Origin of the sequence: Kluyvera intermedia, assembly GCF_034424175.1 — a bacterium.
In the GTDB taxonomy this organism is placed as follows: Bacteria; Pseudomonadota; Gammaproteobacteria; order Enterobacterales; family Enterobacteriaceae; genus Kluyvera; species Kluyvera intermedia.
In genome coordinates, this window is the sequence record NZ_CP139986.1 from 807,403 (window position 1) to 1,268,775 (window position 461,373).

Below are 461,373 nucleotides of genomic sequence, written 5' to 3' on the forward strand. Positions count from 1 at the left end.
CGTGACTTTGGCTTGGTTTAGCCATAGTGGTGTAGCCAGCGGATGCAGGCAGAATGCTCCATCATGCAGACTGATGGTGAACGCTTTCGCTGGAATATCCTGATGCCTGTCCTGAATCGGCCAGTGGCACTCACTGGTGTGGCCCACATCCCCGCCCTGTGTGAACAGACACCGTGCCGAGCGCCCGCTTTCCAGTTCACTGCCGTTAACGACATGCAGTGAAAGCGTCTGTTGCCGCGCTTTTCCTTCCGCCATATCATGCTCCATAATAGTTATATTTTACTCCCTGACTCGGATGGTGACTGAGGGATGTTCTCCCGGATCGCCGAGAAATGACGTCCAGCCTAGCAGTGCGCTCTTGTTATCACCCAGCCGCATGGTGCTCACCTGTTCCGGCGCCAGCCCCAGGTACAAATCCCAGGCAAGCTGATCGCGCAGGACGAAGGAGACAAACATCGCCAACGACAGAAAGTTTTCTCCTGACGGCAGGAACGAGAGAAATTGTTTACGACTCAGGTTGTTAATGCTTAACTGAAATTTACCGCTGAGATCGGGAACACTCGTCCCGAGGACAAAATTGCCTAGCACCGATCGACAGGCCAGTTTTTCGCCATTTTTAATCGTGTAACATCCGAGACTGTTCTGCTGATCTGGCTCAATTTCCACCATCCGCCGCTGCCAGTTTTGCAGCGTCACATCAGATAAATTTAAATCGAAACAGTGAGCGACCAGCGAGCAGACGATCTCCGGTGAGCGCCCCGGATTCGCCAGTATTCCGGCGTAGGCCAGCATTTTGCTGTGATTAATTGCCAGGCGGTCGCGAAGCTGGCGGTGGCCCAGCCCAACCAGGGAATACATCCGCTGTGAGAACGAATCCACGCCGCCGTTACGGAAACTGACGTGGTAGCGGTACTTACGCCAGATATGCCAGACAAACTGTGTCAGGCGATGGCTGAACATATCCAGAAAATCGCTAACCGGACTTTGCTCGTGCACGGATTTCCAGGCCAGATGATCAAGGTAATAACCTGGCAGGGGAGACTGGCTACCCTGTAGCCCCATAAAGGTGGTGGTCACCCGGAATTGCCCGGAGGTATCCTGCTCCAGCGCGCTGATATCACTTACCGGAAACCCCAGGCTGGCATCAGCCTGGAAACGAATGGTCTCTTGCGCCGGAGGGGTATCCAGCGATAACTCCGGTGTTTCGCCGCCCTCTGATGCCAACTGGTGCAGTAGTTCGGAGAGAGCGAAAAAATTACAGGCACGGGCGTTCTGAAGAAAACTCTCCCGTAACGTGTTTTGTTCATCCTGTACCGGAGCATCGTCCGGACTCAGATGAGGGGGTGTTGCCCGGTTCTTTCCGCCCATTTCCATGACTCCTGGCTTTCCGTGTTAACAACGGTGAGCATGTGGAATGAATTGACGCTGGCATATAGCGACAGGAAGTGCGACAAAACTGCGCCTAGCAGGTACATCTCTCCTTCACAAACAAACGGCCCCGGATGGATATACAGGGTGGACGCCAGACCGCGTACCGGTATCCCGGTAAATAGGCGATCAACAGGTTTGGTTTCCAGCTGTTCAATGGCGTCCAGTTTCTGCTGTGACAGGCGAGCCATCTGCGGATGATGAATGGCGTGGCGATCAAAATTGGCGATGACCTGTTTGAGCGCATCAGCATCCAGCAGTGACAGATAATTTAGGTTCATGGCGGACAGCAGGGACCAGTGCAGGCTGCCGTCTATAACTGGCCAGAGTGGCGGCGTGGGGCGCGTGATATTGCGAAATGATGCCACTGCTGCGTTTTTACCAGTTGTACCTGTGATGTCACCAGGCAGGAGCTGTACCGGCAATTCACGGTTGGTACAGGTCAGCGATACTGAGACCACTTCATTATTAAGCAGTGAAGAATCCGGGTGGCTGCCATCGGCATGGATAAAAGCCAGGGTATGATCAAAGCCCCGGTAAAACAGCGAGGTCTTTGTCCGGTGCTGCCAGTAAACTACTTCTCGTTTACGGCTGTATTCCATCTGGTGGCTAAAGCTTTCAAAGGCAGGCCACTGACGTACAGAAGGTGTGGTAACGTGTTGTCCAAACTCTTTTTTTCTGAATATATCCTGCGTCTGGCTCACCACACTGTTAACCGAAAAAATGTCGTAATGATCTGGATAGTGGCGGCTGGGTATCAGGGGATAATCTGCCCGCTGGTGATCCAGTGTAATCGCTTCGGCATGATGGAAAAAAAGATTAATGGCGGGCGCACAGTATAAGCGCAGGGAGCCGCGGTGTAGCTGGAGATCCACTGGTAAGGGACGCGAAAAACGCAGCCGTAGAGTGAAACGGTTCTCCTTCAACCCGGCTGGTAGTGCTGGAATGCCACAGACATCGAAAAAGAGAAAACTGTCGGCGTAGCAGAAAAACTCCTGGAGAATGCGGTAGCCGCTGTGGACATTACCGGGCCAGGGGAGCATGGCATCCTCTGACTCAAATCCCACAGCTTTCAGCATAAAGTCAGGCATGGGGATCGACTGTTCGCCCGTAATCAACTCTGCGCCTTGTAAATATTCGCAAAACCACAGATAAAGCTGATAGCGGGTATAGTTATCGTCGTTGCCCAGCCAGAAACGCAGCTTGTTCAGATCCAGGGTGGTGAAATCTGTACCCGGTGCGACGGCAAATGTAATATCAATGATGCCATGGCGGGGCGTACTGCGATCCTCAACCTGATCCAGTTGAACGGGCAGCAGCCAGATATCCCGGCAGAGAGTGAAAGTACAGGGCGGGGCTACATCGTGCTCGTTGCCGGAATAAGTAGACAAGACCTGGTTTCCCTGACTCCCCTTTGCACTGATTGTGAATTGTTCGTTACGAGGGATGCATACTGGCACAGATGTTTTGTCCATATCCGGACTGTATTCAATCAGCGTCATCGATGGAACCGGGCGTAAATAATTGGGCCACAGCATTTTGATCAGGCCGTGTGTCAGCTCAGGAAACTCATCCTCAATTTTCTGGCGCAGATTGCCGGTCAGAAATGCCACGCCTTCTAGCAGACGCTCGATGTCCGGGTCGGCCCCTTTTTCAGCCAGAAACCGGGCCAGATGCGGTTTTTCGGTCGCCAATTGTTTGCTTAACTGCCGAAGGTAATTCAGTTCCTGCCTGTAATAGCGCTCTTCAAATTCCATTTTGCTACTCCACCCGATAATGCTGACTGCCGTCCGGCGCCATATCAAACTCAAGCACATCGTCAATGCCGTTAAATGTCACCCAAGCTGTGATATGGAACGTGATTTCATGAGGGCTTGCCGCCAGAGGAAGTTCCGCCCGAACTTCAGCGTGTGAGATTCTGGGTTCATAACACTCAATGCACTGTACGATGGCCCGGCTCATGGCGATGCGATAATTATCAGACCCTTCAGGCTCTTCGATGCCCAGTTCCGGGGTGCCCCGACAACTGCCGGAGCGGGTGTTCAGGATATTTCGCAGGCTGTGGCGAATGGACTGCCTGAATGCCTCTATATTACTGACCCCCCGCCAGTTTCTGGCAGGAGGTTTTTCCAGACGCTCAAACAGCGATCCGGCAGGCCTTTCGCGCTCAGGTATCACTTGTCTAATCGCCCGACTAAGGACAGCTCAAATGACGCACCCATATATTTAAAGTGGGGTCTTGCGGAAATCGCCACCTGATACCAGCCAGGTTCGCCGTCCACGTCCAGAACCTCAACTTTAGCACCACGCAGGGGCTTACGGCTGCGGACGTCAGCAGGCGGATTCTCTTGGTCAGCGACATACTGGCGGACCCAAATATTAAGTTCCCGCTCAAGGTCACTTCTCTCTTTCCACGATCCAAGCTGCTCGCGTTGCAAAACTTTAATGTAGTGTGCGAGGCGGTTGATAATGAACAGGTAAGGTAGTTGTGTACCCAGTTTGTAGTTTGTTTCGGCATCTTTGCCCGGAAAATGCTTGGGTTTCTGAACCGAATTCGCGGAGAAAAAGGCGGCGTTATCGCTTCCCTTGCGCATGGTCAGGGTGATGAACCCCTCTTCGGCCAGTTCAAATTCACGGCGGTCGGTGATCAGCACCTCTGTTGGGATCTTGGCCTGAATCTGCCCATTGATTCATACAGATGTACCGGTAGATCTTTTACCGCGCCGCCACTCTGTGGCCCAATAATATTAGGCGCCCATCTGTACTTCGCGAACGAGTCAGCTACATTACTGGCCAGCATCCATGCGGTGTTGCCCCACAGATAATGTTCGTGGCTGTGGCTGACATCTTCAGCGTAGTTGAAACTCCTGATGGGGTTTTCGGTGGCGGAATACGGTTGGCGGAGCAGAAAACGCGGTGCGGTCAGCCCCAGGTAGCGAGAGTCTTCAGAATCGCGCAGGGCGCGCCATTTTGTGTAGGCCGGGCTTTCAAAGATGGCATAAAGATCTTTGATATTTGGCAATTCAGTCCAGGAGTTTAGTCCCATAAATTCCGGCGATACGGAAGACAGGAATGGCGCATGAGCCATAGCGCCGACGGCACTGACATAGTTCAGCAGCTTCATGTCCGGCGTGGTATTTTTGAACTCATATGCACCTAGTACTGCTGCAATAGGTTCGCCGCCGAATTGGCCAAATCCGCTGGAATAAACATGCTTATAGAAGCCAGACTGAGTGATTTCTGGTGCGAATTCGAAATCGTCCAGCAGCTCTTCCTTGGTGACATGCAGGATATTAACCTTAATGTTTTCACGAAAATCAACGCGATCCACCAAGGCTTTCATTGAACGCCAGAATGATTCTAATTGCTGAAACTGAGGGGCGTGAATAATTGCATCCATCTGACGGCTGATACGGGCATCAATGTCCGCAATCATGCTATCCACGGCCAGTTTGTTTACGGGTTCTGCTGGCGAGCTGGATTGCAGGAGGCTCGCAACAAAAGCCGTTACGCCCTGGCGAGCAATATCATAACCGTCAGCGCCGGGCTGGATACGGGTTTGCGCCATGATTTCATCAAGCAGCGACGGAGCATGGCTTCCCTGTTCAGTGCGGGCGGAAACAAGTTCTTCTTCCTGTAAAGACATACTGAAAATCCTTGTGTTGATCTGTATTTCTGGTGCCAGGTTTCACTGTCAGTAGAACATCTTCCGCCAGTGTGGCTTCATCTGCTGGTACCTGTTGGTATGGATGATTTCATCCATCAGACATCCGATCTTCTGGTAAAGAGCCGCGATCAATACAACTCGTGTTGTTGTCGCCGATCTTGCTGATACATAACCGGAATCACAGCCAGCGTGATTGCGTCATCGGTTCTGCTGGTGTCTTCCCGCAAGCTCATACCTAGATTCCTGAAAAACAGTGGTTACTGGTTTTCTGCCTGGCTGATTTCTCGCAGTAACTGTTCGCGGGACTCTTCATTTTCCAGCAATGCCTGAAGCTGGGCACGAAATGCAGGCAAATTACCCAGCGGGCCTTTTAATGCTGTCAGCGCTTCACGTAGCTCCAGCAATTTGTTCATCTCCGGCACCTGTTTTGCCACACTGTCCGGTGAAAAATCGTTGAGAGATTTGATTTCCAGCGAGACGTTCATCTCATCGTCATCTTTTGCGTCGTCCTTCAAAGCAGCCGGAACTGCAAAATTCAGACTAATAGCCGCTTCTGCCATTACTGAATTGAATGAGTGCTTGTCGATTGAAACCATCTGGCGTTCATCAAGTGGTGCTGTTTCCTGTGAATTACCGGTATCACCCACTATTAGCATATTGAGGGGTAATTCCACCTCAGAGGGCTCACCGTCAGTTTTAGGAACGTAAGAAATATTAATGCGTTCTTTAGGTGCTACGCTACCGTTGTAATTTTTGCTCATAGAAATCATCCATCAGATTACGTTGTGTGTTCTGCATCTCCGTACAGGCCATGGAACAATGGAATGCCGTGCGATTAAAAAATCTGGTAATCATTTTACGCGTAGATTTTTTTTTGAGAAGCTCTTTTTTCAAATTAAATACAGGAGTATTCTTCTTTCGTGTTATTTTTAAAGAAATTACTCAATACAGTAAGGAATAACTTAACGGAGATTTTGTTGAGTGGTCTAGTTGTGTAATTCATTGATTAATGTGTATTTTTTTGTTGGCCGCCCAAGATCTGATTTTGTTTTTATTTAAGCGATGAAGTTATTGCTTTGTGGTGATTGGCTTGATGAATGATATCCTTCGGTAAAATTAAGAAGATGAATTGATATTATATATACTCATGGGTGAATATTGTCGTGGTTTTATATAAATGAATTCTGATATGTGTTGTAAATATATTGGTGCGTTATTCAGTTATTGCGTGAATATTGTTGTATCTACTCGTTGTACAGTTTTATTGCCATGTTAAGGGAGCTTAAACTATAGGATTTATCATGTAGTCCGCATGTTTTATCTGTCGGAAATATTTCGGCAGAGGTATGTAAGAAGTCGTTAATCACTAACAAGGAGTTTATAAATGCCTACACCGTGTTACATCTCAATTACGGGGCAAACCCAGGGAAATATTACCGCTGGTGCATTCACCGCAGATTCAGTCGGCAATATCTATGTGCAGGGCCACGAGGATGAAATGCTGGTACAAGAATTCCAGCACAACGTGACTGTACCAACCGATCCGCAATCCGGGCAACCCAGTGGCCAGCGTTCGCACAAGCCGTTCATTTTTACCGTGGCGTTGAACAAAGCCGTGCCGCTACTGTACAACGCACTGGCTTCCGGTGAAATGCTGCCAAAAACCGAGCTGCACTGGTGGCGTACCTCTGTTGAAGGCAAACAGGAGCATTATTTCACCACCCGCCTGACGGATTCGACAATTGTGGATATGAAGCTTCATATGCCGCACTGCCAGGATCCTGAAAAGCGCGAGTTCACGCAGTTGCTCGAAGTTTCACTGGCTTACCGCAAAGTTGAGTGGGAGCACGTCAAGTCAGGTACTTCTGGTGCTGACGACTGGCGTGCGCCGCTGGAAGGGTAAGTATCATCAGCATCCTGCTTTTGCGGGATGCTGTTTTTCTTGGGAGTGGGCAACAAAAACAGTGTCAGTAAGGGGTTACGTTTTCACGGGAGATGGTGGATGCCGGAAACTGCGGTAGTACCGAGCCTGAAAGCAAGTGTAACACCGTACTGTCATTCGCCGCTGTTAGACAAAGGCGATTTCATTTCCCTGTTAATTCAGGAGGTTATTAATGTCTACAGGATTACGTTTCACACTGGAGGTGGACGGCTTGCCGTCGGACGCGCTGGTCGTTATCTCCTTTCATCTGAGTCAGTCCTTTTCCTCACTGTTCGTTCTTGATATCTCGCTGGTCAGCCAGCAGTTTCCTGCGCTTGATTTCCCTCAGGTACTGGAGAAAACCGCGCACCTCAAAATCTGGCAGGGCACGGAGATACAGCGTCGGATAAACGGCATTGTGACCTGGTTTGAACAGGGGGAAAACGACGGGCACCAGATGCTGTACAGCATGCGAGTTCGCCCGCCGCTGTGGCGCGCCGCACTGCGCCAGAACTCCCGTATTTTCCAGAATGAGGATATTAAAAGCATCCTCGGGACGATATTGCAGGAAAACGGGGTCACGGACTGGAGTCCGCTGTTCAGCGAGGCGCATCCGGCGCGGGAATTCTGCGTGCAGTACGGGGAAACGGATTATGACTTTCTGGCGCGGATGGCCGCGGAGGAAGGGCTGTTCTTCTACGAAGAGCACTCATCTGACAGCGATGACCAGAGCCTGGTGCTGTGCGACACGGTGCGCTTTCTGCCGAAGGCGTTTGAAATTCCGTGGAACCCGAATACCCGCACAGAGGTGAGCACGCCGTGCATCAGCCAGTTCCGTCATAGCGCGCAGATACGGCCCTCTTCCGTCATCGGCAAGGACTACACCTTTAAACGCCCGGGCTGGGCAGGCCGCTTTAAGCACGAGGGCGAACATCAGGATTACCAGCGCACGCAGTATGAAGTGTTCGACTATCCTGGTCGTTTCAAGGATGCACACGGGCAGAACTTCACCCGCTGGCAGATGGAGGGATGGCGCAATAATGCCGAGGAGGCCCAGGGGAAAAGCCGTTCCCCTGAAATATGGCCGGGACGGCGTATCGCGCTGACGGAACACCCGCAGGCGAGCCTGAACCGGGAATGGCAGGTGGTGAGCAGCGCTTTGCAGGGTAGCCAGCCGCAGGCGGTGGCAGGGCGTTCCGGCGCAGGAACCACCCTTGAGAATGATTTTACGGTGATCCCGGCAGACAGAACGTGGCGGCCGGTGCCACAGCAGAAACCATCGGTGGACGGCCCGCAGTCGGCGGTGGTCACCGGCCCGGAAGGCGAAGAGATCTTCTGCGACGAGCACGGGCGCGTGCGGGTGAAATTCAACTGGGACCGCTATAACCCACCAGACCAGGACAGCTCGTGCTGGATCCGTGTGGCGCAGGCGTGGGCGGGGCCGGGGTTCGGCAATCTGGCAATACCGCGAGTGGGGCAGGAGGTGATAGTGGACTTCCTGAACGGTGACCCGGACCAGCCGATCATCATGGGGCGGACGTATCATGCCGAAAATACCCCACCGGGCGGGCTGCCGGGGACGAAGACGCAGATGACGATACGGTCGAAGACGTACAAGGGCAGCGGCTATAACGAATTGCGTTTTGAGGATGCAACCAATAATGAAGAGATTTATCTGCATGCTCAGAAAAATATGCAGATGAAAATACTCAACAGTAAGGACGTGCGGGTAAATTATGATCGCACGGTGAGCATTGGTCATGATGAATCCCTCGCTGTGGCCAATGATCGAAAAGTGACGGTGGAGGGAAAACAGGATCACAAAACAACTAAAGATCATGTGAGTCTGGTGGAAGGTAATTATGGTTTAGAAGTGAAAGGCGATTTGGCCCAAAAAGTGGCAGGTACGCTGGGTATCAGTGTTCAGGGAGATATTGTTCTCCAGAGTGACAGCAAAATCAGCCTGCGCGTAGGCGGTTCTTTTATTGTGGTGCATGCAGGCGGCATCGATGTCAGGGGGCCGAAGATAAACCTCAATGGAGGTGGCAGCCCGGGAGAAGTCATTCTGCCTATGCGTCCGGCCATTTTGAAGGCAGCAGCAGGAGAAGGGACAATGTTTGTGGCTCATTGTCCGATGGATAAGGAATAACAATGCTTCCCGTTCGTTACGCTATTATTGATGGCGCGGTCATGAAAGATCTTATGGATTTTCTTTCCGAACACAACCCGCCACATGCCTGTCTGTATTCAGAACCCCTTCAGCCTGAATTAGTCGGACTTGCACCTTATTTGCTCGAAGTAACACCAGAAGTCGAGAAGTGGCTACAATGGAATACTTACCCATGGGGTATATATCTGACGTCGAAAGCGACGATGCGTGTATTGCGACAACATCTTAGAAAGTATTTGCAAGTTCTTCTTCCGAATGAAACCAAGCCAGTGATATTTCGTTTTTATGATCCTCGCAATATTTGGGATTTCCTGAGTGTATTGTCTGATTGGGAAAAACATCTTTTCCTCGGCGATATCAGTCGAATAGAAACAAATTATCGACTACAACAAGATATGTCTTTTACAAGACTTCATGAACAGTATCCTGCAACACAAACCATAAAATCTAAGCTAATGTCTATTAGTAAAGAACAATATTCGTTATTAGAAATTATCTTTGAACGCAGATATGTTAGAGAGTTGACTGAAACAATGAGAGCGGTATCCACATCTATTAATAATATTTCTATTACTTGGTCAGGTGAGCTGTTTAATTACCTTCGTAATTTAGGAATCATAGACCGAAGAAGTATAGATGAGTTAGCAAAATTATTTACCATAAATAATATTTTTAACTTGGATGATATCCCTCATGAGTATGCAATTATTTTGGAGGGGATGACGCACCCGGGGCATTACCGTGCAGAACAGTTGCTATTAAATGTTAACGGTGTAATACCGGCATGGGAAAGGAGTGTTCTATAATGCCAATAAGCCTTACAGCGGGTTCGCCAAAATGTAACTGCAATAATCCTGATACTTGCACGCATGCCCTGAAAATTATAACGAAAGTCCCGGAAGAAACGTATGAATATAAACAAGGTGAATCTTTACCTGTTATCTATCTCCACGATAAAGATGCAGAAGGTGTTGATGTCACAACAACACTTACAGGAAAAACGTGTGTCAGTAGCAGTCCTGATTGCCCATCAGGCGTAATATATAACGAATACTACCTGAGTCAGCTTAATAAAGGACAGAATAATAATAAATTGAAATATTTGAGTTATGAAGAAAAACTCAAGCTAACAATGGAAGGCGGCAGTGACGTTAACATAAAAACTCCTGGTTCTGGTTATATTTATGAAACGTTAGAATATCTTGATATAGTCACGTTTCTGACTGATGTCGTATTTGAAGGTATCGAAAAAATAGATAAAACTGAATATGTCTTGCAAGTTGGGGAATGCCTTGGGCAACCTATCCAGGAAATGATTTTTCCTCTTAAAACGACGGCGAACGATAGAGCTAAATATCCTATATTTACCACTGTAGATACTCATATAGTTGTTTATCCAAAGTTCGTTTGGGAGGTCGATGTTAACATTGCTGCTTCTGAAAATGATGGCACTAAAGAACTGACTGACGATGAACGATACGATATTGTTCAGGGGAGAGCTCAAAATGACCAGATGAGTGTCGGGAAATATGCCATCACACGGGGTGTTACCATTGACGGAAGCGCTTCAATTGCGGTAGGTAGTGCTAGCAAAGATTATAAAAAGACAATAGAGAAAGAGTTTACGCGTTATAAGAATAAATTATCATTATTGAGAAATGCAGAAAAGACAATTGATACAGTCACTAATCTTTTTAGAGCGGATGACAAGAAAATACAATTGCTTACTGTTGATATAAAATATCCATCTCTTGATATTAAGGGCAGTGGTGAACTATTGCTCAGGAAAGATAATAAACCATATGTTAAATGCGGTGTGGATGTTAATCTGGCTCCATTGATTCAGTTTACTATCACTCTTGACTTGATTCAGGCATTTGCTGCGTATTTTCATCAGGAGAAAAATATTGCCAGAATCAGAGAAAAAGCACAGTCACAGGAAGATAATGTTAAAAGTGGAGAAAATGGTGTTTATGCCAAAGCTGTTTTGAATATTATCGTCACCGGGGAAGTTAATCTATCCTATCGCTATGCCTCTGATGAAGATAACGAATTTCACTCTGAACTGGGTGACAAAAATGAAGGCATGCTCGGTTTGTCTTTAGAATCGAAAGTTGAAGCGGGACTTAAGGTTGTGGTAGTCGAAGCATTTTTTAGTGCTGAAGCGAAAATATCAGCTGAATGTTGCTTTGTATTAGATGAAAAACAAAAGAAAGACTTAGAGCTTACCTTTTACCATAATGGGGTTGTAATGTATGCGAAATATAAAATTAAAGTAGATATTGGTAATAATGATCAGGATAAAAACTGCCTGCCGAGTAAAAGTGAATCATCTGATGATAGTTGGGACGAAGGTGAAGGTGAATGGACTTTATGTAAGCCATTAAATAAGGATGTTTCATCCTATAAAATTATTTTTTGAGGTCTTTCATGAAAAATTTATTGATAGCTAGTGCTTTATTTATTTCACTAAACTCTTACGGTAGGGATGATATGAACAGTGTAAGGTATTCCGCTTATTTTAAAACATTAAGCAGTAGTTGCATTTTATCAGTCAATGGGTTGGATTATCTTAGCACTTTACGTGGCTCAAGAACCATTAGCACAGGGATGGATATAACAGATTCTCTGGAGAATGGCTCTAATAACACCATGAGTTTGATTTTTTTTCCCTCTGAATCAAAAATAAAAACTGATATTTATACATGCGAAGTTAAGATCGTAAGATCGGAACCATCAAAGCCTGATGCAGTAATAACAAATTTTAAAGTCACGTTTAATGGTGAAAATGGTCGGCCATTTAATGATCCTGAAGGCTACAAAATTAATGATCTCAGCGATACTACACATAACCCTATTATCAAAGGAATATCTAACAGGGTAATATTTGCTGGTGACACTAAGCCTGAAGACTGGTTAACTGCTACAAGAAACATAACGATTTCAGGTATTCCTATTTGGCAATGGACTAAAGCATCACCTCAGATTAATGATTTGACGTTAAGGAGCAGGCTAATCGATGCTTATAAAGACTTAATAAATGATCTTAGAGTCGGTGATCTTACTACAATAAAGGAAAAGTATGCAATAGCTCTGGGTGAATATGCGCTAGCTATTCTAACTGATGACACTGATTTTTTCTTTAACTCTATAGGAATAGTTAATGCTGTTAAGAAAGGAAAGATAAATCCAAATCCAATCTGGGATGAATATACCTTATTGACATATCAGAATAGCAGGGTTTTTTGTCTTGGTGTTAATAGTGTCAATAGGAATTCTCCACTAGAATTTTTTAATACAGATGGGAAACGTATATTTTCGTGGAACCCATTCTTTGCTGTTATCGATAACAAGGTAGTGCTGGTTCGTTGAGTATCAAACCGGCAATAGCTTTTTATTTCTTGTTCTGATATGTAAGAAGCAGGGGTAATAATTTCTATAGATTATCCCTGATAAATAGAAAATTAATAGGTACATTGCCCCAGGAGGAAATATGCCCTCAGCCGCAAAACTCAACGATAAAGGTACCCAGCATGATGGGTACCATGAAACAGTAATCACGGTAGGCTCTTCAACAGTCTTTATTGATGGTATGCCCGCTGCCCGTTTGGGTGATCCCCTCACGCCCCATGATAAGCCCGATCATCCGGTACATTCTCGAAAAATTGCCAGTGGTTCTCCAACGGTATTCATCGATGGGTTACCCGCAGCCAGAACAGGCGATGCTGTAGATTGTGGTGGTGTGCTCATTGGTAGCGGAACGGTAAATATTGGATAGAAATTTGTATGTAATTTCTGATAATTATATTTTTTTATAATTCTATTTTTCGTCATTTTACTCTAATGATTCCGGGAACTTCTGCGGCAGCGTAGTTGATGTATGAGCCAGCAACGGTGGGCGCGGAGAGAGAATGGGTGTCGGTGATGCTGTCGCGGTACGAATACACGGAGCCGGGGAACTGCTGGCGGTAAACTACTGTGGTGGTATTCAGGTACGCGGCTTCCTGTCTGATCCGAACCATTCGGGACGGCAGATGGGCCATCGGTATGCAGGTAGGCCGCAGACGCGCTGCCGCTATGATGAGATGGGGCGTGTCACGGAGCAGTTAAATCCGATGACATAATCTACCGCTACGATTATGAGAAGAGCCGCCTCAAATTGAATTATGGTACTTAAGGAAGTGAGAACCGTAATGACCTCCGGTAATCCTTTCCGGGATTACCGGCGCGGTAGTGCTTTGCAAACATCATAAGCGATGCTGCTTGCCTTCTCCTGACCGGACAAAGCCCGGATGTTGCCTTGCTGTGATGAATCTACCAGGCAGGCATACAGGTTGGACATAGTGTTTATTAGCAATTTGAAGACCAGCAGACCTTTGCTCTGTGATCGGAAGGGGAGGGAGTTGCTAGAGGGAAATGCTCAGACTGGATGGCAGAAGCCGGGCTGTGACAAGAAGCTAAAGCGACCAGAAATCTACAGTAATTCTGAAAAGCAAAAAACCAGCCCGTAGGCTGGTTTGTTTAAATAAGTGGTGCCCGGACTCGGAATCGAACCAAGGACACGGGGATTTTCAATCCCCTGCTCTACCGACTGAGCTATCCGGGCAACGGGGCGCATTAAACCGTAATCGCCGCGCCTCGTCAATGAAATTTATGAAATTTGCGGCGAGTTGCACAATCTATCACCACTTCCCACTTTATGCATATAGCTTCAGGCAAAAAATGCCGTCCAGGCCGCGGAAATCGGCATCGCCAGCAGCAACGCGGGTAGCATATTGACCACTGCAAACATCTTGATTCCGCAGATACGCAGACCGGTTGCCAGCAGCAGCAGACCGCCCACGGCGGTAAAGTCAGCCATCATGGCGGACGTGGTGAACGGGAGAATCAAAAACGCGCAGAATGCCAGCGACAGTTGGATAACCAACATCGGTATGCTGATGGCGCAGACCGCAAAACCCAGCGAGCAGGCAAAAATCATGGCGGTAAAGAAATCGAGAAATGACTTGGCAATAAGAATGGTCGGGTCACCGGTCATCCCTTCATGCATTGAACCAAAAATCCCTGTGCCGCTGGCGCAGAACAGAACGATGATGGCGACAAAACTCTGAATAAAGTTCGCATGCGAGTTATTTTTACCGGGCTTGAGCATGCGTTTTTGCATGCGGGCAACTGCACTGTTGATGCCTTTTTCCAGGAAGCAAATCTCACCAATCAGCGCGCCGATAAGCGTTGCTAACACCATCACCGGCATGTTGGCGCATTTGATCACCAGCAGCAGGCCAATGCCCAGCGATGCGAGACCAAAAATAGAGGTCATCGACACGCGAAGACGTTCCGGCAAACGCTGGCTTAGCAGCGCACCAATCAAACCGCCAACTAGCACGGCACCGGCATTAATAAAAGGCCCGATGACCATATTCACTCCTGTTAATTATCTCTGGATCCTGCATTATTATGGATCGTTTAATCGGTTCAGTGCTTGTGTTTCCGTGGTGTGAGTGCATAAATATTTCGTCTTGCACCCTCAGAATAAAGGTGCAATGATTGCGCGAAATTTCTCCTTTCCTGATGGGGCAGCCTGCAATGACATTCTTGCCATTACAACGCCACTTCGCCTGCTGGCGAAGGCCTGCCCGTTCACCATTCACCATGCGGTGAAGACAACGCACGCTCACTGCAGGACAACAGTAAGATTAGACAATGTCTGCTTTTACTGATGTCTGGCACTCGGAGCTGTAATCCAGCTGCACCCAGACGCTTCGTGGGGCAAAGCCAAAGGCTTTGCCCAGGGCTTATTACTTTCCCTGCCGGGTTGTTACGCTTATGAAATCAATGAATATTGCTGCCAGTCGCGAACTGGTCTCTCGTCTGTCCACCCATCGCGGCGTGGTCGCGCTGGACAGTACCGACTTTACCGATGTTGCAGCAGTCGTCATGACGGTGGCGGACAGCCACAGTGGCATTCTGGCCTTACTCAAACGCACCGGTTTTAACCTGCCGGTGTTCGTGCTGACGGTGGACAGCATGGCTGCACCTGAAGGCGTTAACGCGGTTATTACGGGCAAAGAACAGGAGTGGCTGGAGCTGGAAGCTGCGGCCTGTCGCTATGAAGACAATCTTCTGCCGCCGTTCTTTGATACCCTGACGCAGTACGTCGAGATGGGCAATAGCACCTTTGCCTGCCCAGGGCATCAGCACGGCGCGTTCTTCAAAAAGCACCCGGCAGGTCGCCAGTTCTATGAGTTTTTTGGTGAGAACGTCTTTCGCGCCGATATGTGCAACGCCGACGTTAAGCTGGGCGATTTACTGATCCACGAAGGATCGGCTAAGCACGCACAGAAGTTCGCGGCGAAGGTGTTCAACGCCGACAAAACTTACTTTGTGCTAAACGGTACGTCGGCGGCCAACAAGGTGGTGACCAACGCGCTGCTGACCCGTGGCGATCTGGTGCTGTTCGACCGGAATAATCACAAATCCAACCACCACGGTGCGCTGATTCAGGCGGGCGCCACGCCGGTCTATCTGGAAGCGGCGCGTAACCCGTTCGGATTTATCGGCGGGATTGATGAACACTGCTTTGATGACGGTTACCTGCGCGAGCTTATCCGCGAAGTGGCTCCGCAGAAGGCCGATGCCGCGCGTCCGTTCCGTCTGGCGATTATCCAGTTGGGCACCTACGACGGCACTATCTACAATGCCCGCCAGGTGGTAGATAAAATCGGCCATCTGTGCGACTACATCCTGTTTGACTCCGCATGGGTCGGCTACGAACAGTTTATCGATATGATGGCTGACACCTCGCCGTTGCTGCTGGATCTTAACGAAAACGATCCGGGCATTTTTGTTACCCAGTCGGTGCATAAACAGCAGGCCGGGTTCTCGCAAACCTCGCAGATCCACAAAAAAGACAACCACATTCGCGGCCAGGCGCGCTTTTGCCCGCACAAGCGGCTGAACAATGCCTTCATGCTGCATGCTTCAACCAGCCCGTTCTACCCGCTGTTCGCGGCGCTGGATATCAACGCCAAAATCCACGAAGGGGAGAGCGGACGCCGCCTGTGGGCGGAATGCGTGACGTTAGGCATTGAAGCGCGTAAAGCCATTGTGGCGAACTGCAAAATGATCCAGCCGTTTATCCCGCCGATCGTTGATGGGCGTCCGTGGCAGGATCATCCGACCCATACTATCGCCAGCGAACGCCGCTTCTTCAGTTTTGCGCCGGGTGCGCACTGGCACGGCTTTGATGGCTACGCGCAGGATCAATACTTTGTCGATCCGTGCAAACTGTTGCTGACTACGCCGGGGATCAACGCTGAAACCGGGCGCTATACCGAGTTTGGGATCCCGGCGACCATTCTGGCTCATTACCTCCGTGAGAACGGCATTGTGCCGGAGAAGTGCGATCTGAACTCGATCCTGTTCCTGTTAACCCCGGCGGAAACGTCGGAGAAGCTGGCGCAGCTGGTGGCGATGCTCGGGCAGTTTGAGCAGCATATTGAAGACGATACGCCGCTGGCCGACGTACTGCCGACTATCTACAACAAATACCCGGTGCGTTATCGCGATTACACCCTGCGCGAACTGTGTCAGGAGATGCACGACCTGTACGTCAGTTTTGATGTGAAGGATCTGCAAAAGGCAATGTTCCGTAAAGAAAGCCTGCCCGCAGTATTGATGAACCCACAGGATGCCAATAGCGAATTTATTCGTGGCAATGTCGAACTGGTGCGTATCAGCGAAGCACAAGGACGTATTGCCGCCGAAGGGGCGCTGCCGTACCCGCCGGGCGTGCTGTGCGTGGTGCCAGGCGAAGTGTGGGGCGGTGCGGTGCAGCGCTACTTCCTGGCGTTGGAAGAGTGCGTCAACCTGCTGCCCGGTTTTTCACCGGAGCTTCAGGGGGTGTACAGCGAGAAGGATGCCGACGGCATTATGCGGCTGTATGGCTACGTGCTGAAATAGTTTGCGCTTTCCCCTCATCCGCGAGGATGGGGGGATTACGCGGCACTGCGGCGATACATGCGTCGCGGATGACCAATCTTGCCGTACAGCATCTCCACGCTTAAAAAACCGGCCTCCACGCAGTGCTCCAGATAGCGCCGAGTGGTCGTTTTACTCAGGCCCGTTTCACTCACCACTTCATCGACCGAAAAACAGTGTGCGACCTTGTCGTTAAACAGTTTCTGCACCCGTGCCAGCGTATTCTCTTCAATCCCTTTGCTACCGTTGTCCTGACGATAATTCTTCGCCTGTAGCTGATAGAGCGAATCGACGTTCTGCTGGTCGACGATTTTCCACACTCGTTGCTGTTCGGCGAACTGCACGAAGCGCTCCAGCGACTGACTCAGCCGCTTCCATGAAACCGGTTTGAGGATGTAATCAAATGCACCGTTACGAATCGCCTGGCTACAGGTGTCCATGTCGCTGGCGGCGGTGATAAAAATAGCCGAGCAGTTGGCACGCATGAGCATTGGATCGTTAATCAGCGTAATGCCTTTGCCGTCCGGCAGATAGTTATCCAGCAGCATCAACTGCGGTCGTTTACTCTCCAGCTGTAGCTGCGCATCGGCCAATGAAGAGGCAATACCCACGAGCCGCAGACGCGGATGTTTACTGATAAGTTCCGCATGTAACTCAGCCAGTTCGTTCTCGTCTTCTACAATCAGTACATCGATAAGTTCATGTTGCATAGTCGGTATCTTCCAGTTCCTGTGAGGTACACCGGGCGTCTCCCGTGGCGGGAATGAACAGCGAAAAAATAGTGCCACGCGGGGTGTTATCGGCAATTTCTATCAGGCCGCCAGCCTGTGTGACGTAGCTTTCGATAAGATAAAGCCCGATACCATGATCGCCGCGCGTTTTGGTGGTGATCCCTCGCTCAAAAATCCGTTCGCGGATCTCCGGTTTAATGCCGATCCCCTGATCGGCCACTTCGATTATTAACTCTCTGTCGTTAAGCAGGATCAGCACCTCCACCGGTTCGTGCGGTAGCGGGGCGCGTTGGGTTGCTTCGATGGCGTTATCCAACAGGTTGCCGATAATAGAAATCACCTCAGATTCCGCCAGCGGTAAAAACGGCTGGCTCATTAGGCAGGCCGGGTCAAAACGCAGCGCCACGCCTTTTTCCCGGGCGCGGGCGGCTTTACCCAGCAGCAGTCCGCAAAGCGTAGGCGAGCTAAAGCGTGAAGAGATAAAGTCCAGCAGTTCCTGTGCGTGTTCGGACTGAGCCTGAATATAGCGAATGGCTTCGTCATAGCGGCCCATATGCAAAAGCCCGGAAAGGGTGGTCATACGATTTAACTGTTCATGACGCATGATGCGCAGGTTATCGACATAGCGCTTAACCTGGCTTAACTGGGCGCTGAGTGAATCAATTTCATTGCGATCGCGGAAAGTGATCACCCAGCCCTGAAGCGAATCTTCCAGCATGATCCGCACGCGGCTGGCGATCACCGTAAGATCGTTAAAGTGACAGATCTCATCATGCGTATCTTGTTTGAGCATGGTTTCACGCGTGAAAAAGGGCATCGGGGCGATCACTTCATCAATGAGTTGCCCACGCAGTTCACGCGCGGGCAGGCTCAGTCCGAGCAGTTTTCTCGCCGCCTGATTAATCACTTCTATGCGCAGATTGCTATCGATGGCAATCACCCCTTCGTAAATCGACTCCATCATCGCTTTTTGCTGACGGACCAACAGACCAATCTCACGCGGTTCGAGCGAGAAAATCTGCTTTTTAATACTGCGGGTGAAAAACCAGGAGAAGATAAACAGCGCCAGTAGCAACAGCACTGCCGCAATCAGAATGTTGACCACTTTGTTGACGGTAATGCTGTCGAGGTAGCTGGTGAGATACCCCACCGACACAACGCCGATAACCTGGCCATTTTCATTAAAGATGGGGGCTTTGCTGCGCAACGAAATGCCCAGTCCGCCCTGGCGGATGGTGGTGGTGCTTTTACCCTGCAGCACCTCCGCGTTATCGCCGCCAACCAGCGTTTTGCCAACCCGGTCGTCAAATACAGAATGATATAAATGCAGACCATTATTATCGCCAATAACGATAAAGCTGGCGTCGCTCCGGGCGACTAATTTCTGCATGAAATCATGGATCGCCGGAATGTTTTTATCGGCTACCTGTTTGCGTAAGCTGGGAATGATGGCTATTTCTTCCGCCTGTATTTTGGCCCGCACACTCATCTCTTGATATAGCTGTCTACCGACGTCGATATAATAATAGCTACCGAGCAGTGCAAACAGCACTGAGAAAAAGGCAACCAGTGAAATAAAAAGTTTTATCTGGAATGATACTTTCATTACTCTCACGCGCGGTATCGACGGAAGCCGCCAATATATCATCTTTTTGTGTGAGGCTAGCGGCTTTGCCGGAAACTTGTGATCCCTTGCACAGCACGGTATGAAAAGAGAATTTTCTGAAAACGAGGCCGAATCAAGGTTAAATTAATAAATGTTATTTATTTGTTCGGTTTAGAAAAGAAACCATAAAAACCACGCTTATAAATAAGCAGTTAATCACATTAAATAAAAGAAACCATTAAAACCATAGGCGCCATTAAAACTTCGGTTTTAATATGCTTTCACTCACATAAAGTAAGCCTTTAGGCCCTTAAGCTAAAAGTACAAAATAACCAAAGGGCTTCATTATGAGCACGACTGATGATTCATTCTCTGTTACCCACGACCCAATAGAAATTCAACGCCCGGCACTTAAAGAGCGCTGGTGGCATATTATGGATACCTGGAAAGTCGGCATTATTCCTCTGCCGCTGTTTGTACTTGCCGGGGTGCTTATCGCTATTGATTGCCTGGGCGGCAAACTGCCGAGCGATATCGTAGTGATGGTTGCAACGCTGGCATTTTTTGGCTTTGCCTGCGGTGAGTTTGGCAAGCGTCTGCCGATTGTCGGCAAACTGGGCGCGGCGGCAATTTGCGCCACCTTTATCCCTTCCGCGATGGTCTACTACGGCCTGCTGCCGGATGTGGTCGTGGAGTCGACCACCAAATTCTACAAATCCACCAACATTCTCTATCTCTACATCTGCTGCATTATCGTCGGCAGCATTATGAGCATGAACCGTACCGTGCTGATCCAGGGCTTCCTGCGCATCTTCTTCCCGATGCTGTGCGGTGAGATTGTCGGCATGTTCGTGGGAATGGGCGTCGGTATGGCGCTGGGTCTTGAACCGTTCCAAATCTTCTTCTTTATCATTCTGCCGATCATGGCGGGCGGCGTCGGTGAAGGGGCGATCCCACTGTCGATAGGCTACGCGACAATCTTGCATATGGATCAGGGCGTTGCGTTAGGTCGCGTCCTGCCAATGGTGATGCTGGGAGGCTTAACCGCCATCATTATCTCCGGCTGCTTAAACCAACTCGGCAAGCGCTTCCCACACCTGACCGGTGAAGGCCAATTAATGCCAAACCGCGCCAACGCAGAGACGCAATCAGCACAGCCTGCATTCTCTGGCAAAACCGACGTCACCACGATTGCTTCCGGCGCGCTGCTGGCGGTACTGCTCTACATGCTGGGGATGTTGGGTCACAAACTGATTGGCCTGCCAGCACCGGTTGGCATGCTGTTTATGGCCGTGCTGGTGAAACTGTGTAACGGGGCTTCTCCGCGCCTGCTGGAAGGTTCGCAGGTGGTGTACAAGTTCTTCCAGACCTCTGTGACCTACCCGATTCTGTTCGCCGTTGGTGTGGCTATCACGCCGTGGCAGGAACTGGTTAACGCCTTCACCGTCAGCAACCTGCTGGTTATCGTCAGCACCGTTTCTGCACTGGTTGCAACCGGCTTCTTCGTTGGCAAAAAAATCGGCATGCACCCGATTGATGTCGCCATCGTCTCCTGCTGCCAGAGCGGCCAGGGCGGTACCGGCGACGTGGCGATTCTGACCGCGGGTAACCGCATGAGTCTGATGCCGTTCGCGCAGATTGCTACCCGTATCGGTGGGGCGATTAACGTCGCTATCTCACTGCTGGTACTGGGCAACTTCCTCGTCTAATCAGGACTGAATAATGAAACTCGCAAGCTTTATCTATCAGGGCGTTCGCAGCTACGGCATCGTGAATGCGCAAGGGATGATTGATTTAGGTCGCCGTCTTGGCGACCGCTACAGCGACCTTAAAGCGCTGTTGCAGGGAGACGGGTTGGCGGAGGCCACCCGCTACATCAACGACGCGGCCGATGTACCGATGGATGCGGTCACCTTCCTGCCGGTGATTGAACACCCGGAGAAAATCCTCTGTGTTGGGATGAACTACGCCGGAAAACGCAAAGAGTTTGACCAGCATAACCCGGCACCGACGCTGTTTGTCCGCTTCCCGGACTCGCAAACGGCACACAACGCACCGGTACTGAAACCGCGCCACTCCCGCGAATTCGACTATGAAGGCGAACTGGCGGTGATTATCGGTCAAGGCGGCGAGAACATCAGCCGTGAAGATGCCTTGCGCCACGTAGCAGGTTACAGCTGCTACATGGACGGTTCGGCCCGTGACTGGCAGCACACGTGGTTTACCGCTGGCAAAAACTGGCGTCAGACCGGCGCGTTTGGCCCGTGGATGGCGACCGCGGACGAGATCCCCGACCCACATCAACTGGCAATCCGCACGTGGCTCAATGGCCGTATGGTGCAGGACGACAACACCAGCAGCATGATTCACAAAGTGGCGGAGTTGATTGAATACATCAGCACCTTCACTCGCTTGAGTCCGGGTGACGTGATCATCACCGGCTCCCCGGGCGGCGTGGGGAAAAAACGCAACCCGCCGCTGTTTATGCAAGAGGGCGACCGAATTGAGGTGGAAATCGAGCATATCGGCCATCTCAGCAACATCATCATGGAAGCGCCAGCGAACACGCTGACGGCAGCGCACTAAGTAAGGCGGCACGATGCATACGCAACCCCCTATCGACTTTCGGGTCACGCAAGTGGCGAATAATTCGGATCGTTTAACGCCTATCCGAACGCTGCTGGTCGACAGCGGCCTCGGGCTGGATAGCGATATTACGCTGTTCGTTGAAGCCTGGTCTGGCACGACGCTGATGGGGTGCGCGGGGCTGGCGGCAAACGTCATTAAGTGTGTCGCGGTGAATGAGCGTGCGCGTGGGGCGAATCTCAGCGCGCGTCTGCTGGCTGAGGTGGAAAACGTCGCGCTGGCGCAGGGCTATTTTCATCTCTTCCTGTGCACGCGTCCGTGTAACAAGGAGCGTTTCGCCCGCAGCGGTTTCTGGCCGATTGCGCAAAGCGGCAATAACGCGGTGCTGATGGAGAACACGCCGCAAGGCATTGAGCGTTACTGCCGCATGTTAAGTCAGAAGCGTCAGCCGGGGGAGACGGTGGGGGCGATTGTGATGAATGCGAATCCGTTCACGCTGGGTCATCGTCACCTGGTCGAACAGGCAGCAAAGCAGTGCGACTGGCTGCACCTGTTTGTGGTGCGCGAAGACGCATCGTTTTTCCCATTTCGCGCGCGCCTCGAAATGGTTCGTGCGGGCGTGGCGCATCTGCGCAACGTCACCGTGCATGAAGGCTCACAGTACATCATTTCCCGCGCCACTTTCCCGGCCTACTTTCTCAAAGAGTCCGGCAAAGTGCAGCAGGCATGGAGCGAAATCGACGTGCTGATTTTTGCTCAGTACATCGCGCCCGCCCTTGGGGTCACGCACCGTTTTATTGGTTCAGAGCCGTTTTGCGCCGTCACCCACCAATACAACCAGACGCTGCATTCGTTGCTTGCCGGGCAGGTTGAGGTGGTTGAAATTCCGCGCGTCAAGATGGCGGGCAATGCCATTTCGGCCTCGGAAGTACGCCGCTTACTTAAAACACAGCAGTTTTCTCGTATTCGGGACATTGTCCCGGAATCGACTTTCGCGCATCTCGAAGCACATTACAGCGCGGAAGTGGCATAACAATCAGGATATTATCATGAAAATCGTAAGGGAGGCGCTGGCCGGAACGCAAGAGTCCAGCGACCTGATGGTGAAAATCGCCCCCGCCGACGGCGAGCTGGAGATTGTCATCCACAGTGAAGTGATTAAGCAGTTTGGCGAGCAAATCCGCCAGGTGGTGGTGGAAACGCTGCGCGCGATGGACGTGCGTCAGGGACTGATTATCGTTGAAGACAAAGGCGCGCTGGATTGTGTTATTCGTGCGCGTCTGCAAAGTGCGGTACTGCGTGCGACGGACACGCAACAAATTGCCTGGGGGGCACTGCAATGAGCACCTTACGCCGTAGCATGCTGTTCCTGCCAGGCGCCAGCGCCGCCATGCTCTCGACCGCGTTTATCTACCGACCAGACTCGATCATGTTCGACCTTGAAGATGCGGTGGCGCTGCGTGAGAAAGATACCGCGCGCCTGCTGGTCTTCCATGCCTTGCAGCACCCGATGTACCAGGACATTGAAACCGTTGTCCGTATCAACCCGCTGAGCACGCCGTTTGGTCTGCTGGATCTGGAAGCCGCGGTTCGTGGCGGTGTGGATGTGATTCGCCTGCCGAAAACCGACACTCCGGAAGATATCTTTGAACTGGAAGGCCATCTTGAGCGCATTGAACGCGAGTGTGGCCGCGAGGTGGGCTCAACCCGCGTGATGGCGGCGATTGAGTCAGCCATTGGCGTCATTAACGCCGTGGCGATTGCCCGCAGCTCGCCGCGTCTTATCGGTATTGCGCTGGCCGCATTTGATTACGTGATGGATATGCAGACCGAACGCGGTGACGGCACCGAGCTGTTTTACGCTCGCTGCGCCGTGCTGCACGCGGCTCGCGCTGCTGGTATCGATGCCTTCGACGTGGTGTGGTCAGACGTGAATGACGAAGCTGGCTTCCTGCGCGAAGTCGAGCTGATTCGCAAAATGGGCTTTAACGGTAAATCGCTGATTAACCCACGCCAGATTGACCTCTTACACAATGCCTACGCGCCAACTCAGCAGGAAGTTGACCATGCACAGCGCGTGATTGAAGCGGCAGAAGAGGGCGCACGTAATGGGCTGGGCGTGGTATCGCTCAACGGAAAAATGGTGGATGCGCCGATTATCGACCACGCGCAAAGGGTGCTCGAACGTGCGGCGGCTTCCGGCGTGCGTCGTTAAGGATAAAACAATGAATCAGACAGAACTTCTTCATGAGAATTTTCCCCATCTTCGGGCGTTAAAACCGTTCACCGGTGCTCACAGCGCAACGCCGTGGCTGGCCGATATGGACGCAAAACATCACCGCAAACTGTGCGAGTCGGTGGAACAGGCCGTTCAACGCAGCGGCCTGAAAGATGGCATGACTATTTCGTTCCACCACGCTTTTCGCGAAGGCGATCGGGTGATTAATAGCGTAGTGGCGACATTAGCGCAGATGGGCTTTAAAAATCTGACGCTGGCTTCCAGCTCGCTAATGACCTGTAACGACGCGCTGATAGAGCATATCGAAAGCGGTGTTATCACCCGCATCTATACCTCCGGGATGCGCGGCAAGCTGGCGGATGCCATCTCCCACGGGCTGATGGATGAACCGGTGCAAATCCACTCACACGGTGGCCGCGTGAAACTGTTGCAAGACGGTGAGCTGAATATCGACGTGGCGTTTCTTGGCGTGCCATGCAGCGATGAGTTTGGCAACGCTAACGGCACCCACGGCAAGTCCTGCTGCGGCTCGCTGGGTTACGCGATGGTTGATGCCCACTTTGCGCGCAAGGTGGTGTTACTGACCGAAGTACTGGTGCCGTTCCCCAATATGCCCGCCAGCCTGGTGCAGGATCAGGTGGACTACATTGTGCAGGTTGAGAGCGTTGGCGACCCGGCGAAAATTAGCGTCGGCGCGGCGCGAGTCACCAGTAACCCGCGTGAGCTGATGATTGCCCGCTATGCAGCGGACGTTATCGAACACTCGGGCTACTTCACCGCCGGTTTTTCCATGCAGACCGGTTCTGGTGCGGCGGCAACCGCCTGTACGCGCTTTATGGAAGAAAAGATGGAGCGCAGCGGCGTCACGGCTCGCTTTGCGCTGGGCGGTATTACCGGCGGGCTGGTGGATCTGCATGAAAAAGGACTGATTGAAAAGCTGCTGGATACCCAGTGCTTTGATGGTCAGGCCGCGGCTTCACTGGCGCGTAACCCGAATCATGTTGAGATCTCGACGAATGTCTACGCCAATCCGGGAAGCAAAGCGGCCAGTTGCGACCAGCTTGATGTGGTGATCCTGAGTGCGCTGGAGATTGATGTCGATTTTAACGTTAACGTGATCACCGGTTCCGACGGCGTGATGCGCGGAGCTTCCGGCGGTCACTGCGACGTGGCAGCCGCTGCCAATCTGACCATCGTGGTCGCGCCATTGCTGCGCAGCCGTATCCCAACGGTGGTGAAACGCGTAACCACGCGCCTGACGCCGGGGGAGAGCATCGACGTGCTGGTCACCGACCATGGTATCGCGGTTAACCCAGCGCGCCCGGAAATCCGCGAGCGGTTGCTGGCGGCGGGGCTGAAAATCGTCGATATCGACATGCTCTATGCCCGTGCGGTTTCGCTGACCGGCCTGCCTAAACCGATTGAGTTCACCGATAAAATTGTCGGTGTGATCCGCTACCGTGACGGCAGCGTTATCGACACCGTTCGTCAGGTGAAGGAGTAACGTTATGACGACAATGACACCCGTACGCACGGGTGTCAGCCTGGAGGCGCTGCTGGCGGCGAAAGAGAGCCGTGCAGCGCGCCAGGCTGACTGGTTGACGCACTATCAACAACCGATTATCTCGCTCACGCTGGTGACGCCGGGTGCGGTCAAAAATAGTCAGCGCTACCGCAATACGATGGGGGTGGCGCTGCAAATGTGCGATCAGCTGCTGTGGCAAAACGGCTGGACGGTGCTTGACCGTCAGGTGCTGTGGTTGCCAACCGGGCCGGAAGCAATGTGGTGTGTGGCGCACCAAGCGCCGGAGATGAAAGCACACTGTGCGGCGCTTGAGCAGACTCACCCGCTAGGAAGGCTGTGGGATCTGGACGTCATCTGCCCGCAGGCCGGTCACATCGGACGGTTATCATTAGGACGGCATCTGCGCCGCTGTTTGATTTGCGATGAGCCTGCACATGCCTGTTCCCGCTCGCGTAAACATCCGGTGGATGAGGTTGTGGCCTGCGTGGAGAAGATGATTGATGATTGGTTCCATCGCGACTAAACCGCGCGTCATTGACGTGCCTGCCCTCGCTGAAGAGGCGCTGTGGCAAGAGCTGGAGTTGACGCCAAAACCGGGGCTTGTTGACCTGCGGAATAATGGCGCACACCGGGATATGGACCATGCGCTGTTCGTGCGTAGCATTGCAGCGATTACCCCGTGGTTTTCGCGCTTTGCCGAGCTAGGGGGCACTTATGCGCACCTGCCTGCAAGCGAACAGCTCCGGCTGATTCGGCCAATGGGTATCGCTTGTGAACAGGCGATGTATGCGGCAACGGGCGGGGTGAATACCCATAAAGGCGGCATCTTCGCGCTGGGGTTATTGTGTTTTGCTGCCGGGCGTCTGGGAGAGGTCAATCAGGCGAGTTTGTGCCATGAAGTGAGCGCAATTTGCCAGGGGCTGGTGGCGCGTGAACTGGAGGAACGCACGACGCAAGCGACCGCTGGGGAGCGGCAGTTTCATCAGTTTGGTCTGACCGGCGCTCGCGGAGAGGCACAGAGCGGGTTTGCGACGGTGCGCCGCGTGTTACCCGGTTGGCATTGCGCGCATCCTCATATGCTACTGCTGCGCCTGATGGCGACGAATCAGGACAGTAATCTGGTATCGCGTGGTGGGATAAGCGGGCTGCGTTATGTACAGGAATATGCGCAACGGCTGCTGGCGCAGGGGTGGGATGAGCGTGCGTTAGCGGTGATGGATGATGCGCTGATTGCGCGGAATTTAAGTCCTGGGGGCAGTGCGGATTTGCTGTCGGTGGGATGGGTGTTGTCTGGAGTAACCCCCTCACCCTAACCCTCTCCCCGTGGGGGAGAGGGGACCGTTAGGTGTGGTTTGTAACTGCGGTGCGCAGGATGCATTTCCCCTCCCTCCAAAGATGAGAGGGGGCCGTCAGGTGCGGTTGTTTGGGTTGGTTTTCTCCCTCTCCCCTTTGGGGAGAGGGCCGGGGTGAGGGGCTGGCACCTTAGTGCGCTACCGGCACCGCACCCGGCGCAACGCGCTCATGTTTGTATTTAAACAACCCAACAAACGCCACCGCCAGTACCAACGAGTAGGCCGCGAAGATCAGCCAGACGCTCTGCCAGTCGGTAATGCCGTTCACGGTGTACATCTCAACTACTTTACCGCTCGCCATACCGCCAAGGATGCAACCAAAACCGTTGGTCATCATCAGGAACATCCCCTGTGCGCTAGCACGAATTTCAGGGCGAACCTCTTTCTCAACGAACACTGAACCGGAGATGTTGAAGAAGTCGAAGGCGCAGCCATAAACAATCATCGACAGTACCAGCAGCACGGTACCAAAGGCTGATGGGTCACCGTAGGCGAACAGACCAAAGCGCAACATCCACGCGAAGATACTGATCAACATAACGTTCTTAATACCGTAGCGGCTTAAGAAGAACGGAATGGTGAGGATAAACAGCGTCTCGGAAATCTGTGAAATCGACATCATCACGGAAGCATGCTGCACGATAAAGCTGGTGGCAAACAGCGGGTCTTTATCGAAGCTGTGCAGGAAGGTGTTGCCGAACATATTGGTGATTTGCAGTTCTGCGCCCAGCATCATGGAGAAGATGAAGAAAATCGCCATACGCTTATTTTTAAACAGCGCAAACGCATCCAGACCCAGCATGCTGCTCCAGCTCTGTTTCTGCTGCTGGTTAGAGACCGGAATATGCGGCAGCGTCAGGGTAAACAGCGCCAGCACCACAGATAGCGCAGCACCGATATAGAGTTGCATATGGCTGAGTTCGAAGCCGGAGAAGCTGACTGCCCACATCGCCAGAATGAAGCCGATAGTGCCCCAGATACGAATTGGCGGGAAGTCGGTCACAATGTCCATACCGGCTGTTTTCAGGCGGTAGTAGGAGATGGTGTTAATCAGGCCAAGCGTTGGCATATAGGCCAGCGAGTTCAGCAGGATAATCATAAACATGGCACTTGGCGTGGTCACCTCGGCGGCCATAAACAACGTACCGGCGCCAACCAGGTGACAAATTGCGTAGACCCATTTGGCGCTGATCCACTTATCCGCCACGATGCCCAACAGCGTCGGCATAAAGACGGCAGCAATCCCCAGCGAGCTATAAACCGCGCCGATAGAGGCACCGTCAAACTTAAGCGTCACAAACATGTATGAGCCCAGCGTGGTCAGCCAGCTCCCCCAAAGACAGAACTGCAGAAACGACAGTATCTTAAGCTGCAGCTTCAAATTCATGTTATTTTCCTCACAAAATTAGCCGTGTGATGTATGACTAGTCACATTCAAGGATGATATTTGCGCTGATTCTATCAATGGCATTAATGAAACATTGTTAAGCGCCGCATAAAATTGCAATTATTTTTACTTTGCACAACGAATTAGTGACAAAAGTAACATTTTTGTGAGGATTGGTGAGGCGATGACCACCTTATTCTGAATACTCAGGAACAAGGTGGTCTGGTCTTGTGAGAATTGTTACTTGCGGCGATAGCCCTTCTGGGCTGAATTTACCTTATAAAGATAACGGCGCGATTCCGCAGACGGATGGCGGGTGGTCAAGGTCTGGTAAACGTCACCCGGTGACATATTGTTGATGAGATTAGCCGCCTGCACCTTATCGCTTGAGAAGACGCGGAGCACGCTACCCGCGCCGCCGTTATAGGCCGTAATCACCGCATAACGCCGCGATGTTGGGTTGCTGATCCCACCAAGATAGACATTGTTGAGTATCGCCAAATAAGCGGTGCCGGTATCAATATTGCTGGCTGGATCAAACAGGAAGCTGCGGCTCGGCGTGCCGGACTTACCCTGCGAACGGAAGACGTCTTTACCGGCGGTATGCTGTACCACCTGCATCAGCCCCATCGCATCAGAACGACTGACCGCATACGGGTTGAAGGAGGATTCCGTCTGCATAATCGCCAGGATCAGCGACTCATCAATACCGTACTTGCGTGACGCCTGACGCACCATACCGAGGTATTTATGCGCACGCTTATCGAGGTGGTTCGGCACCAGATTAATGGTGATGCTGTAGATAATATGCAGGCCGCTGCTGCGTTTTTTCATCCGCGTTTGCAGCAGATAGTCAGCGAAACGCTCTGCGCGCCACTGCCAGCGAATGGCTTCGCCGTTGTTATCAACGACCTGACCATACAGGAACGGTTCTTTAGAGATCTGGATATCGTCGGCGTCGGAGTACAGGTCAACCGAACCTGGATCGTCACCCATTAATAAGGTGGTGATGATTGCCTGACGCAGTCGTACGGCAGGGTCGGTGCCAGCGATAGTTTCAACGGTAATGGTACCGTCGTCGAAGTTGATGTGGCTACGCGTTTGGTAGCCATCGGTGTACTTCACGTAGTCCTTAGGACCCGCTATCAGTACCTCGTTAAAACCCCAAATGTTTTCAATGTTGTGGGCGAATTGTCCCATCAAAATATCAAAACCGTTGGTGTCTTTTACCCACGCCTCGTTATAGGTATCGCCTTTTTTATTCGAGGAGCAAGAGACAAGCAGGGGCGCGATTAACGCCAGAGCATAAAGTTTTTTCATCATTTCGGGAGCGCGTGTTGTTGTGTTGTCCTAAAGGGCGGTGATTCCCTTACTGCTTTTCAGGCGGCGTGTAGCCTTCAATGTGCACATCTTTACCTTCAAACAGGAAATTGATCATTTCCTCTTCCAGTAATTTGCGATGCTCCAGATTCATCATATTGAGTTTCTTTTCATTGATGAGCATGGTCTGCTTGTGCTGCCACTGTTTCCAGGCTTCTTTGGAAATCTCGTTATAAATGCGTTTGCCCAGTTCGCCCGGGTACAGCTGAAAATCCTGCCCTTCAGCGTCTTGTTGCAGGAAGGTACAAAAAATCGTTCTGCTCATAATAAATCCTCTTATGTCGCCGAATGCTAAACAGGTGAATCGGCGCGTAACTGCTGCAACAGGCGCTCAACCGGTGCGGCCAACCCCACGGAGGGTGGCTGGGCTAAGTTATACCAGAGAGCGTTGCCTTCATCCATGCATGACGTGAATGAGGACACAGTAAGCCACATTGGCACAATGTCCAGATGGAAATGGCTGAAAGTGTGGCGGAACGCGGTGTGCTGAGTCAGTGAGTCAGCGGGGATCTGCCGCTCGGCAAGCCAGTCGCGTAGCGCGTCTTCATCGGCAAACTGCGGGAAACAGTATAGACCGCCCCACAGACCGCTCGGTGGACGCTGCTGTAAAAATACCTCGCGTTCGTGCTGCATCATCAGAAAATAGCCGGTGCGTTCCGGTATCGTCTGCTTGGGTTTTTTACCCGGATACTGCGCCCAGCTATTGTTAGCAGACGACATGCAGCCGTTATCGAGCGGGCACAGCGAACACTTAGGCTTTGAGCGCGTACAGACCATCGCACCCAAATCCATCATTGCCTGATTAAAGCGCGATACGCCGAGAGCGGGAGTGACTTTTTCGCTGATATCCCACAACTGCTTTTCGACCTCTTTTTTGCCCGGCCAGCCGTCCACGGCGTAGCAGCGTGCCAGCACGCGCTTAACGTTACCGTCGAGAATCGGGAAATGTTTGCCGAGCGACAATGATAAGATTGCCCCGGCGGTTGAGCGCCCGACGCCCGGTAGCGCAACCACTTCATCAAAGGTTTCCGGGAAGCGCCCCTGATGCAGCGTGGCTACCTGCTGCGCCGCTTTATGCAGATTGCGCGCGCGAGCGTAGTAACCCAGCCCCGTCCACAGATGCAGTACGTCGTCCAGCGGGGCGTTCGCGAGATCGGTAACGGTTGGAAAGCGTGACATAAACCGTTCAAAATAGGGGATAACTGTGGCAACCTGCGTTTGTTGCAACATCACCTCAGACAGCCATACTTTGTAGGGCGTCTTTTCAATTTGCCAGGGCAGGGTTTTACGCCCGTATTTGTCGTACCACTCCAGCACCTGGGCTGAAAATTGCGAGGCTTGCATGGTCAAAACAGAGATTCCGATGTCGCGCTAATAAGGGGCCAAATTGCAGCACAGCGGCACTATGCTGTAAACAGGAACTTTCCGGTGCTTGCATCCGGCAACTAACTTTGGATAATGCCCGTTTCCCGAACACTCTCACAAGCAGACTTAATTTTTATGAAGAACGACGTCATTTCACCGGATTTTGATGAGAACGGTCGCCCACAGCGCCGTATTCGTAGTTTTGTTCGTCGCCAGGGGCGACTGACGAAAGGGCAGGAGCACGCGCTGGAAAACTACTGGCCGGTGATGGGCGTTGAGTTCAGCGAAGAACCTGTCGACTTCGCCGCACTGTTTGGTCGTGAAGCGCCAATTACGCTGGAAATCGGTTTTGGTATGGGCGCTTCGCTGGTGGCGATGGCCAAAGCGCGCCCGGATCACAACTTCCTCGGCATTGAAGTGCACTCTCCGGGCGTGGGCGCATGCCTGGCATCGGCCCATGAAGAGGGTGTCGATAACCTGCGCGTGATGTGCCACGATGCGGTGGAAGTGCTGATCAAGATGATTCCAGATAATTCCCTGAACATGGTTCAGCTCTTTTTCCCTGACCCGTGGCACAAAGCGCGTCATAATAAGCGCCGTATCGTTCAGGTTCCGTTTGCCGATCTGGTGAAAAGCAAACTGAAGCTGGGCGGCGTGTTCCATATGGCCACCGACTGGGAAGCCTATGCTGAACACATGCTGGAAGTGATGTCTTCTATGGACGGATATCTGAATCTGTCTGAAAGCAAAGATTATGTACCGCGCCCAACATCGCGCCCGGTAACCAAATTTGAACAGCGTGGTCATCGTCTTGGCCACGGCGTATGGGACTTAATGTTCGAGAGGGTGAAATAAAATGGCAAAGAATCGTAGCCGTCGTTTGCGTAAAAAAATGCACATCGATGAATTCCAGGAAGTGGGTTTCTCTGTAGCATGGCGTTTCCCGGAAGGGACGAGTGCTGAGCAGATCGACCAGTACGTCGATCAGTTTATCGATGAAGTTATCGAGCCAAACAAGCTGGCCTTTGATGGCAGCGGCTATCTGGCCTGGGAAGGTCTGATTTGCACTCAGGAAATTGGTAAGTGCACTGAAGATCATCAGGCTCAGGTTCGTAAATGGCTGGAAGACCGCAAATTCGAAGAAGTGCGCACCAGCGAACTTTTCGACGTTTGGTGGGACTAATATCCTATACGGGGCCAGCATTTGCTGGCCCGATTTGTCTAAAGGGAAAGTAATGATGCGCAAAACGCTGCTGGCGGCAGTTCTCACCTTCACGGCGATGTCCGCCCACGCTGACTATCAATGCAGCGTCACCCCCCGCGATGATGTCGTTATCAGCCCGCAAACCGTGCAGGTGAAAGGCGAGAACGGCAATCTGGTGATTACCCCAAGCGGTGATGTCACCTTCAACGGTAAAGCCTACACGCTCAGCGCAGCCCAGCGCGAGCAGGCGAAAGATTATCAGACCGAGCTGCGCAGCGCGCTGCCGTGGATTGACGAAGGTGCGCTCACACGCGTTGAGAAAGGCCGCGTGGCGCTGGATAAAATCATCGCCAAAGAAGTGGGTGAAAGCAGCAATATGCGTGGTCGCCTGACCAAGCTTGACGCCCAGCTCAAAGAGCAGATGAACCGGATTATTGAGCATCGTACCGATGGTTTAACCTTCCACTATAAAGCTATCGATCAGGTACGTGCCGACGGTCAGCAACTGGTGAATCAGGCCATGGGCGGGATCCTCCAGGACAGCATTAATGAGATGGGCGCTAAAGCCGTTCTCAAAGGTGGCGGTAACCCGCTGCAGGGTGTTCTGGGCAGCTTAGGCGGCCTGCAAACCTCGATCCAAAATGAGTGGAAAAACCAGGAAGCCGATTTCAAGGCCTTTGGTAAAGATGTGTGCAGCCGCGTGGTGTCTCTGGAAGACAACCGTAAAGCGCTGGTGAAAACGCTCAAGTAAGCTCTTATCGGCTACCTGCTCCCGCAGGTAGCCAGAATCAGATTTCGTTTATCCGTCTCCCCTTGCAGATTCCGTATAAGGTTACATCAGCCCCAGTAGCTGTGGAATAAACAGCGAAATTTGCGGGATATAGGTAATCATCATCAGCGCGACCAGCAGTGCGGCGTAGAACGGTAGCAGCGGTTTAATCAGCTGCTGGATCTTCACCCCGGAAATCGAGCAGCCAACAAACAGCGCGCTGCCTACCGGCGGCGTCAGTAATCCAATACACAGGTTAGCGACCATCATGATCCCGAAGTGTACCGGGTTCATTCCCAGCTCTTCCGCGATAGGTAAGAAGATCGGCGTGAAGATCAGCACTGCCGGGGTCATATCCATAAAGATACCGACGATCAACAGTACGATGTTGATAAGCAGCAGGATCACCATCGGGTTTTCAGAGATCCCCATCAGTGTGTCACTTATCATGTAAGGGATGTCCGCATTGGTCATCGCCCACGACATTCCGACAGAAAAACCGATCAACAGCAGGACGATTGACGTGGTGACTACTGAGTCCAGAATCAGTTTGGGTAAGTCACGCCATTTCACTTCACGGTAAATCATCACCGACAAAATAAAGGTGTACACCACTGCGATAGCGGAAGCCTCGGTCGCGGTGAAAATGCCGCCCAGAATGCCGCCCATCACGATAATCACCAGCAGCAAGCTCGGCAGTGCATCCAGGAACGCTTTTGCCGCCTGAGCGCAGGTTGGGCGCTCTGATACCGGATAACCGCGACGTTTGGCGATAACAGCGCACACCACCATAATCGCTAGCCCCATCAGGATGCCCGGTAAATAGCCCGCCATAAACAGCGATGCCACCGACACGCCACCGGCGGTAAGAGAAAAGACAATCAGCACGTTTGACGGTGGGATTAACAGTCCGGTGATACATGAGGATACGTTGACTGCCGTCGAGAATGCAGGGTCGTAACCTTTTCTGGTTTGGATGGGATGCAAAGTTCCACCCACTGCCGCCGCTGCGGCAACGGCTGAACCCGAAATTGAACCAAACATCATATTGGCAAGAACGTTAACATGGCCAAGCGAGCCCGGCACGCGGCCAACCATGACCTGCGCCAGGTTTATCAAGCGTATCGCAATTCCGCCGCTGTTCATTAGCGTACCGGCAAAGATAAAGAAGGGGATTGCCAGCAAAGCGAAGTTGTCGAGCCCGTTTGCCAGGCGCTGAGAAACGGTGATAACGGCGATATCCCATGGGAACATGAGCAGCATCGAGGCGACGGTAGCGATACCGATAGAAAATGAGATCGGTACGCCAATAAACACCAGTACGAAGAAAGAACCAAAAAGCGTTAGTGCAATATACCCATCCATCAGCAGGCTTCCTCTGTCTGTTTCAGGCTAAGTAAGCCATTGGTAATAAACCACAATGCGTAAAACATCATGACGATGCCGGTCAGCGGCAGGATCAAATAGACGTAGCCCATCGGGATCTGCATAGCGGCTGAAACCTGGGAAGTCGCCAGCGTTTTAGCTATAAGCTTCACGCCGCCGGTGACAATCACCGCGCCGGAGAAGACAAAGATGAGCAGGTTAATGACCACGCCAAGCAGCTTTTGTTTACGCGGGTTAACGGACATCGCCAGTAGATCAATAGACAGATGACGCTGCGCACCGACGGTGTAGGCTGCGCCGAGCAGGCCAACCCAGATCATCAGAAAGCGAGCCAGTTCATCGGTGAGCGTGCTGGGTTGGTTTAGGACATAGCGGCTGAAGACCTGCCAGACGACGCAGACAACCAGCGCGATCATCACCGCGACCGAGAATGCAGCGATCACGTGGTCCACCGCTTGTTTAACGCGGGTAAATAGTCTCATGGGGTATCCTGGTAAAAGCGGGCCAGGGACTGGCCCGAAATATTTTTACTGCGCGGCAGCTTCAAATTTGGCCAGCAGTGCGGCCTGTTTTGGGTCTTTGCTGAAATCATCAAATAGCGGTTGGACGGCGGCGCGGAACGGCGCTTTGTCGACTTTAATAATTTCGCCGCCCATTGCTTTAGCCTGGGCGCGAGTGTCGGCGTCAATTTTAGCCCACAGTGTTTGCTGATAGGCTTCAGATGCTGTCGCGGCTTTTGCAAGGATCTGCTGCTGTTCAGGCGTCAGCTTGTCCCAGCTTTTGGTGGAAATCACCAGGAAGTCTGGAATGGACGCATGCTCATCTTCGGAGAACACTTTGGCAATTTCGATATGACGGGTTTGCACCCAGGACGGCACGTTATTTTCAGCACCGTCGACCACGCCCTGCTGCATTGCGGTATAAACTTCACCGAATGAGATTGGGGTGGGTGAGCCGCCCATTAATTCAATCATTTTAATCGTGGTTGGGCTTGCCTGAACGCGAATTTTCAAACCTTTTAAATCTTCTGGTTTGGTTATCGGTTTTTTGGCATAGAAGCTACGCGTTCCGGCAACATAAGCGGAAAGGGCAAAGAAACCTTTCTCTTTAGTGGAATCCATAATTTCTTTACCGACCTCGCCAAAGACGACTTTATTAAAGTGAGTCTGATCTTTAAATAAGAACGGTAAATTATAAATAGCATAAACATTATCGAAGGATTCAAGATCGCTGGCAGAACCTTTGGTCATATCCAGCGCGCCGTTTTGCAATAATTCCATGGTTTCACGCGCGCTGCCCATTTGGCTGCTGGGATAAATACGGATGGTCATCTTGCCGTCGGAGAGTTGTTTAACTTCTTTGGCCATTTGCTCGAAAGCCTGGTGCACAACGTGGCTGCGTTCAAGGTTGTGCGCCAGCTTCAGCGTCACTTTTTCTGCGGCACTGGCACCGGCAGAAATCAGGGTCAACAAAGACGCGCAGACCAGCGTTTTCGTAAAAGAGAGAGGTTTCATTAATAGGCTCCATGCACATTTATTATAGCGGTATATATCTATCAGGATAATATGTCTTTCTGTATGACATATTATCCTGGTTGTCTGACAACTTTACGCTACCACTCTCACATTTTTTCATTATCTACGCATTTAATGCGATTTTTGTGCGCTGGGTTATATTAATGTCTTATGCGAATAGGGCTATTAATATTTAATTGAAATGTTTTTATCGAAACTATTCGGGAATTATATTTTGAATGATTCGGTTAAAGCGAGTGATGTAATTCGCCATTATTCATTGCTCGATAATGGCGAATTATCAGGACGGTTTATTCGCTGAGAAATAATTCCAGAAGGGAATTTAAAAACAGTTTACCGTGTTCAGTAATCTGCCAGTACTGCTCACACTCGGTCAGGTAGTTCTGTGCTAGCGCTTCATCAAGCTGCGCCCGAATCACACTTTCATCAAGTCCGGTATAGGCGCTGAATTCGGCACGCGGTGCCGGTTCAAGCAGACGGAAGCGGTTCATAAAGAACTCAAACGGTTTATCGCTGTTTTCAACATCGTGCTGGCGTTCCAGATAACGCCCTTCCATATAGCCACGCGGATGACGGGTTTTTGCCGTGCGCAAAATGCGTCCGTCCGGGAAAGTGACTTTGCCATGTGCGCCACAGCCGATACCGAGGTAGTCACCAAAACGCCAGTAGTTGAGATTGTGCTGGCACTGGTAGCCCGGTTTGGCATAGGCCGAGGTTTCATATTGCTGATAGCCTGCAGCGGTCAGCAATTGATGGCCCTGCTCGAAGATATCCCACAGGTCATCGTCGTCCGGTAATACCGGCGGCCGCGAGCCGAATAGGGTATTGGGTTCGATGGTCAGCTGATACCAGGAGAGATGCGGTGGGGCCAGTTCAATGGCCTGACGCAAATCGTCCAGCGCCTCTTCCAGCGACTGATCCGGCAGGCCGTGCATCAAATCGAGGTTAAAGCTGCGCAGTCCCAGACCGGTCGCCAGATGCGCCGCGCGCTTGGCTTCTTCCGGGCCGTGGATACGTCCCAGACGCTTAAGTTTGGTCTCGCTAAAGCTCTGAACGCCAATTGAGATGCGATTAACGCCCGCGCGTTGATATTCAACGAAGCGGTCAGCTTCCACCGTACCTGGATTGGCTTCCATGGTAATTTCGGCATCTACGGCCAGCGTCAAACGTGCACGCACACCGTCAAGCAGTGTCTGCATTGCCGGGCCTGACAGCAGGCTTGGCGTACCACCGCCGATAAAAATGGTTTTGACTTCACGCCCCTGCGCATAGGCCACGTCGGCATCTAAATCGCTCAGCAGATGCTGTACGTAGTCGTCGTGCGGCACTTCACCTTTCAGTGCATGCGAGTTGAAGTCGCAGTACGGGCATTTCTGCACGCACCACGGAATATGAATATAGAGACTCAGTGGAGGCAGATTAACCATTACGCAGGGCTTCCAGTAACTGCTTCAACGCCTGCCCACGATGCGAGATGGCAATCTTCTCTTCACGCGTCAGCTCGGCGGCAGTCTTACCTTCAGAAGGTACAAAGAAGATAGGATCGTAGCCAAAGCCACCGGCACCGGCAGGTTGGCGAGCGATCACGCCCGGCCAGCGACCGTGGCATACCAACGGTGTCGGATCTTCTGCATGGCGCATATACACCAGCACACAGTGGAACTGTGCCTGACGCTTATCGTCGGGAACGTCTTTCAGGGTTTCCAGCAGCTTTTCGAGGTTCTGCTGGTCGGTGGCATCCACGCCAGAGTAACGCGCGGAATAGATCCCCGGTGCGCCACCGAGCGCATCTACGGCTAAACCTGAGTCATCAGCGATGGCCGGTAGACCGGTAATCTGTGCTGCATGACGCGCTTTCAGAATCGCGTTTTCGATGAAAGTCAGCCCGGTCTCCTCAGCTGACTCAACGCCAAGCTCCGTTTGGGCGACGATATCAAGACCAAAATCGGCGAGCAGCGAGGCGAGCTCGCGCACTTTACCGGCATTACCGGTAGCGAGGACAACTTTTTGCATGGGGAATCCTAATTTAGCAGGGCGTCGACACCCGAAGGGATCTGTTGCGGATGAATAATTTTAACCTGTTTATGTCGCCCCAGTTCACCTTTCTCGATGACAACCTGACTTTTGGCGACCTTAAACTGTTTGGCGAGGTACTTCACCAGATAGGCATTGGCTTGCCCATCCACGGGTGGGGCGGTGATGGCGACTTTTAACTCGTCGCCATGTTCACCCACTATCGCGTCACGGCTGGCTTTGGGCTGGATATACAGCCGCAAAACCAGCCCGTCATCACAAGGTGTGACGGCACTCATAGTGCCATCCACAGCCCCGGCAGCAGGACGTTACCGGTCGCCTGGAGTAATTCAGCGATACCGATATTAATTACGTACAGCAGCAGTACCAGCACCATTGGCGAGAAATCAATTCCCCCCATTGACGGCAGCAGACGACGGATAGGACGCAGCAGCGGCTCGGCCAATTGCATCAGCACGAATTCAACCGGGCTACGACCCTGGCTGACCCAGCTCATGATAGCCATCAGCAGCAGCACCCAGAAAATGAGCAGGCCAACCGTTTTCAGCAAAATCAGGACAGCTGAAATCCAGATTATTGGCTGGAAGGTGATAACCATAAACAGCACGATGGCTTTTAGCACACACAGCACAAAAGCCAGCAACAGCGAGGAGCTGTCCAGTGGCCCCATTGGCGGGATGAGACGACGCAGCGGTCCCACAACCGGCTGAGTAATTTTCACCACGAACTGGGAGAATGGGTTGTAAAAATCACAGCGCGCCCACTGCATCCAGACGCGCAGCAGTAGCACCATTGTGTACAGTTCAATGACTGTAGAGAGCAGGAAGGTCAACGTCTTCATGGCGTTCCTTGAGGTTCCTTATTTTTTTGAGTAATCACGCGCACCGAAAATCGCGGTGCCGATGCGTACCATTGTACTACCAGCCGCGATGGCGGCTTCCATATCATCAGACATACCCAGAGATAATGTGTCTACGGTTGGGTAATCCGTTTTGAGTTGGGCAAATGCTACCGCCATTTGGCTGGCGACGGCAAATTGCCGGTCATATTCGTGTTCCGGTGCGGGGATGGCCATCAGCCCGCGCAGGCAGAGATTCGGCAGTGCGGCAATTTCAGACGCCAGCGCACCAAGAGCTTCAAGCGCAATACCTGATTTACTCTGTTCATCGCTGATGTTGATTTGAATAAGCACATTGAGCGGCGGCATCTGTGCTGGGCGCTGCTCGCTTAAGCGAACCGCAATTTTCAACCTGTCGACGGTATGACACCAGTCAAAATGCTCGGCGACGAGGCGACTTTTGTTGGACTGCAACGGGCCAATAAAGTGCCATTGCAATGCCTTCTCGCCTTTCTCGCGGAAGTGGCAGATTTTCTCAACCCCTTCCTGGACATAGTTTTCACCGAATGCGGTCTGGCCTGCGGCAATCGCTTCTTCGACGGCGCTCGCAGGTTTAGTTTTACTGACTGCAAGCAAGGTGACTTCTTCACGAGCACGGCCGCAACGTGTTGTTTCCGCTGAGATTTTATCCCTGACCTGTGCCAGGTTATGCGCAATATCGTTCATATGTTCTGGTGGGTCTATGGATATACAAGAAATCGTGACGCTTAGTGTAAAGCATAATGTCTCCGATCTACACCTGTGTAGCGGCGGTATGGCTCGTTGGCGCAGGGCTGGAAGACTCGAAAAGGCGCCATTTTGTGCGCCGGAGCCGCAAGTGTTGTTGTCGGACTGGCTCAGTGATGCACAAAGCCAGGAGTGGCAGCAGCGCAGACAGCTCGATTTTGCGCTTACGCTGGATGACTGTCCGCGAATGCGCGCCAGCGCCTATGCTTGTAACGGCGGCATTTCGTTAGTACTTCGTCTATTACCAACCCGTTGCCCAACGCTTGAGCAACTGCATACGCCTGTGGCGCTAGCGGAACTGCTGCATGAGGAAAGTGGGTTGATTCTGGTTACCGGGGCGACGGGCAGCGGTAAATCAACCACGCTGGTCGCGATGGTTGACTATCTAAACCATCATCTCGCGGGTCATATTCTGACGCTGGAAGATCCGGTTGAGTTCTTGCATGCCAGTGGTCACTGTCTGATTTCACAACGTGAGGTCGGCCAACACGCGCCGTCGTTTGCTGAGGCGCTGCGGGTGGCTTTGCGTCAGGACCCGGACGTTATCTTGCTGGGCGAGTTGCGGGACAGTGAAACCATTCGATTGGCCTTAACCGCTGCGGAAACCGGGCATCTGGTACTGGCAACGTTACATACCCGTGGGGCGGCCCAGGCCATTGAACGTCTGGTTGATGTTTTCCCTGCCTCTGAGAAAGAACCGGTTCGTAGCCAGCTTGCCAGCAGCTTGTGCGCTGTGTTAGCACAAAAATTACAGGCAGATGGCGGCGGCGGACGCGTGGCCTTGTTCGAGCTGTTGGTGAATACGCCCGCCGTCGGCAATCTTATTCGTGAGGGGAAAACCCATCAACTTGCTGGTGTGATGCAGACCAGTCTCCAGTCAGGCATGCAGACCTTTAGCCAAAGCTATCAGCAGAGGCTTAAGGCTGGGATGCTGCAAAAGGCGGAAGATAAATCGTTTCCTCTCAGTCCAGTCGTCTGATTCATCATTCAGATTGTTATCCTGAAACAACTCTGGCGCTATCACATTGCTTTTATGGGTAATGTGATGAGCGCATGGTTTTTAAATTAATATCTGTTTAATAACTCAATTAATGTCCATATTTGTGAATTGTCTTTTTATCACTGTTGCATTAATGTTCTTTTTTGTGATTACAGCGTGATTTTTTATCGGGCGGAAATAAAACTTCCTACGACATTTATTCTAATAGTTTTATAGTGAGTAAGCCGCAAGGATGAGAATAATGTAATTGGCGCATTACATTATGTTGCGTAGACTTACAAAAAAAGGGTGATATTGTTTTGACACTTCTAAGGTCTTCGTTCTATGCTATTTGTGTAATTAGGACTAATCTTATGAAATAAAATTTCACATTTAGAGAGGCCCTTATTATTAATGGTATTAGGTTTGCCTTTGCTTTGAGTTATTTAAACACCATGATGGTGGACATAAACTATGGAGAGTTTCGAAATGTTTGAAGTGACAGAGAGTGTATCTAATTCCCGCAAGATTATCCTAATCACCCATCCGTCAGTACAAGCAAATGCGTTTGCAAACTATCTCACTGAATTACTTTCAGTTTCTGTAGATGTTCATAACATCAACAAACCGCTGACGCACCGCCACAACAAGGGCGTGGTGGTATTGTTTGATATCGCCGTATCCAACAAAAAAACTGAACGGTATCTGGCGAGATATTATCCGCACCCAGTTTGATTGTCCGCGCCTGCTGATTATTAATAGCGCGCAGAAGTATGAATTATACGAAATGGCTCAGTGGCCAGCATTGTACGGCGTTTTCCGTCATGACGACGAGGAATCGCGCTTAATTGAGGGCGTCAAAGCGGTCTTAAACGGCGAGCAGACGGCTGAATTGAGCGTGATGCACCCGGCAATGTACGCAGTAGAACAGACTCCTGAAACACATGACAGCGTACCGCTGACCGAACGTGAATGCGAAATTCTTAATGAATTACGCCACGGCGCAACCAATATGGATATTGCACGCGCGCTGTTCATCAGTGAAAACACCGTACGTACTCACCTGTATAATGTATTCCGCAAATTAAGTGTGAAAAACAGAACCCAGGCAGTCAGTTGGGCGAATGAAAATCTGCGTCACTAATTCTCAATAACCGCATATTCTGGTGAGTTCCCGGGACGTTATCCCGGGAGCCGTCAGTCTAGAAGCCTTGCTCAAAAAAACTTTCCAGAATCACTACCGCAGACGCGGAGTCAACGCTGCCTTTATTCAAGGCACGAAATCCACCTTGCTCAAATAAACCGGCGCGAGCCTCAACGGTGCTTAAACGTTCATCATGCAGCGTAATGGCGACACCAAAACGGCCGTGAATTTTATTGGCAAAGTTTCGTGCGCGCGCGGTGAGCGGTTGCTCGCTGCCGTCCATATTTAGCGGCAGGCCTACCACCACTGTCTCCGGCTGCCATTCTTTTAGCAGACGGGCAATGATGTTCCAGTCCGGTGTACCGTCCTGGGCTTTTATCGCGGTCAATGGACGGGCGGTGCCGGTAATTCGTTGGCCAATAGCAACGCCAATGCTGCGGGTACCAAAATCAAAAGCCAGCAGTGTTCCACTCATTATGCGTGCCCCGCAGCGCCTGACATGGTCAGGATGTTGATACCAATCAGTTTCGCTGCGTCTTTCCAGCGGTCGCTAATCGGTGTTTTAAACAGGATATTTAAATCTGCTGGCGCGGTAAGCCAGGCGTTATCGAGGATCTCTTGCTCCAGCTGACCTTTTTCCCACGAGGCGTAGCCCAGCGCGACCAAGACATCAGCGGGCTGGCGTTCTGTGCCCAGCGTCTCCAGAACATCACGGGAAGTTGTCACAATCGTATTATCGGAGATACGGATGCTTGAAGAAAACGATGCTGGTGGCGTATGCACGATGAAACCACGATCTTCAGCCAGCGGTCCGCCCAGCATGACCGGTTTATCCAGACGAATGGCAGGATCGCGCGGATCGGGCGTGATCTTTAGTTTTTCGAGAATGCCTTCAATCTGTAGGTTATCGAGCGGTTTATTAATGATAATCCCCATCGCACCGTCGTCGTTATATTCGCAGATATAGACCACGGAACGGCGGAAGATAGGATCCTGAAGGGATGGCATAGCAATGAGAAAATGATGCTGTAAATTCATTATCAGAGATTCTTGTCCTGTTTCAAAAAGCAGCAGCGCCCAGTATGAGGGGAAAGTATACTGCTGTCACCAGGCTTGCCTGCGTACATCCAGGACTAAAAGCCGGGTTGGCGGCGGGTTCCCTCCCGCCGTTTAAAGACAACATATTATTTTTGCAGACGTTTTTCAATCGCATCCATCAGCATGCCGGTAATCGAAATCGGATATTCCGCTTCGATTTCACGCACGCAGGTTGGACTGGTGACGTTAATTTCTGTCAGGCGGTCACCGATAATATCGAGGCCGACAAAGATAAGGCCTTTGGCTTTCAGCGTCGGGCCGACTTTACGCGCGATAGCCCAGTCGCTTTCACTTAATGGACGCGGTTCACCACGACCCCCAGCGGCCAGATTGCCACGGGTTTCGCCGCCCTGTGGAATACGCGCCAGGCAGTAAGGCACCGGCTCACCGTCAATCACCAGCACGCGCTTATCGCCGTCTTTGATGGCAGGCAAGTAGTTCTGCGCCATGCAGTAGCGGCTACCCAGCTCGGTCAGCGTTTCGGCAATCACGCCAATATTTGGATCGCCTTCCTTCACACGGAAGATGGATGCGCCGCCCATGCCATCAAGCGGTTTCATGATGATGTCGCCGTGTTGTTCCCAGAAGGCTTTCAACTGAGCTTTATTACGCGTCACCAGAGTTTCCGGCGTCAGGTCGGAGAACCAGGCGGTAAACAGCTTCTCGTTACAGTCACGCAGGCTCTGCGGTTTGTTAACGATAAGCGTGCCTTTCTCTTCGGCGCGCTCAAGGATATAGGTGGCGTAGATGAATTCAGTATCGAACGGTGGATCTTTACGCATCAGAACGACGTCGAGATCGGCCAGTTTAATATCTTGCTCGCTGCCAAACTCGTACCATTTATCGTAGTTCTGCTCAACGTTCAGCAGACGCGTACGCGCGTGCGATTCACCGTTTAGCAGATACAGATCGTTCATCTCCATATAATGGAGTTCATAACCGCGACGTTGTGCTTCCAGCAGCATAGCGAAGCTGGTGTCTTTCTTGATGTTGATGCTTGCGATGGGATCCATCACGATGCCGAGCTTGATCATTATTGTTCTCCTTTAACCCAGGTCGCCAAAGCGCACTTGCAGTGCGGTGATGGCGGTGAGTGCGGTAGTCTCTGTGCGCAAAACGCGAGGCCCCAACAGAATATCAGTAAACAGGTAACGTGCGGTCATGGCAATTTCATCCGCTGACAGGCCGCCTTCCGGGCCAATCAGTAAACGCACGCGCTCAACCGGCTTTGGCAGCGTGTTGATGCTGGCGCTGGCGCGCGGGTGCAGGTTGAGCTTAAGCGCATCATCTTGCTCGGCACACCAGTCTTCAACATCCATCGCCGGGCGAATTTCGGGCACCACGTTACGGCCACACTGCTCGCAGGCGGCAATGGCGATTTTCTGCCACTGCTGAAGCTTCTTATTCAGACGCTCGGCATCCAGTTTAACCCCGCAGCGCTCAGAAAAAAGTGGCGTAATGAGGCTTACACCCAGTTCTATCGATTTCTGGATAGTGAATTCCATTTTATCGCCCCGCGACATCACCTGGCCGAGGTGTATATGGACCGGGGATTCGCGATTATCCGGCTCGCCACGCTGGATCTCGACCATTACGTTCTTCTTATTCGCGTCGGTGATGACCGCGTCAAAAACCTGATTGCTGCCATCGAACAGCTGAATTTCCTGGCCCTTGCCCATGCGTAGTACGCGGCCAACGTGGTTAGCGGCATCATCGCACAGCGGGATCTGCGTACCGACGGTTATCGGTTCCGGGTGGTAAATGCGGGGGATACGCATAGTCTGACTTCCATCTGTGGCTATGCCCTCGCAATAGAAGAGGGCAGGAGAAATGAATGATTGCCGCTAGTGTAGGTTAGCTCTTTTGTGCCTGGCAAGCCTGCAGCACATATGGATTATGATTGCCCTGAACTTTGGCGATGCGCTGGTCGCGCTGGCACTCCCACTCACTGACCGGATACATTTTATCCCACGCGTTGAATAGCTGGGTTTGTTGGCGGGATAAGTTCAGGTTGTAACGGTCGCGCATATAGAAGTAGATACGGGCGATAGCCCCGCGGGAGCGCGCCGGTGGCTCGGCCACTTTACCTTTAAAATCCACCTTCATGCCGCATTGACCATATTGGCCCTCGCCGCCATTCCACTGACTGTACATAAAGTTCGCTCGATCGCCGTTAACCTCACCGACGGCGGGTTGCAGGTTATGCATATCGCTTTCTATTTTGCGATATTCCGGGTCTTTGGCGCAGTTCTTTCTGCCACCGTCCTGCCAGCATTGACGCTGATGACCAAACTGCCAGGCAGGAACCACATGTTCCCACTCAACGCGACTCGCACGGTTCTCATTTTTACGCACTTTATAGCCGCACGATTCGAGATCGATGACGCCTTTCTTGCCCTGCCAGTTGATTTTACAGCCGCAGTAGAAGTCACCGGGGACGTCATTGTTGATCTTTACCCCGGCGGTTTTGGCCTGAGAAAAACTGTGGATACCTTCGGCCAACGCCTGACCCGAGAGTGCCGTCGCCAGAAACGCGGCGGCAAAAGACAATTTACGGTACATCACGAACTCCATCTCAAAACGAGCCCGCAACGTAACGAATGTGGTTGTCAGATGCAATCAGTTAGAACGGAAAACTTCCTGAAATTTCCAATAGTTACATTTCTGCAACTAATGGCTCACCGCAGTGGACGCAGCGGTAGGTGGCTTCGCCGCGCAGTACGCGATTATGGCGGCGTACGGTGAGCTGGTGCAGCTGGCAGCTGCAACGGTAGGGATAGGTTTGACGACGAATGGAGTCCAGTTCGAATTGATGCGTACGACGTGCCGGAACGCCAAGCACGTTCTCCATCATCCATTTCCACTCTTTACCGTGCGGCGCGACACGACCAAAGTGTTTCCACACCAGTAGGTGCGCCAACTCGTGCGGCACTACCTCATCAATAAAGGCCTGCTGGTTTTCCTGTAACAGTACCGGATTCAGGCGAATTTCATACTGTTGCAGCCAGGCTGTACCAGCCGAAGTGCCGCGCTGTTGGTAAACCAGCTTAGGTTCAGGATAGTTCCGGCCCAGTGCCAGGTTAGCCTGGGCGAGTTTTTCTCGCAGGCTGCGCATGACGTTTTGCTGGATGGCGATAGGAATTCGAGGGGTTTTCATAACGGCTGAGGATAGAATGTGAGGCGGGGCGGTGCAAGAGGAAGCTTCCCCCCGTTGGGAGGAAGCGTCAGTCAGGTTAGTCGCGGGCGCCAATTTCGCGCAGTGGACGGCCCTGCATCAGGTTACGTTCAATGTGTTCCAGAGAGACGTTTTTGGTTTCTGGAATCAGCCACAGAGTCAGGAAGATGAACAGCACGTTCAGGCCGCCGTACACCCAGAAGGTGTTGGCGCTGCCCAGTGAGTTCAGCATGGTCAGGAAGGTTGCCCCGACGATCATGTTGGCAATCCAGTTGGTGGCCGTTGAGCAGGTGATACCAAAATCACGGCCTTTCAGAGGCTGGATTTCAGAGCACAGTACCCAAATCAGCGGACCGGCACTCATGGCGAAGCCAACGATAAACATCAGCAGCATAAGAACCGCAGTGTACTGCGCCGCAGCAGAGTGGATGCCGACATGCATCATGGTACCCAGCACGCCCATGCCCACAGCCATCACGATAAAGCCCAGAATCAGCGTAGGCTTACGACCCCAACGGTCAACCAGACCGATGGCGATAAAGGTGGCAAGCACGTTGGTCAGACCCACGACAACGGTGCCCCACATCTGCTCGGTAGTATTGGTGTAACCCGCCAGTTCAAAAATCTTCGGCGCGTAGTACATGATGACGTTCATGCCGGTGAACTGTTGCATCACCTGCAGCAGTACGCCGAGGAAAACCGCACGGCGGAAGTTGCTATTTTCTTTAAACAGCGCCCAGCCGCTTTGTTTCACCTTCAAACTTTCACGGATTTCATCCAGCTCACGTTTTGCTTCGGCGCTGGTATCACGCAGACGCAACAGAACACGTTCAGCATCGTTAAAGCGACGTTTTGCCGCAAACCAACGTGGGCTATCTGGTAGGAAGATAACACCAACCAGCAGCAGAATTGCAGGGATGATGATAACACCCAGCATCCAGCGCCATGCGCCGGTGTAGCTGAAGGCGGTATCGGAGAGGTAGGCACCGAGAATACCGATGGTGATCATCAACTGATACATGGAAATCATGCTGCCACGGATTTTCTCCGGCGCGATTTCAGACAGGTATAGCGGTGCGGTGTAGGACGCGACGCCAACGGCCAAACCTAACAGTACGCGGGAGAGCAGCAGAACTTCAACGTTCGGTGCGGCGGCAGAGAACAGAGAACCGGCGACGAACAGAATCGCCCCGATCATCAGGCTTTTTCTGCGTCCCAGTCGGAAGGAGAGCCAACCGCTGCCGACGGCACCAACGGCGGCACCAAACATCATCGAACTCACAACCCACTCTTGTGTATGAGCACTGAGCTGGAAATCGGTCGTAATGAAGGGTAGAGCACCGGCAATAACGCCGATATCAAGGCCGAACAGCAGTCCGGCCAGAGCGGCTAAGAAACAGACAAAGAAGGTCATTGTCTTGTTAGAGCGACCCTGTTTTTTATTGTTAGGCATTATGCCCTCCAGTTGAGTCATTGATTTTGTAGATGGTTAGGGTAGGAGACTACGACGTAAAAAAATGTGATAACAATCACGACTGTGTAATCGGTTACACTGGTCTTTTGGTTGATTTTTTGTTAATGGTAAATAAAATCAGTATGTTATGTGTGTTTTGGATAAAGTAAAAAGATCAATAATGAGATTTTACTGAAACACGAAGCATTAATATGAAAAGCTGTTTCATGGTTATTACCTGAGGCTTGCATGGCGGGGGTGAATTAATGTAATCGCTTTCACAGAATTGTATGGAAGTGTAACTTGTTACATAAAAGATATGAATGCTATGGCGCTGATATTTCCCCCGGCGTCGCTGCTCCCAGAGTGACAAGCATAAAAAAAGCCAGCACGAAGCTGGCTTTCATCAAAACGGATGAACCTTATTTCAGGCCAGCCGCTTCGCGCAGCTGTGCTGCTTTGTCGGTTTTTTCCCATGGGAAATGTTCGCGACCGAAGTGACCGTAAGCTGCTGTCTCTTTGTAGATTGGGTGCAGCAGGTCGAGCATCTGAATCAGGCCGTATGGACGCAGGTCGAAGAACTCACGTACCAGCAGGGTCAGCTGTTCAGTTGGCACTTTCTCGGTACCGAAGGTTTCCACCATGATAGAGGTAGGTTCTGCCACGCCAATAGCGTAGGAAACCTGAATCTCACAGCGGTCAGCCAGACCGGCAGCCACGATGTTTTTCGCGACATAACGTGCAGCGTATGCGGCAGAGCGGTCAACTTTTGATGGATCTTTACCTGAGAATGCACCGCCGCCGTGACGCGCCATGCCGCCGTAGGTATCCACGATGATTTTACGACCGGTCAGGCCGCAGTCGCCCATTGGGCCACCGATAACGAAACGACCGGTTGGGTTGATGAAGAATTTGGTCGACGTGTTCAGCCATTCAGTTGGCAGAACGGGCTTGATGATCTCTTCCATCACCGCTTCTTGCAGTGATTTCTGGTCGATGCTTTCTGCGTGCTGAGTGGACAGGACTACCGCATCAATACCCACGATTTTGCCATCATCATACTGGAAGGTTACCTGGCTTTTTGCATCCGGACGCAGCCACGGCAGGGTGCCGTTTTTACGCACTTCAGCCTGACGCTGCACCAGACGGTGGGCGTAGGTGATTGGCGCAGGCATCAGCACGTCGGTTTCGTTGGTTGCATAACCAAACATCAGACCCTGGTCGCCCGCGCCCTGTTCCAGCGGATCGGTGCGGTCAACGCCCTGATTGATGTCCGGAGACTGTTTACCAATTGCGCTCAGTACTGCACAGGAGTTGGCATCAAAGCCCATATCCGAATGCACATAGCCAATCTCGCGAACGGTCTGACGGGTGATCTCTTCGATATCAACCCATGCGCTGGTGGTGATTTCACCGCCGACCAGCACCATACCGGTTTTGACGTAGGTTTCGCACGCTACGCGAGCTTTCGGATCCTGTTCGAGGATCGCATCCAGCACGGCGTCAGAAATTTGGTCCGCAATTTTGTCAGGATGCCCTTCGGATACAGACTCGGACGTAAAAAGGTGTTTTGCCATATTTAATATCACCCAATAGGAATTTGGTTAGCTCAAACTGTCGTGCCGTTTCGTCACGATGGAGGATTCTACCATGGACTAACAGACTGTTGTCACTGGAAGTCTGAGTGTTAATCGGTATAGATGGATTAACATCTGGACGGCTATTTTAGGTCACTTGTTTATCGCATTGCCAGTTTTTTTTGAGGTAGCTCGCATTCTGCCAGGTTATGACATGGCAATTTTTCCTGACACCGTTGGCAATGTGCGTATTTATCTTTTGCATTTTTATCGGCTTATCGGTATAAAACGCCGCGCGCGGCTCATACCAAAGCTCATGTCATTTTCGACGTGTTGCCACTTCCAGCCGGGCTAAACTTTTACGTTGGCTTGTGGATCGTCTTTCGGGGCGGTCGTGGAGGTGATTCAAGATAATGAACCGTCGTATTGCGCTGATTCTGCCGTGCCATTCTGGTACGGACACATCCCCCATTTCTGCTTTTTATACCAGCCGATGTTCTACCCATTTCGGCGCTTCTCAAGACTCCAGAGCCGGTCGGTAACGGACGAATGAACAAGGGCGCTCTTGTTACGACAAGGGTTTTCTCGTGGTTTCGCTGAACTGTTACTTCAGGTTCAGGTGCGTGTTTTACAATGATATGAATAAGAAACCGGTCGCACAGTCGGTGCGCCAGCATGTTGTGCTGGCTAATCAGGCTGCTTATGGGTTGTTATCGCAACGTTACGCTGCGATAGTAGTTAACTGTTTTACACTTGTTATAAATAATTGAGGTTCGCTATGTCTGACGACATTTCATTGGATTCGCTTTCGTCAGCAGGCGAACGCGGTGTACTACGTTCCATGCAGGAGGTTGCGATGAGCTCCCAGGAAGCCAGCAAAATGCTACGCACATACAACATTGCCTGGTGGGGCAATAACTACTACGACGTCAACGAACTTGGCCATATCAGCGTCTGTCCAGACCCCGATGTACCTGAAGCCAAAGTTGACTTAGCCGAGCTGGTTAAGGCCCGTGAAGCGCAGGGGCAACGTCTGCCAGCGCTGTTCTGCTTCCCGCAGATCCTGCAGCATCGTCTGCGCTCGATTAACGCGGCGTTTAAACGTGCGCGCGAATCCTATGGCTACAAAGGCGACTATTTCCTTGTTTACCCGATTAAGGTTAACCAGCATCGCCGCGTGATTGAATCACTGATCCATTCCGGCGAACCGCTGGGCCTGGAAGCGGGTTCAAAAGCGGAACTGATGGCGGTACTGGCGCACGCGGGCATGACCCGTAGCGTGATCGTCTGTAACGGCTATAAAGACCGTGAATATATTCGTATGGCGCTGGTGGGCGAGAAGATGGGCCACAAGGTCTATCTGGTCATCGAGAAGATGTCTGAAATCGCCATCGTGCTGGAAGAAGCTGAACGTCTGAACGTGGTTCCACGCCTCGGTGTGCGTGCGCGTCTGGCTTCACAGGGTTCCGGTAAATGGCAGTCCTCCGGCGGTGAAAAATCCAAGTTCGGCCTGGCGGCAAACCAGGTGCTGCAACTGGTGGAAATTCTGCGTGAACGTGGCCGTCTGGACAGCATTCAACTGCTGCACTTCCACCTCGGTTCACAGATGGCGAACATTCGCGATATCGCCACCGGCGTGCGTGAATCAGCCCGTTTCTACGTTGAACTGCACAAGCTTGGTGTCAACATTCAGTGCTTCGACGTCGGCGGTGGCTTGGGCGTGGACTATGAAGGTACTCGCTCGCAGTCCGATTGCTCCGTGAACTATGGTTTGAACGAATATGCTAACAACATTATCTGGGCGATTGGCGATGCCTGTGAAGAACACGATCTGCCGCACCCGACGGTAATCACTGAGTCTGGTCGTGCGGTTACGGCGCACCATACGGTGCTGGTGTCTAACATCATTGGCGTTGAGCGTAGCGAACATACCGAGGCCACACCTCCGGCTGAAGATGCGCCGCGTGCGCTGCAAAGTATGTGGGAAACCTGGCAGGAGATGCACGAGCCGGGCACCCGACGCTCGCTGCGCGAATGGTTGCACGACAGTCAGATGGATCTGCATGACATTCACGTTGGATATTCTTCTGGCACCTTTAGCCTGCATGAGCGCGCGTGGGCAGAGCAGCTGTATCTGAATATGTGTCACGAAGTGCAAAAGCAGCTCGACCCGAGCAATCGCGCGCACCGTCCGATTATTGATGAGTTGCAGGAGCGCATGGCGGATAAGATTTACGTCAACTTCTCCTTGTTCCAATCAATGCCGGATGCGTGGGGTATCGATCAGTTGTTCCCGGTGATGCCGCTGGAAGGCCTGAATAAGGTACCAGAGCGTCGTGCGGTGCTGCTGGATATTACCTGTGACTCTGACGGTGCTATCGACCATTACGTCGACGGTGACGGGATTGCCACGACCATGCCGATGCCGGAATACGACCCGGAGAACCCGCCGATGCTGGGCTTCTTTATGGTTGGCGCGTATCAAGAAATCCTGGGTAACATGCACAACCTGTTCGGCGATACCGAAGCGGTTGACGTGTTCGTCTTCCCTGACGGCAGTGTGGAAGTTGAGCTGTCTGATGAGGGCGATACCGTAGCGGATATGCTGCAATACGTTCAGCTGGATCCGAATACCCTGCTGACGCAGTTCCGTGATCAGGTTAAGAACACCGATCTGGATGAGGCGCTGCAACAGCAATTCCTGGAAGAGTTTGAGGCTGGGTTGTACGGCTATACTTATCTGGAAGACGAGTAAGTTACGGGCCCCTCACCCTAACCCTCTCCCCAAAGGGGCGAGGGAACCGAGCGGTGCGGTCTGGTTTTCTCGCACTCCAAAGGTCGGATGGTTTTCTCTCTATCCCTCTGGGAGAGGGGCGGGGTGAGGGCGCAAGCCGCACGATGGTCGACAGGCTTGAATCCGTACAAATTAACGGCGATAATCCGCCGCAAATATGCAGTTATCTAATCAATCCCTTCCTCGTCGGGCCTAACGACGCGGAGGGGATTTTTTTTACCATGATTTTATAAGAGGTCAGCACATGAGCACCTTGGGTCATCAATACGACAACTCCCTGGTTTCCAACGCGTTTGGTTTTCTTCGTCTGCCGATGAACTTCATGCCGTATGACAGCGATGCGGATTGGGTGATTACCGGCGTACCGTTTGATATGGCGACCTCTGGTCGTGCCGGTGGCCGTCACGGCCCGGCGGCGATTCGTCAGGTTTCCACTAACCTGGCCTGGGAGCACAACCGCTTCCCGTGGAACTTCGACATGCGCGAACGCCTGAACGTGGTGGACTGCGGCGATCTGGTTTACGCCTTCGGCGATGCCCGTGAAATGAGTGAAAAACTGCAGGCGCACGCGGAAAAACTGCTGGCAGCCGGTAAGCGTATGCTCTCTTTCGGTGGCGACCACTTCGTGACCCTGCCGCTGCTGCGCGCGCATGCAAAACACTTCGGTAAAATGGCGCTGGTTCACTTTGATGCCCATACCGATACCTACGCCAACGGCTGTGAATTCGACCACGGCACCATGTTCTTCACCGCGCCAAATGAAGGTCTGATCGACCCGAATCACTCCGTACAGATTGGTATCCGCACCGAGTTCGATAAAGACAACGGCTTCACCGTGCTGGATGCTGGTCAGGTTAACGATCGCAGCGTGGACGATATCATCGCTCAGGTTAAGCAGATCGTCGGCGATATGCCGGTTTACCTGACTTTCGATATCGATTGTCTGGACCCGGCATTTGCTCCAGGTACCGGTACGCCAGTGATTGGCGGTCTGACGTCTGACCGTGCGATTAAACTGGTACGTGGCCTGAAAGATCTGAACATCGTCGGTATGGACGTGGTAGAAGTGGCTCCAGCTTACGATCAGTCAGAGATCACCGCGCTGGCAGCGGCGACGTTGGCGCTGGAAATGCTCTATATCCAGGCGGCGAAGAAGGGCGAATAAGCCTTTGCAGGGTTTTCCCGGCGTCGGCGTAAACGCCTCGGCCTGCCGACCAATCGGTAGCCCGGCCAAGCGCAGCGCCGCCGGGAAAACCCGCTCAATCATTAAAACGCGTTAAACGGATACTCGACGTAAACGCGTACTTCATTCCCGCTGACGTTGTAGTCGCTGGCGTTGCTCGACACGCGCAGCACCGAGTAGCGAACTTTAAACTTCAGATCTTTCGCCACGCCGTCCTGAACCTGGTACTGCACCTGGTTAAACCACTCGTGCTCTTTACCGTTACTGGTTTCCGCTGTCTTAATATTGTCACCGCGAACGTAAGCGGTGGTCCAGCTTAGGCCCGGCAAGCCCAGACCGCCGAAGTCCAGCGCATAGGATGCCTGCCATGAACGTTCATCTTCGCCATTAAAATCAGACCAGTAGGAGTTGGCCAGCCAAATGGTATTGCCGCCATCGCCGACGCCACCCTGATTTTGGTAGCTGCCGTAATGATAGCCCGTGCTGCCGCTACTTTGCTGGTAAGCAATCTTGAAGGTATGAATATCCCAGATATAGCTGGTTGCCAGGCTCCAGATGCTGTTACTGCGTCCGGTGTCGAGTGAGTCAGCGTATTCGCTATCAAGGCGAGAGTTGTAGCCGTTGAAATCGAAGACCAGCTTCTGCTCTGCCGCCAGTGGCTGCGCGTAGTTGAGGCCGAGGTACTGCTTATTCAGCACGTCTTCCACGTGAGAGGCATACAGCGCGCCGCTCAATTGGTCGTTGAACTGGTAGCTTGCGCCGCCGAAGGTGATGCTTTTCAGGCCGCTGTTGTGGCTGTCGTCGCTTTTACGCTGCTGGTCGGTAAGATAGCCGGCGTTGACATCCAGTCCGGTAATCTCTTTAGAGTTCAGCATGGCGCCGGTGTAGCTTTCGTACAGCAGACGTGACTCATCGGCGGTGATAATAGGCAGCGCCGGACGCTGGCTACCGTAGCTTAATACGGTGTTGGAGAAGCGCATTTTGGCCGTTGCGCCAAACTTTGCGAGATCGGATTTTGCACGACCGTCATTATCCTGGGCAAAGAAATCAATGCCGCCCGCACCGCTATTTCCACGGCCCCCATCAAGACGTACGGCATACTGTGCGATACCGTCGACACCAAAGCCAATCGGGCCTTGCGTAAAACCTGACTCGAAGGTGGCAATAAGACCCTGGCCCCACTCACTTTTATCGTGCAGACCGTCCCGGTAATCACGTTTGATATAAGCGTTACGTAAAAAGAGATCCAGATGACTGTCATCAACAAATCCCTGACTGTCAGATTGCTGGCTAGCAAAAGCGGGCGCAGAGGCAATAATACTTAAGGTGATTAAGGCTAATTTATTTTTCACGAAGGGAACTTCTCTATTTATAAAACGGTCGAATTGTGTTGTTACCAATTCGATATTCACCTGAATAAATGTCAAAAGCAATCATTCTATGAGCGGATGTTTCGTTGAGACGTAAGCTGAATGAGGTGTGGCGGTCGTCGGGGCTGCGCGGCTATAGACTATTTGAATGTTCGGCAAGCCAGCGCCAGGAAAGATAAAAAATAGCTATTTATATTAATACCCAGGATAAATGATGGGGTGTTGCGATGACGGTATATATATTTCTCTGAGTCCACTCAGGAATATATTTAACGGTTTGTGCGCTTAAATTATCAATTGATGCCGTTTAGCTTTTTTAATCTTTTTTTCTAATTATGGCAAGGGGGGCAATATTGCCCCCCTTTAATGGATTACTTAATTCCGTCGGCGCTAAGACGTTCGCGAATATGCTGGGCGCGTTCAAGCGATCCCGGGTGATCGTCAAACATTGAGCTTTGACGGCCATCTTCGAGTTTCGCCAGCTTCTCAAAACTGGTCGCCAGCCCGGTCGGGTTGATGCCTCGTTGGCGCAGCAGATCGTAGGAATAGTCGTCTGCTTCTGCTTCCTGGCGCTGCGAGAACTGGGAGTTCACCAGCTTCTCACCCAAATCGCCCAACTGAGATTGCGACAGGTTACCCACGATGCCGCCCGCTGACGCCGCCGCCGCGCGCAGGGCGTTGGTGCCAATGGCGACCTGCATCCCTTTTTTCACATGGCCCAGCGCAACGTGGCCCATTTCGTGGCCGACAACCGCTTCGACTTCATTGTCATTCATCATGTCCATCAGGCCGCTGTAAACGCGGATGCAGCCGTTGGCCATGGCAAAGGCGTTCACGTCCTTGGCGACGTAGACTTTGTAGTTCACCGGCTGACCATTGATGTTGTCGCCGAGCGCGCCGGCAATCTTATTCAACCGCTTGACGTAGTCGCTGCCTGCCGGGGCAATGGTAGCTTTACTGTCCATATCCTTACAGGCCTGATCGCTAAGGGCTTGCACCTGCTGATCGCTTAAGGAGAATGCCTGTAGAGCACCGGTGCCTGAGTTCATCAGGCCGTTTGAGTCCATATTCTGACAGCCGCTCAGCATTAAAGTCGCGCCGAAAGCCAATACCATCGCCCTTTTTTTCATGAGATTGCTTCCAAAGTCGTTTATCTGAGAGTGCCCTGGAACCGTGTCGCCAGAGTTTGACTAAGTATAAAGAATATCGCGGGTTGCGGGCGAGCAGATTACATCTTGTTAACCTCTGTTCCAGAGATTTCTGAATACGCAAAAGGATGCTCCATGTACATGCTTTGTCGCATAGGTTACATTGTTGGCACTTTTTTCTGGCATAGCCCGTAACGTATGCGCCTTGTGACGTTAGGGTTGCCTTCAACAGTCCGAACTGGAGTCAAAATGTCCTCACGTAAAGAGCTTGCTAATGCTATTCGTGCGCTGAGCATGGACGCAGTACAGAAAGCCAAATCCGGTCACCCGGGTGCCCCTATGGGTATGGCTGACATTGCCGAAGTCCTGTGGCGTGATTTTATGAACCATAACCCACAAAATCCGTCCTGGGCTGACCGTGACCGCTTTGTTCTGTCTAACGGCCACGGCTCCATGCTGATCTATAGCCTGCTGCACCTCACCGGCTACGACCTGCCAATGTCTGAACTGATGAACTTCCGTCAGCTGCATTCTAAAACCCCAGGTCACCCGGAAGTGGGTTATACCGCAGGTGTTGAAACCACCACGGGTCCACTGGGTCAGGGTATTGCCAACGCTGTGGGCATGGCGATTGCAGAAAAAACGCTGGCGGCGCAGTTTAACCGTCCAGGTCACGACATTGTTGACCACTTCACCTACGCATTTATGGGTGATGGTTGCATGATGGAAGGCATTTCTCACGAAGTGTGCTCCCTGGCCGGTACCCTTAAACTGGGTAAACTGGTTGCGTTCTACGACGACAACGGCATCTCCATCGACGGCCACGTTGAAGGCTGGTTCACTGATGACACTGCGAAACGTTTTGAAGCCTACAACTGGCACGTTATCCGCGGTATCGACGGTCACGATGCAGACGCTATCAAACGTGCGGTAGAAGAAGCGCGTGCGGTTACCGACAAACCATCCCTGCTGATGTGCAAAACCGTGATTGGTTTCGGTTCTCCAAACAAGCAAGGTACGCATGACTCCCACGGCGCACCGCTGGGTGAAGCCGAAGTAGCGCTGACCCGTGAAGCGCTGGGCTGGAAATACGGTCCATTCGAAATCCCGGCTGACATTTACGCGCAGTGGGATGCTAAAGCTGCAGGCCAGGCGAAAGAAGCGAGCTGGAACGAGAAGTTTGCCGCTTACGCGAAAGCCTTCCCACAGGAAGCTGCTGAATTCACCCGTCGTATGAAAGGTGACATGCCAGCCGATTTCGACGCAAAAGCGAACGAAATCATTGCGAAACTGCAGGCAAACCCTGCGAAAATCGCGAGCCGTAAAGCCTCCCAGAATGCGATTGAAGCTTTCGGTCCTCTGCTGCCTGAATTCCTCGGCGGTTCAGCTGACCTTGCGCCATCTAACCTGACTATCTGGTCTGGTTCTAAAGCCATCAACGAAGACATCGCGGGTAACTATATCCATTACGGCGTGCGTGAATTCGGTATGACCGCTATCGCTAACGGTATCTCGCTGCACGGTGGTTTCCTGCCGTACACCTCAACCTTCCTGATGTTCGTTGAATATGCCCGTAACGCGGTGCGTATGGCAGCATTGATGAAGAAACGCCAGGTGATGGTCTACACCCACGACTCCATCGGTCTGGGCGAAGATGGCCCAACTCACCAGCCGGTAGAGCAGGTTGCTTCTCTGCGCGTGACGCCGAACATGAGCACATGGCGTCCATGTGACCAGGTTGAATCCGCTATCGCGTGGAAATATGGCGTTGAGCGTCAGGATGGCCCGACCGCACTGATCCTCTCCCGTCAGAACCTGGCACAGCAAGACCGTACCGCAGAGCAGCTGGCAAACGTGGCGCGCGGTGGTTACGTGCTGAAAGATTGCGCAGGTCAGCCTGAGCTTATCTTCATCGCAACTGGTTCTGAAGTTGAGCTGGCGGTTGCCGCTTACGAAAAACTGACTGCTGAAGGCGTGAAAGCGCGCGTGGTTTCCATGCCGTCTACCGACGCATTCGACAAGCAGGATGCTGCTTACCGTGAGTCCGTACTGCCTAAAGCGGTTTCCGCTCGTGTGGCAGTGGAAGCGGGTATCGCTGACTACTGGTTCAAATACGTGGGCCTGAACGGCGCTATCGTTGGTATGACTACCTTTGGTGAGTCTGCACCGGCTGAGCTGCTGTTTGAAGAGTTCGGCTTCACCGTTGAGAACGTGGTCGCGAAAGCGAAAGCGCTGCTGTAGTTTTTATTACAGTGGAAAACGGGTCGCTTAGGCGGCCCGTTTTTTTTGCCTACGCCAGGGGGTTGAGTTGCCCCTTTTCGAGGCGCACCACGCGGGAAAAGTGGCGTTGGGTAAAGTCATTATCATGGCTGATGGCAACCACGCTGGTGTGACGCTTGCGACAAACTCCAAGCCAGTTTTCAAAGACGCCTAGCCAGTGAGCATCAAAATCCCGGCTCGGTTCATCGAGCATCACCATCGCGGGGGCCATGGCCTCAAGACTTGCAACTGCGACCATGCGGCGCTGTGCGGTATGCAGATCCAACGGGTGTGCATCGGCAACGTCCGTTAATTGGCATAATTGCAGCGCTGCTGCGGTTCGTTGCGCAATTTCTGCGGCGGGTAGCTTTTGCAGCCGCAGGCCAAAGGCCACTTCCTCTGCCACCTTGCTATGAAAAATCTGATTCTCAGCTTCCTGAAACAGTACGCCGATCATCGTTGCGCGTTGGCGGTTTTTCAGTTGCGCAATGGGCTTGTTGTCTAGCGTTATCGTACCGGAGGAGGGCGATAAAAGCCCCGCCATCACTCTCAGCAGCGTGGATTTCCCCGCGCCGTTATCACCGGTGAGCGCAAGCCACTCTCCCGGATTGAGTTGCAGTGAAATCTTGTGCAGGCACGTATCAGACGCGCCCGGCCAGCGAAAGCTCACCTCATTTAAAATCAACATAACGACGTTAAACCTCCCTTATCCAACTGCCATGCTTGCTGGCAATATGCGCGAAAAGGCGAGTGATGGCGCTCGAACAAAATGACCAACGATCGCTGTGCTTGCGACCAGCGTTGCAAGCGGCTCAGGAGAAGGTCAGTGGCCTGCTCGGTGAGACGACTGAATGCTTCATCCAGTATTAAGATTTTGGGGTGCATGGCGAGCGCACTGGCAATCACCACGCGTTGAGTTTCGCCACCTGAAAGCGTGCCCGGATGGCGATGACGCAGCGGCTGGCACTCCGTTAGCGTAAGCGCGTTATCAATCCGTTGCAGAATCTCCTCCTCAGGCAGACAGAGGTTTTCCGGGCCAAATGCCACTTCTTCTTCCACGCTGAATGTGCAGCCAGAAAGTTGCAGGTAAGGCGATTGCTGCACCAGCTGAATAGTTTGCGACTGTTCAACCAGCGATAGCTGGCCAATCGGAACACCCAATAGGTTACCGGTTCCAGCCACTTCACCGGGAAGGAAATCGGGATACCATCCCGCCATCAACTGCGCCAGCGTGCTCTTGCCGCTACCGTTATCACCAAAGATGGCCACCATCCCATGGGTTGCGCAGTGAAAGTCGATACTGGCAGAGGGTCGATTCGCGTGCGTCGGAAGGTAGCGAAACTGCTCTAACGTAACCATATCCACACTCCTGTTTCGACCAGTATCGCCAGCACCATCGTGTAGCGGGCGGCGCGCTGTAAGGTGCTGTCTTGTGGCGCCCAAAGGGTGGTGCGTCTGCGATGCAGGCGAAAGGCTCGCATATCCAGCGCCGCGCCACGAACCACCAGATCGTTTAGCGCGTTATGCGTAAGCGGCACGATGAGGGCTGGCATGGCCCGCAGGCGTTGATACCAACGCTCATCCAGCGGCACACCGCGTGCACGCTGGGCTTCATGGATAATCGCCAGTTGACGTCTGAGTTGTTCGACAACCAAAAGCGGGCCTGCAAACAGGTAGGCAATACCCGGTGGTAGACGAGAGGCAAACAGGGCGCGAATAAAGCGCGCTACCGGGACGTACTGCATCCACAGTTGCGACGTGGACACAATTGCCAGTATTCGCAGCCACAGGGTAATGGCATCCCTCCAGCGCGCAGGCACGCGCGGCTGGCCGCTAATCCACTCGGTCAACCAGCCGCCGTGCACCAGCCACAGGCCAACCCCCAAAGGCACCATCAACCAGACGACATATTTCGCCCGATGGCGCGAGGCCTTCATGCACAGCAACACCAGGAATACCGCCGCGCTGTAAACGTAAAGCGGCGCTCCGGTTGGTAGCAGTAGCGTAGAGCACGCGGCGAGTGCCCACAGGGTGAGCGACGTGAACGGGTGCATTTAGCGCACAGCGGACATGGTTGGGAAATGACGCGTGGTGCGCAGCGGTAGCTGGCGCAACAGCATCCAGACAATCAGTGCCGTCAAAATTTTATCCACCAGATTGGCGCCGATCACGGTGATAGCCACCGACTCAACCAGACCTTCGCCGACGGAATGCATCCAGGCGACGAATAAATCGGCCCCACTGCCGGTGACGCCGCCAAACAATGTGGTACGGATAGGAACCGCAATGAGGGTCACTGCAAGGGTAATCACTACGCCGCTTGCCACCACTTTAGGCAGGGTGCGAAACCATCCGGCCCGCGCTAACCATCCGGCGACCAGACCAATCACCATCGCCACCGGGGCGAAAGCGGCGGCGATAGGATCGGTTAATAACCCCCACAGCAGATTGGTCAATAACCCCGTTAACATGCCGACGACTGGGCCCAACAAAACTGCGCTGATAAGGGTACCGATGGAGTCGAGAAAAATGGGTAATTTCAACATGCTGATCAGTTGTCCTGCGACCATGTTAATGGCGATGGCAATAACAATCAGCACCAAAGACTGGCTGGAAAATTGGCGACGTGCCATATAAAACCTCTTATTGATGACGTGTTAGCGGGAGGAAATAACCAGTTCGTCGTAGCCGGACACGACGCAGGGCTGGCGGCTGAATGCCAGTTCCGATAATTCGCCGAGCACCAATTCAAGCGTGGTGCGCACGGTGCATCCAGGCATCATGTGGCCGCCCCGCATTGTGCCCTGCGCGTCGGAAACGCTCAGATGAAGATGCTCGCCGGTGAGTTCGAGCGTGCCATTTAAGGAGATGACCTCCCAGGTGCCGGTAATAAACGTAGTGTCGTCTTGTCCGGCAAAGCGCAGGGCTACATCGGTCAGGCTTCCGGTACAACCCGCTATCCAGGCGGCCTTGAGCTGGTGTTGCTGTACGAAAGCATGGAGCTGGGAAAACACTTCCTGGCCTGGGAGTAAACGCAATGCATAAAAGCGGGCATCTGACGAATGAGGATGGATGATGGTCATGGTTGAAGGACTCCGAGACTCGGACGTAGCGCAGATGATATACACGCGGGTTAACAGGCTCTCTGATATAAATCAGGATTTTTGCTCTGGCAACGAAGTATTATTGCTACGCTTATTCACGATTCTGGAATATGGAATAAATACAGCGGTAAAGGGCGTGAAAGTGTGACGCATGTCAGATAACCGCGTTCTATGGCTGGACAAACATTCCTTTTATTCCTTGTTTCGCTTATTCTAGCTGAAGCGTTTCAGTTGGCAATTTGTTCAACATTTAACCAATCAGTCACTGTTTGTGGCAGGTAAGGTTTCCCTGAACGTGTGGCTGCATTACTCTGTGAGCCACTTTGCATCGGGAAAGCCTTGCAGGAGATCTATGACCGTACGCGTAGCGATTAATGGCTTCGGTCGCATTGGACGTAACGTGGTTCGTGCTTTGTATGAATCCGGACGTCGTGCGGAAATCACCGTGGTGGCAATCAACGAACTGGCAGATGCTGCCGGCATCGCGCATTTGTTGAAATATGACACCAGCCATGGGCGCTTTGCCTGGGATGTTCGCCAGGAGCGAGAACAGCTCTACGTCGGCGATGATACCATCCGTCTTCTGCACGAGCGCTCAATAGACGCGCTACCCTGGCGTGAACTGTCGGTTGATGTCGTGCTCGACTGCACCGGTGTATACGGTAGCCGTGAGGACGGTGAAGCGCATATCGCCGCAGGCGCGAAGAAGGTGCTCTTTTCACATCCTGGCAGCAACGACCTCGATGCCACCGTTGTGTTTGGTGTTAACGAACATGAACTGCGCGCCGAACACCGTATTGTGTCCAACGCCTCCTGTACCACGAATTGCATAATCCCCGTCATCAAATTGTTAGATGATGCCTACGGCATTGAATCGGGCACGGTCACGACTATCCATTCCGCGATGCATGACCAGCAGGTGATTGACGCCTATCACCCGGATTTACGCCGCACACGCGCGGCAAGCCAATCTATCATTCCTGTCGACACCAAACTTGCGGCGGGCATCGCCCGTATTTTCCCGCAGTTTAGCGACCGTTTTGAGGCGATTGCAGTGCGTGTGCCGACCATCAACGTGACGGCTATTGACCTGAGCGTGACGGTGAAGAAACCTGTAAAAGCCCATGAAGTCAACCAGTTGCTGCAAAAAGCAGCACAGGATGCATTTCATGGTATAGTTGACTATACGGAATTACCGTTGGTCTCGACTGATTTTAATCACGATCCGCATAGTGCCATTGTTGATGGCACGCAGACGCGGGTGAGTGGAGCGCATCTGATCAAAACATTGGTCTGGTGCGATAACGAATGGGGCTTTGCTAACCGAATGATCGACACGACGTTAGCAATGGCTGCTATTGGTTTCAGGCTCGACGCTTAAGCGTCGACAAAACTTTAAGTATCAACGAGAGGATTCACCATGTCTGTAATTAAGATGACCGATCTGGATCTGGCTGGTAAACGCGTTTTCATCCGTGCGGATTTGAACGTGCCGGTTAAAGAAGGGAAAGTAACCAGCGACGCGCGTATCCGTGCATCTCTGCCAACCATTGAAATGGCTCTGAAGCAGGGCGCAAAAGTCATGGTCACTTCTCACCTGGGTCGTCCGACCGAAGGCGAGTACAACGAAGAATTCTCTCTGCTGCCGGTTGTTAATTACCTGAAAGACAAACTGTCTAGCCCGGTACGTCTGGTTAAAGATTACCTGGACGGCGTTGAAGTGGCTGCCGGTGAGCTGGTCGTTCTGGAAAACGTTCGCTTTAACAAAGGCGAGAAGAAAGACGACGAAACCCTGTCTAAAAAATACGCTGCACTGTGCGACGTATTCGTGATGGACGCATTCGGTACTGCACACCGTGCACAGGCTTCTACTCACGGTATCGGCAAGTTTGCTGACGTTGCGTGCGCAGGCCCACTGCTGGCTGCTGAACTGGACGCACTGGGTAAAGCGCTGAAAGAACCAGCACGTCCAATGGTTGCTATCGTTGGTGGTTCTAAAGTTTCTACCAAACTGACCGTTCTGGATTCTCTGTCAAAAATCGCTGACCAGCTGATCGTTGGCGGTGGTATCGCGAACACCTTCGTTGCCGCTCAAGGCCACAACGTGGGTAAATCTCTGTACGAAGCTGACCTGGTTGAAGAAGCAAAACGTCTGCTGACCACTTGCGATATCCCAGTCCCAACTGACGTTCGCGTGGCAACTGAGTTCTCTGAAACTGCACCAGCGACCCTGAAATCTGTTAACGACATCAAAGATGATGAGCAGATTCTGGACCTGGGCGATGCTTCTGCACAGCAGCTGGCTGATATCCTGAAGAATGCTAAAACCATTCTGTGGAACGGCCCGGTTGGCGTATTTGAATTCCCTAACTTCCGTAAAGGGACTGAAATCGTGGCTAACGCTATCGCTGACAGCGACGCGTTCTCCATCGCAGGCGGCGGCGATACTCTGGCCGCTATCGACCTGTTCGGTATTTCTGACAAAATCTCCTACATCTCTACTGGCGGCGGCGCATTCCTCGAATTCGTGGAAGGTAAAGTTCTGCCAGCAGTAGCAATGCTCGAAGAGCGCGCTAAGAAGTAAGCCATTTTAGGGCAGGGAAACCTGCCCAATTATTACTGCGCTTTAGGGCGCGCCCCTTTCCAAGGCCGAAGATACAGGACTCGTAACATGTCTAAAATTTTTGATTTCGTAAAACCAGGCGTAATTACTGGTGATGACGTACAGAAAGTTTTCCAGGTAGCAAAAGAAAACAACTTTGCTCTGCCAGCCGTTAACTGCGTCGGTACCGACTCCATCAACGCCGTACTGGAAACCGCAGCAAAAGTTAAAGCACCGGTTATCGTACAGTTCTCCAACGGCGGCGCTGCGTTCATCGCAGGCAAAGGCGTGAAAACTGACGTTCCTCAGGGCGCAGCAATTCTGGGCGCTATCTCTGGTGCGCACCACGTTCACCAGATGGCTGAGCATTACGGTGTTCCTGTTATCCTGCACACCGACCACTGCGCGAAGAAACTGCTGCCGTGGATCGATGGTCTGCTGGACGCCGGTGAAAAACACTTTGCAGCAACCGGTAAGCCACTGTTCTCTTCTCACATGATCGACCTGTCCGAAGAGTCCCTGCACGAAAACATCGAAATCTGCTCCAAATACCTGGCGCGCATGTCCAAAATGGATATGACTCTGGAAATCGAACTGGGTTGCACCGGCGGTGAAGAAGACGGCGTGGACAACAGCCACATGGACGCTTCTGCACTGTACACCCAGCCAGAAGACGTTGACTACGCGTACACTGAGCTGAGCAAAATCAGCCCACGTTTCACTATCGCGGCTTCCTTCGGTAACGTACACGGTGTGTACAAACCGGGTAACGTGGTTCTGACCCCAACTATCCTGCGCGATTCCCAGGACTATGTTTCTAAGAAACATAACCTGCCGCACAACAGCCTGAACTTCGTCTTCCACGGCGGTTCCGGTTCTTCTGCTCAGGAAATCAAAGACTCCGTAAGCTACGGCGTTATCAAAATGAACATCGATACCGATACCCAGTGGGCAACTTGGGAAGGTATCCTGAACTACTACAAAGATAACGAAGCTTACCTGCAGGGTCAGCTGGGCAACCCGAAAGGCGAAGACCAGCCGAACAAGAAATACTACGATCCACGCGTATGGCTGCGTGCTGCTCAGACTTCAATGATTGCCCGTCTGGAACAGGCTTTCAATGAACTGAACGCGAAAGACGTTCTGTAAGACAAACCTGAAATTTGTCTTAAAGCCCGCTAACTAGCGGGCTTTTTTATTGTCTTTTCAATATGATCGACTGGGAAAAAATGTGATCAGTTTGGCAAAACACTGATTTTTTGTTTACCCTTTACACCTGCCTGACTTTTACAGGCCGTTTTTTGTTTCCCATAAGGAATATTGAATGGAAGAGTTAAACGTTGTCGATAGCATAAATGGCGCGGGTACGTGGCTGGTGCGCAATCAGGAATTACTGCTGAGCTATGCGGTTAATATCGTTGCGGCAATCGCTATTATTATTGTCGGGATGATTGTAGCGCGTATCGTTTCGAATACCGTCAACCGCCTGATGCTGGCACGTAAAATTGATGCTACCGTCGCGGACTTCCTGTCGGCACTGGTGCGCTATGCGGTGATTGCTTTCACGCTGATTGCTGCACTTGGCCGCGTCGGCGTACAGACCGCTTCGGTTATTGCAGTACTTGGTGCCGCCGGTTTGGCCGTGGGTTTGGCGCTGCAAGGTTCACTCTCCAACCTGGCAGCAGGCGTGCTGCTGGTGATGTTCCGTCCGTTCCGTGCCGGTGAGTATGTTGACCTGGGCGGCGTGGCGGGGACCGTGCTTAACGTGCAGATCTTCTCTACCACCATGCGTACCGTTGATGGCAAAATTGTTGTTATCCCGAACGGTAAAATTATCGCTGGGAATATTATCAACTTCTCCCGTGAACCGGCTCGTCGTAACGAATGGATTATTGGCGTTTCTTACGATGCCGATATTGATCAGGTTAAGCAGATCCTGACGCGTATCCTGGAGTCAGACAAACGTGTGCTGAAAGATCGCGATATTACCGTACGCTTAAATGAACTGGCGGCGTCGTCGGTGAATTTTGTCGTGCGTGCCTGGAGCCTCAGCGGTGACCTGCAAAACGTCTATTGGGACGTGCTGGAGCAAATTAAGCGTGAATTCGACGCTAACGGCATTAGTTTTCCTTACCCGCAGTTAGACGTGAATATGAAAGCGGAAAAAGCACCGCAAGAGTAATACCCTGCGTGGTTCAGATAAAAGGCTCGCCATTGATGATGGCGAGCTTTTTTTATTTGTACATTTCCTGGTTAAGCACGGTAGTCACTTGCTTCAAAATCCGTCCCGCGTCGTTGACCCCTGTTTTTTCTTGCTCAGCAACCCATTTATCCTGTTCCTGCTGATAGCGGCTGGCCTGCTGCCAGGTCTGTAATTCAGCGGGTGAAAGCCAGCTGATACTGGCACCGTTTTGACGCATCGAGTCCGCCATATTGCGCAGGCTGCTATCGAGCAGCGGGCCAATCTGCCGTTGCGTCGATGTTGCCGCCCGTCTAATAGCGGCTTTATCCTCAGCGGAAAGCGCATCCCAACGCGCTTTATTGATGGTCAGCAGATAGACGTGACCCATCCATAGCTGAGGTGAAAGCTGAATATATTTGGCTGCTTTCTGCGCCTGAATATCGTCACCGCTATCGAGATTCACTAGCAACCCATTCAACGTACCGGATTTTAGTGCATCGGTAATTTGTGTATTCCAGGGCATTTTCACCACTTTACCCCCAGCATTCTCCAGATAAGCCTGGTGCCAGAAGCTGGCGGTACGCCAGGTCTTACCCTGTAAGTTATTTAATGAGGTCATTGGGGAGGTCGAGAAGAATGCGGCAGGGTAGCCGAGGAAAAATTGTAAATTGACCAGATTGTTTTTCGCTAGCTCTGCATTGAATTCTGGCATGTCATCAAAGACGTGCTGGAAAAATGCCGCCTGCTTTTCGCCGCTATTTGGGCCAATAGGGAAGCTTTTGAACATTTGGAATAATGGTAGCTGTTTGGGCGTGTATTCTGGCACAACGATACCGATATCTGCTTTTTCACCGTCCTGTACGGTGCGTAGTGCGTTATAGCTCGTGGAGAGCTCGCCATTCCAGTGAGCTTCAACGCGCACATGACCTTGCGATTCTTTTTCAATGGCAGCGAAGAAGATATCGTTTATCGCCTTTGTGCGCATATTGCCGTAGGGTTCATGGTCAGTGTAACGCAGCACGGTTTCTGCACTTGCGCGGGTGATAAAGGATAGAGCTGCAATGGTTAATGTGTGAAGCATCACGGTACGTAGTTTCATGCCACTTCCTTATTGTGTCGGCATCTTATGATGAGCAGCATTATGTCTTAAGATATTGCCCCTAGTATCATCTGCCTGATGCGATCACACTAACCGCCTCTTTTCATTAGTTTTACTAATTAATGATTAAAATTATCAATTTCCTCTAATGATAATGCCGCGTTATAGTCAGCGCCATTCCTGAATAAATTGAAGAAAAAAGTCATGTTATCTTATTATTTTCAAGGTCTTGTGCTTGGTGCTGCGATGATCTTGCCGCTTGGCCCACAAAATGCTTTTGTGATGAACCAGGGTATTCGCCGCCAGTATCATCTGATGGTTGCGTTGCTCTGTGCGATAAGCGATCTGCTGCTGATCTGTGCTGGTATTTTTGGCGGTAGTGCGCTGCTGATGGCATCGCCTTGGTTGCTGGCGCTGGTGACCTGGGGCGGCGTTGCATTCTTGCTGTGGTATGGATTTGGTGCACTGAAAACGGCTATCGGCAGCAATATTGAACTGGCGAATGCTGAGGTAATGAAGCAGGGGCGCTGGAAGCTTATTGCCACCATGCTGGCGGTGACCTGGCTTAATCCGCACGTGTATCTCGACACCTTTGTGGTGCTGGGCAGCTTGGGTGGGCAGTTAGACGTGATACCGAAGCGTTGGTTTGCACTGGGCACTATCAGCGCATCGTTCCTGTGGTTCTTCGCGCTTGCCCTGCTGGCAGCCTGGCTCGCCCCGCGCCTGCGCACGGCCAAAGCACAACGAATCATCAACGTAGTGGTGGGTGTTGTCATGTGGTTTATCGCATTTCAGCTGGCAAAAGAGGGTGTTGAACACATTCTGGTACTCTTTAACTAGGCGTCATCTGATGGACTTTCGTCTGGCAACGGCTAAGCTTGCAGGCAAGACCCCCGTTGTCGGGTGATAACCATGGAGATACAACAGTGAAGTTTAAAGTGATGGCTCTGGCCGCAGTAATTGGGTTTAGCACAATGGCGGTTCAGGCAAATGAATTGCCGGATGGCCCACATATTGTCACATCAGGCACAGCGAGCGTAGATGCGGTACCGGATATCGCGACGCTTGCTATCGAAGTGAATATTGCTGCCAAAGACGCCGCGAGCGCCAAAAAACAGGCCGACCAGCGTGTTGCGCAATATCTCTCTTTCCTTGAGCAAAATGGCGTAAACAAAAAAGATATCAGTTCCGCTAATCTGCGTACCCAGCCGGATTATGACTATCAGGACGGGAAGAGCGTGTTGAAGGGATATCGTGCGGTACGTACGGTTGAGGTCACTCTGCGTCAACTGGATAAACTGAATTCGCTGCTGGATGGCGCATTAAAGGCGGGGCTGAATGAAATCCGTTCCGTGTCGCTGGGGGTTGCGCAACCTGATGCCTATAAAGATCAGGCGCGCAAAGCAGCGATTGAAAATGCCATTCACCAGGCTCAGTCACTGGCGGCAGGCTTCCACAGTAAACTGGGGCCGGTCTATAGCGTGCGCTACCATGTGTCTAACTATCAGCCAAGCCCGATGGTTCGCATGATGAAAGCTGATGCAGCTCCGGCTTCCGCACAGGAAACTTACGAGCAGGCAACCATTCAGTTTGACGATCAGGTTGATGTGGTGTTCCAGCTTCAGCCAGAACAGGCCGCTGCTCCAGCACCTGCTGCCAAATAATTACCCGCCAACCCCTCGCCACGTGAACTGCACCCCAAAAGTTGGACACCCAACTGAGTAAGGTGCAGTTCACGTGGCGAGGGGTTTTTCTTTGTCTTAATCCTGACGCAGAACCTTGTGCCCGTAGGCCAGCAGCGCATCGGTGACTTTACGCATCATGCGGCTTTCTGGCGCAAAACGATGCCAGTACAGCATGCGGCGCTGGAACAGACTTGGCGTAAGATCGATAAGTTCGCCACTGGCGAGTTCTTTTTCGATTTGCAGATGTGGGATCATGCAGCAGGTCGTGCCCTGACGCGCCAACTGCACAAATGCTTCTGACGAGTTAACAATATGACACGGCACGCTGCCTGGCGGTAAATCGAAGTTTTGCTGCAAGAATGCCTGATGCATATCATCGAGATGATCAAACGCGACGGCAGGGGCTTTGAGCAGCGCGGAGCGCGTTACACCGTTAGGGAAATAGCGTTCAGCGAAGGCTTTAGAGCCGACAAAAAGGTAATCGAGAGCACCGAGTTGATCGACCAGACAGCTAGGCAGAGCCTGTGGCTGGATACTCACCGCACCCACCACTTCACCGCGGCGCAGTCGCTCCTGTGTACGGGTTTCATCTTCAACCTGCAGATTTAAGCGAATAGGTAAGTTACTCAGTACGTCAGATAACGCAGGCAGCAGCCAGGTTGCCAGACTGTCGGCGTTGACCGCCAGCGACAGCAGCAGGGGGGTTGAACCGGTTTGCTCATCACCTAACCACTCTTCTTCCAATAGCTCGACCTGACGCAGCAACGCCAGCAACTTTTGCCCTTGCTCAGTTGGGCGTGGTGGTACGGTACGCACCAGCAACGGTTGCCCGAACATATTCTCCAGTTGCTTGATTCGCTGGGAAACGGCGGACTGAGTAATGCACAGTTTCTGCGCGGCACGTTCAAACCCACGTTCCCTGATAACGGCATCCAGCGCCTGTAGTGTTCTGTAGTCCGGACGTTTCATTGCTCTGAGGTACTCCCCTTTAGGTGTTATCTGCACTATGACATAAATTTACTGTAGATACAGACGAAATTGGTTTGCACTTTACTGTGATATGAGTCACGTGCTGGCGTACATGTCTATCATGCCTGGCTTGAGGGGCGGCTGTGGCTCGAATTGTGCTGGGGTTATGTTCTATAATGCGCGGCAGATGATGACACCATAGGCGAAACGATCATGACGCAGGATGAACTGAAAAAAGCAGTAGGTTGGGCGGCACTTCAATACGTACAACCGGGAACGATTGTTGGTGTAGGTACGGGGTCTACCGCAGCGCACTTTATTGATGCGTTAGGTACGATGAAAGGACAAATCGAAGGGGCGGTTTCAAGCTCTGACGCCTCTACCGAAAAGCTGAAAAGTCTCGGTATCACCGTTTTCGATCTGAATGAAGTTGATCGTTTAGGTATCTACGTCGATGGTGCAGATGAGATTAACGGCCACATGCAGATGATCAAAGGCGGTGGTGCGGCGCTGACGCGCGAAAAAATTATCGCTTCCGTGGCGGACAAATTTATCTGCATCGCCGATGCTTCCAAGCAGGTGGACATCCTCGGTAATTTCCCGCTGCCGGTTGAAGTGATCCCAATGGCGCGTAGCGCCGTGGCGCGTGAACTGGTGAAACTGGGCGGTCGCCCGGAGTATCGTCAGGGAGTGCTGACTGACAATGGCAACGTTATCCTGGACGTTCATGGCCTGGAAATTCTTGACGCCATCGCGCTGGAAAATGCCATTAACGGTATTCCTGGCGTGGTGACGGTAGGTCTGTTTGCCAATCGCGGTGCTGATGTTGCCCTGATCGGTACCGCCGATGGTGTGAAAACCATTGTGAAATGATCTGACACAGGGGGGAATGACCATTTCCCCCTATTTTTTTTATTCAGGGCAAATTTGGTGACTTGTGTCACATTTGTTACCCCCCGTCTAATTAACATCCCACACATAGTCTGCTGATTAGCATTTTATGCTGGCATTTGCCTGTTCATGACGCTTCTTCATGACCCCGACGCAAACGTTCATATTGCCGCATTATTTATTTTTGATATGTTGCTTAGATGAACTTTCGTTCAGCACAACACGAATAATACTAAGACAGGACGGGGAAATGGCTAAGGTATCACTAGAAAAAGACAAAATTAAGTTTCTGCTGGTTGAAGGCGTGCACCAGAAGGCGCTGGATAGCCTTCGCGCAGCAGGTTATACCAACATTGAATTTCACAAAGGTGCGCTGGATAGCGAGCAACTGAAGGAGTCGATTCGTGATGCTCATTTCATCGGCCTGCGATCTCGCACGCAGTTGACGGAAGAAATCCTGTCCGTGGCTGACAAGCTGGTAGCGGTTGGGTGCTTTTGTATCGGCACCAACCAGGTTGACCTGAAAGCGGCGGCTAAACGCGGCGTTCCGGTCTTTAACGCCCCGTTCTCTAACACGCGTTCCGTGGCTGAACTGGTGATTGGTGAGCTGCTACTACTGCTGCGCGGTATTCCTGAGGCTAATGCCAAAGCGCACCGTGGTGTGTGGAATAAACTGGCTGCAGGCTCTTTTGAAGCGCGTGGCAAAAAATTGGGTATCATTGGCTACGGTCATATCGGCACTCAGCTGGGTATCCTGGCAGAATCACTGGGCATGCACGTTTTCTTCTACGATATCGAAAACAAACTGCCGCTGGGGAATGCCACTCAGGTGCAGCATCTCTCCGATTTGCTGAATATGAGCGACGTGGTTAGCCTGCATGTGCCGGAAAACGCCTCCACTAAAAACATGATGGGTGCGGAAGAACTGGCACTGATGAAGCCGGGCGCGCTGCTGATTAACGCCTCGCGCGGCACGGTTGTTGATATCCCCGCGTTGTGCGCGGTGCTGGCAAGTAAGCACCTGGCAGGGGCTGCGGTAGACGTCTTCCCAACTGAACCCGCAACCAACAGCGAACCGTTTACCTCACCGCTGTGTGAATTCGATAACGTCATCCTGACGCCGCACATTGGCGGTTCTACTCAGGAAGCGCAGGAGAATATCGGTCTGGAAGTGGCCGGTAAGCTGGCGAAGTACTCTGACAATGGCTCAACGCTGTCTGCGGTGAACTTCCCTGAAGTGTCGTTGCCATTGCACGGCGGTCGTCGTCTGTTGCACATCCACGAAAACCGTCCAGGCGTAATGACCGCACTGAACCAGATTTTTGCCGAGCAGGGCGTCAACATTGCCGCACAGTATCTGCAAACCACGCCTGATATGGGATATGTGGTTATTGATATTGAAGCGGAAGAAGACGTGGCTGAGAAAGCACTGCTGAGTATGAAAGCCATCCCAGGCACCGTTCGCGCGCGTCTGCTGTACTAATTTGTTCTCTCACGGGCAGGCCGTTGGTCTGCCCGTACTCCTTTCTCCTCGCTGAATCCTCCTCTCCTATGCAACACATACATCATGTTTACGAGCCTCACCGCAAACGGTGATTAAAGGCTTGGGCACGCATTGTGTCGCGATAAAAGACACTTACGATAGGGGTTCAGCATGAGGCTGAAACGGAAAAGCCCCTACCGAAGCAGGGGCTCAAAAAGGAAAGGGACAATGATGAGACTCGTCATCATACTGCTGATTCTGTTGATTATCGCTTCGCCAGCATATTAACAGTAAGCACGCAGGAGGGAGGTTCGCCTCCCTCACCCTTTACCGAGGAATTTAGGTCAAAAAAACGGCGCTGTCAATCGGTAGAATTTGTCGACCACTGCCAGATTTTTGAGGGGGTCACGACGGCGGGAAGAGGGATATCCCACTCTTCCACCGGCAGCATTGTAACCTGCTGACAGTCATGGGCGTAGCCGACAGGTTGAATACCAAGTTGCTGCCAGTTTTGTAGCGTGCGGTCATAGAAACCACCGCCCATACCAAGCCGTTGCCCTTGTTCGTCAAAGGCAACCAGTGGGGTAATCAACACATCCAACTGGTTGAGCGGTAGCACGTCACGCACGTCGAGTTTCGGCTCGCTGATTTTAAGTCGATTGATAACCAGATGGCTGCGCGGATGGTAGTGTAAAAACAGCAGCTTACCGGGGCTGAAGGGATGCAATACCGGCAAATAAACACACTTGCCCGCCTGCCAAAGTTGTTCAATTAAGGGCTGGGTATCGAGTTCACCATCGAAGGATAAAAACAATGCGACGGTTTTCGCTGTTAGCATGGGAGGCCAGGCTATCATGCGGTCCGCGGCTTGTTGGCCGAAAAGGTGTTGTTGCTCAGACGTGAGCGCACGACGTCGTTGCCGGATTATCTGGCGAATGTCTTGCCGGGAAAAAGTGTGTTCAGGAAACTGTGTCATAAGACCGGTAGGTAGAAGGGGAATCTCCGAGATGCCGCCGCAGGCTGTAACCCTTGAACCCTTGGTTCAAGGTGAATGCGTCGTCACAGTTTTAAGGCTTCTCGGACGAACCGAGCATGCTCACCAACCGTGGAGCGCCACATTCTGTTGGTATGAAATATCGGCTCAGGGGACTGGCCCGCTTGCGAACATCTCAGAGAAATTTTGTCTTCACAGTCACTCTACCATAGTAGACTGCAAAGTGTTATTCAAACTTTGGCACTGACTTTTCGGATGTGCGACCCTGATCAAGTAACGCTTGTTCAATGGTCTGCTGCAACATCCGAATACGCTGTTCCATGCTTGATGCATAGTCACGCGTCTTCGCCTTTTCCTGAGTTAACTCATAGCTGATGTTCAACGCGGCGATGAAGACCAGCTGCTCAGTATTTGTGACTTTAGTGCGTTCTTTTAGATCTTGCAACCGCTGATTCAGATCGTCCGCAGCCTGATTCAAGGCATCCCTTTGTTCAGGCGGGCAATTCACTCGCAGTGAACGGCCAAAAATATGGATATCGACGGGTTCTGCAGACATGCCACCTTCCTGCTGATTGACTGCGCGACCTTCACTCTCAGGGCGTGAAGGGGCGACACTATAGCTACCCTGGTACGAACATACAAGCCCTTTTCTGGTATCCCCAGGGTCCAAAGTGGTAGCATATCATGAAATCCCTCCAACGATGACGAATGCGCATGTCTATAAAGAACGAAATGCCGGGTTATACCCTGGTAAACCAGCAATTGAACCAACAAGGTGTGGGTCTCACGCCTGCTGAAATGCACGGTCTGCTGAGCGGACTGCTGTGCGGCGGCAACAAAGACAGTTCCTGGCAGCCGCTGGTTCACGACCTGACTAACGAAGGTCTGGCCTTTGGTCAAGAACTGGCTCAGTCGCTACGTGCCATGCATGCGGCGACCAGTGATGCGCTCGAAGATGACGGCTTCCTTTTTCAGCTTTATCTGCCTGAAGGCGATGAAGTGAGCGTATTTGAGCGCGCTGACGCACTCTCCGGCTGGGTAAACCACTTCCTGTTGGGTCTGGGCATGGTGCAGCCGAAGCTGGATAAAGTGAAAGATGAAACCGGCGAAGCCATTGACGATCTTCGTAATATTGCGCAACTTGGCTATGACGAAGATGAAGATCAGGAAGAGCTGGAGATGTCGCTGGAAGAGATTATTGAATACGTTCGCGTTGCAGCGCTGCTGTGCCACGATACCTTCACGCATCCGCAGCCGACAGCACCTGAAGTTCAAAAACCAACATTACACTAAGCCTGGATGCTCTGTTGATTGCGTATTCACGCTAACGGAGCGCTAAGGGATTGAAAGGAGATGTCATGACACAGCAAGCGTTTCTCCGCCGTCGCCAGGAACTGCTGGCACAGATGAAGCCAGGTAGCGCGGCGCTTATTTTTGCCGCGCCAGAAGTTACGCGCAGCGCGGATTCCGAGTATCCCTATCGCCAGAACAGCGATTTCTGGTACTTCACGGGCTTTAATGAGCCGGAAGCCTTGCTGGTGTTGATTAAAAGCAATGACACCCACAACCATAGCGTTCTCTTTAACCGTGTTCGCGATCTGACCGCTGAAATCTGGTTCGGCCGTCGTCTGGGCCAGGATGCTGCGCCAGAAAAACTGGGCGTTGATCGTGCGTTGGCATTTAGCGAAATCAATCAACAGCTGTACCAACTGCTGAACGGCCTGGACGTCATTTATCATGCGCAGGGTGAATACGCGTGGGCCGATGAAATTGTTTTCACCGCGCTGGATAAATTGCGTAAAGGTTCGCGTCAGAACCTGACCGCGCCAGATTCGATAATCGATTGGCGTCCGATGGTGCATGAAATGCGCCTGTTCAAAGACAGCGGAGAGATTGAAATTCTGCGCCGAGCGGGTGAAATTAGCGCGCTGGCTCATACCCGCGCGATGGAAAAATGCCGCCCAGGTATGTTCGAATATCAGCTGGAAGGAGAGATTCTGCATGAATTTACCCGCCACGGCGCCCGCTATCCGTCCTACAACACCATTGTGGGCGGCGGCGAAAACGGCTGCATTCTGCACTACACCGAAAACGAATCTGAACTGCGTGATGGCGATCTGGTACTGATCGACGCGGGCTGTGAATATCAAGGTTACGCCGGTGATATCACCCGTACCTTCCCGGTTAACGGCAAATTTACCCCAGCTCAGCGCGCTATCTATGACATCGTGCTCGCGTCGTTGCACAAATCACTGGAGCTGTATCGTCCCGGCACCTCGATTCAGGATGTGACCACGGAAGTCGTGCGTATCATGATTACCGGTCTGCACGGCTTGGGGATTCTCAAGGGGGATATTGATCAGTTGATTGCTGACAATGCCCACCGTCCATTCTTTATGCATGGCCTAAGCCACTGGCTGGGGCTGGATGTCCATGACGTTGGCACCTACGGTGTGGAACGCTCTCGCGTACTCGAACCTGGCATGGTACTGACCGTTGAACCTGGCTTGTATATCGCGCCGGATGCGGATGTTCCGGCAGAATATCGCGGCATCGGCATTCGTATTGAAGACGATATCCTGATTACCGAAGACGGCAATGAAAACCTCACTGCCAGCGTTGTCAAAAATGCCGACGATATTGAAGCCTTGATGGCAGCGGCACGTCAGCTATGAGCCTGATTATTGTCGGCGGTGGGATGACCGGCGCGACGCTTGCGCTAGCAGTGTCGCAGCTGACGGCGGGGCGTCTGCCGGTGCATGTGATTGAGGCGGCGGATATTGATGCCGCCCAGCACCCGGGCTTTGATGCGCGGGCGATTGCGCTGGCTGCGGGCACCTGTCAGCAACTGGCAAAAATTGACCTTTGGCAAGCCATTGCTGACTGCGCAACCGCCATCACCACTGTTCATGTAAGCGATCGCGGACACGCCGGCTTTGTCACCCTGGATGCAGCCGACTACCGTCTGGCCGCATTAGGCAATGTGGTGGAGTTGCATGATGTCGGTCAACGGCTGTTCGGTCTGCTGCGTAAGGCGCGCGGCGTCACGCTGCATTGTCCATCTCGGGTCACGCAGGTGGAGCGGCAAACCGACGGGGTGAGCGTCACGCTGGATGATGGTACGACGCTGCACGGTAAACTGCTGGTGGCTGCTGACGGTTCGCGCTCAACGCTGGGTGAGCAGTGTGGTATTCACTGGCAGCAAGAGCCGTATAATCAGGTGGCGGTGATTGCTAACGTCATCACCGCGATGCCTCATCAGGGACGTGCGTTTGAGCGCTTCACCGAATACGGGCCACTGGCGATGTTGCCGATGTCGCATAATCGCTGCTCGTTGGTGTGGTGCCATCCGCTGGAGCGTCATGACGAAGTATTAAGCTGGTCAGATGCCCGTTTTTGCCACGAACTCCAGCAGGCGTTTGGCTGGCGATTAGGTCGTATCACCCAGGCCGGTGCCCGCAATGCCTATCCGTTGTCGTTGACGACCGCTACGCGTACCGTGTCACACCGGCTGGCGCTGGTGGGCAACGCAGCGCAGACGCTGCATCCGATCGCCGGGCAAGGATTCAACTTAGGTCTGCGCGACGTCATGACGCTCGCAGAAATGCTGGCGCAGGCGCATGCCGACAATCACGATATCGGCGACTACCCGCTGTTATGCCACTATCAACGCCAGCGGGCAGAGGATAAATCCGCCACGATTGGCGTTACGGATGGCCTGGTGCATCTATTTGCTAACCGCTGGGCGCCGCTGGTTGCCGGACGTAATGCGGGGCTGATGGCAATGGAATTATTTACCCCTGCACGCGATGTGCTGGCCCAGCGGACGCTGGGCTGGGTCGCTCGTTAAGAGCTTTAAGGAGTTAATGTGCAAAGTGTTGATGTTGCCATCGTAGGCGGTGGAATGGTCGGGCTGGCGGTAGCCTGCGGTTTACAGGGCAGCGGTTTACGGGTTGCGGTACTGGAACAATCGCAGCCGCAGCAACTTGCCGCCGATGCGTCGCCTGCGCTGCGAGTATCCGCCATTAATGCGGGTAGCGAAAAGCTGCTGTCAAAGCTGGATGTCTGGTCGGCAATTATCGCTCAGCGTGCCAGCTGTTACCACGGCATGGAAGTGTGGGATAAAGACAGCTTTGGTCGCATCGCGTTTGACGATCGCAGTATGGGTTACAGCCATCTTGGTCATATCGTCGAGAATGCGGTTATTCATCAGGCGCTATGGCAAAAGGCCGAGCGTTGCGCCGACGTTACATTAATGGCACCGGCAGAATTACAGCAGGTCGTGTGGGGAGAGAACGAAGCCTTTCTGACCCTGAAGGATGGCAACATGCTAACGGCTCGGCTGGTGGTCGGCGCCGACGGTGCGAACTCCTGGCTGCGTAACAAAGCCGATATTCCGTTGACCTTCTGGGATTACCGCCATCATGCGCTGGTTGCAACCGTGCGCACAGATGAGCCGCATGAAGCCGTTGCGCGCCAGTGTTTCCACGGCGAAGGTATTTTGGCCTTCCTGCCGCTGTCCGATCCTCATTTATGCTCTATTGTCTGGTCGCTGTCTCCACAGGAAGCCGAGCGGATGCAACAGGCCGATGAGGTCGAGTTTAATCAAGCGCTGAATATTGCCTTTGATAACCGCCTGGGGCTTTGCAAGGTGGAGAGTGAGCGGCAGATCTACCCGCTCACCGGGCGCTATGCTCGCCAGTTTGCTGCGCATCGTCTGGCGCTAGTGGGCGACGCGGCGCACACCATCCACCCGCTTGCCGGGCAGGGCGTGAATCTGGGCTTTATGGATGCTGCGGAACTGATCAATGAGTTAAAGCGCCTGCATGCGCAGGGCAAAGACATTGGTCAACATTTCTATCTTCGTCGTTATGAGCGTAGCCGCAAGCACAGCGCGGCGGTCATGCTGGCCGGAATGCAGGGCTTCCGCGAGCTGTTCGCGGGTGAAAACCCGGCGAAGAAGCTGTTCCGTGATATTGGCCTGAAACTGGCCGATACGTTACCTGGCGTGAAACCTCAGTTGATCCGTCAGGCGATGGGCCTGAATGACCTGCCTGAGTGGCTTCGTTAAGTCGCTCACACTTTTACTCCCGGTGATTCCACCGGGAGTCGCCCCCTCATTTGAAAAAATCTAATTTCACGCCTTTTTTCGCATTAGATTTCTTAATCCATCCATTTATTTGTTACGGAAAACGCGCCTTATTTTCCGCATGAAATATTATCTTGTGCTAAATATCTCGCCAATGTTGTTAATAATATGTGGCGTATTTCGCTTTTTTGCAGTTGATAGTTCTGTATGATTTTTCGCAGCTTTGGGTCATAAGCTAATGTGATGCCCCTTTTTTCTTGATGGTTAACGACGGTGTTCAGTGGTAACTTCAGGGAAAAGATAACGTTTGCGTCGGTGCCTCACTGAGGTGTCGGCGTTGGGTTTTGTGGTGCGATTTACAAAACGAGGACATGATGGCTCAACAAACGCCTTTGTATGATCAGCACGTGTTGTGTGGCGCGCGCATGGTAGATTTCCACGGCTGGATGATGCCGCTGCATTATGGTTCGCAGATTGATGAGCACCACGCGGTGCGTACCGACGCCGGGATGTTCGATGTGTCGCATATGACCATCGTTGACCTCCACGGTCCGCGGACCAGAGAATTCCTGCTCTACCTGCTGGCGAACGACGTTGCTAAGCTGACCAAACCGGGTAAAGCGCTTTATAGCGGCATGCTAAATGCCTCGGGTGGCGTGATTGACGACCTGATAGTCTATTACCTCACCGAAGATTATTTCCGCCTCGTTGTTAACTCTGCCACCCGCGAAAAAGACCTCTCCTGGATTACCCAACACGCCGAACCTTATGCCATCGACATCACCGTCCGTGATGATCTGTCGCTTATCGCAGTACAGGGACCGAACGCGCAGGCGAAAGCCAACAGTCTGTTTACCGATGAGCAGCGTCAGGCCGTTGACGGCATGAAACCCTTCTTTGGCGTGCAGGCGGGTGACTTCTTTGTCGCAACCACCGGTTACACCGGTGAGGCGGGCTATGAAATTGCGCTGCCGAAAGAGCAGGCCGCTGATTTCTGGCAGAAGCTGGTACAGGCTGGAGTGAAGCCTTGTGGCCTGGGCGCACGCGATACGCTGCGTCTGGAAGCGGGCATGAATCTGTACGGTCAGGAAATGGACGAAGGTGTCTCTCCGCTGGCCGCCAATATGGGCTGGACTGTCGCCTGGGAACCGGCTGACCGTGATTTTATTGGTCGTGACGTGCTGGAGCAGGAGCGCGAGAAAGGGACTGAGCAACTGGTTGGCCTGGTGATGACTGAAAAAGGCGTCCTGCGCGGCGAACTGCCGGTACGCTTTACCGATGCCAATGGCAACGCCTGTGAAGGGGTGATCACCAGCGGTACCTTCTCCCCAACCTTAGGCCACAGCATTGCGCTGGCCCGCGTCCCGGCAGGGATTGGCGAAACGGCGATTGTGCAAATCCGTAACCGCGAAATGCCGGTGAAAGTGACCAAACCTATTTTTGTACGTAACGGCAAAGCCGTCGCGTAACCGATTCTTATTCTGGAGATTTTTTGATGAGCAACGTACCAGCAGAACTGAAATACAGCAAAGAACACGAATGGCTGCGTAAAGAAGCTGACGGCAGCTACACCGTAGGTATCACCGAGCACGCGCAGGAATTACTCGGTGACATGGTCTTTGTTGACCTGCCTGAAGTGGGCGCAACTGTCAGCGCGGGTGATGACTGTGCGGTAGCGGAATCTGTCAAAGCGGCCTCCGATATTTACGCGCCAATCAGCGGTGAAATTGTCGCCGTCAACGAAGAACTGGGTGACTCACCGGAGTTGGTGAACAGCGAACCGTATGAAGGTGGCTGGATCTTCAAAATCAAAGCCAGCGACGAATCTCAGGTTGCGGCACTGCTCGATGCAACTGCCTATGAAGCCTTACTCGAAAACGAGTAACGGTTTTCTCCCTCTCTCTTTGGGAGAGGGCCGGGGTGAGGGGATCTTTTCGCCTTCACCTCAAACCTCTCCCAAAGGAAGAGGAAATCTTAAAATCACCGCACGTTTCAGGAACCATCGCTCATGACACAGACTTTAAGCCAGCTTGAAAACCGTGGCGCGTTTATTGAACGTCACATCGGGCCGGATGCCCAACAGCAGCAAGAGATGCTCAAAACCGTCGGCGCGGATTCATTAAACGCACTGATTGGGCAGATCGTGCCGAAAGATATCCAGCTCGCTACGCCGCCGCAGGTAGGCGACGCCACCACAGAATTCGCCGCGCTGGCGGAGCTGAAGGCGATTGCCGGTCGCAACAAGCGCTTTAAGTCATATATTGGCATGGGCTACACCCCGGTGCAGCTGCCGCCGGTTATCCAGCGTAATATGCTGGAAAACCCAGGTTGGTACACGGCGTACACCCCGTACCAGCCGGAAGTCTCACAAGGGCGCCTGGAATCGCTGCTCAACTTCCAGCAGGTGACGTTGGATTTGACCGGTCTGGACATGGCGTCAGCCTCCTTACTGGACGAAGCGACCGCTGCCGCTGAAGCGATGGCGATGGCTAAACGCGTTAGCAAACTGAAAAATGCCAACCGCTTCTTTGTTGCCGCTGATGTACATCCGCAAACGCTGGACGTGGTCCGCACCCGCGCAGAAACCTTCGGTTTTGACGTTATTGTGGATGACGCTGACAAAGCGCTGGAGCATCAGGATGTCTTCGGCGTGCTGTTACAGCAGGTAGGAACGACAGGTGAAGTTCACGACTACAGCAAGCTGATTGCTGAGCTGAAATCTCGCAAAGTGGTGGTGAGCGTCGCCGCTGATTTTATGGCGCTGGTGCTGTTAACCGCACCGGGCAAACAGGGCGCGGACATTGTCTTCGGCTCTGCTCAACGCTTCGGCGTACCGATGGGCTACGGTGGCCCACATGCGGCGTTCTTTGCTGCCATTGATGAATTCAAACGCGCGATACCGGGCCGTATTATCGGCGTATCGAAAGATGCGGCGGGCAATACCGCGCTGCGCATGGCGATGCAGACTCGCGAGCAGCATATCCGCCGTGAGAAAGCTAACTCCAACATCTGTACCTCGCAGGTACTGCTGGCTAATATTGCCAGCCTGTATGCGGTGTATCACGGTCCGGTTGGCTTACAACGTATCGCCAATCGCATCCACCGCCTGACCGATATTCTAGCAGCCGGTCTGCAACAGAAAGGTCAGAAGCTGCGTTTTGCACACTACTTTGACACCCTGTGTGTCGAAGTGGCAGACAAAGCCGCCGTGCTGGCGCGCGCGCAAGCCGCTGAGATCAACCTGCGTAGCGACATCCTCAACGCCGTGGGGATCACCCTGAACGAAACCACCACTCGCGAAGATGTGGTGGGCCTATTTAACGTGATTCTGGGTGAAAACCACGGTCTGGATGTCGACACGCTGGACAAAGACGTGGCGCTCGATAGCCGCTCGATCCCACAGGCCATGCTGCGTGATGATGCCATCCTCAGCCACCCGGTCTTTAATCGCTATCACAGCGAAACCGAGATGATGCGTTATATGCACTCTCTGGAGCGTAAAGATCTGGCGCTGAATCAGGCGATGATCCCACTGGGATCGTGCACCATGAAGCTCAATGCTGCCGCTGAAATGATCCCGATTACCTGGCCTGAATTTGCGGAACTGCACCCGTTCTGCCCGGTCGACCAGGCGGAAGGTTACCATCAGATGATCGGTCAACTGTCCGACTGGCTGGTGAAATTAACCGGTTACGACGCGCTGTGTATGCAGCCGAACTCCGGTGCACAGGGCGAATATGCGGGCCTGCTGGCGATTCGTCACTACCATGAAAGCCGCAACGATGGCCATCGTGATATTTGCCTTATCCCAAGCTCAGCACATGGCACCAACCCAGCTTCCGCGCAAATGGCGGGGATGCAGGTGGTGGTGGTGGCTTGTGATAAAAACGGTAATATCGATCTGGCCGATCTTCGCGCGAAAGCGGAGCAGCACGCGGCGAACCTGTCTTGCATTATGGTGACCTATCCGTCTACCCACGGCGTGTATGAAGAGACGATCCGTGAAGTGTGCGAAATCGTGCACCAGTTCGGCGGCCAGGTTTACCTTGATGGCGCGAACATGAACGCGCAGGTGGGCATTACTTCGCCGGGCTTTATTGGCGCGGACGTGTCGCACCTTAACCTGCACAAAACCTTCTGCATCCCGCACGGCGGCGGCGGCCCAGGTATGGGGCCTATCGGCGTGAAAGCGCATTTGGCACCGTTTGTTCCGGGCCACAGCGTGGTTCACATTGAAGGAATGCTGACCCGTCAGGGCGCGGTCTCCGCAGCACCGTTCGGCAGTGCCTCTATTCTGCCAATCAGCTGGATGTATATCCGCATGATGGGCGCAGAAGGCTTAAAACAGGCAAGCCAGCTGGCGATTCTGAATGCCAACTACATTGCCACTCGCCTGAAAGACGCTTATCCGGTGCTGTATACCGGTCGTGACGGTCACGTGGCGCATGAATGTATTCTCGATATTCGTCCGCTGAAAGAAGAGACCGGCATCAGCGAGCTGGATATTGCTAAGCGCCTGATTGACTACGGCTTCCACGCACCGACCATGTCCTTCCCAGTGGCGGGTACGCTGATGGTTGAGCCGACTGAATCGGAAGGCAAAGCTGAACTGGACCGCTTTATTGAGGCGATGCTGGCGATCCGTGCTGAAATCGACCGTGTGAAAGCGGGTGAGTGGACGCTTGAGGATAACCCGCTGGTCAACTCACCGCATACTCAGAATGAGCTGGTGGCTGAATGGAACCACGGTTACACCCGTGAAGTCGCTGTCTTCCCGGCTGGCATGACGAACAAATACTGGCCGACGGTGAAACGTCTCGACGATGTTTACGGTGACCGTAATCTGTTCTGTTCTTGCGTACCGATGAGCGAATACCAGTAATCAATTGATTACACTATCCTTTAAAGGCGCTTCGGCGCCTTTATTTTTTGGGAGAAGCGGATGGCACTGGCATTAGTTACCGGCGCAAGCCGGGGGATTGGTCGAGCGACGGCGATACTGCTGGCGCGGGAAGGGTATACGGTGGCGGTGAACTATCACCAGAATGTCCAGGCAGCGGATGAGGTGGTTAACCTTATCAAGGCGTCGGGTGGTAAGGCATTTACTGTGCAGGCCGATGTGGGTGATGAAGCGCAGGTTGAAGCGATGTTTGCCCGGTTAGATCAGCAACAGGAACCGCTGACTGCGCTGGTGAATAACGCCGGCATCCTGTTTACGCAAAGCCGCGTGGAAGCACTCAGCGCCGAGCGCATCAATCGGGTGCTAAAAACCAACGTCACCGGCTATTTTCTTTGCTGCCGCGAGGCGGTAAAGCGTATGACGCTGCCACTCGGTGGGGCGATTGTGAATGTGTCTTCGGCAGCCGCGCGGCTTGGCGCACCGTTTGAGTATGTCGATTATGCGGCTTCAAAAGGGGCGGTGGATACGCTGACCACTGGGCTGGCGCTTGAGGTGGCGGCGCAGGGGATTCGCGTGAACGCTGTGCGTCCGGGGGCTTATTTATACCGAGATGCATGCCTCTGGTGGCGAGCCAGGACGGGTGGATCGCGTGAAGTCGATGCTGCCGATGCAGCGTGGCGGTCAGCCGGAAGAAGTGGCGCAGGCAATTGTCTGGCTGTTGAGCGAGAAGGCGTCTTATGTGACGGGGAGTTTTCTTGAGCTTGCGGGTGGGAAGTAGTGCGAGATTGCCCCCTCACCCTAACCCTCTCCCCATAGGGGAGAGGGGACCGATCGAGCATGTGGCACTACCGCTTTTCTCCCTCGCCCCTTTGGGGATAGGGGGCCGATCGAGCATGAGGCACAACCGCTTTTCTCCCTCGCCCCTTTAGGGAGAGGGTACCGATCGAGCATGTGGCGCGGCCGATTTTCCCCCTCGCCCCTTTGGGGAGAGGGCCGGGGTGAGGGGAGGCGAACTTACAGACTCTCGCCGTTGCTAGCAATCACCTCTTTGTACCAGTTAAAACTCTTCTTACGTGAACGCGACATATCACCCGTACCATCGTCATGCTTGTTCACATAGATAAAGCCATAGCGCTTGCTGTACTGCCCGGTAGTGAACGACACACAGTCGATGCAGCCCCACGGCGTGTAACCCATCAGGTCAACACCATCATAAGTGACCGCCTTCATCATCTCTTCCACGTGCGCACGCAAATAGTCGATACGGTAGTCATCATTGATGCTGCCATCGTCTTCTACTTTATCGTAGGCACCAAAACCGTTTTCGACGATAAACAGCGGCTTTTGATAGCGCTCGTACAGTTCGCACAGAGAGTAACGCAGGCCAACCGGGTCAATCTGCCACCCCCAGTCGGAAGCCTTCACATGCGGGTTCGGTACGCTGCCTTCGAAGCCGGAAATTGCATCGCCGCTGCCGCCTTCGGCCTTCACGGCGTTGGTCATGTAGTAGCTAAGCCCCAGATAAGCGCAGGTGCCTTCACGCAGGATCTCTTCATCGCCCGCTTCCATTTTGATATTGAAGCCACGACGTTCCCACTCATTCAGCACATAGCGCGGGTAGTAGCCACGCATTTGCACGTCGGTAAAGACATAACGCTCACGCATCGACTCTTGGGCAAACATCACGTCTTCCGGCTTACAGGAATACGGATAGAGTGCAACCATCGCCAGCATGCAGCCGACCTGCATCTCTGGATTGATACGACGCGCGGCCTTCACCGCCAGGGCGCTGGCGACGAATTGGTGGTGCAGCACCTGATACATGGTCTCTTCTGGGTTCTCATGCTCGGTGTAAACTACGCCGGAGCAGCAGTAACCAAACAGCGGTGCGCGCCAGTTACGCTGGTTATTGATTTCGTTGAAGGTCATCCAGTATTTGACCTTGTGCTTATAACGCTCGAAAACGACTTCAGCGAAGCGCACAAAGAAATCGACCACTTTGCGGTTGGTCCAGGCACCGTACTGTTGCACCAGATGCAGCGGCATTTCGAAATGGGAGAGGGTGATAACCGGCTCGATGTTGTATTTCAGCAGTTCATCGAACATGTCGTCGTAGAACTTCAGCCCTTCTTCATTTGGCTGGGTTTCATCGCCGTTCGGGAAGATGCGGGTCCAGGCAATCGAGGTGCGGAAGCATTTGAAGCCCATCTCGGCAAACAGCTTGATGTCTTCTTTGTAGTGGCCGTGGAAGTCGATGGCCTCATGGTTCGGATAGTATTTACCCGGCACCACTTCTTGTGTAATTTCGCGGGGAACGCCGTGAGCGCCACCGGTTAGCACATCACAGATGCTGGGGCCTTTGCCGCCTTTATTCCAGCCGCCTTCAACCTGGTGCGCGGCAACTGCGCCACCCCATAAAAAATCTTTCGGTAAGGTCAGTTTTTTCATCTTTGCTATGCTCATTTATTGGGCTTAATAAATCTGAGTCTAACAAAGAGATAATAAATGTCACGATATAACAAATTCCGCCAAAGGGAATATGTTACATCCATAAAACACCCTGTTTTTTTATGCTAATTTCTTCGCCAGCTTACGCCCGAGTGATTCCAGAATATAGATAACCGGGATCTGCGTCGTAATATCATAGACACCGCCGATACGCGTTTGCGGAGCATGCCAGGAGAGGTTGAAGTCGGCGAGCTTCGCCAGGCGTGAGTGTTCGTGGCTGGTGATGGACATGACCTTACAGCGGTGCAGGCTGAACTGCCCGGCAAAGCGTAGGATCTCTTCCGTTTCACCAGAAACAGAAAGCACGATTGCCAGCGCGTTTTTAGCCATGTCATTAGTGACCGGGAAATAAGGATCATCAATATGGTTGCTGAATTTTCCAATATTAGAAAAGAAACGCGCCCCATATTTTGCCAGCGATCCTGAGGTTCCAGCACCAACAAAGATAATACGTTCTGAGGACAGTATTATATCGACCGCTTCATCGAGCAAAGTATCAAATTCATCATTATTGACGCTTTTGAAAAAACTAATAATTTCACCAGCACCGAAATTCGCCTGCTGCGGTTCATCCTGTTCCAGGTATAATTTGAAACGTACACGAAATTCCGAGTAGCCTTCGCAGTTGAGCTTGCGGCAAAACCGCATCACCGTGGTGGTGGACACGCCTGCGGCATCAGCCAGTTCGCGGATGGTCATGTACATCACTGTGTCACGATTTTTGATGACATAGTGATAAACCATCATCTCAAGATTATTGAGGCTGGCAATAGTGGCGTGGGAGAATAAGCTCACGGTGGCGATACTCGTAAAATTAAATGACCTATAGGGAATGATACCATGCAGCCAAACGACATTACTTTTTTTCAGCGTTTTCAGGACGACATTCTGGCTGGCCGCAAAACGATTACCCTGCGTGATGCGGCGGAGTCTCATTTTAAGGTGGGCGATATTCTGCGAGTTGGGCGTTACGAAGATAACGGCTACTTTTGTACCATCGCCGTGCAGGCGACCTCTACCGTGACGATGGATACACTGACACAACGGCATGCCGAGCAGGAGAATATGACGCTTCCCGAGCTAAAACAGGTGATCGCGGATATCTATCCTGGCGAGAATACCTTTTATGTCATTGAATTTAAGTGTGTTGAGTGAAATGGTGTACACGTGTTAGTTGAATGAATTTTTTATCTTATTGATTAGTCTGATTTTGCAAATAATCACGACTTTATTTTAGCTTACATGTGTTCACTGGAATTATTCTCAGTTACGCTAGGGTGATTGTACGATTTGTCGTTCGCCCGGAGCGCGTAATGGATAAGAAACCACTCATTAAGCATGGATATTCTCTGGCAGAGGAAATTGCCAACAGCATTAGTCACGGTGTCGGTTTTGTGTTGGGTATCGTTGGGCTAGTGTTACTGCTGGTACAGGCGCTCGACGCCAATGCCAGCGCAACGGCTATCACCAGCTACAGCCTGTACGGTGGCAGCATGATTCTGCTGTTTTTGGCCTCGACGCTGTACCACGCCATTCCTTCCCAGCGTGCAAAAGTATGGCTGAAAAAATTCGACCACTGTGCGATTTACCTGCTGATTGCCGGAACCTACACGCCATTTTTGCTGGTGGGGCTGGACTCGCCGCTGGCGCGTGGGCTGATGATTGTTATCTGGGGTCTGGCGTTGCTGGGGATCTTGTTTAAGCTGACGATTGCGCATCGTTTTAAAATTTTGTCGCTGGTGACCTATTTGACCATGGGCTGGCTGTCGCTGATTGTGGTGTATCAGCTGGCGGTCAAGCTGTCGCCAGGCGGTGTGACGCTGCTGGCGCTGGGTGGAATTGTTTATTCGCTGGGCGTGATTTTTTATGTCTGCAAGCGAATACCTTACAACCATGCTATCTGGCACGGCTTCGTGTTAGGCGGCAGCGCTTGTCATTTTCTGGCGATTTATTTGTATGTGGGGCAGGTAACGTAGTTTCTGTGCCCCCGGCGGCGCTGCGCTTGGCCGGGCTACCAACTTAATCGTTATGTGACCTCGTGGTTAATCGCGGGGTCGACGTAAACGCCTCGCCCGGGCTTGTATGATGACTCCATCAGAAAGAACCGGCCAGTTCTCTCTGATGGCAGGTCGGATGCCGTGCCCGGGCTTAGGCTTTACCGATAAATGTAGCCCGGCCAAGCGCAGCGCCGCCGGGGAAGCGGCGTACGGTGCTACTCTTCGTCTAACGAATACGGCAGCGGCTTAATGCTCAATGTATTGGCATCGTCGCGCACACGGAACACGCTATCGGCTTCCATATCGTTATTCATGACTACCTGCACCAATAACTGACCATCATCCAGTTGAACTGCTGCCAACACGGTACCGGTACGACGCCAGTTGTCACCCATCTTCAGTTCAAGGTCTTCCCCGGCTTCCGGTACACGCACGGAGTTGCCTGCTAGCGTCCACAGCGCACGTTTGTTGGCACCACGGAATTTAGCGCGGGCAACCATCTCCTGACCGGTGTAGCAGCCTTTCTTAAAGCTGATACCGCCCAGTGCCTGAAGGTTCGTGGCCTGTGGAATAAACTGCGCGCTGTTGGCTTCGTCAATCACCGGCAGACCGGCTTCAATATCTAATGCCAACCACTGTTGGCTATTGTTGAGCTGTGCTTCGCCACGGAGAGCTTCGGTTACGCGCTCAGCGGTGGCGGCATCGGTAACCAGCAGAAAACGTTCGTCCGGATGAGCAAACCACAGCAGTGAGGTTTCACCTTCCTGTACGTTGGGTTTATCCGTGTTTGGTAGCTCAGCAAAAAGATTTGCCAGCGCGGCGCGCGCCTGGAAACCAGCCACACCCAGCAGCACCAGGTCGTCGTTGGCGGCAATGGTCACCTTCGAGAACACGGCATATTTTTTCAATTGCGTTAGCTGCGCTTCGCGCACGCTACGACGCTCAATAAAGGCAAAACCGTCCTGACGGCGGAACAGACGCAGGTTACTCCACATTTTGCCCTTGGCATCGCAATGAGCAACCAGCAGATGCTGGTGTTCGTCCATCTGCGCGACGTCAGCAGTAACCTGGCCCTGCAGGTACTTTTCACCGTCAGCGCCGCTGAGGGTTGCCAGCGCCCAATCATCAAGCGTCATTAACGTCAGCGGTAAACGTGCACAGGCACAAGGCTTACGTGGAGGAAAAGGAGTAAAAGGCATATGGGTGTCCTGAATTGAGTAACGAACGCGCTTATTGACTCATGGTAAAAGAGATACCCGCCATTGCAAGCGGTTTCGACGGTCGTTTTGTGCCGTAGTCGCGTTCTGCGAGAAGCCACGAAAGATAATGAATCCCTTTCATTTATCATGGTTTTTTTTGGAATATGACGCGCGTAACGTGAGATTCCAGTAAAGTAACTGCAAAAAACACGTTAAACTAATGACAACGTAATGCTGGAAGGAAATTATGGACATCAATAATAAAGCCCGTATCCACTGGGCATGCCGCCGAGGTATGCGTGAGCTCGACATCTCCATCATGCCGTTTTTTGAGCATGAGTACGACACGCTGAGTGATGAAGACAAAACGGTCTTTATCCGTCTGCTGGAATGTGATGACCCGGACCTGTTTAACTGGCTGATGAACCACGGTAAACCGGCTAATGCCGACTTCCAGCGTATGGTACAACTTATTCAAACACGGAATCGGGAACGTGGTCCTGTGGCAATCTGATTTACGCGTCTCCTGGCGCTCACAGTGGCTCTCTTTATTACTCCACGGTCTGGTGGCGGCTTTTGTGCTGCTGATGCCGTGGCCGTTGAGCTACACCCCGCTTTGGCTGCTGTTGCTGTCACTGGTGGTATTTGACTGCGTGCGCAGCCAACGGCGTATTCATTCGCACCAGGGGGAAATTAAACTGCTAATGGATTCCCGGCTGCGCTGGCGTAACCAGGAGTGGGATATTCTGGGCACGCCGTGGATGCTGAGCTCAGGCATGATGTTACGGATTCGCCGCTGTGACGGTGGCCGACGCCAGCATCTGTGGTTAGCGGCAGACAGTATGAATGCTCAGGAATGGCGCGACCTGCGGCGGATATTATTGCAGCAACCCGCGCCAGGTCAGCATTAAGAGAACTGCTCGGCCATTTCGCCGAGAATTTGTTCGCACCAGTTCTGGATGCGCTCGTCGCTCAGATCGTATTGATTTGTTTCATCCAGCGCGAGACCGACAAACAGCTGCCCATCAGCAATAACCGGTTTCGGGCTGGTGAACTCATACCCTTCGGTTGGCCAATAGCCGACAAATTTCACCCCTTTCGTCGCGAGCTTATCGTGCAGCATGCCCAGCGCGTCGAGGAACCATTCGCCATAACCGAGCTGGTCACCCATCCCGTATAGCGCAACGATCTTGCCATCCAGATTCAGCGTATCTAATTGTTCCCAGACCGCTTCCCAATCTTCCTGTATTTCACCAAAATCCCAGGTCGGGATCCCCAGGATGAACACGTCGTATTGCTCCATTAACGCTGGGGAATCATCTTTTAAATTGTGCAATGTGACCAGTTCCGGCCCAATGATGTCGCGGATTTTCTCTGCTGCCATCTCGGTATAGCAGGTGCTGGAACCATAAAAAAGGCCGATATTCATGACGTACAGCTCTCGATTCTTACGATGACGATGCCAGTAGTGTACCAGAAAGGCATCTGAATCAGGCATAATGGCGCTGATTAAACACGCACAGGAGCCGATGTGGACAAGGATCTTGCACGAATCGAGCAGTTTCTCGATGCGCTGTGGCTGGAGCGAAATCTGGCGGAAAACACCCTGAGTGCATATCGCCGTGATCTCACGATGGTGGTTGAATGGCTGGCGCATCGCGGCCTGACGCTCGAGAATGCCCAGAGCGATGATTTGCAAAACTTACTCGCCGAACGCCAGCAGGGCGGCTACAAAGCCACCAGTACTGCACGGCTGCTCAGCGCCATGCGTCGTTTCTTTCAGCACCTGTACCGTGAAAAAATTCGCACAGACGATCCTAGCGCGCTGCTGGCATCGCCTAAACTACCTCAACGGTTGCCGAAAGACCTCAGTGAAGCGCAGGTCGATCGTTTGCTAAAGGCGCCGGTTGTCGACCAACCGCTCGAGCTGCGTGATAAAGCGATGCTTGAAGTGTTGTATGCTACCGGTTTGCGTGTTTCGGAACTCGTAGGTCTGACGATGAGCGATATCAGCCTGCGTCAGGGCGTGGTGCGGGTTATCGGTAAAGGGAATAAAGAGCGGCTGGTACCTCTGGGGGAAGAGGCCGTATATTGGGTTGAAAACTGGCTGGAGCACGGTCGCCCGTGGATGTTGAACGGCGTCGCCATCGATGTTTTGTTCCCAAGTCAGCGCGCCCAGCAAATGACCCGTCAGACCTTCTGGCATCGCATTAAGCACTATGCCCAACTGGCTGGGATTGATAGCGAAAAGCTGTCGCCGCACGTTTTACGTCACGCCTTTGCGACGCATCTGCTAAACCACGGCGCCGATCTGCGCGTGGTGCAAATGCTGTTAGGGCATAGCGATTTATCGACCACCCAAATTTATACGCATGTCGCCACCGAGCGGCTGCGACAACTTCATCAACAGCACCACCCGCGTGCATGATGCTGATTTAAAGGATAATTTATGAAACAAAGTTTAATGATGTTCACCCTGCTGGCCGCGGCTTTTTCTGGCCTTGCGCATGCTGACGATGCTGCAATTAAACAGTCGCTGGCAAAATTGGGCGTGCAGAGCACCGATATTCAATCTGCACCCGTTGCGGGCATGAAAACCGTGCTGACCAACAGCGGGGTGCTGTACGTGACTGAAGATGGCAAGCACATCATTCAGGGGCCAATGTATGACGTCAGCGGCGCACAGCCGGTGAACGTGACCAATGGTTTGCTGATGACGCATCTCAAGGCTCTGGACAAAGAGATGATCGTCTACAAAGCAGCGCAGGAAAAACACGTCATCACCGTCTTTACCGATATCACCTGCGGTTACTGTCATAAGCTGCATGAAGAAATGAAAGACTACAACGCGCTGGGGATTACCGTGCGTTATCTGGCTTTCCCACGCCAGGGCATTCAAAGCCAGGCCGAGCAGGACATGAAATCTATCTGGTGCGCCAAAGATCGCAACAAAGCGTTTGATGACGCGATGGCAGGTAAAGGCGTACAGGCTGCAAGCTGTAATATTGATATTGCCAACCACTACGCGCTGGGCGTGCAGTTTGGTATCAACGGTACGCCGGCCATCGTGCTCAATGACGGTTATGTGGTTCCGGGTTATCAGGGGCCAAAAGAGATGAAAGCCTTCCTCGACGAACATCAAAAACAGACCAGCGGTAAATAATTCGCGTGAAACATCAGACTCAACTTCGCCGCCGTGAGGTGGATGATTCAATTGCGCTCCCGGAAGAGCTTTCGCCGTTGCTGCGCCGTCTGTATGCCAGCCGTGGCGTGAAATCGGCGGGCGATCTGGAGCGTGGCCTGAAAGGGATGCTGCACTGGCGTAGCCTGACGGGTGTCGAAAAAGCCGTTGAAATGCTGCACGACGCATTCGAGAAAAATCTGCGCATCATGGTGGTCGGGGATTTTGATGCCGACGGTGCGACCAGTACCGCGTTAAGCGTCCTGTCGCTGCGTGCGATGGGCTGCCAAAGCGTGGAATATCTGGTGCCTAACCGTTTTGAAGACGGCTATGGCTTAAGCCCGGAAGTGGTCGATCAGGCGCATGCTCGCGGCGCACAGATGATCATGACCGTGGACAACGGAATCTCATCCCATGAAGGGGTCGATCACGCGCATGCGTTGGGGATCCGCGTGTTGGTCACCGATCATCACTTGCCGGGCGAAAAGTTGCCCAATGCCGATGCGATGGTGAACCCCAACCTCGTCGACTGCCCGTTCCCGTCGAAATCGTTGGCGGGTGTTGGGGTGGCGTTTTATCTGATGCTGGTGCTGTGTAGCCACCTTAAAGAAAAAGGCTGGTTTGAACGCCGCGGCATTGCCGTGCCGAAGATCGTCGAGTTTCTCGATCTGGTGGCGTTGGGGACGGTGGCCGATGTCGTGCCGCTGGATGCCAACAACCGCATTCTGACCTGGCAGGGGTTAAGCCGCATTCGTGCAGGTGTTTGCCGTCCGGGCATTAAGGCGCTGCTGGAAATCGCGAACCGTGACGCAGCAAAGCTGGTGGCAAGCGATCTCGGCTTTGCGCTGGGCCCGCGCCTGAACGCTGCCGGTCGTCTGGATGATATGTCGGTCGGTGTAGCGCTGTTACTATCTGATAACCTCGGTGAAGCCCGTATGCTCGCCAACGAGCTGGATGCTCTAAACCAGACCCGCAAAGAGATTGAGCAGGGGATGCAGGCGGAAGCGTTGACCCTGTGCGAGCAGCTAGAACGCGGTCGCGCTGAGTTGCCCGGCGGCCTGGCAATGTATCACCCTGAGTGGCATCAGGGCGTGGTGGGGATTCTGGCCTCGCGCATTAAAGAGCGTTTCCATCGCCCCGTGATTGCCTTTGCACCGGCGGGTAACGGCCAGTTGAAAGGTTCGGGCCGTTCGATTCAGGGGCTGCACATGCGTGATGCGCTGGAGCGTCTGGACACGCTGCACCCTGGCCTGATGCTAAAGTTTGGTGGTCATGCGATGGCGGCGGGGCTCTCTTTGGAAGAAGAACGTTTCGAAGAGTTCCAGCGCCACTTTGGTGAGTTGGTGACGGAATGGTTAGATCCGGCGCTGCTGCAAGGGGAAATCCTCTCAGACGGCGAGCTGAGTCAGCAGGAGATGACGCTTGAGATGGCGCAGATGCTGCGTGAAGCCGGGCCGTGGGGGCAGATGTTCCCGGAACCTCTGTTTGACGGGCGTTTTCGTTTGCTGCAACAGCGGCTGGTGGGCGAACGTCACCTGAAAGTGATGGTGGAACCGGTGGGCGGCGGGCCGCTGCTGGACGGAATTGCATTTAACGTCGATACCGCCATCTGGCCAGATAATGGCGTACGTGAAGTGACGCTGGCTTACCGGCTGGACATCAACGAATATCGTGGCAACCGTACCTTACAGCTTATCATCGATCATCTCTGGCCGATTTAGCATCGCTTTAACTGTAATTAAGAGCGGGAATCCGCTAAGATTCCGCTCTTATAACCGCATTTTTCTCGTCCATTAAAAGAAAATAGACCATGTTTGAAATAAACCCGGTAAATAATCGCATTCAGGACCTTACGGATCGCTCTGACGTTCTTAGGGGGTACCTTTGACTATGATGCTAAGAAAGAGCGTCTGGAAGAAGTAAACGCCGAGCTGGAACAGCCGGATGTCTGGAACGAACCCGAACGCGCTCAGGCGCTGGGCAAAGAGCGTTCCTCCCTTGAAGCCATCGTCGAGACGCTCGACCAGATGACGCAAGGTCTTGAGGATGTATCTGGCCTGCTGGAACTGGCTGTAGAAGCCGACGACGAAGAAACCTTCAACGAAGCCGTGGCTGAGTTGGATACGCTGGAAGATAAACTGGCGCAGCTGGAATTCCGTCGTATGTTCTCTGGTGAATATGACAGCGCGGATTGTTACATCGATATCCAGGCCGGTTCTGGCGGTACTGAAGCGCAGGACTGGGCAAGCATGCTGGAACGTATGTATCTGCGTTGGGCGGAAGCGCGCGGCTTTAAAACCGAAATTATCGAAGAGTCCGAAGGTGACGTGGCCGGGATTAAATCCGTGACCATCAAAATCTCCGGCGATTATGCGTACGGCTGGCTGCGTACTGAAACCGGCGTTCACCGCCTGGTTCGTAAGAGCCCGTTTGACTCCGGCGGCCGTCGTCATACCTCATTTAGCTCCGCATTCGTGTACCCGGAAGTTGATGATGATATTGATATCGATATCAACCCGGCAGATCTGCGCATCGACGTATACCGTGCCTCCGGCGCGGGCGGTCAGCACGTTAACCGTACAGAATCAGCGGTACGTATTACTCACATCCCAACCGGGCTTGTGACGCAGTGCCAGAACGACCGTTCACAGCACAAGAACAAAGACCAGGCCATGAAGCAGATGAAAGCCAAGCTTTATGAACTGGAAATGCAGAAGAAGAATGCAGAAAAACAGGCGATGGAAGACACCAAGTCTGATATCGGCTGGGGCAGCCAGATTCGTTCATATGTTCTGGACGATTCCCGCATTAAAGACCTGCGCACCGGGGTTGAAACCCGTAACACGCAGGCGGTACTGGACGGAAGTCTGGATCAATTTATCGAAGCAAGTCTGAAAGCAGGGTTATGAGGAACCAACATGTCTGAACAAAACGCACAAGGCGCTGACGAGGTAGTCGATCTTAATAACGAAATGAAGGCACGCCGCGAGAAGCTGGCTGCACTGCGTGAGCAGGGTATCCCGTTCCCGAATGATTTCCGTCGCGACCGTACCTCAGACCAACTGCACGCTGAATTCGATAGCAAAGAAGGCGAAGAGCTGGAAGCGCTGAATATCGAAGTTTCCGTTGCGGGTCGTATGATGACTCGTCGTATTATGGGTAAAGCATCTTTCGTTACTTTACAGGACGTTGGCGGCCGTATTCAGCTGTACGTTGCCCGTGACGATCTGCCGGAAGGCACCTATAACGAGCAGTTCAAGAAATGGGACCTCGGCGATATCCTGGGCGCGAAAGGTAAACTGTTCAAAACCAAAACCGGTGAACTGTCTATCCATTGCACCGAGCTGCGTCTGCTGACCAAAGCTCTGCGTCCGCTGCCGGACAAATTCCACGGTCTGCAGGATCAGGAAGCGCGTTATCGTCAGCGTTACCTGGATCTCATCTCTAACGATGATTCCCGCAACACCTTTAAAGTGCGCTCTCAGATCATGGCGGGTATCCGTCAGTTCATGGTTGGCCGCAACTTTATGGAAGTTGAAACGCCAATGATGCAGGTGATCCCAGGCGGCGCGGCAGCACGTCCATTTATCACCCATCACAACGCACTGGATCTGGACATGTACCTGCGTATCGCGCCGGAACTGTACCTGAAACGTCTGGTCGTGGGTGGCTTCGAGCGCGTATTCGAAATCAACCGTAACTTCCGTAACGAAGGTATCTCCGTTCGCCATAACCCTGAGTTCACCATGATGGAACTCTACATGGCGTACGCAGACTACAAAGATCTGATTGAACTGACCGAATCTCTGTTCCGCACGCTGGCACAGGACATTCTGGGTAACACAGCAGTGCCTTACGGCGACCAGACTTTCGACTTCGGTAAGCCGTTCGAAAAACTGACCATGCGCGAAGCTATCAAGAAATACCGTCCGGAAACGGATTTGGCGGATCTGGATAACTTTGACACCGCGAAGGCGATTGCTGAGAGCATCGGTATCCGCGTTGAGAAGAGCTGGGGTCTGGGCCGTATCGTGACTGAGATCTTCGAGGAAGTGGCAGAAGCGCACCTGATTCAGCCGACCTTCATCACCGAATACCCGGCTGAGGTTTCTCCGCTGGCGCGTCGTAATGATGATAACCCGGAAATCACTGACCGCTTTGAATTCTTCATCGGTGGCCGCGAAATCGGTAACGGCTTCAGCGAGCTCAACGATGCAGAAGATCAGGCGCAGCGCTTCCAGGATCAGGTTAACGCCAAAGAAGCCGGTGATGACGAAGCGATGTTCTACGACGAAGACTACGTGACCGCACTGGAACACGGTCTGCCACCGACCGCTGGTCTGGGTATTGGTATCGACCGTATGGTGATGCTGTTCACCAACAGCCACACCATCCGTGACGTGATCCTGTTCCCGGCAATGCGCCCGGTGAAATAATCGCGACCGCGAAAAGTAAAAACCCGGCTTGCCGGGTTTTTTTATGCCTGATGGTGGCTTCGCCTTGTCAGACCTACACGATGTAGCCCGGACGAGCGCAGCGACGCCGGGAATACTCAGCTGCGAGCAAACGCAATAAACGCCCGGCGCGCTTCATCGTCGGCGGCTTCCATCACCATCCACGGGCTAAACGCCCACGGCGTCAGCTCCAGTGCACGCAGCATGTCTTCGAGCTCGCACCACTGATACTCAATCACTTCATCCGTGTTTGGCTGCACGGCACTGGTCACACGTGCCGCATATACCGGACAAACTTCATTCTCGACGATGCCATTTGGTGCAACGGCGCGGTAGCGGAAATCGGCGGCGACAGGTGTTATATCGGCAATCTCCACACCAAGCTCAAAACGACAGCGGCGAACAATCGCCTGCTCGAAGGTTTCTCCCTGTTGTGGATGACCGCATACCGAGTTGGTCCAGACACCGGGCCAGGCCACTTTACTGAGCGAGCGGCGGGTAACCAGAAGCTGACCGCGTTCGTTGAATAACCAGCAGGAGAAGGCGAGGTGCAGTGGGGTGGAGAGGGTATGAGCGGCGTACTTCTCCAGGATGCCTGAAGGTTTATCGTGCTCATCGAGCAAAATGACATGTTCGCCAGTCATGACGACTCCTGAAAATGAAAGCGGTTCCGATAAAACCTATCGGGTTATAGACTCAGGCAACCAGCGTAGCCCATAAACGAGACAAAGGCATTACCAAAACAAGCCCAGTCGCCAGGCTGAACATCATGGTGGTGAGCCATTTCTCGTGAGTGAGCCGCTTGGGTTGTTTGGCATCCGCCACGAGCCTGCTATCATAGCTAACCCGAACGTTCATGACCCGAGGATTCGTTTTGCGAGCAGGACGCCAAATCACTTCCCCATTACGTCTGTTAATGTGCCTGATAATCGGGCTCGTGCTATCTGGCTGCGCTGGAAACTCTTCCAATTCAGAAGGCAGCTACACCGTGAAGCGTGGCGATACGCTATCGCGAATTTCGCGAATGACAGGCACCAGCGTTCGGGATTTGGCGCGCATGAACGGCATCTCACCGCCCTATACCATTGAGGTTGGGCAGAAGCTGAAGGTGAGCGGCTCATCGAAATCCTCAGGCAGTAAAAAATCAACCGCCACTAAAACAGCGAAAGTGACGCCATCTTCAGCCGTACCGAAATCCTCCTGGCCACCGGTAGGTCAGCGCTGCTGGCGATGGCCGGCAAGCGGTAAGGTCATCATGGCCTACTCCACATCTGAAGGCGGTAACAAAGGGATTGATATCGCGGGCAGCCGAGGACAACCGGTGTATGCCTCTGCCGCCGGGAAAGTCGTATACGTCGGTAACCAGTTGCGTGGTTACGGCAATCTGGTGATGATTAAGCATAATGAGGATTACATCACCGCATACGCGCATAACGATAAGCTGATGGTCAACAACGGGCAAAGCGTGAAGATTGGCCAGCAGATTGCCACCATGGGCAGCTCTGACGCTGATTCAGTGAGATTGCATTTCCAAATTCGTTATCGCGCCACGGCGATTGATCCGCTGCGCTATTTACCGCCGCAGGGCAGTAAACCTAAATGCTAAGCGGTTAATTTATCTTCACTTAGCATGATGAAGGCTTGCCAGATGAGGAGTAAAGTTTATAATGCTCCTCGCACACCTTTGCGGGCGTAGTTCAATGGTAGAACGAGAGCTTCCCAAGCTCTATACGAGGGTTCGATTCCCTTCGCCCGCTCCAGAATCTCCCCTTGTGGAGCAAGCATTCTAAAATGCTGCTCTGCCAGCATGTTACGCAGTAGTGCTTACTAACATGCTGAGGCGTTCTACCATAGTTCACTACTTTGACACTTGTCACGAATGGTTACTCGGTGAGATGAGAGTGTAGCCAATCGTCGGCGGTGGTTTCAAGTTCTTACCGCGATAGCCCAACAATGAACGCAAAGCCTACACCAGGCAGCGACGGATCGCACTTCTCATAACCTTACAGTGAAGCGCATTTTTTGCCGATGCTCCCACATGCCACACGTCGAGATGACGTTGCAGGGAATAAACAGGTTTTATGGTGGTGATGCTCCGGTAGCTACAGATCCGGCTCTGCCAGCGGTTCGGCCTCGCTCCTTCGGGTACATGGTCATCCTGATAAACTTCACTGTCTGACATAACCCTGATGAAGTCGCCTAACGGCTCCGCACGTTGTCTTACCACCAACGGGCATTATGGTTTCTATTCTCTAAAATCTGTGAGTTGCGCATTTTCTGCACCCTGGTTAACCTAAGATTAATCTGAATAAATCAAGGGTGAGTATGGCTATCGGGAAGAGACAGAATCAAGAGGAATCACCCAAAGACGAGTTAGATCGCTTGCTGGATGAGCTTGAACTCACACAGGCGCAACGGGAGTTTATCGAATCTATGCGGCAAGAGGACGGGGATAAAACCAACGGGGAGTAATACCCTAAAGAAAAAGGGGCATTGCGCCCCCGGCAAGAAATTGGTTAGGCTTCTTGAGCACATTCGCTTTGATACTGTCGCCAGTACATTTGCGCAAAGTCCATAAACTTCGAGAAATCAGCCTTACTTAGTTCTTTGTTGGCTCGGATAATGTTGCATACAGCAATGTGCTCTTTCGCTGCTTCGTCCTTGTCGGCAATGTCTTTAAAACGTAGCGCTATTGCACTTTTCACCTCAAGGATCGCATCTAACCGTTTCTCAGATAGCCGTGGGTGTTTTTCCTGCAACTCTTCTTGATAGAGTTCAATGTCTTGCTTGATTGAATAAGAATTGTATGTCGCCATTTTATCTCCTCGTTCGTTATGGTTATTTCAAAGCCCGTAGCCACATCATAAGCAAATGAAGCTGGCTTCCTGTCATGGCAGGGATTCGGACGGTTTTACCGTTGCTTACGTTGCACAGCGCGAGCGCTAACGCCATAATGTGCTGATTCGGCATCTCTAACTCTCCGTTGGGATTGTTGAATACGGCGGGGGCTGGCTTCTTGGTGGTTGGCGGCCCCTGCCACTTGCTGATCAACTGCTCTTCTAAGGTTTGTTGGTAACAGGTGACGCTGTATCGTCGTCCCTGCAAACTTTACTACCTGCGTATAAACGCACACCGTAGCACCACACCAGATAAAGCTGGTGATTAGCTCTTCTTCCTTTTTCACTCTTCCGAATCCTCTGTATTGAAGGTTTTCGTATAGGGACATTTCCCCTTAGTTACGTAGGTGAACAGGTAATTGCTGTTCTGATACGTGCATAGCGTTTTTCCGTTCTCCGTCTGTTCCTCCTCTGGGTTGGTCATCGTAATTTGTCCTGCATGAGACGCCAGCGGCAGCAGTACCAGCACGTAAAGTAAGCGCTTCATGTTGATCACCATTCTAAAGAAAACTCGTCTGTTAAATCGTCCTGCACATCCTGACCATACCCGATGTAATACATCGTTGACCGTGGATCTGTCTGTCCCAGGAAATGGGCGATCTGTTCAATCGGCACCCCATTCTCGAATAAAATTCGGCCCCGACTTTTTCGGGGTGTATGGCATCCCACATTAGAGAATCCCGCTCTACGGCCCATCTTGCCGAACTCGGCAAACACCGTGTTACGTGTAACGGGGTTTCCTCTACTGCGTAATGTGGCAGCACTGAAAATGTAATCTGTAGCTACAGGCATCTTAGCTTGTTCTGCCTTGCGTTGTGCCACCACTGACAACATGGACGCTGTAACTTTTGGCCTTACCACGTTCCCCGTTTTCTCCTGCTTCACCTTGAGGTGAGATTGCCCCTCTACGTCTTCATACTTGAGCTTGAGCACGTCAGAGATACGCAAGCCCGATTCATACATAAACACCCACAAGCAATAGAACAGGTTGGTGGTGTTGTTGCGCTGTAGCTCTGCTGCCACCGCCTTAACATGGTCTGCACTCTTTAGCGCCTGGCTAATACCTTTCATCTTTACCCCTCCTCATGTTCGTTTCGTTGAAATCATCATTGATCAGAAATTGATCATTTTCAATAAGTTGTACGATACGTAAATTTAAGAAGAGCACAAAATGATCAAAATGTGTGCGCGGTTGCCTGAGCTGCTGAACGGCTTACAAAGGCCACCCCGATCTGAAATCGCCAGAATCGGAAAATATCAGTAAGTAATTGAAAAATAAATGAAAATACACTCACCCTCATGATTCATGAAACGGTGGTTCTGTCAAGAGATTTATTTTCGATGGCGGGGTGTTACCCCTGTTTGCACGGTGAAGTGATGGAAAAGTGTGCTGATTCATTTAAATCAATGAGTTACAGAATACACTTTACCAAAGTGTATCGAAGTAGGGCGTTATTGCTTTGTAGATGATAGTGGTTCTCATCCACAACGATGTGATCTGAGTTGTTGAGAATTATTATCAAAAAAGGCGATTTTGGCATGGAAAATCGTGTTGTTACATTATAACAAAAAAGTCGTTAAGCAGGATGTGCTTACATCAAAGTGATGATCGTTGTGACAATCAGTGACAAGCCGCACGGCGCAAGGCTTTACGCAAAGAGAGTGATAGTTACTATGGCAACTTTAACCCCGTAACAATGGCATTCTTTACCTGCCAATTACCAGCGGTTTAGATGCCTGTTAGATGAGAATTACATTGGAGTTGTTGTATGGGATAGTTTGGAGAGAACAGGGCAAAGGGCTAACCCTAATTGGTGTCAATTTGTCACCGACTGACAGAATGGCATCCATGAATAAGTGACAAAATGGCACTGATTCAAAGGTAACAGGTGACAAAATGGCACTGATTAGGCTGTGATTGGTGACAAGTTGGCACTCTATACAAAGAGATTTTCAAAGCGACTTGTAAAAGAGAGCTTTGAAAAGATCTTATGAAAGATTCGCTTTGCTGGCGTGTATCGCCTGGCAAGGTTCACTGGTTCGCCTTTGGTGGCTACCCGTTCAGCCGCTCACGACGCAGCGTAGCGTATCTATCTGTAATTGTGCCAGGGCTTCGCCCTCGTGAAACGAGGCACAGAAGCAGTGCGCCGTGTGCGCAATCTCTTTCGGCATAACTTCTGCCTGTCTTCCATGCTCCGCATTTCATCCATGCAAAGTTAGCCCACGGCTAAGGCTTCACTGGTCACTGATAGCTCCAGTTCATCCAGCCTCAATCCAATACCATCACCTACTATCATGATAACTACCGTTATCCCTCTGTAGTTGTGCTATTGGTTTCGGTAAGTGCCAGAGGGCGCACAGGAAGCCCTCAGAGCGCTTTAAAGAGGGTAGGGAATACCGATGTAGTGTATGTATGTGCAAACCTCGCATAGCTCGATACATCCCGTTTTATGGTGATTGGTAGAGCTTGATCGTTTTTGGTGAGTATGCTATGATCTTAAATGGATAAAAATAATTATTGACTTTTATCTTATTTCGTGTTAAATTAGTATCAGGAGCTAAGAAAAAGATTCTTACCTTCTATCTTTGAGGTATTCAGCCTCCCAAAAATTCCAAATCGCAATGCACTTTGAGCCGTCAGGCTGCAAGGTGTTTTTATTTTATCTCACGTAAGGAGAACCAGTATTAAATACTTTGACATAGATACTACGGTATCACAGCTTGTTAACGGTGAAGTCACCCGCTTCCAAATTAAAGCTATACGCAACACCAATCGTAAGCACGGCTATAAAGAGCGGGAAGAGTTCTTTAACGAAGTGCTACGACGCTTCGATCTAATTAGAGCAGCACAGAAAGAAACTGACAAATAAACCAGAAGGAGAAAACTGAATGAGCGAAACCCAAAAGAAGAAACCAGCCGGAACATTCGTAAAACTGCCTGATGAAGTGTTTACCACTTTATTTAAAGAGGCACGGGCGCGAGGCGTAACAGTGCAGGAGATGTTAATTGACGCTGCAACCATACTTTCATTATCAATCAAGAGCGGAGAACGTTCTACTAAATAAGGATACACCCTAACATGACCGACATTATAAACGGAGACATTTACAAGTATTTTGGTACAGAAGAAGCATTATCCGAAGCAAGTCACATAACCAACGTTAATACAGGTGAGCGTGTCGAGCTATCTAACAATACCAAAGCATTATACGCTCGTATGCGCAAGCGTTTTCATTTTTTTACCACTTCGAACATTGGCGGAAATAAAGGGATCTACCATGACAACGTAGAAGAATTAGCCGCAAGTGTTGGAATCTCGAAACGTACAGCATTGCGTTGCCTAGAAGACTTGAAACAAGTGGGTTTGGTGATTGCTAATCTTTCAGGACGTTCCAATCAATGGATAGTGACGGACTTAACACCTGATGCCTTTAGGCTTGAACGTAGGACGGGAACAACAGCCGATCCAGTGTGGATTGATTGCCTAAAAAACCCTGTGTTTGGTAACGTCAAAGAAGATGTAGCGCAAGGAGTGCAGGAAGAAAAACAGCAGCCAGTGCCAGAAGAGGCCAAAGCAGATCCGAAGCCGGAGAAGCCAAAGCAAATACCTACGAAGAAACTCGCCTCCATTCCAGCTAAAGAAATTAAGATAGAAGCCGTCAACCCTGTTTCTATCGGGTTGTATCGGGATGAATGGGAAAACCCAGAAAAGAATTTACCTGTTTCACAACATCCGAAAATCAGATGGCTACTTATTAACGGATACCTGGACACAGAGAAGAATCCAAAACTTAAAACAATCTATGAGGAAATAAAACATCTATGTTAAAAATAGCATCACCAAAGAAATACAGTGAAAGAGATTTGAATGTTATTCACCTTGCCAGTCTTATTAACCCAGAAGTTGAAAGAGGCGTTGCATTCGAGCAAGCGCAAGAGCTTGTAGACGTATACGCAGAACGCGGAGAATTACAGTATGCTAATGCTCTTGTGGCTTTATTTAATGCAGCAATGACACCAAAGCAGAACCCAGTTAAAGATTATGCCTTAAATAAAAACTTAGGAGCTTCACAACGGATCGTTATGCTGTACTTTTCATCTTGCTTTAATTTGGATAACGTCACTAAGAAAGAGATAGAAGAAGCAACAGGACTTTCAAAAAGTACAATTGATCGTGTGTTTCCTGAACTCATAGAGAAGAATTACATTTTAGCGGAGCGTTTGGGTGCTGGCCCTGGTATTGGATACAAAGTAACAATTTTGAAATAAAGAGGACTATGAACAAATTATACCTATTGAATGAATGCACAAACCATCAAATCGAATGTAACACCGTTTGCCAGCGTCTTTATTTTCACCTTGCATCTCTCAAACGTGAAAGCGGAGCAATAAAAGCCACCGTGAAATACATTGCTGATGGTGTCGGTATAAGTGAAAGCGGGGCGCGGTATTGGATGTTATTAATGCACGATGCAGCCGTTATTACTATGGAGCGTCACGGCAAGTATTACGACATTACCGTTAATGATGCGGTGAGTTTTATCACTACACCCCACTGATAAGCAACACTAACAAACAATCGGGAAACTTTTATGATCATCGCTATCTATTGGCTATTTGCATTTTACGCAGTATGGAGCATAACGAGGAAATACGGAAGTTTCCCTTTACGAGGAATTAATGGGAAGAAAAGAACGCAGTAACATTGTTAGAATCGAAAAAGCAGTGAGAGCAACAAAACGTAAATACAGCCATAAGCTAAAAGATTATTCAAGAGAATCTATTCCTGGCGAGATGGTAACGACAATTATAGAACACCCTCCAACGGTTCCAGCCGGATCAGAGTTTGAATTATTGCAGGATGTTCTATCGTCAACGGACAACGTTTATTACAAACCGCGACGTAGAAAAGAATACTTTATTGACAGTAGCCAACTTAAATCCTGGCAAATTATCGGGTTTGAGCATTACGCCGATTATGTCGGGTATTCACAAACTAACGGCCTGAGTGGTCACACTGCCGATTTGGATTTTTTATTTAATGACGATAGGGAAAATTATAATGACTAACGACACAATTCAATCTCTACTCCTTAGTTTCGAAGATAATTATCATCTCCCGCTACTACAGGAAGTGAATAAAACATACATCACAGCAACGCCTGAGAGCCTCCTGAACGCTGTCAGACATACAGAGCAAGCCATTACAGCCCTTGAGCACCTGCAAACCTCTGTAGCGCGTTTGGTGGAGCGTGACGGCAGCACAATAACCGCTGATCAGGCGTGGCGAGCAGCAAATGCCCTTGAAGAGCTTGCTTGCTCCCTGCAAGTCATTACGCTTGAGCTGGGAGAGCTTGCCGTTAGCATTGCAGAGAAATACGCCGCAAGTGAAATTGAATAGTTATTCACAATAAGTGCTTGACAATTCGTAACGAAAGTGTTATAGTAGTATTAGGGTAAGTATTCGAATCACTTCCCCCTCCTGAATGCCGTTTCCCATAGCGGCACTCTCTTTTGAATGCTTTTTTTGAAAGTGTTGGTTCTTTCTTCTTCTTTTTTGTTTAGTTCCGAAGGAATGCGCGGGATGTAATGTCTCGTTGTGTTGGCATTACATGCAATCACCCGCGCATCTCCGACCTTTTCAAAAAGAGCATTCGCTCTTTATCCCTCATTCATTCCGTTAGGATGAATGTAGTCAGACTTAACTACCCTTGAATTGTGAGAGGTTCAGGAATTACGTTAAGCTGGCAATCTTCTATTAATAACACTCCCGAAAGTGTCAGCTAATAGATAATGAAATCAAGATCTGTTATTGCCAGCGTGAAGGGCTTCACGTTTAACAGATGCAAAGTACCCCCGATCTTTTTAAATCTCCTAAGATAATAAAACGGGGGTCTTTTTATTAGATTGTATTCTTAACTTCATTTCTCCTGAAAAATGACGTTAATAATGCTTTCTTTAGCAAGGGGCATTCTCTCCAGGGGCTTGATCGCCCCTTTTTAACAATCTGTGTGTAACGCTTTCGTTATTAATGCTTTCGTAATTAATGCACAGACCAACGCGAAGGAACAACAATGTTCTTATTAAATAATCGCGACCGAATCCTAAAATACAAAGATGAAGTGATTTTGTGTAACCCTGAAATGATAGCTAAAGTGGCTGAAATGGCAGGATGCACTGTAGAAGAAATAGAAAAGGCTGTAGAGCGTTATTTCCCTTCTGAAAACACCACTCCAAATAAGTTAAGTATTCAGGAACGGATCGCCAATAAAGTAAAAAAGGAATCAACCAAACAATGATTATCACCCTATCAGACGTTTTTCCGGTTCGTAAAAGCTACACAGACATTGTGAGTGCTGCGACCGATAATTTTGCAGCAGTAGACAGTAAAGTGTTTGCTTCTCTTCCTGCTGATGTGCAGTGCGGCGATGTTATAGACGCTTCCGGCGATCTCTATACATCTGGGAATGTGGCTTTCGTAGTCGTCAGTGAATTTGTCACTGCTGGCAGTAATAAGCCTGTAAACGTCCTACGCGCTCCCAACGTTGGATCATACGTTGCCCTCAAGAGTGACAACCTCAACGCAGCTAACCACGCAGCAGCGATCAGCGCATTACAGGCGCAAGGCTTCGCCACTCGTGAATTTTTCACCTCTTAAGCAAGGAAGATAATAATGATTATTGGAAATGAACGTGTGGATCTGAGTCCACTATTCCAGCTAACCAGTACCCGCAATTTTTTACTGTCGTCACTAAACATTTTTGATGGCGACGGAGTTACATCTCATAAAGTGAGTGTTTCCCGTTTACTGGAAGATAACACCAGCCTTTATAATCAGCCTACTGCAAGGTTCTCCAACGAACATAACGTAACATCCCGTCAAAGCGGTAAAGAATGGCTGATCGAGCTTCCGTATTTCCTCCGTGAGGATCTTATTGTCCCGGCAGACATTCAGGGCAAGCGTAAGCCTGGAAGCGACATTCAAGAAACCGTGACTGACATTTACAGCGATTACATGAATAAACACGCTATAGCGTTTATGCGCACTCGTGAAAGTTACCTCGCACGATCACTCTTCTCTGGTCAGGTGTATACGCCTAAGACAGACGATCTGTTAATCGACTTTGGCGACCTGTTCGGCGTAGCCCCGATGAATGCCACTCTTGATCTGTCAGCTACCGATAGCAGCACTCTACGTGCCATTGACGACATGGTGAGCCAGATTACCGAAGCGGCACAAAGCCAGGCGTCGGCAGTGGAGCGAATTATTGTTTTTGCTACAGGCTCATTCTATAGCGATCTGCGTTTCAGCCCTGCAATGGAAGCGGCTTTCCGCTATGTCAGCCCATTGGACGAAGGGAACGTAGTGTTCCAGCGTCGTGACCTCCTGCCAGGTGTGAGCACCTTCTCGATCCCTGGTTCAAATGTAGATGTGATCAAAGTAACTGACCCATTGCTGATCGCACAAATGGGCGATGCTGATGCTATCGCTATCCCGCAATTCGCTAAGGGAAGCGGTATTTACACCAACATTTACGGCGCAGCCAGCAGCACCTTTGAACTCCTTAATGCAGCACCTGCGGAAGTTTATAGCTGGAGCTTCGAAAGCGAGCGCGGAAACGCGATTAACGTGATCTCGGAAAACTCAGCACTGCCAGTTAACCACGGCCTGAACTTCTCCGTTCACATTAAAGCCTCCGAATAGCGAGCGATAGACGGTAGTTCTTCCCGTCTTGGAAATAACAGAAGAGCTTTTTAATCAGGGGCGTAGGGAACTGGAACACGCAAAGCAAATGCGCCAGCCCTTGCCCCTTTTTTATTTCCAGAATAAGAGGAAAGATAAAATTGGAAATTATCCTAAAGAGTCGAGGCTTGCATTTACAACTTAATGATACAAGCGCAGAGCAAATACTCAATTTAGCAGCCGTATCGAGAGCACTTGATGTGAGTCATTCACATTTAAGACAACTTATTTTCAGAGGAATGAGTGTATCAGATGCACTTAATTATCTGGTGAACGAAAAGAAAGGCGGTGAATAATCATGCTTGAGATTAACACTTCTAAAATTAATAACACGGTGACATTTAGTGTTGACCGTAATTCTATGAAGACAGCCCTTGATGCTTTTGACCAGATTCAGAAAAAAGCAAAAGGTATTAAAGACCCCACAATAAACATGAAGAGATTCAGCCAGGGGCTAAAGTCTGCTGAAAGAGAATTAGATAAGCTGAATAAGAAAGCCTCTAAGCCACGTAATAGCGATGAACGAGAAAAGGCAAGGGCAGCTAAGGCGCAAGCCCGTGTAGAGGCTCAGGCAGCGAAAGAGGCCGCAAGAAACGCACAGCGCCGTGAAAGGGCTTCGCTAAAATTGCTCGATACAGCTTCGAGTTTCAAAAGTATGCAACACCTAACCAACGTCGAACTAACCCAGGCTGCATTACAGGCCAGCAAGATTACCCGTAGTTATGCTGATGGAACGATCAGTCTACAACGTCAGAATAGTGAGATTAAGCGCTTACAGCAGGGTTAGCGCAGGCTCAATGCTTCACGTAGGGAAGCAGCTAAACGAGGCGCTACGGCTCCTGTAGGTGGCTCTGGAGCGATTACAGGCGGATTGATGGGCTTAGGCACTGGTGCGCTTGCTGGCGCTGGTATCGGTGCGGCGGCTTATGGTGCTTATTCATGGGGTAAAGAGGCTGTTACAGCCCAGGAAGAGCGCAGCGAAATTGTACAGCGTGCCAGATTAGGGAACGTTGATTACAACGCGCTACAAGCACAAAGCCAGTATGCGACGGCTAACGGGATTGATTCGGGAATGGGTATTCAAGGTCAGCGCAAACTCCTTGATAATTATAAAGATATTCAGGATCGCATTGGTCAAACTCTCAATGAGGCTAAATTCGATAAGAAGTCGGGACAGTGGAAAGGTGGAGATCAGGGGATTCTGTCAGCGGTGAACACTGCCGGATTTAAGATGGACGATTTACGACAGTATCAAACAAACCCGATGGGCTTCGTTAGCGCACTGACGAATACTCTTGAGAAGCAGGGCAAATCACCAGAGCAAATCCTCGCATCGTTGGAACAGTTAGGTGATGACCTTGGCCTATACCATAAAGCCTTTATGAATGGCGGTAAGGCGCTCACTGATCAGGTGGACGTGCTCAAGCGTAACGGGCAATGGTTGAACCAGGAACAGCAAGATCAGCTTGTGGCCTACCGCAAATTCAATCAGGAACTTAGCATTCTCTCCGATAGCCAGAAGCTGGCATTCTTCGAAGGTTTCATGGAGTCTCTCGACCCTGCGACGGTTAAAGAGTGGAAGGAAGCGATGCAGGAGGCGTTGCCTTTCTTTCAGGGGATCGGACGGGCAGCGGGGGATGTGGTGGACGGTCTGATGAAAATGACCAACTGGATCAGTGGTAAGCTGAATCTCCTGAACGGTGACAACACTACTAAAGAGGCGGTGAGCCAGCATTACGGCACAACGTCAGCACCTGCACAGGCTGGAAGTAATCCTGTGGCTAACACCTATGGAGCCAGCCAGCCTAAAGCAGACGGTCATGAGCCTAATGTATTCGACACAATGCGTGAATGGTGGAACGGTACGAGCGGGGCGCAGGATGTTAGCAGCTACGCACAGAGCGCCAACGGTGATTATTCTCCTGTTTCGATGTTGAAACAATCCGCAGCGGCTACAGTAACACCGCCAGTTAATAATACAGTGGTGCAACCTGTGGTATTGCAAAATAACCTACCGGAAGGAATGATCTCTCTCACTATTTCCCCTGATCCGACATTTGGAAACATGCTAAATGCGAGCGTAGATCAGCGTATTAATCAGAACAATCAGCGTATGGTGCTGGCTGTTTCATCTGGACAGGGGGCTAATTGCCCCTCTTCATAAGGAATAAAATAAAATGGCAACACCAGGAAGTTTAACAATCGGGGGCGATTCTTCCCGAATCAATTCAACCTCAAATAGTAATAACAGCAGCGCTACCCGTAATAAAGGTGAAAACGGATTCACTATCCTTGCATCTGTTTATAATCCAGCTTCTGAAAGCTACATTCAAAACTATCAGGCAATTATTTTTGATGCCGTGACAGATACGGGAATACGCAGACAGGCAGAAATTACAAGCTATCCCGTCGAGAGTGGCGCAGAAGTGAGCGATCACGTTCAGATTAAGAATAATACATTCAAGCTATCGGGGATTATTACCGAAACTCCGGTAAGGCTTGAGAAAGATTTATTATACAGTGCTGGCGTTAATGGCACTCGTATTTCTCAGGCTATCCAGTATCTTGATAAAATCTTTGATAGCCGTCAGCCTATTACATTAGTGACAGAGCACAAAGTTTATGAGAATGTCATTCTCTCTGGTATCAGTTACGATTATAAATCTGAATTTGCTATGCAATTCGATCTTGAATTTGAACAGATAAGACTTGTTAGCACTGCTACAGTTAATGTAATTGCGACTAAAACGCAAAGTAATAGAAGCGTTGGTGGTACGGTGAAACAGAAAGTAGTAAACAATGCACCAAAGAAAACTGAATCTGATACTGTTACTACGGAATTTAAGAAATAAATAAGGGCATTTTGCCCCTTTTACAAGGAAGATTATTCAAGCTATACCAACGAATCTACGTTCTCAAATGGGATGGATTTAAAAAGATAACCCTGTAACCCCCAAATGCCTACTTCACGCAAGATTTCCATACTTTTTCTATCCTCAATGCCTTCAATAACAATTTTGTCGCAGTATTTTTTAATTAATACAATTAATTCGTAGAAGGTTGGTTTTTTCACCTGCTCATTAAAGAAAATGCGATCTATTTTTACTACTTCAAAGTAACCTTCTATCAAACTAACTACATGCGAATTACCTGCCCCAAGGTCATCGAGCCACAGCCCATTCACACCCTGGCTCAGCGACTTTAACAAGGGGCTTTTTAATCCTTTATCTAAACCTGGGAAATTCTCAGAAAGCTCAAGTTTGATGAATGGCATCGATTCGAAAGTTTGTCTAAGTATGTAGTCATGACGTATCAGAAAAGCCATTTGCTGATCAATGTTCAGTGTACAAAATAGATTCTTTCGTTCGAACCACTTTTGCATACTGGTAATGTTTCCGCATTGTTCGTATAGGAAAAGCCGTTTCCTATCTAAATCCCAAGATGAAATTACGGACTCAGGATGAAGGGGGCGTCCATCTGGGGAAATGAAGCGAGTGAGAAGCTCAACGCCCAACAACTTTTCGTCAATGCTTACTATAGGTTCAGCAATGAATGTAGTATCCATAACAAACACCTTAAATTTCTACATAGGTTCATTCATAATGTGGTTTTTGTAACAAAAAATCAACAATGGTTTCTGTTATGTAAGTGTGTAACTTGCTGAATTTTGTTAGTTTTTTTTGGTTTTGGTGTTAAGGGTTTAATGCTTTTTTGTTACTATTTTAATCTTGCTTTGCTCGTAAAGCAATCATTAGCGTGTATTATTCACAAATAATAGCTTATTAATCTAATCAATTTGTTTATAAATAAGGGGCTTACGCCCCTTATTTCGTTTCTGGGAAGATGATCTCTGGATAATCCACCATTTCCACATAGTCGGACAATTCTTTCATGGAACACCCCGCGCTGTATGTCTTGAATGCTTCTGTGGCTGCGGCTTGGGAAGAGTGCCCCGTGATGTAGCCTATACGCTGTTCGGGTACTCCGGCACGGTCAAGACACGTGATAAAATGCCCCCTCAAACTGTGAAAGCATTGGCGATCTGTAGCCATAGGCACTACGCGACGCCGTAAGCGGGTGAATGCCTGGGAATAGAACGGCCCCTTTTTCCCGTCTTTGCGTTCAATCCTGTTAGCCTGTGGTAACAGGTAATCTCCAGTGTTCAAACTCAGATAATAATCCACCATACCGATCAGAAAAGCGTGGATCGGTATGTGCCTAACCCCTGCTTTTGTTTTCGATTTGCTAATGAAGAAAGTCTGTATCCCTTCCACTATAACAACATCTGATTTTTTCAAGCTGGCGATTTCGTCCAGCCTTGCACCAGAGAACAAACCGATCAGAATGACGGCTCGTAGTTCTTCATCGGCTTCGTTGAGTAAGGTAGATAGCTGATGCCATTCAAACGGCTGATAGCTTTCAATGGTGCGACGCGCTTCAAGGTTGTGACCATGAAACGGATTTAGGGGCGCTATAGCGTCATAGCGACGTTTGGCGAACTCGTAGAGACTACCTAATGATGTAAGCCAGTTTTGCACCGTCTGGGGTGCTACATCGCGTTTCTTCTGTTCTTCTATGAAGTCTGTAACTAATCGGCGTCCAATCTGATCCAGACTGATATCAACTTTCCCGATACTCTGGAGAAACACCTCAACGGCTCGCGCTGATTTGCTCAGGGTAGAGAATGATCTCCGTTCCTGGTAGGCAGTTGCGTATTCATCTCGTAAGAAGCATAGGTGAGGAATAACACTGGCTCGCTCCTCGATCAGCGGTTTATTTTTGTTCTTCCTGATCTGAGAGTGCAGAGAAGTGATCGCAAGCTGGATGCGCCTGTCCTCTGTATCTGGCTTGAACTGTTCTTTCAGGTTGTTCCACTCTACCAGCATGTGATTACGGAAGTGACGCGCCTTGTAAATGTCTCTTGTACCAGTGCTTTTCCGGTACAGACGTTTCCCGCCGAACATGTGACGCATGTAAGACGGGATGTAAATCTGAAACTGCCATACACCGTCCGGTGAAAGATAAAGATACTCCTGACCCTTGATTGTCATGAGATTGATCCTCTAAAATCTCGCAATCAAGTATCAATAATAGTTACTATGTTGATTCGATGATCGTCGCGTTGCGGAAATTATGAAACAGAGTTTCGATTCCCTTCGCCCGCTCCAAAAACTCCCTAACGTATTCATTCCACTATCTTTTTCTAAACCATACGTGACGGCGCTCGTGATCCTCCTACAAAGGGGTCATACAGCCGATGGCGCAGCGTGATAATCTCTATCGACGTCCAAGCGGTATCTATGTTCTGCGGATCACCGTTCCGGTTCGTTATCGCGCCCTGATAGGGCAGCGTGAAATTCATGCATCTACCCGCACAACCCACCTTGCAAATGCCAGAGCTATTGCCGCGCGTTTGCTGGAGAAGTGGTATGCGTCTCTGGAAGAGTTCAGGCAAGTGGATAAAGAGAAGATCAGGGGCAATGCCCCATTGTTGACTGGAGCAGGCAAAATCAGCCTGGCGTTGTTTTGCGGTTCATTTGGGGTAGGGGCTGAGACTGTCGTCCAGCATCTTCTGGCAGCCAATGTGCCGCTGTATGCCCTTGTGTCTAACCAGCGTGGCTTTCTGATTGATGATTTCAGCACGCTTGAGCGTGATCCTGATACGCATGGGTTCGTTTTGAATAACATTGCGTATGGCGGTGCTGAGGCTGCGGTAAACGGCTATATGCAGATTTACCAGCCGCAGTTTGCCCTTGTTGAATTGCTGAACGGGCGAGAGGTTGAGGTTACGGTATTCAGGGCTAACAACGGCAATCCTCTTTCCCTCTGGTTGTTGGATTTACCCGGGGTGACGCTGAATGCAAGTTCTTTGTTCATCAACAACGTGCAAGCTGAAAAACTGCGTAGCGCTTGGGATAAGGCGCTTGCGAAATCGGAGCCAACATTAAGTGCTCTGCCATGCGCTCCGGTAGGTGTAACACCAGCGATTCCTGTGGCCGCTACCATCAACCCGTATTGCAACCCGACATATGCGAGCATGACGGTTTCAGCATTGCTGAAAGCGTTTTTGGTCTATAAAAATACAGGCGATATTAAGCTAGCCAGCGAGGGGAAAATTCGTTCCAGAATTGAACACTTTGTGGAGATAATGGGCGATTTAACTCTAGGCGAACTGAATCGTGACGTTGTGAAAGATTACGTCACCAAAATGCAGAATATGCCCGGTAATCTGTATTTGATGCGGCGAAAATACAAGATTTCAGATACGCAAAAGCTTATTGAAATAGCACTAGCTGATGGCCAGCCAGTTATGAGTCGAGATGCCATTGGCAGGCATATTGAGTCACTGGGTTCTATGCTCAAATGGGCTAAGAGCGAACGTTACCTTTTTGATAACCCTGCTGAGAATGTGCTGGCTCAGCGCCGCGTGATGGTGCGTGAGCAGGATCGCCGCGACCTCTTCACCGACGAGGAACTAGAGCAAATTTTCTCGGGTGACTGGTTTAAGAAAGGCGCGGGAAAGCCCAATCAATACGGACGTTATACGAGCTTCCGCCCGTTTCACTACTGGTTGCCTCTGTTGGCATTATATGTGGGCGGGCGCATCAATGAGCTTTGCCAGCTTTATCTGACGGATATTCGCGAAGATAAAAACGGGGTTGCCTATATTGATTTTAACCTTGATGCACCGGATAAGGTGATGGATGAAGAAGCTCAGGCTGGTGGCGATAAATCATTAAAGACGGTGAATGCGATCCGTCAGGTTCCAATTCACCCGCGACTTATCGAACTAGGGCTGCTGGAGTATGTAGATGCATTGAAAGCTGCCGGGTATGATCGTCTTTTCCCTGAGTTGAAGCACAACAAAATCAAAGGATATCGTGCCGCCGCATCAAAATGGTTTAACGAAAACTACTTTGGCAAAGTCCTCGGTTTTACCCGTGACGGTAAGAAAACGTTCCATTCGCTGCGGCATACTTTCATCAACACCGTAGACAAGTTTGAGATCAACGAACGCACGATTGCGCAGCTTGTTGGACATGTTCGGGGCAGCACCACCGCGATGACAACCTATCGTAAGGATGCTGATGTGGGAGAGCAATTGGGCGTGATTTCGCAGCTTCGCTACAGTTTGCCTGATATTGCGCAGTTCGACTCGCAAGCGGGTATCAAGGCGGTCATCGACGCACGGCGCAGGCATAAATCATAGGATGTGCCAAACGCGCCAGGAAGCTCTGTGGCGCGTTTTTATCAAAGATAGTGTCTATCAGAGCAAAAGTTGCATTAGCCCTCGCTTGTGCTCTCTGTATCTGTAACCTAACAAATCAGCTAAAATAATTGTATTAGATAACTTTATATAGAGGATGAATTAATGGACAGCTACATGGAGCCAGATCCGGAGAAAACTTATATAAGCCCCAGCTTGCCATCTTTTGGTAACAAAGATTTGAAAATACGAATTGCCTCAAAAGCGATAGTTAGTAATGAAGGATATGAGTTCGCAAAAATTAAGGATGAAATTATACTCAGGCACAAGCTAGATGCATCAACTTATATAACAGCGAAGTTTTTTGAAAGTAGCAAGGAAATATTTGTTCTATCTATTCAAAAGTTTCCCACGCAAACTGGACAGCCTTATGGTTCTGGTTTTTCTTTTATAGGTGATGAAATTGGTAAGTTTATTGAATTTCTAGCTAACATTAATTCAATGGGCTTTAACGGCAATGGTCCCATGAAAATTACGGATGAGGAGCTTAGGGAAATCGTTTTAACTAATAACCAAGCTTCACAACTTTTAAATGGGAATGAGGTGGCTATCTCTGAGGCGCTTAAAACACATGTGACTAAAAAAGATATTATATCAATAGCATACCGTAAAAAACAACTTGATACATTTAATCGACTTCTTAATGATGAAGCATTTTTTGAATATGCTAAGAAAGAAAAAAACTGTTCGAATGCGGCTTTGTGGCAAAAGTTTTTTGAAAAAAATCCTTGGATCTTTGGATATGGATTAAGTTATATCTACTTATCAAGTTTGAACGATAAGAAAATAGAGCAAGTTGTTCAGGGAGCGCAGATTGGTCAACATGGAAAACGAGTTGATGGATTGCTGAAAACAAGAGGTGCAATTTCTAATCTATGCTTCGTTGAAATAAAAACAAATACAACTGGCTTACTAGCTAATACTCCATATCGCTCAGGTTGTTGGGCCCCATCTAGTGAATTAACTGGTGCGGTGGCACAAATTCAAGGGACAGTTTCTTATGCTATGGATTCAATAAAAAGGAATTTAAATTTAACAGATTCTTATGGGGATCCAACGGGAGAGGAACTATTTAATTTTAATCCAAAATCATTTTTGGTTGTAGGTAATCTCTCTCAGTTTTCATCTGATAATGGTATCAATCATGATAAATTGCGGTCGTTTGAAAATTTTAGAAGCAATTTGATACGTCCAGAAGTTATCACTTTTGATGAGCTGTATGAAAGAGCTCGGTTTATTGTTGCATTTAGCGAAAATACATGATCTCTTTTTTTATATGAAAACTATAGATACCCCATAATGATCAAGGGGCTACAAATATTGTGGCGCCATGAACCGTATCCCTAATTATTTATTTTCGGAGCCCGTCCACGCTTTCTGGTGGTAGGTTCATTACTGTTCTAATGCTGGTTCCAATGCTGCGAATAATGTCTTCGCGTGGGCCGCTGCGCCAGTCATCGCTTGCATAAAAAGCATTGAGAATCGCAGCCATTTTTTCAGCGCTGTCAAAGGCGCGAATCAGGTAGTAGCAATCCGGATCATGAAGCGAGTTACCAAACGACACGACATCGATCCCGTGTCCTTGGTGTAGGGGAACACTGATTTCCTGCATGATGGCATGAAAAGCGGCACCGCTGCCTTTGCGTAAGGTGTATTGCAGTTTTTCGACGATTCTCAAGCGTTATCTCCGTGTCGCCCTTGGGCGGCTCCTAGTTGACAGTAATAAAGTAAACCGGACTGGGCCATGAAGCTACTACTAATCAGTCAGTCATCCGTAAGCAGGAGCAGCAAGCCCCCTCAGACGCGCTGGGAAGCTCTCTGGCGAGTTTTTTAAAGAAGGTAGTGGAAATCATGGTGCAAAATTCGCGGCGCTCTCATAGAGTTCCTGGCGTAGCCAAGTGAAACAGGTTGCATTCGAATGGAATCAAAATGCCGCGTGATAACCTGTCATAACTATATTATGCGGCCACACATAATCCCGGCTATAAAAGCTCAAAAACTTCTCCGGCAAGTTTTTGAGCTGATGGCTATTACCAGTCTTTTGCAGCAGAGCTACTTTCAGTCACGATCTCTCGTTTGTATTGTTCAACAATATCATTCAAAGCTTTTTTAGCTTTTGCTTGTCCACCAACAGTCATATTTGGCGAATCTATAGCAGGGAACGCAATCCCGCTGGCTACATGAGCCGGACGATAAATGTGGATATCATCAAAGGTAATGCGGGCTTTATCATCCTTTGTGTCGATTTTCATAGTGAATTTATATCGAACATCTTCATTAGCCAAGCAATCATTAAAACCGTCACATGGGTATTTAACATTCCCTTTACCAACAATCGAACCTTCTTCTTTATCGGCATATTGAATCACGCTGTTAGAATCAGTGAAGGCCTTTGCAACCCAAATTTTGGAACTGCTGTAAAGTGCATCCTTTTTAACCCCGGGAACGTTAACAACACTGACTATACTACCCAGCGGTTGTTTAGCTGCTTCCATATCTGGTGAGGTAACACAACCAGTCAACACTGTAATACTGGATACAATCAAACTTGCTAAAATAGCTTTCATCATTACTTTGTTCATTCGATTTGTCCTTAGCGCATTTTTATTAAGTGCAGTATGTAAATATGGCGCGGAATGAAGTTGGTTTCTCAAAGCCGCAGGAAAGGTCTCGCTTTTCTATTGTCAGCCATAGTGGATATAGGCCATAACAGCGACAGCAACGAGTGCGCCAAAACGTAATAAGCCTTTACGATGCTTGGTTACCCATTTCCGCTCGTAACGCAGCGGCGTGTAGAATGGAGTTACCCATTTAAGGAACTCTGCGTTGAGGTTGTCCAAAGACACTTCGGGTTCTTTAAGATTGCTGGCGACGATGTATTGGCGTCGTAGTAAATCGACCCGGCAGTTACCGATGCGTTCTCTTTCAGTTGTAAGCTCAGACTCATCAACGAAATTAAACGACTCTATGACAACTTGGTGTGCGGCCTGTAAATCTTTATGGGTGACAAAAGCATCACAGGTGATCAGGCTCCCTTGAGAGGTGAATGTCTGGAGGTCGATGCCGTGAGTTGCTTGTAAATTATCAATTAGTTGTTGTCTGATGCCTCTATCAAATGGCCGGATGTAACCCCATTTGGGATCGATATCTCGACCACACTCCACATAGCTGAAAAACTCGCCTTCTATGGAATTGCCATGCCAATCAAAGCGCACATAACCATCCGGTTGGGCTTGGTAATAACTGGATACGGGCATAAGCTTCCTTGAGAAAGACGATCAGAAAATTCCTAAGTAGCTAATTGAACTATGTGGGAGAGAATTTTTCAACAATGTTTATCTGCAAGTATAAGGATGATTTTGCAACCCCCGAAGTTTTTGAACGCAATGCCTAAGAGGGGGGCTTCCAAACCTAGGACCTCCACTTTTTCGCGCCCAGCTTATTTGGCTGCATTTGCACCGCGAACACGTTGAAGGTTAACAATGTTTGGTTCGTGTTTGATTGAAAGGAACAGCAACCAACAAACAGTGATAACTACGGTATGTAAGCTAATAGTTGAGTTGCTATATATATAGTTATTAAGAGAACTGCATCCAGACCAGCAGGAATGCGGCTTCTTTCTTGCTGATTGTCACTTTTTTTTGGAATAGGGGAACGGGCCGCGGCTCAAACGTTGAGACGGCGTAAAGCACCTTTGACGGAGTTTTGCAGATCGTTAACAACCGCCAGATGAGAGCTTTCTTTACGCAGGCGCTTATCACCGTTGACCATCATCCAGCTACGTTTATCCCTACGGCCGATATTATCGAAAGAATGCAATCCGCGTTCGGCTGTAGCATCGTTCACCTTACGAACCGCATTGATAGCGGTAACCCGGAACATATCACCGTTAGCCATCATTTCAGGTTCAATTGGTTTGCGAAATTTGAACAGGTGAGTGAGGGTTTCAAATCGAAAGCGCTGCATGTCGCTAAGACGGTGAAGAGAGTAGTGAGTGAGCGCAGCACCTTTTAACGTGACTTCAACACGAGCGCGTTGCTCTTCTACAGGTAGTTTCTGACCGTTGTCAGTGCGTTTGTGGTAGACCTGCCACGAGATGTTGTCCCACTTGTTACCTGTCCTGAAGTTTCGATATGGAGTGATACGTGTTCCGGGGAAAAGGTAGACGTTTTTCCACGAAGTGGGATTGAATTGCCTTGGTCGGGTTCCGTTACTAAATAGGCTTGTCTGAAGCCGATAGGTCATTGCTCTTGTCGCTGATACTGACCGTTGCTTATGCCTGAAATCGCAGAAAACTTCGACTCCCACGATTTGCGGCTCATGCACAAAGGGGAAACGGTTTTGCAGTGATTTGAGTGCCGTTTCCAGCTTCCCGCAATGTTTTACCAGTAGATCGCGGAAGCGAATCCGAAACACATCGTTAGTGTTGCTTATCATGGGCTTTACCCACGGTTTAATGTTGTTACCGGGACGGAGTTCGCATGATGTCAACTTTGAGATACGTAGGCCGCAGGGTTCAACCCAGAGTTTTAATCCAGTGAGTTTATGTAGTTCGTCTTGGATGAAGCGATGCTGGGTCCGTTTGGATAAACTGACTTTTATGTCCAGCCAGTCGATCCCGGCTGAAACCTTAAAGGATTTGCGGTCTGCTTCGGTAGCTTTGCATTTTCGACTTTTCATAGTGCGACCTTATTGAACGAAACCTCAAAAACGCCCATAGGGTCATTAGCTGATGGGGGAATTTGAGTGTGTTTTGAGCAAGGTAGCACAACGATTTTCTTATAAAAACCTTATTTTTCATGGGACTGCGTTCAGTTTTTGAAAGCACTCATCGTCATTGGTTTAAAGGTATGAGAACACTGTCATTTTTCATATATAAAGGATGCCTTGGCTCACCTGTGGCGTTTAAGACGAAGCACATTGCGCTCGCTGGTAATAGCTGACGGATGGCCATTGAGCGTTTAAGGTGTCTGCCTTCGTTTCCCCATGCAGCAACGATAAGGCCTGCTCCGTCGATAAGTCGCATTAAGTGGCTGTCGTTGTCGGCTCCAATAGGGTCGGCTGCTTTCATCATCTCAAAGCGGTCGGTATGAACGAAAGCAAAAAGGTTGGCCATATAGACACCACCGTAGCCCCAGCTCTTGGCAAACGATATGCAACGGCTCAATGTTTGATCATCGTTCTCAACATCGGCGTATGAAGGGTTTAGCCCAATGAAAAGGGTATATGGTTTTGATGCGTCCCAGATCCGTGATAACGAGTAGCGATACTTTCTACACGGTGAAAATATAGCGTCTTTGATCATTTCCTGTGTCCTTATGAAGTGATGGATTCAGCCTAACAGGTTTACACGTAGTTTAAGCGCCAAAAAACGACCGTTTTCCGACACCTTCCAATCGCGTGCTTTCATACTGTTGGAAAATTAGCCTTGGCTTTTCTGGCAGGCCATCCTAATGTTGGCCTCGTTTTCTGGCAGGGGCCGGATGAGGAGATGACTATGGCGATTTTTGGCTACGGGCGTGTTTCGACATCGCAACAGGATACTGAGAACCAACGGCTGGAACTTGGGCAGGCTGGGTGGCAAATTGATTACTGGTTCGCTGATGTTGTTAGCGGGAAGGTTCCGGCAATGCAACGTAAAGCGTTTTCTGAAATGCTCAATAAAATCCGTGATGGTGAAACGTTGGTGGTAGCGAAACTCGATCGTCTGGGGCGTGATGCGATTGACGTCCTGCAAACGACAAAGGCGCTGGCTGAGCGTAATATCAAAGTCATTGTCCACCAGCTTGGCACAACTGATCTCACCTCTGCTGCCGGTAAGCTTCTGTTGTCGATGCTGGCAGCAGTTGCGGAGATGGAGCGTGACTTGCTAATTGAACGCACTCAGGCGGGGCTGTCACGAGCAAAAGCCGAAGGCAAGAAGCTGGGAAGACCGTCGAAAATAGCGCCTGAAGCCCGTGACGCGATTGTAGAGAAAAAGTATAGCGGAACCAGTGTCAGTGCGTTAGCACGAGAATATGGCGTTTCTAGAGCGACTATAGCGTCTATCATGTCTTTAAACGAGAGCAGAGTGTCACAGAATGAGAAGGATGAGATTGATGTCATTTATAAGGTGTTGTAGATTTTCTGAGTAGCTCATGATCGTCATAATGAGATAAGAGCGTAGTAATCATTATAGGGGGTGTAAATGTCGCTTGTTCTTCCTGTGAGATTAGATAGCGAAATATTAATTTCGAACGGAAATGATTCTTTTTCGATAACTCAATTAACAGATTTTTATATAACTGGTAATTATAGGTTTTTTGATTTGTCTGGGATGCCAACAAAGGTGAATGGTTATGACTCTTCAAATGAAAATGAAGGTAGAGGACTGAGGGTAACCAATCTATGTGGGATTCTAAATGGAGAATTTCTTAAGCTATGTCCAAAATGTGGTCAGGCCAAGAACTTTTATCATTATGGAGCTTCATATAGAACGACTAATGAGAAAAGAGACCAAAGTGAATGTGAGGTTTGTAGAGGTAATTATTAAAAAATTAAATGTTGCTAGGTGGTTTTTATGACAAGAGTAACTTCTGAATCCCACATTGGCGAGCTAGGTTCAGCGTTTTTACAATATCTATGTAGCAAACAAGAAGTAATTTACCGTCCAGTTAGGATTTTTGATGTTGGTATAGATGCGTTTATTGAGCCTCAAGTGGGCAATATTGCTACAGGAGCAATGATAGGAGTTCAAATAAAAACAGGGAAAAGTTTTAAAACGAGTTCAGGTCGTTATTCTTTCAAAAGTGATAAAGCTCATTTTGAATATTGGTCTAGATGCACTTTACCTATAATAGGTGTCGTCTATGATCCTGAGGATGAAAAAGGTGTTTGGGTTAATTTGAGCGATATAGCTAAGGACAGGCTTACCAATAAAGGGCCATGGGTAATTAATCTTTCGGTTCAAGAACACTTATTAGACTCTGACAGCTTGCAAACCCTTATTGATAGCGCTGAATTAACAAGGATTAAGAAAGATTTTATTAAATTTTCTTACTTAACCATGCCTCAATCGAATCAAAAGAAAGAGAAAAATTCATTTCAAAATTTAAGCACCATCTCATCTCATACTGCATGGGATGAACTATTAGATACTTTTCTTTCCCTTCTTTATGATGACAGAATTGTTGCTGATGCTGGTTATAGATTAAGTTTATATTTCCCGAAGGAAAAAAGTGATTTTCGCTACCAATATATAATAAAAAAATTGTCTTTGCTTAATGATGTCCAGTTAATCAAAATGATATTTTCAGTGAAGGTTGCATTGGATGATTGTTATGAGCATGTGGCGGAGCATATATGTAATATAATGAGATACATTCCAGATATATGTTTAAGGTTGGAAAGTATTATCTTCAACAATAATTTGAGTAATGATGTGAATGCTGTTGCTATTCAATTGATTGAATCTTTATCAGAATATGAACGTCAAGATTTATGGGACATGATTAGTAATAAAAGGTTGTTGTAACATGATTTCTATATTTTTGGGGGCCGGTTTTTCTAAATGGGCTTTCGATTTGCCACTGGTAAGTCAGCTTTTTGATTTTAATATCTCTTACCTTACTGCCTCAGAAGAGAAAAAGCTCTATCTAATTAAGGAGGATTGGTCTGTCTGGATACAAAAAAATCCGGAAGCAACATACGAAAATTTTGTTTATTGGTGTATTAATAAATCTTCTCACCGTAGGAGCAGAGTTGTTTGGTATGTTAATAGAAGGTTAACTGAACCATTCATTACTAGGATTCGTGGTGGATATTCTGCTGCTATGTTCGATGAAAAAATTGTGAAACAAAATGAAAGGATAGTTTTTTTACGTAATTTATTTAATGAGCTAGAGCTGGCTGGTTTAAAAAATATCATTACTTGTAATTATGATAATATTGTCGAGTATATCCTAGGTTGCTCTGGATTTAATTATGGTATAAAAAATGAAATTTTAGTGGGAAGAGGAAGAAATCCACAATTTCCTTGGCAAAATGCAGATGTGAGAGTTACTGGTGAGATCCTGCTGGCTAAATTACATGGCTCTTTATCGTGGGACAAATATAATAAATACACCAGCGGCAAACCTGGCAGGACAGGGAAAGCTTTAATTGTTCCCCCTGCTCCTGAAAAAGAACCTCCGCTTGAATTACTAGATGTTTGGACATTTGCTAGGAATGCCTTAGCCAATAGCAAAGTCTTAATTGTTTTTGGTTTTTCTTTTAATGCGTATGATAATGCTTTGCTGAATCTATTGAGGGAAAGTGGCTCAAATTTGAAAAAGGTAATTTTGATAGATCCCTATCCGAAAGTTGATGAGGCCAAATGTCTTTGGCCTTCGGCATCAATAGAGACTATCAACCCCTTAAATGATATTGTTTTTCCGGAAAAGTGGTTCGAAATATTATGAGCAGGTTGCTTAATTTATTCAAATGAAGCTGCGATTACTTCCCCGGTATTGGCGTTGAAAACACAAAAATACTGAAGCGGTGTTTGCATCCCAAGACTGTTAATAGCCTTAGCCTGTTGTCCAAATGCTTGAATCGTTTTCTTTTTCTCGTCGTGCCATAAGTAAGTTCCGAAAACCGGTTGAGCTTCACTTTCCTGCCACACATGGCGAAACGTCGCTTTATTGTCCATTACCTGCTTGCACTGTCTGACGGGGTTGTGGTGCGCTTTTGCATAGCATTCCGGTGTATTATCTGAGCAAGAAGCACCTTGCTTTTCTGTTGTGTGTTCTGCACTCACAGCAGAAAACGCACACACTCCCAGCACCAAAGCGAGAGTTCCCAAAATGCCCCATGATATTGCTCGTATGCTGCTGATCTGCCGTTTTATTGAAACGTGAGCAACTATGCTGTAACTGGCCCAGCTAAGCACGGCTCCCGCTGCCATCGGTAATATAAAGCCTGATTCCGTCATGATTCCCTCATTTGCCAAACAACATCACAGCTTGTAGTGAGTGCTGGAGACACTTAACCAGTGATGACCATCATACGGTTTTGATTTTATTTGTCACTATTGGTATTCATTTTGAATCTATTTGGTGTAGTGATACAGGCTTCTTGCGAGGGAGATTGTGCTCACAAATAGAGCTTTTAGATTCAAAATGTCTCATATGGAGCGTGGCCTTACAGTGGTCAAAACTGCACATTCAGTGCATGAAAAAGACCTTGAGAATACAGTTTGGCGAGCGGGTAAAAGAACTGCGCATTGCCACCGGAATGAGCCAGGAAGCCTTTGCTGATCGGTGTGGGTTTGCTCGTAGTTATATGAGTCGTATTGAACGTGGTGGCTCCAACGCGTCTCTTGATGCGATTGAGGTGCTGGCTAACGCTCTGAGTGTTGAGCCATGGCAGTTATTAGCGTCTGACTCATCTAAAGATGACGACCCGGAACTGTTGGTTCCATACGCGGCCGATGGCTCGTGCTTTAATCCTGGACTTGCGAGTAGTCGCGATGGTTCGTTTGGCGTAGGTGATAAAGCGGCTCAGAAGCGTTTTGGCACGTTTTCCGAAGCACTTGAGTATCTACGTAGCATGGAGACCGCAAAGTGGCGTAGGCCCAATGCCAGTGGCAACTGGGGCATTGTTTCGGCAGTGCGGTGGGGCAAACTGAGAAAGTGAAGTAAGTGTAAGTTTATGAATTCTGGATGCTGTATTAATGAACAGTCTTCTTTGGCAAAAGGTGAGACACCTATGAATCAGTCTTACTCTTCTATAAGAGTCGACAAAACATCAAAATCCAGGTGCGTTACGTAGGCGTTACAGTGGCATTTCACTTCGGTAGTGGAGAGTGTTTTGAACAATAATCATTTAATATCATATGATTGGCTAAATGCGCTGAATAATCTTGAGTTACTGTCACTTCATTCCGAAATTTTAACGCAGTTGCGTTTTAGAGGTGTCATTCGCACCAAGAATAATCCTGTTGGTGACTATGCTGAATGGCTGGTTTCTAAAGCACTGGGTATGACTCTTCTCAGTAATTCGTCGGCGGGCGCTGATGCCATTGATGCTGATGGCCTGAAAGTGCAGATCAAAGCTAGGAGAGTTACGCCGGATAATCCTTCCCGGCAGCTTAGTGCCTTGCGTAACTATGAGGCAGCCGATTTTGATTATTTAATCGCGGTTATTTTCGATGAGACTTACAACATTCTTGATGCTTACAAAATCCCACATGAAGTAATACGAGATTATGCACGGCATAGTGACCACGTTAACGCACATATCGTTAACCTCAAGGGCGCGATTCTTACTGATCCCCGAGTTAGTTCCATCAAAGAAGACTTGATTGTCAGGAGTTCGGCTTCAGTCAATGAAGCGGCTATGCAAACCCTTCCACCCGAACCTATGGAAGAGGTTTTGAATCAACCAGAGAAGATAACGAGTAGTGTTACCCTGGTCAGCCTCCTTAAGGCTATTGGGATGGAGTGCTTCGTAAACTACTACCATCATTTTGCCGATTCAAATTTACCAAGCGCTTATATCATTGAGCAAATGCACTCACGTGAGGGTTATACAGAGAAAAGTTGCCGGAGCCGTCTCAGTAAAGCGCGAAAAGTGATCAGGGATGGTTTAAGTATTGAGGCTTTGGCGTTGATCGCTGACTCTGAGCGAATACAAGATTCTGTCAGAAATGACGCGCTAAAACTTATCAGCGTTCTGGAGTGAAGCGGTTTGCAAAACGTTGTAGTTCCTCCTACAAAAACCTCCTACAATGCATCACGTTTTTGTTAATAAATCCATGGGATTACGAGAACTTTGGAGCGGGGGTGATTTCCCTTCGCCCGCTCCAATACTTTCCCCTGTTTTAAAACTTACTAAATTCCAACCCATTCGGCATTACGTATTCCATTTTTTGACTCGCTTATCCCCGCCTGATGACTCACTTTGTTGAAGTGGTGAGCAAATCCTTGCATCTCAGTGCATACTTAATTCGAAACCTACCTGTATTTCCATCCCATACCAGCACGCCGATCACTAAAACTAAGGGAACACAAAATGGCTTTAACACTGCATCATCTCAACGACTCTCGTTCAATGCGTATCCTCTGGTTACTGGAAGAGGCGGGTATCGATTATCAACTTGTTAAGTATCAGCGTGACGCTAAAACACATCTCGCGCCACCGTCGCTGAAAACGATTCATCCGCTAGGCAAGTCGCCAGTGATTGAGTTAGATGGAAAAGTTATTGCAGAATCTGGTGCCATTGTGGAGGTGTTAATTTCACGATATGCCCCACATTTAGCGCCTGCCACTGACTCTTTGGAATATATCGATTACCTACAGTGGATCCATTTCGCCGAAAGTTCTGCCATGCTGCCAGTCTTGTTGAAAGTGTTTGGTGGGATTGAAAAAAGTACCGGAACCCAACTGAATTTCCTCGAAAATTACGCGAATAGTGAATTTGATAAAGTGTTCGGTTTTCTGGACCAAATGCTGGCGTCACGTGAATTTATTCAAGGTGATACGTTGAGTGGTGCCGATTTTATGCTGGGCTTCGTTGTCAGTACCGCGATTGACCAACTGAACGCCGGGGACCGTTTCCCCAATATCCGTCGTTACGCACTGCGGTTAAAAAGCACGCCAGCCTGGCAACGCGCGAAGGCTATTGAGTCAGGCGAAAATTCCTGAAGGGTACAGGGGCGCCGGTAAAATAAGATATAGGCGTTCAGCTTCGGTTTTGTTCTGGTGAGAAAAGGGGGGGGCCTCAGATTTGCCATTAAGTTGCAGTGCTCCCCCTTAATTTAGAAAAATTCATCAAGCATTAAATGAAACTGCAACTTATTCATATCGGGATAAGTCATGCCATATTTTTGCAAGAATCGTTTCTGTAATGAAGGTGAAAACTCACCGAGACAGTTCCAGAGGATAGCAAGATCCTGGTATCGATCTGCGATGCCAACTCGCCCAACATCAATGCAACCCGCCAATTCACCTTTATCAAAAATAAGATTATCAAGTGAGAAGTCACCATGAGTGACCACGGGATCTGAAGAGAGAGGCAAAAGGGTGTGCATTTCTTTCCAGACCTGTTCCGCAGACAAGCCTTTACGCTCATCATCAAAATCATCGGCGTCAACCAAGCCGTCATTCATTCGCTTTTGCGCCAATGCGAGGCGAAATATGTGATTGCTGTTAAAAGGGCAGCTAGAGACAGCAATCGCATGTAAGCGGCGCAGGAAGGTTGCCAGGGCATCAACAATTTCTATTTGGGCATCAGGTGACTCTTCTAGCATCTGGAAAGCTGTTTTCCCAGATATTGCGGTTGTGAGTAGCTGCGCGTCATTGGGGGTACGGGTAAAATACATGATGTTCGGTACCGGTATAAAAGCCTGCAACCAGTTAAGTCTGATCATTTCATCTGTAATGTCATCGGCCTCGGTATCTGTACCATGCTTTAGATACAATTCCGGTGCATCGGTCTTATCATACAATCGATAGATTGCCGCGCCAGATTGACCGACTTTGTCGCGCGCCCACTTATATCCATGCAACTCGGTATCCAGATTTGAGTTGAATCGAAGGCCTGCGCACGATGTTTCTCTTTGATTATGATTCATAACAATCCTTTGTATGATAATTAAGAAAGGTGGATTATTTTAATATTCATAATGATACGATTTAATCGTTCGTACTGTAAGCACTTACACTGTCTTTTTTATTCAGAATAACATTCCTGGTATATAATTTTAAACGCTATTACTACCCTGCGAATTAAATTAAAATTATTAATATAAAACAATAGGTAAGCTCCGCGCCTTGCTCGGGATGAAATTATTTGTTAAATTAACCGCCACAGCGTCGAATACAGTACGTTTTACACGGACGTTATTTATACCGCATTAAGATAATGGAGCTAAAATGAAGTATGTATTTGCGCTTATGTTGAGCGTAGGTTTATCCGGTTGTACCGCAACGGATTGGTTGGATGCGGCAAATGGAATAATGCAAGCACAAGATAAACAAGAAAAAGACGCAAGAAATAACCGTATTAAAGCAGCTAATAAGGCTGCAGGTTACTAATTAAAAAGGAATTTATATTCCTCTTCTGATAATAACATAGAGAAGAGGAATGATTTTCTAATCAGATTTACTGACTAAATACTCCTTTGGCTCTCGCCTGTTGGCAGGAGATATAGCCATATTGTTTGCGATTTCCATTCTTATCAAACGCTACGTAAAAAGGCATTGTCTCTGCCTCTTTTTTTAGCGTGTAGTTAACGCAAACACCGTTGATTTCTGGAATATTAACTTCGCTGTCAGGTTTACCACCGGCAGCGATAACCGATTTTTTTGTTGCGTCAGATGCGTAAGTTGCTTGTACGAGTGGGTCATTATCAAATTTCATAAAACTGACACTACAGGCGCTTAATAAAGGGATAATGAGAAAAAGAGCGTGGCGCATTGAATATCCTTGCGAGGGAAATAGTTACTTCAGAAATTAAAATTAACGAGTGTGTATTTTTGTCCGTTCAATTCAAGTTGTCAAATATTTTAAAAATGCGCGGGGAAGTACAATGGTCGAAATTAAAGAGGCTATGTTTGACCACCTTGTCTGAGGCAAGAAATATATTTTTCGCCTGAACGTCGCACGATTTCATCGGCATTTTGTGTAATATCTTTTCCTTCAAACGCGCCGTAGAGCTTCTTAAATTTCACCGTACTCAGGCGTTGGGTAATATCGCTGACGGTCGTGGCTGGCAGTGGCAGCATGTTCGGGTAGCTCCACATAAAAGAGACGGCATGCGCGCCAGGAGTCACCTGAATAATATCGCCAGAAAGTACCACGCCTTCATCTCGCGCCCAGTGCAGTACGCAGCCGCCGGCAAAGTGCCCGCCGAGGTGTATCACTTTGATGTCACGAGTGAGCTCAAGCGCGTCGCCTTCCCAGAAGTGAATCCAGCGGCTGTCGCGCATTACCCACTCGCTGTCACTGGCATGAAGGTAAATAGGAGCGTTAAATTCTTCGGCCCAATCTTGCATGGTGGTGTAGTAATGAGGATGCGATATTGCAATGGCTTTAAGCCCACCGAGGGAACTGATGAGCGTTTTCGTGGCATCATCGAGCGTGGCAATACAGTCCCAGAGAATATTTCCCTCTGGAGTCAGTAGAAGAAACGCGCGCTGATTAATCGCAAAATCAGGGATGGTGCGAATACTCAGGAGAACGCTGTCGTGCTGTTCCCACTTATTGCTGTGCGTAGCGCAAAGGGCATCAAAATTGCTCCATTGTTGCCCAGCCGCGGGGACATACTGGCGTTCGTCTTCGCAGATATCACATTGCTCAGGGGGCGGGCCGGTTACCGCATAGGATGTCCCACAGGTTTTGCATAACGTGATCATTGAATCCTCCTGGTTCTTAGCGGGTAGGGGATTGACCAGATCGGCCCACAAAAGAATAAATGCCCCAGTCAGGGCATTTATTCTTCTTGTCGTTTAACTTAACCGATTGTTCCATTTGATGAGCATCGCGATTAACGGCTAAACGCTAATGAACAAACAACGCAATCAGAATAATAATCGGGATCGGAACCCCAAGAAAGAATAGTAATAATGAGCGCATTCTTCTTCTCCAGTCTGGTTATAAATTAACGGTTATAAATCACGCTGGCGGCCACCGAAGGTCGCACACAGACTGGCAACGAAAGCACCAATCAACAATGAAATAAATGTCCAGAGCGTGACATAACTCGTCGTTTTACGTGCAGTGTCAGCGGCCTCTTTGGCGGTCTTTTTGGCCTCTTCCAGTTTGGACTGAACTTTTGCGTAAATACCTTGTACTCGCTGCTCGGCTTCAGCCTGATTGAGCCCGGTATTTTGTGAAACTAATTGAGCGATATAGCGAAGATCATCGGGAGGAAGCGAGCCCGAACCGATGCTATTAACGAAAATTCCCGTCACCTCGCCAAGTTGAGCAGGAGAGACTGCTTGTGCAGGTGGAACGGTAATAGTTGATTGGGCATCCACGGCGTTGGTTTTTCGGAACAGGGCATTGATAAAGTAACCCATAGACTCATTGGATACTTCAGATGATCCCTTCGCCGCACCGGCAACGGAGAGGGCAGATGCTCCAGCCGCAACAGAGCCTACGGCGCCCACGGCTTTTGCGCCACCGCTGACGATCGATCCTAAAGTGGTGGTCAGAAGAACGGCTGAGATCAGCGCCGCCACAGCCCATGTGAGAAAGCCGTGTGCGGTATCGCGGAAGTAGACCTCATCAACGTGAGTATCCACCCATTTGGTCCGCAGACGCCCGGCTAAATATCCACCCATACCGGAGGCGATAATTTGGGTAAACGTTAGCCACGCTATTGTTGCGATGCCTATCGTACCCGCGCTTAGCCCATGATCTTCCCACGGGGAGATGGAGGATAGCCCTAGCCCGGTGCCCAGCATGAGTAATATCATTGCTAAAGATGCTGCCGCTACGGCGCCGGCAAATATGGCACCCCATGAGACCGCACTGCCGCTCGTTGGCGCAGGAACTGAGAGGTATGTGTCTGGATTTTCGGTTCTGAGATGGGGTTGTTCTGAAGGATCGTAAGTATGAGTCATTTAAAATGTCCTAATAAATTAATCCGGAGTTCTGCCGTAAATATGGTATTTCACGTGCAGAGGTTAGGCGTGAATTTAAATAATTAGATTGTTCCCATCGTAACGTTATTAACCCTGTGGATTTTATGGTTCTATAATTTGAATATATATGTCTAAATATTAACTGCATTAGCACTGAGGATTGTAGAAAATATTTCCATCTAACAACTTAAGGGTAGTAGATTATTCACAAGTCACAATCTATTCAGAGTGCAATTTACCCGGGTCACTTTAACTTGCTGTAAAATAAAGAGTTTAATGAATTACAATAATTCCTAAAATTTATCCTTTGTTTCTCTCGCCAGTTGAATTGGCATTAAGCCAATCATGCAATACCGGCAAAACATTTAAGCCGTAATGATGGAAACGCGATGGCTCGTCAATGCATCTAGCAGCGGTTTACCCAGTTCCCTTCACAACCAAGGCACTCACCAGACTCAATCCCCAATGGCAAACGAGGATGCTGCGTTAATCTTCTCCTTCGAAACCATGACAATCGTTTTGGATGCTCTTTGGCTCAGTAAGCGCTTTACGCCTGCCTCTTCAAAACTTCCTGTAGTCAATCCGGCGCATGGTGCACACCCGTGACGTCCATGAAATAGAGGTCGGCGTTAATGCGCCCGACGGCTTCGGTCAAGGTTATTCCCCTGGTAACCAGTAAATGTTTAAACAATTTTCCTCCCGGCAAATCACCTCAATGTTTGGATAGTCCGCCAGGCCTATCGCGATAGTTGGGCTAAGCGTCACCACGGTAAATGCTTGCATTTGCTTGATGAGATCCCGGCACCGCACCATCGCCAATAAAAATTCATCTACGAGATATTTGAATTGTGCAGAATGCTGGATGGTGGTGTAACGCTGTGTCTGACCTAATCAGGCGACGTCAGAAAATGAATGTTGAAAGTTGCAAATTTGCTATTGATGAATGATGAAAATATGTTTCAAATGCGAATTTATTCGTAGGTTAATTCTTTAGAATGATATTGTTTCAGGTGTTTACTATTGTGTATGGATAAGTAATCCCCGTCATTAATTTAATGTATTCATTTGATTTTTATCACGTAATTAATTTTATTAAAGTTATGTAAGCTTACTGTAAATTAGTCTTTGTTGTGATCTGAATCTTTATTTTCCATCCGTCAAGAGCCAATTCATTGAACCCGATCACGCCCTTTCACTTCCTATGACTTTGAAATAAATCTTTACGATCTCGATCACTAAAACAATCCTCTTAAAAAAATAAAATTCAGTTTCATAAAAATGAAACATGGTTCCAATTGAGGGTTATTGAATGTTCAAGAAATCTCTGGTCATGATGGCTTTATGCGGCGCGTCTTTTGCTGCATCCGCAGTAACTGTCGATTTACGTCACGAGTTTATTGATGGTGGCAAGACAGATAAAACTAACGCCGACCGTGTCTCGGTTTCCCACCGCTTTGCGAACGGCTTTGGTTTCTCAGTCGAAGCGAAATGGAAATCTGGCGGCGATAATACGGATAAACCGTATGCCGATTTTATTGGTAATGGTCACGAAGAATCGATTAGCTATCAGTACAAATTCAATAAGAATTTCTCGGTGCAGCCGGGCTTTAATATTGAAAGTAACGACAGCCGTTCTATCTATAAGCCAAATTTGCGCGTGCAATATAGCTTCGACAGCGGCTTCTATGTCGCAGCACGTTATCGCTATGACTACACCCGTTATCCGTCAAATGCTAACAAAGACGATGATAAAGTTAACCGTGGCGACGCCTGGGCGGGTTACGTGTTTGGTGACTGGCGTACTGAGCTGAACTACGTTTATGCCCGTAGTTCAGAAGGCACGAAGCGTAACAATAACAAGCCATACTCCCAGGAATATAACGTGAAAGTGGCGTACAAAATCGACAAAAACTGGGCGCCGTACGGCGAAGTGGGTAACGTAGGCGTTAACGATCGTGATGACCGCCAGACCCGTTTCCGTGTAGGTGTTGCATATTCCTTCTAATCTATAGACCCTTTGATGAAACCCCTCGGTGACGCTGGCCGGGGGTTCTCATCGTTGTGCCAGATAAGTCTCCCTTCGCTTGTATTCCGTATCTGACAATCATTATTTAATATTCCCGCCCCGTTGTGTCGCTCTTACCCGACGACAATTATCAATACCTTATTGAAGGGGTTCGTGTATGGATAGTGCTGTGCTGATAATATTACTTCTCATCCTCTGCTTTGCGATATTGGGTGGTGGATGGTTTCTCATCATGCGTACCGAAATGAAAATAGAAAAAAAGATGCTCAATGAGTTTGAGTTAAAGCGCAAAGAGGAAAAACATCAGAAAATACTTCAAAAATATGAAGAGTTACTGGCAATGGAAATTGAGTGGCACACGCAGCGGATAGCCAGCATTCATTTCTTCCTGGCAAAGATAAAGAAAAAGCAGGATGCGCAATACCGGGGTACGCAGGCCAGCATCAACGGCGATAACACCCATCTCCACTCAAAGATCAAAGCCTTGATCTTCATCTACTTCCCGCATCTACAGGACGATTACGCCAAACTGTGTAAAATTGCCGACTGCACAGTGTATTTTGACTATGTTTATGGCCGCTCCTCTGATGGCCCACGGGTGTTAGCGCAGTTGACGGATAAATTGCAGAAGTTGTCCGCTCAGTCAACCGAGTTTCAGAATCGTATTCGTAGCGAAGTCGTCGTTAAATGATTAACGATTTTCACTGTCGGCAGGTCTATGATTAGTCTCGAACGTATATAAAAAATAGAGGCAATGTCATGGATAAGGAACTACAGGACGCAGGTTATCGCGTCTACACCGGAGAGAAGATTGATGTCTACTTCAATACGGCAATGTGCCAGCACTCCGGAAACTGCGTTCGTGGCAGCGGAAAGCTGTTCAACCTGAAGCGCAAACCATGGATTATTCCGGATGAAGTTGACGTCGCCACGGTGGTTCGCGTTATTGATACCTGCCCGAGTGGGGCACTTAAATACCGTCATCATGACTAAGTGAGGGCATGTGGAAATTCTGGAAGGTCATAACAAATTTTACGTCAATGACGCTGATGGTAACCAGGTGGCAGAGATTGTCTATGTCCCTACCGGTGAACATCTCAGCATTATTGAACACACCGATGTTGATGAGAGTCTAAAAGGGCAGGGTGTCGGCAAAAAACTGGTTGCAAAAGTGGTGGCGAAGATGCGTGAGGAACAGCGCAAAATCATCCCGCTATGCCCGTTTGCTAAACACGAGTTTGATAACACTCGCGAGTACGACGATATCCGAGCCTGAATCCTTGCGCCAGCTCAGCTGGCGCAATTCCCCTTTAGCGAATTTGTTCAAGCAGCAGCAGTGCAGCAATCGCGACCATCAAACCACCAGAGACTCGGCTGACAACCCTTGCCGCCTGTGGACGGCTCGCCAGTAGTGCGCGTGAACCGTAGCCAACCAGTAAGTAGATTAATGTACAGGTGATTAAGTGCATCAGTCCCAGCGCTGACATCTGCATGGGCATCGACCATTGACCGTGCGGGTCTGTGAACTGTGGTAATAAAGCCAGGAACAATAAAAATACCTTTGGATTCAGCCCGCTAATACATAAACCTTTCAACGCCCACTGATTCCAGCCACCGCTTTGTGGGCGAGTGCTGGAGACGGTCGCCGGATGGCGTAGCAGTGAGATACCAAGCCACAATAAATACAGCGCACCCAGTAGCGTAATGGCTGACAACGCCAGTGGATGCCCAGCGATCAGCACGCCCACCCCTGCGACCACCACAATAGTTGCCAATAGATGCCCTGATATTAGCCCCGCTACCGCAGGTAAGATTGCACGGCCATGGATCCCTGCGCTGATGGTGTAGGCCCAATCCGCCCCTGGCGTCATAATCAACAAAAAAGAAACCAGCCAGAACCCGGCCACCAGACTCATTTCCATTACCCGTATACTCCGTTATTTTTCATTGTGTTATCACAGAACCCGTTAACGAAAGAATATCGGGATTTCAGCGCAATGAGTTTTCAATGTTATGCTGAAAAATTCCGATTAGAGAGAGAATCTTCCAAATGGATAGCATTGATCGAAAAATTCTTGCTGAACTACAAGCGGATGGCCGTTTATCGATTACTGAGTTGGCTGAGCGAGTAAATTTAAGCCTTTCACCATGCCACCGACGTTTACGGGCACTGGAGCAAGAAGGGGTCATTACGGGCTATCGCGCTAACCTCGACCCGGGAAAGATGGGCTTTAACTTCGTCGCGCTGGTGTTTGCCACCTTAAAAGAGGGGGATAAAAAAGCGGTGAGCGCCTTTGAAGAGGCGGTAGAAGAGATCCCGCAGATCGTGCTTGCTCAGCGCCTATTTGGCGATCCGGATTATTTAATGCAGGTGGTCACCCGCGATCTTTCCTCCTTCCAGAAACTCTACGATCAGAAGCTTTCTGCTATGCCTGGCGTACAGCATCTACGCTCGACGCTGGTGATGAAAACGGTGGTACAGGACAGACCGTTCCCGCTAGAAACATTCAAATCGTAAAGTATTTTGCTCAAATAATTCGCATGCTAATATATTTGCGCAGGGGATGGCATTCCCCCTTGAACCGCCGTGTGGCTGATGATGCCTGTTTCTATTCCTGGACCGGGAATGAACAGGCACACCTCTATCGCGTCCAGGATGATTAATTCATCTAAGGATGCGTCAATGCACTTTGAACACTTCGCTCGTAAAAATTCGCTTTTCTTCCTGTTGCAATGGTTGCTGCTGGCACTGGTCATTGCCGTTCTGGGTGGCTCGGCCTCAGCGCTATTTCTCTTCTCGCTCGATTGGGCGACCGCTTCCCGTATTCAACATCATTGGCTTATCTGGCTGTTGCCGTTTGCCGGTTTTGTCGTGGGTTGGGTTTACTTACGTTTTGGTCGGTCAGTGGAAGCGGGGAATAACCTGATCCTTGAACAGGTTCACAGCCCTGCGAAGGTTATTGGGCTGCGGATGGCGCCGCTGGTGTTTATCGGCACGGTGATTTCTCATCTGTTTGGCGCATCGGTTGGACGCGAAGGCACTGCGGTACAAATGGGAGCCTCAATCGCGGATCAATTTACCTCGGTACTGAAACTCAACGATGACGCGCGGCGGATGGTATTGATGGCAGGCGTTAGCGCGGGATTTTCTTCGGTATTTGGTACGCCGCTGGCGGGGGCGATTTTCGGCCTTGAAGTGATGACGATAGGCCGGATGCACTACACGGCCATTTTTCCCTGCCTGCTAGCCGCAATTGTCGCCGATCAGGTGGGGTTGATGTGGGGCGTGCATCACACCCACTATGCGATGTCGCTTATCCCGCAGATGTCTCTCTGGACACTGGCGGCGGTCATTATTGCAGGCTGCTGTTTTGGCCTGGCGGCCCGCGTTTTTGCCGATGTGACACACCTGATTGGCGGCATGATGAAAACACATATCGCCTATGCACCACTGCGTCCATTTATTGGTGGGGTGATTATCGCGGTCGCAGTCTACCTGCTGCATGCTGACCGCTACATTGGTCTGGGTATTCCGGTGATTGTCGATGCTTTCCAGCAGCCGCTAGCGCCGTGGGATTTTCTCGGTAAGCTGGCATTTACCGTAATGTCGCTGGGTAGCGGCTTTAAGGGCGGCGAAGTGACGCCGCTGTTTTACATTGGCGCAACGCTCGGCAATGCGCTGGCGCCGCTTTTGCATCTGCCGTTTGCCTTTCTCGCCGGGATCGGTTTTGTCGCGGTGTTTGCTGGAGCCGCCAATACACCCATTGCCTCAACGTTGATGGCGATTGAACTGTTTGGGGCGGATATCGGCATTTATGCGGCGATGGGCTGCGTGGTCGCCTATCTGGTCTCCGGGTACACCAGCATTTACCGCTCTCAGCGTGTGGCCTGCCTGAAGCATCGCGTTGTACCGAAGGGGATAACGCTGGCGGAATTACCGGGCTGGCAACGTGAACAGGCGCAAACCAGAATGCCTCACGACGAGGCAAAAACCGATAGCTAATAACTGATTGTTGTAAGCACTCAGATTTCTTATTGCGAAAATGTAAATAACGTACTCAATATTTGTTATTTCAGAATGAGCACTCATTCTGGCTATCTTGATTCAAGCCCAAACCCCGGCCATGAATCAGGAGCAAACCAGAATGAGCAGACAAATCAAGTTAGGTGCCTTTCTTCCCGGCGGCGGCCAGCATATTGCGGCCTGGCGCCATCCCGATCAGCCCGCTGATGGCGCAACCAGTTTCGAATTCCATAAGCAGTTAGCGCAGACCGCTGAACGTGGCTTATTTGATGCTTACTTCCTCGCCGATGGTCTGGCGATCCCGGCCTCTGGCGTCACCGACGGCGGCACGGCGAAAGTGGCAGGCTTTGAACCCGTCACCCTGTTCTCTGCGCTGGCGCCGCTGACGCAAAATATTGGCTTTATCGCCACCGCTTCCACCACTTATGAAGAACCCTACAACCTGGCGCGCAAATTCGCCTCGCTGGACTTAATCTCCGGTGGTCGTGCGGGCTGGAATGTGGTGACGACCGCCACTGAAGCGGCAGCCCACAACTTCAACCTCGACACTCAGCACCCACACGAGTACCGCTATCAGCGTGCGAAAGAGCATGTGGAAGTGGTGAAAAAACTGTGGGATAGCTTTGAAGACGACGCATTCCTGCGTGACAAAGCTTCTGGGCAATTCTTTGACCGGGATAAGGTGCACGACACCAACCACGTCGGCAAATTCTTTAAAGTCCGTGGCCCGTTGAACGTGCCTCGTTCGCCGCAAGGCCAGCCGGTAATCGTCCAGGCGGGACAATCCGAAAGCGGACGCGCGCTGGCGGCGGCCACCGCCGAGGTCATTTTCACCTCGCATCAGCATCTGGAAACCGCGCAGGATTTCTATCGTGATATTAAAAATCGCGCTCGCGCCGTTGGCCGCAATCCCGATCATGTGTTGATCATGCCGGGTGTGGCGCCGTTTATCGGTCGTACTGAGGAAGAGGCGAAAGAGAAGTATCACAAACTGACCTCGCTGATTGTTGAAGCTGACGGTATTGCCCTGCTAAACGGCCTCGCCGGGGGCGGGATCGACCTGGGTAAATTCGATCCAGACGGCCCGCTGCCACCGCTGCCGGTCACCGAGGGGATGAAGTCGCGCCCGGAACTGATCCGCCAGATCGCCGATGAAAATAACTTTACTATCCGTGAGCTTTATCAATGGGTTGCAACCGCGCGTGGGCACTTCACCGTGGTGGGCAGCGCCGAGCAGGTTGCGGATACTTTGCAGGAATGGTTTGAGAATGAAGCCGCAGATGGTTTCAACGTGCTGCCGCCGTGGCTGCCGGGTGGACTGGATGATTTTATCGAGCTGGTGGTGCCGATTCTGCAAAAACGTGGACTGTTCCGCACCCAGTATGAAGGCAAAACGCTGCGCGAAAATCTGGGGTTGCCGTTTGCCAGCAACCGCTACAGCGCCGTGCGCAACGCCAAAGTGGCTTGAGGAGGCTCTATGTTCTATTCCACGACCCGAATTCGCCTGAAGGCCCGTCGCCCGGCAACGCCTGCTTACAAGGTGTGGTATCAACGCAGCGTGTCATTGATTGCTCGCTACGGCCTGCTGGTGCTGTTTTTCGCCGGTTGGCAAATTGCCAGCAGTGCAGGATGGATGAATGCGGCGGTGATCCCGCCGCTGGATAAAATCTTCACTGCGCTGTGGAATGGGATAACCCAGGGCGCACTGTTGGGGGATATCACCATCAGCCTGCAGCGAGCCGGACTGGCCTTCTTCGCCGCGATCGTGGTGGGGATCCCGCTGGGACTGTTTATGGGACAAATTCGCCCGCTAGAGCAGGCGCTGGATCCGATTCTTCAGCTCTTCCGCCAGACTTCAGCGTTGGCGCTTTACCCGATCTTTATTCTGTTGTTGGGGCTGGGGGAAACCTCGAAAGTGTTCGTGATTTTCTGGGCGGCACTGTTCCCGATTCTGCTGTCGACCATCAGTGGAGTAAAAGAGGTTGATTCTAAACTCTTGGAGATGGCGAAAACCTTTGGTGCCGGACGCCTGACGCTGTTCTACCGCGTGATTGTACCTGCGTCTGTACCGTCTATTTTTGTCGGCCTGCGCCTGTCGGCGACCACGGCTTTATTGCTGCTGATTGCCGCAGAAATGATCGGCGCCAATCAGGGAATCGGCTTCCGGGTTATCAATGCGCAATATAACTTCCAGATCCCGATGATGTTCGCCGCCATATTCCTGCTGGCTTTTGCCGGGTTATTAGCGAACGCCATTCTGGTGTTTTTACAGCGCCGTCTGTGTCGCTGGAATACGCGTGATCATTAATTCTTTTGTACATTATTTTGCGTTTTTTAATATCGCCAAACAGGACTTTTATAATGAAAAAACAGATTAAATTTGTGTGGGCTGCGGCACTTATCCTCTTTGGCACCAGCGCATCCGTGCGAGCTCAGGATGAGGTCACGATGCGCTATATGGCGAGTTACGGCGGTATCTCCGCCCATGAATTAGCGGACGCGCTGGGTTATTTCAAAGGTACTGGCGTATCGATTAAGAATGCCGGTTATGCCAGCGGCGGCCCGGAATCGTTATTTGCACTGGCTTCAAACAGTATTGATATCGGTTCGGCGGCCACGCCTGCGGTGATTAACTCCATCGCCAACGGTAACGACTTTGTGGCGGCGTATCCGACTAATGGCATCAACGAGACCACCAAATCAATCTTCTACGTGAAGGAAGATAGCCCGATTAAATCTGTCAAAGATTTAGTCGGTAAAACGGTAGCCGTCAACACGCTGGGGGCGCATCTGGATTACACCCTACGAGAAGCGCTGCATCAGGTAAACCTGCCGGAAAATGCCGCCAAACCTGTTGCGGTACCGGGCCCACAGCTTGAGCAGACGCTGCGTTCAGGTCAGGTCGATGTGGCTGCGTTTGGCTACTGGCAGACAACCTTTGAAGGCGCAGCACGCAGCCACGGCGGCTTGCGACCTATCTTCAACGACGCCGACGTGCTTGGCCCGATTGCCGGTGGCTTTACGGTGCTGCGCGCTGATTTCGTGAAAAAGCACCCGGATGCCGCACGTATCTTCGTCGTAGAGTCTGCACGAGCACTGGATTATGCCCGTGATAACCCGGAAAAAGTCCGTGAAATCATGGCGAAAATCCTCAAGGAGCGCGGTGAAAATCCAGAAGTGGCGCAGTACTTTACCGGTTATGGCGTGCGCAAAGGTGGCCTCGCAGAACCGCATGATGTGCAGTTCTGGCTGGATATTCTCGAGCGCGATGGCGTGATACAAAAAGGTCAGTTGAAAGCGTCAACCATTTTGCTGAAAACGGAAGGTGCATAATGACAACAACCGCTCAGGCTCAGCGCGGCGATATTTCCATTCGTCGCTTACGTAAGACCTTTTCCCTTGAAGGGAAACCGTTTGATGTCTTCCGTGACCTCAATTTACAGATTGATAGCGGTCAGAGCAGCGCCATCGTCGGCCCCAGCGGCTGCGGGAAAACCACACTGCTGCGTATTCTGGCGGGACTGGAGACACCGGACGGTGGTGATGTGGTGATTGATGGTCAGGAGATTCACGGTATGAGCCGCGAACGGGCGGTTATTTTCCAAGAGCCGCGCCTGTTGCCTTGGCTAACGGTATTGGAAAACGTCAGCTTTAGTCTCGATGTACAGGGCGTTCCCCGCAAGAAGGCGCGCGAGCGTGCCAAAGAAGCTATTGAGCTGGTGGGCTTGAGTCATTGTGAGCAGGCGCTGCCAAAGCAGCTCTCGGGTGGTATGGCCCAACGTGTCGGGATCGCGCGTGCGCTGACCATCCAGCCTGAGATTCTGCTGCTGGATGAGCCCTTGGGGGCGCTGGATGCGATGACCAAAATCACCATGCAGGAGGAGCTGGCGCGAATTCATGAGGTTGAAAAAATCACGATGGTGCTGGTGACCCACGATCTGGAGGAGGCGATTTACCTGGCTGACCGGGTCGTTATCTTGCCAAAAATGAAGGGAGACCCGATCCGGACTATCGAGGTGGCGCTGCCTCGTCCGCGTGTGCGCAGTAGTCTTGATTTTGTTGCGCTGCGTCAGCAATTAATGGCGGAATTCGGCCTGCATTAATTAATCTTATAGGAATGAGTTGGTTAGCCTTTATTTCCATGTTAATTATATGGCTGATTTTTTTAATTAAAAAAAAGCAATATGGGTATAAATGTTAATAACTCCAGGTGGAAAATGAGTGGTATTTTAAAATAATGTAAAAGTGCGCTACCATTAGCGCACACATTACATAAAGCTATGCGAATATCATCATTATGCCTGCAATTAATAAAAAACTATTCTCTCTGGCGACAATCGCGCTGCTGGTTAACTCAGCCGCTTACGCAAATACCGATACGACGCAAAAAACGGATGTCCTGCTTATCGGCGGCGGGATCATGAGCGCATCGTTGGGCACCTGGCTGCAGGAGCTGCAACCGGACTGGAAACAGGTCATGGTCGAGAAGCTCGACAAAGTGGCACTCGAATCCTCCAACGGCTGGAATAACGCCGGTACCGGCCACTCTGCCAATATGGAATTGAACTACACCCCGGAGCGCCCTGACGGCACTATCGATGTGACCAAAGCGCTGGAAATTAACGAGCAGTTTATGATTTCCCGCCAGTTCTGGTCTTCACAGGTGAAGCGCGGCATCTTGAATAATCCGCACTCCTTTATTAACTCCACGCCGCATATGAGCTTTGTGTGGGGCGATAAAAATGTCGATTATCTCGGCAAGCGTTATGACGCGTTGCAGAAAACCACCCTGTTCCAGGGCATGAAATTCTCCACCGATCATCAGCAGATTGCTCAGTGGGCGCCGCTGGTGATGGACGGTCGTGATCCACAGCAGAAAGTTGCCGCGACCTGGACGCCTGCGGGCACTGACGTGAACTACGGCGAAATCACTCGCCAACTGGTTAGCAGCCTGCAAAAGAACGACCACTTCTCGCTGCAAACCTCCTCAGAAGTCACTGAATTCAAACGTAACGGGGATAACTCCTGGCACGTTACCATTGAAGACGTGAACAACGGTAAACAGCATGCGATTGACGCGAAATACGTATTTATCGGTGCGGGCGGCGGGGCTCTGAAACTGCTGCAAAAAACCGGTATTCCAGAAGCGGACAATTATGCGGGCTTCCCGGTCGGTGGTTCCTTCCTGATGACCGAAAACCCAGACGTGACGCGTCTGCACCAGCAAAAAGTTTACGGACAGGCTTCCGTGGGCGCGCCGCCAATGTCAGTGCCGCACATCGATGCGCGCTTTATCGACGGCAAACGCGTGGTGCTGTTTGGGCCATTCGCCACCTTCTCCACCAAGTTCCTCAAACAGGGTTCATTCTTGGACCTGTTAAGCACCACCACGACCAGCAATGTGATGCCAATGACCCACGTCGGTCTGGATAACTTCGATTTGGTGAAATACCTGATAAGCCAGGTAATGCTGAGTGATGATGACCGCTTTGCCGCCCTGAAAGAGTACTATCCTGGCGCGCGTAAAGAAGACTGGAAACTGATCCAGGCGGGTCAACGCGTGCAGATTATTAAGAAAGACGCGGACAAAGGCGGCGTGCTGAAGTTGGGTACCGAAGTGGTTGTTGACCAGCAGCGTACTATTTCCGCACTGCTTGGCGCATCACCAGGTGCATCTACTGCGGCTCCAATCACCCTGAACGTGATTAAGAAACTGTTCCCTGAGCAGTTCAACTCACCAGAGTGGCAGAACAAAATTCGCGGTATCGTACCGAGCTTTGGTCAGAACCTGAATGGTAATACCGCGCTGACGCAGCAAGTCTGGGATGACACTGCCGCGACGCTGCAACTGACGAAGCCGCCGGTGATTCAGATGCCGCAAACGCAAGTGAAAGTGATGGAAGCGAAACCGGCGCAGGAACAACCGGCGAGCGCCTCCCCACAGCACGATATGGCGCTGTAAACTTGTAGGCCGGATAAGGCGAAGCCGCCATCCGGCAACCCGTACCGAATTGCCTGATGGCGCTACGCTTATCAGGCCTACCTGGTTCTGGTGTTCGAATAAAAAAGGCCTGTCAGGTTACCCTGGCAGGCCTTTTGTTTATCTATTGGGGATTACCCGAGGAACATCACCGACACGCACATTAGCATCGTAGCCCGGCCAAGCGTAGCGCCGCCGGGAATGTCATGATTTTCACAATAAAAAAGGCCTGTCAGGTTACTCTGACAGGCCTTTTGTTCATCTATTGGGGATTACCCGAGAAACATCACCGACACGCACATCAGACCCACAATCAGCGTAATCAGGCTACCGATAGAGCGGTAAGGCTTGAGCGCTGGGATAAGGTAGGTTGAAAGCGTCGGCATGATAAACAGGATCATGGCAATCAACGGGCCGCTGATGGCGTAAATCATCGAGATAGCATTTGGATTAATGCAGCACACGATAAACGTCAGCGTTGACACCAGCATGATAGACAGGCCGCGGTTAAATGAGCGGCTCTTACGCACGCCAACCTGATTAAGCGACGACTTCACCATTTCGCTTGCGCCTTCAATCACGCCAAAATAGGTGCCGAGGAACGATTTTGACATCGCCACCACTGCCACAATAATGCCGGAAATTGACAGCCAGCTTGGGGAGTTTGGCACCATCGACAGCGCAGAAAGGATGGTCACCCCTTCATTTTTCGCCGCATTAATATAAGACGGCGGAATCGACATCAAACAGCTGAACACAAAGAACAACACGCTCAGGCAGATGATGAGATACGCCACCTTCATGATTTTTTTGCATTTACCCATGGCTTGCTCGCCATACTTCTCCCGCCGGTCGATGGCGAAGGTGGAGATAATAGGCGTATGGCTAAAAGCGAAAACCATCACGGGAATTGATAACCATACCTGATGCATCGTATGGGTATTCACTTCCATCTGAGTGGTCAACAGCGACGGCTGCCAGCTTCCGATAAGATAAATCGACAGGAACAGGAAGTAGGCGATAAGCGGAAAGACCAGCATTCCCATCACTTTGATCGTGGTCTGGCGACCGGTCAAAAAGATCAGGTTCAACAGCAATACCACCCCGAGACTGAGTAGCGCACGCAGCGGCAAATCGACTGGCCGATAGTGGGAAATCTGCTCTGCCAAGGAGTTAGTAATGGCTACCGCATAGATGAGAACCACCACAAAGAATGCGACAAAGTAGAGTGCGGTAATCAGATTGCCAATCTTCTTGCCGTAATAGTGGCTGACAGCACCGGTAATCCCGACGCTTGCGGGAGTGTTAGCAGATAAAATGAACTGGCATAACGCGCGGTGTGGCCAGTACGTCAGGGGCCAGGCGACGAGGGCGGTAATAAACAGCACCACGGCGCCTGCGGCACCCAACTGGATGGGCAGGAACAGGGTTCCTGCTCCGACGGCAGTGCCATATAAGGCAAAGCTCCAGAGCGTCTCTTCTTTAGACCAAATTTTAGACATTGTCTGAATATATCAACCATAAAACCGAAAAAATGGCGGATAATTTACCATAATTAGCTTTTCGTGTGGCTGAGCATTTTCAGACCGACACCTATCGGTCTGAAATATCGCGTGATTTTATGCACAGTGACGGGCTAAACGACGCTTAATCACCCGCTCACGCAGGGTGTCGTAGACCCAGTTATAGAGCATGGTGTAGGGCAGAAAGAACAAGAAGAAGCCTATTTCCAGAGTGAACGCCTGTAGCAGCGTGACGCCCAGGACGAATGACACAATGCCCACGCCGATGACGATGAACCCACATTCAAAACCCAATGCGTGCAAGGCGCGAACTTTGGCGGTGCGTTTCACGCGAGTAACCGGCCACAGTCGGTCGAAGCCCGCGTTATAGATGATGTTCCAGATCATGGCGGTGGTGGCGAGGATGATCGTTAAGCCGCCCATTTCCACGACGGAACGCTGCATCAGCCAGGCGGCGGTTGGCGCGAGGATCGCCGTGGCGATCCCCTCAAAGCAAACGGCATGGAAGATACGCTCCGGGAGTTTTCTGCGATGTAATGAATCGTGCTGCATTTGATGACCTTTCAATTTTTGAACGTTGTTGTGGGTATTTTATGGGTAATTATGATAAGTAAAAGATAGAACCCATCGATAAAGTAGATACTTCATGCGTTATTCTCCTGAAGCCCTGACGGCATTTGTCGAAACCGTGGCCTGCGGATCGTTCTCTGCGGCGGCCCGACGTTTGCGTAAAAGCCAGTCCACCATCAGTACGGCTATCGCTCATCTGGAGGCGGATATCGGCGTCACGCTGTTTGATCGTCGCGCTCGTCAGCCGGTACTGACCGCCGAGGGGCAGCGCGTCTTGAGTTATGTCCAGGCGATTCTGGCGGCCAGCGAGCGGCTGGACGAACTGGCGGTGTCGTTAAGCGGTGAAACGGAAGCGCGGCTGGCGTTTGTTCTTTCCGATACGCTGCATCCCGATGTGCTGGAAGATCTGCTGGCGCAGTTCGACAGTCGGTTTCCGCATACTGAGTTTGAATGCCTGGTGGGGGAGGATGATGACGTTATTGATTTGCTGCAAAAAGGACGTGCTCAGGTTGGCTTAATTGAAGCGCGAGATGACTATCCTACCGATATCGGGCATACCCGGCTGCCTATGCAGACCCGAATGGCTATCTACGTTTCGCCCACTCACCCGCTTGTTGAACAACGCGGTGTGGAGTGGGAGCTTTTACAAACTTGGCGTGAACTGCGCCTGAACACCTATCTCGAAAAACAGAATACGCCAGCGCGAGGGCCCGTGTGGTCTGCACCCAACTATCTGATGTTGTTGAGTATGGCGGCGCAGGGACTCGGCTGGTGTGCATTACCTTGCGCGCTGGTGGAGGAATTCTCCCGTTCCGCAGAGCTTACGATGCTGGATATTGCCGGTTGGCCGATGTCGGTTTCTATCGATTTACTTTGGCACAAAGAAGCGCCATTGGGCGCCGCGGGAAGCTGGCTACGACAGTACCTACAGCAGGTTCCGGCATAATGTGCGGGATACGAATTTCCTTTGTGATAAAACTCACTTTTTTTAAACAACTACGAAAAAATTTGATAACAATCATCTACTATGTGCGGATTAATTTGCGCTGAGGTTGAGATGAAAGATGTCGTTATCGTAGGTGCTGTCCGGACGCCCATCGGTTGTTTTCAGGGGGCGCTGGCGCGTCATTCTGCCGTGGAACTGGGCAGCCTTGTGATCAATGCCCTGGTCACTCGCAGCGGAATTTCCGCCGCCGTTATTGATGAAGTGATAATTGGGCAGGTATTGACGGCGGGCACCGGACAAAATCCCGCGCGGCAGTCGGCGATTAAAGGCGGGCTGCCTAATACCGTTTCGGCAATCACCATTAACGACGTTTGCGGTTCTGGTCTTAAGGCGCTACATCTCGCAACCCAGGCGATTCAATGCGGTGAGGCGGACGTGGTGATTGCGGGCGGACAGGAGAATATGAGTCGCGCCCCGCACGTGTTGACCGACAGCCGAACTGGCGCACAGCTTGGCAACAGTCAGTTGATTGATAGCCTCGTTCATGACGGCCTGTGGGATGCCTTCAATGATTACCATATGGGCGTCACGGCAGAAAATCTGGCGCGCGAATACGGAATCAGCCGCGAGCAACAAGATGCGTGGGCGCTGAGCTCGCAGCAAAAAGCGCGTAAGGCGATTGATTCGGGGCGTTTTTGCGAGGAAATCGTACCGGTCAATAATTCGCTGCCGGGCGGCGGCTCTCAGGTTGTGGATACCGATGAACAGCCGCAAACAGACCCCAGTGCTGAAGGGCTGGCGCAGCTTATTCCCTCCTTTGAAAGTGCCGGTTCAGTGACTGCTGGTAACGCCTCTTCTATTAATGACGGTGCCGCTGCGGTACTGATGATGAGCGAAAGCAAAGCGCTGGAGCTGGGGCTGCCGATCCTTGCCAGGATTCGTGCGTTTGCCAGCGTCGGTGTCGATCCGGCATTAATGGGAATTGCACCGGTTTATGCCACGCGTCGTTGCCTTGAGCGGGCGGGCTGGCAGCTCAGTGATGTCGATCTGATTGAGGCCAATGAGGCCTTTGCCGCGCAGGCTATTTCGGTTGGCAGAATGCTCGAATGGAATGAGCAGAAAGTGAATGTTAACGGCGGGGCGATTGCGCTGGGGCATCCTATTGGCGCATCCGGTTGTCGTATCCTTGTTTCACTGGTGCACGAGATGGTTAAACGTGATGCTCGCAAGGGGCTAGCGACGTTATGCATTGGTGGCGGTCAGGGTGTGGCGCTCGCGGTGGAACGAGATATTTAGTTATTTCCTTTCAAATTACATTGGCTAAGGAAGACCTCATTTGAGGTCTTTTTTTGTTTCTGCATCCTGATTATCGAGTTTAAAAAAACGATTTCGTCTAGCCCATTCCTTAATGCATTTATGTTTATTTGTGTCTATTACACATACGACTCATTAGCTTATGCTAACCATTGGTATTAATTGCTGACAAATTATCACCATTAATAAAAATAACGGTGGTTATTTGTTTTTGGTTAACTTGTTGTAAGTTAAGTAAATTATTGAAAATATAATTCAGGTTAAATCAGTTTGTGTGATCTGCGTTCTATTTTTTTGAGTTTATGTCTGTTTTTTGTTGAGCTTAATCACGTCCTTCGTGTGACACTTTTTATGAAACAAACAATTACGATCTTGATCACTAAAATGCATATTCTTAAAAAATAAAATCCAATTTCATAATAAAGAAACATGATTTCAATTGAGGGATAGCAAATGTTTAAGAAAGTACTGGCCCTGGCAGTATTATCCAGCATGTCTTTTGCCGCATCAGCGGTAACCGTCGACCTGCGTCATGAATATATTGACAGTGGTTCTAACGCAGACCGTGTTGCTGTTTCACACCGTTTTGATAATGGTCTGGGCTTTGGCGTGGAAGCGAAGTGGAAGACCGGCGGTGATACCGATAAACAAGATCGACCATTTAACGAAATTGTCGGTAATGGTCATGAAGAATCCATTAACTGGCGCTGGAAAGCGACGGACAACATTGCGCTGACGCCGGGCTTTAATATTGAAAGTAAAGATAGTTTCTCTATCTATAAACCGTATCTGCATGCGCAATACAGCTTTGATAATGGTTTCTATGTTGCTGCTCGCTACCGCTACGAATATACCCGTGTGCCAGCGACATCAAGCAATGGCGGCGGCGTCGACGATAAAGTCAATAAAGTGGATACCTGGGTTGGTTGGGCGATGGGCGACTGGCGTGCTGAGCTGAACTATGTTTATGCGCGCAGTACCGTGGCTGACGATCAGCATAAGAGCCTGTACCGCAATAACAATAAAGCCTATAGCAATGAATATAATGCCAAGCTGGCCTACAAATGGGACAAAAACTGGTCTCCATATTTCGAAGTGGGTAACGTGGGCGTGAAATCTACCGACGAACGCCAGACCCGTCTGCGTGTGGGTGTGGCTTACTCCTTCTAATAAATACAGACTCTCATCGGTTTTCCCCCGGAGCATTTGGCCGGGGGTTTTCGTTTTTTGAGATTGTGCGTGGATTCCCCTCACCCTAACCCTCTCCCCAAAGGGGCGAGGGGACAGTCCGTGTGGGTGTTGAGAGTGCTGCTCAATATTTAAAGCCGCACGCAACGGTCCCCTCACCCTAACCCTCTCCTCAAAGGGGCGAGGGGACAAAAAACGTTGCTCAATGCTATAAAGTCGCACGTAACGGTTCCCTCTCCCTTTTTAAGGGAGAGGGCTAGGGTGAGGGTTCCTGCACTGCCCCAAAAAAAGGCAAAAAAAGGCCCTCCAAAAGGAGGGCAAGGCCAGTTACAGAAACACAAACTCAGAAGGTATTACGCTTTCATTAAAACGCGCTCAGCAGGCAGTTTGGCGATATACAGCGCCGGTTTGCCATCTTTGTCAGAGCTAAACAGCACCGCGCTGTCGTCCGGGGTAAAGGACGGATGCGGGTGAGTGACCTGACGGCTGTTTTGTACCGTTGCCCAAGAGGTATCGTGGCGGGCAACGCGGAAGTAAGCCTGTTTCGCGACGTCGAACGCGTACAGGTAAGGATCGTTATCGATGGTGTAACCGCTGGTGTCTTTCACATCGACCGGCGTACCGGAACCGTCACCGACCAGCAGGGTACCGTCGAAGTTGCTCATCAGATGGGAACAAGCAGGCATCTGCATCAGCGCTTCGTTGACGTTAGTGTCTGGGTTGAAGCGGTAAATCGTACGACCCTGTTTTCCTTTCAGGTAGGAAACGTAGACCAGAGCCGAACCGTTTGGTACCCAGAATTCGTGAGTACAGCTTTCGCCTTCGGCATGCTCTTTCACTTTACGCACGTTGCTGCCGTCTTCATTAACCATCCACATACGCGCATCGACCAGGTCGTGCGGGCCTTCGTGGCAGAAGGCAACCGTGCTGTCGTCGAACGGACGATAAATCGGGTGGCCGAGCCAGTTTTTTTCTTCGTGAATCACCGCGCTTTCGCCGGTTTTCAGGTCAACACGCAGCAGACGGCAGTGCGGACCTTTATGGAAGAAGTCGTGGAACAGCTGCCAGTCGTTCAGCGGCGTCCAGTCGCTTTTGGCAATTTCAATACCGACCAGCTTGGTGCAATCGCTGTTAGAGACCCAGGTGCCGTAGCCAACCCAGTCGTCAGGCACACGGTAAACTTCACGTTCAGCCAACGTTTTCAGGTTAACTTCCAGTAACGTGCGGTCGTTCTTAACATAATAGAGAGACTTGTCATCTGGAGACAGGAAACCGCCAAAGGTGTTGTCGCCAGCGCCTTCAGTCAGTTGGATTGCTTCGGCATTTGCCACATCCAGTAAATAGTAGTTCCAATGGCCATCGAACTCGCCCGCGAATAAAAGGTGGCTACCATCGTTAAAGAAACACTTCTGATAGAAGTAGTTACGATGACACGTTACCTCTGGTGGGGTTAAGCGGGTGACTTCCGCGCCGGTGTCCGGGTCGCGGCTGACCTCGTAGTTCAATTTTACCCGCATGCCTTTAGCCATGATGATCTCCTTTACTCCAGCGGTCGCGTGGCCTGTCATCCTCGCTGGCCGATGTGGATGTTATTTTAAAAGTCTGGTGTCAATTTATCAAAACAACGTTTCATTGTTTGTGATGTCAGACGCACTTTATACGAAAAATGCGCATTTCTGCGATTTTTTTGCAGTGCTCTGTCGCGCACTGTCAAGCCAACCTTCGTTTTTGCGACATCATTTACCTATTTAAGGTTATTTTTCAAAGAAACATGTAACCAAATGAATAATAGTGCTTTTTGGCTTTAGCTTATCGTGCGTAATAACGTATTCGTGATCCATTTTGCATTTTTGATATTAATTCACAGAAAAAATGAAACGATGTTTTATTTGGAATTGAAAACACGTTTCATCAGCGATAAGATAAGGGCATTAAGAAAGTGGAATGGAGTTTCGTTCTGCTATAAGAGTATGTAGCCACATTTTCCTGGAGGTTAAGGTGGAAGTAAGACAGAGCATTCACAGCGCACATGCAAAGACGCTGGATACACAGGGCCTTCGTGACGAGTTTTTAGTTGAGCAGGTTTTCGTCGCTGACGAGTACACCATGGTTTACAGCCATATCGACCGCATTATCGTTGGCGGCATTATGCCGGTTGCTAAAACGGTCTCAGTCGGTGGCGAAGTGGGTAAACAGCTTGGCGTTAGCTTCTTCCTGGAGCGTCGTGAACTGGGTGTTATCAATATTGGCGGCGCGGGTACGATTACCGTTGACGGCAAGTTTTATGAAATTGGCCATCGCGATGCGCTTTACGTGGGTAAAGGGGCTAAAGAGGTGGTGTTCGCAAGTGTTGATGCGGCGAAACCGGCGAAGTTTTACTACAACTGCGCCCCGGCTCATACCACGTACCCAACCAAAAAAGTGACGCCAGCCGACGTCGCGCCGGTCACGCTGGGGGATAACCTCACTAGCAACCGCCGTACCATTAACAAATATTTTGTTCCTGATGTGCTGGAAACCTGCCAGCTCAGCATGGGTCTGACCGAGCTAGCACCGGGCAACTTGTGGAATACCATGCCGTGCCATACCCATGAGCGTCGCATGGAAGTCTACTTCTACTTCAACATGGATGAAGACAGCTGCGTGTTCCACATGATGGGGCAACCGCAGGAAACCCGTCACGTGGTGATGCACAACGAACAGGCGGTGATTTCACCGAGCTGGTCAATCCATTCAGGTGTGGGTACCAAAGCGTATACCTTCATCTGGGGGATGGTGGGCGAGAACCAGGTCTTCGACGACATGGATCACGTAGCAGTGAAGGATCTGCGCTAGGCGCGGACAGCATTAGATAACAATGCCTGTCCGGTACAGGCGCTAACAACAAGGAATATAAAATGATTTTGGATTCATTCTCTCTGCAAGGTAAAGTTGCCGTCGTCACGGGTTGTGATACCGGTCTGGGTCAGGGTATGGCGCTGGGTCTGGCAGAAGCTGGATGTGACATCGTCGGTATCAACATCGTTGAACCGACTGAAACCATTGAACGTGTCACCGCACTGGGCCGTCGTTTCCTGAGCCTGACCGCTGATCTGCGTCAGATTGATGGTATCCCGGCACTGCTGGAGCGCGCGGTGGCAGAATACGGTCATATCGATATTCTGGTGAACAACGCGGGTCTGATTCGTCGTGAAGATGCTATCAACTTCAGCGAAAAAGACTGGGATGACGTCATGAACCTGAACATCAAGAGCGTGTTCTTCATGGCTCAGGCTGCGGCTAAGCACTTCATCGCGCAGGGTAAAGGCGGCAAAATCATCAATATCGCGTCCATGCTCTCCTTCCAGGGCGGCATCCGTGTGCCATCTTACACCGCATCAAAAAGCGGCGTGATGGGCGTTACCCGTCTGATGGCGAACGAATGGGCGCAGCACGGCATCAACGTTAATGCCATTGCCCCAGGCTACATGGCTACCAACAATACCCAGCAGCTGCGTGCTGACGAAGAGCGTAGCGCTGCTATCCTTGAGCGTATCCCAGCGGGTCGTTGGGGTCTGCCAAGCGATCTGATGGGGCCGATTGTGTTCCTGGCTTCTCCGGCGTCTGACTACATCAACGGTTACACCGTGGCTGTCGATGGCGGTTGGTTAGCGCGCTAAGTTTTAGCTGATGATGAAAAAAAGACCTGCTTCGGCAGGTTTTTTTGTGCCTGCGGTTTCCCCGGCGGCGCTGCGCTTGGCCGGGCTACGTCCGTGTACATTTGTAGCCCGGCCAAGCGCAGCGCCGCCGGGATTGTGTGCAAATCATCCATATCTAAATATCCAGATAATCCATGTGGATCTGCCCATTGATAAATAGTAACGCATGTGTAACAGGATATTTTGACGGCGCGGAACGATTAAGATCTCTATCTGAAAGTAAAATGTCCATCACAAAACCATACAGTGCAGCAATAAAATCCATATCTTTAACGCGTCCAGCCTGACACCTTTGCCCTGCAATCACTTACTTTCATGCCATGTGTTACTTTGCCAGGCAGGAATAAAAATGACTTCAATCAGTAACGATCCTTCGCTAATGCCGCGTACCCAGCGTGATACAAAGCGTATGAACCAGTTTGTCTCGATTGCCGCTGCGGTGGCAGGATTACTTTTTGGCCTTGATATTGGCGTGATTGCGGGGGCGCTGCCCTTTATCACCGATCACTTCGTTTTATCCAGCCGTATGCAAGAGTGGGTTGTCAGCAGCATGATGCTGGGGGCGGCCATTGGCGCGTTATTTAACGGTTGGCTCTCCTTCCGCCTGGGGCGCAAATACAGCCTGATGGTAGGGGCGATTCTGTTTGTCGCAGGTTCCATTGGCTCGGCGTTTGCCGCCAATGTCGAAATGCTGTTAATTGCCAGGGTGATTCTTGGTGTGGCCGTGGGTATTGCCTCTTACACAGCACCACTGTATCTGTCAGAAATGGCGAGCGAAAACGTGCGCGGTAAGATGATCAGCATGTACCAACTGATGGTAACGCTGGGGATCGTCATGGCGTTTCTGTCTGATACGGCCTTTAGCTACAGCGGCAACTGGCGGGCGATGCTCGGTGTGCTGGCACTACCGGCGGTCTTGTTGATTATTCTGGTTATATTCCTGCCAAATAGCCCGCGCTGGCTGGCAGAGAAAGGTCGTCATGTTGAGGCTGAGGAAGTGTTGCGTATGCTGCGTGACACCTCCGAGAAAGCGCGCGATGAGCTCAATGAAATTCGTGAAAGCCTGAAACTCAAACAGGGGGGCTGGGCGCTGTTCAAAATTAATCGCAACGTTCGCCGTGCGGTGTTCCTCGGGATGTTACTGCAAGCTATGCAGCAGTTTACCGGCATGAATATCATCATGTATTACGCGCCGCGCATCTTTAAAATGGCGGGCTTTACCACCACCGAACAGCAGATGATCGCCACGCTGCTGGTGGGGCTCACATTTATGTTTGCCACCTTTATCGCGGTGTTTACCGTTGATAAAGCCGGACGGAAACCCGCGCTGAAAATCGGTTTTACCATCATGGCGCTGGGGACTCTGGTGCTGGGCTACTGCCTGATGCAGCTTGATAACGGTACTGTATCCAGCGGGTTGTCCTGGCTTTCCGTGGGCATGACAATGATGTGTATTGCAGGTTATGCGATGAGTGCCGCACCGGTGGTGTGGATCCTGTGCTCGGAAATCCAGCCGCTGAAATGTCGTGACTTTGGTATCACCTGTTCGACCACCACTAACTGGGTGTCGAATATGATTATTGGTGCGACCTTCCTGACGCTGCTGGATTCGATTGGCGCGGCGGGGACTTTCTGGCTGTATACCGTGCTGAACGTGGCCTTTATTGGCGTCACCTTCTGGCTGATTCCAGAAACAAAAGGGGTGACGCTTGAACATATTGAACGCAAGCTGATGAAAGGCGAGAAACTTCGCGATATCGGGGTGTAAACAGATCCCGGCGGCGCTACGCTTGGCCGGGCTACACCAATCAGTAGCCCGGCCAAGCGCAGCGCCGCCGGGAAGCACCCAACTACACCTTCGCCAAATACAGTGCCGGCATTCCTTCAACATCTGAGGTATACAGCACCCACTCACCATCCGGTGAGAACGACGGGTGAGGGTGGGTCACCTGACGATCGCCATCCAGCACCTTCCAGCTACTGTTATGCTGACAAATCGCTTTCTTATCGCCGGTTTGCAAATCAAATACCCAGATAAACGGATCGTTCAGGCTGATGTCGCCGGTATTATGCGGCGCACCGTCGCCGACCACTAAAGACCCATCGTGATTGCTCATCAGGTGAGAGCAGGGTGGGATCTCCATCAACTGGCGGTTTTCCAGGGTGACCGGATCGGCACTGTAGAGATAGCGATGCGGGTTGTTTTCCTGATGCGCAACGTAATAAAGCGCAGAACCATCCGGCACCCAGAATTCATGAGTAAAGCTTTCGCCCGGCTGTTGCTGACGCACGCAGCGGAGGTTGCTGCCATCCTGATTAATCAACCACATCCGCGCATCAATCGCGTCACGCGGTCCCTCGTGGCAAAACGCGACGGTAGTGTCATCGTAAGGCCGGTAGATAGGATGCCCAAGCCAGCGTTTCTCCTGCAAAATTGTACGCTGCTCGCCGGTTTTCAGGTCGATATTAATCAGACGGCATTCCGGCTCGGTAAAGTAGAACGCGCGGAATTTCGACCAGTCGGTCAACGGCTGCCAGTCGCGTTTTTTAATCTCAATACCGACCAGTTTTGTACAGTCGGAGTTGGCAACCCACGTCCCGTAGGCGACCCACTCGTCGTCCACTTCATACACCACGTACTCTTCAAGCGTAGTGAGGTCAACGCGTTTGAGCTGACGCGTATCTTTGACGTACCACAAAGATTGGTCATCATCCGACAAGAAGCCGCCGAAAGTATTATCCCCTGGGCCATCGGTCAACTGGGTGGCCTGCTGCGCGGCGATATCCAGTAAATAGTAGTTCCAGTGCCCCTCAAACGCGCCGCCAAAAATCAGTTTGCCGCCATCGCGGGTAAAGCATTTTTGGTAGAAGTAGTTCCGGTGGCAAATAATGTGCGGTGGCGTCATCCGGATCACTTCGTGACCGGTTTCGCTGTCTGTCTGTTGTCGGAAATTCAGCGGGATGATTTTGCCTTTCATGTGCTTTCTCCTTAGATAAAAAAATACCCCGCAACCGGAAGTTGCAGGGTATTAATACATTTAAATCAATTAGCGCATGGCGCGTTTCAGGATACGTTCAGCCTGACGCTGGAAGTCGGATGCCGCTTCCTCTACCGTTTTCTGACCATAGTCGATGTACTGCAAAGAGGTACCGAACTGGGCAACAATCTGCGGATCATCAAAGTACGGAGACACGCTCAGTTTCGCTGGCAGAGACTGCGCCAGGCGCAGACCGGCAACAGACGGATCGCTCTCTTTCAAGGTGCCATCTTCGGTCAGGTATTTCACCGCCACTTTGCTCAGCGGAACGCCACGCTCCAGACCCAGCGTATCCACGCCTTCTTTGCTGTTCAGCAAGAAGTTGATCACTTTCGCTGCGGCTTCTGGGTTCTTGGTAGACTTGCCGATAGACAGCATCTGCGCAGGTTTGAAGAACAGGCCCGCATCGGTAGCACCTGGCAGCATTGGGTAGTTACCCAGCTCCAGCTTAGCCGGTGGCTTCAGGTTATCGGAGTACTTGTTAATGGTGGAGTTCCACATATAAGTACCGCCCCATTCGCCCTGGATCCACGGCTTCATTTCGTACATGTTGCTCTTACCAAATGACGCATAGTATTTGGTGTCTGGCATCACGTGGCTATCGACCAGTTTTTTGTACATCTGGAAGAACTCAACCCACTGCTCTTTGCTGTAGGACAGTTTCTTGGTCTGCTCGTTGATTGCCGGAATATTGTATTTCTGCGTCATATAGGAGTTCAGCAGCGCCAGCGTATCCTGGTGCTCCAGAACCACTGGATAATACTGTTTACCCAGCTTGCTTTCGAAGGTCTTACCCGCCGCCATCAACTCATCCCAGGTTTTCGGGTATTCAACGCCCGCTTGCTTCCAGGTTTCATTGTTGAGGTAGAACACGCGTGCGGTCACGGAGATTGGGATCCCGTTCAGTTTGCCGTTCACCGTGGTGGACTGCAGTTCTTTCGCATCGAACTGGCTTAAGTCGATAACGTCCTTCATTTTGTTCAGATCGTAGAAACCGTCGCCATTTTTAGAAAAAATCGGCAGCCAGTTCCAGTTGGTCTGCATCACGTCCGGCTCGGTACCGCCAGCAATCTGGGTAGTCAGACGGGATAAGTGGCCGTCCCAACCGGTGTACTCAGCTTTGACATTAATATCCGGGTTTTGCTTATGGAACTCTTCCAGCGCCTTCAAAGTCACTTGGTGGCGACCGTTACCGCCCCACCAGGACATACGAAGATCGACATCCTTTGCCATAGAAGGGAGGGCCGTGAGGCCCAGGGTGGCGGAGATTGCTGCGCTTAAAAGCACTTTTTTCATTTTAAGACTCCAGATTAGATAGAGAGGTTCTGTTCAGTTTTAGCATCAAAAATATGGCATTTATCCATGTCAAACTTGAAGTACACCTTACGATGAAGACCTTTATCAATCATTGGCTTAGCTTCATCTGAAGGAATGCGTGCCGTCAGCTCATAGTTAGCAACTTTCAGGTAAACGAAGAATTCGTGGCCCATGTTTTCCACACGAACCATCTCGCCGCTACAACCGCCGTGTTCAAACGGGTTGTCGGAGACGGAAACGAATTCCGGGCGGATGCCGTAGAACACTTCTTCGTTTTCATGGCCGGTCAGTTTCTGGTGCAGGCTGTCGCACAGCGGCATAAACTCATCGCCGATGCTCAGGTTCAGACGACCTTCTTTGTCCACCAGTTTGCAGGAGCGGATGTTCATTTCTGGCGCACCGATAAAGCCCGCAACGAACATGTTTTTCGGCTTGTGATACAGATTATCTGGCGTATCAACCTGCATGATGTGGCCCAGTTTCATTACGCAGATACGGTCGCCCATGGTCATCGCTTCGGTCTGATCGTGGGTCACGTATACGGTCGTCGCTGGTTTACCGGATTTCTTCAACTGCTTGTGCAGGTCGGAAATACGGATACGCATTGAGGCACGCAGTTTGGCGTCGAGGTTAGACAGCGGTTCATCGAACAAGAACACGTCTGGCTTTTTTACAATCGCACGGCCTACCGCCACACGCTGTGCTTGACCACCGGAGAGCTGGCGCGGTAAGCGGTCGAGCAATTCATCCAGTTCGAGAATTTTTGCCGCTTCATTCACCTGCGCCTCAATCTGCGCTTTCGGCATCTTGCTCAGCTTCAGGCCGAACGCCAGGTTTTCACGCACGGTCATGTGCGGATACAGCGCATAGTTCTGGAACACCATCGCAATCCCACGCTCTTTTGGCGCGAGGTTGTTGACGATTTTCTCGCCGATGCGAACTTCACCGCCGCTGATGGTTTCCAGACCAGCCAGCATACGCAGGGTGGTGGATTTGGCGCAGCCTGATGGCCCGACAATCACCATGAACTCCCCTTCTGCGATTTTCAGGTCGATACCATGTACCGCTTTGAAGCCGTTGGAGTACACTTTTTCCAGTTTGTTGAAAATAACTTCAGCCATGATATATCCCTCTTAACCTTTAATTCCGCTGCTGGTCACGCCCTGAACGAAGTAGCGCTGCGCCAGGAAGAACACAATGATGGATGGCAGAATGGAGATACTCGCCATTGCCAGAATTTCATTCCACGGCGCACCTTCGGTGACGTCGATGGACATTTTAAGAGCCAGTGCAATCGGGTACTTGTCTACGCTATAGACGTAGATCAACGGGCCGATAAAGTCGTTCATAGACCACATGAACTGGAACAGGGCGACGGAGATAATCGCCGGCTTCAGGATCGGTACCACCACGTACCACAGCACCTGGAAGGAGTTACAGCCGTCAATCTGCGCCGCTTCTTCCATGTCACGCGGTACGCCGCGCAGGAACTGAATCAGCATGAAGACGAAGAACCCTTGCGTAGCAAATGCCAGCGGCAGGTACAGTGGCATATAGCTGTTCAGCATGCCCATTTCACGGAACATCAGGTACTGAGGAATCAGCAGCACGGTGCTTGGCAGCAGCATCGTGGTGATGAGCGTCGCGAACCAGAATTTCTTCCATGGGATCTCGAAGCGGGCAAAGCCATACGCCACGATAGTGGAAGAGATAATGGTCAGGATCACTTTCGGAATCACATACTTGAAGGTGTTCAGCATGTAATGGCCGAAGTTGTATTCCGTACCGGTTTTCCAGCCGTTAATAAAGCCGTCCCAGGTGGCATGCGTTGGCCACAAGCCCAGGGTGGTGAAGATCTCGTGGTTCGGTTTGAACGACGCCGAGAACATCCACGCCAGCGGGTAGAGCATCAACAGGCCGACGAACAGCAGAATGACGTAACGGATCCAGGCGTTGATCTTTTCGCGTCTAAGGGTTCGGGCAACCTCACGTTCAGCAATGCTTCTTGCTTCTGAGATTTGTTGGATATCAGCCATTTTTGCCTCCCTTATCGGCGGAGTAGAACACCCAGTATTTTGAAGACTTAAAGGCGATGCCAGCGAAGACAGCAACCACCAGGAACAGAACCCATGCCAGCGCTGCGCCATAACCCATATCGAAGTACTTGAACGCGGTATCGTAGATGTACAGTGAGAACAAGTAGGTCGAGTAGGTTGGGCCGCCGCCGGTGATAACGTACGGGCCGGTAAACTCCTGGAATGCCTGAGTGGTCTGCATGATGAAGTTGAAGAAAATAACCGGCGTAATCAGTGGCACGGTGACTTTCATAAACATCTGCCATTTAGACGCGCCATCAATCATTGCCGCTTCGTATTGCGATTGCGGGACGTTTTGCAGAGCGGCCAGGAAGATAACCATCGCCGAACCAAACTGCCATACGCGCAGCAAAGTCACGGACATCAGCGCCAGAGACGGCTCGCCCAGCCAGTTAACCGGGTCAAAACCGAGTACGCCGATAAAGCTATTTAACAGGCCATCAATAGCAAACAGTGCACGCCACAGAACGGCGATCGCCACAGAGCTACCGAGAATCGACGGGATATAGTAAGCAGTACGGAAGAAGCCAATACCGCGTAATTTAAAGTTAAGAACAAACGCAATCCCTAAAGCAAAAGCGAGTTTTAATGGGATGGTTAAAAATACGTAGGCAAACGTCACGCCCATGGATTTCCAGAAGAGGGAATCTTCCGTCAGCATGTAGCGATAGTTCTCGATGCCGTTAAACACCGGCGGACTCATCAAGTCATACTCAGTAAAACTGAGGAAGAAAGATGAAACGAATGGGAAGGCCGTAAAGATTATTAACCCTATGATATAGGGAGAAATCCAGGCCAATCCCAGCATTCTGTTTTCATTCATACATACCTACCTGGCGAACAAGTGTGTCAAACGGATTGGGTGTTTGTTACATCCCTCGCGCCTTCTGGCGCCTGAGATGTTAAAGTGTCAGCTTGGCGTTAGTCATTAAGCATTCCCTGTAAGTAAATGTAATCTAAGATATTTGTTTGGTATTCATTCGTCCGGCGCTTCTGGTTTCAAAAACATATTCCTGCCATGGTTATTTTATAAAACGCCGTTTTAAATTTATTTTATTGCTATTTGTTTCGGCGTCATTCGATTAATGATGAAAGTGTGATCGAAGTCGAAACGACGTTTTAAAAAGGTGAGTGGTGTGGCATTTTGCGATGGGAGGAAGGTGAAGACGCTCAGGATGCGTTTTTTTATGTATGAATGCTATTCAGGGGGAAGAACGGGCGTTTTGTCGCAAAACCCCAAATAATTAGAGTGATAAAATAGAGATTATTCTTATAGAATCGAATTTTAATTATTCGAAAAAAAGCGTCTGGATATCTCTGAAATGGCTGAATCACCGATTATGTCAATGGAACCAGTACTACCGCATCCGGCTCCTCTAAGAAATTTACCAATGGTTGCCAGCAATGACGAAATTGATCTTCGTCTCCTTTTGCTACAACTTTGGCAAGATAAGAAGACCGTCATGGCCTTTGTTGTCGTTGCTGCGATTCTGAGTCTGGTGCTGGCCTTCATGCTGCCGCAAAAGTGGACCAGCAAGGCCGTTCTGGCCGTGCCTGAGAGTATCCAGGTGGATAATCTGGAGCATGCCATCATTCAGGTGCGTGCGCTGGGCGTTGATATCAAGGGAAATCGTGGCGATATCTTTAACCTTTTCATTAAGAAACTAAGCTCCCAGTCACAGTTCGAGGATTGGCTGCGCTCATCCGGGATGGTGGATGATTCGACCGATCCCGTTACGCTGCATCGTGAAATTGTCCGTATGGCGGAAAGCCTGACGGTGGTGAATAACGCCGATCCTAAGAAAGCGAATGAGCAACTGCCTTATGTGAGCTGGACGCTTTCCTTCACCGGAAGCGAGCAGGAGCAGGCGCAAAAGATCCTCAACGGCTACCTCGACTTTATTAGCCTGCAAGTCCGCAAAGAAGTGCTGGAAACTTTGCGTAGCAGCATCGATAAGACGATTCGCAATGGTAAAGAGAGTCTGGAATTAGACCGTACTTATCTGGAAAATGCGCGTAACATCCTTATTCAGCGATTAAAATATTCCTTGAGCATTGCCAATGCCGCGGGAATTCAAAAGCCGCTGTACAGCCAAGGCATGGCGGTAAAAGACGATCCTGATTTCTCTATTTCTTTAGGGGCAGCAGGCATTGCTGAAAAACTGAAAATTGAATCGTCATTAAAAGATGTCAGCGATTTGAACAGTGATTTGCAAAACCGTGAATACACGCTGAAAAAACTCCAGGCCTTGTCGATTCCTGACGTGGACTTTATGCCGGTCGCCTACCAGCTTTCGCCAACGCTGCCACTGAAAAAGGACGGCCCAGGTAAAGCGCTGATTCTGGTGCTAGGCTGCATGCTCGGTGGTTTTTTAGGATGCGGGTACGTGCTGGCTAAACGGATGCTTAAAGCCTAAGTTCAGTAGCATTGCTGAGTGATAGTCAGAAATAGAGTCTTAGCTCGGTGTGCCCCCTCTCCCTTTTTAAGGTAGAGGGTTGGGGTGAGGGTTACAGCGCGATAATCGATGACAATCCCCTCACCCTAGCCCTCTCCCCATAGGGGCGAGGGAACCGAATGGTGATGGTTTTTGGTTACGTGTCACGCTTTGCTGGGGAGGCTTCAATCACCCCCCAACGTCGCCGTTACTGATTTAAAAAATCCTGGCGCATCGGGGTAAAGGTGTCCAGCAGCGTTCCCGCTTTCAGGCAAACGCAGCCGTGCATAATATTCGGCTGCTTATACAGCGTGTCTCCCGCGCCCACCACGTGCTTCTCATCACCAATGGTGAATTCAAACTCCCCGGACAGTACGTAGGTCAACTGCTCGTGCGGGTGGTTGTGCATCGGGCCAATTGCCCCTTTTTCGAAGTTCACTTCAACTGCCATCATTTTGCCATCATGGGCGAGAATACGACGAGTCACGCCATTGCCCAGATCTTCGAGGGTGGTTTCTTTATGAAAAATAAACATCCTGCCGTCCTGTATTAAGTTGAAACAATGTTTCATTAAATTTATATCAGAAACCCTCAAAAAGAAAACGATAGCGGCAGATGTGGAAAGTTGATCACATCTTTGGTTCACTGGAGAGATAACAACGTACAGGGGAAAAATGATGAAAACGATGGGTCTGTTGGGTGGGATGAGCTGGGAATCGACTATTCCGTACTATCGCCTAATAAATGAGGGCGTAAAGCAGCGCCTTGGCGGGCTGCATTCGGCGCAGATTTTGCTCCATAGCGTCGATTTTCACGAGATTGAAGCCTGCCAGTCGCGCGGGGACTGGCAGCAGGCGGGAGAGATTCTGGCGCGTGCGGCGGTCGGGTTACAGCAGGCGGGTGCTGAAGGCATCGTGCTGTGTACTAACACCATGCACAAGGTCGCCGAGGCGATTGAAACGGCGTGTGACGTGCCGTTCCTGCACATTGCCGATGCGACGGGACGCGCCATCAGTCAGCAGAATATGAGCAACGTGGGGCTGCTGGGTACGCGCTATACCATGGAGCAGGATTTCTATCGTGGACGCCTACAGGATGAATTTGGTATTAGCACCTTGATTCCCGAACAAGACGTACGCCTGAAAATTAACCAGATAATTTTTGAAGAGCTATGCCTTGGCGAGTTCAGCGATGCGTCGCGTGATTATTATCTGAGTGTGATAGGTGAACTGGCGAGCCAGGGAGCGCAAGGGGTGATTTTTGGTTGTACCGAGATTGGTCTGCTGGTGCCAGCAGAATTAAGCCCACTACCGGTGTTTGATACGGCGGCGATTCATGCCGCGGATGCGGTGGAGTTTATGCTGTCTTGATGCTGGGGTGCCGGATGGCGCTTGTGCTTATCCGGCCTACGTTCTGGGGTAGGCCGGAAAGCGCGTTGTTAGATGCTGTTCAGGCTGGGGCTAAATTCCACGGTCAGTACGCCTTTATAGTATCCGGCGGCTTTGTCGGTGACGCGGAATTTATCCACAATCAGCCGCAGCGGTGCAGGGGAGCAAAGTACAGGATAGGTAATCGACGGTAGTCGTACCGGACGGATTTGATCCTGACCGTTTTCTCCGGCTTGTAGAGTGAAGGCATCGTTGTTTTTAACCGTTCTCCAGCCTTTGCTGTGAGGGTCGAACATTTCCACGCGGTAATCGACGCGTTCGGCTTCATCTGTTCCGCCCGTAGCGGTGTTATAGATGGAGAAATAACCGTCTTTGCGAGCCGCTGCTGTTTTACCTTCATCTTTAAATGACAGATCCATACTGTCACTGTTGGAGTTGAAGCCGTCGTACAGGCACATATCCAGATTGGTGACATCTTCAACATAGCTGTTGCTGGTGACCGACCCGGTCGGGTGCAGGTCGAGCTGTACCAGTGGGTTAGCGCTGTTAAATTCCGGGAAGTAAATATCCTGTTTGCCAGTGGCTTTGCCTTTGAGGGTGATGTCAGCAGTATATTTATGCCCACTCCAGTTACCACCGGTAATCAACTGTAGGTGGCCTTCCCACACGCCGCCAACAGGTAGGTTGTTCATTTCGCTTTGTGGGATATAAACGGTTAACAGTCTGGAGTTAGACGTGAAGCTACTAGTACTGTTATAGCAGCTAGCATACTGATTGTCATTTAAGGGGAAATTGCCCCCGCATATAAATGAACTATCTGGATCTTGATCATCATAATAGTACATATTTAGATATCCCTGTAATTTCAGCGGGAATCGCATACCGCTACGCCGTTCTGTAAGCATTATTGTGATCGTAGAGCTATGGCTCTGGTGGGTACACGATTGCTGAAGATCGGCATAATTGCAGTTAAATGGGAAACTTCTTTGGCTGTAACCGTAAGCGCCAATGTAACCGTAGTCCCATATATAATCATCGGCAGGAGCACCGGAAGGAAGCTCATACTCTTGCAGTACAGGTATGTTGTTGGTCATCACCGGATAGACCCCGTTCGCAGCAGCATAGCCGCTGAACAGTAGCCCGCCGATGAGCGCGAGTTGGATTAATTTCATTGCACACTCTCCCTTTGTGCGGTTTCTAGCGCTTGTCTGCGCTGTGATTGCTTAAGCTGTGCCTGTACCTGAATGGGCGAAGGCAACTGATCGTAGGTCACCACTGAGCATTGAATATCTCCGGCAAAGCGAATGCTGGCGCGTTTCTTCAGTACTTTCAGCGGGCATTTCAGGAATGACTGACCAGCCAATACGTACAGCTCGCGTGAAGAGCTCTGCATTTCCAGCGTGAACCCACCGTCATCTGCCATCAGCAACATCGCACTGTTTACCCCAATGACTGGATATTTTTTCAGCGCTTCCGGCAGCAGCAGTCGGCCAATATAGTTGTAGTTAAAGGTGGCGGACACTTCGCGGTAGCGCAGTTTGCCCGGTAGCAGCATCAGGCTTTGTTTGCCTGAACCGGTAATCAGGTTGGTGGTACCGGTCTGGTTTTTACGTGCGCTGTCGTTGACGTCGACGTAACCCATTTCATAACCGGTGTAAGGGAACAGGACCGATTCATCGCCGGTCAGGCTGGCCTTACTGCCATTTGTGGTGGCATCCACGGACAAATCATCGGCATCGGCGTCGTCCATTTTTTTCACCGCGATTAGCACAGCTGCCGATGGGTCACCGTTACCCGCGCGGCCAACCTGCACCCCGTGGCGGCTGACGGCAAGCGTGGAGCTGTAGCTGCCGGTAAAGGCGGTACTGTGATCGCGGTCCTGCGTGTCGTAGCTGTCGGTGAGATAGGCGCTGAGGTTGCCATACAGACCATCAATACGACCGTTGACGCCGCTGTCGAGGGTATCAGTATTAATACCGCCAAGGCTCACACCTACTTCTTTATGGTTGACGTTATCGTCATACCAGGTCCGTGCCAGATTCCAGGATGTCTGGTCGCTACTGTTTTTACTAGTGCGATAATCGGCACCGATGGTGGTGCTACGGCTGCGCGCGTTATTATCCTGGCGCGGCATCTCGCTGAAGGTAAACATAAAGTAGGCACCGTTATCGTTGCCGGTGCTGTCGTTGTTGTTACGCGTAAATACGCCGAGGTTGGTGTTCAGGATCCAGCTAGTCAGGCTGAAAGAGCGTGAGGCGCTAAACTGGATAGTATCTGAGGTGGAATTAGCGCTTGCCTGGCTGAAATAGTTATCACTAAAGTCTTCGTCGTTGTCCCAGCGCGTGCGATAGTCCGCATGGTTGCGGGTGCGGTTCCAGTTTAAGGAAAGGCTCCAGCTTAAGATGTTTTGTGATAGACCTGCGCTGATGCTTTCAAAACAGTTGAGATCGTAATCTTCAGAATCAGTATCGCCGGAACACTGACCGCCGCTAGTATCTTTTCGGTACAAGTTCAGTGAGGGCAAGTTCTCCACCCGCCAGTTGAGCTGCTGCATGTTACCGCGGCCACCCTGGTCGTTATAGAAAAAGCCGGTTTGCAGATCCATATCACCCAAAGCACCCAGTGCCGGGGTGATATGACCGTTAACTTCCGCAGAAAAGTTATTGTCTACCGAGGCCACGCCGAGCATCAGCTCGCTTTGTGCCGTTACCGGAAGTCGCACGCCAGCCTGGGCAGAGGTGGAACCGTCATCGCTATAGCTTGTTGATGAACTGGAGTCATCCGCCAGTTTACCCGCCTGGATAAACCACTGGGCATGGCCGTCCGTTATGCTCCCCGTTTTGGTAAAAGGAACCACTTCAGTACGGGCAAACTGATTGCTTTCATAAATTTTCAGCTGAAGGGTGTAGCTCCCAGAGGGGAACGAGCTGGTGTCGAGTGACTGATTGCCGCCGTTTAAGTAAAACGAACCGAGCAGTTGGTTATCGCGATAGGCATCAACGCGTGAGCTGCGCGAAAGCAATACGTTGACCGGTGTGCCCTGGCCCGCCTGTTCGCGGTTGAGATAGCTCAAGGTCGATCCTGCGCGAACCCCGTCAAAGGCGTCGAGTGGCAGGAAGGTGAAATTAAAGTTACCGCCATCAAGATTAAACAGGCTGCGGCTGTCCATTCGCCCGCCCTGAACGTAAAAGCGGCTCATGAGATCGTAGCGATAGTACAGTTCACTGACGTCAACGTCAGTCTCGGTTTCACCATCGCTCTCGTTGCCATTCAGGCTCCAGTAACCGCCAATGTAGCTGTTATCGGTGATGCCTAAAGCGCCCGTACCTTGCAGATACGCCGATTTAAAATCGTCCTGGATGGCGACGTTAATATCCTGCTGATGGATGAACGCGTTAACGATATCATCATCTTGGCTCGCTTTCAGATAGAGGGAGGTTTGGGTGCTGTCGGGGTACCACTCTTTATTTAAGAAGAGATTGACGGCGTTCTGCTCGTCATTGTAAATCAGTGCGACGTCGTTAGTGGTGAGATAACCGCAACCAGCGCTGCTGTTTACCGTCGAACAGGCAAGTTCACCGTGACGTTCAAGAGGCTGGCTGAGTTTTGCTACAACGGTTTTGATACGATCCTGATCGTTACCCAGGGCCATTGCGGTGAGAATCTTTTGGGGCTGTTCGAACCTAACGGTATCAAGGTTAACGGTGGCGTAAAACTTACCCAGATTGCGTCCTGCAAGATAGACGTCAATATATTCCTGCTGGCCCTGCACGATGGCTTCAAATCCTGGTGGAATTGAGTCTGTACGTGCATGAGCGACATTGAGTATGGAAAAGATTAATAGCCCAAGAATTGATTTTTTCATTACTCAATCATCTTCCTTGATATAGTAAAAAATGAACCGAAGACTTTTCTTCGGTTCATTGGGTTTATTGCAGTAAAAATTAGATAGTGCCGGCGTTCTGGTACAGATAGATGCTGACAACACCCTGATAGGTACCGGTAGTCAGAGGTTCCTGCGTGGTCTGTGCGATCTGCAGGGCTTTAGCTACAGAACCTGTTTTCAGTGCGGTATCAGCATTCGGGAACAGTTCTTTTGCTGCCAGAGTTACCGCGGTAGTAGACAGTGCTTCGCCGCCCCAGGAAACGGTCATCGGAACGGCGTCACCACCCAGGCTGTTAACCAGAACGGCATCGCTGGTCAGCTGCATCATGACATCTTTAGTCACGTCATTTGCCCAGATTTTGGTCTGCAGCTGGTAAGGAACCAGGCCGGTGCCTGGGATATACTGCATATCAACGTTTTTTGGCAGCGCAGAGTTATCAACCTGAGTCATATCCAGCGCGGCATCAACGGTTGCAGTAACGGTAATATCTTTCTGTACTGCCATTGCAGAACCCATTACAGAAACCATTGCCAAAGCGAGTAAGGATTTAGAGATAACTGATTTCATTTACTTATATTCCATGTAATAAACTACTGATTAATGAATTGGGAAGTCCTGTGAGTGCTTTGACTTGTCAATCCAGTTCCAATACTGAACAACGACCCGGTCGTAATTCAATATGTTTTTAGGTACATAGCTAGCGCGTGGGTAAATATTATTACCAACATCCTGCCATGCACAGTCTTTGTCTGATTGTGATTTTTTACACAATCCAATTTTTAATATTTTAAAACGTTGATTGCCGGTGTTTATTATTTTGCCATCGGCAAGCAGGTTGATTTTTAACTGCGGGTTTTCTGGTGGGACGCTGACGAGTACACCCCAGATAAGATTAATGGTTAATTGCGACTTGGTATTTTGAGTCCCTTCAAGCGGGTCATCAAGCTGCGGTACTGCCTCGAACTTCACACGGTAAGTTGTCTCTTCCTTTACCGGCTCCATTGCGACCAGTCGTACCATTTTAGTGGCGCCAGCGGGGAGGGCGAATTTGGGAGGCATAACGACAATCGCGGTAGGATCGCCATTTTTAATTTCAGTTTCTTTTTCTTGGGTTGTGCCGATACCGGTAATATTAAGAATTGATGTCTTAATATATTGCACATCGCTGGAGCGAGAAATAACACGCACGCTGCTTTCGCCTTGATCGTTCATATCAACTGACATGGGATAGACGGACATATTTGCGTGGCAGAGCGGAGCCAAACATGCTAGTGAAATAGCACACAGGTTTAACTTTAGTGTCATGTTATAATTCCCTGTTAGTCATTCTGTTATTCAGCATCCTGTTGAATAAGTAATGCGCTAGTTATGGTTTAATATTTAAAGTAAGAAAGTGTTATGGAATGAGGTCAAATTATACTTTTTACGATTCGCAATAAAGTGTGTTTTTCTAAAAAGTATATTAAGGAAAGATTAAATCATATTTTGCGTGAATGGATTTCAATGTTATATAATATCTTATTTATTAGTTTTATTATGTTATAAATAAAAAACACTTCTTTAGCTATTTGTGCTGCATGGTTTTTTTGGGATTTTATGAATTTAGCCAGCATTTATAAGATTCAATGATATTAGGTGTTTGATGTATTAAATGACTGCTAAAAGCATCAACCAGCGCTGATGAAGGGCGATGTAAAGGATGTACCAGACTGACGGTAAACGGCACCGAAACGCTAAATCGGCGGATAACGATCCCACTGCTGGCATAGTCCATTGCCGTCAGCGGATTCACAACAGAGATCCCCACGCCTGCGCGTACCATCGCGCAAATAGAGGCGGCGCTATGGGTTTCAATCACCATCCGACGTTTGACCTGATGCTCGTTAAATAGGGTATCCAGCAGCTGGCGGTAGCTGTCGGTGCGTGACAGGCTAATATAGTTTTCGCCCTGAAAATCTTGCGGTGTTAAGACCGTTTTTTCAGCCAGCGGATGCCCTTGCGGCAATACGCAAACTTCATCAAGCGAAAGTAACTCCGTGCGCTCGGTCCCGGCGGGGGTATGGACTGTTTCCGTTATCCCTAAATCATGACGCTGTGCCGACAGCCACTCCTCCAGCAGCGGAGACTCCTGCGGCACAATCTGAATATTGACCTGAGGATAGCGTGCCAGAAACGGTTGCAGCAGCGAGGGCAAAAAGGATTGCGAAAAGACCGGCAGACAGACAATTGATAACTCCCCCTGGCGGAACTCGCGCAGGCTTTCGGCGGCACTGACGATGCGGTCTAGGCCGTACCAGGAACGCTGCACTTCTTCAAATAACCGCAGCCCTTGCACCGTTGGGTGTAGGCGACCACGGCTGCGCTCGAAAAGCTTTAATCCTAGCACCTGCTCAAATCGCGCCAGCTCGCGGCTGACGGTCGGCTGCGAGGTATTCAGCATCCGCGCGGCTTCCGTCAGATTACCCGCCGTCATAATGGCGTGAAAAATTTCGATATGGCGCAGGTTAACGGCAGGCATGGGTAATCCTCGAATAAACAGTCCATATCATTTTTGCATAGACTCGCGATAAAACGATATTTTTTATTCTGTTCAGGCTGTGGCGTAATCATAAAAAACAGATACCGGAGTTCGCTATGCCACGCCCACTCAACAATACCGACACAGACCTGACCGCCGATAACCTGCTGCGCCTGCCTGCTGAATTTGGCTGCCCGGTGTGGGTTTACGATGCACAAATCATTCGCGCGCAGATTGCCAAACTGAGCCAGTTTGATGTGATTCGTTTTGCCCAAAAGGCGTGCTCGAATATTCATATTCTGCGCCTGATGCGTGAGCAGGGTGTGAAGGTGGATTCTGTCTCATTAGGTGAGATTGAACGTGCGCTGGCAGCAGGGTATGTCGCGGGGAAAGATGAGATTGTCTTTACCGCCGATATGATTGATGAAGCGACGCTGGCGCGGGTGCATGAGCTGCAAATCCCGGTTAACGCCGGGTCGGTGGATATGCTTGAGCAACTGGGCCAGGTATCGCCGGGTCACCGCGTGTGGCTGCGTGTTAACCCTGGTTTTGGTCATGGGCACAGCCAGAAAACCAATACCGGCGGTGAAAATAGCAAGCACGGGATCTGGTATAGCGACCTTCCGGCGGCGCTGGAGGTGATCCAGCGCTACCAGCTAAAACTGGTCGGTATTCATATGCATATTGGCTCCGGCGTGGACTACGGTCATCTGGAGCAGGTGTGCGGCGCGATGGTGCGTCAGGTGGTGGAGTTTGGTCAGGATCTTGAAGCGATCTCGGCAGGCGGTGGTTTGTCGATCCCCTATTGTGAAGGGGAAGAGGCGATCAACACCGATCACTACTTTGGCCTGTGGAATACCGCGCGCGAGCAAATCGCTAAACACCTGGGACACCCGGTGAAACTTGAGATCGAACCCGGACGTTTCCTGGTGGCCGAAGCAGGCGTGCTGGTGGCACAGGTGCGCAGCGTTAAAGAGATGGGTAGCCGTCACTTTGTATTGATCGACGCGGGCTTTAACGATCTTATGCGTCCGGCGATGTACGGCAGCTATCACCACATTTCGGCGCTGGCGGGCGATGGTCGTCCGCTGTCGCAGGCCGCGCAGATTGAAACGGTGGTGGCTGGGCCGTTGTGCGAATCCGGTGACGTTTTCACTCAACAAGAGGGCGGAAAAGTCGAAACGCGTCTGCTGCCAGCGGTTGTTCCGGGCGATTACCTGGTGCTGCACGATACCGGGGCCTACGGTGCGTCGATGTCGTCGAATTACAATAGCCGTCCGCTGCTGCCGGAAGTGCTGTTTGATCATGGTGTGGCGCGGTTGATTCGTCGTCGACAGACGATTGAAGAGCTGTTGGCGCTGGAGCTTATTTGATCGATGGGATTCCCGGCGGCGCTGCGCTTGGCCGGGCTACATTCGTGCACATTTGTAGGCCTGATAAGCGTAGCGCCATCAGGCATCACCGCGCACATTGCCGGATGGCGCTGCGCGTATCCGGCCTACACCCACTGGTAGCCCGGCCAAGCGCAGCGCCGCCGGGACAGGCACTATTCGTAAAACGGTCCGGTAGTCACCGAATCACGCAATACCAGCGTGCCGGTAAACGGCGGGATCGTCTCGATCTCTTCCCCGCTAGCCAGCTTAATCGCCTGGTCTATCGCGGTCACAATCATGTTATCGATCGGCAGATACACGGTGGAAAGCCCCGGCTCCAGCCATTTCGCGCTAGGGGCGTCATCGAAACCAAACAGCGAAATATCCTGCGGAATACGCAGCCCCGCCTGATGCAGCGCTTTTGATGCGCCCAGCGCCATATCATCGTTACAGGCGAACAGCGCGCTGAACTTCACTTTCTCATTAAGCAGCGCGTTACACATGTCGTAACCGCAGTTCATGGTTGAATCACCGTGCTTCACCTTTGCTGCATCCCACGCAATGCCGTTTTGCTCCAGCGCCCGGCGATAACCCTGCAAACGGGCCTTACCGGTTGGCGTGTGGATAGGAACGGTGATGCAGGCAATATCGCGATGCCCTTGGGAAATCAAATATTCTACCGCCTGAAATGCCGCATCCTGCTGCTCGAAGAATACGCAGCGTTCACGAGCCTGGCTGACGTCGCGGTTAATCACCACCAGCGGCATCGGCGTCGTATTCACTAGTTCCATAATGGCTTTCTCGCTCATATGGCGGGTGTAGAGCACAATGGCGTCGCATTGCCTGTCGGCGAGCATCTGCACGGCTTGTTCTTCGCGTTCAGGCGTGTCATGGCCGTCGGTGACAATAAGCTGCTTACCCCAGGCTTCCGTCTGGCGGGAGGCCTGCTGAAGCAGGCGACCAAAATAGAATCCATCGAAGGTGGAAACCACAAGGCCGATGCTGTTACTGGTGCGGTTTGCCAGCGAACGCGCCAGAAAGTTGGGCCGATAGCCTAACTCTTCCATCGCTTTGAACACCTGTTGACGGGTGCTTTCTTTGACCTGACCGGTACCATTGAGCACGCGGGACACTGTCGCTTTCGAGACACCTGCGTGTATTGAGACATCCAGCATCGTTGCCATGATTATTTCCTGAGACTTCGTAATGGTCAGCAGTTTACCACACTCATTCAGGGGCATAAGCGCTCAGAACGTGGCAAATAACCACCGGGATCACGCTTTTTAGCGTCACGGAGTAGAATATCCCAATATAAGAATGTCAGAGGGCGAATTCATCATGCTTATTCAACCACTTTACGCCGCTCCCCAACATGCCGCGCAGGTTAGCCGCTGGCTGTGGGAAGCATTTGGTGACGGGCTTTCACCCGCGTTTTTCGAAAGCGTGGTCCGCCATAGTCAGGTGCCGGGTGCATTGCCTATCACCTTTATCGCGACCGAAGGTGATGCTTTGCTGGCAACGGTGGGATTGTGGCGCTGCGATTTGATAAGTCGTCAGGATCTCTGGCCGTGGTTGGCGGCGCTGTATGTTGATGAGCCCGCGCGGGGACGTGGGCTGGCGGGGCAACTTCAGCAACACGTTATCGACTACGCCAAAGCGCAAGGTTATGACGAACTTTACCTGTACTCAGCGTGCCGGGATTTTTATGAGCGTTTTGGCTGGCAGTACATCGGTGATGGCCTGGATTACCCGGACACCACCGTGCATCTGTATCGTTACGATTTTGGCGCGTCGGCGGGAGCAATCACCGAATGACGGCGCACAAGCGTCGGGCTAAACAGGTGAGTAATATCCGGTAACGGGCGCTTCTCCGCCAGCGCCAGTGCCAGCTCCGCTGCCTGAGTCGCCATGGTGACAATCGGGTAGCGAATGGTGGTCAGACGCGGGCGCACGTAGCGTGATACCAGCACGTCATCGAAGCCAATCAGCGAAATGGCCTGTGGCACATCAATACCGTTATCGTTAAGCACCCCCATAGCCCCGGCGGCCATGGAATCGTTGTAACAGGCGACCGCAGTAAACGGCTTGCCGCGGCCCAATAGCTCTGTCATCGCCAGTTCGCCGCCGCTTTCGTCCGGTTCGGCAAACGTCACCAGCCTGTCATTGCACGGCAAACCGTGCTCTTTCAGCGCATCGTAATAGCCTTGCAAACGGTCTTCGGCATCTGAAATGGTGTGGTTGGAGCAGATGTAGCCAATGCGGGTGTGGCCTTGTTGAATCAGATGGCGGGTCGCCAGCCAGGCACCATAGCGGTCATCCAGCGCGACGCAGCGTTTTTCAAAACCGGGCAGAATTCGGTTAATCAGCACCATTCCGGGGATCTGCTTCATGAGATTGGCAAGCTCGGCATCAGGGATCAGTTTGGCATGAACCACCAGTGCCGCGCAGCGGTGGCGAATAAGCTGTTCAATGGCCTGACGTTCTTTGAGTTCATTATGGTAACCGTTACCGATAAGCAAAAAATTACCGGTGTGATAGGCCACTTGCTCCACGGCTTTGACCATGGCGCCGAAAAAAGGATCGGAAACATCACCGACGACCAGCCCGACGGTTTCCGTCGATTGCTGTGCCAGCGCGCGAGCATTGGCATTCGGATGATAGTTGAGGGTTTCCATGGCAGTGGAAACGGCCTGACGTGAGGCATCGCTGGCTTTTGGGGAGTTGTTGATGACGCGGGATACAGTGGCGACTGAAACGCCTGCAAGCCGGGCCACATCTTTTATTGTCGCCATAATATGCCTTAATAATCTTTCGATGGGTAAACGTTTACACCTTAACAGTTTTACGGAAATCCCTGTTGTATTCAAGGAAGAGTCTGTGGGGAGATGCACAATATTGCTGTCTGCGTAGCGTGTTGTGGAAGAGTGACACCGTCATTTGCAACGGAACGGGAATATTCAAACGTTTACTTACACTTTGCGGGATGCTGTTGCGAATGTCTGCTGGAGGAAGCGTTATGCGAATTGCTAATCTGGTTATCCCAGAGGTATTGATTGGTGAATGTTTTAATGTGTGCTTTGCACACGCCATCACTTACACCGACCTGCGCAGATGCGCAGGTTTTTTTTGTCTTAACCCGGATGCCTGCTGCTTTTCCACTGTTTTCTCGTGTACCCTGCAATGACAAAACGATGGCCAATGGAGTTGGTATGCTTCTGGGATTCTTCCGACTGATTTTTAAGCTGTTATTCCGGGTCAGGCTGACGGGCAACACCGAGGCATTGAACGCGCCTAAAGTGCTCATTACGCCCAACCACGTCTCTTTTATTGACGGTGTTCTGCTGGCACTCTTCCTGCCCGTTCGTCCGGTCTTTGCTGTCTACAGCTCGATTACCGACAAATGGTTTATGCGCTGGCTAAAGCCGATTATTGACTTCGTGCCGCTCGACCCTACGAAGCCAATGTCAATCAAACATCTGGTGCGTCTGATTGAACAGGGACGACCGGTGGTCATTTTCCCGGAAGGGCGCATTTCAGTCTCCGGGTCGCTGATGAAAATCTACGACGGCGCGGCCTTTGTTGCGGCGAAGTCGGGCGCCACGATTATTCCACTGCGTATTGAAGGCGCTGAGTTAACCTTCTTCAGCCGCCTGAAAGGGCGGGTAAAACGCCGTCTGTTCCCGCGCATTGGGCTACACCTGCTACCGCCAACCTCGCTGCCAATGCCGGAAGCGCCGCGCGCCCGCGACCGCCGCAAAATTGCCGGTGAAATGCTGCACCAGATCATGATGGAAGCACGTATGGCCGTGCGTCCACGCGAAACGCTGTATGAGTCACTGCTGAGGGCAATGCATCGCTATGGCGAGAAAAAACCGTGCGTTGAGGATATTAACTTCCAGCCGGACAGCTACCGCAAGCTGCTGACCAAAACGCTGTTTGTGGCACGAATTCTGGATAAATACAGCCAGAAGGGTGAAAAGATCGGCTTGATGCTGCCCAATGCCAGTATCAGCGCCGCGGTGATTTTCGGCGCTATCGCCCGTGGTCGTATCCCGGCGATGATGAACTACACGGCCGGGGTAAAGGGGCTCACCAGTGCGATTACCGCTGCGCAAATTGGCACTATCTTTACCTCCAGAACCTTCCTTGATAAAGGTAAGCTCTGGCACCTGACGGAACAACTGACTCAGGTGCGCTGGGTCTTCCTCGAAGACTTAAAAGGGGATGTCACTCCCGTCGATAAACTGTGGATATTCTCCCGCGTGTTGATGCCGCATCTGGCGCAGGTGCCCCAGAAGCCGGAAGAACCGGCAATAATCCTGTTTACCTCCGGCTCAGAAGGCCACCCGAAAGGCGTCGTGCATAGCCATAAAAGCATTCTGGCTAACGTCGAGCAGATTAAAACTATCGCCGACTTTACCGCCAGCGACCGCTTTATGTCGGCACTGCCGCTATTCCACTCATTTGGGCTGACGGTTGGCCTGTTCACGCCGCTGTTGACCGGTGCGGAAGTCTTCCTCTATCCCAGCCCGCTGCACTATCGAGTGGTACCGGAACTGGTTTATGACCGCAACTGCACCGTGCTGTTTGGCACCTCAACGTTCTTAGGTCACTACGCGCGCTTTGCGAATCCCTATGATTTCTATCGTCTACGCTATGTTGTAGCGGGTGCGGAGAAGTTGCAGCAGAGCACGAAAGAGCTTTGGCAGGATAAGTTTGGCCTGCGTATTCTGGAAGGTTACGGCGTGACCGAATGTGCGCCGGTAGTCTCCATCAACGTCCCGATGGCGGCGAAACCCGGCACCGTTGGACGTATTTTGCCGGGTATGGATGCCCGGTTGCTGGAAATTCCGGGGATTGAGCAGGGCGGTCGTCTTCAGGTGAAGGGGCCAAACGTCATGTCAGGCTATCTGCGTGTGGAGAATCCGGGCGTGCTTGAAGCGCCGACGGCTGAAAATCAGCATGGCGAGCTGGAGACGGGCTGGTATGACACGGGTGATATTGTTGCCTTTGACGAACAGGGTTTCGTGAAAATTCAGGGCCGTGCTAAACGCTTTGCCAAAATTGCCGGTGAGATGATCTCACTTGAGATGGTCGAGTTGATGGCCCTTGGCGTCTCGCCGGAGAAAATGCACGGCACGGCGGTAAAAACAGATGCCAGCAAAGGCGAGGCGCTGGTGCTGTTTACCACCGATAATGAACTGACCCGCGATAAGCTGTTGCAGTATGCGCGGACGAACGGCGTACCGGAGCTGGCGGTTCCTCGTGATATCCGCTACTTAAAACAGATGCCGCTTTTGGGCAGCGGCAAACCGGATTTCGTCACCCTTAAAAGCATGGTTGCAGAAGCGGAAAATCCGAATGAGTGAGTCAGTACACACCAACCCATCCATCTGGTCAAAAGGCATGATGGCGGTGATTGCGGCCCAGTTCTTCTCGGCCTTTGGGGATAACGCACTCCTGTTCGCCACGCTGGCGCTGATGAAGCAACAGTTTTACCCGGACTGGAGTCAGCCGGTTCTGCAAATGGTGTTTGTGGGCGCTTACATTCTTTTTGCACCGTTTGTGGGGCAGGTTGCGGACAGCTTCGGCAAAGGCCGGGTGATGATGTTTGCCAATGCCCTGAAACTGGCGGGCGCGGCAACCATTTGTGCGGGGATTAACCCGTTTATTGGCTACACGCTGGTGGGAATTGGCGCTGCGGCATACTCTCCGGCGAAGTACGGTATTCTCGGGGAAATCACCACCGGTGATAAGTTGGTGAAAGCCAACGGATTAATGGAAGCGTCAACCATTGCGGCGATTCTGGTCGGCTCGGTGGCCGGTGGCGTGGTTGCCGATCTGAACGTCTTCGCAGCGCTAGGACTTTGTGCGGTCATGTACTGTGGTGCGGTGGTCGCGAACACCTTCATCCCGAAATTACCGGCAGCGCGCCCGGGGCAATCCTGGCGCTTTCGTCCTATGACTCAGAGCTTCTTTAACGCCTGTCGTGTGCTGTGGAGTAACGGGGAAACCCGCTTTTCGCTGCTGGGTACCAGCCTCTTTTGGGGCGCGGGCGTAACGCTACGTTTCCTGCTGGTACTGTGGGTGCCGGTTGCGCTTGGGGTGACCGATAATGCGACACCAACCTATCTTAATGCGATGGTCGCGGTAGGGATTGTTGTGGGAGCCGGGGCTGCGGCGAAGCTGGTGACGCTGGAGACGGTATCACGCTGTATGCCGGCCGGCGCGTTGATTGGTGTCGTGGTGGCGATTTTTGCGCTACAGCATCTGGCACTGCCTGCCTATGTGCTGCTGTTTATCATCGGTATCTGCGGCGGATTTTTTATCGTTCCGCTGAATGCGTTGTTGCAAGATCGTGGAAAGCAAACCGTTGGCTCAGGGAATGCGATTGCCGTGCAGAACCTTGGTGAAAACAGCATGATGCTAATTATGCTGGGGATTTACTCGCTGGCGGTGGCGGTGGGCATTCCGGTTGTCGGTGTCGGCGTGGGCTTCGGCGTGCTGTTTGCTCTGGCGATTGTGGTGTTGTGGCTGTGGGGAAAACGGCGCTGACTTTTGTGAAACGCCCGGCGGCGCTGCGCTTGGCCGGGCTACAATCTTGCTCAATCATGAACACCTGCAACACGTAGGCCTAAAAGCTGCGCGCCATCAGGCATATCAGCGCATATTGCCGGATGACGGCAACGCCCACTGGTAGCCCGGCCAAGCGCAGCGCCGCCGGGATCACCCTATTACGGTGCCGGGTAGGTATAAACCCGATGCACCGCTTCAATCTCCGCTAACACCTCTTCACTCAACTCCAGATGCAGACTCTCCACGTTGGTTTTGAGCTGCTCCATGGTTGTCGCGCCTAACAGAGTGCTGGCAACAAACGGTTGGCGACGCACAAACGCCAGCGCCATCTGCGCCGGGTCAAGATTGTGGCGCTTCGCGATATCGACATAAGCGGCCACGGCTTTTTCCGTCTGCTCGCCGCTATAGCGTGTAAAGCGGCTGAAAAGCGTATTACGCGCCCCCGCCGGTTTAGCCCCGTTTAAGTATTTACCGGTCAGGGTGCCGAACCCCAGGCACGAGTATGCCAGCAGCTCAATACCCTCGAACTGGCTCACTTCTGCCAGCGCCACTTCAAAGCTGCGGTTGACCAGACTGTACGGATTTTGAATGGTAACGATGCGCGGCAGATCGTGCTTATCAGCCAAATGCAGATAGCGCATTACGCCAAATGCCGTTTCATTGGAAACGCCGATATAGCGAATCTTCCCGGCTCGTTGATATTCAGCGAGCGCTTCCAGCGTTTCCAGCAGAGAAACGACCGGTGCCGAGTCTGCCCAGGTGTACCCAAGCTTGCCAAAACAGTTGGTTGGCCGCTGTGGCCAGTGAACCTGATACAGATCGAGATAGTCCGTTTGCAGGCGTTGCAGGCTGTTATGCAGCGCATCACGGATATTCTTACGGTCAAGCGCCTGATTGGGACGAATACCGCTGTCGTTATTGCGTGACGGGCCGCTAACCTTTGAGGCAATCACCAGCTTTTCGCGATTACCGCGTTTAGCCAGCCAGTTACCGACGTAGGTTTCCGTCAGTCCCTGTGTTTCCGGGCGAGGAGGGACCGGGTACATCTCCGCGACATCAATCAGGTTGATGCCCTGGCTTACGGCATAATCAAGCTGCTCGTGGGCGTCGGCTTCGCTATTTTGTTCACCAAACGTCATTGTGCCCAGCCCAAGGGTGCTTATCTCAAGCGAGCTGTGGGGGATACGGTGGTACTGCATAAGCCGGCTTCCTTTTATTAACAGCGTCAGGAAAGAGTCCTGACAAAGGAATATAAAAATGGCAGAGGGGAAGAAAAAGGGGAAGTAAAAAAATGAAAAAAGGCCAGCGAGCGGCTGACCTCTGTCACTAACGTCTAATAATCTGCGACACGTCGTCGCGATTGATCTGCATCTGATTGCCTTGCTGGTCTTCGTAGCTGATAAGACCGGTATCGTCATCAACTTCCGGTTTACCATCGGTCAGAATCATCCGGCCATCTTTCGTCGCCATGACGTAATCGCTGCTACAGCCGGAAACAGCAAAAACTAAACCCACTGCGGAAATCAACACTGCCCATTTTGTCATCGTTATCCCCTTCATCACCGCACTCTCTCTCTATAGTCTAGTAATAACTGACTCTGAGAAAAGCATAAAGCAGGAAAATCTTAAAAAAATCTGACATAGCCCTCAAAAAAGGGCTACGGGCAACAGATCACTGCGATGTTTTCTTATTTCTCAGCAGATTGAGACTCTCAACCGCAATCGAGAAGAACATCGCGAAGTAGATGTAACCTTTCGGAACATGGACGTCGAAGCTCTCAAGAATCAAGGTAAAGCCGATAAGGATCAGGAACGACAGTGCCAGCATTTTCACCGACGGGTGCCTGTCGACAAACTCACCGATAGTCCGCGCAGCAAACATCATCACGCCCACCGCAATAACAACCGCCGCCATCATAATAAACAGATGGTCGGAGAGGCCCACGGCGGTGATGACCGAATCGAGGCTGAAGATGATATCAAGCAGCATAATCTGCACGATGGCACCAAAGAATGAATGCACGTTGGTCTTAATGCTTTCTTCATCGCCTTCAAACGACTCGTGAATTTCCTTACTGGATTTCCAGATAAGGAATAATCCGCCAAGCAGTAAAATCAAATCGCGAATCGAAATGGCCTGATCGAAGACGGTAAACAGGGGGTAAGTTAACCGCACAACCCAAGCGATAGAGGCCAGGAGCGCCAGTCGCATGATCATGGCGCCCATTAACCCGATGCGGCGAGCGTGAGCGCGCTGAGCGGTCGGGAGCTTTGCAACAACCAGAGAGAGGAAAATAATATTATCGATCCCAAGGACTATCTCTAACAGCGTCAGAGTACCAAGCGCAAGCCAGGCATTGGGGTCAGTGATCCATGCAAATAACATCAGATAAGTCCTGCCAAAAAAACGAAGTGTTAATTGATATACGTTGAATTTGCCGCGCCGGGATGCGGACAAGCCAATCCCCTGAAACGACTCCCTGTTGAGACGGGGAAGGCAAAGGAATGTCTGCTTCTTACGGCGGATAGCGGGGGGATTATAATCCCGCAGCGCAGCATGACAAAAAATTAATGCGCTGACGGCATAAAGTGGCGCGCCAGCAGGGCAGAGGTGAAGTTCTTTTTCAGATAGAAACCGCGCGGCAGCGTCATAATACGCTCGCCCCGTGCGCCGATAGCCTCGGTGAGCGCTTTACTATTCGCGGCCTTAGGGCGTAACTGTAACACCTCGCCATGACGGGCGGTGATCCGCTCAACCTGACCCAGCACAATCAGATCCATCAACTCCTCCCAGTCCATCTGTAGCTGATGCTCCTCTTCGGCGCTTGGCGTCCACAGCAGCGGTGAGCCGACGCGCCTTTCGGCAAGGGGGATTGCCCGTTCACCTTCCACCGGGATCCAGAGCACTCGCTTGAGCTTATGGCGCACGTGGCTGTTCTCCCAAGTGACGCCGGAATTGCCGGTCAGCGGTGCCACGCAAACGAAGGTAGTTTCAAGCGGCTTACCCTGTGAATCGATAGGGATGGTTTTTAGCTCAACCCCCAGCGTGGCGAAATCCTGTTCCGGTTTGCTCCCGGCGCTGGCACCAAGCCAGATCTCCAGCAGGATGCCAATCCATCCTTTATCACGCTTTAAATCTTGAGGTGCCTTAATACCCGCCATAGCCGCAAGCTCTCCCAGTGAATAACCCGCTAGCCGTTGCGCCTGGGCGAGAAGTTCCGCCTGAGTTTTCGGTGAGGTTGGGAGTGGAGCAAGGGTGGACATAGTAATACGCCTTTTGATTAAAAAATGAACGACAAATTGACCGGGTGTGGATAGAGTTTAACTTTTTCTGAGTAAATATATCAAATCGATGATAAATATAACTTTTTTTGAAATAAATCTCGGCAAAAAAAGTGGGAAAAAAAGGTTTCACAAAACTGGTCACTGACAATGAACAGGATCTTACACCATGTTATCCACAGAAAAATGGGATAACTGGGGAAAAGCCCCACTACTGTTTCAATTTACAGCCTTGACGTGCGACGAAAATCGAATTTTTGCACAAAACATGCCTAAGATGTTGGCACAATCTGTGGATAAAACCGACGTTGTTCGATCTTTCATCAATTAAAGGATCCCCTATGTGATGATCATCACGTTATGTGCTCATGCATCAGGATTAACCGTAATAACATAATGAAAAATAGCGATTTACTGAAAGTGCCTCGCGTGCGATTATTCGGAGTACTCTGGGTTTTCCCTGGGTAAACCCCTACTTCTTCACAACTCTATCCACAGAAAAAGTGAATAAAATCGTTCGCAACCTGTCATCGCTGTTTATAACTATGATGATTACTGTGAGTTATTCAAATGTTATCCGGGATAGGGGCGTGCAATAGAGTGGTTTACCGTTTACAGCGAGTGTGAAACAATCATTCACATTGAAGCTTATTTTGAGGTAGTCCGGTGATTGATGACGATGGCTACCGCCCAAATGTTGGTATTGTAATTTGCAATCGTCAGGGCCAGGTCATGTGGGCCCGGCGCTATGGTCAGCACTCCTGGCAATTCCCGCAAGGGGGTATTAACCCCGGTGAGACAGCAGAACAGGCGATGTATCGGGAACTGTTCGAAGAAGTAGGATTAAGCCGTAAGGATGTACGGATCCTCGCTTCGACCCGAAACTGGTTGCGTTACAAGTTGCCAAAACGTTTGGTGCGTTGGGACACAAAGCCGGTTTGTATCGGCCAGAAACAGAAGTGGTTTCTTTTGCAGTTGATCGGCAATGACGCGGACATCAATATGCAAACCAGCAGCACGCCGGAATTCGATGGCTGGCGCTGGGTGAGTTACTGGTATCCGGTGCGCCAGGTAGTTTCGTTTAAACGTGACGTCTACCGCCGGGTAATGAAAGAGTTCGCCAGTGTCGTGATGGCGCTTGCTGAAAGCGCGCCAAAACCGCAAAGCGCGCCTGCGTATCGACGTAAAAGAGGTTAAGCCACGCACATTATGCTCACGCGCTTACGCGAAATTGTTGAGAAGGTCGCGAGTGCGCCTCGTCTGAACGAGGCGCTGGATATTCTGGTCACTGATGTCTGCCAGGCCATGGAGACAGAAGTGTGTTCAGTCTATCTTGCCGATAACGATCGACGCTGCTTCTACCTGATGGCGACCCGTGGCCTCAAAAAGCCTCGCGGTCGTACCATCACGCTCGCCTTTGATGAAGGCATCGTCGGCCTGGTTGGCCGACTGGCTGAACCCATCAACCTGGCCGACGCGCAAAAACACCCCAGCTATAAATATATCCCTTCCGTAAAAGAAGAGCGTTTCCGCGCCTTCCTGGGCGTACCCATTATTCAGCGCCGCCAGTTGCTGGGCGTGCTGGTGGTACAGCAGCGTGAACTACGCCAATTCGACGAAAGCGAAGAGTCCTTCCTGGTCACGCTGGCAACCCAGATGGCGGCGATCCTCTCGTTGTCTCAGCTTACTGCCTTATTTGGCCAGTATCGTCAGACGCGCATTCGTGCGCTGCCTGCCTCGCCGGGCGTGGCGATAGCGGAAGGCTGGATGGATGCCACCCTGCCGCTCATGGAGCAGGTATATGAAGCCTCCTCGCTGGATACTGCGCTTGAGCGTGAGCGTTTGACCGGTGCACTGGAAGAAGCCGCTAACGAATTCCGTCGCTACAGCAAACGATTTGCCGCCGGGGCGCAAAAAGAGACCGCTGCAATTTTCGATCTCTATTCCCACTTGCTGTCCGATGCCAGCCTGCGCCGCGAACTGTTTGCCGAAGTCGACAAAGGCGCGGTAGCGGAATGGGCGGTGAAAAAAATTGTCGAGAAGTTTGCCGAACAGTTTGCCGCACTAAGTGACGGCTATCTGAAGGAGCGTGCAGGCGACCTGCGCACGCTGGGGCAACGCCTGTTGTTCCATCTCGACGACACCACGACCGGGGCTAATGCCTGGCCTGAACGCTTTATTCTGGTGGCGGATGAACTCTCCGCAGCCACGCTCGCCGAACTGCCACAGGATCGCTTAGCCGGTGTGGTGGTGCGCGATGGCGCGGCCAACTCCCACGCGGCCATTATGGTACGCGCCCTAGGGATCCCAACGGTGATGGGCGCCGATATCCAGCCCGCAATCCTCCATGGGCGTCAGCTGGTGGTCGATGGTTATCGCGGTGAGCTACTGGTCGACCCTGAACAGATACTGGTGAAGGAATACCAGCGCCTTATCAGTGAAGAAAACGAACTCAGCCGCCTGGCGGAAGGGGACGTTGAGCGCCCGGCCGAGCTGAAAAGCGGCGAGCGCGTCAAAGTAATGCTCAACGCGGGCTTAAGCCCCGAGCACGAGCAGAAACTGGGACGGCGCATTGATGGCATCGGCCTGTACCGTACTGAAATTCCCTTTATGCTCCAAAGCGGCTTCCCTTCGGAAGAGGAGCAGGTCGCGCAGTATCAGGGCATGTTGCAGATGTTCAACGATAAACCCGTGACGCTGCGTACCCTTGATGTTGGGGCGGATAAACAGCTGCCGTATATGCCGATAAGCGAAGAGAACCCGTGTCTGGGCTGGCGTGGTATCCGGATTACGCTCGATCAGCCGGAGATCTTCCTGGTTCAGGTGCGCGCCATGCTGCGTGCCAATGCGGCAACCGGCAATCTGAGCATTTTGCTGCCGATGATCACGAACCTGGAAGAGGTGGATGAGGCGCGTCGTCTTATCGATCGTGCGGGACGCGAAGTGGAAGAGATGATCGGCTATGCGATCCCGAAACCGCGATTAGGCGTCATGCTGGAAGTTCCATCGATGATCTTTATGCTGCCGAATCTGGCAAGCCGCGTCGATTTTATCTCGGTTGGCACCAATGACCTGACGCAATATGTTCTGGCGGTTGACCGTAACAATACACGGGTCGCCAGTATGTATGACAGTCTGCACCCTGGCATGATCCGTGTGCTGTCGATGATTGTGCAGGAAGCGGAGCGCTATGGTCTCGATCTGCGCCTGTGCGGCGAAATGGCGGGAGATCCAATGTGCGTCACCATCCTGATTGGCTTAGGTTTCCGCCATCTGTCGATGAACGGTCGCTCGGTGCCGCGTGTTAAATATCTGCTACGTCATATCGACCTTCAGGACGCGCAAACTCTGGCGCAACGTAGCCTTGAGGCTCAGATGGCGACCGAAGTCCGTCATCAGGTTGCCGCCTTTATGGAGCGTCGTGGTCTGGGCGGCCTGATTCGCGGCGGCCTGTAATCTATATGGTAGCCCGGACGAGGCGTTTACGCCGACTCCGGGGAAGCTCCGGCCCTTATACATATCTTTTACATCTTCCCCGCATCACCTCTCGTCGTCCTTGTGCTATCATTCGCCACTTTGGAGCGTCTGCAGCCTACGACGCGCATCTCTACCGCTGTCCACTTTTTCGGCGGAATAACAAGCACTTGTGGTGACAGATGAATAGTGGTTATCTGCGTTTCCCGGACTTTGATCCGGTAATTTTTTCCATCGGACCGGTTTCCCTGCATTGGTACGGCATGATGTACCTTGTCGGCTTTATCTTCGCAATGTGGCTGGCAACGCGCCGCGCCAATCGCCCTAACAGCGGCTGGACTAAGAACGAAGTTGAAAACCTGCTGTACGCGGGCTTCCTCGGGGTATTCCTCGGTGGGCGTATCGGCTACGTCATGTTCTACAACTTTGACTTGTTCCTGCAAGACCCACTCTATCTGTTCCGCGTCTGGGATGGTGGAATGTCGTTCCATGGCGGCCTGATTGGTGTGATCGTGGTGATGATTATCTTCGCCCGACGCACTAAGCGTACCTTCTTCCAGGTCTCTGACTTCATTGCGCCGCTGATTCCGTTCGGCCTCGGTTGTGGACGTCTGGGTAACTTTATCAACGGTGAACTCTGGGGCCGTGTCGACCCAAGCTTCAAGTACACCATGCTGTTCCCGGGCTCCCGAGCGGAAGATATCGCGCTGCTGCCATCCCATCCAGAATGGCAAACCCTGTTTGATACCTACGGTTCGCTGCCACGCCACGCCTCCCAGCTGTATGAGATGGCGCTGGAAGGGATTGTGCTGTTCCTGATCCTGAACTTCTTTATCCGCAAACCGCGTCCGGCGGGCTCGGTCTCCGGTCTGTTCCTGATTTGCTACGGTCTATTCCGCATCATCTGTGAATTCTTCCGCCAGCCGGATCAGCAGTTCACCGGCGAATGGGTACAGTACATCAGCATGGGTCAGATCCTTTCGATTCCGATGGTGCTTGTGGGTATCATGATGATGGTCTGGGCGTTTCGCCGTCCGCAGAAACAGATTTCCTGAGGAAGCATGAAACAGTATCTTGAACTGATGCAAAAGGTGCTCGATGAGGGCACCCCGAAAAATGATCGCACCGGTACCGGCACGGTCTCCCTGTTTGGCCACCAGATGCGCTTTAACCTGAAAGACGGTTTCCCGCTGGTGACCACCAAGCGCTGCCACCTGCGCTCCATTATCCACGAACTGCTGTGGTTCCTGCAGGGCGATACCAACGTTGCCTATCTGCATGAAAACAACGTCAGCATCTGGGACGAATGGGCTGATGAGAACGGCAATTTAGGCCCGGTCTACGGCAAACAGTGGCGCGCATGGCCGACGCCTGACGGTCGTCACATTGACCAGATAACCACCGTTGTGAACCAGCTGAAAAATGACCCGGACTCGCGCCGCATCATCGTTTCGGCGTGGAACGTCGGCGAGCTGGACAAAATGGCGCTGGCTCCGTGTCATGCGTTCTTCCAGTTCTACGTGGCGGACGGCAAACTCTCTTGCCAGCTCTATCAGCGTTCCTGCGACGTGTTCCTTGGCCTGCCGTTCAACATCGCCAGCTACGCGTTGCTGGTGCATATGATGGCGCAGCAGTGTGATCTTGAAGTGGGTGATTTTGTCTGGACCGGCGGGGATACCCATCTGTACAGCAACCACATGGAACAGACCGCGCTGCAATTGACCCGCGAACCGCGCGCGTTGCCGAAACTGGTTATCAAACGTAAACCCGAATCCATTTTCGACTATCGCTTCGACGACTTCGAAATTGAAGGTTACGACCCGCACCCAGGGATTAAAGCGCCTGTGGCGATTTAACCTGGCGGAAAACGAAAAACCGGCGCTCTCACAAGCACCGGTTTTTTTATGCGTCTGGTAGCCTAGCGTCGCAACGCGACGCCGGGAACCCATAGCCCCGTTTTGCGTGAAGCATTCCAATTCTCCTCCATCATTGCTGCAACCCGCATGATTTTCTCCGTAGCCTCACGTAAAACCAAAATCACCCCCTCGCGGTACGATTTTCCCCCCGGCATACTCGCCAATATGAACAGACAACGCGGCTACACCCTCATTGAAACCTTAATCGTTATCTCGCTGGTGCTTATCCTCAGCGCCTCCGGCCTATATGGTTGGCAAAGCTGGCAGCAATCGCAGCGCCTGTGGCAAACCGCCAGCGCGGTACGTGACTACCTGCTCTATCTGAGAAACGATGCGAACTGGCACAACATCGACCGCAGGCTGCGGGTTAACCGGACGGCGCAGTACTGGTGCCTGGTTGCTGATGATACGGTTCTGACAGACTGTCCATCGGGGAACCCCGCGGTTTTTAGGCCGCTATGGGCGCAGGTCAGTCTCAGCAAAATGACGCCTAATCTGACCTTCTTCGGCGTGCGGAACACTGCCTGGGCGGGAAGCATTGTGCTTTCAAACGCGGCGGATAGCTGGAGCATCGTGATATCCAGTTGGGGGCGTGTGCGCCTGTGTGAGGCGGCAACATGCTAATGCGGGGTTTTTCGCTGCTTGAGACGCTGATTGCGATGGCTATCAGCAGCATCCTTCTGCTGGGGGCTTCCCGTTTCTTGCCCTCATTGCAGTTCGGTATCATGCAGCAGATGCGCCAGCAGACGCTGGAAGATGACCTCTGGCAGCAGCTGTTTACGGTGGCGAAGCATCTACAGCGCGCAGGCTATTGTGCGGGCGATAGTTGTCACGGAGAGCCCCTGTATCTTACTCCCAAGGGGGATTGCCTTATTGTTCGCTGGGATGGCAATAGTAACGGTCAATGGGAGACATCACCCGCTGATGAAGCTGACAGTATCGGTTTTCGGCTGAAATCCGGCGCGCTGGAAACACACCGTGGAGCGACGACCTGCGAGGGGAAGGGCTGGGACAAAATGAGTGAACCGGCGGCGATGACGGTTACCGGTTTTCAGGTGCTGCAAACTGCGCACAGCGGCTTCCCGCCGGAATTTACCATTGTACTGTCGGCGTCCACTGGCCGCGGTGAAACGGCAAATGCGCAGTACGGCGTGACGGGGTATAACCTGTGAATCGTCAACGTGGCGTCTCTTCTCTGGCGATGGTGCTGATGCTTTTACTCCTGGGCAGCCTGATGTTGCAGGGACTCAATCAGGCTCAACGTCAGCAACTGGCGATGGTCAATGATGAAGCCCGCGCGCTGCGCAAAATGGCGAGCGTACATTCGGCTTTGCAATGGGGAAAAGTGCAGACGTGGACGGTCGCGGTAGGGCAGCAATGTTTGCCTTACGATAATACCAGTCGCGTCTGTCTGCGGCTTTTTACCAATGGCACGCTGCTGCTGATAGCACAAAACGAGGCGCTACGGCTCTGGCAGTTAGGCAAGTGGACGGCGGGAGGAGTGCACTTTTCTCCGCACGGCTGGAGCGATTTTTGCCCCTTAGCGGAGGCCACGCTATGTCAGGCAAATTAACACCGCGCGGCTTTAGTCTGCCGGAAGTGATACTGGCTATGTTCCTGATGATAAGCGTCGTAACTGCGCTCGGAGGCTACTATCGTGTGCTGGCGACCAGCAGTCTTCAACTGAACCAGTATCGCCAGATGTGGCGCTATGGCTGGGGACAAACGCAATTGCAGGCGAACGCGTTGCCAGAAAGCTGGCTCAGCCAGCGGCTAAAGACATCATCACAATCTTGTGTCAGCATCAATGCTACTATTACCACCCCTTTGGGCAAGCAGGGGCGCATGATGCGTCTGCATTGCCCGGTCAGTCAGTAGTCAGGAGCGAATATGTTACGGGTCTACCACTCCAACCGTCTGGATGTGCTGGAAGCATTGATGGAGTTTATCGTTGAGCAGGACCGGTTGGCTGACCCGTTCGAGCCTGAAATGATCCTTGTCCAAAGTACCGGGATGGCACAGTGGCTCCAGATGACGCTCTCTACGCGTTTTGGTATTGCGGCCAATATTGACTTCCCGCTGCCCGCGAGCTTTATCTGGGATATGTTCACCCGCGTGCTGCCGGAAATCCCCGGTGAAAGTGCCTTCAATAAGCAGAGTATGAGCTGGAAGCTGATGACCCTGCTGCCGGGCATGCTGGATAACGAAGCCTTCACGCCACTACGCCACTATCTGACTGACGACGCCGATAAACGCAAGCTGTTCCAGTTGGCCTCCCGCGTGGCCGACCTCTATGACCAATACCTGGTCTACCGCCCGCAGTGGCTAACACAGTGGGAGGCCGGTGAATTGGTCGATGGCGTGGGCGATGCGCAGCAGTGGCAAGCGCCGCTGTGGAAAGCGCTGGTGGAGCATACCGCCGCGCTCGGCCAGCCGTTGTGGCACCGTGCTAACCTGTATCAACGCTTTATCGACACCCTGGAAAAGAGTAGTGAACCGCCTGCCGGGTTGCCGTCGCGGGTGTTTATTTGCGGTATCTCCGCGCTGCCGCCGGTCTATCTACAAGCACTACAGGCGCTGGGCAAGCATGTGGATATCTACGTGCTGTTCACCAACCCTTGTCGCTACTATTGGGGTGATATCAAAGACCCGGCATTTCTGGCGCGCTTGCTGGCACGACAGCGCCGCCACTACCGTGAACAGCGAGAGCTACCGCTGTTCCAGGACACCACCAGTGCGCCGGGGTTATTTAACGACGATGGCGAGCAGGACGTTGGCAACCCGATGCTAGCCTCCTGGGGCAAGCTGGGGCGCGACTACATTTATCTGCTGGCTGGATTAGAGCGCTATCAGGAACTGGATGCATTTGTCGATATTGAGCCCGACAACCTGCTGCACAATGTGCAGTACGACGTACTGGAACTGAAAAACGGTGCCGTCGCCGGGCGCACCGCCGAAGAGTTTGCCAGCAGTGTAGATAAGCGCCCGCTAGCATCAGACGACCGCAGCCTGACCGTTCACGTCTGCCACAGCCCGCAGCGTGAGGTGGAAATATTACACGACCAGCTGCTGGCAATGTTAGAAGCGGATCCAACGCTGACGCCACGCGATATTATCGTCATGGTGGCGGATATCGACAGCTACAGCCCGTTTATCCAGGCCGTATTCGGCAGTGCTACCGGCGAACGCTATCTACCGTACGCCATATCCGACCGTCGGGCACGCCAGGCGCACCCGGCAATGCAGGCATTCATCACGCTACTGTCGCTCCCGGACAGTCGTTTTACTAGCGAAGATGTGCTGGCGCTGCTTGATGTTCCGGTGCTGGCGGCACGCTTCAACGTTGATGAAGCTGGGTTACTGCACCTGCGTCAGTGGGTTAATGAATCCGGCGTACGCTGGGGTATGGACGACGATAATGTCCGCGAACTGGATCTTCCGGCGACCGGACAGCACACCTGGCGCTTTGGTCTCACACGTATGCTGCTGGGTTATGCCATGGAGAGCCGCGAAGGTGAATGGCAGGATGTCCTGCCGTATGACGAGTCCAGCGGTCTGATTGCCGAGCTGGTCGGGCATCTGGCTTCACTGCTGATGCAGCTTAACCGCTGGCGACAAGTGCTGACGCAGTCGCGCACGCTGGATGAATGGTTGCCGGTATGCCGCGATATGCTCAACGACTTCTTCCTGCCAGATCAGGATACCGAAGCGGCATTGACGCTCATCGAGCAGCAGTGGCAGGCGATTATCGCCCAAGGCGTGCAGTCGCAGTACGAGGGCGAAGTGCCATTATCGCTGCTGCGTGACGAACTGGCGCAGCGTCTTGACCAGGAACGTATTAGCCAACGCTTCCTGGCCGGGCCAATCAATATCTGTACCCTGATGCCGATGCGTTCTATCCCATTCAAAGTGGTCTGCTTGCTGGGAATGAACGACGGTATCTATCCGCGCGCGCTGGCTCCGCTGGGCTTTGACCTGATGAGCCAGAAGCCGCTGCGCGGTGACCGTAGTCGTCGTGATGATGACCGCTACCTGTTCCTTGAGGCGATGATGTCGGCGGAAAAAGCGCTCTATATCAGCTATATCGGCCGCTCAATTCAGGACAACAGCGAACGCTATCCGTCAGTACTGGTGCAGGAGCTACTTGACTATATAGGCCAAAGCCATTGCCTTGAAGGCGACGAAGGGCTCAACTGCGACGAGAGCGAACGGCGGGTGAAGAACCACATCATGCACCAGCATACCCGCATGCCGTTTGACGCTGAAAACTACCAGGCCAATGAACAGCAAAGCTATGCCCGTGAGTGGTTGGCAGCAGCAAGCCAGCAGGGCGAAGCACACGCCGATTTTATCCAGCCTCTGGCCCCGCTTGAGTTCACCACGCTGACATTAGAACAGCTCCAGCGCTTCTGGCGTCACCCGGTGCGCGCCTTCTTCCAGATGCGGCTACAGGTTAACTTCCGCAGCGAAGAGAGCGATATTCCCGACACTGAGCCGTTCACGCTTGAGGGCCTCACCCGCTATCAGCTAAACCAACAGTTGCTCAATACGCTGATCGAACAGCAGGAACCCGAGCCGATGTACCGCCGCTATCGTGCTGCGGGTGAACTGCCGTATGGCCCATTTGGTGAAATTGCCTGGGAAGCACAGCGCCTGGAGATGGCCGCGCTGGCTGACCGAGTGATTGAATGCCGTCGCGCGGGGCAGAACATGGAAATCGACCTTGATTGCGCGGGCGTTAACATCACCGGCTGGTTACCGCAGGTTCAGGATAATGGACTGTTGCGCTGGCGTCCCTCTCTGCTGAGCGTTTCGCAAGGAATGCAACTTTGGCTGGAACACCTTGTCTACTGTGCTAGCGGTGGCAATGGCGAAAGCCGACTGCTGCTGAGAAAAGAGGGTGAGTGGTGCTTCCCAGCCCTTTGTGTTGATGAAGCAAAAGCTTACTTGGAGCAGTTGGTTGAAGGTTATCGTCAGGGCATGTGTCAGCCGCTACTGTTTTTACCCGAGAGCGGCGGGGCGTGGATAAAAGCCTGTTACGATGCCCAAAATGATGCCATCTTAAGAGACGACGATTCGCTGCAAAAAGCGCGCAGTAAATTTTTGCAGGCGTACGAAGGTAATATGGTGGTCAGGGGTGAAGGGGCCGATGTCTGGTACCAGCGCCTGTGGCGCACTCTGGAGCCTGCGCAGTATGAGGCGATTATCGAACAGACAACGCCCTATCTGCTCCCCGTGTTCCGTTTTAACCAGTCGATATGATTGTATAAAAATTGCGCAGCTTGTGATGTTCAATTATTATGCGCAACGCGTCACGGACTGATGAGAGGTAGCCCGGACAAGGCAGTTTGCCGATGTTCGGGGGATCCCCGGAGAGGTGCGCTCGCCGGGTTATCCGCATGAGCATTAAGATTTGTCAGTCGTATTTGTTAATGATGAGGTCCGTGAATGCCCCGCAGTTTCTTGTTGAGTATTGTTGTTTTCGTCACCGCCTTCTGGGCGACCGTCGGTCAGGCTGACACCGGATGGCAACCGATTCAGGAAACCATCCGCAAAAGCGAAAAAGACCCCCGCCAATATCAAGCAATTACGCTGGATAACAATATGGTTGTCCTGCTGGTCTCCGATCCGCAGGCGGTGAAGTCGCTGTCCGCGCTGGTGGTGCCGGTCGGTTCGCTGCAAGACCCGGACTCTCATCCAGGCCTTGCGCACTACCTCGAACATATGACGCTGATGGGCTCAAAGCATTATCCGCAGCCTGACAACCTTGCTGAATTCCTGAAAATGCACGGTGGCAGCCACAATGCCAGTACCGCGCCGTACCGTACCGCTTTCTATCTGGAAGTGGAAAACGACGCGCTGCAAGGGGCCGTTGACCGCCTTGCTGATGCCATTGCCGCACCGCTGCTGGATAAAAAATATGTCGACCGCGAACGTAATGCGGTCAACGCTGAGCTAACCATGGCGCGTAGCCGTGACGGGATGCGTATGGCGCAGGTTAGCGCCGAAACCATTAACCCGGCGCACCCGGGTGCACGTTTCTCCGGTGGTAACTTCGAAACGCTCAGCGATAAACCGAACAGCCCGGTATACGACGCGCTGCGGGCGTTTCGTGACAAGTACTACTCCGCTAATCTGATGAAGGCGGTCATTTACAGCAATAAACCGCTGCCGGAGCTGGCAAAAATTGCCGCCGAGACCTACGGCCGCGTACCGAATAAATCTATCGAACGCCCGGAAATCAGCGTTCCTGTGGTGACCGATGCGCAAAAAGGCATTGTGATTCACTACGTGCCCGCACTGCCGCGTAAAGTACTGCGCGTGGAGTTCCGCATTGATAACAACTCTGCCCAGTTCCGCAGTAAAACCGACGAACTGATCACCTATATGATCGGCAACCGTACCCCAGGCACCTTATCCGACTGGCTGCAAAAGCAGGGGCTGGTAGAAGGTATTCGCGCTGACTCAGACCCGGTCGTTAACGGCAACAGCGGCGTACTGGCGATTTCTGCTACCTTAACCGACAAAGGCCTCGCCCACCGCGACGACGTGGTGGCGGCTATCTTCAGCTACCTCGATTTAATGCGTCAAAAGGGCATCGACAAAAAAGATTTCGATGAGCTGGCCCACGTGCTGGATCTCGACTTCCGCTACCCGTCGATCAACCGCAATATGGACTACGTCGAATGGCTGGCAGACACCATGATCCGCGTGCCGGTTCAGCACACTCTCGATGCGGTTAATATTGCCGATCAATATGATGCGCAGGCGGTAAAAGATCGCCTGGCCATGATGACGCCGCAGAACGCGCGCATCTGGTATATCAGCCCGCAAGAGCCGCACAATAAAATGGCCTACTTTGTTGATGCGCCTTATCAGGTTGATAAAATCAGCGCCGATACCTTCGCCAAATGGCAGAAGGCGGCAAGCGGCATTAATCTGAGTCTGCCGCAGCTTAATCCGTATATTCCAGATGATTTCACGCTGATTAAAAGCGACAAAAGCTATACGCATCCGAAGCTGGTGATTGATGAGCCGAACCTGCGTCTGGTCTACATGCCGAGCCGCTATTTCAGCCGTGAACCGAAAGCTGATATCACCATGATCCTGCGTAATCCGCAGGCAATGGACAGCGCCAAAAGCCAGGTGATGTTTGCCTTAAACGACTATCTGGCGGGCATTGCGCTTGACCAGTTAAGCAACCAGGCCGCCGTCGGTGGGATAGGCTTCTCGACCGGCGCCAACAACGGTCTGATGCTCAACGCCAACGGCTACACCCAGCGTCTGCCGCAGCTTTTCGATGCGCTGTTACAAGGCTATTTCAGCTACACGCCGACTGAAGAACAGTTGGAGCAGGCGAAATCCTGGTACAAGCAAATGATGGACTCTGCCGAGAAAGGCAAAGCCTACGAACAGGCGATTATGCCGGTGCAGATGCTGTCTCAGGTCCCGTACTTCCAGCGTGAAGAGCGTAAAGCCTTGCTGCCAGCCATTACCTTAAAAGAGGTGATGGACTACCGTGACCAGCTAAAAGCCGGTGGCCGTCCTGAATTTATGGTGATTGGTAACCTCTCCGTCGAGCAATCGACAAAGCTTGCGCGTAACGTCCAGTCACAGCTTGGTTCACACGGTAACGAATGGTGCCGTAACAAAGATGTTGTTGTTGATAAACAGCAAAACGTTATCTTTGAAAAAGCGGGTGGCAGCACCGATTCCGCGCTGGCGGCGGTATTTGTTCCGCCAAACGTCGATGAGTTCTCAAGTTCGGCGGCAAGCGCCATATTGGCACAAATCGTCCAGCCGTGGTTCTACAGCCAATTGCGTACCGAAGAGCAATTGGGCTACGCGGTGTTTGCCTTCTCGATGAACGTGGGCCGCCAGTGGGGTATGGGATTCTTGCTGCAAAGCAACGAAAAACAACCGGCTTTCCTGTGGGAGCGCTTTAAGGCCTTCTTCCCGACGGCTGAGCAAAAGCTGCGGGCAATGAAACCAGAAGAGTTCGCGCAGATCCAGCAGGCCGTCATTGCCGACATGCTGCAAGCACCGCAAACGTTGGGTGATGAAGCCTCGCAGCTGAGCAAAGATTTCGATCGCGGTAATATGGCCTTCGATTCACGTGCTAAAGTAGTGGCCCAGATTAAGCTGTTAACGCCGCAGAAACTGGCCGACTTCTTCCACCAGACGGTGGTGGCACCGCAAGGTATGACGGTACTGTCGCAGGTCTCCGGTAGCCAGAATGGCAAAGTTGACTATGCGCACCCTGAAGGCTGGAAGGTGTGGCAGAGCATTACCGCGTTGCAGCAAACCTTACCTTTGAGACGAGAAAACGAATGACCGAAACCGCTGAATCCCTTGATCCTCTGCGCTTGCCCCTCTTTGGTGAGCGCCTGATTGAAGCCTCAGCGGGCACCGGAAAAACCTTCACCATTGCCGCACTCTACCTGCGGCTCTTGCTGGGGCTGGGCGGCGAGGCCGCTTATCCCCGGCCGGTGAACGTCGAAGAGCTGCTGGTGGTGACCTTTACCGAAGCGGCAACCGAAGAGTTGCGCGGACGTATTCGCAGCAACATTCATGAACTGCGCGTCGCCTGCCTGCGTAACGCCACTGACAATCCTCTCTACGCCAGCCTGCTGGCTGAAATCGACGACCTCCAGCAGGCGGCGAGCGTTCTGCTATTGGCTGAGCGCCAGATGGACGATGCCGCCGTCTTTACCATTCACGGTTTCTGCCAGCGTATGCTTAGCCTTAACGCTTTTGAGTCGGGTATGCTGTTTGAACAGCAGCTGATTGAAGACGAATCCCAACTGCGTTACCAGGCCTGCGCCGACTTCTGGCGACGTCATTGCTACCCGCTAGATCGCGAGATTGCACAGGTGATCGTCGAGTCCTGGAAAGGGCCGCAGGATCTGCTGAAGTCGATCGACCGCTATCTGCAAGGTGAAGCCCCACAGCTAAAAATGCCGATAAGCAATACGGAAACGCTGGAGTCACGCCATCAGCAGATCCTCACGCAAATTAGCGAGATCAAACAACGCTGGTTGACGCACGTTGCTGAGCTGGATGCGCTGCTGGAAAATTCCGCTATCGATCGTCGCAAGTTTAACCGGGGCAACCAAGGAAAATGGATCGACAAGATCACTGCATGGGCACAAGAAGAGAGCAAAAACTATCAGCTTCCCGATGCGCTGGAAAAGTTCAGCCAGTCGTTCCTTGCCTCGCGCACCAAAGCGGGCGGTGAAGTCCCCACGCACCCCCTCTTTAGCGCAATCGAACATCTGCTGGCCTCGCCGCTGACCTTAAACGATCTGGTGATCGCCCAGGCGATGACCGAGATCCGTGAAGCTGTAGCCCAGGAGAAACGTCGTCGCGGTGAATTGGGCTTTGACGATATGCTCAGCCGTCTTGATGAAGCGTTGCATGGTGACAGCGGTGATGCGCTGGCCGCCGCTATTCGTCAGCGTTTTCCGGTGGCGATGATCGATGAATTCCAGGATACCGACCCGCAGCAATATCGTATTTTCCGCCGTATCTGGCGGCAGCAGCCGGAGACCGCGTTGCTGCTAATTGGTGACCCTAAACAGGCGATTTATGCCTTCCGCGGCGCCGATATCTTTACCTATATGCGCGCACGTGGCGATGTGGCCGCGCATTACACCCTCGACACCAACTGGCGTTCTGCGCCGGGGATGGTTGAGAGCGTCAACCGCCTGTTCGGGCTGGTTGATAATCCCTTTATGTTCCGCGACATTCCGTTCCTGCCGGTTAAATCAGCGAGCAAAAATGCCTCGTTGCGCTTTGAGGTTGACGGCGAAAACCAACCGGCGATGAACCTGTGGCTGATGCCTGGAGAAGGCATCAGCGCAGGCGATTACCAGAACTTTATGGCGGGGCAGTGCGCGGCACAAATTCGCGACTGGCTGACCGGCGGTCAGCGTGGTACGGCGTTACTGTGGCGTGGCGACAAGGCCCAGCCGGTACAGGCTTCCGATATCACCGTGCTGGTGCGTAACCGCCAGGAGGCGTCGCTGATTCGTGACGCACTGAACGCGCTGGCGATTCCCTCGGTCTATCTCTCTAACCGCGATAGCGTGTTTGAAACCCCGGAAGCACAGGAGTTACTGTGGGTACTGCAAGCGGTGTTGACGCCGGAGCGCGAAAACGCCCTACGCAGCGCGCTGGCAACGGCGATGTTTGGCCTTAACGCCCGGGATATTGAGCAACTAAACCAGGATGAAAATGCCTGGGATGCGCTGGTGGAAGAGTTCACGGAATACCGCAATACCTGGCTGCGTCGCGGCGTGATGCCGATGCTCCGCGCGCTAATGAGCGCCCGATCGATTGCCGAAAACCTGCTGGCGACTCACGGCGGAGAAAGACGTTTAACCGACATCCTGCACCTGAGCGAACTGCTGCAAGAGGCCGCCACCCAGCTTGAAAGTGAACACGCGCTGGTGCGCTGGCTCAATCAGCAGGTTGCCGAGCCGGATACCAATGCCTCCAGCCAGCAGATGCGTCTGGAGAGCGATAAACACCTGGTGCAGATTGTCACCATTCACAAATCAAAAGGGCTGGAATATCCGCTGGTCTGGCTACCGTTTATCGCCCGTTTCCGTAAGCAGAATCAGGCGTTCTACCACGACCGCAACTCCTTTGCGGCGGTACTCGATCTTAACGAAAGCGACGAAAGCCTTGAGCTGGCCGAAGCTGAGCGACTGGCAGAAGACCTGCGTCTGCTGTACGTCGCGTTAACCCGCGCCGTCTGGCACTGTAGCTTAGGCATTGCGCCACTCACCGCGCGACGCAGCGACAAACCAACCGATACTGAATTACACCACAGTGCGCCGGGGCGGTTGCTGCAAAAAGGCGAGGTGCTGGATGCCGCGGGCCTTGAAGCTTGCCTACGCGCGTTGTGCGACGAACATATTGCGCTCACGCTCGCCACGCCGCCGGATGATACCCGCTGGCAGCCAACGCAGGCCGCCATGCCAGAACTGGCGGCGCGACAGGTATTGCGACGCGTACTCGATGACTGGCGAGTCACCAGTTATTCCGGCTTGCAGCAGCGCGGGCACAGCGTGGCACAGGACCTGCTGCCGCGTCTGGATATCGACGCGGTCGGCACGGGCGAAACGCTGCCTGAACTGGAACTGACGCCGCACAACTTCCCGCGCGGCGCATCACCAGGGACGTTCCTGCATAGCCTGTTTGAAGACCTCGACTTCACGCAGCCCATTTCACCTGAATGGATGCAAGAACAGTTGCAAAACAATGGCTTTGGCGAACACTGGGAGCCAGTGCTGACTGCCTGGATATCGCAGGTACTGGAAGCACCGCTGGCGGATACCGGTATTGCCCTAAACCAACTGAGTGCGCGGGAAAAACAGGTCGAGATGGAGTTTTATCTGCCGATTGAAACGACGCTGGACGCCCGTGCGTTGGACGCGCTCACCCGCCGCTACGACCCGCTCTCCGCAGGCTGCCCGGAACTCGATTTCCGTCAGGTGCGCGGTATGCTCAAAGGTTTTATTGACCTCGTGTTCCGCCACGACGGGCGATACTACCTGCTGGACTACAAATCCAACCATTTAGGGGATAGCGGCGAAGCCTATACCCAGCAGGCGATGGCGCAAGCGATGCAGTCGCACCGCTATGACCTGCAATATCAGCTTTATAGCCTGGCGCTGCACCGCTATTTGCGTCATCGCCTTGCCGATTATGACTACGAGCGTCACTTTGGCGGCGTGATTTACCTGTTCCTGCGCGGCGTCGACGGCGACGCGGGGCAGCAGGGGATATTTACGACTCGGCCCGATCGCGAACTGATTACGGCAATGGACGCGCTGTTTGCTGGCGTTGAACAGGAGATGGATGCATGACGCTGGAACAACGCTTATTAGAAGCTGTAGAACTCAAGCTGCTGCGCCCGCTGGACGTGCAGTTTGCGCTGATGGTGGCGCAGGATGAACATCCGGCGGTGATGCTGGCGGCAGTGATGCTCAGTCGTGATACCGGCGAAGGGCACGTCTGTTTGCCGCTCTCCCATCTAACGCCCGCGATGCAGCCAAAGGGGCGCGCACGGGAACTGTGGCAGCAGCTCTTTGCCGACGCGGGCGAACCTGAAGACTGGTCAGCATTGTTACTTGCCTCGCAAGCGGTGAGTGTGGGTGAGCGTCCATCGCCGCTGATTTTGAGCCGTGAGCGTCTTTATTTGAACCGCATGTGGCGCAACGAACTCACCGTGGCACGCTTCTTTAGCGACACCCAGGCGCCGTTTGCCGTTGACGAGCCACAGCTTGCCGCCACGCTGAACGCGCTGTTTCCGCTCAGTGACACGGTAGACTGGCAGAAGGTCGCAGCCGCCGTGGCGCTGACGCGGCGTATTTCGGTGATTTCCGGCGGCCCCGGCACCGGGAAAACCACCACCGTCGCCAAACTGCTGGCGGCGCTGGTCCAGATGTCCGGCACACAAAAGTGCCGTATTCGTTTAGCCGCACCGACCGGGAAGGCCGCCGCGCGATTAACCGAATCGCTAGGTGCTGCGCTGCGTAAGCTCAACCTGAGTGACGAACAAAAAGCGATGCTGCCGAGCGATGCCAGCACGCTGCACCGCCTGTTGGGCGCACAGCCCGGCAGCCAGAAAATGCGCTATCACGCCGATAATCCGCTGCACCTTGACGTGCTGGTGGTCGATGAAGCCTCAATGATTGACCTGCCGATGATGGCACGGTTGATTGATGCGCTGCCGCCGCATGGGCGGGTGATTTTCCTCGGCGACCGCGATCAATTAGCCTCCGTTGAGGCCGGTGCCGTGCTCGGTGATATTTGTAGCTGGGTTAACCACGGCTATACCGCGGAACGCGCGCTTGAGCTTAGTCGCCTCGTCGGTGCTGACGTGCCTGCCGGTGAAGGACATGCGGCAAGCGCGCTGCGCGACAGCCTGTGCCTGCTGCGCACCAGCTACCGTTTTGGCAGCGACTCGGGCATCGGGCAACTGGCCGGTGCAGTGAACCGGGGTGATAAAAAAACGGTGAGTGAGGTCTTCACGCGTGGGTTTAGCGATATTGAACTCAAGGCGCTACGTACCACGGACGATTACGCCGCGATGCTTGACGATGCGCGCGCGGGCTACGGTCATTATCTCCAGTCGTTGCGTGACCGAGCCGACCCCGCGCTTGTGCTGGCGGCGTTTGGCGAATATCAAATCCTCTGCGCGCTGCGGGAAGGGCCGTGGGGAGTTAGTGGGTTGAATACGCAGTTTGAACTGCTGCTGACGCGCCATCGGCAGATTGTCCCTCAGCGCCATTCTCGCTGGTATGAAGGGCGTCCGGTGATGATCACTCGTAATGACAGCGCGCTGGGGCTGTTTAACGGCGATATTGGCATTGCGCTAGACCGAGGGCAGGGGACGCGTGTCTGGTTCCCGATGCCGGATGGCACGATTAAATCGGTGCAGCCAAGCCGCTTGCCTGAGCACGACACCGCCTGGGCGATGACGGTGCATAAATCGCAGGGTTCAGAATTCACCAATGCAGCGCTGGTGCTGCCGACGCAGATTGTGCCAGTGGTGAGCCGTGAGCTGGTGTACACGGCGATTACCCGTGCGAAAGCGCGATTGTCGATGTATGCCGATGAGAATCTGCTAGTGCAGGCGATTGCCACGCGTACCGAGCGGCGTAGTGGGCTGGCGGCGATTTTTGCGGAGATGACGTAACCCGGAGCCGGAATGCCCCTCACCCTAACCCTCTCCCCAGAGGGGCGAGGGAACCGTGCGGAGCCGGAATACCCCTCACCCTAACCCTCTCCCCAAAGGGGCTAGGGAACCGTGCGAAGCCTGGGTGTTAAATTGGATGTCGGATGTAAACACGGGTACAGTGCGCTCCCTCTCCCTTTCAGGGAGAGGGCTGGGGTGAGGGTCATGCTCCAAGCCCGGGGGTTACACTAAGTCCGTCATCAGCACCTTAGACCGGCGCTGATAGTTATAGAGAAGCTTCTTACTCTCCGGCAACAGCTCCACATCAACCGGTTTAAACCCACGCTCCTGAAACCAGTGAATACTGCGCGTGGTCAGCACAAACAGATGATTCAACCCCATCTGTTTCGCTTGCGTCGCAATACGCTCTAGCAAGACTTCCCCGCGCGATGAGCTCCGGTAATCCGGATGCACTGCCACGCAGGCCATCTCACCAATCTTCTCTTCCGGGAACGGATACAGCGCAGCGCAGGCGATGGTGGTGTTATCGCGCTGAATAATGGTGAACTTGTCGATCTCCATTTCCAGTTGTTCGCGAGAGCGGCGCACCAGAATCCCCTGTTGCTCCAGCGGCGCAATCAGATCCAGAATCCCGCCGATATCGTTAATGGTGGCGCGGCGAATTTGCTCGGCGCTCTCCATCACAATCTGCGTACCAATACCGTCGCGGGAGAACAGTTCTTGCAACAGCGCGCCGTCCTCCTGATAGCTAATCAAGTGGCTGCGGCGCACGCCGCTACGGCAGGCTTTCACCGCGCCGCGCAGGAACCGTGCGGTGCCGGAAAGATAATCCCCTTCCTGCTCCAGTTCTTCAATACGCGCCTGCGCTTCGTTCGGGAACAGCTCAGGGACAATGTCGCCCGCCTCGTTGTACACCCCTTGCGATGAACAAAAGCCGATCATCTTTTCAGCTTTGAGCTTAATCGCCAACTGGGTAGCGACTTCCTCGGAAGTCAGATTAAAGCTCTCACCGGTCACTGAAACGGCGACCGGCCCCATCAGCACAATCGCGTCGTTGTCGAGCTGACGATGAATCGCTTCTTCATCAATGCGGCGAATACGTCCGCTGTGGCAGTAGTCAATGCCGTCATCCACACCCAGCGGCTGGGCGATAATAAAGTTACCGCTCACCACGTTGATGTGCGCGCCCTGTAACGGGGTATTGTTGAGGCTCATCGACAGCCGCGCGGTAATATCCAGCTGCAACAGACCGGCGGCCTGTTTCACCAGTTCAAGCGTTTTGGAATCCGTTACGCGAATATGTTTATGGTAGGTTGGCTCATGGTTGTGCTCGGCCAGATTCGCGTCGATTTGCGGGCGCGCGCCATAGACCAGTACCAGGCGAATGCCTAGACTGTGGAGCAGGCCAATGTCGCTGACAATGCTGGAAAAGTTTTCATGCTCAATGGCTTCACCGCCGAGCATAATGACAAACGTCTTCCCCCGGTGGGCGTTAATATAGGGGACAGAATGACGAAACCCCTCTACCAGTTCGGTTCTACGTTCCTTCACCACGGCACAACCCTCAATGCATGATTATTCGTTATTAATGTATTTTTATTCTGTTTTGGGCGGAAACGCAAGCCAGAATTTGCCTAAATAACGTAATAGCCTGCTGCCAATTGTGTTGATACAACGAATGTTTACCCTTTTATAGATGACAGCTTATCCGCCATTGGTTACAGTTTTCGGTCAATCGTATTATGCGTAAATTCAAATTGTCTTTTTTTGCCTGGGATAGAGCATGTCGGGAAGTCAGTCGTTAAGTCGTCGTCGCCTGTTAAAAGGGGCGGGCGCTATGTGGTTGTTAAGCGTGAGTCAGGTCGGTTTCGCTGCCGTTAGTCAGGTGGTGGCCGTACGCATCTGGCCGGCGTCCAGCTACACGCGCGTCACGGTGGAGTCTAACCGTGTGATTAAGTACCGACAGTTTGCGCTGAGCAATCCTGACCGTATGGTGGTGGACCTCGAAGGGGTTAATCTGAACTCGGTGCTAAAAGGCATGGGGGCGCAGATCCGCGCCGACGATCCCTACATTAAATCGGCACGCGTAGGGCAGTTTGACCCGCAAACCGTGCGTATGGTGTTTGAGCTTAAACAAGACGTCAAACCGCAGCTTTTTGCGCTGGCACCGGTTGCCGGTTTCAAAGAGCGTCTGGTGATGGATCTCTACCCGGTCAACAGCAACGACGTGCAGGATCCGTTGCTGGCCTTGCTGGAAGAATACAATAAAGACGGCCTCGAAAAGCAGGTGCCGCCAGCCCAAAGTGGTCCGCAGCCGGGGAAAGCCGGGCGCGATCGGCCGATTGTCATCATGCTTGATCCCGGCCACGGCGGTGAAGACTCCGGCGCGGTAGGGCTGCATAAAACGCGGGAAAAAGATGTGGTGCTGCAAATTGCCCGTCGCCTGCGTGCGCTGATTGAAAAAGAAGGCAATATGAAAGCCTACATGACGCGCAACGAAGATATCTTTATTCCACTCAAAGTGCGGGTGGCGAAGGCGCAAAAGCAGCGCGCCGACCTGTTTGTCTCCATCCATGCGGATGCCTTCACCAGCCGCCAGCCGAGCGGTTCGTCGGTGTTTGCGCTGTCGACCAAAGGGGCCACCAGTACGGCGGCCAAATACCTCGCGCAGACCCAGAACGCCGCCGACTTAGTGGGTGGCGTGAGCAAAAGCGGCGACCGCTACGTTGACCACACCATGTTTGATATGGTGCAATCGCTGACCATCACCGACAGCCTGAAGTTCGGCAAGGCGGTACTGAAAAGGCTTGGCAAGGTCAACAATCTGCATAAAAACCAGGTTGAACAGGCAGGCTTTGCGGTGCTTAAAGCGCCAGATATTCCATCGATCCTCGTCGAAACGGCGTTTATCAGTAACGTTGAAGAGGAGCGTAAGCTGAAAACGGCGGCCTTCCAGCAGGAAGTTGCCGAGTCGATCCTGGCGGGTATCAAAGCCTACTTTGCCGATGGCGCGACGCTGGCAAGGCGCGGGTAACCCGCTATGTCGCAGCTAAAAAGTGTCCACGGCGGCAATACCCGCGAAGCGGCCGCGCTGTTGGGCATTTCTCCCGATCAACTGCTGGATTTCAGCGCTAATATCAATCCGTTAGGCATGCCGGAGAGCATCAAGCAGGCCATTATCAGCCAGCTTTCCTGCGCCGAGCGTTATCCCGATGTCGACTACGCGCAGCTTCACGAGGCGCTGGCTGCGCACCACGAGGTTCCAGCTTCGTGGATTCTGGCAGGTAACGGCGAAACGGAATCTATTTTTACCTTCGCTCACGGTTTGAAGCCGCGTCGGGCAATGGTTATTGCACCGGGCTTTGCCGAGTATCGCCGGGCGCTGGACACCCTCGACTGCCAGGTGGAAACTTTCGTCCTGTGCGAAGAAGACGGCTGGCAACTGACCGACCGCATTCTGCGCGCACTGACCGCTGAACTCGACTGTCTGTTTCTCTGCACGCCAAATAACCCGACCGGGCTGCTGCCTGAGCGGGCGCTACTGGAGGCGATTGCCGACCGCTGCCGGACGCTGGATATTGCGCTTGTGTTAGATGAAGCCTTTATCGACTTTATTCCCGGCGAGCCAGGCTTTATCCCGTTACTCGCGCAAAACCCGCATATCTGGGTACTGCGCTCGCTCACGAAGTTCTACGCCATCCCTGGCCTGCGATTGGGCTATTTGCTCAACAGTAACGCGCAGGCGGTTGCGCGTTTACGCCAGCATCAGATGCCGTGGTCAATCAATGCTTTTGCCGCGCTGGCAGGCGAGATTGCGCTAAACGATGAGGCCTACCAACAGGCAACGAGGCGCTGGCTGGCGCAGGAAGGTCAGCGATTTTATCGTCTGCTTGGCGAAATCGACGGCTTAACCGTTTACCCGGGACAAGCCAACTATCTGTTTCTGCGCTGTGAGCGGCCGGAGATTGAATTGCAGGACGCGCTGCTGCAACAGCATATTCTGATCCGCAGCTGCGCCAACTACCCGGGGCTGGACGGGCGCTACTTCCGCGTGGCGATTCGCAGCAACGCCGAGAACGAACAGCTGCTGACGGCGCTCCGTCAAGTGCTGAGCTGAACCCCGCCCGGCACCGCGCTTAACAGGTGCTGCTTCGGCCAGTGGTCGGTGAGCTTTTTCTGTCCCAGTGCCCACTTCAGGTATTCCACATCGTGATGGCGACGGTCAAGCATCAGCCCGACCACGCTGCCGCTGTGCGCCACGTTTAGCCCGTATAGCCCGCAAGACTCAACTAGCGACAACAATGCAGCAAAACCCGGCTTGGGCAATAGCGCCTGGCTGGCGATGGCGCTAAGCGTTGCCGCCTCTCCCAATAAGCTTGCGCTATTGCTGGCGCAGGCGGTCTGTACCTTTTCCCACGCCCCTTGCAGGACATCAGCATTGGCGTGTAATGCCGCCTCACGTGGGAGCCGATGATAATCAGCGGTGCGCAGAATAACCGGGCTTTCGAGCACCAGCAGGTCAAATTCAGGCGAGGGGCCACAGGCAATTTGGGTACGAGCATGATGGTGGTCAAACAGGGTGAGTTGACGGAACAGGGTGCTGTCCGTCGGTTCCAGCGACACACACAGCGTAGCGAGAATTGATTCATCCAATGAATGGCCAAGGTGATGCGCTGTGGCAATGGCGGTGGCGGCAATATCGGCGGTGCTGCTGGCCATTCCTTTGGCAACCGGAATCGTCGAATGTACCTCAACGCGCAGCGCCTGGCTTCGTGATAGCGCATAGCCAAAGTGCGCCAGTAGCGCGTTGACCGTCGCGCGGGTGAGCGGCCGCTCATCAGGCAGCGGCGTTCCGTCGCACACTTCAACCGTGCTGTACCAGTCTATCGGGCAAGAGATGAGCTTTTCACTGCCCAGAATCCAGCCCTGAATAATTTCCCCGCAGGAGCCGGGACAGCGCGCCACGCTCATGATATTCCTTGCTTAACCCATCCAAATATAACTACCGTAAATATACCGGTATTGTCATAGCGCAACGAAATCCTTTATTCAGCACGCTAGAGTAACCTGCTTTTATTTTATGCGGGCGCTGTGCCGGCATAAATCTGCAACCAACAGGTTCGGCACATTATGTGCCAGGGAAGGGGGTGAATACACGCGTGTATAAATCCCCCGCAGCCCCCGCTGCTGTGATGCTGACGACCCCGTAAACACCACTGATCGCAAGATCGGGAAGGACGGGCGAGGATGACGCTAAGCCAGAAGACCTGCCTGTTGGCCATTAACAACAACTTCGGTGGGAAGTGGGTTGCTTTGCGTTGCACGGTCGGCAGACCGGGCAAGCGCACGGCTATACTCGCCCCCCGGCAACAGGGGCAGGGTATGGCAGCCAGACAGCACGCATTTGTTCTTGCAGGTACCGGCAGCGGCTGTGGTAAAACCACGGTGACGCTGGGCTTGCTTAAACTGTTCCAGCAGCGCGGGCTGCGGGTTCAGCCGTACAAGGTTGGCCCTGACTATCTCGACACCGGCTGGCACACTGCGCTGTGCGGCGTCCCTTCGCGCAATCTCGACAGCTTTATGCTGCCCACCCCTATTCTCAACGCGCTATTTTGTGACCATTTGCAGCAGGCTGATATCGCCGTCATTGAAGGTGTGATGGGCCTGTACGACGGTTACGGCACTGACCCGAATTATTGCAGCAGCGCCGCGATGGCCAAACAGCTGGGTTGCCCGGTGATTTTGCTGGTCGACGGCAAAGCGGTATCGACATCAATTGCGGCAACGGTGATGGGCTTTCAGCACTTCGACCCCAGCCTTAATATTGCCGGGGTGATTGTTAATCGCGTCAACAGCGACAGTCACTTCCAGTTGCTGAAAAGCGCCATCGAGCGTTACTGCACCATTCCGGTACTGGGTTATGTCCCGCGCGTTGAGGGCGTAGCGCTGCCAGAGCGCCATCTTGGGCTGGTTACTGCCCGCGAATCAACGGTTAACGCCCAACCGTGGCAGGATTTTGCCACCACGCTTGAGCGCACGCTGGATATTGATGCGCTGCTTTCACTGAGTGAATTGAGTGCGTTACCAGCGGGCGAATGGCCGACGACTCCGCTTGCCGGTGAAGGCTTAACGCTGGCGCTCGCCGATGATGAAGCCTTCAACTTCTACTACCCGGACAACCTGGCGCTGCTGGAACGCGCGGGAGTGAAGATTGTGCGCTTTAGCCCGCTGCATGACCGTGAGCTTCCGACGTGCCAGATGATCTGGCTGGGCGGTGGCTACCCGGAATTACATGCCCGGGCGTTGGCTGCCAACACCTCCATGCTGACGCAACTGCGTGCAGCGCACCGGCGCGGCGTGGCGATCTACGCGGAATGCGGCGGCCTGATGTATCTCGGCAGCACGCTGGAAGATGCGCAAGGCGAAATCCATGCGATGGTCAATGTCCTTCCTGGCGACAGTAAAATGGGTAAACGGCTGACCCGCTTTGGCTACTGCGAAGCCGAGGCCCAACAGCAAACGTTGCTTGCCGCCCCCGGCGAGGTGCTGCGCGGACATGAATTTCACTACTCCGATTTTACCCCTCGGCTTCCGGCGGTGATGGCCTGTCGCAAAACTCGTGATGGTGCAACGCTCCAGCAGTGGAGCGGCGGCTGGCAGTGTGGCAACACCTTTGCCAGCTACCTGCACGTCCACTTCGCGCAACGTCCCGCGATGCTCAACCACTGGTTTACCGCGGCGAGGCGTGCCCAATGACGCTGCTTGCCTGGTGTCTGGCGTGGGTGCTCGATTTTGTTATCGGTGACCCGCAAAACTGGCCGCATCCGGTGCGCTGGATAGGCAACCTGATAAGCATCGTACAGCGCTGGGTGCGACGCATTTGCCGCAGCGATCGTGCGCTACGTATTGGCGGTGGAGTGATGTGGCTGGTGGTCGTTGGGCTGACCTATGGCGTCACGTGGGGCGTGTTGACGCTGGCCACAAAAATTCATCCGTGGCTGGGCTGGGGCGTAGAGGTGTGGATGATTTTCACCGTCCTTGCCGGGCGCTGTCTGGCGCGATCCGCACAGGATGTTGAGCGACCGCTGCGTGACGGCAACCTCGCTGAAAGCCGCCTCAAGCTGTCGTGGATTGTCGGTCGCGACACTTCCGAGCTTCAGCCAGAGCAGATTAACCGCGCGGTGGTAGAAACCGTGGCGGAAAACACCGTCGACGGCATTATCGCGCCGCTGTTCTTCCTGCTACTCGGCGGCGCGCCGCTGGCGATGGCTTACAAAGCGGTCAACACCCTCGATTCCATGGTCGGCTATAAGCACGAAAAATACCGCGCCATTGGCATGGTCAGCGCCAGATTGGACGATGTCGCCAACTTTATTCCCGCCCGCCTGAGCTGGCTACTTATCAGCGCCGCCGCCTTTCTCTGTCGCTTTGATGCGGTACGCGCGCTACGCATTGGCTGGCGCGATCGCCGCAACCACAGCAGCCCAAACTGCGCGTGGTCGGAAGCCGCGGTCGCCGGGGCGCTGGGCATTCGTCTGGGCGGCCCGAACGCCTATTTTGGCGAGCGCGTGGAAAAACCGTGGATCGGTGACGACCACCGCGCCATCGCCATTGATGATATTTCCCGAACGATTCGACTGATGTGGGTGTCGTCCACGCTGGCTCTGCTGCTGTTTATGGCAGTGAGAGTCTGGCTGATGGGCGTCGCCTGAGGAGCAGTGCATGAACTATATCCAGCAACCACAGGCTATCGAGCGTAAAAGCTTTGAGATCATTAGCGACATTATTGCCGAAACCCGCCCGGAATATCGCTTCGACAGCCCGCTGCACGAGGCCATTATCAAACGGGTTATCCATACCACCGCCGATTTTGAATGGCTGGATATTTTGTGGTTCGCGCCGGATGCATTGGCCCGTCTGACCGAGGCGCTAAGCCGCCCGTGTACGCTTTACACCGACACCACCATGGCGCTGTCCGGCATCAATAAAAATCTGCTGGCGACCTTCGGCGGCGAGTGTCGTTGCTACATCAGCGACCCGCGCGTGGTGCGCGAAGCCAAAGCGCAGGGTATGACCCGCTCGATGGCGGCGGTAGATATTGCAGTGCAAGAAGCTGGAGATAAGGTCTTTGTTTTCGGCAATGCGCCGACCGCACTGTTCCGTCTGCTGGAGCATAAAGGGGTGGAAGTGGGCGGTGTGGTTGGCGTTCCGGTCGGTTTTGTCGGCGCGGCGGAATCGAAAGACGCCCTGAGCAAAAGCGGTCTGCCGGGCATTGCGGCGCTCGGGCGTAAGGGCGGCAGCAACGTGGCCGCCGCCATCGTCAACGCCATTCTCTACCATTTGCAGGCCGCACAATGAATGAGCCCGCCTTTGATGCCCCGGTGTGGCATAACGGCAAAGCGCTGCGCAAAGGCTACACCACCGGTTCCTGCGCTACGGCGGCGGCCAAAGTTGCCGCGCTGATGGTGATGCGCCAGCACCTGATTCATCAGGTGTCGATTGTCACCCCTTCCGGCGTGACGCTGAATTTGAACGTTGAATCGCCACACGTCGAAGGCCAGCAGGGAATTGCCGCCATTCGCAAAGACGGCGGCGACGATATCGACGCCACTCATGGGATGCTGATTTTCGCCCGCGTCACGCTGAACGACAGCGGTGATATTACCCTGCGCGGCGGCGAGGGCGTTGGCACTGTGACCCGCAAAGGCATCGGGTTGCCGATCGGCAGTTCGGCGATAAACCGCACCCCGCGTCACACCATCGAAACCGCCGTGCGTGAAGCGATTGGCCCTGCGCGCGGCGCGGAGGTCGAAATCTTCGCCCCGGAAGGCGAGGAGCGGGCGCAAAAGACCTATAACTCGCGGCTGGGCATTCTGGGCGGTATCTCGATTATCGGCACCACCGGCATCGTCACCCCCATGTCGGAAGAGAGCTGGAAACGCTCGCTGGCGCTGGAGCTTGAGATGAAGCATGCGGCGGGGCTGGAGCGGGTGGTGCTGGTGCCGGGTAACCATGGCGAACGTTTCGTACGTGAGCAGATGGGGATCGATTCACAGGTGGTGGTCACCATGAGCAACTTCGTCGGCTACATGATTGAAGAGGCCGTGCGCCTGGGCTTTCGCCAGATAGTGCTGATAGGCCATCCCGGTAAGCTGATTAAAATCGCCGCCGGCATTTTCCATACCCACAGCCATATTGCCGACGCGCGGATGGAAACGCTGGTCGCCCATCTGGCGCTGCTCGGCGCGCCGCTGGAGCTCCTGACGCTGGTTAGCGATTGCGATACCACCGAAGCGGCGATGGAACATATTGATGCGTTCGGTTTTCAGCGTATCTACAACCATCTTGCCGAACGAATCTGCCAGCGCGTCATGCAGCGCCTGCGCTTTACCAAAATGCCGCCAGAATGCGACGCCATCATGTTCTCGTTTGATAACCAGATCCTCGGCAGCAATCGTCCGGTGAGCGAGATTATCGAGGCGATGAAATGCTGACGGTGGTGGGTATGGGCCCCGCAGGTGTGCAACTGATGACGCCGCAGGCCACACAGGCCGTGCTAAGTGCCGATGTGCTGGTCGGCGCGGTGCGGCATCTGGCGCAGTTCGCGGATTTTTGCGGTGAATGCTGCCCGCTGGGGGCCAATATTGACCAGATTTTGCAATGGATTACTGAACGCTCGGCACAAAACGTGGTGGTGCTGGCTTCCGGCGACCCGCTGTTTTACGGCATTGGCACACGGCTGATTGCCCATTTTGGCCGCGATAACGTGCAGGTGATCCCCGGTGTCAGCGCCGTGCAGTATCTGTGCGCGCGGGCGGGTATCGATATGAATGAGATGTGGCTCACCAGCAGCCACGGGCGCGAGGTGAATTTTGATGCGCTCGCCAGCCATTTGAAAGTAGCGATGGTCACCGATAAACGCTGCGGCCCAAAACAGATTGCTGCCGAGCTGGTGGCGCGTGGCAAAGGATATCGCTGGATGGTGATTGGCGAAAATCTGGCGCAGGACAATGAACGGATCCACTGGCTACCGGTTAGCGCGGTGGCTAACGACTATGAGATGAACACGGTGGTGATCCTCGATGAAAGATGAGCTGTTTTTGCGCGGCGAAAAAGTGCCGATGACCAAAGAAGCAGTGCGGGCGTTGGCGCTGTCAAAGCTGGAATTGCATTGGGCCAGCCACCTGATTGATATCGGTGCGGGAACCGGCAGTGTGTCGATTGAAGCGGCATTGCAAAACCCCACGCTTGCAGTGACGGCGATTGAACGCAACCCGGCGGCGCTGCGCTTGCTGGAAGAGAATTGTCAGCGGTTTGCCTGCGGCAATATTTCGGTGATGGCCGGTGAAGCGCCTGATGTGAGGGTAGAGCAGGCTGATGCCATCTTTATCGGCGGCAGCGGTGGTCACCTTTGCGCGTTGATTGACTGGTCGTTACAGCATCTGCGCCCCGGTGGGCGGCTGGTGATGACTTTTATCCTGCAGGAAAATTTGCACGCGGCGCTCGACCATCTACGTCACTCAGGCGTCACGGCGCTGGACTGCCAGCAGCTGAATATCGCGGCGCTCACCCCGCTTGGCAGTGGGCACTATTTCAAACCGCATAACCCCGTTTTTGTGATTGCCTGTCAGAAGGAAGACGCCCATGTCCACACTCTTTGATCCCCGCTGTGTCTGGTTCGTTGGCGCAGGCCCCGGAGACCGGGAGCTGATCACCCTGAAAGGCTACCGCCTGTTGCAACAAGCCCAGGTGGTTATCTACGCCGGATCGCTTATCAACACCGAACTGCTGGACTACTGCCCGTCAGACGCCGAATGCCATGACAGCGCCGAGCTGCATCTGGAACAAATTCTCGAGTTAATGGAAGCGGGCGTGAAAGCCGGGAAAACGGTGGTACGCCTGCAAACCGGCGACGTGTCGCTGTACGGCTCGGTGCGTGAGCAGGGCGAAGAGTTGACGCGGCGCGGTATCGCCTGGCAGGTGGTACCGGGCGTCAGCGCGTTTCTTGGTGCGGCGGCGGAACTGGGCGTTGAGTACACCGTCCCGGAAGTGTCGCAGAGCCTGATTATCACCCGTCTGGAAGGGCGCACCCCGGTGCCCGAGCGCGAGCAACTGGAATCGTTTGCCCAGCATCAAACCTCAATGGCGATTTACCTCTCGGTGCAGCGGATTCACAAGGTGGCCGAACGGTTGATTGACGGCGGCTACCCGACGAGTACGCCGGTGGCGGTGGTCTACAAAGCCACCTGGCCGGAGAGCCAGACCGTACGCGGCACGCTGGCAGATATTGGCGACAAAGTGCGTGACGCGGGGATTCGCAAAACGGCGTTGATCCTGGTCGGCAATTTCCTTGGCGATGAATATCACTACTCGCGTCTGTACGCGGCGGATTTTAGTCATGAATACCGTAAAGCCTGACGGCATTGCGCTGTTCTGCCTGACGCCCGGCGGTGTGGCGTTAGCGAAACGGTTAAGTGCAGCGCAGCCAATGACCTGTCTAACCCGCGAGGCCCTGGTTGAAGAGGGATTTTCCGCGTTCGATGTCAGCTTTGCGCACAGCGTCCAGCAGGCGTTTAGCCGCTATTCGTCGCTGATTTTTATCGGGGCGACCGGCATTGCCGTGCGCGTGCTCGCGCCGTTGCTGGTCGACAAATTTCACGACCCGGCGGTGGTGGTCATTGATGAACGCGGTCAGCACGTGATCAGCCTGCTCTCCGGGCATATCGGTGGCGCGAATGCGCTGGCGTGCCATCTAGCGGGCATTCTCGGCGTTGACCCGGTGATCACCACCGCCACCGACGTAAACGAAGTGGCGGCGCTGGATACGCTGGCCTGCCAGCTGAATGCACGGATGCGCGGCTTTCGTGCGGCGGTCAAAACCGTCAACCAGATGCTGGTCAGCCAGCAGCGAGTGGGGCTGTGGTGGGATGACTCGCTGACCGCCGAGGTGAGCCGCTGCGACCGGCGCGGTTTTATCACCGTCACCAGTCTCAATCATCTGCCTGAGCTGGACGCGCTGGTGTGCATCACCTTGCGTGACATCCTGCCGGAACTGCCGTTGCCGCACTGGAAACTGGTGCCGCGACGCATTGTGGCAGGCATTGGCTGTCGTCGCAGCACGCCGTGCGCATTGATTGCTGAGCTGTTGCTGCGCCAGTTGGCGACTCAGAAGCTAGACCCGCTGGCGCTGAAGGCCATCGGCAGCATCGTCGTCAAAAAAGACGAACTGGGGCTTATTCAGTTAGCGAGCGATGCCGATGTGCCGTTTGAAATTTTTAGCGTAGCCGCCCTGTGCGAGCACGAACACCGCTTTCCCTCCTCGCTGTTTGTGAAACAAACGGTGGGCGTTGGCAGCGTTTCCGGCCCGGCGGCCTGGCTTATGAGCGACGGGAATCTTATTGGCGAGACCCTGCGAGAACAGGGCGTCACTATTACTTTGGGAGTTACACACTGATGTTAAGCGTAATTGGAATCGGCCCTGGCTCGCAGGCCATGATGACCATGGAAGCCGTGGAAGCCTTGCAGGCGGCGGAAATTGTCGTCGGCTACAAAACCTATACGCATCTGGTGAAGGCATTTACCGCCGACAAGCAGGTGATCAAAACCGGAATGTGCAAAGAGATTGAACGCTGTCAGGCGGCAATTGAGCTGGCGCAGGCCGGACACAACGTGGCGCTGATCAGCAGCGGAGATGCCGGTATTTATGGCATGGCCGGACTGGTACTGGAACTGGTGAGCAAGCAGAAGCTGGACGTGGAAGTTCGCCTGATCCCCGGCATGACCGCGAGTATTGCCGCCGCCGCGTTGCTGGGTGCACCGCTGATGCACGACTTCTGCCATATCAGCTTAAGCGATCTGCTCACCCCGTGGCCGGTGATTGAAAAACGCATCATCGCCGCCGGAGAAGCCGACTTTGTTATCTGTTTCTACAACCCGCGCAGCCGTGGCCGTGAAGGTCATCTGGCGCGCGCATTTGAACTGTTGGCGGCCAGCAAAAACGCTAATACGCCGGTGGGCGTGGTGAAATCAGCCGGGCGTAAAAAAGAAGAGAAATGGCTGACCACGTTGGGCGAGATGGACTTTGCGCCGGTCGACATGACCAGTCTGGTGATCGTCGGCAATAAAACCACCTACGTGCAGGACGGCCTGATGATTACGCCAAGAGGCTATGTGCTGTGAGTTACGGCGACGTGCTGGTGATGGGCGGAACCAGCGATGCGCGGGCGATTTGCCAGCAACTGGACGCTGCCCATGTACGCTACACCGTGTCGGTGGCGACACCAACGGGCGAGGCGCTGGCGGGCGATATTCAGGGCAAAGTGCGCTGCGGACGGCTGGATCTGGCGCAGATGATTGCCTGGCTGCGTGAGCATAAAACCCGCTGGGTGATTGATGCCTCGCACCCGTATGCCGAAGTGGTCAGCCGTAATGCGCTCGCCGCTTGCGAACAGACCGGCGTGCTGTTAAGCCGCTACGAGCGCCCGGAACAGCTGAGTTCATTGACGCACCCGCAGCTTTACTACGTCACCAGTATTGCTGAGGCCTGTGCGCTTTTAAAAAACATGGGCGAGCGGGTGCTATTGACCACCGGCAGTAAAGACCTGGCGCTGTGGCGCGAAGCGTTGCCGGAGAAAACCCTGCTTGCCCGTGTGTTACCGGTGCCGGAGGTGGTGCAGCAGTGCGCCGATTTAGGTTTTGGCGTGGGTGAAATCTTTGCCATTTGCGCGCCGTTTAGCGCCGAGTTTAACGCGGCTTTCTACCGCCACTGCCGCGCCGATGTGATGGTCACCAAAGCCTCTGGCGCGGAAGGTGGCTATCAGGAAAAGGTTCAGCCCTGCCTGGATGCGGGAATTCCCTGCATCGTGATTACCCGCCCGGCACCACTGGTGACCGGCGATGAACGACTGGAAAGTCAGGCCGTCTTTGCCGAGCGTTTAGCGCGCTGGCAGGCTACGGCCTAAGGAAACCATGATGAAAAAAGCCCTGTTAGTGGTGAGCTTCGGCACCAGCTACCCCGAGACCTGTGAGAAGAACATTGTTGCCTGTGAGCGCGAACTGGCGGCAAGTTGCCCGGATCGCGACCTGTTTCGCGCGTTTACTTCCGGGATGATTATTCGCAAGCTTAAGTCGCGTGACGGCCTTGAGATTGACACCCCGCTGGAAGCGCTGAAAAAGCTGGCCGAGCAGGGGTATCAGGATGTGGCGATTCAGTCGCTGCATATTATCAACGGCGATGAGTTCGAGAAGATTGAACATGAAGCCCAGAGCCTGCGTCCGCTGTTTACCCGACTGACCATCGGCACGCCGCTGTTGAGTGGTCATCACGATTATGTGCGCTTGATGCAGGCGCTGGAGCAGCAGATGCCCGCGCTAAATGCCGATGAGAAGGTAGTATTTATGGGCCACGGTGCCAGTCACCACGCCTTTGCCGCCTATGCTTGTCTCGACCATATGATGAGCGTCCAGCGCTTCCCGGCGCGGGTTGGCGCAGTAGAAAGCTATCCCGAAGTCGGCGTGCTGATTGATAGTCTCAGTCAGGAAGGGGTACGCGGTGTTCACCTGATGCCGCTGATGCTGGTGGCGGGCGACCACGCGATTAACGACATGGCCTCGGACGAAGAAGATTCGTGGAAAACGCTGTTTAACGCGGCGGGTATTCCGGCGACACCGTGGCTCAACGGGCTGGGTGAGAATCCGGCGGTGCGGGCGATGTTTGTTGAACACCTGCAACAATCGCTGGAGGTCGCATGAGCGGAAAACTGTACGCCCTGAGCACCGGCCCCGGTGCGGCGGATCTTATCACCGTTCGTGCCGCGCGCATTCTCGGCTCGCTCGATATTCTCTACGCGCCTGCGGGACGTAAAGGCGGCGACAGCCTCGCGCTCTCCATCGTGCGGGAATATTTAGGAGAGCACACCGAAGTGCGCTGCTGCCATTTCCCGATGAGCGCTGACAGTGCCGAAAAAGAGGCGGTGTGGGACGACGTTTCTGGTGCGCTAGTGCGTGAAGTTGAAGCCGGAAAACAGGTCGGTTTTATTACTCTCGGGGACGCGATGCTGTTCAGCACCTGGGTCTTTTTGCTCAAGCGCATCGGCAGCCCGGAGTGGCTGGAAATTGTTCCCGGTGTGACCTCGTTCGCCGCCATTGCCGCGCGCGCACAAACGCCGTTGGCGATGGAGCAACAGTCGCTGGCGGTTGTCGCCTGCACCGCGCCGGAATCGGAGATTGAACACGCGCTGGCGCAGCATGACAGTCTGGTACTGATGAAGGTCTACGGTCGCTTCCCGCGTATCAAAGCATTGCTGGCGAAAGCTGGCCTGCTGGACTGCGCACTGATGATGGCCGAAGCCACGCTGCCCGGCGAACAGTGCTGGCGCAATCTGGCGGAGGTCGCCGATGACCAGCCGCTGCCTTATTTCTCGACCATTCTGGTCAACAAACAGTGGGAGCTGAAAAAATGACATTAGAACAACAGCTGAAAAAGCTGTCGTTAAGCGGCTTCGCGGCGGCGCTATTGCTGCTGGTGGTGCCAGAGCAGGCGTTTGCTATGCATATTATGGAAGGTTTTCTGCCGCCGCTGTGGGCGCTGGCGTGGTGGCTGCTGTTCCTGCCGTGCCTGTGGTACGGACTGGTTCGCCTGCGCCGTATCGTGCAGGAAGATAATAATCAGAAGGTACTGCTGGCGCTGTGCGGGGCATTTATTTTTGTTCTCTCGGCGCTGAAGATTCCGTCTGTGACCGGGAGTTGTTCGCATCCCACGGGCGTTGGGCTGGCGGTGATCTTGTTCGGGCCGGGCGTGGTGGCGATTCTCGGGGCTATCGTGCTGCTGTTCCAGGCGCTGCTGCTGGCGCACGGTGGGTTGACGACGCTTGGCGCAAACGGCATGTCGATGGCGGTAATTGGGCCAATCGTCGGCTATTTGGTATGGAAAATGGCCTGTAAAGCCGGTTTTCGCCGTGATGTCTCGGTCTTTCTCTGCGCGATGCTGGCGGATTTAGCCACCTACTTTGTTACTTCACTCCAGTTGGGTGTGGCATTCCCGGATCCGCAGGCGGGGATCGCCGGTTCAAGCCTGAAGTTTATGGGGATCTTCTGCCTGACCCAGATCCCGATCGCCATTGCCGAAGGGTTACTGACGGTGATGATCTACGACCAGTTGACCAAGCGTCAGTTGATCCCTGCACAAGGACACTAAAATGAAAAAGACATTGATCCTGCTGGCGATGGTGATAGCGCTGGTGATCCTGCCGTTCTTTATCAATCACGGCGGTGAATACGGTGGCTCTGACGGCGAAGCGGAAAGCCAGATCCAGGCGGTTGCCCCGCACTATGAGCCGTGGTTCCAGCCGCTGTATGAACCGGCGAGTGGCGAAATTGAAAGCCTGCTGTTTACCCTGCAAGGTTCGCTGGGGGCGGCGGTGATTTTCTATATTCTGGGCTACTACAAAGGCCGTCAGCGCAATGATGACCGGTCTTGATAGACTCAGTTATCAAAGCCGTTGGTTTCACCTGCCGCCGGAGCGGAAATTTCTGTTCTGGCTGCTGTTGATGATTCTGGCGTTCAGCTTGCCACCGCTGGGGCAGGCAGCACTGATGTGCTTCACGGCGGCGCTGACCTGCTGGTTGCTACGCATTTCGCTGTGGCGCTGGTGCCGCTGGATGGCGCTGCCGCTGGGCTTTCTGCTGGTGGGGGTGGTGACCATTGTGTTTAGCGTCAGCCGCGACCCGCACGCGCTGCTGGTCAGTGTGCCTATCGGATCTTTTCGACTCGGCATCACCTCCGTTGGCTTGGCTACCGCTAATGACACGTTCTGGCGCAGCCTGGCGGCGCTGTCGGCCACCTTCTGGCTGGTGCTGAATTTACCGTTTCCCCAACTGATTATCCTGCTCAAACGGGCGCGCGTGCCGCGCCTGCTCACCGAGCAAATTCTGCTGACCTGGCGCTTTATCTTTATCCTGCTGGATGAGGCGATGGCGATTCATCGGGCGCAAACGCTGCGCTTTGGCTATCGCAATGTGCACCTGGGCTACCGCTCACTGTCGATGCTGGTCGGCCTGCTGTTTACCCGCGTGCTCATTCGTTATCAGCAAATGAGCACGACGCTGGATATCAAATTGTATCAGGGTGATTTTCACCTTTAAGGACTGTCATGCTCGCCACCAACGATCTCTGGTTTCGCTACCAGGATGAACCCACGCTGAAAGGACTGACGCTGGATTTTTCTCGCCAGGCCGTGACCGGGCTGGTGGGGGCGAACGGCTGCGGAAAATCGACGCTGTTTATGAACTTGAGCGGGCTGTTGCGACCCCAGCAGGGCGCGGTATTATGGCAAGGGAAAGCCCTGGATTACAGTAAACGCGGGCTATTGGCGCTGCGCCAGCAGGTCGCGACGGTCTTTCAGGATCCGGATCAGCAAATCTTCTATACCGATATCGACAGTGATATTGCCTTTAGCCTGCGTAATTTAGGCGTGGCAGAAGAGGATATTGCCCGCCGCGTTGATGAGGCGCTAACGCTGGTCGATGCCCAGCATTTTCGCCAGCAGCCGATTCAGTGCCTGAGCCACGGACAGAAAAAACGTGTGGCCATTGCTGGGGCGCTGGTACTGCAAGCGCGCTATTTACTGCTCGATGAACCCACCGCCGGGCTGGATCCTTCCGGCCGGGCGCAGATGATTGATATCATCAAGCGTATCGTCGCGCAGGGCAATCATGTGGTCATTTCCAGCCACGATATCGATTTGATTTATGAAGTCAGCGACGCGGTGTACGTACTGCGCCGGGGCGAAGTGCTGGCGGCGGGCGAACCGGGTGAGGTGTTTGCCCAACGCGAACTGATTGAACAGGCGGGCTTAAGCCAGCCGTGGTTGGTCAAGCTGCACGCGGAGCTTGGGCTGCCGCTGTGTAAAACCGAGGCGGAGTTTTTCCGCCGTATGCGTGAAAAAGGAACCCAATGACTCAGGCCATTATGTTGCAAGGCACCGCATCCGACGTCGGCAAAAGTATGCTGGTGGCGGGGCTGTGCCGGATTTTCTATCAAGATGGCCTACGAACCGCGCCGTTTAAATCGCAGAATATGGCGCTCAATTCCGGCATCACGCCGGACGGCAAAGAGATGGGCCGCGCACAGATATTCCAGGCCGAAGCCGCCGGTATTGCGCCGGACGTGCGGATGAACCCGATCCTTCTTAAACCGACCAGCGACCGCAAAGCGCAGATTGTGCTGATGGGTGAGGTGGCCAGCAACATGGACGCCGTCAGCTATCACAACTACAAGCCAAAGCTGCGTGAACAAATCATCTCGGTGTATCAAAGCCTGGCGCAGGAGTACGACGTTCTGGTGCTGGAAGGGGCGGGCAGCCCGGCGGAAATCAACCTCCGCGACCGGGATATTGTCAATATGGGGATGGCGGAGATGGCGCAGTGCCCGGTGATTCTGGTCGCCGATATCGACCGTGGCGGCGTGTTTGCCTCCATTTACGGTACGCTGGCGCTGCTGCAAGACCATGAACGCACACGCGTGAAGGGCGTCATTATCAATAAATTTCGCGGTGACGTGGCGCTGCTGTATTCCGGTATTGAGCAGGTTGAAGCGCTCACCAATGTGCCCGTGCTGGGCGTGATGCCGTGGCTTGAGGTTGATCTTGAAGATGAGGACGGCGTGGCGCTGCAAAAGGGCAAATACCGTCATATTCAGCAGCGTGAGATTGATGTGGCGGTGGTGCAGTTGCCCCATATCTCTAACTTCACCGACTTCAACGCGCTGGCGGCACAGCCGGATGTTCGCGTGCGTTACGTGCGCCATGCGGATGATTTAGCCGGTGCCGATCTGATTATCCTGCCGGGAAGTAAAAATACGCTCGGCGATCTGATGTGGCTTCAGGAAAGCGCGCTGGCGCATGGCATTTTGCAGGCGCAGCGTCAGGGGGTACCGGTACTCGGGATTTGCGGCGGCTATCAAATGCTGGGCGATACGCTGATTGATGAGGTGGAATCGGGGCTGGGAACGCTGCCTGGTTTAGGGCTACTCAATACGGTTACCCGCTTCGCGCCGCATAAAACTACCACGCAGGCGACGGCAACGCTCGATGGCGCGTTACCGGGCTGGCTGGCGGCGGTGTCCGGGATGGCACTGCGTGGCTATGAAATTCATATGGGGGAGACCACACGACTGGATGGCGCTCAGTCTTTGATGCAGCTTTGTAAAAATGGTCAGTACAGCGTGGACGGTGCGGTGAGTGATGATGGCCAGGTATTCGGTACCTATCTTCACGGCCTGTTTGATAGCGATGCGTTTACCCGTGCGCTGGTGAACGGACTGCGTGAACGTAAAGGACTGGCGGCGCTGGACAGTGACTTTCATTACGCCCGCTACAAGGCGCAACAATTTGATATTTTGGCGGAATCTATGCGTCAGCATATTGATATTGAAAAGATTTATACGATTATGCGGGAACATCAGGAGCCGTGACGGCAGGCGGTGCGCCATTCTTCGGGGTGGCGCCGAGGTTTGATAGGGTAAATTACAGGCAAAAAAAAACACCCTTGTGGGTGTCATTTTAGTTGGTTGCGGGGGCCAGATTTGAACTGACGACCTTCGGGTTATGAGCCCGACGAGCTACCGGGCTGCTCCACCCCGCGTCCGTCACTACTCTTACATCGAGTAATGCTTGCTTCTTTTACTGCTTAGTTGGTTGCGGGGGCCAGATTTGAACTGACGACCTTCGGGTTATGAGCCCGACGAGCTACCAGGCTGCTCCACCCCGCGTCCGTCATTACTCTTCCATCGAGTAATGCTTGCTTCTTTTACTGCTTAGTTGGTTGCGGGGGCCAGATTTGAACTGACGACCTTCGGGTTATGAGCCCGACGAGCTACCAGGCTGCTCCACCCCGCGTCCGAGCACTACTCTTCCGTCGAGTAATGTTTACTTCTTTACTGCTTAATTGGTTGCGGGGGCCAGATTTGAACTGACGACCTTCGGGTTATGAGCCCGACGAGCTACCAGGCTGCTCCACCCCGCGTCCGTGGAAGCGCACTATACTCTGCTGAACATTTGTTGCAACCCATTTTTGAGATAAATCACTCATTTTTTTACAGGTTGTCCGGATTTGGCATGAATTGCGCTTTTTTTGTGCAGAATTATTGCAAGCAAGCGTTCACGCATTTCAATACCCCTGGCGGTTTGTTATCTTCATCGGGCACTTTCGATTATGCGGAAAATAGAAGACACCATGAAAGGACGTTGGGCAAAATATGCAGTAACAGGGGCAATGCTGGCGATGCTGGCGGCCTGTTCGTCAAAACCGACCGATCGCGGTCAGCAGTATAAAGACGGGAAATTCACCCAGCCTTTCTCACTGGTCAATCAACCTGATGCCGTCGGCGCGCCAATAAATGCGGGCGACTTTGCAGAGCAGGTCAATCAGATTCGTAACGCCTCTCCGCGCCTGTATGGCAACCAGAGCAATATTTATAGCGCGGTGCAGCAGTGGCTGCTCGCCGGTGGTGATACCCGCACCATGCGTCAGTACGGCCTTGATGCCTGGCAGATGGAAGGCACCGATAACTACGGCAACGTACAGTTTACCGGCTACTACACGCCGGTGGTGCAGGCGCGTCATACACGCCAGGGCGAGTTCCAGTATCCGCTTTATCGCATGCCGCCGAAGCGCGGTAAGCTACCGTCTCGTGCCGGGATTTATGCTGGACAGTTAAGCGACAACTATATTCTTGCCTACAGCAACTCGCTGATGGATAACTTCATCATGGACGTTCAGGGCAGCGGATATATTGATTTTGGCGATGGCTCGCCGCTGAACTTCTTTAGCTATGCGGGTAAAAACGGTTGGTCATATAAAAGCATCGGTAAAGTGCTTATCGATCGCGGTGAAGTGAAACGCGAGGATATGTCGATGCAGGCTATCCGTCACTGGGGTGAGACGCACAGCGAAGCGCAAGTTCAGGAATTGCTGGAGCAAAACCCGTCGTTTGTGTTCTTCAAACCGCAGTCTTTCGCTCCGGTGAAAGGAGCTAGCGCCGTGCCGCTGATTGGCCGTGCATCGGTCGCGTCTGACCGCAGCGTAATCCCGCCGGGGACGACGCTACTGGCGGAGGTGCCGCAGCTGGATAATGACGGTAAATTTAACGGCCAGTACGAACTGCGCTTAATGGTGGCGCTGGATGTGGGTGGGGCGATTAAGGGCCAGCACTTTGATATCTACCAGGGGATCGGTGCAGATGCCGGGCATCGCGCAGGTTGGTATAATCACTACGGACGCGTGTGGGTGCTGAAGTCAGCAGGCAACGCGGGTAATGTATTTAGCGGTTAAGTGCGGTGTTTCCCCAGCGTCGCGTAGCCCGGCCGAGCGTAGCGACGCCGGGGTTTTGAGCTCGATAAAATCATGTTTAAATTTTGAGGTGTTATGTCTGTTATCAGTGACGCCTGGCGTCAGCGTTTTGGCGGCACGGCACGTTTATACGGTGAAAAAGCCTTGCAAGTTTTCGCCGACGCGCACGTTTGCGTGGTGGGCATTGGCGGTGTGGGTAGCTGGGCGGCGGAAGCGCTGGCGCGTACCGGCATCGGCGCGATTACGTTGATTGATATGGATGATGTGTGTGTCACCAACACTAACCGACAGATCCATGCGCTGGGCGGCAACGTCGGGCTGGCAAAAGCCGAGGTGATGGCGGAGCGTATTCGACAGATTAACCCTGAGTGCCAGGTTACCGTGGTGGACGATTTCGTCACTCCGGAAAACGTGGCTGATTATATGGGCGTGGGCTACAGCTATGTGGTTGATGCCATCGACAGCGTGCGCCCAAAAGCAGCGCTGATTGCCTACTGCCGCCGCTATAAGGTGCCGCTTGTGACTACCGGAGGCGCAGGTGGGCAAATTGACCCGACGCAGATTCAGGTGAGTGATTTAGCGAAAACCATTCAGGATCCGCTGGCAGCCAAGTTACGCGAGCGGCTGAAAAGTGAATTTGGCGTGGTGAAGAACAGCAAAGGCAAGCTGGGCGTAGACTGCGTCTTTTCTACCGAAGCGCTGGTCTATCCGCAGTCGGACGGTTCCGTCTGCGCGATGAAAAGCACTGCGGAAGGGCCAAAGCGCATGGACTGTGCATCCGGTTTTGGCGCAGCCACTATGGTCACCGCCACCTTTGGTTTTGTGGCGGTATCGCATGCGTTGAAAAAGATGCTCGCGAAAGAGGCGCGTCAGGCTAGCGTCTGACGCGCAGCGTTAACCATTGCCTCGCAAAGGGCCGTCAGACCCTGAGTGCGTGAGGCGCTAAGCTGGCCGCTTAGCCCCAGATCATCAAACAGGCCCAGCGGATCGTTTTCGACAATATCCGCGGGTCTTTTGCCTTCCACGGCGGTCAACAGTACTGCCAGCAGCCCGCGGACAATTCTCCCCTCGCTATCGCCAAAGAAGTGCAATGTGCCGTTTGTTTGCAGCGTATAGCCCAACCAGACGCGGTTTTCGCAGCCGGGAATCTCTTGTGCCTGGGCTTTCAGGTCGTCGGAAAGCGGGGGAAGCTGCTTACCCAACAAAATCAGCTGACGGTATTTGTCTTCCCACTGCGAAAGGGCGCTAAACTGCTGCCGCAACGTTTCAGGCGTTACGGTGGTGCCGAACGGGTGTCCAGCGAGTAAAGAAGTTGTCATCAATCCACCAGGAGTTCGAGTGCACGGTCGACGGCGCTGACCAGCGCGTGAACATCGTCTTGCGTATTATAAGGCGCAAACGAGGCGCGCAGCGTACCGCTGACGCCGAGCGCTGCCAATAGCGGCTGGGCGCAATGTTGACCGGCGCGTAGGGCGATGCCGGACTCCGCCAGCAGCGTCACCATATCGCTGTGGTGTACGCCTGCAAAATCAAAGGCTAGCAGGCTGGAGTCCTGACAGCGGAATGAACGAAAGCCCGGGCGTTTCGCCAACTCGTCTTCCGCAAGCGTTGCCAACCCACGGCTCCAGGATTCAGCTTGCTGAATATCCACACCGCTCAGCCATTCAAGGGCCGCACTTAGGCCAATAACCCCCGCCACGTTTGGCGTCCCGGCTTCCAGTCGGTACGGTACCGGCTGGGTGGTAAAACCTTCAAAGGTCACTTCGCTAATCATCTTGCCGCCACCCAACCAGGGCGTCATGGCATTCAGCAGTTCACTTTTTCCATACAGCGCGCCAATGCCGGTTGGCCCATAGAGTTTGTGGCCGGAGAAAGCATAAAAGTCGATATCCAGCGCCTGAACATCTGCCGGGAAATGTACCGCGCCTTGAGCGCCGTCGACCATCACCACCATCCCAGCCTGATGAGCAAGGGTAATGGCGAGCGCCAGATCCGGACAACCGCCGGTGACGTTGGACATTTGTCCCAGCGCCAGAATGCGGCTGCGTGGGGTAATCAGCGTGGTCAGTTGCGCAACGTCCGGCAGATTATCGGCCCCTAAAGGTAGCTGCACGACTTTCGCGCCAGTTTGCTCAGCAACCATCAGCCACGGCACCAGATTAGCGTGATGCTCAGCGACGCTGACGATAATCTCATCGCCCGGTTGCAGGCGTGGGCGAGCGTAGCACTGCGCCACAATATTAATCGCTTCGGTGGTGCCACGCGTCCAGACGATATCTTTGCCATCTGGTGCATTGAGTAAATTCGCCACCTGATCGCGGGCGGCCTCGTAGCGGGCAGTTAAGCGTTGTGCCTCGGCAAACTGGCTGCGATGGACGTTACCCGCGCTCAGCGAGTAGAAATGATTCGTCGCCTCGATAACCGCCTGCGGTTTTAACGCCGTGGCAGCGCTATCAAGGTATACCCCGGCATCGTGCAGGGCGGGAAATTGTGCGCGAAACTGCGCGGGGGAGAACGCGTTCATGGAATTCCTCATATCGATAGGCAGATCGTCGCGCAAATCAGGCGCGGATACAAGGTTTGTGCTAACCGTCAGAATATTCTGTTTTTTCTGGCGAAATCCGACCAGTGTCTTATGCTAAATAGTGTTAGGCAAATGTTTATGCCTGTTACGAAACATGAGTTCAATAGTATAAATCGCTTAAAGGAGTATGAAGATGAAAAAGACTGCCGCAATTATTTCTGCCTGTATGCTGACTTTCGCCCTGAGCGCGTGTTCTAGCCCGAACTATGTGATGCATACCAATGATGGTCGTAGCATTGTCTCTGAGGGGAAACCTCAGACAGATAATGATACCGGTATGATTTCATACAAAGACGCCAACGGCGTGAAGCAGCAGATCAACCATAGTGATGTGAAAGAGATGGTTGCGCTGGATAAATAGCGATATCGCAGGCAAAAAAAAGCACCGCAATAAGGCGGTGCTACATTAATCACTATGGACAGACAGGGTAAATGTACAGGAAGTGAAAAAGGGTAGCTTCGCTACCATGATCTGAATTGCAGACCAATTGCAAACACAACAACACAACATCACAACCGTAAGCCAAAAGCAGATCAGAACACGCATTCCGAAAAAGCTTTTCGTTCCGGCTCAGGAAGTGCCGCCATGATAGGTATTTGCTGGTAGAAGCTCAACGGACAAATTATAATGTCTCAGATAAAAAAAACTAATAGGTTAACGACTGTTTCCTATTTGTTAAAATCAATTAACAATTGAGTTCTGGGACTATGTCAAAGCGTTTGCCACCTCTTAATGCATTACGTGTATTTGATGCTGCAGCACGTCATCTGAGCTTTACTCGCGCGGCCGATGAGCTTTTTGTGACACAGGCCGCAGTAAGCCACCAAATCAAGTCTCTTGAGGATTTTCTGGGGTTAAAGCTGTTTCGTCGGCGTAACCGTTCCCTACTTTTAACGGAAGAGGGACAGAGCTATTTTCAGGATATCAAAGAGATCTTTTCGCAATTAACAGAAGCAACGCGTAAACTACAGGCACGTAGCGCGAAAGGGGCGCTGACTGTTAGTTTATTGCCCAGTTTCGCTATTCAGTGGCTGGTGCCTCGCCTCTCAAGCTTTAACTCAGCTTATCCGGGAATTGATGTCAGAATCCAGGCTGTCGACCGTCAGGAAGACAAGCTCGCGGATGACGTCGACGTGGCCATTTTTTATGGTCGTGGAAACTGGCCGGGGCTGCGCGTGGAAAAACTGTACGCCGAGTATTTGCTCCCCGTCTGTTCTCCGCTGCTGCTTACAGGTGAGAAGGCGTTGAAAACGCCCGCCGATTTGGCAAAACACACGCTGCTGCATGACGCTTCTCGTCGCGACTGGCAAACATACACGCGCCAGCTCGGGCTCAACCACATCAATGTGCAGCAAGGCCCTATTTTTAGCCATAGCGCTATGGTGCTACAGGCTGCCATCCATGGACAGGGCGTTGCGCTGGCGAATAACGTCATGTCGCAATCTGAAATTGAGGCGGGTCGTCTGGTATGCCCGTTTAACGACGTCCTCGTCAGTAAAAATGCTTTTTATCTGGTTTGCCATGACAGTCAGGCAGAACTGGGTAAAATAGCGGCCTTTCGTCAGTGGATTCTGGCGAAAGCGGCGCATGAGCAAGAAACTTTTCGTTTTCGATACGATCAATAATTGAATTTAGGGTAATACCATGACCAGCCGTTTTATGCTGATATTTGCCGCCATCAGTGGCTTTATTTTTGTTGCACTGGGCGCGTTTGGTGCGCATGTGCTGAGCAAATCGTTGGGCGTTGTTGAGATGGGGTGGATCCAGACCGGTCTGGAGTATCAGGCATTTCACACGTTAGCGATTTTTGGTCTTGCGGTGGCGATGCAGCGCCGCATTAGTATTTGGTTCTACTGGAGTAGCGTATTTATGGCGCTGGGTACCGTGCTGTTCAGCGGTAGCCTGTACTGCCTGGCGCTCTCCCATTTACGCCTGTGGGCGTTTGTCACCCCGGTGGGCGGCGTAAGCTTCCTCGCCGGTTGGGTTTTGATGTTAATTGGTGCTATTCGACTTAAGCGTAAGGGTGTTGTTCATGAATAAGGTTGCGCTGTATTGCCGCCCTGGGTTTGAGAAAGAGTGTGCTGCGGAAATTACCGATAAAGCCGGGCGTCGCGAGATATTTGGTTTTGCGCGCGTAAAAGATGACTCGGGCTATGTCATTTTCGAATGCTATCAGGAAGGTGACGCCGATAAGCTGGCGCGTGAACTGCCGTTTAGCTCATTGGTGTTTGCTCGTCAGATGATTGTCATCGGTGAGTTGTTAAAACACTTACCGGCAGAAGATCGCGTGACGCCAATCGTCGGCATGCTGCAAGGTGTTGTAGAGAAGGGCGGCGATCTGCGCGTGGAAGTGGCGGATACCAACGAAAGCAAAGAGTTGTTGAAATTCTGTCGTAAGCTCACCGTACCGCTGCGTTCGGCGCTACGCGAAGCAAAGGTGCTGGCCCCGTACGAAACGACTAAGCGTCCGGTGGTGCACGTGTTCTTTATTGCACCGGGCTGCTGCTATACCGGTTACTCCTATAGCACCAATAATTCGCCGTTCTATATGGGTATCCCGCGTCTGAAGTTCCCGTCTGACGCACCAAGCCGCTCAACGCTGAAGCTTGAAGAGGCGTTCCATATCTTTATTCCTGCCGATGAGTGGGAAGAGCGTTTGGGGAACGGGATGTACGCCGTTGACCTCGGCGCGTGTCCGGGTGGCTGGACCTATCAGCTGGTGAAACGCAATATGTGGGTTTCGTCTGTTGATAACGGCCCCATGGCGCAAAGCCTGATGGACACCGGTCAGGTGACCTGGCTGCGTGAAGACGGTTTCCGTTATCGCCCGACTCGCAGCAACATTTCGTGGATGGTATGCGATATGGTTGAGCGCCCGGCGAAAGTCTCTGCGCTGATGGCTGAGTGGTTGGTGAACGGCTGGTGCCGTGAGACCATTTTCAACCTGAAGCTGCCGATGAAAAAACGTTACGAAGAGCTGTCGAATAACCTGGCGTATATCCAGGAGAAGCTTGATGAGCATGGGATTAATGCGCAGATTCAGGCGCGCCAGCTGTACCATGATCGTGAAGAAGTGACCGTTCACGTTCGCCGTCTGTGGGCTGCCGTCGGTGGTCGTCGCGACGAGCGTTAAACACCTGTATCCCGGCTGAGCGTAGCGATGCCGGGAAGCTCGCTGAGTTTAACTGCCTGATGACGTCGTGTTTATCAGGCCAGTTTCATCTGACACAATATGCGTCACATCATCCAGATGCCCAATCCGGGCCTCCCCCGAACGATTAAACTTACTCTTATCAATCAGTAATAAGGACTGTGATGCGCGTTTGAGCAGCGTAGACTTGAAGTCCGCATTGATGGTATTGGAGTCCCACAGCGCACCGCTGCTGTCGATCCCTTCACAGGAAAAAATAAACAGATCAATCTCGAGCGGTTTAAGCTGCGAGATAAGCGATGGGTTTACGTAGCAGCCATACTTGCGCTCAAGCTGCCCACCGGAGCTGATAAGCTGGATATGCTCGCGTTTGCCAAGCTCTTGGCAAATAGGGTGGCTGTTGGTAAATACGTGAATATTGATATCCGGCAACTGGCGCGCCAGATACCAGCAGGTGGAGCTGGCATCAAGCGCAATCACCATTCCCTCTTCTATCCAGGCCTGCGCGCCGCGTGCAATGTCCGCCTTGTGGGCATAGTGGCTTTTGAGTCGAATGTGGAATGGATCGCCGCTGTCCTGGTTCTCACGGTGGAGATATTTAACTCGGCCGTGGTTGCGCAGGACTTTTCCCTGCGCCTGGAGTTCACTGAGATCGCGACGAATGGTCTCTTTGCTGACGTTAAGTTCAACGGAGAGCGCATCAGTTGTCAGGCTTTTATGGTGGATTAGCAGGTCTACTATCGCTTGTTGGCGTGCCGTTTTCATTTGTCTCACCCCATCATTCGATAAACGCCCGCATCAGGCGGGCGTCCCGGCATGAGATTACGGTGTTACCCCTTTTTTTAAAAGAATATTACCGTACTTAGCGCACTCACCTGTGATAACGATCGCAAAGGTTTTTTGCGCCCGCTCGTAAAACGCGAAGCGGTCAATGCGGCAAATCTCCGGGCAGGGAGCCTGCGGAGAAAGCGCATCGCGGTAGCGCGCTTCTACTGACGGGTCGAGGGTATCGCCCTCCACCGCGGCCATCATCACTAGAGGTGGTGCGTAGCTGTCGAGTTCAAACAGTGGGATCACTGCGGCCAGGAGATCGCTGACCTTTAGGCCATCGGCCCGAATAACCTGTGGCCCCATGCTGTGCGCCGGAAAGTGAGCATCGGAAAAAATGATCTCATCCCCGTGTCCCATCTCCGCCATCACCTTGAGTAGTTCAGGGGATATTAACGGTGAAATCGTTTTAAGCATCTTAAACTCCCTCAATCAGTTCCGGTTCAGTTTGCGGATAGAAATAGCGGTATTGATAGTTCACCTGCGCTCTGGCCTGCTCTGGGCTGTTAAACTCACCGATGCCGTACCAGCCAAACATGGCGGCGCCGGCTACGGTGGTTTCGGCATCATCCAGCACCTTAATAGGAATATCGAGCATATTCGCTTTGATCTGATTCCACAGCGCGTTACGGCTGCCACCGCCAACCAGCAGCAGTTCGGTCGCTTTAAAGCGGCCGATTTTTTGTAGCGTTTGCAGATTGTGTGCAAGTTGTTCCGTTAACCCTTCCAGCGCGGCGCGATAGAAATGACCGCGAGTAGTGTTGAGCGTCACACCCTGCCAGCCCGCATTCTGGCAGGCGAGCAGGTCGCACTGCATCTTCACGCCTTCAGCACCCTCAGGAATGACCCGCGCCTCTTCGATCAGCGTTTGCCATGGGGTTTCTGCCGTCCACAGCAGCTTTCTAACCCATTCCAGTACGCCGGAAGCCAGCCATTGCATGCCAGGATTATAGAGATCGACCTGACTATCCAGCTCGCAGGTGGAGCCTGCGTAGTGGCTGAGCAGCGGCGTGTTGACCTGAGCGCTGCGCACCATCAGGATTTCCCACGTGCCAGAAGAGAGTACCGGTTCATCCTGCTCTGCGCCCGCACCAAACAGCGCAAACTGCGTGTCGTGTCCGGCAGAGATAACCGGAATACCGGCGGGTAAGCCCAGTAAGTTCGCGGCATTGCTTTGCAGCATGCCAATTTGCTGGCCTGCTTCAACGAGTCGCGGAAACAGGCGGCGCGATAATCCCGTTGCCTGCAGAATCTGCTCGCTGAAATCTCGCTGGTGGATGTCCAGCATCTGGCTGGTGCCCGCCATAGTAATATCGGTGGTGAATTCCCCGGTCAGCCGGTGGTTGATGAGTGAGGAAATAAACAGCCAGGCGTGGGCCTGCTCCAGCAACTGCGGGTGGTTCTCTTTCAGCCATATCAGCTTGTACAAGGTGTTGAAGCTAAACGCGCCGACGCCGGATATCTGCTGGAGTTGCTGCGGGGGCATAAAACGGCTGATACTTTCCATAACGGTTGCGGTGCGCGGGCATTTCCAGCTGATCACCGGATAGAGCAGCTCGCCGTGTTCATCAACCAGCGCACCATCGACGCCGAAGGTGGTGACCGTGATGCCGCGAACCCGACAGGAGGACAGCTCGCTGCGAATCAGCCGACAGCACTCAGCGAAGCGTTGCACAATGGCCTCCAGCGACCACTGGTGCCAGGCGCTGTTTTCCACGGCAATATCGCTGGCGTTTGCGGTGGCGGCACGGGCAATAATTTTCCCTTGTCGGTCAACGGCAATCGCCCGTACGTTGGTGGCGCCGCAGTCGAGGACCAGGATGACGTCTTGTTTCATATGTAACTCCATAAACGTCGCCGGATGGCGCTGCGCTTATACGGCCTACGGTTCACGCACCCGTAGGCCCGGTAAGCTTGCGCCACCGGGCAAAGCCGCATTAACGTTTATACAGCGGGCCATAGTTCTGGCAGGCGCGGTAATCCTGGCCTTCTGTGTCCATGCCGTGCGCAGACCAGGTGGAAGGGCGATAAATTTTCGTCTCTTCGACGTTATGCATGCACACCGGAATACGCAGCATAGACGCCAGGGTGATAAAGTCGGCGCCGACGTGGCCGATGGTCAGCACGCCGTGGTTAGCGCCCCAGTTCGCCATCACTGAATAGACGTCGGAGAACGGGCCTTTACCGGTCAGGCGCGGTGCAAACCACGTGGTGGGCCAGGTGGAGTTGGTGCGGGCATCAAGCTGGTCGTGCATTTCTTTCGGCAGCTCAACGCTCCAGCCTTCGGCGATTTGCAGTACCGGACCAATGCCTTTGATGATATTCACTCGAGTCATAGTGAACGGCACGCCGCCTTCGGTCAGGAAGCGGGAAGAGAAGCCGCCGCCGCGGAAATATTCATGAATCGCCGGGCACCACTCGGTGGCTGCCAGGCAGGCGTCGGCCTCCTGTTGGCTGATTTCCCAGTGTGGTTTCATCGTCGGCTGGCCGTCAGCATCGCGCTGTTTACAAGAGCCGTCCAGCGCCGCCGAGCCGGAGTTGATCAGGTGGATGATGCCGTGCTCTGCCAGCCCGGTCAGCGGTTTGCCGGTGACGCGTTCTACCGCTTCCGGTGACCAGTAGGTGCGCACGTCGGCAAATACTTGAGCGGTACCGGTTAGCTGATGTCCCATCAGCATCGCCACGCCGTTCAGGCTGTCGTTTTCGGTGGCGACGACGAGCGGTTCGCGTACGCCGTTCCAGTCGAATGAACTATTGAGCAGCGCTTCGGCGGTATCGCCGTTGGGGTATTGATCGGTCCAGTGGCGCTGGCCCTGGAAGCCGGCGGCAATGGCGTTATAGCCCAGCGACTCTTCCACCAACCCTTTTTCCGCCAGCTTCTTATTGCCCTGCATCATGTCGCGGATGCACATCGCCATCAGCAGGCTCTCTTTGAGCACCTCGCGGCTCTGTTCTTCATTACGCTTATATTGCTGCGCGTTCTGGTCTTCGCCGTAGCGGAAGTTTTTATCCGCCCACGCCAGCGCCATCTCCAGCTCGGCTTCATCATAGATTTTCTGGTCGATACGGCGGCGCAGTTCGGTCATATCGACCGCCTGCACCTTCATGCCCAGCCAGGATTCGAAGAAGTTGTGATCGACAATGGAACCGGCAATCCCCATCGACACGCCGCCGACGGAAAGATAGCTTTTGCCTTTCATGCTGGCGACCGCTAAACCGGCGCGGGCAAAGCGCAGCAGTTTTTCTTCGACATCTGCCGGAATGGAGGTGTCATCGGCATCCTGCACGTCATGGCCGTAAATGGAGAATGCCGGAATGCCTTTCTGGCTGTGCGCGGCCAACGCTGCGGCAAGATATACTGCTCCCGGGCGTTCAGTGCCGTTAAAGCCCCAGATGGCTTTCGGGCGCATCGGGTCCATATCGATAGTCTCACTGCCGTAGCACCAGCAAGGGGTGACGGTAATGGTGACACCGACGTTCTGACTGCTGAATTTTTCTTCGCAGGCGGCTGATTCCGCCATTCCCGCGATACAGCTATCGGCGATCACGCACTCAATCTGCGCGCCGCTGGCGTGGCGGAGTTTCTCGGTGATAACCGCGGCGGTGGCTTTCGCCATATTCATGGTTTGCTCTTCCAGCGACTCGCGCACTCCCATGCGACGTCCATCAATCACCGGGCGAATACCAATTTTCGGTAAGCTGATTTTTTTCATTACAGATTCCTCACGTTATTCGGATAAATGTTTAGTTAGCTGCCGTTTGTGAACGGAAACGGGCAAAGATGAAGATGATGGCAAAGCAAAGTGCCGGGATGAGCTCTGCGGTCGGAATATTGCCTGCGGCATCGCTGACAAAGCCCATGACCGGGGTGACGATGCCGCCGCCAATGATGGTCATGACGATGAAAGAGGAGCCGTATTTGGTGTCCTGTCCCAGATTTTTGATGCCCAGCGAGAAGATGGTCGGATACTGAATCGACATAAAGGCGCTGCACAGCGTCAGGGCCAGCAAGCCAACGTGACCGCCGGTGAAGGCCGAAATCAGGCACAGGATCATGGCAAGCAGGGCGTAGGCTGCCAGGACTTTATGCGGCGCGAAGCGGCTGATAAGCCAGGTACCGGAGAAGCGGCCGATAAAGAAGCACACCATGGTGCCGGTCAGATAGTTGGCGGCAAAGCCTGGGGTCATGCCGGGGATCTCTTCGATAGCGTAGCGAATCAGATAGCTCCAGCAGGCGGTTTGCGCACCGACGTAGCAGAACTGCGCCAGCACCGCCCAGCGCCAGTGGCGAATGCGCACCAGGCGGGAAAAGGAGGCTGAGAATGAATTCTGTCCGATGTCACTATGATCATCACTCTGCAGGGCTGGAAATTTGGTAAACATAATCAGCAGAGCGACCAGTAAGACGACCGCGACGATGATCATATAAGGGGTTTGTACTGATAGCACCAGGCTGTGTTTATAGGCGCTGAGTTGGTCGGGCGCCATTTTATCGAGTACTTCTTGAGATTGATGCGGCACGTTAGACAAAATAAGACTTTGCCCAAAGACGACCGCAATAATGGCACCAAAAGAGTTAAAAGTTTGCGCCAGATTAAGTCGGAAGTGTCCACTATTTTCTGGACCTAAAACGGTAACAAATGGATTTGCCGCCGTTTCCAGACAACCTAAACCTGCGGCGATAATAAATAATCCAATCAGAAATAATGTGTAATTCATGACTTCAGCTGCCGGCTAGAATAGTGCTGCGCCGATAGCATATAAGAATAATCCGGTAATAATACCTGCTTTGTAACTTAATTTTTTCATCAGTATCCCGGCAGGGATAGGAATGACAAAGTAGCCAAAATAAAAAGCAGATTGAATCAGGCCTGCCTGAAAGTTACTCAGTGTAAAAGCTTGCTGGAACTGTGGTAATAAAATGTCGTTAAGATTATTAGCTACAGCCCAAAGAAAAAACAGTGAGCAAAGTAAAGCGAAAGGAATAATGTAGTGTCGGCTTTTACCGGTGTCTACGGCGCGGAAACTCTGCGTTTGTATTGTTGTATTGCCCATAACATCCTCATTGGTTCAGAAGCGTCAGAGTGTGTTCAGTCTGGCTAATCAGACCCTAAAAGAAGAGTTCGCTGTGCTTACCTGTATTAATTGGTGGTCAGGAATGAACTCATGAATGCATTTTCGAGTAAAAAAAATGGTTTAATATGATGGCGGTCACACTTAATCACGATAGGGTATTTTTATGTGATATCTATCACTTTAAATTTTAAAAATGATGCCCGTTTGAGATTCAAATTAATTAAAACCCACAGCGAGGATGACCGATTTAATTTATTGCTGCGGAAACGGTCATTTGTTAACTTGGTCAGATTAAAAATGCCCGTTTCAAAAAATATTTTTAATGGCGGTCATTTTTATGATGTAAATATGCCCACAGAATTGATCATCTGTATTGATTAATTGATATTGGTCACAAAATAAAATCATCCTGATTCCTTTATTACTCTCCGGTATGAAGATGGTGAACAAATACAGGTTTAATTCAACGGAATAAACACTCTGTCTGTTGGCACATTTGAATCATCGAGAGAGGTAATAAATGGAACGTAATACTTTGGCACGGCAGATTATCGATACTTGCCTGGAGATGACCCGGCTGGGTTTGAATCAGGGTACCGCAGGGAACGTTAGCGTACGTTATCAGGGAGGGATGCTGATCACGCCTACTGGGATCCCTTATGAAAAACTCACCGAATCGCACATTGTTTATATTGATGCCGATGGTCAGCATGAAAGGGGCAAACTGCCGTCAAGCGAATGGCGTTTTCATATGGCGGCCTACCAGACGCGCCCGGATGCGCACGCGGTTGTTCATAACCATGCAGTCCACTGTACCGCGGTTTCCATTCTGAACCGGCCTATCCCGGCTATTCACTATATGATTGCTGCCGCGGGTGGAAACTCCATTCCTTGCGCCCCGTATGCGACGTTTGGTACGCGGGAGCTTTCTGAATATGTTGCCGTTGCCCTTAAAAACCGTAAAGCGACGCTATTGCAGCATCATGGTCTGATCGCCTGCGAAGAGAATTTGGAGAAAGCGCTGTGGCTGGCGCATGAGGTTGAAGTGCTTGCGCAGCTTTATCTCAGTACGCTGGCAATTACCGACCCGGTTCCGGTGCTGGACGATGATGCGATAGCTATTGTGCTGGAAAAATTCAAAACCTACGGGTTACGTATCGAAGAGTGATCGCGCAAAAGCGAGAGGAGACGGGCGATGGCGAATAGAATGATTCTGAACGAAACGGCGTGGTTTGGTCGTGGAGCGGTGGCGGTGTTAACCGATGAGGTTAAGCGTCGCGGCTATCACAAAGCGCTGATTGTGACCGATAAAACGCTGGTTCAGTGCGGTGTGGTGGCGAGCGTAACCGATAAATTGGATGCGGCAGGTCTGGCATGGGAGATGTACTCTGGCGTGATCCCTAACCCGACGATTGATGTCGTGAAACAGGGACTGATCATATTTCAGCAAAGCGGCGCGGATTATCTTATCGCGATTGGCGGAGGATCGCCGCAGGATACCAGCAAGGCGATTGGCATCATCAGTAATAATCCTGAGTTTGCGGACGTGCGTAGTCTGGAAGGTCTGTCACCAACCCGTAAACCCAGCGTCCCGGTAATGGCTATTCCAACCACCGCAGGGACGGCAGCAGAAGTCACCATTAACTATGTGATCACCGATGAAGAGAGACGACGCAAGTTTGTCTGCATTGACCCGCATGACATCCCGCAGGTGGCTTTTATTGATGCCGACATGATGGACGGCATGCCGCCCGCGCTGAAGGCGGCGACCGGCGTTGATGCGCTGACCCATGCTATTGAAGGCTATATCACGCGCGGTGCGTGGGTGTTGACGGATGCGCTGCATATTAAGGCGATAGAAATTGTGGGTGGGGCGTTACGTGGCTCGGTGGCGGGAGAGAGTGATGCCGGTGAAGCCATGGCGCTGGGACAGTACATCGCCGGAATGGGGTTTTCCAACGTAGGGCTGGGGTTGGTGCATGGGATGGCTCACCCGTTGGGAGCGTTTTATAACATGCCTCACGGCGTGGCAAATGCCATTTTACTTCCCCATATCATGTGCTTCAATGCGGAGTATACCGGCGAGAAGTTTCGCGATATTGCCCGTGCATTGGGGGAGAAAGTTGAAGGATTGAGTCTGGCAGAAGCGCGAAAGGCCGCGGTGGAGGCGGTATTTTCGCTCAATCGCGATGTCGGGATCCCCCTGCATTTACGTGATTTTGGCGTTTTGCTGGACGATATTCCGGCGCTGGCGCAGGCGGCATTTGACGACGTATGTACGGGCGGGAATCCGCGTGAGGCGAGTATTGTGGATATCGTCGAGCTCTATCATACCGCGTGGTAATTGCCCTGAGGTGCTTTAATTCGTATCGCCCGGCTGAGCGCAGCAACGCCGGGGTTGGCACGGGCCAGCTCCGGGGGCAGGGTTATTTGTTCAGCCGTAGCTGCTGCAAATTCCCTTCAATTTGCAAATCCGTTTGTAACCGCGCGATATCCCGGCATAAAAATGCCATATCCCGATGCGCTTCCAGCTTCTTGCGCCACTTATCTGGTACTTCGTCTAAACGCGCATACAGTTCTTCCAGCGTGCCAAATTGCCCCAGCAACTGAGTTGCACTCTTCGCGCCAATGCCCGCCACACCCGGCACCTTTGAACTGCTGATTCCCGCCAGCCCCCAGTAATCGGGAAGTTGCTGTGGCAGTACACCAAACTCTTTGTCGATAAAAGGTGCATCCAGCCAGCGTTTCTGGAAATAGTCGCGAATCTGCAACGTCGGTGAGAGCAATTGGCAGTAGCCTTTATCCGTAGACACAATGGTTGCCTGATGCCCCGCCTGGGCGACCTTGACGGCAAGCGTAGCGGCTAAATCATCGGCTTCATTACCGGCAGAAACCCAGCAGCATACGCCGCGTTGTTCAAATGCAGCGCGAAGGGCGGGCATTTCTGCATGTAGTTCGTCGGGCATCGGGGCGCGTCCCGCTTTATAGTCCGGGAGCCGCTGGTGTCGCCAGCCGCTGTTGCGTGCCTCGTCATCGAATACCGCCACCGCGTGTGTCGGTTGGCTGTGAACAATCAGCAGATCCAGCGCGTGTTGGCAGGTTTCTACACAGGGCGATCCCTGTACGGCATGAATGCGGCGGATTAAGTTGAGTGCGTCAACGATGAGCAAATGAACGGCCACGCGGTGTTCTCCCTAACAAATTAGACGCTAAGGGTAACATTGCTGACAAAGTGAGGCTATTGGCGGGGAGTAAAACGGGAAGAGGCCTCGCAAAACGAGGCCTCTGAACAACGACTTAATCGCAGGAGACTTTCATCGCCAGGCCACCGCGAGAAGTTTCGCGGTATTTAGCGTTCATATCTTTACCGGTTTCGTACATGGTTTCGATAACTTTATCGAGGCACACTCGCGGTTCGCTGGTACGGCGCAGCGCCATACGTGCGGCGTTTACCGCCTTCACGGAGGCAATGGCATTACGCTCGATGCACGGAACCTGAACCTGACCGGCGACCGGATCGCAGGTCAAACCGAGGTTGTGTTCCATGCCGATTTCCGCGGCGATACAAACTTGCGCCGGGCTACCGCCCAGAAGTTCAGCCAGACCGGCTGCCGCCATGGAGCAGGCTACGCCGACTTCGCCCTGACAGCCGACTTCTGCGCCAGAGATTGACGCATTCATCTTGTACAGTGAACCAATGGCGCTGGTTACCAGCATATAACGTGCCAGTGAGTTGGCGTTCACTTCACGGATAAACTTGTCGTAGTAGGCCAGTACAGCCGGAACGATACCGCAGGCACCATTGGTAGGAGCCGTGACGACGCGGCCACCGGCAGCATTTTCTTCGTTTACCGCCAGCGCGAACATGTTGATCCAGTCAACAACCGCCATGGGGTCGCTGTTTACCTTGTCCTGGCTGACCAACATACGGCGCAGCGCGGCAGCACGGCGCGGAACGCGCAGCTTACCCGGCAGAACACCTTCGGTGGTGGTGCCGTGCTCGATACCGCCTTTCATCACTGCCCAGACGTCGGCAAAGTGCTTTTCCAGCTCTTCTTTGCTGTGCAGTGCCAGTTCGTTTTGCATCATCAGGCCGGACAATGACAGGCCTGTTTCGTTGCACTGTCGCTGCAGGTCTGCTGCGTTTTTGTACGGGTAAGGTACCGCGACTGACGCTTCATCCTGCTGGCCAAAGTGCTCTTCATCGACGATAAAGCCGCCGCCGATGGAATAATACGTTTTGCTGTAAACCGCTTTATCGCCCGCCAGTGCGGTGATACGCATGCCGTTTTCGTGCAAGGAGAGGTTGTCAGTGTGGAAGTTCATACACTGATCGACCGGGAACTCAACTTCGTGTTGCCCATCTGCCAGCAGCAGGCGACCGTGAGTGTTCACGTCCTGGATAAACGACGGGATAGTATCGATATCGACCGTATCCGGCAGGTTTCCTGCCAGACCCATAATAATGGCGATATCCGTATGGTGACCTTTACCGGTCAAAGAGAGCGAGCCGTATACATCGACGACTACGCGAGTGATATCAGTGAGGATCCCACGCGCAATCAAGTCGTCCGTGAATTGTTTGCCTGCTTTCATTGGCCCGACGGTGTGCGAGCTGGAAGGACCAATGCCGATTTTGAAAATATCGAATACGCTAATCATGAGGCGTCCATTGTATTACGAGGTGCGCCGCCCGAAGGCGGCGCAGGGGGATTAACTGAACAGAGAGTAGGAGATTGCGGAGATAGCGATAAGACCCATCAGGACAACGAAGACGTTGCTGATGTGACCGCTGTACTTACGCATTGCCGGTACTTTCTGAATGGCATACATCGGCATCAGGAACAGAATCATCGCGATGATTGGGCCGCCCAGGGTCTCAATCATACCGAGGATGCTTGGGTTCAGCGTCGCCACGATCCAGGTGGTGATGAGCATGAACGCCGCAGTGATTTTGTTCAGCTTGCTGATTTCAATCGTTTTGCCTTTGCCGCGCAGAGACTTGATAACCATCCCGTTGAAGCCTTCACGTGCGCCCAGATAGTGGCCCAGGAAGGATTTGGTGATAGCAATAATCGCGATGATTGGGGCCATCCAGGCAATCAGTGGTGCATTAAAATGGTTCGCTAGGTAAGACAGGATGGAGATGTTCTGGTCTTTTGCCGCCGCCAGGTCCGCAGGGGACAGGCTCAGTACGCAGCTGAAGACGAAGAACATAACGGTCAGCACCATCATGATGTGAGCGCGAGCCAGGATAGAAGAACATTTCTTCTCTGCACCGTCGCCGTACTCTTCACGCTTCGCTACCGCGAAGGAGGAGATGATTGGCGAGTGGTTAAAGGAGAACACCATGACCGGGATTGCCAGCCACAGAGTCATCCACAGGCCTTTGCCGGTAGAGGCTGCGCTGCTAAAGGACAGAGTTTCCAGTGCCGCACCGCTCCACTGAGGGATAAGGTACAGCGCCAGCACCATCAGTGCGATAACAAACGGGAACACCAGGATGCTCATCGCTTTCACGATCATCTGCTCACCGAAGCGAACGATGGTCATCATGCCCACGATAAGAATCAGGGACAGAATTGCACGCGGTGGCGGCGTCATGTGCAGCTGGTGGGTCAGGAAGCTGTCAACAGTGTTGGTGATAGCCACGCTGTAAACCAGCAAAATTGGGTAGATGGCGAAGAAGTAGAGCAGGGTAATCAGTTTACCTGCGCCAACACCGAAGTGTTCTTCAACAACTTCCGTGATGTCTTCGCCCGGATTTTTACCTGACAGCACAAAGCGAGTCAGACCGCGGTGTGCAAAGTAGGTCATTGGGAAGGCGAGAATCGCCATGATGATAAGCGGGATCATCCCGCCGACACCGGCGTTAATTGGCAGGAACAGTACGCCTGCACCGATAGCGGTGCCATAAAGACCCAGCATCCACATTGTATCTGTTTTACGCCATCCGCTAGCAGAATCTGCTGTGACGATGGTGCTGGTTTGAGTGTTTTCCATCTGTATCTCCTGGAGGAAGGAAAATGCTAATTTTTTAGACAAATAAAGTAAAAATAACGATAAACATAATATTAAATTTTATACGCATCGGTTTTTTTGTGATTTTTACCCGAGGTCGTTTTTGACGAGCGCAAATGTACATTTAACTACTAAATGTATCAGTGATCAGGATCCCAATTGTAATAATCCACTTTTGATGAGGGTTATTGCAGGTCTTTACCCTGTGATTAGCTTTTATGCGAAAATTTATGGTCGCGAAGGCTAACATTCGTAGTATGAGTGGTAAATGGGGGGCGGGGTAAATGCGATGTTTTTGCTGATAAAAATGAAGAAACCGGTGTTTTTTAGCGCCCAATCATAACTATCGATGATAATGTGCGGTCACCCATCGAACGCAAACGATTGGCTTCAAGCTGAGAAAGTCTCTTTTTGACGGCGGAAATTTGAATTCCCGGCGGAGAATACCGCCGGGAGTGGAGAGGAATACGCTAAGTGTGATGCTTAAGCGCAGATTTCGTAGCAAGGAATATAGGCTGAGCCTGGCAACTTCATACGGTGCTGGGCGACAAAGCCCTGTAGCAGTTCGTCCATTCGGCGCATCATCTCTTTATCACCGTGGATTTTATATGGCCCGAACTCTTCAATTGCGCGGATACCCACTTCTTTCACGTTACCCGCCACAATACCGGAGAAGGCACGGCGCAGGTCTGCTGCTAACACTTCGATAGGCTGATCCGGGTAGAGTTTCAGATTCGCCATGTTTTCGTGCGACGGCTCGAACGGCATCTGTAAATCGGGTGCAATTCGAATCGACCAGTTGAAGCTGTAGGCATCACCGGTATCACGGCGGTTCTCTTTGACCAGCGGCATCGCTTTTTTCATCTGACGTGCGACTTCCACTTCATCGTCAATGATGATTTTGTAGTGGCGGCGCGCGCCTTCACCCAACGTATGCACCACGAAGTCATCCAGTACGCGGAAGTAGTCAGCGCTTTCTTTCGGGCCGGTGAGGATAAGCGGGAGCACCTGATTTTTGTTCGCCGGGTTCATCAGAATCCCCAGCAGATACAGCAGCTCTTCCGCCGTACCCACGCCGCCTGGGAAGATGATGATCCCATGAGCGATACGCACGAACGCTTCCAGACGTTTTTCAATGTCCGGCATGATGATCAGTTCATTGACCAGCGGGTTAGGCGGCTCGGCAGCAATGATTGACGGCTCGGTCATCCCGATAAAGCGGCCTTCTTTGTAGCGCTGCTGCGCGTGACCGACCGCCGCACCCTTCATTGGCGCTTCCATCGCGCCCGGGCCACAGCCGGTGCAGATATTCAGCTCACGCAGACCTAATTGATTACCGACGCGGCGTGCGTAGAGGTATTCGTTCTCGTTGATTGAGTGACCGCCCCAGCACACCACCATGCTTGGTGCCTCGCCCACGTGCAGCGCACGGGCGTTACGCAGGATGGAGAAGACGAGGTTGGTGATATGCGTGGAGCTTTCTAAATCGATATTCGGGAAGCGAACGGAATTATGCAGTTGCCCGTAAACAAATAGAATATCGCGCAGGACGGCAAACAGGTTGGCTTGTAGCGAGCGAATAATTCGCCCGTCAACGAAAGCATCTTCTGGCGGATTGATCAGTTCAAGTTTCACGCCGCGTTCGCGGCTTAGTACGTTGATATCGAAATTTTCGAAACGCGATAGCAGCTCTTTGCTGTTATCGGTCAGGCTGCCTGAGTTCAGTACGGCCAGTGAACAGTTGCGGAACAATTGGTACAGGTCGCTGCTGGCCGTGCGCTTAAGCATGTCCACTTCCAGCTGCGACAACATATCCATTGAGCCTAGCGGGCTAATATGTGTAATCAAGGGAACTCCTTACAGGACGAAAATCGCCTTCCTTAATGATTACAATAGCCTCGCTGGCAACCTTTCTACAACCTCATGCGCGGAACAAAGTGCACAACATTGATAAATTGTTCAGGTTATTGGCGTACCAGGCGACCAATGGCGGGGACAAATTCGGTGTTTGAGCGCCATGGGTTGATGTCCAGACCGCCGCGACGGGTGTAACGCGCATAGACGCTCAGGCTTTCCGGCGCACAAAAACGCAGAATGTCGTTGAAGATACGTTCGACGCACTGCTCGTGGAACTCATTATGGTGGCGGAACGACACCAGATAGCGCAGTAGCTTCTCGCGGTCAATTTGCGGGCCACGATACTGAATTTGTACTGAACCCCAGTCAGGCTGGTGGGTGATAAGGCAGTTAGATTTCAGCAAATGGCTGACCAGTGTCTCTTGCACCACTTTTTGACCGGCGGCACCGTCAAGATAGTCGGCGTTAAACTGATAGTTATCGATTTCGATATCCTGACCGTCAATGCAGCTGCCGTGGAAGTGGGCGATGGGCTGACCTTCTACTTCGTCGAGGCGATACAGCGCCACGGTGACTTTACCCTGCGCACAGGTGCTGAGATCGCGCTCCAGCGTCTCTTGCACAGCTTCCCAACTGGCAAAGCGTGTCTGGTTAAAGCTATTAAGGTAAAGCTTAAAGCTTTTCGACTCGACCAGATTGACCGTCGTGTGGCTGAGTTCGACGTGACCAACGGCCACCTGTGGCAGCCCTTTGGCATTGAGCCAGGACAACTCATACAGCGTCCAGATATCCCCCCCGTGGAACGGCAGCGAATCGGCATGCAGACCTAATGGATTGCGATTTAAGCTGCGCGGTACGCCTTGAAGCAAAGAGGCATCGTAGGTATCGCGGTAATCTGTGGTTTTACCCAGGGTCAGGCCTGAGAGCGCCTGATGGTTCTCGTAAGAAGACATGTTTCACCATTATAAAGCAGGTACACTATTGTCTTTATTGTATCCTGGCTAACCTGAAGAGAGAAATTCGTGGAAAAGCAGACCGCAGAAGCATTACACGCCTTTACCCAACGTTATTGCGATGCGTGGCAGCGCGAGCACAATAGCCTGCCGCGTAGCGAAGATCTCTACGGGATTCCGTCGCCGTGTCAGGTGTCAACCACCGATGATGCCGTGTTCTGGCAACCACAGCCGTTTGACGGTGAACAGAATGTAAATGGCGTTGAACGCGCAATGGATATTGTGGTACAACAGCCCGTTCACACCTATTATACCACTCAGTATGCGGGTGATATGCAGGCGCTTTTCATGGGAGAAACCCTGACGCTGCTACAGGTGTGGAGTTCAGACGATTTTCGTCGCGTGCAGGAAAACCTGATTGGTCACTTGGTGATGCAGAAACGTCTGAAGCTTTCGCCAACGCTGTTCATTGCCACGTTGGAAAGCGAATTAGACGTGATTTCCGTGTGTAACGTGACCGGCGAAGTGATTAAAGAAACGCTCGGAACGCGTAAACGTCTGCCGCTAGCCTCATCTCTTGCGAGTTTCCTTACTCAACTTCATCCTATTCTATAAGACAGTTCGCCCGTCACTTTGTGAGAGATCTCTTACACGCTCTGTGAGAGATCGCCAGAAGATAAGTAAGACACCCATTCCGTCATTTTAATAATTTCTTTTGTTTTCATATGCATGACATAAATCACTGGCGATTTATTAGACTGTAAGCCTTAAGGGATTGTCTGAGAGGCACTTGTAAGACGAGGCGGAATAGTGGATTCTATCTACGTCGACAGGGAGTCGCAAAATGAAGTGAACATCAGGATGATGACTCTTCATAGGACACACCGGGAAGGTGATACAAGGATAGGCTTCAGGATGAAGCACAGGATCACGCAGGAACGCGTTAAAGGACACCTCCAGGACGGAGAATGGGAGCCAGACAGGATATCTGGTGGATCAGGAAGATCAGGACGCACTCAAGGATAGGGTGAAATCGCATCGGGGTGGTGTGATGCAGGAAGCAATCGTTTATGGATGAACAGGTCAGGAGACCACAGGAAAAGTTGTCACGGACGAGCAGGGAGCACTAAAAGTAGCTGGATTGCTGCGAAACGAACCGGGAGCACTGTTTTTACAGTGCTCCCTTTTTTTTGTTTCTCGCCAACCAGTAATGGTATCCTGCGCCCGATTTTGTTTTCTCTGAGGTTTCCATGACACTGAACGCCCGCTTACGCGACCAACTCCTGCATATTGAATCTCTGCTCCGCCAGCACCAGCACTGGCAGGAAACGGCGCCGCACGACAGTGCTTTTGCCAGCGATCAACCGTTCTTTATGGATACACTGGAGCCGCTTGAGTGGCTACAATGGGTGCTGATCCCACGTATGCACCAGTTGCTGGACAACGAAATGCCGTTGCCGAAAGATTTTGCCATCGCACCGTATTATGAAATGGCCCTGGATGCTGCCCATCCGCTGCGCGAGATCATCTTGCCGCCGCTGGCTGTTCTGGATACCTTCTTTGTCGGCGATGCTACCTGATGCTGGAAATTATTTATCAGGATGAATGGTTGGTGGCCGTCAATAAGCCTTCCGGTTGGCTGGTTCACCGTAGCTGGCTTGATCGCGATGAGAAAGTGGTGGTGATGCAGACGGTGCGCGATCAGATTGGTCAGCATGTCTTCACCGCCCATCGCCTCGACCGTCCCACTTCTGGCGTCCTGTTGATGGGGTTATCCAGCGAAGCGGGTCGTCGCCTCTCTCAGCAGTTTGAACAACATCTGATTCAAAAGCGCTACCACGCTATTGTACGCGGTTGGCTCACCGACGAGGCCGTACTCGACTACCCTCTGGTGGAAGAGCTGGATAAAATTGCCGACAAATTTGCGCGTGAAAATAAAGAAGCGCAGCCTGCGGTAACTCATTATCGCGGCCTGGCGACCATCGAAATGCCGGTGGCAACCGGCCGTTATCCGACTACGCGCTATGGGCTGGTAGAGATGGAGCCGAAAACGGGCCGCAAACACCAGTTGCGCCGCCATATGCGCCACCTTAATCATCCGATGATTGGCGATACCAAACATGGTGATTTACGCCAGAACCGCAGCGCGGCCGAGCATTTTGGCTGCAACCGACTGATGCTGCACGCCAGCCAACTGTCGCTGACTCATCCGTTTACCGGTGAGCCGCTGGTCATTCGTGCCGGGCTTGACGATGTCTGGATGCAGGCTTTGTCACATTTCGGTTGGCGCGGGCTTCTCCCTTTAAATGAAAGGGTTGAGTTTGTTGCTGACTGCGGTCAGGATGAAGCTATCCAGAAGTAAACAGGGAGTTAAATCATGGCTGAAATCGGGATTTTTGTTGGCACCATGTACGGCAATTCGCTACTGGTGGCTGAAGAGGCAGAAACCATTCTGAATGAAATGGGTCATCAGGCTCGGGTATTTGAAGATCCGCTGGTGGCCGATTGGGAAAGCTATACCGGGAAATACGTTCTGGTGGTGACTTCCACAACCGGGCAGGGCGATTTACCTGACAGTATTGTGCCGCTGTTTAACGATCTCCAGGATATGTATCAACCGCATTTACGCTACGGCATTATTGCGCTGGGTGATAGCACCTACGCTAATTTCTGCGGCGGCGGCAAACGGTTTGATACGCTGCTTCAAGAACAGGGCGCACAACGCATCGGTGACATGCTGATGATTGATGCCTCAGAAGACCCAGAGCCGGAAAGCGTTTCGAATCCGTGGGTTTTGCAGTGGGCGAAGTTGCTTAAATAACAGGGCTGCCCTCTCCCTACGTAGAGGGCCTCCTTGCTCTTACTGATAGCCAGTCCGTTGGAACAACGACGGTTTATCATAACAAGCCATCCCCAACTTCTCTTCGGGCTTATGCCTGTAAACTTCTCATCCACTCTGATTTTTTTCTGCTGTTTCCACAACGTCAAGTGAGCCATTTCACGTTCTTTCACCAAATGGTTAATTAGCACGCTACTGTATTCGTTTTCGTGAGCCATTACCCAGTCGCTTGGACAAATGTCGAAAAAAGTCGACTAAACCCCCTCTAATGATGTGCGTTTGAACGGTGAGTCGCAGACCTCCTCTTTTTATACTTTCCCTGCCAGTAACAAAAAAGCAGTCGCATAACGACTGACTGCTAAAAACACAAATACGTCATTCTGATTACCCTACAGGTTGTGCTGTTCAGAATAGATGTAGCTAAAAGCTATATTTCAGGAGTACAACAATGAGTTCATTAAGTCATTCAGCGAGCGCCGTTGAAAAACGGACTAATGCTCGCTATTGGATAGTGGTGATGCTGTTTATCGTCACGTCATTCAACTACGGCGACCGTGCGACACTCTCTATTGCTGGGTCGGAGATGGCCAAAGATATTGGGCTTGACGCGGTGGGAATGGGGTACGTTTTCTCCGCATTCTCATGGGCCTATGTTATCGGTCAGATACCTGGCGGCTGGTTGCTTGACCGTTTTGGGTCAAAACGTGTCTATTTCTGGTCAATACTAATCTGGTCTGGATTTACTCTGTTGCAGGGTTTTGTCGATATCTTCAGTGGTTTCGGCATCATCATTGCGCTCTTTACCCTCCGCTTCCTGGTAGGTCTTGCCGAATCACCTTCCTTCCCGGGGAATAGCCGTATTGTCGCTGCCTGGTTCCCGGCGCAGGAAAGGGGAACGGCTGTGGCTATCTTTAACTCCGCCCAATATTTTGCCACCGTTATTTTCGCACCGATTATGGGCTGGCTGACGCATGCTGTGGGCTGGTCACATGTCTTCTTCTTTATGGGTGGGCTGGGCATTATCATCAGTTTTGTCTGGCTGAAGGTTATCCATGAGCCTAACCAACACCCTGGCGTTAATAAGCAAGAGCTGGAGTACATTGCAGCCGGTGGGGCGCTTATTAATATGGATCAGAAAGGCGCGGTCGCAAAAGTACCGTTTAGCCAGAAGTGGGGCCAGATCAAACAGCTGCTGGGCTCCCGCATGATGATTGGTATTTATATCGGGCAGTACTGTATTAACGCTTTAACCTACTTCTTTATCACCTGGTTCCCGGTCTATCTGGTGCAGGCGCGTGGGATGTCCATTCTGAAAGCTGGCTTTGTCGCCTCGGTTCCGGTTATCTGCGGCTTTGCGGGCGGGGTGCTGGGCGGGATTATATCCGACTGGTTAATGCGCCGTACCGGGTCACTGAACATCGCGCGTAAAACGCCTATCGTGCTGGGAATGCTGCTGTCGATGGTGATGGTGTTCTGTAACTACGTGAACGTGGAATGGATGATCATTGGGTTTATGGCCATGGCCTTCTTCGGCAAGGGCATTGGGGCGCTCGGCTGGGCCGTGATGGCAGATACCGCACCGAAAGAGATTAGCGGTCTTTCCGGCGGTCTGTTCAATATGTTCGGTAACATCTCCGGCATCGTGACCCCCATTGCGATCGGCTACATTGTCGGAACGACGGGGTCTTTCAACGGTGCGCTGATTTATGTCGGCATTCATGCGCTGGTGGCGATTGCGAGCTATCTGGTGCTGGTGGGCGATATTAAACGCGTAGAGCTTAAACCGGTGACAGGAGCGTCGTCATGAGCCTGCAATCCAGTCCGATCATTACAGATATGAAGGTTATCCCGGTAGCCGGTCAGGACAGTATGCTGCTGAATATCGGCGGCGCACATAACGCCTGGTTCACCCGCAATATTGTGGTTCTGACCGATAATGCCGGGAATACCGGTGTTGGGGAGGCGCCTGGTGGTGAGGTAATTTACCAGACGCTGGTTGATGCCATTCCGATGGTATTAGGTCAGGGAGTTGCCCGTCTGAATAAAGTGGTTCAGCGAGTGCATAAGGGTAACCAAAACGCCGATTTCGATACCTTCGGACAAGGAGCATGGACGTTTGAATTGCGAGTTAATGCGGTTGCAGCACTGGAAGCTGCGCTGCTCGACCTGCTGGGCAAAGTACTCAACGTCCCGGTTTGCGAACTGCTCGGGCCGGGTAAACAGCGCGATGCGGTGACGGTGCTCGGTTACCTGTTTTATATCGGCGATCGCACGAAAACGGACCTGCCTTATCTGGAGAGTACACCGGGAAACCACGAATGGTATCGCCTGCGTCATCAAGAAGCGATGACCAGCGATGCGGTGCTGCGTCTGGCGCAGGCTTCTCAGGATCGCTACGGTTTCAAAGATTTCAAACTAAAAGGCGGCGTCCTGCCGGGTGAGCAGGAAATTGAGTCGGTGAGGGCGCTGAAAAAACAGTTTCCGGATGCGCGGATAACCGTCGACCCAAACGGCGCCTGGCTTTTAGATGAAGCCATCTCACTGTGTAAAGGGCTCAACGGTGTGTTGACCTATGCGGAAGACCCATGCGGTGCAGAACAAGGGTTCTCAGGCCGTGAAGTGATGGCGGAATTCCGCCGGGCAACCGGTCTGTCAGTGGCGACCAATATGATTGCCACTAACTGGCGGGAAATGGGGCACGCGGTAATGCTCAATTCGGTCGATATTCCGTTGGCCGACCCACACTTCTGGACTCTCTCCGGTGCCGTGCGCGTGGCGCAGCTTTGCGACGACTGGGGGCTGACCTGGGGCTGTCATTCCAACAACCATTTTGATATTTCACTGGCCATGTTTACCCACGTGGCTGCCGCCGCTCCTGGCACGCCAACTGCTATTGATACCCACTGGATTTGGCAGGAGGGCGATGCACGCCTGACCAAAAATCCATTAGAAATTAAAGACGGCAAGATCGCTGTACCGGACGCGCCTGGGCTGGGCGTGGAACTGGATTGGGAACAGATACACAAGGCTCATGAAGCCTACAAGAGATTACCGGCAGGTGCGCGTAACGATGCCATGCCGATGCAGTATCTGATTCCAGGCTGGAAATTTGACCGTAAACGTCCCGTTTTCGGCCGTAACGCATTCAATTAAGGATTAAAAATATGACGATTCAAACTTCAACTCCCGTTGTCACGTCGATGCAAATTGTACCGGTGGCCGGTCACGACAGTATGTTGATGAACCTCAGCGGAGCACATGCGCCGTTCTTTACGCGTAATGTTGTGATTATCAAAGACAACGCCGGTCATACGGGCGTGGGTGAAATTCCAGGCGGTGAAAAAATTCGCCTGACGCTGGAAGATGCTATTCCTCTGGTGGTTGGGAAGACCCTCGGTGAGTACAAAAATGTCCTGAACACCGTGCGCAATACGTTTGCTGACCGTGACTCTGGCGGTCGAGGTCTGCAAACCTTCGACTTGCGTACCACCATTCACGTGGTCACTGGTATTGAAGCCGCCATGCTGGATCTGCTCGGCCAGCATCTTGGCGTGAACGTGGCTTCTTTGCTAGGTGATGGTCAGCAGCGTAGTGAAGTCGAAATGCTGGGCTACCTGTTCTTCGTCGGCAATCGCAAAGCGACACCGCTGGCCTATCAGAGTCAGCCGGATGAAAAATGTGACTGGTATCGTCTGCGTCATGATGAAGCGATGACCCCGGATGCGGTGGTGCGTCTGGCTGAAGCCGCTTATGAAAAATACGGTTTCAACGACTTCAAGCTCAAAGGCGGCGTGCTCGCTGGAGAAGAAGAAGCGGAGTCTATCGTCGCGTTGGCAAAACGTTTCCCTCAGGCGCGTGTGACGCTGGATCCAAACGGCGCATGGTCGCTGAATGAGGCAATCAATATTGGTAAGTACCTGAAAGGCTCTCTGGCCTATGCGGAAGATCCGTGTGGGGCTGAGCAAGGCTTCTCCGGGCGTGAAGTGATGGCGGAATTCCGTCGGGCGACGGGCCTGCCAACCGCCACCAACATGATTGCTACCGACTGGCGTCAAATGGGGCATACCTTATCCTTGCAGTCGGTCGATATTCCGCTGGCCGATCCACACTTCTGGACCATGCAGGGCTCCGTTCGCGTGGCGCAAATGTGTCATGAATTTGGTCTGACCTGGGGCTCACATTCCAACAACCACTTCGATATTTCGCTGGCGATGTTCACCCATGTAGCCGCTGCGGCACCGGGGAAAGTGACCGCTATCGACACCCACTGGATCTGGCAGGAAGGTAACCAGCGTCTGACCAAAGAACCGTTCGAGATCAAAGGCGGGATGGTTCAGGTGCCGAGTAAACCAGGTCTTGGCGTTGAACTGGATATGGATCAGGTGATGAAGGCTAATGAACTGTATAAAAAACACGGTCTTGGTGCCCGTGACGATGCAATGGGAATGCAGTATTTGATCCCAAACTGGACGTTTGACAATAAACGCCCTTGCATGGTGCGCTAAGATTAATGCCGGTTCCTCAGGGAACCGGCAATGTTCTGCACATCATGGTGTGCAGAACATTGCCGTCAACTCGTATAAGGACAGCCTATGAAAATCGTGATTGCCCCGGACTCCTATAAGGAAAGCTTGAGTGCACTCGACGTTGCCTGTGCTATTGAGGCGGGTTTTCGGGAGATTTATCCTGATGCCGAGTACGTTAAGATTCCGGTGGCTGACGGTGGAGAAGGCACGGTAGAAGCAATGGTTGCCGCGACCCAGGGGCGGGTGATACCGGTTAAAGTGACCGGCCCGCTGGGTGAACCCGTGGCGGGTTTCTATGGTGTGTCAGGCGATGAGCAATGCGCATTTATTGAAATGGCAGCGGCAAGTGGGCTTGAGTTGCTCTCTCCGGCGCAGCGTAATCCGCTGAAAACCACTTCGTGGGGCACCGGCGAGTTGATCCGTCATGCGCTGGACCTCGGGGTCAGGCGCATTATCATCGGGCTTGGCGGCAGTGCCACCAACGATGGTGGCGCGGGAATGGTTCAGGCACTGGGCGCAAAACTGTTGACGGATGAGCATCAACAAATCGGGTAGGGTGGTGCGGAACTGGCTGCACTCATGAAGATCGACATCAGCGAGCTGGATAGTCGCCTGGCGGATTGTCAGATTGATGTGGCCTGCGATGTGACCAACCCGCTGACCGGTGAGGAAGGGGCGTCAGCTGTCTTTGGCCCACAAAAAGGCGCAACGCCTGAGATGGTCACGAATCTTGACCACGCGCTGGCGCATTACGCCGCGCGTATCAAGCAGGATTTTGGGATTGCCGTATTATCGCTCGAGGGCGGCGGCGCTGCCGGTGGCATGGGCGCAGCGCTATTTGCGTTTTGCGGTGCGAAGCTGCGTCCCGGCATTGATATTGTGACGGAAGCGCTACATCTGGATACGCTGGTGGCTGATGCCAATCTGGTGATCACCGGCGAGGGGCGAATGGATAGCCAGACGATTCACGGCAAAGTGCCGGTGGGTGTGGCGCGGGTTGCCAAGCGTTATCACATTCCTGTGATTGGTATTGCCGGGAGCCTGACGGCAGACGTCGGCGTGGTGCATCAGCACGGTATAGACGCGGTATTTAGCGTGCTCTATCGCGTTTGCTCGCTCGACGACGCGCTGGCGCACGCGGGAGAGAATGTGCGGATGGCGGCGAGGAATATTGCGGCGGTGATGCGGTTGGGACAGAAGATGTAAGTTTCTGAAGGTGTTGGGTTTGTCCTGGCTTGCATAAAACCGGGTAGGCCGGATGGCGGCTTCGCCTTATCCGGCCTACATTGGATAGGTTAGGGCGACTGCCTGGAAACCCTAACCCAATATCTTCCGGGTCTCCCGGGTCACATTATCCATCTCATCCAGCAGTTCCAGCAGCTCCGGCTCCAGTTCTTCCGCTGGCGTGCCGCTACGTAGCTGCCCCTCAATCAACTGACACAGATGCTTCAGCCGTGGAACGCCGCTATAGCCGCAGCTGCCGTGCAGTTTATGAATAGCATCGACCAGATTTTCTGGATTTTCACCTACCAGTTGTTCTTCCACTTTATTGCGAATCTCAGGCAAGAAAGCGACCAGCATTTGCAGCATTTCACGTGCCAGGTCTGGTTTATAGGCGGCTTGACGCAGTGCCAGTTGCCAGTCGAGCGTCGCATTATGATCGATTGTTGGCTCTAATGATTCTGACTGTAGTGGCTGTGGTAGCGGGTTGATACCGGGCTTATAGCGCAGCAGTAAATCGTGCAGTCGACTCTCTTCAATGGGCTTTGCCAGATAATCATTCATGCCAGCAGCAAGCAGCTTTTCACGCTGCCCGGCAAGGGCGTGAGCTGTCACGGCGATAACCGGCGTTTGTTGCTGATGCGGCAGTTGACGGATCAGCTCGCAGGCGCGTAAACCGTCAATGTCAGGCATTTGAATATCCATCAAAATTAGATCAAATTTCATCTGTTTCGCACGCTCAATGGCCTGCTGCCCGCTTTCGCACAGTTCAACGTGTTGCACCTGATCGTCCAGTAATGCACCAATTAACTTCAGGTTAGCTGGATTATCATCCACGGCCATCACCGTCATCGGCAGACGATGCTCTGTACTCGGTAGAGCAAGGGGCGCAGTTGGTGTGCGGCTGAACTCCAGCAGTACTGGCAGCAGTCGAGTCGTAGTGAGAGGCTTTAACAAACAGGCGGCCGCGCCGTCTTTCTTTAGCGATTCCGCGTCGACATGCGCGTGGCACGGTAGCGCCAGAATCAGCAGGTTTGTCATCGCCAATGCGGCGTTTAGCTTATCGCGGTGCATGCTAAGATCGCGTACGGATACCGGTACGGCCACGAGCAGAATGTCGTATTTTTCAACCGGCAGCGCGGCAATGCTAACGGCATATACCACTTCAAGTGGCGTTGAGGCTAGCATATCCAGGGTGGCCTGTGCCGCTGCCGCATTGGCTTCAACGTAGGCAATACGCTTGCCTTTCAGGCTGCGAGTATCCAGGCCGTCAGAGATGACGTTAAGGTTCAAATCAAGATTGATGTTAAACCAGAAGGTTGAGCCGCGATTTGGCTGACTGTGGAAAGAGATATCGCCGCCCATTTCACGCACCAGTTTTTGCGTGATGACCAGACCCAGCCCGGTACCGCCATGGCGGCGGGAAATACTCGCATCTGCCTGACGAAATGCCTGGAAAAGGCGTGACTGATCGCGCTCGGGGATGCCGATTCCGGTATCGCGGATCTGAACCTCAATTTGCACTTTGTTATTACTGATGGCGCGCTGCTCAACCAGCACGTCAATGTTGCCATTTTCGGTAAACTTGATGGAGTTGCCGACCAGATTGGTGATTACCTGCTGTAAGCGCAGTGGGTCACCAATCACATTATCCGGCACGTCATTTCTAATGTTGAGCGTGAGCTCCAGACCTTTATCGTGGGCGGAATGCGCCAGCAAAGTCACCACTTCATCGAGTGAATTACGCAGCGGGAACGGGATGCTTTCTAACAGTAACTTACCGGCCTCAAGTTTAGAGAAATCGAGCACGTCATTAATAATAGCGAGCAGGTTGTTTGCCGAACGTTCAATGGTGCTCAGGTGATCGTGCTGGGTTGGCGTTAACTCTGTTTTTAGCGTCAGACGGGTAAAGCCAATGACGCCGTTAAGCGGCGTTCGCAGCTCGTGTGACATATTGGCGAGGAATTCGGATTTGATACGTGCAGCTTCCTGGGCGCGTTTCTTGGCCAGATCCAACTCGACGTTCTGGATCTCCATTTGCTCAAGCGTCTCGCGCAGATCCGATGTGGCCTGATCGACGTTATGCTGCATCTCTTCATGATAGGCGGCAAGCGACATTGCCATCGAGTTAATGCCATTTTTCAGCATATCGAGTTCGCCGAGCATAAAGCCCTCAACGCGACTGTCGAGCTGCCCGCGACGAATGCGGTCAACGGTATTCACCATATTGCGAATTGGCCCGGTGACATCTCGCATCAATCGCCAGCCGAAAATCAGCGCGATACCAATACAGAACAGCATCATCACGCTTGAGATGAAAATTTCTTTGTACTGCTGCAAACGCACCGATTTGAGATCAAGCTCCAGCGCTACATAGCCAAGCATATTCACCGGCGTCTTGGCATCGGATTGGGGAGATTCATCCGGAGAATAGTGCTCTGAAATAATCGGTGTGCGCAGGATCATAATATCCCCATGTCGGGTCACGCTGAGCCTTCTCGGAAACGGTGTGCCGCGCGGTAACTGTAGCTCTCCTGGGTCCAACTGATAGTTGGAGGTGACGAACAACTTATTATGTTCATCGTAAACGGAAATCGCTCTTACGATATCGGAGTGGCGGCGGTGTAGCACGCTTATCAACTGACCGATCGATTCACGGTTTTGTAAATTCATACCGTATTCGCTGGAGACGGCAAGCGGCTCAATAATGCTAGCACCGGCGTCTTCCAGTTGACGCTGCAGGTCGTTATAGCGGTGTACGACGAAGAAAATACTGAGCAGCAAACCGATTAAAACGGTCGGCGCCAGGATCAAAATCATCATTCTTGCACGCAGGCTGTAGTTGGTCATGGAGGTCCGTTGTGGGAGAATTAGGGCAATATGTATTTTTGAGAAAAATCTCTACGATGGCGCAATTCTACTCTGCAAAACGACGCGTGACGACGCGCCAGATCATAACCGTGATAGTCAGCGACCTCGATCCCTTTGGGCAAGGTGTCGCCAGACATCAAGGTAAAGCACTATTCATCAATGGGTTACTGCCGGAGGAAAAGGCAGAAATCACTCTGACTGAAGATAAAAAACAGTATGCGCGCGGGCAGGTTAAACGCCGCCTGAGCAGCAGCTCAGAACGTGAAACGCCCCGTTGTCCGCATTTTGGCGTTTGTGGTGGCTGCCAGCAGCAACATGCGTCGGTTGCACTGCAACAGCGCAGCAAGCGCGCAGCACTCAATCGTTTAATGAAGCGTGAAACTGACGATGTGATTGCCGGAGACCCCTGGGGGTATCGCCGTCGTGCGCGGCTCAGCTTGAATTATCAGCCAAAGACACAACAATTGCAGATGGGTTTTCGCAAAGCCAATTCGAATGAAATCATCGATGTGGTGCAGTGCCCTATTTTGGTGCCCGATCTTGAGGCGTTGCTGCCCGTCGTTCGCGAATGTTTAAACAGCCTGAAAGGCAAACGTCAGTTAGGCCATGTTGAATTGGTCAGCGCTGACAATGGCCCGCTGATGGTGCTACGTCACACTGCGGCATTAACCTGCGAAGATAAAGAAAAACTGGAACGCTTTTCGCATTCTTCCGGCGTGGCGCTTTATCTGGCGCCTGAAAGCGAGATACTTGAACACGTAACCGGTGAAGCGCCATGGTATTCCTCAGACGGTCTACGCTTAACCTTCAGCCCGCGCGATTTCATCCAGGTTAACGACGGCGTGAATCAGCAGATGGTTGCAACAGTGTTGTCGTGGCTGGATGTACAGTTGACCGACCGAGTTCTGGATTTGTTCTGCGGCATGGGGAACTTTACCTTACCTCTGGCTACGCGCGCGCATAGCGTCGTCGGCGTTGAAGGCGTACCGGCGCTGGTTGCGAAAGGGCGGGAAAATGCCGCGCTGAACCAACTGGAGAATGTCACTTTCTTCCACGAGAATCTGGAAGATGATGTCACACTTCAGGCGTGGGCGGAGCACGGTTTTGACAAAGTTTTACTCGATCCTGCTCGTGCGGGCGCACCGGGCGTGATGCAGCATGTTATAAAATTAGCGCCGACGCGGGTGGTTTACGTTTCCTGTAACCCGGCAACGCTTGCGCGCGATAGCGAGGTGTTGTTGAGTGCGGGTTACCAAATTCAGCGTCTGGCAATGCTTGATATGTTCCCGCACACTGGGCATCAGGAATCTATGGTGCTGTTTGAGCGTAGGTAATTATAGTGGCTTGTCGACTTCGACAGGCCGGTCCCGGGAAGGAGAGGACAATGGTTGCGGTAAGAAGTGCACATCTAAATAAAGCTGGCGAATTTGACCCTCAGAAATGGATCACCAGTCTGGGGATTTCCAGCCAGCAGTCGTGTGAACGCTTAGCCGAGACCTGGGATTATTGTCGTCGCCAGACTGTGGGACGCTCAGATGCCGAATTGATGCTATGGCGCGGCGTAGAGATGGTTGAGATTCTGTCTACGCTTAGCATGGACAATGACACGTTGCGGGCGGCGCTTCTGTTTCCGTTAGTCGATGCTAACGTGGTGAGTGAAGAGGTGCTTAGCGAAAGCGCCGGGCAGTCAGTCGTCACCCTTATCCACGGTGTGCGTGATATGGCGGCGATTCGCCAACTGAAAGCCACGCACACTGATTCCGTCTCCTCCGAGCAGGTGGACAACGTACGCCGGATGCTGCTGGCGATGGTGGATGACTTCCGCTGCGTGGTCATTAAGCTTGCCGAGCGTATCGCCCATTTGCGTGAAGTCAAAGACGCCCCGGAAGATGAACGCGTGCTGGCGGCAAAAGAGTGTACGAATATCTATGCGCCGCTTGCGAACCGTTTAGGCATCGGCCAGCTCAAATGGGAACTGGAAGACTACTGTTTCCGCTATCTGCATCCGGCAGAGTACAAGCGTATTGCCAAGCTGCTGCATGAACGCCGTATCGATCGTGAATCCTACATCAATGATTTTGTTGGACACCTGCGTAGTGAAATGAAAACCGAAGGGGTAAAAGCTGAGGTTTATGGTCGTCCGAAACATATCTACAGCATCTGGCGTAAAATGCAGAAAAAACATCTCGCTTTTGACGAGTTGTTTGACGTGCGTGCGGTACGTATCGTAGCGGAACGCCTTCAGGATTGTTATGCCGCGCTGGGGATAGTACACACTCACTATCGCCACCTTCCTGATGAATTCGACGACTATGTCGCGAACCCGAAACCGAACGGCTATCAATCTATTCATACTGTTGTGCTCGGGCCGAACGGTAAAACCATTGAGATTCAGATTCGAACCAAGCAGATGCACGAAGATGCTGAACTGGGCGTTGCCGCGCACTGGAAGTACAAAGAAGGCGCTGTAACGGGGCTGCGTTCCGGTTACGAAGACCGTATCGCCTGGTTGCGTAAGCTGATTGCGTGGCAGGAAGAGATGGCGGATTCCGGTGAACTACTTGATGAAGTGCGCAGCCAGGTCTTTGACGACCGGGTGTATGTCTTTACGCCTAAAGGCGACGTGGTGGATCTGCCAACAGGCTCCACGCCGCTGGACTTCGCCTACCACATTCACAGCGATGTTGGGCACCGCTGCATCGGGGCGAAAATCAGTGGCCGTATTGTCCCGTTCACTTATCAACTGCAAATGGGTGACCAGATTGAAATTATCACCCAGAAACAGCCGAACCCGAGTCGTGACTGGTTAAATCCGAACCTTGGCTATGTGACAACCAGCCGTGGGCGGTCGAAAATCCATGCATGGTTCCGCAAACAGGACAAAGATAAAAACGTGATAGCCGGTCGTCAAATCCTCGACGACGAGCTGGAACATCTGGGTATCAGCCTCAAGGAAGCCGAAAAACATCTTCTGCCACGTTACAACTTCAACGACATTGAAGAGCTACTGGCGGCCATCGGCGGCGGTGATATTCGCCTCAACCAGATGGTTAATTTCCTGCAAGCGCAGTTTAACAAGCCAAGCGCAGAGGAACAGGATGCTGCTGCGCTCAAACAACTGCAGCAGAAAAGCTATACCCCGCAGAACAATCGCAGCAAAGATAATGGCCGCGTGGTGGTAGAAGGGGTAGGCAACCTGATGCACCATATTGCGCGTTGCTGTCAGCCGATTCCGGGCGATGAGATTGTCGGATTCATTACCCAGGGCCGCGGAATTTCCGTGCACCGGGCGGACTGTGACCAGCTTGCGGAACTGCAATCGCACGCACCAGAACGTATCGTTGATGCGGTCTGGGGCGAAAGCTATTCGGCTGGCTACTCGCTGGTGGTTCGCGTGCAGGCTAACGATCGCAGCGGTCTGTTACGTGATATCACCACCATTCTTGCCAACGAGAAGGTGAACGTGCTGGGCGTGGCCAGCCGTAGCGATACCAAGCAACAGATGGCGACTATCGACATGACTATCGAAATCTACAACCTGCAGGTACTGGGGCGCGTGCTCGGCAAGCTTAATCAGGTGCCGGACGTTATCGACGCTCGTCGTCTGCACGGCGGCTAAATCGTTTGTAGGCCGGATAAGGCGTCAGCCGCCATCCGGCAATTTCGCAACGCCGGATGGCAGCTGACGCCTTATCCGGCCTACTTTTTCAGGATTTTCACATGACTCAAATTGACCGACTACTCGGGATTATGCAGCGCCTGCGTGACCCAGAAAACGGCTGCCCATGGGACAAAGAGCAGACTTTCAGCACTATCGCCCCCTATACGTTAGAAGAGACTTACGAAGTGCTTGATGCCATTTCGCGTGAGGACTTTGACGATCTGCGCGGTGAGTTGGGCGATCTGCTATTCCAGGTCGTCTTTTTCGCGCAAATGGCGCAGGAAGAAGGCCGTTTTGATTTTAATGATATCTGTAGCGCCATCAGCGATAAGCTGGAGCGCCGCCATCCGCATATCTTTGGTGATGCCAGTGCGGATAGTAGCGAAGAAGTGCTTACGCGTTGGGAGCAGATTAAAACCGTTGAGCGAGCAGAAAAATCACAGCACTCCGCGCTGGATGATATCCCTCGCGCGTTTCCGGCGCTGATGCGTTCGCATAAAATCCAGAAGCGTTGCTCGGCGGTCGGTTTTGACTGGAAGACGCTGGGCCCGGTTCTCGACAAAGTGTACGAAGAAATTGATGAAGTTATGGACGAAGCAAAGCAGGCCGTCATCGATGACGCTAGACTGGAAGAAGAGGTTGGCGATCTGCTGTTCGCGACGGTGAATTTATCTCGTCATTTAGGGGTAAAAGCCGAGACCGCGCTACAAAAGGCAAATGACAAATTTGAGCGTCGTTTTCGTGAAGTTGAACGGATTGTCACCGCACGTGGTCTGGAAATGACCGGTGTGGACCTGGATGTCATGGAAGAAGTTTGGCAACAGGTAAAACAGCAGGAACATGATCTCTAAAGAATTTTTGTGGGAAAGGGCGAAAAGTGCGAAATCTTAAATGACAAGCGCTTGATTTACGTCAAAAACATTTACCCAAAAGGGGCTATTTTCTCACTCCCCATGTTTGTTTCTGCGGCGATTGAGGAGCGAGAATGAAAGTTTGTGGCGCTCGCCATGTTCGGGTATACTACTTTCCCGTCTTGGTTATTCCATCGTTTCACCCTAACTTCTCAGGTCCAGCATGACAACGAACTATATTTTTGTGACCGGCGGGGTCGTATCCTCTCTGGGTAAAGGCATTGCCGCAGCATCCCTGGCAGCCATTCTTGAAGCCCGTGGCCTCAACGTGACCATGATGAAACTGGATCCGTACATCAACGTCGATCCAGGTACCATGAGCCCGATCCAACACGGGGAAGTGTTCGTTACAGAAGACGGCGCTGAAACCGACCTGGACCTGGGTCACTATGAGCGCTTCATCCGTACCAAAATGACTCGCCGTAATAACTTCACTACCGGTCGTATTTACTCAGACGTCCTGCGCAAAGAGCGCCGTGGTGACTATCTGGGCGCGACCGTTCAGGTTATCCCGCACATCACTAACGCGATTAAAGAGCGCGTACTGGCCGGTGGCGAAGGCCACGACGTGGTGCTGGTTGAAATCGGCGGTACCGTCGGTGACATCGAATCCTTGCCGTTCCTTGAAGCAATTCGTCAGTTGGCCGTGGATATTGGTCGTGAACACGCGCTGTTCATGCACCTGACTCTGGTGCCTTACCTGGCTGCGGCGGGCGAAGTCAAAACCAAACCCACTCAGCACTCTGTAAAAGAGCTGCTGTCCATCGGTATCCAGCCAGATATCCTGGTTTGTCGTTCCGATCGTGCGATTCCAGCCAACGAACGTGCAAAAATTGCATTGTTCTGTAACGTGCCAGAAAAAGCCGTTATTTCAATGAAAGACGTCGATTCCATTTATAAAATTCCAGGCCTGTTGAAATCTCAGGGGCTGGACGATTATATTTGTAAACGATTCAGCTTGAACTGCCCGGAAGCGAATCTGTCCGAATGGGAACAGGTTATCTATCAGGAAGCGAACCCGGGTGGTGAAGTCACCATTGGTATGGTCGGCAAGTACATTGAACTGCCAGATGCCTACAAATCGGTGATTGAAGCGCTTAAGCACGGCGGCCTGAAAAACCGTGTGAGCGTGAATATTAAACTTATCGACTCGCAGGATGTCGAAACGCGTGGCGTCGAAATTCTGAAAGATTTGGATGCTATCCTGATCCCTGGCGGCTTCGGCTACCGTGGTGTAGAAGGTAAAATCGCGACGGCACGCTTTGCGCGTGAAAACAAAATTCCTTATCTGGGTATCTGCCTGGGTATGCAGGTTGCGCTGATTGAGTTTGCGCGCAACGTTGCGGGGATGGACAACGCCAACTCTACGGAATTTGTGCCAGACTGTAAGTACCCGGTTGTGGCGCTCATTACCGAATGGCGTGATGAAGAAGGCAATGTCGAAGTTCGTAACGATTCAAGCGACCTCGGCGGCACCATGCGCCTTGGCGCACAGCAGTGCCAACTGGGCGATGACAGCCTGGTACGCCAGCTGTACGGCGAACCAACCATTGTTGAACGTCACCGTCACCGCTATGAAGTCAACAACATGTTGTTGAAACAGATTGAAGCTGCAGGTCTGCGTGTTGCGGGCCGTTCCGGTGATGATCAGTTGGTCGAGATCATCGAAGTTCCGAATCACCCGTGGTTCGTTGCTTGTCAGTTCCACCCGGAGTTTACTTCCACGCCGCGTGATGGGCATCCGCTGTTTGCAGGCTTTGTGAAAGCCGCAAGCGAGTACCAGAAGCGTCAAGCGAAGTAAGAAAAGTTAGAACGGCAGCGCCCCACGAGGGGCGTTGTTTGTCTGGAGTTTTAGTTTAACTTGTACTGAGGAAAACCTAATGTCCAAAATCGTTAAAATCATCGGTCGTGAAATCATCGACTCCCGTGGTAACCCGACTGTTGAAGCTGAAGTTCACCTGGAAGGTGGTTTCGTTGGTATGGCTGCTGCTCCATCAGGTGCTTCTACTGGTTCCCGTGAAGCACTGGAACTGCGCGATGGTGACAAATCCCGTTTCATGGGTAAAGGCGTACTGAAAGCAGTTGGCGCTGTTAACGGCCCAATCGCTCAGGCTCTGCTGGGTAAAGATGCTAAAGATCAGGCTGGCATCGACAAGATCATGATCGATCTGGACGGTACTGAAAATAAATCTAACTTCGGTGCTAACGCCATTCTGGCTGTGTCCCTGGCTAACGCCAAAGCAGCAGCGGCTTCTAAAGGCCTGCCACTGTACGCACACATCGCTGAACTGAACGGCACCCCAGGCAAATACTCTATGCCGGTTCCGATGATGAACATCATCAACGGCGGTGAGCACGCTGATAACAACGTCGACATCCAGGAATTTATGATTCAGCCAGTTGGCGCTAAATCCCTGAAAGAAGCCGTACGTATGGGTTCTGAAGTGTTCCACAACCTGGCTAAAGTTCTGAAAGCTAAAGGTATGAACACTGCAGTTGGTGACGAAGGTGGCTACGCGCCAAACCTGGGTTCTAACGCTGAAGCTCTGGCTGTTATCGCTGAAGCTGTTAAAGCTGCTGGCTACGAGCTGGGCAAAGACATCACCCTGGCGATGGACTGTGCAGCATCTGAATTCTACAAAGACGGTAAATACGTTCTGGCTGGCGAAGGCAACAAAGCGTTCACCTCCGAAGAATTCACTCACTTCCTGGAAGACCTGACCAAACAGTACCCAATCGTCTCCATCGAAGATGGCCTGGACGAGTCTGACTGGGATGGTTTCGCATACCAGACCAAAGTACTGGGCGACAAAATCCAGCTGGTTGGTGACGATCTGTTCGTAACCAACACCAAGATCCTGAAAGAAGGCATCGACAAAGGCATCGTTAACTCCATCCTGATCAAATTCAACCAGATCGGTTCTCTGACCGAAACTCTGGCTGCGATCAAAATGGCGAAAGACGCTGGCTACACCGCTGTCATCTCTCACCGTTCTGGCGAAACTGAAGACGCAACTATCGCTGACCTGGCGGTAGGTACTGCTGCAGGCCAGATCAAAACTGGTTCTATGAGCCGTTCTGACCGCGTTGCTAAATACAACCAGCTGATTCGTATCGAAGAAGCGCTGGGTGCACAGGCTCCGTACAACGGTCTGAAAGAGATCAAAGGTCAGGCGTAAGCCTGTTCTTGCTTTGATTTGAAAATGCCAGCCTTCGGGCTGGCATTTTTTTTAGCGTGGTTTAAATAAGCTTATCCAGCAGTAATACAATCAACAGTCCTACCCCTGGGTTTACAACTGAGCAAGAAGTGCGAGGGATCGTTGGCGCGAAATATGCAATAATAACGGTTTACCACTACTGAAGAGTTGATGATGCAGTACCCGATTAATGAAATGTTCCAGACCTTACAAGGTGAAGGTTACTTTACCGGCGTCCCCGCCATTTTTATTCGTTTACAGGGATGCCCAGTGGGCTGTGCCTGGTGTGATACCAAACATACCTGGGAGAAGCTTGAGGATCGGGAAATTTCTCTGTTCAGTATCCTGGCAAAAACCAAAGAAAGCGACAAATGGGGTGCGGCGAGCAGTGAAGATCTGCTGGCGATTATTGGTCGTCAGGGATGGACCGCTCGACATGTGGTAATTACCGGCGGTGAGCCATGTATCCACGATTTAACCCCGCTGACGACGCTGCTGGAGCAAAATGGCTACAGCTGTCAGATTGAAACTAGCGGCACTCATGAAGTGCTTTGCAGCCATAACACCTGGGTCACCGTATCGCCGAAGGTGAATATGCGCGGTGGCTATGATGTGTTGTCACAGGCGCTGGTTCGTGCTGATGAAATTAAGCATCCGGTAGGCCGTATGCGTGACATTGAAGCGCTGGACGAGCTGCTTGAGACGCTCTCCGACGATAAGCCACGTATTATTGCGTTGCAGCCTATCAGTCAGAAAGAGGACGCCACGCGTCTGTGCATTGAAACCTGTATCGCACGCAACTGGCGTTTGTCGATGCAGACGCATAAGTATCTGAATATCGCGTAATCCCGGCCTCGCTTCGCTAGGCCGGGCTTGATACCAAAACCGTAGCCCGGGCAAGGCGCATCGCGCCGCCCCCGGGGAAGCCTGCTATTTTGCCGCCTCGTTCATCACCTTCGAGAACGTTTCCATCGGGCAGAAGCCATTAGCATCAACCGGGCAACCTTTTAGCGCCAGCGTAACGCGCTGCGGTGGCGTTTTCAGGGTTAACGTTTCAGCATTGCGCAGCTGATCGGCACTTTGATAAACGTACTCAATCTTCATTAAATCCCGATTATCTTTCCCATCATGCCAGCGCTGGAACACAATTTTGCCACCGATTGGCGTGCGCTCATATTGTCCCGGCAGCGTATAGGCATCGAAGTCCAGTGCTTTAAGCAGTGAAGCTATATTTGAATCATGCCCAACCAGCACGGTAATTTTCGGCGTTTTTGTCGCCTCGGTGACCAGCGCATTATCGATATATTTCACCAGTGGTTTTGCCACGTTGCGTGCCACTTCTGATGAGGTGAAAAGGCTATCCTGATAGCCATTTTTCAACTGCGACAACACGCGCCACTGTTGGTCGGTTTTAATTTCTCCCCACGCCACCTTATCGAGCGGGAACCCTTCGTAATATTGCAGCGTAAAAGCATCGACCAGCGAATTACCGATAGCCAGTGGCCCTTTTACGCCGGGTTCCTTCTGATAGTTGGCGCTAAAGTTATCTTTGGCATCGCTCAGCGAACATTGTTGCTTCTCTTTACAGGCTGGGGAGTTTTGATAGTCGACAATCTGTGACAGCAGCTTGTAGCTCTCATCGAGCTGTTTACCCTGTCGTTCTTTCTCCATTGCCTGTACCGCTTTCTCGCGGAAAGTCGCCGATTCATCAGTGATCACCGGGTTAAATGTGGGGTCCATCGTCCCCATTTTGTCCTGGTGATGAACAACGATATCGCAGCCCGGGAACGCGCCGGTGATAAAGAACTGGGCGGTGGCGACGGTACGTTGCAGGCTATTGGCATAGGTGTAGACCGTTTCCGGTGCCGGGCATTCGCCGCTGGTCACCAACCCCTGCTGTGCCAGCCATTCGCGCATATAGTGGCCCATATACACTTCCAGCACGCCGCCTTTGGTGGTCAATTGGCCGCCCGGGACATCCCATTCAGGCCAGGTATTGGGGGTTGATTGTTGCAGCACGCTACCGTTGGTTGCCAGCGGGGCGCGGAGGTTATGGCGACTCATCATCAGCACCTGCTGAAGTTGATACCCTTCCGGTGGGGTTTGCGCCTGAGCGGCACTGGAGAGTAATAACAATGCGGGCAGTACCGCCGCGAAAAGCGTTTTCTTCATCCCTATTTCCTCATTATGTATTGACCAACCAAATGAGTTTGGCACAACTGCACGCTTTTTCCGGGGGATGCGCCGCATTATGAAAAATCAGGGAAATGAATGTGATAGTGGAAAATAAGAAAGGGCAGGGAAGACCTTGATTGGCCTCCCCGCATGCGGGCGGAATTATTCGCCGCGGTAAACGCAGCCTGCCGTGCAGGTTTCTTTAATCATCACGGCGCTCAGCAGTGGAACAACCGGCTTAATCTGTTCCCAGATCCAGCGTGACAAGACTTCGCTGGTCGGGTTTTCTAACCCCGGGATATCATTCAGATAGTAGTGATCAAGGCGATCGTAGGTTGGCTTGAACGCGGCCTTCAGTTCGGCGAAATCCATAATCCAGCCAGTATGGGGATCAACATCACCGGTAATCTCAAGACGCACCATGAACGAGTGACCGTGCAGACGCCCGCATTTATGTCCTTCCGGTACGTGCGGCAGGTGGTGGGCGGCTTCGAAGGTGAAATCTTTAAACAGTGTGGTGGACATCATGAACTCTCAGTATTGCGGAAAAAAACGCCGCATAGTAACGGAAAGCACATTTTTCTGCATTAACTAAAACGGTCAAATAGCCAATGAGTACGAAAAATGCTCATGATGATAATTATTTCTTAACTATATCAATAAGTTATTCAATCTGTTTTATTGCTATTAACTACCAGGAAAAGAGGTTAGTCCATTTGGTTATTTGATATTTCTATCACTTCTTTAATTGTTATTATCGTCGTCGTTAACCTTACATTCAGTTTTGTTTTTCCTGATTTGAAAACAGCTTTGCTACTGGAACATAACGACGCATGACAACACAGTCTCCCCCTCAAGCTTTGCTTCCGCTCAATACGGAACAGCTAGCTCGCCTTCAGGCGGCAACCACGGATTTAACACCCACCCAGCTTGCCTGGGTATCTGGCTATTTTTGGGGCGTGCTTAACCAGCAGCCCGGAACGGCGGCGTTAACGCCTGCGCCCGTTGCCGCAGAGGCGCCGACCATCACGCTTATCTCCGCATCGCAAACGGGTAATGCCCGCCGCGTCGCTGAAGCGCTACGTGATGACCTGCTGGCCGCAAAACTGAACGTGAACCTGGTGAATGCCGGGGATTATAAATTCAAACAAATCGCGTCGGAAAAACTGCTGGTCATCGTGGCGTCCACACAGGGTGAAGGGGAAGCGCCGGAAGAAGCGGTTGCACTGCATAAGTTCTTGTTCTCGAAAAAAGCGCCGAAGCTTACCGACACTGCCTTTGCGGTATTGGGTCTTGGCGATACCTCTTATGAATTCTTCTGCCAGGCCGGGAAAGACTTCGACAGCAAGCTGGCTGAGTTAGGTGGTGAGCGCCTTCTCGACCGTGTGGATGCCGATGTGGAATATCAGGCGGCAGCGGTAGAATGGCGTTCACGCCTGGTTGATGTATTAAAAGCGCGTGCTCCGGCAGCGCCTTCGGTGCAGGCGGTCGCGAGCGGTGCGGTGAATGAAGTTCACACCAGCCCTTATACCAAAGAAGCGCCGCTGGTGGCATCCCTTGCGGTTAACCAAAAGATTACCGGCCGCGACTCTGAAAAAGACGTACGCCATATTGAAATCGATCTCGGTGATTCCGGTCTGCGCTATCAGCCGGGCGATGCGCTGGGAGTCTGGTATCAAAATGATCCTGAACTGGTCAAAGAGTTAGTTGAACTGCTGTGGTTGAAGGGTACAGAGTCCGTGACGGTTAATGGCAAAAATCTGCCGCTTGCCGAAGCGCTACAGTGGCATTTCGAGCTGACGGTTAACACCGCCAACATTGTCGAAAACTATGCCACCCTGACCCGTAGTGAATCTCTGTTGCCGCTGGTGGGTGACAAGGCGCAGCTACAACATTATGCCGCGACCACGCCAATCGTCGATATGGTGCGTTTCTCTCCGGCACAGCTGGAGGCTGAAGTGTTAATCGGTCTGCTGCGTCCACTGACGCCGCGCCTGTACTCCATTGCTTCTTCGCAGGCTGAAGTGGAAAGTGAAGTGCACGTGACCGTCGGTGTGGTTCGCTATGACATCGAAGGCCGTACCCGTGCCGGTGGCGCTTCAAGCTTCCTGGCGGAGCGTGTGGAAGAAGACGGCGAAGTGCGTGTGTTTATCGAGCATAACGATAACTTCCGCCTGCCGGCCAACCCACAGACGCCGGTGATTATGATTGGCCCGGGCACCGGTATCGCACCGTTCCGCGCCTTTATGCAGCAGCGTGCTGCCGATGGTGCAGAAGGGAAAAACTGGCTGTTCTTCGGCAACCCGCACTTCACCGAAGATTTCCTCTATCAGGTGGAGTGGCAGCGTTACGTGAAGGAAGGCGTGCTGAGTCGTATTGATATGGCCTGGTCTCGCGATCAAAAAGAAAAAGTCTACGTACAAGACAAACTGCGCGAACAGGGCGTGGAACTGTGGCGCTGGATTAATGACGGTGCCCATATTTATGTCTGCGGCGACGCCAATCGCATGGCGAAAGACGTTGAGCAGGTATTGCTGGAAGTGATTGCTGAATTCGGTGCAATGGACATTGAATCGGCGGATGAATTTTTAAGTGAGCTGCGCGTTGAGCGCCGTTATCAGCGAGATGTCTACTAATGAGCGAAAAATACCCAGGGCCTTTAGTGGTCGAAGGCAAACTGACTGACGCCGAGCGCATGAAGCGTGAGAGCAACTTTCTGCGCGGCACTATCGCAGAAGATCTCAATGACGGCCTGACCGGCGGCTTCCATGGCGATAACTTCCTGCTGATCCGTTTCCACGGCATGTACCAGCAAGATGACCGCGATATCCGTGCCGAACGTGCCGAGCAGAAGCTTGAGCCACGCCACGCGATGCTGCTGCGCTGCCGCCTGCCGGGTGGGGTAATTACCCCAACCCAGTGGAAAGCGATTGATAAATTTGCGGCGGATAACACCATCTACGGCAGTATCCGCTTGACCAACCGTCAGACATTCCAGTTCCACGGCATTCTGAAAAAGAACGTGAAGCCGGTACACCAGATGTTGCACTCGGTCGGTCTTGATGCACTGGCGACCGCCAACGACATGAACCGTAACGTGCTGTGTACCTCTAACCCGTTTGAGTCTGAGCTGCACGCAGAAGCCTACGAGTGGGCGAAGACGATCTCTAAGCATCTGCTGCCACGCACGCGTGCTTATGCTGAGATCTGGCTTGATCAGAAAAAAGTCGCCACGACTGACGAAGAACCGATCCTTGGTGCAACTTATCTGCCGCGTAAGTTCAAAACGACCGTGGTGATACCACCGCAGAATGATATCGATCTGCACGCCAACGACATGAACTTCGTGGCGATTGCCGAAAACGGCAAACTGGTGGGCTTTAACCTGCTGGTAGGTGGCGGTCTGTCTATCGAGCACGGTAACAAGAAAACCTACGCCCGTACGGCGAGCGAATTTGGCTTCCTGCCGCTGGAGCACACCCTGGCGGTAGCGGAGGCGGTGGTGACGACCCAGCGCGATTGGGGCAACCGTACCGACCGTAAAAATGCGAAAACTAAATACACCCTTGAGCGCGTCGGTGTCGAGACGTTCAAAGAAGAAGTTGAACGTCGTGCGGGGATCAAATTCGAACCTATCCGTCCTTACGAATTTACCAGCCGTGGCGACAGAATCGGTTGGGTGAAAGGGATCGACAACAACTGGCACCTGACGCTGTTTATCGAAAACGGCCGTATTCTTGATTACCCAGGCCGTCCGCTGAAAACCGGTCTGCTGGAGATCGCGAAGATCCACAACGGCGATTTCCGCATCACCGCGAACCAAAACCTGATTATCGCGGGCGTACCGGAAAGCCAGAAAGCGGCAATTGAGAAACTGGCGCATGACCATGGATTGATGAATGCGGTTAAACCGCAGCGCGAAAATTCGATGGCCTGCGTGTCATTCCCGACCTGTCCATTGGCGATGGCTGAAGCCGAACGCTTCTTACCGTCGTTCACAGATAAAGTTGAAGCGATTCTGGAAAAATACGGGATCCCTGACGAACATATTGTGATGCGCGTGACCGGCTGCCCGAACGGCTGTGGCCGTGCGATGTTGGCTGAGCTGGGATTGGTGGGGAAAGCACCAGGTCGTTATAACGTGCATCTTGGTGGTAACCGCAGCGGGTCACGGATCCCACGGATGTATCGTGAAAATATCACCGAGCCGGAAATTCTCGACTCGATTGACGAACTGGTTGGGCGCTGGGCGAAAGAGCGTGATGCGGGTGAAGGCTTCGGCGACTTTACGGTGCGTGCGGGCATCATTCGCCCGGTGCTCGATCCAGCCCGGGATTTCTGGGAATAATACCGTTTCCCCTCACCCTAACCCTCTCCCCAAAGGGGAGAGGGGACAGTTCAGTGCCGTCTTTTCTTCCCCATTTCTGCGGGGCTAGTAGACCGTCGGTGCCGTCTTTACTCCCTCGCCCCTTTGGGGAGAGGGCCGGGGTGAGGGGAACAAACAAATGAGGTCTTTATGTCCGTACTCGATCTAAACGTGCTTAACGAATTACCGAAGGTCGATCGCGTTTTGCAACTGGCGGAAACCAACGCCCAACTGGAAAAACTGAGCGCCGAAGGGCGTGTCGCGTGGGCGCTGGAAAACTTGCCCGGTGAATACGTGCTCTCTTCAAGCTTTGGTATCCAGGCGGCGGTGAGTCTGCATCTGGTTAATCAGGTTCGCCCGGATATCCCAGTCATTCTGACCGATACCGGATACCTGTTCCCGGAAACCTATCAGTTTATCGACGAGTTAACGGACAAACTCAAACTCAACCTTCAGGTTTACCGGGCAAAAGAGAGCGCCGCCTGGCAGGAAGCGCGCTATGGCAAACTGTGGGAGCAGGGCGTTGAAGGCATTGAGAAATACAATGACATCAACAAAGTTGAACCGATGAACCGGGCGCTGGAAGAGTTGAATGCACAGACCTGGTTTGCCGGGCTTCGCCGTGAGCAGTCGGGGAGCCGCGCAACGTTACCGGTGCTGGCTATTCAGCGCGGCGTATTCAAAGTACTGCCGATTATCGACTGGGATAACCGCACGGTGTACCAGTACCTGCAAAAGCACGGGCTGAAATACCATCCGTTGTGGGACCAGGGTTATCTGTCGGTAGGCGATACCCATACTACGCGTAAATGGGAACCGGGAATGGCGGAAGAAGAGACGCGGTTCTTTGGGCTCAAGCGCGAGTGCGGATTGCACGAAGGGTAAGGCCTGTCTCAAACGCTTTCACTCAATACTGACTCAGTAACATGCGAATACACGGGAAATTTCCGCGTATTCGCTTTTTTTCGTCCCAGGCCTATTAGGCGGCTTAGCTGCGCTTTTCTGCCTTCGCCAACTCTTTCACCAGCGGCATCATGACCCGTACCACCTCGCGGGCGCGGCGTTCAATGCGTCCCGGCAGTGCTTTATCAAGATACTGCTGATTATCAATATGGGCGTTATGCCAACTGGTGCCGTCCGGGAAGCTGGCCGTTTTAGCACGCTGCTGGAAGCCGTCTTTTTTGCCCAGCGACCAGTTAGTGGCTTCGACGGAGAGCACGGGAATCCCTGCTTTATCAAAAACCTCTGCATCGTTGCAGCAGCCCGTACCCTGCGGGTATTGAGCATTGAGTCCCGGATTGGTCGCGGCGGCAATTCCCCGGCTGTGGGCGAGTTTCAACGCACGGTCGCGTGTCAGTTTGCGTACCGATGCGGGGGTTTTGACGCCACTGTTAAAATAGAGCTTGTCGCCGACGACCAGATTATCGAGATTAATGACCAGCAGCGTATTTTTCTGCTCGGCGCTGCTCATGCGTTTAAGCAGGTTCTCCGCGCCCAGCTTGCCTTCTTCTTCACCGCTGGTGGCGATAAATCGAATGCCATATTGTGTTGGAATATTTTTAAAACGCTCTGCCAGCTCTAACATCACACCGACACCCATCGCATTATCATCAATGCCCTGAAGCGTCAGGCCGCCGAGATTGTTCTCCACGTCACTATCGCTGTGAGGAGCGTAGGTGTCGAGATGTGCCATGATAATAATCTGCTGGCTGGACTTGCCTTCATGCGCCGCAATAACGGTACTACCGGTCACATTATGCCAGTTTTGACGGTTATCTTTAGTGGTGTAGATATAGCGACTGCTGAATGTACGGATATCGCTCTGATAACCCATTTGCGTAAATTGCTGGCGAATATAGTCAGCGGAGAGCATTTCAGCCGGTGTTCCGGTAATGCGTCCTGGGAAATAGGTGGCGATGTAACGCGCCTGAGTGTTGGCGATGGTACCCAGCGAAGCAGTGGCTGCCTGTGCCGGGAGAGAGATGCAAACGCCGAGCGCCAGGGCTGCCATGCAGCGGCGCAATGCCCAGAACATAGATTTTCCTTACAACAGAGCAAAAAAATAGACGCGGCTAGTATGAAACTGTGAGGTTCATTACACAATTTCAAATGCTCTTAAATCCCGGAAAAATAGCGCGTTAAGCACTTTTTGAGCTTTGCTTTTTCAGTCCGTTATTCCTTTGAGTAACAACTCATTCCTTTTAGTAATTTCATTTGCTCTAAGCCTCCCCCTATAGTCCCTGTATTGCTGATTGTTAGCGAGTTGTAGCACAACGCCCCAAACAACAAAGAGATACGTGCTGACGACGCTATCAAGCCCCAACACACAACAGACATGCAATAAATCAGGCTTAAGGAACGGTTATGGACCAAAAACGACTTACTCACCTGCGGCAATTGGAGGCGGAAAGCATCCATATTATCCGTGAGGTGGCCGCCGAATTCTCTAATCCGGTGATGATGTACTCCATCGGTAAAGATTCCAGCGTCATGCTGCATCTGGCGCGCAAGGCGTTTTACCCAGGCACGCTGCCGTTCCCGCTGCTGCATGTTGATACCGGCTGGAAATTCCGCGAGATGTACGAGTTCCGTGACCGCACTGCCAAAGCGTACGGCTGTGAACTACTGGTACACAAAAACCCGGAAGGCGTGGCGATGGGGATCAACCCGTTCGAACACGGCAGCGCTAAACACACTGATATTATGAAAACGGAAGGCCTGAAGCAGGCGCTGAACAAATACGGCTTTGACGCTGCGTTCGGCGGCGCGCGCCGTGATGAAGAAAAATCACGTGCCAAAGAGCGTATTTACTCCTTCCGCGACCGCTTCCACCGCTGGGACCCGAAAAATCAGCGTCCGGAGCTGTGGCATAACTACAACGGCCAGATTAACAAAGGTGAGAGCATCCGTGTCTTCCCGCTCTCCAACTGGACTGAGCTGGATATCTGGCAGTACATCTACCTGGAAAATATCGACATCGTTCCACTGTATCTGGCCGCCGAGCGTCCGGTGCTGGAACGTGACGGTATGCTGATGATGATTGATGACGACCGTATCAACTTGCAGCCGGGTGAAGTGATTGAAAATCGTATGGTGCGCTTCCGTACCCTGGGATGCTGGCCGTTGACGGGTGCGGTAGAGTCCGACGCGCAGACGCTGCCTGAGATTATCGAAGAGATGCTGGTCTCCACCACCAGTGAACGTCAGGGGCGCATGATTGACCGCGACCAGGCCGGCTCCATGGAGCTTAAAAAACGTCAGGGTTATTTCTAAGGAGCCGCCATGAACACCACTATTGCACAACAAATTGCCGATGAGGGCGGGGTTGAAGCGTATCTGCACGCCCAGCAACACAAAAGCCTGCTGCGCTTTCTGACCTGTGGCAGCGTGGATGACGGCAAAAGTACGCTGATTGGCCGCCTGCTGCACGACACCCGACAGATTTATGAAGATCAGCTTTCTTCGCTGCACAATGACAGTAAGCGTCACGGAACTCAGGGTGAAAAACTGGATCTGGCGCTGCTGGTGGATGGCCTGCAGGCCGAGCGTGAGCAGGGCATCACTATTGATGTGGCCTACCGCTATTTCTCTACCGAAAAGCGCAAATTTATTATTGCCGACACCCCGGGGCACGAGCAGTACACCCGTAATATGGCAACCGGCGCATCGACCTGTGACCTGGCGATCCTGCTGATTGATGCCCGTAAAGGCGTGCTCGATCAAACGCGCCGCCATAGCTTTATCTCGACGCTGCTGGGGATCAAACACCTGGTGGTGGCGGTGAACAAAATGGATCTTGTCGATTACAGCGAAGAGACCTTTAACCGTATCCGCGAAGAGTATCTGACCTTTGCCGAGCAGTTGCCGGGTAATCTGGATATTCGTTTCGTACCGCTCTCCGCCCTGGAAGGCGATAACGTCGCCAGCCAAAGTGCGAATATTCCATGGTACAGCGGCCCTACGCTTTTGGAAGTGCTGGAAACCGTCGCTATTCAACGCACTGTTGATACTCAGCCGATGCGATTCCCGGTGCAGTACGTCAACCGTCCGAATCTCGATTTCCGCGGCTTCTCAGGCACGGTGGCTTCAGGCACTGTGCAGGTGGGTCAGCGCGTTAAGGTGCTGCCGTCAGGCGTTGAATCCAGCGTGGCGCGTATTGTCACCTTTGATGGCGACCTCCAGGAAGCCGGTGCGGGTGAGGCGGTGACGCTGGTACTGAAAGACGAAATAGATATCAGCCGTGGCGATCTGCTGCTGGACGCACAAGATACCTTACCGTCAGTGCAGCGTGCGAGCGTAGACGTGGTGTGGATGGCGGAGCAACCGCTGTCGGCGGGGCAAAGCTATGACATCAAAGTGGCTGGTAAGAAAACCCGTGCGCGCATTGATGGCATTCAATATCAGGTGGATATCAATAATCTGACTCAGCGTGAAGTTGATGTATTACCGCTAAACGGAATTGGCCTTGTTGACCTCACCTTTGATGAGCCACTGGTTCTCGACAAATATCAGGAAAACCCGGTGACCGGCGGGATTATCTTTATCGACCGTTTAAGCAACGTCACCGTGGGTGCAGGCATGGTCCGTGAGCCGAATACCGAACATGCGGGTGTGAATACTGATTTCAGCGCTTTTGAACTGGAACTCAATGCCCTGGTGCGTAAGCACTTCCCACATTGGGGTGCGCGTGATTTGCTGGGAGGAAAATAATGGCTCAGCATGACGAAAACGTCGTCTGGCACGCACATCCCGTCACCGCGCAACAGCGTGAACAACTCCACGGTCATCGTGGGGTCGTTCTGTGGTTCACCGGGCTTTCGGGCTCGGGGAAATCCACCGTTGCCGGGGCGTTAGAAGAAGCGTTGCATCAGCTTGGCGTGAGCACTTATCTGCTCGATGGCGATAACGTCCGTCATGGATTGTGTAGCGATCTGGGTTTTACCGACGTAGACCGTAAAGAAAATATTCGTCGGGTAGGCGAAGTGGCCAAATTAATGGTCGATGCGGGGCTGGTGGTATTGACCGCATTTATCTCACCGCACCGCGCGGAGCGTCAGATGGTGCGTGAGCGAGTGGGTGAAGATCGTTTCTTTGAGATCTTCGTCGACACTTCACTGGCAACCTGTGAGGCGCGTGATCCGAAAGGATTATATAAAAAAGCCCGTGCCGGAGAGTTACGTAATTTCACCGGGATTGATTCAGCATATGAATCTCCAGAGCAGCCTGCAATCCATCTTGATGGTGAACAATTAGTAACAAATTTAGTGGCACAATTATTAGATCTGCTGAGGCAGAGCGATATTATCAGATCCTGAAAAGGTGCCGGAGTTTGCCTGCTCCGGCCTAACAGGATTATTTATGCGTAATACTCAGAACATCAATATGACCCATACCGAGTCGCTCGCCCCCGCTTATGACGAAACCACCTGGTCTTTGTCAGGGGCGTTTGTTGGCTTTGTTGCGTGGTTGATGGCGCTGGGTATCCCCTATCTGCACTATGGCAATAACACGCTATTCTTCTTCCTGTACACATGGCCTTTTTTCCTTGCCCTGATGCCTGTTGCGGTGGTTGTCGGTGTTGCTTTCCACTCGCTGGTGAAAGGAAAACTGGGTTACACCATTGTTGCAACACTGGTGACCGTCGCCATACTGTGCGGCTTGCTATTCATGTGGATTATGAGTTAGTGCGTTCGTACTAGACGTTTTGCACGATATCGCCTGCGACAAGACCTGCCTCTGGGCCAGTGAAATGTGGTACATTTCAGGCTGTATGCGGTATCGCCTGCGGCCGGAGTGGAGTATGACGGCAAGTTATGGGATGATAGGGCCGTTTTTCAGGGGGCAGGATGGGTAAATTAACGCTGCTATTACTGGCATTGCTGGTATGGCTACAATATTCCTTATGGTTTGGCAAAAATGGTCTTCACGACTTTAGCCGGGTCAATGATGATGTATCTGTACAACAGGCAACCAACGCAAAATTAAAAGCGCGCAACGATCAGCTTTTCGCCGAAATTGATGACCTCAACGGTGGTCAGGAAGCTATCGAGGAACGTGCTCGTAACGAACTTAGCATGACCCGTCCGGGCGAAACATTTTATCGTCTGGTGCCGGATGCGTCCAAACGCAACCAGAATACGGGGCAAACGCAAACTAATCGCTAATCAGTTCCAGGATGACGACATGGCCGTAACTTCTCCGGGCGTATGCGCCGTGGTACCGGCAGCCGGATTTGGCCGCCGTATGCAAACGGAATGCCCGAAACAATATCTCTCAATCGGTAACAAAACGATTCTCGAACACTCGGTGGATGCGCTACTGGCTAACGCCCGCATTCAGCGAGTGGTTATCGCCGTCTCCCCTGGCGACGAACGCTTCCAGCAACTCCCTCTTGCACTGCATCCCCAAATTACCGTCGTTGATGGCGGCGCTGAACGTGCCGACTCTGTGCTGGCTGGCCTGCGCGCGATTGATGATGCGCAATGGGTGCTGGTGCATGATGCCGCGCGTCCGTGTCTGCATCAGGACGATTTAGCGCGCCTGCTCACGTTAAGCGAAACCAGCCGCGTGGGCGGTATTCTGGCCGCGCCCGTTCGTGACACCATGAAGCGGGCTGAAAGCGGAAAATCGGCCATTGCCCACACCGTCGATCGTAACGATTTGTGGCACGCGCTGACGCCGCAGTTTTTCCCTCGCGAGCTGCTGCTGGCCTGTTTATCCCGCGCGCTGAACGAAGGCGCAACGATTACCGACGAAGCATCAGCGTTAGAGTATTGCGGCTTTCATCCCGAGTTGATTGCCGGTCGTGCTGATAATATTAAAGTGACGCGCCCGGAAGACCTGGCGCTCGCCCAATTTTACCTCACCCGCTTGGGTAACCCGGAGAAAGCATAATGCGAATTGGACACGGTTTTGACGTACACGCCTTTGGTGGCGTTGGCCCGATTATCATTGGCGGCGTACGTATCCCCTATGAAAAAGGGCTGCTGGCGCACTCCGACGGCGATGTGGCGCTGCATGCATTGACCGATGCCTTACTGGGGGCGGCGGCGTTGGGTGATATCGGCAAGCTGTTCCCGGACACCGACCCGGCTTTTAAAGGGGCTGACAGCCGCGCGCTGCTGCGTGAAGCCTGGCGTCGTGTACAGGCGAAGGGGTACACCCTTGGCAACGTCGACGTCACGATTATCGCTCAGGCACCAAAGATGCTGACGCACATCCCGCAAATGCGCGTGTTTATCGCTGAAGATCTGGGCTGTCATATGGATGATGTTAACGTCAAAGCGACCACCACTGAGAAGCTGGGCTTCACCGGGCGCGGGGAAGGCATCGCATGTGAAGCGGTGGCGCTGCTGAATAAGGCGACCTCATGATTCAGTTTGATGCACTGACTTATCTACACGGTAAGCCGCAAAGTACAGGGCAGTTAAAAGCCAATCCGGAAGATTTTCTGGTGGTCGAAGATTTAGGTTTTGAACCGGACGGCGAAGGCGAACATATCCTGGTGCGCATACTGAAAAATGGCTGCAACACCCGTTTTGTTGCCGAAGCGCTGGCGAAGTTTCTTAAAATCCACGCTCGCGAAGTCAGCTTCGCCGGTCAAAAAGATAAGCATGCGGTCACCGAACAGTGGCTGTGCGCGCGCGTACCGGGCAAAGAAATGCCGGATTTAAGCCAGTTCCAGCTCGAAGGGTGTCAAGTGCTGGAATACGCCCGCCATAAGCGTAAGCTGCGTTTAGGGGCGCTCAAGGGCAATCAATTCACGTTAATTTTGCGTGAAGTGAAAGGGCGTGATGACGTTGAAGCCCGTTTGCAGGCAATCGTTGACGGCGGCGTACCGAACTATTTTGGTGCTCAGCGCTTTGGTATCGGCGGTAGCAACCTGCATGGCGCGCTGCGCTGGGCAGAAAGCGGTGCACCGGTTCGTGATCGAAATAAACGCAGTTTTTGGTTGTCGGCAGCACGCAGCGCGTTGTTTAATCAGATTGTGAGTGAACGCCTAAAAAAAACGGACTTTAATCAAGTTGTTGACGGCGATGCGCTACAATTATCCGGGCGTGGCAGCTGGTTTGTTGCAGGCGTTGAAGAGCAGGCTTTATTGCAGGCACGCGTTGACGCGCGTGAACTGATGATTACCGCCGCGTTGCCAGGTACTGGCGATTGGGGAGCTCAGCGCGACGCGCTGGTATTTGAACAAACCGTGCTGGCCGAAGAGACCGCGTTACAGTCGCTACTGCAACGCGAAAAAGTCGAGGCCGCTCGCCGCGCAATGCTGCTTTATCCGCAGCAGCTTAGCTGGAACTGGTGGGACGATGTCACCGTCGAACTGCGTTTCTGGCTCCCGGCGGGCAGCTTTGCAACCAGCGTGGTAAGGGAACTTATCAATACAACAGGTGATTATGCGAATATTGCTGAGTAACGATGACGGGATCCATGCGCCAGGCATTCAGACGCTGGCCAGAGCCTTACGGGAATTTGCCGAGGTTCAGGTAGTTGCACCCGATCGTAACCGCAGTGGCGCATCGAATTCGCTGACGCTTGAGTCTTCGCTTCGCACTTTCACTTTCGATAACGGCGACATTGCCGTACAGATGGGCACACCAACGGATTGTGTCTATCTTGGCGTCAATGCGCTGATGCGTCCGGGGCCGGATATCGTGGTTTCTGGCATTAATGCCGGGCCGAATCTGGGCGATGATGTTATCTATTCTGGCACGGTAGCCGCCGCGATGGAGGGCCGTCATCTTGGCCTACCCGCGCTTGCCGTATCGCTCAACGGTCACCAGCACTATGAAACCGCCGCCGCCGTGACCTGCTCGCTACTGCGCGCATTAGCACGCGAACCGCTGCGTACCGGGCGTATCCTGAATGTTAACGTTCCCGATTTGCCGCTTGACCAAATCAAAGGCATTCGCGTGACGCGCTGCGGCAGCCGTCATCCTGCGGATAAAGTGATTCCGCAGCAAGATCCTCGGGGCAATACGCTCTACTGGATTGGCCCACCGGGCGAAAAATGCGATGCCGGCCCGGACACCGATTTTGCCGCCGTTGATGAAGGGTATGTCTCGGTGACACCGTTACATGTGGATCTCACGGCCCAGAGTGCGCGAGAGGTGGTCTCTGGCTGGCTGGAGCAGGTGAGGGTCGACGCGCAATGGTAGTCAGTAAACGCATCCAGAGCCTGCTCAATCAGCTTCAACAATTGGGTATCCGCGATGAACGGGTGCTCGATGCGATGGCGAAAGTGCCGCGCGAAAAATTTATTGATGAAGCGTTTGAACACAGCGCGTGGGATAACGTTGCGCTGCCCATCGGCCAAGGGCAGACGATTTCGCAGCCATACATGGTGGCGCGAATGACCGAATTGCTGGAACTTACCCCGGAGTGCCGGGTGCTGGAGATTGGCACCGGTTCGGGCTATCAGACGGCCATCCTGGCACATTTAGTTCATCACGTCTGTTCTGTGGAACGTATAAAGAGCCTGCAATGGCACGCGCGGCGTCGCCTGAAGCAGCTTGATTTGCACAATGTATCGACCCGCCATGGCGATGGTTGGCAGGGGTGGCAGGCTCGCGCCCCATTTGACGCCATCATCGTGACGGCGGCTCCGCTGGAAATTCCGGTTGCGCTGATGTCGCAGCTTGATGAAGGCGGTATTCTCGTTTTACCCGTGGGCGATGATCAGCAGTATCTGAAACGCGTTCATCGGCGGGGAGGCGAATTCATTATTGATACCGTAGAGGCTGTTCGCTTCGTTCCCCTGGTGAAGGGGGAGCTGGCCTGAGACCCGGATTTTTCTGAAGGTTTTCGGCACAATTCAGCGTATGGTGAACACGTTTTCCAGTGTTTACGACGTGCGTTGCGCGGTATTAAGTCACTGGCAGTTAACCTATTCCTGGGGGATAAATGAGCGCGGGAAGCCCTAAATTTACCGTTAATCGTGTGGTGGCATTGTCACTGATTTCACTTTGGCTGGCAGGTTGTTCTTCATCGAATAACGCCCCAGCGCCAGTCAGCTCCGTTAATAGCAATGGATCCAGCAGCACCAATTCCGGCATGCTGATTACGCCGCCGCCAAAAATGGGCACCACGGCACAATCAACACCTCAGATTCAACCGGTACAGCCGGTTCAGACTCAGCCTATACAAACCCAGCAACCCGTGGCGCAGCCGGTAGCACAGCAACCGGTGCAAGTTGAAAATGGGCACATCGTCTACAACCGCAAATACGGCGATATTCCAAAGGGTAGCTACGCAGGTGGCAGCACCTATACCGTTAAGCATGGCGATACCTTGTTCTATATTGCCTGGGTTACCGGCAACGACTTCCGCGACCTTGCGCAGCGCAACAATGTTGCTGCGCCTTACGGCCTGAACGTCGGTCAGGTGCTGCAGGTTGGCAATGCTTCTGGTCAGCCAATTACCGGTAATAACCCGGTTGCGGTAGCCAGCGCACAGAGCAGTAGCGGGAATACCGGATTAGTCTCAAAACCTGCACAAAATTCCACCACGCCTGTTGCGTCGACTACCACAATTACGTATTCTGAGGATTCAGGTGAACAAAGTGCTAACAAAATGTTGCCTAACAACAAGCCTGCGACGACTACTGTCGTAGCGCCTGTAACAGCACCAGTTGCGAGCACCGCCGTACCGACTGCCAGCAGTACATCAACCAGTGCGCCTATCTCGGCATGGCGCTGGCCAACTGACGGCAAGATTATTGAAAACTTTAGCGGCACCGACGGTGGCAACAAAGGGATCGATATCGCGGGCAGTAAAGGACAGGCAATCGTCGCAACCGCTGATGGGCGCGTCGTCTATGCCGGTAACGCACTGCGCGGTTACGGTAATCTTATTATCATCAAACACAACGATGATTACCTGAGTGCTTACGCTCATAACGATACGATGCTCGTAAAAGAGCAACAAGATATCAAGGCGGGGCAGAAAATCGCTACCATGGGTAGCACAGGTACCAGTTCGACACGTTTGCATTTTGAAATTCGTTACAAGGGGAAATCCGTCAACCCGCTGCAGTATTTACCGCAGCGATAATGCGGCAAAGTCCTTCACATGAACGCTTTCAGGTGGCATCAGCAGCTGCAGAAGCCGCCTGATAAGTGACATGTTAAGGTGCATTGCCTGGGGATCACGGGTAGGAGCCACCTTAATGAGTCAGAATACGCTGAAAGTTCATGATTTAAATGAAGATGCGGAGTTTGATGAGAATGGAGCAGAGATTTTGATGAAAAAGTCCTGAATGAAGAGGAACCCAGTGACAGCGAACTCGCCGAAGAGGAGCTTTTATCGCAGGGTGCCACTCAACGTGTACTCGATGCGACTCAGCTTTATCTGGGTGAGATCGGTTATTCTCCATTATTAACCGCAGAAGAAGAAGTTTACTTTGCTCGTCGTGCCCTGCGTGGCGATGTGGCCTCGCGCCGTCGGATGATTGAAAGCAACCTCCGTCTGGTCGTGAAAATTGCTCGCCGTTATGGCAATCGTGGTCTGGCGCTGCTGGATCTTATCGAAGAGGGCAATCTGGGGCTGATTCGCGCCGTAGAGAAGTTCGACCCGGAGCGTGGGTTCCGCTTTTCAACCTATGCCACGTGGTGGATTCGTCAGACCATTGAACGGGCTATTATGAATCAAACCCGTACCATTCGTCTGCCAATCCATATTGTAAAAGAGCTGAACGTCTATCTGCGTACCGCTCGTGAACTGTCGCATAAACTGGACCACGAGCCGAGCGCCGAAGAGATAGCCGAACAGCTGGATAAGCCGGTTGATGACGTTAGCCGTATGCTGCGTCTCAATGAACGCATCACATCAGTTGATACGCCGCTGGGCGGAGATTCAGAAAAAGCGCTGCTGGATATCCTGGCCGATGAAAATGAAAACGGCCCGGAAGACACCACGCAGGACGATGATATGAAACAAAGCATCGTCAAATGGCTGTTCGAACTGAACGCCAAGCAGCGTGAGGTGTTGGCTCGTCGCTTTGGCCTGTTGGGCTATGAAGCGGCGACGCTGGAAGATGTTGGCCGTGAAATCGGTCTGACCCGTGAACGCGTGCGTCAGATTCAGGTTGAAGGCTTGCGCCGTCTGCGTGAAATTTTGCAGACTCAGGGGCTTAGCATCGAAGCGTTATTCCGCGAGTAAGATACTTTTCTTAAAAAGGCTCAATCCGATGATTGAGCCTTTTCCTTTTCTGGCTTTGTGCCGTTATCCCTGAGCTGTCTCATGCAGATGTAGCCAGATGATTTTATCTTCTTGCTGACGCAACACCGCTGTCGACCAGCGCTGTGTGGCCGGTTTGCCGGGTAAATGCTGGGTTTCCTGATAGACAACCGTTGCCCCATCGTCCCATTCACTCAGTACAGCGGCATTATCGATGACAATCTTCAAACCTGGACGGCAGGCGCCAGCTCCCTGGAAAAAGGCGCTAACTGCTTGATAATTCATCCGAGCCCCGCTGGGCGGAATCATCGTAAAATCGGTGCTAAAGCGATGCATTAGGGCATCCGCGCTCCCTTCACCGCGACCGAGCCAGTTTTCGATAAGTACGTGGGCGTCGATGACTTCTTGAATATAGCGATTCATGTATTCTCCATTTTGCGATGCAGGTGAGCAAAGGGATTAATCTTTCGGCTCTTGTGATATCAGGGTATGGATGAGACGGGAGAAATGCTGGCGCTCATCGGCGCTTAATCGTCCCAGAAACTCTTCATCAACGGCATTGCCCAACGGGATGGCGTGGGTCAGTAAAGCTTCGCCCTCAGCCGTTAAGAAGACAAAACGGCGACGTTTATCTGCCGGATCGTGTTCACGGCGCACCAGGCCGCGCTGCTCCATTCGGCTTAACATTTCCGCCAGCGTCGCTTTTGTACTCACTGCCGCTTCCGTTAGCGTGACCTGTTCAATACCCGGGTGCTCAGAAATAGCGCGCAATACCGCGTACTGCGGTTTGGTGAGATCTGGCAGGTCATGCTGCCAACGTGCCGTATGTTGCTGGAAAAGCTGGCGCAGTAAATGGAACGCCTCGTTTCTTAATTCCATGAGAACTCCGTAAAAAAACATCGCTTCTATGATAGCCGTTCGCGATGCTTTTGCGCATATTTCCTGCTTTGATTAAAAATGTGACCGTGTACGAACAAACTTGCACTCAAGAGCGATACGGCGTACCTTCATCTAAAATGTTCGTATACGAACAATGTGTGAGGTGATGATGAAATTGATTGTCGGAATGACTGGAGCCACCGGCGCTCCATTGGGGGTTGCTTTACTCAAGGCATTACGTGACATGCCGGAAGTGGAAACCCACCTGGTGTTGTCGAAGTGGGCCAGGACCACTATAGAGCTGGAGACCCCGTATAGCGCGCGCGAAGTGACTGAGTTGGCCGATTTCACGCATAGCCCCGCCGATCAAGCCGCCATCATCTCATCAGGTTCCTTCCGCACCGACGGCATGATTATCATCCCATGCAGTATGAAAACGCTGGCCGGTATCCGTGCCGGTTATGCCGACGGGCTGGTGGGACGCGCCGCCGATGTGGTGCTGAAAGAGGGACGCAAGCTAGTGCTTGTCCCGCGTGAAATGCCGCTCAGTACCATCCATCTTGAAAATATGCTGGCCTTATCTCGTATGGGCGTGGCGATGGTGCCGCCGATGCCAGCGTATTACAACCACCCGGAAACGATTGACGATGTCACCCATCACGTGGTGACGCGTGTGCTGGATCAATTTGGTCTTGAGCACCACAAAGCGCGTCGCTGGAGCGGGTTACGTGCCGCGAATTTTTCACAGGAGAATGCATAATGGCTTTTGATGATTTACGCAGTTTTTTGCAGGCGCTGGAAGACCAGGGGCAGCTGCTGAAAATCAGCGAGGAGGTAAACGCTGAGCCGGATCTGGCAGCGGCCGCGAACGCGACCGGCCGTATCGGTGACGGTGCCCCTGCGCTGTGGTTTGACAATATTCGTGGCTTTACCGACGCGCGTGTCACCATGAACACGATTGGCTCCTGGCAAAACCACGCCATTTCAATGGGGCTGCCGATGAACACGCCGGTCAGAAAGCAGATTGATGAGTTTATCCGTCGTTGGGATAAGTTCCCCGTGGCCCCAGAGCGCCGTGCCAATCCCGCATGGGCTGAAAATATCGTCGATGGCGAAGACATCAACCTGTTCGATATCCTGCCGCTGTTTCGTTTAAACGACGGGGACGGTGGTTTTTATCTGGATAAGGCCTGTGTGGTGTCGCGCGACCCGCTTGATCCGGATAACTTTGGTAAGCAGAACGTCGGTATCTACCGAATGGAAGTCAAAGGCAAACGCAAGCTGGGCCTACAGCCGATCCCAATGCATGATATCGCGCTGCATCTGCACAAAGCGGAAGAGCGCGGAGAAGACTTACCGATTGCGATTACGCTCGGCAACGATCCGATCATCACCCTGATGGGCGCAACGCCGCTGAAATACGATCAGTCGGAATACGAAATGGCTGGCGCACTACGTGAAAGCCCCTATCCGATTGCGACCGCACCGCTAACCGGTTTTGACGTACCGTGGGGTTCGGAAGTGATCCTCGAGGGCGTTATCGAGGGTCGCAAACGTGAGATCGAAGGGCCGTTCGGTGAATTCACCGGGCACTACTCCGGTGGCCGTAATATGACGGTGGTGCGTATCGATAAAGTCTCTTATCGCAGCAAACCGATTTTTGAATCGCTCTATCTCGGTATGCCGTGGACTGAAATCGACTACCTGATGGGCCCGGCGACCTGCGTGCCGCTGTATCAGCAACTGAAAGCTGAGTTCCCGGAAGTGCAGGCGGTGAACGCCATGTACACCCACGGATTGCTAGCGATTATCTCGACCAAAAAACGCTACGGCGGCTTTGCCCGCGCGGTGGGTCTGCGTGCGATGACCACGCCACATGGCCTGGGCTATGTGAAGATGGTGATTATGGTCGATGAAGATGTTGATCCGTTTAACCTGCCGCAGGTGATGTGGGCATTGTCGTCGAAAGTTAACGCTGCGGGCGATCTCGTGCAATTGCCGAACATGTCGGTGTTGGAACTTGACCCTGGCTCAAGCCCGGCGGGGATCACTGACAAATTGATTATCGACGCCACTACGCCGGTTGCGCCGGACAACCGTGGTCACTACAGCCAACCGGTACAGGACTTACCTGAAACCAAAGCCTGGGCTGAAAAACTGACCGCTATGCTGGTTAACCGTAAGTAAGGAGGAAAAGATGATTTGTCCACGTTGCGCCGATGAGAATATTGAAGTGATGGCGAAATCGCCGGTAAAAGATGTCTGGACGGTATACCAGTGCCAGCACTGCTTGTACACCTGGCGAGATACCGAACCGCTACGCCGCACCAGTCGCGAGCACTACCCTGAAGCGTTCCGCATGACGCAGAAAGATATTGATGATGCACCGATGGTGCCGAGCATCCCGCCGCTGTTGGCGAAAGATAAACGCTAAAAGACTAAGCAGCGACGGATTAACCCGTCGCTGCTATTTTATCAATGCCGCGCTGCCAGCGAGTCAACTTCCCAAGCTACCATAATCAATCTGGGAAGGCGGAGTTAGCACGCAAGAATTGGCGAGAATTTATCGCAAAATACGCGCCAGATCACAAACAAAATAGCGCTAGTACAATGATTTTTAAATACATCTTATTTCATGATATGTAAATATAAACATGATTTTAAAAACAGTATTGACTCTTGTTTTTAAGTGTGTAAATTAGGTTTTAACAGCACAGTGAAAGAAGTTAGTGTTTATTAAGAAGTACTGGGGTAAGCCATTTTGCAATAAGGCCACGAAGTTTGTAGTTTGGGATGTAATATGTTTTAAGGCCTCGTAGTGATTGTGCTGGAAAGCGAAATGGTAGAGTATGCGCGACGATGTAAGGCCTTGTTTTAAATTGGTATGTTGTGATTACTGCATCATGGTAAACGCAACGGTAATAAGGCAACGCATCAAAGAGTATATGTCGCGATGGGGGATGTACTTGTTTAAGGCGCCATGCTTAAGTTCGTGATAACGCTGGCGATGTGTGTAGCAGGATAACTAGAGGGAGGTTTTTAAGTTTTAATGCCCAATATTATCTGTAGTAAACGGGTGCATTTGAAAGCAGTATAAATTGAAGTAGCAAATCACTAAGTTAATTAATGTTAAATCTGAAGTTTGTAGTACCTTAAAAGCCCTTACCATCATGGTGAGGGCTTTTTCTTATCTGCTGCTCGCACACATTCTTATCCTTCGATAAACTCAACATCTGGAAAATCCAGGCGTAAGATTACGAAGGTACCGCTTCAGCGCATCTGAAGCGGTACAGATGATTACACCATTCCCTTCAAACGATAAATCCACTCCAGCGCCTGACGTGGCGTGAGCGAATCCGGATCCAGATTCTCCAGCGCCTCTACGGCAGGGGATGCTTCTTCAGGTGCGGATAACAGCGACATTTGCGTACCATCAACCTGAGTCGCCGCGGCATTCGGCGAGAGGCTTTCCAGTTCGCGCAGTTTCTGACGCGCGCGCTTAATCACCTCTTTTGGCACACCGGCAAGCTGGGCAACGGCTAAACCGTAGCTCTTGCTAGCCGCACCGTCCTGCACACTGTGCATAAAGGCGATGGTGTCTCCGTGCTCCAGTGCATCCAGATGTACGTTCGCAACGCCTTCCATTTTCTCAGGTAGCTGAGTTAGCTCGAAGTAGTGGGTGGCGAACAGGGTCAGCGCTTTGATCTTATTCGCCAGATTTTCCGCACAGGCCCACGCCAATGACAAGCCGTCGTAGGTCGATGTCCCGCGCCCAATTTCATCCATTAACACCAGGCTGTGCTCGGTTGCGTTATGCAGGATATTCGCAGTTTCGGTCATCTCCACCATAAAGGTTGAGCGGCCGGAAGCCAGATCATCTGCTGCGCCGACGCGGGTAAAGATGCGGTCGATAGGGCCAATCTCTACGCTCTGTGCCGGGACGTAGCTGCCGATATAGGCCAGCAACGCAATCAGCGCGGTTTGCCGCATATAGGTACTTTTACCCCCCATATTCGGCCCGGTGATGATGAGCATCCGACGCTGTGGTGTCAGGTTTAACGGGTTTGCGATAAACGGCTCATGGAGAACCTGCTCGACCACCGGGTGACGACCTTCGGTAATACGAATACCGGGTTTATCGGTAAAGCGTGGGCAGGTGTAGTTAAGCGAATAGGCACGTTCTGCCAGGTTAACCAGCACGTCCAGTTCTGCCAGCGCGTTAGCGCTCTGCTGCAAATCGCCAAGGTGTGGCAACAGCAGCTCGAACAACTCGTCATAAAGCTGTTTTTCCAGCGCCAGCGCTTTGCCTTTTGAGGTCAGAACTTTGTCTTCGTACTCTTTAAGCTCAGGAATAATATAGCGTTCGGCATTTTTCAGCGTCTGGCGGCGCACATAGTTGATCGGTGCCAGATGGCTCTGCCCACGGCTTATTTGAATGTAATAACCGTGTACCGCATTAAAGCCGACTTTTAAGGTATCGAGACCGGTACGCTCGCGCTCGCGGATCTCCAGACGATCAAGATAGTCGGTTGCACCGTCGGCCAGCGCGCGCCACTCATCAAGCTCTTCGTGATAACCCGGCGCAATCACGCCACCATCACGAACCAGTACCGGTGGCGCATCAATAATGGCGCGTTCCAGCAGCTCGCGCAGTTCAACGAACTCGCCCATTTTTTCACGCAGCATCTGCACCGGGGCGCTATCGACGCTCAGAAGCTGTGCGCGCAGTTCCGGCAATTGCTGGAAAGCGTGACGCATACGTGCAAGATCCCGTGGACGTGCGGTACGCAGCGCCAGACGGGCCAGAATACGTTCCAGATCGCCGACCTGACGCAGCACCGGCTGCAATTCAGCGGTGGTGTCCTGCAAAGCGCCGATAGTTTGCTGGCGTTCGGTCAGGGTTTTGGTATCACGCACCGGCATATGCAGCCAGCGCTTGAGCATACGGCTGCCCATCGGCGTGACGGTACAGTCGAGGACCGACGCGAGAGTATTTTCCAGCCCACCGGCCAGATTCTGGGTGATCTCCAGATTACGGCGCGTGGCAGCATCCATCACGATACTGTCCTGCTGGCGATCCATGGTGATGGAGCGAATGTGCGGCAGCGAAGTTCGTTGCGTATCTTTAACGTATTGCAGCAGACAACCCGCAGCGCAAAGACCACGCGGTGCGCCTTCAACGCCAAAACCGACCAAATCACGTGTGCCAAACTGCATATTCAGCTGCTGGCGCGCAGTGTCGATTTCAAACTCCCACAGCGGACGACGGCGCAGGCCACGACGGCCTTCAATCAATGCCGTTTCGGCAAAGTTTTCGGCATACAGCAGCTCAGCAGGGTTGGTGCGCTGCAGTTCAGCGGCCATGGTTTCCCGGTCAGCGGGTTCGCTAACACGAAAACGTCCAGAGCTAATATCCAGCGTCGCATAGCCGTAGCCTTTACTGTCCTGCCAAATCGCAGCCAGCAGGTTATCCTGGCGTTCCTGTAACAGCGCTTCATCGCTGATGGTGCCGGGGGTAACAATACGCACCACTTTGCGTTCAACCGGCCCTTTACTGGTTGCCGGGTCGCCAATTTGCTCACAAATAGCGACGGACTCGCCTTGATTGACCAGCTTAGCCAGATAGTTTTCCGCAGCATGATACGGAATGCCTGCCATCGGGATCGGTTCACCAGCAGAGGCACCACGTTTGGTCAGGGAGATGTCCAGTAACTGCGATGCGCGCTTTGCATCGTCATAAAACATCTCGTAAAAGTCACCCATCCGGTAGAACAGCAGAATTTCAGGATGCTGTGCTTTTAGCTTCAGGTACTGCTGCATCATCGGCGTGTGGGCGTCGAGATTATCGTTTGTACTCATCCGTTTATGATGTCCATTTACTTAGAATTCTTGAAGGTTACTTTCAGACTCAGTTGATGTCGTTGGATCTCATCGAATCCACGCTGTTTTCATGAGTACGTAGGGTGCATGATAACGGAGTCTGAATGTCAGGAAAACAAGAGGGAAAGCCACTTTTGTTTAAAGCGTTAAAAATAATGAGATCTGGTGACAAAGTTGAGCCTGATAGCTTCGTGAAAAACGACGTTAGCGGATGGGGTTTAGCCCTGAGGTATTCCCAGTAAATTTTTATAATTTAACGAATAAGCTAATGTATTGCTCTGAAGGGAAATTCGCACTGTTCGGTTCCCTCGCCCCTTTGGGGAGAGGGTTAGGGTGAGGGAGCACACCGTGCCTGAACTTATTTCTGGGGATTCCTCAGGGTTTAGCCCCGTTTTGTTATTTGTAAGCATGAAGACTTGGGTGATGGAAATTTCAAATTATGTGCCGCACTGGGAAGCCTGGTCGACATCGCCACAGACCAATAATCCCTTTCGGCCCTATTGGTCTGTAGTAAAAGCGTTTTTTGAAATAAATAATAAATTTATTCTGCTAACTTGCGACAACAAAATGCTGTTGTATGCAAAAGTGATGGAGTAATGAGTTTGGCAATCAAATGGCTAGCCTTTATAGCTAATAAATTAATAATTTTAAAAGGCACTATTTTTGTGGCCATCATGACGTTACAGGTGACTCCGGCTAGCAGCATGGAATTACCTGTTCATTTACAATGTGTAGGGAGCCAGAATCGGTCAGTTTTCGTGAACTGGGACGGTTACCCGAATAAATTGATAATACAAAATCAAAGTCTGGAAATGTACCTGGAACAAAAGTCAAAATCGGGACATATCCTCCGCCTTTATCAGGTTTCGGACAGCAACAAGAAGTTGGCCCTCATTGAATCAGATGAAGTAATAAAAATTATTTATGCGGAAGAGGGGGATGAGTTTGACGTGGAGTGCTCATAGCGCCATTGCCAATGCTTACACGCAGGGATGAAACTCCAATAAATAAGTTTTGATTTTAATTATCAGTCAGAGTTTCTTAAATGTTCTACAGTGGCCGCAATAAATTTTACAGCATGCTATAGGAGAGGGAGTCGTGTTGTCGGATCTTGAATTTTTATTTTCCATTCTTAGAAAAGACTTTGCTAGATATTTTCTTTCGTTAAAATTAACCTATGCGCAGGTTTTAAAAATATCAGTCATGATGTTTTTCACCGGTTTTACAGGAACTGTAACCCTGTTTTTTTATGTCTTAAGCGAATTGGGTTTATTTGAATATTAATATCAATGATGATGTCATTATTGACTAATTAAACATCAATAGCAGTACCTTACCAGGATTTTTACACCGCTCTTGCCGTGAGAATAGTTGCATCCAGGATAAAACGTACCTTGCCTCGTGGTACGCACTAATGAAAAATTGATCTAACCGATCTTTTACTGAGGTTGTCATCATTCTGGATGATATTCCCGCTATAATCCCCGGCTTTCCGCAACACCATCCTTCTGAGTTCAGAGGCTAATCTTTATGACCTGGCACCAATTCAAACAAACCTATCTGATCAAATTCTGGTCACCGGTTCCTGCCGTGATCGCCGCAGGCATTCTTGCCACCTATTATTTCGGCATCACCGGTACCTTCTGGGCCGTCACCGGCGAGTTTACCCGCTGGGGTGGGCAACTGCTGCAACTGGCGGGCGTGCACACCGAAACCTGGGGCTACTACAAGCTTATCGGCCTTGATGGCACGCCGTTGACGCGTATCGACGGCATGATGATTATCGGCATGTTCGGCGGCTGTTTTGCCGCGGCGCTGTGGGCTAACAACGTGAAGCTGCGTTTGCCTAAAAGTCGCATTCGTATTTTACAGGCGATTATCGGCGGTATTATTGCCGGTTTTGGGGCCCGTCTGGCCATGGGCTGTAATCTGGCGGCGTTCTTTACCGGGATCCCTCAGTTCTCGCTTCATGCCTGGTTCTTTGCCCTGGCGACCGCTATTGGTTCATGGTTTGGTGCGCGCTTTACGCTGCTGCCAATATTCCGCATTCCGGTCAAAATGGTCAAAGTCTCCGCCGCATCTCCGTTAACACAAAGTCCCGATAAAGCGCGTCGTCGCTTCCGTCTGGGAATGCTGATTTTCATCGGCATGATCGGCTGGGCGTTGTTAACGGCGGCCGGTAGCCCAAAACTGGGTCTGGCGATGCTGTTTGGTGTCGGCTTTGGTCTGCTGATTGAGCGCGCGCAAATCTGTTTTACCTCGGCATTCCGCGACCTGTGGATCACCGGGCGTACGCAAATGGCGAAGGCGATAATTTTCGGGATGGCGGTGAGCGCCATCGGTATCTTCAGCTATGTCCAACTGGGTGTGGCGCCGAAAATTATGTGGGCGGGCCCGAATGCGGTCATCGGTGGGTTACTGTTCGGGTTTGGTATCGTGCTGGCAGGTGGCTGTGAAACTGGCTGGATGTATCGCGCGGTAGAAGGGCAGGTACACTACTGGTGGGTCGGACTCGGCAACGTTATTGGCTCGACGATTCTGGCCTACTACTGGGATGATATCTCTCCTGCGCTTGCAACCAACTGGGATAAAGTGAACCTGTTAACCACCTTTGGCCCGCTCGGCGGACTGCTGGTGACTTACGGCATGTTATTAATTGCGCTGCTGCTGATTATCGGCTGGGAAAAACGTTTCTTCCGCCGTGCCGCTACCGCTAACGTTACCGCGAAGGAGAATGTATGAGCACGATAGTGCCTGATTACCGTCTGGATATGGTAGGCGAACCTTGTCCGTATCCGGCAGTGGCAACCCTTGAAGCGATGCCACAGCTGAAAAAAGGCGAAATACTGGAAGTGGTCAGCGACTGTCCGCAGTCGATAAACAACATTCCGCTGGATGCGCAGAATCACGGCTACACCGTACTGGATATTCAGCAAGATGGCCCAACCATTCGCTATCTGATTCAGAAGTAATCCTATGCTCTCGCCGTTTGGCGAGAGCATATCTTTTTGAGTTCATCGTGGCAGCTATGCAGTCTCAACAGGCTGTATTTACTCATATTTAAACTTATATAATGCATTATTCAATCATCTATTAAATGATTTATGATAAAACATTTCTCGCACAAATAATCAATAATAATATGAAACGGCTTGATAGAATTGTCTAAACACCCATTCCGATTAATTAAAATGCAACTGGCAAAACTTAAACCTCCGCTCTTCTTTTTATTTATACTTATTATTCTAGCTGGTAACAAATTCATAATAACTAATGTGATAAAAAAGTCTGATTTAGATGCTGATCTGGCAATAGATAGAACTATGAGTAGCATCTCTACAGATGATAGAGATAACTTATTATTAGCGACAGCTCTATCTTTTGCAATTTCAGGAAACGAACATTCAGTCGAAAACACAGATAAGACCTATAATGATGTTGATTTAGTTGGCTCAAAGAAAACGTTGAGTTTAAATAATAATATCATTAAAAATATTGGTGGAATATTACAGATAGCTACTGGGTTAAACAAGAAAACAGTGCTAACGAAATACTTTATTCCTTTAGATCATAGCTTCTTATTTATTTTTTCAAAGGCCAAAGGGATAAATAAAGAACAATTAAAGCTACAGAATAACGCACATTATAATTTCATCCCAAGATTTTCAGTGTCAAATAATTTAACTGCAAAAAGATATGTTAGTGAAATATATAAAGACACTTTCTCTGCAGAAAAGACAATTAGCACGATACAACCCGTGATTCAAAATAATACTAACGCCATGACAAATAGACTTCTTGGGTATGTTGTTAGTGATTATACGCTGGACACATTAAAAATTATGCTAATGAGTAACGGTATGCCAATCCATGAACAGATTATGCTCAAAAAAAACTCAGGTAGTATTGAGTTGGCAAAACCGGATTCGGGCATTTTTACCCCTTGGGTAAAGCATGAGTTTATTGCAAATTCAGATGTTCTTACAAAAACTTCAATATCATATTCAATAATGAGTAGCCTGAAGAATCTGATTATTTTTAACTCAGCATGTATAGTGGCGTTAATTATTATAACCTTAGGGATAAACCACATCACGTTACTCAATAACGATATAGATGTGGATTTATTGACCGGTGCTGTTTCTAAAAGAAAAGGCATGAATATTTTAAAAGGCGCTCTTGGAACCAACTCTGTCATCAGCGTTATTGATGTTAACTCGTTTAAATATATAAATGATACTTATGGTCATCTAGTTGGTGATAAAATACTTATTCTTATCTCTTCTATTTTTATGAAAAACATAAGGCCATCTGACGCTTTTATCAGAACAGGTGGTGATGAGTTCATTTTGTTATTAAGTAAAACCGATCTCAAACAAGCGCCGATGAAAATGAATCAAATCATAGAAAAAATAAATCAGGATCATCAATTAGACGGTGAGTTAATCAACGCATCAATCAGCTTTGGTTTTTCTGAACTCACTGAGAGCATCGAGAAAAGCATTTTCATTGCTGATGGAGGAATGTATCGATATAAAAAACTACATTATACAGCCATCAATGATAATGGGGTGGTGATCGTCTAGTTGAATATCTTTAAAAGAATCAATGGGTTCCCCATCCATATCTAGTAATAATATTTTTTAGTAGCAATTGAGATATTTTATGCCTGGAAAAACGAAGCTGGGCGCAGCCTGCAGCCCAGACTATTAAGGGGTGAGATAAACCTGCGGTACAGCTGCCTGCGGGTGTTGACTCATGCTGATATCCGCACCGTACCAGCGATGGATAACCGATGGTTGAATAACGTCGTGTGGAGTCCCCTCTGCGACCAGCTTACCTTGATGTAACAGTAAGATAGTATCCGCCCACAGTGCGGCAAGGTTAAGGTCGTGCAGCACGATACACACGTGTAATCCGCCAGCACGACTGAGTTTTTTTAACAGGCGCAACAAATGCTGCTGATAAAACAGATCCAGCGCCGATGTCGGTTCATCAAGAAACAGCCAGCCCTGCGGACCTTCCTCTCCCCATAGCTGAGCCAGGCTTCGCGCCAACTGTACGCGCTGCTGCTCGCCGCCGGAGAGCGCAGGGTACAAGCGGCCCGCCAGGTGGCCGCAGCCGGTTTCGGCCATCACACGCTGAACCAGCGCCGCATCTACCGTCGCGCCCCACGGCGCACGGCCCATGCCAATCACCGTTTCGACCGGCCAGTTCGCGTTAAGCTGTGTGCGTTGCAGCATCACCGCGCGGCGACGCGATAGCGCGTTGGCCGACCACTCGCCGAGTGCGCGGCCTTCAATATGTTGCTCGCCGCTATCTGGCGATAAAAAACCGGTCAGCAGGCGTAGCAACGTGGATTTCCCCGCGCCGTTTGGGCCAATCAGCGCGGTCACTTCGCCCCGGCGCAACTGCACGGAAACGTCGTCAATAACCTGTCGTTTACCGAGTCGTAGCGACAGCGAATGGGCGGTGTAAAGATTATCCATGGGTTGACCTTTGCTGGCGGAAAATAAGCCACAGGAACCACGGCGCGCCGAGCACGCTGGTGAGAAGTCCCACCGGCATTTCAGCGGGCGCGGCAACGGTGCGGGCGAGGGTATCGGCAATCAGCAGCAAAATGGCGCCAGCCAGCAAAGAACCGGGAACCAGTCCGCGGTGATCCGGCCCTAACCACATGCGCATCAGGTGCGGTACCACCAGCCCGATAAACCCAATCACCCCGCTAATGGCGACCGCCGCGGCGACCAGCACGGCGCTACACAGCAGCAGAATGCGCTGGAGCAGACGAACATTTACGCCAAGGTAATGCGCTTCTTCATCGCCCAGTTGCAGCAAGTTAAGACGAGCAGCCAACCACCACACCACCAATGACGACGGGATAATCAACGTCGCGGCAACCAGCAGCGTTGACCATTCGGCCTGTCCCAGACTGCCCATGCCCCACAGCGAAAGCTGGCGCAGCTGCGCATCATTACTGACCCACGACAACATGCCGACCAGCGCACCGCATAGGGCGTTAATCGCAATCCCCACTAACAGCAGGCGGGAGAGTGAACCGTCCCCCGCTTTACTGAGCACAAAGATCACCGCCATCACCGCCAGACTGCCGATAAACGCAGCTAACATCGGAGCATACAGCGCCACCAGCGCTGGAACGGACAGCGGTAACACTAGCCAAAAGGCGACCGCCAGCGCCGCGCCGCTGCTGATCCCCAATAGACCGGGGTCGGCCAGAGGGTTGCGGAACAACCCCTGCATCACGCAGCCGGAGAGCGCCAGCGCGCTCCCGACCAGCAGCGCTAGCAGGACACGCGGCAGACGAATGGTGAGCCAGATATGGCGCAACACTTCATCGCCGGAGGCCCACAGATTGGCGAGCGGCAGCCGCATCGCTCCCAGCGTGGTGGCGAATAACGTCAGGCCAACGAGCAAAATGACCATCAACCACAGCTGGCGGGAAGCGCAGGCTAACATCAGGGCAGTTGCTCCGCTTTTTGCCGCAGTTGCAGTAGCGCCTGCGGCGTGCGTGGACCAAAACCAAGCAGTGCCATATCATCCACCACCAGCACCTGTTTATTGCGTCCCGCCGGTGTCTGCGCCAGACCTGGCAGCTTCCAAAGCGACGCTTCCCCGCCCATGCCTTTCAGACCGTCGGCGGAGATAACCACCAGGTCCGGTAGGCTGGCGATGACGCCTTCCTGCGACATTGTGCGGTAATGGTCAAAGCCCTGCATGGCGTTCTGCACGCCGGCAAGCTTGATAGCATCATCGGCTGCCGTTTGTTGACCGGCAACCATCGCACCGGAACCTCCGTGGCTGAGGATAAACAGCACCCGTTTGTTCAGCGGTTGCGTCGGGATTTTTGCCATCTCAGCGTGCAGCGTCTGGCGCAGCGCGTCACCCTGCGCCTGTTTACCCAGCGCTTCGGCAATCACGCTGACTTTGCCGTCGATTGCATCTGCGCTGTAGCCACCCGGTACACTCACCACCTTCACTTTACTCTCCTGTACCTTTTGCAGGACCAGTGACGGCTGCGCCTGGCTGCTTGCGAGTACCAGAGTCGGGCGCAGCGAGAGAATGCCTTCCGCATTGAGCTGGCGGAGGTAACCGACGTCAGGAAGAGCGGTGACTTCCGCCGGCCACTGACTGGTGCTATCTCTCGCGACAAGCGCCGAGTTTGCCCCAAGCGCATAGACAATCTCGGTGACGTCGCCCCCCAGCGTCACGACCCTCTCCTGGGCGGTGGCAAAGGCCAGCATTGGTAGTGCGGCAATCAGGGCAAGCAGCCGTTTCATGCAGGCTGTCCTTCTGCCGTCAGCGCATCAACCTGCGCGCGCCATTGCACCTGCTCCGGCTGACCTTCCGTACGTTGCCCAAACAACTGCGCAATTTGCGTCCCGTCTTTGGCAAACAGTTCCAGGCTTGTGACGTGACCGTCTACGGTCGGCTTACGGGTCACCCAGCTTTCGGCGATGTGCTCTTCCATCAAATGGAGCGTGAAGGCCGGGTTGAAGATATTTAGCCAGCCCTTCATTGGCACCACCTTTTCAATTTTGCCGGTGAAGATTTGTACGCAGCCGGTATTGCCGACGAACACCATGATTTCGTTAGCGTCCTGATGCGCGGCATCGAGAACCTGCGCCAGCGCGTTGTTTGGCACTTTGCAGGCGAGATCGTCGCCGACCAGTTCAAAGGTCTGCTGGCGGGTCAGGTTATGGCGTTTCATTAACATGAAGAACTGGTGAACGTCAGTCATGGCACGCCATTCTTGATCGACGGTCTGCGCATCGACGGTCGTCGCTGTGCTTACAGCTTCTTTGGCTTTCAGTTCCAGCGGTGCGTTTTCTACGGTAATAAAACGCTGTAAAACCTCTGCCCAGGCATTTTTATCGGTGTTGTCGGTAGCATAGACCTTCAGCAAAGCATCACCCTGATGATCAAAGAACTGAATGCTCTGGCGTTCGCCGCGTGCGGTCGCTTCTTTGACGTGGAATGCGCTCGCCCACTGATGTAAAAACAGACGCAGGTCGAGCGCGCGCGGGTTCAGCACAAGCCCTGCATGGCCGCTTAACTGTTGATTCGTAAATGCGCCTACCTGCTCGTGCACCGCGTATTCATTGCGACAGATACATTTGGTTTCGCCCACGACTTCCAGCGCGCCCAGAATTTCGCGAACGTCGCCATGCAAACGCTTCGCATCGTGGCCGACACGAGCAAACGTCAGTTCGGCTTCGCGGATATTCATTAAACCGGCGATGTCGCGGGCATATTTACCTGGGTTTTGTTCTTTTAGCTCAAGCCAGCGAGTGTAGTAGTTCATTGTCTCTTCCTTCCAGATAATGGCCCGGTAAAACACCGGGCCGAGTGATTACCATTGATAGCTTACGAACAGTTTGCCGCTGCGGCCGTCCTGCGGGATCCCCTGCGGTGACCAGTACTCTTTATCAAAGGCGTTACCCAGCACCAGCGTGGTGGTCATGCCTTTCAGCGCCTGCTGTCCCTGATAGCTAACGTAGAAGTCGTTCACCGCGTAGCCCGGCTGTTTACTGTAAGAACTGCTGATGTGCGTTGATCGGTCGGCAAATGTCCCAATCCAGCCCACGGAGAAACCACTATGAGCAAGCGGAATATCCAGTTTGCTGGTGACGGTATCTGGGTTAATGCTGGAGATGTATTCCCCGGTATCCGTGTCTTTACCGCGGGTACGGTTATAGGCGACATCAAGACTGAACAGGTCAGCGGTGTATTTTGTCATCACGTCCCAACCCCAGATTTTGGCGTTAGGCACGTTGTAGGACATGGTGGTTCGGGCTGCGAAATCGACGGTGGTTGAGATGTAATCTTCCGTTTTGGTATCGAAGTAGCTGGCTTTGAATTCCAGCGCATCGTTGGACAGCATCAGGTTGTCAAAGCGCAGACCGAAACCATATTCCTGCGTTTCGTTTGTTTCCGGGCGCAGATTCGGGTTGGGCACCCAATAGTTAGTGTAGAAGCTGCCGATGGAGAAGTGTTTCTCATCGTTATACATCTCGCCCATCGTTGGGGCGCGGAATGCCTGCGCGTATGAACCAAACAACATTAACCAGTCGGTCGGGCTGACCGTCATCCCGGCGCGTGATGACCATTTATCGGTATTCACATCGTCGTAGCCGTCGCTGCTGCCGCGATAGTTATCGTAACGAGTACCGCCGAGCAAGGTGACAGGCAGGTCACGCAGGGTGATTTCATCTTGTAACCAGCCGGAGCTGAAGTCGATTTTGGCATCCGGGAAGCCGGTTGCCGCACCGCTTGGGCTCTGTTCCTGGCGATAATACTCACCGCCGTAGGTCAGTAAGTTGGAAGCAAAAGAATCGCTGAACAGACGGGTGCGGTTTTCAACCTTGCCGCCTTTGGTGGTCTGCTCGCGGTACTCATTGGTGTTGTCGAGATTTTGCGCGTTAATACGTGCTTCTGACCAGTACACTTTGGCATCCGCATTCAGCCAGTCGTTGCCCTGTGGGGCAATTTTGTACGCGAGCTGTGCGTCACGCTGAATGGTTGAGCGGTCAACCATCGGGTTGCTGGAGGTTGAGGGTTCAATTTCCTGCGGATTTTTCGGTTCTTGCGCTTTATTGTTGTAGTAGCGGAAAGAGCCTGAGAGCGACTGTGCCTCATCCATCTGCCAGGTGCCTTTTGCCAGCATATTATTGATGGCTTCATCGTTAGGCGCAGTCGAACCGTCACTTTGTTTAAGATCGCCACGATCGCGGCTGGACCAGGCCACTAAACCGTCGAGGTTATCGGTACGACCAAATGCGCTGGCACCCATGCCCAGGCTATGGTCACCGGTAGCGCCCATCCCGAATACGCGAAAACCGCTGTTCTGGCCTTCCATCAGCAGATCTTTCGCATCCACGGTGTCATAAGAAATCACGCCGCCCAGCGCGCCGCTGCCATAAAGCTGCGCTGAGGGCCCGCGCACCACTTCAATACGCTTAATTAGCGCCGGATCCAGGAAGGTGCTGTTAAGGTGACCGGTGTCGGTTCCCTGACGTACCCCATCCACCAAAACCAGAACGCCACGACGGTCGTAGCCGCGCATATTGATGTCCTGACCGTTGGTGCGGCCCGTACCGCTAATCATTATCCCCGGCACGCTGCGCAACAGGTCTGCCGCCGAGCTGGCGGTTTGTTTTTCGGGAGCTGACGTATCGATAACGCTGACCATCATCGGCGCTTCAAAAGTACTACGCGCGTTGCCCGTAGCGGTCACGGTAAGGGTCTCTGGTTGAGCGAAAGCTGAAGCAGGGAGCAGACTACTGATGACCACCGCTAACAGTGAAGGGCGCAGTGAGGCGTATTGCAGGCGTAACATAACAACTCTCCATGAGAAAATTGAAAAGCGCTTGCTGCCTGGGGGAACCTGGGTGGCTGGCGGTATTGTTTAAGTTTTGAGTATTTATTTAGTCAAAATGAGTTTGCCGGATTGTGTCTGACGAAGCAGATAGTGTTGATCGTTATGTTCGATCAGCACCCATCCTTCGTCGCCAAGCAGGTCTTTACTCTTTATCATCGGCTTAGATCGAGTAGGGGAAAGTGGCGCATTTTCTTGTTTTAGTGTTGCTGTAGGTTCGTGCATATTGTAATCATCCGCCATGAAATGATGATGAATTGTAAAAATTGAGAATGATTATCGTTAGTATATGTATTCTCATCAAGAACTTTTTCGTAAATCTGTGTCTAAGGCAAACTGAACGGTAAATAGTCAAATTATCCCGTTAAAAAGCCCTATCTTGTTCAAATTGCCTCTGTTAACGCCTGCGAGAAATGTATGTCAGAGAAAGCCGAACGACTCAGTGCTTCGCGGAAAAATCGTTGGTATATGTTGGTAAACCGGCGAGATAAAGCGCCTGCATTTTGGCCTTTAAATGTGTATTATTAATGCATCTTTATTGATGAGGAACAGGCAATGGCAGGCAAACGCATCGACCGTGAAAAACGGACAATCCGCAGCATGGTGGCGCTCTATCAGCGCCGTTGCCCGGATGCAAAGGACGATGCCGCGCACTATCAGGCGCTTAACGACTATGCCGATAAGCGGTTGGATAAGTGCGTGTTTGGTGAGGAAAAACCGGCCTGTAAGCAGTGCCCGGTACACTGCTATCAACCTGCTAAGCGTGAAGAGATGAAGCAGATAATGCGCTGGGCAGGGCCGCGAATGCTCTGGCGCCACCCCATCCTCACCCTTCGCCACCTGATTGATGACCGACGCCCGGTGCCTGAATTACCGGAAAAGTATCGGCCGAAAAAATAGCGCTCACATGGTGCGGCAGTGTCGTCGGTACTCCGACGGCGAGCGCGCCGTGTGCTTACGGAAAATCCGGCAAAAATAGTTGCTGTCCTCAAAGCCGCAGTGATGGGCGATCTCTTTGATTTTCATTTCATATCCGCGCAGTAATTTCTTCGCCAGCTCCAGACGCACGGCGGTCAGATACTCGTTAAAACCCACGGTGCTGGACTTTTGAAACAGGTGCGACAGGTAGTTCGGCGTAATGTGGAACTTCTTCGCCACCGTCTCCCGGCTTAAGGCTTCTGCGGCATGTTCGTCGATGTATTCGCGAATAGCCATAAACAGCTCTTTGCTTTTGCTCACCGTATCCGCCAGATGCGTGAGCTGGTCAATGCAGTGGCTCAGTAACCCACTCAGCACAATCTGTGCCGTTGGCATCACCGGGCGAATAGCCAGCTCGTTCATCGCCAGCAAGAGATACGACCCGACGCGCGGCCCCAGCCGTGCCACGTGCTGCTTGCGGATCTCGACGAATGTTTTGCCATCAAAGCGTTGCAGGCTGAAGCCCAATTTTTGCTTGCTGAACAGAATGCTTAGTGTGGTTGCCGACGCCTGCCACTGCGGTGCGTTCCAGCGGCCGCTGGGGATATACAGCGCCTGTAGCGGGCCGAGCGGTGTGTCCAGGCAACCATCTTCCAGTTCCCCTTCCAACACAATCTCCAGACGGGGAAACGATACGCTCATCGCCAGCTCCGATGCGGGCTGCGCGGCTTGGGGGAAACGCACGACAAGGTCGCCTTGCTGAGCCAGTAACTGCTCTAGCACGGGGACGAGGGAGTATTCTGACATGCTCATGTCCTGGTTATTATTCTGGATTTTGAATCTCATCACACTTTATTTTGCTGCACACAAAAATCCAGTGTTGTGTAGCTATCTCATACAGAAAGCCGACCCCGGGTGCAGTAACTTTTCATACATGTTGTGAAATGGTTAACAAAAGAGAGGCGATATGGACAAGCAAGCGGCATTCTGGCTGGATGCATTGGGCGCCAACGGCGAACTGTCAGCCACCATGAAACACGAACTGGATACCCAGGGCTACACAATTGTACACGGCGTTGTCGATGCCGACTGGCTGGCGGCGATGCGCGAACGAATCGATTATCTGGTCGAAAAAGAAGGGGAGAACCTGGCGGTTGAACATCACCAGGAAGAGACCGCCACTCGCGTCGCCAACCTGGTGAACAAAGGCGTGGTATGGGAAAAGGTCTGGTCACATCCGCTGGTATTGTCGGCGTGTCGCTATATCTTTGAGGGCGAGTTTAAAATCTCCAGCCTCAACGCCCGCGAAGCGCTATACAACGGCGGTCATCAGCCGCTGCATGCGGACTGGAAAAAACCACGCCCGGACTTTCCGAAGGTACATCTGGTGAACACCATCTGGGCGATTGACGATCTGTACGCCGCCAACGGTGCGCCGCGCATAATTCCGGCCACCCATCTGCGCCCGGAACTGCCGGAAGATGTATTAGACGATGTTGGCCTGCCACATCCGGATGAGGTGATTTTTGAAGCCCCGGCGGGCAGCGTGATGATCTACAACGCTCATGCCTGGCACGGCGGCACCACCAACCGTGAAGGCTCGCGCCGCCGAGTGTTACATGGTTTGTATATCGACCGGGCTGATACTGCCCAGCAGGACCAGCGCCGTTGGCTGACGCCGGAAACGGCGAGCCGGTTAACCCCGGCGCAGAAGTGGTTGCTGGATGTAGAGTGACATTCTCGCACAGACGGCCCCCTCTCCCTTTTTAAGGGAGAGGGAACAGATCGTAGCCTGCGTCGAAGCGTCTATCCCCCAACCACTACCCGATATCCCGCCCTTTCAACCATTGCCTTGATGAGTGCAATCTCCGCTTCTTCCGGTGCCTTAACCCCCGCCATCGTCCATTCACGCTCCAGCAGCGAATACTTAGGCTCACCGTACTGATGGAACGGCAACAAATGCACCTCCGCCACCGGCAACGGCGCCAGGAATGCCAGCACCTGCGCCACGTTCTGCTCGTTTAAGGTGAACCCCGGGATCAGCGGCAGACGGGGGATCACCTTGATCCCTTGCTCCACCAGCAGACGAAAATTCTCCAGCACCCGTGGCTGATTCATACTCAACACCCGCTGCGCCACCTCAACGTCCATGATTTTCAAATCAAACAGCACTTCGTCGCAGGCCTGCGCCAGTGGCAGCAAGCGGCGAGGGGAGGTATCACCGGCGGTTTCAATGGCGGTGCGGATCCCCCACTGTTTCAGGCGCTGTAAAAATCGGGTCGCGAACTCAGCCTGCATCAGCACTTCACCGCCGGAGAGCGTCACGCCGCCGCCGGATGCGCGAAAGAACACCTCATCTTTCAGCACTTCCCGCTCTAACTCAGCCAGCGTGACGTCACGACCAATATGCTCCCATGCGCCGGATGGACACTCCACGGCGTCCTGCGCACAGGTGGCACAGTGCAAACACTTGCTCTCCCGGCGCACGGTCTCAATTTTTGGTGACATGGATTCCGGGTTCGCGCACCACGGGCAGGTATGCGGACAGCCTTTGAAAAAGACCACCGTGCGGATGCCGTGACCATCGTTTAACGAATAGCGCTGGATATTGAAAATACGCGCCGTATCGGCGCGCGTCTCAATCACCTCACAGCTGATGCGCGGTGCGGCGGATAATGTCATCTTGAATCTCCTTCGACAGCTCGACAAAGAAGGCGCTGTAGCCCGCCACGCGAACCACCAGCCCGGCGAAATCCTGCGGCCGCTGTTGGGCCTCGCGCAGGGTCTCGGCATTCACCACGTTGAACTGAATATGCTGCAATTTCAGCTTGGTAAAAGCGTGGAGGAAGTCCGCCAGCTTGTTGAGTCCGCTTTCCCCTTCCAGCGTGGCGGGCGTGAACTTAACGTTCAGCAGCGTCCCGTTGGACAGCAGGTAGTTGTCGAGTTTACTCACCGATTTCAGTACCGCCGTTGGCCCCTGACCATCCTGACCGACCATCGGTGACAGGCCGCCGTCCGCCAGTTGCTCCCCGGCAAATCGCCCGTCCGGTGTCGCACCGACGACCGAACCCAGCGGCACGTGAGCGGAGACGGTATACGACCCCGGCGTAAACTGACCGCCGCGCGGGTTACGGTAGTTTTCAACCTCTTTGCAGTAAAATCGCAGCAGATCGGCGCTGATGTTATCGACATCATCAATATCGTTGCCGTATTTCTCAAAGCGGTTAATTAAGCGCGCGCGAACCTTTTCCCCCTCCGGCGTGGCGAAGTTGGCTTTCAGTACCGCCAGCAGTTCGTCAAAGCTCATGCGCTGTTGGTCAAACACCATGCCTTTCAGCGCGTGTAACGAGTCGCTCAGGTTAGCGATACCAATTCCCTGTACACCGGAGAAGTTGTAGCGCGCGCCGCCTTCGGTAATGTCTTTGCCGTTGGCGATACAGTCTTCGACAAACGAGGAGAGCAGCGGCACCGGGGCCCAGTCGCGGTGGCCGATATCACAGATATTGCTGCCTTCAACCATCAGCTTGATGTAGTGACGGATTTTGTCCCGAATGCTCGCCAGCAGGCCGTCGTAGGTGAGTTGGGTGTCGCCTTCGTGCTCCAGCATCACGATTTCCATCACCTTCAACAGGTTGAACATTGCGATGTCGTGCAGCCCGTAGGTGCGTCCGGGAATCGACAGCTCCACGCAGCCCACCACCGCATAGTCACGGGCATCTTCCAGTGACACGCCGCGGTTGAGGAAGGCGGGAACCACCACTTCATCGTTGAAAATCTGCGGAATACCGGTACCTAAGCGCACGGTTTCGGCGGTTTTGCGCAGGAACGGGCGGTCGATCAGTTCGTTGACGCGCACGCCGAGATTCGGCTGCGGCAGGCGAACATTCTGATAGGCATCAAGACAGGTGAAGGAGAGCACGTTGACCGCGCTGCGCCCGTTTTCGGTCAGGCCGCCGAGCAGGGCGGTGTAGCCGGTAGGGAAGCCAGCAAAATAGCGAGCGCTGCTGGTGGAGCGTAGCAGCACAATATCGTTGCACTTCACCCACAGCGACTCCAGAAGCTCCTGCATAAATGCCGGGTTTTCCCCGTGGTTTAGCGATGCCTGCCAGAACGGCAGCATGTACTGGTCAAAGCGACCAAGCGAAATGGAACTGGCGTTGGACTCGTATTGCAAAATGATATTCATGTACCAGAACAGCTGACAGGCCTGCCAGAAATTCTGCGGTTTTTGCCCGGCGTTGTGGCGGGATATTTGGGCGATGGTCTCTAGCTCCTGACGCCGCTGCGGATCCTGGCACTGCGTGGCCATCGTATCTGCCAGCGCGGCATAGCGCAGAATATGGCGCTGGGAGGCTTGTAGCAAAATCAGCACCGCCTGGTAGAACACGTTATCCGGCTGCTGACGCAAATGGTCTTGCATCTCAATGACCAGCGCATTCAGGCCGTTACCCAGTAGGCGCGGGTAGTCGATGATGATATGTCCCTGGCCTTTGTCGGTTTGGTTGACGCTGAAAATTTGCGTGCTGACGGCGGCTTTTACCTCGTCGGTCATCTGTGCGTTGATAAAGTCTTTCATTGAGCGTTTTTCCCAGTACGGGAAGAGCTCATCACGGTACAGGCGCTGGTCGGCATCGCTGATGTTGAAGCGGTCTTGCGGACGGATAGCGAATTGCTCCAGCTCTTTGAGCAGCCAGTAAGGGTCCATCTCCGGCGACATAATGCCAGCGCGCGGCTTGATGGTGCGGTTCCCGGCAATCAGCTCGTCGTCGCGAAGGCTAATGGCAACGTTATCAAGAATATGGGCCGTGGCTTTGGCGCGGCGAATGATCACCGGCTCGCCTTCAGTCTGGCGGTGGCTTTCGGTATAGAGTACGGCGCGCTCAAGTGATATTTCACGCGGGTTGGCAAAGAGGGCGTCTTTCAGGCGCTGGATACGATTAGTCATTTTGCGGGCTCCTCGGGAGATTAACCTGACGTTTATTATGGCTTCTACGTTAGGCAAATGCGGCGCGGGGAGACAGAAGAGAATGGGGGGATTTACTGGATTATTGTGATCAAAATGGAAAAATGAGATCTAAGTTTTGTCTGGGTGATATTCCCGGCGGCGCTGCGCTTGGCCGGGCTACACTAATTGGTTGCCCGGCCAAGCGCAGCGCCGCCGGGAGTGCACCCAGGTAAGTTTGTAGGCCTGACAAGCGCAGCGCCATCAGGCGCGGCTAACGCAGCGAGGCAATCCAATTCATCGCCAGCTCCGGCCAGGCGGCGGCGGGCAGCCCTTTCGCTCCCCGAATCCCGAATCCATGCTTGCCTTCGGCAAACAGATGTAGCTCGGTCGGCACTTTATGCGCGCGCAGGGCGTTAAACATCACCAGCGAATTATCCACCGGAACCGAGGGATCGTCGACCGCATGCATGATAAAGGTCGGCGGCGTCTGGTCGTTAACGTTCAACTCTGGAGAATAGTGCTTAATCTGCTCGGCGGTCGGCGTTTCGCCAACCAGCGCCTTACGCGAGCCGAGGTGAGCAATGGCTTTATCCATCGAAATCACCGGATAGCCCAGCACCACGAAATCGGGCCGTGCACTCTGGTTATCGATGGCATCAACTGGCGCATAAACCGGCTCGTTGTAGCGAGTCTCAAGGCTTGCCGCCACGTGTCCCCCCGCTGAAAAACCCATCACGCCAATTTTCTGTGGATTAATCTGCCACTCGCCTGCGCGGGCGCGCAGGGTACGCAGCGCACGTTGGGCATCTGCCAGCGGTGCGTTAGCCCCTTCCGCGTGACCATCGGCGGGCATACGGTAGGTCATCACAAACAGGGTGTAGCCCTGAGCGTTAAACGGTGCGGCTAAATCGCTACCCTCTTTATCGAGCACCACCCGTTGGTAGGAGCCGCCCGGGGTGACCAGCAGCGCCACGCCGTTCGGATGGGCTGGCGCATACACGGTGATCTCCGGGGCACGAATACCGGTGACCGCACGGTCGGGCAGCGTCGGGTCTTTGCTGCGCTCAACCAGCGCGTAGTTTACCGGACTGTTTTTAGCGCCGGGCGCTTCACCGCCGGGCCAGACAGATAATGTGGGCAGCGCGGCGAACGCTGTTTGTGTGCAAATGAGTAGGGTGATAGCTGCGGACAACGGTAAGCGAATCATAAATGTCTCCCAGGGAAAACGCTTATTTATCATCCGTTAAACGAGGGGAACGCGATATGATTCACAAAACGTTGTTTCATAAATAGAGAAACGAGAAGGTGTGATTTGGGTGATATTTCCGGCTGCGCTTGGCCGGGCTACACTAATTGGTAGCCCGGCCAAGCGCAGCGCCGCCGGGAGTGTACACAGGTAGGTTACAGCAACGCGTCTTTATCAATCCCCAGGCGTTTCATTCTCGACAGCAGCGTGGTGCGCTTAAGCCCCAGACGTTGAGCCGCGCCTTTCGCGCCTGCTACCACGCCGTTGGTTTCTTTCAGCACGCGGACGATAAGCTGATACTCATCCTCGCCGTCTTTCGCCGCTTCAGCCACCGGAGCAGGTGCCCGTTCTTCAGAGGCAAATGCCAGTTCCGGCATAGACAGCTGTAAGACGCTGCCGCGGGTCAACAATACCGCGCGCTCAATCACGTTCTCCAGCTCACGCACGTTCCCCGGCCACTCCATCTGGCACAGGGTGCGCAGCGTTTCAGCCGGGATGCTGTCGATATTGCGCCCCAACCGGCGGGCGATTTTAAAGGTGAAGGCTTTCACCAGCAGCGGAATATCTTCCGGGCGCTCGCGCAGCGGCGGCAGATGGATCGGGAATACGTTCAGGCGGTAATAAAGATCGCTACGGAATTCGCGATCCAACACCATCTGCTTGAGATCGCGGTTGGTGGCGGCGATCAGGCGTACGTCGGTCTGGATCAGCTTATTACTGCCCAGACGTTCGAACTCCTGCTCCTGCAACACGCGCAACAGTTTCGGCTGAAGTTCCAGCGGCATATCGCCCACTTCATCAAGGAACATCGAGCTTTTATCCGCCAGTTCAAAGCGACCAATGCGCTGGGTGCTGGCGCCGGTAAACGCTCCACGCTCGTGACCGAACAGATCGCTTTCCAGCAGACCCGCAGGCATAGCGGCACAGTTCATTTTCACCATCCGGCGGCTATTACGCCCGCTCAGATTATGAATGGCGCGGGCAATTAGCTCTTTCCCGGTGCCGGTTTCGCCGAGGATAAGCACCGTGCTGTCGCTTGGCGCAACCATCTCAACTTGCTTAAGCACATTGAACATCGCTTCGCTGCGACCGATGATTTCACCAAACTCGCCGTCAACGTTGTTCAACTGTTCGGTCAGCGCCAGGTTTTCATCCACCAGACGCTCTTTCAGGCGGTGAATTTCCTGATAGGCAAGGGCATTATCGACGGCAATCGCCACGCGCTCGGCAATCTGTTTAAGCAGTTTGAGATTAGCGGCGCAAAAGACTTTTTCATCACACTGGGCAAGCTTCAGAACGCCAAGCATTTTGTCGCCAGACATCAGCGGCAGTAGGCACAGAGTCTGGATTTTGTCGTCCCACATCTCAAACAGCTGACGTTCGTAAGGGGCGAGATTGTCCTGCTCGTTAAGATTAAGCAGCAACGTCTCTTTGCTCTTAAATACCCGCTCACTTAGCGTACCGGCTTCGTTCACTTCACTCTGATCGTGTACCGGATCGTTGACGTCAATATAGTGTGTCGAGTAGATGTTGAGCTTGCCTTTGCGATTGCTGTGCAGCACCACGCTTATTGCATCAATCGCGAAGTAGTAGTGGATCTCTTTTGCCACCGAACTGACCAGTTCGTCCATATCCAGACGTGACAGCACGGCGTTGGTGATCGCCACCAGAATGCGGAAATTATCGCGCTCGCGACACAGCAAATCGTAGTCGACGTTATTGGTCACCCGGCTTTGGATTTGCTCGGTCACCACCGCGACAACCTGCGTGAAAGTATGCAGGCGCTGATACTCTTTTTCCGTCCACGGCTGGTCGTTCTGACGGATAAACTCGCAGCCGCCAAAAATGCGCCCTTCGGCGGCCAGCGGCAGCAGGCAATAGTGACCAAAAGGTTGATATAGCTCGCTTTTGGCAAGCATTGGCCAGGCTTCGCTAAACTCGCTGTAGCTGCAATGCAGTGCATCGGGGCGTGACAACAGACGCCTGACCGGGCCGTTGGCCAGCAGGTTATCGTCCTCATAGGCCAGCGGTTGACCGGCATTGCGCGTGGCGTGATAGCCCGCCCGCAGGTTACCCGGCTGAAGCAAGATGATCGCCGCGCTGTCGGCCAGCGCAGAGTGTTTTACCAGCTGCGCCAGCGTTTCGCTGAGTGCGGCGAGATCGGGTTGTTGGAGAAGCGTCCGGGTAATATCAAACAGCCCTTGCTGCGCGAGATCGCCCATCGGTGTATACGACATGTCACGTGCCCATAAATGCACCTTATTCGGTGCGATAAATAATAATAATAAATTTCAGACTATAAGCCGTCTGTTAACAAATTCGCGGGAGTGGCTCCGCGTGGGGGAGGTCTAATGTACGTTTTACACCGTACAGTCCCGCAACGCGTACCCCACGGCCTTCAGTCACTTCGCCAATGATAGCCGCATCGCATCCCAACGGATGGGCGCGCAGTGCGGCCAGCACCTCGTCAGCCGCTTCACGACTCACGCCAATAACCAGTTTACCTTCATTCGCAAAGTTAAGCGCGTCAAGCCCCAATAATTCGCACACGCCGCGCACTGCGTCTTTAAGTGGCAGTTTTTGCTCGGTCAGTTCCACGCCGCATCCACAGGCGGCGGCAAATTCATGGGCAACGGCATTCACGCCACCACGGGTGGCATCGCGCAGCGCTTTCACGCCGCTGATTGTCCGAAGACGTTGAATCAACGGCGTTAATACCGCGCAGTCGCTTTGCAGTTCACCATCCAGCCCCAGTTGCTCGCGCAGGTTGAGAATGGTGGCTCCGTGGTCACCAAGTGTGCCGCTAACCATCAGCACATCACCCGGTGCGAGTGTGGCTGCACCCCAGTGGATATCCGCCGGAATAGCCCCCATCCCGGCGGTGTTGATAAACAGCTTATCCGCCGCTCCGCGTCCCACCACTTTGGTGTCGCCGGTGACGATGGCAATATCCGCGGCTTTCGCCGTCGCCGCCATGCTGTTAACCACCGCTTCCAGTGTGTCCATCTCCAGCCCTTCCTCGATAATAAAACCGCAGGAGAGGTAGCGCGGGATAGCACCGCTGACCGCCACGTCGTTGGCGGTGCCGCATACGGCCAGCTTGCCGATGTTACCGCCGGGGAAGAATAGCGGATCAATCACGTAGCTGTCGGTGGAGAAGGCCAGCCGGTCACCGTGCGCGGTGAGTGAGTCCAGAGAAATTCGCGCCTGATCTTCCTGCTCTGCCAGCCAGGGGTTAGCGAAAGCCTTCATAAATAGACTGTCGATTAACTGCTGCATTGCCAGGCCGCCGCTGCCGTGGGCTAATTGAATGTTTTTCATACTTCTGCCTCCTGACTGCGATATTGATACCAGGCGGCGCATGCGCCCTCGGTGGATACCATCAGCGCGCCGAATGCGCTTTGTGGATTGCAGGTTGCGCCAAACAGCGGGCACTGATGCGGTTTACAGCGTCCGGTGAGCACGTCGCCACAGCGGGCGCGCGGGTCGTCGCAGACGCGCTGCGGCTGTGGTTTAAAGTGCGCTTCGGCATCAAAGGACTGATACGCGGGCGTCAGCTGTACCCCGGAATCATTAATCAGCCCCAGACCGCGCCATTCGCTATCGCCTTTGACGGCAAAAACCTCGGCAATCGCTTTTTGCGCAAGCCGGTTACCGTCGTCCGGCACCACGCGGCGGTACTGGTTTTCCACGCTGGAATCGCCGGAAATTTTCTGTTCCACCAGCATATTCACGCCCTGTAGCAAATCGACCGGCTCAAAGCCTGCCACCACCAGCGGACGATGATAGTCGCTGGCGATAAAACCGTAGGCGTGGGTGCCGATGACCATACTGACATGCCCCGGCGCTAAAAAGGCGTCGATGCTGTTATCCGGCTGGTCAAGCAAGCTACGCAGCGTGGGGATTAATGTAATGTGCTGACAGAAAAAGAAAAAGTTACTGACGTTATGCGCTTTTGCCTGTTGTAGCGTAATGGCGGTGGTCGGCATGGTGGTTTCAAAACCTAATCCGAAGAACACCACTTTGCGTTGCGGATTCAGCTGCGCCAGCTTTAAGGCATCCATCGGCGAGTAAACGATGCGGATGTCCGCACCGCGCGCTTTCGCCTGCATCAGCGAACCGTTTTTGCCCGGTACGCGCATGGCGTCGCCAAAGGTACAGAATATGACCTCGGGATGGTCGGCGATTTCAATACAGGTGTCGATGCGTCCCATCGGCAGTACGCACACCGGGCAGCCCGGGCCGTGGATAAATTCGATATTGTCCGGCAGCAGCTGGTCGAGCCCGAATTTGAAAATCGCATGTGTGTGGCCGCCACACACTTCCATAATGCGCAGCGGACGTTTAGCGGTATAAGCCAGATGTTGCGCCCGGGATTTCAGGTGCGCGATAAGCTGCATCACCTGTTCCGGCGCACGGTACTCATCAACAAAACGCATTACCGTTCCTCACCGTACAGCAGCGCGCCGACATCCGGCTCGACTTCAAACATATTTTCCAGCGCCGCGAGGGTATCGCGCGCTTCCTCTTCATTAATGATGCTCATGGCAAAACCGACGTGCACCAGCACCCATTGACCGATGCGTGACTGACCGTTTTCATCCGTTGCGCCAACCAGCGTCAGGTCGACATCGCGCTTAATGCCGCAGACATCGACTTTCGCCTGTACGCCGTCAATGGCCGAAATTTGTCCTGGAACGCCTATGCACATCGTTGTGTCTCCAGCCAGTTCAGCCACTGGTCCATGCCTTCACCGCTGGTGGCGGAAAGCAGGATGATTTCAATATTAGGGTTTACTTCGCGGGCGCAGGCAATGCACTGTTCCACATCGAAATTCAGGTACGGCAGCAGGTCGATTTTGTTCAACAGCATGATGCTTGCGGCGGCAAACATATGCGGATATTTCAGCGGCTTGTCTTCGCCTTCGGTGACTGACAGCACCGCGACTTTGTGGCGCTCACCGAGGTCAAAGCTGGCCGGACAGACGAGGTTGCCGACGTTTTCAATAAACAGAATGCTGTTGCTTTCCAGCGGCAGGCGCGGTGCTGCGTCGGCAATCATCTGCGCATCAAGATGGCAGCCTTTACCGGTATTCACCTGAATAGCGGGTGTGCCGGTGGCGCGAATGCGCGCGGCGTCGTTTACGGTCTGCTGGTCGCCTTCAATGACCGCGCAGGACACCCGCTCTTTCAGGCGCATCAGGGTTTCGGTGAGCAGGGTGGTTTTACCGGAGCCGGGGCTGGAAACCAGATTCAACACCAGCTGTTCGCGGGCGGCAAAGCGCGCACGGTTGCGGGCGGCAATCTGATTATTTTTATCCAGCACGTCGATTTCCACTTCCAGCATCCGCCGCTGGCTCATGCCCGGCGCGTGGGTACCGGCTTCACCGTGACCATAATGCAGGTCGCCGTTGTCGGCAGCCTGCGGCTGGAACTCCTGGGTTCGAACGCCGGTAATCGACAGCGCCGGACGGCCTGCCGGTGCGAAAGGGGCGCTGCGGAACAGGGAATGCGGGTTACGTTCATCGCCCTCTATATAGAGGTTGCCTTCGGCACAACCACAGGTGCTACACATACTTTACTCCTGATCAATTTCAATTCGCTGAATCTGTAAACCGTCGTCGGCGACGATGCGTAGGTTGTCGCTGTTGCACTGCGGACAGCGCCGCACGTGGATGGACACTAACTGGACATACTGCTGGCAGGATTCACACCAGCACTCCGCTTCTTGCTCTTCGACGTGCAGTTCACAGCCTTCAGCCAGCGTGCCGCGGCACACCAGGTCAAAACAAAAGGTCATCGCGCTGGTCTCTACACAAGAAAACGCGCCGACCTTGATCCAGACGCCAGTGACGCGCTTTGCGCCGTTGTGTTGCGCCTGCTGTTCGACAATTTCCAGCGCGCGCTGGCAGAGCGTAATTTCGTGCATGATGCCTCCGGTTTTCATTACTCGCAGTCGTAATGCAATAACGATGCCAGAGATGGATGCTTGCCTGTGAAGACTGTCGATGACGATGTCATTCTGACGAAATGACATGTCACACCCGACGTGTCATTTTCATAAAATTCATATTAATCATTGAGTTAAAAATATGGCATGAAATGTGCTTAGGAGGCTTGTTTCTATTAACCGGGTAACCGACATGACTATTTGGGAAATTAGCGAGAAGGCCGACTTCATCGCCGATCGTCACCGCCGCCATCAGGATCAATGGCGCGTGTACTGTAACTCACTGGTTCAAGGGATAACGCTGTCTAAAGCGCGCCTGCATCACGGCATGAACTGCGCGCCGGAGAAAGAGCTGAGCTTCGTGCTGTTCGAACACTTTGTGGTGTCCGTATGCCTGACTGGTGGCTTTAACAGCCACACCGTTGAGTACTACGTGGAAACACGCGATGGCCTGAATAAAGAGTGCGTGGCACGCGCTGAGCTGAATAACAGCGGCTTTATCGATGGCACCGTTAATATCCGCGATCGCGAGCAGGTTCTGGAACACTACCTGGAAAAAATTTCGCCGGTATACAACACCTTGTATGCCGCGCTTGAGAGCGACAGCCCGGTCAACTTCGGCCAGCTGGCACGTGAGCCTCAACGGGCATCTAACGCCTGAATTATTGGTGTGTCGACGGGTGTCGAAATGACACCTGCTCTGCATGATTTCGTCAAAAATGACTATCACCTGAGGAAGACCTGGTGAATCGTTTTGTAATTGCTGACTCTACCGTCTGTATCGGTTGCCGCACCTGTGAAGCGGCGTGCGCGGAAACGCATCGCCATCACGGCCTGCAATCAATGCCGCGGCTGAAAGTTATGCTCAATGAAAAAGAATCCGCGCCGCAGATGTGCCACCAATGCGAAGACGCGCCGTGTGCCGGGGTTTGCCCGGTGAATGCGATTAACCGCGTCGATGGCGCCGTTCAGCTCAATGAAAGTCTGTGCGTGAGCTGCAAACTGTGCGGCATTGCCTGCCCGTTTGGCGCGATTGAATTTTCCGGTAGCCGTCCGCTGGATATCCCGGCAAACGCCAACTCGCCGAAAGCGCTGCCAGCCCCTCCGGCCCCGGCGCGCGTCAGTACGCTGCTGGACTGGGTTCCAGGCGTGCGCGCCATCGCGGTGAAATGTGATCTTTGTTATTTCGACGAGGAAGGCCCGGCCTGTATCCGTACCTGTCCTACGAAAGCGCTGCATCTTGTTAATAACATGGACATCGCCCGCGTCAGCCGTCGTAAACGTGAACTGACCTTCCATACCGATTTAGGCGATCTGTCGCTGTTTCAGGCGCAACAAGGAGAGTCGAAATGAGCGTGATGACGTTAATCAATAACGCAGTGGCGTGGTTCGTCTTTGCTGCGGTGCTCTCCTTTTTACTGTCGTTTAAGAAACCGCTAAGCGGTTTTGTCGCCGGTATCGGCGGCGCGGTAGGGAGCCTGTGCGCGGCGCTGGCGGGAGCCGAAGTCCTTCTTCACGCCACCCCGGTGATGGGCAAACTTTCGCTGGTGCATTACATCGTATTGGTCACCCCGCTAAACGCGGTCTGGCTGATTGCGCTGGGGCTGTGCGGCCTGTTTGTCAGCCTATACAACATCGACTGGCATCGTCACCCGAACGTGAAAAACAACGGTCTGCTGGTGAACGTTCTGCTGGCTGCGGCGGTTTGCGCGATTGTTGCCAGCAGCTTCGGTTCGCTGGTGGTGATGGCGGAAATTATGGCGCTGTGTGGGGCATTCCTCACCGGCTGCGTCTCATCCGGCAAGCTGTGGTTTGCACTGGGCCGTCTGGGTACCCTTTTGCTGGCTATCGCCTGCCTGCTGCTGTGGCAGCGCTATGGCACGCTGGATCTAACGCTGCTGAACGAACGCGCGCAGTTGTTGCCTATCGGCTCGGATATCTGGGTGCTGTGCGTTATTGGCTTTGGCCTGCTGGCCGGGATTATTCCGCTGCACGGCTGGGTGCCTTCAGCACATGCTAACGCCAGCGCACCAGCTGCCGCATTGTTCTCAACCGTGGTGATGAAAGTGGGGCTGCTCGGCATTCTCACTATCTCTCTGCTGGGTGATGCACAACCGTTGTGGTGGGGGATCGCGCTGCTGGTACTGGGTATGATCACCGCTTTCGTTGGCGGCCTGTATGCCCTGATGGAGCACAATATTCAGCGTCTGCTGGCGTACCACACGCTGGAAAATATCGGCATCATCCTGCTCGGTCTTGGCGTCGGCGTAACCGGTCTGGCATTACAGCAGCCGGTGATGGTGGCGCTGGGTCTGGTGGGTGGTTTGTACCATCTGCTTAACCACAGCCTGTTTAAAACCACGCTGTTTCTCGGCGCGGGCGCGGTCTGGTTCCGTACCGGTCATCGCGATATCGAGAAGCTGGGCGGCATTGGCAAACGCATGCCGCTGATTTCACTGGCGATGCTGGTTGGCCTGATGGCGATGGCCGCGCTGCCACCGTTAAACGGTTTTGCCGGTGAGTGGGTTATCTACCAGTCCTTCTTCAAACTGAGCACCAGCGGCGCGTTTATCGGTCGTCTGCTTGGGCCGTTGCTGGCCGTGGGCCTGGCGATTACCGGTGCGCTGGCGGTGATGTGTATGGCGAAAGTCTACGGCGTCACCTTCCTTGGCGCACCGCGCACTAAAGAGGCGGAAAACGCCTGCTGCGCGCCGCTGTTGATGGCGGCAAGCACCGTGGCGATGGCGCTGCTGTGTATCGTGGGCGGGGTTGCCGCGCCGTGGCTGTTGCCGATGTTAAGTGCGGCTGTTCCTCTGCCAATCGAAACGGCCGATACCCTGGTCTCCCAGCCGATGATCACTCTGCTGCTGATTGCCTGCCCGCTGCTGCCGTTCATCATCCTCGCCTTGCTCAAAGGCAACCGCCTGCCAAGCCGTTCACGCGGCGCGGCGTGGGTCTGTGGTTACGACCATGAAGAATCGATGGTCATTACCGCGCACGGCTTTGCCATGCCGGTGAAACAGGCCTTTGCGCCGGTGCTGAAATTACGTCAATGGCTTAACCCGGTGTCTCTGGTTCCGGGCTGGCAGAATGCGGCGGCGGCACCGTTGCTCGCCCGTCTGGCGCTGGTTGAACTGGCGGTGCTGGTCGTGATTGTCATCTCTCAAGGAGCCTGAACATGACGGTCTTATTTGCTTTATTGCAGGCGCTGGTGCTGTTTGCCGTTGCGCCATTGCTCTCCGGTATCACCCGCGTATTGCGCGCACGGTTGCATAACCGTCGTGGGCCGGGAGTGATGCAGGAGTATCGCGACATCATCAAACTGCTGGGTCGTCAGAGTATTGGCCCGGACGCGTCCGGCTGGATTTTCCGCCTAACGCCGTTTGTGATGGTTGGCGTGATGCTGACCATTGCGACCGCGCTGCCGGTGGTGACCGTGGCGTCGCCAATGCCGGGGTTGGGTGACCTGATTACCCTTATCTACCTGTTTGCGGTGGCGCGTTTCTTCTTTGCCATCGCCGGTCTGGATACCGGTAGCCCGTTCACCGCCATCGGCGCCAGCCGTGAAGCGATGCTCGGCGTGCTGGTTGAGCCGATTCTGCTACTCGGCCTGTGGGTTGCGGCACTGGTTGCAGGTTCAACGCACATCAGCAATATCACCGACGCCATTTACCACTGGCCGGTTAGCCGCAGCATCCCGCTGGTATTGGCGTTCTGCGCCTGCGCTTTCGCCACCTTTATCGAAATGGGCAAACTGCCGTTCGACCTGGCAGAAGCGGAGCAGGAGTTGCAGGAAGGCCCGCTGTCTGAGTACAGCGGCAGGGGCTTCGGCGTGCTGAAGTGGGGCATTAGCCTCAAACAGCTGGTGGTGTTGCAGATGTTCGTGGGCGTCTTTATCCCATGGGGACAGATGACCAGCTTTAGCGCTACAGGACTGGTTATTGCGGTGATTGCCGCCATCGTCAAGCTGATTGCTGGCGTGATGATTATTGCCCTGTTCGAAAACAGCATGGCGCGTCTGCGTCTGGATATTACAGGTCGCGTGACCTGGGCCGGGTTCGGTTTAGCCTTTTTAGCCTTCGTCTCCTTGCTGGTGGCGTGATAAGAGAGTTTGAGCATGTCTGAAGAAAAAGTGGGTCAACATTACCTCGCTGCGCTGCACCAGGCCTTTCCGGGCGTGGTGCTGGACGAAGCCTGGCAGACCAAAGACCAGTTAACGGTGACCGTGAAGGTCAACTACTTGCCGGAAGTGGTCGAGTTTCTTTACTACAAGCAGGGCGGCTGGCTGTCGGTGCTGTTCGGCAACGATGAACGTAAACTGAACGGTCACTACGCGGTCTACTACGTGCTGTCGATGGAAACCGGCACCAAGTGCTGGATTACCGTGCGCGTGGAAGTGGATGCCAATACCCTTGAATATCCGTCCGTCACCCCGCGTGTGCCTGCTGCCGTGTGGGGCGAGCGCGAAGTGCGCGACATGTACGGCCTGATTCCGGTTGGCCTGCCGGACGAACGTCGCCTGGTGCTGCCGGACGATTGGCCGGACGAGCTGTATCCGCTGCGTAAAGACAGCATGGACTACCGTCAGCGCCCGGCACCAACTACCGATGCGGAAACCTACGAGTTCATCAACGAACTGGGCACCAAGAAAAACAACGTAGTGCCAATTGGCCCGCTGCACGTCACCTCCGATGAACCGGGTCACTTCCGCCTGTTCGTTGACGGCGAGAACATTATCGATGCCGACTACCGTCTGTTCTATGTCCACCGTGGCATGGAAAAGCTGGCGGAAACCCGTATGGGTTACAACGAAGTGACGTTCTTGTCTGACCGCGTGTGCGGCATCTGCGGCTTTGCCCACAGCACCGCCTACACCACCTCCGTCGAGAATGCGATGGGCATCGTGGTGCCGGAACGTGCGCAGATGATCCGCGCTATTCTGCTGGAAGTTGAGCGTCTGCACTCGCACCTGCTGAACCTCGGCCTGGCGTGTCACTTCACCGGTTTTGACTCCGGGTTTATGCAGTTCTTCCGTGTGCGTGAAGCCTCCATGAAAATGGCGGAAATCCTTACCGGAGCGCGTAAAACCTACGGCCTGAACCTGATTGGCGGTATCCGTCGCGACTTCCTCAAAGACGACATGATCCAGACTCGTCAACTGGCGCAGCAAATGCGTCGTGACGTGCAGGATCTGGTGGATATTCTGCTGACCACGCCGAACATGGAGCAGCGCACCGTGGGTATTGGTCGTCTGGATCCGCAAATCGCCCGTGACTTCAGCAACGTTGGCCCAATGGTTCGCGCCAGCGGCCACGCTCGTGACACTCGTGCCGATCACCCGTTTGTCGGCTACGGTCTGCTACCAATGGAAGTTCACACCGAGCAGGGCTGCGACGTTATCTCGCGCCTGAAGGTGCGTATCAACGAAGTGTTCACCGCGCTGAACATGATTGATTACGGCCTAGACAACCTGCCTGGCGGCCCGCTGGCGGTGGACGGATTTACCTACATCCCGAACCGCTTTGCGCTCGGCTTCTCGGAAGCGCCACGCGGTGATGATATCCACTGGAGCATGACCGGCGACAACCAGAAGCTGTATCGCTGGCGCTGCCGCGCGGCGACCTACGCCAACTGGCCGACTCTGCGCTATATGCTGCGCGGTAACACCGTGTCCGATGCGCCGCTGATTATCGGTAGCCTCGACCCTTGCTACTCCTGTACTGACCGTATGACCGTGGTCGATGTGCGTAAGAAGAAAAGCAAAGTCGTGCCGTATAAAGAGCTTGAGCGCTACAGCATTGAGCGTAAGAACTCGCCGCTGAAATAATTGGGCTATTGCGTGGGGATTACCCCTCACCCCGGCCCTCTCCCCGTAGGGGCGAGGGGGAAGGGCAGATCGAGTGCGAGTTTACTGGCAACACCGATCTGTCTCCTCTCTCTATAAGGGCGAGGGAGAAGGGCAGACCGTATTCGGACTTACCAACCGCGCCGAACTGTCCCCTCTCCCTTTCAGGGAGAGGGTTAGGGTGAGGGTAAAAACACCGCACGCAAGCTGGGAGCAACTATGTTTACCTTTATAAAAAAAGTCATTAAAACCGGCGTGACGACCTCGTCCTATCCGCTGGAACCGATGCCGGTGGATAAAAACTTCCGTGGCAAACCGGAACACAATCCGCAGCAGTGCATTGGCTGCGCAGCGTGTGTTAACGCCTGCCCGTCAAACGCGCTGACGGTCGAAACCGACCGCGTCAACAATCAACTGGCGTGGCAGTTTAATCTCGGTCGCTGTATCTTCTGCGGCCGCTGTGAAGAAGTCTGCCCGACGGCGGCGATTAAGCTGTCGCAGGAATATGAGCTGGCGGTGTGGAAAAAGGAAGATTTCCTCCAGCAGTCACGCTTTGATATCTGCAACTGCCGCGAGTGCCAGCGTCCGTTTGCGGTGCAAAAAGAGATTGATTACGCCATTGCGTTGTTAAAACACAACGGCGACAGCCGCGCTGAAAATCACCGCGAAAGCTTTGAGACCTGCCCGGAATGCAAGCGTCAGAAATGTTTGGTGCCTTCCGACCGTATTGACCTGACTCGCCATATGAAAGGGGCTATCTAATGAGCAACTTAATCGGGCCACGCGACGACAATGGCATGCCGGTGCCAATGACGGTAGAAGAATCTATCGCCAGCATGAAAGCGTCGCTGTTAAAAAATATCAAGCGTTCCGCCTACGTTTACCGCGTTGACTGCGGTGGCTGTAACGGCTGCGAAATCGAAATTTTTGCCACCTTGTCGCCGCTGTTTGACGCTGAACGTTTCGGTATCAAAGTGGTGCCGTCACCGCGTCACGCTGACATCCTGTTGTTCACCGGTGCGGTGACCCGCGCCATGCGCTCGCCTGCGCTGCGCGCCTGGCAGTCGGCACCCGACCCGAAAATCTGCATTTCCTACGGTACCTGCGGCAACAGCGGCGGTATCTTCCACGACCTGTATTGCGTGTGGGGCGGTACCGACAAAATTGTGCCGGTAGACGTTTATATTCCGGGTTGCCCGCCAACGCCTGCGGCGACGCTGTACGGTTTTGCGATGGCGCTGGGGCTGCTGGAGCAGAAAATCCACGCACGTGCGCCGGGCGAACTTGACGCCCAGCCTGCTGAAATTCTGCATCCTGATATGGTACAGCCGCTGCGCGTGAAGATTGACCGTGAAGCGCGCCGCCTGGCGGGTTACCGCTATGGTCGCCAGATTGCCGACGACTATATGGTGCATCTGAACCAGGGCGAAACCCAGATTCAGCAATGGCTGGCAACCGAAAACGATCCGCGTTTGACGGAAATCGTCACGCATCTGAGTCACGTAGTAGAAGAGGCACGTATTCGATGAGCGAACAGGTGGTGTTCAGTCAACTGAGCCGTAAATTTATTGATGAGAACGATGCGACGCCATCGGAGGCGCAGCAGGTTGTCTATTACAGCCTGGCGATTGGCCACCACCTCGGGATTATCGACTGTCTCGAAGCCGCGCTGACCTGCCCGTGGGATGAGTATCTGGCGTGGATTGCTACGCTTGAGGTAGGCAGTACGGCGCGGCGTAAAATGGAAGGTGTGCCGAAGTACGGCGAAATTGTTATCGATAGCAACCATGTGTCGATGCTGGCGAACGCTTTTGATAAAGCCCGTGCGTCACAAACAGCGCAGCAGCAGGACTGGAGTCAGGCGATGCTGAATATGTTGCATGCCATCCACCAGGAAAGCGCCATCTATCTGATGGTGCGCCGCCTGCGCGACTGATTTTAAAAGATTGAGGAATGAACATGACTGACGTTTTACTCTGTGTCGGCAATAGCATGATGGGCGACGACGGCGCGGGCCCGTTACTGGCAGAAATGTGCGCGGCCCAGCCGAAAGGGGCGTGGGTTGTGATTGACGGCGGTAGCGCGCCGGAGAATGACATTGTGGCGATCCGTGAGTTGAATCCGGCGCGGCTGTTGATTGTTGATGCGACGGATATGGGGTTGAATCCGGGTGAGATTCGCCTTGTCGATCCGGATGATATTGCTGAGATGTTTATGATGACGACCCACAATATGCCGCTGAATTATCTGGTTGATCAGCTTAAGGATGATGTGGGTGAGGTGATTTTCCTCGGGATTCAGCCGGATATTGTTGGGTTTTATTATCCGATGACGGAGGCGATTAAAGAGGCGGTTGAGGTGGTTTATCAGCGGCTTGAGGGGTGGCAGGGGAATGGTGGGTTTGCGCATTTGGAAGTAGAGGAAGAGGAGTAGTTTCCTTAGACGCTCAGGTTGTTGTTATTGTGATATTTTTTAGTTTGGTGAAAGGTTCCGTTCACTTTGCGTTAGGTAGAACATGAAGTGTCATCACCGGTGAACGTGTTAAGGGGGGCGGCCGCGCCCCCCTTAACAATCCCCGCGGCCCCGCAGGGAAATCGGTGCTTCGCACTGCGCTCGCCTCCGAACTCCAGCCTGCGGCACGGCGAAACTCGACGTCCTGTCTCGGTTCGCCTCAGTCCGCCATCCAGGCGGACTGACCTTGTCTTCCATTCTCCGACTCGCCGATTTCAGCGGGGACACATCGGTTTCAGAATGATTGGTTTTAGCTTTTAACTAAAAGGCCGCACGGACTTTGGCGGCGGCGATTGGCCGCCCCTTGCGTGCTCCCTGCGCCCGCGCGTGTTATATGGCTATATCTGGAAGGGAGCGCAACAGGACGCTGAATCCCAATATGGCTCCCCCTTTAGCGAGTTACCCTCACCCTGGTGGCGCTTCGCTTGGCCGGGCTACAACGCCAGATAAACCACACGAGGCGCTTACGCCAAATCTTCCCCATTACTCGCAATCACCTTCTTATACCACCAGAACGATTTCTTCCGCGTGCGTGCCAGCGTACCGTTCCCCGCGTCATCGCGATCAACATACACAAACCCATACCGCTTACTCATCTCACCCGTCGACGCCGCGACCAAATCAATGCACCCCCAGGTGGTATAACCAATAACCGGGATCCCATCCTCAATCGCTTCACCCATCGCCCGAATATGCTCGCGCAAATAGCTGATACGATAATCATCGTCGATCTGCCCATTGGCATTCACCACGTCTTTTGCCCCTAGCCCGTTCTCCACCAGGAACAGCGGCTTCTGGTAACGGTCATACATCATATTCATGGTGATGCGTAGACCCAGCGGATCGATACCCCAGCCCCATTCGCTGGCTTCTATATACGGGTTTTTCAGCGACTTGACGATATTCGCCGCGTTGGTATTGTTGGCGTTCATCTCCGCCGAAGCGCAGCGCGAAGCGTAATAGCTGAACGACACAAAATCGACCGTGTGCTTGAGCGCCTCGTCGTCGCCCGCTTCTTTGGCGATGGTCACACCTTTCTCGCGGAATACACGTGCTGAATAGGCCGGGTAAGCACCGCGCGCCTGCACGTCGATAAAGAACAGGTTTTCCCGGTCTTTTTCCAGCGCTGCCCATACGTCCTCTGGTTTGCAGGAATACGGGTAGAAGTTGCCGCCCGCCAGCATACAGCCGACCTGGTTTTGTGGGTTCACCTCATGGGCGATTTGGGTCGCCCGCGCACTCGCTACCAGCTCGTGGTGTGCGGCCTGATACTTCACCTGATCCTGATTTTCACCTTCCTCAAACACCAACCCCGCACCGGAGAACGGACTGTGCAGCATGATGTTGATTTCATTGAAGGTCAGCCAGTATTTCACTAACCCATCGAACGCTTCAAAGCAGGTACGCGCATAGCGGGTGAAAAACTCGACCATTTTGCGGTTGCGCCATGAACCGTATTCAGTGACCAAATGCATCGGCACGTCGAAGTGACACAAGGTGACCAGTGGTTCAATCCCGTACTTTTTACACTCGCTAAACAGGTCGCGATAGAAGGCGATACCTTCCTCGTTCGGCGTTAATTCATCGCCGTTCGGATACAGGCGGCTCCAGGCGATGGAGGTGCGAAATACGCTAAAGCCCATCTCAGCCATCAGCGCGATGTCTTCTTTGTAGCGATGATAAAAATCAATCGCCTGATGGCTCGGGTAGAACTCATCGTCACGCAGGGCAAAGCGTTTCTCCTGACCGAGTTTGACCGGCAGACGGTTGACGCCGTGTGGGATCATATCCACGGTGGTCGGCCCTTTGCCGCCTTCAAGCCAGGCCCCTTCGGCCTGATTGGCGGCAAGTGCGCCACCCCAGAGAAATCCTTGCGGAAATGTCGACATGCGTTACCTCGCTTACAAAAAAATCATGAAATTTGCGCCGCTTTGACACCGGCATTTGGCGTGGCTTGACGCTTGCGGGCATCAGCGGCGGCGTCTTCCACCGGGATATCCTCAAAGCCTAACAGCAGCGTCAGCACAAAAGAGAGCACGACCGCCAGCGCCATCACCCCGAAGACCCAGACGATAGTCATCGGGTTAGCTGGGTCGAAGAACTGTACGCTGGTGAACAGGCCGGGGGCGGCCATCGAGTGGCTGGCAAGACCTGCGGCACCGGCAATACCGCCGCAGATAAAGCCGCTAATCAGGCTGGCGATCAGCGGGCGTTTCAGGCGAATTGCCACGCCGTACAGCGCCGGTTCAGAAATCCCGGCCAAAATGGCCGAAGCGGCAGCCGCTAGCGCGGTCTGGCGCAGCTCCGGGTTTTTGGTCTTCCACGCCACCGCCAGCGACGAACCGCCAAGCGACAGGTTCGCGCCGATTTCCGACGGCATCACCATGCCCTCTTTGCCGGTTTCGGCAATGGTCTGGATGATGGTAGGGGTGAAGACGCGGTGCATCCCGGTCATTACCAGCAGCGGCCACAGCGCGCCCATAATAGCGACGGACAGCCAGCCCAGATAGCCGTGAATGGTGTACACCAGCGCAGAGATGGCGCTACCGATCCAGATACCGATAGGGCCGATCAGCAAGATCGCCAGCGGTGCGGCAATCAGCACAATCAGCATCGGTTTGAGGAAGTTCTTGGTTACCGCAGGGGTGATCCTGTCGACCCAACGTTCGATATAAGACAGACACCAAGTCATCACCAGCGCCGGGATCACCGTGTAGGTGTATTTCACGGCAGTGACCGGAATATAGGCAAACTCAACGTGCTCGCCCTGGGCCGCTTTTGCCATCAGTTCAATAAAGCTCGGGTGAACCAGCACGCCTGCAATAGCAATCGCCAGCGACATATTGGTCTTGAATTTTACCGCCGCAGAGGCGGCCACCATCAGCGGCAGGAAGAAGAATGCGCCGTCGCCAATTACCGTCAAAATGGTGAGCGTCGGTGCGCCTTTTGGCAGCACGCCTGTCATTTCGAGGATCATCGCCAGCAGTTTCACCATCGATCCGCCGATAATCGCCGGGATCAGCGGTGACATGGTGCCGATCAGGGCGTCGAGGATCCCAGCGCCTATGCGACGCAGCGTCAGCTTCGGTTTGCCAACCGGCACGGCGGGCTGCATATCGCCCGGCAGTAGGCTGACCACTTCACGGTAGGCTTGTGAAACGGTATTGCCAATAATGACCTGGCACTGATTGTCGTTACGCACCACGCCCATTACGCCGCTGATGTTCTTAAGCGTAGCGCTGTCGATCTGTGTATCGTCTTTCACCACGAAACGCAGGCGGGTCATGCAGTGGGTGACGGCGGCGATATTGTTTACCCCACCAAGTGCACCGACGACGGATTGCGCCAGCGCCGCATAATTTTTAGACATCGGATTTTATCCTGTTTTATCAGTAGGGTGCTTATCGTCCATCGCCGCGAAGTATTTGGGATGAAACGCCGCATAAGAAACCGGTTCCACATAATCATCATGTGTTTATTTTGTTGCAGCAAGATCTAAAAATTGTTTTTAAATGATTCGTGAAACCGGTCACAATAAATAGCGGTGGCGAATGATTCACCGTACCCACAGTGGCTGAAAATAGCCAAACGGTGCAGTACACTGCTGCCAAACGATTTCTCAAGGATAATCATCATGACGACGATGCTGGAGGTGGCGCGACGGGCGGGCGTGTCGAAAGCCACCGTCTCCCGGGTGCTCTCGGGTAACGGCTATGTCAGCCAGGAGACCAAAGACCGGGTGTTTTTGGCGATTGAAGAGAGCGGCTATCGGCCGAATCTGCTGGCGCGTAATCTGGCGACTAAAAAGACGCAAACGCTGGGCCTCGTGGTCACCAATACGCTGTACCACGGCGTCTACTTCAGCGAGTTGTTGTTTCATGCGGCGAGCATGACCGAAGCGCAGGGGCGGCGGTTGATTCTGGCTGATGGTAAGCACAGTGCCGAGGAAGAGCGTGAGGCCATTCAGTATCTCCTCGACTTGCGCTGTGACGGCATCATTATTTACCCGCGCTTTTTAAGCGTCGACGAAATTGACGATATCATTCAACAGCAGCAACGGCCGGTGTTGGTGATTAACCGCAGGCTGCGGCGTAACAGCAGTCACTGCGTTTATTGCGATCAAAAATCAGCCAGCCAGCAGGCGGTGGAAAAACTCATTGCCCACGGTCATCGGGATATTGCTTTTATTACCGGTTCGCTGGATTCGCCGACCGGTATTGAACGCTTATCTGGTTATAAAGATGCGCTGACAAAACACGGCATTACGCTGCGTAACGAGCTGATTGTCGAAGGGAAATGGACGCCGGCCACGGGCGCTGCTGGTGTGGATACGCTGCGTGAACGCCAGGCGAGCTTTAGTGCGCTGGTCGCCAGCAACGATGACATGGCGGTGGGGGCGATAAAGCGCCTGCATGACCACGGCATCAACGTTCCTTTGCAGGTTTCAGTGATTGGCTTCGATGACATTGCGCTGGCACCTTATATGATCCCGTCGCTTTCCAGCGTACGGATCCCGGTGACGGAAATGATTAAAGAGACCATCAACCGGCTTATTTTTATGCTCGACGGCGGTGACTTTAAATATCAACAAACCTTCCCCGGCGAGCTGATTGAACGCGATTCTATTGTGGCAGGCCCGCACGCGTAATCTCGTCAGCTGTCATCGTCATTAGTGACGATGACAGCATCTCTTTCTGTTACCCTCCAAAAATATTCTTAATAATCAGCCAACTAAAAGTTGGCTCGAATAATGCATTCTCTCGCACAATTCATTGTCATTGCTGGAGAAGTTGATGAACCGTTTCATCATTGCTGATGCGAGTAAATGTATTGGCTGCCGGACATGCGAAGTCGCATGCGTGGTTTCCCACCAGGAAGAACAGGACTGCGCCGCGCTGACGCCGCAATCTTTCCTGCCGCGTATTCACGTTATTAAAGGGATGGATGTTTCCACCGCTACCGCCTGTCGCCAGTGCGAAGACGCTCCTTGCGCCAACGTCTGCCCGAACGGGGCAATTATCCGCGATAAAGGTTTTATCCACGTCATGCAGGAACGCTGCATTGGCTGTAAGACCTGCGTTGTGGCGTGCCCGTACGGTGCGATGGAAGTGGTGGTTCGCCCGGTGGTTCGTAATAGCGGCGCGGGTCTGAAAGTTCGTGCGGAAAAAGCCGAAGCTAACAAATGCGACCTGTGTTTCCACCGCGAAGCTGGCCCGGCCTGTATGGAAGCCTGCCCGACTCACGCGCTGTTCTGCGTTGATCGCGACAAGCTCGAACAGTTGAGCGCGGAAAAACGCCGTCGTACGGCGCTGGACGTTGCGACGTCTCTGTCTTTCTAAAATCCCTTAATTTCTCTTTTAACAGGTCTGTTACTGATGAAAAAAATCACGAGTGTGTGCCCTTACTGCGGCGCAGGTTGCAAAATGAAGCTGGTTGTCGATAACGGTAAAATTATTCGTGCCGAAGCCGCTGATGGTAAAACCAACCAGAACGAACTGTGTCTGAAAGGCTATTACGGCTGGGACTTCCTGAACGATACCAAGCTGCTGACACCGCGCTTAACGCAGCCCATGATCCGCTATGAAAAGGGCGGCAAACTCACTCCTGTGAGCTGGGATGAGGCGATTCGCTATACCGCGAAACGTCTTGGCGATATAAAAGCCAAATTTGGGCCGCGCGCCATTATGACCACCGGGTCATCGCGCGGTACCGGCAATGAAACCAACTATGTGATGCAGAAATTTGCTCGCGGCGTGCTGCATACCAACAACGTCGACTGCTGTGCCCGTGTCTGTCACGGCCCATCGGTTGCCGGATTGCAGGACGTACTGGGCAACGGCGCAATGAGCAACAGCATCGGCGATATCGAAAACTCGCGTTGCCTGCTGGTGTTTGGCTACAACTGTGCGGACTCGCACCCGATTGTGGCGCGCCGCGTGATTAAGGCCAAAGACAAAGGCGCTAAAATTATTGTCTGCGATCCGCGTCGTATTGAAACCGCGCGTATTGCCGACCAGCATCTCCAGATGCGTAACGGCAGCAATATGGCGCTGGTGAATGCTTTCGCCCACGTATTGCTTGAAGAAAATCTGTATGACAAAGAATACGTGGCACGCTTCACCACCGGGCTGGATGCGCTGCGCGAAGTGGTAAAAGACTACTCGCCGGAAGCGGTAGAAACGCTGACCGGTGTTCCGGCGCAGCAGGTTCGCCAGGCCATGCGCACCTATGCCGCCGCGCCGTCTGCCACCATTATGTGGGGCATGGGCGTCACGCAGTTCGGCCAGGCCGTAGATGTGGTGAAAGGGCTGGCGAGTCTGGCGCTGTTGACCGGTAATCTCGGTCGCGAAAACGTCGGCGTTGGCCCGGTGCGTGGGCAAAATAACGTGCAGGGCGCGTGCGATATGGGCGTGCTGCCTAATCAATTCCCGGGCTACCAGGATGTGGTTGATGCCGCCGTGCGCGAGAAATTCGCCAAAGCCTGGGGTATCGACGCCAGCCTGATGGACGACAAAGTCGGCGTGCGCATTACCGAAGTGCCGCATCTGGCGATGGAAGGGAAGGTGAAAGCCTACTACATCATGGGCGAAGATCCGCTGCAAACCGAGGCTGACTTAGGCCTGGTGCGTAAAGGATTTGAAGCGCTTGATTTCGTGGTGGTGCAGGACATCTTTATGACCAAAACCGCTGAGCAAGCCGATGTGCTGCTGCCCGCCACCTCGTGGGGCGAACACGGCGGCGTCTTTACCTGCGCCGACCGTGGCTTCCAGCGTTTTGAAAAAGCCATTGAGCCAACCTATAACGTTAAGCGCGACTGGGAAATTATCAGCCTGCTCGCAAGCGAAATGGGTTACCCGATGCACTACGAAAATAACCAGCAAATCTGGGACGAAATGCGCGAGCTGTGCCCGCTGTTCTACGGCGTCACCTATGAAAAAATGGGTGAAATGGGCCACGTACAATGGCCGTGCCCGACGCTCGATCATCCCGGCACGCAATATTTGTACGAAGGCAGCCAGTTCGATACGCCGGATGGTAAAGGGCATCTGTTCGCGGCCCCGTGGCGCGCGCCTGCTGAAACGCCGGATGCCGATTTCCCACTGGTGCTGTGTACCGTGCGTGAAGTTGGGCACTACTCGTGCCGCTCAATGACCGGTAACTGTGCGGCGCTACAATCGCTGGCCGATGAACCCGGTTTTGTACAGATTAACCCGACGGATGCGCAGCTGCTGAATATTCGGGACAAGCAACTGGTGTGGGTCTCTTCGCGTCGCGGCAAGGTGATTAGCCGCGCCAGCATTAGTGAGCGTATCAACCACGGCAGCGTGTACATGACCTACCAATGGTGGGTCGGCGCCTGTAATGAACTGACTCAAGACAACCTCGACCCTATCTCCAAAACGCCGGAAACTAAGTACTGCGCGGTGAAGGTTGAGGCCATTGCTGATCAGAACTGGGCAGAAAACTATGCGCTGGAAAGCTATCAGTCGATGAAAACGCGTCTGAAAGTCGCTGCAATCGGGTAATGAGAATGAGCGCAAACGGCGTACAGATCCGCATCTGCGGCAAAGTTCAGGGGGTGGGATTTCGGCCCTTTGTCTGGCAACTGGCCCAGCAGCGAGGCTGTATGGGCGATGTCTGTAACGACAGCGCTGGAGTATTGCTGCGTTTGTACGGCGATGAAGTGGACTTTATCGCCGCGCTGTACCAGCACTGTCCGCCGCTTGCGCGCATTGATAGCACCCACGTCGAGCCATTTGACTGGCCGACTATTCCTGTTGATTTTGTGATTCGCGAGAGCGGCGCCGGGGCGATGAGTACGCAAATTGTCCCGGATGCGGCGACCTGCCCGGCCTGTCTCGCGGAGATGAACGATCCCACTGAGCGGCGCTACCGCTATCCGTTTATCAATTGTACCCACTGCGGGCCGCGCTTCACCATTATTCACGCCATGCCGTATGACCGACCGTTTACGGTGATGGCAGCATTTCCGCTGTGCTCGCGCTGCGAGGCCGAGTACCGCAATCCTTACGACCGGCGCTTTCATGCCCAACCGGTGGCCTGCGCCGAGTGCGGCCCGTGGCTGACGTGGCATGAAGGTGAGCAACGTCTGGAAAAAGAGGCGGCGCTTCAGGGCGCTGTTGCCATGCTGAAAGCTGGCGGCATTGTGGCGGTGAAAGGGATTGGCGGTTTCCATCTGGCCTGTGACGCCGGGAACCCGCAAGCAGTGGCACGACTGCGCGCACGTAAACATCGTCCGGCTAAACCGCTGGCGGTGATGTTATCCGATGCTGATGCACTGCCGATGGATGCCCGCTCATTGCTGCAAACGCCTGCCGCACCCATTGTGCTGGTGGATAAAACGCGTGTCGCTGGCGTGTGCGATGACATTGCTCCCGCGTTGGCTGAAGTCGGGGTGATGCTACCCGCCAATCCGCTACAGCATTTGCTGATGCAGGCGATGACTCGCCCGCTGGTGATGACCTCCGGCAATCTCAGCGGCAAACCGCCAGCGTTAACCAACGACCAGGCGTTGGCGGATCTGGCAGAGATTGCCGACGGTTTCCTGCTGCATAACCGCGATATCGTCCAGCGTATGGATGACTCGGTGGTACGCCAGAGTGGCGAAATGCTGCGCCGCTCCCGAGGCTATGTCCCGGACGCGCTATCGCTGCCGCCGGGCTTTTGCGATGTGGTACCGACGCTGTGTCTTGGCGCCGATATGAAAAATACGTTCAGCCTGGTACGCGGTGACCAGGTGGTCGTCAGCCAGCACTTTGGCGATCTCACTGACGATGGCGTTGAAAATCAGTGGCAGCAGGCGCTTGGTTTGATGCAGTCGATTTACGGCTTTGCTCCGCAGGCGGTGGTGGCGGATGTTCATGACGGCTACCGCGCGTCGCAATGGGCAATGCAAAGCGGTCTGCCCATCCAGCGGGTGCTGCATCACCACGCGCATATTGCGGCTTGCCTTGCGGAACACGACTGGCCGCGTGACGGCGGTGATGTTATCGCGATGGCGCTGGATGGTATCGGAATGGGCGAGCAGGGCGCGCTGTGGGGCGGCGAGTGTCTGCGCGTCAGCTACCATGGCTGTGAACATCTTGGCGGCTTACCTGCGGTGGCGCTGCCGGGCGGCGATCTGGCGGCGCATCAACCGTGGCGCAATCTGCTGGCGCAGTGTCTGGCATATGTGCCGGACTGGCAGGATTTTGCCGAAACTCAAGGGGTACAGCGGCACAACTGGCCGCTGCTGGCGCAAGCGGTTTACCGTGGGCTAAATAGTCCGCTGGCCTCTTCCTGTGGGCGACTGTTTGACGCAGTGGCCTACGCTGTCGGCTGCGCACCGGATGCGCTGAGCTACGAAGGGGAGGCCGCTTGCCGACTTGAAGCGCTGGCAGCAACCTGCAACGGCGTGGCCCATCCGGTCACAATGCCGGTGGTGGACAATCAGCTTGACCTTGCCAGCTTCTGGGCGAGTTGGCTGCGCTGGCAGGCCACGCCCGCCGAAAAAGCGTGGGCGTTCCACGATGTTCTGGCAAAGGGTGTGGCGACATTAATGCGCCATCATGCCGTCATGGTCGGGATAACCACGCTGGCGTTTGGTGGTGGCGTGCTACACAACGGCCTGCTACGCGCGCGCCTTAGCCACTATTTATCCGATTTCACTTTGCTCTTTCCAAAGCGTTTGCCCGCAGGTGATGGTGCTATTTCCTACGGGCAGGCGGTGATTGCTGCCGCTCGCGCTCAGATTTAAGGGGTTCTCATGTTGTTAAATGTGCTTCGTCAGCAGCCACGTGCGTCGCTGTTGGTGCTGGTTTTGCTGTTGGCCAATCTCCTGGCCTGGGGCTGGGCGTGGCAGGCGTTTGGTCATAACGGTGCGTTGATGGCTGCCAGCCTGCTGGCGTGGGGTTATGGCCTGCGTCACGCGGTCGACGCTGACCATATTGCGGCGATTGATAATGTTACCCGCAAAATGATGCAGCAGGGCAAGCGGCCCTTTGGCGTGGGCGCGTGGTTCTCGCTGGGGCACTCGTCGATTGTGGTGCTGGCGTCGGTGGCGATTGCCGCCACGGCAACGGCGTTCCAGAGCAAGATGAGCTGGTTCCACGACACCGGCAGTATTATCGGCACAGCCGTCTCGGCGGTGTTCCTGTTGGCGATGGCGCTGGTGAATCTGCTCATTCTGCGTAGCGTATGGCGCAGTTTTCAGGCGTTAAAAAAAGGTGAGTCCGTTTCCGCTGACGTGCCGGTGACCGGCGGGGTGATGAACGCGCTGTTCAGTCGCACATTCCGCCTGATCGGCAAAAGCTGGCACATGTACCTGGTCGGTTTCCTGTTTGGTCTCGGGTTTGACACTGCCACGGAAATTGGTGTGTTGGGGATCTCAGCTGCCAGCGCCTCCAGCGGGATGTCGATGTGGTCGATTATGGTGTTCCCGGCGCTGTTTGCCAGCGGCATGGCGTTGGTGGATACACTGGATAATATTCTGATGGTGGGGGCCTACGGCTGGGCTTTCAATAAACCGCAGCGCAAGCTTTATTACAACATGACCATTACCGGTGCCTCGGTCGTGGTGGCGCTGTTTATCGGCGGGCTGGAAGCGCTGGGGCTGATTATGGATAAGTTCGACCTGACCGGTGGCCTGTGGAGCGACGTGGCGCTGCTCAGTGATAATCTTGGCAACGCGGGTTTTGTGGTGATTGGGTTGTTTGCGCTGTGCTGGCTGGTGTCGATGGTGAACTACCGCTGGCGAAATTATGATGCGCTGGTGGTGCGTTAAGATTTGAGCCGTTCCCGGCGGCGCTGCGCTTGGCCGGGCTACATTCGGCCTGTAGCCCGGCCAAGCGCAGCGCCGCCGGGGAAACGCCGGGCGCAAAAACAAAAAAAAGCCCCGGGGCAGCGGGGCAAACAACAATGAGACTTCACGCTTCCTTGCGCTTTGGGGTAAATCAAACAGTGGACAGAGACTCGACTTCTTAACTCACAAGCGATTTCAACAAACCAAAGGCTTCTTTCATTCGCTCTTCACTCACCACGAACGCCCGTAACTGCTGGCCTTCGTCGTAACCTTGCGCCAGCATGCCGTCAGCGCGCGTTTCAATCGTCCAGTTCAGATCCTGACGGCGCGTTTCACCCGCTAAGTGCAGCGGCAGATCCGGTGTTTTCACCTTCACCAGCATGTTTGGCAGTTTCAGCTCGCCAGACTGGCCGAGTAAATTCTTCGCCAGACACATTGCGCTCATCAAAATCGGTTGCAGGAATGGCATCACCGTTCCATTGATCTCCGCGCAGTCGCCCAGCGCATAAATATCCGGGTTACTGGTTTGCAGCGTGCTATCGACTTTCACGCCGCGATTGATCTCCAGACCCGCCATGCGAGCCAGCGCCGTTTCTGGACGCAGGCCGGTTGCCGCAACCACGGCATCGACTTCAACGTGGCGATTGCGATCAAAGCTTGCGCGAATACCGGTGGCGGTTTGCTCTAACGACTGCAACTGGCTTTTCAGCAGTAAATGAATCCCCATATCGGTCAGACGATGTTGCAAACGGCTGCTTACTTCTGGCGGCATCAATGACGCCAGAATGCTGGCGGAGTTATCGACGACGGTGACCGCTTTGTCTGCGCGACAGAAATCCATCGCCAGTTCGCTGCCAATCAAACCACCGCCGATAATCAATACGCGTCTGGCATCACGCAGCGTACTCTGTGCGGCACCGAACTCCTGCTGGCTGTTGAGGGTCAGCATCAGCTCTTTGCCCGCAACCGGCGGGATGATGGCCGCCGCACCCGTTGCCAGAACCAGTTTGTCGTACTGCCATTCGTGATTCTGACTTTTTACCACATGGGCTGCGGCATCGATGCCGGTGACCCAGGTTTGTGGGAACAGGTTCAGGTTATATTGCTCTGCGAACTCGCCTGCGGTTTGCAAAGTGAGGTCGGCGGCGGTTTGCCCCCGGCTCACTACGTGGCTTAAGTCCGGCTTGTTATATTCGTCGATACTGTCGGCGGCGATGAGCGTCAGTTTGACGCTCGCATCCTGTTTACGAATATTTTTTACCAGCTGGCGGGCGGCGAAGCCCGAGCCGATAATCACGATGCCATGATTCATTTTGCCTCCGTCGCCATCACGTCAAAGACATCTTTACCTAATGAACATTCCGGGCACAGGAAGTTATCCGGGACTTCGCTCCACGGTGTACCTGGCTGAACGTCCTGGTTTGGTTCGCCTTTTGCCGGGTCGTAAACCCACTGGCACACGCTGCACTGCATGCTTGGGCCAAGGTCGGCGGCAGTGGCAGCGGCGCAAGCACAGGCTTCTTTCACCGCGTCTGCTTTTGCCGTGGCTTCTGGCAGTGGCGCTAATGCCCATTGGCGCGCAATTTCACGGCCGTGCTGACGGCAAACTTCCAGCGCATCAACGTCAGGACGCCATTTGGCTTTCAGGCTCAGTGACATTTCAAGGCCGGCATCCTGTAAGCGAGTGGACAGACGGTCTACCGCGCCGCCGCTCCAGCCGTGGGAACCAAAGGCGCTGGCACGCTTGTTACGAAAACGCAGACCGGTAATCTCTTCAACCAGACCGGCAATTTTCGGCATCATCACGTTGTTCATGGTGGATGTCCCAACCAGTACCCCTTTAGAGCGGAAGACGTTGGTCAGAATTTCATTTTTATCGCTGCGGGCCACGTTAAAGATTTTCACCGCTACGTTCGGGTCAACTTCGTTGATACCCTGCGCAATCGCATCCGCCATCATGCGGGTGTTGTTGGACATGGTGTCGTAGAAGATAGTGATGCGGTCTTCCTGATAATCTGCCGCCCATTTCAGGTACAGCTCAACGATTTGCGTTGGGTTTTCACGCCATACCACACCGTGAGAGGTGGCAATCATGTCGACCGGCAGGTTGAAGCCGAGGATCTCGGTGATTTTTGGCGTCACCAGGCGGCTGAACGGGGTCAGGATGTTGGCGTAGTAACGTTGGCACTGTTCGAACAGTTCGGTCTGGTCAACTTCGTCGTTGAACAGGCGTTCGTCACAGTAGTGCTGGCCGAAGGCGTCGTTACTGAACAGCACCGCGTCGCCGGTCATATAAGTCATCATGCTGTCTGGCCAGTGCAGCATTGGGGTTTCAACGAAGATCAGCTGTTTGCCATTACCGATGTCCAGGGCGTCACCGGTTTTCACTACGTGGAAGTTCCACTCTGGGTGGTGGTGGTGACCGTTGATGGAGTCAATGGCGTTGGCGGTGCAGTAAATTGGGGTGTCCGGAATCTGTGACATCAGCTCGGTCAGCGCACCCGCATGGTCTTCTTCAGCGTGGTTGATGATGATGTAATCGATATCAGCCAGATCGATTTCGCTGCGCAGGTTCTGCACGAATTCGCGGCTGAATTTATGGTCGACGGTATCGATCAGAACGTTTTTTTCTTCACGGATAAGGTAGCTGTTGTAGCTGCTGCCACGCAGCGTTTTGTATTCGGTCCCGTGAAAATCACGAACTTCCCAGTCACGTTGGCCAACCCAATGAATGTTATTTTTAACCAGAATAGACATAGCAACCTCAATAATTAATTCAGCATTTTTCAAAAAAGATGTTTTGTTTATTGCAGGTAGCGTGCCAACTTTTTATCTAATTGATTTATATGAATTAATTGTTTTATGCCACTTTGGTGTTAGTCAAAATGACTATACTTAATATTGTCAATATGACATCATGCATTGTCAAAATGACTGTGAGGTAGCCATGAGCTTTTCGGTGGACGTCCTGGCGGGTATCGCCATTGAATTACAACGGGGGGTCGGCCATCAGGACCGATTTCAGCGTTTAATCACCACGCTGCGCCAGGTACTGGATTGCGACGCCTCGGCACTATTGCGTTATGACGCGAGGCAGTTTATTCCGCTGGCGATTGATGGGCTGGCAAAAGATGTGCTCGGCAGGCGCTTTACGCTGGAAGGGCATCCGCGTCTGGAGGCTATTGCCCGCGCGGGTGACGTCGTTCGTTTTCCTGCCGATAGCTCTTTGCCTGACCCGTATGATGGTCTGATCCCCGGTCAGGAAAGCCTGAAAGTCCACGCCTGTATTGGTTTGCCGCTGTTCGCCGGACAAAACCTGATTGGTGCGCTGACGCTGGATGCTATGTCGCCGGATCAGTTCGATGTCTTCAGTAATGAAGAGTTGCGGTTGATTGCCGCGCTGGCGGCAGGGGCGCTTAGTAATGCACTGCTGATTGAACAACTGGAAAGCCAGAATATGCTTCCCGGCTCGGCAACCGACTTCGAACAGGTCAAAGAGACGCAGATGATCGGCCTGTCGCCGGGCATTATGCAGTTGAAAAAAGAGATTGAGATTGTTGCGGCCTCTGACCTCAATGTGCTGATTAGCGGTGAAACCGGCACCGGGAAAGAGTTGGTGGCGAAGGCGATTCACGAAGGTTCACCACGGGCGGTGAGCCCGCTGGTCTATTTAAACTGCGCCGCGCTGCCGGAAAGTGTGGCCGAGAGCGAGCTGTTTGGGCACGTAAAAGGGGCGTTTACCGGGGCTATCAGCAACCGCAGCGGTAAATTTGAAATGGCCGATAACGGAACGCTGTTCCTTGATGAAATCGGCGAGTTGTCGCTGGCGTTGCAGGCCAAACTGCTGCGTGTGCTGCAATACGGTGATATTCAACGTGTCGGTGATGACCGCAGTTTGCGTGTTGACGTACGCGTGCTGGCAGCCACCAACCGTGACCTGCGCGAAGAGGTTCTGGCAGGCAATTTCCGCGCCGATTTATTCCATCGCCTGAGTGTGTTCCCGCTTTCGGTGCCGCCGTTGCGTGAACGTGGCGATGACGTGGTACTGCTGGCGGGCTATTTCTGCGAACAGTGTCGTTTACGTTTGGGGTTATCCCGTGTGGTGCTGAGCGCAGGAGCACGAACGCATCTGCAAAGCTATGGTTGGCCGGGGAATGTCCGTGAGCTGGAACATGCGGTGCATCGTGCGGTGGTGCTAGCACGGGCGACCCGCAGCAGCGGTGAAGTGGTGCTTGAAGTGCAGCATTTTGCGTTTCAGGAAGGGGGGGCGAGCACGGTAATGACTGAAGCGCCGTTGCCGATTGCCACGGTAAACAATCTGCGCGATGCCACCGAGCATTTCCAACGAGAGATGATCCGCAATGCGCTGGAGACACATCAGCACAACTGGGCGGCTAGCGCACGAGCGCTTGAGACAGACGTCGCCAACCTGCATCGGCTGGCGAAGCGTCTGGGTCTGAAGGATTAAAGGATCCCGGCCTGGTAGAAGTTTTGCAGATTTATTGCGCCGACCAGACGGTTATTGCCATCGACTACCGGAGCGGCGCTGATTTTCAGCTTCATCAACTGTTCTTTGGCGTCAATGGCGCGTGCCTGGTCATTGAGCGTTACGCCGCCCTGGGTCATGGCTGCGGTAACGTTATCGGCAAGCGTGCCGCCGCTAACCAGCCAGCGACGCAGGTCGCCGTCGGTAAAGATCCCCTGTACCTGAGACTGGTCGTCGCAGACGGCGACCATCCCCATCCCGGTGCGGCTAAGTTCTAGCATCGCGTCCATAACGCTTGTATGAATGGTCACTTGCGGGGTCTCATTTCCCTGACGCATCAGATGGTGTACGCGATTTAACAAGCGTGCACCAAGCGCTCCAGCCGGATGTGAACGAGCAAAATCTTCTTCGTTAAAACCACGCGCCTGCATGACGGCAATCGCCAGCGCGTCGCCCATCATCAGCGTATTAACGGTGCTGGAGGTGGGCGCCAGATGCATTGGGCAAGCTTCACGCTCAACGCCGATATCCAGTACCGCATCGGCCGCCAGCGCCAGCGGTGAGTTGGCTTTACCGGTCATTGCCAGCAGCACGACGGATTTTTCTTTGAGACGAGGGATAATGTGGTCGAGCTCTTTCGCGCCACCGGAGTAAGAGATGAACAGCATAACGTCACGGCTTTCGACCATGCCTAAGTCACCGTGCAGCGCTTCTGCCGGGTGAACAAAGAAGGCCGGGGTGCCGGTACTGGCGAGCGTCGCGGCAATTTTTTTGCCGATATGACCTGATTTCCCCATACCGGAGACAATCACTTTGCCTTCGCAGTTGATAACGGTTCTGGCAGCACGGATAAAATCATCGCCCAGGCGTTCTGGCAGACGGCTTGCTTCCTGTAGTTCGAGCATTAATGTCTGACGGCCCGCGTTCAGTAGTGCATCACTCATTACTTTCTCCGGTTATGATAACGGTAATCCCTTTTTCTTCCAGTGCCTGACGAAACGCCGGATCGATACCTGAGTCGGTAATCAGTTTGTCGACGCTTTCCAGACTGCACACAACATTGGGGCTTTTACGCCCGAATTTTGACGAGTCCGCCATCAGAATGACTTCGCGTGCGGCGTTGCACATCGCTTTGCTGACGGTGTAGACCTCATTAAAGGTGGTCACCCCGGCATTAAGATCAATACCGTCGGTTCCCATAAAGAGTTTATCAAAGCTGAACTGCTCGAAAGCGTTTTCCGCGAGCTGACCGTGAAACGACGCAGATTTTTTGCGGAAGGTACCGCCGGGCATCAGGATCGTTTGCTCGTTGTCCAGCTCCGAAAGGGCATTAACAATGTGCAGGCTGTTGGTCATCAAGGTGATATTGCGAAAGCGCGCCAGCATCGGCACCATTTGTAAGACGGTGCTCCCGGCGTCAAGGATGATGGAATCGCCATCGTGAATGAATTGCACCGCGGCTTCGGCAATGCGCTCTTTTTTATTGGTGTTGATGAGCGTCTTGTGATCGATGGGCGGGTCGGATTCCTCTTTGTTCAGTACCACGCCGCCGTAAGTACGAATGACCGTTCCGGCATCTTCAAGAATGACCAGGTCTTTGCGAATGGTGGTGCCTGTGGTGTCGAAGTGCTGTGCCAGTTCTTCAACCGAGCATTTTCCCTGCTTTTGCAGGTGCTCTACAATGGCGGCCTGACGCTGACGAGGTTTCATAGGTGCAATTACCCTGAATTAAATTATCGAAATGATAACTTCGCAAGCTCATAGCATTCACAACGAAATTACCCATGTTTCAGTTTAAGCGCTAATGATAGTGCATTCTTCGACAGGGGATCATGGGGAAAGATCACATCCGGCTGTAATTCATCAATATATTTTCCTTTTATTGCGTCAATTTTCATTGGTTTAGCGAATACGGTAAGACCTTTCATAAATAAAGTATCGACAACGCACTGCTGCTCGTTGAGCACAATGGCGATGACAACGCGCGGTTTAAAACGTCCGCTGGAGCGGCCCACGCCAACGCGACCCTGCTGGCAGAGCTTATCGAAGGCGCGGTTAAAGCGATAAATTTGCCAACCCCCGAGTACGAGTTGTGTACACCAGGCGATAGCGGCAACGGTAATAAGCGCTGAGATCATATTGAAGCTCCTGGGTGTCGGATGACGGCGGCACCGTATTCGGCCTACACGAATGTAGATGCCACCCCCACCCGACATTGTGCTGTTAGAACATCACCTGCCCGCCGGTGACGTTAATCGACTGGCCGGTGCAGTAGGCCGCTTTTGTACTGGCGTAGAACATCAGCATATTCAGCACATCCTGATAATCACAGCCCCGTTTGAGCGGCACTTTATCGACGTAGTATTGCTCTACTTCGTGCGGCTCGAGACCAAGCTTGGCGGCGTATTGTGGCAGTAGCGACTGGAACATAGGTGATTTCAGCAGGTTGCCGAGCATCAGTGAATGGACCGTAATTCCGTATTCCGCCAGATCCAGTGCCAGCGACTGGGTTAACCCCACGCCGCCAAACTTCGCGGCGCTATAACCGGAGTTGTGTTTGCTGCCCACTTTGCCAGATTTTGAATTGATCTGAATAATGCGGCCTTCAATGCCATCGCGGATCATCAGGCGAGAAAATTCGCGTGCGCAGAGGAAGTAGCCCACCAGATTCACCTGCAGTGAACGGTCAAAATCACCCAGTTGGAAATCACTAATAAACGCAGCTTTGGCGATGCCGGCGCTATAGACCAGTAGATCGACGCGACCAAAGATTTCATCGACGCCACGTGACAGCGCCAACACACTGTCTTCGCTGGTCGCGTCGGCACCAAAGCCGTACGCTTTACCTTCACCAAATTCAGCGTTGATCTCCTGCGCAACATTCGCGGCTTTATCACTCTGGATATCGACAATAGCGACGCGGTACCCTTCAGCGGCAAGCCCACGGCAGAGGAACGCCCCGAGGGTCTGCCCTCCACCAATGACAACGGCAACCTGATTCATTTTTTCTCTCCTTAAATTTAAGCTACAAACTTCAAAATACAGCCCGGCGCGATGTCGTCCGGTGCAGGCCCCGCAATGTGTACGGTGCCCGGAAATTTCGCTTCGCTCATACCGTCGAAGCACAGTGTGATATGTCCCAGAGCCCGCAGATTTTGTTCAGCTACGCTGCCAACAGCGGTGACCGGATAGCGGTGCTCACCTAGCTCAAACTGCACGCCGGGTTGCAACGTACCGTTAAGCTCGCCGTGGCAGTGAATGAAGCAAAACTCTTCGATATCGGCGGGTGCTCCTTCACTAAAGGTGATGAGCATCTGGTCGCAGAGTGCATCAGGTGCGCTCTGGCCTATTCGGGTGATGGTGGTCTGATAAATCACGCTCATAATGGATCCCTTATTGATAAATGAAGCCGGAAACAAACCAGGCGATAAGGACGGTTGGCGCACCGGTCAGGAAACGGCTGACCAGCACGGAAGGGACGCCGACGCGAACGGTATCCTGACGGGCTTCCGCCAGCGATAAACCAACCGGGATAAAGTCACAGGCGGCCTGTGCGTTAATCGCAAATAGGGCCGGTAACGCCAGATGCGGCGGGATGTTACCCAGACCAATCTGGACGCCAATCAACACGCCAATGACTTGTGCAATAACCGCACCGGGGCCGAGGAAGGGTGACAGCAGCGGGAAAGAGCAGATCAGCGCCAGCGTGACTAACCCGAGTGGGTGGCTGGCAAGGGGAGCCAGACCGTGGGCAATCCAGTCACCGAGGCCGGAAGCCATGATGATGCCGATAAGCGCTGAGACAAATGCCATAAATGGCAGGATGGTTTTCAGCACCGTGTCGATGGTGTCCCGACCGGCCTGAAACAGCACCGCCACGGCAGAGCCCATACCCATACCGACTTTGGCGAGTAGGCCATCGCTCTGTTCAGTTATCTTTTTACTGGTGTCGTAATCACGCCCGGCGGCTGGCGCAGGCGGGGAGGCGATGGTCTCTGATGCGTCGCCTACCACGCTGATATTGTCTTCCCTCACGCCAGAGACATAGATATCCTCCAGGATATATTGCGCCAGCGGGCCGGATTTTCCGGTGGCATGGATATTGATGGTGGGAATACGGCGCTTGGGGTAAATGCCGCAGCGCAGTGTGCCGCCGCAGTCAATGATCGCAATACCGATCTCCGCTTCAGGTGGCTCACCTTCTTTAAAACCATCTACCGCCTGCCAGCCAGTTAACTGCGCCAGTTTGTCGACAATCGCCGGACGCGTACCTGCGGTGATGTAGACGATTTTTTTGCCCGGGGTAGCGTCTAATTCCAGCGGGCCGCCCCAGCCACCGGTGCCTTTCTCAATACGAATACGCATCATGATGCTGCTCCTGCCAGACGGACTTTCTGTTCAAGTTGGATACCCATTTTCTTCTCGAAAATGGCGGTCGTGAGATCGGTGACCCAACCCCGGAAGAAGTTTGTCACTAACCCAAGCAGCAGGTAGCTGACCGCAAGCGGGCCGAGCGGGAGCCCCAGCGTTGTCAGGCCATTGGCAATCCCCAGATAGACAAACAGTTCACCGGGGTTGATGTGTGGAAATAGTCCGTTCATGGAGTGGCAGCTATACGATGCCGCCGCGTAATAGCTCGGTTTGTATTTCTCCGGCATAAAGCGGCCCAGACTTAAGGTCATGGGGTTACAAAACACAAATGTGCCAATACAAGGCAACAGCAGGTAGCGGGACACTGGGTTGCCTGCACAGCGTTGGGCGAAATGTTCAATACGGTGCTGACCGATAAAATTTATCAGCGCATTCATGATGACCAGCAGACTAATCAGCAGCGGAAGAATGCCGGTCACCATGCCGGTGAACACCTCTCCGCCTTTCTGGAACAGCCCGATGAACCACTCAGCACCATGTGTAATGGTTTCGATCATTGTTCTCTCCTGTAGGGAATTCTCGTTATCTTGCCAAAAGGTGAATCATTTTAATCAGATCGAAAGGTTTGAAAGTGTTATTTTGGTCGCAAAATGAAAGATAAATATTTTAAATTGAAAGTTTTTACGAGGAAGGCCGCAAAGAGAGATGAAAAAGCGATGGGTAATGAGAAATTCTGCGAGCGAGCACGACAACCGCTTCCTTGTGTAGCGGCGGATGCTTTACCATATTTAACTCTTGCTGATATTGTTAAACGGAAGTCTCATGTTGAAGCGTCGTGTACTGACTTTACTCCCTTTGTGTGTCCTGCTTGCTGCCTGTAGCAGCAAGCCTAAAACGGCTGAATCACCGGCAACCACCTCCGGCGGTTTTCTCCTTGAACCCCAGCACAATGCGTTGATTCCAACCGGTGATTTTGCCAACAACCCGGCGGCGGAGCAGTTCATCGACAAGATGGTCAGCAAGCACGGGTTTGACCGTCAGCAACTGCACGACATTCTTTCACAGGCCAAACGACTGGATTACGTCTTGCGCCTGATGGACAGGCAAGCTCCGACAGGCCAGCCGCCAGCTGGCCCGAACGGCGCCTGGTTACGTTATCGCAAACAGTTTATTACCCCGGATAACGTGCAAAATGGCGTCGCGTTCTGGAATCAATATCAGGATGCCCTTCAGCGCGCACAGATGGTTTATGGCGTGCCGCCGGAAATCATCGTCGGCATCATTGGTGTGGAAACTCGCTGGGGCCGGGTGATGGGTAAAACCCGTATTCTGGATGCGCTGGCGACGCTTTCCTTTAATTATCCACGCCGCGCCGCGTATTTCTCCGGTGAGCTTGAGACTTTCTTGCTGATGGCGCGCGACGAAAAAGACGATCCGCTGGATCTGAAAGGTTCGTTTGCCGGTGCGATGGGCTATGGGCAGTTTATGCCGTCATCTTATAGGCAATATGCGGTTGATTTTAATGGCGATGGTCACATCAACCTGTGGGATCCGGAAGATGCTATCGGCAGCGTGGCTAACTACTTTAAACAGCACGGCTGGGTGAGCGGCGACACGGTTGCAGTGCAGGCGATGGGCCAGGCTCCTGGGCTGGATAACGGATTCAAAACCAAATACAGCGTTTCGCAACTGGCGGCGGCAGGATTAACGCCGATGCAGCCGTTGGGGAACCATCAGCAGGTCAGCCTGTTGCGTTTGGACGTGGGGACCGGATACCAATACTGGTACGGCCTGCCGAACTTCTACACCATCACTCGTTACAACCACAGCACCCACTATGCGATGGCCGTCTGGCAGCTGGGGCTGGCGGTGTCTCAGGCTCGAGTGCAGTAATCCTTTCCTTCGACTCCTCTTCAGCCGAAGGGGAGTCAGTTACATTTTGCATCATTTCCTGCCGTTTACATCTTCTCTCTAATCTCATATTGTTATGTTATAACATTTTATTGTGAGGTGGGGATGTTCACTCCTGTTTTTATGGCTTCCAGTATGGCCAGGGTTATTTTGGCCTGCTCGTTGCTGGTAGCACTGTGGCTGGCGGTTTGGTGGGCGGTATCGCTGCCATGATTGAACTCGACAATCTGGTTGCGGGCTATGAGGGAATAGCGATTACGCCAGCCCTGAGCGGTGTGATCCACAAAGGCAGCATGACGGCGATTATTGGCCTGAACGGCTGCGGTAAATCGACGCTGTTAAAGACGTTAGCGGGGTTTATTCCGCCGGTGAGCGGCGTAGTCCGCTGGATGCCGACGCGTCCGGTTGTTGGCTGGCTGGCACAGCGTCATGCGCTGGAGTCACAGTTTCCACTTACGGTACTGGACGTTGTTAGCCAGGGGGCCTGGCCACAGGTGTCGCTGCTACGCGGTCTGCGTGGTGACGTCCGGGAACGCATTCATGCTGCTCTGGAAAGCGTTGGGCTGGCAGCGCTTGCGAAAGCGCCAATTGAAGGGCTTTCCGGCGGCCAGTTTCAACGCATGCTTTTTGCACGTGTGCTGGTTCAGCAGGCACCGTTGGTGATGCTTGATGAACCGTTTACGGGTATCGACGAAGCGACCAGTCATGACCTCATGATGGTCATTCAGCAGATGCATCGGCAGGGGCAAACTGTACTGGCGGTACTGCATGACAATCAACGCGTCGCGGAGTATTTCCCCGAAACCCTGCTACTGGGGCCGCAGAATGCCTGCTGGGGGCGCACCACGGATGTTTTACCGGCCTTTCAATCCGCGAGGCTGGCATGATCTGGCACACCTTCTTCCAACCATTTATTGAATTTGGCTTTATGCGCCGCGCGCTGGTGGTGTGTCTGGCTTTGTCGCTGAGCACCACCGTTCTCGGGGTCTTCTTGCTATTACGTCGCATGAGTCTGATGGGCGATGCGTTATCTCACGCCATCTTACCGGGCGTAGCCGTGGGCTATCTGGTGAGCGGAATGTCGCTGTTGGCGATGACTGTCGGTGGGTTTATCGCCGGGATTATAGTGGCGCTGGTGGCGGGCTGGGTCAGCCGACGTACGCCACTCAAAGAGGACGCCAGTTTTGCCGGTTTCTATCTGGGATCGCTGGCGTTAGGGGTCACGCTAGTCTCGTTGCGAGGTTCAAATGTCGATCTATTGCATCTGTTATTTGGTTCGATTCTGGCCGTGGATAACGATGCGGCGCTATTTGTGACCGGCGTTGCCAGCCTGACGCTTATCTGCATTGCGCTATTTTACCGCGGATTAGTCAGTGAGGCGTTTGACAGCGCCTGGCTTCAGGTGAACGCCCGTTGGGTTCCGGGGTTGTTGCACGGCCTATTTTTGGCGCTACTGGTGCTTAATCTGGTGGCGGGATTTCAGGTGTTAGGCACGCTGATGGCGGTGGGCGTGATGATGTTGCCCGCTGTGGCGGCACGCTGCTGGGCGCGCACGTTACCCACAATATTACTTCTGGCGGCGGTGATAGGCAGCGTCTGCGCATGGATGGGGCTCAGCCTGTCATGGGGGGCTAACCTACCGGCGGGGCCATCGATTGTCCTGACTGCCAGCGGCGTCTTTTTGGTTTCGGTTTTTTTTGGCACGCATAGCCGGTTAACCGTCGGCTTGCGAAAATTTATGGGATGAGGGGAAATGATGAAGAAACGTATTGGCGTGATTTTGGCACTGGCGCTGGGGCTTACCACGCAAGTCGTGGCGGCAAAAACGCTAAATGTCGTCAGCAGCTTTTCAGTGCTTGGTGATATGGTACAGCAGATCGGCGGTGAGCATGTGCATGTCGATACCCTGGTTGGCCCGGATGGTGATCCGCATACGTTTGAGCCATCCCCTAAAGATAGCGCCTTGCTCAGCAAGGCCGATGTCGTGGTGGTGAATGGTCTGGGGCTGGAGGGCTGGCTCGACAGACTTATCACGGCGTCGGGGTTTAAAGGTGAGCTGGTGGTGGCATCGACGGGCGTGAAGACACATACGCTAGATGAGGATGGTAAAACGGTAACCGATCCCCATGCCTGGAATAGCGCAGCAAACGGTGCGCTGTATGCGCAAAATATTCTCAATGGGCTGGTGAAGGCCGATCCTGAAGATAGCGTGGCGCTAAAGGCATCAGGCGAGCGCTACATCAGTCAGCTTAATGAAGTCGACCGTTGGGCGAAAAAGCAGTTCAGCGGTATTGCGCAGGCTAAACGTAAAGTGCTGACTAGCCACGATGCATTTGGCTATTTCTCAAGAGCTTACGGAGTGACGTTCCTGGCTCCTCAGGGGCTGTCATCTGAAAGCGAGGCCAGCGCGGCGCAGGTGGCGGCGCTGATTACCCAAATTAAGGCCGATGGCGTACACACCTGGTTTATGGAGAATCAGCTCGACCCGCGTTTGGTGAAGCAAATTGCCACGGCGACCGGCTCTCAGCCTGGCGGTGAACTGTACCCAGAAGCACTGTCAAAACCGGGCGGTGTCGCAGACAGTTATGTGAAGATGCTCCGTCATAATGTGACGCTGATTGCGGCAAGCATGCGTTAGCCAGTAACCGGCCTTCAGGGCCGGTTTTTCTCTCTTTTGCGCTGCTCGTTATATCAGGCGGCTATTCCAAAACGTGAATTTTGTGTCTTGTCGTCATTTTCTGAATGCCCCTCGTAAAATTATCATCCCATCCCCATATCTCTTCTGAAAGTGCTATCTTTGATGGCCTCTTTATTGGGTGAGTCGGAGCGATAATGACAGATTGCGAATTAATGCAGTTGAGCGAGCAGGTTGGGCTAGCACTTAAGGCGCGCGGCGCGACGCTGACCACTGCTGAATCCTGTACCGGTGGCTGGATTGCGAAAGTCATTACTGATATCGCCGGTAGCTCTGCATGGTTTGAGCGCGGTTTTGTCACCTATAGCAATGAAGCCAAATCACAGATGATTGGCGTGCGTGAAGCGACGCTTTTGCAGCACGGTGCGGTAAGTGAACCGGTGGTGGTTGAAATGGCGATCGGGGCTCTGCGTGCGGCGCGTGCTGACTTCGCGGTTTCGGTCAGCGGTATTGCCGGGCCGGACGGCGGCAGTGCAGAAAAACCGGTGGGAACCGTGTGGTTTGGTGTCGCCAGTGCCAATGGTCAGGGCGTTACACAGAGTGAGTGCTTCTCCGGTGACCGGGAATCGGTGCGCCGACAGGCGACAGCGTATGCGCTAAATCTTCTCTGGCAACAATTTCTACAAAATACTTGATACTGTATGAGCATACAGTATAATTGCCTCAACAGAACAGAATTCACTATCCGGTAACACCCGGTATGACAGGAGTAATAATGGCTATCGACGAAAACAAACAGAAAGCGTTGGCGGCAGCGCTGGGCCAGATCGAAAAGCAATTCGGTAAAGGCTCCATCATGCGTCTGGGTGAAGACCGTTCCATGGATGTGGAAACTATCTCTACCGGTTCGCTTTCACTGGATATCGCGCTGGGCGCAGGCGGCCTGCCAATGGGCCGTATCGTCGAAATCTACGGGCCAGAATCCTCCGGTAAAACAACGCTGACGCTGCAGGTTATCGCCGCGGCACAGCGTGAAGGTAAAACCTGTGCGTTCATTGATGCCGAACATGCGCTGGACCCAGTCTATGCACGCAAGCTGGGCGTTGATATCGACAACCTGCTGTGTTCTCAGCCGGATACCGGTGAACAGGCGCTGGAAATCTGTGACGCACTGGCACGTTCAGGCGCAGTAGATGTTCTCGTTGTCGACTCCGTGGCGGCACTGACGCCAAAAGCGGAAATCGAAGGCGAAATCGGCGACTCTCATATGGGGCTTGCTGCACGTATGATGAGCCAGGCGATGCGTAAGCTGGCTGGTAACCTGAAGCAGTCGAATACCCTGCTTATCTTCATCAACCAGATTCGTATGAAAATCGGTGTGATGTTCGGTAACCCAGAAACCACCACCGGTGGTAACGCGCTGAAATTCTACGCCTCTGTCCGCCTGGATATTCGTCGTATCGGTGCAGTGAAAGATGGCGATAACGTTGTCGGCAGCGAAACCCGTGTGAAGGTTGTGAAGAACAAAATTGCTGCGCCGTTCAAACAAGCTGAATTCCAGATCCTCTACGGCGAAGGTATCAACTTCTTCGGCGAGCTGGTCGACCTGGGCGTAAAAGAGAAGCTGATTGAAAAGGCGGGTGCCTGGTATAGCTACAACGGTGACAAAATTGGTCAGGGTAAAGCGAACGCAATTTCCTGGCTGAAAGAGAATCCGGCTGCGGCAAAAGAAATTGAGAAGAAAGTGCGTGAACTGCTGCTCAATAACCAGGATTCAACGCCAGACTTTGTTGTTGATAACAACAGCGTTGAAGAAACCAAAGAAGACTTCTGATAATCTCGGAACTCAGAATTGAAACAAAGGGCTGCTTATGCAGCCCTTTTGCATTTATTACGTTGGCAGGAAAACGATGACTGAAAACTCACCGCGCCGTTCCGCCTATGCCCGTCTGTTGGACAGGGCTATCCGCATTCTTGCGATGCGCGACCATAGCGAGCAAGAGCTGCGGCGCAAGCTCACCGCGCCGATTATGGGAAAAAAGGGCCCTGAACCTATTGATGCGCCACCTGAAGATGTTGAGAAAGTGGTCGCCTGGTGTTTTGAAAATCGCTACCTCGATGATGCCCGCTTTGTACAACGGTTTATGGCAGGGCGAAGCCGTAAAGGGTATGGGCCAGCGCGTATTCGTCAGGAGTTGGGGCAAAAGGGCATTACGCGTGAGGCCATTGAACAAGCGATGCGTGAATGTGAAATTGAGTGGGCGCATTTAGCACGCGATCAGGCACTGCGTAAATATGGTGAGCCGTTGCCAACCACATTTCCGGAAAAGGTCAAAATTCAGCGCTTTTTGTTGTATCGAGGCTATCTGATGGAAGATATCCAGGAAATATGGCGAAATTTTGCGGATTGAGCGCACTCGGGATTTTACTTCCCTTTAAAGAAAACTTATCTTATTCCCACTTTTTCCGTCCGGCGCGCGTCGTTTTTTCCACAACTCGCGTCTGCGACGAACATCCCTTAGCTTGATTTCAGGATAATTATGAGCAAGAGCACCGCTGAGATCCGTCAGGCGTTTCTCGACTTTTTCCATAGTAAAGGCCATCAGGTTGTCGATAGCAGCTCCCTGGTGCCACATAATGACCCAACTCTGCTGTTTACCAATGCCGGGATGAACCAGTTCAAGGACGTGTTCCTTGGCCTCGACAAGCGTAATTACTCGCGTGCGACGACCTCGCAGCGCTGCGTACGTGCTGGTGGTAAACACAACGACCTGGAAAACGTCGGTTATACCGCCCGTCACCACACCTTCTTCGAAATGCTGGGTAACTTCAGCTTTGGCGATTATTTCAAGCATGATGCCATCCAGTATGCGTGGGAACTGCTGACCGGTGAAAACTGGTTTGCTCTGCCGAAAGAGCGCCTGTGGGTTACCGTGTATGAAACAGATGATGAAGCTTACGAAATCTGGGAAAAAGAAGTTGGAATCCCACGCGAGCGCATTATCCGTATCGGCGACAATAAAGGCGCAGCATACGCATCAGATAACTTCTGGCAGATGGGCGATACCGGCCCTTGCGGCCCATGTACCGAGATTTTCTACGATCACGGCGATCATATCTGGGGCGGCCCTCCTGGTACCCCTGAAGAAGATGGCGATCGTTATATCGAGATCTGGAACATCGTCTTCATGCAGTTCAACCGTCAAGCTGACGGCACCATGGAACCGCTGCCGAAGCCGTCCGTGGATACCGGTATGGGTCTGGAGCGTATCACTGCCGTATTGCAGCACGTTAACTCCAACTATGACATCGACCTGTTCCGCAAACTGATTGACTCCGTTGCGAAAGTGACCGGTGCTACCGACTTGGGTAACAAGTCGCTGCGCGTCATTGCTGACCATATCCGTTCTTGTGCCTTCCTGATTGCTGACGGCGTGATGCCATCCAATGAAAGCCGTGGCTATGTGTTGCGCCGTATCATTCGTCGCGCAATCCGTCATGGCAATATGCTGGGCGCGAAAGACACCTTCTTCTACAAGCTGGTTGGCCCGCTAATTGAAGTGATGGGATCCGCGGGTGAAGAGCTCAAGCGTCAGCAGGCTCAGGTTGAGCAGATCCTGAAAACTGAAGAAGAGCAGTTCGCTCGTACATTGGAGCGCGGTCTGGCGCTGCTTGACGAAGAGCTGTCTAAGCTGTCCGGTGACACGCTGGACGGTGAAACCGCATTCCGTCTGTACGACACCTACGGCTTCCCGGTTGACCTCACGGCGGACGTTTGCCGCGAGCGCAATATCAAAGTTGACGAAGCTGGTTTCGAAGCGGCTATGGAAGAGCAGCGCCGTCGTGCGCGTGAATCCAGCGGCTTTGGTGCTGACTATAACGCCATGATCCGCGTTGACGGTGAGTCTGAATTTAAAGGCTACGACCATCTGGAACTGAACGGCAAAGTGACTGCGCTGTTTGTGGATGGTAAAGCGGTAGATTCGATCGCAGCCGGTCAGGATGCGGTTGTTATCCTCGACAAAACGCCGTTCTACGCAGAATCCGGTGGTCAGGTTGGCGATAAGGGTGAGCTCAAAGGCGCAGGCTTTAGCTTTGCAGTAAGCGATACCCAGAAGTATGGCCAGGCTATTGGTCATCTTGGTCGACTGGCTAGCGGTGCGCTGAAAGTCGGTGACGCAGTACAGGCTGATGTTGATGATGCCCGTCGTGCCCGTATTCGTCTGAACCACTCAGCGACGCACCTGATGCACGCTGCGTTGCGCCAGATTCTGGGCACGCATGTTGCTCAGAAAGGCTCGCTGGTTAACGATAAAATCCTGCGTTTCGACTTCTCTCATAACGAAGCCATGAAACCGCAAGAGATTCGTGCGGTTGAAGACCTGGTCAACGCTCAAATTCGTCGCAACCTGCCTATCGAAACCAACATCATGGATCTCGAAGCGGCGAAAGCGAAGGGCGCGATGGCGCTGTTTGGTGAGAAGTATGATGATCACGTGCGCGTACTCAGCATGGGTGACTTCTCTACCGAGCTGTGTGGCGGTACTCACGCGTCGCGTACGGGCGATATTGGTCTGTTCCGCATTGTGTCTGAATCAGGTACAGCGGCAGGCGTACGTCGTATTGAAGCGGTCACCGGCGAAGGCGCAGTGGCGACAGTGCATGCGCAAAGCGATCGTTTAGGTGAGATTGCCCATCTGTTGAAGGGCGATAGCCATAACGTGACTGAAAAAGTACGTACCGTGATTGAACGTACTCGCCAGTTAGAAAAAGAATTACAGCAACTTAAAGAGCAAGCCGCAGCACAAGAGAGCGCGAATCTTTCTAGCAAAGCTGAGATGATTAACGGTGTTAATCTTTTGGTAAGCGAGCTTGTCGGCGTTGAACCGAAAATGCTGCGCACCATGGTTGATGACCTGAAGAACCAACTGGGTTCTGCCATTATCGTGCTGGCAACGGTTGATGAAGGTAAGGTTTCTCTGATTGCTGGCGTGTCTAAGGACGTGACAGACCGTGTGAAAGCAGGGGAATTAGTAGGTATGGTCGCTCAGCAGGTGGGCGGTAAAGGGGGGGGACGTCCGGATATGGCGCAAGCTGGCGGTACTGATGCCTCTGCACTCCCTGCTGCATTGACCAGCGTAAAAGCCTGGGTAAGCGCTAAACTGTAATAACAATAACGGCATACGGGCGTCTTAACGTAATCAGTTAAGACGCCTTGCATATGCGGTACTGATAACGATAAAGTCAGGTTGAAGTCATGTAGATCGGCTAGACTTACATCTAACAGAATGTGATGCCGTGACTGCTTACACATAAGGTGTTTGTCATCGCTGACCTTTTGGCGTTATATGATGGAGAATGCCGGGATACAGAGAGACCCGACTCATTTAATCTTTCAAGGAGCAAAGAATGCTGATTCTGACTCGTCGAGTTGGTGAAACCCTCATGATCGGAGATGAGGTCACTGTGACAGTTTTAGGGGTAAAGGGTAACCAGGTACGCATCGGCGTAAATGCCCCTAAAGAGGTCTCCGTTCACCGTGAAGAGATCTACCAGCGTATCCAGGCTGAAAAATCCCAGCAGTCCAGTTACTAAGTTATCGCGTCTCACCCAGTGGGTGAGACGCAACTCCCCTCTGTTTTCCCGTTTTACTCCCAATCTTTCGCCTTTTTCTTTCTGTTGCCTCTTTCTATGCCATTCTTTTGTTATGCCGCTTTGTGGCCTGAATCGCATTTTATCTGTTGATAAAATACCCGTTTTGTCTTTTTTAACGCCTTATTGCGCGTGAAGTGTGCAAACGAAAAAAAACTGCGGAAAATTGTTTGACTTATAAGTCCCAGAAAGTAATATGTGCGCCACGCAGCGACGAAGAGCACTTAACGAGTTCTTCGAAGCACTCGCAAGAGGCGTACTGGTGAGGTGGCCGAGAGGCTGAAGGCGCTCCCCTGCTAAGGGAGTATGCGGTCAAAAGCTGCATCCGGGGTTCGAATCCCCGCCTCACCGCCATTTGCATCCATAGCTCAGCTGGATAGAGTACTCGGCTACGAACCGAGCGGTCGGAGGTTCGAATCCTCCTGGATGCACCATCTTTATCAGTGTTGCGGCTTGTTGAGTGACATTGAATCGGTAGTAAAGCAGTAAATCCTGATGCATCCATAGCTCAGCTGGATAGAGTACTCGGCTACGAACCGAGCGGTCGGAGGTTCGAATCCTCCTGGATGCACCATCTTTTATTTTGTATGGCTGTTAAGCGGTACAGAGTATCGGTAGTAAAGCAGTAATCCTGATGCATCCATAGCTCAGCTGGATAGAGTACTCGGCTACGAACCGAGCGGTCGGAGGTTCGAATCCTCCTGGATGCACCATCTCTTACTTTGTTTCGCTGTTAGGCGATTCAGGTATCGGTAGTAAAGCAGTAATCCTGATGCATCCATAGCTCAGCTGGATAGAGTACTCGGCTACGAACCGAGCGGTCGGAGGTTCGAATCCTCCTGGATGCACCATCTTCTAAGTTTCTCCCCCTCCTGTAATACTTTTCACTTCAGTCTTTTAATTTTCACTTTTCTTATTGGCAACCCATTCTTTCTTCTATAATTTATCCTTGTTTACGCCCTTATTCCGGCGATATCACTGCAAGGAGAGAAATCCATGAAATGGTTCAAAGCAATGGCCGCTGCATGTGCTGCGCTTATGGTCGCTATCTCGCTGTCCGGCTGTGCGGGTTCGTCAACCAAAGAAAGTACCGGTGGTTATATTGATGATACGGTTGTCACCACCAAAGTAAAAACGGCGCTGTTTAGCGACAAAGAGATTAAATCCAGCGAAATTAACGTGCAGACCTTCAAAGGCCGTGTGCAGTTGAGCGGATTTGTATCATCGGCTGACGACGCAAAGCGTGCCGTGGACGTAACGCGTAAAGTGCAGGGCGTTAGAATCGTTGAAAACGATATGAAAATTAAATAATTTTCTGCATACAGTAGAAACAAAGGCGCCTGATGGCGCCTTTGTCGTCTCTGCGGCTGTCAGCGACAACTCGCCCCTTTTACGATAAAGTAACATGACATTATCCGCCAGGTGAGAAGACGATGTACGAGCGCTATGCTGGATTGATTTTTGATATGGATGGCACCATTCTTGATACGGAGCCTACGCATCGTAAGGCGTGGCGTGAAGTGTTAGGGCGTTATGGTATGCGCTTTGACGAGCAGGCTATGGTGGCGCTAAATGGCTCACCGACCTGGCGTATTGCGCAGGCTATTATTGAAAGTCATGAGGCGGATTTAGACCCTCATCATTTGGCGCGTGAAAAAACCGATGCGGTGAAGGCCATGCTGCTAGATTCTGTTACGCCCCTGCCGTTGATTGACGTGGTAAAAGCATGGCACGGCCGTCGCCCAATGTCGGTTGGCACCGGGAGTGAAAGTGCGGTTGCTGAAGCTCTGCTCGCGCATTTAGGCTTGCGACACTATTTTGCCGCCGTTGTGGCCGCCGATCATGTGAAACAGCATAAACCTGCACCGGATACTTTTTTACTGTGCGCTGAACGCATGGGCGTTGCGCCTGAGCGCTGCGTGGTGTTCGAAGATGCCGATTTTGGCCTTCAGGCTGCTGCCGCCGCAGGGATGGATGCCGTTGACGTTCGCCTGCTGTGAGTGAATTTCTGGCGCTGGGGTCGCTGTTTACTAGCAGCTTTCTCAGCGCGACGCTGCTGCCGGGGAATTCTGAAGCGGTATTAGTTGCATTGTTACTGTCCGGGGCCAGTAAAGCTTGGCTTTTAGGGTAATGACTCCAACTTATTGATAGTGTTTTATGTTCAGATAATGCCCGATGACTTTGTCATGCAGCTCCACCGATTTTGAGAACGACAGCGACTTCCGTCCCAGCCGTGCCAGGTGCTGCCTCAGATTCAGGTTATGCCGCTCAATTCGCTGCGTATATCGCTTGCTGATTATGTGCAGCTTTCCCTTCAGGCGGGATTCATACAGCGGCCAGCCATCCGTCATCCATATCACCACGTCAAAGGGTGACAGCAGGCTCATAAGACGCCCCAGCGTCGCCATAGTGCGTTCACCGAATACGTGCGCAACAACCGTCTTCCGGAGCCTGTCATACGCGTAAAACAGCCAGCGCTGGCGCGATTTAGCCCCGACGTATCCCCACTGTTCGTCCATTTCCGCGCAGACGATGACGTCACTGCCCGGCTGTATGCGCGAGGTTACCGACTGCGGCCTGAGTTTTTTAAATGGCGGAAAATCGTGTTGAGGCCAACGCCCATAATGCGGGCAGTTGCCCGGCATCCAACGCCATTCATGGCCATATCAATGATTTTCTGGTGCGTACCGGGTTGAGAAGCGGTGTAAGTGAACTGCAGTTGCCATGTTTTACGGCAGTGAGAGCAGAGATAGCGCTGATGTCCGGCGGTGCTTTTGCCGTTACGCACCACCCCGTCAGTAGCTGAACAGGAGGGACAGCTGATAGAAACAGAAGCCACTGGAGCACCTCAAAAACACCATCATACACTAAATCAGTAAGTTGGCAGCATCACCGCTTTTAGTAGCAATAGCAACAATGGGTAATAGCCTTGGCGGGGCAACTAACGTTATTCTTGGTCGTTTTTTTCCACTACGCAAAACATCGCGCTGGCAGGAAAAAGCAGTGGGTTGGTTACGCCGTTATGGCGCTGTCACGCTACTGTTGAGCTGGATGCCTGTTATTGGCGATTTGCTGTGCCTGTTGGCAGGGTGGATGCGCATGTCCTGGGGACCAGTACTCTTTTTTTTATGCCTTGGTAAAGCGTTACGCTATGTCGTTGTGGCGGCGCTGACGCTCCAGGGCATGACGTGGTGGCACTAATTGGATGGCTTGTGGACGTTTTTTCATCATCCACGATGACAATTATGCTTAATACAATAAATTCGACAGGCGGGAGGTCAATTTGATCCCGGACGTATCACAGGCGCTGTCCTGGCTGGAAAAACATCCTCAGGCTCTAAAAGGGATCCATCGTGGTCTTGAGCGTGAAACCTTACGCGTGAATGCCGATGGTTCATTGGCAACAACCGGTCACCCCGAGGCGCTTGGCGCCACATTGACCCATAAATGGATAACCACCGATTTCGCCGAAGCGTTGCTGGAGTTTATTACCCCGGTAGACGGCGATATTAACCACATGCTGACGCTTTTACGCGACGTGCATCGCTATACCGCACGCCACCTCGGCGATGAGCGTATGTGGCCGTTAAGCATGCCATGCTACATCGCACCGGGTCAGGATATCGAACTGGCGCAATATGGCACCTCAAATATTGGCCGCCTCAAAACCCTGTACCGCGAAGGTCTGAAGAACCGCTATGGCGCGCTGATGCAGACCATTTCAGGCGTTCACTACAATTTCTCCCTGCCGATGGCTTTTTGGCAGGCGAAGTGTGGCACTGAAGATAAAGAGGCGATTTCAGCAGGTTATTTCCGGCTGATCCGTAACTACTATCGTTTTGGCTGGGTGATCCCGTATCTGTTTGGCGCCTCTCCGGCTATTTGCTCTTCGTTCCTGCAGGGCAAGCCGACGGCGTTACCGTTTGAAAAAACGGAATGCGGTATGTACTACCTGCCTTACGCGACTTCTCTGCGCTTAAGCGATCTGGGCTATACCAATAAATCGCAAAGCAATCTCGGAATTACGTTTAACGAATTGCACGAGTATGTGGCAGGATTAAAACGGGCCATTAAAACGCCATCGGAAGAGTATGCGAACATTGGCCTTGAGAAGGACGGTAAGCGTCTGCAAATCAACAGCAATGTTCTGCAAATTGAGAATGAGCTGTACGCGCCGATTCGTCCAAAACGCGTGACTCGCGATGGCGAAACGCCGTCTGATGCACTGCTGCGTGGCGGTATTGAGTATATCGAAGTGCGCTCGCTGGACATCAACCCGTTCTCGCCAATCGGCGTTGACGAGCAGCAGATTCGCTTCCTTGACCTGTTTATGGTCTGGTGTGTGCTGGCAGATGCGCCAGAGATGAGCAGCGAAGAACTCAGCTGTACCCGTACCAACTGGAATCGTGTGATTCTGGAAGGGCGAAAACCTGGACTGACGCTGGGTATTGGCTGTGAAACAGCGCAGTTCCCGCTGAGCAAAGTCGGTAAAGATCTGTTCCACGATCTTAAGCGTGTCGCCCAAACCCTGGACGGGATGAACGGCGATACGGAGTACCAGAAAGTTTGCGATGAACTTGTTGCGGGCTTTGATAATCCAGATTTAACCTTCTCAGCACGCATTCTGAGTTCTATGCTTGAGAGTGGGATTGGTGGTACCGGCAAGGCGTTAGCGGAACAGTACCGTGCAATGCTGCGTGAAGAGCCGTTGGAAGTTCTGAGTGAAGAGGATTTTGCGAAGGAACGAGATGCGTCTGTAGAGCGTAAGCGCCAGATTGAAGAAGCGGATACTGAATCGTTTGAAGCGCTGCTGGCGCGACATGCCTGATAAAAAAGAAAAGGCCACATCACTGTGGCCAAAATATACATCTCTGAATCAGGGATGATGATAACAAATGCGCGTCTTTCATATAGTAAGACTGGCATAGGAACAAAGAGTTCAGTTTATTTTCAAAAAAATCACATCGCCGAGTAGCGGAACGTGGTGAATCGCACAAAGTTGATTCTATTCAAATGGTTAAGTGTTTAACTGGATAGAAAAAACGTGCAGCACCCGGGAGCGTAAAGGTGATATCGGAGGTTACGAAATGCCGTTGTTAGATAGCTTCACAGTTGATCATACCCGTATGGAAGCGCCAGCCGTGCGTGTAGCGAAGAAAATGAACACCCCACACGGTGACGCAATCACGGTTTTTGACCTGCGTTTTTGTGTGCCGAACCAGGAAGTCATGCCGGAGCGTGGGATCCACACCCTGGAGCATCTGTTTGCAGGCTTTATGCGTGACCATCTAAACGGTAACGGTGTTGAAATTATCGATATCTCGCCGATGGGCTGCCGTACCGGTTTCTACATGAGCCTGATTGGTACTCCTGATGAACAGCGTGTCGCCGATGCCTGGAAAGCGGCAATGGCCGATGTGTTGAAAGTACAGGATCAAAACCAGATCCCAGAACTGAACGTATACCAGTGCGGGACCTATCAGATGCACTCGCTGAGCGAAGCGCAGGATATCGCACGTCATATTATTGAGCGTGATGTTCGCGTAAATAGTAACGACGAACTGGCATTGCCAAAAGAGAAGTTGCAGGAACTGCATATCTAGCTGCTGGTTTCATTTTACAGTCACGCAATAAATAAGCCCCAGGATAAATCTTCTGGGGCTTATTTATTTGTATATTGAATATGTTTATAGAATATATTTATTATTTGTATGCCTCGGTTTTGTGAGCCGCTAAACAAAAATATTTTCAATGCTGAAGCTAACCCCTTTGTCGATCACATAAAATGAAAAACATAATTAGATAGCCGAAAAACATAATAGATCCCTTTTTCAGAACTGTAAAAATACCTCCCGCAGAAACCGGTTTCATTCTAAAAATCAAAATGGGAGTTTATATGTCTTCAGGGGATAGAGTTTCTATTAGGGAAAAGATTGGTTACAGCCTGGGTGATGCGGCCAGTCATATTGTGTTCGATTCATCAGTGGCGATTCTTGCCTATTTCTACACTGATATTTACGGTCTGCCGCCGGCGGTCATGGGGACGATGTTCCTGCTGGTTCGTCTGCTGGATGCGATTACCGACCCGATTATGGGAGCGATCGCAGATGCCACTTCCACCCGCTGGGGGCGTTTCCGTCCGTGGCTGCTGGCGATTTGTGTGCCATTCGCGGTGAGTTGCGTGCTGGTTTACTCGGTTCCATCATTTGGCGATACCGGGAAAATTATCTATGCGGTGGCGGCGTATATCTTTATGACGCTCATGTACACTGCGATCAATATCCCTTACTGCTCTCTGGGCGCGGCGCTGACCTCCGATCCGCGTGAAAGCCTGTCACTGCAGTCCTGGCGTTTTGCTATCACCCCCATTGGCGGTGCGTTGGGTACGGCTCTAATTCTGCCACTGGCGGACTACCTCTATCCAGGTGACCGCGCAACCGGTATTCAGGTCTCGATGGCTCTCTTTGGCGTCATTGGCTGTCTGATGTTTGTTGTCTGTTTCTTCACGACGAAAGAGCGTGTACAGCCGATTAAAGAGGAAAACCTCAATATCGCCCGTGACGTGAAAATTTTGTTCAAAAATGACCAGTGGCTGATCCTCTCTGTTTACAACTTTATGATGCTGGTTGCAGTGGTACTGCGCGGTGGTGCCGTGGTGTACTACATCAATACCGTACTCAATAAAGGGGCCGATATTATTACCTTGTTTATGCTGGGCGGTATGTTCGCGTCGATGGCGGGTTCTGTTCTGGCGAAACCTTTTGGTACCCGTTTCTGTAAAGTGAAACTCTCTTTCTGGATTAACTTATTAACCGCGGCCTTCGGTGCAATTTGCTTTATTGTGCCGCCGCAGATGTGGATTGCGGTATTTGTTATCCATATTATTATTTCGATTATCCAGGGCGGCAACGGCGCACTGCAATGGTCAATGATCACCGATACAAATAATTATGGCGAATGGAAAACGCAGCGTCGAATTACCGGCATGAATGTCGCAGCCAATATATTTGTCATTAAACTGGGTGTTGCCGTTGGTGGCGCTATTCTGGGTTGGGTGCTGGCATACTTTAATTATGAGTCTGGTGTATCGACGCAATCCTCTTCTGCGGCTCAGGGCGTCATGCTGCTGTTTACGCTTGTTCCTGCTGTGTTCTATGTACTGACGGCGTTCTCAATTAAGTTCTATGGCTTGAACGAAACCAGAATGAATCGTGTGGTGGATGACCTGAAAAAAGGCGCATTTTCTCACTCGTAAGCTAAATGGCCGGAAGGAATAATCTCTTATGCATCAGCATCTGGTAGGCAAACCCCTGGAGGGGGTTGCTGAGTTCGCGATGACGGTCGCGGCACAAGGCGCGGTATTACTGAAAAACACGCCTGAGGTTCTTCCACTGGATGAGCTGGATACCGTGGCCATTTTTGGTCGCACACAAATTAATTACTACCGCAGCGGTACGGGTTCTGGCGGCGCGGTTAATGTGATATCTAGCTGTAACCTACTGGATGCGATGCGTGCTCGATGCGGTACGCGGGTCAATGAGGTTCTGGCGCAGCATTATGCGCAGTGGGTCAATACGCATCCGTTTGATAACGGCGGCGGTGGCTGGGCGCAGGAGCCGTGGTTTCAGCAGGAGATGCCGCTCAGTGATGAGATGGTTTTACAGGCGAAGCAGGCTTCGAATAAAGCGGTAGTGGTAATTGGGCGTACCGCAGGGGAAGATAAAGATAACGCGGATGTTCCGGGCGGATATCGCTTAACCGAGGAAGAGCTCGAGATGCTGCGGGCGGTCTGCCTTCATTTTGACCACGTTATCGTGGTGCTCAATGTTTCCTCAATTATCGATATGTCGTGGGCGGAATCACCGCAGTTGCGTCCACATATTGGCGCTATCCTGTATGCCTGGCATGGCGGGCCGGATGGAAGCAAGGCGGTGGCATCACTGCTGTGTGGCGATATCACGCCTTCCGGTAAGCTGACAGACACCATTGCTTGTTCACTGGATGACTATCCTTCCACACCTTGTTGGGGCGACAGCGCGCAGAATATCTATCAAGAAGATATCTACGTTGGCTATCGTTATTTTGAAACCTTCCGCCCCCAGCAGGTGCTTTATCCCTTTGGTTTTGGCCTTTCATATACACGCTTTGCTATCCATTCATTAAGCATGAAACGGGATATCGACAACCCTTTGTCTTTTCAGATAACGGCCAAAGTCGACAATGTGGGTGAACGATATGCGGGCAGTGAGGTGGTGCAAATCTATCTCGAAGCGCCGCAGGGTCAATTGGGTAAGCCGTCACGCGCTTTGGTGGCGTTTGCTAAAAGCCGGGTGTTGCAGCCGGGTGAGGGGGAAACGCTCACCATGACGGTTACGCTTGAACAATTGGCATCCTGGGATGATAGCGGCGCGACCGGTAATCCGAATTGCTGGGTGCTGGAAGCGGGAGTGTACCGCTTCTGGGGTGGTAACAGCGTGCGCAACCTGCAACCCATCAGTATGCAGGGCAAAGCCGGTTATACGCAGCCGATGCTGCGGATCCTCTCTTGCCACGAAGAAGCCCTTGCGCCTACCGTCTCGTTTACGCGACTGCGCCCCGGCAAGCGTTTACAGTCAGGAACATGGCTGGAGGAGTGGGAAGAGGTTCCGCGGCGTAAAACTGCCTTGCGTGAGCGCATTGTTGCAAGACTTCCGCAGCCGCTGGAAATCGTCGGTGATAAAGGGATAAAACTTGATGATGTGGCGCAGGGTAATGCCCGCATGGATGACTTTATTGCTCAGTTGAACATTGATGAGTTGGCCTGTCTGGTTCGCGGCGAAGGAATGTGTAGCCACAAAGTGACACCGGGCGTGGCATCCGCATTTGGTGGTACCGGCGATAGTCTACTGGATAAAGGCATTCCCCTGGCGGCGACGGCAGACGGCCCTTCCGGTATCCGCATGGACAACGGCGCCTATGCCACGCTAATGCCCAGCGGCACGTTGTTGGCCTCCACCTGGGATCCAGTGCTGGTTGAGCGTTTGTACGTGATGGAAGGTAAGGAGCTTCAGCAAAATCAAATCGATCTACTGCTAGGGCCAGGGATGAATATTCATCGCCATCCGCTAAACGGCCGCAATTTCGAGTATTTCTCCGAAGACCCGTTAGTGACCGGCATGATGGCGGTAGCTATGGTCAACGGTATTCGTAGCGGCGGAGGCATTGCCACGCTGAAGCATTTTGCCTGCAATAACCAGGAGCATGCGCGGGCACAGGCTGATTCGGTCGTTTCCGCTCGCGCACTACGAGAAATCTATCTTAAAGGTTTTGAGTATGCGGTGAAGCAGGGCAGCGCGATGGCAATAATGACAGCCTATAACCCGATTAATGGGCACTGGTCTGCGTCTAACTATTGCTTGAACACCACGATTCTACGCGATGACTGGGGATTTCGCGGCATCGTGATGACCGATTGGTGGGCGAAAATGAACGATGCTATCAACGGTGGAGTGGCGACGGTCAACAATACGGCGGCGATGATCCGCGCGCAAAACGACCTGTACATGGTGGTCAATAACAACGGTGCTGAGATAAATGCTGGGGATGACAATACGCTGAGCGCGCTGGAAGAAGGTACGCTGACGCTGGGTGAGCTCCAGCGCTGTGCGCACAATATCCTGATGTTTATGCTGCATACTCAAGTCGTTAAGCGGGGCGACAAGCCGAAGGTTAATGTGCCGACTATTGCCGCCGACAGGACGTTATTCATTGAAGATGCGATTAAAATTGCGCCGGAATCACGGTTACGGTTTAGCGATACGCTCGCCATCTATATTGAAGATGGCGGTGTTTACGACCTGTTAGTGAGCGTTAACTCTGCGGCGATGCCGTTGGCGCAAACAGCGACCAATTTATTGTTGAACGGTAAGTTTGTGGCGACAGTACAAACGCGTGGGACGCTGGGGCAAAGAGTCACGCAGAAGCTGTGCCGTGTGCTGCTTGAACCCGGCTACTATCGCGTCGAGACAGAGGTTATCAATCCGGGATTGAATATCGATTGGCTGGAATTCCGCAACATGGGGTCGTCGGGATCCCGATAACTGACGTATTCTGCGAAGATAAAAAAAGCCAGCTCCTGAGAGCTGGCTTTTTACTAGTGAGAACCCCCACCACCGCCGGCGCTGAATGGCGGTCTGGCAAACCACACAAGGCTTAGCAGCAACAAGAAGATCCCCGCTGAAACCCAGAATATTTCGTTCGCTGAGATAATCAATCCCTGGTTGGTTATCTGCTGTGCTATCCAGCCGGAAGCCTGCTGTTGGGTCATTCCCATACCCTGCAACTGATCGTACATCTGCTGGGCGTTAGGGTTAAATGGCGTCACGGACTCCGTCAATTGCGCATGGTGTAACGCCTCGCGGTTAGTCCAAAGCGTTGTGGTAATTGACGTGCCGATGGAGCCTGCCAGCGTACGCGTAAAGTTCGACAAGCTCGATGCGGCCGCCAGACGCTCGGGAGGAAGCCCGGAGAGCGTGATAGCGGTCAGCGGCATGAAGAAGCACGCGACGGCAAAGCCCTGAATAAACTGCGGCCAGGCCGACGCGCCGAAGTCCATGCCCGGCTCGAAGGTATAGGCGCGCCAGTAGAAACAGACGGCATACATAATAAAACTGAAGGTGACCAACCGGCGCATATCCAGCTTATGGGCAAAGCGTCCGATGATTGGCGAGAGGATAACCGGAATAATCCCCACCGGTGCCGACGCCAAACCTGCCCAGGTGGCGGTGTACCCGTAGACCTCTTGCAATAGCTGCGGCAAGAGAACGATAGCGCCGAAGTAGAGCATGTAGGCCAGGCTGATACACAGACAACCTATGGTAAAGTTTCGCGACTTGAACAACGACAGGTCGACTATCGGGTTATCGTCGGTGAGTTCCCAGACAATCAGGAAACTGAGCGATACCACCGCCACGACCGTAAGTACGATGATCTCGGTCGAGTTAAACCAATCGAGTTCTTTACCCTGGTCGAGCATCACCTGCAGGCTACCGATCCCCAGCACTAATAGCGCCAGACCAATCGCATCAATTCGCCGCTGTTCGGTTCGCGTTTCGCGTCCGCGCAGAGTTTGCAGACTCAACATCACCACCAGCGCGCCAATCGGAACGTTGATGTAGAAGATCCAACCCCAATGGTAGTTATCGCTAATGTAACCGCCAAGAATTGGCCCGCAGATTGGCGCCACGATGACTGTCATCGACCATAGCGCCAGCGCGACAGAGCGTTTTGCTGGCGGGTAGTTACTGAGCAGCAAACTTTGCGAAAGCGGAATCAGTGGCCCGGCGACAATCCCCTGGATAACACGGAAGAAAATCAACATGCCGAGGCTGTTGGACATCCCGCACGCCCATGAGGCAATGGCAAAAGCGACGGTTGACCACATGAACAGCTTCACTTCGCCGACGCGTTTTGCCAGCCAGCCGGTAATCGGAATGGAGATGGCGTTTGCCACCCCAAACGAGGTAATTACCCATGTCCCCTGGCTCAGTGATGAGCCAAGGTTGCCGGCAATGGTGGGGATAGCCACGTTGGCGATGGTGGAGTCCAGCACCTGCATGAATGTCGCAAGCGATAGCGCAATGGTCATAATGACCAGTTGCGCGCCTTCTAGCGGTTTTTGCGGTTGCATTACACGCACCCCAGCATTAGTTAGCGTTGGCCTGGACGATGTCGTTAATCAGCTTATTCACCGGAGTGAGGCTTATCTCACGCGCGTTACTTTCGTAAGCCGGGCTGGTACGAACCTGGCTTGCCAGTATCTGCCCATCGCGGTTAGTGGTATTCACTTTCACCAGTGTAGACAAACCAATGCGCAGCGGGTGTTTCGCGAGCTGATTTGCATCCAGTTCAATACGTACCGGCAGACGCTGCACGACTTTAATCCAGTTACCGGTGGCGTTTTGAGCCGGCAGCAGGGAGAAGGCGCTACCGGTACCCATATCAAGACCGACCACTTTACCGGTGTATTTCACATCATCGCCGTAAATGTCGCTGATGACGGTGACCGGCTGGCCGATACGCATGTGCGCAAGCTGCGTTTCTTTAAAGTTGGCGTCGACCCACAGGTTACTGGCGGGAACCACGGCCATGAGCGGTGTGGTTGGGCTAATCTGCGCACCCGGCTGTACGGAGCGACGGGAGACATAACCACTCATTGGGCTGACAATTTTGGTTCGTTGCAGCGCAAGCCACGCGTTACGGACATCCGTTGCCGCCTGACGGACAGTTGGCTGATCTTCGAGTTTTGTGCCGAGAATCATTGCCTGGTTGGCGTTGTACTGCTGGATAGCCACGTTGAGTGCAGCCTGAGCACTGGCGACAGCGTCTTTCGCATGTTGCAATTCTTCACGACCAATCAGGTTCGCGCTGCCCAGCGGCACGCGGCGGCTAAGGTCAGTTTGCGCCTGCGACAACGTCGTTTTACGAATGTCGATATTGGCCTGCAATTGCTTGTTGTTAATCATCAACTGGCGCATTTGACGCACGCTTGAGGCCAACTCAGTCTGGGCTTTTTCAAACGCCTGCTGGGCATCGGTCTGGTCCAGCGTCACCAGCACATCGCCTTGCTGAACATAGTCGGTGTTATCGGCCCAGACTTTCGTCACGCTGCCGGAGACCTGAGACATGATTTGAACCTGGTTACCGGCTACGTATGCATCATCGGTTTCCTCGAAGTGACGCAAGACTAAAAACCAGTAGCTGCCATAGGCCACGCCAATAATGACAAAGAGCAAGGTCAACAAGATGAGGGCGCGTTTACGCTTGCCTTTCTTGTTGGCGGGTTGCTGCGGGGCTTGAGTCTCCGCATTTGTGCTCATGTGATTCTCCACATTCTTATTATGTAAATCGACTTATGCCGACCTGTTTATCACAAAAGGCCAGCAGGGGTTATCTGCTGGCCTGTTCGTTTTCTTTTCAAGCGCGGTAGTATTAACGCACGGCGCTAAGCACTGTGCCATCCTCTTCCATCTGATCCAGACGGGTAAGAAGCTTGCGGGTGATATGTTCGAGCTGATCTTTCTCGGCCAGACTTAATGATGACCAGAGTTGATGCAGGCAGTCATGCTGCGGAGGCAGAACTTCGTTTAGGAACTGATGACCTTTCTCGGTGAGCTGCAAATGCAGGCAGCGGCGGTCATTGTCGCTTTCGCGGCGTTCAATCCAGCCGCGTTTTTCCAGTTCATCGGCAATGCGGGTGGCATTGGTACGCGATGACCCCAGCGCGCAGCTGAGTTCAGAAGGCTGAATACTGTGATTTTCCTGAGACTCCAGCGTGATTAGCGCCATAAACAATGTCTCGTTGATTCCCTGAGCTTTCAGCATCTTATTGCGATTATCCAGCAGCTTGCCTTGCATATGCATGCAAAGGCGAGTCAGAAGAATTTCCTGGAACGGGAAGTCTTCGCTGCGGCTGGCGCGGAATTTCAGCATTTGTTCAATGGGCGTAAAAGAACTATCCATCTGGGCATTACCTCATTAGTTACAGTCGATATAGTAACGACGGTGACAAATAAAGTAAATGAATTATTGCCCGTAATTTATGTGATTAATCTATGAGACACATGGCTGCCGGGTACGAATACCCGGCATATTGCGTTTTATTCTGCTTCCTGACGATGGTAACCCCACCACCATACCAGCAGGTTAGCCACTGCAACCAGGCTGCCTGCCAGGCAAACACCCATCCAGCCCGCGTGCTGCCACGCCGAGGCTGAAACCAGTGAGCCTGCTGCACCGCCGATAAAATAACTGGTCATGTAACCGGCGGTCAGACGATTACGTGCATCGGGCTGCACGCGATAGATTACGGTCTGGTTGGTGATGTGCACCCCCTGAACCATAAGGTCGAGCACCACAATGCCGATAATTAACGCGATGGCGGAAGTGTGTCCGAACCAGATAGCAACCCAAGAAAGTAGCAACAACAGCAATCCCCAGGTGGTAGTCAGATGCGATTTGCCTTTATCCGCCAGACCGCCAACGGGACGTGCGCCGAGTGCGCCTGCCGCCCCCGCCAAACCAAACAGACCAATGGTTGCTTCGGAGTAATTAAATGGCGCACTGGAGAGCAGAAAGGCCATCGATGTCCATAGAATGCTGAAGTTAGCAAAGGTCAGGCAGCCGAGCAGCGCGCGGGTTCGTAGCAATTTATCACGAGCAAATAAGCTGAAAATTGACCCCAGCAACTGGCCATAATTAAGATGATTTTCCTGCTTTATCTTTGGCAGGCCGCGCCATAACGCAAAGGCCAGCAACACCATCAGCACGGTCGCGACCCAATAAACGGTGCGCCAGCCGCCAAGGCTCGCTAACAGACCGGCGACGGTTCGCGCCAACAGTATCCCAAGCAGTAATCCGCTCATCACCGTACCCACGACTTTTCCGCGTTTTTCAGGGGCGGCGAGGGTGGCGGCGAGCGGTACCAGCAGTTGTGCCACGACGGAGAACAGCCCGGTAAGAGCGGTACCGAGGATCATCATCCCCAGGGATTGGCTATTGGCGGTAATGAGCATCCCGCCCGCCGCGAGCAGCGTCATGGTGACGATAAGTCGGCGACGTTCAAACATATCCCCCAGCGGCACAAGGAATAACAGCCCGGCGGCATAGCCAAGTTGCGCGGCGGTGACGATAAATCCCGCCTGACCGGCAGTCAGTGAGAAGTGGCGGGCAATGGTATCCAGCAGCGGCTGGGCATAGTAGTTACTGGCGACCGCAAGGCCCGTGGCGACGGACATTAAAGCGATCAAGGCTGGGCTAAGCCCGTGAGCAGGTTTAGTCATGATAATGAAATTGTTGGGGAGAATGTTACCAATCATAACGAAAGCAGAGGGGGAGGGGGGAAATGTCGCGTAGCGGAATGTGCCTTTTAACGAGAGCGGCGCTGCGCTTGACCAGACTACCTCGATGGTAGCCCGGCCAAGCGCAGCGCCGCCGGGAACTTCAGATGCGACAGTTACTTCTGTGCAGCCAGCGCTTCTTTAATCCAGCCGTCAAACACCTGCTGGTGAGCCTGAACCCAGCCATCAACCTGACCCTGTACGTCAGCTTCTGACGCTTTACCGTCATGCATCATGGCGTTCTGGGCGTTAATGTCGGTCAACGGAAGTTTCATAATGGCAAACAGCTTCGCCGCTGCTGGGTTTTTCTCAGCCCAGGCTTTGTTAGCCACAATGTGCATGGTGTTCACCGGGAAGCCATAGTTCGCACCGTTAGACAGCTTGGTGTCGATATTTTTCTGCTCGCCTGGCAGGGAAGAGAACGGTACCTGCAACCACACCACATCTTTACCCGGCTTCAGCACATCGCTCACCCAGTAAGGCGTCCAGGTGTAGTACAGAACCGGTTTGCCTTCTTTAAAGCGAGTGATGGTATCGGCCATCATTGCGGCATAGTTACCTTGGTTATGATCGACCGTTTTATTCAGGTCGTAGGCATCCATCTGGTGGTTAATGACCGTTTCACAGCCCCAGCCTGGCGTGCAACCGGTCAGGTCGGCTTTGCCATTACCGTTGGTATCAAACAGCTTGGCAATTTTAGGATCTTTAAGCTGCTCAATGTTGGTGATGTGGTATTGCTCGGCGGTTTTCTTATCAATCAGATAACCCTGTGCTGCGCCGTTAACCAGCGTTCCTTCACGATAGAACTTCTTGTCGCCACCGGCGGCAGCATACATATCATCATGCAGCGGGATCCAGTTGACGGCGGTGAAGGTGGCATCGCCAGCGGCCAGTGAGGTGTAGGCAACGTTGTAATCTACTTCGTTTGGTTTATCAACGGTATAGCCAAGTTTTTCCAGCGCGCGGCTGACCAGCAGAGTCTGGAAGGTCTCTTCAGAAAGGGTACTCTGTACCGGCTGAACGGTAATGCCTTTCCCCGGCAGGTCGGCGGCAAATGCGCTGGAAGAGACCAGGGTGGCGAAAGCAGTAGCAAAGACAAATGAGTGTCGCATCGTTGTTCCTTTAATAGTGATTGTTGCGGAGCATTGGCCCGACGCACGTCGGGCCAATACGATGGTTACTTAGAGAAGGGGCGCATCAGGAGGCCGACCGGGCCGGTATTGAACCAGCGACGGTTACCTTTGCTGCGAGAATCGCGGCCCACGGCCTGTGTCAGGCGGTCGAGAATAATCGCGAGGATAACAATCCCCACCCCACCGACGGTGGCAAGACCCATATCCAGACGACCAATTCCGCGCAGAACCATCTGACCCAGACCGCCAACGGCTATCATCGAGGCGATAACCACCATCGACAGCGCCAGCATCAGCGTCTGGTTTACGCCCGCCATAATGGTTGGCATCGCCAGCGGTAGCTGGACTTTAAACAGCATCTGACGCGGGCTGGCACCAAACGAGCGTGAAGCCTCGATAAGGTCTGCAGGTACCTGGTTAATCCCCAGAATGGTCAAGCGTACAATCGGCGGCAGGGCAAAGATAATGGTCACCACGACGCCCGGGACGTTACCGATACCGAACAGCATAACAATCGGCACCAGATACACGAACGCAGGGGTGGTCTGCATTGCATCGAGCAGTGGACGAATAATTTTCGCCGCCCTCGGGCTACGCGCCAGCCAGATCCCTAGCGGTAGGCCAATCACCACGCAGAACAGCAAGGCGGTTAGCACCAATGCAAGGGTGATCATCGCCTGTGACCAGGCGCCAATGGCACCAATGGCAATCAGCGAGATTAAGGTCGCAACACCCATACCGACGCTGGAAATCTGCCATGCAATCAGCGCAAACAGGATTATCGCTACCGGTGCTGGCATGCCGAGCAGCAGTTGCTGGAAAGCGCTGAGGATGTAGTCGATAGGAACGCGGATCCCCTGGAACACCGGGCGGAAGTGAGTGACGACCCAGTCAATCCCTTCTGTCACCCAGCTATCAAGCGGGATAAGTGTCTTATGGAACGGGTCCATAATATCGAAATGTTCTACTTTCGGTGTTGGTGCATTGTGCAGCCAGTCGGTACTGCTACTAGCCGGTGCAGATGAACCGCCCCAGGCATCAGCGGAGTTTGCCGCACTGTCTGCGGCCGGTGTGGTATCCCACGGATTAGATTGATCAGCCATTGTTTGCCCCCTCGCGATCTAATGCCTGTAACAGCATTCTTTTTGAAATTACGCCGACGTACTGCTGTTCTTCTCCAACAACCGGTACGGCGCAGGGGGCCAGGCCCACTTGAGAGAGCAATTCGCTAAGCGGTGTTTGCGCATCAACGGCCACTGGCTCGTCAATGAGTGCCGCCTCGATGCCCTGATTCGCTTTTAACGCTTCTTTCAGGGAATCAATTGACACAGTACCCACAAACTTATTACCGCGTTCGATGACGTAACCATATTCACGGTCATCATCTTGTAATAATTTCAATGCCGAACGAGGGCCGAAACCTGGCGTTTTACGGATAAGCGCATCTGGGTTACGACGAGCAATATCTTTCGCGCTAAATACCTGACTAATATCCACGCCGCGGAAGAAGGTGCGGACATAATCATTTGCCGGATTATTCAGAATTTCGTCGGGGGTGCCAACCTGAACCACTTCACCATTTTGCATAATGGCAATACGATCGCCAATTCGCATGGCTTCATCAAGGTCGTGGGAAATAAAGACCACGGTACGTTGATGTTTGGCCTGTAATTTTACCAGTTCATCCTGCATCTCGGTGCGGATTAATGGGTCAAGTGCCGAGAATGCCTCATCCATTAATAGAATGTCGGGATTAATCGCGAGCGCACGGGCAAGGCCGACGCGCTGGCGCATCCCGCCGGAGAGTTCGTCCGGATAGGCATGAGCGTAGTTTTCGAGCCCAACCTGACGCAGGGCATCCAGCGCTTTCTCCTGGCGTTCCTGGGTCGGGATACCGGCGAGATCCATACCGAAAGCGGCGTTATCCAACACGCTCATGTGCGGCATCAGCGCGAACGACTGGAAAACCATCGCAATTTTCTTGCGGCGGACATCGCGGAGTTCAGCATCGGATATCTTTGCAATATCAATACCGTCAATCAGAACCTGCCCGCGAGTGGGTTCAATCAGACGATTGAGAAGGCGTACCATGGTGGATTTGCCGGAGCCAGATAACCCCATGATGACAAATATCTCGCCTTCTTCAATGGCCAGACTGGCGTCTTTTACGCCAAGAGATAACCCTGTTTTATCCAGAATTTGTTCTTTGTTGAAACCTTTCTCGATATATTTAAATGCTCGCTGTGGGTGCTCGCCGAATATTTTATAAAGATTTTTAACTTCTAATTTAACTGCCATGCAATATGAAATTTCCTGTTTTTGTTTATGTCGATATGCTACCTGATGAAAATAATGACCTGTTTATACCCTAGCATACTGAGTCGATGTGACAACCCTCAATCTCTTAGCTATGGAAATATCGTGGTGGATGATTTGTGCTGAATTTCCCATGATATAAGGGCTGAGGGCGAATTGCTGGCTACTGAAATTTTTATGAAATTAACTGTCGAATTTGGCTGAAATCTGAAAAGTTTAGTGAATATGGACAGGAAATGAGCCGGTGAATTTTGAAGGTTATTTGTATGATGATGATGATTTTTTAGAAATATCCGGATGAAAAACAGGGGCGTATATGGCGGGTAATTAATGGAATAATGAGAACGTCAATATGCCCGTAAATCGTCATTATTTACGGGCCAGGATAGGTTACATACGCATACCGACCGCCAGACGATTAAAGGCATTCATCAAACTGATGGCAAAGGTCATATCACTTATCTGTTCAGCGCTGAAGTGTGCCAGCAACGGCTGATAAACGTGGTCTTCGGCATGATTCTCAGCAACATGCGTCAGATCTTCAGCCCATGCCAGCGCCGCACGCTCAGCTTCGCTGAAGTGATTGCTCACTCGCCAGCCTGCCAGCGCATCCAGCTTAATTTGTTCAACGCCAGATTTACGCAGCGCCTGGCTGTGCATCTCAAGGCAAAACGCACAGCCGTTAATCTGTGAAACCCGTAAATAAAGCAGTTCAAGCAGCGTGCGTTCCAGCGAACTTTTTTCCAGTGCGATACTCGCTTGAACCAGTCCCGCATACACGGCTGGGCTCAGTTCACTATAGGGTTGGCGTAATACAGTCATGATGTCACTCCTCGTTCAAGATGAAACCAAAATAGCACTATAATGGTCTTAAAAAGATAGCCATATTGAGCGTAATAAATAAGACCATGAAATCAGAAAGCATACCGCGTTATCAGCAGATCGCCCGGCAACTTAAGGCGGCGATTGAGCAAGGTGAACTGAATTCCGGCAAGCGCTTACCTTCGAGTCGGATGTATGCGCAGGAGCTGGGTGTTTCCCGTGTTACGGTCGAGAATGCTTACGGCGAATTGGTGGCGCAGGGTTGGCTTGAGCGGCGGGGACAAGCGGGGACGTTTGTAAGCGATCACTTAACGCTACCTTCCGTGGACGCACAGCCGCTTGGCTTTGGGGGAGAGCAACCCCGGCCGCAACCTTTTCAGTTAGGATTACCCGCACTGGATCTCTTTCCCCGTGGACTGTGGGCGAGAGTGATGGGGCGGCGACTGCGTACACAAACCCGATACGATCTTGCCCTTGGCGATGTTTGCGGTGAAATGACCCTGCGCCAGGCGCTGGTCGAATATTTACGCTTGTCGCGCAGTATTGAGTGTCAGGCTGAACAGGTGTTTATCACTTCTGGTTACGCAGCGTCTATCAGCCTTATCCTTCGGTCACTCGGCGGGCGTGGTGAGTCAATGTGGGTGGAGGACCCGGGTTTTCCGCTGATCCGCCCGGTGATTGAGCAAGAAGGGGTAACGCTATGCCCGGTGCCGGTTGATGCACAGGGTATGGACGTCGAGTGGGCTATCCAGCAAGACAGCGAGGCGCGCTTTGCGTTGCTGACGCCTGCTCACCAAAGCCCTACCGGCGCGGCTCTGTCGCTCCCCAGACGTCGACAGTTGCTTGATTGGGCGGCCCATCATAAAGCGTGGATTATTGAAGATGACTATGACAGCGAATTCCGCTACCAGGGAAAACCGCTGCCGCCGCTGAAAAGCCTGGATGCACCGCAACGGGTTCTCTATGCGGGTACGTTCAGTAAATCGCTGTTTCCGGCGCTGCGTACCGCCTGGCTGGTGGTTCCCTTGCCACTCGTGGAGACGTTTCGCCAACAGGCGCAGCATCTGGCGTGTCCGGTGCCGCTGATTATGCAACAAACGCTGGCAGACTTTATGCGCGAGGGACATTTCTGGCGACACCTGAAGAAAATGCGAGTCCATTATGCCCAACGTCGTCGCTGGCTTGAAGACGCGTTGGTGGCGCACGGTTTTCAGGTGGTGGAACAATTGGGCGGTATCCAACTGCTGGTGGCGGTAAACGGTAACGATCGAGCAATGGCACTAAGCGCAAGGCGTGCTGGGTTGGCTGTGCAGGCGGTAAATGACTGGCGTCTGGGCAGCGAAGGTCCGGCTGGGCTTATTATGAGCTTCACCAATATCATGACTCGAGCTATGGCGGATACGCAGGTTTCAGCACTCAGGGCTGCCATAAAATAAAGCCCCGGATTATTGGCATAATCCGGGGCAGACGCGTTTTTATTATCTACATCATTGTGGTTATATTATCGACGGCATCCTAATAATATGCCAACAAATATCCCCACTGCCGCGGCAGCGCTCACACTTTGCCACGGTTTATCGTGAATATAGCTGTCTGCCGTGTCGGCGACATCATGCACGCTTTGATGTAGACGGCTGCGGCCGTTTATGCGGGCGCGCGTTTCACTCAGCAATGTTTTTGCTTTGCGACGTGCGGTCTCTACTTCATCTTTATTATCGCTGGCCCAGCTCTTTAGAACATTCTCAAGGCTGTCGGCTAATTGACTGACGTCACTCTGAATATCCTGAACTTCGTCATCAGCGTCATTGCGATTTAGTGACTTAAACATTATAGCCTCCACGAATTTTGATGGAACGTTAAGTGTAGGACATCCGGGATAATTTGCCGTTAATTTATGTGTTTGTGGAATTATCTGAAAGCGAGGCGAATACTGATTACGGTAAGGTGGCGATGCAGTAAAAGATGACGAGGATAAAATATGTATTTACGACCTGACGAGGTGGCGCGCGTTCTTGAAAAGGCGGGCTTTACCATGGATGCGGTAACCGCGAAGGCCTACGGCTATCGCCGTGGTGAAAACTATGTTTACGTTAACCGCGAAGCAAGAATGGGGCGTACTGCGCTTATCATTCACCCGGCCCTGAAAGAACGCAGCTTTAAATATGCTGACCCGGCTTCTGACATAAAAGCCTGCGATCACTATGAACAATTCCCACTGTATCTTGGTGGGCCGATTGAGCAGCATTACGGAATTCCGCACGGCTTCAGTTCAAGGCTGGCGCTGGAGCGTTTTTTAGATGGGCTATTTGGCGAGAACGCATAAATAAATGACTGGCCTGGCCAGTCATTTATTTCAATTCGATCAGGCTTTTACCTGCGTGTACTGTGCAACACGGAACAGGCGGCGACAAAAATCGAGGAAGTAGCCGTAAGCGGCCCCCATCACCAGTGAAATCACCGCATTAGAACTGACTGCTGCCACAATCTGGTGCCAGTCAGCCCCAACGCTCAGCAGAATCAGCACGTATACCGGAGACTGGAAGGTCACATAGGCTACGGGATCGGCTAACCGTTTCATCCAACCTGCAGGGCTAATGCGCCCAGCTTGCCGCATGATGAAGTCACGATAGATACCGTATGGCCAGGCAATAATAATGTTGACTGGGATAGCGACCAGACGGGATGAAAGTGACTGTTCAAAGGTCATTCCTGAGAGAAAAATTTCAATCATCATGTTCACGACGGAACAGTAGACCACCATGGCGAAAGTGTCTGCTGCCGCATGACGCAGGCGTGACTGCGCAGAGAACATCGGTATGCTCCTCGAAAATGAACGGTTAACACAAAGGTAAGTGTGTTTTCTGGCGTTTTGGGTTGGTTTAATTGACGTGTATAGATTATCCATCTGGATTAAAACAAACAACTAGTGAAAGATTTTTATTTAATGCGTTTTTGTCAATAAAATACTCTGTTTGTGAATGAATGATGTTCGCCGCGCTATTTTTGTTTTCATGCGTTTATTTTTTTATATAAATCATTGAGTTGGATTTTGGTTCGGATTGGTGAAAAAAGATGTGTTGTGGTGTTTTTTTCGAGAAAGATTGGCGGGGCGTTTTTTATTGTGATTTTTATCACATTTGGATTTTTTGACCGGGTTTGTGCGTGATAATTAGAATTAAATTCCAATTAAACGATTTATAAAGTATGCGTTATTTATGGGTATTCATTCACTTTGAGGGGCGGTGAGTCTGGCCCACCGCCGGGCGAAATCAGCAGACGCCAAAATCACCGTCTTCCTGATACGGTGCAACATCCACGTTTTTCAGCGTGTACTGCTTACCGTGTTCATCGCTAGCCTGCACGGCCACAATGCTATCTTCATGTGCTTCAATGACTTTCAATTTTGGCCCACCCATTTTCGGTTGAACCAGATCGCCAGGTGCAAACATTTACGTGCTCCTTTGTTATTCAGTGCATTAATACCTTAGCAGGGATGTCGATAAATGGCTGGCAGCATTAGCGTCGATTCCACGGCATGATGGCAAGCAGTCGCGCCATACCGCAAAAACCGGTGATGCCCGCAAAGGTCAAACCGGCACCCACGAACCCGCTTAACAGGAAAAACGCGTTAGATACGCTGTAGCCAAGCACGACGCCCAGTAAAATTAGCACGCCAGCAGCAATCTGTACCTGACGCATAAGGGGTAGAGGTTGTGAGGTATCCTTCACGGTTGTCAGTCCCGCCTGTCGCCAGGCATCAATGCCACCGTCGACAATTTTTATCTTCGCTGGCGCGGCGGCCGCAATCAGCCGCGACAGATTGTTGCGGGTGCGGTTTCCCGACTGGCAGTGAAAGATGACGACGGAATCGACCGTTGCCTGAAGCGTCGCTCCCTGTTCCATCGCACTTAGCGGAAACAAGCGGGCCGCTGGAATATGCTCGCGAGCGTATTCATCGGCATCGCGAATATCAATTAAGGTGGCGCCTTGCTCAACGAGAGCAAGGGCCGCTTTAGGAGAGACGTTTTCGGCGGTCATTTTATCATTCCTTTAGGGCGAGCCACGCTTTTTAGGGCGTGACACCCGGAGTGTCAGACGAGTTATGCTGCCCGTCAGTCTACTCCATTTTACCCCCCAGGGTTAACGCGTGGCACCATCAGTCAGCCGGCGGCAGGGCGTGTAAAATACGCTGTGCTTCATCTACCGTCAGTGAGTAATCAAAAAATCGCTGGTAAAAATCCTGTGTGATTTTGGCGATATCCACGCCTTTGAAACGTTGCGGATGCAGCATTTTCGCGGCCCACTGGATCTGCAATGCGCTTTCGGTACCGTAACGATCCCATGGGAAAACGCCCGCTGGATTCTGTAGCACCATGCCGTTTTTCACCGCCTTAAGCCCTGAGAACAGCTCAGCGTAGGGGGAGTCAGCCAGCGTGCCGCTGTGTGCGCCGAGAATAATGATATCGGGTTGCCAGGCGAGCACCTGCTCCGGTGAAACCTCTTTCATGTTTCCCTTGATCTCTACCGCGGCATTTTCCCCGCCTGCGAGCTTAATCCAGGTGTCTATCAACGTATGGCAGCCATCAACTTTTAGCGGTTTCAATGACTGAATATGCAGGACGCGCGGACGCTGTGTGCTGGTCAGATTTTGCGTTTTGCGCTGAACATCATCCAGCACCGACTGTAGATACTGGTTGTAGGCTTTTGCGCGTCCACGCGCATCTGCTGTTCCCAAAACGTCAGCGGTGGTGGTCACTGATTTCATCAGTGATGGGTAGTCGGTAAAGGCCATTTCAAGCGTGGGTAGCCCCGCCTGGCGATAGCCTTCGGCTTTATCGTTACCTTTTGAGGTAAAGACTACATCCACCCGCTTCGCCAGCAGGCTTTCGGGGTTAAAGGTGGTGCCGCGAACCTGCAACGCTTGATGTAGCGTTGGCGTAATTTTAAACATCCATGGCTGACTTTCGGGATGGTTAACGGTGGCGACAATTTGACTTCCTGCCCCCAACGTCATGAGTACCGAATGGTGCGCGAACCAGCCGTCGGCAATGGCATTAACCTTGTCGGGAACGGTGACAGTGTGGCCAGCATCATCCACCACCTGGCGCGTGGCCAGGGCGGGGAAGGCCAGCCACGCGCAGAGTAACCACGCATGGCGACGCTTCATTATATTGGCTCCTTAAAAATCAATCTGCATGGAAAGCTGGGCCTGACGTGGCGCGCCAAGCTGAGCGCTGGCGTTGCCCGCGCCGGTATAACCGGTCAGCGCGCCCGGCACCACGTTTGTCCAGTAGTGGCAGTTAGCCAGGTTAGTGACATCCAGTCGGAAGGTCACCGGTGTGTTAGAGATCCGCGTGGCATAACTGCCGCCAACATCTACGGTGGTATAGCTGCCAACCCAGCTGTCATTGGCGTTATCGGTGGCGCGACGACCTACGTAGCGCACGTTGGTATCCACATCGACCCCCGGCAGTTGTTCAATGCTATAGACTGCCAACATACTGGCGGTGAAGCGCGGTAGACCTACCACTTGTTTACCGTTAGCACTGGCAGTAGCGGTATCGTGCAGACGGGGATTAAGCCAGGTGGCGCCACCGAATAAACGTAAATTCCGGGTAGCGTGACCGTCCGCCATCAACTCTAGCCCACGATTTTTCTGGGTTCCGTCCTCAGCGAAGTTACCGTCTTCGTTGGTATAAGCGAATGGACGCTTTGCCTGGAACAAGGCAGCGGAGAGTAGCAAATCGTTTATTGGCGCATATTTTGCGCCGACCTCAATTTGCTGGCTGCGATACGGGTTGAGCACCTGACCTGCGTTACTCGCGCCCGCAGGTGCGGTATCGCCCTGCTGCATGCTGTCGGCCCAGGTCGTATACAGCGTCACGTTGTCGACGGGCTTGTACATCAGACTGGCGGAACCGCTGGCGCCGCTGTCTTTGTTATCGCTGGTCTGCTTGCCTGTTTTGTTGTAATTGCTGACGGTAAACAGGTTTTCGCTTCCGGACAGCAGCAGGCTCCATTGCGGGCTGAAATGCAGCGTATCGCTCAGCAGGAAGGCATGCTGAGTGGTCGTTGCGGACTGATAGCGGGTGTTAAAATCAGGATACGGCGGACGTGGATAAACTGGACTATCGTCAAGCGAGGATTTACCCAGTGTAAATGTGCCGCCGTTAACCGGGTTGTAGTTCTTCCATACAAAGCCACGGACACCAGCGCTGATATCGTGGCTTAGCCAACCGGTATCGACGCTGCCTGTCAGGTTTGCCATATAGCTATTGATGGTAAAACGGCTGGCGGCGGAGTTAGCGGTGGTGGTGGTGTAGTTGCCGTGGTTATCGGTCAGCGTATTGGTCACCGTTGTGGATTCACGGTCGGCAATCTGGCGCAACACGCCAACATCAAGTAGCCAGTTACCGTCGAAATCGTGCTTCAGATGCAGGCTAGCCGTAGTGGTTTCATCATCGTTCCCGGCATAGCTCTGACCATATTTCGATTTTGTTGGGTCAAGCGGAGAGGGGAAGTGCACGCCTTTTGCCAGCGCAAACGATCCGGGCATCCCTTTTTCATAATAGTGGTAGTAGCTGAAATTACTCTCCAGCACCGTTTTATCGGTGAGCTGGAAATCCAGCCCCAGACTCGCCAACTGGCGGCGTTTATGGCTGCCACTGGTGTAGCCGTGGCCTTCATCGTTGAGTAGGTTGAGGCGGTATTTGACTCGGTCTCCTGCATCGATTGGGCCGCCAAAATCCAGCGCGGTCAACGTACCGTTGCCGGTACTGCCGCCAACGGTAAGCCGATGTAACGGGGTATCCGTCGGGCGTTTTGAGACCAGGTTAAACATCCCGGCCGGATTTGCGGGCCCATACAATGAACCGGCCAGGCCGCTTAACACTTCTACGCTCTGGAACTGCTCAGCGGCGTATTCGGTGGTGGAGACGGCGTTCAGACCGTCAATCATTTGGTTTTGTACCACGCTACCCTGCATCCCGCGCGTTTGTGGACGCACGCCGTCGCCTTGCACCGACGGCATATAGCGATAGACATCTTTGACGCTTTTCAGCTGCTGCTGACTGATAAGCGGGGCAGACAGGGTTTGCACCGACCAGGGAACGTCAATCAATGCCCGTTTACCCAGATTGCCGAGGGTGGCCTGTTTTTCAGCCGCCGGTGTTTCCTGTGAGCTGCTGTCGGCAGTTGGGTTGGCGGAAACGACCATGGTGTCGTCAGCATAGCCTGCTTTGCTGATGGCCAGACACGAAAAGGCAAGCAACCCCGTGGCTAAAGGTATTTTTTTATGATTAAACATATTTAAATTCAATTTGTTAACAGAAAGACTGGTGGTAACGGAGCTACCATCTACGCATGAGGGGAACAGCTATTATTATTTGTGTGATGATTATCATGAGAGTAATCGCTGTATATGTCAATATATAGCGCGGTGGTAGGGGGAGAGGATGAAAAGGGGTGGCGGGGGCGCTAAAGATAAAAAAAAGCCGGATGTTTCCATCCGGCTTTTTCATTGAAAATAAACGAATTATTCGCTGGCTTTCTTCTCAAGTGACTCAGCACCGGCCTTGGTTTTATCCCAGCCTTCCTGAGCGCCTTTTTTAGTGGCATCCCACCCTTTTTGGGAGGTCTCTTTGGTTTTATTCCAGCCTTTCTGGGTTCCTTCTTTGGTGGCATCCCACCCTTTTTCGGTTCCCTCTTTGGCTTTATTCCAGTTTCTCTGCGCGCCTTCGCTGACCTGGCTGCCTACGCTGTCACTTTTGCCTTCCGCTGCGTGCTTAGACTTCAGCTTCAGTTCTTCACCCTGGTTTTGGGCCTGATGCAATTTCTCTTTTGCCGTATTGGCATTGGCCTGTGCGGCAGCAACCGTTTCATCTGTAGCGTGTGTGGTCGCGGCAAAAACAGGAGAAGCCAGCAGAAGAGCGGAGAGTGCGATTGTTGTTGTTTTCATCATAAATCCTCATCAGTTAGTGAGCATGAGAGAGCATGACACAGACATTCTGATGAGGCTCTAGGAATAAACTGTAATTGAATCATTGTGTTCCTGAAGGTTCATTCGGGATTATCTGTCCAGCATGATTAACGGCGTATACTCTGACGTGTGAGCGACGCTGATTTCAGCCTGGTAGAGGTTCCTCAGTGCGGATTCTGTCAGAACCTCCCGCGGGCTGCCGTTATCCACTACCTGGCCTTTTTGCAGCAAAATGATACGGTCTGCATAACGCGCCGCCAGATTGAGATCATGCAGTACGCAGCAGACGCTAAACTGCCGCTCTTGCACCAGTTGGCGCAGCAGGCGAAAAAGATGCTGCTGGTGGTGAATATCAAGCGCCGAGGTAGGCTCATCGAGAAATAACCACTTCGGTGACGGCTCCGGCTCCCAGAGCTGGACCAATAACCGAGCCAACTGTACCCGCTGCTGCTCGCCGCCTGAGAGGTGGCGATAATCACGGGAAGCCAGTTCGCTACAGCCGCACAGCGCCATAATGTGTTCGGTTTCATCGCGTGGATTACGGGTGCGATGCGGGTGGCGGCCCATACGAACCACCTCCATCACACTAAAAGGAAAGGCCATATGACAGTTTTGGCGCATCACCGCGCGCGTCGTTGCCAGCGCTGCCGTTGGCCAGTCATTTAAAGGGCGGCCAAACAGTGAACAGTGGCCACTATCAGGCTGGAGATAACCGGTTAACTGGCGCAGTAGCGTTGATTTCCCCGCGCCGTTTGGCCCGAGTATCGCCACAATTTCACCGCCGGGCAGCGCCAGCGAGACATTGTTGGTCAGGCGACGCCCGTTAATACTGAAGGTCAGATTCTGGGCGTTAATCATAATGCTCTCCGGGTACGCAGGATCAACCATAAAAAGTACGGGCCGCCAATCAGGCTGGTTAACAGGCCCACCGGCATTTCAGCAGGCTGGACGAGCGTGCGTGCCAGCGTATCAGCCACTAGTAAGAGACAGGCACCGGCAAGCGTTGAACAGGGTAGTAGCCAGCGGTGATCGGCGCCGATGGTCATGCGAATCAGGTGTGGAATTACGAGGCCGATAAAGCCGATAACACCGCTCACTGACACCGCCGCACCCACTAATAATGAGCTTAGTAGTAAGAGTTGCTGGCGTTTACGTTTAACGTTGACCCCGAGATAATGCGCTTCTTCATCGCCAAGCTGGAGAAGGTTCAGAGTGTTCGCCAACCAACCGGTGGCAACCATCGCCGGAAGGGCAAATGACGCCGCGACCCACAGCGTTGGCCATTGTGCTTGCCCCAGGCTACCCATCATCCATAGCGTGAGTTGTCGTAGCTGTTGTTCGTCCCCCACGTAGCTCAGCACACCAATCGCCGCCCCGCACAGAGCGTTGATGGCAATCCCCGCCAGCAAGAGTTGCATCATTCCGCCGTGCGTGTGACGCAGGCTTATCAGAAAAATCACCGCGCAAACCACCAGACTGCCCGCCACGGCGAAAATCATCTGTTCATACAGCAGGAAAACCGCAGGGAGCGAAATGGGAAACACGATCGCCACACCAACCATTAGCGCAGAACCGCTGCTGACGCCAAGCAGGCCGGGGTCGGCCATCGGGTTTCGAAACAGCCCTTGCATAATCACGCCCGGCACTGTTGCAAAGTTAGCGATGAGGCAGCCTTTTGTCTTATTCAAAGGCCTTACATTTCAAAAACTCTGCTTACCAGGCGCATTTCGCCCAGGGGATCACCATAATAAAATGCTGAGGCCTGGCCTTTGCGTAGTGCACGCATCACCTCAATACCTTTGATGGTGGCGTAAGCCGTCTTCATGGATTTAAATCCCAGCGTGGCGCCGATTATCCGTTTCAGTTTGCCATGATCGCATTCAATCACGTTGTTCCGGTACTTAATCTGTCGGTGTTCAACGTCAGACGGGCACCGGCCTTCGCGTTTGAGCAGAGCAAGCGCGCGACCATAGGCGGGCGCTTTATCCGTGTTGATGAATCGCGGGATCTGCCACTTCTTCACGTTGTTGAGGATTTTACCCAGAAACCGGTATGCAGCTTTGCTGTTACGACGGGAGGAGAGATAAAAATCGACAGTGCGGCCCCGGCTGTCGACGGCCCGGTACAGATACGCCCAGCGGCCATTGACCTTCACGTAGGTTTCATCCATGTGCCACGGGCAAAGATCGGAAGGGTTACGCCAGTACCAGCGCAGCCGTTTTTCCATTTCAGGCGCATAACGCTGAACCCAGCGGTAAATCGTGGAGTGATCGACATTCACTCCGCGTTCAGCCAGCATCTCCTGCAGCTCACGGTAACTGATGCCGTATTTGCAGTACCAGCGTACGGCCCACAGAATGATGTCACGCTGAAAATGCCGGCCTTTGAATGGGTTCATGTGCAGCTCCATCAGCAAAAAGGGATGATAAGTTTATCACCACCGACTATTTGCAACAGTGCCTGAATATCCGTTTGAGCAGCAGGAAAAAGCCAAAAGCGCGGCTGATAAAAAACGCATTACGCAGAAGCTGAAGCAGACGGCTTTTGCGGGGGCGAAGAACTATCAGTACGTAATGAGCGAACAGCCTGAAATGCGCAGCATCCAGCCGGTTCACGTCTGGGATAACTACCGCTTTACCCGGTTTGAGTTTCCGGCCAATGCGGAGTTACCGCAGGTCTACATGATCTCGGCCAGTGGCAAAGAAACGCTGCCTAACTCTCATGTTGTGGGTGAGAACCGCAACATCATCGAGGTGGAAACCGTCGCTAAAGAGTGGCGTATTCGTCTGGGCGATAAAGTCGTTGGCGTTCGTAATAATAATTTCGCGCCGGGCGCCGGTGCGGTAGCAACCGGTACGGCTTCCCCGGATGTGCGCAGGGTTCAAATTGGGGAGGATAACTGATGGCCCGTAAAAGTGTCGATGTAGATCAGGAACTCGATGAAAACACCGGAGACGGTGAATTTGAAAGCGAGCGTGGCGGATTTAATGGCAGTAACCGCCGTTCGGCTCCTGGTATGAAAGCCTTTGTCATACTGATGGCGCTGCTTGCTTTGGTATTCATCGGGATTACGGTCATGGGTAAAATTCGCGCCCCGGCTAAAGCTGAAGCTGATAAAGACGGTGGTAAAGCGCAACAGGCCAATACACTGCCAAACTACAGCTTTAACAGCGATCCTGATGTTAATAAACCTGCAACTGCGCAGAATAGCGCCACTGATGCCCGTGCTGTGCAGGCTGCCGCACAGGCAGATGCAGATGCGGGCAGCAGCAATACCGGCGCGCGTACCTCTAATAAGCGTAAAGAACCTTCGCCTGAAGAACTGGCTATGCAGCGTCGTCTGGGCGGCGAGCTGGCCCAGACTAATCAGGCGGCTACAAGCAATAGTCCCGGAGTGCAGCCCCAGGACAACGAAACAAGCGAAGGTAGTTCAGCACTCGCTAAAAACCTGACTCCTGCAAGGCTGAAGGCTAGCCGCGCTGGAGTCATGGCTAATCCCAGCCTGACTGTTCCGAAAGGCAAAATGATCCCCTGTGGTACCGGCACCGAGCTGGATACCACTGTTCCGGGTCAGGTTTCCTGCCGGGTTTCACAGGACGTTTACTCAGCTGATGGACTCGTTAGGCTGATTGATAAAGGCTCATGGGTTGACGGGCAGATTACCGGTGGTATCAAAGACGGCCAGGCGCGCGTGTTTGTTCTCTGGGAGCGTATCCGCAATGACCAGGACGGAACAATCGTTAATATTGACAGTGCCGGAACGAACTCACTCGGCAGCGCGGGGATTCCGGGCCAGGTGGATACCCATATGTGGGAGCGTCTGCGTGGTGCGATCATGATTTCGTTGTTCTCTGACACCTTAACGGCGCTGGTTAACCAGACGCAGAGTAATAACATTCAGTACAACAGTACAGAAAACAGCGGTGAGCAGCTGGCGTCTAAGCACTCCGCTCTTACATGTCTATCCCCCCTACCCTCTACGATCAGCAGGGTGATGCGGTGAGCATTTTTGTTGCCCGCGACCTCGATTTCAGCGGCGTTTATACGCTCGCAGACAACTAAAAAAGTGGGCGCTTAGCGCCCGCTTTTCTTCAGGAGTAATCATGACTGATGCAGCTTTCTATCAACTTGGCCCACTGCGCGAGTATTTAGAAGATCCTACTGTTTTTGAAATTCGCATTAACTGCTTTCAGGAAGTTATCTGTGATACGTTCAGCGGCCGCAGGGTTGTGCAGAACGCGGCAATTACGGCAGATTTTATTAGGAACCTTGCTAAATCGTTGGTGAGCAGCAACAAGCTGACCATGCAGGCCATTAATGACGTGATCCTGCCTGGCGGGATCAGGGGCGTTATCTGTCTGCCCCCTGCGGTGATTGACGGTACAACGGCCGTAGCGTTTCGTAAGGATTTGGCGGCCGATAAAAATCTGGAGCAGCTGACCCGCGAGGGGATTTTCAGTGACTGCCGGAAGATTACCGGCAGCAAGCAAAGCCTAACGGATGATGATTTTTTCCTTAAAGAGCTGCACAGCAGCGAAAAATGGCCCGCATTCCTGCAAACCGCCGTTGAGAAGAAACGCACTATCGTGATCTGCGGTGAAACCGGGTCGGGGAAAACGGTACTCACGCGCGCGCTGTTAAAATCGCTACATAAAGACGAGCGTGTAATTATTTTAGAGGACGTTCACGAAGTCACGGTCGATCACGTTGTAGAAGCCGTTTATATGATGTACGGCGATGCAGGAAAGATCGGCCGCGTCAGCGCCACTGATGCCCTGCGAGCCTGTATGCGTCTGACACCGGGCCGTATCATCATGACTGAGCTTAGGGATGATGCTGCGTGGGATTATCTTAAAGCACTTAATACCGGCCATCCAGGCGGTGTTATGTCAACGCACGCTAACTCTGCGCGCGATGCCTTTAACCGTATTGGGCTGCTTATCAAGGCGACCCCTATCGGCCGTATGCTCGATATGAGCGATATTATGCGAATGCTCTACTCCACCATTGACGTTGTGGTGCATATGGAAAAGCGGAAAATCAAAGAAATTTATTTTGACCCTGAATATAAAATGCAGTGTGTGAACGGGAGCCTGTAATGAAAAACTTAGCAACCTGGCTTCTGGCCGCAGCATTTACGACAGCCGCCCTGCCCGCCTTTGCGGTGGAACCATCCGTTCAGGTTGGCTACTCGCCTGAAGGAAGCGCCCGCGTTCTCGTCCTGAGCGCCATTGACTCCGCAAAAACCTCGATACGGATGATGGCTTATTCTTTTACCGCCCCGGATATTATGAAAGCACTGGTAGCAGCCAAAAAACGGGGAGTTGATGTGAAAATCGTAATTGATGAAAGGGGCAATACGGGGCGCGCCAGCATTGCGGCCATGAACTACATAGCGAACAGCGGCATCCCTTTGCGTACTGACAGTGATTTCCCTATCCAGCATGACAAGGTGATCATCGTGGATAATGTGACCGTTGAAACTGGCAGCTTTAATTTCACCAAAGCGGCCGAAACGAAAAACTCGGAGAATGCGGTGGTGATCTGGAACATGCCTAAGCTCGCTGAATCATTCCTCGAACACTGGCAAGACCGCTGGAATCGGGGGAGAGACTACCGTTCCAGCTACTGAATACTGACCGCCAAAAGGCGGTTTTTTTGTTCAAAGAAACTGATCTCAGTATCGCGCCCGGGGCAGCTGGCCAACGTCGCCGGCATCGCGCCGGCAAAAATCGAAAAACAGAAATATCAGCAAGATAGCTTAAACAGGTGTCGGGAAATTTCGTTGAGATATTTTGAAGGAATCACAGTGTAAGCAGGCGCTTTTTCAGGGAGGCGCGTTCTTGCGGGTTGCGTCCCTTGTGATTGGCGATGCGATCCGCCGTGGCGGCCTGGCGCTTGACGGGCCAGTAGGAGCGGCCATCCTTGCCCATCGACCAGACGCTGCTGGCCTGGTTTTCCAGCAGGGGCAGATGGGCGCTCAGGGCTTCGGGCGACGCGCTGGTCAGCGCCGTGCGCTCACGGGTGCGCCAGCGCTGATGCCAGAGCTTCTTGTCCTCGCGCTCGCTGCCGCAGGTCGTGTGCCCGACGATGGGTGTTTTGCGGCGGCTGCGGCTCATAACGTAGTGGTCTCCAAGAACATTCAGGACTGATCCCAGGCGTCGATGGTCAAGACCTGATCGGCAGGACAGGCGGCTACGCGGTCGGGAACTGGATGGTGTTCAGTCTCATGCCGACCCCATTCGATTGATCGCGTCGCTCGCGGCACGCTGCGACGCAAGGAGGTTTGCGACCTGGTTTAGCAGCCGTGTCCGCTGCATGTCTGTTACCTATCTCCCCGACCGCTCATTGGACCAACTCCAGAGATTGGGCTCTATCGCTCAGCCAATACGAAACCGGCATTGGCTGATGCCACAACCGAGACTAACACAAATGGCTCGGTACCTGTATTTCGCGCCCCGTGCACTTGGCCCGGTCTTGCCACGGCTATCTCACCTTCCCTGAGGGCACGAACAATCCCATTGCCCTGAAAGTAATCAGCCATTCCCGACAAAACAGTCCACGTGTCTTGGCCGTGAGGATGAATGTGAGCCGCAATTTCCTGCCCGGGATGGACATGCCAAACCACGATAATTGAGTCTCGGGTTTCAAGCACAACGGAACGAATAGGCTCGCCTTCGGACGGCTGAACATACTCGGCTACAGAAAATATTCTCGATTCAACAGTCATCGGAGATCCCTCTTTCACAGTTGTCGTTACGGTCTTCATCGTCGGCATCCTGACGCACGGCGGGCAATTGCTGGAGCAACGCCGGCAGCCATTCCTGTACCGTCTCCCACACCACATCGAGGTTGATGTCGAAATAGCCGTGAGCCATGCGATTACGCATATTGCGCATGCTGCGCCACGGCACGTCGGCATGCGCCTGGGTGAACTCGACGTAGCCATCCATCACCTTTGTGGCCGCCTCGCCGATGACGATCAGGCTCATGATGACGGCCTGCTGGGTGCGCTTGTCGGCCAAGAAGTCGTCCTTGGCCATCCCTTCCACGAAGCTGCGCGCATCGGTTGCGGCCTGCTGAATGTGGTCGAGGTAATCGGGCAGGCGGTTCTCGCTCATATCGGTTGCGCCTCCGCGAGCACCTTGGCCCGGAACTTCGGCGGCAGGTCGCCGGGAGTCAGCAGATCGACGTCAACGCCGAGCAGCGATTTCAGTTCTTCTTCCAAATCGCCCAAGTCCAACAACGTGGCACCGGGCAGCGCATCGACCAACAGGTCGAGGTCGCTGCCATCCCGGTCGGTGCCATGCAGCACCGAGCCGAAGACGCGCGGGTTCGCGGCGCGAAAGCGGCCTACCGCTTCACGCACTGCGCTTCGCTTCATGTCAAGCACAACAGACGGTCGCATGCGCATCCTTTCTTATCGAAACTCGTTGAGATGATATGCAATCAAGAATAGAATTTCAAGAACTATTTTCGAGAATCGCAATGCCTTGATTCCCGTGCCGCGCCGGTTGCCTTGGCGGGCTTGTCACAAACCTACGTTTTCAAGAAGAAGGAAACCGCATGCCCCGCCGTTCGATCCTCTCCGCCGCCGAGCGCGAAAGCCTGCTGGCGTTGCCGGGGTCGTCTCAGAAAACGGAATCTATGGTCACTCCCGTTTTTGCAACACCGATTTTGACGACAAGTTGGCTTGCTTGAATCTATCCGGCGTCTGAATGGGATTTTATTCCCGCGCCTTGATGAGTTCCGCGCCTGATGAACCTCCAGAAAATATACGGCTTCAATGAGCCTTTCCGTTTTACAGGTTCCTCAACAGGCCGGTGGGCCGTTAGTATCATCAATATCAGTATTCGCAAAACCAGATCAGTAATTCTTTAAACCGGTGTATTTCTGCCGTTATGCTACATAAGTTTGCTGTCGTGCCGTTAGGGCCCAGGCTATTCTGGCCAGCTTGTTTGCCAGAGCACAAGTGACGACAAAGTTGCTTTTCCGGCACAGTAAATCCCTGACCCAATCGGCCAATTTGCCAGACTGGTGTTCCAGTTTTTGTATGAATACCCTGGCACATTGAACCAACAAAGTTCGGATCTTTTTATTACCTCGCTTACTAATTCCCAGCAATGTCGTCCTACCTCCCGTGCTGTACTGCCGAGGTACAAGCCCTGTTGCCGCCGCAAAGTCACGGCTGCTGGCGTACTGCTTCCCGTCGCCAATCTCAGTTGAAATAGTACTCGCTGTCAGTGTTCCGACGCAGGGAATGCTCAGCAAGCGCTGTCCAACCTCATCTTCGTCCAACTTTCGTTTCAACTGGGATTCCAAATCTTTAATCTGCTCAACAAGATAGTGATAATGCTGTTGTAATTTCAGCAATAACTGGCTGAGGTAAAGAGGCAAACTATTATCCTCAAGAATGGTACTCAGTCGGCTAATAACGGCAGCTCCTCGGGGAACGCTAATGCCAAATTCCAGCAGAAAAGCATGCATTTGATTGGTTGTTTTTACCTTATCCTGAACCAGGGATTCACGGACACGATGCAGAGCCCGCATTGCCTGCTGAGATTCCGTTCTGGGCTGCACAAAACGCATAGACGGACGCGATGCAGCTTCACAAATAGCTTCGGCGTCGACAAAGTCGTTTTTATTGCTTTTAACGAACGGGCGGACAAATTGTGGTGATATCAGCTTTGGGGAATGCCCCAACTCTTCCAACTTGCGTGCCATAAAGTGAGAACCGCCACAGGCTTCCATTGCGATGGTTGTAGCGGGGCATGTCGCCAAAAATTCGATCAACTTTGGCCGGGTAAATTTTTTACGGTAAACAGCCTTCCCGCGACGATCCTGGCAATGAATATGGAAAGAGTTTTTACCCAGATCGATACCAATGAGCGCAATGTTTTCCATGATAGTTCTCCGAATGAAAGCCTGTCCTCAGCATAGTACCGGGAAGGAGGGAGTGACCATCTCATTAAATAAAGCACGCTAAGCCGGTGGCAGCGGTCGCAATGGCCTAAACTTCCCCGCACCGACCTTGGCGCTGCTGCGCCATAGGTAATCGCCGGTCAGGTTGATGTGCTCCCACCCCAGCGGCGACAGATATTGCAACAATGTGTCGTCCAGCGCCGTGCCGTTGCCACGCAAAGCACTGGTGGCACGCTCCAGATATACCGTGTTCCACAACACGATGGCCGCCGTCACCAGATTGAGGCCGCTGGCCCGGTAGCGCTGCTGCTCAAAACTGCGGTCGCGGATTTCACCCAATCGGTAGAAGAAGACCGCCCTGGCCAGCGCGTTGCGCGCCTCGCCCTTATTCAGCCCCGCATGGACGCGGCGGCGCAGCTCCACGCTTTGCAGCCAATCCAAAATGAACAGCGTGCGCTCGATGCGCCCCAGCTCGCGCAACGCCACGGCCAAGCCGTTCTGGCGCGGGTAGCTGCCGAGTTTGCGCAGCATCAGCGAAGCCGTTACCGTGCCTTGCTTGATGGAGGTGGCCAGCCGCAGAATTTCATCCCAATGGGCGCGTATTTGCTTGATGTTCAGCCTGTCGCTGCTAATCATCGGCTTGAGCGCGTCATAGGCGGCATCGCCCTTGGGGATGAATAGCTTGGTTTCGCCCAAGTCACGGATACGCGGCGCGAAGCGAAATCCCAGCAAATGCATCAAGCCAAACACGTGATCGGTGAAGCCTGCCGTGTCGGTGTAGTGTTCCTCGATGCGCAAGTCCGACTCGTGGTACAGCAGGCCATCAAGCACGTAAGTTGAATCACGAATGCCCACGTTGACCACCTTGGCACTGAAGGGCGCGTACTGGTCGGAGATATGGGTGTAGAAAGTCCGTCCTGGACTGCTTCCATACTTCGGGTTGATATGACCAGTGCTTTCTGCTTTGCTGCCGGTTCTGAAGTTCTGGCCGTCCGACGATGACGTGGTGCCGTCACCCCAGTTGCCGGCGAAGGGTTGCCGAAACTGCGCATTCACCAGCTCGGCCAGCGCCGTCGAATAGGTTTCATCGCGGATGTGCCAGGCTTGCAGCCAAGACAGCTTGGCGTAGGTGGTGCCAGGGCAGGACTCGGCCATTTTGGTCAGACCCAGGTTGATCGCGTCGGCCAGGATCGTCGTCAACAGCAAGGTTTTGTCCTTGGCCGTGTCGCTGGTCTTCAGGTGTGTGAAGTGGCGGGTGAAGCCCGTCCATTCATCGACCTCCATCAGCAACTCGGTGATTTTGAGGTGCGGCAGCAGCATAGCTGTCTGGTCGATCATGGCTTGCGCGGCGTCTGGTACTGCCGCGTCCAGCGGCGTGATCTTCAGGCCTGACGCGGTGGTGATGATGGCATCCGGTAAGTCGTTGGCCGCAGCCATGCGGTTGACTGTGGCGAGTTGCGCCTCCAACAATTCCAACCGGTCATGCAGGTATTGGTCGCAGTCGGTGGCCACTGCCAGCGGCAATTCGCTGGCCAGCTTCAAAGTGGCGAACTTCTCGACCGGCACCAGGTATTCGTCGAAGTCCTTGAACTGGCGAGAACCCTGCACCCAGACATCACCGGAGCGCAGCGCGTTCTTCAGCTCCGACAGGGCGCATAACTCGTAGTAACGCCGGTCGATGCCGTCGTCGGTCAGAACCAGCTTTGCCCAGCGCGGCTTGATGAATGCGGTTGGCGCATCGGCGGGCACCTTGCGCGCGCTGTCGCTGTTCATGCCGCGCAGCATGTCGATGGCATCGAGTACACCCTTGGCGGCGGGCGCAGCCCGCAATTTGAGCACGCCCAGGAACTGCGGCGCGTAGCGGCGTAGCGTGGCATAGCTTTCACCGATGTGGTGCAGGAAATCAAAGTCGGCAGGCCGCGCCAATGTTTGCGCTTCGGTGACGCTGGCGGCGAAGGTGTCCCAGGGCATAACGGCCTCGATGGCGGCGAACGGATCGCTGCCGCTTTGCTTGGCCTCAATCAACGCTTGACAGATGCGCCCATACATCCGCACCTTGTCGTTGATCGCCTTGCCGGAAGCCTGGAACTGCTGCTGATGCTTGTTCTTGGCCGCGTTGAACAGCTTGCCGATGATGCGATCGTGAAGGTCGATGATTTCATCGGTGACGGTGGCCATGCCTTCGATGGCCAGCGCTACCAGCGTGGCATAGCGTCGTTGCACCTCGAACTTTGCCAGATCAGCAGGCGTCATCTGGCCACCTTCACGAGCGATTTTGAGCAGGCGGTTCTGGTGAACCTGCCGCTCGATGCCTGCGGGCAGATCAAGTGCTTGCCAGGATTTCAGGCGCTCAATATGTTCGAGCATGTGGCGAGAGTTCGGTTTGGCAGGCGACTGGCGCAGCCATGCCAGCCACGTCACTTTACTGCCGTCCTTGCGCTTGAGAAGTTCGTCCAGGCGCTGACGGTGGGGTGATAACAAAGAATCGGTCAGCGCCGCGTAAATGCGTCGGTTGGCACGGGTGATGGCCTCGGCGCTTGCGCGCTCGATGGCATTCATGGCGGGCAGGATAATGCTCTGCCGCCGCAGATTCTCGACAAGTGCGCTCGCCAGCACGATGCCTTTGTCGGTCTGCAAGGCCAGCTCGGTCAATGTATGCACGGCTTGCCGATAGTGGCTCATGGTGAAGGGCTTGAACCCAAAAACCGTTTGCAGCTCGACCAAGTGCTCCCGCCGTGTCTGTTCGCGCTGGCCGTACTCGCTCCAACTTTCCACTGGCATCTTGAGTTGCGCGGCCACCATGCGCAACAGGGGCGGAAACGGAGGCTCATCGACGCCCAAAAAGGTGCCAGGGAATCGCAAGTAGCAAAGCTGCACAGCGAAGCCCAATCGATTCGCGGCGCCGCGACGCTGACGGATCACCGACAGGTCGGTTTCGTTGAACGTGTAGTGCCGTATCAGTTCGTCTTTGGCATCTGGCAGTGCCAGCAGGCTTTCGCGCTCGGTGGCGGACAGGATTGAGCGGCGTGGCATGGTCAGTCTTCCCGCAGGTACTGGTACAAGGTTTCGCGGCTGATGCCGAAGTCACGGGCCACCAAGGTTTTTTGGTCGCCTGCCGCAACTCGCCGTTTCAACTCGGCAATTTGTTCGCTGTTCAGCGATTTCTTTCGTCCCCGGTAGGCACCGCGCTGCTTGGCCAGCACGATTCCCTCGCGCTGACGTTCGCGGATCAGGGCGCGCTCGAACTCAGCGAAGGCTCCCATGACCGACAGCATCAGATTGGCCATCGGTGAGTCCTCGCCGGTGAACTTCAGCCCTTCTTTGACGAACTCCATGCGCACGCCCCGTTGTGTCAGCCCTTGGACGATGCGGCGCAGGTCATCAAGGTTGCGTGCCAGCCTGTCCATGCTATGCACCACCACGGTGTCGCCCTCGCGGACGAAGGCCAGCAGCCTTTCCAGCTCGGGACGCTGGGTGTCCTTGCCAGAAGCCTTGTCGGTGAACACCCGCGCCACCTGAACACCCTCCAATTGCCGTTCCGGGTTCTGGTCGAAGCTGCTGACGCGGACATAGCCGATGCGTTGACCTTGCAAGATGCCTCCAAAGGCAAAAGTGTCAGGATGAAATCTATTACCTTTGACGGAATATGTCAATCAATAGGAAATTTAACTCTATTCTGACATCGTTTGCACATGGCATCTGACATCAAGTTAGGGTATGCCTCAATCTGACGGCTGCGAACCGCCAGGGACAGGCGCAATGTCAGATTCTGTCGCGGCCTTGGCGCGTGCCTGGAAGCGTTCATAGCAATCCAGCCCGCAGAAATGTTCGACGTATTCCGCGCCTTCCGGGGTGAAGGCGGCATCGAGCGGAATTTCTTTGCAGCATACGCAGCAGGTGGTGCAACTGGCAGTGTTCGGGGCGTTTGCGTTCATGGTGGTACTCCTCCAGATTGGTAGCGAAGCTCAAAGCTGCCCACTCTCGGCTGGCTGGGAAGCGGTCATGATCTTCCCTTGAAGGCCCGCAGCAGCCGCGTCACAGACAGGACAAACAAGCCGGTCAGCGTGAGGGCTGCAATACCCCAGTGCTCCCCGATGAACGCGCCGGCCGTCGTGCCGGCTAGCACAATGGCGAGAATCGGCAAATGGCAGGGACAGGTGAGCACGGCCAGCGCGCCCCACAAGTAGCCGGTGATCGGTTTGTGCGTCTCAGACGGCAAGTGCTCTGGGCTGTTCATGGCAGACTCTCCGCGTGCTGTGCCGGTTCGGTTGGCATGGCGGCCAGTTGCATTTCGAGGCTGGCCAGGGCCTCGCGCCGACGCTCGACGAGTTGCCGCAACACGGCAAGCTGCGCAGACGCACCGTCACCGTCCGCAGCATCCAGCGCCCGGCACAGCCGCGCCAGTGCGTCCAGGCCGATACCCGCTTCGAAGGCAGCCCGTACAAAGCGCAGCCGTTGCAACGCGGTGTCATCGAACAAGCCGTAGCCGCCCGTGGTGTACGCGACCGGCCGTAGCAATCCGCGCAGCAGGTAGTCGCGCACGATATGCACGCTCACCCCGGCATCAAGGGCCAGCCGGGACACTGTGTAGGCGCTCATTGAACACCTCCTTTTCCTCATCCGGCGCAGCACGAAAGCTGCTTCACGTCCTTGCTGAAGGTCTGCGCCGCGAGCTTCAGCCCTTCGACCATGGTCAGGTAGGGGAACAATTGGTCGGCCAGTTCCTGCACGGTCATACGGTTGCGAATGGCGAGCACCGCCGTCTGGATCAGTTCACCCGCTTCCGGGGCCACCGCTTGCACGCCGATGAGCCGTCCGCTACCTTCCTCGATGACCAGCTTGATGAAGCCGCGTGTGTCGAAGTTGGCAAGCGCACGCGGCACGTTATCCAGTGTTAGCAGGCGACTGTCGGTCTCGATCCCGTCGTGATGTGCTTCCGCCTCGCTGTAGCCCACGGTGGCGACCTGCGGGTCGGTGAACACCACGGCCGGCATTGCGGTCAGGTCCAGGGCCGCATCGCCGCCAGTCATGTTGATCGCCGCACGAGTGCCGGCCGCTGCCGCCACATAGACGAACTGCGGCTGGTCGGTGCAGTCGCCGGCCGCGTAGATGTTCGGGCTACTGGTGCGCATGCCCTTGTCGATGACGATGGCCCCCTGCGCATTGACGGCTACCCCCGCCGCTTCCAATGCCAGGCTGCGCGTGTTCGGTGTCCGGCCGGTGGCGACCAGCAGCTTGTCGGCGCGCAATTCACCGTGCGTGGTGGTCAGCACGAATTCACCGTCCATATGGGCGACCTGGCTGGCTTGCGTGTGCTCCAGCACCTCGATGCCCTCGGCACGGAAAGCGGCTGTCACCGCCTCGCCGATGGCCGGGTCTTCACGGAAGAACAAGGTATTGCGCGCCAGGGCCGTGACCTTGCTGCCCAGCCGGGCAAAGGCTTGCGCCAGCTCCAGCGCCACCACCGACGAGCCGATTACGGCAAGGCGTTCGGGAATGGTGTCGCTCGCCAGGGCCTCGGTGGAAGTCCAGTAGGGTGACTCTTTCAAGCCCGGAATCGGCGGGACCGCCGGGCTGGCACCCGTGGCGACCAGGCAGCGGTCGAACATCACGACGCGCTCGCCACCCTCGTTCAAACTAACGATAAGGCTCTGGTCGTCCTTGAAACGCGCTTCACCGTGCAGAACGGTGATGGCTGAATTGCCGTCCAGGATGCCTTCGTACTTAGCATGACGGAGTTCTTCGACACGGGCCTGCTGCTGGGCCAGCAGCCGCTCGCGCAAGATCGTCGGCGGTGTGGGTGGCATGCCGCCGTCGAATGGGCTTTCCCGGCGCAGATGGGCGATGTGGGCGGCGCGGATCATGATCTTGGACGGCACACAACCGACGTTGACGCAGGTGCCGCCGATGGTGCCGCGCTCAATCAGCGTGACCTGCGCGCCTTGCTCGACGGCCTTCAGTGCTGCCGCCATCGCGGCTCCACCGCTACCAATGACGACGACCTGCAACGGGCGTTCGTTGCCACTGGGCTTATCAGCGGCCCCTATCCAGCCGCGCATCTTGTCGAGCAGGCCGGCGCGGTTGTCCGTCGGTGGCGCATCGGCAAGCGTTGCCTCGTAGCCCAGTCCGGCCACGGCGGTAGTCAGCGCATCCGATGACGTGCCCGCCTCAATGGCGAGTTGCGCTGTGCCCTTCGGATAGGACACCAGCGCCGATTGCACGCCGGGCACTTTCTCCAAGGCTTCCTTGACGTGAGCCGCGCACGAGTCGCAGGTCATCCCGGTGATTTTCAGGGTGGTCATGTATTTTTCCTTTTCTGTGGTGGCTACGGCTGTTGCCGTCAGCCACGTTGTTCTGGCAATTCACAGCTGTCCGGCCCGCAGCGGCGATGTGCTGGCGAGATGAAATCCCAGACCGACACCCCAACCATCAAGGCCAGGCCGACATAGAGCAGTCCACCGCTCTGCCAGCCGTAAGCCCGCATTAAAAACACCGCTGCCAGCACCAAGATCGGGCCTATCGTGCCGAGCGCCGTGCGTCGCCACTGTCGATGATTGAGCCAAGCGATAGCATTGGCGAGTAACGCGATGCCGGCGAACATCGGCAGCAGGATGCCAATGAATAGCCCCTCGTACTGGCTCAAGAAGCCCAGTCCGATGGCCGCGCCAAAGCTGGCGATGGCAGGAAAACAGGCGGCGCAGCCCATCGCGGAAACGACGCTGCCGAGCGCGCCGGTTTTGCCAGCGATGCGCGTGATGAGTCCCATGTGTCGCTCCCGAGTTCGGTTAACGGATCAGCGTTTGAGGCTGGACGGATAGCCCGCGTCCTCGGTCGCCTTGGTCAACTTCTGGACGTTGGTCTTGGCATCGTCGAAGGTGACGACGGCCTGGCGCTTGTCGAAACTTACGTCGGTCTTGCTCACGCCCTCAACCTTGGAAAGCGCGTGCTTGACAGTGATCGGGCAAGAGGCGCAGGTCATGCCAGGCACGGACAGCGTGACGGTCTGGGTGGCGGCCCACACGGGGGCAACAACGGCAGCGAGGGCGAGGGCGGCAAACAGTTTTTTCATGATGAACTCCTGTGATTAATAGAAAAATGGCATGACGTAGGGAAATCCGAGCGAGACCAGGACCAGCGCGGCCACGATCCAGAAAATGAGCTTGTAAGTAGCTCGCACTTGGGGAATCGCGCAGACCTCACCCGGTTTGCAGGCTTGCGCCGGGCGGTAGATGCGCCGCCAGGCGAAAAACAGCGCGACCAGCGCTGCGCCGATGAAGATCGGGCGATAGGGTTCCAGCACCGTCAGGTTGCCGATCCATGCCCCGCTGAACCCCAAGGCGATCAAAACCAGCGGCCCCAGGCAGCAGGCCGACGCAAGAATGGCGGCCAGCCCACCGGCGAAGAGCGCGCCGCGCCCGTTTTGTGGTTCAGACTTTTGTGGTTCAGACTTTTGTGGTTCAGACTTTTGTGGTTCAGACATACGCTTGTCCTTTCAAATTTGGTTTGGATAGCTTAAGCTTACTTCCGTAGTTATGTACGGAGTCAAGCGATATGCAAATTAATTTTGAGAATCTGACCATTGGCGTTTTTGCCAAGGCGGCCGGGGTCAATGTGGAGACCATCCGGTTCTACCAGCGCAAGGGCCTGCTGCCGGAGCCAGACAAGCCCTATGGCAGCATTCGCCGCTATGGCGAGGCGGATGTAACACGAGTGCGGTTCGTGAAATCGGCCCAGCGGCTGGGCTTTAGCCTGGACGAAATCGCCGAGCTACTGCGGCTGGAGGATGGCACCCATTGCGAGGAAGCCAGCGGCCTGGCCGAGCACAAGCTCAAGGATGTGCGCGAGAAGATGGCCGACTTGGCACGCATGGAGGCCGTGCTGTCTGAACTGGTGTGCGCCTGCCATGCGCGGAAAGGGAACGTTTCCTGCCCGCTGATTGCGTCACTGCAAGACGGAACGAAGCTCGCTGCATCGGCGCGGGGGAGTCACGGGGTGACTACGCCTTAGCGTGCTTTATTTTCCGAATTCTGAGACGACCCCTATCTGAACATAAAACACTATCAGTAAGTTGGAGTCATTACCGGGCTACTCATATCGACAGGCCAGTGAAGCGATGAATGTGGGTTCTACTACGCTTGAGAGCTGGGTACGCCAGCTCAGGAGAGAGCGCCAGGGGATTACGCCCTCTGCCACACCCATTACTCCAGACCAGCAACGTATCCGCGAGCTGGAAAAGCAGGTTCGCCGTCTGGAGGAGCAAAATACGATATTAAAAAAGGCTACTGTAGATTCAATTGGTCAACGCAACAGTTATGTGAAAACATGGGGTTGCGGAGGTTTTTTGAATGAGACGAACATTTACAGCAGAGGAAAAAGCCTCTGTTTTTGAACTATGGAAGAACGGAACAGGCTTCAGTGAAATAGCGAATATCCTGGGTTCAAAACCCGGAACGATCTTCACCGCGAATTCAACTCTGAAGTGCGACACCCGCCTACGCAGCTCGGAAGTATTCCTCGAACACCTTGCCGGGCTGCCTAAATCCGAGACATTTTCGTGGGCGTAGATTCAACGCTCTTTGCGCCTGTTCTATCTCCTCGTCCGTGACTGTTCTCAAATCCGTTCCCTTCGGGATGTACTGTCGCAGCAATCCGTTGAAGTTTTCGTTCAGCCCTCGCTCCCACGACGAATAGGGATGTGCAAAATAGGTCTTCGCCTCTAGCGCCGCTTCTATTGCCTTGTGCCCGGCAAACTCGCCGCCGTTGTCAAAGGTGATGGTGTGGACGTGCTTGGCATACGGCCTCAGCATCTCGATAATCGCATCCCGGACCTCATCGGCCTGCTTGCTTCGAACTCGTTTCACCAGATAATGACGGCTCTTACGCTCTGCCAACGTCACCAGTACCCCAGTTCCCTGTTTGCCAAGTACCGTGTCCGCCTCCCAGTCGCCAAACCGCTCCCGGCTATCGACAATGGCAGGGCGCTCCTCAATCGAACGTGCATCTTTGATGGGGGAGCACCGGCTACCCGAGCCTTTGCGATAACGCTTATGGCCTTGGCGCAGATAACGATACAGCTGGCCTCCCTGAGCTTTGTTGGTAAGCGTCGTCTCAGCACCGTCTGGCAGATCCTGAAATTCCTGAGAGGATAATGGACACCAAATATGGTGGACGCTATCCATGAAATCATTAACCGCAGTGCGTAAAAAAAGCCCTAATTATCCCGTTGAGTTCAAAATCAAAATGGTTGAACTCTCGCATCGACCAGAGATCTCCGTAGCGCAACTCGCTCGTGAGCATGGGATCAACGATAATTTGCTGTTTAAGTGGCGCCAGTACTGGCGCGAAGGAAAACTACGTCCTCCTTCAACAACAGAAAACAACGTGCCTGAGCTGCTCCCGATAACACTTGATGCCGAAGATGTTGTCCCTGCAACCTCCCCCCGGTCACAACCTGTAGCTGCTGCGGCACCTGAATCACTCAATATCAGCTGTGAAGTGACGTTCCGGCACGGATCACTCCGTCTGAATGGTGCCATCAGCGAAAATATCCTGAACCTGCTGATACGGGAGCTCAAACGTTGATCCCATTACCATCAGGGACAAAGATCTGGCTGGTCGCTGGCATCACCGATATGAGAAACGGCTTCAACGGCCTGGCGGCAAAGGTGCAGACGACGCTGAAAGACGATCCGATGTCAGGTCACGTTTTTATCTTCCGTGGGCGTAATGGCAGTCAGGTAAAGCTCCTCTGGTCTACCGGCGATGGACTGTGTCTGCTGACCAAACGGCTGGAGCGCGGCCGCTTCGCCTGGCCGTCAGCCCGGGATGGCAAAGTGTTCCTCACACCGGCACAGCTGGCGATGCTCCTTGAAGGTATCGACTGGCGGCAGCCTAAAAGACTGCTTACGTCACTGACTATGTTGTAGGCCTCTTTATCCTGGTCGACGCTGAATGAGCCTGGTAATATACCCGGTATGAACAGCTTACTTCCTGACGATATCGATGAACTGAAACGTCTCCTTGCCGAACAGGAGGCGCTGAACCGTGCCCTTCTGGAAAAGCTGAACGAGCGTGAACGCGAAATAGATCACCTGCAGGCGCAACTGGATAAGCTGCGCCGGATGAACTTCGGCAGCCGCTCCGAAAAAGTCTCCCGCCGTATCGCGAAGATGGAAGCCGACCTTAAGCAGTTGCAGAAAGAAAGCGATACCCTTACCGGCCGGGTGGATGACCCGGCCGTGCAGCGCCCGCTGCGGCAGACCCGTACCCGCAAACCGTTCCCTGAATCACTTCCCCGTGACGAAAAACGGCTGCTGCCGGCAGCGTCATGCTGCCCGGAATGTGGTGGTGCGCTGAGTTACCTGGGTGAAGATGCCGCCGAACAGCTGGAGCTGATGCGCAGCGCCTTCCGGGTTATCCGGACAGTACGTGAAAAGCATGCCTGTACTCAGTGCGATGCCATCGTGCAGGCCCCCGCGCCTTCACGGCCCATCGAGCGGGGTATCGCAGGACCGGGGCTGCTGGCCCGCGTGCTGAGTTCAAAGTATGCAGAGCCCACCCCGCTGTACCGCCAGTCTGAAATATACGGCCGCCAGGGTGTGGAGCTGAGCCGCTCACTGCTGTCGGGCTGGGTGGATGCGTGTTGCCGGCTACTGTCACCGCTGGAAGGGGCGCTTCAGGACTATGTGCTGACTGACGGTAAGCTCCATGCTGATGACACGCCTGTCCCGGTGCTGTTGCCAGGTAATAAGAAAACGAAGACCGGGCGGTTGTGGACGTACGTTCGTGACGACCGTAACGCCGGGTCAGAGCTGGCGCCGGCAGTGTGGTTCGCTTACAGCCCGGACAGAAAAGGTATCCACCCGCAGAGCCATCTCGCTGGCTTCAGCGGTGTTCTGCAGGCGGATGCGTACGCCGGGTTCAACGAACTGTACCGCAATGGACAGATAACGGAAGCTGCCTGCTGGGCTCATGCCCGCCGCAAGATCCACGATGTGCACGTTCGCACCCCGTCAGCGCTGACGGAGGAAGCCCTGAAACGGATCGGTGAGTTATATGCCATCGAGGCGGAAATAAGGGGGATGCCGGCGAAGCGACGCCTTGCAGAACGTCAGCAAAAAGCTAAACCGCGGCTGAAATCCCTGGAAAGCTGGCTGCGTGAAAAGGTGAAAACGCTGTCGCGACACTCAGAACTGGCGAAAGCGTTCACGTACGTACTGAACCAGTGGCCGGCGCTGGCTTACTATACTGACGACGGCTGGGCCGAGGCAGATAACAACATAGCTGAGAATGCGCTACGGATGGTCAGCCTGGGCCGCAAAAACTACCTGTTCTTCGGTTCGGATCATGGAGGAGAGCGGGGAGCGCTGCTGTACAGCCTGATCGGGACATGCAAACTGAACGGAGTGGAGCCAGAAAGCTACCTTCGCCATGTGCTTGATGTTATAGCTGACTGGCCGATAAACCGGGTCAGCGAACTGCTCCCCTGGCGCGTAGCATTGCCAAATGAATAACACATCCCCGTCAATACGGTTCTCGCTGCACGCTTACAGTTATCTGGCGTTACGTGACAGTGTTGGTCAGATACTTCCACCTCTTCAGAGTTAAAGTTTGATATATGGGAAAAAAACGCTCCCGGACGGGAGCGTAAGCCAGTGACTTCGGCGTCAAATGAGGGTCTAACAAGTGGAGCTGCGGGTTAATTCTGGGTGATCTGGCTGCGATGCTTTTCAGCCTGCTGCTGATGAATAACGGAAGATTGACCATTATTCGCCTTCTCATGCATAACAGCGGCTTTCTCATGCTCGTTCATTTCGGAAAATGATTTTGCTGTTTCGTTAGAAGCTGCTGGCTTGGATTTCATCATTTTTTTATGCATTTCAGCCATGTCCTGATGGGCAGCAGAATTGCCGTTTTGCATCATTTCATGGGACATTGCGGCCTGATCGTGACCGCTCATATCCATCATTTTCATGCTCTCCCCCTGAACTGCACTTTTTTCAGCGGATGATTGCATCTGATGGGCAGGCGCCTGGGCATTATTTACCTGGTCATGCATGTTCATTGTCTCTGCAGCCCAGGCAGATGAAGCGACAGCCATCATGGCAATAAAGGATACAAGGATCTTTTTCATGGTTGGGTCTCCGGTGTTTTCATACCCGAACAATCAATGCTTATAACAGAGAAAGCATTTGATCTCAGGGCTGGTTGATCATCACGCCAGGAACCGGGCGATTGAATTATCACGCTGTCCTGATTTATGGCTGATTATAAAAAACCGACTCTGTTTATCGCGTGACTGAACGATGACATTTTTGTCACCTTCCGGGTTTCTCCTGAATAACGGTATTAATCCATTAACAGACGCACGCTGAACACAATTTCCCGCCCCTGCTGTTCTGCTGACAGCTCGCCGCCGTGAGCATGAATGATCGATCTTGTAATTGATAATCCCAGCCCCGCGCCTTCCGTGTTGTAGAACCTTGATGAGTCTGCGCGATAGAACCGGTCAAACAAACGTTCCAGATTAGCGGGAACCTGGCCGGACATCGTATTCGTAATCATCACGTTCACACAGTCACTGTCACGCTCAAGGTGTATCGCTGTACAGGTGTTATCGGGAGAATACTTGATTGCATTGGAAAGCAGGTTACTGAAAGCACGTCGGAGCATATCGCTGTCTCCGGCAACAACGCCCTCTCCTTCAACCGTGATTGTCTTTCCTGTTTCGTCTGCCAGGGGCTCGAACAACTCACGTAATTCATTCAGTTCGGCTGCCAGATCCACATCATGTTTATCCAGCCGCAGCAGACCATGCTCTGAACGTGCCAGAAAAAGCATGTCACTGGTCATTCGTGACAACCTTTTCAGTTCTTCCAGGTTAGCGAATAAAATTTCGCGGTAATGCGAAACATCCCTTTCCTTAGCCAGTGCAAACTGCGTCTGCATCATCAGATTACTGACTGGTGTGCGCAGCTCATGCGCGATGTCAGACGAGAAATCTGACAGTTTCCGGAATGCCCCCTCCAGGCGATCAAACATATTATTGAACTCCTGCATGGTCTCAGAGATTTCCGGCGGAGCCAGATCGGGATTTAGACGCTGATCCAGGCTGTGTACAGTCATGGAGGAAGCCAGACTGGTCATTTCCCGTAACGGTTTCAGACCAATACGTGTGGTCAGCCAGCCCAGAAAAACAGAAATAAAGACCAGACCGATATTGAACCAGAACAGCCAGGTACTGAGTTTGTCCATAAACAGGGTGTGATACCCAGTATCCGTGGCAACCGTAATGATGACATGTTTGCTTTTACCCTGTTCCGGCGTCACGGCAACCCGCCGCGAGATACTGCGGTACACGGTGTTATTTTCTTCCGTCTGGATCATATAGTCGAGAATATCACCCGACTTATTAAGCAGGACCGCTGGAACAACAGAATTTTTGGCATAGAGTTCAACAATTTTTTCATTTTCCATGTTTTTTATAGAAATGAATAAACCATTGTGCCCTACCATCGCATCGTTTATTTTTTCTGATAATGACTTAATATCCGTTTTGTTCCGGAACGTCTCTGTTTTAAGAAACTCTTCGGTGAGCTGAAGTTTACCTGTCAGAAAATCGCGGTCCTGATTATCGAAATAGCCATTAAGGGTGCTAATCAGGATAAAACTTGATAACCACCATACCGTAAGCATCACCGCAGAAAAAATCAGGCTCAGGCGTGTGGTCAGGGAAATTTTGAACCTCACTCTTCTCTGATCTCCAGGACATATCCGGCACCGCGAACGGTATGGATCAGTTTTGGCTCAAAGTCATCATCAATTTTACTTCTCAGACGTCTCACGGCGACATCAATCACATTCGTATCACTGTCAAAATTCATGTTCCAGACCAGGGACGAGATAAGACTCCTGGGTAACACTTCTCCGGTGCGTTGCAGCAGCAACTCAAGCAGAACGTATTCTTTACCGGTGAGATGGATCTTCTTCCCCGAACGGATCACGGTCCGGCGCACCATATCAACGGTCATATCGGCGATGGTGCAGACTGTTGCGGCCTGCGAGCGTGCCCGGCGCAGTAGGGTTCTTACACGTGCAACCAGCTCCGTAAAATCAAAGGGCTTAATCAGGTAGTCATCTGCGCCAAGCTCCAGTCCTTTCACTTTGTCCCGCACGTTGTCCTTTGCGGTTAAAAACAGGACCGGTTCTTCGTGCCCGGACTCCCTCAGTGCGCTGATGATTTGCCACCCGTCGAGGAAAGGCAGCATCACGTCCAGTATTATCAAATCATACTGTCCCTTCGACGCGGCCCCGAGACCATCGCGGCCATTATTAAAGAGATCGGCCTGATAGCCTTCCTCAACCAGTCCCTGCTGCAGGTAACGACCTGTTTTTTGTTCGTCTTCAACGATTAAAATACGCTGCATGGTCAACTCGCTGATATGAAAGTAAAAATCTCACGCATGAGCTTTGGCTGTCCCCTAGCTGACCTGAGACGGAGCAAGCATTCCGAGCCACGCTACGGCGCCCAGAATGATAATCGCAACAACGAATTCTGTCAGGATGCTGTTTCGCATCAGGGCAACGCTGCGATCATAATTCCCTTCCCTGACCATAACTTCAAGCCGGGGACCCAGGTGAAACCGGTTTGCTGCAGCCAGAAGAAGCATCAGAACAAACAGAGCCGTCTTGGCAAGCAATATCCTCCCCCAGGAACTGTTGAATAAGGGAGTTAAGTTACCCTCAGCAATATACAGATAGTTGACCAGCGCACTCAGGATCAGGGCTACAACAATCACCGTTCCTGCCGTGGCAAATTTTGCCAGGGAGTCAGATATCACAATGACGCTCTGTGCATTATGCTCGTTTCTGCGCATCAGCAGGATAGCAAATGCAACCAGAGCACCTGTCCAGGCACCTGCAGCGCCGAGATGGGTCAGATCGCTCAGTAAATGGAGATAGTAATGCAGACCGTCATGCATAACGGCGTGTCCTCCCCAGGCAAGTGTAGCCAGCGCCACGCCCCCACTCATCGTCATCAGCAGGCAGGACAATACTCTCTTATTAGTGTAAAGGAACAAAGCACCGAGTGTGGTAAACAGGGCACAGAGCCTGACAATCCAGCTAATACCCACATCAGTTTCTTCTATCACCATCTCGATAACATGGATGGATAATTCTCTGAGGTCAGTTACTCCACTCATGGCATTAGATACCAGGAGCATATTAATGCCAGTAAGAATGATGCCTGTAACAACAGCAAAGGTTATAAACGACCTGAAATTAGTCAGGTTATAGGTTTCATGTCTGACACCACTTATTCCATATATCTGAAAAAATGGCAATCCAAATATTACCATCAAATCCAGATAAAGAAGAAAACGAATAACAATCATAATCAGGTCGTTCATAATATTACTTCACTGTAAAGGTGTAATTACCGGTAATAGGGTGCGTATCTGAAGAAACCGCGCGCCAGTCAACACGATAAGTGCCAGCGGGTAAAGGCTCTCGCGGAATAATGACCATCGATTTAGGGTCAGCGCCTGGCGCCACTTTTGCCGCGACCGGCATCGGAGAATGTGATGACATGCCTTTCATACCCGTCATCGTTAATTTTGCACCTGAGAATTTCACGGTCAGATTTTCCGAGAAATTAAGCTGAATCTTTTCCGGGGCCGCTACGGCTGAATCAGCCTGTGGCACAGAGCTTTTTAATTCCGGATGGGCCATAGCAGAGAAAGGGTAATGACTCCAACTTACTGATAGTGTTTTATGTTCAGATAATGCCCGATGACCTTGTCATGCAGCTCCACCGATTTTGAGAACGACAGTGACTTCCGTCCCAGCCTTGCCAGATGTTGTCTCAGATTCAGGTTATGTCGCTCAATGCGCTGAGTGTAACGCTTGCTGATAACGTGCAGCTTTCCCTTCAGGCGTGATTCATACAGCGGCCAGCCATCCGTCATCCATACCACGACCTCAAAGGCCGACAGCAGGCTCAGAAGACGCTCCAGTGTGGCCAGAGTGCGTTCACCGAAGACGTGCGCCACAACCGTCCTCCGTATCCTGTCATACGCGTAAAACAGCCAGCGCTGACGTGATTTAGCACCGACGTAGCCCCACTGTTCGTCCATTTCAGCGCAGACAATCACATCACTGCCCGGTTGTATGCGCCAGGTTACCGACTGCGGCCTGAGTTTTTTAAGTGACGTAAAACCGTGTTGAGGCCAACGCCCATAATGCGTGCACTGGCGCGACATCCGACGCCATTCATGGCCATATCAATGATTTTCTGGTGCGTACCGGGCTGAGAGGCGGTGTAAGTGAACTGTAGTTGCCATGTTTTACGGCAGTGAGAGCAGAGATAGCGCTGATGTCCGGCAGTGCTTTTGCCGTTACGCACCACGCCTTCAGTAGCGGAGCAGGAAGGACATCTGATGGAAATGGAAGCCACGCAAGCACCTTAAAATCACCATCATACACTAAATCAGTAAGTTGGCAGCATTACCGCTCGCTCCTTGGTCTTGAGTTCAGGTCTAAATCTTGTGAGTGAAAATTAAACACTCATACGTCCACCCAGTTTTATTTACTGTGTTGTTAGCCAATATATTGGATACTATGCCCAAGTGACTCAACTCTGAATTCTGTATCTTGAAGTCACTTGGAGATATGGCAATAGTGCATTATTGAAGGAAATAGGTAATGAGTAAAAAAATGACCATGGCTGAGATTTCAAGGCAGCTTGGAATTTCAACAATGACTGTGTCGCGTTACTTTAATGGCGGTTATGTCTCGGAAGAGAACCGCCTTAAAATTGATGCCATCGTCAAAGAGAGTCATTACACGCCTAATATATTTGCTCGCTCCATTCGTAGCCAATCCAATATTATTGGTTTCATCGCGCCTCGTATTGAGTCATATACGACCAGTTTAGTGATTAAAGGGGCGCTGGCTGCTGCCAATGAATCACAAGTACGAATGCTGTTTCATGCCACAGGGTTTAACCATGAGTCAGAATGCCAAGCTGTGAGAGAGTTTAACGGCTTAAATGCATTGGGCACGATTATTATTGCGTCAAAGCACAGTGTCGAAGAGACTTTTTATCGAACCTTAGACAATGTGGTATTTATTGGCAAAAATACCCCCCACCATTGCTGTTTATATTACCCCGATCATGCAGCGATTAAAGCCCTCGTCTCCCACACCATCACTCAGTTAAAACAGCAGCAGGCACCGCTGGCTGCCGTACATTATATTTATGATGAGCGTATGCTTTCTAGCCGCACTAAGTTGATGCAAGCCACTATTACCGACACCGTCCCTGAGTTGAATTTATCACTACAAGCCCTAGCCAACTCGGAGGACAAAGCTGGCTATCAGGCCGTTCAATTACAGCCTAATCATGTCTACTTTTGTGCCACCGATAATATTGCCATTCGTTTATATCGTCGCGCCAAAGAACAGCAACTCAAGATCGGTCATAACGTATGGATTGTAGGCATGGGTGACTATGACTACAGCGATTTGTTAGTCCCGAGCCTGACGACTGTCGCTTTTAACTACTATCAAGTGGGCTACCAAGCTGTCAAAAAATTGCTCAAGCGCGATTTCAGTTCTGTTGAAGGCACATTCGACATAAAGATGAGAGAAAGCTCACAATTCCTCTGAAATTGTGTTGAGTCCAAATCGGTTCTACTTAACTATATATGTTAACGATAACACATATAGTATAACCGATGACACTCGCTCCTAATATGCACTCAAAACCACTCGCGTGGTGGAAGAAAGCAACCGCCTACCAAATTTATCCCCGTAGTTTTTATGATACAAACCAGGACGGTATTGGTGACATCAATGGCATCATTGCTAAGCTCGATTATCTTGCTGATTTGGGCATTGATTTAATATGGATTTGCCCATTCTATGCATCACCTAATGATGATAACGGGTACGATATTAGTGACTATCAAGCGATTCATCCTGACTTTGGAACCCTTGAGGATGTGGATGAACTAATCAGTGCTGCTCATAAACGTGGCATTCGCATTATTATGGATTTAGTGATCAACCACACTAGCGACGAGCACCCATGGTTCATTGAATCTCGAGATAACAAAAATAGCCCTAAGCGCGATTGGTATATTTGGCGTGATGGTTGTGAGCCTACCGCTGAAAAACCGACTTGCGACCCAAACAACTGGGAAAGTATTTTTCATGGCAGCGCATGGGAATATGATAAAAAAACTGCACAGTACTACTTGCACCTATTTTCAAAAAAACAACCTGATCTGAATTGGGAAAATCCTGAAGTTAAACAAGCACTATTTAAAATGATTTATTGGTGGTTGGAGCGTGGTATTGATGGCTTCCGTGTGGATGCAATTAGCCATATTCAGAAACAACCAGGTTTACCTTCTTTACCCAATCCAAAGGGTGAAAAGTATGTCTCTTCGTTTGATTATCATATGAATGTGGCAGGGATTGAAAAACATCTGCATGAGTTAAAAGAGCAGGCGTTTGATCCCTTTAACATAGTGACAGTTGGTGAGGCTAATGGGGTGACTGCCGACAATGCATTACTTTGGGTTGCCGAAGCGACCGAGCACGATCAAGGCGGTGTTTTCAACATGATTTTTCAGTTTGAACACATGAAGCTATGGTCGGAAGAACAAAGCAACGTGCCTTTAGATCTAGTGGAGTTCAAACGCATTTTATCGCGTTGGCAAGATGCATTAGAAGGTAAAGGCTGGAATGCGCTTTATTTAGAAAACCACGATCAAGCTCGTAGCATTGATACTTTTGCCGACCCTACCTCTAGGTATGCCAGTGCTACCGCGTTAGCGAGTTGTTATTTCTTGATGAAAGGAACTCCGTTTATTTATCAGGGCCAAGAGATTGGTATGGTAAATCATCAGTTTACTTCTCTTGATGAATTTAATGATGTGTCTGCTAGAAATTTAATTCAAAAGCTATCTCAACAAGGTCAAAGCGATGCAGACATCTTAGCCTTGTTAAATCAAGTATCTCGCGACCACAGTCGCTTGCCAATGCAATGGAATGCGCAGGATTTTGCCGGTTTTTCTGAGGTGCAACCTTGGTTCTCCGTCAATCAACAGTACGCAGATATCAATGTTGAGCAACAACAGAAAGATCCAAATTCGATTTTGAGTTTCTATAAGCAGCTGATTGCTCTGCGTAAGTCAAATGTAAGTTTAGTGGTTGGCCGCTATCAATTGCTGCTACCTAACGACCCTAATATCTATGCTTATCAACGTGTTGCACAAGATATGACATGGACCATTATTACCAATTTAAGTCCACAAGAGAGCATCGTTGATATCGACCGCATGCAATTAGGCGAGTTAATGCTTGATAATCAGAATGTCAACAATGAACACGTTCGCTCAGATTTTATAGCGACGCAAATTGCCCCACCTTATGCTGCGTATATATTTGCAAGAAAGCACTAAATTATATTTATCGCAGGGCCTTGATAAGGCTACCCTGCATTTAAACCAAGGAATCATTTATGAGTCAGTTACTATCTTTTGATTTTTGGCAACGATTTGGGAAATCCCTTATCGTTGTTATCGCGGTGATGCCAGCCGCTGGTATCATGATATCACTCGGTAAAGTTGTCGCAATGTATGCTGGTGGTATTGGTGCCATTGAAACACTAGGCGCTATTATGGAAAACATAGGCTGGGGGATCATAGTTAATCTTCACCTATTATTTGCTGTCGCTATTGGTGGATCATGGGCTAAAGAACGTGCAGGAGGAGCATTTGCCGCGCTGATCGCCTTCATCTTAATTAACCGTATCACTGGGGTTATATTAGGCGTGGATAACGCTATGCTCAGTGATCCCGAGGCGGTTGTGATGAGCCTATTTGGTTCTGAGCTACCTGTCTCTCAATTCTTCACTAATATTTTGGGTGCTCCTGCTCTAAATATGGGTGTGTTTATCGGTATTATGTCTGGCTATTTAGGTGCCAACTTATTTAACCGTTATCATGACTTCGCTCGCTTACCTCAGGCATTAGCATTTTTCAACGGTAAGCGTTTTGTACCTTTTGTTGTTATTTTCTATTCGATGATTATTGCGTTTGCTTTATCAATCGTATGGCCTTTAATTCAAGGTGCGCTTAATGATTTTGGTCAATGGATTGCAACCTCTAAAGACACTGCGCCGATCACTGCTCCTTTCTTGTATGGTACGTTAGAGCGCTTATTACTGCCATTTGGTTTACACCACACTTTAACTATTCCAATGAATTACACCGAGTTGGGTGGTACTTATGAGCTTTTAACAGGGGTGAATGCGGGGGCAAGTGTTTATGGTCAAGATCCACTATGGCTTGCTTGGGTTAGCGATTTAAATAATCTTAAATTAAGCGATCCGACAACTTACCAACATCTATTAGATACGGTGCATCCAGCACGTTTTAAAGCGGGCCAAGTTATTATCGCAGCGTCTTCATTGATTGGTATTGGACTTGCGATGTATCACTGTGTTGATAGTGATAAGCGCGCACAATACAAGCCAATGTTTTTATCTGCGTGTCTTGCTGTGTTATTAACCGGTGTGACAGAGCCTATTGAATTCATGTTTATGTTTATTGCTCCTGTTTTGTATGTTGCGCATGCGGTATTAACAGGGATTGCATTTGCGTTGGTCGATGTGATGGACCTACGTATACATGCCTTTGGTTTGATTGAGTTACTCACTCGTATACCTATGATGGTTTCAGCGGGAATCGGTGGTGATTTGGTTCGCTTCGCATTGGTTTCTATTGTTTTCTTTGGTGTTAACTATGGATTATTCCGTGTGCTCATTGTCAAATTTAAATTGCCAACACCGGGCCGTATGGGTAACTACCTCGATGAAAGTTCAGAATCCATGTCAGAAGATGAGAAGATGGACATTATTATTCAGAATTTAGGTGGCCGTGCCAATATTGTTGAGATTGATGCTTGTATGACTCGCTTGCGCATTACAGTTAATGACCCGCAGTTGGTTGCTGAATATGCATTATGGAAGCCGACAGGAGCACTTGGTGCTGTAATTAAAGAACAGGGAGTACAAGTTATTTATGGTCCAGGAGTGGATGTCATTAAATCTAGATTAGTTGAGAAGTTTTCAGCACAACCTGCGTAATTCATTCTCTACCCTAGATAAAATAACCTCGAGAAACGCAGCCTTGAGCTGCGTTTAACTCGCTACAATGAATAAGTGAATAATAAATGAAGTTAATGACGCTAAATACCCATAGTTGGCAAGAAGAGAAACAACTAGAAAAGTTGGATGTGGTAGCGCAAGCCATTATCGAGCAAGGGTGCGATGTCGTTGCATTACAGGAAGTGAATCAACATCAAAATAGCTCGGCTGTTGATGCCAATATATTAACTAATCACACCGTGCTCGCTGATAACTATGGATATTTATTACAGAAAAAACTCATGGAATACGGCTATCACTACCAACTTACATGGGATTTCGTTCATCAAAGTTATGACGTATATCAAGAGGGACTGGCATTCTTGACGCGACTGCCGATTGTCGAGCATGAGGTCATTGACCTAAGTGATAACTATGATGTGAACTTTTGGAAACATAGGCGAGCAGTGCGTATTAAGGTCACTTCTCAACGAGGTGATTTCAATCTTTATAATTGTCATTGCGGCTGGTGGAGTGACTCAGAGAGCTCATTTGAGGACCAGTTCAACAGAATAAAGGCAACATTATCAACAGAGTTGAGCTTTCTATTAGGCGATTTCAACAACCCAAGCCATATACGCAATGAAGGTTATGATTATGTATTACAGTGCGGTTTGATAGATTGTTATGAAATAGCAGAAATAAAAGACTCCGGAACTACTGTAATTAAAAATATTGACGGTTGGGAACAAAATAGCCAAGCGCTACGCATTGATTTGGTTCTTAGTAATCAACCGATGGTGGTAAAGCAGCATCAGGTGATTTTTAATAACGATTTTTATCCGGTTGTATCGGATCACTTTGGGGTTCTGGTGGAAGTAGACATTATTTAATGTTTATTCATAGACTAAACCGGTAATGACTCCAACTTACTGATAGTGTTTTATGTTCAGATAATGCCCGATGACCTTGTCATGCAGCTCCACCGATTTTGAGAACGACAGTGACTTCCGTCCCAGCCTTGCCAGATGTTGTCTCAGATTCAGGTTATGTCGCTCAATGCGCTGAGTGTAACGCTTGCTGATAACGTGCAGCTTTCCCTTCAGGCGTGATTCATACAGCGGCCAGCCATCCGTCATCCATACCACGACCTCAAAGGCCGACAGCAGGCTCAGAAGACGCTCCAGTGTGGCCAGAGTGCGTTCACCGAAGACGTGCGCCACAACCGTCCTCCGTATCCTGTCATACGCGTAAAACAGCCAGCGCTGACGTGATTTAGCACCGACGTAGCCCCACTGTTCGTCCATTTCAGCGCAGACAATCACATCACTGCCCGGTTGTATGCGCCAGGTTACCGACTGCGGCCTGAGTTTTTTAAGTGACGTAAAACCGTGTTGAGGCCAACGCCCATAATGCGTGCACTGGCGCGACATCCGACGCCATTCATGGCCATATCAATGATTTTCTGGTGCGTACCGGGCTGAGAGGCGGTGTAAGTGAACTGTAGTTGCCATGTTTTACGGCAATGAGAGCAGAGATAGCGCTGATGTCCGGCAGTGCTTTTGCCGTTACGCACCACGCCTTCAGTAGCGGAGCAGGAAGGACATCTGATGGAAATGGAAGCCACGCAAGCACCTTAAAATCACCATCATACACTAAATCAGTAAGTTGGCAGCATTACCGATGTCGTAAAAGAAAATGCCTACCTTTCAGCCACCCGCTCGGGGCTGGAATCGAACGAGATCGCTACTCTTCAGCGCTCCTTGCCTTCCCGGTTTAATCTGCGGCATTTGAAAAAAAATGAATCATTAAAACTCGTACTGCAAAAGAAAGCGGGAAAATCACGTGTCGTGGCCTATAAATTTACGTCCGGTTCATTTAATTACACGGCGTATCGTATATCAGATAAAAAGTTCTATAACCTTTCCGATACTTCCGGGAAAGGCAGTCTCGATTATCCGTTACCGGCCACAGCAAGACTCAGTTCGCCTTTCAATCCTGCAAGACTTAACCCGGTATCGGGAAAAGTGAGTCCCCATAATGGCATTGATTATTCCATGCCCATGAACACGAAAATAGTCAGCGTCATCGACGGAAAAATCACCCGGGCCGAATACAACAGTACCATGGGATATTTTGTTGAAGTAACGGGAAAAGCCGGTGTTAAAACTCGCTATCTCCACCTCAATAAAATACTCGTTACTAAAGGGGCCAGGGTTACCCGGGGAGACGCTATTGCGTTATCCGGTAACAGCGGACGTTCATCCGGTCCTCATCTGCATTACGAGCTGGTCATCAATAACAATCCTGTTAACTCACTGGCGTTCCGGACGGCGGCACCCGCTGATAACAAACTCGAACAGCATGCCTTTGCGCATGCCAGAGACTACGAACGATACCTGGACTGATAACGGGACCGCGACGCGGTCCCGTCTGCCGGATTAATTTTTTTTATCGTTTTCACTTCCGTGATGTTGATGATCTCCATGCCCCCCGTGACCGTGGAAAAGATGCATGAGCGGACAAAGCAGCAGTAACAGATATGGCCAGTAGCCTGCCACATGTGACCAGTGTTCGCGCAGGAGAGCAAATGCCGCAATCGCGGCGACAGCAATAAGCGCATAGGTGGTACTTTTCATACCGGACTCCTTCTGTTCGTAACTGACCCTTCACTCAGGGTTATTTCCCGAGCCTGACACTTTTCAGACGCAACGCATTCACAATGACGCTGACGGAGGAAAGAGCCATGGCCGCCGCCGCAATAACTGGCGACAGCAGTATTCCATACACAGGATAAAGCAGACCTGCAGCCACAGGCACGCCAAGTGCGTTGTAGATAAATGCAAAAAACAGATTCTGTCGGATATTTTTCATGGTGATTTCTGACAGATGACGGGCCCTGTTCAGTATCATCAAGTCGCCTTTGAGAAGGGTGACTCCGGCACTTTCAATTGCCACATCTGTACCCGTTCCCATGGCTATACCCACGTCAGCCGCTGCCAGCGCCGGGGCATCATTCACACCGTCTCCGGCCATCGCAACCACATGGCCAGACGCTTTCAGTCGGGTTATCACTGCTTTTTTGCCATCCGGCAGAATTCCGGCTTCAACCTCATCTATTCCCAGTTTCCGTGCGACTGCTTCAGCAGTAAGCTGGTTATCCCCGGTGAGCATAACAATGCGGATCCCCGCCTGACGCAAAGCTTTAAGCGCATCCGGCGTGGTTGTTTTCACGGGATCCGAGATAGCTATCAGGCCTGCAAGGTCCCCGTCTGTGGCCACATAGATAACGGTAGCGCCTTCCATCCGCAACGTATCCGCAACGGCCTTTTGATTATCAATAACGATACTGTTTTCCTGCATAGCCAGTTCATTACCAATAACAACCCGTTGACCTTCGACATCGCCTGAGACACCTTTACCCGACGGTGCATCGAAATGAGTGACTGCGGGTATTGCGATCCCCTTTTCCTGTGCTGCTTTAACTACTGCCATACCCAGCGGATGCTGCGAGCCTTTTTCCACTGCGGCTGTTACACGCAAAAGAGATGTTTCCCCACCCGGATTGAGACTGATAATCCCTGTCACCGTAGGCGAACCTTCCGTGAGCGTGCCTGTTTTGTCGACAACCAGCGTGTCCACTTTTTCAAGACGCTCAAGGGCTTCGGCATTCCTGATTAACACCCCGGCCTGGGCTCCTTTGCCCACCCCCACCATTATCGACATCGGCGTGGCCAGCCCCAGCGCGCAGGGACAGGCAATAATCAGGACCGACACAGCCGCAATGAGACCGTGCGCCATCCTGGGCTCGGGCCCCCAGACAGACCAGATCACGAAAGCAACAACCGCGATAAGTATCACCAGAGGAACAAACCAGCCTGAAACGCTGTCAGCCATTCTCTGGATGGGGGCACGCGAACGCTGTGCATCAGCGACCATCTGAACAATTCGTGAGAGCATTGTTTCATCACCGACTTTCTCTGCACGGATGATGAGACTCCCTGTCTGATTAATGGTCCCCCCGATGACAGGGTCACCCTCCGTTTTGGTAACCGGCATAGATTCCCCGGTCACCATCGATTCATCAACGGTTGTTTTGCCTTCGATCACAATACCGTCGACCGGAATACTCTCTCCTGGTCTGATGCGGAGCTTATCGCCAGGCAGAACATCTTCCGCATTAATATCCGTTTCATGACCGTCATGATCCAGCCGCCTGGCGGTTTTGGGGGCAAGATTCAGTAGTGCAGTAATGGCACCTGAGGTTTGTTCCCGTGCCCGCAGCTCAAGAACCTGTCCCAGCAGAACAAGCACCGTAATAACTGCTGCGGCTTCAAAATAAACGGCCACCAGGCCATCCATGTTTCTGAACGATGCAGGAAACCAGGAGGGGAAGACGGTTGCAATGACGCTGTACACCCAGGCTACGCCGGTGCCCATTGCAACAAGGGTAAACATATTCAGGGAGCGGTTACGTAACGACATTCCGGCCCGGGCGAAGAATGGCCAGCCACACCACAACACGACAGGAGAGGCCAGAAGCAGCTGCAGCCATGTGTTGTACTGTGGCGGTACTGTATTCCTCAAGGCGGGAAACAGATGAGATCCCATTTCGAGTACCAGAACCGGAAACGCCAGCAACAACCCCAGCCAGAAGCGTCTTGTCATGTCGCGAAGTTCATCACTTGGCCCCGTGGATGCCGTAGCTACGAGCGGCTCCAGTGCCATTCCACAGACAGGACAGCTTCCGGGACCACTGCGGCGTATCTCCGGGTGCATCGGACATGTCCACACACCTTCAGAATTCTCTTTCTCCGCCTGGTGGTGAGGCTGTTTTATCTGATCAGGGCTGACTTCGTGATGATCGTGGTGATGGTGATGGGAATGTTCACTGGCATCTTCGGTAAGATAACGATCGGGATGGGCTTTAAATTTACTCTCACAGCTGGCGGAGCAGAAATAAAGTTGATGGTCCTGGTATCGAATGCTGCTGTGCGCCCTGTCGGGCAGGATGGCCATCCCGCACACGGGATCTCTCACCTTATGCAATACGTGGCCCTCGTCCGGGGATAATGTCTGCTCAGAAGCAGTCTGGTTGTTGTGTTGCACTGCATTGTCATTTTTCACAGTAACTCTCCTTATGCATACCGAAGCATCTTCTGTCTTCAGGGTATGTCATGGATGCGATTACCACGAATATCGCCGGCACAGGAGTGCCTGCTACCGGCGTCCCGTTATCAGCCGTTCCGCTGACTATTCGATTCGCTGGAAGACTTTTTTACTTCCATCCGGTGAGAATGCGATAACATCGTAAGCCTCTTTTCGGGCTCCCATCTCCATTCCAGGACTTCCTGCTGGCATACCGGGGGTGGCGAGACCGTATATACCCGAACCAGACTGCATTGCCTTATGTATCGTTGTCGCAGGCACATGGCCTTCAATGATCAAATTACCGGCAACCGCGGTATGACAACTTCGTAGTCCTGCAGGAATAGCATGCTTTTCTTTCAGGGCTGACAGCGCCTGATCATTCATGACGTGAGTTCGTACTTCAAACCCGTCTTTTTCCATCGCCTTGCCCCACAGGGAACAACAGCCACAGTTTTCAGATTTGTACATATCAATCACTTTTTCACTCGCCATTGCGGGCAGTGAAAGGCCGAGAGCCAGGGCCACCAGGACCACTTTTTTCATACTCACCTCTGTATATTATCGATATAACCCCTGACGTCAGGATGAATCAGTACAGAAGGGCACCCACAGAGGATGCCCTTACAGGGTTATGACACGCTTTTTTTATGTCTGCGCAGCCAGATTAATTTGTAGGCGGCAGGAATTATGAACAGGGACAGCAGCGGAGCCGTGATCATCCCACCAATCATGGGTGCCGCGATACGGCTCATGACTTCTGAACCTGCACCGGTTCCCCAGAGTATTGGCAGCAGACCCGCAATGATCACCGCCACGGTCATGGCTTTCGGCCGGACACGCAGCACGGCACCATGATAGAGGGCTTCATCAAGACCTTCCGGTGTGAACGTCTCTTTACGGGACAATTCCGGGTGCGCTTCAATGGCATGACGCAGATACATCAGCATGACCACGCCAAACTCTGCTGCCACCCCGGCCAGAGCGATAAACCCCGTTCCGGTTGCGACAGACATATGGAAGCCCTGCCAGTACAGGAACCATATCCCGCCAACCAGGGCGAACGGCAGGCTCATCAGGATCAGCAGGGCTTCATCAACCCGGCGGAATGCCAGATACAACAGGATGAAGATGATCATCACCGTCATCGGCACCATCAGCTTCAGTTTCTTGTTGGCATGCTCAAGCAGTTCAAACTGTCCGGAGAATGACACGCTGGTACCCGGTCTCAGTTTCACTTTCTGACTGATCGCCGTTTTAATGTCATTAACCACCGACACCATATCCCTGCCGCGCGCGTCAATGTAAATCCAGCTGGCTGGACGGGCATTTTCCGTTTTCAGCATAGTCGGCCCGGAAACGACCTTAATATCCGCAACATCGCCCAGCGTGATCTGCTGCTTCATCGGGGTCAGGATCGGCATCTGTTTCAGGGCCTGCGGGCTGTTCCGGTAATCCTGCGGATAGCGGATATTAATCGGGTACCGGGCCACGCCTTCAACCGTTTCCCCTACCGTCGCGCCGCCGATGGCTGATGAGATGAACAGCTGCACATCGCCCACCGTCATTCCGTAGCGGGAGGCTTTTTCCCGGTTGATATCCACATCAATGTAGCGCCCGCCTTCCAGTCGCTCTGCGAGAGCAGACACTACGCCGGGTACGGTTTTGGCGACCGCTTCGATACTCTGCGCCGTTGCATCGATATCGGACAGAACCGTTCCGGACACCTTGATACCTATCGGGCTTTTGATCCCGGTTGAGAGCATATCAATACGGTTACGGATTGGCGGCACCCAGAGGTTTGCCAGCCCCGGTAAACGGACGGTCCTGTCGAGTTCTTCAATAATCTTGTCAATCGTCATGCCTGGACGCCACTGATCCTCTGGTTTGAGCTGGATCGTGGTTTCAACCATTTCGAGCGGTGCGGAATCCGTGGCGGTCTCTGCTTTACCGGTCTTGCCAAATACAGAGGCCACTTCAGGAACGCTTTTGATTAACTTGTCCGTCGTCTGCAGGAGCGCTGCAGCTTCAGCCGGAGAGACACCCGGCAGGGTCGACGGCATATACAACAGGTCGCCCTCGTTAATCTTCGGCAGAAACTCACCGCCCACCTGGCTCAGCGGCCAGATAACGGTGAAAATGGACAAGGCCGCAACCAGCAGGGTTGTTTTTGGCCAGTGGAGAACCCGCAACAGCAATGGATGATACGCTTTGATCAGTACCCGGTTCAGGGGGTTACTGGTCTCTGCAGGAATTTTCCCCCGGATCCAGAATCCCATCAGAATCGGAATGACGATGATGGCCAGCGCGGCCGCGCCCGCCATGGAGTACGTTTTCGTGAATGCCAGCGGGCCAAACAGACGTCCTTCCTGACCTTCCAGGGTAAAGATAGGAATAAAGGACAGGGTGATGATCAGCAGGCTGATAAACAGTGCGGGTCCCACTTCAACGGAGGCATCGGTAATCACCTTCCAGCGGGTGGCGTTGTCAATCTGCTCACCCGGATGCTGATGATCCCACTCCTCAAGCCGCTTATGCGCATTCTCAATCATCACAATGGCGGCATCCACCATCGCACCGACGGCAATCGCTATCCCTCCCAGCGACATGATATTGGCGTTCAGTCCCTGGAAGTGCATGACGATAAAGGCGATACACAGACCAAGCGGCAGAGAGATAATCGCCACCAGGGCAGAACGTACGTGCCACAGGAACAGGGCACAGACGATGGCCACCACGATAAACTCTTCCAGAAGTTTGGAACTGAGGTTATCAATCGCCCGGTCGATGAGCTGGCTGCGATCGTAGGTGGTCACGATTTCAACGCCTTCCGGCAGGCTGGCCTTCAGCGTCTCAAGTTTATCCCTCACTGCCGTGATAACGTCGCGTGCATTTTTACCCGACCGCAGGATCACCACGCCGCCAGCGACTTCGCCCTGGCCGTTCAGCTCGGCAATACCACGCCGCATTTCAGGCCCGGTCTGCACGCGGGCAACATCCCGCAGATAAACCGGCACGCCGTTCTCGCCTGTTTTCAGGACGATGTTATTAAAATCATCAATGCTCTGAAGATAACCGCTGGCACGGACCATATACTCAGCTTCGGCCATTTCAACGGATGAGCCACCGGCCTCCTGGTTAGACGATTCAAGGGCCTGTTTCACTTCGGGCAGGCTGATACCATACTGAGACAGTTTTACCGGATTGACCTGAATCTGGTACTGTTTCACCACGCCGCCAACCGAAGCGACCTCAGCCACGTTCGGGATGGTTTTCAGCTCAAATTTCAGGAACCAGTCCTGCAGAGAACGCAGTTCTGAAAGGTCGTGTTTTCCGCTGCGATCGACAAGGGCATATTCAAATATCCAGCCCACCCCCGTGGCGTCCGGACCGATTTCAGAACTCACACCGGCGGGCAGTTTTCCCTGTACCTGGTTCAGGTACTCCAGCACGCGGGAACGGGCCCAGTACAGATCGGTGCCGTCTTCAAAAATGACATACACATACGAATCACCGAACTGTGAAAAACCACGCACGGTTTTTGCGCCAGGCACGGACAGCATGGTGGTGGTAAGTGGATAGGTGACCTGGTTTTCTACAATCTGCGGGGCCTGGCCGGGATAGCTGGTTTTGATAATGACCTGCACATCTGACAGGTCAGGCAAGGCATCGACAGGCGTGTTAATAATCGTCCATGTGCCCCAGATGCTGAGAAACAGGGCCCCCATCATGACCAGGAAACGGTTGGCGACAGAGCGCCGGATAATCCATTCAATCATCGTCGTCTCCTCAGTGCCCTGAATGCATATTTACAGGCTGGTCAGACATTGCTGGCATACTGCTTTCTGTTTTTTCAGGGTGGCGCATACGTTCCAGTGCGCCCGTAATATTGGCTTCAGAGTCAATGAGGAACAGGCCACTGACCACCACGGTATCGCCTTCATTCAGGCCGGAGCCGATGCCGGACTGTTGCTGTGACTCATGCAGAACGTGGATCTGTTTCGGCACAAACTTGCCTTCATCATCAACAGTAATCACGCGCTGTTCTTTGCCGGTATCGATAACGGCCTGGCTTGGTATCAGCAGCATCTCCTGGCTTCTGGTATTCAGTTTGAGATAGGCATTCATGCCCGGTTTGAGAAACTCATCCTTATTAGAAACCTGGAGACGGACCTGAAGCGTACGGGTTGTCTGATCCACGCTGGGAAGAATGTTCCATTTTTCGACATGGAATGTTTTATCCGGATAAGCCGGTACCGAAATTTCAAACTGCGACGTATCTTTCAGCAGATAGGCGATAGATTCTGGCACTGCAGCGCTGATCCAGACCGGGTCCATCCCCTGAATCTGAGCCACCACCTTATCTTTCGAAATATTCATGCCGGTGCGCAGGTCAAATGCAGTAATGACACCATCAATAGGTGCTTTAATGGTAAAACGGGTCTGAATGCTCCGGGTAGAACGCAGTCTCTGAATATCCTCTTCCGGCATACCTGCCAGGCGAAGCCGTTCCAGAACGCCTTTAATTTGCGTGGAAGTACCACCGGTGCTGGATAACAGAAGGAATTCACTCTGTGCTTCCACCCAGTCCGGAATGGTAATATCGATAAGTGGCGTCCCCTTCTTCACATGATCGCCAATCGTCATGGGGTAGACTTTTTCGACAAACCCGTCAGAACGCGCCTGCACAATAACAAACTGATACTCGTTATAGCTGACATTAGCCGGGATTGTCTGAGAATAATTCAGCATTCCTCGCGTGACTTTTTGCGTTTTTAATCCCAGATTCTGAACCTGGGTTGGGTCGATACGGATCCCGCCACTGCTTTTATCGCCACTGTCATCAGCATATTTTGGCACCAGGTCCATATCCATAAAGGGCGATTTTCCGGGTTTATCAAATTTGGTATCCGGTTTCATTGGGTCATACCAGAAAAGCACCTTTCGTTCCGGTGCCTTTTGTTCTGTTTTTTCTGTCTTTTGTGCTGAGTTTACATACTGCCAGGCAGTAACCGATATCAGCCCCCCTGCTATGAGGCTGCTGATAATTATTGCAGCATATTTTATCTTTAAAGAAGCCATACAATTTTCCGCTAAAAAATCAAAACACCTGGCATATGCGCCTGACGGTTAACTCACACATATACCTATGTGAATGTACAGGCGCACAGGATGTAATCGCTCCGGACAGCCAATCAGGACTGCGTCACGTTAATGCTTTTAAGTAAAGAAATATTACCCTGCTGAATAAACGAGAAATCGACATGGTTGCCGGTTTTCAGGGCATTGATAGCGTCGTCTGCATTAACAAAAGTGAAGCGCATGGTCATTGCAGGCCAGCCCACCGCAGGGATTGCTTCGTGCGAAATGGTGATTTTTTTACTATTTATATCAATTTCTTTAACGACACCGGTGCCCTTGATAACCTGCTGTACCGAAGCATCACTGGCAGTATTCATATCGCCATGCTGATGTGTTTCAGCATGAAGACCGGCAGAAAACATGACAGAGAAGGCACCAAATAAAACGGCTTTAAGTGAATTACGCATTTTAAATTTCCTGATTAATGAAATAAATTTACTCTACCCAACCGCCACCCAGTGCGGTAAACAGATTAATTTCGTTAACCTGCCGGGAATAGGTAAGATCGAGAATGGTTTGCTGCGTAGCGAAGAGAGAACGCTCTGCATCCAGCACTTCAATGTAACTGACAGCACCACTGGAATATAATCCTCTGGCACGCTGGAGAGTTATCTGAAGTGAATCAAGATAACGCTGCTGTGACTCAAGTTGCTGGCTAAGGCTGTCGCGCAGCGCAAGCGTGTCGGAAACATCCTTAAAGGCTGACTGAATTTTTTGTTCGTAATTAACCACCGACTGTTGCTGGCGAATTTCAGCCAGCTTCAGATTGGCTTTATTCCTGCCAGCATTAAATATAGGAATTTCAATTTTAGGGATAAAATTCCACATTCCACTTCCTGACGTAAACAGGCTGGACAGCTCCGTACTGCTTGCGGAAAGGCCACTGGTCAGGGTAATGGACGGGAAAAAGGCCGCCCGCGCTGCGCCAATATTCGCATCAGCCGCTTTCAGCTGGTATTCCGCCTCCATAATATCCGGTCGCTGCAGCAAAATTTGTGACGACAGGTTTGATGGCAGTTTAACTGGCGCGATCTCACCGCCTTTCATCCCTTTTTCTGGCGGCAGTGCACGGTACGTTCCCAGCACCAGTTGCAGGGCATTGTTTGCCTGAGCCAGATCGCCTTCTCGTTTGGCTATCTCAGCGCGGGTACTTTCGATTTGTCCCCTGGCCTGTTCAAGCGCCAGCACATTCGTACTCCCGGTCACGAGCTGTTGCTCAACGAAAGCATAGGACTGTTCGTAATTTTTCAGCGTTTCCCGCGCGATACGGAGTTGTTCATACGCCAGTTGCTGGCTGAAATAGCTTTGTGAAACGCTGGAGACCAGCAGGATATGTACAGCCCGACGGGCTTCTTCGCTGGCAAAGTAGTTCTGGCGATCAGCGTCACTCATGTTCTTGAGCTTGCCGAAAAAATCGAGCTCATAGCGGAGTTCCAGACCCGCGTCGTACTTCTGTGTGGTCGGCTTGTCGCCTTTCAGACCACCGCTGTAGGTGATCCCGGATGAGGCATTCAGCTGGGGATAACGATCTGCATCCGTGACGTTGAACTGGGCCCGGGCCTCTTCAACCTTCAGGGCAGCCATTCTCAAATTACGGTTATTAGCAAGGGCTTCCCCGATCAGCCGGGTAACCTGGGGATCGACAAAAAAGTTACGCCAGCCCGTATCCTGATAACCATTCACTGCTGGCGTCAGGCTGTTTCGGGACAGTGAAAACTGCTGGGGTACCGGTGCTGCCGGGCGCTGATATTCAGGTGCCAGAGAGACACAACCAGCCAGGATGAATATCGTGCTGATGCTGAGTAATTTTAATTTGAACATAACGCTTCTCGTCCAGGCAGACCTGGTAAATGGTTCAAATGAAGTTCAGAGTATTACCAGGGTTACTTTACAGAATGCACTCTGTTTGTCGGGTGACAGAATAATGACAATGTTGTCATTTTTACGGTAATTCGTTGATTACGATCGTGTGCGCAATAGAATGACATTAGCAGCCAGACGGGGAGCAAGATGAAAATATTGATCGTCGAAGACGAAATTAAAACAGGTGAATATCTCAGCAAAGGGCTTACAGAGGCAGGGTTCGTAGTGGATCACGCTGATAATGGTCTTACCGGATATCATCTCGCCATGACAGCCGAGTATGATTTAGTCATTCTGGACATCATGCTGCCTGATGTGAACGGCTGGGATATCATCCGCATGCTGCGCACTGCCGGAAAGGGTATGCCGGTCTTACTACTGACGGCCCTCGGCACGATCGAACACAGGGTCAAAGGACTGGAACTGGGTGCGGACGATTATCTGGTTAAACCCTTTGCGTTTGCCGAACTGCTCGCCCGGGTAAGGACCCTACTGAGGCGGGGAAACACGCTGATCACGGAAAGTCAGTTTAAGGTGGCTGACCTCTCGGTTGATCTCGTCTCCAGAAAAGTCAGTCGCGCCGGAAACCGCATTGTGCTCACCAGTAAAGAGTTCAGCCTGCTGGAATTTTTCATTCGCCATCAGGGAGAGGTTCTTCCCCGCTCCCTGATTGCCTCTCAGGTCTGGGACATGAATTTTGACAGCGACACTAATGCGATCGATGTCGCCGTAAAGCGACTCCGCGCTAAAATAGACAACGATTACGAGACAAAGCTGATCCAGACAGTCCGGGGCGTGGGCTACATGCTGGAGGTCCCGGATGCATAGCAAACCTTCCAGACGCCCTTTCTCACTCGCTCTGCGGCTGACCTTTTTTATCAGCCTGTCCACGATACTGGCTTTTATCGCCTTCACCTGGTTTATGCTGCATTCTGTTGAAAATCATTTTGCCGAGCAGGATGTCAGCGATCTTCAACAAATCAGCACCACACTGAACCGTATACTGCAGTCCCCGGTGGATCCGGATGATAAAAAAATAAGCAAAATAAAGGAATCAATTGCCAGCTACCGCAACGTTGCCCTTTTGCTCCTCAATCCCAGGGGTGAAGTGCTCTTTAGCTCAGCTCAGGGGGCGGCACTACGCCCGGCAGTGAATTCAGCAGATTTTAGCGAGCACAGCCGCGCACGGGATGTCTTTCTCTGGACGGTGGAGGATCCTGCGGGACCGATGGATACCGGGTCCGAAATGAAGATGGAAACATACCGGATTATCGCCTCCTCTGGCCAGGCGATATTTCAGGGCAAACAGCAGAACTATGTCATGCTGACTGGTCTCTCCATTAATTTCCATCTCCATTACCTCGATGCGCTGAAAAAAAATCTGATTGCGATCGCCGTCGTGATAAGCCTGCTGATTGTTCTGATCATTCGCATCGCTGTCCGTCAGGGGCACCTGCCCCTTCGTAATGTCAGCAATGCCATTAAAAACATCACCTCCGAGAATCTTGATGCGCGGCTGGAACCGACACGCGTTCCCATTGAGCTGGAGCAGCTGGTTATCTCGTTCAATCATATGATTGGAAAGATTGAGGATGTCTTTACCCGCCAGGCCAATTTCTCAGCCGATATCGCGCACGAGATCAGAACGCCCATCACCAATCTGGTGACGCAGACTGAAATCGCGCTGAGTCAGGATCGAACCCAGAAGGAACTTGAGGATGTCCTCTATTCCAGCCTTGAAGAGTATAACCGGATGACCAAAATGGTCAGCGACATGCTGTTCCTGGCGCAGGCGGACAATAATCAGCTGATACCTGACAGGGTCCGGTTTGACCTCAGAGCAGAAGTCATGAAAGTCTTCGAGTTTTTCGAAGCCTGGGCCGAAGAACGCAATATCACGCTCAAATTTAACGGGATGCCCTGCCTGGTTGAGGGAGATCCACAAATGTTCAGAAGGGCGATCAATAATCTGTTATCCAATGCCCTGCGTTATACCCCGGAGGGACAGGCAATCACCGTCTCAATAAGAGAGCAGGAGAGCTTTTTTGACCTTGTGATTGAAAATCCGGGGAAACCAATCCCTGAAGAGCATTTATCAAGGCTGTTTGACCGTTTTTATCGGGTAGATCCGTCCAGACAACGAAAAGGAGAAGGCAGCGGCATCGGCCTTGCGATTGTGAAGTCCATCGTGGAAGCACATCACGGAAGAGTGCAGGTGGAATCGGACGTACGTTCAACTCGTTTTATCCTATCCGTGCCCAGACTGGAGAAAATGATTCCGGAAACCCAGTACTGAGAATAAAGATTTAAATGACAAAGATGTCATTAGCCTGTCATGCAGCAAACAGAAGCCATTCGATATAATTAGTGCAACTTATCAGGAAGGCATTATTACTTCATCCATACACGGCATCAGCACAAGCCAGGAGTTGTATTAAAGCCTCATCCCGGCGGAATAAGGTCTGTAGAGTTGTCAGTTGTACTACTGAGGACACAGATCGAAATTCACGGACATCACTAATTCAGAAATGGAGAGTTACCATGAAAAATATCGTCTTAGCATCAGTGTTAGGTTTGAGCTTAATTTCTACGGCCTGGGCCACTGAAACCGTAAATATCCATGAGCGTGTCAATAATGCTCAGGCTCCGGCCCATCAGATGCAGTCTTCTTCAACTCCAGCCGCCATCCAGGGGGCAGCCCCACGGATGGCCGGTATGGATCAGCATGAACAGGCTATTATTGTTCATGAAACCATGAACAATAGTTCAGCAGATGCACATAAAAAAATGGCGGAAAGTCATCAGAAGATGATGGGAACTGGCACCGTTAACGCTTCCCGTCCGGCGACTTCGTTTGCGGCGATGAATGAACATGAAAGAGCAGCTGTTGCCCATGAATTTACGAATAACGGTCAGTCCGGCCCCCATCAGGCTATGGCTGATGCACACCGCCGCATGATCAATGCGGGCTGATGACAACTGAAGTTTCCGTGCGGTTACCCTTTCCTTGATAGATTGTCCCTTATACGGATATGTTGTTATTTTTTGCCCCCTTCAGGGGGCTTTTTTGTCTGACTCAGCTAAACTTATCCGGTAACCATCTGAAAGGGTTTATTATATGAAAATCACAAATTCGCTTTTTGTTATACTGATGTTATCCCTGCCAGCGATTTCCGCAGAACATTCAGAAATGAAAATGTCAGATATATCCTCATCGGCATCGTCACAGGAATATATGTCCGGCATGAAAGGTATGCATGACAAAATGATGGCCGCTGTAAAAGAGTCCGATCCCGACAAGGCTTTTGCGAAAGGCATGGTAGCACACCATGAAGGGGCAATAGCAATGGCTGAGACCGAGCTAAAATACGGAAAAGATCCGGAAATGAGAAAGCTCGCGCAGGACATCATTAAAGCTCAAAAAGGTGAAATTGAGCAGATGAATAAATGGCTTGGTAATCAAAAATAATGATTGCGGAAATAATATATTGCGCGTACAGTCAGAGTGTTCCCGGGCACGGGAACCTGTTAATCGTTAATTAATCAAAACCCGATTCATTTCGGGTTTTTCCTTTTACCCCCCCCAACGCATGCACTGCACCGAGTGAAATTCACCTGAGCCAATTCTGCTTGCTTATTATTTCGATGGGAATTGCTGATTTTAATTAAGTCTATGTTTTAAAGGTGTTTCTCATGCCTGGGTTTGGCAGGGGTTCGTCCTGTTCTCTGGTCATGCGCAATGGCAATTCGCAGTCAGGGCTCAAGACTACTTTTACCTCTTTTTTAACAGAAAGTTTCTGGACCCGATACTTGCCGGAAACATCATCTGCTGTTCATCCCGACCAATAAAACGAAGGTATCACTCTCGTTTGAATCTCACTTACTTTCCATTTTGTAATAAAGAATCAAGTTTTCCAGTGATATATCAATACCAACTTTTTTTAATAACCTTTTTCGCGCAGTGTATATTTCTTTCAGCATATCTTCATAACCCTGACCAAGGTGAATTTGTTTATGGCAATTGCAACACAGAGATATGATATTTTCTTCAACATCAAGAGATGTGTCAAAAGCATCTTGCCTGGACATAGGTACAATGTGATGAGGTTCTGTGTAATTTAAGGATGAATTTCGCCTTCTGAATGTTGGGTGGTCACTATCGACTTCACATCTGTAACCTGCTTTATTCAGCGCATTTTGGGATACGCCTTTACTCCTGGGATACGAGAGGCCATTTTTTACTTCTATTGCATTTTTCTTTGGTTTGGCTTCCCCTGTATATTCAAACGTCTGAACGTTGTCAAAGATATTACTTTTCTCTATGGCATTGATCAACTCATCGTCAGAGTAATACTCACTGCTGGCCATTTCTGTTGTACCAAAAAAATCCAGTTCGTTAATTGCCTGAACAAGTTCCTCACGAATTGTCCATAAGTTTCTTTTGGGTTTTCCGCCGATTTCTTTACTCTTCATTACGGTAATGAATTTTGTACCGGATGCGATATTTCCGACACCTTTAACCTCGAATCTACCAAGTTCTTTTTGAACTCTGCCACCCAGTCCGTTTATGACTCCATTAGCACTCATGCTGTGCAGGTCGTACTTCTTACCAATATCGAAGCATGTGCAGGAATGATTTGGCTCAATAAACCATTTTTTTAACGCTGCAATACTTTTTGTGTCAAAAACTTTATCATTTGTTAATAAAGTTTTCCATTCTTCCACACTGATATCAATGTCACAGACATACTCTCCATCAATCACTTCGCATATTTTTTTAATCACATTCATTCCCCTGTTATACAGATAGTCATAATGAAAATATAAAGCTCGCTAACCGGTATGGTTGCGTAAGGACCGTAGTCTCTCAGAGACCGTGCTTTCTTTTTTTTCAGGCCTGGACACTAAAGGGTCTGTTGCACCCCGAAAAAATTTGTTGCGGGGATTGCTCATTGAGATGAGCCTCTGCTCGATCATACCAGATCAGCAGGCTGCCCCCAATGCTATGGCTTCTTAGTTTGGCCATTATCCGGCCTTCCTCACGACCAATAAAATAGAGACATTACCCGTGACGCTGCCACCGTCTCAGCCCGGAACGATCAGTGAGCGCTTCTGATGACCTTCGGTTTTTTTAACGAAGCGGGTGGGATACGGTTTGTTGCTGAAATCTTAATAATAACCAACAACTGATGCTAATTTCGCACTTTTAACATATATGAATATAAATGTTATGAATAATTGCATTTACAGGAAATATCATGCGTTTTGTCATCCGGGATCCGAAAAAAGGCAGTTCCGGATCACGGCGATTTTCTGCGCATATTTTTGAAAAAAAGATTAAATATGTGCTATATTATAATAAGTTAGTAACACTCCTCCCTCCCAATTCCTGACCCGCCTGTCGGGGCTGTACTGATACAGCTTTCCTTCTCGCTTCCGGAAACCCTGCTATTATCGATTTTTCGGAATTTCGGGATTGGTGCATCCGGTAATTGCGGGATGGTACTGTTATCTTGCTAATCATTTTAGGCGGACAATGGAATGTTACGCAGATGATGATAAATACAGTAATTAGTAGAAAGCTTACGATAAGGAAATCAATTATGAGTAACACAACGACATACATCAATCAGGGCAACAGCGTTTCACCTTCTTCAATTCTGGAAATGCTTTCAGGTTATGGCTGCCAGAAAGTATGGCTATACCGTACGATAAATACGCAGGGGGAAACTCTTCTTGTGCTTCTCGATGAGGAGAATGGGATATACGAGGAAATGGCCAGCCGCCTCGATGCTCCGGATATGAAAGAGTGGGCCTTTCAGTATTCTGACGGCGGTTATAAATCCCGTACGCTTCCTGAAGGAGCGTTTGAGCTCGATTTGAGCTGCCCTGATGAAGCGGCATGGTATATGGATCTTTTATAGCAGCAGGCCGTAAGGAAAGCTGTGAACAGGCGGGATTTCTCATTTAGAGGACCACACAGAGAGGTGCAGGTGTTATGGGAAGCGTGAAAGACCAGTTGCTGGATATTGAAGCTGAACGATTTGATAAATGGCTTGAGGAGAATCATCCGGATGTGGTCCCCGGTTCAGAAGAATGGGAGCACGCCGCGAACCTGTACTGCTGGGAGCAGGAGGCGCTGGCCGATCAGGCTCAGTGGGATCATGAACACGGGTTGTTTGAGGCTTCCCTGAACAACGTTCATCAGCGTTACCTGCACGCCCGTCAGGAACTGACGAAGCTGTATGCCCTGCTCGATGCAGAGCAGCCTGAACTGGTATACAGAATGTCTTTCGTTCATGCCGTGACGGTTATGGAGGCATACCTGATGTACTGTGCGAGGGCAATGCTGGAGCATGACTGGCCGCTCAAAAGATACTTCGAAGAGTTTTACTTGCCTTTTGCCAGGGCAGACAAAAAAGTGAAGCAGGCTGCCCGTGAGATGCCACTTTCCAAGTTCCGCCCTGTTGCAAGGAATGTTGTTGCGAGTATGACGTTTCATAACGTGAAAACCATTGAGCGCTATTTCGGGACCGTGCTCCATATCCCGCCCGTCTGGCCAACTGAGCCGCTGGGTATCATCGCTGACTGGCGAAATGACCTGGTACACCGTAACGGTGTGGACGAACATGATGTGCCAAGAAAGATATCATCGCTGCAATTGCGGAATGCCCTTCAGAGAGTGACTGACCTTATAGAGGCCGCACATCAGTCCCTGCGTCTGGAAGTGGACTATTTTGGAAACTGGCGTAATGAAGAAAACCGGGAAATCATCGCATCGGCACTGAATATACCTCCAGCCGGAGAGTCATCCTGATGACCGGACTCGTTACCCTGGGGCAGCAGCCGGGAACGGTAGCTCAGTTTCCTGTGTCCATCGACTATCCGGCGGCGCTGGCGCTGCGACAGATGGCTCTGGTCCAGGATGAACTGCCGAAATACCTGCTGGCACCGGAAGTGAGTGCCCTGCTCCACTATGTGCCTGATCTGCACCGCAAGATGCTGCTGGCGACGCTGTGGAACACGGGCGCGCGTATAAATGAAGCCCTGGCCCTGACCCGGAGTGATTTTTCACTGCAGCCACCCTACCCGTTCGTGCAGCTGGCCACCCTCAAGCAGCGCGCGGAGAAAGCGGCCAGAACGGCCGGTCGTACGCCTGCAGGTAGTCAGCCACATCGTCTGGTTCCGCTTTCCGATCACAGTTACGTCAGCCAGCTGGAGATGATGGTGGCCACGCTGAAAATTCCGCTGGAGCGCCGAAACAAACGAACCGGCAGAACAGAAAGAGCCCGTATCTGGGAGATCACCGACCGGACGGTCCGGACCTGGCTCAACGAAGCGGTCGATACCGCGGCGGCTGACAGCGTGACGTTTTCGGTGCCGGTGACGCCGCACACATTCCGCCACAGCTACGCGATGCACATGCTGTACGCCGGCATTCCGCTGAAAGTGCTGCAGAGTCTGATGGGCCATAAATCGATCAGCTCGACAGAAGTCTACACTAAGGTGTTTGCGCTCGATGTTGCGGCACGTCACAGGGTACAGTTCCAGATGCCGGGGGCGGAGGCGGTCGCGATGCTGAAAGGAAATGGGTAAGACAGCATCACTACCTAACTGATACTCCCGGCGGGCTTGTCTCGCCTTACCCTGATTTACTGCCCTTTCCGGTTTCTGTATTTTCAGGAAGCGCTGCCTCACCGGGGGCAGTTTGTCACAGAACACATCATATGGGCCTTACCACCACCCGATCACCACATCATCCAAGGAAAAAGGATCCATTTTGGATCCTTCTCTGATCAGCCTGCTAAATTATCTCTTTCCTTTTTATGGTATATTTCCAGAAACAGGAAAATGTAAGATCCCGGCTCTGCGGGTTTTTTCCGTAGTTTCCGACGCCGGCAGCGGCGAAAATGGAACCAGAACTTCACCAGATTGCGCTAGGTGAAAAATGACACGGTTAACGGAGGTTATCGGGCCAGATTTTGCGTAGCGCATCCTTATCGCCAGGTGCGTTATGAATCTGCCCGCTTTTGTTCATCACTCCCCTGCCCTGCAGGTGACTGCCACTTCTGCACCGTTTGACTACGGCCGGGCTCTCTCGCTGCGGGAAATGGCCAGGCACTATAACGAGATGCCTAAATACCTTCTGGCACCGGAAGTGGCTGGTCTGCTGCATTACTTACCCGACTGGAATCAACACGCCTTTATTAACACGCTGTGGAACACCGGCGCACGCCTCAACGAAACACTGGCACTCAGAAGAAGGGACTTTCACCTCAATGATTAGATCCCGCACGTGGTGGTCCGTACGGCCAAACAACGCCGCACAGCTGGCGGTCGCCCGAAAAAGGAAAAAAGTGCGAACCGGGTGATCCCGCTGTCAGACCCCGGATACGTGGATGAAATGCGTCGGCTATTTGCGAGCACGCGGGAAAGATTCGAGGACGACAAGCTAATAGGTGAACATCGGGCCATGCCGGTCTGGGGAGTTACCGACCGGACAGTACGCAACTGGCTTGAGCGTGCCGTCGACGCAGCGGAACGGGACGGCGTGAGATTCAGTATTCCGGTCAGCCCGCATACGTTCAGACACAGCTTCGCAATGCACCTTTTATATGGCCATGTTCACCCGAAGGTTCTGCAGGTCCTGATGGGGCACAAGAAGTTTGAATCAACGGAAGTGTACACAAAGATATTTGCGCTCGATGTGGCCGCCAGTCAGCAGGTCCGGTTCTCACTCGATACGCAGGATGCGCTGCAGCTTCTGCGCGGCAATCGTTAGCCCTGTTCACGATAAAAATGGCTTAGCTAACTTAATATCTGTTTCGTGTAGATAACTAACATCCAACGGAAAGCGGTCACTATCATAAATGGGCGGGAGCATTCATAACAGGCGGTTACTTTCATAACTTGATCACAGATAAGATATCGCTGCGTTCATAAAACTCGGCTCATTTAAACGGCGTAAAGCCCTCAGAATAGGCTGCACTTATGAAAACGACCGCTTTTGATTGGAATATTATGAGTATGACCGCCTTGTAGCGTCATTGTTATGAATGTGACCGCCTTCATGCGACGGTCAACGCGAGTCGCGCCGAGCGGTTATGAACAATGAACATGATTTCCCGACCTTTTTTGGTCTCGTTGTAATCAAGATAACCAATGCTCTTCAGATCCTTCATCGCGCGCCGTATGGTTGCATTCTGGTCTTTAACCTGAGATTCCATAGCAAGCCTTTCACGTAGACGCTTCATAGTGTTGTGGTCAACTAAAACTGGCCACCGCGTTAGAGTTTTTCCAGTATCGGTTTTCTGATTCGTTTGGTGGTAACCCACCATTATATTCGTGCGGTCTTAGTGCGCTGTAATATCCAACGATATAGTCCGTTATTGCGTGAGCTGCATCGCTGAAGCTTACATAGCCCGTCGCTGGCACCCATTCGTTCTTCAGACTCCTGAAGAAGCGCTCCATTGGGCTGTTATCCCAGCAGTTTCCACGCCGACTCATACTCTGCCTGATCCGGTATCGCCACAGTAACTGCCGGAACTGCCTGCTCGTATAATGACTGCCTTGATCGCTGTGGAACATCACCCCGACGGGCTTACCACGGGTTTCCCATGCCATTTCCAGTGCTTTCATGGTAAGCCTGCTGTCCGGCGAGAACGACATGGCCCAGCCCACTGGTTTTCTTGAGAACAGGTCGAGAACAACGGCGAGGTACGCCCAGCGCTTAGGTCCATTATCCGGCACAACCCTGCAACCACCGTGATTTCTGTATATTCCGTTTCCGGAAAAGGCCATAAAGACGCCTACCCCATTAAGTTCAAATGGAGCATAATCTGCATCATTGAGAGTTAATTTGCCTTTTAACGCCATAGCGACCTACATCCATATAAATGATGTGGGTATAGTACAAATATATGAATCAAAAGCTAAGTCTAATATATTACAAGTTGTAACCACCGGTCTCATGAACCGATATTCAGAATTTTCTTAGAAACCACAACCAGGATCTCTGATTGTGGTAATGCAGGAACGCAATCCGGCAGTTCTCATTCACTCAACGTCCCCGTTGTGCAGATGAACGCTATACATAAGCCGACGTTTATAAAGGGAAACAATAACTCAGAAAGCGTGCAAGCGGTGCATTCATTGAGGGATTCTATGTGAAATAGCGAATCACTAAAGTGATGACTGCCCCTAACAGTGCCACGACCGCCAACAATTTTAAAATATGTGCTGAAATCGTATCTGTAAACATCACCATTACACCAGTGATAATAAACGCAATTGCAGCCAACCACATACTTGCTGTGGAAACTATGGGGCTCGCAACCCCGAGAATATCACCGAGACTATTGCCAAATGCAAATATAAAAGCAATCAGTGCTGGCCTAATCCACTTTTCGTTACGAGCATAATAAGAGTCATTGATATCTGCCATCATTTTTACCTCGAATTGAACGTAAGCCATTTGAATTTCTTAGTTCTTGTGAATGTTCGAAGGCTAACATAGCCTCATTGTGATCTTTGATACTAACAGTTTTTCTATTGTGTATTATTCAGTGTGAGTAGATTCATTTTTAGTGCTAACACCATGAATGACAATTGTTTTACCATCAGGCAGATGAACCCCTATCAAACGAAGGACAAAACCTCGCCAACCAGAATTTGCTTCCTTTATGCAGCGATACAGTTCGTTATTTTCGTTTTTCAGTTTATTCCATTCAAGAGAAAGGGTCTCGGAATCTAACTCTGAGATGTGTTTCACTTCATTGTTTATGCGTACAGTATTCATACCACTCCCAGTCATAAATAATCTCCATAGGTTTGATAAACAGGTTGAACATTGACAAAACTTCTTGTAGCAAGCTTTATCAAATAAGAATGCCATTAGGCTAACATAGCCTCATAGTGCATGTTGCTGCTAACTGGGCGTTTTTCATAATTGTTGATTTTTATTATTTGGCTCTTTCTTTCTGAATGGATTGCCATGACGGTTAAAAAATTCGTTCCAGTGATGTCGCAGGTATTCAATATTGATAGGCATTTGCAAGCGGGAAAAATCAATTTGCTTGCCTTCCAGTTGTAGCAAGTCTTTATCGACGGAGAGCACATCCGGGCTGAAACGGGCTTTCATTGAATCAGGGTCGATTGAAAAGTGCCAATTGTCAAAGAGGGTGTGGATGTCACTTCGCAGTAGAATCCCGTTTGTCACATCCGGCTCACCACCAGCATGACGGGGTTTAATGTGCGCTGCCTCAGTTCTTTGTCTGGCTCGAACGCCGGTAAGAACACACGTACCGGCGCAGTTTTTCCGGACATCTTCGGAAAATGGTGCCTGGTCCGGGCTCGACATTGTGATTTGTTCCTGCCCCTCCTGATACGTTCGGGAAGGAAAAGTTACTTTTGTTGATGTTACTGCGGGGATCGAGAGATAGGCAATTCCTCGCCGACTGAACTTTCCTCCATTAAAAACCTTCCGGATGGAGTAAGTCATGCCCACCAGGACAGGGTTACTCATTTCGACGATTTTGCTTTTGCAGTTTTCAACCGGATATAATTTTATGAAAGAGCCGGTGAATATGTCATAGGCTCCGTCTGGACGCTCAACACACAGAACAACATGTTCAAAGTAGTCCCTTGAGTCAGCGATAACCCAGTTGCCGGTCATGATCCGTTTCGTTTGGCAGGGACCCGTTTTGAAGATACCAGGCTTCAGGTCTGGAGTTAAGGTTCCAGTTTTCCCGTCCGTGCGAATGGAAATAATTTCCCCTGTTAACCCCAGCTCTTCCAGTTTCTGGAAGACAGGGCGAAGCCTGACGGGTTGAGGCTTATTCACTCTGGTGTTCATGTTGTTTCCGGTTTGCATCCCATTGTTCATTCAGGTTGGCACTGGCGTCCACGCCTAGTCATAAAAACGAGCCCTCGTCGCTAAGAGGCCTGTTCACGGCGTCCACATCAGAATCTCTTCAAAACTCATGAAATCCGTTATAGGTCAGGCAATCAATCAGCCAGATGCGAAGCTAGCAGGTCTCATTATCTCACAGGCAAAGCACCAACCATGCGGAGGGCATTCATTACTTCGTTAATACCAAACATTTCCTGTTCCGGCCATTCTTTCCCCGCTAATGAACATGCCGTGCAAGCTGAATTAAAACTATTAACGCGTTCACGATGCAGGGCCAGTAGTGCGACGACGATCAGCTCTCTTTCTTTTCCAACCAAATCTTGAATGCCCATAGTATGAATCCTAATTTGATTAACTTAATTGGCTATTTTACCCAGGGCATCACATAACTGTTATCCGGGCGCATCACAATGGTCCGATCCTTTTTATGTTCAATCGTCCATGTTTCCTGGCGTCGGAATTGCTTTGTCGCATCAACAACGATGACCGCGACAGTCTCAGAGTGATTCTCAATGAGGACGCAACCGCCCTCAGACGTAGTGTTGCCGTTAGCATCTGGGCATTGGCTGCTCCCGAATATAAGTGCTTCCTTGCCGTGGTCATCCATTCGCCAGCCCGGACTCATCACGATAGTCGGCTCCCTGAAAGGTCCATTCGTGTATTTCTGATACACTCCACTTTCCGTCGCACCATTTGCCAGGTCGCAACCTGACAGGCCCGCAGATAAAATAACAATGGTCGCTTTTAAATATCCCGTAAGGTAATTTGGCATTAGTGGTATCAACTCTGTCGGTTTTCAATAAAATGGTGGCGTGCAGTCAGCACATCTCAGAATGAGGTGCCTAACCAGGAAACACTGTCATCCGGTATAGGCTGGATTTTCCATCTATTCCTCGGTACCGAGGAAATCAGCCCAGCGAGCAGCCAGCCGGTCTGTATCCAGGTCATACACCAACGGGTTGAGCGTTTTGCCTTCAAACAGCTCTCCCGCCTCGATGCCCGGTTTAAAATGAACGGTGAGTGTGGACGGGTCTATACCCATCAGATCCGCGTCAAACAGCGCGTGCATTGTCGGCGTCAACAGGATGCCGTTCGAAGGGTTGTAGCGCGTCCCATGCTCGATATGAGCCGCTACCAGCACACCACCATTAACCCATCCCGTGACCGCACACCGACCCGCGAAATTCTCAACAAGGAGATTCTTGAATTTTGTCTGCGCTGCGCCGCTCCGCTGGGTCACAAAGCGCTCGCAAGGCTCTCCCTGAATGTCCACGTCAGGTTTTCGCTTCCGTTCGCTGGTGGCGTTCTCAGAGCGTTTTAACGGGATTCGTGGATAAGCCAGATTGTAGGCAGCGCCTGTGGTCATTTGTTCGATAACGGCCGGTGCATATCCATCCGCTTCGAGCTTACGGTAGGCGGCACGGTAGTCCTGCTGGGTTTTCACCGGAAAAATGTCGCCGCCGGTACCGTTACCGGGCGCGGAGATCTGTCGCACATACCGGAATATCTCCGAGCCAATCATCCACCAGCTGTTGTAGTTGAGCATGCAGCTCAGCGACCGTCATAACTTCAATTTGAGTTGTCATCAGATTTCCCTACTGAGTGATATTTAAGCAGGCAAGAACCATCCCACTGCCGAGCAAAACACAGGCCAGAAAGGTCGTACAAAGTTCCCACGCATCTCTGAGTCCTGAGCTGATGGCATTTATTTCATGATCGTCTGCCTGCTCAATGAGCCAGTCGACGTATTCATCGTGCTTTTTGTTAGAATCCATATTGGTTAGTGCTTATCATTTCCGGCCGTTCTGTGTGGCCGTCAGGAGGGTACTACTTACTTTTCTCATCTGACGGAAGGTATCGGAAAGTGTGCTGATCGGATGGCCTTCATTTCCTGCGGCCGCAGAATCACCGGCAACAAATTTCATGGCCACGGATACCTGATAGGGGTCAGTTTGGATATAGAGAATTATTGTACGGTAAGCCTGTTTTTTGAACAGACTTACCTATAGCAATAGGGTGTACTCCCGCGCTATACGGCATTTTCAGAGGTTTGACCTTAATCGGATAACCTAAATGCGATACTGCAAGAGCGACAACTTAAAAGCGATAGCCACTGACGCAAAATCAACCCCTTACGAACCAAGATTGGTTAAATAATGCGCTTAACGTACAAAAATTTCCGATCTCCAAACTGACCCCTGTTACGACGGGAGGAGAGATAAAAATCGACAGTGCGGCCCCGGCTGTCGACGGCCCGGTACAGATACGCCCAGCGGCCATTGACCTTCACGTAGGTTTCATCCATGTGCCACGGGCAAAGATCGGAAGGGTTACGCCAGTACCAGCGCAGCCGTTTTTCCATTTCAGGCGCATAACGCTGAACCCAGCGGTAAATCGTGGAGTGATCGACATTCACTCCGCGTTCAGCCAGCATCTCCTGCAGCTCACGGTAACTGATGCCGTATTTGCAGTACCAGCGTACGGCCCACAGAATGATGTCACGCTGAAAATGCCGGCCTTTGAATGGGTTCATGTGCAGCTCCATCAGCAAAAGGGGATGATAAGTTTATCACCACCGACTATTTGCAACAGTGCCCCCAAAGCTGATATCACCACAATTTGTCCGCCCGTTCGTTAAAAGCAATAAAAACGACTTTGTCGACGCCGAAGCTATTTGTGAAGCTGCATCGCGTCCGTCTATGCGTTTTGTGCAGCCCAGAACGGAATCTCAGCAGGCAATGCGGGCTCTGCATCGTGTCCGTGAATCCCTGGTTCAGGATAAGGTAAAAACAACCAATCAAATGCATGCTTTTCTGCTGGAATTTGGCATTAGCGTTCCCCGAGGAGCTGCCGTTATTAGCCGACTGAGTACCATTCTTGAGGATAATAGTTTGCCTCTTTACCTCAGCCAGTTATTGCTGAAATTACAACAGCATTATCACTATCTTGTTGAGCAGATTAAAGATTTGGAATCCCAGTTGAAACGAAAGTTGGACGAAGATGAGGTTGGACAGCGCTTGCTGAGCATTCCCTGCGTCGGAACACTGACAGCGAGTACTATTTCAACTGAGATTGGCGACGGGAAGCAGTACGCCAGCAGCCGTGACTTTGCGGCGGCAACAGGGCTTGTACCTCGGCAGTACAGCACGGGAGGTAGGACGACATTGCTGGGAATTAGTAAGCGAGGTAATAAAAAGATCCGAACTTTGTTGGTTCAATGTGCCAGGGTATTCATACAAAAACTGGAACACCAGTCTGGCAAATTGGCCGATTGGGTCAGGGATTTACTGTGCCGGAAAAGCAACTTTGCCGTCACTTGTGCTCTGGCAAACAAGCTGGCCAGAATAGCCTGGGCCCTAACGGCACGACAGCAAACTTATGTAGCATAACGGCAGAAATACACCGGTTTAAAGAATTACTGATCTGGTTTTGCGAATACTGATATTGATGATACTAACGGCCCACCGGCCTGTTGAGGAACCTGTAAAACGGAAAGGCTCATTGAAGCCGTATATTTTCTGGAGGTTCATCAGGCGCGGAACTCATCAAGGCGCGGGAATAAAATCCCATTCAGACGCCGGATAGATTCAAGCAAGCCAACTTGTCGTCAAAATCAGTGTTGCAAAAACGGGAGTGACCATAGATTCCGTTTTCCAAGCGGCCCCCTATATACCCGCCTGGAGGAGATCCCGGCAGAATAAAGAAAAACACCGCCGAAAGGCGGTGTTTTTGTATTAGCGAACCAAATGTAAGAAGTGAAGATGCTTTTCATACTGGTCGAGAATATCGTTGATAATCTGTTCCTGATTCCAGCCCATCACATCGTAATCCTGACCGCCTTCTTTCAGGTAGATTTCAGCCCGATAGTATTTATGCTGTTCTGCCTGCTGCTCCTCATTATCCAGCCCGGAGATCGCAAAGGTAGGAGCAACATAACCGCGGAGTCTGACTTCGTAGATGAAGTTAAGCTCATTGCCTAAATCCACTTCGAAGCGAATACGGTCTTCGCCACTGTTGTTGATATGGCTTACGGTGCTCTGTTTGTTCAACTCATCCTGAACCATTGTCATGGCAGGCTGAATGACATCATCCATAAAACGTTTAACCAACGAACGTTTTGGCAGATGGGCGATATTGCGCAGTCTGCGCTGCCACGGAATAGGATTACGCGCAGCGGTAGGTGCAATGGTGGTCATATTCTGGCTGTCGCGCTTGGTGATGTCCCGTCGCAATGCTTTCAGCAATCCGTATATCGATATCAACAAAATCACCGAGAACGGCAGGGCGCTGGCAATGGTCACCGTCTGCAAGGCGCTAAGGCCGCCCGCAATCAGCAACGCAATGGCGACCAGCCCCATCAGTGCAGCCCAGAAAATACGCTGCCAGACGGGCGTATTGCTGGAGCCCCCGGAGGCCAGGGTATCCACCACCATCGCTCCGGAATCTGCCGAGGTGACAAAAAATACGATGACCATCGCCATGGCGATGAACGACAAAATGCTTGAGAACGGGAAGTGCTCAAGGAAATTAAACAGCGCCAGGGCCACATCCTGCTGGACGGTATTGGCGAGGTCCGTCGCCCCTTTCTGCATGATCAGATAAATCGCGCTGTTTCCGAAGACGGTCATCCATAACAGGGTGAAACCCGCCGGGACGAAGAGCACGCCGGTCACAAATTCGCGGATGGTTCTGCCGCGCGAGACGCGGGCGATAAACATGCCGACAAACGGCGACCAGGAGAGCCACCAGCCCCAGTACAGCAGCGTCCAGCCACCTAGCCAGTTGCTCGATTTAGGCTCGTAGGCATACAAATTAAAGGTTTTACTGACCATTTCGGACAGATAACCGCCAGTGTTCTCAACGAACGATTTCAACAGCAGAACCGTAGGTCCCAGCAACAGCACCAGCACCAGCAGCAGCAGCGCCAGGCTCAGGTTGATCTCGGACAGAATACGAATGCCCTTATCCAGTCCCGACACCACCGAAATCGTTGCCAGGCCAGTGATGACCACGATCAGGATCACCTGCACCGTTTCACTAATTGGCACGCCGAAGAGATGATTAAGCCCGGCGTTAACCTGCAGCACGCCATAACCGAGGGAGGTGGCCACGCCAAACACGGTGCCGATAACCGCAAAGATATCGACCGCATGGCCAATCGGTCCGTAAATGCGATCCCCGATAATCGGATACAGCGCCGAACGCAGAGTCAGTGGCAAGCCGTGACGATAGCTAAAGAAGGCCAGTATCAACGCCACTATCGCGTAAATCGCCCATGCATGGAGTCCCCAGTGGAAGAAGGTCAGGCGCATGGCCTGCTTGGCGGCTTCGACCGTTTCCGGGGTACCAACCGGCGGAGAGAGGTAATGCATCACCGGTTCTGCCACCCCGAAGAACATTAGGCCGATCCCCATCCCGGCGGAAAACAGCATTGCGAACCAGGAGTGATAGCTGAAATCAGGTTGGGCGTGGTCGGGCCCAAGTTTAATATCGCCGTAGCGCGACAGCCCGAGGAACGTCACGCTCAGGAGGATCAGCGCTACGGCCAGAATGTAAAACCAGCTGGCGTTGGTGAAGATTTGATTCTGCAGAAGTTTGAAGTTTTTATCGGCCAGATCGGGGAAAGCCGCGGCAAAGGCGACAAGAAGAAATATTAACAACGCCGAGGTGAAAAACACCGGCTTGTTAATATGGTTTTCAGACTTTTTTATTGGGGTTTCATTCTCACTCATAAGCTCATTTATTCCATTGTGTGTTCATTTCGCCCTGGATGGATGAATTTTGTCACAGCCCGATTCTAACAAAAGAAAAGGAGTGATGCCTAATGACCTTAAGAATAAGCTGAATCGCTTCTACGATACCTATAATGATAATCGCTGTTCAGGCTTGTGCCAGGATTTGCTCCGCCGCCGCCAGATCCGCCAGCGTATCAATGTCGTGCACTACCCCGACATCGCAGAGCGACAGCTCCAGAACCTCCCCCTGACGGCATGCGCGGGGCTTTGTTGAATAAATCGGATTTAGATAAAAGCGCTCCTCGTGGCTGACTTCCTCAGGCAATCTGTACACTTTCTGGCATGCCTGCACACGTCATTTTGTTTAAGGCACGGATCATGGCCATAGCCTCTCCAGCCTGCGCATCATAATCCCGAAACGTAAGATGCCCGCCAAACAGCTGTTTGACACGGTACATTGCCGTTTCTGCCACCGAATGTCGATTGTAAGCCGTGTGCCATTTCCAGTACGCATCACTTCCCGTCAGCCATTGCCGGGTAACGGCCTGATTTCTGTCGGCATATTCAGCCGGCCAGTAACCTGCCCGGGTTAACTCCGGGATCAGTATCAGCGCCATTGCGTGAATTTAATACCACCCGGCAAACCATACACAGGGTAAAGGCAGGGCAATAATGATCCTGCGTTCACAGCTGGACGGTCTGCTATAAAGTGAGGTGCAGACATTGTCACAGACTTCCGCGCCTCGCTCATAGCAGTCAGAAAGCGTTGTTGCTGGCTGCTCTGTGCTGTGAGTTCAACTGTTCGATGCAACGCTCAGACGCGCTCAGCGCGTTTCTGACATGTCCTCGTTAAAAACAGTAACAAACCACCCGAAAATGCACGCCAGAAACGCTACGTAAGAATCTATCCTATGCTGGATATGCACTCAACTGAATAACGCTTGGTTTCAGTCTGTTTTATCGGCATCAGCCTTCTTTCTGGGTAATTTCGGAGAGGTCACTTGCTGATTACTTTGCGTGCGTCGCGTGAGCCAGGGCAACCCGATATGGCCGTATCCGCCCGCAAAAAAGTGGCCCTCATCGTCGACTTTTATGAGCAGGACTCTTTCAGAGCTGCCTTGCGAAATGCCTTATTCTGAGGGTGTGCCCCGGTCCATGTCGGACCCTGATCAACCTGCTTCGTTAAATCCGGCCAAGTGATGAAACGCCTGTGCGCCCTGGCTATTTCATCGCGTGGGACCAGCCTGTCGGCAGCCACCATCACGGCGTGACCTTTACAATCTAAAAAAGGGTAATGACTCCAACTTATTGATAGTGTTTTATGTTCAGATAATGCCCGATGACTTTGTCATGCAGCTCCACCGATTTTGAGAACGACAGCGACTTCCGTCCCAGCCGTGCCAGGTGCTGCCTCAGATTCAGGTTATGCCGCTCAATTCGCTGCGTATATCGCTTGCTGATTACGTGCAGCTTTCCCTTCAGGCGGGATTCATACAGCGGCCAGCCATCCGTCATCCATATCGCCACGTCAAAGGGTGACAGCAGGCTCATAAGACGCCCCAGCGTCGCCATAGTGCGTTCACCGAATACGTGCGCAACAACCGTCTTCCGGAGCCTGTCATACGCGTAAAACAGCCAGCGCTGGCGCGATTTAGCCCCGACATAGCCCCACTGTTCGTCCATTTCCGCGCAGACGATGACGTCACTGCCCGGCTGTATGCGCGAGGTTACCGACTGCGGCCTGAGTTTTTTAAGTGACGTAAAATCGTGTTGAGGCCAACGCCCATAATGCGGGCGGTTGCCCGGCATCCAACGCCATTCATGGCCATATCAATGATTTTCTGGTGCGTACCGGGTTGAGAAGCGGTGTAAGTGAACTGCAGTTGCCATGTTTTACGGCAGTGAGAGCAGAGATAGCGCTGATGTCCGGCGGTGCTTTTGCCGTTACGCACCACCCCGTCAGTAGCTGAACAGGAGGGACAGCTGATAGAAACAGAAGCCACTGGAGCACCTCAAAAACACCATCATACACTAAATCAGTAAGTTGGCAGCATCACCAGCTTTTTGCATCAGACTGGCCTGCAGCTAGCGGGCCCAGTTTTCCAGCATCAGGCCCGGCACCCGCTCAAACTCCCCCCGTTACTCGTCACCAGTACGGCGCCGGCGGCAATGGCGTGCCCGGCGATCGCCGTGTCGTTCGGGCCGATTGGCGTCCCGACGAGGCGCAGCGCTACCTTTATGTCCGTGGTTGCATCCACCGCGGCGCTGTCCCAGGGCAGGATGGCATCGAGGCGGGCGCAGAACGCGTCAACCAGCTCAGTGTGGCGCGGGGAGGCCTTCGGACCGGTGGCGCCGAAGCGTATCTCGGAGTAAGTAATGGCCGAGATCACGATGCGCTGATTGCGCAACACCGCCTGCTCCAGGCGCTTCAGGACGGCTTCCGGCTGCTCGCGCATGATGAACGAGCAGATACAGGTGTCCAGCATATAAGTTTTGTTCACAGGTCAAATCGTCCTTCGTCGGTGACAACGTCCTCGCGCTCCGCCATAAAGTCCGGATCGGCTTTATCCAGCTGCGCGAACGAGCCCCAGGTCGGCCGGACGGGACGCAAAATAATGCTGTCCCCTTCCCGGACGATCTCCAGCTCGCTCACCCCCTCAAAATCCAGATCGCGGGGCAGACGGATGGCGCGGTTGTTGCCATTTTTAAAAATGAATACGGTTCTCATTTACGTTACACCCCATCTAGTCATGTGCCCAATACTCCGGGTATGGCCTGTTAAAAGCACAGGCGAATAAAAAAACACCACTAATCATTGCATAGATATAGTACATGCAGATACGAGACATATGCATAGGTTCTGGATGTGCAGATGCATTGCATATGGATATGCAACACCTATCCTCATTTCTCTCTTTTTCTGGTCAGATCCGAAAAAAGGTAAAGTCGGATCTACAGTGGAATCCGGTTCAGCTTAAGTTTGAATGCGATTTTGGCGAGGCCTAATAGCAAAGATTATTGCAAGGGACCATCGTCGGCTATGAGCGAGATATAGTCATTCGTACCCTGAGAATTACACTTTGAAGTGATTCAGGGTATGCGCTTACTGGTTACGAATATTGAGCGAGAATCATGTGATGATCGCCGCTTTTCTTTCGAGCCAGTAGGTGCTCCACGTTCGCTAACGAATACTCAGGGCATGCAGATAAACTGCTGGCTATATTTCTTTCGAAGAGCGTGGAATGCATACCAATCCCCGATAAAAAGGAGTTGGTGATGACTGTGACTAATCAATTTGCTGCGCACGTTGGTCTGGACTGGGCTGATAAAAAACACGATGTCTGTGTTCAGTTTAAAAACGGTGAACGCGTATTCGATGTGATTGAACATACAGCAGAAGCGCTTGATGCCTGGCTTACTGAGTTACACCAGAAAGTAAAAGGTAGAATCGCAATAGCTCTCGAACTGAAGAAGGGCCCCGTGGTATATGCTCTTCAAAAATACCCCTTTATCACCGTTTTCCCCGTCCACGCATTGTCCCTGGCTCGTTATCGGCAAGCCTTCTCGCCCAGCGGCGCTAAAGATGATCCGCAGGATGCCGAGCTGGCATTAGAGTTAATGCTGCGTTACCCCCAGAAGATAAAAGCTATTGAACCCGACAATGCGGATATTCGCTTACTTCAGCAACTGGTTGAGCAACGTCGTCAGTTGGTTGAAGATAAACGACGCTTTGTGAACCGGATAATCAACACGCTTAAACAGTATTATCCTCAGCCACTGGAGTGGTTCTCACATCGGGGTAGCTTACTGTTGTGTGAGCTGATTATCCGGTGGCCCAGTCTGCAACAACTGAAACGAGCCAGACGCGACACGATCCGCAACTTTCTGAATGCCAAAGGTGGTCGCGCTATGGCCCTTACCGAGCAACGTGTTGCGAGTATTGATAATGCGATCCCATTGACTACAGACCCGAGTGTTATAGAGGCTAATGCTTTGATGGCAGCAGCACTGGCGACACAAATTAAAGTCGTGAGTGAAATCATCAAAACCTATGACGAACGAATCGAAACGCTGTTTGACACATTGCCAGATGCGGGGCTGTTCAAATCACTTCCGGGCATGGGACCGTGCATGGGCCCACGGATGCTTGCTGCACTTGGTGATAACCGTGACCGGTTTAACAGCGCTGAAGAAATTCAAAACTACGCAGGTATAGCACCGGTGACCGAACGAAGCGGCCAAAAATCCTGGGTTCACTGGCGATGGCAATGTGCCAAGTTCGTCAGGCAGACCTTTGTTGAATGGGCTGCCAAGACGGTTAATTCATCATACTGGGCCAAACTGTATTATCAGGGCCTCAGAGAAAAGGGCAAATCTCATCAGTCTGCGATCCGGGCACTGGCGTTCAAATGGATAAGGATCATTTACCGCTGCTGGAAGGCCAGAACCTGTTATGACGAAGCGAAATATTTGCTGGCTCTCGAAGCGAGACACTCGCCCTTACTGAAGCCATAAAAAGCTTGTCGAATGTCTCAGGGCGTGAAGCGGGCACTGCCTGACTATGAGGTATAACGCCTCATAGGTGTAGGAGCGCAATAAATCCAGCTACGGAGATAACTTTTACAGCCTTGAGTAATTACTATAACGTTAATTTAAGAATTATAAATAAGTATCTATATTGTCATTGAACGCCTTTAAAAATGATCACTTTTTGACAGGCAATTCATTGGCAAAGTAATGATAATTATTAGTCGACAAAGTGCCTTTTGATGATCAAGGCTTTATCGCGCTAATTTCTATAGGTAGTTTGATATTTATTTACGCCGGAAAAGCACCATACCCGCGTGATGAAGTTCGTCATTACTGACAAAAGTCCCATCAGCTGTAAAACCGGTATCGTCCTGATAGTAGATCCTGTTTTCACGAATGTCGTAGTCGCCCTGATAAGCATTAGGTTTTGTACCTCGAGCTTCGTCGTAACGCCCATTAGGTAATAGCTCATGGCAAATGAATCCATCTTTGGTAATCCAGAGGCCTGTATAAGTATGCTGTTCTTTCATATGTTTCCTGATGTCATGTATGTGTGTTAGAGATAAGCTATTGTATTTGCAGGTGGAACCACGACTCATTTTGAGTAATGCCGGTCAAGAGAAATTACCGGCGCATATGAATGTGTTATTTGTTATTAACAGGGGTTAACTCTGCTGTCATATAAACCCTGTTTTTAAAAGAGGCTGCAAGGATTTCATATGATTTCCCCTCTTTAGATGCCTGTGTGGAAATTTTTTCCTCAGCACCCTCAATGGTTGAATCTACTGCCGTAATAACCTGGGCCATAGTGCTGAATGATAATAAGGACAGAATTGTTGCTGCAGTCAAGCGATGGATATTATCCATGGTAATTTTACTATTAATGATAAGAGATGATTTTTAAAAGAGGGAATAATATATTTAAATTTATTCCCTATGCCAGTTTGGCTTCTGTAATTAATACAGCTTTACTGTCAGTTAAGAATGACGTAATGAATTAACAATTGTCATGCAAGTTATCATTTCATCAGCAGTTCTTATTCCAGAGGCATTAAATAAATAATGATTGCAGAGATTTACTTCATCCCGCTGTCATACGCTTCAGTTTGCGGATGCTGTCGGTCTGATGGTTATTTCTGTTGTATCAACACTTTCCGGAGCCTCAATTACATGTCGTACGGCGCGGGCAATATCCGCTGGTTTAAGTGCAACAGAACGGTATGCATCCATCACCGCCATGGTTTCCGCATGAGTGATGGTTGAGGCAAGTTCACTTTCCACAACGCCGGGATTAACGCAGGTCACACGGATTTTCGAGCTTTCCTGACGTAAACCATCTGAAATAGCCCGTACTGCGAACTTAGAGGCGCAATAGACGGCGGCTGTTGGCACAACAGAAAGGGCACCGATAGAACCAAGGTTAATTATCTGGCCAGAACCCTGAGCTTCCATCACTGGAAGCACAGCCCCAATTCCCCACAGCACGCCCTTGATGTTAACGTCAATCGTACGTTCCCATTCATCCTGTTTGCCGGCCGCAAGCGGTGAAAGTGGCATGATGCCCGCATTGTTAATCAGAACGTCAACACGCCCCCAGTTATCAAGCGCTGACTGCACGAAATGAGCCATGGACAGTCTGTTTGTGACATCCAGCTCACGCGCTTCAGCCATACCGCCGGCGCTGCGGATTTCTGCTGCAATGGCTTCGATACGATCCAGTCTGCGCGCCCCTAATAGCACTCTCGCACCTGCTTTTCCAAGCTCTCTGGCAATGCCTTCCCCAATGCCACTTGACGCGCCGGTAATTAATATAACTTTATCCATGATGTGCTCCTTCAGTTGAGTTCAGAGAGATGATAGACCTTTATGATTAGTTCCAGTATCCTGCTTTTACTGGACTCAGTGATTAGCAGAATTAAACAATGAAAATTGATCTCAATCTTTTACCTGTTTTTATCGCGGTTGCTGAAGAGCGTAATTTCACCATAGCCGCAGCCCGGCTGGGGGTTACGCGCTCGGCGGTTAGTCAGGGAATACGGCGGCTTGAGGATACTTTCGGCACAATGCTGGTAATGCGGACAACACGTTCAGTAAACCTGACTGAAGCGGGAGAACGACTGCGTACATCCCTGTCATTATCTTTATCCAGCATTGACGCTGCGTTCGAAGATATTGCATCCGACAGCACGCCACGTGGACTTCTGAGGATCGCGGTGACCTCCATAGCTGAAGAGTTTCTTTCAGGTCCGCTGATCGCCTCGTTTGCGGCTGCTAATCCAGCCGTGACGATCGATATTGTCGTGATAGATGAGGAATTTGATATTGTGGCCGCTGGTTATGATGCTGGCGTAAGGCTCGGAGATGTGATCGAGAAGGATATGATTGCCGTCCCGCTTACAGAAAAGCAACGTGAAATGGTGGTTGCGTCCCCATCCTATCTCACTGCTTGTAGCGCCCCTCTTCATCCGCGTGAGCTTGTACATCATCAGTGTATCGGCTGGCGTCCTTCCCCGGATGTTGCTCCTTATCGCTGGGAATTTGAGGAGAACGGGAGAGCTTTCGACGTGGCGGTAGAACCGCGAATAACAACTAATGACCTGCGTCTCATGCTGAGGCTGGCTCTTGCCGGTGGAGGTATAACATTTGCCCCTGAGGAAACATTCAGGCCGTATATTGAAAATGGTCAACTTGTTTCAATGCTTGATGATTTTCTTCCCCATTTTCCTGGCTTTTATCTGTACTTTCCTCAACGCCGGAATATAGCGCCAAAACTACGCGCCCTAATCGAACATGTCAGGCAATGGCAGCAACCGTATGCTTAATGGTAAGCGCTAAATACTTTGTAACGTAAACCAGTTTTCTGAGGACTGACTCATTTAGTTATATGTTATGTTCGCTTCTGGCACAAAACGGACTGTCATTGTCAGGCATTTTGTCAGCGGTCAGTTAATCCAGTCTCCCTGCGTGAGGCCAGGCAACTGCTCAAACGCCCTAATATGGTCGTTACCAGCACGATGCCGGCGCCAATGGTATGCCCGGCGATCGCCGGGCCGTTCAGACCAATCGGCATCCAGCGTCGCTATTCAAAAATACTCAGTTATTACTGATGCCGAAACTGCAGCGTTGCGGGCAGGTAGCGTTGTAGCGTTTCGGGCGTATCGCCCTCGATCAGCTGGCTTATCAGATCGTAGCAGTGCCAGGCCAGCTGGCGATTATCCTGCTGGACAGTGTCGATACGCAGCGACAGCGAATCATAAAGATAGTGATCGTCAAAGCTCGTCAGATGAATATCGGAGTCGAGTAAATGGTGCTGGCTCATATAGCGCAGAACCCCTTCGAGCAGCCCGCAGGCGGCGGTGAATAGCGCCTTAGGCGGCCGCCCAAGGCGCGCGCAGAGTGCGGCAAACATCTCATAGCCGGAGCTGGGGTGGTAATTGCCGTTGATCACCCATTCCGGGCGCAGGGCAATACCCGCCTGAGCCAAACCCTGCGTGAACCCGGTCAGACGATCGCGGGAGGGCGACAGACGCGCCTGACCGCCTAAAAACCAGAACTCATCGCTATGCTGAGGCGCGATGCGGGAAATCAGTTCCGCCGTTGGGGTAATCGAATCGGTCATTACCAGCGGCAGCGCGCTTTCATTGGGGCACCGGTCAAACAGCACCACTGGCAGCTGTTGGCTGAGTTTGAGATAGTCGGCATCGTTGTGCATACAGGAAGCGACGATCATCCCGTCGACCTGGCGGGCAATCATATTATTGACCACCACGCTCTCCTGACCGGGGTTTTCATCAGTACAAGAGATCAACAGCTGGACGCCCGCCTCGCGGCACAGCATCTCCAGCTCATGGGCAAAGACCGCAAAGCCGTGGTTGGTGATCTCCGGCACCACCAGCCCGATGGTGTGGCTGCGGTTGTTGCGCAGCGAGCGGGCATGAATGCTTGGCTGATAGTGATGCTTACGGGCAATCGACAGTACGCGCTCACGCGTTTCCTGCGCCACGCGCAGCTCCTTGCCACGACCATTCAGTACCAAGCTGGCGGTCGCTTTGGAGACGCCAGCCTGTTCGGCTATATCTTTAATGGTTACGCGTTTGGTTTTCATTACGACGCCATGAGCCTGAAGCAAAACGCTTATTCTACCATGCAAGTTCGCAGCGGCCAGTAGCAGAATGCGTCCGGCGTGATGCCGGAGAATGTTAGCTGACCGGAGCAGGCCGGGAAGTAGCGGCTGCTCATCACCCCTTCACCGCCGTTTATGAAAATCTCCACGCTCGACTGGTCGATGAAAACACGCAGCGAGCGGACGTTTCCGCGCCAGTAACGATAATGCATCTCGTCGCTGGCGAGACTGCGTCGGGCCAGGCGGAGTCCGCTGGCATCGCACTCAAGGGTTAATACGCCGCCAAAATCGAGGCTCAACATATCGTCCCCGCGGGTTTGCAAATCGATTTCCATCGGTGCCAGCGGCAGGGCGTTCCCCGACCAGCCGTTCGCTTCACCGCGCAGGGCGCTCAGTTCCCGTAGCGGACGCTGATAGAGCTGACCGTTGATAAACTCCAGCTCACGCAGGCAGGTCATCTGATGGATCCAGCCGTTGATGAGGGTCGGCTGAAGCATCTCTTCGCCCTCCGGCACGCCCATCCAGCCGACCAGCAGACGACGGCCATCACTGGTAAGCATGGTTTGCGGGGCGTAGAACTCAAAGCCGGCGTCCAGTTCGTGCAGTTCGCCATGGCTGAAAGCGCCACTAGCGTAATCAAACTCGCCCGCCATCCATACTGCCGGGTAGGTGTTCAGGTAACACTTTTCCTCGCGGGCAATCCCCTGCGGACAGCAGATTAGAATATGCTGGTCGCCGAGAGGAAAAAGATCCGGACACTCCCACATATAGCCGACGTCGTCGAGGCCATTGATGCCGTGGCCGGCGATTTCACTCATACTCGTCCACTGATGGAGATCCGCAGAGCTGAACAGCAGCACCTTGCCGCGCTTTTGCCGATCCTGCGCACCCAGCACCATGTACCACAGGTCTTCGTGTCGCCAGACTTTTGGGTCGCGCACGTGGCCGGTGTAGCCCTCCGGCAGCGGCAGGACCGGGCCGATTTTGCGGAAGGTGCCGTCGGCGCTTTCCCTTGCCAGGCATTGCCAGGCGGTTCGCCCTCCGTCGGCAAACTTCACGTTGCCGGTATAGCACAGGGTAAGCGTACCGTTGTTATCCACCGCGCTGCCGGAGTAGCAGCCGTTACGGTCATACTCTTCGTCCGGCATCAGCGCAATGGGCTCATGCTGCCAGTGCAGCAGATCGGGGGAGCTCCAGTGCGCCCAGCACTTAAACGTATGATCGCAGGCGAGCGGGTTCCACTGATAAAACAAGTGATAGCGTCCGGCAAATTCGACAAAGCCGTTGGGGTCGTTCATCAGCCCGGTGACCGGCGCAAGGTGCCAGCGCGGATAGTGGCTATCGGCCAGCGCACGTGGCTGGCCCTGTATTACGGCCTGCAAAATCGCAGGCAGTCGTGATGGAAGAGACATTATTCAGCGTCCGTTTTGTATTTCAAAACCAGGGAGACCGTAAAGGCGACGCCAAAGGCGATAACCATCCCGATAATGTAGTTCAACAGCGAACTGGCCTGCACGATGGCCATGCCGGGGATCGCTGTCAGGCCGACCGCGGTCATGTAGACGTGTACAGATACCACCCATGCGCCGCCCGCCGCACCACCAATCAGCGCCGCAATAAATGGCTTCACAAAGCGCAGGTTAATACCAAAAATCGCCGCCTCGGTGATGCCCAGCATGGCGGAAAACGCCGAGGGCAGAGTAATGGCTTTAATTTTTGCATCTTTGGTTTTGAACCACACCGCCAGACAGGCTCCGCCCTGAGCGACGTTGGCCATCGCCCAAATCGGCAGCAGGAAGTTGACGCCGATGGAGGGATTGCCCAGCAACCCGGCTTCAACCGCATGGAAGCTGTGATGAATACCGGTAATGACGATAACTGAATAGAGACCGCCAAACAGTAACCCGGCGAGCCAGCCGGCGTGGCTAATCAGGGTGCTGAGGACAAACGAGATACCGTCGCCCAGTGCGCGACCGGCCGGGCCGATAATCAACAGGGCTATAAAACCGGATATAATCACCGTCAGGAACGGCGTCAGGATCAAATCCAGGGCATCGGGGATTGCGCGACGCAACTGCTTCTCAACGATGCTCATAAACCATACTGCCAGCAGTACCGGGAACACCGTACCCTGATAGCCGATCATGGCAATTTCGAAGCCGAAAAAGTTCATGGTGTGGAAACCCGCGGCCACGCCCCAGGCGTTAGTCAGCGCTGGATGAGTCAGAATGCCGCCAAGCGTCGCGCCGAGATAAGGATTACCGCCGAATTCGCGGGCTGCGGTAAAGCCAATCAGAATCGGCAGAATGATAAATGCCGCCGAGCTGCACATATCCAGCATGATGTAGATGGCGTTGCCCGGGTCAACCCAGCCGTATGTTTTGACCATTCCCAGCAGGCCCATCAGCAGACCAGAGGCGACGATGGCAGGGATTATCGGCACGAAGATGTTTGATAGCAGGCGGGCGATGCGCTGGAACGGATTGAGCTTTTTTGCCGCGATGTCGGCGGCTTCCGATTTGCTGGATTCGCTAATACCCGCCGCCTGAGTAAAGGCAGCGTAGACCTTATTTACCACCCCGGTGCCGAAAATAATCTGCATCTGTCCGGCATTACGAAAACAGCCCTTCACCCCTTCAACTTTGCCGATGGCCTGCTGGTCGGCCAGCGAATCATCGACCAGCACCAGGCGCAGGCGCGTGGCGCAGTGCGCGGCGCTGGCGATATTTTCTTTGCCTCCAAGAAGCGGAAGCAGCGAGCAGGAAATCTGTTCAAAATCCATAGTACCCTCTTAAGGCTTAAACATTTTTATGTTGTCGTCCCGCGTTCACGGGAGCGCTTTTTCTGCGTCTTAGCTGAGCCCGGGGTGACAAAGATGCTCTGACCCCCGGCTATTCCTGTCATCAGGCGTAAGCCGTCAGAACCAGGTTTCCATCTGCACACCGAAAGACCATTCGCCGCCCGAGTTAAAACCGTCACTGCCCAGGGCGTCATCGCTGGCGTAATTATTCAGTTTTTTGCTCCAGTCCATCCAGGAGGTATAGAAACGAATCTCCGGGCGACTGAAGAAATCACCGATACTGCCGACCTTAAATGTCGGGGCGAAGGTGAGCTTGTAGAAGCTACCGTTCACCGCCTGACGATCGTTATAACCTTCGGGTTTAAGATCCATGTACTGGTAGCTGCCTTCGTAGGCGAGAGCGAAATTCTGATTGATTGCCTGAATCAGACGCAGGTTGAATGTTGCCCACTGATAGCTGTCGCCATCGGCATAGCGGTCTTTACTGCGTTGCGCCAGCATTGCCGGGGCAACAGACCAGTTTTCGCTGAGCGGCGTGGTGCCGTAACTGGCAATGCGCCATGTGTCGGCTCCCGGACGAAGTGCGCCATCAGATCCGATACCTTTAACCTCTGCGCCCAGACCATGACCATAAAGCAGAGCGGTTTTACTGCTACCGTCGCGCAGGCCGTAGAAACTGTCGTTATGCAGGCCGAGCAGCGCATGCACGCCGGTGTTTGCCGCATCGCCTTTTACCAGATTGCCGTTGCTATCTTTACGCTCGTCGTTATCCTTCGCCCGCAGACCGCTGACCATCATCTGCAGCGGACCTGCGAAGTGATTCATGGTGAGGATATAGTTCTGCACGCTGTTGCTGGAATCATCAATGTCGCCGAAGTTACGCCCGTACAGGGAGAAATTACTCCGCAGGCCGTCGTTCCACTTCACGTCATAGATACCACCACCGGTACCGGCGAGGAACACGACATCAGAGTCAATCCAGTGAATATCGAAATTGTCGCGGTCGAAACGTTTCCCGGCCCACAGGGTGGAGCCCTTAAATGGCCCAGCGAACGTCGGCAGGTTACCCAATTCGACAAAGGCCTGACGAACGTTCAGATCGCTGGTACTTGCAGTCCAGTCGTTATAAGAGGTTTGCCCGTCGGCGACCATCACCTTAAAGCGGGTCGTGGCCCCATTATCCAGGGTCTGCTTATGTTCAAGATTCATTTCAACATAGGTATCGGCCTGGTTTCCCAGACGGCCGATAGCTCCGCCGGTTTCACCTGCCGGCGTTATGTAGGCTCCGGATTTGGTGCTGGCGCCGGAATCATTCATTATCACGCCGGAGCGGGCGTAACCGTGAAACTCAAATCCGCTTTTGTCATCGGCTTTTTTCTCAAGTCTGGCGGTACGCTGAGCCACTTCCTGAGTCGAGTTCTGGTTTTTTTGCTGCTGCGCGGTGAGTTGCTGAACTTTTTTCTCCGCCGCCCCGGCGCGGTTTTCCGCCGTTTGCGCCCTGTTTTCTGCCTCCTGCAGGCGTTTTTCCAGCGCGTTGAGTCGGGCTTCAATGGTGCTTATATCCGTTTGCGCATGGGCAGAGGCAGCGCTGGTTAGCAAAGCGATAAGCATCGCAAGTGTGCTTTTTCTGTACATGCTGTTGGCATCCCAAAAGTAAAAATGGAAAATTATAATTTTTGCTAAACCGGTTTAGGCGCTATGTTAAGCCCGACCTTTGTTTTTCTTAAAACAAATATGCTAAACCGGTTTAATAAATGTGATGCATGCAACAAAGTGAGCCGCGCAAAGCGGCTTTAAGGATTAAAACTGACGGTTGAGATCGCGCTGATAGGGCAAGGCGGTCATCGCACCTTTGGCTGTGGTGGCCAGGGCGCCGCAGGTCTGTGCAAGCGTGAGTGTCGGTTCCAGTGCGGTCATGTCCGTTGGCATCCCGTTAGCCGCAAGGCTGGCGAGCAGTCCGGCGACAAATGCGTCTCCCGCGCCGGTGGTGTCCACGCTGGCCACAGGCCGGGCGTTGAAATGGGTAAACTTCTGCTGAAACGCGGCAAGCACCCCCGCTTTGCCCCGGGTCACCAGTAGCAATTCTGGCTGATAGCGCTCCGTTACGCTGGCGATTCCGTATGCTAAATCATTACTGCTGCTGATGAAGACCAGCTCCTCTTCCGATAGCTTTACCACGTTGGCCATGTGCAAAGCGCGATCGAGGCAGGCTAGCAGCAAAGCCTGATCCTGCCAGAGATCGGGACGAATATTAGGGTCAAAGCTGACCCGACCGCCGGCAGACCTGATGCTCTCCATCGCCGCGAAGGTAGTGCTACGGCTGGGCTCGGCGCTGAGCGCGATGGAGCAGACGTGCAACCACTGTCCGGCGGCAAACTGTGGCAGGTCTTCTTCAACCAGGAACAGGTCCGCGCTGGGGCGTACCATAAAGGTAAAGGTGCGTTCCCCCTGGTCGTCAAGGTCGACGACCACAGTGGACGTGCGGTGCTGATCGTCGAGATACATATGGCTGACGTCGACCTGCTCCTGTTGCAGGGTATGACGCATGTAGCGGCCAAACGGGTCACCGCCGACGCGGCCGATAAATCCGCTGTTGCCGCCAAGGCGGGCAACCCCTACCGCCACGTTAGCCGGCGCGCCTCCAGGGCACTGCAGCAGGCGCCCTTCGCTCTCCGGCAGCAGGTCCACCACCGCGTCGCCCAGAACCCAAACTTTTGCATTCATGCTAAAACCCTCCAAAGCTAAACTTAATTAAACCGGTTTAGCATATTAAATCACAGTGACCGAGTGGGTGGAACGTTCCAGCCGGAAAAGCGCGGCTCATGACATAAAAACGTGAGCCGCCTTATGAAATAGCGTTGATTTGACAGCTGTGAAGACTGACGTCCTGGACACAAAACGTTACTGAGCGAAGAAGGCCAGACGTTATCAGGTCGGTCATGTAGGGGTCCGCTTGGAAAAGGGAAAATAACCTACGCTAAGACTACTTTTTAACCAATCGGCTATTGGATATCACTCGGTTCGCGGGGCTACAGCGTTTCTGTGTCCGAAACCGAACGATTGCGTACACCATGCCAATAACATGTACGAAAGTAAGCAAAACTGTTAACGGACAGTCAGATCGTTCCGTACATCCCTTACGGTCAGGGGTTCGCGCTCAATGGAACGAAATCACTCGTTAAGCTCAAAACGCTTAACGTAGGAAAATTAATGAGATGGTCACTCCCTCCTTCCCGGTACTATGCTGAGGACAGGCTTTCATTCGGAGAACTATCATGGAAAACATTGCGCTCATTGGTATCGATCTGGGTAAAAACTCTTTCCATATTCATTGCCAGGATCGTCGCGGGAAGGCTGTTTACCGTAAAAAATTTACCCGGCCAAAGTTGATCGAATTTTTGGCGACATGCCCCGCTACAACCATCGCAATGGAAGCCTGTGGCGGTTCTCACTTTATGGCACGCAAGTTGGAAGAGTTGGGGCATTCCCCAAAGCTGATATCACCACAATTTGTCCGCCCGTTCGTTAAAAGCAATAAAAACGACTTTGTCGACGCCGAAGCTATTTGTGAAGCTGCATCGCGTCCGTCTATGCGTTTTGTGCAGCCCAGAACGGAATCTCAGCAGGCAATGCGGGCTCTGCATCGTGTCCGTGAATCCCTGGTTCAGGATAAGGTAAAAACAACCAATCAAATGCATGCTTTTCTGCTGGAATTTGGCATTAGCGTTCCCCGAGGAGCTGCCGTTATTAGCCGACTGAGTACCATTCTTGAGGACAATAGTTTGCCTCTTTACCTCAGCCAGTTATTGCTGAAATTACAACAGCATTATCACTATCTTGTTGAGCAGATTAAAGATTTGGAATCCCAGTTGAAACGAAAGTTGGACGAAGATGAGGTTGGACAGCGCTTGCTGAGCATTCCCTGCGTCGGAACACTGACAGCGAGTACTATTTCAACTGAGATTGGCGACGGGAAGCAGTACGCCAGCAGCCGTGACTTTGCGGCGGCAACAGGGCTTGTACCTCGGCAGTACAGCACGGGAGGTAGGACGACATTGCTGGGAATTAGTAAGCGAGGTAATAAAAAGATCCGAACTTTGTTGGTTCAATGTGCCAGGGTATTCATACAAAAACTGGAACACCAGTCTGGAAAATTGGCCGATTGGGTCAGGGATTTACTGTGCCGGAAAAGCAACTTTGTCGTCACTTGTGCTCTGGCAAACAAGCTGGCCAGAATAGCCTGGGCCCTAACGGCACGACAGCAAACTTATGTAGCATAACGGCAGAAATACACCGGTTTAAAGAATTACTGATCTGGTTTTGCGAATACTGATATTGATGATACTAACGGCCCACCGGCCTGTTGAGGAACCTGTAAAACGGAAAGGCTCATTGAAGCCGTATATTTTCTGGAGGTTCATCAGGCGCGGAACTCATCAAGGCGCGGGAATAAAATCCCATTCAGACGCCGGATAGATTCAAGCAAGCCAACTTGTCGTCAAAATCGGTGTTGCAAAAACGGGAGTGACCATAGATTCCGTTTTCCAAGCGGACCCCATGTATGACTGCGGGCACTGCTTGCCAGAGCCGTTCCCGGATGAACTGGCGGATGAATTCAGATTAGTGAATTCGATGAATTCGGTTTTTTTTAGAATTATCGGTAAACCAATGAGTCGCGATATTTCCCCTGCTAATGAGTTCTTCTGAAGGCGCCATCAAACCTGTCGAGGTTTAGATACCTTGAACCGGCATAGAGGCGCGGCCGCTAGCCTAAACTGGATTTATTCCGTTCGGTGGCACCGTAGCCCGGTGAAGCCGGTAAAGGAGCAGGGTGATGCTGCCAACTTACTGATTTAGTGTATGATGGTGTTTTTGAGGTGCTCCAGTGGCTTCTGTTTCTATCAGCTGTCCCTCCTGTTCAGCTACTGACGGGGTGGTGCGTAACGGCAAAAGCACTGCCGGACATCAGCGCTATCTCTGCTCTCACTGCCGTAAAACATGGCAACTGCAGTTCACTTACACCGCTTCTCAACCCGGTACGCACCAGAAAATCATTGATATGGCCATGAATGGCGTCGGATGTCGCGCCAGTGCACGCATTATGGGCGTTGGCCTCAACACGGTTTTACGTCACTTAAAAAACTCAGGCCGCAGTCGGTAACCTCGCGCATACAACCGGGCAGTGATGTGATTGTCTGCGCTGAAATGGACGAACAGTGGGGCTACGTCGGTGCTAAATCACGTCAGCGCTGGCTGTTTTACGCGTATGACAGGATACGGAGGACGGTTGTGGCGCACGTCTTCGGTGAACGCACTCTGGCCACACTGGAGCGTCTTCTGAGCCTGCTGTCGGCCTTTGAGGTCGTGGTATGGATGACGGATGGCTGGCCGCTGTATGAATCCCGCCTGAAGGGAAAGCTGCACGTAATCAGCAAGCGTTACACTCAGCGAATTGAGCGGCATAACCTGAATCTGAGACAACATCTGGCAAGGCTGGGACGGAAGTCACTGTCGTTCTCAAAATCGGTGGAGCTGCATGACAAGGTCATCGGGCATTATCTGGGGTCGTCTCAGAAAACGGAAAATAAAGCACGCTAAGCCGGTGGCAGCGGTCGCAATGGCCTAAACTTCCCCGCACCGACCTTGGCGCTGCTGCGCCATAGGTAATCGCCGGTCAGGTTGATGTGCTCCCACCCCAGCGGCGACAGATATTGCAACAATGTGTCGTCCAGCGCCGTGCCGTTGCCACGCAAAGCACTGGTGGCACGCTCCAGATATACGGGGTTTGAGGTCCAATGATGTAAAAAACCACGATAAGAAGATAACCTGCTGTTTTTATTTAAAAAAAGCAGAAACCTTTCTGTTGTTAATGTTTTTTAATTTTTCCCCTTGAAAAATAAAGGATTGCCCCACTATCATGGTCGAATAAATAACTAATTTGTGCGGATTTAGGAGGCCGCTTGGAAAAGGGAAAAGATCCTACGCCAAGGCTTTTTTAGCAGAAAGGTGTCAGTAACTACCTGAATTAACCCTGCTACGCCGTTTTTGCGTAAGAAACCGAACGTTTTCATACCGTTGGCCTTCAAACCACTATGGAAAAAATAAAAGGGTGATGTGATTGAGTAAAAAAAAATTAAGTTTGTTGTGCTTTGTGGTTATGGGTTTCGGGAAAAAAACTGATTTCCGGTCAGGTAAGCTCTTAAACCTAGATGCCACGTACAATGAGATAATAAAACCAGCGGCAGAAGAACTAGGCATCAAGTGTGTCAGGGCTGACGAAATAATGCAGTCTGGGATTATTGATGTGGAAATGTATAAATTGCTACTTTCTGCTGATATTGTTGTTGCAGATATATCAACAAGTAACGCAAATGCTATATATGAACTAGGCGTAAGGCACGCACTAAAAAAAGGAACGACCATCATAATGTCTGAAAAGTCGGCAGTGCTACACTTCGACTTAAATCACATTGCAACCTTACAGTATGAACATCTTGGTGATGATATCGGTTGTTCCGAAGCGAGAAGAATAAAAGGGCAGCTGAAATCATTAATGGAGTCGGCATTAAATGAAACACGTATAGATAGCCCAGTCTATACTTACCTGCCAGATTTAAACACTCCGACACTAACGGCACAAGAAATAAAAGAAATCGTAAAGGATTCAGATGAAGCAGAAAAGGAATGGGGATATATTTTTAATAGCGCAGAAGAAAAGTTGAAGTTTGGGGATTTTTCAAATGCAAAGGAACTCTATCAAAAAGCGCTAGAAATAAGACCTAGAGATGAATACTTAATTCAAAGACTAACACTCTGTACATACAAGGAAAAAATAGAATCAAAAAGCAGAGTGATGAGTTGTATGGATGCAATGGTTATTTTATCAGACTTATCTCCTGAAACCAGTAACGACCCAGAAACAACAGGAATGGCGGGTGCCATAAATAAATACATATGGATGGACACTAAAGATATCACGTTCCTAAACAAAGCAATTTCATTCTATAACCGTGGATATACAATAAAAAAAGATTACTATAACGGTGAAAATTTAGCGCTTTGCTACTTTGAGAAGTCTAAACAGCTAAAGAATACAGAAACTGCAAATGATAAAGACATCGTATTTAATGAGATTCTTGCAGAAAAAACGTTCAAGTCCGTACTTGAAATCACTGAGGGGATCATAGAGTCAACTAACTTCAATGAACGAAGTGATGTAAAATGGGTTTACGCAACAGCAGCAAAGTCAGCATCATATCTAGAGTTAAAAGAAAAAGAGGATTTATACAGTAGTAAGTTTAAATCACTCTGCGACAACTCATGGGATTTTAATACATTTGAAGAAAACAAAATAAAGAAGGATTGATGAAGTGAGTAAAACATACAGCATTTTTATTAGCCATTGTTGGGATTACAATGATTCGTTGATAAATCTAAAGAATTTATTAAACAAGGAAGATGGGCTTGTGGCATCTTATGAAGAAGTAACTGTAGATGCGCCTATAAACTCAGAAGATGAAAAATACATCAAGCGAGTACTGAAGGCGAGAATATCCGCATCAGATGTGTTTATTGTTGTAGCAGGAATGTACACAGCACATAGTGATTGGATGAAATGGGAAATTGAAACAGCAGTTGCTAATAACATACCAGTTATTGGGATTAAACCGCATGGTTCACAACGAACGCCTCAAGTTGTCACAGACAATGCGAAAATTATTGTTGGATGGTATACACCATCAATTATATCAGCCATCAAAGACTGCTAATTAACATAAGGCAAGGGCTTATACCTCTTGCTTTACTTCTGCTTATATTTATAATTTCCCATGGTTTATCTTCTGCCAAGCTACCAACTCGCCTCTTCTTTCCGAGGTTTGAGGTCCAATGATGAAAAAAATACGACAATAAGATAACTTATTGTTTTTACAGCATTAAGTAGAGAAACCTTTTTGTTGTTATTGTTTTCTTTAACTTTTACCCTTGAAAACCAAAGGATTGCCCCCACTATCATGGTCGAATAAATAACTAATTTGTGGGGATTTATGGCAAGAGACCTAAATATTTTTATTAGTCATTCGTGGGGGAGTCACGACGAATTACTAAGATTGCGTAACCTACTAAATTCAAGACCCTATTTTAGGGCCGAGTTTTCAGAAGTTAGCAAAGATGTCCCAATTAATTCAATTAATGCTGATTACATCAAAAGAGTTCTTGGCGAAAAAATTCGTAACAGCAATGTGCTACTTGCCATTGCAGGAATCTATGCAAGTCATAGTACCTGGATGGAGTGGGAAATGGACACAGCTATTAGAAATGGAATTCCTGTTATTGGCGTTATTCCCCACGGAGCTTCGAGAGTTTCTCAGATTGTAGCTAATAGATCTGTCGAACAGGTTAGATGGAGTACAGAAAGCATTGTTGATGCCATTCGTCGACACGCTAGATAATTTTAAAGGGAGCTTTAACGCTCCCTTTATCATATTCAATTTATGCAACTCGTCTTGCTTGCCATTGTGTATGTTCACGTGAGAAAGCGGTTTCAGCATCTCGAATGAAATCTAAAAAATCTTTTTCACCAGAAATATAATACGATTGTTCTTTTACCAGCCCAATTTCATGTGCTGTAAGGGCATATGATGCTGAAAGCTCATTGTATTTCTTAATTTGCACCCAGCCAATCAGAGCAGAAATGATGGTTGTAATCAGTTCTGTTGGTAGCGATGCGGCTTGGACCAGATCTTCGGCAAGGAGTGCCGTCATAGTAAGAGATAGAATATAGAAAATCAGTATAGCTACAGCCCATGCTCTCCCTAATCTTTTGTTGAATACCGATTTTTTTGCATACCATGTTCGTTGTTCTTCAATCCGTTGTTCCACATATAAATCTCTTCTTTGCTCATAATTCATTTCTCTAATGCTTTTTAAACAAATACTAAACGTATCCCCTTCAAGGTTTTTTAGCGTTTCTGTCTTAATAGCATACTTGCTATCTTTAATAATATTCCTTATGTAACCAATATATTGCTTAGCATCATTTATCTCTTCAGAGCCATTAAATGGTTCCGCTTTCATTGCGAATTTCCATGTTGTTGTCTTTATTGATTCGGTAACCGCTCTATATTTGTACCATTTTTGTTCGAAGTTTATAATGTTCCTGACAAGTAATAACATTATTAGCAGAACAAATAACACTAAATTTACACTGTATTTTTCCATGTAAGATAGAGAGCTATTTACAGCGATAAATATCAATAATGCATATTCTGCCCTTATGCCATTTAAGAAATATTTTTGGTTTTTTGCTGAACGCTCATTTGTAATTTCATATAAATGAGGGTAATCAATCTTCATGATTTATGTCCATTAGTTATGCAAGGCAAGTGTGTTTTTTTAGTCTAAAATAAGTCGCCCGGGAAATTCCGGTTCTTTCCATGACAAAGCTTACAGACTGGTTCTGATGGATTAATTCCCGTGCAATTTCAGATTTTTTATGTGGTTTACGACCAAATTTAACGCCCGCAGCCATAGCTGCAATTCTGCCATCGTTGGTACGTTCCAGAATACGTTCACGTTCCGCTTCTGCTACAGCGGCCAAAATTTGGATCACCATTTTTCCCATAGTGCCTTCCGTACTTAGCCCATTCTCCAGAAAACGAATGGCAATCCCCTTTTTATAACACGCATCCACAATGTGGATCATGTCTGCGGTATTGCGACCAAGCCGGTCCATCTTTGTACAAATGATGATGTCGTCTTTTTCCGCACGGGCAAGCAGCCGTTGTAAGCCTTCACGTTCGTCCGTAGCTCCTGACATTATATCAGTAAAAATTCTGTCATCTCTGACACCGACAGATTTCAGCTCCGTGATCTGCACAGTTAGCTTCTGATGGCTGGTTGATACTCTTGCATATCCCAGTAATGCCATATTAGTCTCACAAATCGATATTGATACTGAGTAGTATCATAAGGCATAAATCATGATTTTTGATACTCACGTTTAATATCATTTTCAGTAGTCTCACAAATTATAATATCTGAGACTGTCAAAAATAGAGCAGATCGCCAGTTTACGAAAGGATACGCAATGAGTGATGACTTTCTGACCAGAGAACAGACAGAAAACTACGGTCGCTATGTGGCAGAGCCAAATGAGGTTCAACTGGCCCGATATTTTCATCTGGATGAGCGTGACCTTGCTTTTATTAATCAGCGACGGGGAAAACATAACCGTCTGGGGGTTTGAGGGCCAATGGAACGAAAACGTACGCTAAGAAGGTAATTCATTGTTTAAATTAAAATTTAAGGCACTGTTGCAAAGTTAGCGATGAGGCAGCCTTTTGTCTTATTCAAAGGCCTTACATTTCAAAAACTCTGCTTACCAGGCGCATTTCGCCCAGGGGATCACCATAATAAAATGCTGAGGCCTGGCCTTTGCGTAGTGCACGCATCACCTCAATACCTTTGATGGTGGCGTAAGCCGTCTTCATGGATTTAAATCCCAGCGTGGCGCCGATTATCCGTTTCAGTTTGCCATGATCGCATTCAATCACGTTGTTCCGGTACTTAATCTGTCGGTGTTCAACGTCAGACGGGCACCGGCCTTCGCGTTTGAGCAGAGCAAGCGCGCGACCATAGGCGGGCGCTTTATCCGTGTTGATGAATCGCGGGATCTGCCACTTCTTCACGTTGTTGAGGATTTTACCCAGAAACCGGTATGCAGCTTTGCTGTTACGACGGGAGGAGAGATAAAAATCGACAGTGCGGCCCCGGCTGTCGACGGCCCGGTACAGATACGCCCAGCGGCCATTGACCTTCACGTAGGTTTCATCCATGTGCCACGGGCAAAGATCGGAAGGGTTACGCCAGTACCAGCGCAGCCGTTTTTCCATTTCAGGCGCATAACGCTGAACCCAGCGGTAAATCGTGGAGTGATCGACATTCACTCCGCGTTCAGCCAGCATCTCCTGCAGCTCACGGTAACTGATGCCGTATTTGCAGTACCAGCGTACGGCCCACAGAATGATGTCACGCTGAAAATGCCGGCCTTTGAATGGGTTCATGTGCAGCTCCATCAGCAAAAAGGGATGATAAGTTTATCACCACCGACTATTTGCAACAGTGCCTCACGCCCGCGGTCGCCAGTGCACCACCGACCAGGACTGCCAGAAGTACCCGTGGCAGGCGGATATTGAGCCAGATATCGAGATATTGCGCATCTTGCAAAGAAGCGAAGGTAATTTTGAGCGCGCCCTGGCTGGCACCTACCAGCACGAGCGTTGCCAGCATCAACAGCAGGCCGATAAAAACGCTGAAGGAAGAGAGGGAATCCTTGAACACGCAAATCTCCAAAACATCGTAGCGGCGCCGTTTGCCAGCGCCGCGTGGGGATCAGGCCGGTTTTAGCTCAGGCTCAACCAGGCTGTAAATCTGCTGATGAAGCGACGGTGCGTTTGCCAGCGTCTGAATGTGTGCTGCAACGTCCGCTCGCTGCACAAAACCGTGCACTTCCTGATGCTGAATGCGCTGTGCTTTTCCGGTGGCTTCGCCGCTCAGCAATCCTCCTGGACGCAGGATTGCGTAATCCAGGCTGCTGGTTTGCAGCCAGCTTTCCGCCAGTGATTTCTCTCTGACGGCCTGGCCAAAGGCGGCTTTTGCGCGCGCTGACAGAAACGGCCAGCTGTCGCCGCAGCCTAATGAGGTGACGAGGATCATGCGGCGGATACCCGCTTTTTCTGCTTCATCAATCACCGTGCGGTGCGCCAGATAATCCTGTGCGCCGCCCATGCTGGAGATAACGATAGCCTCAGTACCGGCCGCCCGGCAGGCCTGGGCGACGACGTGGCTTTCGCAGGCGTCACCGATAAAAACATCAACGCTTTTGGCCTTCAGACGTGCGGCTGCTTCTGGGGTACGTACCAGCGCCACCACTGGACGATTTTCCGCCAGCGCCAGCTCAACCGTCAGCGCGCCGACCCCTTTGCCACCTGCGCCAAAAATCAACCACGGGCTCATCAGGCGTCCCCTTTCAGCACGGCCGCCAGCGTGCGGAAGGCATCAACCTGCTCGCCCAGCAGTTGACGGTGGTCATCGCGACCGAGGAAGATTTTAAACATCGCGCTCCCGGCGGCGTTAAAGAACAGGATGGAGGCCGTATCCATCGCCATAAATTTGCGCTCTACCAACGCGATGTGGGTGCAGTTTTCCGCTTTAATGTGCCCGGTCATGCCTTTTTTACCGCGCAGGTTAAAGTAACCGTGGCGGTGGAAACCGGACGGTAGTTCGCCGGTAAATTCCAGAATCACGTCAGCGGAATGAACCAGTGTCGTCACTTTGCCCCACTCGCAAACGGTATCCCAGACGGTATCGAATTTGTCGCCCGTCACAAGCGTATGGGAAGGTAGGTTTTTGACCACCTCCAGAAGCGTGGTGTTGTACTGCCCGGCGATAGCTTCCAGCGTGCCGTCCGGCTCAGTTTTTAATAATTCGACTAAAGAAACGTTGCTCATCATGAACTCCTGTTATGGGGTTTCTACCGCAATGCGCGGCGCGTTAAGCTCCTGAATAAGATCATCAAGAGACTGTAAAATGTTACTGGCCCAGAAGCGGCCTTCATTGGTCAGACGCAGGCAGGTGGAGTTGTCCAGCGTCAAACCGGCCTGGTGCCACTGTGCCAGCAGCGGCGCGAGTCTGGCGGCATGTGGCGTTAACGTATCCAGCGGTACGCGAGCGGTTTCCACCCCGGCCTGCAAAGTGTGGCGCCACTGGAAGCTACCGCCTGCGGTGCGCATCATCATCATCAGCGGTTTTTGTCCGTCGGCGATGGATTGGTGCCATTTTTCAAGATTGCGCTCCACCATCCAGGAATAGCCGTTGATTGAGCCACCGGCCCCCGAGCCAAGTGCCAGACAATCAGCGCCTTGTTTAATGAGTAAATTGTAGAGGTTGCGCTCGCGAGTCGTGCGCGCCCAGTGGCTGTTGCTAATGCAGCGCCAGCCCGCTTGATCCATAAAATCACACCCCTGGAGATACAAGTCTCGTCGCTCAGCGGGTTGCGGCACGGCGGTCCGTCCATTTTCAACAGCTTTACCCAGCGGTGTGTTGGGCAGCAGGTTGAGGGCATAAAGATCAACGCCATCAAGTCCGATATCGCGGGCAATCGCCAGATCCTCGCCCCACAGTTTGGCGTCCTGACCCGGCAGGCCGAACAGCAGATCGCAGACCACGGCGGCGCGATCCCGACGCACCAGCCCTTCCATAAAGGCGATAGCGGTGGGGCCATCGGAGGTGCGGGCCATCTTTTTGCGGATTTTGCTGTTAAAAGACTGAATGCCAATGGAGAAGCGGTTGGCTCCGGCGTCCAGACAGGCGTCGATACGCGCGTTGTCGAAATTCAGTACCCGGCCTTCGATGGTGATTTCACAGTCTGGGGCCAGCGGCAGACGTTCGCGCAAAGTGGTAATGATCCGCGCCAGACAGCGAGCGCTGAGGGCCGATGGCGTACCGCCACCAAAGTAGACGGCATGAATCGGCGCGGACTGATGCAGTACGCTGTCAGCTTCCATCTCAATTTCACGCAGCAGCGCGTCGGTGTAGCGCTCACAGTGATCTTCTTCGTAACGGTTCTGGTAGAAACCGCAGAACGTGCAGTGGGTCGCACAAAAAGGAATATGCAGATACAGCAGACGTTTACGCGGTGGCGTGGTCTGGCTGAGAACCTCCTGCCAGGTTTGTGCCAGCTGTTCTTTAGCAATCGGGATAGTGCCGCGCCAGGGCATCGTGGCCCGGCGATCCTTAAAGGGCTGACCGCCTTCCAGGGCAAAGTGAGGCGTTAAATCCAGTTCGTTTGTCGTAGTGTATATCACGGGTATATCAACGTCCTTTAGTGTGGCCAGAACTGGCGGTGCAGTGTTTCAACGGCGTCGGCGACGCGTGGTCCCATTCCCAGGATCAGTGCCTGATCGATAATGACGATCCGCTGATTTTTCCATGCGGCGGTGTGGGTGATCCCCGCAATCGTGTTCAGGCGGTTGAGATCGCCGTCGATCATTTGCGAAGTGACGATAATGACTTCCGGGTTGGCAGCAATCAGGGCTTCTGCGCTATAGCTGCGGTACTGTGGGTGCTTTGCGACGTTTTGCGCCCCGGCAAGCGTCATCACGGCGTCGGCAACGCTGCCTTTCCCTGCGACCTGCGGTGCACTGCCACCTGCACTTAAGATAAACAACGCTTTTATCGGTGCTGGTTTACTGGCGCTGCTTTGTGCAACCTTGGCCAGGCGTTGGCGAAGATCGTTTACCAGCACTTTTCCCTGTTTTTCTGCGCTGAGACTTTCTGCTAGCGTATCAATATTGGCGTACATCTGATCGACGGTAGCCGGGATGCGAGGCAGGGTAACCACGTTCACTTTCTGCGCCCGAAGTTGGTCAAATACCAGCTGTGGCCCGGCATCCTGCCAGGTGATAAAGCTGTCCGGACGCAGCGATAAAATGCCTTCGCTGCTGAGCTGTTTCCAGTAGCCGACATGCGGCAATGCGGTCGTTTCCGGTGGGTATGAGGTGGTTTCATCCACGCCCACCACGCGGTTACCCGCGCCCATGGCATAGATCAATTCGGTAAGCGAACCGCCGGCAACCACTATTCTCTGTGAAGCCTGCACGTTGAATGCGCAGACCAGCGCCAGTAATCCGAGAGCCAGTTTTTTCATCATCAGAAGTTCCACGCAAAGCCGATTGCTGCGTTAAAACCTGCTGCAGGAATGGATTCATGCGCCGTGCGATAACGTTTGTCGGTGAGGTTGTTGAGGGCCAGATTGACTTGATATTGGTCGTTCGCCCCGAATTCGGTATTCACCGCCAGATTTAGCGTCGCCCAGCCCGGCGAGCGAATTTCTTTTGTACCCGTGTCATCTTTGGCGCTGGAGGCCGCGCGGATGTAGACGTCAGAAGTCACGTTAGCGATGTTTAGCATCAGCGTGTGCTTGAGGCCTACGCGACCGTTAACGCTGGGTTCACCGGTGTTGGTAGTTTTCAGCGTTTGGCCTTCATACTGGCGACGGATCAGGTTGCCGCTGATGTACGGTGACACGGCCCAGCCGTTGTACTCTGCGCTCAGCTCCATCCCCCAGGTCTTGGCGCGGTCGATATTGTCGTAGTAGTAATATCCTCCGCGGGAGGAGGTGCTGTTACCGTTGCACAGCGTCTGGCCTGAGCAGGCGAGGCTGGCGATGTAGTCTTTGGCTTCTGAGTAATAGACTGCGCCATCAACCATCCACAAATTGCCGTTGTAACGGGCGCCCAGCTCGTAGTTGTTGGAGTGTTCGGCTTTGAGGTCCGGGTTACCATAGGTGGTGCCGCCGCCCGCTGCAGTTTGTATAAACAGTTGGCTGAGCGTTGGGAAGACGTAACCTTGAGCAAAGGCAGCACGCAGTTCTACGTTGTCAAAACCGGCGTAGCGCAGGCTGGTGGCGGTGACCAGTTCATTATCATGTGCTGATTGTTCAGCGAGTGAGGTATCGGTGGTGATGCCTCTGGTGGTGGATTGTGCATCGCCGCGCGTGAGCTTTGATGACAGCCAGTACTGGCGAGCCCCCAGCGTCCACGTCCAGTTGTCGGCAAAGCGCCAGTCATTTTGGGCAAACAGCGAGGTATTGCTTTGTTCAGACTCATTGTAAGCTCGGGTACGCGTTTCGACGTTTACCAGGCCGGTGAGTGATTTCTGGCTGGTGAAGCCGTTTGAAGTCTGGGATACCCGATCGCGTTGGTACTGCGCGCCCAGCACGAGGTCGTTATTGGCGGGCAGGGAGAAATTACTCTGTAACGTTACACCCTGAGTGTACTGCTTATCATGCGTCTGGGTCTGGTTATGTACCGTCAACGCCTGGATCATCGGGCTTGGGATAATTTGGGTGGTGGCGACTTCGTTTTCGAACTTCCGGTCGATAGTTTGTTCGTAGGCGTCGATATGGATTTTTTTCAGGTAATCGCCGTCGACATCAACGTCGTAAAACAGACCGATCTTCTCACGCTCAAGTTTTGGGATCTTTACGCTAAAGGCATCGTATTTACCGTCTGGATCTTCAAAATAGGTTTGCGTGCTGAGCTTATAGCGGTCCAGCGACAGGCCAAAATGCTGGTTATCTAGGTTGTAACCTAGCCAGACGCCCTGACCATTATTACGGAAGTTTGTATTGGGTAAACGACCATCCGGAGTATCGCGATCGCCCTGATCGGAATAGCTGCCGTTAATGCGGTAATCAAATTGCCCGATGCTGCCCCACGCTGCGGCTGACTCTTCCCAGCCTGCATTGGCTGAGTTATAGACCGCTTTTACCGTCCCGGCCAGTGGCTTATCACCGCCTTTTTTGGTGATAAAGTTCACCACGCCGCCGATAGCCTGCGAGCCGTAAAGCACGGAGTACGGCCCTTTTACGACCTCAATACGTTCAAGTGATGATTCATCAATTAGCAGCCCGCCGCCATAGTTTTGCCCAGCGCGCTGGTAGGTAACCTCCTGCCCG

General features: G+C 52.3%; 432 protein-coding genes, 11 tRNA genes, 1 other RNA gene, 26 pseudogenes and 2 riboswitches (2 of these 472 cut by a window edge). Of the genes and pseudogenes, 249 read left to right on the forward strand and 221 right to left on the reverse strand.

The window, feature by feature from the left end; genetic code table 11:
• The 6 genes and pseudogenes from tagH to tssB all read right to left on the reverse strand — a co-directional run.
• A protein-coding gene (gene tagH, locus U0026_RS03835; RefSeq protein ID WP_062776448.1) for a type VI secretion system-associated FHA domain protein TagH crosses the window boundary here: on the reverse strand, positions 1-255 show its start. It extends 1,035 nt beyond the left edge of the window; only the first 255 of its 1,290 coding nucleotides appear in the window; its start codon is at positions 253-255; its stop codon lies beyond the left edge, outside the window.
• 24 nt (positions 256-279) lie between these two features.
• The gene (gene tssG, locus U0026_RS03840) at positions 280-1,368 is read right to left on the reverse strand and encodes a type VI secretion system baseplate subunit TssG (protein ID WP_062776449.1); all 1,089 of its coding nucleotides are present in this window, start codon (positions 1,366-1,368) and stop codon (positions 280-282) included.
• Positions 1,332-3,185, reverse strand: a complete 1,854-nt coding sequence (gene tssF / locus U0026_RS03845; protein WP_062776451.1) for a type VI secretion system baseplate subunit TssF — start codon at positions 3,183-3,185, stop codon at positions 1,332-1,334. The genes tssG and tssF overlap by 37 nt, the downstream gene beginning before the upstream one ends.
• Before the next feature lie 4 nt (positions 3,186-3,189).
• Positions 3,190-3,606, reverse strand: coding sequence for a type VI secretion system baseplate subunit TssE (tssE, locus tag U0026_RS03850; RefSeq protein ID WP_062776452.1), 417 nt, complete (start codon positions 3,604-3,606; stop codon positions 3,190-3,192).
• A pseudogene (gene tssC / locus U0026_RS03855) lies at positions 3,603-5,074 on the reverse strand (type VI secretion system contractile sheath large subunit). The gene tssE and the pseudogene tssC overlap by 4 nt, the downstream one beginning before the upstream one ends.
• Before the next feature lie 278 nt (positions 5,075-5,352).
• Positions 5,353-5,856 (reverse strand): type VI secretion system contractile sheath small subunit, encoded by a 504-nt coding sequence (gene tssB, locus U0026_RS03860; RefSeq protein ID WP_062776454.1) that lies wholly within the window; start codon positions 5,854-5,856, stop codon positions 5,353-5,355.
• A 623-nt stretch (positions 5,857-6,479) separates the two neighbouring features.
• On the opposite strand from tssB, the gene U0026_RS03865 reads away from it, so the two are divergent.
• The 6 genes from U0026_RS03865 (at position 6,480) to U0026_RS03890 (ending at position 12,964) form a co-directional block, all read left to right on the forward strand.
• The gene (locus U0026_RS03865) at positions 6,480-6,998 is read left to right on the forward strand and encodes an Hcp family type VI secretion system effector (RefSeq protein WP_062776456.1); all 519 of its coding nucleotides are present in this window, start codon (positions 6,480-6,482) and stop codon (positions 6,996-6,998) included.
• 211 nt (positions 6,999-7,209) lie between these two features.
• On the forward strand, positions 7,210-9,165 hold the full coding sequence (locus tag U0026_RS03870; RefSeq protein ID WP_126440971.1) for a type VI secretion system Vgr family protein: 1,956 nt from the start codon (positions 7,210-7,212) through the stop codon (positions 9,163-9,165).
• A gap of 2 nt (positions 9,166-9,167) precedes the next feature.
• The gene (locus U0026_RS03875; protein WP_062772821.1) at positions 9,168-9,992 is read left to right on the forward strand and encodes a DUF4123 domain-containing protein; all 825 of its coding nucleotides are present in this window, start codon (positions 9,168-9,170) and stop codon (positions 9,990-9,992) included.
• A complete protein-coding gene (locus U0026_RS03880; protein WP_062772824.1) occupies positions 9,992-11,608 on the forward strand; it encodes a hypothetical protein in 1,617 nt (538 codons plus the stop codon). The genes U0026_RS03875 and U0026_RS03880 overlap by 1 nt, the downstream gene beginning before the upstream one ends.
• 8 nt (positions 11,609-11,616) lie before the next feature.
• Positions 11,617-12,558, forward strand: a complete 942-nt coding sequence (locus U0026_RS03885) for a hypothetical protein (RefSeq protein WP_073971079.1) — start codon at positions 11,617-11,619, stop codon at positions 12,556-12,558.
• Between the two features lie 121 nt (positions 12,559-12,679).
• Positions 12,680-12,964, forward strand: a complete 285-nt coding sequence (locus tag U0026_RS03890) for a type VI secretion system PAAR protein (RefSeq protein ID WP_062772829.1) — start codon at positions 12,680-12,682, stop codon at positions 12,962-12,964.
• A gap of 752 nt (positions 12,965-13,716) precedes the next feature.
• Here the strand turns inward: U0026_RS03890 and U0026_RS03895 are convergent.
• Positions 13,717-13,792: transfer RNA gene (locus U0026_RS03895), tRNA-Phe, on the reverse strand.
• A gap of 105 nt (positions 13,793-13,897) precedes the next feature.
• Positions 13,898-14,605: a DUF554 domain-containing protein gene (locus U0026_RS03900; RefSeq protein WP_062772835.1), complete on the reverse strand. Its 708-nt coding sequence runs from the start codon at positions 14,603-14,605 to the stop codon at positions 13,898-13,900.
• A 407-nt stretch (positions 14,606-15,012) separates the two neighbouring features.
• On the opposite strand from U0026_RS03900, the gene U0026_RS03905 reads away from it, so the two are divergent.
• Positions 15,013-17,148, forward strand: coding sequence for an ornithine decarboxylase (locus U0026_RS03905; RefSeq protein ID WP_062772838.1), 2,136 nt, complete (start codon positions 15,013-15,015; stop codon positions 17,146-17,148).
• Between the two features lie 35 nt (positions 17,149-17,183).
• Here the strand turns inward: U0026_RS03905 and U0026_RS03910 are convergent, their stop codons facing one another.
• Together U0026_RS03910 and U0026_RS03915 are read right to left on the reverse strand one after the other, a co-directional pair.
• Positions 17,184-17,876 (reverse strand): response regulator, encoded by a 693-nt coding sequence (locus U0026_RS03910; RefSeq protein WP_062772840.1) that lies wholly within the window; start codon positions 17,874-17,876, stop codon positions 17,184-17,186.
• Positions 17,866-19,503, reverse strand: coding sequence for an ATP-binding protein (locus tag U0026_RS03915; RefSeq protein ID WP_062772843.1), 1,638 nt, complete (start codon positions 19,501-19,503; stop codon positions 17,866-17,868). The genes U0026_RS03910 and U0026_RS03915 overlap by 11 nt, the downstream gene beginning before the upstream one ends.
• A gap of 347 nt (positions 19,504-19,850) precedes the next feature.
• On the opposite strand from U0026_RS03915, the gene U0026_RS03920 reads away from it, so the two are divergent.
• Genes U0026_RS03920 through citG form a run of 8 tightly spaced genes read left to right on the forward strand, consistent with a single transcriptional unit; the run spans position 19,851 to position 27,166 of the window.
• A complete protein-coding gene (locus tag U0026_RS03920; protein WP_062772846.1) occupies positions 19,851-21,212 on the forward strand; it encodes a 2-hydroxycarboxylate transporter family protein in 1,362 nt (453 codons plus the stop codon).
• 13 nt (positions 21,213-21,225) lie between these two features.
• On the forward strand, positions 21,226-22,089 hold the full coding sequence (locus U0026_RS03925; protein ID WP_062772849.1) for a fumarylacetoacetate hydrolase family protein: 864 nt from the start codon (positions 21,226-21,228) through the stop codon (positions 22,087-22,089).
• A gap of 13 nt (positions 22,090-22,102) precedes the next feature.
• Entirely contained in the window at positions 22,103-23,122 is a 1,020-nt protein-coding gene (gene citC / locus U0026_RS03930; protein WP_062772852.1) for a [citrate (pro-3S)-lyase] ligase, read from the forward strand.
• A gap of 16 nt (positions 23,123-23,138) precedes the next feature.
• Positions 23,139-23,432: a citrate lyase acyl carrier protein gene (citD, locus tag U0026_RS03935; protein ID WP_062772855.1), complete on the forward strand. Its 294-nt coding sequence runs from the start codon at positions 23,139-23,141 to the stop codon at positions 23,430-23,432.
• Positions 23,429-24,304, forward strand: a complete 876-nt coding sequence (gene citE / locus U0026_RS03940; protein WP_062772858.1) for a citrate (pro-3S)-lyase subunit beta — start codon at positions 23,429-23,431, stop codon at positions 24,302-24,304. Before citD ends, citE begins: the two co-directional genes overlap by 4 nt.
• A 10-nt stretch (positions 24,305-24,314) precedes the next feature.
• Positions 24,315-25,832, forward strand: a complete 1,518-nt coding sequence (citF, locus tag U0026_RS03945; RefSeq protein ID WP_062772861.1) for a citrate lyase subunit alpha — start codon at positions 24,315-24,317, stop codon at positions 25,830-25,832.
• Positions 25,833-25,836: 4 nt separating this feature from the next.
• Positions 25,837-26,376, forward strand: a complete 540-nt coding sequence (gene citX, locus U0026_RS03950) for a citrate lyase holo-[acyl-carrier protein] synthase (protein WP_062772863.1) — start codon at positions 25,837-25,839, stop codon at positions 26,374-26,376.
• Positions 26,354-27,166: a triphosphoribosyl-dephospho-CoA synthase CitG gene (gene citG, locus U0026_RS03955; RefSeq protein ID WP_062772866.1), complete on the forward strand. Its 813-nt coding sequence runs from the start codon at positions 26,354-26,356 to the stop codon at positions 27,164-27,166. The genes citX and citG overlap by 23 nt, the downstream gene beginning before the upstream one ends.
• Positions 27,167-27,335: 169 nt before the next feature.
• Here citG and U0026_RS03960 read toward each other — a convergent pair whose 3' ends face one another.
• The 4 genes from U0026_RS03960 to mutY form a co-directional block, all read right to left on the reverse strand.
• Positions 27,336-28,592, reverse strand: a complete 1,257-nt coding sequence (locus tag U0026_RS03960) for a nucleoside permease (RefSeq protein ID WP_062772869.1) — start codon at positions 28,590-28,592, stop codon at positions 27,336-27,338.
• 240 nt (positions 28,593-28,832) lie between these two features.
• Positions 28,833-29,915 (reverse strand): membrane-bound lytic murein transglycosylase MltC, encoded by a 1,083-nt coding sequence (mltC, locus tag U0026_RS03965; protein WP_062772872.1) that lies wholly within the window; start codon positions 29,913-29,915, stop codon positions 28,833-28,835.
• A gap of 46 nt (positions 29,916-29,961) precedes the next feature.
• Complete coding sequence (locus U0026_RS03970) at positions 29,962-30,237, reverse strand: oxidative damage protection protein (protein ID WP_062772875.1); 276 nt, start codon at positions 30,235-30,237, stop codon at positions 29,962-29,964.
• A gap of 26 nt (positions 30,238-30,263) precedes the next feature.
• Positions 30,264-31,316 carry an A/G-specific adenine glycosylase gene (mutY, locus tag U0026_RS03975; protein WP_062772878.1) on the reverse strand — a complete coding sequence of 351 codons (1,053 nt, stop codon included), beginning with the start codon at positions 31,314-31,316 and terminating at the stop codon, positions 30,264-30,266.
• A 156-nt stretch (positions 31,317-31,472) separates the two neighbouring features.
• Between mutY and trmB the strand changes: the two genes are divergently transcribed.
• Genes trmB through U0026_RS03990 form a run of 3 tightly spaced genes read left to right on the forward strand, consistent with a single transcriptional unit; the run spans position 31,473 to position 33,292 of the window.
• Positions 31,473-32,192, forward strand: coding sequence for a tRNA (guanosine(46)-N7)-methyltransferase TrmB (gene trmB, locus U0026_RS03980; RefSeq protein WP_062772881.1), 720 nt, complete (start codon positions 31,473-31,475; stop codon positions 32,190-32,192).
• A 1-nt stretch (position 32,193) separates the two neighbouring features.
• Entirely contained in the window at positions 32,194-32,520 is a 327-nt protein-coding gene (locus U0026_RS03985) for a YggL family protein (RefSeq protein ID WP_062772883.1), read from the forward strand.
• A gap of 52 nt (positions 32,521-32,572) precedes the next feature.
• The gene (locus tag U0026_RS03990) at positions 32,573-33,292 is read left to right on the forward strand and encodes a YggN family protein (RefSeq protein ID WP_062772886.1); all 720 of its coding nucleotides are present in this window, start codon (positions 32,573-32,575) and stop codon (positions 33,290-33,292) included.
• Positions 33,293-33,373: 81 nt separating this feature from the next.
• Here U0026_RS03990 and U0026_RS03995 read toward each other — a convergent pair whose 3' ends face one another.
• The 8 genes from U0026_RS03995 to U0026_RS04030 form a co-directional block, all read right to left on the reverse strand.
• Positions 33,374-34,675, reverse strand: a complete 1,302-nt coding sequence (locus U0026_RS03995) for a TRAP transporter large permease (protein WP_062772889.1) — start codon at positions 34,673-34,675, stop codon at positions 33,374-33,376.
• Positions 34,675-35,178 carry a TRAP transporter small permease gene (locus U0026_RS04000; RefSeq protein WP_062772892.1) on the reverse strand — a complete coding sequence of 168 codons (504 nt, stop codon included), beginning with the start codon at positions 35,176-35,178 and terminating at the stop codon, positions 34,675-34,677. The genes U0026_RS03995 and U0026_RS04000 overlap by 1 nt, the downstream gene beginning before the upstream one ends.
• A 45-nt stretch (positions 35,179-35,223) precedes the next feature.
• Positions 35,224-36,210, reverse strand: coding sequence for a TRAP transporter substrate-binding protein (locus U0026_RS04005; RefSeq protein ID WP_062772895.1), 987 nt, complete (start codon positions 36,208-36,210; stop codon positions 35,224-35,226).
• A 311-nt stretch (positions 36,211-36,521) separates the two neighbouring features.
• The gene (hemW, locus tag U0026_RS04010) at positions 36,522-37,658 is read right to left on the reverse strand and encodes a radical SAM family heme chaperone HemW (RefSeq protein WP_062772898.1); all 1,137 of its coding nucleotides are present in this window, start codon (positions 37,656-37,658) and stop codon (positions 36,522-36,524) included.
• Complete coding sequence (locus U0026_RS04015) at positions 37,651-38,244, reverse strand: XTP/dITP diphosphatase (RefSeq protein ID WP_062772901.1); 594 nt, start codon at positions 38,242-38,244, stop codon at positions 37,651-37,653. Before U0026_RS04015 ends, hemW begins: the two co-directional genes overlap by 8 nt.
• An 8-nt stretch (positions 38,245-38,252) precedes the next feature.
• Positions 38,253-38,543, reverse strand: coding sequence for a DUF167 family protein YggU (yggU, locus tag U0026_RS04020; protein ID WP_062772904.1), 291 nt, complete (start codon positions 38,541-38,543; stop codon positions 38,253-38,255).
• Positions 38,540-39,106, reverse strand: a complete 567-nt coding sequence (locus tag U0026_RS04025; protein ID WP_062772907.1) for a YggT family protein — start codon at positions 39,104-39,106, stop codon at positions 38,540-38,542. The genes yggU and U0026_RS04025 overlap by 4 nt, the downstream gene beginning before the upstream one ends.
• An 18-nt stretch (positions 39,107-39,124) precedes the next feature.
• Positions 39,125-39,829 (reverse strand): YggS family pyridoxal phosphate-dependent enzyme, encoded by a 705-nt coding sequence (locus U0026_RS04030; RefSeq protein ID WP_062772910.1) that lies wholly within the window; start codon positions 39,827-39,829, stop codon positions 39,125-39,127.
• A gap of 16 nt (positions 39,830-39,845) precedes the next feature.
• On the opposite strand from U0026_RS04030, the gene U0026_RS04035 reads away from it, so the two are divergent.
• Both U0026_RS04035 and U0026_RS04040 read left to right on the forward strand, forming a co-directional pair.
• Positions 39,846-40,868, forward strand: coding sequence for a type IV pilus twitching motility protein PilT (locus tag U0026_RS04035; protein ID WP_062772913.1), 1,023 nt, complete (start codon positions 39,846-39,848; stop codon positions 40,866-40,868).
• Positions 40,869-41,357: 489 nt separating this feature from the next.
• Positions 41,358-42,012, forward strand: a pseudogene (locus U0026_RS04040) (LuxR C-terminal-related transcriptional regulator).
• A 58-nt stretch (positions 42,013-42,070) separates the two neighbouring features.
• Here the strand turns inward: U0026_RS04040 and ruvX are convergent.
• The 8 genes from ruvX to metK form a co-directional block, all read right to left on the reverse strand.
• On the reverse strand, positions 42,071-42,487 hold the full coding sequence (ruvX, locus tag U0026_RS04045; protein ID WP_062772916.1) for a Holliday junction resolvase RuvX: 417 nt from the start codon (positions 42,485-42,487) through the stop codon (positions 42,071-42,073).
• Complete coding sequence (locus tag U0026_RS04050; RefSeq protein WP_062772919.1) at positions 42,487-43,050, reverse strand: YqgE/AlgH family protein; 564 nt, start codon at positions 43,048-43,050, stop codon at positions 42,487-42,489. The genes ruvX and U0026_RS04050 overlap by 1 nt, the downstream gene beginning before the upstream one ends.
• Before the next feature lie 146 nt (positions 43,051-43,196).
• Positions 43,197-44,144: a glutathione synthase gene (gshB, locus tag U0026_RS04055; RefSeq protein ID WP_062772922.1), complete on the reverse strand. Its 948-nt coding sequence runs from the start codon at positions 44,142-44,144 to the stop codon at positions 43,197-43,199.
• Between the two features lie 12 nt (positions 44,145-44,156).
• Positions 44,157-44,888, reverse strand: coding sequence for a 16S rRNA (uracil(1498)-N(3))-methyltransferase (gene rsmE, locus U0026_RS04060; RefSeq protein ID WP_062772925.1), 732 nt, complete (start codon positions 44,886-44,888; stop codon positions 44,157-44,159).
• 76 nt (positions 44,889-44,964) lie between these two features.
• Positions 44,965-45,672: a deoxyribonuclease I gene (gene endA / locus U0026_RS04065; protein WP_062772928.1), complete on the reverse strand. Its 708-nt coding sequence runs from the start codon at positions 45,670-45,672 to the stop codon at positions 44,965-44,967.
• A gap of 94 nt (positions 45,673-45,766) precedes the next feature.
• A complete protein-coding gene (locus tag U0026_RS04070; RefSeq protein ID WP_073971080.1) occupies positions 45,767-46,267 on the reverse strand; it encodes a SprT family zinc-dependent metalloprotease in 501 nt (166 codons plus the stop codon).
• A gap of 76 nt (positions 46,268-46,343) precedes the next feature.
• Positions 46,344-47,738: a sugar porter family MFS transporter gene (locus tag U0026_RS04075; RefSeq protein WP_062772934.1), complete on the reverse strand. Its 1,395-nt coding sequence runs from the start codon at positions 47,736-47,738 to the stop codon at positions 46,344-46,346.
• A gap of 422 nt (positions 47,739-48,160) precedes the next feature.
• Entirely contained in the window at positions 48,161-49,315 is a 1,155-nt protein-coding gene (gene metK, locus U0026_RS04080) for a methionine adenosyltransferase (RefSeq protein ID WP_062772936.1), read from the reverse strand.
• A gap of 413 nt (positions 49,316-49,728) precedes the next feature.
• On the opposite strand from metK, the gene U0026_RS22830 reads away from it, so the two are divergent.
• The 4 genes from U0026_RS22830 to speB all read left to right on the forward strand — a co-directional run bounded on the left by U0026_RS22830 (position 49,729) and on the right by speB (position 53,274).
• Entirely contained in the window at positions 49,729-49,857 is a 129-nt protein-coding gene (locus U0026_RS22830; RefSeq protein ID WP_421549732.1) for a hypothetical protein, read from the forward strand.
• A 96-nt stretch (positions 49,858-49,953) separates the two neighbouring features.
• The gene (gene yqgB, locus U0026_RS04085; RefSeq protein ID WP_156484201.1) at positions 49,954-50,085 is read left to right on the forward strand and encodes an acid stress response protein YqgB; all 132 of its coding nucleotides are present in this window, start codon (positions 49,954-49,956) and stop codon (positions 50,083-50,085) included.
• An 8-nt stretch (positions 50,086-50,093) separates the two neighbouring features.
• Positions 50,094-52,070 carry a biosynthetic arginine decarboxylase gene (speA, locus tag U0026_RS04090; protein WP_073971083.1) on the forward strand — a complete coding sequence of 659 codons (1,977 nt, stop codon included), beginning with the start codon at positions 50,094-50,096 and terminating at the stop codon, positions 52,068-52,070.
• Positions 52,071-52,353: 283 nt separating this feature from the next.
• The gene (gene speB / locus U0026_RS04095; RefSeq protein ID WP_062772945.1) at positions 52,354-53,274 is read left to right on the forward strand and encodes an agmatinase; all 921 of its coding nucleotides are present in this window, start codon (positions 52,354-52,356) and stop codon (positions 53,272-53,274) included.
• Positions 53,275-53,375: 101 nt separating this feature from the next.
• Here the strand turns inward: speB and U0026_RS04100 are convergent, their stop codons facing one another.
• Positions 53,376-54,644 carry an OprD family outer membrane porin gene (locus U0026_RS04100; RefSeq protein WP_062772948.1) on the reverse strand — a complete coding sequence of 423 codons (1,269 nt, stop codon included), beginning with the start codon at positions 54,642-54,644 and terminating at the stop codon, positions 53,376-53,378.
• Between the two features lie 389 nt (positions 54,645-55,033).
• Entirely contained in the window at positions 55,034-55,792 is a 759-nt protein-coding gene (gene loiP / locus U0026_RS04105) for a metalloprotease LoiP (RefSeq protein WP_062772951.1), read from the reverse strand.
• Positions 55,793-56,059: 267 nt separating this feature from the next.
• On the opposite strand from loiP, the gene tkt reads away from it, so the two are divergent.
• Positions 56,060-58,051: a transketolase gene (tkt, locus tag U0026_RS04110; protein ID WP_062772954.1), complete on the forward strand. Its 1,992-nt coding sequence runs from the start codon at positions 56,060-56,062 to the stop codon at positions 58,049-58,051.
• A 49-nt stretch (positions 58,052-58,100) separates the two neighbouring features.
• Here tkt and U0026_RS04115 read toward each other — a convergent pair whose 3' ends face one another.
• The 5 genes from U0026_RS04115 to U0026_RS04135 are packed head-to-tail and all read right to left on the reverse strand — an operon-like array spanning position 58,101 to position 61,152.
• Positions 58,101-58,757, reverse strand: coding sequence for an ABC transporter ATP-binding protein (locus tag U0026_RS04115; protein ID WP_062772957.1), 657 nt, complete (start codon positions 58,755-58,757; stop codon positions 58,101-58,103).
• A complete protein-coding gene (locus tag U0026_RS04120; RefSeq protein ID WP_062772960.1) occupies positions 58,751-59,428 on the reverse strand; it encodes an ABC transporter ATP-binding protein in 678 nt (225 codons plus the stop codon). The genes U0026_RS04115 and U0026_RS04120 overlap by 7 nt, the downstream gene beginning before the upstream one ends.
• Positions 59,416-60,123 (reverse strand): energy-coupling factor transporter transmembrane component T, encoded by a 708-nt coding sequence (locus U0026_RS04125; protein WP_062772963.1) that lies wholly within the window; start codon positions 60,121-60,123, stop codon positions 59,416-59,418. The genes U0026_RS04120 and U0026_RS04125 overlap by 13 nt, the downstream gene beginning before the upstream one ends.
• A complete protein-coding gene (locus tag U0026_RS04130) occupies positions 60,124-60,702 on the reverse strand; it encodes an ECF transporter S component (protein ID WP_062772966.1) in 579 nt (192 codons plus the stop codon).
• A 24-nt stretch (positions 60,703-60,726) separates the two neighbouring features.
• Positions 60,727-61,152 carry a PPC domain-containing DNA-binding protein gene (locus tag U0026_RS04135; protein WP_062772969.1) on the reverse strand — a complete coding sequence of 142 codons (426 nt, stop codon included), beginning with the start codon at positions 61,150-61,152 and terminating at the stop codon, positions 60,727-60,729.
• Positions 61,153-61,525: 373 nt separating this feature from the next.
• Between U0026_RS04135 and epd the strand changes: the two genes are divergently transcribed.
• The 4 genes from epd (at position 61,526) to mscS (ending at position 65,957) form a co-directional block, all read left to right on the forward strand.
• Positions 61,526-62,554, forward strand: a complete 1,029-nt coding sequence (gene epd, locus U0026_RS04140) for an erythrose-4-phosphate dehydrogenase (RefSeq protein ID WP_062772972.1) — start codon at positions 61,526-61,528, stop codon at positions 62,552-62,554.
• 39 nt (positions 62,555-62,593) lie between these two features.
• The gene (gene pgk, locus U0026_RS04145; protein WP_062772975.1) at positions 62,594-63,757 is read left to right on the forward strand and encodes a phosphoglycerate kinase; all 1,164 of its coding nucleotides are present in this window, start codon (positions 62,594-62,596) and stop codon (positions 63,755-63,757) included.
• Positions 63,758-63,844: 87 nt separating this feature from the next.
• Positions 63,845-64,924, forward strand: coding sequence for a class II fructose-bisphosphate aldolase (fbaA, locus tag U0026_RS04150; protein ID WP_062772978.1), 1,080 nt, complete (start codon positions 63,845-63,847; stop codon positions 64,922-64,924).
• Positions 64,925-65,099: 175 nt separating this feature from the next.
• Positions 65,100-65,957, forward strand: coding sequence for a small-conductance mechanosensitive channel MscS (mscS, locus tag U0026_RS04155; RefSeq protein WP_062772981.1), 858 nt, complete (start codon positions 65,100-65,102; stop codon positions 65,955-65,957).
• A 52-nt stretch (positions 65,958-66,009) separates the two neighbouring features.
• Here the strand turns inward: mscS and dctP are convergent, their stop codons facing one another.
• Entirely contained in the window at positions 66,010-67,056 is a 1,047-nt protein-coding gene (dctP, locus tag U0026_RS04160; RefSeq protein ID WP_062772984.1) for a TRAP transporter substrate-binding protein DctP, read from the reverse strand.
• A gap of 204 nt (positions 67,057-67,260) precedes the next feature.
• Between dctP and argO the strand changes: the two genes are divergently transcribed.
• Both argO and U0026_RS04170 read left to right on the forward strand, forming a co-directional pair.
• The gene (argO, locus tag U0026_RS04165; RefSeq protein WP_062772987.1) at positions 67,261-67,896 is read left to right on the forward strand and encodes an arginine exporter ArgO; all 636 of its coding nucleotides are present in this window, start codon (positions 67,261-67,263) and stop codon (positions 67,894-67,896) included.
• A gap of 86 nt (positions 67,897-67,982) precedes the next feature.
• The gene (locus tag U0026_RS04170) at positions 67,983-68,720 is read left to right on the forward strand and encodes an oxidative stress defense protein (protein ID WP_062772990.1); all 738 of its coding nucleotides are present in this window, start codon (positions 67,983-67,985) and stop codon (positions 68,718-68,720) included.
• Positions 68,721-68,816: 96 nt separating this feature from the next.
• Here the strand turns inward: U0026_RS04170 and argP are convergent, their stop codons facing one another.
• Positions 68,817-69,710: a DNA-binding transcriptional regulator ArgP gene (gene argP, locus U0026_RS04175; protein ID WP_062772993.1), complete on the reverse strand. Its 894-nt coding sequence runs from the start codon at positions 69,708-69,710 to the stop codon at positions 68,817-68,819.
• Between the two features lie 213 nt (positions 69,711-69,923).
• On the opposite strand from argP, the gene rpiA reads away from it, so the two are divergent.
• Positions 69,924-70,583: a ribose-5-phosphate isomerase RpiA gene (gene rpiA / locus U0026_RS04180; RefSeq protein WP_062772996.1), complete on the forward strand. Its 660-nt coding sequence runs from the start codon at positions 69,924-69,926 to the stop codon at positions 70,581-70,583.
• A gap of 268 nt (positions 70,584-70,851) precedes the next feature.
• A complete protein-coding gene (gene serA / locus U0026_RS04185; protein WP_062772999.1) occupies positions 70,852-72,084 on the forward strand; it encodes a phosphoglycerate dehydrogenase in 1,233 nt (410 codons plus the stop codon).
• 361 nt (positions 72,085-72,445) lie between these two features.
• Here the strand turns inward: serA and U0026_RS04190 are convergent, their stop codons facing one another.
• The 3 genes from U0026_RS04190 to zapA all read right to left on the reverse strand — a co-directional run bounded on the left by U0026_RS04190 (position 72,446) and on the right by zapA (position 73,634).
• Positions 72,446-73,060: a 5-formyltetrahydrofolate cyclo-ligase gene (locus U0026_RS04190; protein ID WP_062773002.1), complete on the reverse strand. Its 615-nt coding sequence runs from the start codon at positions 73,058-73,060 to the stop codon at positions 72,446-72,448.
• A gap of 19 nt (positions 73,061-73,079) precedes the next feature.
• Positions 73,080-73,263: non-coding RNA, 6S RNA (gene ssrS / locus U0026_RS04195), on the reverse strand.
• Positions 73,264-73,304: 41 nt separating this feature from the next.
• Entirely contained in the window at positions 73,305-73,634 is a 330-nt protein-coding gene (gene zapA, locus U0026_RS04200) for a cell division protein ZapA (RefSeq protein WP_062773005.1), read from the reverse strand.
• Between the two features lie 158 nt (positions 73,635-73,792).
• Between zapA and U0026_RS04205 the strand changes: the two genes are divergently transcribed.
• From U0026_RS04205 to U0026_RS04240, 8 genes and pseudogenes are all read left to right on the forward strand, one after another.
• The gene (locus U0026_RS04205; protein ID WP_126440977.1) at positions 73,793-74,371 is read left to right on the forward strand and encodes a YecA/YgfB family protein; all 579 of its coding nucleotides are present in this window, start codon (positions 73,793-73,795) and stop codon (positions 74,369-74,371) included.
• A gap of 65 nt (positions 74,372-74,436) precedes the next feature.
• Positions 74,437-75,753 carry a Xaa-Pro aminopeptidase gene (gene pepP, locus U0026_RS04210; RefSeq protein ID WP_062773010.1) on the forward strand — a complete coding sequence of 439 codons (1,317 nt, stop codon included), beginning with the start codon at positions 74,437-74,439 and terminating at the stop codon, positions 75,751-75,753.
• The gene (gene ubiH, locus U0026_RS04215; protein WP_062773013.1) at positions 75,750-76,928 is read left to right on the forward strand and encodes a 2-octaprenyl-6-methoxyphenyl hydroxylase; all 1,179 of its coding nucleotides are present in this window, start codon (positions 75,750-75,752) and stop codon (positions 76,926-76,928) included. Before pepP ends, ubiH begins: the two co-directional genes overlap by 4 nt.
• 18 nt (positions 76,929-76,946) lie before the next feature.
• Positions 76,947-78,149, forward strand: a complete 1,203-nt coding sequence (gene ubiI / locus U0026_RS04220) for an FAD-dependent 2-octaprenylphenol hydroxylase (RefSeq protein WP_062773016.1) — start codon at positions 76,947-76,949, stop codon at positions 78,147-78,149.
• Positions 78,150-78,541: 392 nt separating this feature from the next.
• Positions 78,542-79,636 (forward strand): glycine cleavage system aminomethyltransferase GcvT, encoded by a 1,095-nt coding sequence (gene gcvT, locus U0026_RS04225; protein ID WP_062773019.1) that lies wholly within the window; start codon positions 78,542-78,544, stop codon positions 79,634-79,636.
• Between the two features lie 26 nt (positions 79,637-79,662).
• On the forward strand, positions 79,663-80,052 hold the full coding sequence (gene gcvH / locus U0026_RS04230; RefSeq protein WP_062773022.1) for a glycine cleavage system protein GcvH: 390 nt from the start codon (positions 79,663-79,665) through the stop codon (positions 80,050-80,052).
• A gap of 123 nt (positions 80,053-80,175) precedes the next feature.
• The gene (gene gcvP / locus U0026_RS04235; RefSeq protein WP_062773025.1) at positions 80,176-83,049 is read left to right on the forward strand and encodes an aminomethyl-transferring glycine dehydrogenase; all 2,874 of its coding nucleotides are present in this window, start codon (positions 80,176-80,178) and stop codon (positions 83,047-83,049) included.
• A gap of 60 nt (positions 83,050-83,109) precedes the next feature.
• A pseudogene (locus U0026_RS04240) lies at positions 83,110-83,845 on the forward strand (SDR family oxidoreductase).
• A gap of 236 nt (positions 83,846-84,081) precedes the next feature.
• On the opposite strand, the gene bglA reads toward U0026_RS04240, so the two are convergent.
• Both bglA and U0026_RS04250 read right to left on the reverse strand, forming a co-directional pair.
• Positions 84,082-85,515 carry a 6-phospho-beta-glucosidase BglA gene (gene bglA, locus U0026_RS04245; RefSeq protein WP_062773028.1) on the reverse strand — a complete coding sequence of 478 codons (1,434 nt, stop codon included), beginning with the start codon at positions 85,513-85,515 and terminating at the stop codon, positions 84,082-84,084.
• Positions 85,516-85,635: 120 nt separating this feature from the next.
• Positions 85,636-86,322, reverse strand: coding sequence for a MurR/RpiR family transcriptional regulator (locus U0026_RS04250; protein ID WP_062773031.1), 687 nt, complete (start codon positions 86,320-86,322; stop codon positions 85,636-85,638).
• Between the two features lie 93 nt (positions 86,323-86,415).
• On the opposite strand from U0026_RS04250, the gene yqfB reads away from it, so the two are divergent.
• Together yqfB and trhA are read left to right on the forward strand one after the other, a co-directional pair.
• Positions 86,416-86,730: a N(4)-acetylcytidine aminohydrolase gene (gene yqfB / locus U0026_RS04255; RefSeq protein ID WP_062773034.1), complete on the forward strand. Its 315-nt coding sequence runs from the start codon at positions 86,416-86,418 to the stop codon at positions 86,728-86,730.
• Positions 86,731-86,888: 158 nt separating this feature from the next.
• The gene (gene trhA / locus U0026_RS04260) at positions 86,889-87,551 is read left to right on the forward strand and encodes a PAQR family membrane homeostasis protein TrhA (RefSeq protein WP_062773038.1); all 663 of its coding nucleotides are present in this window, start codon (positions 86,889-86,891) and stop codon (positions 87,549-87,551) included.
• 236 nt (positions 87,552-87,787) lie between these two features.
• On the opposite strand, the gene ygfZ is transcribed toward trhA, so the two are convergent.
• The gene (gene ygfZ, locus U0026_RS04265) at positions 87,788-88,771 is read right to left on the reverse strand and encodes a tRNA-modifying protein YgfZ (RefSeq protein ID WP_062773041.1); all 984 of its coding nucleotides are present in this window, start codon (positions 88,769-88,771) and stop codon (positions 87,788-87,790) included.
• A 247-nt stretch (positions 88,772-89,018) separates the two neighbouring features.
• Between ygfZ and sdhE the strand changes: the two genes are divergently transcribed.
• Both sdhE and U0026_RS04275 read left to right on the forward strand, forming a co-directional pair.
• Positions 89,019-89,285, forward strand: coding sequence for an FAD assembly factor SdhE (gene sdhE, locus U0026_RS04270; RefSeq protein ID WP_062773044.1), 267 nt, complete (start codon positions 89,019-89,021; stop codon positions 89,283-89,285).
• Entirely contained in the window at positions 89,266-89,682 is a 417-nt protein-coding gene (locus U0026_RS04275; RefSeq protein ID WP_062773047.1) for a protein YgfX, read from the forward strand. The genes sdhE and U0026_RS04275 overlap by 20 nt, the downstream gene beginning before the upstream one ends.
• Here U0026_RS04275 and fldB read toward each other — a convergent pair.
• A complete protein-coding gene (gene fldB / locus U0026_RS04280) occupies positions 89,679-90,200 on the reverse strand; it encodes a flavodoxin FldB (RefSeq protein ID WP_062773050.1) in 522 nt (173 codons plus the stop codon). The two genes, U0026_RS04275 and fldB, sit on opposite strands and share 4 nt — an antisense overlap.
• 102 nt (positions 90,201-90,302) lie before the next feature.
• On the opposite strand from fldB, the gene xerD reads away from it, so the two are divergent.
• From xerD to lysS, 5 genes are all read left to right on the forward strand, one after another.
• Entirely contained in the window at positions 90,303-91,199 is an 897-nt protein-coding gene (gene xerD, locus U0026_RS04285) for a site-specific tyrosine recombinase XerD (protein WP_062773053.1), read from the forward strand.
• 21 nt (positions 91,200-91,220) lie between these two features.
• Complete coding sequence (dsbC, locus tag U0026_RS04290) at positions 91,221-91,934, forward strand: bifunctional protein-disulfide isomerase/oxidoreductase DsbC (protein WP_062773056.1); 714 nt, start codon at positions 91,221-91,223, stop codon at positions 91,932-91,934.
• A gap of 5 nt (positions 91,935-91,939) precedes the next feature.
• Entirely contained in the window at positions 91,940-93,673 is a 1,734-nt protein-coding gene (gene recJ, locus U0026_RS04295) for a single-stranded-DNA-specific exonuclease RecJ (RefSeq protein ID WP_062773059.1), read from the forward strand.
• Between the two features lie 89 nt (positions 93,674-93,762).
• Positions 93,763-94,861 (forward strand): peptide chain release factor 2 gene (gene prfB, locus U0026_RS04300; protein WP_126440978.1). Its coding sequence is split into 2 segments (ribosomal slippage): positions 93,763-93,837 and positions 93,839-94,861, totalling 1,098 coding nucleotides; the frame shifts between segments, so codons are not numbered across the junction.
• A gap of 9 nt (positions 94,862-94,870) precedes the next feature.
• The gene (lysS, locus tag U0026_RS04305; protein WP_062773065.1) at positions 94,871-96,388 is read left to right on the forward strand and encodes a lysine--tRNA ligase; all 1,518 of its coding nucleotides are present in this window, start codon (positions 94,871-94,873) and stop codon (positions 96,386-96,388) included.
• 116 nt (positions 96,389-96,504) lie between these two features.
• Here the strand turns inward: lysS and idi are convergent, their stop codons facing one another.
• The gene (idi, locus tag U0026_RS04310; RefSeq protein WP_062773068.1) at positions 96,505-97,050 is read right to left on the reverse strand and encodes an isopentenyl-diphosphate Delta-isomerase; all 546 of its coding nucleotides are present in this window, start codon (positions 97,048-97,050) and stop codon (positions 96,505-96,507) included.
• Positions 97,051-97,322: 272 nt separating this feature from the next.
• On the opposite strand from idi, the gene actS reads away from it, so the two are divergent.
• A complete protein-coding gene (gene actS, locus U0026_RS04315; RefSeq protein WP_062773071.1) occupies positions 97,323-98,012 on the forward strand; it encodes an amidase activator ActS in 690 nt (229 codons plus the stop codon).
• An 80-nt stretch (positions 98,013-98,092) separates the two neighbouring features.
• Positions 98,093-98,166 (forward strand) — tRNA-Gly (locus U0026_RS04320).
• 756 nt (positions 98,167-98,922) lie between these two features.
• Here the strand turns inward: U0026_RS04320 and U0026_RS04325 are convergent.
• The 3 genes from U0026_RS04325 to U0026_RS04335 all read right to left on the reverse strand — a co-directional run bounded on the left by U0026_RS04325 (position 98,923) and on the right by U0026_RS04335 (position 100,374).
• On the reverse strand, positions 98,923-99,222 hold the full coding sequence (locus U0026_RS04325; RefSeq protein ID WP_062773082.1) for a hypothetical protein: 300 nt from the start codon (positions 99,220-99,222) through the stop codon (positions 98,923-98,925).
• A 364-nt stretch (positions 99,223-99,586) separates the two neighbouring features.
• A complete protein-coding gene (locus U0026_RS04330) occupies positions 99,587-99,802 on the reverse strand; it encodes a hypothetical protein (RefSeq protein ID WP_062773088.1) in 216 nt (71 codons plus the stop codon).
• Positions 99,796-100,374, reverse strand: coding sequence for a tyrosine-type recombinase/integrase (locus tag U0026_RS04335; protein WP_062773091.1), 579 nt, complete (start codon positions 100,372-100,374; stop codon positions 99,796-99,798). Before U0026_RS04335 ends, U0026_RS04330 begins: the two co-directional genes overlap by 7 nt.
• A gap of 1,818 nt (positions 100,375-102,192) precedes the next feature.
• On the opposite strand from U0026_RS04335, the gene U0026_RS04340 reads away from it, so the two are divergent.
• From U0026_RS04340 to U0026_RS04400, 13 genes are all read left to right on the forward strand, one after another.
• Positions 102,193-102,369, forward strand: coding sequence for a hypothetical protein (locus tag U0026_RS04340; protein ID WP_164717431.1), 177 nt, complete (start codon positions 102,193-102,195; stop codon positions 102,367-102,369).
• A gap of 14 nt (positions 102,370-102,383) precedes the next feature.
• Positions 102,384-103,133 (forward strand): DUF6945 domain-containing protein, encoded by a 750-nt coding sequence (locus tag U0026_RS04345; protein WP_174525765.1) that lies wholly within the window; start codon positions 102,384-102,386, stop codon positions 103,131-103,133.
• Positions 103,127-103,573, forward strand: a complete 447-nt coding sequence (locus U0026_RS04350) for a helix-turn-helix domain-containing protein (RefSeq protein WP_062773094.1) — start codon at positions 103,127-103,129, stop codon at positions 103,571-103,573. Before U0026_RS04345 ends, U0026_RS04350 begins: the two co-directional genes overlap by 7 nt.
• A gap of 8 nt (positions 103,574-103,581) precedes the next feature.
• Positions 103,582-103,863: a hypothetical protein gene (locus U0026_RS04355; protein ID WP_062773097.1), complete on the forward strand. Its 282-nt coding sequence runs from the start codon at positions 103,582-103,584 to the stop codon at positions 103,861-103,863.
• A gap of 121 nt (positions 103,864-103,984) precedes the next feature.
• Positions 103,985-104,374, forward strand: coding sequence for a hypothetical protein (locus tag U0026_RS04360; protein WP_062773100.1), 390 nt, complete (start codon positions 103,985-103,987; stop codon positions 104,372-104,374).
• On the forward strand, positions 104,367-104,705 hold the full coding sequence (locus tag U0026_RS04365) for a hypothetical protein (protein WP_062773103.1): 339 nt from the start codon (positions 104,367-104,369) through the stop codon (positions 104,703-104,705). Before U0026_RS04360 ends, U0026_RS04365 begins: the two co-directional genes overlap by 8 nt.
• 673 nt (positions 104,706-105,378) lie before the next feature.
• The gene (locus tag U0026_RS04370) at positions 105,379-105,603 is read left to right on the forward strand and encodes a hypothetical protein (RefSeq protein ID WP_062773106.1); all 225 of its coding nucleotides are present in this window, start codon (positions 105,379-105,381) and stop codon (positions 105,601-105,603) included.
• Complete coding sequence (locus U0026_RS04375) at positions 105,600-105,962, forward strand: hypothetical protein (RefSeq protein ID WP_062773109.1); 363 nt, start codon at positions 105,600-105,602, stop codon at positions 105,960-105,962. The genes U0026_RS04370 and U0026_RS04375 overlap by 4 nt, the downstream gene beginning before the upstream one ends.
• Before the next feature lie 15 nt (positions 105,963-105,977).
• Positions 105,978-107,009, forward strand: coding sequence for a major capsid protein (locus U0026_RS04380; protein ID WP_062773112.1), 1,032 nt, complete (start codon positions 105,978-105,980; stop codon positions 107,007-107,009).
• A 140-nt stretch (positions 107,010-107,149) separates the two neighbouring features.
• On the forward strand, positions 107,150-107,344 hold the full coding sequence (locus U0026_RS04385) for an uL22 family ribosomal protein (protein WP_032255343.1): 195 nt from the start codon (positions 107,150-107,152) through the stop codon (positions 107,342-107,344).
• A 2-nt stretch (positions 107,345-107,346) separates the two neighbouring features.
• On the forward strand, positions 107,347-107,835 hold the full coding sequence (locus U0026_RS04390; protein ID WP_241973939.1) for a hypothetical protein: 489 nt from the start codon (positions 107,347-107,349) through the stop codon (positions 107,833-107,835).
• Positions 107,836-107,922: 87 nt separating this feature from the next.
• Positions 107,923-109,212 (forward strand): hypothetical protein, encoded by a 1,290-nt coding sequence (locus U0026_RS04395; protein ID WP_241973940.1) that lies wholly within the window; start codon positions 107,923-107,925, stop codon positions 109,210-109,212.
• Between the two features lie 13 nt (positions 109,213-109,225).
• Positions 109,226-109,900: a phage baseplate protein gene (locus U0026_RS04400; protein ID WP_062773115.1), complete on the forward strand. Its 675-nt coding sequence runs from the start codon at positions 109,226-109,228 to the stop codon at positions 109,898-109,900.
• Positions 109,901-109,941: 41 nt separating this feature from the next.
• Here U0026_RS04400 and U0026_RS04405 read toward each other — a convergent pair whose 3' ends face one another.
• Both U0026_RS04405 and U0026_RS04410 read right to left on the reverse strand, forming a co-directional pair.
• Positions 109,942-110,613, reverse strand: coding sequence for an EAL domain-containing protein (locus U0026_RS04405; protein ID WP_062773118.1), 672 nt, complete (start codon positions 110,611-110,613; stop codon positions 109,942-109,944).
• A 259-nt stretch (positions 110,614-110,872) separates the two neighbouring features.
• Positions 110,873-112,099 carry a tyrosine-type recombinase/integrase gene (locus U0026_RS04410; RefSeq protein WP_062773120.1) on the reverse strand — a complete coding sequence of 409 codons (1,227 nt, stop codon included), beginning with the start codon at positions 112,097-112,099 and terminating at the stop codon, positions 110,873-110,875.
• Positions 112,100-112,305: 206 nt separating this feature from the next.
• Between U0026_RS04410 and U0026_RS04415 the strand changes: the two genes are divergently transcribed.
• Positions 112,306-114,258 (forward strand): site-specific integrase, encoded by a 1,953-nt coding sequence (locus U0026_RS04415; protein ID WP_062773123.1) that lies wholly within the window; start codon positions 112,306-112,308, stop codon positions 114,256-114,258.
• A gap of 162 nt (positions 114,259-114,420) precedes the next feature.
• Positions 114,421-115,578 carry a Shedu immune nuclease family protein gene (locus U0026_RS04420; protein ID WP_062773126.1) on the forward strand — a complete coding sequence of 386 codons (1,158 nt, stop codon included), beginning with the start codon at positions 114,421-114,423 and terminating at the stop codon, positions 115,576-115,578.
• 88 nt (positions 115,579-115,666) lie between these two features.
• Here U0026_RS04420 and U0026_RS04425 read toward each other — a convergent pair whose 3' ends face one another.
• The 5 genes from U0026_RS04425 to U0026_RS04445 form a co-directional block, all read right to left on the reverse strand.
• Positions 115,667-115,993 carry an NIPSNAP family protein gene (locus U0026_RS04425; protein ID WP_062773129.1) on the reverse strand — a complete coding sequence of 109 codons (327 nt, stop codon included), beginning with the start codon at positions 115,991-115,993 and terminating at the stop codon, positions 115,667-115,669.
• 352 nt (positions 115,994-116,345) lie between these two features.
• Positions 116,346-116,897: a DUF4468 domain-containing protein gene (locus U0026_RS04430; protein ID WP_062773132.1), complete on the reverse strand. Its 552-nt coding sequence runs from the start codon at positions 116,895-116,897 to the stop codon at positions 116,346-116,348.
• Positions 116,898-116,999: 102 nt separating this feature from the next.
• A complete protein-coding gene (locus tag U0026_RS04435) occupies positions 117,000-117,572 on the reverse strand; it encodes a hypothetical protein (protein WP_062773135.1) in 573 nt (190 codons plus the stop codon).
• Positions 117,573-117,981: 409 nt separating this feature from the next.
• Complete coding sequence (locus U0026_RS04440; RefSeq protein WP_062773138.1) at positions 117,982-118,995, reverse strand: hypothetical protein; 1,014 nt, start codon at positions 118,993-118,995, stop codon at positions 117,982-117,984.
• 154 nt (positions 118,996-119,149) lie between these two features.
• Entirely contained in the window at positions 119,150-119,620 is a 471-nt protein-coding gene (locus tag U0026_RS04445) for a DUF1643 domain-containing protein (protein WP_062773141.1), read from the reverse strand.
• A gap of 192 nt (positions 119,621-119,812) precedes the next feature.
• Here U0026_RS04445 and U0026_RS04450 point away from each other — a divergent pair, with 192 nt between their 5' ends.
• The 4 genes from U0026_RS04450 to U0026_RS04465 all read left to right on the forward strand — a co-directional run bounded on the left by U0026_RS04450 (position 119,813) and on the right by U0026_RS04465 (position 122,753).
• Positions 119,813-120,436 carry a recombinase family protein gene (locus tag U0026_RS04450; protein WP_241974048.1) on the forward strand — a complete coding sequence of 208 codons (624 nt, stop codon included), beginning with the start codon at positions 119,813-119,815 and terminating at the stop codon, positions 120,434-120,436.
• Between the two features lie 66 nt (positions 120,437-120,502).
• Complete coding sequence (locus tag U0026_RS04455) at positions 120,503-120,847, forward strand: hypothetical protein (RefSeq protein ID WP_126440979.1); 345 nt, start codon at positions 120,503-120,505, stop codon at positions 120,845-120,847.
• 27 nt (positions 120,848-120,874) lie between these two features.
• Positions 120,875-121,828: a DUF4365 domain-containing protein gene (locus tag U0026_RS04460; protein WP_062773144.1), complete on the forward strand. Its 954-nt coding sequence runs from the start codon at positions 120,875-120,877 to the stop codon at positions 121,826-121,828.
• 1 nt (position 121,829) lies between these two features.
• Positions 121,830-122,753, forward strand: coding sequence for an SIR2 family protein (locus tag U0026_RS04465; RefSeq protein WP_062773147.1), 924 nt, complete (start codon positions 121,830-121,832; stop codon positions 122,751-122,753).
• A gap of 14 nt (positions 122,754-122,767) precedes the next feature.
• Here the strand turns inward: U0026_RS04465 and U0026_RS04470 are convergent, their stop codons facing one another.
• Complete coding sequence (locus U0026_RS04470; protein ID WP_045783877.1) at positions 122,768-123,265, reverse strand: hypothetical protein; 498 nt, start codon at positions 123,263-123,265, stop codon at positions 122,768-122,770.
• A gap of 239 nt (positions 123,266-123,504) precedes the next feature.
• On the opposite strand from U0026_RS04470, the gene U0026_RS04475 reads away from it, so the two are divergent.
• From U0026_RS04475 to U0026_RS04485, 3 genes are all read left to right on the forward strand, one after another.
• The gene (locus U0026_RS04475) at positions 123,505-123,969 is read left to right on the forward strand and encodes a helix-turn-helix domain-containing protein (protein WP_045784723.1); all 465 of its coding nucleotides are present in this window, start codon (positions 123,505-123,507) and stop codon (positions 123,967-123,969) included.
• 174 nt (positions 123,970-124,143) lie between these two features.
• Complete coding sequence (locus U0026_RS04480) at positions 124,144-125,016, forward strand: DUF6998 domain-containing protein (RefSeq protein WP_045783876.1); 873 nt, start codon at positions 124,144-124,146, stop codon at positions 125,014-125,016.
• Between the two features lie 330 nt (positions 125,017-125,346).
• Positions 125,347-125,979: a glutathione S-transferase family protein gene (locus U0026_RS04485; RefSeq protein ID WP_062773150.1), complete on the forward strand. Its 633-nt coding sequence runs from the start codon at positions 125,347-125,349 to the stop codon at positions 125,977-125,979.
• Positions 125,980-126,092: 113 nt separating this feature from the next.
• On the opposite strand, the gene U0026_RS04490 is transcribed toward U0026_RS04485, so the two are convergent.
• Positions 126,093-126,908 carry an APH(3')-I family aminoglycoside O-phosphotransferase gene (locus tag U0026_RS04490; protein WP_062773153.1) on the reverse strand — a complete coding sequence of 272 codons (816 nt, stop codon included), beginning with the start codon at positions 126,906-126,908 and terminating at the stop codon, positions 126,093-126,095.
• Positions 126,909-127,209: 301 nt separating this feature from the next.
• Here U0026_RS04490 and U0026_RS04495 point away from each other — a divergent pair, with 301 nt between their 5' ends.
• Positions 127,210-127,371, forward strand: a complete 162-nt coding sequence (locus U0026_RS04495) for a hypothetical protein (protein WP_164717432.1) — start codon at positions 127,210-127,212, stop codon at positions 127,369-127,371.
• A gap of 67 nt (positions 127,372-127,438) precedes the next feature.
• Here U0026_RS04495 and U0026_RS04500 read toward each other — a convergent pair whose 3' ends face one another.
• From U0026_RS04500 to U0026_RS04515, 4 genes and pseudogenes are all read right to left on the reverse strand, one after another.
• The gene (locus tag U0026_RS04500) at positions 127,439-127,753 is read right to left on the reverse strand and encodes a hypothetical protein (protein WP_062773156.1); all 315 of its coding nucleotides are present in this window, start codon (positions 127,751-127,753) and stop codon (positions 127,439-127,441) included.
• A 131-nt stretch (positions 127,754-127,884) separates the two neighbouring features.
• Positions 127,885-128,691, reverse strand: coding sequence for an MBL fold metallo-hydrolase (locus U0026_RS04505; RefSeq protein WP_062773159.1), 807 nt, complete (start codon positions 128,689-128,691; stop codon positions 127,885-127,887).
• A 252-nt stretch (positions 128,692-128,943) separates the two neighbouring features.
• On the reverse strand, positions 128,944-129,903 hold the full coding sequence (locus U0026_RS04510) for a hypothetical protein (RefSeq protein WP_062773162.1): 960 nt from the start codon (positions 129,901-129,903) through the stop codon (positions 128,944-128,946).
• A gap of 438 nt (positions 129,904-130,341) precedes the next feature.
• Positions 130,342-130,695, reverse strand: a pseudogene (locus U0026_RS04515) (DeoR/GlpR family DNA-binding transcription regulator); the annotation flags it as partial.
• Positions 130,696-131,233: 538 nt separating this feature from the next.
• Between U0026_RS04515 and U0026_RS04520 the strand changes: the two are divergent.
• From U0026_RS04520 to U0026_RS04535, 4 genes are all read left to right on the forward strand, one after another.
• On the forward strand, positions 131,234-131,929 hold the full coding sequence (locus U0026_RS04520) for a porin (RefSeq protein ID WP_062773165.1): 696 nt from the start codon (positions 131,234-131,236) through the stop codon (positions 131,927-131,929).
• 178 nt (positions 131,930-132,107) lie between these two features.
• Positions 132,108-132,641 (forward strand): hypothetical protein, encoded by a 534-nt coding sequence (locus tag U0026_RS04525; RefSeq protein ID WP_062773168.1) that lies wholly within the window; start codon positions 132,108-132,110, stop codon positions 132,639-132,641.
• A gap of 68 nt (positions 132,642-132,709) precedes the next feature.
• Positions 132,710-132,943: a 4Fe-4S mono-cluster protein YjdI gene (gene yjdI / locus U0026_RS04530; RefSeq protein WP_062773171.1), complete on the forward strand. Its 234-nt coding sequence runs from the start codon at positions 132,710-132,712 to the stop codon at positions 132,941-132,943.
• 10 nt (positions 132,944-132,953) lie between these two features.
• Positions 132,954-133,226, forward strand: a complete 273-nt coding sequence (locus U0026_RS04535; RefSeq protein ID WP_062773174.1) for a GNAT family N-acetyltransferase — start codon at positions 132,954-132,956, stop codon at positions 133,224-133,226.
• Between the two features lie 34 nt (positions 133,227-133,260).
• Here the strand turns inward: U0026_RS04535 and U0026_RS04540 are convergent, their stop codons facing one another.
• A complete protein-coding gene (locus U0026_RS04540) occupies positions 133,261-133,872 on the reverse strand; it encodes a LysE family translocator (protein ID WP_062773177.1) in 612 nt (203 codons plus the stop codon).
• Between the two features lie 128 nt (positions 133,873-134,000).
• Here U0026_RS04540 and U0026_RS04545 point away from each other — a divergent pair, with 128 nt between their 5' ends.
• The 7 genes from U0026_RS04545 to mqo all read left to right on the forward strand — a co-directional run bounded on the left by U0026_RS04545 (position 134,001) and on the right by mqo (position 141,936).
• Complete coding sequence (locus U0026_RS04545) at positions 134,001-134,468, forward strand: Lrp/AsnC family transcriptional regulator (protein WP_062773179.1); 468 nt, start codon at positions 134,001-134,003, stop codon at positions 134,466-134,468.
• Between the two features lie 33 nt (positions 134,469-134,501).
• Positions 134,502-134,563: riboswitch (Fluoride riboswitch) on the forward strand.
• A gap of 70 nt (positions 134,564-134,633) precedes the next feature.
• Positions 134,634-135,953, forward strand: a complete 1,320-nt coding sequence (locus tag U0026_RS04550; RefSeq protein WP_062773182.1) for a voltage-gated chloride channel family protein — start codon at positions 134,634-134,636, stop codon at positions 135,951-135,953.
• A 142-nt stretch (positions 135,954-136,095) separates the two neighbouring features.
• Positions 136,096-137,442, forward strand: coding sequence for an LLM class flavin-dependent oxidoreductase (locus U0026_RS04555; protein WP_062773185.1), 1,347 nt, complete (start codon positions 136,096-136,098; stop codon positions 137,440-137,442).
• A gap of 9 nt (positions 137,443-137,451) precedes the next feature.
• Positions 137,452-138,282 carry an ABC transporter permease gene (locus U0026_RS04560; RefSeq protein WP_082806297.1) on the forward strand — a complete coding sequence of 277 codons (831 nt, stop codon included), beginning with the start codon at positions 137,452-137,454 and terminating at the stop codon, positions 138,280-138,282.
• A gap of 53 nt (positions 138,283-138,335) precedes the next feature.
• Positions 138,336-139,307 (forward strand): ABC transporter substrate-binding protein, encoded by a 972-nt coding sequence (locus tag U0026_RS04565; RefSeq protein WP_062773188.1) that lies wholly within the window; start codon positions 138,336-138,338, stop codon positions 139,305-139,307.
• Positions 139,307-140,077, forward strand: a complete 771-nt coding sequence (locus tag U0026_RS04570) for an ABC transporter ATP-binding protein (protein WP_062773191.1) — start codon at positions 139,307-139,309, stop codon at positions 140,075-140,077. Before U0026_RS04565 ends, U0026_RS04570 begins: the two co-directional genes overlap by 1 nt.
• Positions 140,078-140,271: 194 nt before the next feature.
• Positions 140,272-141,936, forward strand: a complete 1,665-nt coding sequence (gene mqo / locus U0026_RS04575; protein ID WP_062773194.1) for a malate dehydrogenase (quinone) — start codon at positions 140,272-140,274, stop codon at positions 141,934-141,936.
• Between the two features lie 290 nt (positions 141,937-142,226).
• Here the strand turns inward: mqo and U0026_RS04580 are convergent, their stop codons facing one another.
• Complete coding sequence (locus tag U0026_RS04580; protein WP_062773197.1) at positions 142,227-143,456, reverse strand: amino acid permease; 1,230 nt, start codon at positions 143,454-143,456, stop codon at positions 142,227-142,229.
• 117 nt (positions 143,457-143,573) lie between these two features.
• Positions 143,574-144,029 carry a multidrug/biocide efflux PACE transporter gene (locus U0026_RS04585; protein ID WP_062773200.1) on the reverse strand — a complete coding sequence of 152 codons (456 nt, stop codon included), beginning with the start codon at positions 144,027-144,029 and terminating at the stop codon, positions 143,574-143,576.
• Between the two features lie 94 nt (positions 144,030-144,123).
• On the opposite strand from U0026_RS04585, the gene U0026_RS04590 reads away from it, so the two are divergent.
• From U0026_RS04590 to U0026_RS04600, 3 genes are all read left to right on the forward strand, one after another.
• On the forward strand, positions 144,124-144,993 hold the full coding sequence (locus U0026_RS04590; protein ID WP_062773203.1) for a LysR family transcriptional regulator: 870 nt from the start codon (positions 144,124-144,126) through the stop codon (positions 144,991-144,993).
• A 111-nt stretch (positions 144,994-145,104) separates the two neighbouring features.
• The gene (locus U0026_RS04595) at positions 145,105-146,289 is read left to right on the forward strand and encodes an acetyl-CoA C-acetyltransferase (RefSeq protein WP_062773206.1); all 1,185 of its coding nucleotides are present in this window, start codon (positions 145,105-145,107) and stop codon (positions 146,287-146,289) included.
• A 471-nt stretch (positions 146,290-146,760) separates the two neighbouring features.
• Positions 146,761-147,477: an oligogalacturonate-specific porin KdgM family protein gene (locus U0026_RS04600; protein WP_062773209.1), complete on the forward strand. Its 717-nt coding sequence runs from the start codon at positions 146,761-146,763 to the stop codon at positions 147,475-147,477.
• A gap of 371 nt (positions 147,478-147,848) precedes the next feature.
• On the opposite strand, the gene U0026_RS04605 is transcribed toward U0026_RS04600, so the two are convergent.
• Positions 147,849-149,024: an oligogalacturonate lyase family protein gene (locus U0026_RS04605; RefSeq protein WP_062773212.1), complete on the reverse strand. Its 1,176-nt coding sequence runs from the start codon at positions 149,022-149,024 to the stop codon at positions 147,849-147,851.
• 469 nt (positions 149,025-149,493) lie between these two features.
• Between U0026_RS04605 and kduI the strand changes: the two genes are divergently transcribed.
• The gene (kduI, locus tag U0026_RS04610; protein WP_062773215.1) at positions 149,494-150,330 is read left to right on the forward strand and encodes a 5-dehydro-4-deoxy-D-glucuronate isomerase; all 837 of its coding nucleotides are present in this window, start codon (positions 149,494-149,496) and stop codon (positions 150,328-150,330) included.
• A 62-nt stretch (positions 150,331-150,392) separates the two neighbouring features.
• Positions 150,393-151,154, forward strand: coding sequence for a 2-dehydro-3-deoxy-D-gluconate 5-dehydrogenase KduD (kduD, locus tag U0026_RS04615; protein ID WP_062773218.1), 762 nt, complete (start codon positions 150,393-150,395; stop codon positions 151,152-151,154).
• A 154-nt stretch (positions 151,155-151,308) separates the two neighbouring features.
• Here kduD and U0026_RS04620 read toward each other — a convergent pair whose 3' ends face one another.
• Positions 151,309-151,500: a hypothetical protein gene (locus tag U0026_RS04620; protein WP_126440980.1), complete on the reverse strand. Its 192-nt coding sequence runs from the start codon at positions 151,498-151,500 to the stop codon at positions 151,309-151,311.
• Positions 151,501-151,542: 42 nt separating this feature from the next.
• Here U0026_RS04620 and araE point away from each other — a divergent pair, with 42 nt between their 5' ends.
• A complete protein-coding gene (gene araE, locus U0026_RS04625; protein ID WP_062773221.1) occupies positions 151,543-152,961 on the forward strand; it encodes an arabinose-proton symporter AraE in 1,419 nt (472 codons plus the stop codon).
• Positions 152,962-153,043: 82 nt separating this feature from the next.
• Here the strand turns inward: araE and U0026_RS04630 are convergent, their stop codons facing one another.
• The 5 genes from U0026_RS04630 to U0026_RS04650 form a co-directional block, all read right to left on the reverse strand.
• Entirely contained in the window at positions 153,044-154,171 is a 1,128-nt protein-coding gene (locus tag U0026_RS04630) for an oligogalacturonate lyase family protein (RefSeq protein ID WP_062773224.1), read from the reverse strand.
• Positions 154,172-154,240: 69 nt separating this feature from the next.
• Positions 154,241-155,527, reverse strand: a complete 1,287-nt coding sequence (locus U0026_RS04635) for an ABC transporter substrate-binding protein (protein WP_062773227.1) — start codon at positions 155,525-155,527, stop codon at positions 154,241-154,243.
• A 14-nt stretch (positions 155,528-155,541) separates the two neighbouring features.
• The gene (locus tag U0026_RS04640) at positions 155,542-156,669 is read right to left on the reverse strand and encodes an ABC transporter ATP-binding protein (RefSeq protein ID WP_062773229.1); all 1,128 of its coding nucleotides are present in this window, start codon (positions 156,667-156,669) and stop codon (positions 155,542-155,544) included.
• 12 nt (positions 156,670-156,681) lie between these two features.
• Positions 156,682-157,584 (reverse strand): carbohydrate ABC transporter permease, encoded by a 903-nt coding sequence (locus U0026_RS04645; RefSeq protein ID WP_062773232.1) that lies wholly within the window; start codon positions 157,582-157,584, stop codon positions 156,682-156,684.
• Positions 157,577-158,467 carry a carbohydrate ABC transporter permease gene (locus U0026_RS04650; RefSeq protein WP_052282047.1) on the reverse strand — a complete coding sequence of 297 codons (891 nt, stop codon included), beginning with the start codon at positions 158,465-158,467 and terminating at the stop codon, positions 157,577-157,579. The genes U0026_RS04645 and U0026_RS04650 overlap by 8 nt, the downstream gene beginning before the upstream one ends.
• 568 nt (positions 158,468-159,035) lie before the next feature.
• Here U0026_RS04650 and wzz(fepE) point away from each other — a divergent pair.
• The gene (gene wzz(fepE), locus U0026_RS04655) at positions 159,036-160,061 is read left to right on the forward strand and encodes an LPS O-antigen length regulator Wzz(fepE) (protein WP_241973942.1); all 1,026 of its coding nucleotides are present in this window, start codon (positions 159,036-159,038) and stop codon (positions 160,059-160,061) included.
• A 226-nt stretch (positions 160,062-160,287) separates the two neighbouring features.
• Here wzz(fepE) and U0026_RS04660 read toward each other — a convergent pair whose 3' ends face one another.
• The gene (locus U0026_RS04660) at positions 160,288-160,614 is read right to left on the reverse strand and encodes a cupin domain-containing protein (RefSeq protein ID WP_062773235.1); all 327 of its coding nucleotides are present in this window, start codon (positions 160,612-160,614) and stop codon (positions 160,288-160,290) included.
• Between the two features lie 142 nt (positions 160,615-160,756).
• Here U0026_RS04660 and U0026_RS04665 point away from each other — a divergent pair, with 142 nt between their 5' ends.
• On the forward strand, positions 160,757-161,449 hold the full coding sequence (locus U0026_RS04665) for an aspartate/glutamate racemase (RefSeq protein ID WP_062773238.1): 693 nt from the start codon (positions 160,757-160,759) through the stop codon (positions 161,447-161,449).
• Positions 161,450-161,517: 68 nt separating this feature from the next.
• Here the strand turns inward: U0026_RS04665 and U0026_RS04670 are convergent, their stop codons facing one another.
• The 5 genes from U0026_RS04670 to U0026_RS04690 form a co-directional block, all read right to left on the reverse strand.
• Positions 161,518-162,639: a CfaE/CblD family pilus tip adhesin gene (locus U0026_RS04670; RefSeq protein WP_174525766.1), complete on the reverse strand. Its 1,122-nt coding sequence runs from the start codon at positions 162,637-162,639 to the stop codon at positions 161,518-161,520.
• A complete protein-coding gene (locus U0026_RS04675) occupies positions 162,636-165,332 on the reverse strand; it encodes a TcfC E-set like domain-containing protein (RefSeq protein WP_062773241.1) in 2,697 nt (898 codons plus the stop codon). Before U0026_RS04675 ends, U0026_RS04670 begins: the two co-directional genes overlap by 4 nt.
• A gap of 79 nt (positions 165,333-165,411) precedes the next feature.
• Positions 165,412-165,921: a CS1 type fimbrial major subunit gene (locus tag U0026_RS04680; RefSeq protein WP_062773243.1), complete on the reverse strand. Its 510-nt coding sequence runs from the start codon at positions 165,919-165,921 to the stop codon at positions 165,412-165,414.
• A gap of 30 nt (positions 165,922-165,951) precedes the next feature.
• Positions 165,952-166,659: a fimbria/pilus periplasmic chaperone gene (locus U0026_RS04685; protein ID WP_062773246.1), complete on the reverse strand. Its 708-nt coding sequence runs from the start codon at positions 166,657-166,659 to the stop codon at positions 165,952-165,954.
• Positions 166,660-166,948: 289 nt separating this feature from the next.
• A complete protein-coding gene (locus U0026_RS04690) occupies positions 166,949-167,872 on the reverse strand; it encodes a LysR family transcriptional regulator (RefSeq protein WP_062773249.1) in 924 nt (307 codons plus the stop codon).
• 116 nt (positions 167,873-167,988) lie between these two features.
• Between U0026_RS04690 and lysA the strand changes: the two genes are divergently transcribed.
• Positions 167,989-169,245, forward strand: coding sequence for a diaminopimelate decarboxylase (gene lysA, locus U0026_RS04695; protein WP_062773252.1), 1,257 nt, complete (start codon positions 167,989-167,991; stop codon positions 169,243-169,245).
• 173 nt (positions 169,246-169,418) lie between these two features.
• Here the strand turns inward: lysA and U0026_RS04700 are convergent, their stop codons facing one another.
• Positions 169,419-170,429, reverse strand: a complete 1,011-nt coding sequence (locus tag U0026_RS04700) for a LacI family DNA-binding transcriptional regulator (RefSeq protein WP_062773255.1) — start codon at positions 170,427-170,429, stop codon at positions 169,419-169,421.
• Positions 170,430-170,583: 154 nt separating this feature from the next.
• Here U0026_RS04700 and U0026_RS04705 point away from each other — a divergent pair, with 154 nt between their 5' ends.
• Positions 170,584-171,060, forward strand: coding sequence for a GNAT family N-acetyltransferase (locus U0026_RS04705; protein WP_062773376.1), 477 nt, complete (start codon positions 170,584-170,586; stop codon positions 171,058-171,060).
• On the opposite strand, the gene galR is transcribed toward U0026_RS04705, so the two are convergent.
• Positions 171,021-172,037: an HTH-type transcriptional regulator GalR gene (galR, locus tag U0026_RS04710; RefSeq protein WP_062773258.1), complete on the reverse strand. Its 1,017-nt coding sequence runs from the start codon at positions 172,035-172,037 to the stop codon at positions 171,021-171,023. The two genes, U0026_RS04705 and galR, sit on opposite strands and share 40 nt — an antisense overlap.
• 417 nt (positions 172,038-172,454) lie before the next feature.
• Here galR and aas point away from each other — a divergent pair, with 417 nt between their 5' ends.
• Positions 172,455-174,614 carry a bifunctional acyl-ACP--phospholipid O-acyltransferase/long-chain-fatty-acid--ACP ligase gene (aas, locus tag U0026_RS04715; RefSeq protein ID WP_062773261.1) on the forward strand — a complete coding sequence of 720 codons (2,160 nt, stop codon included), beginning with the start codon at positions 172,455-172,457 and terminating at the stop codon, positions 174,612-174,614.
• Positions 174,607-175,800: a lysophospholipid transporter LplT gene (gene lplT / locus U0026_RS04720; RefSeq protein ID WP_062773264.1), complete on the forward strand. Its 1,194-nt coding sequence runs from the start codon at positions 174,607-174,609 to the stop codon at positions 175,798-175,800. Before aas ends, lplT begins: the two co-directional genes overlap by 8 nt.
• 179 nt (positions 175,801-175,979) lie before the next feature.
• Here the strand turns inward: lplT and U0026_RS04725 are convergent, their stop codons facing one another.
• The 5 genes from U0026_RS04725 to U0026_RS22740 all read right to left on the reverse strand — a co-directional run bounded on the left by U0026_RS04725 (position 175,980) and on the right by U0026_RS22740 (position 179,315).
• Positions 175,980-177,020: an NADP(H)-dependent aldo-keto reductase gene (locus U0026_RS04725; RefSeq protein WP_062773267.1), complete on the reverse strand. Its 1,041-nt coding sequence runs from the start codon at positions 177,018-177,020 to the stop codon at positions 175,980-175,982.
• A gap of 127 nt (positions 177,021-177,147) precedes the next feature.
• Positions 177,148-177,366 (reverse strand): YgdI/YgdR family lipoprotein, encoded by a 219-nt coding sequence (locus tag U0026_RS04730; protein WP_062773270.1) that lies wholly within the window; start codon positions 177,364-177,366, stop codon positions 177,148-177,150.
• Between the two features lie 127 nt (positions 177,367-177,493).
• Positions 177,494-178,207, reverse strand: coding sequence for a TerC family protein (locus U0026_RS04735; RefSeq protein ID WP_062773273.1), 714 nt, complete (start codon positions 178,205-178,207; stop codon positions 177,494-177,496).
• Between the two features lie 182 nt (positions 178,208-178,389).
• The gene (gene mutH, locus U0026_RS04740) at positions 178,390-179,085 is read right to left on the reverse strand and encodes a DNA mismatch repair endonuclease MutH (protein ID WP_062773275.1); all 696 of its coding nucleotides are present in this window, start codon (positions 179,083-179,085) and stop codon (positions 178,390-178,392) included.
• An 80-nt stretch (positions 179,086-179,165) separates the two neighbouring features.
• Positions 179,166-179,315 (reverse strand): hypothetical protein, encoded by a 150-nt coding sequence (locus U0026_RS22740; RefSeq protein ID WP_370922885.1) that lies wholly within the window; start codon positions 179,313-179,315, stop codon positions 179,166-179,168.
• 454 nt (positions 179,316-179,769) lie between these two features.
• Here U0026_RS22740 and rppH point away from each other — a divergent pair, with 454 nt between their 5' ends.
• The 12 genes from rppH to recD all read left to right on the forward strand — a co-directional run bounded on the left by rppH (position 179,770) and on the right by recD (position 198,204).
• Positions 179,770-180,300, forward strand: a complete 531-nt coding sequence (gene rppH, locus U0026_RS04750; protein WP_035893962.1) for an RNA pyrophosphohydrolase — start codon at positions 179,770-179,772, stop codon at positions 180,298-180,300.
• 12 nt (positions 180,301-180,312) lie between these two features.
• Positions 180,313-182,559, forward strand: a complete 2,247-nt coding sequence (gene ptsP / locus U0026_RS04755; protein WP_062773278.1) for a phosphoenolpyruvate--protein phosphotransferase — start codon at positions 180,313-180,315, stop codon at positions 182,557-182,559.
• A 200-nt stretch (positions 182,560-182,759) separates the two neighbouring features.
• Positions 182,760-183,632 (forward strand): prolipoprotein diacylglyceryl transferase, encoded by an 873-nt coding sequence (gene lgt, locus U0026_RS04760; protein WP_062773281.1) that lies wholly within the window; start codon positions 182,760-182,762, stop codon positions 183,630-183,632.
• Between the two features lie 6 nt (positions 183,633-183,638).
• Entirely contained in the window at positions 183,639-184,433 is a 795-nt protein-coding gene (gene thyA, locus U0026_RS04765) for a thymidylate synthase (protein WP_062773284.1), read from the forward strand.
• Between the two features lie 225 nt (positions 184,434-184,658).
• Entirely contained in the window at positions 184,659-185,117 is a 459-nt protein-coding gene (locus U0026_RS04770; protein ID WP_062773287.1) for a prepilin peptidase-dependent protein, read from the forward strand.
• Complete coding sequence (locus U0026_RS04775) at positions 185,111-185,665, forward strand: prepilin peptidase-dependent protein (RefSeq protein WP_062773290.1); 555 nt, start codon at positions 185,111-185,113, stop codon at positions 185,663-185,665. Before U0026_RS04770 ends, U0026_RS04775 begins: the two co-directional genes overlap by 7 nt.
• Positions 185,662-186,066 (forward strand): DUF2509 family protein, encoded by a 405-nt coding sequence (locus tag U0026_RS04780; RefSeq protein WP_062773293.1) that lies wholly within the window; start codon positions 185,662-185,664, stop codon positions 186,064-186,066. Before U0026_RS04775 ends, U0026_RS04780 begins: the two co-directional genes overlap by 4 nt.
• Entirely contained in the window at positions 186,051-186,371 is a 321-nt protein-coding gene (locus U0026_RS04785) for a prepilin-type N-terminal cleavage/methylation domain-containing protein (protein ID WP_062773296.1), read from the forward strand. The genes U0026_RS04780 and U0026_RS04785 overlap by 16 nt, the downstream gene beginning before the upstream one ends.
• 12 nt (positions 186,372-186,383) lie before the next feature.
• Positions 186,384-189,755, forward strand: a complete 3,372-nt coding sequence (recC, locus tag U0026_RS04790; RefSeq protein WP_062773299.1) for an exodeoxyribonuclease V subunit gamma — start codon at positions 186,384-186,386, stop codon at positions 189,753-189,755.
• Positions 189,756-189,941: 186 nt separating this feature from the next.
• The gene (ptrA, locus tag U0026_RS04795) at positions 189,942-192,827 is read left to right on the forward strand and encodes a pitrilysin (protein ID WP_062773301.1); all 2,886 of its coding nucleotides are present in this window, start codon (positions 189,942-189,944) and stop codon (positions 192,825-192,827) included.
• Positions 192,824-196,369, forward strand: a complete 3,546-nt coding sequence (recB, locus tag U0026_RS04800; RefSeq protein ID WP_062773304.1) for an exodeoxyribonuclease V subunit beta — start codon at positions 192,824-192,826, stop codon at positions 196,367-196,369. The genes ptrA and recB overlap by 4 nt, the downstream gene beginning before the upstream one ends.
• Positions 196,366-198,204: an exodeoxyribonuclease V subunit alpha gene (gene recD, locus U0026_RS04805; RefSeq protein ID WP_062773307.1), complete on the forward strand. Its 1,839-nt coding sequence runs from the start codon at positions 196,366-196,368 to the stop codon at positions 198,202-198,204. The genes recB and recD overlap by 4 nt, the downstream gene beginning before the upstream one ends.
• A 222-nt stretch (positions 198,205-198,426) precedes the next feature.
• Here recD and argA read toward each other — a convergent pair whose 3' ends face one another.
• The gene (gene argA, locus U0026_RS04810) at positions 198,427-199,758 is read right to left on the reverse strand and encodes an amino-acid N-acetyltransferase (protein WP_062773310.1); all 1,332 of its coding nucleotides are present in this window, start codon (positions 199,756-199,758) and stop codon (positions 198,427-198,429) included.
• Between the two features lie 229 nt (positions 199,759-199,987).
• On the opposite strand from argA, the gene amiC reads away from it, so the two are divergent.
• Positions 199,988-201,238: an N-acetylmuramoyl-L-alanine amidase AmiC gene (amiC, locus tag U0026_RS04815; RefSeq protein ID WP_062773313.1), complete on the forward strand. Its 1,251-nt coding sequence runs from the start codon at positions 199,988-199,990 to the stop codon at positions 201,236-201,238.
• A 6-nt stretch (positions 201,239-201,244) separates the two neighbouring features.
• Positions 201,245-202,321, forward strand: a complete 1,077-nt coding sequence (cobD, locus tag U0026_RS04820; protein ID WP_062773316.1) for a threonine-phosphate decarboxylase CobD — start codon at positions 201,245-201,247, stop codon at positions 202,319-202,321.
• Here cobD and U0026_RS04825 read toward each other — a convergent pair.
• Positions 202,306-203,175, reverse strand: a complete 870-nt coding sequence (locus tag U0026_RS04825; protein WP_062773319.1) for a GHMP family kinase ATP-binding protein — start codon at positions 203,173-203,175, stop codon at positions 202,306-202,308. The genes cobD and U0026_RS04825 overlap by 16 nt on opposite strands.
• Before the next feature lie 128 nt (positions 203,176-203,303).
• Positions 203,304-203,493, forward strand: a riboswitch (cobalamin riboswitch).
• 93 nt (positions 203,494-203,586) lie between these two features.
• Between U0026_RS04825 and U0026_RS04830 the strand changes: the two genes are divergently transcribed.
• The 17 genes from U0026_RS04830 to U0026_RS04910 are packed head-to-tail and all read left to right on the forward strand — an operon-like array spanning position 203,587 to position 217,675.
• Positions 203,587-204,960, forward strand: a complete 1,374-nt coding sequence (locus U0026_RS04830) for a cobyrinate a,c-diamide synthase (protein WP_062773322.1) — start codon at positions 203,587-203,589, stop codon at positions 204,958-204,960.
• Complete coding sequence (gene cbiB, locus U0026_RS04835) at positions 204,957-205,916, forward strand: adenosylcobinamide-phosphate synthase CbiB (protein WP_062773325.1); 960 nt, start codon at positions 204,957-204,959, stop codon at positions 205,914-205,916. The genes U0026_RS04830 and cbiB overlap by 4 nt, the downstream gene beginning before the upstream one ends.
• Positions 205,917-205,926: 10 nt before the next feature.
• Positions 205,927-206,562: a cobalt-precorrin-8 methylmutase gene (locus tag U0026_RS04840; RefSeq protein WP_062773328.1), complete on the forward strand. Its 636-nt coding sequence runs from the start codon at positions 205,927-205,929 to the stop codon at positions 206,560-206,562.
• Positions 206,559-207,698, forward strand: coding sequence for a cobalt-precorrin-5B (C(1))-methyltransferase CbiD (gene cbiD / locus U0026_RS04845; protein WP_062773331.1), 1,140 nt, complete (start codon positions 206,559-206,561; stop codon positions 207,696-207,698). The genes U0026_RS04840 and cbiD overlap by 4 nt, the downstream gene beginning before the upstream one ends.
• Entirely contained in the window at positions 207,692-208,297 is a 606-nt protein-coding gene (locus U0026_RS04850; RefSeq protein WP_062773333.1) for a cobalt-precorrin-7 (C(5))-methyltransferase, read from the forward strand. The genes cbiD and U0026_RS04850 overlap by 7 nt, the downstream gene beginning before the upstream one ends.
• The gene (locus U0026_RS04855) at positions 208,287-208,865 is read left to right on the forward strand and encodes a decarboxylating cobalt-precorrin-6B (C(15))-methyltransferase (RefSeq protein WP_062773336.1); all 579 of its coding nucleotides are present in this window, start codon (positions 208,287-208,289) and stop codon (positions 208,863-208,865) included. The genes U0026_RS04850 and U0026_RS04855 overlap by 11 nt, the downstream gene beginning before the upstream one ends.
• Positions 208,849-209,622: a cobalt-precorrin-4 methyltransferase gene (locus tag U0026_RS04860; protein WP_062773339.1), complete on the forward strand. Its 774-nt coding sequence runs from the start codon at positions 208,849-208,851 to the stop codon at positions 209,620-209,622. Before U0026_RS04855 ends, U0026_RS04860 begins: the two co-directional genes overlap by 17 nt.
• A complete protein-coding gene (gene cbiG, locus U0026_RS04865; RefSeq protein WP_062773342.1) occupies positions 209,603-210,658 on the forward strand; it encodes a cobalt-precorrin 5A hydrolase in 1,056 nt (351 codons plus the stop codon). The genes U0026_RS04860 and cbiG overlap by 20 nt, the downstream gene beginning before the upstream one ends.
• Positions 210,658-211,383 carry a precorrin-3B C(17)-methyltransferase gene (locus U0026_RS04870; protein ID WP_062773345.1) on the forward strand — a complete coding sequence of 242 codons (726 nt, stop codon included), beginning with the start codon at positions 210,658-210,660 and terminating at the stop codon, positions 211,381-211,383. The genes cbiG and U0026_RS04870 overlap by 1 nt, the downstream gene beginning before the upstream one ends.
• A complete protein-coding gene (locus U0026_RS04875) occupies positions 211,380-212,165 on the forward strand; it encodes a cobalt-precorrin-6A reductase (protein WP_062773349.1) in 786 nt (261 codons plus the stop codon). The genes U0026_RS04870 and U0026_RS04875 overlap by 4 nt, the downstream gene beginning before the upstream one ends.
• 10 nt (positions 212,166-212,175) lie before the next feature.
• Positions 212,176-212,955 carry a sirohydrochlorin cobaltochelatase gene (cbiK, locus tag U0026_RS04880; protein WP_062773352.1) on the forward strand — a complete coding sequence of 260 codons (780 nt, stop codon included), beginning with the start codon at positions 212,176-212,178 and terminating at the stop codon, positions 212,953-212,955.
• Positions 212,952-213,665: a cobalt-factor II C(20)-methyltransferase gene (locus U0026_RS04885; RefSeq protein ID WP_062773355.1), complete on the forward strand. Its 714-nt coding sequence runs from the start codon at positions 212,952-212,954 to the stop codon at positions 213,663-213,665. Before cbiK ends, U0026_RS04885 begins: the two co-directional genes overlap by 4 nt.
• Positions 213,662-214,399 carry a cobalt ECF transporter S component CbiM gene (cbiM, locus tag U0026_RS04890; RefSeq protein ID WP_062773358.1) on the forward strand — a complete coding sequence of 246 codons (738 nt, stop codon included), beginning with the start codon at positions 213,662-213,664 and terminating at the stop codon, positions 214,397-214,399. Before U0026_RS04885 ends, cbiM begins: the two co-directional genes overlap by 4 nt.
• Before the next feature lies 1 nt (position 214,400).
• Entirely contained in the window at positions 214,401-214,682 is a 282-nt protein-coding gene (locus tag U0026_RS04895) for an energy-coupling factor ABC transporter substrate-binding protein (protein ID WP_062773361.1), read from the forward strand.
• Positions 214,669-215,346, forward strand: a complete 678-nt coding sequence (locus U0026_RS04900; protein WP_062773379.1) for an energy-coupling factor ABC transporter transmembrane protein — start codon at positions 214,669-214,671, stop codon at positions 215,344-215,346. Before U0026_RS04895 ends, U0026_RS04900 begins: the two co-directional genes overlap by 14 nt.
• A gap of 8 nt (positions 215,347-215,354) precedes the next feature.
• A complete protein-coding gene (locus U0026_RS04905) occupies positions 215,355-216,161 on the forward strand; it encodes an energy-coupling factor ABC transporter ATP-binding protein (RefSeq protein WP_062773363.1) in 807 nt (268 codons plus the stop codon).
• Positions 216,158-217,675, forward strand: a complete 1,518-nt coding sequence (locus U0026_RS04910; protein ID WP_062773366.1) for a cobyric acid synthase — start codon at positions 216,158-216,160, stop codon at positions 217,673-217,675. Before U0026_RS04905 ends, U0026_RS04910 begins: the two co-directional genes overlap by 4 nt.
• A 93-nt stretch (positions 217,676-217,768) precedes the next feature.
• Here the strand turns inward: U0026_RS04910 and U0026_RS04915 are convergent.
• The 4 genes from U0026_RS04915 to U0026_RS04930 all read right to left on the reverse strand — a co-directional run bounded on the left by U0026_RS04915 (position 217,769) and on the right by U0026_RS04930 (position 218,226).
• Positions 217,769-217,845: transfer RNA gene (locus tag U0026_RS04915), tRNA-Met, on the reverse strand.
• A gap of 50 nt (positions 217,846-217,895) precedes the next feature.
• A tRNA-Met gene (locus tag U0026_RS04920) sits at positions 217,896-217,972 on the reverse strand.
• A 50-nt stretch (positions 217,973-218,022) separates the two neighbouring features.
• Positions 218,023-218,099: transfer RNA gene (locus tag U0026_RS04925), tRNA-Met, on the reverse strand.
• A gap of 50 nt (positions 218,100-218,149) precedes the next feature.
• Positions 218,150-218,226: transfer RNA gene (locus U0026_RS04930), tRNA-Met, on the reverse strand.
• A gap of 210 nt (positions 218,227-218,436) precedes the next feature.
• Between U0026_RS04930 and mltA the strand changes: the two genes are divergently transcribed.
• Positions 218,437-219,534, forward strand: a complete 1,098-nt coding sequence (mltA, locus tag U0026_RS04935) for a murein transglycosylase A (protein ID WP_062775561.1) — start codon at positions 218,437-218,439, stop codon at positions 219,532-219,534.
• A gap of 93 nt (positions 219,535-219,627) precedes the next feature.
• Entirely contained in the window at positions 219,628-220,437 is an 810-nt protein-coding gene (gene tcdA / locus U0026_RS04940; RefSeq protein ID WP_062775554.1) for a tRNA cyclic N6-threonylcarbamoyladenosine(37) synthase TcdA, read from the forward strand.
• Here tcdA and csdE read toward each other — a convergent pair.
• Together csdE and csdA are read right to left on the reverse strand one after the other, a co-directional pair.
• Positions 220,422-220,871, reverse strand: coding sequence for a cysteine desulfurase sulfur acceptor subunit CsdE (gene csdE, locus U0026_RS04945; protein WP_062775552.1), 450 nt, complete (start codon positions 220,869-220,871; stop codon positions 220,422-220,424). The two genes, tcdA and csdE, sit on opposite strands and share 16 nt — an antisense overlap.
• A complete protein-coding gene (gene csdA, locus U0026_RS04950; RefSeq protein WP_062775550.1) occupies positions 220,871-222,076 on the reverse strand; it encodes a cysteine desulfurase CsdA in 1,206 nt (401 codons plus the stop codon). The genes csdE and csdA overlap by 1 nt, the downstream gene beginning before the upstream one ends.
• A gap of 193 nt (positions 222,077-222,269) precedes the next feature.
• On the opposite strand from csdA, the gene U0026_RS04955 reads away from it, so the two are divergent.
• The 4 genes from U0026_RS04955 (at position 222,270) to rlmM (ending at position 225,270) form a co-directional block, all read left to right on the forward strand.
• Positions 222,270-222,497 (forward strand): YgdI/YgdR family lipoprotein, encoded by a 228-nt coding sequence (locus tag U0026_RS04955; protein ID WP_062775548.1) that lies wholly within the window; start codon positions 222,270-222,272, stop codon positions 222,495-222,497.
• A 347-nt stretch (positions 222,498-222,844) separates the two neighbouring features.
• Entirely contained in the window at positions 222,845-223,762 is a 918-nt protein-coding gene (gcvA, locus tag U0026_RS04960; RefSeq protein ID WP_062775546.1) for a glycine cleavage system transcriptional regulator GcvA, read from the forward strand.
• A gap of 19 nt (positions 223,763-223,781) precedes the next feature.
• Complete coding sequence (locus tag U0026_RS04965; protein ID WP_052282103.1) at positions 223,782-224,177, forward strand: DUF423 domain-containing protein; 396 nt, start codon at positions 223,782-223,784, stop codon at positions 224,175-224,177.
• Complete coding sequence (gene rlmM / locus U0026_RS04970; RefSeq protein WP_062775545.1) at positions 224,170-225,270, forward strand: 23S rRNA (cytidine(2498)-2'-O)-methyltransferase RlmM; 1,101 nt, start codon at positions 224,170-224,172, stop codon at positions 225,268-225,270. Before U0026_RS04965 ends, rlmM begins: the two co-directional genes overlap by 8 nt.
• Before the next feature lie 48 nt (positions 225,271-225,318).
• Here the strand turns inward: rlmM and fucR are convergent, their stop codons facing one another.
• From fucR to fucP, 5 genes and pseudogenes are all read right to left on the reverse strand, one after another.
• A complete protein-coding gene (fucR, locus tag U0026_RS04975; protein WP_062775543.1) occupies positions 225,319-226,053 on the reverse strand; it encodes an L-fucose operon activator in 735 nt (244 codons plus the stop codon).
• A 57-nt stretch (positions 226,054-226,110) separates the two neighbouring features.
• Positions 226,111-226,533 carry an L-fucose mutarotase gene (gene fucU, locus U0026_RS04980; RefSeq protein WP_062775542.1) on the reverse strand — a complete coding sequence of 141 codons (423 nt, stop codon included), beginning with the start codon at positions 226,531-226,533 and terminating at the stop codon, positions 226,111-226,113.
• A 1-nt stretch (position 226,534) separates the two neighbouring features.
• Positions 226,535-227,953, reverse strand: coding sequence for an L-fuculokinase (gene fucK, locus U0026_RS04985; RefSeq protein WP_062775540.1), 1,419 nt, complete (start codon positions 227,951-227,953; stop codon positions 226,535-226,537).
• Between the two features lie 100 nt (positions 227,954-228,053).
• Positions 228,054-229,829, reverse strand: coding sequence for an L-fucose isomerase (gene fucI / locus U0026_RS04990; protein ID WP_062775538.1), 1,776 nt, complete (start codon positions 229,827-229,829; stop codon positions 228,054-228,056).
• A 31-nt stretch (positions 229,830-229,860) separates the two neighbouring features.
• Positions 229,861-231,171 (reverse strand): annotated as a pseudogene (gene fucP, locus U0026_RS04995) (L-fucose:H+ symporter permease).
• Positions 231,172-231,712: 541 nt separating this feature from the next.
• Between fucP and fucA the strand changes: the two are divergent.
• Positions 231,713-232,360, forward strand: a complete 648-nt coding sequence (fucA, locus tag U0026_RS05000) for an L-fuculose-phosphate aldolase (RefSeq protein ID WP_062775537.1) — start codon at positions 231,713-231,715, stop codon at positions 232,358-232,360.
• A gap of 27 nt (positions 232,361-232,387) precedes the next feature.
• Positions 232,388-233,536 carry a lactaldehyde reductase gene (gene fucO / locus U0026_RS05005; RefSeq protein ID WP_062775535.1) on the forward strand — a complete coding sequence of 383 codons (1,149 nt, stop codon included), beginning with the start codon at positions 232,388-232,390 and terminating at the stop codon, positions 233,534-233,536.
• 82 nt (positions 233,537-233,618) lie between these two features.
• Here fucO and xni read toward each other — a convergent pair whose 3' ends face one another.
• The 5 genes from xni to queF form a co-directional block, all read right to left on the reverse strand.
• Positions 233,619-234,374, reverse strand: coding sequence for a flap endonuclease Xni (xni, locus tag U0026_RS05010; protein ID WP_062775533.1), 756 nt, complete (start codon positions 234,372-234,374; stop codon positions 233,619-233,621).
• 115 nt (positions 234,375-234,489) lie between these two features.
• Positions 234,490-235,854, reverse strand: a complete 1,365-nt coding sequence (locus U0026_RS05015) for an L-serine ammonia-lyase (protein ID WP_062775531.1) — start codon at positions 235,852-235,854, stop codon at positions 234,490-234,492.
• A 51-nt stretch (positions 235,855-235,905) separates the two neighbouring features.
• Entirely contained in the window at positions 235,906-237,195 is a 1,290-nt protein-coding gene (locus U0026_RS05020; RefSeq protein ID WP_062775529.1) for an HAAAP family serine/threonine permease, read from the reverse strand.
• Positions 237,196-237,696: 501 nt separating this feature from the next.
• Complete coding sequence (gene ppnN / locus U0026_RS05025) at positions 237,697-239,061, reverse strand: nucleotide 5'-monophosphate nucleosidase PpnN (RefSeq protein ID WP_062775527.1); 1,365 nt, start codon at positions 239,059-239,061, stop codon at positions 237,697-237,699.
• Between the two features lie 116 nt (positions 239,062-239,177).
• Complete coding sequence (gene queF, locus U0026_RS05030) at positions 239,178-240,023, reverse strand: NADPH-dependent 7-cyano-7-deazaguanine reductase QueF (RefSeq protein ID WP_062775526.1); 846 nt, start codon at positions 240,021-240,023, stop codon at positions 239,178-239,180.
• 69 nt (positions 240,024-240,092) lie between these two features.
• On the opposite strand from queF, the gene syd reads away from it, so the two are divergent.
• From syd to U0026_RS05070, 8 genes and pseudogenes are all read left to right on the forward strand, one after another.
• Positions 240,093-240,638 (forward strand): SecY-interacting protein, encoded by a 546-nt coding sequence (gene syd / locus U0026_RS05035; protein ID WP_062775524.1) that lies wholly within the window; start codon positions 240,093-240,095, stop codon positions 240,636-240,638.
• 635 nt (positions 240,639-241,273) lie between these two features.
• The gene (locus U0026_RS05040) at positions 241,274-241,603 is read left to right on the forward strand and encodes a YqcC family protein (protein ID WP_062775522.1); all 330 of its coding nucleotides are present in this window, start codon (positions 241,274-241,276) and stop codon (positions 241,601-241,603) included.
• Positions 241,603-242,385, forward strand: a complete 783-nt coding sequence (truC, locus tag U0026_RS05045; protein ID WP_062775510.1) for a tRNA pseudouridine(65) synthase TruC — start codon at positions 241,603-241,605, stop codon at positions 242,383-242,385. Before U0026_RS05040 ends, truC begins: the two co-directional genes overlap by 1 nt.
• A 15-nt stretch (positions 242,386-242,400) precedes the next feature.
• Complete coding sequence (locus U0026_RS05050) at positions 242,401-242,844, forward strand: flavodoxin (protein WP_062775507.1); 444 nt, start codon at positions 242,401-242,403, stop codon at positions 242,842-242,844.
• A 466-nt stretch (positions 242,845-243,310) separates the two neighbouring features.
• A complete protein-coding gene (locus U0026_RS05055; RefSeq protein ID WP_062775504.1) occupies positions 243,311-244,669 on the forward strand; it encodes an MFS transporter in 1,359 nt (452 codons plus the stop codon).
• Positions 244,666-246,015 (forward strand): enolase C-terminal domain-like protein, encoded by a 1,350-nt coding sequence (locus U0026_RS05060; protein WP_062775502.1) that lies wholly within the window; start codon positions 244,666-244,668, stop codon positions 246,013-246,015. The genes U0026_RS05055 and U0026_RS05060 overlap by 4 nt, the downstream gene beginning before the upstream one ends.
• Before the next feature lie 11 nt (positions 246,016-246,026).
• Positions 246,027-247,367, forward strand: coding sequence for a glucarate dehydratase (gene gudD / locus U0026_RS05065; protein WP_062775499.1), 1,341 nt, complete (start codon positions 246,027-246,029; stop codon positions 247,365-247,367).
• 87 nt (positions 247,368-247,454) lie between these two features.
• A pseudogene (locus U0026_RS05070) lies at positions 247,455-248,594 on the forward strand (glycerate kinase).
• A 111-nt stretch (positions 248,595-248,705) separates the two neighbouring features.
• Here the strand turns inward: U0026_RS05070 and barA are convergent.
• Complete coding sequence (gene barA / locus U0026_RS05075; RefSeq protein ID WP_062775497.1) at positions 248,706-251,459, reverse strand: two-component sensor histidine kinase BarA; 2,754 nt, start codon at positions 251,457-251,459, stop codon at positions 248,706-248,708.
• A 56-nt stretch (positions 251,460-251,515) separates the two neighbouring features.
• Here barA and rlmD point away from each other — a divergent pair, with 56 nt between their 5' ends.
• The 6 genes from rlmD (at position 251,516) to queE (ending at position 260,095) form a co-directional block, all read left to right on the forward strand.
• A complete protein-coding gene (gene rlmD, locus U0026_RS05080; protein WP_062775494.1) occupies positions 251,516-252,814 on the forward strand; it encodes a 23S rRNA (uracil(1939)-C(5))-methyltransferase RlmD in 1,299 nt (432 codons plus the stop codon).
• 50 nt (positions 252,815-252,864) lie between these two features.
• On the forward strand, positions 252,865-255,099 hold the full coding sequence (relA, locus tag U0026_RS05085; RefSeq protein ID WP_062775493.1) for a GTP diphosphokinase: 2,235 nt from the start codon (positions 252,865-252,867) through the stop codon (positions 255,097-255,099).
• A gap of 101 nt (positions 255,100-255,200) precedes the next feature.
• Complete coding sequence (mazG, locus tag U0026_RS05090) at positions 255,201-255,992, forward strand: nucleoside triphosphate pyrophosphohydrolase (RefSeq protein WP_062775482.1); 792 nt, start codon at positions 255,201-255,203, stop codon at positions 255,990-255,992.
• A gap of 223 nt (positions 255,993-256,215) precedes the next feature.
• Entirely contained in the window at positions 256,216-257,853 is a 1,638-nt protein-coding gene (gene pyrG / locus U0026_RS05095; protein WP_062775479.1) for a glutamine hydrolyzing CTP synthase, read from the forward strand.
• Between the two features lie 79 nt (positions 257,854-257,932).
• Entirely contained in the window at positions 257,933-259,231 is a 1,299-nt protein-coding gene (gene eno, locus U0026_RS05100) for a phosphopyruvate hydratase (protein ID WP_062775478.1), read from the forward strand.
• A gap of 192 nt (positions 259,232-259,423) precedes the next feature.
• Complete coding sequence (gene queE / locus U0026_RS05105; RefSeq protein WP_062775560.1) at positions 259,424-260,095, forward strand: 7-carboxy-7-deazaguanine synthase QueE; 672 nt, start codon at positions 259,424-259,426, stop codon at positions 260,093-260,095.
• 84 nt (positions 260,096-260,179) lie between these two features.
• Here queE and agp read toward each other — a convergent pair whose 3' ends face one another.
• Together agp and queD are read right to left on the reverse strand one after the other, a co-directional pair.
• Positions 260,180-261,421: a bifunctional glucose-1-phosphatase/inositol phosphatase gene (gene agp, locus U0026_RS05110; RefSeq protein ID WP_062775476.1), complete on the reverse strand. Its 1,242-nt coding sequence runs from the start codon at positions 261,419-261,421 to the stop codon at positions 260,180-260,182.
• Positions 261,422-261,586: 165 nt separating this feature from the next.
• A complete protein-coding gene (gene queD, locus U0026_RS05115) occupies positions 261,587-261,952 on the reverse strand; it encodes a 6-carboxytetrahydropterin synthase QueD (RefSeq protein WP_164717433.1) in 366 nt (121 codons plus the stop codon).
• Between the two features lie 305 nt (positions 261,953-262,257).
• Here queD and cysJ point away from each other — a divergent pair, with 305 nt between their 5' ends.
• The 3 genes from cysJ to cysH all read left to right on the forward strand — a co-directional run bounded on the left by cysJ (position 262,258) and on the right by cysH (position 266,675).
• Positions 262,258-264,060 carry an NADPH-dependent assimilatory sulfite reductase flavoprotein subunit gene (cysJ, locus tag U0026_RS05120; RefSeq protein ID WP_062775473.1) on the forward strand — a complete coding sequence of 601 codons (1,803 nt, stop codon included), beginning with the start codon at positions 262,258-262,260 and terminating at the stop codon, positions 264,058-264,060.
• Positions 264,060-265,772, forward strand: coding sequence for an assimilatory sulfite reductase (NADPH) hemoprotein subunit (cysI, locus tag U0026_RS05125; protein ID WP_062775471.1), 1,713 nt, complete (start codon positions 264,060-264,062; stop codon positions 265,770-265,772). Before cysJ ends, cysI begins: the two co-directional genes overlap by 1 nt.
• A 168-nt stretch (positions 265,773-265,940) precedes the next feature.
• Complete coding sequence (gene cysH, locus U0026_RS05130) at positions 265,941-266,675, forward strand: phosphoadenosine phosphosulfate reductase (protein ID WP_062775468.1); 735 nt, start codon at positions 265,941-265,943, stop codon at positions 266,673-266,675.
• Between the two features lie 103 nt (positions 266,676-266,778).
• On the opposite strand, the gene U0026_RS05135 is transcribed toward cysH, so the two are convergent.
• Complete coding sequence (locus U0026_RS05135; RefSeq protein WP_062775465.1) at positions 266,779-267,825, reverse strand: aminopeptidase; 1,047 nt, start codon at positions 267,823-267,825, stop codon at positions 266,779-266,781.
• A 329-nt stretch (positions 267,826-268,154) separates the two neighbouring features.
• Here U0026_RS05135 and cysD point away from each other — a divergent pair, with 329 nt between their 5' ends.
• The 12 genes and pseudogenes from cysD to rpoS all read left to right on the forward strand — a co-directional run bounded on the left by cysD (position 268,155) and on the right by rpoS (position 277,952).
• Positions 268,155-269,063, forward strand: a complete 909-nt coding sequence (cysD, locus tag U0026_RS05140) for a sulfate adenylyltransferase subunit CysD (RefSeq protein WP_062775462.1) — start codon at positions 268,155-268,157, stop codon at positions 269,061-269,063.
• Between the two features lie 9 nt (positions 269,064-269,072).
• Positions 269,073-270,500 (forward strand): sulfate adenylyltransferase subunit CysN, encoded by a 1,428-nt coding sequence (cysN, locus tag U0026_RS05145; RefSeq protein WP_062775459.1) that lies wholly within the window; start codon positions 269,073-269,075, stop codon positions 270,498-270,500.
• On the forward strand, positions 270,500-271,105 hold the full coding sequence (cysC, locus tag U0026_RS05150; RefSeq protein ID WP_062775456.1) for an adenylyl-sulfate kinase: 606 nt from the start codon (positions 270,500-270,502) through the stop codon (positions 271,103-271,105). Before cysN ends, cysC begins: the two co-directional genes overlap by 1 nt.
• 43 nt (positions 271,106-271,148) lie before the next feature.
• Positions 271,149-271,475, forward strand: coding sequence for a DUF3561 family protein (locus tag U0026_RS05155; RefSeq protein WP_062775453.1), 327 nt, complete (start codon positions 271,149-271,151; stop codon positions 271,473-271,475).
• A 161-nt stretch (positions 271,476-271,636) separates the two neighbouring features.
• Entirely contained in the window at positions 271,637-271,954 is a 318-nt protein-coding gene (gene ftsB, locus U0026_RS05160; RefSeq protein ID WP_062775450.1) for a cell division protein FtsB, read from the forward strand.
• A gap of 19 nt (positions 271,955-271,973) precedes the next feature.
• Entirely contained in the window at positions 271,974-272,684 is a 711-nt protein-coding gene (ispD, locus tag U0026_RS05165) for a 2-C-methyl-D-erythritol 4-phosphate cytidylyltransferase (RefSeq protein WP_062775448.1), read from the forward strand.
• Positions 272,684-273,163: a 2-C-methyl-D-erythritol 2,4-cyclodiphosphate synthase gene (ispF, locus tag U0026_RS05170; protein WP_062775445.1), complete on the forward strand. Its 480-nt coding sequence runs from the start codon at positions 272,684-272,686 to the stop codon at positions 273,161-273,163. The genes ispD and ispF overlap by 1 nt, the downstream gene beginning before the upstream one ends.
• The gene (truD, locus tag U0026_RS05175; RefSeq protein ID WP_062775442.1) at positions 273,160-274,209 is read left to right on the forward strand and encodes a tRNA pseudouridine(13) synthase TruD; all 1,050 of its coding nucleotides are present in this window, start codon (positions 273,160-273,162) and stop codon (positions 274,207-274,209) included. Before ispF ends, truD begins: the two co-directional genes overlap by 4 nt.
• A complete protein-coding gene (gene surE, locus U0026_RS05180; RefSeq protein WP_062775439.1) occupies positions 274,190-274,951 on the forward strand; it encodes a 5'/3'-nucleotidase SurE in 762 nt (253 codons plus the stop codon). The genes truD and surE overlap by 20 nt, the downstream gene beginning before the upstream one ends.
• The gene (locus U0026_RS05185) at positions 274,945-275,574 is read left to right on the forward strand and encodes a protein-L-isoaspartate(D-aspartate) O-methyltransferase (RefSeq protein WP_062775438.1); all 630 of its coding nucleotides are present in this window, start codon (positions 274,945-274,947) and stop codon (positions 275,572-275,574) included. Before surE ends, U0026_RS05185 begins: the two co-directional genes overlap by 7 nt.
• A gap of 176 nt (positions 275,575-275,750) precedes the next feature.
• Positions 275,751-276,845: a murein hydrolase activator NlpD gene (gene nlpD, locus U0026_RS05190; protein ID WP_241974050.1), complete on the forward strand. Its 1,095-nt coding sequence runs from the start codon at positions 275,751-275,753 to the stop codon at positions 276,843-276,845.
• A gap of 115 nt (positions 276,846-276,960) precedes the next feature.
• Positions 276,961-277,952: pseudogene (gene rpoS, locus U0026_RS05195) on the forward strand (RNA polymerase sigma factor RpoS).
• Between the two features lie 63 nt (positions 277,953-278,015).
• Here rpoS and U0026_RS05200 read toward each other — a convergent pair.
• Together U0026_RS05200 and U0026_RS05205 are read right to left on the reverse strand one after the other, a co-directional pair.
• Positions 278,016-278,393, reverse strand: coding sequence for a DUF4440 domain-containing protein (locus U0026_RS05200; RefSeq protein WP_062775434.1), 378 nt, complete (start codon positions 278,391-278,393; stop codon positions 278,016-278,018).
• A 36-nt stretch (positions 278,394-278,429) separates the two neighbouring features.
• On the reverse strand, positions 278,430-278,849 hold the full coding sequence (locus U0026_RS05205) for a MarR family winged helix-turn-helix transcriptional regulator (RefSeq protein WP_062775433.1): 420 nt from the start codon (positions 278,847-278,849) through the stop codon (positions 278,430-278,432).
• 169 nt (positions 278,850-279,018) lie between these two features.
• Between U0026_RS05205 and U0026_RS05210 the strand changes: the two genes are divergently transcribed.
• Genes U0026_RS05210 through U0026_RS05220 form a run of 3 tightly spaced genes read left to right on the forward strand, consistent with a single transcriptional unit; the run spans position 279,019 to position 281,283 of the window.
• Positions 279,019-279,609 (forward strand): non-oxidative hydroxyarylic acid decarboxylases subunit B, encoded by a 591-nt coding sequence (locus U0026_RS05210; protein WP_062775557.1) that lies wholly within the window; start codon positions 279,019-279,021, stop codon positions 279,607-279,609.
• Complete coding sequence (locus tag U0026_RS05215; RefSeq protein ID WP_062775432.1) at positions 279,609-281,036, forward strand: non-oxidative hydroxyarylic acid decarboxylases subunit C; 1,428 nt, start codon at positions 279,609-279,611, stop codon at positions 281,034-281,036. Before U0026_RS05210 ends, U0026_RS05215 begins: the two co-directional genes overlap by 1 nt.
• A gap of 10 nt (positions 281,037-281,046) precedes the next feature.
• On the forward strand, positions 281,047-281,283 hold the full coding sequence (locus tag U0026_RS05220) for a non-oxidative hydroxyarylic acid decarboxylases subunit D (RefSeq protein WP_062775431.1): 237 nt from the start codon (positions 281,047-281,049) through the stop codon (positions 281,281-281,283).
• Between the two features lie 863 nt (positions 281,284-282,146).
• Here the strand turns inward: U0026_RS05220 and mutS are convergent.
• Positions 282,147-284,708, reverse strand: a complete 2,562-nt coding sequence (gene mutS / locus U0026_RS05225) for a DNA mismatch repair protein MutS (RefSeq protein WP_062775430.1) — start codon at positions 284,706-284,708, stop codon at positions 282,147-282,149.
• Between the two features lie 369 nt (positions 284,709-285,077).
• On the opposite strand from mutS, the gene U0026_RS05230 reads away from it, so the two are divergent.
• The 5 genes from U0026_RS05230 to U0026_RS05250 all read left to right on the forward strand — a co-directional run bounded on the left by U0026_RS05230 (position 285,078) and on the right by U0026_RS05250 (position 289,315).
• On the forward strand, positions 285,078-285,326 hold the full coding sequence (locus U0026_RS05230) for a hypothetical protein (RefSeq protein ID WP_126440983.1): 249 nt from the start codon (positions 285,078-285,080) through the stop codon (positions 285,324-285,326).
• 5 nt (positions 285,327-285,331) lie between these two features.
• Positions 285,332-285,694, forward strand: a complete 363-nt coding sequence (locus U0026_RS05235; protein ID WP_126440984.1) for a hypothetical protein — start codon at positions 285,332-285,334, stop codon at positions 285,692-285,694.
• A gap of 565 nt (positions 285,695-286,259) precedes the next feature.
• Positions 286,260-287,471, forward strand: a complete 1,212-nt coding sequence (gene yedE, locus U0026_RS05240) for a selenium metabolism membrane protein YedE/FdhT (RefSeq protein ID WP_062775425.1) — start codon at positions 286,260-286,262, stop codon at positions 287,469-287,471.
• On the forward strand, positions 287,468-287,701 hold the full coding sequence (gene yedF, locus U0026_RS05245; protein ID WP_062775424.1) for a sulfurtransferase-like selenium metabolism protein YedF: 234 nt from the start codon (positions 287,468-287,470) through the stop codon (positions 287,699-287,701). The genes yedE and yedF overlap by 4 nt, the downstream gene beginning before the upstream one ends.
• A gap of 219 nt (positions 287,702-287,920) precedes the next feature.
• Positions 287,921-289,315 carry a GGDEF domain-containing protein gene (locus tag U0026_RS05250; RefSeq protein WP_062775421.1) on the forward strand — a complete coding sequence of 465 codons (1,395 nt, stop codon included), beginning with the start codon at positions 287,921-287,923 and terminating at the stop codon, positions 289,313-289,315.
• Between the two features lie 123 nt (positions 289,316-289,438).
• On the opposite strand, the gene U0026_RS05255 is transcribed toward U0026_RS05250, so the two are convergent.
• The 6 genes from U0026_RS05255 to hemP form a co-directional block, all read right to left on the reverse strand.
• On the reverse strand, positions 289,439-290,218 hold the full coding sequence (locus tag U0026_RS05255; RefSeq protein WP_062775419.1) for a heme ABC transporter ATP-binding protein: 780 nt from the start codon (positions 290,216-290,218) through the stop codon (positions 289,439-289,441).
• Positions 290,211-291,206 carry a FecCD family ABC transporter permease gene (locus U0026_RS05260; RefSeq protein WP_062775416.1) on the reverse strand — a complete coding sequence of 332 codons (996 nt, stop codon included), beginning with the start codon at positions 291,204-291,206 and terminating at the stop codon, positions 290,211-290,213. The genes U0026_RS05255 and U0026_RS05260 overlap by 8 nt, the downstream gene beginning before the upstream one ends.
• The gene (locus tag U0026_RS05265; protein WP_062775413.1) at positions 291,206-292,027 is read right to left on the reverse strand and encodes a heme/hemin ABC transporter substrate-binding protein; all 822 of its coding nucleotides are present in this window, start codon (positions 292,025-292,027) and stop codon (positions 291,206-291,208) included. The genes U0026_RS05260 and U0026_RS05265 overlap by 1 nt, the downstream gene beginning before the upstream one ends.
• Positions 292,024-293,052, reverse strand: a complete 1,029-nt coding sequence (gene chuS / locus U0026_RS05270) for a hematinate-forming heme oxygenase ChuS (RefSeq protein ID WP_062775411.1) — start codon at positions 293,050-293,052, stop codon at positions 292,024-292,026. Before chuS ends, U0026_RS05265 begins: the two co-directional genes overlap by 4 nt.
• Positions 293,053-293,100: 48 nt before the next feature.
• On the reverse strand, positions 293,101-295,086 hold the full coding sequence (locus U0026_RS05275; RefSeq protein WP_062775409.1) for a TonB-dependent hemoglobin/transferrin/lactoferrin family receptor: 1,986 nt from the start codon (positions 295,084-295,086) through the stop codon (positions 293,101-293,103).
• An 84-nt stretch (positions 295,087-295,170) separates the two neighbouring features.
• Positions 295,171-295,350 carry a hemin uptake protein HemP gene (gene hemP / locus U0026_RS05280; RefSeq protein ID WP_062775407.1) on the reverse strand — a complete coding sequence of 60 codons (180 nt, stop codon included), beginning with the start codon at positions 295,348-295,350 and terminating at the stop codon, positions 295,171-295,173.
• A 330-nt stretch (positions 295,351-295,680) separates the two neighbouring features.
• Between hemP and U0026_RS05285 the strand changes: the two genes are divergently transcribed.
• On the forward strand, positions 295,681-296,025 hold the full coding sequence (locus U0026_RS05285; protein ID WP_062775405.1) for a nitrous oxide-stimulated promoter family protein: 345 nt from the start codon (positions 295,681-295,683) through the stop codon (positions 296,023-296,025).
• A 3-nt stretch (positions 296,026-296,028) separates the two neighbouring features.
• Here the strand turns inward: U0026_RS05285 and U0026_RS05290 are convergent, their stop codons facing one another.
• Complete coding sequence (locus U0026_RS05290) at positions 296,029-296,850, reverse strand: helix-turn-helix transcriptional regulator (protein ID WP_062775402.1); 822 nt, start codon at positions 296,848-296,850, stop codon at positions 296,029-296,031.
• Between the two features lie 160 nt (positions 296,851-297,010).
• On the opposite strand from U0026_RS05290, the gene U0026_RS05295 reads away from it, so the two are divergent.
• Complete coding sequence (locus tag U0026_RS05295) at positions 297,011-297,778, forward strand: phytanoyl-CoA dioxygenase family protein (RefSeq protein WP_062775399.1); 768 nt, start codon at positions 297,011-297,013, stop codon at positions 297,776-297,778.
• A 71-nt stretch (positions 297,779-297,849) separates the two neighbouring features.
• Here the strand turns inward: U0026_RS05295 and U0026_RS05300 are convergent, their stop codons facing one another.
• The 9 genes from U0026_RS05300 to hypA all read right to left on the reverse strand — a co-directional run bounded on the left by U0026_RS05300 (position 297,850) and on the right by hypA (position 308,162).
• Positions 297,850-298,725, reverse strand: coding sequence for a [formate-C-acetyltransferase]-activating enzyme (locus tag U0026_RS05300; protein WP_062775397.1), 876 nt, complete (start codon positions 298,723-298,725; stop codon positions 297,850-297,852).
• Positions 298,691-300,988: a formate C-acetyltransferase gene (locus U0026_RS05305; RefSeq protein WP_062775394.1), complete on the reverse strand. Its 2,298-nt coding sequence runs from the start codon at positions 300,986-300,988 to the stop codon at positions 298,691-298,693. Before U0026_RS05305 ends, U0026_RS05300 begins: the two co-directional genes overlap by 35 nt.
• Positions 300,989-301,259: 271 nt before the next feature.
• Positions 301,260-302,195 (reverse strand): alpha/beta hydrolase, encoded by a 936-nt coding sequence (locus U0026_RS05310; protein WP_062775391.1) that lies wholly within the window; start codon positions 302,193-302,195, stop codon positions 301,260-301,262.
• Between the two features lie 194 nt (positions 302,196-302,389).
• The gene (gene flhA, locus U0026_RS05315; protein ID WP_062775390.1) at positions 302,390-304,471 is read right to left on the reverse strand and encodes a formate hydrogenlyase transcriptional activator FlhA; all 2,082 of its coding nucleotides are present in this window, start codon (positions 304,469-304,471) and stop codon (positions 302,390-302,392) included.
• A 73-nt stretch (positions 304,472-304,544) separates the two neighbouring features.
• On the reverse strand, positions 304,545-305,555 hold the full coding sequence (gene hypE, locus U0026_RS05320; protein ID WP_062775386.1) for a hydrogenase expression/formation protein HypE: 1,011 nt from the start codon (positions 305,553-305,555) through the stop codon (positions 304,545-304,547).
• Complete coding sequence (gene hypD, locus U0026_RS05325; RefSeq protein WP_062775383.1) at positions 305,552-306,673, reverse strand: hydrogenase formation protein HypD; 1,122 nt, start codon at positions 306,671-306,673, stop codon at positions 305,552-305,554. The genes hypE and hypD overlap by 4 nt, the downstream gene beginning before the upstream one ends.
• The gene (locus U0026_RS05330; protein WP_062775379.1) at positions 306,673-306,945 is read right to left on the reverse strand and encodes a HypC/HybG/HupF family hydrogenase formation chaperone; all 273 of its coding nucleotides are present in this window, start codon (positions 306,943-306,945) and stop codon (positions 306,673-306,675) included. Before U0026_RS05330 ends, hypD begins: the two co-directional genes overlap by 1 nt.
• Positions 306,936-307,808: a hydrogenase nickel incorporation protein HypB gene (gene hypB, locus U0026_RS05335; RefSeq protein WP_062775377.1), complete on the reverse strand. Its 873-nt coding sequence runs from the start codon at positions 307,806-307,808 to the stop codon at positions 306,936-306,938. The genes U0026_RS05330 and hypB overlap by 10 nt, the downstream gene beginning before the upstream one ends.
• 3 nt (positions 307,809-307,811) lie before the next feature.
• Positions 307,812-308,162 carry a hydrogenase maturation nickel metallochaperone HypA gene (hypA, locus tag U0026_RS05340; RefSeq protein ID WP_062775375.1) on the reverse strand — a complete coding sequence of 117 codons (351 nt, stop codon included), beginning with the start codon at positions 308,160-308,162 and terminating at the stop codon, positions 307,812-307,814.
• Positions 308,163-308,376: 214 nt separating this feature from the next.
• On the opposite strand from hypA, the gene hycA reads away from it, so the two are divergent.
• The 9 genes from hycA (at position 308,377) to hycI (ending at position 316,461) form a co-directional block, all read left to right on the forward strand.
• Positions 308,377-308,844 carry a formate hydrogenlyase regulator HycA gene (gene hycA / locus U0026_RS05345; RefSeq protein WP_062775372.1) on the forward strand — a complete coding sequence of 156 codons (468 nt, stop codon included), beginning with the start codon at positions 308,377-308,379 and terminating at the stop codon, positions 308,842-308,844.
• 83 nt (positions 308,845-308,927) lie between these two features.
• A complete protein-coding gene (locus tag U0026_RS05350; protein ID WP_062775369.1) occupies positions 308,928-309,536 on the forward strand; it encodes a 4Fe-4S dicluster domain-containing protein in 609 nt (202 codons plus the stop codon).
• Positions 309,533-311,359, forward strand: a complete 1,827-nt coding sequence (gene hycC, locus U0026_RS05355) for a formate hydrogenlyase subunit 3 (RefSeq protein WP_062775365.1) — start codon at positions 309,533-309,535, stop codon at positions 311,357-311,359. Before U0026_RS05350 ends, hycC begins: the two co-directional genes overlap by 4 nt.
• 2 nt (positions 311,360-311,361) lie before the next feature.
• Positions 311,362-312,285 (forward strand): respiratory chain complex I subunit 1 family protein, encoded by a 924-nt coding sequence (locus tag U0026_RS05360; RefSeq protein ID WP_062775363.1) that lies wholly within the window; start codon positions 311,362-311,364, stop codon positions 312,283-312,285.
• 15 nt (positions 312,286-312,300) lie between these two features.
• Positions 312,301-314,010 (forward strand): formate hydrogenlyase subunit HycE, encoded by a 1,710-nt coding sequence (hycE, locus tag U0026_RS05365; RefSeq protein WP_062775360.1) that lies wholly within the window; start codon positions 312,301-312,303, stop codon positions 314,008-314,010.
• Positions 314,011-314,247: 237 nt separating this feature from the next.
• A complete protein-coding gene (locus U0026_RS05370) occupies positions 314,248-314,790 on the forward strand; it encodes a formate hydrogenlyase complex iron-sulfur subunit (protein ID WP_062775355.1) in 543 nt (180 codons plus the stop codon).
• Positions 314,790-315,557, forward strand: coding sequence for an NADH-quinone oxidoreductase subunit B family protein (locus U0026_RS05375; RefSeq protein ID WP_062775352.1), 768 nt, complete (start codon positions 314,790-314,792; stop codon positions 315,555-315,557). The genes U0026_RS05370 and U0026_RS05375 overlap by 1 nt, the downstream gene beginning before the upstream one ends.
• On the forward strand, positions 315,554-315,964 hold the full coding sequence (locus U0026_RS05380) for a formate hydrogenlyase maturation HycH family protein (protein ID WP_062775349.1): 411 nt from the start codon (positions 315,554-315,556) through the stop codon (positions 315,962-315,964). Before U0026_RS05375 ends, U0026_RS05380 begins: the two co-directional genes overlap by 4 nt.
• A gap of 23 nt (positions 315,965-315,987) precedes the next feature.
• Positions 315,988-316,461: a hydrogenase maturation peptidase HycI gene (gene hycI, locus U0026_RS05385; protein WP_062775341.1), complete on the forward strand. Its 474-nt coding sequence runs from the start codon at positions 315,988-315,990 to the stop codon at positions 316,459-316,461.
• Between the two features lie 542 nt (positions 316,462-317,003).
• Here the strand turns inward: hycI and U0026_RS05390 are convergent.
• Positions 317,004-318,428, reverse strand: coding sequence for a 6-phospho-beta-glucosidase (locus U0026_RS05390; protein ID WP_062775340.1), 1,425 nt, complete (start codon positions 318,426-318,428; stop codon positions 317,004-317,006).
• A 23-nt stretch (positions 318,429-318,451) separates the two neighbouring features.
• Positions 318,452-319,909: a PTS cellobiose/arbutin/salicin transporter subunit IIBC gene (ascF, locus tag U0026_RS05395; protein WP_062775339.1), complete on the reverse strand. Its 1,458-nt coding sequence runs from the start codon at positions 319,907-319,909 to the stop codon at positions 318,452-318,454.
• 264 nt (positions 319,910-320,173) lie between these two features.
• Here ascF and U0026_RS05400 point away from each other — a divergent pair, with 264 nt between their 5' ends.
• The 5 genes from U0026_RS05400 (at position 320,174) to U0026_RS05420 (ending at position 327,322) form a co-directional block, all read left to right on the forward strand.
• A complete protein-coding gene (locus U0026_RS05400) occupies positions 320,174-321,187 on the forward strand; it encodes a LacI family DNA-binding transcriptional regulator (RefSeq protein WP_062775338.1) in 1,014 nt (337 codons plus the stop codon).
• A gap of 145 nt (positions 321,188-321,332) precedes the next feature.
• Positions 321,333-321,878 carry an electron transport protein HydN gene (gene hydN / locus U0026_RS05405; RefSeq protein WP_062775337.1) on the forward strand — a complete coding sequence of 182 codons (546 nt, stop codon included), beginning with the start codon at positions 321,333-321,335 and terminating at the stop codon, positions 321,876-321,878.
• 36 nt (positions 321,879-321,914) lie between these two features.
• Positions 321,915-324,065, forward strand: a complete 2,151-nt coding sequence (fdhF, locus tag U0026_RS05410; RefSeq protein WP_062775336.1) for a formate dehydrogenase subunit alpha — start codon at positions 321,915-321,917, stop codon at positions 324,063-324,065.
• Entirely contained in the window at positions 324,065-326,296 is a 2,232-nt protein-coding gene (gene hypF / locus U0026_RS05415; RefSeq protein ID WP_373859528.1) for a carbamoyltransferase HypF, read from the forward strand. Before fdhF ends, hypF begins: the two co-directional genes overlap by 1 nt.
• 9 nt (positions 326,297-326,305) lie before the next feature.
• A complete protein-coding gene (locus tag U0026_RS05420; protein ID WP_062775330.1) occupies positions 326,306-327,322 on the forward strand; it encodes a HoxN/HupN/NixA family nickel/cobalt transporter in 1,017 nt (338 codons plus the stop codon).
• Between the two features lie 196 nt (positions 327,323-327,518).
• Here U0026_RS05420 and norW read toward each other — a convergent pair whose 3' ends face one another.
• Positions 327,519-328,652 carry an NADH:flavorubredoxin reductase NorW gene (gene norW / locus U0026_RS05425; RefSeq protein ID WP_062775328.1) on the reverse strand — a complete coding sequence of 378 codons (1,134 nt, stop codon included), beginning with the start codon at positions 328,650-328,652 and terminating at the stop codon, positions 327,519-327,521.
• Positions 328,649-330,097, reverse strand: a complete 1,449-nt coding sequence (gene norV, locus U0026_RS05430) for an anaerobic nitric oxide reductase flavorubredoxin (RefSeq protein WP_062775324.1) — start codon at positions 330,095-330,097, stop codon at positions 328,649-328,651. Before norV ends, norW begins: the two co-directional genes overlap by 4 nt.
• A 190-nt stretch (positions 330,098-330,287) precedes the next feature.
• Between norV and norR the strand changes: the two genes are divergently transcribed.
• Complete coding sequence (gene norR, locus U0026_RS05435) at positions 330,288-331,808, forward strand: nitric oxide reductase transcriptional regulator NorR (RefSeq protein WP_062775321.1); 1,521 nt, start codon at positions 330,288-330,290, stop codon at positions 331,806-331,808.
• Here norR and gutQ read toward each other — a convergent pair.
• The 7 genes from gutQ to srlA form a co-directional block, all read right to left on the reverse strand.
• Positions 331,805-332,770 carry an arabinose-5-phosphate isomerase GutQ gene (gene gutQ / locus U0026_RS05440; protein WP_062775318.1) on the reverse strand — a complete coding sequence of 322 codons (966 nt, stop codon included), beginning with the start codon at positions 332,768-332,770 and terminating at the stop codon, positions 331,805-331,807. The two genes, norR and gutQ, sit on opposite strands and share 4 nt — an antisense overlap.
• A complete protein-coding gene (gene srlR, locus U0026_RS05445) occupies positions 332,763-333,536 on the reverse strand; it encodes a glucitol operon DNA-binding transcriptional repressor SrlR (RefSeq protein WP_062775316.1) in 774 nt (257 codons plus the stop codon). The genes gutQ and srlR overlap by 8 nt, the downstream gene beginning before the upstream one ends.
• A gap of 68 nt (positions 333,537-333,604) precedes the next feature.
• Positions 333,605-333,964, reverse strand: coding sequence for a transcriptional regulator GutM (gene gutM / locus U0026_RS05450; RefSeq protein WP_062775313.1), 360 nt, complete (start codon positions 333,962-333,964; stop codon positions 333,605-333,607).
• 85 nt (positions 333,965-334,049) lie between these two features.
• The gene (srlD, locus tag U0026_RS05455; RefSeq protein WP_062775307.1) at positions 334,050-334,829 is read right to left on the reverse strand and encodes a sorbitol-6-phosphate dehydrogenase; all 780 of its coding nucleotides are present in this window, start codon (positions 334,827-334,829) and stop codon (positions 334,050-334,052) included.
• A 17-nt stretch (positions 334,830-334,846) separates the two neighbouring features.
• Complete coding sequence (gene srlB, locus U0026_RS05460; protein WP_062775304.1) at positions 334,847-335,209, reverse strand: PTS glucitol/sorbitol transporter subunit IIA; 363 nt, start codon at positions 335,207-335,209, stop codon at positions 334,847-334,849.
• A gap of 10 nt (positions 335,210-335,219) precedes the next feature.
• Positions 335,220-336,194, reverse strand: coding sequence for a PTS glucitol/sorbitol transporter subunit IIB (gene srlE / locus U0026_RS05465; protein ID WP_062775302.1), 975 nt, complete (start codon positions 336,192-336,194; stop codon positions 335,220-335,222).
• Positions 336,191-336,754 (reverse strand): PTS glucitol/sorbitol transporter subunit IIC, encoded by a 564-nt coding sequence (gene srlA, locus U0026_RS05470; RefSeq protein ID WP_062775299.1) that lies wholly within the window; start codon positions 336,752-336,754, stop codon positions 336,191-336,193. The genes srlE and srlA overlap by 4 nt, the downstream gene beginning before the upstream one ends.
• A gap of 265 nt (positions 336,755-337,019) precedes the next feature.
• Between srlA and mltB the strand changes: the two genes are divergently transcribed.
• From mltB to U0026_RS05555, 17 genes and pseudogenes are all read left to right on the forward strand, one after another.
• Complete coding sequence (gene mltB / locus U0026_RS05475; RefSeq protein ID WP_062775296.1) at positions 337,020-338,090, forward strand: lytic murein transglycosylase B; 1,071 nt, start codon at positions 337,020-337,022, stop codon at positions 338,088-338,090.
• A gap of 194 nt (positions 338,091-338,284) precedes the next feature.
• On the forward strand, positions 338,285-338,995 hold the full coding sequence (locus tag U0026_RS05480) for a metal ABC transporter ATP-binding protein (protein WP_164717434.1): 711 nt from the start codon (positions 338,285-338,287) through the stop codon (positions 338,993-338,995).
• Positions 338,992-339,855 carry a metal ABC transporter permease gene (locus tag U0026_RS05485; RefSeq protein ID WP_062775294.1) on the forward strand — a complete coding sequence of 288 codons (864 nt, stop codon included), beginning with the start codon at positions 338,992-338,994 and terminating at the stop codon, positions 339,853-339,855. The genes U0026_RS05480 and U0026_RS05485 overlap by 4 nt, the downstream gene beginning before the upstream one ends.
• Before the next feature lie 9 nt (positions 339,856-339,864).
• A complete protein-coding gene (locus U0026_RS05490) occupies positions 339,865-340,746 on the forward strand; it encodes a metal ABC transporter substrate-binding protein (RefSeq protein ID WP_062775291.1) in 882 nt (293 codons plus the stop codon).
• A gap of 194 nt (positions 340,747-340,940) precedes the next feature.
• Positions 340,941-341,438 (forward strand): nicotinamide-nucleotide amidase, encoded by a 498-nt coding sequence (gene pncC, locus U0026_RS05495; protein WP_062775289.1) that lies wholly within the window; start codon positions 340,941-340,943, stop codon positions 341,436-341,438.
• An 80-nt stretch (positions 341,439-341,518) separates the two neighbouring features.
• A complete protein-coding gene (gene recA / locus U0026_RS05500; RefSeq protein ID WP_062775287.1) occupies positions 341,519-342,577 on the forward strand; it encodes a recombinase RecA in 1,059 nt (352 codons plus the stop codon).
• A 76-nt stretch (positions 342,578-342,653) separates the two neighbouring features.
• Complete coding sequence (gene recX, locus U0026_RS05505) at positions 342,654-343,154, forward strand: recombination regulator RecX (RefSeq protein ID WP_062775284.1); 501 nt, start codon at positions 342,654-342,656, stop codon at positions 343,152-343,154.
• Positions 343,155-343,283: 129 nt separating this feature from the next.
• A complete protein-coding gene (alaS, locus tag U0026_RS05510) occupies positions 343,284-345,911 on the forward strand; it encodes an alanine--tRNA ligase (RefSeq protein ID WP_062775283.1) in 2,628 nt (875 codons plus the stop codon).
• 241 nt (positions 345,912-346,152) lie between these two features.
• Positions 346,153-346,338 carry a carbon storage regulator CsrA gene (gene csrA / locus U0026_RS05515; RefSeq protein ID WP_000906486.1) on the forward strand — a complete coding sequence of 62 codons (186 nt, stop codon included), beginning with the start codon at positions 346,153-346,155 and terminating at the stop codon, positions 346,336-346,338.
• 318 nt (positions 346,339-346,656) lie between these two features.
• Positions 346,657-346,749: transfer RNA gene (locus U0026_RS05520), tRNA-Ser, on the forward strand.
• Between the two features lie 3 nt (positions 346,750-346,752).
• Positions 346,753-346,829 (forward strand) — tRNA-Arg (locus U0026_RS05525).
• A 63-nt stretch (positions 346,830-346,892) separates the two neighbouring features.
• A tRNA-Arg gene (locus U0026_RS05530) sits at positions 346,893-346,969 on the forward strand.
• A gap of 62 nt (positions 346,970-347,031) precedes the next feature.
• Positions 347,032-347,108, forward strand: a tRNA-Arg gene (locus U0026_RS05535).
• A gap of 61 nt (positions 347,109-347,169) precedes the next feature.
• Positions 347,170-347,246: transfer RNA gene (locus tag U0026_RS05540), tRNA-Arg, on the forward strand.
• A gap of 145 nt (positions 347,247-347,391) precedes the next feature.
• Positions 347,392-347,706 carry a BON domain-containing protein gene (locus U0026_RS05545; protein ID WP_062775281.1) on the forward strand — a complete coding sequence of 105 codons (315 nt, stop codon included), beginning with the start codon at positions 347,392-347,394 and terminating at the stop codon, positions 347,704-347,706.
• Positions 347,707-347,828: 122 nt separating this feature from the next.
• Positions 347,829-348,395, forward strand: a complete 567-nt coding sequence (gene yqaB, locus U0026_RS05550; RefSeq protein ID WP_062775279.1) for a fructose-1-phosphate/6-phosphogluconate phosphatase — start codon at positions 347,829-347,831, stop codon at positions 348,393-348,395.
• A pseudogene (locus tag U0026_RS05555) lies at positions 348,392-348,520 on the forward strand (DedA family protein); the annotation flags it as partial. The gene yqaB and the pseudogene U0026_RS05555, both read left to right, overlap by 4 nt.
• Positions 348,521-348,536: 16 nt before the next feature.
• Here U0026_RS05555 and U0026_RS05560 read toward each other — a convergent pair.
• Positions 348,537-349,234, reverse strand: a protein-coding gene (locus U0026_RS05560) for an IS1-like element IS1B family transposase (protein WP_241973917.1) whose coding sequence is annotated in 2 segments (ribosomal slippage) — positions 348,537-348,985 and positions 348,985-349,234 — 699 coding nt in all. Because the reading frame shifts where the segments join, the coding sequence is not laid out codon by codon here.
• Positions 349,235-349,290: 56 nt separating this feature from the next.
• Here U0026_RS05560 and U0026_RS05565 point away from each other — a divergent pair.
• The 5 genes and pseudogenes from U0026_RS05565 to U0026_RS05585 form a co-directional block, all read left to right on the forward strand.
• A pseudogene (locus U0026_RS05565) lies at positions 349,291-349,596 on the forward strand (YqaA family protein); the annotation flags it as partial.
• Between the two features lie 82 nt (positions 349,597-349,678).
• Positions 349,679-351,223 carry a glutamate--cysteine ligase gene (gene gshA, locus U0026_RS05570; protein WP_062779500.1) on the forward strand — a complete coding sequence of 515 codons (1,545 nt, stop codon included), beginning with the start codon at positions 349,679-349,681 and terminating at the stop codon, positions 351,221-351,223.
• A 259-nt stretch (positions 351,224-351,482) separates the two neighbouring features.
• Positions 351,483-351,998: an S-ribosylhomocysteine lyase gene (luxS, locus tag U0026_RS05575; protein ID WP_062779501.1), complete on the forward strand. Its 516-nt coding sequence runs from the start codon at positions 351,483-351,485 to the stop codon at positions 351,996-351,998.
• Positions 351,999-352,291: 293 nt separating this feature from the next.
• Complete coding sequence (locus U0026_RS05580; protein WP_062779503.1) at positions 352,292-353,650, forward strand: glycoside-pentoside-hexuronide (GPH):cation symporter; 1,359 nt, start codon at positions 352,292-352,294, stop codon at positions 353,648-353,650.
• 28 nt (positions 353,651-353,678) lie between these two features.
• Positions 353,679-356,474, forward strand: coding sequence for a glycoside hydrolase family 3 protein (locus U0026_RS05585; RefSeq protein ID WP_062779505.1), 2,796 nt, complete (start codon positions 353,679-353,681; stop codon positions 356,472-356,474).
• Positions 356,475-356,527: 53 nt separating this feature from the next.
• On the opposite strand, the gene emrB is transcribed toward U0026_RS05585, so the two are convergent.
• From emrB to U0026_RS05625, 8 genes are all read right to left on the reverse strand, one after another.
• On the reverse strand, positions 356,528-358,063 hold the full coding sequence (gene emrB, locus U0026_RS05590; protein ID WP_062779507.1) for a multidrug efflux MFS transporter permease subunit EmrB: 1,536 nt from the start codon (positions 358,061-358,063) through the stop codon (positions 356,528-356,530).
• Between the two features lie 16 nt (positions 358,064-358,079).
• Positions 358,080-359,252, reverse strand: coding sequence for a multidrug efflux MFS transporter periplasmic adaptor subunit EmrA (emrA, locus tag U0026_RS05595; RefSeq protein ID WP_062779508.1), 1,173 nt, complete (start codon positions 359,250-359,252; stop codon positions 358,080-358,082).
• A 112-nt stretch (positions 359,253-359,364) separates the two neighbouring features.
• On the reverse strand, positions 359,365-359,895 hold the full coding sequence (gene mprA, locus U0026_RS05600; RefSeq protein ID WP_062779510.1) for a transcriptional repressor MprA: 531 nt from the start codon (positions 359,893-359,895) through the stop codon (positions 359,365-359,367).
• 137 nt (positions 359,896-360,032) lie between these two features.
• A complete protein-coding gene (locus U0026_RS05605; RefSeq protein ID WP_062779539.1) occupies positions 360,033-361,214 on the reverse strand; it encodes an MFS transporter in 1,182 nt (393 codons plus the stop codon).
• Positions 361,215-361,387: 173 nt separating this feature from the next.
• A complete protein-coding gene (gene proX / locus U0026_RS05610; protein ID WP_062779512.1) occupies positions 361,388-362,383 on the reverse strand; it encodes a glycine betaine/L-proline ABC transporter substrate-binding protein ProX in 996 nt (331 codons plus the stop codon).
• Positions 362,384-362,448: 65 nt separating this feature from the next.
• Entirely contained in the window at positions 362,449-363,507 is a 1,059-nt protein-coding gene (gene proW / locus U0026_RS05615; protein ID WP_062779514.1) for a glycine betaine/L-proline ABC transporter permease ProW, read from the reverse strand.
• Positions 363,500-364,702, reverse strand: coding sequence for a glycine betaine/L-proline ABC transporter ATP-binding protein ProV (proV, locus tag U0026_RS05620; protein ID WP_062779516.1), 1,203 nt, complete (start codon positions 364,700-364,702; stop codon positions 363,500-363,502). The genes proW and proV overlap by 8 nt, the downstream gene beginning before the upstream one ends.
• A gap of 408 nt (positions 364,703-365,110) precedes the next feature.
• Positions 365,111-365,542 carry a carboxymuconolactone decarboxylase family protein gene (locus U0026_RS05625; RefSeq protein WP_062779518.1) on the reverse strand — a complete coding sequence of 144 codons (432 nt, stop codon included), beginning with the start codon at positions 365,540-365,542 and terminating at the stop codon, positions 365,111-365,113.
• Between the two features lie 101 nt (positions 365,543-365,643).
• Between U0026_RS05625 and pdxR the strand changes: the two genes are divergently transcribed.
• Complete coding sequence (gene pdxR / locus U0026_RS05630) at positions 365,644-366,978, forward strand: MocR-like pyridoxine biosynthesis transcription factor PdxR (protein WP_062779541.1); 1,335 nt, start codon at positions 365,644-365,646, stop codon at positions 366,976-366,978.
• A gap of 65 nt (positions 366,979-367,043) precedes the next feature.
• On the opposite strand, the gene U0026_RS05635 is transcribed toward pdxR, so the two are convergent.
• A complete protein-coding gene (locus U0026_RS05635; protein WP_062779520.1) occupies positions 367,044-367,370 on the reverse strand; it encodes a DUF883 family protein in 327 nt (108 codons plus the stop codon).
• A 150-nt stretch (positions 367,371-367,520) separates the two neighbouring features.
• Here U0026_RS05635 and U0026_RS05640 point away from each other — a divergent pair, with 150 nt between their 5' ends.
• Positions 367,521-367,865, forward strand: coding sequence for a DUF2002 family protein (locus tag U0026_RS05640; RefSeq protein ID WP_062779522.1), 345 nt, complete (start codon positions 367,521-367,523; stop codon positions 367,863-367,865).
• Between the two features lie 39 nt (positions 367,866-367,904).
• On the opposite strand, the gene U0026_RS05645 is transcribed toward U0026_RS05640, so the two are convergent.
• The 9 genes and pseudogenes from U0026_RS05645 to U0026_RS05685 all read right to left on the reverse strand — a co-directional run bounded on the left by U0026_RS05645 (position 367,905) and on the right by U0026_RS05685 (position 375,918).
• On the reverse strand, positions 367,905-368,354 hold the full coding sequence (locus U0026_RS05645; RefSeq protein ID WP_062779523.1) for an L-alanine exporter AlaE: 450 nt from the start codon (positions 368,352-368,354) through the stop codon (positions 367,905-367,907).
• 457 nt (positions 368,355-368,811) lie between these two features.
• Positions 368,812-368,991 carry a hypothetical protein gene (locus U0026_RS05650; RefSeq protein WP_062779526.1) on the reverse strand — a complete coding sequence of 60 codons (180 nt, stop codon included), beginning with the start codon at positions 368,989-368,991 and terminating at the stop codon, positions 368,812-368,814.
• A gap of 67 nt (positions 368,992-369,058) precedes the next feature.
• Complete coding sequence (locus U0026_RS05655) at positions 369,059-369,580, reverse strand: rhodanese family protein (protein WP_062779528.1); 522 nt, start codon at positions 369,578-369,580, stop codon at positions 369,059-369,061.
• Positions 369,581-369,698: 118 nt separating this feature from the next.
• Positions 369,699-370,709 carry an ABC transporter substrate-binding protein gene (locus U0026_RS05660; protein WP_062779530.1) on the reverse strand — a complete coding sequence of 337 codons (1,011 nt, stop codon included), beginning with the start codon at positions 370,707-370,709 and terminating at the stop codon, positions 369,699-369,701.
• Between the two features lie 12 nt (positions 370,710-370,721).
• Positions 370,722-372,848, reverse strand: coding sequence for a TonB-dependent receptor (locus tag U0026_RS05665; RefSeq protein WP_062779531.1), 2,127 nt, complete (start codon positions 372,846-372,848; stop codon positions 370,722-370,724).
• A 228-nt stretch (positions 372,849-373,076) separates the two neighbouring features.
• The gene (locus U0026_RS05670) at positions 373,077-373,499 is read right to left on the reverse strand and encodes a hypothetical protein (RefSeq protein ID WP_062779533.1); all 423 of its coding nucleotides are present in this window, start codon (positions 373,497-373,499) and stop codon (positions 373,077-373,079) included.
• 111 nt (positions 373,500-373,610) lie between these two features.
• Positions 373,611-374,378, reverse strand: a complete 768-nt coding sequence (locus U0026_RS05675) for a heme ABC transporter ATP-binding protein (protein ID WP_062779535.1) — start codon at positions 374,376-374,378, stop codon at positions 373,611-373,613.
• A pseudogene (locus U0026_RS05680) lies at positions 374,375-375,163 on the reverse strand (FecCD family ABC transporter permease); the annotation flags it as partial. The pseudogene U0026_RS05680 and the gene U0026_RS05675, both read right to left, overlap by 4 nt.
• 50 nt (positions 375,164-375,213) lie before the next feature.
• Entirely contained in the window at positions 375,214-375,918 is a 705-nt protein-coding gene (locus U0026_RS05685) for an IS6-like element IS26 family transposase (RefSeq protein WP_001067855.1), read from the reverse strand.
• Between the two features lie 58 nt (positions 375,919-375,976).
• Between U0026_RS05685 and U0026_RS05690 the strand changes: the two genes are divergently transcribed.
• The 4 genes from U0026_RS05690 (at position 375,977) to U0026_RS05705 (ending at position 379,152) form a co-directional block, all read left to right on the forward strand.
• Positions 375,977-376,423, forward strand: coding sequence for a TrbG/VirB9 family P-type conjugative transfer protein (locus U0026_RS05690; RefSeq protein ID WP_412099021.1), 447 nt, complete (start codon positions 375,977-375,979; stop codon positions 376,421-376,423).
• Positions 376,423-377,523, forward strand: coding sequence for a TrbI/VirB10 family protein (locus U0026_RS05695; protein WP_373859629.1), 1,101 nt, complete (start codon positions 376,423-376,425; stop codon positions 377,521-377,523). Before U0026_RS05690 ends, U0026_RS05695 begins: the two co-directional genes overlap by 1 nt.
• A 100-nt stretch (positions 377,524-377,623) precedes the next feature.
• Entirely contained in the window at positions 377,624-378,619 is a 996-nt protein-coding gene (locus U0026_RS05700; RefSeq protein WP_012561144.1) for an ATPase, T2SS/T4P/T4SS family, read from the forward strand.
• Entirely contained in the window at positions 378,619-379,152 is a 534-nt protein-coding gene (locus tag U0026_RS05705) for a phospholipase D family nuclease (protein WP_000792636.1), read from the forward strand. The genes U0026_RS05700 and U0026_RS05705 overlap by 1 nt, the downstream gene beginning before the upstream one ends.
• A 172-nt stretch (positions 379,153-379,324) precedes the next feature.
• On the opposite strand, the gene U0026_RS05710 is transcribed toward U0026_RS05705, so the two are convergent.
• From U0026_RS05710 to U0026_RS05725, 4 genes are all read right to left on the reverse strand, one after another.
• On the reverse strand, positions 379,325-379,639 hold the full coding sequence (locus U0026_RS05710; RefSeq protein WP_000091613.1) for a hypothetical protein: 315 nt from the start codon (positions 379,637-379,639) through the stop codon (positions 379,325-379,327).
• Between the two features lie 254 nt (positions 379,640-379,893).
• Positions 379,894-380,250, reverse strand: a complete 357-nt coding sequence (locus tag U0026_RS05715) for a cupin domain-containing protein (protein WP_000215515.1) — start codon at positions 380,248-380,250, stop codon at positions 379,894-379,896.
• On the reverse strand, positions 380,240-380,641 hold the full coding sequence (locus U0026_RS05720; RefSeq protein WP_001293886.1) for a HepT-like ribonuclease domain-containing protein: 402 nt from the start codon (positions 380,639-380,641) through the stop codon (positions 380,240-380,242). The genes U0026_RS05715 and U0026_RS05720 overlap by 11 nt, the downstream gene beginning before the upstream one ends.
• On the reverse strand, positions 380,638-380,928 hold the full coding sequence (locus U0026_RS05725; RefSeq protein ID WP_001247892.1) for a nucleotidyltransferase family protein: 291 nt from the start codon (positions 380,926-380,928) through the stop codon (positions 380,638-380,640). Before U0026_RS05725 ends, U0026_RS05720 begins: the two co-directional genes overlap by 4 nt.
• A 158-nt stretch (positions 380,929-381,086) precedes the next feature.
• Here U0026_RS05725 and U0026_RS05730 point away from each other — a divergent pair, with 158 nt between their 5' ends.
• Positions 381,087-381,221: a hypothetical protein gene (locus U0026_RS05730; protein ID WP_255737041.1), complete on the forward strand. Its 135-nt coding sequence runs from the start codon at positions 381,087-381,089 to the stop codon at positions 381,219-381,221.
• Between the two features lie 198 nt (positions 381,222-381,419).
• Here U0026_RS05730 and U0026_RS05735 read toward each other — a convergent pair whose 3' ends face one another.
• From U0026_RS05735 to merT, 10 genes are all read right to left on the reverse strand, one after another.
• Positions 381,420-382,424, reverse strand: coding sequence for an IS110-like element IS4321 family transposase (locus U0026_RS05735; protein WP_000427623.1), 1,005 nt, complete (start codon positions 382,422-382,424; stop codon positions 381,420-381,422).
• Positions 382,425-382,502: 78 nt separating this feature from the next.
• Positions 382,503-385,475 (reverse strand): Tn3 family transposase, encoded by a 2,973-nt coding sequence (locus tag U0026_RS05740; RefSeq protein WP_126440987.1) that lies wholly within the window; start codon positions 385,473-385,475, stop codon positions 382,503-382,505.
• A 2-nt stretch (positions 385,476-385,477) separates the two neighbouring features.
• On the reverse strand, positions 385,478-386,035 hold the full coding sequence (locus U0026_RS05745; protein ID WP_001162012.1) for a recombinase family protein: 558 nt from the start codon (positions 386,033-386,035) through the stop codon (positions 385,478-385,480).
• A gap of 129 nt (positions 386,036-386,164) precedes the next feature.
• The gene (locus U0026_RS05750; RefSeq protein WP_000993245.1) at positions 386,165-386,377 is read right to left on the reverse strand and encodes a DUF3330 domain-containing protein; all 213 of its coding nucleotides are present in this window, start codon (positions 386,375-386,377) and stop codon (positions 386,165-386,167) included.
• Between the two features lie 65 nt (positions 386,378-386,442).
• Complete coding sequence (gene merE, locus U0026_RS05755) at positions 386,443-386,679, reverse strand: broad-spectrum mercury transporter MerE (RefSeq protein WP_001087807.1); 237 nt, start codon at positions 386,677-386,679, stop codon at positions 386,443-386,445.
• Positions 386,676-387,041, reverse strand: a complete 366-nt coding sequence (merD, locus tag U0026_RS05760; protein ID WP_001277466.1) for a mercury resistance co-regulator MerD — start codon at positions 387,039-387,041, stop codon at positions 386,676-386,678. The genes merE and merD overlap by 4 nt, the downstream gene beginning before the upstream one ends.
• A 17-nt stretch (positions 387,042-387,058) precedes the next feature.
• A complete protein-coding gene (gene merA / locus U0026_RS05765; protein WP_000209296.1) occupies positions 387,059-388,744 on the reverse strand; it encodes a mercury(II) reductase in 1,686 nt (561 codons plus the stop codon).
• Between the two features lie 38 nt (positions 388,745-388,782).
• A complete protein-coding gene (gene merC / locus U0026_RS05770) occupies positions 388,783-389,208 on the reverse strand; it encodes an organomercurial transporter MerC (RefSeq protein WP_000522996.1) in 426 nt (141 codons plus the stop codon).
• A gap of 27 nt (positions 389,209-389,235) precedes the next feature.
• Positions 389,236-389,511: a mercury resistance system periplasmic binding protein MerP gene (gene merP, locus U0026_RS05775; protein ID WP_000732275.1), complete on the reverse strand. Its 276-nt coding sequence runs from the start codon at positions 389,509-389,511 to the stop codon at positions 389,236-389,238.
• Positions 389,512-389,526: 15 nt separating this feature from the next.
• A complete protein-coding gene (gene merT, locus U0026_RS05780) occupies positions 389,527-389,922 on the reverse strand; it encodes a mercuric ion transporter MerT (protein ID WP_001294653.1) in 396 nt (131 codons plus the stop codon).
• Positions 389,923-389,993: 71 nt separating this feature from the next.
• On the opposite strand from merT, the gene merR reads away from it, so the two are divergent.
• From merR to U0026_RS05795, 3 genes and pseudogenes are all read left to right on the forward strand, one after another.
• Positions 389,994-390,449, forward strand: coding sequence for an Hg(II)-responsive transcriptional regulator (gene merR / locus U0026_RS05785; RefSeq protein ID WP_001166628.1), 456 nt, complete (start codon positions 389,994-389,996; stop codon positions 390,447-390,449).
• A 76-nt stretch (positions 390,450-390,525) separates the two neighbouring features.
• Positions 390,526-390,720 (forward strand): annotated as a pseudogene (locus tag U0026_RS05790) (transposase); the annotation flags it as partial.
• A 67-nt stretch (positions 390,721-390,787) separates the two neighbouring features.
• Positions 390,788-390,904, forward strand: a pseudogene (locus U0026_RS05795) (IS30 family transposase); the annotation flags it as partial.
• 30 nt (positions 390,905-390,934) lie between these two features.
• On the opposite strand, the pseudogene U0026_RS05800 reads toward U0026_RS05795, so the two are convergent.
• Positions 390,935-391,537 (reverse strand): annotated as a pseudogene (locus tag U0026_RS05800) (IS30 family transposase); the annotation flags it as partial.
• A gap of 82 nt (positions 391,538-391,619) precedes the next feature.
• On the opposite strand from U0026_RS05800, the gene tnpA reads away from it, so the two are divergent.
• From tnpA to U0026_RS05815, 3 genes are read left to right on the forward strand one after another with little or no spacing between them, the layout of a single operon-like run.
• Complete coding sequence (gene tnpA / locus U0026_RS05805; RefSeq protein ID WP_003031976.1) at positions 391,620-392,024, forward strand: IS66-like element accessory protein TnpA; 405 nt, start codon at positions 391,620-391,622, stop codon at positions 392,022-392,024.
• Entirely contained in the window at positions 392,021-392,368 is a 348-nt protein-coding gene (tnpB, locus tag U0026_RS05810; RefSeq protein ID WP_000612626.1) for an IS66 family insertion sequence element accessory protein TnpB, read from the forward strand. Before tnpA ends, tnpB begins: the two co-directional genes overlap by 4 nt.
• 48 nt (positions 392,369-392,416) lie before the next feature.
• Positions 392,417-393,955: an IS66-like element ISKpn24 family transposase gene (locus U0026_RS05815; protein ID WP_062779763.1), complete on the forward strand. Its 1,539-nt coding sequence runs from the start codon at positions 392,417-392,419 to the stop codon at positions 393,953-393,955.
• 185 nt (positions 393,956-394,140) lie between these two features.
• On the opposite strand, the gene pcoE is transcribed toward U0026_RS05815, so the two are convergent.
• The 6 genes and pseudogenes from pcoE to U0026_RS05845 form a co-directional block, all read right to left on the reverse strand.
• Positions 394,141-394,575 carry a copper resistance system metallochaperone PcoE gene (gene pcoE, locus U0026_RS05820; protein ID WP_038633679.1) on the reverse strand — a complete coding sequence of 145 codons (435 nt, stop codon included), beginning with the start codon at positions 394,573-394,575 and terminating at the stop codon, positions 394,141-394,143.
• Between the two features lie 215 nt (positions 394,576-394,790).
• The gene (pcoS, locus tag U0026_RS05825) at positions 394,791-396,191 is read right to left on the reverse strand and encodes a copper resistance membrane spanning protein PcoS (RefSeq protein WP_002436614.1); all 1,401 of its coding nucleotides are present in this window, start codon (positions 396,189-396,191) and stop codon (positions 394,791-394,793) included.
• A complete protein-coding gene (gene pcoR, locus U0026_RS05830) occupies positions 396,188-396,868 on the reverse strand; it encodes a copper response regulator transcription factor PcoR (RefSeq protein WP_001188930.1) in 681 nt (226 codons plus the stop codon). Before pcoR ends, pcoS begins: the two co-directional genes overlap by 4 nt.
• Before the next feature lie 54 nt (positions 396,869-396,922).
• On the reverse strand, positions 396,923-397,801 hold the full coding sequence (gene pcoD, locus U0026_RS05835) for a copper resistance inner membrane protein PcoD (protein WP_229692861.1): 879 nt from the start codon (positions 397,799-397,801) through the stop codon (positions 396,923-396,925).
• Between the two features lie 55 nt (positions 397,802-397,856).
• Positions 397,857-398,183 (reverse strand): annotated as a pseudogene (gene pcoC, locus U0026_RS05840) (copper resistance system metallochaperone PcoC); the annotation flags it as partial.
• A 17-nt stretch (positions 398,184-398,200) separates the two neighbouring features.
• Positions 398,201-398,898, reverse strand: a protein-coding gene (locus U0026_RS05845) for an IS1 family transposase (protein ID WP_223289738.1) whose coding sequence is annotated in 2 segments (ribosomal slippage) — positions 398,201-398,649 and positions 398,649-398,898 — 699 coding nt in all. Because the reading frame shifts where the segments join, the coding sequence is not laid out codon by codon here.
• A 248-nt stretch (positions 398,899-399,146) separates the two neighbouring features.
• On the opposite strand from U0026_RS05845, the gene U0026_RS05850 reads away from it, so the two are divergent.
• The 4 genes from U0026_RS05850 to U0026_RS05865 all read left to right on the forward strand — a co-directional run bounded on the left by U0026_RS05850 (position 399,147) and on the right by U0026_RS05865 (position 404,495).
• The gene (locus U0026_RS05850) at positions 399,147-400,112 is read left to right on the forward strand and encodes a LacI family DNA-binding transcriptional regulator (protein ID WP_045332106.1); all 966 of its coding nucleotides are present in this window, start codon (positions 399,147-399,149) and stop codon (positions 400,110-400,112) included.
• Between the two features lie 68 nt (positions 400,113-400,180).
• Positions 400,181-401,914, forward strand: coding sequence for a glycoside hydrolase family 13 protein (locus U0026_RS05855; RefSeq protein ID WP_062779822.1), 1,734 nt, complete (start codon positions 400,181-400,183; stop codon positions 401,912-401,914).
• A gap of 59 nt (positions 401,915-401,973) precedes the next feature.
• Positions 401,974-403,602: a PTS transporter subunit IIBC gene (locus U0026_RS05860; protein WP_062779820.1), complete on the forward strand. Its 1,629-nt coding sequence runs from the start codon at positions 401,974-401,976 to the stop codon at positions 403,600-403,602.
• An 86-nt stretch (positions 403,603-403,688) separates the two neighbouring features.
• Positions 403,689-404,495: an endonuclease/exonuclease/phosphatase family protein gene (locus U0026_RS05865; protein ID WP_073971254.1), complete on the forward strand. Its 807-nt coding sequence runs from the start codon at positions 403,689-403,691 to the stop codon at positions 404,493-404,495.
• A gap of 36 nt (positions 404,496-404,531) precedes the next feature.
• On the opposite strand, the gene U0026_RS05870 is transcribed toward U0026_RS05865, so the two are convergent.
• Positions 404,532-405,229 (reverse strand): IS1 family transposase gene (locus tag U0026_RS05870; protein WP_223289738.1). Its coding sequence is split into 2 segments (ribosomal slippage): positions 404,532-404,980 and positions 404,980-405,229, totalling 699 coding nucleotides; the frame shifts between segments, so codons are not numbered across the junction.
• Between the two features lie 49 nt (positions 405,230-405,278).
• On the opposite strand from U0026_RS05870, the gene U0026_RS05875 reads away from it, so the two are divergent.
• Positions 405,279-406,010, forward strand: a complete 732-nt coding sequence (locus U0026_RS05875; protein WP_126440988.1) for a peptidoglycan DD-metalloendopeptidase family protein — start codon at positions 405,279-405,281, stop codon at positions 406,008-406,010.
• A 33-nt stretch (positions 406,011-406,043) separates the two neighbouring features.
• Here U0026_RS05875 and U0026_RS05880 read toward each other — a convergent pair whose 3' ends face one another.
• The 7 genes from U0026_RS05880 to silC all read right to left on the reverse strand — a co-directional run bounded on the left by U0026_RS05880 (position 406,044) and on the right by silC (position 415,713).
• Positions 406,044-406,241, reverse strand: a complete 198-nt coding sequence (locus U0026_RS05880; protein ID WP_004388331.1) for a DUF2933 domain-containing protein — start codon at positions 406,239-406,241, stop codon at positions 406,044-406,046.
• A gap of 40 nt (positions 406,242-406,281) precedes the next feature.
• Positions 406,282-408,729 carry an Ag(+)-translocating P-type ATPase SilP gene (gene silP, locus U0026_RS05885; RefSeq protein WP_049042645.1) on the reverse strand — a complete coding sequence of 816 codons (2,448 nt, stop codon included), beginning with the start codon at positions 408,727-408,729 and terminating at the stop codon, positions 406,282-406,284.
• 126 nt (positions 408,730-408,855) lie between these two features.
• Positions 408,856-409,296 (reverse strand): DUF411 domain-containing protein, encoded by a 441-nt coding sequence (locus U0026_RS05890; RefSeq protein ID WP_009654300.1) that lies wholly within the window; start codon positions 409,294-409,296, stop codon positions 408,856-408,858.
• A gap of 86 nt (positions 409,297-409,382) precedes the next feature.
• A complete protein-coding gene (gene silA, locus U0026_RS05895; protein ID WP_000574029.1) occupies positions 409,383-412,529 on the reverse strand; it encodes a Cu(+)/Ag(+) efflux RND transporter permease subunit SilA in 3,147 nt (1,048 codons plus the stop codon).
• Between the two features lie 10 nt (positions 412,530-412,539).
• Positions 412,540-413,832, reverse strand: coding sequence for a Cu(+)/Ag(+) efflux RND transporter periplasmic adaptor subunit SilB (silB, locus tag U0026_RS05900; RefSeq protein ID WP_000157620.1), 1,293 nt, complete (start codon positions 413,830-413,832; stop codon positions 412,540-412,542).
• A gap of 113 nt (positions 413,833-413,945) precedes the next feature.
• A complete protein-coding gene (gene cusF / locus U0026_RS05905; protein WP_008786772.1) occupies positions 413,946-414,299 on the reverse strand; it encodes a cation efflux system protein CusF in 354 nt (117 codons plus the stop codon).
• A gap of 28 nt (positions 414,300-414,327) precedes the next feature.
• Positions 414,328-415,713: a Cu(+)/Ag(+) efflux RND transporter outer membrane channel SilC gene (gene silC / locus U0026_RS05910; protein ID WP_049042644.1), complete on the reverse strand. Its 1,386-nt coding sequence runs from the start codon at positions 415,711-415,713 to the stop codon at positions 414,328-414,330.
• Positions 415,714-415,902: 189 nt separating this feature from the next.
• Between silC and silR the strand changes: the two genes are divergently transcribed.
• The 4 genes from silR to copM all read left to right on the forward strand — a co-directional run bounded on the left by silR (position 415,903) and on the right by copM (position 419,224).
• On the forward strand, positions 415,903-416,583 hold the full coding sequence (silR, locus tag U0026_RS05915) for a copper/silver response regulator transcription factor SilR (protein WP_126440630.1): 681 nt from the start codon (positions 415,903-415,905) through the stop codon (positions 416,581-416,583).
• A complete protein-coding gene (gene silS / locus U0026_RS05920) occupies positions 416,576-418,051 on the forward strand; it encodes a copper/silver sensor histidine kinase SilS (protein WP_057064178.1) in 1,476 nt (491 codons plus the stop codon). The genes silR and silS overlap by 8 nt, the downstream gene beginning before the upstream one ends.
• 245 nt (positions 418,052-418,296) lie before the next feature.
• A complete protein-coding gene (gene silE / locus U0026_RS05925; protein WP_053263389.1) occupies positions 418,297-418,728 on the forward strand; it encodes a silver-binding protein SilE in 432 nt (143 codons plus the stop codon).
• A 145-nt stretch (positions 418,729-418,873) separates the two neighbouring features.
• Positions 418,874-419,224, forward strand: a complete 351-nt coding sequence (gene copM / locus U0026_RS05930) for a CopM family metallochaperone (protein ID WP_007871800.1) — start codon at positions 418,874-418,876, stop codon at positions 419,222-419,224.
• Between the two features lie 407 nt (positions 419,225-419,631).
• Here copM and U0026_RS05935 read toward each other — a convergent pair whose 3' ends face one another.
• Complete coding sequence (locus U0026_RS05935) at positions 419,632-420,540, reverse strand: HNH endonuclease (RefSeq protein ID WP_007374408.1); 909 nt, start codon at positions 420,538-420,540, stop codon at positions 419,632-419,634.
• An 818-nt stretch (positions 420,541-421,358) separates the two neighbouring features.
• Between U0026_RS05935 and U0026_RS05940 the strand changes: the two genes are divergently transcribed.
• The 4 genes and pseudogenes from U0026_RS05940 to U0026_RS22745 all read left to right on the forward strand — a co-directional run bounded on the left by U0026_RS05940 (position 421,359) and on the right by U0026_RS22745 (position 424,537).
• Positions 421,359-421,679, forward strand: coding sequence for a hypothetical protein (locus U0026_RS05940; RefSeq protein ID WP_022652205.1), 321 nt, complete (start codon positions 421,359-421,361; stop codon positions 421,677-421,679).
• A 74-nt stretch (positions 421,680-421,753) separates the two neighbouring features.
• Positions 421,754-422,572, forward strand: coding sequence for a hypothetical protein (locus U0026_RS05945; protein ID WP_022652204.1), 819 nt, complete (start codon positions 421,754-421,756; stop codon positions 422,570-422,572).
• Positions 422,572-423,351: a site-specific integrase gene (locus U0026_RS05950; protein WP_022652203.1), complete on the forward strand. Its 780-nt coding sequence runs from the start codon at positions 422,572-422,574 to the stop codon at positions 423,349-423,351. Before U0026_RS05945 ends, U0026_RS05950 begins: the two co-directional genes overlap by 1 nt.
• A 418-nt stretch (positions 423,352-423,769) precedes the next feature.
• Positions 423,770-424,537 (forward strand): annotated as a pseudogene (locus tag U0026_RS22745) (tyrosine-type recombinase/integrase).
• Positions 424,538-424,823: 286 nt separating this feature from the next.
• Here the strand turns inward: U0026_RS22745 and U0026_RS05965 are convergent.
• The 9 genes and pseudogenes from U0026_RS05965 to U0026_RS06005 all read right to left on the reverse strand — a co-directional run.
• A pseudogene (locus U0026_RS05965) lies at positions 424,824-425,012 on the reverse strand (protein RepA); the annotation flags it as partial.
• 7 nt (positions 425,013-425,019) lie between these two features.
• Positions 425,020-425,487, reverse strand: a pseudogene (locus U0026_RS05970) (IS3 family transposase); the annotation flags it as partial.
• A 430-nt stretch (positions 425,488-425,917) separates the two neighbouring features.
• On the reverse strand, positions 425,918-426,229 hold the full coding sequence (locus U0026_RS05975; protein WP_032610398.1) for a hypothetical protein: 312 nt from the start codon (positions 426,227-426,229) through the stop codon (positions 425,918-425,920).
• An 84-nt stretch (positions 426,230-426,313) separates the two neighbouring features.
• Positions 426,314-426,568 carry a hypothetical protein gene (locus U0026_RS05980; RefSeq protein WP_022652197.1) on the reverse strand — a complete coding sequence of 85 codons (255 nt, stop codon included), beginning with the start codon at positions 426,566-426,568 and terminating at the stop codon, positions 426,314-426,316.
• A 129-nt stretch (positions 426,569-426,697) separates the two neighbouring features.
• The gene (locus U0026_RS05985) at positions 426,698-427,609 is read right to left on the reverse strand and encodes an HNH endonuclease (RefSeq protein ID WP_022652196.1); all 912 of its coding nucleotides are present in this window, start codon (positions 427,607-427,609) and stop codon (positions 426,698-426,700) included.
• A 185-nt stretch (positions 427,610-427,794) separates the two neighbouring features.
• On the reverse strand, positions 427,795-427,998 hold the full coding sequence (locus U0026_RS05990; RefSeq protein WP_022652195.1) for a hypothetical protein: 204 nt from the start codon (positions 427,996-427,998) through the stop codon (positions 427,795-427,797).
• 32 nt (positions 427,999-428,030) lie between these two features.
• Positions 428,031-428,438: a hypothetical protein gene (locus U0026_RS05995; protein ID WP_015063157.1), complete on the reverse strand. Its 408-nt coding sequence runs from the start codon at positions 428,436-428,438 to the stop codon at positions 428,031-428,033.
• 114 nt (positions 428,439-428,552) lie between these two features.
• Positions 428,553-429,212 (reverse strand): HNH endonuclease, encoded by a 660-nt coding sequence (locus U0026_RS06000; RefSeq protein WP_015063156.1) that lies wholly within the window; start codon positions 429,210-429,212, stop codon positions 428,553-428,555.
• A gap of 654 nt (positions 429,213-429,866) precedes the next feature.
• Positions 429,867-430,199 (reverse strand): annotated as a pseudogene (locus tag U0026_RS06005) (IS6-like element IS26 family transposase); the annotation flags it as partial.
• A gap of 67 nt (positions 430,200-430,266) precedes the next feature.
• Here U0026_RS06005 and U0026_RS06010 point away from each other — a divergent pair.
• A pseudogene (locus U0026_RS06010) lies at positions 430,267-431,055 on the forward strand (IS110-like element IS4321 family transposase); the annotation flags it as partial.
• Positions 431,056-431,400: 345 nt separating this feature from the next.
• Here U0026_RS06010 and U0026_RS06015 read toward each other — a convergent pair.
• From U0026_RS06015 to U0026_RS06025, 3 genes and pseudogenes are all read right to left on the reverse strand, one after another.
• On the reverse strand, positions 431,401-433,398 hold the full coding sequence (locus U0026_RS06015) for a BCCT family transporter (RefSeq protein ID WP_062779882.1): 1,998 nt from the start codon (positions 433,396-433,398) through the stop codon (positions 431,401-431,403).
• 148 nt (positions 433,399-433,546) lie between these two features.
• The gene (locus U0026_RS06020) at positions 433,547-433,726 is read right to left on the reverse strand and encodes a hypothetical protein (RefSeq protein ID WP_063922537.1); all 180 of its coding nucleotides are present in this window, start codon (positions 433,724-433,726) and stop codon (positions 433,547-433,549) included.
• A pseudogene (locus U0026_RS06025) lies at positions 433,719-433,985 on the reverse strand (IS5/IS1182 family transposase); the annotation flags it as partial. The gene U0026_RS06020 and the pseudogene U0026_RS06025, both read right to left, overlap by 8 nt.
• Between U0026_RS06025 and U0026_RS22750 the strand changes: the two are divergent.
• Positions 433,984-434,074 (forward strand): annotated as a pseudogene (locus U0026_RS22750) (helix-turn-helix domain-containing protein); the annotation flags it as partial. The pseudogenes U0026_RS06025 and U0026_RS22750 overlap by 2 nt on opposite strands.
• Positions 434,075-434,348: 274 nt before the next feature.
• Here U0026_RS22750 and U0026_RS06030 read toward each other — a convergent pair.
• The 4 genes and pseudogenes from U0026_RS06030 to vapB all read right to left on the reverse strand — a co-directional run.
• Positions 434,349-434,438 (reverse strand): annotated as a pseudogene (locus U0026_RS06030) (hypothetical protein); the annotation flags it as partial.
• A 268-nt stretch (positions 434,439-434,706) separates the two neighbouring features.
• Positions 434,707-435,404 (reverse strand): IS1-like element IS1A family transposase gene (locus U0026_RS06035; protein ID WP_225988001.1). Its coding sequence is split into 2 segments (ribosomal slippage): positions 434,707-435,155 and positions 435,155-435,404, totalling 699 coding nucleotides; the frame shifts between segments, so codons are not numbered across the junction.
• 82 nt (positions 435,405-435,486) lie between these two features.
• Positions 435,487-435,902 (reverse strand): annotated as a pseudogene (locus tag U0026_RS06040) (type II toxin-antitoxin system VapC family toxin).
• Positions 435,899-436,129, reverse strand: a complete 231-nt coding sequence (gene vapB, locus U0026_RS06045) for a type II toxin-antitoxin system VapB family antitoxin (RefSeq protein ID WP_062779939.1) — start codon at positions 436,127-436,129, stop codon at positions 435,899-435,901. The pseudogene U0026_RS06040 and the gene vapB overlap by 4 nt, the downstream one beginning before the upstream one ends.
• Before the next feature lie 548 nt (positions 436,130-436,677).
• On the opposite strand from vapB, the gene U0026_RS06050 reads away from it, so the two are divergent.
• Positions 436,678-437,916, forward strand: coding sequence for an IS110-like element ISEsa2 family transposase (locus U0026_RS06050; protein ID WP_000219087.1), 1,239 nt, complete (start codon positions 436,678-436,680; stop codon positions 437,914-437,916).
• A gap of 299 nt (positions 437,917-438,215) precedes the next feature.
• Here the strand turns inward: U0026_RS06050 and U0026_RS06055 are convergent, their stop codons facing one another.
• The 3 genes from U0026_RS06055 to U0026_RS06065 all read right to left on the reverse strand — a co-directional run bounded on the left by U0026_RS06055 (position 438,216) and on the right by U0026_RS06065 (position 439,755).
• Complete coding sequence (locus U0026_RS06055; RefSeq protein WP_062779784.1) at positions 438,216-438,461, reverse strand: Atu4866 domain-containing protein; 246 nt, start codon at positions 438,459-438,461, stop codon at positions 438,216-438,218.
• A 115-nt stretch (positions 438,462-438,576) separates the two neighbouring features.
• Positions 438,577-438,798, reverse strand: a complete 222-nt coding sequence (locus tag U0026_RS06060; RefSeq protein ID WP_073971252.1) for a hypothetical protein — start codon at positions 438,796-438,798, stop codon at positions 438,577-438,579.
• 234 nt (positions 438,799-439,032) lie between these two features.
• On the reverse strand, positions 439,033-439,755 hold the full coding sequence (locus tag U0026_RS06065; RefSeq protein ID WP_062779782.1) for an SDR family oxidoreductase: 723 nt from the start codon (positions 439,753-439,755) through the stop codon (positions 439,033-439,035).
• 98 nt (positions 439,756-439,853) lie between these two features.
• Between U0026_RS06065 and U0026_RS06070 the strand changes: the two genes are divergently transcribed.
• Complete coding sequence (locus U0026_RS06070; RefSeq protein WP_062779780.1) at positions 439,854-440,753, forward strand: LysR family transcriptional regulator; 900 nt, start codon at positions 439,854-439,856, stop codon at positions 440,751-440,753.
• 278 nt (positions 440,754-441,031) lie between these two features.
• Here the strand turns inward: U0026_RS06070 and U0026_RS06075 are convergent, their stop codons facing one another.
• From U0026_RS06075 to U0026_RS06095, 5 genes are all read right to left on the reverse strand, one after another.
• Positions 441,032-442,036, reverse strand: a complete 1,005-nt coding sequence (locus U0026_RS06075; protein WP_000851062.1) for a LacI family DNA-binding transcriptional regulator — start codon at positions 442,034-442,036, stop codon at positions 441,032-441,034.
• A gap of 29 nt (positions 442,037-442,065) precedes the next feature.
• Positions 442,066-443,466, reverse strand: a complete 1,401-nt coding sequence (locus U0026_RS06080; RefSeq protein WP_062779778.1) for a sucrose-6-phosphate hydrolase — start codon at positions 443,464-443,466, stop codon at positions 442,066-442,068.
• Positions 443,466-444,836, reverse strand: a complete 1,371-nt coding sequence (locus U0026_RS06085; protein WP_000345203.1) for a sucrose-specific PTS transporter subunit IIBC — start codon at positions 444,834-444,836, stop codon at positions 443,466-443,468. Before U0026_RS06085 ends, U0026_RS06080 begins: the two co-directional genes overlap by 1 nt.
• A gap of 135 nt (positions 444,837-444,971) precedes the next feature.
• The gene (locus U0026_RS06090) at positions 444,972-446,489 is read right to left on the reverse strand and encodes a carbohydrate porin (protein ID WP_001393599.1); all 1,518 of its coding nucleotides are present in this window, start codon (positions 446,487-446,489) and stop codon (positions 444,972-444,974) included.
• 165 nt (positions 446,490-446,654) lie between these two features.
• Positions 446,655-447,578 (reverse strand): aminoimidazole riboside kinase, encoded by a 924-nt coding sequence (locus U0026_RS06095; RefSeq protein ID WP_000992321.1) that lies wholly within the window; start codon positions 447,576-447,578, stop codon positions 446,655-446,657.
• 551 nt (positions 447,579-448,129) lie between these two features.
• On the opposite strand from U0026_RS06095, the gene U0026_RS06100 reads away from it, so the two are divergent.
• Positions 448,130-449,134: an IS110-like element IS4321 family transposase gene (locus U0026_RS06100; protein ID WP_000427623.1), complete on the forward strand. Its 1,005-nt coding sequence runs from the start codon at positions 448,130-448,132 to the stop codon at positions 449,132-449,134.
• Between the two features lie 605 nt (positions 449,135-449,739).
• Positions 449,740-450,452, forward strand: a protein-coding gene (locus U0026_RS06105; protein WP_241973949.1) for an IS1-like element IS1X2 family transposase whose coding sequence is annotated in 2 segments (ribosomal slippage) — positions 449,740-449,989 and positions 449,989-450,452 — 714 coding nt in all. Because the reading frame shifts where the segments join, the coding sequence is not laid out codon by codon here.
• On the opposite strand, the pseudogene U0026_RS06110 reads toward U0026_RS06105, so the two are convergent.
• Positions 450,449-450,640: pseudogene (locus U0026_RS06110) on the reverse strand (Tn3 family transposase); the annotation flags it as partial. The gene U0026_RS06105 and the pseudogene U0026_RS06110 sit on opposite strands and share 4 nt — an antisense overlap.
• Positions 450,641-451,011: 371 nt before the next feature.
• On the opposite strand from U0026_RS06110, the gene U0026_RS06115 reads away from it, so the two are divergent.
• The 3 genes from U0026_RS06115 to U0026_RS06125 all read left to right on the forward strand — a co-directional run bounded on the left by U0026_RS06115 (position 451,012) and on the right by U0026_RS06125 (position 453,304).
• Positions 451,012-452,220: a TRAFs-binding domain-containing protein gene (locus U0026_RS06115; RefSeq protein ID WP_045284274.1), complete on the forward strand. Its 1,209-nt coding sequence runs from the start codon at positions 451,012-451,014 to the stop codon at positions 452,218-452,220.
• Positions 452,221-452,224: 4 nt separating this feature from the next.
• Positions 452,225-452,623, forward strand: a complete 399-nt coding sequence (locus tag U0026_RS06120; protein ID WP_043495620.1) for a TIR domain-containing protein — start codon at positions 452,225-452,227, stop codon at positions 452,621-452,623.
• A gap of 276 nt (positions 452,624-452,899) precedes the next feature.
• The gene (locus U0026_RS06125) at positions 452,900-453,304 is read left to right on the forward strand and encodes a TIR domain-containing protein (protein WP_043495618.1); all 405 of its coding nucleotides are present in this window, start codon (positions 452,900-452,902) and stop codon (positions 453,302-453,304) included.
• A gap of 40 nt (positions 453,305-453,344) precedes the next feature.
• On the opposite strand, the gene U0026_RS06130 is transcribed toward U0026_RS06125, so the two are convergent.
• Both U0026_RS06130 and U0026_RS06135 read right to left on the reverse strand, forming a co-directional pair.
• Complete coding sequence (locus tag U0026_RS06130) at positions 453,345-454,208, reverse strand: DUF4231 domain-containing protein (RefSeq protein WP_043495617.1); 864 nt, start codon at positions 454,206-454,208, stop codon at positions 453,345-453,347.
• 16 nt (positions 454,209-454,224) lie between these two features.
• A complete protein-coding gene (locus U0026_RS06135; RefSeq protein WP_040115241.1) occupies positions 454,225-454,782 on the reverse strand; it encodes a recombinase family protein in 558 nt (185 codons plus the stop codon).
• A 159-nt stretch (positions 454,783-454,941) separates the two neighbouring features.
• Here U0026_RS06135 and U0026_RS06140 point away from each other — a divergent pair.
• A pseudogene (locus tag U0026_RS06140) lies at positions 454,942-455,097 on the forward strand (DUF4158 domain-containing protein); the annotation flags it as partial.
• A 115-nt stretch (positions 455,098-455,212) separates the two neighbouring features.
• On the opposite strand, the gene U0026_RS06145 reads toward U0026_RS06140, so the two are convergent.
• The 7 genes and pseudogenes from U0026_RS06145 to U0026_RS06175 all read right to left on the reverse strand — a co-directional run.
• Positions 455,213-455,917, reverse strand: a complete 705-nt coding sequence (locus tag U0026_RS06145) for an IS6-like element IS26 family transposase (RefSeq protein ID WP_001067855.1) — start codon at positions 455,915-455,917, stop codon at positions 455,213-455,215.
• A 64-nt stretch (positions 455,918-455,981) separates the two neighbouring features.
• A pseudogene (locus U0026_RS06150) lies at positions 455,982-456,194 on the reverse strand (iron chelate uptake ABC transporter family permease subunit); the annotation flags it as partial.
• A 51-nt stretch (positions 456,195-456,245) separates the two neighbouring features.
• Positions 456,246-456,869 (reverse strand): SDR family oxidoreductase, encoded by a 624-nt coding sequence (locus U0026_RS06155; protein WP_062779772.1) that lies wholly within the window; start codon positions 456,867-456,869, stop codon positions 456,246-456,248.
• Entirely contained in the window at positions 456,869-457,363 is a 495-nt protein-coding gene (gene hutX, locus U0026_RS06160; protein WP_062779771.1) for a heme utilization cystosolic carrier protein HutX, read from the reverse strand. The genes U0026_RS06155 and hutX overlap by 1 nt, the downstream gene beginning before the upstream one ends.
• 12 nt (positions 457,364-457,375) lie before the next feature.
• A complete protein-coding gene (gene hutW / locus U0026_RS06165; protein ID WP_062779776.1) occupies positions 457,376-458,716 on the reverse strand; it encodes a heme anaerobic degradation radical SAM methyltransferase ChuW/HutW in 1,341 nt (446 codons plus the stop codon).
• A 20-nt stretch (positions 458,717-458,736) separates the two neighbouring features.
• Entirely contained in the window at positions 458,737-459,561 is an 825-nt protein-coding gene (locus U0026_RS06170; protein WP_062779774.1) for a heme/hemin ABC transporter substrate-binding protein, read from the reverse strand.
• A 2-nt stretch (positions 459,562-459,563) separates the two neighbouring features.
• Positions 459,564-461,373, reverse strand: partial view of a TonB-dependent receptor plug domain-containing protein gene (locus U0026_RS06175; RefSeq protein ID WP_062779769.1) — the 3' portion only. 326 nt of this gene lie beyond the right edge of the window; only the last 1,810 of its 2,136 coding nucleotides appear in the window; its start codon lies off the right edge, out of view; its stop codon occupies positions 459,564-459,566.

Excerpts from the sequence above, each read along its gene's own strand:
- tssG (WP_062776449.1), bottom strand. The coding sequence starts at position 1,368 with ATGGGCGGAAAGAACCGGGCAACACCCCCTCATCTGAGTCCGGACGAT.
- tssF (WP_062776451.1), bottom strand. The coding sequence starts at position 3,185 with ATGGAATTTGAAGAGCGCTATTACAGGCAGGAACTGAATTACCTTCGG.
- tssB (WP_062776454.1), bottom strand. The coding sequence starts at position 5,856 with ATGAGCAAAAATTACAACGGTAGCGTAGCACCTAAAGAACGCATTAAT.
- U0026_RS03865 (WP_062776456.1), top strand. The coding sequence starts at position 6,480 with ATGCCTACACCGTGTTACATCTCAATTACGGGGCAAACCCAGGGAAAT.
- U0026_RS03870 (WP_126440971.1), top strand. The coding sequence starts at position 7,210 with ATGTCTACAGGATTACGTTTCACACTGGAGGTGGACGGCTTGCCGTCG.
- U0026_RS03875 (WP_062772821.1), top strand. The coding sequence starts at position 9,168 with ATGCTTCCCGTTCGTTACGCTATTATTGATGGCGCGGTCATGAAAGAT.
- U0026_RS03880 (WP_062772824.1), top strand. The coding sequence starts at position 9,992 with ATGCCAATAAGCCTTACAGCGGGTTCGCCAAAATGTAACTGCAATAAT.
- U0026_RS03885 (WP_073971079.1), top strand. The coding sequence starts at position 11,617 with ATGAAAAATTTATTGATAGCTAGTGCTTTATTTATTTCACTAAACTCT.
- U0026_RS03890 (WP_062772829.1), top strand. The coding sequence starts at position 12,680 with ATGCCCTCAGCCGCAAAACTCAACGATAAAGGTACCCAGCATGATGGG.
- U0026_RS03900 (WP_062772835.1), bottom strand. The coding sequence starts at position 14,605 with ATGGTCATCGGGCCTTTTATTAATGCCGGTGCCGTGCTAGTTGGCGGT.
- U0026_RS03905 (WP_062772838.1), top strand. The coding sequence starts at position 15,013 with ATGAAATCAATGAATATTGCTGCCAGTCGCGAACTGGTCTCTCGTCTG.
- U0026_RS03910 (WP_062772840.1), bottom strand. The coding sequence starts at position 17,876 with ATGCAACATGAACTTATCGATGTACTGATTGTAGAAGACGAGAACGAA.
- U0026_RS03915 (WP_062772843.1), bottom strand. The coding sequence starts at position 19,503 with ATGAAAGTATCATTCCAGATAAAACTTTTTATTTCACTGGTTGCCTTT.
- U0026_RS03920 (WP_062772846.1), top strand. The coding sequence starts at position 19,851 with ATGAGCACGACTGATGATTCATTCTCTGTTACCCACGACCCAATAGAA.
- U0026_RS03925 (WP_062772849.1), top strand. The coding sequence starts at position 21,226 with ATGAAACTCGCAAGCTTTATCTATCAGGGCGTTCGCAGCTACGGCATC.
- citC (WP_062772852.1), top strand. The coding sequence starts at position 22,103 with ATGCATACGCAACCCCCTATCGACTTTCGGGTCACGCAAGTGGCGAAT.
- citD (WP_062772855.1), top strand. The coding sequence starts at position 23,139 with ATGAAAATCGTAAGGGAGGCGCTGGCCGGAACGCAAGAGTCCAGCGAC.
- citE (WP_062772858.1), top strand. The coding sequence starts at position 23,429 with ATGAGCACCTTACGCCGTAGCATGCTGTTCCTGCCAGGCGCCAGCGCC.
- citF (WP_062772861.1), top strand. The coding sequence starts at position 24,315 with ATGAATCAGACAGAACTTCTTCATGAGAATTTTCCCCATCTTCGGGCG.
- citX (WP_062772863.1), top strand. The coding sequence starts at position 25,837 with ATGACGACAATGACACCCGTACGCACGGGTGTCAGCCTGGAGGCGCTG.
- citG (WP_062772866.1), top strand. The coding sequence starts at position 26,354 with ATGATTGGTTCCATCGCGACTAAACCGCGCGTCATTGACGTGCCTGCC.
- U0026_RS03960 (WP_062772869.1), bottom strand. The coding sequence starts at position 28,592 with ATGAATTTGAAGCTGCAGCTTAAGATACTGTCGTTTCTGCAGTTCTGT.
- mltC (WP_062772872.1), bottom strand. The coding sequence starts at position 29,915 with ATGATGAAAAAACTTTATGCTCTGGCGTTAATCGCGCCCCTGCTTGTC.
- U0026_RS03970 (WP_062772875.1), bottom strand. The coding sequence starts at position 30,237 with ATGAGCAGAACGATTTTTTGTACCTTCCTGCAACAAGACGCTGAAGGG.
- mutY (WP_062772878.1), bottom strand. The coding sequence starts at position 31,316 with ATGCAAGCCTCGCAATTTTCAGCCCAGGTGCTGGAGTGGTACGACAAA.
- trmB (WP_062772881.1), top strand. The coding sequence starts at position 31,473 with ATGAAGAACGACGTCATTTCACCGGATTTTGATGAGAACGGTCGCCCA.
- U0026_RS03985 (WP_062772883.1), top strand. The coding sequence starts at position 32,194 with ATGGCAAAGAATCGTAGCCGTCGTTTGCGTAAAAAAATGCACATCGAT.
- U0026_RS03990 (WP_062772886.1), top strand. The coding sequence starts at position 32,573 with ATGATGCGCAAAACGCTGCTGGCGGCAGTTCTCACCTTCACGGCGATG.
- U0026_RS03995 (WP_062772889.1), bottom strand. The coding sequence starts at position 34,675 with ATGGATGGGTATATTGCACTAACGCTTTTTGGTTCTTTCTTCGTACTG.
- U0026_RS04000 (WP_062772892.1), bottom strand. The coding sequence starts at position 35,178 with ATGAGACTATTTACCCGCGTTAAACAAGCGGTGGACCACGTGATCGCT.
- U0026_RS04005 (WP_062772895.1), bottom strand. The coding sequence starts at position 36,210 with ATGAAACCTCTCTCTTTTACGAAAACGCTGGTCTGCGCGTCTTTGTTG.
- hemW (WP_062772898.1), bottom strand. The coding sequence starts at position 37,658 with ATGGTTAATCTGCCTCCACTGAGTCTCTATATTCATATTCCGTGGTGC.
- U0026_RS04015 (WP_062772901.1), bottom strand. The coding sequence starts at position 38,244 with ATGCAAAAAGTTGTCCTCGCTACCGGTAATGCCGGTAAAGTGCGCGAG.
- yggU (WP_062772904.1), bottom strand. The coding sequence starts at position 38,543 with ATGAGTGCCGTCACACCTTGTGATGACGGGCTGGTTTTGCGGCTGTAT.
- U0026_RS04025 (WP_062772907.1), bottom strand. The coding sequence starts at position 39,106 with ATGAAGACGTTGACCTTCCTGCTCTCTACAGTCATTGAACTGTACACA.
- U0026_RS04030 (WP_062772910.1), bottom strand. The coding sequence starts at position 39,829 with ATGAACGATATTGCGCATAACCTGGCACAGGTCAGGGATAAAATCTCA.
- U0026_RS04035 (WP_062772913.1), top strand. The coding sequence starts at position 39,846 with ATGGATATACAAGAAATCGTGACGCTTAGTGTAAAGCATAATGTCTCC.
- ruvX (WP_062772916.1), bottom strand. The coding sequence starts at position 42,487 with ATGAGTGGAACACTGCTGGCTTTTGATTTTGGTACCCGCAGCATTGGC.
- U0026_RS04050 (WP_062772919.1), bottom strand. The coding sequence starts at position 43,050 with ATGAATTTACAGCATCATTTTCTCATTGCTATGCCATCCCTTCAGGAT.
- gshB (WP_062772922.1), bottom strand. The coding sequence starts at position 44,144 with ATGATCAAGCTCGGCATCGTGATGGATCCCATCGCAAGCATCAACATC.
- rsmE (WP_062772925.1), bottom strand. The coding sequence starts at position 44,888 with ATGCGTATCCCCCGCATTTACCACCCGGAACCGATAACCGTCGGTACG.
- endA (WP_062772928.1), bottom strand. The coding sequence starts at position 45,672 with ATGTACCGTAAATTGTCTTTTGCCGCCGCGTTTCTGGCGACGGCACTC.
- U0026_RS04070 (WP_073971080.1), bottom strand. The coding sequence starts at position 46,267 with ATGAAAACCCCTCGAATTCCTATCGCCATCCAGCAAAACGTCATGCGC.
- U0026_RS04075 (WP_062772934.1), bottom strand. The coding sequence starts at position 47,738 with ATGCCTAACAATAAAAAACAGGGTCGCTCTAACAAGACAATGACCTTC.
- metK (WP_062772936.1), bottom strand. The coding sequence starts at position 49,315 with ATGGCAAAACACCTTTTTACGTCCGAGTCTGTATCCGAAGGGCATCCT.
- U0026_RS22830 (WP_421549732.1), top strand. The coding sequence starts at position 49,729 with ATGAACCGTCGTATTGCGCTGATTCTGCCGTGCCATTCTGGTACGGAC.
- yqgB (WP_156484201.1), top strand. The coding sequence starts at position 49,954 with ATGAATAAGAAACCGGTCGCACAGTCGGTGCGCCAGCATGTTGTGCTG.
- speA (WP_073971083.1), top strand. The coding sequence starts at position 50,094 with ATGTCTGACGACATTTCATTGGATTCGCTTTCGTCAGCAGGCGAACGC.
- speB (WP_062772945.1), top strand. The coding sequence starts at position 52,354 with ATGAGCACCTTGGGTCATCAATACGACAACTCCCTGGTTTCCAACGCG.
- loiP (WP_062772951.1), bottom strand. The coding sequence starts at position 55,792 with ATGAAAAAAAGGGCGATGGTATTGGCTTTCGGCGCGACTTTAATGCTG.
- tkt (WP_062772954.1), top strand. The coding sequence starts at position 56,060 with ATGTCCTCACGTAAAGAGCTTGCTAATGCTATTCGTGCGCTGAGCATG.
- U0026_RS04115 (WP_062772957.1), bottom strand. The coding sequence starts at position 58,757 with ATGTTGATTTTAAATGAGGTGAGCTTTCGCTGGCCGGGCGCGTCTGAT.
- U0026_RS04120 (WP_062772960.1), bottom strand. The coding sequence starts at position 59,428 with ATGGTTACGTTAGAGCAGTTTCGCTACCTTCCGACGCACGCGAATCGA.
- U0026_RS04125 (WP_062772963.1), bottom strand. The coding sequence starts at position 60,123 with ATGCACCCGTTCACGTCGCTCACCCTGTGGGCACTCGCCGCGTGCTCT.
- U0026_RS04130 (WP_062772966.1), bottom strand. The coding sequence starts at position 60,702 with ATGGCACGTCGCCAATTTTCCAGCCAGTCTTTGGTGCTGATTGTTATT.
- U0026_RS04135 (WP_062772969.1), bottom strand. The coding sequence starts at position 61,152 with ATGACCATCATCCATCCTCATTCGTCAGATGCCCGCTTTTATGCATTG.
- epd (WP_062772972.1), top strand. The coding sequence starts at position 61,526 with ATGACCGTACGCGTAGCGATTAATGGCTTCGGTCGCATTGGACGTAAC.
- pgk (WP_062772975.1), top strand. The coding sequence starts at position 62,594 with ATGTCTGTAATTAAGATGACCGATCTGGATCTGGCTGGTAAACGCGTT.
- fbaA (WP_062772978.1), top strand. The coding sequence starts at position 63,845 with ATGTCTAAAATTTTTGATTTCGTAAAACCAGGCGTAATTACTGGTGAT.
- mscS (WP_062772981.1), top strand. The coding sequence starts at position 65,100 with ATGGAAGAGTTAAACGTTGTCGATAGCATAAATGGCGCGGGTACGTGG.
- dctP (WP_062772984.1), bottom strand. The coding sequence starts at position 67,056 with ATGAAACTACGTACCGTGATGCTTCACACATTAACCATTGCAGCTCTA.
- argO (WP_062772987.1), top strand. The coding sequence starts at position 67,261 with ATGTTATCTTATTATTTTCAAGGTCTTGTGCTTGGTGCTGCGATGATC.
- argP (WP_062772993.1), bottom strand. The coding sequence starts at position 69,710 with ATGAAACGTCCGGACTACAGAACACTACAGGCGCTGGATGCCGTTATC.
- rpiA (WP_062772996.1), top strand. The coding sequence starts at position 69,924 with ATGACGCAGGATGAACTGAAAAAAGCAGTAGGTTGGGCGGCACTTCAA.
- serA (WP_062772999.1), top strand. The coding sequence starts at position 70,852 with ATGGCTAAGGTATCACTAGAAAAAGACAAAATTAAGTTTCTGCTGGTT.
- U0026_RS04190 (WP_062773002.1), bottom strand. The coding sequence starts at position 73,060 with ATGACACAGTTTCCTGAACACACTTTTTCCCGGCAAGACATTCGCCAG.
- zapA (WP_062773005.1), bottom strand. The coding sequence starts at position 73,634 with ATGTCTGCAGAACCCGTCGATATCCATATTTTTGGCCGTTCACTGCGA.
- U0026_RS04205 (WP_126440977.1), top strand. The coding sequence starts at position 73,793 with ATGTCTATAAAGAACGAAATGCCGGGTTATACCCTGGTAAACCAGCAA.
- pepP (WP_062773010.1), top strand. The coding sequence starts at position 74,437 with ATGACACAGCAAGCGTTTCTCCGCCGTCGCCAGGAACTGCTGGCACAG.
- ubiH (WP_062773013.1), top strand. The coding sequence starts at position 75,750 with ATGAGCCTGATTATTGTCGGCGGTGGGATGACCGGCGCGACGCTTGCG.
- gcvT (WP_062773019.1), top strand. The coding sequence starts at position 78,542 with ATGGCTCAACAAACGCCTTTGTATGATCAGCACGTGTTGTGTGGCGCG.
- gcvH (WP_062773022.1), top strand. The coding sequence starts at position 79,663 with ATGAGCAACGTACCAGCAGAACTGAAATACAGCAAAGAACACGAATGG.
- gcvP (WP_062773025.1), top strand. The coding sequence starts at position 80,176 with ATGACACAGACTTTAAGCCAGCTTGAAAACCGTGGCGCGTTTATTGAA.
- bglA (WP_062773028.1), bottom strand. The coding sequence starts at position 85,515 with ATGAAAAAACTGACCTTACCGAAAGATTTTTTATGGGGTGGCGCAGTT.
- U0026_RS04250 (WP_062773031.1), bottom strand. The coding sequence starts at position 86,322 with ATGATGGTTTATCACTATGTCATCAAAAATCGTGACACAGTGATGTAC.
- yqfB (WP_062773034.1), top strand. The coding sequence starts at position 86,416 with ATGCAGCCAAACGACATTACTTTTTTTCAGCGTTTTCAGGACGACATT.
- trhA (WP_062773038.1), top strand. The coding sequence starts at position 86,889 with ATGGATAAGAAACCACTCATTAAGCATGGATATTCTCTGGCAGAGGAA.
- ygfZ (WP_062773041.1), bottom strand. The coding sequence starts at position 88,771 with ATGCCTTTTACTCCTTTTCCTCCACGTAAGCCTTGTGCCTGTGCACGT.
- sdhE (WP_062773044.1), top strand. The coding sequence starts at position 89,019 with ATGGACATCAATAATAAAGCCCGTATCCACTGGGCATGCCGCCGAGGT.
- fldB (WP_062773050.1), bottom strand. The coding sequence starts at position 90,200 with ATGAATATCGGCCTTTTTTATGGTTCCAGCACCTGCTATACCGAGATG.
- dsbC (WP_062773056.1), top strand. The coding sequence starts at position 91,221 with ATGAAACAAAGTTTAATGATGTTCACCCTGCTGGCCGCGGCTTTTTCT.
- lysS (WP_062773065.1), top strand. The coding sequence starts at position 94,871 with ATGTCTGAACAAAACGCACAAGGCGCTGACGAGGTAGTCGATCTTAAT.
- idi (WP_062773068.1), bottom strand. The coding sequence starts at position 97,050 with ATGACTGGCGAACATGTCATTTTGCTCGATGAGCACGATAAACCTTCA.
- actS (WP_062773071.1), top strand. The coding sequence starts at position 97,323 with ATGTGCCTGATAATCGGGCTCGTGCTATCTGGCTGCGCTGGAAACTCT.
- U0026_RS04325 (WP_062773082.1), bottom strand. The coding sequence starts at position 99,222 with ATGGCGACATACAATTCTTATTCAATCAAGCAAGACATTGAACTCTAT.
- U0026_RS04330 (WP_062773088.1), bottom strand. The coding sequence starts at position 99,802 with ATGGTGATCAACATGAAGCGCTTACTTTACGTGCTGGTACTGCTGCCG.
- U0026_RS04335 (WP_062773091.1), bottom strand. The coding sequence starts at position 100,374 with ATGAAAGGTATTAGCCAGGCGCTAAAGAGTGCAGACCATGTTAAGGCG.
- U0026_RS04340 (WP_164717431.1), top strand. The coding sequence starts at position 102,193 with ATGAGCGAAACCCAAAAGAAGAAACCAGCCGGAACATTCGTAAAACTG.
- U0026_RS04345 (WP_174525765.1), top strand. The coding sequence starts at position 102,384 with ATGACCGACATTATAAACGGAGACATTTACAAGTATTTTGGTACAGAA.
- U0026_RS04350 (WP_062773094.1), top strand. The coding sequence starts at position 103,127 with ATGTTAAAAATAGCATCACCAAAGAAATACAGTGAAAGAGATTTGAAT.
- U0026_RS04355 (WP_062773097.1), top strand. The coding sequence starts at position 103,582 with ATGAACAAATTATACCTATTGAATGAATGCACAAACCATCAAATCGAA.
- U0026_RS04360 (WP_062773100.1), top strand. The coding sequence starts at position 103,985 with ATGGGAAGAAAAGAACGCAGTAACATTGTTAGAATCGAAAAAGCAGTG.
- U0026_RS04365 (WP_062773103.1), top strand. The coding sequence starts at position 104,367 with ATGACTAACGACACAATTCAATCTCTACTCCTTAGTTTCGAAGATAAT.
- U0026_RS04370 (WP_062773106.1), top strand. The coding sequence starts at position 105,379 with ATGTTCTTATTAAATAATCGCGACCGAATCCTAAAATACAAAGATGAA.
- U0026_RS04375 (WP_062773109.1), top strand. The coding sequence starts at position 105,600 with ATGATTATCACCCTATCAGACGTTTTTCCGGTTCGTAAAAGCTACACA.
- U0026_RS04380 (WP_062773112.1), top strand. The coding sequence starts at position 105,978 with ATGATTATTGGAAATGAACGTGTGGATCTGAGTCCACTATTCCAGCTA.
- U0026_RS04390 (WP_241973939.1), top strand. The coding sequence starts at position 107,347 with ATGCTTGAGATTAACACTTCTAAAATTAATAACACGGTGACATTTAGT.
- U0026_RS04395 (WP_241973940.1), top strand. The coding sequence starts at position 107,923 with ATGGGCTTAGGCACTGGTGCGCTTGCTGGCGCTGGTATCGGTGCGGCG.
- U0026_RS04400 (WP_062773115.1), top strand. The coding sequence starts at position 109,226 with ATGGCAACACCAGGAAGTTTAACAATCGGGGGCGATTCTTCCCGAATC.
- U0026_RS04405 (WP_062773118.1), bottom strand. The coding sequence starts at position 110,613 with ATGGATACTACATTCATTGCTGAACCTATAGTAAGCATTGACGAAAAG.
- U0026_RS04410 (WP_062773120.1), bottom strand. The coding sequence starts at position 112,099 with ATGACAATCAAGGGTCAGGAGTATCTTTATCTTTCACCGGACGGTGTA.
- U0026_RS04415 (WP_062773123.1), top strand. The coding sequence starts at position 112,306 with ATGGCGCAGCGTGATAATCTCTATCGACGTCCAAGCGGTATCTATGTT.
- U0026_RS04420 (WP_062773126.1), top strand. The coding sequence starts at position 114,421 with ATGGACAGCTACATGGAGCCAGATCCGGAGAAAACTTATATAAGCCCC.
- U0026_RS04430 (WP_062773132.1), bottom strand. The coding sequence starts at position 116,897 with ATGAACAAAGTAATGATGAAAGCTATTTTAGCAAGTTTGATTGTATCC.
- U0026_RS04435 (WP_062773135.1), bottom strand. The coding sequence starts at position 117,572 with ATGCCCGTATCCAGTTATTACCAAGCCCAACCGGATGGTTATGTGCGC.
- U0026_RS04440 (WP_062773138.1), bottom strand. The coding sequence starts at position 118,995 with ATGAAAAGTCGAAAATGCAAAGCTACCGAAGCAGACCGCAAATCCTTT.
- U0026_RS04445 (WP_062773141.1), bottom strand. The coding sequence starts at position 119,620 with ATGATCAAAGACGCTATATTTTCACCGTGTAGAAAGTATCGCTACTCG.
- U0026_RS04450 (WP_241974048.1), top strand. The coding sequence starts at position 119,813 with ATGGCGATTTTTGGCTACGGGCGTGTTTCGACATCGCAACAGGATACT.
- U0026_RS04455 (WP_126440979.1), top strand. The coding sequence starts at position 120,503 with ATGTCGCTTGTTCTTCCTGTGAGATTAGATAGCGAAATATTAATTTCG.
- U0026_RS04460 (WP_062773144.1), top strand. The coding sequence starts at position 120,875 with ATGACAAGAGTAACTTCTGAATCCCACATTGGCGAGCTAGGTTCAGCG.
- U0026_RS04465 (WP_062773147.1), top strand. The coding sequence starts at position 121,830 with ATGATTTCTATATTTTTGGGGGCCGGTTTTTCTAAATGGGCTTTCGAT.
- U0026_RS04470 (WP_045783877.1), bottom strand. The coding sequence starts at position 123,265 with ATGACGGAATCAGGCTTTATATTACCGATGGCAGCGGGAGCCGTGCTT.
- U0026_RS04475 (WP_045784723.1), top strand. The coding sequence starts at position 123,505 with ATGAAAAAGACCTTGAGAATACAGTTTGGCGAGCGGGTAAAAGAACTG.
- U0026_RS04485 (WP_062773150.1), top strand. The coding sequence starts at position 125,347 with ATGGCTTTAACACTGCATCATCTCAACGACTCTCGTTCAATGCGTATC.
- U0026_RS04490 (WP_062773153.1), bottom strand. The coding sequence starts at position 126,908 with ATGAATCATAATCAAAGAGAAACATCGTGCGCAGGCCTTCGATTCAAC.
- U0026_RS04495 (WP_164717432.1), top strand. The coding sequence starts at position 127,210 with ATGAAGTATGTATTTGCGCTTATGTTGAGCGTAGGTTTATCCGGTTGT.
- U0026_RS04500 (WP_062773156.1), bottom strand. The coding sequence starts at position 127,753 with ATGCGCCACGCTCTTTTTCTCATTATCCCTTTATTAAGCGCCTGTAGT.
- U0026_RS04505 (WP_062773159.1), bottom strand. The coding sequence starts at position 128,691 with ATGATCACGTTATGCAAAACCTGTGGGACATCCTATGCGGTAACCGGC.
- U0026_RS04510 (WP_062773162.1), bottom strand. The coding sequence starts at position 129,903 with ATGACTCATACTTACGATCCTTCAGAACAACCCCATCTCAGAACCGAA.
- U0026_RS04520 (WP_062773165.1), top strand. The coding sequence starts at position 131,234 with ATGTTCAAGAAATCTCTGGTCATGATGGCTTTATGCGGCGCGTCTTTT.
- U0026_RS04525 (WP_062773168.1), top strand. The coding sequence starts at position 132,108 with ATGGATAGTGCTGTGCTGATAATATTACTTCTCATCCTCTGCTTTGCG.
- yjdI (WP_062773171.1), top strand. The coding sequence starts at position 132,710 with ATGGATAAGGAACTACAGGACGCAGGTTATCGCGTCTACACCGGAGAG.
- U0026_RS04540 (WP_062773177.1), bottom strand. The coding sequence starts at position 133,872 with ATGGAAATGAGTCTGGTGGCCGGGTTCTGGCTGGTTTCTTTTTTGTTG.
- U0026_RS04545 (WP_062773179.1), top strand. The coding sequence starts at position 134,001 with ATGGATAGCATTGATCGAAAAATTCTTGCTGAACTACAAGCGGATGGC.
- U0026_RS04550 (WP_062773182.1), top strand. The coding sequence starts at position 134,634 with ATGCACTTTGAACACTTCGCTCGTAAAAATTCGCTTTTCTTCCTGTTG.
- U0026_RS04555 (WP_062773185.1), top strand. The coding sequence starts at position 136,096 with ATGAGCAGACAAATCAAGTTAGGTGCCTTTCTTCCCGGCGGCGGCCAG.
- U0026_RS04560 (WP_082806297.1), top strand. The coding sequence starts at position 137,452 with ATGTTCTATTCCACGACCCGAATTCGCCTGAAGGCCCGTCGCCCGGCA.
- U0026_RS04565 (WP_062773188.1), top strand. The coding sequence starts at position 138,336 with ATGAAAAAACAGATTAAATTTGTGTGGGCTGCGGCACTTATCCTCTTT.
- U0026_RS04570 (WP_062773191.1), top strand. The coding sequence starts at position 139,307 with ATGACAACAACCGCTCAGGCTCAGCGCGGCGATATTTCCATTCGTCGC.
- mqo (WP_062773194.1), top strand. The coding sequence starts at position 140,272 with ATGCCTGCAATTAATAAAAAACTATTCTCTCTGGCGACAATCGCGCTG.
- U0026_RS04580 (WP_062773197.1), bottom strand. The coding sequence starts at position 143,456 with ATGTCTAAAATTTGGTCTAAAGAAGAGACGCTCTGGAGCTTTGCCTTA.
- U0026_RS04585 (WP_062773200.1), bottom strand. The coding sequence starts at position 144,029 with ATGCAGCACGATTCATTACATCGCAGAAAACTCCCGGAGCGTATCTTC.
- U0026_RS04590 (WP_062773203.1), top strand. The coding sequence starts at position 144,124 with ATGCGTTATTCTCCTGAAGCCCTGACGGCATTTGTCGAAACCGTGGCC.
- U0026_RS04595 (WP_062773206.1), top strand. The coding sequence starts at position 145,105 with ATGAAAGATGTCGTTATCGTAGGTGCTGTCCGGACGCCCATCGGTTGT.
- U0026_RS04600 (WP_062773209.1), top strand. The coding sequence starts at position 146,761 with ATGTTTAAGAAAGTACTGGCCCTGGCAGTATTATCCAGCATGTCTTTT.
- U0026_RS04605 (WP_062773212.1), bottom strand. The coding sequence starts at position 149,024 with ATGGCTAAAGGCATGCGGGTAAAATTGAACTACGAGGTCAGCCGCGAC.
- kduD (WP_062773218.1), top strand. The coding sequence starts at position 150,393 with ATGATTTTGGATTCATTCTCTCTGCAAGGTAAAGTTGCCGTCGTCACG.
- araE (WP_062773221.1), top strand. The coding sequence starts at position 151,543 with ATGACTTCAATCAGTAACGATCCTTCGCTAATGCCGCGTACCCAGCGT.
- U0026_RS04630 (WP_062773224.1), bottom strand. The coding sequence starts at position 154,171 with ATGAAAGGCAAAATCATCCCGCTGAATTTCCGACAACAGACAGACAGC.
- U0026_RS04635 (WP_062773227.1), bottom strand. The coding sequence starts at position 155,527 with ATGAAAAAAGTGCTTTTAAGCGCAGCAATCTCCGCCACCCTGGGCCTC.
- U0026_RS04640 (WP_062773229.1), bottom strand. The coding sequence starts at position 156,669 with ATGGCTGAAGTTATTTTCAACAAACTGGAAAAAGTGTACTCCAACGGC.
- U0026_RS04645 (WP_062773232.1), bottom strand. The coding sequence starts at position 157,584 with ATGGCTGATATCCAACAAATCTCAGAAGCAAGAAGCATTGCTGAACGT.
- U0026_RS04650 (WP_052282047.1), bottom strand. The coding sequence starts at position 158,467 with ATGAATGAAAACAGAATGCTGGGATTGGCCTGGATTTCTCCCTATATC.
- U0026_RS04660 (WP_062773235.1), bottom strand. The coding sequence starts at position 160,614 with ATGTTTATTTTTCATAAAGAAACCACCCTCGAAGATCTGGGCAATGGC.
- U0026_RS04665 (WP_062773238.1), top strand. The coding sequence starts at position 160,757 with ATGAAAACGATGGGTCTGTTGGGTGGGATGAGCTGGGAATCGACTATT.
- U0026_RS04670 (WP_174525766.1), bottom strand. The coding sequence starts at position 162,639 with ATGAAATTAATCCAACTCGCGCTCATCGGCGGGCTACTGTTCAGCGGC.
- U0026_RS04675 (WP_062773241.1), bottom strand. The coding sequence starts at position 165,332 with ATGAAAAAATCAATTCTTGGGCTATTAATCTTTTCCATACTCAATGTC.
- U0026_RS04680 (WP_062773243.1), bottom strand. The coding sequence starts at position 165,921 with ATGAAATCAGTTATCTCTAAATCCTTACTCGCTTTGGCAATGGTTTCT.
- U0026_RS04685 (WP_062773246.1), bottom strand. The coding sequence starts at position 166,659 with ATGACACTAAAGTTAAACCTGTGTGCTATTTCACTAGCATGTTTGGCT.
- U0026_RS04690 (WP_062773249.1), bottom strand. The coding sequence starts at position 167,872 with ATGCCTGCCGTTAACCTGCGCCATATCGAAATTTTTCACGCCATTATG.
- lysA (WP_062773252.1), top strand. The coding sequence starts at position 167,989 with ATGCCACGCCCACTCAACAATACCGACACAGACCTGACCGCCGATAAC.
- U0026_RS04700 (WP_062773255.1), bottom strand. The coding sequence starts at position 170,429 with ATGGCAACGATGCTGGATGTCTCAATACACGCAGGTGTCTCGAAAGCG.
- U0026_RS04705 (WP_062773376.1), top strand. The coding sequence starts at position 170,584 with ATGCTTATTCAACCACTTTACGCCGCTCCCCAACATGCCGCGCAGGTT.
- galR (WP_062773258.1), bottom strand. The coding sequence starts at position 172,037 with ATGGCGACAATAAAAGATGTGGCCCGGCTTGCAGGCGTTTCAGTCGCC.
- aas (WP_062773261.1), top strand. The coding sequence starts at position 172,455 with ATGCTTCTGGGATTCTTCCGACTGATTTTTAAGCTGTTATTCCGGGTC.
- lplT (WP_062773264.1), top strand. The coding sequence starts at position 174,607 with ATGAGTGAGTCAGTACACACCAACCCATCCATCTGGTCAAAAGGCATG.
- U0026_RS04725 (WP_062773267.1), bottom strand. The coding sequence starts at position 177,020 with ATGCAGTACCACCGTATCCCCCACAGCTCGCTTGAGATAAGCACCCTT.
- U0026_RS04730 (WP_062773270.1), bottom strand. The coding sequence starts at position 177,366 with ATGACAAAATGGGCAGTGTTGATTTCCGCAGTGGGTTTAGTTTTTGCT.
- U0026_RS04735 (WP_062773273.1), bottom strand. The coding sequence starts at position 178,207 with ATGTTATTTGCATGGATCACTGACCCCAATGCCTGGCTTGCGCTTGGT.
- mutH (WP_062773275.1), bottom strand. The coding sequence starts at position 179,085 with ATGTCCACCCTTGCTCCACTCCCAACCTCACCGAAAACTCAGGCGGAA.
- ptsP (WP_062773278.1), top strand. The coding sequence starts at position 180,313 with ATGCTCACGCGCTTACGCGAAATTGTTGAGAAGGTCGCGAGTGCGCCT.
- lgt (WP_062773281.1), top strand. The coding sequence starts at position 182,760 with ATGAATAGTGGTTATCTGCGTTTCCCGGACTTTGATCCGGTAATTTTT.
- thyA (WP_062773284.1), top strand. The coding sequence starts at position 183,639 with ATGAAACAGTATCTTGAACTGATGCAAAAGGTGCTCGATGAGGGCACC.
- U0026_RS04770 (WP_062773287.1), top strand. The coding sequence starts at position 184,659 with ATGAACAGACAACGCGGCTACACCCTCATTGAAACCTTAATCGTTATC.
- U0026_RS04775 (WP_062773290.1), top strand. The coding sequence starts at position 185,111 with ATGCTAATGCGGGGTTTTTCGCTGCTTGAGACGCTGATTGCGATGGCT.
- U0026_RS04785 (WP_062773296.1), top strand. The coding sequence starts at position 186,051 with ATGTCAGGCAAATTAACACCGCGCGGCTTTAGTCTGCCGGAAGTGATA.
- recC (WP_062773299.1), top strand. The coding sequence starts at position 186,384 with ATGTTACGGGTCTACCACTCCAACCGTCTGGATGTGCTGGAAGCATTG.
- ptrA (WP_062773301.1), top strand. The coding sequence starts at position 189,942 with ATGCCCCGCAGTTTCTTGTTGAGTATTGTTGTTTTCGTCACCGCCTTC.
- recB (WP_062773304.1), top strand. The coding sequence starts at position 192,824 with ATGACCGAAACCGCTGAATCCCTTGATCCTCTGCGCTTGCCCCTCTTT.
- recD (WP_062773307.1), top strand. The coding sequence starts at position 196,366 with ATGACGCTGGAACAACGCTTATTAGAAGCTGTAGAACTCAAGCTGCTG.
- amiC (WP_062773313.1), top strand. The coding sequence starts at position 199,988 with ATGTCGGGAAGTCAGTCGTTAAGTCGTCGTCGCCTGTTAAAAGGGGCG.
- cobD (WP_062773316.1), top strand. The coding sequence starts at position 201,245 with ATGTCGCAGCTAAAAAGTGTCCACGGCGGCAATACCCGCGAAGCGGCC.
- U0026_RS04825 (WP_062773319.1), bottom strand. The coding sequence starts at position 203,175 with ATGAGCGTGGCGCGCTGTCCCGGCTCCTGCGGGGAAATTATTCAGGGC.
- U0026_RS04830 (WP_062773322.1), top strand. The coding sequence starts at position 203,587 with ATGGCAGCCAGACAGCACGCATTTGTTCTTGCAGGTACCGGCAGCGGC.
- cbiB (WP_062773325.1), top strand. The coding sequence starts at position 204,957 with ATGACGCTGCTTGCCTGGTGTCTGGCGTGGGTGCTCGATTTTGTTATC.
- U0026_RS04840 (WP_062773328.1), top strand. The coding sequence starts at position 205,927 with ATGAACTATATCCAGCAACCACAGGCTATCGAGCGTAAAAGCTTTGAG.
- cbiD (WP_062773331.1), top strand. The coding sequence starts at position 206,559 with ATGAATGAGCCCGCCTTTGATGCCCCGGTGTGGCATAACGGCAAAGCG.
- U0026_RS04850 (WP_062773333.1), top strand. The coding sequence starts at position 207,692 with ATGCTGACGGTGGTGGGTATGGGCCCCGCAGGTGTGCAACTGATGACG.
- U0026_RS04855 (WP_062773336.1), top strand. The coding sequence starts at position 208,287 with ATGAAAGATGAGCTGTTTTTGCGCGGCGAAAAAGTGCCGATGACCAAA.
- U0026_RS04860 (WP_062773339.1), top strand. The coding sequence starts at position 208,849 with ATGTCCACACTCTTTGATCCCCGCTGTGTCTGGTTCGTTGGCGCAGGC.
- cbiG (WP_062773342.1), top strand. The coding sequence starts at position 209,603 with ATGAATACCGTAAAGCCTGACGGCATTGCGCTGTTCTGCCTGACGCCC.
- U0026_RS04870 (WP_062773345.1), top strand. The coding sequence starts at position 210,658 with ATGTTAAGCGTAATTGGAATCGGCCCTGGCTCGCAGGCCATGATGACC.
- cbiK (WP_062773352.1), top strand. The coding sequence starts at position 212,176 with ATGAAAAAAGCCCTGTTAGTGGTGAGCTTCGGCACCAGCTACCCCGAG.
- U0026_RS04885 (WP_062773355.1), top strand. The coding sequence starts at position 212,952 with ATGAGCGGAAAACTGTACGCCCTGAGCACCGGCCCCGGTGCGGCGGAT.
- cbiM (WP_062773358.1), top strand. The coding sequence starts at position 213,662 with ATGACATTAGAACAACAGCTGAAAAAGCTGTCGTTAAGCGGCTTCGCG.
- U0026_RS04895 (WP_062773361.1), top strand. The coding sequence starts at position 214,401 with ATGAAAAAGACATTGATCCTGCTGGCGATGGTGATAGCGCTGGTGATC.
- U0026_RS04900 (WP_062773379.1), top strand. The coding sequence starts at position 214,669 with ATGACCGGTCTTGATAGACTCAGTTATCAAAGCCGTTGGTTTCACCTG.
- U0026_RS04905 (WP_062773363.1), top strand. The coding sequence starts at position 215,355 with ATGCTCGCCACCAACGATCTCTGGTTTCGCTACCAGGATGAACCCACG.
- U0026_RS04910 (WP_062773366.1), top strand. The coding sequence starts at position 216,158 with ATGACTCAGGCCATTATGTTGCAAGGCACCGCATCCGACGTCGGCAAA.
- mltA (WP_062775561.1), top strand. The coding sequence starts at position 218,437 with ATGAAAGGACGTTGGGCAAAATATGCAGTAACAGGGGCAATGCTGGCG.
- tcdA (WP_062775554.1), top strand. The coding sequence starts at position 219,628 with ATGTCTGTTATCAGTGACGCCTGGCGTCAGCGTTTTGGCGGCACGGCA.
- csdE (WP_062775552.1), bottom strand. The coding sequence starts at position 220,871 with ATGACAACTTCTTTACTCGCTGGACACCCGTTCGGCACCACCGTAACG.
- csdA (WP_062775550.1), bottom strand. The coding sequence starts at position 222,076 with ATGAACGCGTTCTCCCCCGCGCAGTTTCGCGCACAATTTCCCGCCCTG.
- U0026_RS04955 (WP_062775548.1), top strand. The coding sequence starts at position 222,270 with ATGAAAAAGACTGCCGCAATTATTTCTGCCTGTATGCTGACTTTCGCC.
- gcvA (WP_062775546.1), top strand. The coding sequence starts at position 222,845 with ATGTCAAAGCGTTTGCCACCTCTTAATGCATTACGTGTATTTGATGCT.
- U0026_RS04965 (WP_052282103.1), top strand. The coding sequence starts at position 223,782 with ATGACCAGCCGTTTTATGCTGATATTTGCCGCCATCAGTGGCTTTATT.
- rlmM (WP_062775545.1), top strand. The coding sequence starts at position 224,170 with ATGAATAAGGTTGCGCTGTATTGCCGCCCTGGGTTTGAGAAAGAGTGT.
- fucR (WP_062775543.1), bottom strand. The coding sequence starts at position 226,053 with ATGAAAACGGCACGCCAACAAGCGATAGTAGACCTGCTAATCCACCAT.
- fucU (WP_062775542.1), bottom strand. The coding sequence starts at position 226,533 with ATGCTTAAAACGATTTCACCGTTAATATCCCCTGAACTACTCAAGGTG.
- fucK (WP_062775540.1), bottom strand. The coding sequence starts at position 227,953 with ATGAAACAAGACGTCATCCTGGTCCTCGACTGCGGCGCCACCAACGTA.
- fucI (WP_062775538.1), bottom strand. The coding sequence starts at position 229,829 with ATGAAAAAAATCAGCTTACCGAAAATTGGTATTCGCCCGGTGATTGAT.
- fucA (WP_062775537.1), top strand. The coding sequence starts at position 231,713 with ATGGAACGTAATACTTTGGCACGGCAGATTATCGATACTTGCCTGGAG.
- fucO (WP_062775535.1), top strand. The coding sequence starts at position 232,388 with ATGGCGAATAGAATGATTCTGAACGAAACGGCGTGGTTTGGTCGTGGA.
- U0026_RS05015 (WP_062775531.1), bottom strand. The coding sequence starts at position 235,854 with ATGATTAGCGTATTCGATATTTTCAAAATCGGCATTGGTCCTTCCAGC.
- U0026_RS05020 (WP_062775529.1), bottom strand. The coding sequence starts at position 237,195 with ATGGAAAACACTCAAACCAGCACCATCGTCACAGCAGATTCTGCTAGC.
- queF (WP_062775526.1), bottom strand. The coding sequence starts at position 240,023 with ATGTCTTCTTACGAGAACCATCAGGCGCTCTCAGGCCTGACCCTGGGT.
- U0026_RS05040 (WP_062775522.1), top strand. The coding sequence starts at position 241,274 with ATGACACTGAACGCCCGCTTACGCGACCAACTCCTGCATATTGAATCT.
- truC (WP_062775510.1), top strand. The coding sequence starts at position 241,603 with ATGCTGGAAATTATTTATCAGGATGAATGGTTGGTGGCCGTCAATAAG.
- U0026_RS05050 (WP_062775507.1), top strand. The coding sequence starts at position 242,401 with ATGGCTGAAATCGGGATTTTTGTTGGCACCATGTACGGCAATTCGCTA.
- U0026_RS05055 (WP_062775504.1), top strand. The coding sequence starts at position 243,311 with ATGAGTTCATTAAGTCATTCAGCGAGCGCCGTTGAAAAACGGACTAAT.
- U0026_RS05060 (WP_062775502.1), top strand. The coding sequence starts at position 244,666 with ATGAGCCTGCAATCCAGTCCGATCATTACAGATATGAAGGTTATCCCG.
- gudD (WP_062775499.1), top strand. The coding sequence starts at position 246,027 with ATGACGATTCAAACTTCAACTCCCGTTGTCACGTCGATGCAAATTGTA.
- barA (WP_062775497.1), bottom strand. The coding sequence starts at position 251,459 with ATGACCAACTACAGCCTGCGTGCAAGAATGATGATTTTGATCCTGGCG.
- rlmD (WP_062775494.1), top strand. The coding sequence starts at position 251,516 with ATGGCGCAATTCTACTCTGCAAAACGACGCGTGACGACGCGCCAGATC.
- relA (WP_062775493.1), top strand. The coding sequence starts at position 252,865 with ATGGTTGCGGTAAGAAGTGCACATCTAAATAAAGCTGGCGAATTTGAC.
- mazG (WP_062775482.1), top strand. The coding sequence starts at position 255,201 with ATGACTCAAATTGACCGACTACTCGGGATTATGCAGCGCCTGCGTGAC.
- pyrG (WP_062775479.1), top strand. The coding sequence starts at position 256,216 with ATGACAACGAACTATATTTTTGTGACCGGCGGGGTCGTATCCTCTCTG.
- eno (WP_062775478.1), top strand. The coding sequence starts at position 257,933 with ATGTCCAAAATCGTTAAAATCATCGGTCGTGAAATCATCGACTCCCGT.
- queE (WP_062775560.1), top strand. The coding sequence starts at position 259,424 with ATGCAGTACCCGATTAATGAAATGTTCCAGACCTTACAAGGTGAAGGT.
- agp (WP_062775476.1), bottom strand. The coding sequence starts at position 261,421 with ATGAAGAAAACGCTTTTCGCGGCGGTACTGCCCGCATTGTTATTACTC.
- queD (WP_164717433.1), bottom strand. The coding sequence starts at position 261,952 with ATGATGTCCACCACACTGTTTAAAGATTTCACCTTCGAAGCCGCCCAC.
- cysJ (WP_062775473.1), top strand. The coding sequence starts at position 262,258 with ATGACAACACAGTCTCCCCCTCAAGCTTTGCTTCCGCTCAATACGGAA.
- cysI (WP_062775471.1), top strand. The coding sequence starts at position 264,060 with ATGAGCGAAAAATACCCAGGGCCTTTAGTGGTCGAAGGCAAACTGACT.
- cysH (WP_062775468.1), top strand. The coding sequence starts at position 265,941 with ATGTCCGTACTCGATCTAAACGTGCTTAACGAATTACCGAAGGTCGAT.
- U0026_RS05135 (WP_062775465.1), bottom strand. The coding sequence starts at position 267,825 with ATGTTCTGGGCATTGCGCCGCTGCATGGCAGCCCTGGCGCTCGGCGTT.
- cysD (WP_062775462.1), top strand. The coding sequence starts at position 268,155 with ATGGACCAAAAACGACTTACTCACCTGCGGCAATTGGAGGCGGAAAGC.
- cysN (WP_062775459.1), top strand. The coding sequence starts at position 269,073 with ATGAACACCACTATTGCACAACAAATTGCCGATGAGGGCGGGGTTGAA.
- cysC (WP_062775456.1), top strand. The coding sequence starts at position 270,500 with ATGGCTCAGCATGACGAAAACGTCGTCTGGCACGCACATCCCGTCACC.
- U0026_RS05155 (WP_062775453.1), top strand. The coding sequence starts at position 271,149 with ATGCGTAATACTCAGAACATCAATATGACCCATACCGAGTCGCTCGCC.
- ftsB (WP_062775450.1), top strand. The coding sequence starts at position 271,637 with ATGGGTAAATTAACGCTGCTATTACTGGCATTGCTGGTATGGCTACAA.
- ispD (WP_062775448.1), top strand. The coding sequence starts at position 271,974 with ATGGCCGTAACTTCTCCGGGCGTATGCGCCGTGGTACCGGCAGCCGGA.
- ispF (WP_062775445.1), top strand. The coding sequence starts at position 272,684 with ATGCGAATTGGACACGGTTTTGACGTACACGCCTTTGGTGGCGTTGGC.
- truD (WP_062775442.1), top strand. The coding sequence starts at position 273,160 with ATGATTCAGTTTGATGCACTGACTTATCTACACGGTAAGCCGCAAAGT.
- surE (WP_062775439.1), top strand. The coding sequence starts at position 274,190 with ATGCGAATATTGCTGAGTAACGATGACGGGATCCATGCGCCAGGCATT.
- U0026_RS05185 (WP_062775438.1), top strand. The coding sequence starts at position 274,945 with ATGGTAGTCAGTAAACGCATCCAGAGCCTGCTCAATCAGCTTCAACAA.
- U0026_RS05200 (WP_062775434.1), bottom strand. The coding sequence starts at position 278,393 with ATGAATCGCTATATTCAAGAAGTCATCGACGCCCACGTACTTATCGAA.
- U0026_RS05205 (WP_062775433.1), bottom strand. The coding sequence starts at position 278,849 with ATGGAATTAAGAAACGAGGCGTTCCATTTACTGCGCCAGCTTTTCCAG.
- U0026_RS05210 (WP_062775557.1), top strand. The coding sequence starts at position 279,019 with ATGAAATTGATTGTCGGAATGACTGGAGCCACCGGCGCTCCATTGGGG.
- U0026_RS05215 (WP_062775432.1), top strand. The coding sequence starts at position 279,609 with ATGGCTTTTGATGATTTACGCAGTTTTTTGCAGGCGCTGGAAGACCAG.
- U0026_RS05220 (WP_062775431.1), top strand. The coding sequence starts at position 281,047 with ATGATTTGTCCACGTTGCGCCGATGAGAATATTGAAGTGATGGCGAAA.
- mutS (WP_062775430.1), bottom strand. The coding sequence starts at position 284,708 with ATGAGTACAAACGATAATCTCGACGCCCACACGCCGATGATGCAGCAG.
- yedE (WP_062775425.1), top strand. The coding sequence starts at position 286,260 with ATGACCTGGCACCAATTCAAACAAACCTATCTGATCAAATTCTGGTCA.
- yedF (WP_062775424.1), top strand. The coding sequence starts at position 287,468 with ATGAGCACGATAGTGCCTGATTACCGTCTGGATATGGTAGGCGAACCT.
- U0026_RS05250 (WP_062775421.1), top strand. The coding sequence starts at position 287,921 with ATGCAACTGGCAAAACTTAAACCTCCGCTCTTCTTTTTATTTATACTT.
- U0026_RS05255 (WP_062775419.1), bottom strand. The coding sequence starts at position 290,218 with ATGGATAATCTTTACACCGCCCATTCGCTGTCGCTACGACTCGGTAAA.
- U0026_RS05260 (WP_062775416.1), bottom strand. The coding sequence starts at position 291,206 with ATGTTAGCCTGCGCTTCCCGCCAGCTGTGGTTGATGGTCATTTTGCTC.
- U0026_RS05265 (WP_062775413.1), bottom strand. The coding sequence starts at position 292,027 with ATGAAACGGCTGCTTGCCCTGATTGCCGCACTACCAATGCTGGCCTTT.
- chuS (WP_062775411.1), bottom strand. The coding sequence starts at position 293,052 with ATGAACTACTACACTCGCTGGCTTGAGCTAAAAGAACAAAACCCAGGT.
- U0026_RS05275 (WP_062775409.1), bottom strand. The coding sequence starts at position 295,086 with ATGTTACGCCTGCAATACGCCTCACTGCGCCCTTCACTGTTAGCGGTG.
- hemP (WP_062775407.1), bottom strand. The coding sequence starts at position 295,350 with ATGCACGAACCTACAGCAACACTAAAACAAGAAAATGCGCCACTTTCC.
- U0026_RS05285 (WP_062775405.1), top strand. The coding sequence starts at position 295,681 with ATGGCAGGCAAACGCATCGACCGTGAAAAACGGACAATCCGCAGCATG.
- U0026_RS05290 (WP_062775402.1), bottom strand. The coding sequence starts at position 296,850 with ATGTCAGAATACTCCCTCGTCCCCGTGCTAGAGCAGTTACTGGCTCAG.
- U0026_RS05295 (WP_062775399.1), top strand. The coding sequence starts at position 297,011 with ATGGACAAGCAAGCGGCATTCTGGCTGGATGCATTGGGCGCCAACGGC.
- U0026_RS05300 (WP_062775397.1), bottom strand. The coding sequence starts at position 298,725 with ATGACATTATCCGCCGCACCGCGCATCAGCTGTGAGGTGATTGAGACG.
- U0026_RS05305 (WP_062775394.1), bottom strand. The coding sequence starts at position 300,988 with ATGACTAATCGTATCCAGCGCCTGAAAGACGCCCTCTTTGCCAACCCG.
- U0026_RS05310 (WP_062775391.1), bottom strand. The coding sequence starts at position 302,195 with ATGATTCGCTTACCGTTGTCCGCAGCTATCACCCTACTCATTTGCACA.
- flhA (WP_062775390.1), bottom strand. The coding sequence starts at position 304,471 with ATGTCGTATACACCGATGGGCGATCTCGCGCAGCAAGGGCTGTTTGAT.
- hypE (WP_062775386.1), bottom strand. The coding sequence starts at position 305,555 with ATGAAAAACATTCAATTAGCCCACGGCAGCGGCGGCCTGGCAATGCAG.
- hypD (WP_062775383.1), bottom strand. The coding sequence starts at position 306,673 with ATGCGTTTTGTTGATGAGTACCGTGCGCCGGAACAGGTGATGCAGCTT.
- U0026_RS05330 (WP_062775379.1), bottom strand. The coding sequence starts at position 306,945 with ATGTGCATAGGCGTTCCAGGACAAATTTCGGCCATTGACGGCGTACAG.
- hypB (WP_062775377.1), bottom strand. The coding sequence starts at position 307,808 with ATGTGTAGCACCTGTGGTTGTGCCGAAGGCAACCTCTATATAGAGGGC.
- hypA (WP_062775375.1), bottom strand. The coding sequence starts at position 308,162 with ATGCACGAAATTACGCTCTGCCAGCGCGCGCTGGAAATTGTCGAACAG.
- hycA (WP_062775372.1), top strand. The coding sequence starts at position 308,377 with ATGACTATTTGGGAAATTAGCGAGAAGGCCGACTTCATCGCCGATCGT.
- hycC (WP_062775365.1), top strand. The coding sequence starts at position 309,533 with ATGAGCGTGATGACGTTAATCAATAACGCAGTGGCGTGGTTCGTCTTT.
- U0026_RS05360 (WP_062775363.1), top strand. The coding sequence starts at position 311,362 with ATGACGGTCTTATTTGCTTTATTGCAGGCGCTGGTGCTGTTTGCCGTT.
- hycE (WP_062775360.1), top strand. The coding sequence starts at position 312,301 with ATGTCTGAAGAAAAAGTGGGTCAACATTACCTCGCTGCGCTGCACCAG.
- U0026_RS05370 (WP_062775355.1), top strand. The coding sequence starts at position 314,248 with ATGTTTACCTTTATAAAAAAAGTCATTAAAACCGGCGTGACGACCTCG.
- U0026_RS05375 (WP_062775352.1), top strand. The coding sequence starts at position 314,790 with ATGAGCAACTTAATCGGGCCACGCGACGACAATGGCATGCCGGTGCCA.
- U0026_RS05380 (WP_062775349.1), top strand. The coding sequence starts at position 315,554 with ATGAGCGAACAGGTGGTGTTCAGTCAACTGAGCCGTAAATTTATTGAT.
- hycI (WP_062775341.1), top strand. The coding sequence starts at position 315,988 with ATGACTGACGTTTTACTCTGTGTCGGCAATAGCATGATGGGCGACGAC.
- U0026_RS05390 (WP_062775340.1), bottom strand. The coding sequence starts at position 318,428 with ATGTCGACATTTCCGCAAGGATTTCTCTGGGGTGGCGCACTTGCCGCC.
- ascF (WP_062775339.1), bottom strand. The coding sequence starts at position 319,909 with ATGTCTAAAAATTATGCGGCGCTGGCGCAATCCGTCGTCGGTGCACTT.
- U0026_RS05400 (WP_062775338.1), top strand. The coding sequence starts at position 320,174 with ATGACGACGATGCTGGAGGTGGCGCGACGGGCGGGCGTGTCGAAAGCC.
- hydN (WP_062775337.1), top strand. The coding sequence starts at position 321,333 with ATGAACCGTTTCATCATTGCTGATGCGAGTAAATGTATTGGCTGCCGG.
- fdhF (WP_062775336.1), top strand. The coding sequence starts at position 321,915 with ATGAAAAAAATCACGAGTGTGTGCCCTTACTGCGGCGCAGGTTGCAAA.
- hypF (WP_373859528.1), top strand. The coding sequence starts at position 324,065 with ATGAGAATGAGCGCAAACGGCGTACAGATCCGCATCTGCGGCAAAGTT.
- U0026_RS05420 (WP_062775330.1), top strand. The coding sequence starts at position 326,306 with ATGTTGTTAAATGTGCTTCGTCAGCAGCCACGTGCGTCGCTGTTGGTG.
- norW (WP_062775328.1), bottom strand. The coding sequence starts at position 328,652 with ATGAATCATGGCATCGTGATTATCGGCTCGGGCTTCGCCGCCCGCCAG.
- norV (WP_062775324.1), bottom strand. The coding sequence starts at position 330,097 with ATGTCTATTCTGGTTAAAAATAACATTCATTGGGTTGGCCAACGTGAC.
- norR (WP_062775321.1), top strand. The coding sequence starts at position 330,288 with ATGAGCTTTTCGGTGGACGTCCTGGCGGGTATCGCCATTGAATTACAA.
- gutQ (WP_062775318.1), bottom strand. The coding sequence starts at position 332,770 with ATGAGTGATGCACTACTGAACGCGGGCCGTCAGACATTAATGCTCGAA.
- srlR (WP_062775316.1), bottom strand. The coding sequence starts at position 333,536 with ATGAAACCTCGTCAGCGTCAGGCCGCCATTGTAGAGCACCTGCAAAAG.
- gutM (WP_062775313.1), bottom strand. The coding sequence starts at position 333,964 with ATGATCTCAGCGCTTATTACCGTTGCCGCTATCGCCTGGTGTACACAA.
- srlD (WP_062775307.1), bottom strand. The coding sequence starts at position 334,829 with ATGAATCAGGTTGCCGTTGTCATTGGTGGAGGGCAGACCCTCGGGGCG.
- srlB (WP_062775304.1), bottom strand. The coding sequence starts at position 335,209 with ATGAGCGTGATTTATCAGACCACCATCACCCGAATAGGCCAGAGCGCA.
- srlE (WP_062775302.1), bottom strand. The coding sequence starts at position 336,194 with ATGATGCGTATTCGTATTGAGAAAGGCACCGGTGGCTGGGGCGGCCCG.
- srlA (WP_062775299.1), bottom strand. The coding sequence starts at position 336,754 with ATGATCGAAACCATTACACATGGTGCTGAGTGGTTCATCGGGCTGTTC.
- mltB (WP_062775296.1), top strand. The coding sequence starts at position 337,020 with ATGTTGAAGCGTCGTGTACTGACTTTACTCCCTTTGTGTGTCCTGCTT.
- U0026_RS05485 (WP_062775294.1), top strand. The coding sequence starts at position 338,992 with ATGATCTGGCACACCTTCTTCCAACCATTTATTGAATTTGGCTTTATG.
- U0026_RS05490 (WP_062775291.1), top strand. The coding sequence starts at position 339,865 with ATGAAGAAACGTATTGGCGTGATTTTGGCACTGGCGCTGGGGCTTACC.
- pncC (WP_062775289.1), top strand. The coding sequence starts at position 340,941 with ATGACAGATTGCGAATTAATGCAGTTGAGCGAGCAGGTTGGGCTAGCA.
- recA (WP_062775287.1), top strand. The coding sequence starts at position 341,519 with ATGGCTATCGACGAAAACAAACAGAAAGCGTTGGCGGCAGCGCTGGGC.
- recX (WP_062775284.1), top strand. The coding sequence starts at position 342,654 with ATGACTGAAAACTCACCGCGCCGTTCCGCCTATGCCCGTCTGTTGGAC.
- alaS (WP_062775283.1), top strand. The coding sequence starts at position 343,284 with ATGAGCAAGAGCACCGCTGAGATCCGTCAGGCGTTTCTCGACTTTTTC.
- csrA (WP_000906486.1), top strand. The coding sequence starts at position 346,153 with ATGCTGATTCTGACTCGTCGAGTTGGTGAAACCCTCATGATCGGAGAT.
- U0026_RS05545 (WP_062775281.1), top strand. The coding sequence starts at position 347,392 with ATGAAATGGTTCAAAGCAATGGCCGCTGCATGTGCTGCGCTTATGGTC.
- yqaB (WP_062775279.1), top strand. The coding sequence starts at position 347,829 with ATGTACGAGCGCTATGCTGGATTGATTTTTGATATGGATGGCACCATT.
- luxS (WP_062779501.1), top strand. The coding sequence starts at position 351,483 with ATGCCGTTGTTAGATAGCTTCACAGTTGATCATACCCGTATGGAAGCG.
- U0026_RS05580 (WP_062779503.1), top strand. The coding sequence starts at position 352,292 with ATGTCTTCAGGGGATAGAGTTTCTATTAGGGAAAAGATTGGTTACAGC.
- U0026_RS05585 (WP_062779505.1), top strand. The coding sequence starts at position 353,679 with ATGCATCAGCATCTGGTAGGCAAACCCCTGGAGGGGGTTGCTGAGTTC.
- emrB (WP_062779507.1), bottom strand. The coding sequence starts at position 358,063 with ATGCAACCGCAAAAACCGCTAGAAGGCGCGCAACTGGTCATTATGACC.
- emrA (WP_062779508.1), bottom strand. The coding sequence starts at position 359,252 with ATGAGCACAAATGCGGAGACTCAAGCCCCGCAGCAACCCGCCAACAAG.
- mprA (WP_062779510.1), bottom strand. The coding sequence starts at position 359,895 with ATGGATAGTTCTTTTACGCCCATTGAACAAATGCTGAAATTCCGCGCC.
- U0026_RS05605 (WP_062779539.1), bottom strand. The coding sequence starts at position 361,214 with ATGACTAAACCTGCTCACGGGCTTAGCCCAGCCTTGATCGCTTTAATG.
- proX (WP_062779512.1), bottom strand. The coding sequence starts at position 362,383 with ATGCGACACTCATTTGTCTTTGCTACTGCTTTCGCCACCCTGGTCTCT.
- proW (WP_062779514.1), bottom strand. The coding sequence starts at position 363,507 with ATGGCTGATCAATCTAATCCGTGGGATACCACACCGGCCGCAGACAGT.
- proV (WP_062779516.1), bottom strand. The coding sequence starts at position 364,702 with ATGGCAGTTAAATTAGAAGTTAAAAATCTTTATAAAATATTCGGCGAG.
- U0026_RS05625 (WP_062779518.1), bottom strand. The coding sequence starts at position 365,542 with ATGACTGTATTACGCCAACCCTATAGTGAACTGAGCCCAGCCGTGTAT.
- U0026_RS05635 (WP_062779520.1), bottom strand. The coding sequence starts at position 367,370 with ATGTTTAAGTCACTAAATCGCAATGACGCTGATGACGAAGTTCAGGAT.
- U0026_RS05640 (WP_062779522.1), top strand. The coding sequence starts at position 367,521 with ATGTATTTACGACCTGACGAGGTGGCGCGCGTTCTTGAAAAGGCGGGC.
- U0026_RS05645 (WP_062779523.1), bottom strand. The coding sequence starts at position 368,354 with ATGTTCTCTGCGCAGTCACGCCTGCGTCATGCGGCAGCAGACACTTTC.
- U0026_RS05650 (WP_062779526.1), bottom strand. The coding sequence starts at position 368,991 with ATGTTTGCACCTGGCGATCTGGTTCAACCGAAAATGGGTGGGCCAAAA.
- U0026_RS05655 (WP_062779528.1), bottom strand. The coding sequence starts at position 369,580 with ATGACCGCCGAAAACGTCTCTCCTAAAGCGGCCCTTGCTCTCGTTGAG.
- U0026_RS05660 (WP_062779530.1), bottom strand. The coding sequence starts at position 370,709 with ATGAAGCGTCGCCATGCGTGGTTACTCTGCGCGTGGCTGGCCTTCCCC.
- U0026_RS05665 (WP_062779531.1), bottom strand. The coding sequence starts at position 372,848 with ATGTTTAATCATAAAAAAATACCTTTAGCCACGGGGTTGCTTGCCTTT.
- U0026_RS05670 (WP_062779533.1), bottom strand. The coding sequence starts at position 373,499 with ATGAAAACAACAACAATCGCACTCTCCGCTCTTCTGCTGGCTTCTCCT.
- U0026_RS05675 (WP_062779535.1), bottom strand. The coding sequence starts at position 374,378 with ATGATTAACGCCCAGAATCTGACCTTCAGTATTAACGGGCGTCGCCTG.
- U0026_RS05685 (WP_001067855.1), bottom strand. The coding sequence starts at position 375,918 with ATGAACCCATTCAAAGGCCGGCATTTTCAGCGTGACATCATTCTGTGG.
- U0026_RS05695 (WP_373859629.1), top strand. The coding sequence starts at position 376,423 with ATGGCCCGTAAAAGTGTCGATGTAGATCAGGAACTCGATGAAAACACC.
- U0026_RS05700 (WP_012561144.1), top strand. The coding sequence starts at position 377,624 with ATGACTGATGCAGCTTTCTATCAACTTGGCCCACTGCGCGAGTATTTA.
- U0026_RS05705 (WP_000792636.1), top strand. The coding sequence starts at position 378,619 with ATGAAAAACTTAGCAACCTGGCTTCTGGCCGCAGCATTTACGACAGCC.
- U0026_RS05710 (WP_000091613.1), bottom strand. The coding sequence starts at position 379,639 with ATGAGCCGCAGCCGCCGCAAAACACCCATCGTCGGGCACACGACCTGC.
- U0026_RS05715 (WP_000215515.1), bottom strand. The coding sequence starts at position 380,250 with ATGACTGTTGAATCGAGAATATTTTCTGTAGCCGAGTATGTTCAGCCG.
- U0026_RS05720 (WP_001293886.1), bottom strand. The coding sequence starts at position 380,641 with ATGAGCGAGAACCGCCTGCCCGATTACCTCGACCACATTCAGCAGGCC.
- U0026_RS05725 (WP_001247892.1), bottom strand. The coding sequence starts at position 380,928 with ATGCGACCGTCTGTTGTGCTTGACATGAAGCGAAGCGCAGTGCGTGAA.
- U0026_RS05730 (WP_255737041.1), top strand. The coding sequence starts at position 381,087 with ATGCCCCGCCGTTCGATCCTCTCCGCCGCCGAGCGCGAAAGCCTGCTG.
- U0026_RS05735 (WP_000427623.1), bottom strand. The coding sequence starts at position 382,424 with ATGGAAAACATTGCGCTCATTGGTATCGATCTGGGTAAAAACTCTTTC.
- U0026_RS05740 (WP_126440987.1), bottom strand. The coding sequence starts at position 385,475 with ATGCCACGCCGCTCAATCCTGTCCGCCACCGAGCGCGAAAGCCTGCTG.
- U0026_RS05750 (WP_000993245.1), bottom strand. The coding sequence starts at position 386,377 with ATGAACGCAAACGCCCCGAACACTGCCAGTTGCACCACCTGCTGCGTA.
- merE (WP_001087807.1), bottom strand. The coding sequence starts at position 386,679 with ATGAACAGCCCAGAGCACTTGCCGTCTGAGACGCACAAACCGATCACC.
- merD (WP_001277466.1), bottom strand. The coding sequence starts at position 387,041 with ATGAGCGCCTACACAGTGTCCCGGCTGGCCCTTGATGCCGGGGTGAGC.
- merA (WP_000209296.1), bottom strand. The coding sequence starts at position 388,744 with ATGACCACCCTGAAAATCACCGGGATGACCTGCGACTCGTGCGCGGCT.
- merC (WP_000522996.1), bottom strand. The coding sequence starts at position 389,208 with ATGGGACTCATCACGCGCATCGCTGGCAAAACCGGCGCGCTCGGCAGC.
- merP (WP_000732275.1), bottom strand. The coding sequence starts at position 389,511 with ATGAAAAAACTGTTTGCCGCCCTCGCCCTCGCTGCCGTTGTTGCCCCC.
- merT (WP_001294653.1), bottom strand. The coding sequence starts at position 389,922 with ATGTCTGAACCACAAAAGTCTGAACCACAAAAGTCTGAACCACAAAAG.
- merR (WP_001166628.1), top strand. The coding sequence starts at position 389,994 with ATGCAAATTAATTTTGAGAATCTGACCATTGGCGTTTTTGCCAAGGCG.
- tnpA (WP_003031976.1), top strand. The coding sequence starts at position 391,620 with ATGAAATCATTAACCGCAGTGCGTAAAAAAAGCCCTAATTATCCCGTT.
- U0026_RS05815 (WP_062779763.1), top strand. The coding sequence starts at position 392,417 with ATGAACAGCTTACTTCCTGACGATATCGATGAACTGAAACGTCTCCTT.
- pcoE (WP_038633679.1), bottom strand. The coding sequence starts at position 394,575 with ATGAAAAAGATCCTTGTATCCTTTATTGCCATGATGGCTGTCGCTTCA.
- pcoR (WP_001188930.1), bottom strand. The coding sequence starts at position 396,868 with ATGCAGCGTATTTTAATCGTTGAAGACGAACAAAAAACAGGTCGTTAC.
- pcoD (WP_229692861.1), bottom strand. The coding sequence starts at position 397,801 with ATGGTAATATTTGGATTGCCATTTTTTCAGATATATGGAATAAGTGGT.
- U0026_RS05850 (WP_045332106.1), top strand. The coding sequence starts at position 399,147 with ATGAGTAAAAAAATGACCATGGCTGAGATTTCAAGGCAGCTTGGAATT.
- U0026_RS05855 (WP_062779822.1), top strand. The coding sequence starts at position 400,181 with ATGACACTCGCTCCTAATATGCACTCAAAACCACTCGCGTGGTGGAAG.
- U0026_RS05860 (WP_062779820.1), top strand. The coding sequence starts at position 401,974 with ATGAGTCAGTTACTATCTTTTGATTTTTGGCAACGATTTGGGAAATCC.
- U0026_RS05865 (WP_073971254.1), top strand. The coding sequence starts at position 403,689 with ATGAAGTTAATGACGCTAAATACCCATAGTTGGCAAGAAGAGAAACAA.
- U0026_RS05880 (WP_004388331.1), bottom strand. The coding sequence starts at position 406,241 with ATGAAAAGTACCACCTATGCGCTTATTGCTGTCGCCGCGATTGCGGCA.
- U0026_RS05890 (WP_009654300.1), bottom strand. The coding sequence starts at position 409,296 with ATGAAAAAAGTGGTCCTGGTGGCCCTGGCTCTCGGCCTTTCACTGCCC.
- silA (WP_000574029.1), bottom strand. The coding sequence starts at position 412,529 with ATGATTGAATGGATTATCCGGCGCTCTGTCGCCAACCGTTTCCTGGTC.
- silB (WP_000157620.1), bottom strand. The coding sequence starts at position 413,832 with ATGGCTTCTTTAAAGATAAAATATGCTGCAATAATTATCAGCAGCCTC.
- cusF (WP_008786772.1), bottom strand. The coding sequence starts at position 414,299 with ATGCGTAATTCACTTAAAGCCGTTTTATTTGGTGCCTTCTCTGTCATG.
- silC (WP_049042644.1), bottom strand. The coding sequence starts at position 415,713 with ATGTTCAAATTAAAATTACTCAGCATCAGCACGATATTCATCCTGGCT.
- silR (WP_126440630.1), top strand. The coding sequence starts at position 415,903 with ATGAAAATATTGATCGTCGAAGACGAAATTAAAACAGGTGAATATCTC.
- silS (WP_057064178.1), top strand. The coding sequence starts at position 416,576 with ATGCATAGCAAACCTTCCAGACGCCCTTTCTCACTCGCTCTGCGGCTG.
- silE (WP_053263389.1), top strand. The coding sequence starts at position 418,297 with ATGAAAAATATCGTCTTAGCATCAGTGTTAGGTTTGAGCTTAATTTCT.
- copM (WP_007871800.1), top strand. The coding sequence starts at position 418,874 with ATGAAAATCACAAATTCGCTTTTTGTTATACTGATGTTATCCCTGCCA.
- U0026_RS05940 (WP_022652205.1), top strand. The coding sequence starts at position 421,359 with ATGAGTAACACAACGACATACATCAATCAGGGCAACAGCGTTTCACCT.
- U0026_RS05945 (WP_022652204.1), top strand. The coding sequence starts at position 421,754 with ATGGGAAGCGTGAAAGACCAGTTGCTGGATATTGAAGCTGAACGATTT.
- U0026_RS05950 (WP_022652203.1), top strand. The coding sequence starts at position 422,572 with ATGACCGGACTCGTTACCCTGGGGCAGCAGCCGGGAACGGTAGCTCAG.
- U0026_RS05975 (WP_032610398.1), bottom strand. The coding sequence starts at position 426,229 with ATGGCTTACGTTCAATTCGAGGTAAAAATGATGGCAGATATCAATGAC.
- U0026_RS05980 (WP_022652197.1), bottom strand. The coding sequence starts at position 426,568 with ATGACTGGGAGTGGTATGAATACTGTACGCATAAACAATGAAGTGAAA.
- U0026_RS05985 (WP_022652196.1), bottom strand. The coding sequence starts at position 427,609 with ATGAACACCAGAGTGAATAAGCCTCAACCCGTCAGGCTTCGCCCTGTC.
- U0026_RS05990 (WP_022652195.1), bottom strand. The coding sequence starts at position 427,998 with ATGGGCATTCAAGATTTGGTTGGAAAAGAAAGAGAGCTGATCGTCGTC.
- U0026_RS05995 (WP_015063157.1), bottom strand. The coding sequence starts at position 428,438 with ATGCCAAATTACCTTACGGGATATTTAAAAGCGACCATTGTTATTTTA.
- U0026_RS06000 (WP_015063156.1), bottom strand. The coding sequence starts at position 429,212 with ATGCTCAACTACAACAGCTGGTGGATGATTGGCTCGGAGATATTCCGG.
- U0026_RS06015 (WP_062779882.1), bottom strand. The coding sequence starts at position 433,398 with ATGAGTGAGAATGAAACCCCAATAAAAAAGTCTGAAAACCATATTAAC.
- vapB (WP_062779939.1), bottom strand. The coding sequence starts at position 436,129 with ATGAGAACCGTATTCATTTTTAAAAATGGCAACAACCGCGCCATCCGT.
- U0026_RS06050 (WP_000219087.1), top strand. The coding sequence starts at position 436,678 with ATGACTGTGACTAATCAATTTGCTGCGCACGTTGGTCTGGACTGGGCT.
- U0026_RS06055 (WP_062779784.1), bottom strand. The coding sequence starts at position 438,461 with ATGAAAGAACAGCATACTTATACAGGCCTCTGGATTACCAAAGATGGA.
- U0026_RS06060 (WP_073971252.1), bottom strand. The coding sequence starts at position 438,798 with ATGGATAATATCCATCGCTTGACTGCAGCAACAATTCTGTCCTTATTA.
- U0026_RS06065 (WP_062779782.1), bottom strand. The coding sequence starts at position 439,755 with ATGGATAAAGTTATATTAATTACCGGCGCGTCAAGTGGCATTGGGGAA.
- U0026_RS06070 (WP_062779780.1), top strand. The coding sequence starts at position 439,854 with ATGAAAATTGATCTCAATCTTTTACCTGTTTTTATCGCGGTTGCTGAA.
- U0026_RS06075 (WP_000851062.1), bottom strand. The coding sequence starts at position 442,036 with ATGAAAACCAAACGCGTAACCATTAAAGATATAGCCGAACAGGCTGGC.
- U0026_RS06080 (WP_062779778.1), bottom strand. The coding sequence starts at position 443,466 with ATGTCTCTTCCATCACGACTGCCTGCGATTTTGCAGGCCGTAATACAG.
- U0026_RS06085 (WP_000345203.1), bottom strand. The coding sequence starts at position 444,836 with ATGGATTTTGAACAGATTTCCTGCTCGCTGCTTCCGCTTCTTGGAGGC.
- U0026_RS06090 (WP_001393599.1), bottom strand. The coding sequence starts at position 446,489 with ATGTACAGAAAAAGCACACTTGCGATGCTTATCGCTTTGCTAACCAGC.
- U0026_RS06095 (WP_000992321.1), bottom strand. The coding sequence starts at position 447,578 with ATGAATGCAAAAGTTTGGGTTCTGGGCGACGCGGTGGTGGACCTGCTG.
- U0026_RS06100 (WP_000427623.1), top strand. The coding sequence starts at position 448,130 with ATGGAAAACATTGCGCTCATTGGTATCGATCTGGGTAAAAACTCTTTC.
- U0026_RS06115 (WP_045284274.1), top strand. The coding sequence starts at position 451,012 with ATGGGTTTCGGGAAAAAAACTGATTTCCGGTCAGGTAAGCTCTTAAAC.
- U0026_RS06125 (WP_043495618.1), top strand. The coding sequence starts at position 452,900 with ATGGCAAGAGACCTAAATATTTTTATTAGTCATTCGTGGGGGAGTCAC.
- U0026_RS06130 (WP_043495617.1), bottom strand. The coding sequence starts at position 454,208 with ATGAAGATTGATTACCCTCATTTATATGAAATTACAAATGAGCGTTCA.
- U0026_RS06135 (WP_040115241.1), bottom strand. The coding sequence starts at position 454,782 with ATGGCATTACTGGGATATGCAAGAGTATCAACCAGCCATCAGAAGCTA.
- U0026_RS06145 (WP_001067855.1), bottom strand. The coding sequence starts at position 455,917 with ATGAACCCATTCAAAGGCCGGCATTTTCAGCGTGACATCATTCTGTGG.
- U0026_RS06155 (WP_062779772.1), bottom strand. The coding sequence starts at position 456,869 with ATGAGCCCGTGGTTGATTTTTGGCGCAGGTGGCAAAGGGGTCGGCGCG.
- hutX (WP_062779771.1), bottom strand. The coding sequence starts at position 457,363 with ATGAGCAACGTTTCTTTAGTCGAATTATTAAAAACTGAGCCGGACGGC.
- U0026_RS06170 (WP_062779774.1), bottom strand. The coding sequence starts at position 459,561 with ATGAAAAAACTGGCTCTCGGATTACTGGCGCTGGTCTGCGCATTCAAC.